The sequence below is a fragment of the Archangium violaceum genome (assembly GCF_016859125.1).
Lineage (GTDB): Bacteria > Myxococcota > Myxococcia > Myxococcales > Myxococcaceae > Archangium > Archangium violaceum_A.
Genome location: NZ_CP069338.1, coordinates 4,767,098 through 5,228,470, shown reverse-complemented (window position 1 = coordinate 5,228,470; position 461,373 = coordinate 4,767,098). Strand labels below are relative to the sequence as shown.

Genomic DNA, 461,373 nt, shown 5'->3' with positions numbered 1-461,373 from the left:
GTTGTTGCTCGTGTCCAGCTCGATGAACCACAGCTGGTAGGCGATGTACTGGCCGATCGTCGGGGCGTACTCGGGGCCGTGGGACGCCCGCTGCACGCCGTCGATGAAGTAGACGCTCCCCGAGGGGGACACATGCAGTACGAGCGTGTGCCACCCGTCATGGCTCGTGGAGACCTGGTTCGACCTGGACCCCTTGTTCCTGTCCCACGAGGTCAGGAACATGGTGCTGGTATTGCCCTGGCCCCAGCCACCGTTGGGCAGGTACTCGAAGTCCTGCTCCGAGTAGTTGGAAGAGTTGTAGGGGGTGATGGTGAAGAAGGTCTCCACGTACTTGTCGCCGAAGAGGCGCGGGCCGGACAGCGTCGTGTCGTTGAACCTGAACCGCGACGCGTAGGTGCCGTAGCGGAACTTCTGGACCTTGGAGAGGACCTCGACCTGGGTCGAGCCGCCCGCGGTCCCGTTCGTGCTCCCCCGCAGCCGCAGCAGCCGGTTGCTGCTGGTGCCGTCATTCACCAGCGAGGCGTTGGACGGCAGCCACTGCGCGCCGCTCACACCGGGACCGCCCGAGTAGCTGCGCAACTGCCACCAGCTCTGGAACCCGGCATCCGCCGTGCTCGAGTAGCTGAAGTCATCGAAGAACTCAGCCGACATCGTGCCCCCCGTCACCGCCACCGCCACCGCCGTCACCACCGCCACTCGCGCTGGGAGGCGTGCCGCCGCGCAGGCCACTCAGGGGCGCCGAGCCCGCGTCGTGCACGGTGATCTTGCTCCAGTTGGCGAACGTGGTCTGGTTGCCGTACGAGTAGTCATCCGTCTCATTGACGGAGGCGCCGAACGTGATGCCCAGCTCGATGGGCACGCTCGTCTCGCCCGGAGCCAGGCTCCCGGCGGCGCTGGTGAAGCGGACCTCCACGTACTGATCAGCTCCCGTGGCGGACACGCTCCCGCTCGTCAACGTGATGCCCTCGACCGGGTGCGTTTGCGACCATCAACATCTTGGAAAGAGAAGTTGGTCGCGCACGTTGTCATGTCATGACAGGAACGACAGCCAGCACACGCTCTTTTCCTGAGACGGCGGAGACGAGGACCCCTCTCTAGAACGAGTCGCAACCCACACCGGAATTTCCCAGGTTGCCCCCGCAGGTTCGTTTTCTCAGAAAGAGAGCCAGCACTTGTTCAGCGAGAGTGTCTCCCGACTGAAGCACGGTCTCTTCCTTCTCCTCGCGGCAGCAGCGGCCGTGTCGGCCTGCGCCCCTCCCGAGGCGTCTTCCGAGCTGGAGGGTACGGAGGGCTCCGATGGCTCGAGCCTGGCCACCAAGGCCCCCTTCGAGCTGAACAATGCGCTCCTGCCGTTCGACTTGCCGGCACGCGCGGACCTCGCCAAGAGCGAGTACAAGGTCTTCGCTCACTGGCACAACTTCCCGCTGCGGAGCTATGGCACCAACTCCGCAGGCCAGCACTACGACAACTACACCAACTGGCTCAAACCCACGGGAGACTATGCGTCCATCGGGGGATGGTTGCGCGATCGGCCCGTGCCGATCCTGGCCATCCCCGCAGTGGAGCCGGACTACGGCAAGCGGGACATGAAGACGGACATCCAGACGGCCGCCGCCGTCGGCGTCGATGGCTTCCTCTTCAATCTCTGGTTCCGTCCCAGCGATAACCGCTGGAAGTGGCTGACGAACCTCTTCGATGCAGCGGACGCGTTCAACGCCGAGAACCCGAGCGCCCCCTTCTACGTCATCCCCAACATTGACAGTCACATCCTCTCGAATGGCAGCGGAGCGAATGAGCCGCGTCAGCGGGCCGACGACCTCGCGGCCTTCAAGAACCGCGCTTCGTGGAGGAAGCTCAACGGCAAGTTCGTGGTGGGCAGCTTCAGGCCCGAGGCCCTGCCAACCTCCTGGTACCAGCAGTTCTTCGATCAACTGAAGACCGTCCATGGAATGGATGCGGTGCTGTGGGGAACCCTGCTCGACCCCTCGGAGGCCAATCGCAACGCGCTGAAGCCCTTCATGGTGGGAGCCACCTTCTCGCGTTGGGACAACCTCCCCTACACCGCCAACCCCCTGAATGGCATCAACACCCTGAAGGCATGGGGCGACCAGAACGGAGTCCCCTACTCTCCGCCGGTCAGCCATACGGACAACCGACCCACCAGCTCCATCACCACGGAAACGGCGGGCTTCAAGACCCAGTACAACACCTGGAAGGCGGCGATCGACTCGGGCGTGAAGATGGTGCAGATCCTCACCTGGAATGACCACTACGAGGGTCACGCCTTGCGGCCCAACTCGGCGGTGCAGTACGCGTTCTACGACCTGACGGCCTACTACTCGACCTGGTTCAAGACCCGCCAGCAGCCGGCCATCGTGCGCGACGTCCTCTACTACGCGCACCGCATGCACCTGAGCACCGAGCCCTACGATACCACCCGGCAGGCCAGACCCACCGCATCGAAGAATGGTGTGGCCCTCGTGGACCGGGTCTTCGTCCTGGGCATGCTCAAGTCGAGCGGGCGCGTGCAGATCTCCTCGGGCGGGACCACCTACGGCGCCGATCTTCCCTCGGGCCCGCAGTTCTTCGACGCACCGTTGAAGGCGAACAGCCAACCGTCCTTCCAACTGAGCAGGAATGGCGCGGCGATCATCAACCTCACGAGCGCCTTCCGGACGCGCTCGCCCATCGTCTGGCAGGATTTGCTGTACCGCGCGGGAAGCACTTCACGCCCGGTCGTCTCGGGGGTGCAGAACAACCTGCCGCAGGATCGTCTCCCGTAACAGCGCTGAAGAGCAGTCGATAAATCCCTCGCGGGAGCAGAGCGCGATCAGGAAGTGGAGGGGAGGGCGGAGGAAATCGCCCATCCCGAGGCGCGGAGTTGGAGGGGGGGGTTGTACAGGTGGGAAGCAGGCGAGAGCGGGATTCAACCACACAGCCCGGGGGCTCATCGCCTGGTTGGAGCCTGAGAGGCCCGGTCACACCACACGCGGCAGGGGGCTGGCCGTCAGAAGCCAGCAGGCAAGGCGGTGACCTGGTCCACCGGCACCGGACTGATGCCGCCACCGAGAGAGGCCGCGTTGCCTGGAGCCAGCTCGAGGAGGTGAGCCGGCTCGGCAAGCGCGCTCTGGCGCGCCAGCAGCGCATCCACCAGAGGCTGGCCGTGTGCGGCCAGGTTGTGCGCCAGGGCCACCAGCAAGGCGACACACTTCACCTTGTCCAGCCCCCGCACCGTCACCTGCGTCAGGCCATAGCGCCCCTTCACCTGCGCGTTGACGTTCTCCACCAGGCCGGCGCGGGCCTTGTACTGCTCCTTGGCCTCGTCGGTGCGCATGCGCTCACGCCACGCCTCTACCTCGGGGGAATGGTCCCCCTGCTGCCCGGCCTGGGCCATGCGCTCGGGCACCGAAATGAGCGCTTCAACCCCTTGGCCGCGCACTGCTTCACGTCTGCGCACGTGGCATGGCCGCCATCGGCCAGCACGCGCTCGGGCACCTGGCCCGTGCGTTGCTCAATCTGCTCCACCATGGGGCTCACGCTGCCCATGTCGCTGCCCTGGTTGGTGACTTCCACTCCCACAATCGTTCGCGGCCCTCCCAGCGCCTCCCCAGCCACCGCGAATTGCAGGTTGTAGGCGGGTCGGAAACCCCCATCGGCCATCTTCATCACCCGTGCATCCGCATCCGTGGAGGAGGCGCGCACCTTCTCCTTGTCCGCCCCCTTCTTCCTGGCCTGCTGTTGCTTTATCGCCTCCAGCGCCGCGTCCACCCGCGCCTGGTAGTCACGCGCCTTGGCCTCTCGTGTCGCCTGCTGCCCACGCGTCAGCTCCGGGTCGTCCTTCTGCGCCAGCACCGCTTGCAAGTGCAGCTCGGCCTGCTCCTGGCACTCCCGCAGCGACTGCTCCCGCCGGAACGAAGGCGCCGAGGCACTGGCCCTCACCCGCGTGCCGTCCTGCGCCACCTGCTCCAAACTCACCAGCCCCTGCTGCAACAGCACCGAGAGCACGTCGGTAAACACCTGCTGCAACACCTCCAGGTGCTCCACCCGGAACTGGCTCAGCTTGTCGTGGCTCACCTTCACTCCACCGGCCAGCCACTGGTACGCCCTGTCCTCCTCGCACCGGCGCGCCAGCTCCGTCGCCGTCCCCACTCCCTGCTGAATCCCGTACACCCACAGCGCCAACAGCAACCGGGGACTTGTCACCGGGCGTCCCGCATGTCCCTCCACCGCCTTGGCCCCGGCCAGAAAGCCTCTCAGGTCCAACGCCTCCACCGCCGCCGCCACTACCCGCACCGGGTGCTCCGGCTCCACCAACTGCTCCGGCATCTGCTTGAACAGCCAGCCTTGCGACCTGTCCGGCTCTTTCGTCCGGACTCTTCCCTCTGCTGCCCGCGCTTTCTTCTGGCTCACTCCCCCTGCCTACTTCACATGGTACCTCTTGCACCCGAACCCCAGGGGTGGGGCTTTGCCTTCCCCACCCACCTTTGGATCACCCAGCTTTCACTTCCTGGGATTTATCGAGCGCTCTTGAGGGCCGAAGCATCGCGCAGACCGCCCGTGCTCGAGTCACATGCGGGCAAGGCCACACTCCACCTGTTGGGACCCATGGAGGACCCCAACACCCAGGAGGACCCGCTGCCCTTTGACTTCCAGCGGAGGGGAGCGACACACTCGTAACGAGCGTGAGGCTGGGGCGGGGGTCGAAGGACTCGCTCTTGGCTCGAGTTCTTTGGAAGTAACGAGGCCGGAGTGAGCCTGCCCCCCGCTACTTGTTGGAACGATTCCTTCTCAGGGCGTGGTGAAGAAAGAGCTGAAGGTGTCTGCCTGGGCCCTGGGCAGAAGATAGACGGAGCCCTGGTGGCTCACGTCATAGTGGGGGGCATCCACGACCGTCAGGCGCAGGTAGTGGATGGAATCCGGTGACAGCATTCCGGGGGGGCAGCCCACGAGCATCCCTCGGGTTGGTTGCAACAGGCTTTCATCGACGCCGGGACAAAGGCATACCGCGAGAACGCCCATTGCTTCATCGGCGCTGGCGCTCCTTCCCTGGAAACAGGCTGGCGAGCTCAGGCCGGGATGAAACGAAGCGGCAGTCTTTGAGGCCCACGAACCGTGATGGCCTGGCCCCAGTTCAGCTCGGCGGGGATCCGCTCGAAGCCGCTGAAGCGGGAGAGCAGCGCCTCCAGGCCGCAGCGCGCCTCCATCCGGGCCAGCTGCGCGCCGATGCAGTAGTGGACGCCATACCCGAAGGAGAGGCCGGGCTGTCCACGGTGGAGATCGAAGCGATCGGGCTCGGTGTAGTGGCGCTCGTCACGGTTCGCCGAGGCGATGAGGGCGAGCACCACGTCCCCCTGGGGAATCTTCACCCCGGAGAGCGTCACGTCGGAGGTGACGATGCGTACCAACGCCTGGACGGGCGTATCGTAGCGCAGCATCTCCTCGATGAACCCAGGCACCAGCGCGGGCTCGGCGCGCAGCCGCGCCCGCACATCCGGGCGCTCCGCCAGGAAGAGCAGGGAGTTTGCCAGCAGGTGCACCGTCGTCTCCAAGCCCGCGATGAGCAGGAGCACCAGGAAGTCGATGATCTCCCTATCCGTCAAGGACTGTCCCTCCACCTCCGCGCGGATCAGCTCGCTGACCAGATCATCGGCGGGCGAGCGGCGGCGGGCCTCGATGACCTCGGAGATGTAGCGCGTCGCGTCCGAGATGGCGATGAGCGTGCGCCGGGCGTGCTCGGGGTCTCGGGGCTCGGGGGTGACGCTGGCGATGTCGTCCGACCAGTCCTTGAACCGATGATGGAGGGAGACGTCCAGCCCGAGCAGCTCGCCGATGACGAACGCCGGCAGCGGCATGGCGAACCGGGAGACGAAGTCCGCCTCGCCCTTTTCCGCCAGCTCATCCACGAGCCGGTTCGCGAGCTTCCGGATGCGAGCCTCCAGCCGGGTGATGGCGCTGGCGTTGAAGGCCCGGCTCACCAGCGTCCGCAGCCGGGTGTGCCCCGCCCCATCCATGGCGAGCATCGAGTTGGCGAGCGGGTTGTACCCCACCCACTCCGGCTGCCACGCCGCCTTGAACCCCTGCGAGGAGAACAGCTGCGGGTTCTTGATGACGAAGGCCACGTCCTCATAACGGGAAACGGCCCAGAACCCCGCGGGCTCTACCTGGATGACGGGGGTGTTGCGGCGCATCTCGGCATAGCGGGGATGCGGGTCGGCGCGGAACTCGGGCGCCAGGATGTTCACACGTTGAGTCGTCACGGAGGGGCTCCAGTCTGCTCACCGTCGAGGTGTCTCGAAGGATACACAAGGGGAGAACCCTCACACACCTGCTGTATGAATACGAATCCAGCGATCCGCTCCCCAAAACAAACCCCGTCCCCGCGACAATCACTGACCGGAGAGCACACTTCGTCTAGGATGTTCACCCCCCCAATCCCCCCAAGGTCTACGCATGACCGATCGTTCACCGCGTTTCACTTGCTTGCTCGCCCTCGCCGCCGTCTTGACCATCGGGTGCGACCCTTCGCCTCCCGAAGCCGATGCGGGCACCGACACCGACGCGGGAGCCAACATCGACGCTGGCACCGACATCGACGCGGGCACCGATGGCGGTTCACCCGGCGCTCCCCAGGATTTCTATTCGTCGTTCGAGGCCACGGATCCGCAGCCCACATGGACTTCCACGGTCGAGCTCGACGCGAAGGGACAGAAGAAGTCCTTCGGGGTCACCGGTGAGGCGGAGACGCGGATCCGCGGCAGCATCATGGATCAGGTGGTCGCGGTGGCCGCCAACGGTGAAAACCCTCCCGACGAGATCGCGACCCGCATCGCCGACGGGGATCTGACCTCCAAGTGGCTGACGTTCACGAGCACCGGCTGGGTGCAGCTCCAGCTCGCGCAGCCCATCGCCGTGAAGCGTTACGCCATCTCCTCCGCCAACGACGCGCCCGAGCGCGACCCCTCCAACTGGACCCTCGAGGGCTCGCAGGACGGAATGACCTGGACCGCGATCGACCAGCGCGGCAACGAGTCGTTCTCCGCCCGCTTCGAGACCCACACCTACGAGCTCACCAACACCACCGCCTATCTCCATTACCGGCTCAACGTCACCGCCAATCACAGCGGCAACATCCTGCAGATCTCCGAGCTCCAGCTCTCCAATGGTGACGACACGCCGCCGCCGGTGACCGACATGAAGAGCTTCGTCGGCAATGGCCCTGGCTCCTCGTGGAATGCGAAGCTCGGCGCCGGGTTTACCGGCACGCACGCCCTCCGCTTCGCGGGCGCGGTCCTGGAGAACGGCCGCGGCTATTCCTACAACAAGCTCTTCGACGTCGACATCCCGGTCACGCCGACGACGGAGCTGTCGTATCTGCTCTTCGTCGACGCGGCGATGAACGACCCGACCGCCCCGAGCACCTACGCGGCGCTCGATCTCGCCTTCGACGACGGCACCTACCTGAGCGAGCTGAACGCCGTCGACCAGCACCACGCGACGCTGAGCCCGACGGGCCAGGGCGCGTCGCGCACGCTCTACCCCAACGAATGGAATTACAAGGCCGCTCGCATCGGTGATGTCGCCGCGGGCAAGACGATCAAGCGCATCCTGGTCGGCTATGACCACCCGCACGGGCCGGTTTCCGCCTTCGGCGGATGGATCGACGACGTGCGGATCACTGCCACGCCCGTGCACGTGAAGCCCGAGCACCTGTCGGATTACGTGACCACCCTGCGCGGCACCCACTCGAGCGGCAGATACTCGCGCGGCAACAACTTCCCCGCGACGGCGGTCCCACACGGGTTCAACTTCTGGACCCCGGTGACCGACGCGAGCTCGATGAGCTGGCTCTACGAGTACCACCGCCGCAACGACGCGAACAACCACCCGGCGCTCCAGGCGCTCTCCCTGAGCCACGAGACGAGCCCGTGGATGGGGGACCGGCAGACCTTCCAGATCATGCCCTCGGCGGTCAACGGCACGCCGAACGCCAACCGCGCCGCGCGCGCCCTCTCCTTCCTGCACGAGAACGAGATCGCGCGGCCCTACTACTACGGCGTGAAGTTCGACAACGGCATCCAGGCGGAGCTCACGCCCACCGACCATGCCGCGATCTTCCGCTTCACGTTCCCCGGCGACGACGCGAGCCTCATCTTCGACAACGTCAACAACAACGGCGGGCTCACCCTCGACGCCTCCGCGCGCGTGGTGACTGGCTACTCCGACGCGCGCAGCGGGCTCTCGGTGGGCGCCACGCGCATCTTCATCTACGCCACGTTCGACAAGCCGGTGGCCGCGAGCGGCAAGCTCACCGGTGGCGGCGGCTCGAACGTGACCGGCTACTTCCGCTTCACCGTCCCGGCGGACGACCGCACCGTCACCATGCGCATCGCCACCTCGCTCATCAGCGTCGAGCAGGCCAGGAAGAACCTCGCGCTCGAGATCCCGGACGCCGACGGCTTCGACGACGTGAAGGCGCGCGCCCAGCAGCTCTGGGACCAGAAGCTCGGCATCATCGAGGTCCAGGGCGCCAGTGAGGACCAGCTCACCACGTTCTATTCCAACCTGTACCGGCTGTTCCTCTATCCGAACTCGGGATTCGAGAATGTCGGCACGGCGACCGCACCCGAATACGCGCACGCGAGCCCGGTGGCCGCGGCAGTCGGCGCGAGCACGCCCACGCAGACCGGCGCCAGGGTCGTGAGTGGAAAGCTCTACGTGAACAACGGCTTCTGGGACACCTACCGGGTGACCTGGCCCGCATACGCGCTGTTCTCGCCCACCCGGGCGGGCGAGCTGATCGACGGCTTCGTGCAGCAGTACAAGGAAGGCGGGTGGCTCACCCGCTGGTCCTCGCCCGGCTATGCCGATCTCATGACCGGCACGAGCTCCGATGTCGCCTTCGCCGACGCCTACGTGAAGGGCATCCGGAACTTCGACGTGGAGGCGGCCTACGACGCGGCGCTGAAGAACGCGACGGTCCGGCCGACCGACCGCGGCTTCGGACGCAAGGGGCTCGAATCGTCGATCTTCCTGGGCTACACCCCGAACTCGCTCGACGCCGGCCTGTCGTGGGCGATGGCCGGCTATCTGAACGACTTCGGCATCGCGAACATGGCGAGCGAGCTCTCCAAGGACACGAGCAACCCGCGCCACCAGGAGTACGCCGAGAGCGCGGAGTACTTCCTCGAGCGGTCGCAGAACTACGTGAACCTGTTCGACCCGTCGATCCAGTTCTTCCAGGGCAGGACGGCGAGTGGCGGTTTCGCGACGCCGGCGGCTCTGTATGACCCGCGTATCTGGGGCTACGACTACACCGAGACCAACGGCTGGAACACCGCCTTCGACGCGCCGTACGACGGCCTCGGCCTCGCCAACCTGTACGGCGGCAGGACCCAGCTCGCCGCGAAGCTCGATCAGTTCTTCGCCACGCCCGAGACAGCGAGCTTCGTGGGCTCCTACGGCGGAGTGATTCACGAGATGGTCGAGGCGCGCGACGTGCGCATGGGCCAGCTCGCACTGAGCAACCAGCCCTCGTTCCACATCCCGTACATGTACATCCACGCCGGGCAGCCGGCGAAGACGCAGGAGAAGGTTCGCGACGCGCTCTCGCGCCTCTTCGTGGGGAGCAACATCGGCCAGGGCTACCTCGGCGATGAGGACAACGGCGCGATGTCGGCGTGGCACCTCTTCAGCGCGCTCGGCTTCTACCCGCTCGCGGTGGGTAGCGCGGACTACGTCATTGGCTCGCCGCTCTTCACCAAGGCGATCATCCACCTCGAGAACGGCCGCGACATCACGATCAACGCGCCGAACAACAGCCCGAAGAACGTCTACGTGCAGGCGCTGAAGGTCAACGGGAAGGCGTATACGAAGACCTACCTGTCACACGCGCTGCTCACCGCTGGCGCCACGCTCGACTTCGACATGGGCCCCTCGCCCTCCGCGTGGGGCACCGGCGAAGAGGACGCGCCGCCCTCGATCACCACCGACGGCAGCGCCCCGCAGCCGCTGCGCGACGCCGCGACGGGCGGCGTGGCCACGTCGAGCGACGGCACGAATCCCAGCGCGCTCTTCGACGACACCTCGGCCACGAGCGTGAGCTTCACTGCGGAGAACCCCACGTTGCTGTACCACTTCGCCTCGGGCGCGCGGGAAGTCACCTTCTACACGCTGACGTCGGGCACCACCGCGGCCGATCCGATGGGCTGGACGCTGAGCGGCTCGAACGACGGCGTGACCTTCACGACCCTCGACGAGCGCAGCGCGGAGACGTTCCGCTGGCGCACGCAGACGCGCGCCTTCCGGGTCGCGAATCCTGGTGCCTACGCGTACTACCGCCTCGAGTTGACCGGCGCGGCGGGCATGTCGCTCGCTGAGCTCGAGCTCCTCGCCAGACCGTAGTGCGGTGAGGCGGGCGGGCCGCGCTCGATCGCGGCCGGCCGGAGCGGACCGGGAAGACCCTGGCCCGTCGCCCTTCCGGAGCAGGAGGAAGGGGGACCTGTCGAGAGTGTACAGTCCTGATATCCAAGGGCCTGGCTTCCCGCCTGTCCTGCCAGCAGCTTGAGAGGAACCATGAGCGCGAGCGCCGATATCGACTTGATGAGCGAGAGCTTCTTCGCCAACCCCTTCCCCACGTTCGAGCGGTTGCGCACCCAGGCTCCCGTCTATTTCTTCGAGCCCTTCCAGTGCTTCATCCTCACGCGCGGCGCCGATATCGAGGCGGTCACCAAGAACCCGAGCTTCTCCTCGCGGCGCGCGAACGAGATGCTGGGGAGTCTCGGGGTGCTGCGAGAGGACGCGGCGTCGGAGGAGATGCTCGCGACCTGGTCACGGCTCGTCTTCTTCCAGGATCCGCCCCGCCACACGCTGCTGCGTCAGCTCGTCATGAAGGGCTTCACGCCCGCGGCGCTCGAGCGCTTCCGGCCCCGGCTCGCGTCGCTCGTGGAGCGGACCCTGGAGAAGGTGCGGCGCCAGGGAGAGCTGGACGTCGTCGCGGACTTCGCGGAGCCCATCGCCATCAATGCCATCGCCGAGCTGTTCGCGCTCCCCGAGGCGGACAGGCCACGGTTCATGCGCTGGTCGAAGGACCTGCTCAAACCCACGAGCTCGGCGGTCCGCACGGACGAAGTGAGGAACTCCGTGCGGCGAACCTCCCATGACATGGTGACCTACCTGCGGGACCTCGTCGAGAAGCGCCGTGCGGCGCCCGGGGATGATCTCATCAGCCAGTTCATCGCGGGGGAGGAAGGAAACCTCCAGCTCGCGGGCGAGGCCGTCATCCAGTCCTTCCAGATGATCGGCGCGGGCTTCGTCACGTCGACGAACCAGCTCACCAACACGGTCCTCGCGCTCCTGAAGCACCCCGAGCAGCTGCGCGAGCTGAGGGGGGACCCGGGGCTCATCCGGGGCGCCATCGAGGAGAGCCTGCGCCATGAACCGGCCATCCTGTCCATCAACCGGTTGTGCGTGCAGGACACGGAGGTCGGCGGCACGCGCATCCCCCAGGGGCGGTTCGTCCACGCGATGACCGCCGCGGCCAATCGCGACCCCGAGGTGTTCCCCGACCCGGATCGCTTCGACATCACCCGGGCGCCCAACCGGCATGTGACCTTCGGGGTCGGTGCGCACTATTGCCCGGGGGCCTCACTCGTCCGTCTCGAGGTCGAGGAGGCCCTGCGAGCCCTGCTCACGTTTCCGCGCTGGGAGCTGGCCGACAGGCCCTACAACTACCAGGGCTCCAACTTCCAGGATCGCGGGCCCGGCTCGCTCCACGTGCGCTTCCCGAGCAACTAGCTGGCCCGGGGAGTCGTCCCCCGAACCAGCGGTGAACCCAGGTCACCGGGGCGTGAGCTTGAGCAGTTGGCCGTCGGTGGCGTCGGTGAGCAGGTAGAGCGCCCCCTCGGGACCCTGGACGACCTCGCGGATGCGCGCATTCAGCTCCTTGAGCAACCGCTCCTCGCCCACCACGCGGTCATTCCTCATCATGAGCCGCACCAGCGCCTTGCTGGACAGGCCTCCGATGAAGACGTTGTTGCGCCACTCGGGGAAGAGGTCCCCGGTGTAGATGGTCATCCCCGAGGGGGAGATCACCGGATCCCAGTAGTACACGGGCTGCTCCATGCCCGGGCCCTGGGGGCTCTCGTGGATGGGCTCGCCGGAGTACTCCTCGCCGTAGCCGATGGTGGGCCAGCCGTAATCCTTGCCAGCCTCCGGGAGGTTGAGCTCGTCACCCCCCTTCGGCCCCATCTCCACCGTCCACAGGCGCTTCTGGCTGTCGAGCGCCGCGGACAGGATGTTGCGGTGTCCCACGGACCAGATCTCCGGCCGGGCGCCCTCGGTGCCGACGAACGGGTTGTCCTGGGGCACCGAGCCGTCGGGGTTGATGCGGACGATCTTCCCGAAGTGGCTCCCCAGGTCCCGGGCCTGGACCCGGCCAGGGAGGTGGGAGCGCTCACCGAGCGTGACGAACAGCTTGCCGTCTGGGGTGAACACGAGCCGCCCCCCCGCGTGCAGGGTCGACTCGAACGTGGGCATCATGCGGAAGATGACCTGCACGTTCTCCACGCGCGGCTGCTCGCCGTCCACGAGGCGCGCGCGGGCCACCGCCAGGCCATTGCCACCCTCGCGCGGCTCGTAATAGGTCCAGTAGATGAGCTGGCTCTGGGCGTAGTCGGGACCGATCTCCACGTCGAGCAGCCCGCCCTGTCCCCGGCCATCCACGGGCGGCAGACCCGCCACGGCGGGGGACTTCGCGCCCTGAGGGGTGACGATGTAGAGCGAGCCGGTCGGCTTCTCCGTCACCAGTATGCGCGAATCCGGCAGGAAGGCGATGGCCCAGGGATTCTTGAAACCCGAGGCGATCTCAGTGACCTGGAAGGCCGTGCGCGTCTGGATGGCCGGGGCGCGCGTCTGACCGGGGAAGGCCGGTTGGAACTCGGGCACGTTGGGGGGGCCCTGCTCTACCGGGGGGCCGCTCGGAAGAGGCTCCTCCGGCGGAGTGTCGCCCCCCGGATCGGGGTTGGGCTCGGGCTCGGGGGTCTTGCTGCTGCAGCCAGACAGGAGGGCGGCGAGGACAACGATCAGCGGGAAGGTTCGCATGAGACTCTCTCCACGGTGGTGAGGGGGGGCAGCACAGGGGCGGTGAACGATGTGTATTCAGCGTCCATGCGAGGACAGGACCGTATGCCTCCTTGCAGGTTCAAATAACCAGTGTGTGCTCGGCTCGCCATCAACCCGATGGCCGCTGCACATGGAGGGCCTGCACCGCCGGTTCAGCCTCGGAAGAGGAGGTAGAGGAGGGCGGAGAGGGCGAGTGAGACGAGAACGGAGCCCAGGCACCCGAGCTTGTTGGAGAAGAAGAAGAACATGCCCGCCAAGGTGAGGGGTGCCCCTGCGGTTCGCAGGCTCCGACAAGCGGGCGGACGCGTGGAACGTCCGGCAGGCAACACGCAGTGTCAGGGATGCCTCGTGGCGCTCCTCTGCGCGTGGTCCTTCGCTCCCTCTTTCGGGTGAAGCGCCTCGTACGCTTCCGGGTGATTTCAACCAAGGCCTGACGCTCTACGCTGCATGAATGCCTGGGAAGCTCAGCAGGTGATCGCTCAGAGCAATGCCTTCGAGAAGGAGCGGCTGGTGTTCGCGGGACTCTGGACTGGCGTGTGCATCGTCGGCCCTGTTCTGTCCGCGCTCGACCAGGGATTCAAGCCGTACGTCATCACCGATGCCTGTGGTGATGTGTCCGACGAGGCACATGAGCGCGCGGTGCAGCGCATGATCCAGGCCGGTGCGATTCCGATGACCAGCTTGCAGTACCTGCTCGCCCTGCATCGCGACGCGCGGCCGCCGTCAGTGCGCCACTTCGTCGGTGCCTCGCCATGGAGCTCTCACGTCGTCCCCTTGGAGAAAATTCCTTGAGCAGGGCGCGGTAGTTCCAACAGGAGAAGGGGCTGGGTATGGCCATCAGGCGGACGTCGCCAATCCCATCCATGGGATGGGAGATGCCATGTCTTTCTTCTTCCGTGCTCGAATGTGCGTGTGGCTGCCCTCAAGGTGATGTTGGCCCCATCTGTTTCCCCTGGCCTCGTTGGAACCTCCCGTCTCACTGTTCTCGGAGGACTAGAGGAAGCTCTGCCTTTTTTCGGGTCAAAAAAATCGAACGCGTCTCCTGATGGCCCCCAGCCGACGCTTCCTTGAATCCGGTTTTTCATCGATTTTTCACATTTTGCTGGTTTCCCTTGATGGCTTCGGGACTGTTGTTCCATAATCCATCACAGTCCTGCCCCTCGCCGTGCGCCACTGGAACGGCGCGGCCGAGGCGGCTTCACCCGCAGGGAAATACAAACATGAAGAATACAAAGCACAACACGCTCTCCACCGTGACGGCGTTGTTCGCCACCATCGCCACCCTGAACGGTCTGCCGGCCACCGCCGAGGCCGCTCCCGCCGGCAAGAGCGTGACCGCGCCAGAGGTGTCGCCGGACATGCTCAACGCGATGCGCCGGGACCTGAAGGGCACCGAGGAGCAACTGATGCGCCGGCTGGACTTCGAGGCGAAGGCGCCCTCCCTGGAGCGGGGCCTGCGCGAGCAGCTGGGCGACAGCTTCGGCGGCGCCTGGTTGAACGAGAAAGGCACCCAGCTCATCATCGGCGTCACCGATGAGGCCAGCGCCGCGCGCGTTCGCCGAGCCGGAGCCGAGCCCCGGCTCGTCAAGCACAACAAGGCGCGGCTGGATCAGATCATGGAGGAGCTGAACCGCAACGCCCACAACGCGCCCTCCTCGGTCCACGCGTGGTACGTGGACGTCGCCACCAACAGTGTCGTGGTGCTGGCCGAGAACGCCACGAGCCTGACGGCCTCGCGTGCCCAGGCGTTCGCCGCCCTGAGCAGCGGCGCGAAGGACGGGGCGCTCCGCGTGGAGCACTCCGCCCAGGCCCCGCGCCCGGCGTACGACGTGCGCGGCGGCGAGGTCTACTTCACCGGCACCGGGGCCGGTGGCTCCTATTCCGCCTGCTCGGTGGGCTTCTCCGTGCACGGCGGCTTCGTCACCGCGGGACACTGTGGCGGAGCGGGCACCCCCACCCTCGGCCACAACTGGCAGTCCATGGGCACCGTCCGGGCCTCGGTCTGGCCCGGCAATGACTGGGCGTGGGTGGCAACCAACAGCTCGTGGACGCCGCAGCCCTGGGTGTACAACCACAACAACGGCAACGTCCTGGTTCAGGGCTCCAACCCGGCCAGCATCGGCGCGTCCATCTGCCGCTCCGGCAACACGACCGGCTGGCGGTGTGGAACGCTCCTGGCCACGAACGTCACCGTCAACTACTCCGATGGCCCCGTCTATGGCCTGTCCACGACCGACGCGTGCGCCGATCCCGGTGACTCGGGTGGCGCGGTCCTCTCCGGCAACCAGGCGCAGGGCGTGACCTCGGGCATCGCGGGCGGCTGCGCCAACGGCAACCCTCCCCGGACGTTCTTCCAGCCCGTCAACCCCATCCTCAACGCCTACGGCCTCTCGCTCGTCACGAGCGGCGGTGGCGGCAGCACCGGAGCGTTCGTCTCGCGGATGAACGGCAAGTGCATCGACGTGCCCAACGCCAACTTCTCCGATGGCGTCCAACTGCAGATGTATACCTGCAATGGGACCAATGCCCAGAGGTTCACCTGGGACGGCGCCCGGCTGAAGATTGGCGGCAAGTGCATGGACGTGTCCGGGGCCTCGACGGCCAACGGCACCCGCATCCAGCTCGCCAACTGCAACGGCAACCGCGCCCAGGACTTCACGTTGAGCCCCGCGGGCGACCTGGTCAGCTACCTCGCCGACAAGTGCGTGGATATCGAGGGGTTCAACGGCAACGACGGCGCCAAACTGAGCATCTACACCTGCAGCGGCACCTCGAACCAGAAGTGGGACTTCCGCTAGCCACTGGCGCTCGAAACCCCCACGAGACCGGCACGTGACACACCACGAGGCCCGGAACCGCGCACGGCGGCTCCGGGCCTCGGGCGTTTCAGAATTGAAGTGTCTGTAAAAATTGTATATCCAGCATTCCAGGAATAAGGTGCGCTCCTCCCCTGCCGTGGAGGAACCCCCATGCCGTCGTCCGTCACTGGAGTTCTCGCAACCGCCGCAGCGCTCGCCCTCTCACCTGTCGTTGCCCGGGCAGGAGCCCCCGAGGAGGGGCCGTCCCGTCCGTCCGTCCTCCTGGCCCGGGTGTCGTTCAAGTCCCGGGTGGACCTGGATCGGCTCGCCGAGACGCTGGACCTCAGCGCGGCGGTGGATCACGAAAAGAAGACCGTGGAGGCGGTACTCTCGCCCGAGGAGTACGACGCGCTGGTGAAGGAGGGTCGCCGCGTGGAGCTCCTCGAGGAACAGACGCGGCTCCTGAACGAGCCACGCGAGGGGCGGGTGTCCCTGGCCGGCGGGATTCCCGGCTACTCGTGCTACCGCACGGTGGACGAGACCTACGCCGCCATGGCGCAGCTGCCCACCACCTACCCGAACCTCGCCTCGTGGAATGACATCGGCGACACCTGGGACAAGGTGACGGCGGGAGGCAAGCCGGGAGATGACCTGAGGGTGCTGGTGCTGACGAACAAGGCGCGCTCGGGCTCCAAGGCGCGGTTCTTCCTGATGGGCGGCATCCACGCCCGCGAGTACACGACGGCGGAGCTGGCCACGCGCTTCGCCGAGCAGCTCGTGAGCCGCTACGGCACGGACCCGGATGTCACCTGGCTGCTCGACTACTCCGAGCTGCACGTGGTGGTGCAGTCCAACCCGGACGGTCGCCGCGTCGCGGAGACGGGAGTATCCAAGCGCAAGAACACCAACACCAGCGAGGGCTCCTGCTCCACGGCGACGTACGGGGTGGATCTCAACCGCAACAGCAGCTTCGACTGGGGTGGCGCTGGCGCGAGCAGCAGCGCGTGCAATGACACCTACCGGGGGCGCTCGGCGGCCTCCGAGCCGGAGACGAAGACGCTGGAGAATTACATCCTCTCCCTCTTCCCGGATCAGCGCGGGCCCGCCTCCACGGATCCCGCCCCCGCGGACGCCACGGGACTGATGCTCAGCCTCCACAGCTACGGCGGGTATGTGCTCTATCCCTGGTCGGCCACCACGGCGGCGGCGCCGAACGCGACCCAGCTGCGCACCCTGGGGCGCAAGTTCAACTACTTCAATGGCTATCAGGCGTGCCAGGTGAGCTCGTGCCTGTATTCGGCCTCGGGCTCCACGGATGCCTTCGCCTACGGGCGGCTCGGCGTCGCGGCGTTCACCTTCGAAATGGGGGGTGCATTCTTCGAGAGTTGCACCACCTTCGAGAACACCATCGTCCCCAAGAACATGCCGGCCCTCTACTACGCCTTCAAGGCGGCGCGGCGGCCGTATCAGGTGGCGGCGGGCCCGGACTCCATCAACCTCGCGCTGTCGGCGAGCACCGTGGCGCAGGGGACCCCGGTGACGCTCACGGCTCGGGCGGATGACACCCGCTACGGCACCAACGGGGGCACGGAAGGCTCACAGGCCATCGCCGCCGCGCGCTACTCCATCGATGCGCCGTCCTGGGTGTCGGGGACGCCCACGTTCGCACTGAGCGCGGTGGACGGAAGCTTCAACAGCACGGCCGAGTCGGTGCAGGCCACGGTCTTCACCTCGGGCCTGGCACCGGGCCGGCACACGCTCTTCGTGGAGAGCCAGGACGCCAGCGGAAACTGGGGCGTCCCCACCGCCATCTTCCTGAACGTGCGGTAGTTCGTTCCCTCCTCGGAGCCGGGGAGCTTCGCGAGAGGCTCCCCGCTGGTGGTCCCCATCCACTAGGCACCGGGCTGCACGGAGATCTGCACGCGCCCATAGTTGTCGTTGTAGGGCCTGTCGACGATGCGCACCTGCAGCACGTTGTCGTCTCCCGTCAGTTCATAGGTGTACTTGTGTTCGGTCGCGTTGAAGGATGCCGTGCTGGCCGGGTGCTTCCAGGTCTTGCCCCCGTCCAGGCTGACCTCGATGACGCTACTTCTCCGGGGAGCAGGCTCCGAGCTCTTCTCCAAACCAGAGCCATTTGGCCACGCGAAGACGAACTCGGGGTCGATGCCCACCAGCTTGTTCGCTCCCTTCGGGCTCGACCACATGGGCGTGGGCTCGGGCTTGCCTGACTTCGAGCCGGGCTTGGGGAAACTCCACGCGCTATAGGTTCCCTGCATCGTGACGCGATACGGCTTGCCTCGCGCGAGCACCATCTCACCGCGGATGGGGGTGTTGCTCCGGGAGTCGAGCCACAGCTCCTCCTCGGCGGGCCGCACGAAGATCTGCACGCGCCCGTAGTTGTCGGCGGACGGAGTGTCGACGATGCGCACCTGCAGAGCGTTGTCGTCTCCCGTCAGCTCGTAGTCGTACTTGTGATCCGCCGCGTCGAAGGGCGCCGTGCTGGACGGGTGCTTCCAGGTCTTCCCCCCATCCAGGCTGACCTCGATGAAGCCACCTCTCCGGGGAGCAGGCTCCGGCCTCGTGTCCACGTAGGTGCCAGCTGGCCAGGCGAACATGAACTCGGGGTCGACGCCCACCAGCGTGTTCGTCCCCTTCGGGCTCGGCCACATGGGCGCGGACTCCGGCTTGCCTGACTTCGTGCCGGGGGTGGTGAAGCCAGCCCACACGCTATAGGTCCCCTGCATCGTGACGTGATACGACTTGCCCCGCTTGAGCACCATCGTGCTGCTGATGGGGGCGTTGCCCTGGGAATCGAGCCAGAGCTCTTCCTTCTGCGCCCAGGCGGAGGTGGCCACCAACGCCAGCAACCCCACGCAGCGCATGTCCAGCTTCGAGAACCATCCCACGACGTTCATATCCATCTCCTCGGGTAGGTACTGCGCGGTGCTTCAGGACCTCTTCCGCACGATGCTGTCATTCAAGCGATCTGCCCCAGGTCGAGAGTCCCAGGTGAGTCGGATTCGAGGCACACCAAAGCAGGAGGCATGCCAGGGGGACGCAGGGGGCACTTAGAGGGAAACACGAGGAGACAGACCCGGCCCGGCGTGCCGACTGACATGTCAAGGGTGGGCGATGACACGTCGATGACGTGTCATGGATGTGTCAGCCAAAGCCAGACAACGCAACACGGAGGCGGCATGGCAAACCACGTGCTAACATGTTTCGAGTCCGCGCCCAAAGGCAGATGGAGGCGTGGCATGGGGTCCCTGGCGACCCTGGGTGGGTGCGCCGCGGGTTCGGCGGAGGGCTCATGGCTGCTGGCGGGCCTGCTCCTGCAGGCCGGTGTCGTCTCCCACCGCCGGCCGACGTGGTAGGCTGGGCGGGTGTTGCTCCTCGTCCTCTACGTGGGGCTGATCTACGCCGCCGGTCTGGCCGCCGCGCTGCTGGCTGCTGGACCGGTGTGGCGTCGGACGGCGGCGCTGTTCGTCATGAGCGCGGCGCTTCCGGTGGCCTTTCTCGCGCCCGCCGACCACCAGACCTTCCGAGCCTTCGTGGCACTGGGCAGCCTGTGGTTCCTGGCGCGCACCGTGGAGCTCGTCCGCGAGCCCAGGCACCTGCCCGTGGCGCGCCGCATCTGGCATGCGGTGGGACTGGTGGACACCCGGCTCGCGCGTCGCAGGGCCCCTTCGCTGGATCGGCCGGCACTGCTCCGACTGCTGCTATGCATACCGCTCGTGGCCGCTGGTTTCGCGGGCGTGTACTACGGCAGCCAGCTCTCCTCGAGCGCACTCCGGCTCGGGAGCCGCTGGGCAGCCGGCGCCTTGTTCGTCTACACGGCCGTCGAGGTGGTCGTCTCCGGGGTCATCCTCCTCTATAGCGCCGTGGGGATCGACCCACGCCCACTCCATGACGATCCGATTCGCTCGAGGACGATCGCGGAGTTCTGGGGCCGCCGCTGGAACCGGGCGGTGCACCGCTTCCTGAAGCTGAACGTCTTCGCCCCCGTGGCCCGCCGGGGCTACACGGAGCTGGGGCTGGCGCTCACCTTCGTGGTCAGCGCCTTCTTCCACTTCGCCTTCATGCTGCCGGCGGTGGGACCGGGTCTGGCCGCGATGATGGGAGCCTTCTTCCTGCTTCAGCTGCCGTTCCTCTGGGCGGAGCGCGCCTTGGGGGTCGCCCGGTGGAAGGAGCCCCTGGCCCGAGCATGGACGCTCACCCTGCTCTTCGTGAGTTCCCCCCTCTTCGTCGAGCCGGTGCTCCGGATCGTCGACAGCTGGACCGCGGCTCCGGGGTAGTCCGGCGGCGCTCGAGCGGCATGCAATCGCCGCCGCGTTCGCTCGTCAGGAAATCACCCGGTCCCCTGCAAGAACTCGTTTCGAGGCCTCGTGCGCTCCGGGAGCGCGCTGTGGTTAGCGAGCAGCCATGAGTTTCGTACGCTGGACGGCCAGCAATTCGTGCGGATAGCCGCCAGGCACCGAGCTGACCTCGTTCAGCCGGCGGAGTTGGTCCGCGCTCAATTCGAGCGTGGCCGCGGCAAGATTCTCCTCGAGCTGCGTGTGTGTACGCGGCCCGATGATTGGATGTACGCCCCTGGCCATCACCCAGGCAATGGCGACCTGCCCCGGCGTCGCGCCTGTCTCGTCCGCGACGGCGAGCACCGCGTCGATGACAGTGGCTCCCCCGCCAGCATCCTCATGCGCGACACTCCCTTTGAACGACGTCACCCGACCCGTCTCGCCCTTGCGGTACTTTCCCGTCAGTAGACCTCCCGCCAGCGGAGAATAGGCCATGACGCCCAGACCGAGCTCATCCGCCATCGGAAGCAGCTCGTGCTCGGTGGTGCGCTGGAGGAGGCTGTATTCGACCTGAATCGCCGCGATTGGCGCCCAGCCGCGCAGGTTCGCTGTCGCCGCCGCCGTCGAGATTCGCCACGCCGGCATGTTGGAGAAGCCGCCATAGAGGATCTTACCCGCTCGGACCAGGTCATCGAAGCCACGTGCGATCTCCTCGACCGGCGTCACACCGTCGTCCATATGGACGAGATAGAGATCGATGCGATCGGTCTCGAGGCGCTTCAGACTGGCCTCGACCGACTGGACCATCGCCTTGCGGTGGGCACCCAACGCCGCGACCCCAGGGTCCGGCATTGCGCTACGGCTGTATTTCGAGGCGATGACGAAGTCGTCGCGGTTGGCGGCGATGAATTCACCAATTGCGATTTCAGATTGACCCTGCTGATACGCATCCGACGTGTCGATGAAATTCCCGCCCGCTTCCGCATAGCCGCGCAGGATGGCCCGCACATCCGCAGGCTCCGCGCCGTAACCGCCCGCCTTGCCCAACACCCCGGTTCCGAGGATCAGGTTCGAAACCCTGATGCCTGTCCGCCGACCCAAGAGCATGTAGCGCATCATGATGACTCCTTCTCCGCCATTCTTCCTCTCTTCGTGGCATCCGTAGCGCAGGACGTGCTATGCACGAAGTGGCATGTGTTCCGATCAGAGATGAACGCCATGCATTTCTCGAACCTCGATCTCAACCTCCTCCGGGTGTTCCTCACGCTGATTGACGAGGGCAACGCCACGCGGGCCGGCCACAGACTGAACCTCAGCCCCTCGGCGGTGAGCCATGCACTCGGTCGTCTCCGAGCCGCGCTGGGTGATCCGCTCTTCATCCGTGGAAGCACCAGCCTTCGCCCGACGCCGCGGGCGCTGGAGATGGCGCCGGAAATCCGTCGAGCGATGGAGCAACTCCAGGCGGCCGTTTCGGCCCCGATCTTCGATCCCTCCTCGACGGAGAGGGAGTTCGTCACCGTGGTGAGCGCCTATGGCTGTTCAGTGCTGCTGCCCCGGATTGTTCGAGCATTTCATCAGGCGGCGCCACGGGCGACGTTACGCGTGCGCGCCCCTGAAGCCGGGCTTGCGGAAGCTCTAGATGAAGGCCGTGTCGATGTCGTGATCTGCAGCTTCGAGCGGAGCCCACCGCGCTTCGCCTACACGCATTTGTTCGAAGAGACCGCCGTGTGGGTCGTGCGGGGAGACCATCCCGCGACCGCCAGGGGTCTGTCCCCCGGTAAGCTCTCGAGGCTGCCGCGCGTCGCCGTGTCCGCGCTCGATCCCTGGAGCGGCAAGGATGACAACCTCGACGGCCTGGGCCTCACTCGTCCCGCTGGATGGAGCGAGGACTACATGCACGGTCTGGCGGGAATGCCGGCGCCGCCGCTCATGGTCCCTGACGTGCACTCCGCACTGGCCGTCGTTCTCGAGACGGACATGGCGGCCCTGTTGCCGAAGCGTCTGGCCCTGCCCGCGGTCCAGTCGGGTCAATTGGCGATGGTCGAAGCCGCCGTCGTACCGGCGCCCGCCCGGATCGGTGCGATCAGATTGAAGGCCGTAGGCAAGAATTCGCCCGTGGCCTGGTTTATCGAACTGATCACCTCGGCCACAGCGGGCCTTTGATCACCGCGGCTGGAAGGAGAACCGGGGCCCCGGGGTGTCATGAAGCGGACGGGCGATTCACTCTCGGGCAGGACGAACAGGGTGGCCATCACCTTATCCATCGTGTAACCCAGGAATTTCTCGGCGGAGAAGCCGATCGCGATGAAGAAAATGACGTAGGTGCATGCCAGAGCCCATGGGGTGCCCAACTTGATTCGCAGGGCGGGCTGGGGCTGAGAGCGCTGGGTCTGTTGGGCGTCTGGAGAGCTCGCTTGTGGGGACTCGCTCTCGATGCTGAAGAGGAGCTGGGACTGCGCCAGGGTGAAGAGCAGGAGCGCGGCGAAGGCCCCGAGGGCAGTCTTGTCCTGGCCCAGCATCAGCGTTATTGACTGCCTCCATGGTGGGGCTCCTTTGTCGTCCGGGGCATTGGATGGACACGTGGCCATACGGATGTGACGGAGCCACCGAGGCGGAGACGGCTCCAGCGGCCCCCCGGACACTGGCGAGCTGACACCCTCCGCGGGGCGCCTATGTGGAGAGCCCGCGGATGATGAGCGCGGCCAGGGTCGAGGCCGCCCTGGTCTCCTCGACTCGGCCTCGAATCATCTCCCGCGAAATCGCCTCCGCCGCGCCGATGATTCCGACACAGCGCAGGTGGAGCTCCTCCTTCGACAGGTTCGTGTAGGGCGCGAACGCCTCACAATAGAGGGCCACGTAGCTGTCGATCAGCTCCCGCTGGAAGGCCTCCATCTCCTCGTCGCCCTTCAGCGCGGCCGAGATGGCATGCCACTCCGGGCCCATCGACGTGTAGCAATGCATGTAGGCGCGGCTCACCACACGGGCGACGTCTTCCAGCCGGCGCCGTGTGCGCTCGAGCGCATCCTGCAGCACCTTGACCTGCCGGGCGTCCATCTCCGCGTAGAGCGCGATGAGCAGCCCGGAACGTGTCTTGAAATGCTCGTAGGCCACCGGCTTGCTGACGCCAGCACGCTCGGCGAGATAGCCGAGCGTCAGCGCGTCCGTCCCCTCCTCGCGCACGATGGTCTGCGCGATGTCGAGCAACTGGTCGCGCCTCTGGGCCTTCGGCAGCTTCTTGCTGGATGTCTCGCTCATGGCAACGCGGCTCGCACCTGAACCGGTGTCAAGTGACTGTAACGCGCCTCCAGGCGCGGAGCACGAGTCGCTTCGCCGCGCCTCGCCCTCCCCACGAAGAAATCGTGGCGAACCTACCATCCGTAACCTACTAAAGGTAGGAATCCGGGCCGGATGGGCGCGGCCAATTCCGGCCATGCCGCCGTCCCGCCAGGCAGAGGAGCCCTCCCGCCATGTCCACGAATACGCAGCAACCCGTCCTCATCATCGGAGGCTCCGGCCTCGTTGGCTCCCAGGCCGCGAAGATGCTCCGCCGGCTCCAACCGGACCTGCCCATCACCATTGGAGGACGCGACCTGGCCCGGGCCGATGCTGTCGCCAGGGAGGTGGGCGGCGCGGATACCGCGAGGATCGACCTGGAGCGACCCGACCTGGGCCTGCCCGCCGGGAAGTCCTTCAGCGCGATCGCCATGTTCCTGAAGGACGACACCCTCAACTCGCTGCGGTACGCGCAGGCCAGGGGGGCGGCCTACCTCGGCATCTCGACGGCCCTGTTCGAAATCGGACCGGAGGTGGGGTTCTACGTCGCCAGACCCGGCAGCGCGCCCATCCTCATGGACAGCCTCTGGCTGGCGGGAGCCGCCACGCTGCCGGCCCTGCACTTCGCCAGGGAGTTCCGGACCCTCGAGGCCATCGAAATCGCAGCCGTTCTCGATGAGGAGGACCTGGGCGGACCCGCGGCGTATGCCGACTTCGAGCGCATGACGAAGGTCACGGCGAGCGCCCTCCGCCTCGAGGACGGCAAGTGGCGCTGGGTCCAGGGAGCGGACGCGGCACGCACCCTCGTGGGCGTGGACGGGGCGGAGCTGCGGGTCCAGGCCTACGCGCCGCTCGATCTCATGAGCCTTGCCGGGGCGACCGACGCCCGGTCCATCCGGTTCGACCTCGCGGTGGGGCAGTCGGCGACCCGCAGGCGCGGCGAGCCCTTCTCGACGGAAATCATCATCGAGCTGGTGGGCCAGCAGCGGGATGGAACGACGGGACGCGTCCGCTACGAGCTCGTCCATCCGGCGGGTCAGGCGCCCGTGACGGCCCAGTGCGTCGCCGTGGGCCTCGAGCGGTTGCTCGGCCTCGCGGGCGGCCCGCCCGTGGCGCCAGGGCTCTACCTCCCGCACGTTCTCATCGACCCGGCCTACATGGTGCGGCGCCTGGAGGAGATCGGCACCCGCATCCGCCGGGTGTGATGTCCTCCAGTTCAAGGTGGCGGTTCGCCAGCCGCGATGCGCTGTACGAATCCCTGACACCATCACGCCACCCACCCGAGGAGAACCCCATGCGCTGACGTGCGCCAGGGGGTGGCTCCGCGCCTCATCCTCCCCGGGGAGGCGCGGGCGGGGCGGCATTCGTCCCCAGCCGTCTTTTCAGCTCCGCGAGCGCGGAGCTTCCCGGGCCATTACACGCGAGCACGTCCACGATGGCGGCGGCGGGGATGGCGCGCGGAACTTCAGGTACGCCGCCAGGGACGCATGCGCCGCCGCCAGCACCGCGAAGCCGGTGGGCACGCTCTCGCGAATGAGGATGTACATCTTCAGGTGCCCACCGTCATCCACGCTCATGCGAGAACTCCCGGGTGCCGGTGATGCTCTCGCGGACGCCCCCTCCACCCGCTCCCTGACGGTGCACCCCCTCGGCCACGCCTCTGGGCCCAATCGGTGAGACGAAGCTACGCCTGGGCCTGTGCACGAGCCGTGGAGCCTCCCGTGAGCTGACGCGCTCGGGCCCGGGCGTTGAACAGCAGTTCCTCCAGGTGCTCCTGCTTCATCGGCGTCCTCGCCAGCACCGAGTCCGTGGCACGGTAGAGGAGCGTTGCCAGATCCAGCAGCACCGGACGCAGCCGCTTGCCGAAAAGCACCGCGCTCGCAGCCGCACCGGAGCCGAGTAGGAACGAGGGAAGATCGAACTTCACGCAGACACCTCCAGGGATTGGACAGAGACACGTGAAGCCCCTGACCTCCTCTAGGTGGAGCCGCTCCCCCCTCGGTGCAAGGTGCCATGACCCACGGCCCCAGACCGAGGGGCGGAGCGGCCCTCCCCCGCCCGCTTGCACACGAGGAGACCCGTGCCTGGGGGAGCGTGAGGTGCCGGGGGAGGATGTAAGCTGTCACCCGTCTCAGCCCTTCAGGCCACTTCGGGAGACGCCCTCGATGACGTGCCGCTGGGCGAGCACGAACAGGATGATCGCCGGGATGCTGGCGAGGACACCACCCGCCATGATCACCGGATAGTTCGTCGTGTAGGCGCCCTGGAGGATGGACAACCCGGGCGGAAGCGTGAAGCTCCCCGGGCTGAACAGCACGTACACCGGCCAGATGAAGTCGTTGTAGTTGATGAGGAACGACAGCACCGTCAGCGTCGCGATGCCGGGACGGGAGAGCGGCAGGATGACCCGGTAGAAGATCTGCCACTGATTGGCGCCCTCGATCAGCGCCGCCTCTTCCAGCTCCCGGGGCAGTGACGTGAAGAACTGGCGCATGAAGAAGACGCCGAAGGCGCTCCCCGCGCCAGGCACGATCAGCGCCCATAGCGAGTCGAGCCAACCGAGGCTGTTGACGATCAAGAAGTTGGGAATCAGGAACACGAAGGTCGGGATGAACAGCGTCCCGACGATCAACCCGAACAGCACCCGCCTGCCGGGGAACTCCAGCCGGGCCAGGGCGTACGCGGCCAGGATGGACGTGCCCACCACCAGCAGCGCGTTGGCCGTGGCCGTGAGGATGCTGTTGAGGAACCAGCGCAGCACCGGCGTCTCGGAGCCCAGCGAGAGCAGGGGGACGTAGGCCTCGGTCGTGAAGGGCCTCGGAATCCACGACGGCGGCAGCCGGGTCGCGTCGGCGTTCGTCTTCAGCGACGTGCTCAGCATCCAGAGCAGCGGCGCCACGAAGACCCACGTCAGCAGCAGGAGCAGGACGTAGAACGGGAGCCGCGCGAGCGGGCGGGTGGTGGCGCGCATCACGTGTCCTCCTGCCGGAGGAGGCGGAAGTTGAAGGCGCTGATCACCAGCAGCGTGAGGGCGAGGACGTAGCTCATGGCCGCGGCGCTGCCCATGCGGAAGGTGCGCAGGCCCGTGTCGGCGATGAACATGATCGCGGTGCGCGTCTCGTTGGCCGGGGCGCCACGGGTGACGAGGTACGACTGGCCGAACATGTTGGCCGAGCCGAGGAGCGTCATCGTGAGCACGAGCAGCAGCACCGGCTTCAAGCCCGGCACCGTGACGTGGAGGAACCGCTGCCAGCGGGTGGCCCCGTCGACCTTCGCGGCGTCGTACAGCTCGCGTGGGATGTCCTGCAGCCCGGCGAGGTAGATGATCGCGTTGAACCCCAGCGTCCACCACACCGTCATGCCCACCAGGGAGATCCACGCCCACGGCACGTCGGTGGTCCACGGGATGGTCGCGGACAGGCTCTGGTTGATCAGGCCGATGTGGGGATCCAGCAGGAACCGCCAGAGCACGCCGACCACGGCCACGCCGAGCACGTAGGGCGCGAAGTAGACGGCGCGGAAGAACGTGCGGCCGGGGAACTCGCGGTTGAGCAGCAGCGCGACGAGCAGGGGCACCGTGACGAGGAACGGCACGCTGAACAGCGTGAACAGTCCGGTGGCCCTCATGCTCTGCCAGAAGTCACTGAAGTCACGCGACTCCGGCGAGAAGAGGTTCTGGTAGTTGCGCAATCCGACCCAGGGCTTGCGAGGCAGCAGGAAGTCCCAGTCGTGCAGGCTGATCCACAACCCGTAGAGGGCCGGCAGCACCACGAAGACCCCGAACAGCACCAGGTACGGGGCGAGGAAGAGGTACGGCGTCGCGCGGCCCGCACGACGGATCGGCCGGGGCTCGGGACTCAAGCTCTGCAGTTGGGGGCCTTGCGTTCGCATGAGGGTCAGTCGCCGTATTTCTCATGGTTGTCCCGCACCACCTGGGTGGCCTGCGCCGCGGCCGACTTCAGCGCGTCGGCGGGCGACGCCTTGCCGAGCACCGCCTGGTTCACGGCCTTGTCCACCATCGCCAGCGCGTCGGCGATGCCCGCGACCGCTGGCGGGAAGCGGATGTACGGCGCCTGCCGGGCGAACTGGACCTGCGCCTCCATCGCGTTGAACTCCGGGCTCTCCGCCACGCTCCTGAGCACCGGAATCTTGCCGCTCGCGAGCCACTCCACGGAGCGCTGACTCATCCACTGGATGAAGACGCGCGTGGCCTCCAGCTTCTCCTTGTTCGGCGAGCGCTGCCTCAGCAGCACGAACTGGTGGGAGTTGCCCCAGACCGCGTCCTGTATGCCGATCCTCGGAATCGGCGCCACTCCCCACTCGAGCCGCGGCACCTCGTCGAACGCGTTGATCTGCCAGATGCCGTTCCAGTTGAAGGCGTTCTCTCCGTTCTGCAGCGCGATGACGTCCGCGTCCTGGCCAACGTTCGGCGGGCTGTAGCCCTTCTTCACCAGGTCCACCATCCACGTCAGCGCCTTCACGCCAGCGTCGGAGTCGAAGGTCGCCCGGGTGACGTCCGGGTCGAACAACTCTCCGCCGAACTGCCACAGCAGGGACTCGAACTGGAGTGTCCCGGTGAAGGGAAAGGGCGACATCCAGTGGCCCTGGATACCGTTCCTCTCGAGTTGCTCGAGCGCCGCCATGTACTCGTCGCGCGTCCGTGGCGGCTTCTCCGGGTCGAGCCCGGCCCGCCGCAGGACCGCCTTGTTGTAGAACATCCCGAGCGGATGCATGTCGAACGGGATGCCGTAGCGTCTGCCCTTGTAGAGGCCGCCCCGCCACACCTCCCGCGAGATGTAATCGGATTCCTTCAGCCCGAGCGTCTGGGCCAGGTCATCGATCGGAACCAGGATGCCGCGCGCGGCGTTGGTCGGGATGTCGTCGATGTGCATGACGCAGACATCGGGAGCCTGTCCGCTGATGACCGCGCCCGGGACCTTCTGGAAGAAGTCGGCCCAGACGTAGATGTTCATCTTCACCTGGATGCCCGGTGTCGACCTGTTGAAGTCCCCGACGAGCTTCTTGATGTACTCGCCGTCACCTCCGGTGAAGCCGTTCCAGAACGTCAGCGTGACGGTCGAGCTCCTCGGCTCCCTGGGCGTGCTCGACTCCCGGCACCCGCCGAGGGCGACGGAGGCCCCCGCTCCGAGCGCCCACGTCATGAAATGCCTGCGACTCAGTTCCAGGGGGAAGGGGCGTCCAGACATCGTCCGGCGGGTATGCCACACAGGAAGTCCACGACCGGCCACGATGGACCCGGGGTGTCCATCAGCGTGCGTCTCGCGCGCTCGCCTCGCGCGAACACCCTCCCCATCAGGTCACTCCTGGACATCCACGGGCATCACACCCACACCCACACCCCGTATCGACACGGCCAAGTGAGAGCCTGTCACTCCCGGTGCAGGCCGCACGCGGAGGCCGGCGTGGCGCCACCCGTCTCCTACCCGGGCAGGCCATTTAGGAGAGGGTCACCCGTTGGGGTGGTAGGATCCTCCACGTGCCGCGTTGCGTGACATGTGGGCAGCGTTGGGAGGGGACCCACGCACACTGTCCCCGAGGAGCCACTCCGACCCAAGCCCCCTTCACGGGGCCTGGTCGGAGGGAGCCGTTGCTCGCCATTGCCGGCTACCACCAGGAGGGAGTGGTGGCGCGCGGCGGCTTCGGCACGATCTACTCCGCGCGGCGCGAGCACGACGGCCTGCACGTGGCCATCAAGGTGGCCCATCCCGAGGTGCCCCTGGCACGCGTCCAGCTCGCCCGCGAGGCCGAGGTGCTGCGCGTCATCGGCCCGCCCACCGTGCCCACCGTGCACGACTCGGGCACCCTGCCCGGCGGCGCGCCCTTCCTCATCATGCAGTTCATCACCCTGCCCACCCTGGCCCGGCGTCTGGCGCAGCTGTCCGGCCCCATGCCGCTGGCCGAGCTCACCTCACGCTCGAGGGCCCTGCTGGACGCGCTCGAGGCGGTGCACGGCCACGGCTACCTCCATGGCGACCTCAAGCCGGAGAACGTCTTCCTCGATGACGCCACGCGCTCGGCCGGCTTCTTCGACTTCGGCCTCGCGCGGCCCGTGCACACCCAGGTCCCCTCCTCCGCCGAGGAGCCCACCCCCCCCATCGGTGACTCCTTCGTGGGCACCGTCGAGTACATGTCCCCCGAGCAGTGCTCGGGCCAGGCGGACCTGGATGTGCGCTCGGACATCTACTCCCTGGGCATCCTCCTCTACGAGATGCTCACCGGCCGGCCTCCCTTCTTCGGCACCCCGGCCGACGTCATCCACGCGCACCTGGCGCGCCGGCCCCTGCGCCCCTCGGAGCTGGTGCCCGTGCCCACCGCGCTCGAGCAGGTCGTGCTGCGCTGCCTCGCCAAGGAGCGTGAGCGCCGCTACGACACCGTGGCCACCCTGAAGCTCGCGCTCGAGGAGGCGCTGGCCAGCACCGCGAAGCCGCCCTCCCCCGTGCTGTCCCTGTTCCCCCCACTGGAGAAGGCCTCGCCCACGCCGCCCACGCCGGTGCGGCGCTCGGTGGCGGTGCTCTTCTTCCGCTCGGGCGCCAACCCCATCACCGTGCAGAAGGCGCTCGCCAGCTTCGGCGGGCAGATGGCCTTCCACGAGGGTACCCGCTTCGCCGGCGCCTTTGATCCGGACGCGGGGGAGAACCCCGTGCAGCGCGCCCGGCAGGCCGCCGAGGGTCTCGCCGCACAGAGTCTGGCGCCCGCCGCGCTGGTGGACGTGGCCACGGTGACGGTGCAGCGCCGTCCCGGGGGCCCCGCGCGCTACCTCGGCCCCATCTTCTCCCGGAAGGATCGCTACCCCACCGACGAGGACGCCTCTCCCCTGCTGCTCACCACCGCTGCGGCCGAGGCCCTGCCGGATCTGCTCTGCGAGCCGGTGCCGGATCGCGACGGCATCTACCGGCGTGTGTCCACCGCCATGGGGCGCGAGGACGTCACCATCCTCCAGCATGGCAGCGGGGTGCTGGTGGGCCGCGGCAACGAGCTGGCCGAGCTGATGGAGAGCGCGGGCCTGGCGCTGGTGGAGGGCGCGCCCACGCTCGTCACCGTGTTGGGGGACCGGGGCCATGGCAAGACGCACCTGGGCGCCGCCCTCACGCAGCAGCTCCAGGTGGCCCTGCCCCACGCGCAGGTGGCCACGTGGCGCGCCCGCGAGCCGGTGCAAGGCGATCCCGAGGGCACCCTGCGCATGCTGCTGCGCGGCGCGTTGTACGGCTTCCGCAGCGACACCGAGGTGACGGGCTCCGACCACGAGGGCCGAGCCACGTGCTTCGAGCTGCTGGGAGCGCAGCTGGCCACGGAGCTGTGGCCCGGCGTGGCGTCCACCCTGGGGTGGCTGGCCCCCGGGGCCGCCGGGCTGCAGAACTGGGCGGCGGCACCCGGCGCGCTGCGCTCCCTGGCCATGCGCGCCGCCGGTGAGCTGCTGGCCGCGCGCGCCCGCCGCCAGCCCCTGTGCCTCATCCTCGACGACGCGCACTACGCCGAGGAGACGGCGCTGGACGCGCTCGAGTACGCCGCGCTCGCCGAGTCCCACCTGCCCCTCTGGGTGTGCGTGCTGGCGCGCCCGGGCTTCGAGCGCCTGCGCCCCTCCTGGGGTACGCGCGCCGCCCGCCGTCAGGAGATGCAGCTCGGCGCCCTCGCTCCGTCCAGCGCGGTGGAGCTGTGCCGCACCCTGCTGCGCCCCGCGGAGAACATCCCCGTCGCCGCCCTCGAGCGCCTCACCGAGCGCGCCCAGCGCATCCCCCTCTTCCTGGTGGAGTTGGTGCGCGGCCTCAAGCGTCAGGGCCTGGTGCGCCAGCGCGCCAGCGGCGGGAGCTGGTTCCTGGCCACGGACGAGCTGGAGCGCATGCCCGAGCTGCGGCTGGTGGATTGGCTGGCGGACCGGGAGATGGGCGCCCTGCCGGTGGAGCTGGCCGCGCACGCGCGGCTGTGCGCGTTGCTCGGCCCGGACTTCACCGCCGCCGAGGCCGAGGGCGTGGTGCACGCGCTGGAGGAGGATGGAGGCGCGGCGGACTTCCCGTTGGATCCACGCCACGCCACGCGCCGGCTGTTGGACCTGGGCCTGTTGGTGAGCCACCGCCAGGAGGGCATCCGCTTCCGCAACGAGCTGCTGCGCGCCACGGTGGAGCGCTCGCTGCCCGAGGCGGACCGGGTGCGCATCCACCGCGCCGCCTTCCGGTACTACCTGAGCGAGGCGGGCGCCGCCGAGCGCCAGCGCCTCCCCCGTCTGGCCCTGCACGCCGCCGCCGCGGGCCTGCGCGACGAGGCCGCCGCCCTCTACATCGACCTGGCCGAGTCCGCGCGCGGCCGGCACGCGTACATCGAGGCCGAGTCCACCTATACGCGCGCGCTCGAGCTGCTGGACGCGGAGGACCGCAGGCGCCGGCTCACCGTGCTCCGGGGGCGGGGCCTCATGCGCTACCGCGTGGGGCGCTACGAGGACTCACTGGCGGACTTCGCCGCGGCGCGCGAGCTGGCCCGGCAGCTGGGAGCCCTCTCCGACGAGGTGGACCTGCTGCTGGACGAGGCCATGGCCTACGATTGGATCAACGACTACGCGCGCTCCGAGGAGCGGGTGTACGCGGCCCAGGAGCTGGCCTTCCGCTCGAAGCTGCAATCACCGCTGCTCCAGGTGCGGCTGCTGCTGGGCCTGGGGCGCGCGCAGTTCCGCAACGGCCAGTGGGAGGAGTGCTGCGAGCCCCTGCAGGAGGCGGCCGAGCGCGCCCGGAAGCTGGGGGACGCGGGCTATGAGTCGCGGGTGGTGGCCCAGCTGCTGCTCGGGGTCATCCTGCCCAACATCGGCCGCATGGACGAGGCGGAGCGCATCTTCGAGGAGGTCATCACCGCGTGCACCGAGCGCGGGGATCGGCTGCACCTGGGCAGCGCCATCAACAACCGGCGCAACCTGTGGGTGGCACGCAACGACTTCCAGGGCGCGATGCAGGACCAGGAGCGCTTCATGCACCTGGGGCGCGAGCTGGGCATGGTGGGTTGGGAGTACTTCGCCGAGCACAACATGGGCGAGCTGCTGCTCCAGGCGGGGGACGCGGAGGCGGCGGCGCCCCACATCGCCCGCGCCATCGAGCTGGAGCGGCACCATCCGGAGATGGCCCCGAGGCCCTGGGCGTTGCTGCTGCAGGCGCGGGCACTGGCCTACACCGGACGCAACGAGCGGGCGCGCGAGCTGCTGACGGAGATCCGCCAGACGCTGAAGCAGAGCGGCGCGGAGTTCAGCCCCTCGGAGGAGGTCATCTTCTCCACCGTGGACCTGGCCACACGGGACGCCAGCTGCGAGGAATGGCAGGCACTCCTGGCGCGCTCCAACGAGTACTCGGTGGAGCAGGAGCCACTGGAGGTGCTGGAGTTGCAGGCCCTGGCGCTGCTGCGGCGAGGCGAGCAGGTGGAGGCGGTGCGCATCCTGGAGGAGGCACTGCGCCGCGCCGGGACGATCCCCAACGTCATGGGGCGCCGTCTTCAGCGCAGCCTGGAGCGCGCGCGCCTCAGCCCCGCCGCGTGACTCACCCCGGCGGCTGGAGGAAGCCGAGCGCGAGCAGCGCGGCGATGAGCACGCCCACGAGGGACTCGCCGACGATGAGGCCCGCGCCCGCCGACTGGACCGTCTGCATGGAGGAAGGCCGGAGGCGGCGCACGGCCAGGGCCACCAGCGCGCCCAGGCACAGCGTCACCGCGTAGTAGGCCGGCACGACGAAGCCGATGCCCATGGCCGCCGCCGAGGGCAGCAGGGGCGCCAGCTTCCCACGCGCCCCCACCGAGAGCAGGACGCCCAGGGCGAAGGCCAGGCCCGTGGCCAGCGTGGACGAGGGCGGCATTCCGTCCAACCCGCGCGAGGTGAGCTCCGCCACGGCCTTGAACTGCAAGGCCGTGGGCACGGGCAACGCCTGTGAGCCCAGCCCGTGCACGGACACCAGCAGGAGGTAGGTGGGGACGGCCACGGCGGCGCCGAGCAACAACCCGGAGAGCTGGACGAGGAGCTGGCGGGAGGCACTGGCCCCCAGCAGGCGTCCGGACTGGAGCGACCACAGGCTCGCGCTCGTGTGGGACGCGGCACCCGATACCACCGCGGCGGCGGCGACGTTGAGGCCGGGCTGCCCCGGCGCCACCATGCCGAAGGCCCCCTGGGAGAGCTGCCCCACGGGGCTGATGGGCGCGATGTCCGACTGGCCCGTCGCGCGGGCGCACACCGCGCACAGCGGGAAGGCCAGCACCAGCGCCAGGAGGAAGTAGAGCGGGCTCAGCTGGAAGGCGAACCACGCCATGCCCAGCGTGAGGAGGATGGACGGAAGCACCGCCCTCGCCACCCACCGGCCCGCCGTGGACTCCCAGCCCTCGCCGTGCATCCCGAGCCCACGCAGGTCACCCACCGCGGCCGGTAGCGCGCGCACCTGGGACACGAGCGACGTGGCCGCCGCGCCCGCCATCAACCCCACTCCCGGCCAGAGGAGCCACGAGGAGAGGAGGTTGAAGTCAGTTCCCTGGACGAGCCCCGCGCGGACCAGCCACGGCGCCAGCCCCACCCACGCCACCAGAGAGCCCAGCAGGATGCTCAGCCCCGCCTGGGGGCCCACCAGCACGCCAATGCCCAGCAGCATCGGGTACCACCCGACGCCCAGCAACAGGCTGTCCGCGCCGAGCCCACCCACCCGCACCGTCGCGGGCAGCAATGAGGACACGGGCACGAGGCCACGCGCATCCCTCAGCCAGGTGAGCACCACGGAGGCGAGACCGCTCACCCACAGGCCGCGCGCGCGCGAGGCATAGGCCGAGCCGGTGGAGTGCAGCGTGGAGATGAGCTCCGCGGTGGCCGCCCCGGTGGGGAACGGCAGCGCCTCGTCCTCGAGCAGGCGCCGGCGCAGCGAGAAGGCGAACAGCACCCCGAGCGTCCCCAACCCCACGCCCCACAGCGCCACCGCCCAGCCGGGAGGCTGCGTGCCCAGGAGCGCGAGCGCGGGCACCGCTCCCAACAGCCCCGCGCTGGCGGGCATCGCGCCCACCGACACGGCCGTCGTCTGGGAGAGGTTCGTCTCGAGCGGGGACAGCGGAGCGCCACGCCGGGCGAGCGCAGACAGGCCACCGAAGGCCAGCAGCGAGGACAGCACGCAGCCGGACTCCCAGAAGCCCATCTTCAACCCCATGTAGACGTTGGTGACGGCCAACACCGAGCCGATGAGGCCGCCCGCCAACAGCGCGCGCGGCGTCAGCTCGGCCGGAGGGGACGACAGCGGGGAGACGGCATGGAGCGAACGCGGCGTGAACCCGTTCGGAGCCTGTTGCTGCATGGGGGCCATCCGGGCGTGCCCCGACTGCCTCTCACTCATCTCGTGCCCCCGGCGAGCGCGATGGGCGAGGGCGGAGAGGCCGCGGAGGCGGGGGACTGGGCGGAGCGGCCCACCAGCGCCCGGAGCTGCCGCAAATCGAGCGGCTTGCTGAGCTTCGGGTTGGGCACCTCCTGCAGGAAGCTCAGCGCGCGTGGGGTGAAGGCGCCCCCCGTCATGAACACCACCCGCTGGGCCTGGTCCGGCGCCGCGCGGTTCAGCTCGGCGTAGAGGTCCATGCCCGTCATCCCCGGCATCATCACGTCACAGAGGATGAGGTCGAAGCGGTTGCCCTGGTCCAGCAGCTTGAGCGCGGCCCGGGCGCCAGTGACGGTGGCCACCTCGTGCTCTGGCGACAGCGAGCGCTGGAGCGCCCGCGTCACGTAGGGCTCGTCGTCCACCACCAGGATGCGCGCCCGGCCCGGGGCGGGCACGGGCGCGGGCTCCGGCCGCGTCTCCGCGGGAACACCGGCCACCCCCAGGTGCACGCGGAAGGAGCTCCCCTTCCCCGGCGCGCTCTCCACGGCGATGCGCCCGCCCATGGAATCGATGATGCCGTGGCAGATGGACAGCCCCAGCCCCGTGCCCTCGCCCACCGATTTGGTGGTGAAGAAGGGATCGAAGATGCGCGCCTGCACCTCCGGCGGCATGCCCACGCCCGTGTCTCGCACCTCCACCACCACCTCGCCCGTACCGCTCTCGCGGATGACGACGCGAATCTCGTGGTCCTTCGCGTCCCCCTCGGGGATGGCGTGCGCCGCGTTGAGCAGCAGGTTGAGGAACACCTGGCACAGGCGCGACTCGTTGCCCTGCACCGAGGGCACGGGCTCGAACTGCGTCACCAGCCGGGCGCGGTGCTTGATGACGTTGTCCGCCATCTTGCACGCCAGCTCCACCGCCTTGCTCACCTCCACCGGCCCCAACCGGTCCTCCTGCTGGCCGCGGGCGAACGTCTTCAAGTCCCGCACGATGGAGGCGATGCGCTCGGCGCCCTCCACCGTCTCGCGCACCACCTGGTGGAGCGGCTCCACGGTCTCCGCCACCGGCGAGCTCCTCAACCGCTCCAACCCCTCGGAGACGAGGTGCAGGTTGACGAGCATGTACGCCAGCGGGTTGTTGATTTCGTGGGCCACGCCCGCGCCCAGCGTCCCCACCGAGGCCAGCCGGTCCGCCATCTGCAGCCGCGTCTGGAGCAGGCGGCGCTCGGTGGTGTCCCGGTGCACCAGGATGTGGGCGATGGTCCGCCCCTCCGCGTCGCGCAGTGGCGCCACCACGGACTCGCAGTAGCAGTGCGTGCCGTCGGGCCGCGTGAAGTCCATCTCGCCCGTCCACCGGCCCTGGCGCTCCAACGCCACGAGCACCTCGCCCGTGCGCTTGTCCTCCTCGCCCGGGCGCAGCAGCCCGAAGAGCGTCTGCCCGAGCGCCTCGGCCTTGCCCCGGCCGAACATCTTCTCCGCGCTCGCGTTCCAGTCGATGATGCGCCCGCTCCTGTCGGTGATGACCACGCCCTCGCACAGGCTCTCGAAGATGAGGGCCTGGCGGCGCAGCTCCTGCTCGGCCAGCTTGCGCTCGGTGATGTCCATCACCGTGCCGGTGATGCGCACGGGAGTGCCGGTCTCGTCGCACAGCACGTCGCCCTTGCAGGACAACCACCGGCCGCGCGCGCCCGCAACCTCGATGCGGTACTCCACGTCCAGATGGGCCCGCTGGGCGAGCGCCATGGACAGCGCCTCACGCACGCGCGGCAGGTCCCCCGGATGCACCACCTCGGACAGGTCCGTGGGGCGCCCCGACAGCGAGCCCACCGGCAGGGTCAGCAACCGGTCCACCTGCTCGGACCACGTCACCGCGCCGGTGACGGCGTTCCAGTCCCAGATGCCCACGCGCGCCGCGCTCAGCGCCTGCCGCAGCTGCTCCTCGCCCTGCTCCACCAGCTCGCGCATGGAGAAGCGCAACACCGTCACGGTTCCGATCTGGACCCGATCTCCCTCGTGCAGCTCGGCGGACGCGATGCGCACGCCATTGAGGTAGGTGCCATTGGTGGAGCCCAGATCGGCCAGGTGGAAGCCGCCCTCGGGCGTGCGCGTGATGCGCGCGTGCCGGCGCGACACGCCATGGTCGTTGATCTGAAACCCCGCGTCCGCGCCTCGTCCGAGCACGTGCTCCGGGGACTCGATGCGGAAGACCTTCCCGATCGCCGCCGGCGTCGTGGTGCTGGTGAGGATGAGGCACGCGCTCTCCGCGGAAGGGAGCGGCGTCGCCGGCCCTCCACACATCGTGAGGTCGTCCACCATCTTCATGGCCATGCTCTTCCCGGGGGCAGGAGTTCGTCAGCCTCGGAAGTATCCAGCAGAGAAGGGGCGGGCGGCACCTCACCAACCCGGTGCCGCGTCTGCCCATGCATCCACCACTGGACACCCCGCCCCGCGAGGGTAACCCAAGTGCCCGCCGCTCGACAGAGGACCCCCCCCCGCCGGAGTGAGTCCGCCACCAGTGCTAATCTTGAAGTGATGGCGGACACGGACAGCACTTTTCACATCCTCCCTCGCACGGAACGGACGCCACCCAGAGAGACCCCCGCTCGGGTGCAGCCCGCGCCTGGGGCGCTCGCTGGTGAGTACATGCTCAAGGCGGTGCTCGCCTCCGGGGGACATGGCGCGGTGTACGAAGCTGAACACCGCATTCTCGGCCGGCGCGCGGCGGTGAAGGTGCTGCATCCGCACCTGACCGATCAGGGTGAAATGTTGCAGCGCTTCGTGCGCGAGGCACGGGTCGTCAATCAGATACGCCACCCGCACATCGTCGACGTCTATGACTTCGGCATGCTGCCGGACGGCAGTCCCTACTATGTGATGGAGCTGCTGCCGGGGCGCACGCTCAGCCAGCTGCTGCAGGAGCGGGGGCGGCTGTCACCCGAGCGGGCGCTGGCCTTCCTCGAGCCGGTCTGCGCCGCGCTGGAGGCGGCCCACCAGGCGGGCGTGGTGCACCGGGACCTCAAGGCGAGCAATGTCGCCGTGGTGTCCGAGGCGGATCCACCCGTGGTGAAGCTGTTGGACTTCGGCATCGCCAAGTTCATCCACCCCGAGCCGGGACAGGAAGGACTGACGATGGCGGGCCAGCGGCTGGGCACCTCGCAGGCCATGGCGCCCGAGCAGTTCCGCGGCGGCAGCATCGGGCCCACCACGGACGTGTACGCGCTGGGCGTGCTGCTGTACCAGATGCTGACGGGCCACTACCCCTTCCAGTCCGACGACCGGATGGAGGTGGAGCGGATGCACCTGGAGGCACCGGCACCGCGGCCGAGCACCGAGGCCCCCGTGCCGCCCGCGGTGGACGCGGTGGTGCTGCGCTGCCTGGAGAAGGAGGCGGACCGGCGCTACCCGGACGTGGCCGCGTTCCGCGCCGCGCTGCGGGAGGCGGTGTCACCCGCGTCCGCGGAGCGGGTGACGGCCATGGGAAGGTGCGTGCGCGCCTTCGCCCTGCACGCGGAGGTGGTGCTCGAGGAAGGCGCCGAGGACGACGCCGCGTACGCCACCGTCTCCGAGGTGCTGGATGGCCTGGAGCAGGATCTGCGCGCCGCGGGCTTCGTGCTCGCCGTGCAGACGGGCATGGCGCTGCTGGGCGTCCGCCCGCTCGACGAGCCTCCTCATGCGAATGCGCACGAGCTGATGGAGATGGCGCGCGAGCTCCACCAACGCGCCCAGGCCCGGGCGGCCGGCACGCGCGTGAGCGTGCATGCCTGCATCCACGTGGGCCAGGTGGATGCGCGGCGCGGCCCCGAGGGCATCGAAGTCACGGGCGGTCCCCTGGCGGACATCGCCGGCTGGGTGGTGCGCGACGCGAGCGGTTTCGGCGTCACCCCCTCGGCCGCGCGCGCCTGCTCCCTGCCGCTCGCCGGCTGACGGGCGTCCTCCTCCTTCCCCTCCAACACCTGACATGAGGCCCTCCGGGGCCTCACGCGGACCTCGCACGTCCTGTCGTGAACCCCACACGTCCCCACCCCGGAGACGTGATGAGCCTTCAACTGCCTGACATCTCGCGCCCATCAGATTCCCAGACTCAACGGATCAGATGTCGCAATTCTGACCGATTAAACAGCCCTGACTGGAGTGTCCTTTTTTTCCAATCTCGCCGCGCTCACACTGATGGCGTGGAGTTCAGGCAGTCGGGCTATTTCCGAGGGGCTCCACGTGGGGGAATTACAGACATAGCGAAATTCCGCATCCGTTCCCAGGGGGGTGGACCCATGCTGTTGAAGACCTTCGAGTCTCGGCGCAGTGGTTGGGAGCTTCGTCCGGCGGCGGGTTGGAGTGGGTTGGTGGCACTCATGTTGGCTTGCACCACCGGGTGCGGACCAGCGGATGAGCTGCCTGAAGAAACACAAGAGCTGGGACGCAAGACGACGCAGCAGGTGGTCGTCGGCAATGGACTGAGCCTCAATGGACTGAGTCTCAATGGACTGAGCCTCAATGGACTGAGTCTCAATGGACTGAGTCTCAATGGCTTGTCGACGAGCAGCTTCGATTCCTGGTTCAAGGCCGACCCGGCGGTGCGCGACGAGGTCATGAAATACGTGGTGGCCTGCGCGGTCCCCGCCGGGCAGACACGCACGTACACGAACTCGAATACCCAGACGACCCATACCTGGAATGGCTCGCTGGGGCTGGCGGCGAGCTGGGCCAGCGGCGCGGCGGCCACCACGGCGGAGCTGCAGGTGGTGTCGGCCTGCATGGCGGCGCATGCCAACAAGTTCGGCATCCACGTCACCATTTCACTGTTGGGATTGGACGGGGCCGGCAACACCATCCCCTCCACGAGCCAGGAGCTGACGACCTACGGCCTCAAGGAGGCGTGCTTCTTCGGCAACCTCTTCGATGGGAGCACGGGCGTCTTCGGCTCCAACGATGGCCTCACCCTGAACAGCAACCAGAGCAGCCCGCGCGTGTGCGGCATCTCCGGTGTCCCCAATTCGTCGCAGTGCGTGCCCATGGTGTACCTGGGCAACTGCTCGACGTACTGCACGCGGGACGCGACCAACACCTTCTACACGTCCTGCACGTACAACGGCACCACCTACCGGCCCATCACCACGCGCATGAGGGCGGAGGACATCTACACCTGCGGAGATGGGGTGTGCCAGGCGACGGAGAAGTGCGGCACGGGCACCACGCCCGCCAGCTGCGCCGCCGATTGTGGCACCTGCTCGTGAGCCCCAGCCGGAAGGGCGGCCCGCGCGCCAGCGACGCGGACCACCCCGGCTCCAGGGCTACAGCTTGCCCAACTCCTGGTCCAGGTCGAGGAGGATGAACTCCGTGTCCTCGGCCTTGCCCTCGCGGCGGCCCGCGCTGAACGGGTAGTTGTTGTCATTGATGACGCCGATACGCCGGGAGTCGAAGACAACCACGTCCTCGATGGTGAGGAAGGGGAAGGAGAAGGTCTCGCCCAACCCCAGGGAGTCCTCCGACGCGGTGGTGATGCCGTCCGGGTCGGCGATCTTCATCAGGTCCACCACGAGCCGCTTGCTCACGGGCTTGCCGGCCTCGCCCAGCTTCACCTCGTAGATGGCCTTGTGCACGGCCTGGTCGCGCTCGAAGTTGTCGCGCTCGATGATGAGGCCGTGCGTGTCGTCGAAGAGGATGAAGTCGCCGATGTTGGTGCCCTTCTCCTCGAGCACGTACTCGTACTTCACGCCGGTGTAGCGGCGGCTCTCGATGTCGAACTCGTGGATGAGCAGGGTGCGCTCCTTGCCGCCCTTCAGCGGCTTCTCCAGCAGCGGCAGCAGCTTCTTGCCGTCCGGCGTGAGGGCCATGCCCTCGAAGCCGCCGCTCCCCGACACGCGGAAGGTGGAGCCGGGAGCGGTGGAGCGGTACGGCCAGGGCAGGCCCCCGAGCCACGGCGTGGTGTGGTCACCCTCGGGCTGGAGGTTGGTGCCATCGTCCGAGCCGGCGATGGAGCGGTCGGCGTACACCGGGTAGTCCCCCACGAGGTAGACGGTGCGGATGGACGGGTACTTCTCCTGGACGTGGAGCAGCGAGCGCCAGTCGAAGCTCTGGATGTCCGCCCGCTCCGCCAGGCCATTGTCGAGGATGACCTTCGCCACGGCGTCCGCGAAGGGGCCCGGCGCGATGGTGCGCGCGGCGAACTCGGCGCGCGGGTTGAGCTTCGTCTCGATGTTGAAGCGCACGCGCTCGGCGTTCTTCACGCGCTTCGCCGCGTCCGGGTGCGACTGGCCCGCGCCGCTCTTGTAGTACTGGACGTAGAACTTCACGAAGTCGAAGAGCTGCTGCAGCGTGGGCTTCGTGTAGGCGTCCGGCAGGCCCTTCTCCGCGGCGAAGGCCACGGACACGGGAGACAGCGCCCGGTCGTTCTTCTGCTCCGGACGGCCGGAGAGCAGCAGGTCGCAGATGAACCGGGACTGGAGCTCCGCCGCGGTGAGGTCCTTCACCAGCACCTGGTCGGCGGCCGTGTAGGAACCGCCATCCGCGCGGCGGCACTTGGCGGCCTCGATGCTCGGGTCATGGTCGAGCACGGGGACGCCATCCGAGGTGATGCCGGTGTCCGTCTCAAGCGTGGTCATCAGGTAGTCGAGCGCCACCTCCATGGCCGGCAGGGTGTTCTCCGGGCGGAGGTCGCGGCCACCGCGATGACCCTGGGCGTCGAACTTCGCCGGATCGATGAGGCCATCCGCGTCGAGGTAATCGCCGGGCGTGCCGTCCCCATTGGCGTCGAAGCCGCGCACGGCCTGGAGCAGGAGGTCCGGCCGGTCGCTGATGATACCGTCGACCTCGAGCGCGAGCAGTCCCTGCATCTCCGCCGCCGTATTCACCGTCCAGACGACGACGGGGTAACCGGCGGAGTGCAGCGAGCCCACGTTGAAGATGTCGCTGGTGGAGGCGGCGACGCCCGAGCCCGCGGGCGGCGCGAGCCGGCTGGGGACACCGGTGGCCGCGTTGCCGTCGTCGATCAGTGCGTACAGCGGCGCGAAGACGGGAGTCCGGTGGTTGCCGTGGGCACGGGCGTGGGCACGCACCGCGTTCATCACCCGGAGGGCCGAGGCCTCCTCGCTGAACGGGTTCTGCGGCGAGCGGAGCTGAAGGCCCTCGTTCTCGAAGTCCGGCAGGGGGATGGGCGCCTCGAGCAGCTTGCCCGTCGCGTCGGTGTGCAGCAGGAAGGGGCCGAACTCGTCACCGAACCAGAAGGTGCCGTCCTGGGTGCGCTGCATGGACTCGATGTCGAAGTCCGCGCCGGTGAGGATGCGCTCCGCGGTGAAGTGGTTCGTGATGGCGAAGGGGATCTTCTTGTCCGGATCCCTCAGCTCGAAGAACTTCTCCACGGTCAGGGTGCCGGAGCCGCCCGCTTTCGACTTGAAGTCCGGGCGCACCGTGTAGACGCGCAGGTGGTAGTCCGCCGAGTTCTCGATCGTTCCGTAGCCGTTGTCGGACATCACCAGGAAGGAGCCGTCCCGGTTGTCCGCCATCGCGGAGAAGCCCTGCACGGGCTGCGTCGCGAAGGGCACCTGGACGCCGTTCTTGTTGGTGCCGGAGAACTCACCCGAGGCGGGGCCCTCGGCGAAGGTGTCGGCGGGGAGCACGGCGCGGCCCGCGAGCTGGGGCTTCTCGGGCAGCGGCTCGGGGCCGGGCGGACGGGGCTCGTTGCTGGGGCAACCGGTGACGCAGGCCAGCAGGGCCGCGAACAACCACCGCGCGGAGGCCGGACGGAAGGAAGACGGTTTGAAGGTCATGAGCGCGGCGAGTACCGGAGATGCGTGGCGGCCCCATCGCGAGCGGGTGGAGTCTGCGTTACATCTCCACGCGCTTCAGCCGGAACACGTCGACATCGACGCCCTCCGAGAAGAGGGCCAACGGCGGCGCGGGAGGACGGGGGATGCCAGCGGCAGAGAGGAGCGACTCGTCCAGGCCCTCCACGTCGGCGCCCCGCACCTGATAGGGAGAGTGGTGCACCTGGCCGCGAAAGAGCACTCCGTTGGCGGTCGAGTAGAGGAAGTAGCGCTCGACGAGGAAGTGCTGGAGCGTGCCCGGAATGGACGTGGACACGCTCCCCCTGGGCGTGCAGCGCACGGAGCAGGTGGCCGGCGTGGGCCCCGGCCAGCGGCGCTCGGAGCGATAGGCGAACGACTCGCCCTGGGCACCCACGGTGAGCTCCATGCCCGCGTAGTGGTAGGGCAGCTTGAACCACGCCCGGGCGATCCTCACCGCGATGGCGTTGGCGGCCTCCAGGCTGAAGAACCAGACGCCCGGGTCCCTTCCCTTGAAGTGCACGTACGTGCGCACGTTCGTCTCGTGGAAGTCCGACAGGAAGCCCACCGCGGGCAGCCCTCGTGGCCGCACGCCGCGCATGGTGAAGGGCACCAGGCCCACCCATGCACGGCCATCGAAGGTGTCCAGCGTCAGCCCCGGCGGCAGCAGCGGCGCCACCACCTCCGGCGGGAACGACCAGTGGAGGAAGAGGAGCTGATGCCAGCGCTGGTACATCACCGGCCGCTCATCCGGCCGGCGCGTGGGGCTGATGCGATCGATGTCGGGCTCGGCGATGCGCTCGGACACGGAAAAGCCTCCGGAAAACGGACATTTTCATAATCCCCCTCGTCCGCGAGAGCCACATCCTCCCACCTTGTCACCAGGACAAGGCACCGGGAGGGGGTGGAAATGCACCCGGCAAATAGGCCAGAATGATTCAACCCCCCTGGAGTTTTGAAGGAGCGCTGAATGCAGGCAGGACTCGAGAGCCTCGGAATCGCGGTACCGGCCACGTACGTGGAGCTTGCGGAGCTGGCCAAGGCGCGTGGCGTGGCGCCGGGAAAGTACGTGGACGGGCTGGGTGTCACGCGGATGGCGGTGCCACAGGTGGACGAGGACACGGTGACGCTGGCGGCGCGCGCGGCGCGCATGGCGCTGGAGGCGGCCGGGTGCTCTCCGGAGGACGTGGGCATGCTGGTGGTGGGCACCGAGACGGCGGTGGACCACTCCAAGCCGGTGTCCTCGTACGTGCAGGGCCTGCTGGGGCTGTCCACGCGCTGCCGCGTCTTCGAGACGAAGCACGCGTGCTACGGCGGCACCGCGGCGCTGCAGATGGCGCTGGACTGGGTGCGCGCGGGCAGCGCGAAGGGGAAGAAGGCACTCATCATCTGTTCGGACATCGCCCGCTATGGCGTGGGCACGCCGGGTGAGCCCACCCAGGGCGGTGGCGCGGTGGCCCTGCTGGTGTCCGACAAGCCGAAGCTGCTGGCCATCGAGGCCGGGAAGACGGGCGTGTACGCCAAGGACGTGATGGACTTCTGGCGCCCGCTCTACTCGAAGGACGCGGTGGTGGACGGGCACTACTCGGTGCAGTGCTACCTGGACGCGCTCGAGGGCGCGTACAAGGCCTACCAGGAGGCAGCCGGGGACGCGGGTGAGGGCGGGCTGTACAGCGACCGCTTCGCCGCGCTCGTGTACCACGTGCCGTACGGGAAGATGTCGCGCAAGGCGCACCGTCACATCCGCACGCTGGATGGGGACAAGGAGCCGGATGCGAGCTTCGACAAGCTGGTGGGCCCCAGCCTCCTGCTGCCCTCGCAGGTGGGCAACATCTACACGGGCTCCATGTACCTGGCCCTGGCGAGCCTCCTGTCGTGCTCGCGCGAGGAGCTCTCGGGCAAGCGCATCGGCCTGTTCTCGTACGGCAGCGGCTCGTGCGCGGAGTTCTTCAGCGGCGTGGTTCAGCCCGAGGCCCAGGCGCGCGTGAAGGCGCTCGGCCTGGAGACGCTGCTGGAGCGGCGGCGCGCGCTGAGCATCCCCGAGTACGAGGCCATCATGGCCGCGCGCGAGAAGCTGGACGAGAAGCCCGCCGAGGAGACGCCGGGCGAGGGCTTCCGCTACCTGGGCACGCGCGATCACAAGCGCATCTACGCGCGCTGAGTGAAATTCCCCTCTCCCTTCGGGAGAGGGACGGGGTGAGGGTATCGGGTGCACCCGGGTTGAACCCGCTGTCCACACGGTGGGCCACGGGTTGGAGAACAGGCTCGGATACCCTCACCCCCACCCTCTCCCGAAGGGAGAGGGAGCATCGATCAGGGAATGAGGTAGTACGCCTCCTGCCGGGGCACGAAGAAGCGCCAGCCCTCGTCGGTGAGATACGCGGGATCCTCCGCCATCGCGAACACCTCCTGGCCGTCCCACTCGGGCACCGGGGCGCGCGTGTTGAGCTCGATGGCGATGTACGAGCCCGCGCGCAGATGCTGGGCCCCCTCCTTCCGGAGCGTGGCGCGGAAGTCGATGGAGGCGCCCAGTCCGTGCCCCTGGTTGCCCAGCGGATGCGAGTACACCTGCGCCTGGATTCCCTTCTCCTTCATCTCGGCCATCACCACCTCGTACACCTCGGAGGACGAGCGGCCCGGACGCGACGCCTTCACCAGCGCGTCCTGCAGCGCGTTCGTGTTCGCCAGCGCCCGCTTCAATCCCTCGGGTGCGTCCTTCTCTCCCTCGCGCAGCACATAGGCCATCTTCTGCCAATCGCTGTGCAGGCCCATGTAGCTGATGCCGAAGTCCACGTGCAGCAGATCCCCCCGCTGGATGACCACGTCCTCCCGCGACACCGCCAGGAAGCCGCGCGACGTCCCGCCCGTCTGCCCCTTGCGCTGCACGCGCAGGTCCGGCTGGAACCAGGTACCCACGCTCCGCCGCCCCAGCTCGTCGTACAGCCAGCGGCGCACGTCCCCCACCCGCGTCACGCCCGGCTTCACCACCTCGGACGAGAACGCCCGCTTCACCACCTGCTCCGTGAGCGCCACCAGCGTCCGGTAGTGCTCCAGCTCCTCGGGGATGCGCGTGTCCAGGTACTCCTCGATGAGCGGCGCCGCGCCGACGAAGCGCGCCTCCGCCTCGGACCCCAGGGCCTCCACGAGGTACGCATAGGAGTCCCGCGTCAGGCTGTGCGTCACCGCGCGCCTGCCATTGATTCCCAGGGCGATGGTGCGCGGCTGGTATTGTTTGTAGAGCTCGCCCAGCACCTGCTTGTACACGCGCGTCTCCTCCGGCACCTCGAAGAAGCGCGTGAGGTTCTCCTCGGCGTAGCTCGGCAGGGCGATCCTCCTCAGCCCCTGCTCTCCCGCGTCGATGAAGACGTAGACATCCCGGAAACCCGCGTAGGGCCTCGGCGGTGCCACGTACTGGGTGAGCGGATCATCGTGGAACTCCTCGTTCACGATGATCCACATGCCCACGCCGTGCCGGCGCATCATCGGCAGCAACAGCTCGTGACGCTTCGCGAGCCAGGCCTCGCGCACGGCGAGCTGCTCGGACCAGGACAGGAGCCGCGGCGTCTCCGGCTCCGGGGGAACCGGCCGGGCCGTGGCGCACGCCACGCTCAAGGCCAGCAACAGGCAGGGGACGGGCCAGCGGTTCATCACGGAGACTCCCAGGCGAAGAGGAGCCCCCAGCCTATCCGGTGTGCCATGAGGACGGGCCCCGAGAGCCCTGCCCGGCGGGCCGCGAGGAAGGCAAGGCTCCACGCCCTCATGGCGGGTCCCTGGTCAGGCGATTACACCCCCAGGGTGATCGATGTGAGAGACCCCCGTGTGCAGGACGCGCTGCTCCAGGCGTGTGACGAGCTCGGGCTGCCCCTCACCTACCGGGGCTGCGTGTACCCGCTCCTGCGAGACCCCGAGGGCGAGTGGCCCCTGTGCTGCGGCGGTGGCTGCTACCCCTGTGCCCAGACGCTCGTCGATGTCGCGGTGCGGACCCTGCAGCTGCTCGGGACTCCCCGCACCGCGCCCGTGCCGGGGTGAGCCTCAGCGCGCCTGCGTCTGCTCGGCCTGCGGCAGATCCGGGTCGATCGCGTGTTTGATCCACCCCACCGCCTTGGCCTCCCACTCCGGATCCTTCAGCGCGTCCATGTAACGCTCGTAGGCGTACACGCCCGTGGCCTTCGCCAGACGGAGGATCTGGATGAGCGCCACGGTGCTGTCGAGCACCACCACGGAGCGCTGCATGCCGTGGCCGCGCAGCCACACCATCGCCTCCTTGATGAGCTCCTGGGTGTCCGGCGGGTTCGCCTTCTGGGAGCGGGAGTCCACCATCATCCCGAAGGACTTGCCCTCCAGGGCGAGCACCCGGACCTTCAGATCCTCGAACCAGGCGCGCGCCTCCGCCGGCGTGATGTACCCGGGAGCGTGGACCCGAAAGCCATAATCCGTGGCGACGTTCTGTGGGACAGGCATCTCACTTGCCTCGTTGTCGTTCGGAGTGGAAAGGCCCCCGCGTGCCCGATCGAGCCGCGAAGGTGCCGCGCAGCTTAGCGAACCTCGCCAAAAGAGGTGCGGCGCCCTAGCACATCTTCATATTCAGCCGACCTGAAAAAATTTAACTTTACTGTTCCATACGGACGGGAAGTTGAGGTAGTTTGCCAGTCCGTCATAGGCCCGACACATCGCGTGGCGCGCACGCGATACTCACCGTGCTCGAGTCCCGAGCCCGGTCCCGTCGACCCACCCGCGGTTCCGGGGAGGCGCGCACCCCGGACGACGTACTACCCCCCCACCACCACACCACAAGAAAGGGGAGCCTGTGTCCCAGCCCGCCCTCGCCAAGGCCGCGTCGAGTGTTCTGATCCGCGGTGAGTCCACCTCCGCGCTGTTCGCCCAGGGAACGCCCTCGTTGCTGGATGGACACTCCACGGAGACGCTCGTGGCAGCCCACCCGAGGGACAGCGTGGTGCATTCGGAGGCGCACGCACGCGCGGAGGGGCCGTCCGCCACGCTGACGAAGCTGCGCTCGTTCCGGACGCTGGAGGATGTCACGGTGGCGGAGGCGCTGCTGGCGCACCTGGAGGCGGAGCAGGTGGACGCGGTGTTCGGCATTCCGGGAGGCAACATCGCGCCGCTGGTGCAGGCGCTGCGCCGCCAGGCGCGCATCCGCTTCATCATCGGCAGCCACGAGGGAGGCTCGGCCTTCATGGCGGACGGGTACGCGCGCGCCACGGGCAAGCTGGGCGTGTGCGCGGTGACGGCGGGCCCCGGGGCCACCAACGCGATGACGGGCGTGGCCTCGGCGCACCTGGATCAGGTGCCGGTGCTGACCCTCAGCGGTCAGGTGTCCACCGAGCGCTTCGGGCTGGCCGCCATCCAGGAGAGCACCGACGAGGGAGGCATCAACACGGCGGAGATGTTCCGGCACTGCACGGCCTCCAGCACCACCATCGTGGACGCGAAGAGCTTCCCGCGCCTGTTCGAGCGGGCGATGAAGACGGTGCACGCGCTGCCCCACGGGGCGGTGCACGTGAGCCTGCCCACCAACATCGCCCGGCAGAAGCTGGCGAAGGTGAGCGTGCCCACGGCGCCGGGGGCGTGGAAGGGCAGCCTGCCCGCCGCGCCGGCCTCCGAGGTGTACACGGCCTTCGAGTTGCTGCGGCAGGCGAAGCGGCCCCTCATCTATCTGGGCTCGGGCGCGCGCGAGGCGCTGGAGAGCCGGGGCGCGGAGTTCGCCGCCTTCGTGCGCCGCTTCTGTATCCCCGTGGCCACCAGCCTGCGGGGCAAGGGGCTCTTCTCCGAGGAGGACTTCCTGTCGCTGGGTGTGCTGGGCATCGCCGGCAGCAAGCGCGCCGAGCAGTACCTGGGCGAGGGCGTGGACGTGCTGCTGGTGCTGGGCAGCCGCCTGGGGGAGTGGGCCAGCAAGAGCTTCTCCTCGCTCTTCCAGTCGGCGAGCACCGTCATCCAGGTGGACGCCACCCCGTCCGTCATCGGCCAGTTCCTCCAGGTGAACCTGCCCATCGTGGCGGACGTGGGCTCGGTGGTGGCGGGGCTGGTGGAGTTCGGCCATGACGCCGCGCCGGGCAGCGAGGCGCAGGTGCGCGAGCGCCGGCAGCACCTCAACGAGCTGAGCCTCGCCCACCGCGCGGCCGCCGCCCCCCTGCCCGAGGATGGGCCGCTCAAGCCGCAGCACGTGATGGCGGAGCTCAACGCGCACCTGCACGGCGGCACGGACCTGTACGTGGACATGGGCAACTGCACCGGCTGGGCCACGCACTGTCTGCGCATCGCCCCACCGGCCCGCGTCTTCTATCCCTGCGGCCTGTCCTCCATGGGCTGGTCCATGGGCGCGGTCATCGGCGGGAAGATTGGCAGGCCGGAGAACACGGCCATCGCGCTCACCGGGGACGGCTCGTTCCTGATGAACGGCACGGAGCTCGTCACCGCGGTGCGCTACCAGGTGGGCGCCGTCTACATCGTCCTCAACGACAACTACCTGGGGATGGTGAACCACGGCGAGCACGCCCAGGCGGCGGGCGAGTACCCGCTGGACGACCCCTACTTCAGCCTGGGAGATCCGGACCTGGTGAAGTTCTCCGAGTCCCTGGGCGCCCGGGCCCACGAGGTGACGCGGCCGGGTCAGCTCGCGGAGCTGCTGCCACGGGTGCTCCAGCGCGCGGACGAGGAGCGCCGGCCGCAGGTGCTCGTGTGCCGCATCGACTACCGCGAGGTGCCGCCGTACGGGGACCGGTTCGCCGCCGTGGCCTCGGCCCCGAAGGAGGGCTGAGCCCGAGGCCCCTCCACGGGCGGAGTCCGGGGACTGTAGAGTCCGGGGACAGGAGAGCCCCCGGAATGACCCAGACACCCGCAACCGAGTCCGCCCGTGGAGCGGCCACCCCCCTCGAAGCCCCGGAGCAGCGGGACTTCTTCGGCCACCCGCGCGGACTCTCCACCCTCTTCTTCACCGAGCTGTGGGAGCGCTTCAGCTTCTACGGCATGCGGGCGCTGCTCATCCTCTTCATGACGGCGACCGCGGAGCGGGGCGGTCTGGGCTTCACCGCGGAGAAGGCGGGCGCCATCTACGGGCTGTACGGCGCGGGCGTGTACCTCACCGCCATGCCGGGCGGGTGGCTGGCGGACCGCATCATCGGCCAGCGGCGCGCGGTGCTGCTCGGCGGCATCATCATCGCCCTGGGCCACTTCAGCATGGCGCTGCCCGGGACGCTCTTCTTCTACCTGGGCCTGCTGCTCATCGTGCTGGGCACGGGGCTGCTCAAGCCCAACATCAGCGCCATGGTGGGAGGCCTCTACCCCGAGGGCGGCGCGCGGCGGGACGCGGGCTTCTCCATCTTCTACATGGGCATCAACCTCGGTGCCTTCATCGCGCCCCTCGTGGTGGGCACGTTGGGCGAGCGGGTGAACTGGCACGCGGGGTTCGGCGCCGCGGGCATCGGCATGGTGTTCGGCGTCATCCAGTACCTGCTGGGCGGCAAGCACCTGGGCGAGGTGGGGCGGAAACCCCAGAGCGCGGACGTCCGCACCGGGACGCCGGGGCAACCGGAGAAGCGCGGCGGCTCCCGCCTGGCGGGCCTCGTGTTGGCGGGCGCGCTGGTGGGAGTGCTGGTGGTGTTGCAGTTGCTCGGGAAGGTGGACCTGACGAGCGCCGTGGGCCTGGCCCGCACGGGCGGACTCATCATCGTGACGCTGGCGCTCGCCTTCTTCGCCTACCAGTTCACGGCTGGAGGGCTGGATGCCACGGAGAAGCGGAGGCTGGCCGTCATCGGCGTCTTCTTCGCCTCCTCCACCCTCTTCTGGGCCGGCTTCGAGCAGGCGGGCTCCTCGCTCAACCTCTTCGCCCGCGACGCCACGGACCTGAGGGTGCTCGGCTTGGAGATACCGCCGAGCACCCTTCAGTCCGTCAACGCGCTGTTCATCATCGCCCTGGCCCCCGTGTTCGCCTGGATGTGGGTGAGGCTCAACAAGCGGGGACTCGAGCCGTCGAGCCCGGCCAAGTTCTCGCTGGGACTGGTGCTGATGGGCGCGGGCTTCGCGGTGATGGTGGCGGCCTCGCTGGCGGCGGCGGGTGGGGACAAGGTGAGCCCGCTGTGGCTGGTGCTCACCTACCTGCTCCACACCCTGGGCGAGCTGAGCCTCAGCCCCGTGGGATTGAGCACGGTGACGAAGCTCGCCCCGCAGCGGGTGGTGGGGCAGATGATGGGCGTGTGGTTCATGTCCATGTCGCTGGGCAACATCGTCGCCGGGCAGCTGGCCGGGAAGCTCGGGACGAACCCCACGCCCATCTTCGGCGCGGTGGCCGTCACCGGCATCGTCGCGGGACTGGTGCTGGCCCTCTTCGTCCGCCCGCTGCGGCGGATGATGGGCGGGGTGCACTGAAGGGCCCCGCGAGGAAGGGTCAGCGCGAGGCCCTGAACTCGGCGGCGAAGTCGAGGAACTTCAGGACCGCCTTCCGGTGGTCCCCCTGGCAGTCCTGAAGGTATTTGACGTGCCAGCCCTCTCCCGGGAACTCCTTCTTGACGTCCCGGAGCCACTCCTGGAAGGGCGCCACCGTCAGGTCCTTACGCTCGTTGACGACGGTGTTCAGGATCCACCCAGAGGTGAAGGAGTACAGGGAGTCAACGGTGTCCTGCCCCGTGAAGAAGGACAATTCCTGCCCTTCGTGCATCCGCCGCCGGATCCATAACAGCGCATCCAACAACTCCACCTGGCGCCCTCCCCACTCCCTGGGCAGAGGTCCGTAGGTCGCGGCGACCTTCTCATCCAGGCTCTCCGCCCTACCTCTCGGAGCGACACCGAACCGCTCCACGTATTCGGCGACGAGCTCAAGAAGCACCAGTGCGGCTTTTTCATGGTCGCCCTGGCAGTCTCGCAAAGGCTGAACATACCAGTCCTGCTTCAATGGCTGCCCTCGCGTCTCCTGGAACCAATCCAGGAACTCCTGCCATGCGGGCTCGTCCCCTCCATTGAAGTAGGTATGGGCGTTCCAGCCATGAATGAAGGGGAAGAGGGAGTCTACGGTCTCGAGGCCCGTGACGAACCACAACGCATGTCGCTCCTTCACCTGATAACGGCCCCACATCAATGCATCCAGCAACCACACCCTTCGCCCACGCCACTGCGCCAGGAATGGATCTTCCTCGCGAACGTATCCCTCGCTCATAGCCCCTCCACTACCTGCTGGATGACATGACTTCCCGGCCTCGTCGTGAGTCTGGCCATGTACTCATGCAAGGGAAGACCGGCCAATCCTGTATAGGCATCGATGACCCTGTCCCCCAGCTTCACCGCCACATGATAGCCATTCGATGAAATCTGTAGGTTCTTGACGAAGACTCCCTTCTCGAGCACATCGAACCCCAGCTGGCTGTACTTCCCTTCCACGGAGAAGCGGATGAACACCGGCTTCTGCGCGAATTCCGCAAGACCCTGGTGGATGGCCCTGGCCACCTTCTCGCATTCACCGGCGCGGCGGTTCGCGACGGCGAAGGCGTTCTGGAACGCGACCAGCCAGTCCGGCATCCTGCCGAGGTCCTTCAGCACCATGTACTGGGTGACGACGCACTGCATGTCCCCCATGAGCAGGCAGGCCTTGAGCCGGGCGCGAATCGAATCGTCTTGAGGCCCGGGAGCAGCCCGAGCCACCAGGCACAAGAGCAGCACCACCAGGAGGACACACCCGCTCCGCCTGATGGCACTCGTTCCCAGGGACATGCTCATCGCTCAGGGCTGGGCCAGGGACGCGGCGCTCTTCTTCCGCATCTTCCGCAGCTGCTCGCGCGTGAGCCACTGGCCGTGCAGCATCACCCCGAGCGCCCGCTCCGCCTGCCCCACGTCCTCCAGCGGGTTGCCCGGCAGCAGCAGCAGGTCCGCCTGCTGTCCGACCGCCACCGTGCCGAAGCGCGCCGATGGGTCCACGTGGTCCTTGATGAAGGAGGCGGCGTTGCGCGTGCCCGCGGCCAGCGCCTCGTAGGGCGACAGGCCCGCCTTCACCAGCTCCGCCAGCTCCAGGTGCGTCGACCTGCCCGGAAAGAGCCCCGCGTCCGAGGTATTCGTGCCCAACACCAGCCGCACGCCTTCCTTCTGCAGCGCCAGGGTGAGGTGCTGGACGAACGGGTAGGACGCCCGCTTGCGCTCGCCGAACGCCGCCGCGTCCAACCGCCGCGTGGGGTTGGAGTAGCGCCAGTTCCTCAGCACCTCGGGCGACAGGTAGCGGGACTCGGGGTCCGCGAAGACGCCCTCCAGGTCCTTCAACATCCGCAACGCGGTCTCGATGTGGATGAGATCGGGTATCACCGACGTGCCCGCCTCCTTCGTCGCACGCGCGAAGTCGGCGATCCTCGACTCGTCCTGAGAGCCGTCGAAGAAGTACTCCTCCCCGTGGGAGATGAGCGCCTGGCGCGAGCGCAGCACCGCCTCCACCCCCACCATGCGCGGCACGTGCCCCACCACCGCGATCTCCTGCTGCTCCGCCTTCGCCACCAGGGTGGCGTACACCTCGGGGGAGATGTTGTCGTAGACCTTCACCGCGTCGTAGCGCGCCTTCTTCTGCCGGATGATCGCCACGCGCGCCTCCTCGGGCGTGGTCACCGACACCACCCTGCTTCCCGGCGGGCCCCCATCCAACAGCGGGCTGCTCGTGTAGAGCGTCGGGCCGAAGCGCTGCCTCGTCGCGAGCTGCTGCCTCAGCTCGAGGTGCCGGGGCGAGCCGTCCAGCTCGAAGAGCGTGGTGACACCGTGGAACACGTACGACAGGAGCTGCTCATCCGAGTGCAGGTGGACGTGGAAGTCCGCCAGTCCCGGCATCAGGTAGCGACCCCGGCCATCGATGCGCTCGGCGTCCTCCGGCACGGTGATCTCCGCCGACGGGCCCAGGGACGTGATGAGCCCGTTGCGCACGATGACCGTCTGGTCCATCAGAACCCGCTCGGTGTCCATGGGGACGACGTTCACCCCCACGAACGCGACCGCCCGCTCCGAGACACCGGCAAGAGGCCGTGCCTCGTGCGCACAACCCGGCAACAGCACTCCAGCGAGACACAGAAGGCCGGCGCCCAGGAGTGCCCAGGCCCGCAGGGTTCTCATGACGGATTCCTCATGCGTTGCATGTCCGTCAGTGAGTATAGAAGGAGCGACGACCTGGGCTCATCCCCCCAGCAGCCGCGACCAGTCGTCTCCGCTCTCGAAGACGCGCACGCCCAACCGCTCGCACACCGTGCGGTGCAACAGCGCCGCCGTGCCCCCCACCCAGACCGGAGTCCCCCGGGGGAGCTCCGCCAGGAGACGGGACAGGGTGTCCTCGAAGTCCCGGACCCCGTGGTCCGTCACCGCCGAGAGCCCCACGAGGTCCGCCTTCAGCTCGCGCGCCAGCCGGCCCACCTCCATCACCGGCGTCCGCTGGCCCAACAGCGTGACCGAGATGCCCGCGTGCCGCATCCGCAACGCCGCGCCCAACAGGCCAATCTCGTGCTGCTCGTCCGGGAAGCACGCCAGCACCGCGCGCCGGGGCCCCATGTCCGGCGAGGTGTGCAGCAGGTTGATGAGCCGCGCGCGCACCTCCTGTGAAACCATGTGCTCCTGCCCCACCGAGAAGGCCCCCGCATGCCAGCGCTCCCCCACCTCGCGCTGCAGCGGCACCAGCACCTCCTCATAGGCCTTCAGCGGCGACAGCGCCGCGAGCACCTCGTCCAACACCTCCGCCACCCGCCGCTGATTCAACGCCTCCGCCGCCGCCAGGGCATCCTCCCGCCAGGCCGCCACGTTCGCGGGGCTCGGCTCCGGGATGGGGGCCGGGGCCGGTTGCGCCGCGTCGAGTTCCGCCAGCAGCTGCGGCAGCATCGTCGCCGCCTCGCTGATGGACACCCCCTCCTCGGTGAGCTGCTTGAGCCTGCGCAGCAACTCCACGTCCCGGTCCGTGTACACCCGGTAGCCCGAGGGCGTGCGCTTCGGCGCGAGCACCCCATAGCGCCGCTCCCAGGCGCGGATCAGCTCCACCCTCACCCCGGAGAGCTCGGCCGCCACGTGGATTCTGTAGGTGCGCTCGGCCATGGAGACTCCCCTGCCCTTCCCGCCCACCTCAAGTTCGGTTCGACGCGCCTCTCGCCTGCTGCCAGAGGGCCACGAGCTCCTCCGTGGATTCAGCGTACTGCGCCCCCACGCTGAAGATGGTCTTCAGGTGCTCGCGCGCTCCAGGGCCTCCTACCACTACCAGCGTCGGAGCACACGCTTCCACGGCGGCCTGCAACACCTGCCGCAGCTCCTCGGACTCCCTCTTGCGCACGCTGGAGAGCGCCACCAACTCCGGTCGCACCTGCTGACACGCCGCGTGCAACGCCTCCGCCGGCGTGTCCGCCCCCAACAGCGTCACCCGCCACCCCCTGCGCTTGAGGTGCAGCCCCAGCGCCAGCAGACCCCCCTCGTGCGTGTCCCGCTCGGGACAGGCCAGCACCACCCGGGGCCCGTCCGGGCGCGAGTCCCCCGCCAGCAACAAGGCCCGCAGTCTCTGGCGGATGAGCGCCGAGGCCAGGTGCTCCCGCGCGATGTCCAGCCGCTGCCCCATCTCCCTGAGCAGCGGCATGAGCAGCGTGTCCACGTAGGGCTCCACCTCCATGGAGGCCTGGGCCTCGCCCAGCACCCGGTCCGCCGCGTCCCCATCCAGCACCATCACCGCCGACCAGAAACGCTCCTCCAGCCGCTCGCGCACCGGCAGCGCGCCCACCGGAGTGGATTGCACCTGGGCGATGGCCTCGCTCACCGCCAGTCCCTCGGAGATGAGCCTCGCCACCCGGCGGATGCTCTCCACCTCGTCGCGGGTGTAGACGCGGTAGTTGCTCTCGTTGCGGTGCGGGCGCGGGAAGCCATAGCGCCGCTCCCAGGCGCGCAGCGTGGCCTCGCGGATGCCCGTCAGCCGGGCGATGGTTCGGATGCGCAGCATCATGCCGAAGGCGCCCTCCCCCGCACCGCGTCCCAGCGCTCCGCCACGCCCCTGCCTCCCGACACCACCCGGGTGAAGCCCTCCAGGCTCGTCACCTCCGTCAGCCGGCGCACCGCCGACTCCAGCTCCGATTGGAAGCGCGCCAGTGCCCCCGCCGGGTGCGGCGTCCCCACTTCCACCAGCACGTCCGGCCGCTCATGCTCGAAAAAGGTGTAGCGGATGGCCAGCGGCAGGCACTCCACCTTCCCCACCCGCGCCAACAGCTCCACCCCGCGCTCCAGCCGCAACGGCAGCACCCCGAAGGGGCGCAGCTCCCCCTCCGGGAAGATGCACACCGCCGCCCGTGGCTTGCTCAGCAACTGGCCCGCGTAGCGCAGCGTCTCCAGCGACGAGGCCCACTCGCCCCGGCGGATGCTGAACGCTCCCATCCGCGCCAGGAAGCGATAGCGCTCCAGGTTCTGCTCCTCCATGACGCAGTACGTGTCCCAGCCCGCCACACGGCCCACCTGGTGCAGCACGAAGCCGTCCCACCAGTTGGAGTGGTTCACGTACACGAGCCGTGCGTCCTCTCCTCCCGGCAGCACCCCACGCACCCACAGCCCGCGGAACGCCGACCGGAACTTCCACCCGACATACGCGTCGAGCACCCGCCCGAAGAGTCCGCCCTTGGCCGCGCGTATCACGGCACACGCGCCTCCCGCCGCGACAGCAGTACCGTGAAGAGCGTCAGCCCCAGCGACACCATGATGCTCGTCAGCAGGAAGAACAGAATCTCCTCGAGCGGCACCCCGGCCACGTACACGCCCAGGTGCTTGCCCTCACCGAAGTTCCAGATGCCCTCGCGAATGGCCAGATGGTCCGCCACCGCCAGATAGGAGCCCACCACCAGCGCCGGAGGCAACACCGCCCGCAACACCGCCCACGTCCGGCCCCGGAAGTGGTGCACCAGCACCGCCAGCTGCAACACGATGAAGGGCACCGCCCACGCCATCAGGTGGATGAGGTACGCCCAGCGCGTCTCCATCATGACGCCACCTCCTCGGCATCCACTCGGGGCTCGCGGGTACCGGTCGCCGGCGCCTGCTGCTTCCTCGGCTCGGGCGCCTCCAGCACCCGCCGCAGCCGCTCGCGCGCCCACAGGCCCACCAGCAGCGTCTGCAGCCCGAAGAAGAGGTACTCCTCCAACGGCAGGTAGCCCAGCTTGATGCCCCAGATGCGCTCCGGGTCGAAGCCCCACAGCCCCCACTTCACCGCCAGGTTGTCCCACGGCGACGTCGCCGCGTAGACCACCACCAGCAGCAGTCCCATGGGAGCCAGTCCCCTCCACGACAACGTGCGCCGGTAGCGCACCAACTGCAGGAGGATGGGCAGCACGACGAACAGTCCCAGGAAACGTGCGTAGGTCATCCCCGTCCTCCACTCAGCTCCGTCCAGACCGGCGACATGCGGCCCCCGGAGTGCAATGCGTAGGTGCGCCCACGCCACGTCACCCGCGACGGCCTCACCAGCGAAGAGAGGAACGCGGCCAGTAGCAGGGCCTCGCCCAAGAGCCAGTCCAGTGCCACGTGGCGTACCGCGGGGTTCACGGGGGCGCTCCATATACCCTCACCCCGTCCCTCTCCCAGGGGGCGAGGGGTGCTGAGCACCGTCAGACGCCAGGACAACAGGGTTCGTATCGTCAGGAGCGCCGCGACTCCCATCGACAGCCACCGCGAGCCCGCCAACAGGCTCAACGCCAACAGCGGCCACGTCGGCGTGAAGAACACCGGCACCGTCGGGTAGAGCCCCGGCCGGTGGCTCACCAGGACCTGCATCCACCTCGTGAAACGCGCCAGCGCCGCGCTCCACGTGCCCGGTGCCATCGGCACCACCGCCGGGGCCTCGCACAACTCCACGTCCAGGCCTTTCGCGTGCAACCGCTTGGAGAGCTCCAGGTCCTCGCCGAGGTGGTCCGCCAGCTCCCTCAGCTCGGCTACCGCCCTCCCGCTCAACCCCAGCGCCTTGCCGCACACCGACTTCGCTCCCGCGCTCATCACGTGCAACGCCCGGAAGCTGTGGTGCGTGCGGCGCAGCAGCCCCGCCACCGCCCGGTCCGCCAGTCCCCGCTCGCCCACCGGCGTCGGCACCGCCGTGCTCAGCGCCGCCCCCGCCGCCACCGGCCCCGCCAGGCCCTCCACCAGCGCTCCCGTCACCGCCACGTCCGCGTCCACCACCAGCACCACCCGTCCGTCTCGCGGCAGCGTCTCCAGCCCGTTCAGCAGGTGCCCCACCTTCCGGTTCGGTGTCACCGGGTCGCTCCGCAGCCAGCGCACGCCCTCCGGCAGCCTCGGCCTCGAAGGCGAGAGCACCACGTGCTCCAGCGGCCCCGCGTAGTCGATGGGTCTCGACAGGTTCTCCAGCTCCCGCTCCGTGGGGGCGTCCACCGGACGCAGCAGCAGCACCGGGACCCGCGTGGGCTCCACCGGACGGAGGCGTCGCGACAGGCGGCCCAGGGCCACCGCGCTGAAACCCCCGGCCAGCACCACCCAGCCCAGGCCCATGGCCTCCAGCGCGTTCATGCCGCACGCTCCACGCGCGTGCGGAAGTGCGCCATCCAGCGGATGAAGGGCGAGTGGAAACGCCGGAAGTCCGCCACCTCCCCCATTACGTCCAGCCCCTCGCGCCGAGCCTCCATCCGCGCATAGAAGGGCGAGGACTCCAGCAACCGCGGCGCCCCCACCACCGTGTTTCCCGAGTACAGCCGCGCCGGCACCCGCAGGCCCCAGCCCGTCAGGCTCGTCGGCCGCGCCTCCGACAGCAGGGGCCTCCGCTCGGACTTCGTCCCCAGCGCGCCCGCCGTCACCCGCAGGGGCGCCACGCCGCCGGGCAGGTGGTAGTCCACCACCGTCTCCTCCGGCCCGTGCACGCGTGCCCAGTGCCACCCCGGCAACCGCGCGCCCAGCAGCTCCGCGCCATGGTTGCCATCGTGGTAGCCGATGCCTTCCACCGACACGCCCTCCGAGAGCACGTCCAGGCGCGCCTTGGCACGCGGCGCCAGTACCCTCCAGAAGTGTGGCAGTCCCGGCACGAGTTGCAGCTCCTCCGCCGCCGGCACCTGGGGCTCCAGCACCAGCCGGGCCCGCACCGCACCGCCCAGGGGCGCGCACCGCTCGTCCACCTCCATGCGCACCATGCCGTCCGGCGCGTACTCCAGCCGCGAGCGGCCGATGCGCAGCTCCCGGCCCTGCCGTAGCACCGAGGCCTGTGGGTACTCGCTCAGCACCCAGCGTCGGCGCACGCCCCGGTGGTACAGCGCGAAGTTCACCGCGCAGTGCTCGAGCGGAAGCGCTCCCCGCTTCACCCGCGCCGAGTAGCGCGGCGAGAAGAGCGAGCCCACCATGAAGATGAACACCGCGCTGTACTCCCCCGCCGTCACGTCGGCGTAGAACCAGCGGTAGGCTCCCGGACTGTCCGGCAGCGCTGGCAGCTCGTTCATCCACTGGTAGCCCTTCGGGGCGACCGGCGGGGTGGAGAGGGATTCCAGACGTCTCATGCGCTCCTCCGCAGGTGCGCGGACGCCATCTCCGCGGCGAAGCGGCCCGAGAGCATCACCAGCGGCACCCCGCCTCCGGGGTGCGTGCCCCCACCCGCGAAGAAGAGCCCCGGCGTGCAACCCCGGATGCGCGGCCGACGGAAGGGGCCGAACTTCCCGTGCGGCAGGAAGCCGTAGATGGAGCCCCCCGGCGCGCCCAGGGCCGCCAGGTCCACCGGCGTGCGTTGCCCCACCACCCGCATGCGCCCCCGCAGCTCCGGGTAGTGCGCGAGCAGTTTGTCGAACATCTGCGCCTTCACCCGCTCGGCCTGCAGCTCCCACGCGGCCGCCGCCCGCTCGTACGCGCCCGGCTCACGCGGCAGCGCCGGAGCGTTCACCATGACGAAGAGGCCCGTCTTGTCCGGAGGCGCCACCGTTGGATCCGTCGCGGACGGGTTGCAGAAGTACACCGTTGGCTCATTGGCGAGCTGCCCGCCGAAGAGCTCGTCGAACTCGCGGCGGTAGTCCCGGCTGAAGAGGACGGTGTGGTGCGGCAGCGGCGGGCGGCCGTCCACCTCCAGCAGCAGCACGTAGCCCGACAGCGACAGGGGCTCGCTCCCCCGCCCCAGCGTGTCCAGCGGATCCGCGTTCACCACCACCGAGTCGAAGTGCTCCTCGTCCCCTCGCGGCCCCACCTGGTAGCCCCGCGCGTCCCGCGTGTAGTGGGAGCGGGCGTTGAGGTGCACCTTCACGCCCAGGCGCTTCACCGCCGCCCCGAGCGCGTCCACCAGCGCGCCGATGCCACCCCGCACATGGTGCACGCCGTACGCGCGCTCGATGTGGGGGATGAGGGCGTAGGCCGCGCTCGCCTCGTAGGGCGAGGCTCCCGCGTACGTGGCGAAGCGGCCCACGAACTGCTGCATGTGGTCCGTCTTGAAGTGCGCCCGCGCCAGCTCGTCCAGCGTGGCCAGCTTCATGCCCCGGGCCATGGCCACCACGCCCCGCTTCGCCACGCGGCCCATGAAGCCAGCCATGCCCTCGAAGGGCGCCTCCAGGTACGGCTCGCCCGCGGCCCGCCAGATGGCCTCGGCCTCCGCGTAGAAGCCGTGCACGCCGCGCCGCTCACCGGGACGCAGCTCGCCCGCGCTCTGCGCGGTGCGCTCGATGTCCTTGTACGCCACGAAACCGCACCCGTCCGCGAAGCGGTAGGTGCACTGGGGCTCCAGCTCGGTGATGGGGGGCAGCAGGTCCGCCGCGCCCAGCCGCTCGAAGAGTCCCTTCACCACGTCCGGCAGCGTGAGCAGCGTGGGCCCGGTGTCCAGCTGGAGCCCGTCCACCCGCACGCACTGCGCCTTTCCCCCGAGGGTAGGGCCTCCCTCGAAGAGCGTGACGTCGTGGCCCTCCTTCGCCAGGAGCCCGGCGGCCGTCAGCCCTCCGATTCCGCCGCCCACCACCGCGACACGCATGGCCCTCATCGCGCAGCCTCCTTCCGCCGGACCTCCTCGGCGAGGATCTCCCGCGCACGCTCCGGCCGGTAGATGCGCTCGCGAGCCAGACGCTCGGCGACGATCTCCACCAGCTCGCCCTCCGCACCCACCTCCGCGGCCACCCGCCGCGCGTGCAGCGCCATGTGTCCCTTCTGGATGCCCTCGGTCCCCAGCGCCTTGAGCGCCGCCAGGTTGGTGGCCAGTCCCGCCGCCGCGGCCAGCCCCGCCAGGTCCACCGCGCTCTCCACCCGGGCCAGCTTCAACGCCCGCCGCACGCCCGGGTGGTTGCGCGCCGCTCCGCCCACCGTCGAGGTGGCCAGCGGCATCACCAGCAGTCCCATCAGCTCGCCCGCGGGCCCCTTCGTCCACGAGGTCAGCGGCCGGTACACCCCCGAGCGCGAGGCGTACGCGTGCGCCCCGGCCTCCACCGCGCGCCAGTCGTTGCCGCACGCCACCAGCACCGCGTCCACCCCGTTCATCACGCCCTTGTTGTGGGTGACGGCACGGTATGGATCCATCTCCGCGAAGAGCTGGCCCTCGAGGATCGAATCACGCACCGCCCCGCCATCGGGGAAGCCCTCGAAGGCCAGCGCCGCCGCTGGCACCGTCGCGCGCACGTACACCTTGCGGCGGTCCGCCAGGTTGGTGAGGATCTTCAGCCCCGCCCGGCCGCCGCTGAGGGCCGCGAGCCGGGGTGCCATCTTCTCGGCCAGGCCGTTGACGAGGTTGGCCCCCATGGCGTCACGGGTGTCCACGTGCAGGTGGACGACGAGCGTGGAGGCGTCCAGCACGCGCACTTCCAGCTCGCGCGCCCCGCCGCCCCGGGCACACATGGTGCCCAGGTGGCCATTGGCCTCGGCCAGCAGCTCGGCCGTGTTGACACGCAGCGCGGCCTCGGCGGCCCTCAGCGACGGCACGTCCAGCAGCTGCACCTGCGCGGTGGTGATGGGCGCGTCCGCCGTGACGCTGAAGCCACCACCCTCGGCGCACAGGCGCGCGGCGTAGCTGGCCGCGGCGATGATGGAGGGCTCCTCCACCGCCATGGGCACCAGCCGGTCCTCTCCGTTCACCACGAAGTTGAGCGCCAGGCCCAGCGGCAGGCCGTGCAGGCCCACGACGTTCTCCACCATCGCATCCGCGCAGGCCTCGTCGAAACCGGCCAGGCCCGCGCACGACTCCGCTTCCTCGGGCGACAGCCAGCGCGACTCCACCAGACGCGTCCGGCGCCGCTCCGGCGACTGGCGGTAGAAGCCCGACAGGCGCGAGGAGCGCTTCACCTTCAGCGTCTGTATCTTGTCGTCGCTCATGAGCCCACCCCCGTCGTCATCCTCGTGGGAAGGAGCGGCACCTTCACCTCGGGCGTGGACGGCGCGGGCAGCACCGACGACGGCCGCACCAGGATGGCGGAGGCCAGCGCCAGCTTGCGCGACCCCGGCACCGAGAGGCGCCCCTTGAAGACGTCGTAGTCGTTCTGCTCGATGACGCGCAGGATGTCCCCGTAGATGGAGCCCATCAGCTTCACCATGCGCTGGCAGCCGAAGCCGGAGAGCGCGGGGATGCCCGCCGCCGCCCGCGAGTAGTAGGCGCGCGCCCGGGCGATCTGGCAGCGCATGAAGTCGCGCCACCGGTCATCCACCACGCCGCGGCGCAGGTCCTCCACCGTGAGCCCGAAGGCCGCCAGCTCGTCCAGCGGCAGGTAGACGCGGTCGCGGTCCAGGTCCTCCTTCACGTCGCGGAGGATGTTGGTGAGCTGCATGGCACGGCCCAGGTCCGCCGCCGGCCCGAGCGCCCACTCCTCCGAACAGCCCAGCATGGGTGCCATCATCAACCCCACCACGCCCGCCACCCGGTAGCAGTACAGGTCCAGCTCGGCCCAGTTCGCGTAGCGGCGCTTCGTCAGGTCCATCTCCATGCCGGAGATGAGGTCCTGCATGGGCTGCTCGGGGACGCGGAAGCGGCGGATGACGTCCTGCAGGGCGGCGAACTCCGATGGATCCCACGGCCCATCTCCCCCGCTCGCGCGCGTGGCGGGCGGCGGCATGCGTGGATCCGCCAGCTCCGGCGACTCCACGAAGAGCTCGGCCACCGCGCGGCGCGCACGCACCAGCCGATCGGCCAGGCCCTCGGGCACCGCGCCCTGATCCGCTCCGTCCGCCACGTCCACCATGTCGTCCAGGCGCCGGCAATATGCGTAGAGCGCGAAGGCCGCCTTGCGCCGCATACCGAAGAGCATGAACGAGGCGAAGAAGAAGCTCTTGGCGTGATTGCGAGTCACGCGCTCCGCCATCTCGTAACCACGTGCCACCAGGGTGTTGTCATGCGCCTTCATGCAGCCTCCTCGATTGCTCCACGCCCGGCTCTCCGGGGCTCCGTCACCACGTCCGCCGCTCCCGACCAGGCCAGGATGCGCTCCACCACCAGCCGCGCGGAGATGAGCACCGTGGGAAGACCGGTGCCCGGCTGGGTGGAGGCCCCCACGAAGAACAGGTTCCGCACGCGCGCATCCTGGTTGGACGGGCGGAAGGGGCCGATCTGGAAGAAGTTCTGTGCCAACCCGAAGGCACTGCCCCGGGCCAGGTTGAAGGTGGACGCCCAGTCATCCGGCGTGAAGACGCGCTCCACCTCGATGTCTCGCTCGAGCTCCGGGTAGCCGAGCTCGGCCAGGCGCCGCAGCACCTTGGTGCGCACCCTGGGGCCTTCCACCTTCCAGTCCAGGCCCGGGTGCTGGTGGGGCACCGGCACGAGGATGTAGAGCGCGTCCTTGCCCGGCGGCGCGAGGCTCGGGTCCGTATGGGCCGGAGCATTCACGTAGAAGCTGGGATCCTCCGGCACGCGGAAGCGCTCGAAGATGTCGTCGAACGAGCCCTTGTAGTCGTTCCCGAAGACGACGTTGTGGTGGTTCAGGCCGTCGTAGCGGCGCCGGAGTCCCAGGTAGAGCATGTAGCCGCTGGAGGTGTAGCGAAGCTTTTCCGCTCGCTTGAGCCGGGTGGCGCCCGGGTCCAGCAGCTTCTCGTACGCGTAGGGCAGATCCGCGTTACACAGCACCACGTCGGCCTTCACCACCTGCCCATCCTCGAGCTCCACGCCCGTGGCCCGCGCCCCCCCGGTGAGGATGCGCTTCACCGGCGTGCCGTAGTGCAGCCGCACGCCCTCCTCGCGCGCCACCTTCTCGAGCGCGAGCGGAATGGCATACAGGCCCCCCTTGGGGAACCACACGCCCACGCCCAGCTCCGTGAAGGGCAAGAGCCCGTACACCGCGGGCGACGCGAAGGGCGACACACCCAGGTACATCGTCTGGAAGGTCATCGCCGCGCGCAGCCGCTCGTCCTGGAAGAAGCGGCTGACGTCCGCGTACATGCGGCGGTGGGCGCGCACCTGGAAGATCTTCTTGAGCACCGAGGGCGCGAAGTAGTCGGAGATGCCCGCGTAGTTGCGGCCCACCAGGTGGTCCAGGCTGGTGCGGTACTGGGTGCGGCCCTGCGCGAGGAAGGCCAGGTAGCGCGCGTAGCTGCCGGGCTCCACCCGCTCCAGCTCCCGCCCCATGGCGCACAGCTCGGAGGTGAAGGTGATGGCCGAGCCGTCGCGGTAGTGGATGCGGTAGTTGGGATCGCACCGCAGCAGCGTGAGGTAGTCCTCGAGGCGCCGGCCGAGCGCGGCGAACGTCTCCTGGAACACCTCGGGCATGAGCACGATGGTGGGGCCAATGTCCCAGGTGAAGCCGTCCACCTGGAGGCGGTTGCAGCGGCCGCCGGGGCCCTCCGTCTTCTCGAAGAGGTGGACGTCGAAGCCCTGGTGGGCCAGCCGCGCCGCCGCGGCGAGCCCGCCCACGCCCGCGCCCACCACCACCGCCTGTCGCTTGCCACTGCTCACGGTACGTCTCCTCTCAAGCCATCCGGTGGACCAGCTGGCCGATCAGTGACCGCATCAGGTCGCGCAGACCATGGGGGTTGGGCAGCGTCGCCAACGCGCGCACGGCGTTGTGCGAGGCCCGCGCCACCAGACGCTCGGTGGCGATCCGGCCCCCGGCCTCTTCCACCAGGTGGCGTGCCCGCGCGAGCGCGGCCTCGTCCTTGCGCTCGGGAGGCAGCGCCCACAGCTTCTCCAACTCCGCTCGCTTCTCGGGACGGGCTCGCGACCAGGCCGCCATCACCGGGAAGGTGCGCCGGCCCTGGGTGAAGTCGCAGCGCGCGGCCCAGTCGTCGCCCCGCTGCTCCTCGAAGAGGCCGCCCAGCTCCCGCCGCAGCTCGTAGGCCAGCCCCACGTCGCAGCCCACCCGCGCCAGCCGCAGTCGCAACGTCTCGTCCGCGCCGGCCAGCATCGCCCCGCACACCAGTGCCGAGCAGAAGCCCTCGCGCAGCATCCTCAGACGCGCCACACGCAAGGCGTGGCGCACTCCGCCCGGAGCCAGCACCTGGCCCCCCTGCTGCACCGAGTACTGTCCCACCGCCGAGTAGCGGCACAGCCGCAGGTGGTACTCGCTGGCCCGCGCCGCCCCCGGCAGCTCCGAGCCCACCATCGTCTCCAGCGCGCGAGCGAAGAGATGATCTCCCACCACCACGGCCAGGTGCTGTCCCGGACGGCCCGGCCCCAACAGGTGGTGCATGGCCAGCCCGCCCCGCCGCAGCACCGTGTCCTCCGTCACGTCGTCATGGACGAGCCGGAAGGCGTGCAGCAGCTCCAACCCCGCGGCGAAGCGCCACAGCCCGGGCGGCACCACCGCGGAGCCCCGCGCCAGGCAGTAGCCGGCCAGCAACAGCGCCGGGCGCAACCTCCGGGTGGGGCGCAACACGTACTCGCGGACGTGTCCCAGCGCCTCTGTCCAATGAATGTCAAACCCCGCCTCGTCCGGCAGCTCCAACAACTCGGCGAGCGAGCCTTCCACCTGGGCCTGCACCAACTTCAACCACGCCTGCTCCACCGAGGGAGCCGACATGGGCGGTGCGGCGATGAAAGGCGTGGGGCCCATACAGCTGTCCTCCCGAACGGTGGGTACCTTCGAGCTTGGAAGTAATCTTTGTGTCCAGCCCTTGTCAAGACTATGTTCAAGGTTCGTACAAGCTTTGTCCACGGGAGTCCCTGATGACCACATGGATTGCAGGCATGCTGGCGAGCGCCGTTCTGGCCACGAGCCCAACGCTCGCCACCGAGTCGCGGGTAGGACCGATGAACGCAACCTTGCGAGGCTCGAACGGAAAGGAAGTGGAGCTGTCCCGCTGGCGGGGAAAACCGGTCATTCTCTTCTACGAGGACCGACACTCGACAACACTCAACTCGCCCTTCAAGGAGGCCCTCTTCGCCCGGGGCCGGGCGATGGGACTGCTCGACGCGGCGTGGGTGGTGGCGGTGGCCAACCTGGAGTCGTTCGACTTCTTCCCCGCTCGGGGCATCGCGCTCTCGCACGTGCGCGACGAGGAGAAGAAGTGGGGCATTCCCATTCTCGTGGACCTGAAGGGAACCCTGGGGGAGGCGCCGTGGAGCCTGCCCAAGAAGACGTCCTCGGTGTTGCTGCTGGATGACAAGGGGAGTGTCGTCTTCCGCTACTCGGGACGCATGGACGAGGAGGACATGGAGACGTTCTTCCAGGCGCTCGCTACCCTGCTCGGCCGGGACATTCCATCGGGGATTCATCCGTGAAGATCGCCGTGACGGGAGCGAGTGGTTTCCTGGGCCCCCAGCTCGTCGAGCGGTTGCTGGAGCGGGGCCATGGCGTGCACGTGCTGGCGCGCGACGTGAAGCGCACGCTCGCGCGTCTGCCCCCGGGCGTGACGGGCTCCTACTTCGACGCGGCCACGCCGCTGTCACCGGATGCGTTGGGAGGAGCGGAGGCGGTGGTGCACCTGGCGGGCGAGCCGGTGGCCCAGCGGTGGACGGAGCGCGCGCGCAAGCGCATCCATGACAGCCGGGTGGTGGGCACGCGGCTGCTGGTGGAGGCCATGCGAGCCGCGGGCACGGTGCGGCACTTCGTATCCGCGTCGGCCATCGGCTACTACGGCGGAGACCGGGGCGCGGAGCCGCTGACGGAGACCAGCTCGCCCGGAGAGGACTTCCTCGCGCGGGTGTGCCGGGCCTGGGAGGCCGAGGCACTGGAGGCGGCAGCGTCGGGCATCCGCACGGTGGTGCCACGCATCGGCGTGGTGCTGCACCCGGCGGGAGGCGCGCTGAAGAAGATGCTGCCCCTCTTCCGGTGGGGCGTGGGCGGGCGCATGGGCTCGGGGCAGCAGTACATGAGCTGGGTGCACCGAGACGACGCGCTGGGACTGTTGCTCTTCGCGCTGGAGCAGCCGGAGCTGCGCGGGCCGATGAACGTGACGGCGCCGGAGCCGGTGACGAACGCGGAGCTCACGCGGGCATTGGGGGCGGCGCTGCACCGGCCGGCGGTGCTGCCCGTGCCCTCCCTGGCGCTGAAGGTGGCGATGGGGGAGATGTCCGAGGCGGTGTTGGGCGGCCAGCGCGTGCTGCCCCGGGTCGCGACGGAGTCGGGCTACCCCTTCCAATACCCCGAGGTGTCGGGGGCGCTCCGGGCGCTCCTCGGGTGAGGGGGCGGCTTCACGCTTCTTCACATACGATGGAGTTGCGGCGCCTGGAGCGCCGGTAAGTATTCAAGGCCTCATGACTCCCGCGCTGCGATTCGCCCTCTTCTTCGCTCCCCTGGCGTTGTTGGTGGTGTCCGGTCACATCTATCTGTACCGGCGCCTCTTCCGGGACACGGCGAAGCACCCCGCCTGGCGCAGGGTGGGCGTGGGGGTGATGGCGCTGCTGGCCGCGACGCTGCTGGGCTCGCGGATGCTGACGCACCTGTGGCCCTCGGAGGCCACGGCGGCGGTGGCGCAGCTGAGCTGGTTCTGGATGGGAGCGGCCACCTACCTGCTGCTGGCGGTGCTGTCGCTGGGCGGCGTGCGCAGGCTCTCCGGGTGGATGAAGCGCCGGCGCGCGGAACAGGCGGCTCCGGCCCCCGTGTCCGAGGAGCGGCGGGAGTTCCTCGCCCGGGCGACGGCCGGAGCGGCGCTGGTGGCCACGGGAGGACTGGCCAGCTACGGCGTGTGGCGCGCCTTCCACCCGCCGGTGGTGAACGAGGTGGCGGTGCGGTTGCCCGGGCTGCCCAGGGCGTTGGATGGCTTCACCCTCATCCAGCTCAGCGACATCCACGTGGGCCCGCTCATCCAGCGCCGCTTCATGGACGAACTGGTGGCGCGGACCAACGCCCTGAAGGGCGACCTGGTGTGCATCACGGGCGATCTGGTGGACGGCAGCGTGGAGGAGCTCGGCTTCGCGGCGGGCGCGCTGCGCGACCTGCGCTCGCGTCACGGCACGTACTTCGTCACGGGCAACCACGAGTACTACTCGGGAGACGAGGAGTGGAGCGACGCGCTCACGCGCATGGGGCTCACGGTGCTACGCAACCGCCACGTGCGCATTGGCGAGCCGGGGGCCTCGTTCGACCTGGTGGGCGTGGATGATTGGGGAGCGCGACGCTCGGGCTACCCGCGCCAGCGCAGCTATGACCTGGCGGCGGCCACGGCGGGGAGGGATCCAACACGGGCCTCGGTGCTGCTGGCGCACCAGCCCGCGGGTTGGCGCGAGCACGCGCTGAAGGCGGGCATGGGGCTGCAGCTCTCGGGACACACGCACGGCGGACAATTCTTCCCATTCAACCTCGCGGTGGCGGCCATCTGGGAGCACGACGCCGGGCTGTTCCACGAGGGAGAGCGCTCCATCTACGTGAGCCGGGGCACGGGCTTCTGGGGCCCGCCGCTGCGAGTGGCCGCGCCGCCGGAGATCGTCAAGGTGACGCTGCTCGCCTGAGGCTGAAGGTGACGCGGCGCATCCACGGTGGGTAAATGCGCACTGGGATGCGCAAGGCAGCAGCGAAGCGGGAGCTCAAACAGGAGCGTGCGGCGCGGACGCGGTTGGAAATCATGGAGGCCGCCATCACGCTCTTCGCGCGACGGAGCATCCTCGCGACGACGATGGCGGAGCTGGCCAAGGCCATCCGGATGACGCCAGGGACGCTCTACTGGCACTTCCCCACGAAGGAGGACCTGCTGCTGGCGGCCATCGAGGAGCTGCACGAGCTGTCGAAGGAGCAGCGCCGGCTGACGGCGCGGCAGCAGCTCGAGGCGTTCCTCGGGCGGGGACAGCAGTTCCTGCGCTACCACCGGGAGTACGGCATCTTCTTCGGGATGGTGGCGGTGGAGTCGGCGTACACGAACGACCGGGTGGCCGGGTCCATCCGGGAGAAGCTGGAGGTCTACGTGGGGGTGCTGGAGAACATCATCCACCACGGCCAGCACAGGACGAAGGAGTTCCGCGAGGACGTGGACGCACGCGTCGCCGCGCATAGCGTCTTCGGCGGCTTCATGGGCTCGCTGCTGCACCAGAACTCGTTTCGCGAGTCGGTGGCGTACGATCCCGTCCTCACGACGTGGTTGTTGCTGACGGCGGACGGCATCAACAAGCGCTGAGCGGCACCCGCGCCCTCTCCTCCCCCGGAAACGACGACGCCCCCCGCGTCACCCGGACTGCGTGACACGGAGGGCGTGAGCACTTCACCGTCCCGCCCGCCTCACGGTGGAGGCGGGCGGGCCCGGCATCCGCTCAGGGACTCAAGGAGCGTTCGGTGCGCCCGGAGTGGGCGCGGCCGTCAGCTTGAAATCGTCCATGTTCGAGTCGGAGTCCTGCGCATTGGGAATGCGGGACAGCGAGCCAGCGCTCGACGAATCAGCCAGGCTGGTGGTGGGCGTGGTGCCCTCCATCAGATCGAACGTCGTCGTCGTCTCCTTGAGCGTGCAATCCTGCATGTCGCCCTCGTAGGCCAACGAGTCGACGATCGAGTCCGTCGCCTTGTTGTAGATGGCCACGCCATCGGGCGAGCCGTTCTGGATGATGTCCGTTTCGGCATTGGAGCTGGACTTGATCGCGAGCGTCTTCACCGAGGGGCTGACGGGCACCTTGGCGATGAGCTTGGCCGAACCGACGACGAGGTACTCACCCGCCCCCAGTTCGCCGATCGAGGCCAGATCGGCCCTGAGGTACTCGGTGTTGTTGTTCCCGTTGACGAAGACGAGAGCCAGATCGGCCAGCGAGATGGACGCACTCGAGGAGTTGTAGATCTCCACGAACTCCTCCGAATCGCCGGCTCCGGGCATGTCGTAGTCCACCTCGTTGATGACGAGCCCCCTCCTGGTGCCGGACACCGTCACCGGAGTGGAGAGCGTCGTGCCATCGTAGGTGGCGACGAAGGTGCCGCTCGCCCCATCCGTGCTGGTGGTGGCGGTGAACGTCACCGTGCCCGAGGTACTACCCTCGGCGATGAAGACCGTCGAGGAGCCGAGCGAGCCCAACCCGGTTGCGGGCTCCAGGGAGACGGAGATCGTGGCACCACCGGCCTCCGCCGCCTTGTCCAGCGACACGGTGAACTCCTGCGTTGCCCCCGGCACCACCCTCGGATTCGTCGGGCTGATGCTGGCGAGCATCGGGTACGGCGTGCGCACCGTCACGTTGGCGGTGAGCGTGTCCGCACCGAGCGCGGCCGTCACGGTCCCCGCGATGTCGCCCGCGGCATCCGCGGTGAAGTCGAAGGTGGCCGAGTCACTGCCCATGGGCACCACCACCGTGGCGGGCACGGTACCAAAGGCAGCCCCCGCCGGGCTGGACGCCGCCGCGAGCTTCACCGCCACGTCACCCTCCGCCACCTTGTTCAGCGTCACCGTGAACTTCTGGATCGTGCCCTGCACGACGGTGGCCGTAGACGGCGTCAGGCTGATGAGCTTCGGGAAGTCGTCGGTGAAGTTGACCGGGGTCGATACCTCGCTGGTGCCGCCACTCACCCGGACCGAGATGGAGCCCGAGGCCGTGACAGGCGCCGCCGGATTGGCACTGAAGACGAAGCTGGCCGTGGTGGCGTCGGTCCCGACGGCCACCGTCGAGGGCTCCACCGTGCCGATCTCGGCCGGCGTGACGACGACCTCGAGCGTGGTTCCCGCGGGCGCCGGGATGTCCAGGGTGGCGGTGAGCGTCACATCGTAGCCCGGCGCCGTGACGACGGGGTTGGGCGTGAGCGCCGTGGGTGCGGGCAGCTCGTTGGCGGCCAGCACGCGCACCGTGTTCTCCAGGCGCACCGTGCCCAGCTGGGCGGTCAGCGTCACACTGGCGGCCTGGGCCTTCGCGATGAGCTTCACCTCGGCGCTGCTCTGCCCCTTGGGGATGACCACCGTGCCGCCATTGGCGACCTCCAGCGCACCCGGATTGGAAGAGGCGACGACAACCTCGAGATCATCGGGGTAGGGGCTGGCCACGGAGACAGTGAGCAACCCGCCCAGGGTGGAGCACCCGGCGGGAGCGCACGCGGGGTCCACGCGGGTGAAGAGGCCAGCGGGGCCGAAGCCGACGAGTGCCGGCGGGGGGCCGAGCAGATCGTCCGCGTTGCGCGGCTCCAGCTTGGAGTTGTTGTTGCGCCACGTCAGCACGCCACGAACCCGGTAGAACTCCGTGCCCACCGCCGGCAGGGGCGAGACCTTGTAGAGGAAGTCATCCACGTACACCCCATCCGTGCTGCTCCCCTTGGTGTTGACGAAGAACTCGCCATAGGCGGCGTCCTGCTTCGTCACGACGACGTCGGTGAGCTGCACCAGCACGCCCTCGAGGGCCTCGGCGCGCGAGCCACCCGTAACTACCTCGTCCGGGATGACGGAGACGGGCGCCGGCACCTCGTGGATGAGGTCGCCATCCAGGACCGTGATGAAGGCGTTCACGAGCTCGAGCTGCCCGTAGTACAGCTTCAGCACGGCGTTCTCGACGCGAATGCGTTGACCGACCTTGGGCGTGCGATTCGAGGAGTAGACGAAGATACCGGACCAATCCACCCCCCCCTTGGCCCGCGTCTCATCATCGACCTGGATGAAGTAGCTGCTACCCGACACGGCCGTCACGATCGCACTGGGAATGGTGACCGTGTAGGCGCGGAACGGGTACTTGCCCTCCACCGGCTTCTTGAGGTCGTAGATGGTGACCGGGCAGAGCACGTCGTCCGGGTCCGCCGTGCGGCAGGCGTCGCACACATCACCGCGACCGTCGCCATCCATGTCCGCCTGATCCGGGTTGGCGACACCGGGGCAGTTGTCGACGGGCACCGGAATGCCATCGCCGTCCGCGTCCGTCGGATTGCGGGCCGAGCACGTCGTGGAGCCGGCGTCGAGCGGGCAGGGATCGCACGCATCACCGAGTCCGTCGTTGTCGGTATCCGCCTGCTTGCCGTTGTCCATCGGGCGGATGGGGTTGAAGATGATGGGGCAGTTGTCCTGGGCGTTCTCGATGCCGTCACCGTCGTAGTCGGTGAGCCGGCGCGTGCCGGTATAGACGTTGGAGCCGTTCACCGAGGCCGGCGGGGTGGTAGCGGTGCGCTGCGGCTCGCAGGTGGGCTCGTTCGTCGGCTGCGAATCGGCGCAGAAGAAGAGCGGGTAGGACGTCTTGTTGGCCTCCTTCAGCACGGCGAAGGTCTTCCCCGTCTCCGACTCCACGCACGCCGCCTTGGTGGTGCCGCACACCGGCACCTCTTCACAGGCCTTCTCGGCGCCCACCGTCAGCGCGTCCACCACGGCCTTGTCACCGTAGAGCGGCTTGCCCCCGCGCACGGTGAGGACCACGTCCTCCGGATTGGCGGCGATGACGGCGCGGTGCGGCGACTTCGCGAAGGAGTTGAGCCGGTAGATGGCCAGGTCCGCCACCTTCCCCTTGGCGATGCGGCCCACCTTCTCCCAGGTCTCCGTCGCGTCCGCGGCGTTCGCGGTGACCATCCGCCACAGCTCTTCGTCCGTGAAGGCCTGCGAGTAGTGCGTCTGGTTCAGGTAGTTCGCGCACTGCAGCTCGCGCAGGAGGTTCATGGAGCCCAGCTGCAGCCGGTGCGTGCCCAGCGCGATGTTCACGCCCAGCTGCTTGTAGGCGGTGACCATGGACGTGTCGCCGTACAGGGACACGTTGGCGCGGGGCGACCAGACGAGGCTCGTCCCACGCTCGGCCAGCTTGGAGATCTCCGCCGCCGTGAGGGCCATGCCGTGGAGGACGGCCGTACGCGAGGTCAGCAGGTCCTCGCTGTCCTCGCCCTGGCCGGACACGCAGCGGAACTCGTTGTGCGCCGACTCCTCGATGCCCTCGGCCACGTTCGCCAGGTAGGCCGCGAGCGCCGGGATGTCATCCGGCGTCTTGATGGACGGGTAGTCACACCCGCTCGTCAGCTCCTTGCCACTGCTGTCACCGAGCGGAGCGCGCTCGAAGGTCAGGCTCGGCTCGCGCAGGCCCTCCTGGCTGAAGCTGGTGGACCACTGGGAGGCGGCCAGCTCGCGCAGCAGGCCCGTCCTGCCGCCATTACCGGCGAGCGAGGTCGTGCCAGCCATCACCTGGCGCAGCTCGCCCCAGCGCACGACATCCTCGGTCGCGTCGCGGGGCGTGGTCAGCGCGGTGTGGCCATCGTTGCCCCGGTCCCAGTCATAACGGTGCTCGTAGCGCTCGAGCGACCCGGTCTCCGGCGTCAGCTGGACGCTGATGCGGTCGTTCGCGTTGATGAGGCCCGGGGAGATGACACCCGCCGGGCAGGAGATGCGCTCGGCTCCGGCGGCCTCCGCCTCACCCGAGCAGTCGCACGCCGCGCACGTGATGGTGCCCTCGGCGTTCACCAGCACCTGGCCTCCATTCAGCGTCTTGCCGTCCATCAGCACCACGCCCATGTAGAGGCGCGCGCCATTGGCGGTGCTGGCGGGAATCACCGTGCAGGTGGCGCCCGCCTCCGGCTGGGGCAAGCTCGCCGCCCCGGGGCACTGCTCCATCGGCGCCGGCGGGAGCGTACATGTGCTCGTGCACTCGTCACCGTCATCCTTGTTGCCGTCATCGCAGGCCTCCCCGATCTCCCGGATGCCGTTGCCGCACTCGTGGAGGATCTCCTGGCCCGGCGGGGTGGGGACGCAGTTGTTCTGGCAGCCATCGCCGTTGACGGTGTTGCCGTCGTCACACAACTCACCAACCTCGACCTGACCATTGCCGCAGATGGCATCGCCGGGGGGGGTGGTGGTGGTGCATTGGCTGGAACAGCTATCGCCGTCGGCGGTGTTGCCGTCGTCACATTGCTCCTTGCCTTCGACGCGGCCGTCGCCGCACACAGCGGGCTCAGTACCCGGGCACGCTGTGAGCAGGAGGAGTCCTGTACTCAACAGTGCCAGGAGATGGCGTGGGTTGTTGCGCATGCAGTTCCTGGGGGGGTTGTGGGTTGAACCAGGGCAGTGGGCTCCGTCACTGTCACGGCTTCTTGACGCCCACTGAAACATTCGAGCGACACCTTACGCCGGAGGTGAGCCAAGGAAAAATCCGTGCCCTCCGACCGGACGCCTGCTCCTGCCCACATCCGCTCCTCGCAAACGCGCACTCCTGGACAGCCCAGCCCCCCTGGCTCACCGATCAGTGGCGCTCAAGCCCCGAAGATGATTGGCTCTCCGCCCATGGCACGCGCTCTGCTGCTCTCGCTGCTCGTGCGGCAGCACCTCGCACTCAAGGAGAAGTTTCGTGCCCGTTACCCACACTGTTGGTTGGTGTGGGAGGCGGGGGTCTGGAACGTTCCGGAAAGCAGCGAGCAGAATCACGGCACCACCCGGCTTCCCACCTCGGAGCTCTACGACTGTCTGCCCTCGGGGGACGCCATGTGCTTCGAGCTGGCCCCCGTCCCCGGGCGGGACGAGCTGTCGCTGGGACGGGCCTCGCACAACACGTTCGTCATCAATGACGCCACGGTGTCACGCGAGCACCTGGTGCTCCACGCCCGACCGGACGGAGGCTGGGCGGTGGAAGCGCTGACCCAGGGCGGGCCGGCGCTGCTCAGTGGGAAGCTGATGCGGCCCGGTCAGCACACGCCGTTGGAGTCCGGCATGCAGCTGCAGCTGGGCGACGTGCGGCTCACGTTCCACGACGCGGACAGCTTCCACCTGCGCATGGGCCACACGGCCACGCTGATGCTGGCCAACCAGCGTGGCTCCCGCGAAAGCCCGGCCTGAGCGTCCGGGCGCCGGGCCCTAACGGATGGTGCCCAGGGTCGTGGGGCGCGGCTGGGGAGCGGTGGCCGCGTAGATGACGCCACCGGCGATCACCGCCACGGCGCCCGCGCCCGCCCACACCCACCACTTCTTCATCAGACCGTCCTCGCCCTTCACCTCGGCCCGCGTCGACGCCGTGGGCCGGGCCACCAGGGTGGACTTGCGCCCGCCCTGCTGCTTCACCCGGCGCGCCGCGGCCGCCTCCGCCTGCGCCCGCAGGGCCGCGGCCCGCGCCTGATCCCTCGCCGTCTCCTCCCGCGCCAGGCGCCGCTCCTGCTCGAGGCGCACCGCCTCGTCCATCTCCGCGATGAGCTCGCGCACCAGGGGGGCGTTGGACGGCTCGTCCTTCGAGAGCGACAGGTAGCGCCGGTAGAAGAAGGCGGCACGCTCGGGGCGGCCCAGCTGCCGGTGGCACTGGGCGATGTTGAAGAGGAACCCCGGCAGCGGCTTCATCCGGTACGCCTCGCTGTAGGCGTCCAGGGCCTTCTGGAACTCGGCCAGATCGTAGGCGAGGTTGCCCTCGGCGAACTTCGCACGCGCCTGCGCTTCCCCATCCCCCCGCGCTTCCATGCTGGCGGCGTGGGCGGACAGCGGTGACACGGCGAGCGCCACCGCCACCAGCACCGACAACACGGAGCGCTCAGTGAGCGAACGGATCAATGACATCATCGCGAACCCCTGAATTCTTCTTGCGCGGAACGTGGGTACGGGAGGGACTCCGCCCCTCCCCGCGCTGTGGCCGCGACTCCACCGGGACGAGCGGCACCTCGAGGGTCGCGGGTGAATCGAGCCGCACCTCGTGCTCGCTCGGAGCGTAGCCGGCGAGCTCGACGCGCAGACCCATGGGCGCGTCCGCCCGCGGCTGCCGCGTCACCAGCGGCGTCACCCCGAGCACCTCGCCCGTGTCGGCGCGCACCACCCGCGCGCCCTTGGGAAGGGAGTTCACGGTGAGGGTGATGGAGGCCGGCGCGCGCGCTTCCGCCACCGACTGCTCCGCCACGGCCGTCGAGGCGCCACGCTCCATCCCCCGCCAGAGGGCGAAGCCCGCTCCCAGCACCCCCAGTACGCTCAGCGCGATCGCCAACCACGGGCGCCGCGAACCGGACAGGCCCGCGGGCACCGGCATGGGTACGGTGGGCCGCTCGTTCTCGGGGAGCACCCGCTCCGGCGCCGTGTCCACCAGCAGCGCGGTGATGACCTCGGAGAGCTGCTGGGGCCGCTCCTCGGGCTCCTTGGCCATGCAGCGCAGCGCGAGCCGGGCCAGCGCCTGCGGCATCGGCTCGCCCGCCGGGGTGTGCGAGGGCAGCGCCGGCGGTGCCTCGGTGAGGATCTTCACCATGAGCTGGCCGAAGTTGGACGCCACGAAAGGAGGGTGCCCACTGAGCATCTCGTAGAGGACGGTGCCCACCGCGTAGATGTCCGCGCGGTGATCCACCGGCAGACCCGCGGCCTGCTCCGGCGACATGTACGTGGGCGTCCCGATGAGGGTGCCGTCCAACGTCCCGCTGGTGCCCTCGGGCGTGAGGACCTTGGCCACCCCGAAGTCGAGCACCTTGACGAAGTCCGCCTGCCCGCCCTTGTGGGTGACGAAGAGGTTGTCCGGCTTGACGTCCCGGTGCACCACCCCGAGCTGGTGTGCCGCCCCGAGCGCCGCGCACACCTGGACCAGGATGCGGCGCATGCGCGCCACGGACAGCGTCTCTTCCTTGAGGAGCGCCGAGAGGCTCTGCCCCCGCAGCAGCTCCATCACGCAGTAGACGCGTCCGTTCTTCGCGTCTTCCACGAAATCGAAAATCTCCACGATGTGCTCGTGGTTGATCTGATTGACGGCGCGCGCCTCCTGGAAGAAGCGATGAACGAAGCCACTGTCATGGCCGAAGGCGGAGCGCAGCACCTTGAGGGCCACCTGCCGGCCCAGGCGCACGTGACGGGCCTGGAACACCTGGCCCATGGAGCCCTCACCGAGGAGACGCTCCAGTTGATAGGTGCCCAGGACATCGCCTTCCTGGAGCTCGCGATCCACAACGGCGCTCTCGCCCACGGCCTGGAAGCTGCCGGAGAGCACCGTTCCCGAGATGACGTCATCGCCGCCCATTGGCGGTAAACCTTTCCATCCTCTCATCTCCCGGCAACCCGATCTGGAAAGGTTGTCGCCAGGATGACGACTCTTCTGTCCCACGGACGGCACGGTGCGCCGTCCGCGGGTGGTCAGAAGTGAGGAGAGGCCCGCCTTCAGGAGGCGGACCTGCGCACCGACGCTACAGCGAACGACTATTTACACACGCCGCCCGAGCACTTGGCCGTCGACCCACCCGTGCCGCAGGACCTGCCATTGCAGTCGCTGTCGGCGCAGTTCGTATTACCGTCGCCATCATTGTCCGAGCCGTCGGCGCAGGCGGTTTCCTTCTTGCTCCCGGCCTCGCAGAGGCAGCCGGTGCCGCACGTCTTGCCGGTGCAGTCGGTGGTGTCCGCGCAGTCCAGGGGACCGTCCCCGTCGTTGTCGACGCCGTCGCCGCAGGAACTCTCCGCCCTGACCCCGGACGCGCAGGTGCAGCCGGTGCCGCACGCCCTGCCGTTGCAGTCGGCGGTGTCCGCGCAGTCCAGGGGACCGTCCCCGTCGTTGTCGAGGTTGTCGTCGCAGAAGACCTCCGTCTTGAGCCCGGACGCACAGGTGCAGCCGGTGCCGCACGACCTACCGTTGCAATCAGTGTCGGCGCAATCCGCCTTGGTGTCGGAGTCATTGTCCACCGAGTCGGTGCAGATGCTCTCCACCCGCACCCCACCCGAGCACGTGGTGCCGTCACCCTGATTCAGACCCTCGCAGTCCGTATCCAGGCAGTCGGTCCTGCCGTCACCATCATTGTCCTGGCCGTCGTTGCAGCTGGACTCGGCCTTCGCGCCACTGCGGCAGACGCAGCCGTTGCCGCACGTCACGCCGGAGCAGTCGAAGGTGTCCGCGCAGTCCGTCTTGCCGTCCTTGTCGTTATCGGTGGCGTCGCCGCACTCGGTCTCCGCCATCCTGAAGCTCCGGCAGGTGCAGCCAGTGCCACAGGACTTGTCCTCGCAGTCGTCATCGAAGCAGTCCACGGAGGAGTCGGTGTCATTGTCGAGGCCATCGCCGCACACGGCCTCTCCACGCTTGCCATCGAGGCAGATGCAGGTGGCGCCGCACGACTGGTTGGTGCAGTCCACCAGGTCCGCGCAGTCCACGAAGCCGTCCCCGTCATCATCGACGCCGTTGTCGCAGAGCCGCTCCCCGCGCGACTTGCAGGAACCCGTGACACACACCTGGGTCTCGACGTCGCAGGTCTTGCCGCACCCGCCGCAGTTGGCGCTGTCGGTCAGGAAGTTGAAGCTCTCGTCCGCCTTGCCATCGCAGTTGTCGTCCCTGCCGTTGCACACCTCGGCGGTGGGCGTGCAGCAGAAGCCGCTCTGGCCCGCGCGGGCCACGCACACCACGCCCTCCTGGGCGCAATCGGCGTCCGTGGCGCAGCTGAAGAGGGTGTCGTCCGGGAGCTCCGGCACCCAACAGCCCGCGGCGGACACCGCGAGCAACAAACAACAGAAGAGGGAAGAAAAGGCCTTCATGTTCAGAAGCTCCCGCCAATCACGAAGTGGAGGGCCGTGGTGCCGCTGGTGCCCGTGCCGCTGGAGACGGGGGCCACCGTGGAGGACGCCGGCGCCGAGCGCTGCGGGACGATGAGGAGCCACAGCAGGCTGCCGCCGGCCACCGCGCCACCTCCCGCCATGAGCGCCGTGGAAATCGTCGATTGCTGACGGGCGGCCAGGTACTCCTTCCGGGAGATGTCGATCACACCATCCCCGTTCGCGTCCTGCGCCTTGCCCTGGAGGCCCATGCCGAGCGCCACGCCCGCGCCCACCGCCGCCAACCCCAGCACCGTGGTGTAGAAGGCGGGACGGCTGAAGAGGGAGGGGCCGCTGGAGGACTTGCGGGACTTCTTCGCGACCACCACGTCCTCGGGGGGACCTTCCGGAGCGGGGCCGTTGAACTCCAGCCGCACGGACACCTCCTGCGTCTCGCCCGAGGCGAGCGTCAGCGTCTTCGTATAGGAGGAGTATTCGTCGGCCTCGACGATGAGCTCCACCTCACCGGGCGGCAGCTTCGCCTCGACGTTGCCCACGCCCAGCATGCGCTCGCCCACGCGCACCACCGCCTGGGACACGTTGCAGGACACCTTCAGCAGGGCGCGCGGCCTGGCCAGCTCCTCCACCCGCTTCGACAGCACTTCGCCCGCCTCGCGGATGAAGTTGCTGTCGTTGGGCTTGCGGCCCGTCACCACGTCCATCTCCACCACGCCCCGATCCCGGTCGTACGTCCACAGCCGCAGCGTCCAGCCCTCGTCCTCGAGCGCCAGGCGCGCCGTGGTGAGCAGGTCCGCGTCGAGCATGTCCGCGGGCCCACGCAAGCACGAGGCCTCCTGGCAACGCAGGGCGGAGTCGTAGTCCGCCTCCAACTGCTGCCGGACCTCGGCCGTCTCCGCGACCCTCACCACACGGCCGGAACGGAGGGCCTGCGCCTGCAGCCAGCCCACCCACCGCTTCGCCACCGCGGCACCGGCGCGCTCGGGCGTCTCGAGACCCACCAACGCGAAGCGCGGCTGCAGGTCCGCGTCGGCGCTGCCTCCGCTCAAATCCAGGCCGAGGTTGCCGGAGTCCTGCGCGGCATCCTCGCTGGAGTCCTGGGACTGCTCCTGGGGGGTCTGGGTGTTCGAATCACCCGAGAGATCGAGCCCGAGACCGCCCTGGGCTCTGGCCGGGCCAGCGGCCAGCGCGAGCGCGAGCAGGCCGGCCACACACACGACGGGAGTACGCATGGGCCCTGTTCTACCTTGAACAGGGCCCGCTGCGGAGCACTCCTGCGGTCATTCCACGTGGGGGTCATCCCGCTCGGGAGGCGAGGTAGCGCACCAGGGCTTGAGCCTTGGGGATCAAAGTATCCACCTCGATGAACTCCTCCACCGTGTGGAAGCCCTTGCCCCGGGGACCCAGGCCGTCGATGGACGGAATCCCCATCGCGGACGAGGTGCTGGCATCCGAGCCCCCGCCCACCAGCGCCGCCTCGCCGTGACCCAGCCCGGAGGCATGGGCGCACGAACCGTACGCCGCCATCAGCGCCGCGGAGGCCTCGGTGCGCTCCAGGGGCTCGCGCGCCACACCTCCACTCACCTCGATGCGGGTGCCGGGGACGCCGGCCGCGGCCTCCTCGGCCGCCTGGCGGAAGCGCCGCACCAGTTCCTCGCCGTCCGCGCGGGTGCAGAAGCGCAGATCCACCTCCGCCACCCCGTGGTCCGGCACGGTGTTCTTCCCCTGCCCTCCCATCACCTTGCCCACGTTGACGGTGATACCGCGCGGGTAGTCGGTGAACTGCTGCACCCGGTCCACGAAGCGAGCGAGCGCCCAGAGCGCATTGGCCCCCTCCTGGTGGGCATTGCCCGCGTGGGCGGCCTTTCCATGCGCCACCGCCGTGGCCATGCCGGTGCCCTTGCGCCGGGTGATGATGGCGTCCCCGGCCCGGCCAGACTCGAAGACGAGACAGGCGCCCGCTCCGGCGATGGCCCGGCGGATGATGTCGGCGCCCTCGGGCGAGCCCACCTCCTCGTCCGACACCACCACCAGGCGCAGCGGGGGCAGCCGCTCCAACCCACCCGAGGCCGCGAGCGCCTTGAGGGCCCAGGTGATGACGACGAGCCCCCCCTTCATGTCCAGCACGCCCGGGCCGCGCCGCAGCGCCCCGTCGCGCCGGTAGCCCTCGAACCTGCCCGGGGGAAACACCGTGTCCAGGTGGCCCACCAGCGCCACCGGCTCGAGCCCGGCCTTCCCTTCCGAGCGGAAGACGAGGTGGTCCGCGTACCGCTTGCTCGGCACCACCTCGGCCTGGAGGCCGGGCATGGCGAGCTGCTCGCGCAGCAGGGCGCCGACCCTGCGGCCGCCCTCCGCGTTCTCCGTCCAGGAGTTCACCTCCACCAGCGCGGCGAGCGCCTCCTCCATCTCCCCCAGCCTGCCCACCAGCCAGCTGGCCGCCGCTTCACCCATCTCGCGCATCGTCCTTGGCCTCCCACCGAAAGCTTCACCACCGGGGTGCATCCCCGGCCGCAACCCGGGCATACGCCAGGCCCCCGGCTCCAGGGAAGGTGCCCCGGCGCCCGCCCGCCCGGCGCGCCAGCGACGGCCGCCCAGGGGAAGGAAGCTTGCCGGGACCGGTGGGGGTCCGCACCTCAAGGGCAGGAGGATGAACGATGGCGGACGCGCTGTGGATATTGGTGGCCAATGGGAGCCGGGCCAAGCTCTTCGCGACGGATGAGCGGGCCGAGAGGTGGGAGTTGCGCGAGGAGTTCCTTCACGAGGAGAGCCGCGCCATGTCCCGGCAGCTCCTCAACCAGCCGGACAACCCCAACGCGGGCTCCCTGCACAAACCCCAACCGGAGAATCAGCCCGATGCGCGCCAGCAGCTGGAGCATGATCGCTTCGCCCGCGAGCTCTCCGCGCGGCTGGAGCGGGGCCTCAACGACCATGCCTACGACAGGCTGGTGATCGCCGCCCCGCCGGGCTTCCTCGGCCTGTTGCGCAAGCTCATCAGCTCACGCGTGCACCAGCGGCTCATGCTGGACATGCGGGCCGACTACGTGAACGTGCCCGAGCGCGAGCTGCCCGAGCGCATCCCGCTCTCCTAGGTAGGGAAGCAGGCGGGCGAGGCTCGCACGCGGTAGTCCTGACTCCCACCTGTGCTCACCTGGAGACGTGACCGCTTTCGTCGGACACGCTCCGTGGTACAGGTGGGAGCTGCGTCAGGTGGGGGACACTCCAGTCCCCTCCCGCGGCGCCCTCGGGCGGACGTAACGGATTCATGAGACCTTCCCTGATCGGCGGAACCCTCAAGCTGCGTGGCCGCCTGACGCTGTACGTCACCCTGCTGGCCATCGCTCCGCTGCTCCTCTCCACCTGGGTGGGCTCGAGCACCACCCAGCAGATGATGCAGGAGCAGGTGCACGAGATGCTCCGCATCGAGGCCCAGGGCCTGAAGGACCTGGTGGAGGCCTCGCTGGTGGAGCGCGAGACGAGCGTGCGCAGCTGGGCCGAGGACATGCTGCTGCGCGAGGCGCTGCTCACGGGGAGCTACGAGCAGGGAGACGCGGTGCTCTCGCGGCTGCAGCTGCGCTACACCACCTTCACGGGGCTGGTGCTCTTCGACGAGTCGGGCCGGGCCGTCTCCGCCAGCACGCCCGCGCTGAGGGACTCCTTCCTGGGCCAGGACGAGGCGGTGCGTCACTCCCCCTGGTTCAAGGCGGCCCAGCAGGGGCGCTTCACCAGCGAGACGCTCACCGAGGAGGATCCGGTCTTCGGCATGCGGGTGCTGCACCTGGCGGCGCCGGTGATGGAGTCGCGGGGCGGGCGGCGGCTGGGCGTGCTGCTGGCGGCATATGACTGGGGCCAGGTGGGCGAGGTGGTGAAGGCCGCGCTGGAGCGCGCCCGCGGGCGCAAGAACGAGAGCTTCGCCCTGGAGGTGCGCACCGCCTCGGGCACCCTGCTCTTCGACTCGCGGGGCCAGGACGCGTGGAACATCCCCAACGCCGTGGCCGTCGAGGCGCTCAACGGAGAGGAAATCAAGGACGTGGGAGACGGCTGGCGCTTCGTGGCGCTGTCGGATCCGGAAGAGGTCTACGCCACGCTCCACAAGCTGCGTACCGGCACCGTGGCGGCGGTGATGGGCGTGGTGGCGCTGGCGGCCCTGGCCGCCTTCCTGCTCTCGCGCGGCATCACCCAGCCCATCACCCGGCTCAACCAGGCGGTGCGCCGCATCGTGCAGGAGGGAGACCTCACCCAGAAGTTCGACGTGCGCACCAGGGACGAGGTGGGCGAGCTGGCCGAGTCCTTCCTCCAGATGGTGGGCAACCTGCGCGAGACGACCGAGAGCCTGCAGCGCGGCACGCGGGTGCTCACCGACACCGTGGCCGAGCTCACGCGCGCCGCCGAGCAGCAGGAGAGCAACATCACCCGCCAGGCCGCGGCGCTGCAGCAGACGCAGGTGACGGCGCAGGAAATCAAACAGACGTCGATGGTGGCCGCCGAGCGGGCCGGCGCGGTGCTCCAGGTGGCCTCGCGGGCCGAGGAGCTGGGCCAGGGCGGCGCGCTCGCGCTCACCGAGAGCATGAACGGCTTCCAGACGCTGCGCGAGCAGGTGGACGACATGGCCGGGCAGATCGGCCGGCTCAACGAGCGCGCCCAGCGCATCGGCGGCATCACCCTGACGGTGAAGGGGCTGGCGGACCGCTCCAACATGCTGGCGCTCAACGCCGCCATCGAGGCGGTGCGCTCCGGCGAGCACGGCAAGGGCTTCGCCATCGTGGCCAAGGAGATCCGCACCCTGGCCAACCAGTCCATCCAGTCCACCGCCCAGGTGGGCACCCTGCTCGAGGACATCACCGAGGCCATCCTCCGGACGGTGGAGCTCAGCGAGCAGGGACAGGCACGGATGGAGGCGGGCATGGCCCAGGCGCGCACCAGCGCCGACAGCATCCGCGCCCTGAGCAGCATCGTTCAGGACAACATGAACGCGGTGAGGCAGATCGCCAGCGCCGTGAGTCAGCAGAACGCGGGCATCGAGGAGATCTTCAACGCCATGACGGATCTGTCCACCATGATGCACGACACCATGGTGGGACTCCAGGCGTCCCAGCGCGTCACCGAGGCGCTGCGGGAGGTGGCCTCGCAAATGGAGCAGGTGGCGCGCAGCTACCGGGTATAACCAGGGCCATGACCTCACCGCTCCGCGCCGTCATCCTCGATCTCGGCAATGTCCTGGTCTTCCACGACAACGGCCTGCTCTTCCGCAAGCTGGGAGCACGCGCGGGGCTGTCGCCCGCGGAGGCCGAGAGCCGGCTGCTCGCCACGAGCTGGACGCCAGCCAACCGGGGCCTGCTGGGGCCCGAGGGCCTGAGGCGCGAAATCTGCCGCTCGCTGGGGGTGGACCTGCCGATGGACGAGTTCAACGCCCTGTGGAACTGCCACTTCACCATTCACGAGGCGGTGCTGCCGCGGGTGGAGGGGCTGGTGGGGCGGGTGAAGCTGGTGCTGCTCTCCAACACCAACGTGCTGCACGTGGCCTACCTGCGGCCCCTGCTGCCGGTGTTGGAGCGCTTCGACAGCCTGGTGCTCAGCTGCGAGGTGGGCCACGTGAAGCCGGAGCCCGCCATCTACAAGGAGGCGCTCGCGCGCGCGGGCTGTGCCCCCGAGGAGGCCGCCTTCTTCGACGACGTGAACGAGTACGTCCAGGCCGCGAACGCGCTCGGCATCCGCGGCCACCTCTTCACCACCGCCCAGTCCTTCGACGCGCAGCTCAAGGCGCTGGGCTTGTAGGAGCGCCTACTTCTCGTAGCGCGCCACGGGCGGCTCGCTGCGGGCGGCCTCCGTCCAGGCCTTCAGGGCCGGCAGGGCCAGCACCGCGTCCCGGTAGGCGGCGCACTCCGCGTCCAGCTCCACGCCATAGGTGACGAAGCGCGTGACGACGGGCGCGTAGAAGGCGTCCGCGATGGAGAAGGCGCCGAAGAGGAACGGCCCTCCCTGTCCGAAGCGCGCGCGGCACTCCTTCCACAGCGAGGTGATGCGCGCGATGTCCTCGGCGACGCCAGGGGCTCGTCCCTCCCCGGGCCGGCGGGCGCGGATGTTCATCGACATGTGGTTGCGCAGGTTCATGAAGCTCGAGTGCATCTCCGCGGTGACGGAGCGCGCCACGGCGCGAGCGGCCTGGGCCTCGGGCCACAGCTTCGCCTGGGGGAACAGCTCGGCCAGGTACTCGCAGATGGCCAGCGAGTCCCAGATGACGAGGTCTCCGTGCAGCAGCGCGGGCACCCGGCCGCTGGGCGAGTACTTCGCGATGTTCGCGGCGGTGTCCGGCTTGTCCAACTGCACCACCACCTCGCGGAAGGGCTGCCCGGTGTGGGCGAGCGCGAGGTAGGGCCGCAGCGACCAGGAGGAGTAGTTCTTCGAGGCGACGACGAGGGTGAGCTCTTTCATGGGGGCGCACCTTAGCGCCCCCATCACGCGGAGTGCTCAGCTCCGGGCGCGGCCTCCGGGCAGCAGGCCCCGCAGGCGTGACATCCACGAGCGGCGGCGGCGGCGCACGGGTGGGTCGATGCGGTAGACGGGCACCGGCAGGCGGATGTTCTTCAAGTCGCTCCGGCCGAGCCGCACCACGGGGGCCAGCACCTGGCTGCGCACCTGAAGTACCACCGGCTCGCTGACGTAGAGGGAGCCGGGCCGTGCGAGCGACTCCAGCCGCGCGGCCAGGTTCACTCCCTCGCCGAAGACGTCTCCGTCCCGGTGCACCACCGAGCCCAGGTGGATGCCGATGCGCAACTCCACCCGTCGCGCGGACGGCACGCACTCGTTGCGCGCGCACAACGCCGACTGCAGCTCCAGCGCGCACGCCACCGCCGGCAGCGCCTCGTCGAACTCGACGAGGAAGCCGTCCTCCAGCCTCTTGATTTCGCGTCCTCCATGTCCGGACAGCAGTCCGCGCACGAGCCGTCCATGCTCCTCGCGCAGCTCATTGTTGAGCGCCTCGTCCCGCCGGGCTTCGGGGCTGAGCCCCACCATGTCCGTGAACATGATGGTCGCTACCTTCCTGGGTTCCGGTTGCGGTACCTCCGCCATCATCAACGCGTCTCCTTCCCCCCCGACCAGACAGATGCGAATGTTACCCGACCGATACTCGCTTGGTCTCCAGACCCCCCAGCCTGGCGGCGAGTGAAACCCGGGCGTCCTCGAAAGCCCGGTCGGGACGAGGCGCCCCACAACCACGCCTCAACCCTACCTTTTGACTGCGATGAAAGTAATTCATCCCTGACGCAACGCACAACGCGGGGCCAGCGCGGGGACCGGAGATGCGTCGGGGATGTGACAGTGCCGTCACACGAGTGTCCGCCTGTTACTGTTGAGGTCCGTCCATGTCCGCGCCCGAGGAAGAACAGGATGAACACGCCCCGCTCTGGCCACCGCTGCTGCTGACGCTGGGCGTGCTGGTGCTCGCCATCGAGGTGCGGCACCAGAAGCTGGCGCTCGCCGCGCTGGCCACGTTCGTGTTGCTGCCCACGGTGTGGCGGGTGCTGAAGCGCCGGTGGGTGCGCGGAGACGTGATTCGCGGGCTCGGCATGGGATTCATCGCAAGCCACGTGCCGCTGCTGCTCGGCGCGTGCACCACGCTGAACCGGCCCGAGTGCCGTGTTCACTTGTGTATGGAGGGAGTGCTCGCGGGAGCGCCCTACGTGCCCTGGGCGGGGGTGCTGGGCACGCTCCTGTATTGGGCCTGGACTCGAAGTCCGGGCACCGGCCACCACTCTCCGTGAGAGCACGGGGCGTCGCTTGCGGCGCGCGACGATGCCGACCTACCGTCGGAGTCCCTCGCCCTCCTCAGGAGAAAGCCATGGCAAACATCGGCAGCTGCTGCACGCTCGACCTCGACACCCTCCACAAGACGAAGGAGCACGTGTCCGCCAACCCGGAGGCGGGCAAGGGCCGCTTCGAGACGGTGACGGAGTGGCGCGATGGAGCCCAGGCGGTGACGCGGGCCCGCTCCTTCACGCTGGAGACCGACGAGCCCGCGGCGCTGGGCGGCAAGGACCAGCACATCGACCCGATGGAGCTGCTGCTGGCGTCGCTGGGGACGTGCCTGACGATCGGCTGGGTGACGCAGGCGCGGATGCGCAACCTGGACTACCGCAACCTGCGCATCAAGGTGAGCGCGCCGTTCGACCTGCGCGGCTACCTCAACCTGGACCCGACGGTGCGCGCGGGCTTCTCCGAGCTCCAGTACACCGTCGAGGTGGACACCGACGCGGACGCGGCCACGCTGGAGGAGATCCGCAAGGCGGCGGAGAAGACCAGCCCGATGTTCGACAACATCCTCAACCCCACGGCCATCTCCGGCCGCGTGACGAAGACGAGCGGCTCCGTCGCGGCCTGAGCTCCCGGGGAGAGGGCCGGGGTGAGGGTCGTCCATCCCCCACCCCTGTCCCGCTACCGCTGGTTGGCGCGCAGCTCCTTCACCAACCGCGAAGCGCCGTAGATGTGCTCGAGGGCCCGCAGGAGGCCCTCGCCATGAACGGCGACGGCGCGGTTGGTCTCCGGCACGTAGGCGTAATCACCGCCGAGCGACTGCAGGTTGCCGTCGAAGATGAGACCCACCACGCGCCCCTCGCGGTCCACCATGGGCGAGCCCGAGTTGCCGCCGATGATGTCGTTGGTGGTGGCCATGTCGAGCGGCGTCTCGCCGGGCACCTTGCCCCGGGCCTTCAACCACGAGTCCGGAAGCCGGAAGGGCTCCTTGCCCGTGTGGCGCGCGTAGGCACCGGCGAACGTCGTCAGCGGAGACACCTGCCGGCCGCTCTGCTCCCAGCCCTTCACCACGCCGTAGTTGAGGCGCAGGGTGAAGGTGGCGTCCGGGTAGCCCGAGGTGCCCTGGACCGCCAGCCGGGCCTGCGCGAGCAGCTCGCCGTTCTTGTTCAGCACCGACTCCACCGTGTCCTCGTAGCGCTTGCGCACCTCACGCGCCCGCGCGTCCACCCGGCGCGCGAGGAGGATCATCGGATCCTTCGACGCCTCCACCGCGGCCTTGCCACCCTCGAGCAGCCGCTGGCGCTCCTTCACGTCGAAGAGCTTCGTGCCCTTCACCAGCGCGCGCGCCAGGTCCTCCGGGGCCTCGCGGCCGAGCACCACCTGGACGAAGGGATCATCCGCGCCCAGCGTCTCGCGCAGCTTGTTGAAGCCGAAGGTCATCGAGACGATTTCGAACTCCGGGGTGATGGGAGCCTCGCGCAGCAACTGCTGGCGCAGCGCCGGGAGCTGGCCCTCGGTGTACTCGCGCAACCGCTCCGTGTTGGGCTTGGGCCGCTCGTCCGCCGCGCGCACGAGGTGCCTCGCGATGTCGAAGAGCTCGGAGGCGAAACCAAAACCGACCTCCTCCAGCCGGTACTCGGCCATCAGCGGGCGGTAGGCGTCCAGGGCCCGGGCGATGGCATCCCAGGCGCCCACGTGGTCCTTCAGCTTCGGGTCCGCCGCCACGCTGGCGCGCAGTTCCGCCTCGGCCTTGCGCTTGCCGGCGAGCAGCGAGGGCTCCGCGAGAGCCTGATGCCGGCCCCACATCCCCTTCAGCGCGTTCTCCACCGAGCGCAGCCTGGCGCGCGAGGTACGGAAGCGCTCCGGCGAGGAGGAGGCATACTCGCGCAGCATCCCCCGCCGCTCCGCCATGTAGACCAGCAAGAACGGGAGCGACACGTCCCGCTCGAACTCCAGCTCCGCCACGGTGCTCTGGCGATTGGTGGAGCCCGGGTGGCCGGAGACGAAGACCAGGTCCCCCTCCTTCGCGCCGTCCTTCGCCCAGGGCAGGTAGCTCCCGGTCTTCAGCGGCTGGCCATTGGCGTCCCACACGCGCAGGAAGGCCGCGTCCAGGCCGAAGCGCGGGAAGTTGAAGTTGTCCGGGTCCCCACCGAAGGCGGCCATGGAGAACTCGGGCGCGAAGGCCAGGCGCACGTCCTGGAAGCGGCGGTACTTGTAGAGCTGGTACCTGCCACCGTTGAAGAGCGTCACCACGTCGCAGCGCAGCTCCGGCCCGGTGGCGCACTCGCCCTCGATCTTCGACATCTCCGCCTTGAGGGCGGTGTTGAAGGCCGCGCCGCTCAGCCCCCGGGTGACGCCCTGGAGGCGCGCGGTGACGTCCGTCATCTCGACGAGCTGATTCGCCTCCACCTTGGGGCAGCGCAGCTCATCCTTCAGCTCCTTCGCGAGGAAGCCGGTGGCGAGGTAGTCGCGCTTGGAGGAGGACAGATCCTGCACGCAGGAGCGGATGCAGTGGTGGTTGGTCATCACCAGGCCCTCCGGCGACACGAAGCTCGCCGAGCACCCGCCCGCCAGCCGGACCGAGGACAGCCGCAAGCGATCCAACCAGGCCTGCGAGGGCTCGAAGCCATGGGCGGCCTTCACGGCCTCGCGGGGGAAGCCGTCATAGGTCCACATGCCCTCCTCCGCGACAGCGGGGAGGGCCCACAGGAGGCCGAGAGCAAGCAATCGTCGCATGGGCGGGCATTCCTTCCGGTTTTGAGGGGAAAGGGGAGTGCCCCTTGTTGCCCGGGAGAGGAGCGGCGTCAACCCGAGCGGATGGACGGGAGGATGCACGTCGCGCTTGAGTTGGAGGCCCAGACCCCGGAAGGTTGGGAGGAATGGCGACGAAGCACCACATCTATCTGGTCCCCGGCTTCTTCGGCTTCGCCAACCTGGGAGAGCTGCTCTACTTCGGGCACGTGCGCGACTACTTCGTGGCGGAGATGGCGCGCCGCGGCGTGGAGGTCGAGGTGGTCCAGGTGCTCTCGCACCCCACCGGCTCCATCCGCACGCGTGCCGCGGATCTCTTCAGGGCCATCGAGGCCAGCGGGGCCAGGGACGACGACGGCCCCATCCACCTCATCGGTCACTCCACGGGAGGACTGGACGCGCGGCTCTTCGTCAGCCCGAGCGCCTCATTGGGCGAGGGCATCGACACGGAGCCCTTCGCCCGCCGGGTGCGCACGGTGGTGACGGTGTCCACGCCTCACGCGGGCACGCCGCTGGCGTCCTTCTTCCTGGGGCTCTTCGGACAGAAGCTGCTGCAACTGCTGTCCCTCTTCACGGTGTACGTGCTGCGCTTCGGGCGGCTGCCGCTGACCGTGGCCTTCCGGCTCGGGAGCCTGCTGACGCGCTGGGACGAGCAGCTCGGGTTCCGCCCGACCATCCTGGACCAGCTCTTCGAGCAGCTCCTGGGAGACTTCTCCGTCGAGCGCCGGGAGGAGCTGGTCCGCTTCCTGGGCGACGTGGGCAACGACGCCTCGCTCGTCCCCCAGCTCACCCCCGAGGGCATCGATCTCTTCAACGCGGGCACGCAGGACCGGCCCGGGGTGCGCTACGGCTCGGTCATCACCCAGGCCCGGCCGCCCTCGTTTCGAGCGCGCCTGAGCGCGGGGTTGGATCCCTACGCCCAGCTCACACACACGGTGTACTCGTTCCTCTACGGGCGAGCCCAGAACATGCCTCTCACGGCGATTCCCCTGCACACGCCGGCGCAGATGGCGGCGCTGGTGGAAGCCTACGGGGCGATGCCGGGCCCCCAGGCCTGTGACGGCATCGTCCCGACGCGCTCGCAGGTGTACGGGCGGGTGCTGGCGGCGGTCCGCGCGGACCACCTGGACGCCATCGGCCACTTCGACCAACCGGCGCACCGGCCCCCGCACGTGGACTGGCTCATCTCGGGCTCCGGCTTCCGCCGGCTCCAGTTCGAGCGCCTGTGGAGCACCGTGGTGGACTTCGTCCTGCTGGAGACCTGAGATACACAGCGGGCCCCGCCGTCGACCTGGAGTCCCGCATGTCCACCGCTCTCCGTCACCTCTCTCCGCGCGCTCGCCGGGCGTCGCGGGCCCTCGTGCTGGCGCTGCTCGCCGTCGTGACGGGCTGCGCCAGCGTGCCCGAGGCCCGTCCCACGCCTCCGCCCGAGTACGTACCCGTGCTGTTCGTGCACGGCACCGACGAGACACCGGGCTCCTTCTTCGCGATGAGGGACGCGTTCGAGGAGGCGGGATGGCCAAGGGAGCGGCTCCACGCGGTGCGCCTGCACCCCAACAACGGCCAGCTGCCCATCGAGGTGATGGCCTATCAGATCCGCCGCGCGGCGGAGGGCCTGCGCAAGCGCACCGGAGCCGAGCGCATCGACGTGGTGGCGTTCAGCCAGGGGACGCTGTCCTCGCGCTATTGGATGCAGGAGTTGGGAGGCCAGCCCCGCGTGAGGCGCTTCGTCTCCATCTCGGGGCCGCACCACGGCACGAGGGCGGCGTATCTGAAGGCGGACCCCGCGCTGGTGCAGATGCGCCCGGACAGCGAGTTCCTGCGCGAGCTGAACCGCCGCGAGAACCCGTTCGGCGACACCGAGGTCTTCTCCTTCTGGACGCCGCTCGACAGCACCGTGATCCCCGCTGACAGCGCGCGCCTGCCCGGCGCCACCGAGCGCACCTTCTTCGTGCTCGCGCACCAGATGATGCTGACCAACCCGGCCGTCATCTCCGCGACCGTGGAGGCGCTGGCGAAGACCTCGAACCCGTAGCCCCACTACGGAAGTCAGGTGTTGGCCGCCGCCAGCACCTGGCCCACCCACTGTGGAATAGAGCAGGGTCGGCTCCCCCGCGAAAACGAGCAGGGAGGTTCGAAAGACTTCCGGCCATCCCCAGCGACCCCCTCATTCTCCCTGACAAGGTCGCTCACATTGTCGACCCGATAAAGATGGAAACCATCCAGCTCACCGCCAAACGCCATGCGCCGCGAGCGCGCATAGACGGCGGCAAGCACAGGGTCGAAAGGCAGGTCTCCTACCTTTTCCCCAGGCCGGGGAGGGTGGAGGCTCGGCGGTTCGAGCTCGGCGGGGATGCCACTCCTCCTGCACACCTCCGTCAAGCGCTCGAGGCCAGGCAATCCGTTTTCTCGCGTCATGGCTCTCCTCACCTCGCTTCACTCAGGCGCAGCACCAACTGCCGGACATCCGCGATAGCAGCGGCCCTGGTGAGCCTGCCCCGATTTTGTGGCGCTCCCGCACTTCATGTGATTCCGCAGCGGCGAACAGGCGATCCTCTGTCGTACAGCCATCCTCATGCGCCCCTGGTTCACACAAACCGAAGGAGAGCTACGTAACCGGGGCACTCCCAAGGTGATCACGCTGACCGGAATACGCACTTTCTCTCAACCACGGGGCTCCGCGAGTATTTACAGCGCTTCGGAGTCCTCCTTATACTGCGGGGATCACCCTTGTGGCGTCCGGTGCGTGATGCCAAATCTGAAGAATCTCACTCCCTTCGCAGCAGTGGACCTGTTGTCCATGACGAAGCAGGGAGCGAAAGCACTGGTTGTGTGTGTGGCGGGGCGCTTCCAACTGCCACCGGCAGACCAGCCCTCATCGGAGCCGCCCTCACCATGCGCGGAGCAACTCCCGCCACCACTCAGTGATTTGTACTGGGGAGAGCCCGGTAAATCCAGCCTACGACATGAGGCGCAGACGACCTATTGGCGACCGGGGACGGATATATACGTCTCTGGACAGGCCTGGGCACCCAGAGGTCGCCCCGTCAAGGACGTGCTGGTGGCAGTACGTGTTGGCCCCTGCCGCAAGGGCGTGCAGGTATTCGGGGACAGAGTGTGGAGCCGTGGGCTCCTTGGCCTGAAGCCTTCAGAGCCCAGACCCTTCGAGTCCATGCCTTTGGTCTATGAGCGCAGCCTGGGCGGCAATGCGTTGACGGGAGGCGGGCATTCCGCCCTGCACGAGTCCAGAAATCCCGTGGGCCGAGGCTTGTACGCATCGTCACGAGACGCGGTGGACATGCCTCTTCCCAATCTGGAGAACCCCCTGCATCTGCTGAAGAGCCCGACGGAGAGAATCGAGCCGGCAGGTCTTGGCCCTATTGCTCGCAGCTGGCAGCCTCGAATGTGCCTGGCTGGCACGTATGATGACACGTGGGTGGCTCGGCGCGCTCCCCTATGGCCCACGGACTTCGACGAGCGCTTCTTCATGGCAGCCGCACCAGGGCTCAGTGCCACCCCCCACTTGCAGGGGGGTGAAGAGGTCGTGCTGACTGGACTCTCGCCAGATGGGCGCTTCGCGTTTCCACTGCCCCGCCACCGTCTGATGATGAAGGCATGCTTCAATCACCGCGTCGAAAGACGCTGCCTGATACTGGATGCCATCCACTTGGAGCCGGATGAGGGGGCCATGACCCTCTTCTGGCGAACAGCCATCGAACTGAACCGAGACCTGGAGCGGTATGAGTACGGCATCGTGCGACAGATGGAGCCCTGGGAGGAGCTTCCCACATGACCCCCCATCAAGAGGGACTCGCCATCCTTGCGCTCGGACTGTGTACACCCCTGGGGCTCACGGCCAGAACAACCCAGGTAGAGATGGCCGCAGGTACGACCCGTTTCTTCCTGACGGACGTGTACAAAGGGACAGCAGAGCCAGCGAGAGCCTCCGTGCTGACTCTGCTGGATTGCTCCCTTTCACGCACGGAGCGTATGGCGTCCATGGCCGCCACCGCTCTACACGACTGCCTTCAAGGAATACGCTCGAACCTGGGCCGGCTCCCACTGCTCCTCGCACTGCCGGAACCCGGTCGTGGGGCAACTGTATCCAGTGAGCTGTTTTTGAAGCTCTTACAAGACTCCACGCCCATCCGCCTGGAAGTGGCCGCGGACAATATGTTGTATAAGGGGCGCGCTGGCTTCTTTCTCGCGCTGGCCCGGGCAGCAAAGATGCTCGAGTCACAGCGTGTGTCTTGTGTGTTGGTAGGGGCCGTGGACTCCTGGTGCGATACCACCTCGCTGCGCTACCTGGCCAACGTGGGTCGTCTGCCTGGGCGCTCACGGCGTGATGGAATCATTCCGGGAGAGGGGGCCGGGTTCATCCTGGTCGCCCAGACGACCGCCATGATTGGCAAAGGGGCTCGACCACACGGATGGGTGGCGGCTCATGCCCAGGCAGAAGAGCCCAATCACTTCCTACAGGAAAAACCCAATCTCGCGGATGGGTTGACAGAGGCCTTCCGCCAGCTACGCATCCATCCTCGAATGGGGACGAGACGCGTTGACGAGATTCTCTCCTGCCAGACCGGTGAGAACTTCTGGGCTCATGAGTTCGACATGGCATATCTCCGCAATGCCGCTCTCATGCCGGAGCCACTGGCAGCAAGCCTTGTAGCAGAAACGCTCGGAGACGCAGGCGCGTCCGCGGGAGTTCTCGGGCTGGGGTATGCGCTGTTTCGCTTGAGCAGGACGAATCCGGCACAGGGCCAGACTCCACGCATCCTGGTCTATGGCTGCTCCGATGGAGGTCTCGTCGGGGCATGCGTTGTGGAGGGAACCAGATGAGCAACACTTCAGTCAATGGCCGTTCCATCGTGCATCAAGGAGATGGACAGACCGAGGTCAGCGCGACCCCAGATGTATGCAAGACGCCTTCACCTTCGGGTCCCATTCCCGTCCCCTACGTCAATGTAGCCCAGGACAGCGATCTGTCCGAGGGCAGTACCTCGGTCTTTATCGAAGGAAATGCCATTGCCCTGAAGAGTTCCTCGCTCTCGACCAGCACGGGGGATGAGCCAGGCACAGCAGGTGGTGGCCTCATCTCCGCCAAGACGAAAGGCAAGGTGACATGGAGCAATTATAGCATTGACGTGAAGATCGAGGGCAAAGGCGTCGTTCGGTTCATGGACGCCACCCAGCACAATGCCAATACCGGGAATTGTATTGGTATCCAGATGGGCAAACCCGACATCGTCTGGGCCTATGGTGACGACCCTCTCGGCAGCGACAAGTGTCCTGCCTCCAACTGCGGAAAAGACAAAGCCACGCACAGGGTCCCCGAAAGCCCTGATAGCCAGGCCATGGCCCGGGCTCTCATTGGAATGCTCGAAATCTCCCGCATCAAACACTCCAACGCCCCGACACTCAAAAAGGGGAAGGGCTTCATGGTCGGCGTCCTACTCTGTAAAGGCTATGAGCCCACGAAGGGCGGTCTCATCTACGCGGCCATGTCCGGAGAGAAGAACACCCCCGGATTCGAAAAGGCCGTCGCGGCGCTCAAGGATGGTGAGCCACGTTGGACCCCCTGCGCCGGGGAGAGGGTAGACCTCAACCAGGCGCTCTGTGCCCCCGACATGAAGCCAGACGCAAAATTCTTCGAAAACCTGGTCGCTGGAATACCCGAGATATTGGTCGACGATGGAAGCGGGGGAAGAAAGCCTCTGAACCGTCCAACTCCGGGAAACTGCGCCGCTCCCAAGCTCATCCAGACAGCACGTCAAGCCGGTCACCACCCGCTCTCCATGACGGAAGTCTTCTACAGCCCGACCAAGCCCGAGTCCGTCACGACACTCGTGACCTACACGAGTCAGGAAGACGCCGAGAAGAAAATCATCAAGGAGTTGATGAGCTTTGGCCACAACGAGAGTGTCCCCTCTTGTGCCTCGTGCCAGGTCATCCTCACTCCCATGCTCTGCAACAACACCGAAACCTCCTGCGCTTAACACGCCCAGCGTCCACCGCCATGATGAAAGAACTCATCGGACTCGCCAGCAGGTGCGACCCCGCGTTCACCGGAAGGATTCAAGGGGCTTCCCCTGAAGAGATTGCTCGGCTGGAGCAACTCTCCGAGCGCAAGCTTCCGGATGTCTACCGGGAGCTTCTGTCGCACATGGGCAGGGATATGGGAGGCATTGGCATCGCCGCCGTCGAATTCGAAATCAACAACCTGCTCAGGTTCCTCGAAGAAGAGGGGAGTGCGTACGATTGGCCCTCGCGATTCCTCATGATCGCCGAGCACAAACAGGACCCCTATTATCACTACTTCCTGGATCTCGACACGCTGAACGACGATGGGGATTGCCGCGTCGTCTCGTTCGACAGCACGCTCGAAGCGCACGAACTGGACGAACGCCATGTGCATGAACAAGCACCCAGCCTGAAGGCCCTCTTCCTCAAACTGGCGTTCCTCTGCAAGTGTCTGGGCCGATTTCACCACCAGGAGATCGCAATCCTCACCTATCCCCGACTCGAGAAGAAAAGCGACAACCCTCTGGGTGCCCTGGCTGATTTCGAGCAGGCAGCCCTCCACCTAGGCTTCCAGAAACTCCCCTACTCAACACCGACGGCCCTGATGCTCGACCGACACGACGCAGCCATCTACGCGAAGGGAGGTGCAATTGGAAGGGTCGCCGCCACGCTCACGGGCAAGGATGAGCATGAGATCCTGCGCATTCGAGAGATCCTCTCCGACAGAGCAGCACGGAATTGAATCATGAGTCTCCTGCTTCTGAACCATCCCGAGGCGCAGACATTCTTGCGAGATTTCCAGGAACTGCACCTGTCAGAGGTGGAATTCCTCCTCCAACAGCGACAGAGGCGGTTACAGGGCCCGGAGCCGCGCTGGATGGAGGCAGCAGGGGTGGAGGAGCGACTCGCCACGCACCTGGAGGCCTTGCGAACCAGCAGTGACATCGCGGTGGCGTGCGCGCACCCCTTGCTCTCCGATGGGGATGACGGTGAGAGGATGGCGGCGGCCCTCACATTGGCCAGCCTGTCGCCGGAGGAGGAGGGCTGGCCAGGGCTCGTCCATGCAATGGAGGCAGCGCCCGCGGAGTCGGCCCCGCTCTGGGAGAAAGCCCTGCTTCTGGTGGAGCGTCCTGGGTGGGTGGAGCAACTGACCGCACTGCTCGGCTCGCCGCGTCCGTGGCTAAGGGCCTGTGCCGCGAACCTGCTGGGGTGGCGGCGAGAAGGAGAGGGTGCCCGCCTCCGCGAATTACTGGAGGATGAGCCGCAGGTCGCGGGCGCCGCTGCTCTGGCCCTTGGCAAGCTCGGCCAGCGGCAAGCACTCCCCCTCATCGAAAGAAAGCTCCAGCAGGACCCGATGCGGCAGGAGGAGACACTCTGGCGCGGCGCGCTCCTGCTTGGCTCCCAGGTTGCCCTGCACGTCTGCCGTGATGCCTGCCGGTCCGGTAGCATGGCCTTTTCATTCCACCCGCGTCTCCTCGCATTCGCGGGAGCACCTGAGGACTTCCAGCTTCTACGCAGGCTGTGTGACTCCGGAGAGAACCCCACGGCGCTCGAGTCACTCGGAATCCAGGGCGTACCCACAGCGGTACCACTCCTCCTCGAGTACCTGTCGGCCAAGGCGCCTGCGACACGCGGGGCTGCGGCCTCCGCGCTCACTCTGCTCACAGGCGCAGACCTCACCCAGAGGCGTGTGCTGACGGAGCCTATGAACGATGACGAGCCTCCAGAGCAGGAGTTGGAGGAGCCAAGCACGAACGCATCGGAATGGCGGCGATGGTGGCAGACCCATCGTGAGAGATTCGTCGGCAGCAAGCGATTCCGACGAGGCCAACCGCACGCGCCCATCGTCTGCATCGAGGAACTCTCGAATCCACGAAGTCCCTATACTTGCAGGGCTCAAGCCGCCTTGGAGTTGGAGGTGCGCATCCAACATCCTATCGGCTTCGAGCCTGATTGGCCTGTGCGCCGCCAGCATCAAGCCCTTGCCCGCTGGCGGCAGGAATGGGGAATGCGAAGCTGGCCATGATGTCAGGGCCGGGTTACGGCTGCATGAATGGTCCTGCACGCCAAGTGGGCGGTGAGCCCCGGCCTCTCCACATGGTGGCCCCCCGCTGAGCCTGCCCCGATTTTGTGGCTCTCCCGCACGCACTTCATGTGATTCCGCAGCGGCGAACAGGCCAAGCCTCTGTCGTGCAGCCATCCTCATGCGCCCCGGGTTCACACAAGCTGAAGGAGAGGCAAAATCGGGGCAGGCGCGCAGTTCCACCCTCGCCCCCACCTCGTCCACCGCTCGGACAAGTCCCCACACATGCGCCAGGGAGCACACGGCCTCCGCGCTCCGGGCCTCGGACAACTCCGACTCCCCCCTGCGCTGCTCGCGGAGGAACAGCACCCCCTGGGTGCCCTCCGGCACCCAGGCCGTGGAGGGCAACAGCCCTCCGGAGGCCATCGCCCCCCGCCGCACAGGCCTGCAGCAGCATGAACAGCCCCAACAGCAGGGCTCGCACCATGGACATCCTCCCCATGAGTTCCTCCTGCCCTGACGACACCCATGGAAGGCAGGAGGATACAGAGAGAGAAGGGCTTGACTGGCCGGCCCCTGACCTGACTGGGCCCGCCTGTCCTTCGGGCGCGCCGGCCCCGGGTTGGCGAGAGCCTCCTCCGTCCCCACCGTCTACGACGAGACTGCCCACGGCCCTGCCGTGCGGAACCATGACGAGGGACGTATGACCACGAAGTTCCCCAGCCACATCAACCTGCCACGCGAGATCCGCGAGGAGCTCGTCGAGCTGCTCAACACCTGTCTGGCCACCGCGATCGACCTGCACTGGCAGGTGAAGCAGGCCCACTGGAACATCCGTGGCCGCGACTTCATCAGCCGGCACGAGCTCTTCGATGACATCGCCGACCACGTGCGCAAGCACGCCGATGACTTCGCCGAGCGCGCCGGCAACCTGGGCGGCTACGCCGAGGGCACCATCCGCCTGGCCGCCAAGAACAGCGAGATCGAGGAGTACGACCTGAACGCGGTGAACGGCGACGACCACGTCCGTGCGCTCGTGGACCGCGTCTCCACCTACGCCTCCGGCATCCGCGCGGGCATCACTCGCTGCGACGAGGTGGACGACCCGGTCACCTCGGATCTCCTCACCCGGATCCTCGCCGAGGTGGAGCAGGACCTGTGGTTCCTGGAGAGCCACCTGTACGGCTCGGCCGCCACCGGACGCGAGGAGGTCGCGCCCCCCATCATCCGCGAGGATCGCCCCTCCCCCACCGCCTGACCCGCTTCACGGCCCGCTCGCCAGCATGCGCGCGGGCCACCCGGCGGATTATAGAGGGCCCTCCTTTCTGGAGGGCCACATCGGATGACGCCGGGAAACATGCAAGGGAAGGTCTGTCTCATCACCGGAGCGACCTCGGGCATCGGGCTGGAGTCGGCTCGAGCGCTCGCGAGCCAGGGAGCCACGGTGGTGCTATCCGGACGTGACAAGGGCCGCGGCGAGGCCGCGCTCGCGGAGGTGCGCCGCACCGTCCCCGACGCGAAGCTGGACCTGATGCTCGCGGATCTCACCTCGCTGGACTCCGTGCGCAAGCTCGCGGAGGAATTCCAGCGCAAGTACTCGCGCCTGGACGTACTGCTCAACAACGCGGGCCTCATCATCGACCGCCGCAAGGTGACGGCGGATGGCTTCGAGGCCACCTTCGCCACCAACCACCTCGCGCACTTCCTACTGACGAACCTGCTCCTGGGCCTGCTCCAGTCCAGCGGCGCCGCCCGCGTGGTGAACGTCTCCTCCGAGGCCCACCGCATGGGCTCGCTCGACTTCCTCGAGGACCTGCAGGCCGAGCGTGGCGGCTACAGCGGCACGCGGGTCTACGGCAATTCGAAGCTCGCCAACATCCTCTTCACGCGGGGTCTGAAGCGGCGGCTGGAGGGCACGAAGGTGACCACCAACAGCCTGCACCCGGGCGTCGTACGCTCCGGCTTCGGCCTCAACTCCGAAGGCATCCTCAAGCACCTGGTGAAGCTGGCCGCGCCCTTCATGCTGTCGGCCGAGGGCGGCGCCCGCACCTCCGTGTACCTGGCCTCCTCGCCCGAGGTGGAGGGCATCAACGGCAGGTACTTCATCAAGAGCAAGGTGGCGAAGGAATCCAGGGCCGCGCAGAACGACGAGGCCGCGGAGACGCTCTGGCAGAAGAGCTCCGAGTTGACGGGGGTAGGAAGCTGATCAAGCACACCGGCTCAGTTCGAGTTTCGCAGTTTCGGGCGACCTGAAGGAGCGAGCGGATGCGCTGGTGGGCGCAGTAGCCCTCGTGCCCCGAGAAGGACACCGCGCCCGCAGTGCTCGGGCGCGCTGACCATCACGTCAAGGCTTGCTCTGCGCCTGGATGCAGTCACTGTACAGGCGAGTGGCGGCCTCCGCCGTCAGCGTCGAGAAGAAGGCCGCGTTCGCGACCACGACGTCCACGACGCGCGTGGAGGCCGGCGTGCACTGCGCCAGCGCCGGGAGCACGACGGTCGTCCCCTCACACAACGCGCTGCTCGCTTCGACAGGTGGGAGCTCGTCCGGGCCGCACTCTGTGGGGGTCGGCCCTGCATCGATGGGGGTCGGTCCTGGATCGGTACATGCGCAGACAACAACGAAGATCAGCCACATCGCGGGAAAGCGCTTCATGTCCACACTCCTGTGCCTTCCGCTGCCGTTGACTACGCTCGATGAACGAGATGGCTGCCATGTTTCGCATCTGCTCGCTCTTGAGCTGCTCCCACTCGGGTCTGTACTCCTCGATTGGCGTCTGCGAGACCGTCACCGAGGTGGCGACGCCCTTCCAGAGTTCCTCGTTCTCGTAGTACAAACATGACAGCTTCTGGAACTGCTCGAGCGTGAAGCTCTTGGGCTCCGTGAGATCGGCAAGGCCGCAGCCGACCGTATCCGCGACGATGGTCTCGATCCACTCGTTTCCGGCTGGCGTCTGCCACTCGATCTTCACGGCCGCGGGGCGCTGCTCGCGCAGGCGCTCCTCGGCACGGAGCTCGAACTCCGGGTCTTGCGCAAGCTCCTCCTTGGCCAGCACCTCCTTGAGGTGCATCACCTTCAGCGCCTTTACCTGCCTCTCGTCCGTGACGGGGCGCATCTTCCCGTCGCGGCTCGGGATGCGCGGGGTGACGGACGCGAAGCGATTCTCAGCCGCCGCCTCGAGGATGGCCTGCGGCGACGACGGCGTGCTCTCGACGTCCGGGGCTCGACGCCATCGCGTCGCCCCGTAGAGGAGCACCGCGACGCCCACCAGGAGCCCTCCCGCGATCCATCGTCTGCGACCCCGGCCGGGGCCGAACCGGTGGGCTGCAGGCGCTCCCGTCCGCTTGTTCATACGGTTGTCTTTCATGGGGTCTCCCCGGCAGAGGCTTTAGAGCTCGATGGTGCGCGTGACGATCCAGCCGGGGAACTCACCGTCCTGCGCCACCTCGGCCAGCACATACGTGTCGAAGGTCGGCTTCGAGAACAGCTTCGCCAACGCGGTCTCAACGAACTGGTCCCTCGCGGTCTCCGACAGTTGCAGGTAGCTAGCCGCACCGCTGGGCGTACGGCTCAGCGCCCAGCCGATGAGCACGAGCGCGTCATCCCGCGACATCGGATTCTCAGCGAGCTCCTGCGCGCCTCTCTCGATCTCAGCGTGCAGGTCGGACCACCGGAGGGTGCCCGACACGATGACGGTGAGCGGCAACGGCGCGTTGAGTAGATTGCCCGCGGCGGCGTCCTCCTGGAGCTGCTCGACGTAGGCGTCGCCGATGTCGTTGCGGAGGTTGAACGAGAACTGGCACAGCGCGACCAGCGTGTTGCCCGCGATCGCGCGGTCCTTCATGTCGGCCTGCCGGGCCACGAGGAGCATCTCGGGCTTGGTATTCAGCGTACACGACTGGCTCGGGGTGAGGGTGAACGGGAGCGCGGTGCGACCCGCCCAGCTCGGGTGGAGCGTGCCGAGGTCCAAGGGGAGCTTCAGCGTCCTCAGCTTTTCCTGCACGCGGAAGCGGCGGTACGCGCCGCCCGGCACCGAGAATTCCTCAAGCACCGTCTGCGTCTTGGCGAAGTAATACACCGCACTCGGCTGCTCCTGCTTGCTGAAGAACACCGCGTCGGTCGTCTCGACCAGCGTGGTCGCACTCACCTCGGTCTGCGCCCATGCGGCGGGGGCCAGGGCGATAGCTGCCAACACCGATAGCAGTACGAATCTCGACCTCATCCTGCACCTTCTTCCTTCGTAAGGGTTCAAAGCGTTTAGCACAATCAACGGAGAGGCCCAGGTCGCTGCTGTCGCCTCCTGGTACATAAGAACAAGACATGTCCTTCAGGACAGACAATGCACTGAAGAACAGACAACCTGGACCCCAGAAGCATAAGGCACAGACAGACGTCACACCCCGGGCATCAGCCCTCCCAGTACGTATTGCACGGGTAACGCATGTCTCGTTCGATCAGTCCGTCCACGTTCCGGCGGACGCAGGAGACCACAGCCGGCAGCTCAGTCGTTCCGACGTTGATCGACTGCGGGCTTTGGAACACGTACTCCCTCACGATCTGCTGGTAGCTGGTGAACGACTGCGCGCGCACGCGGCTCCCGAAGAGCGGCCGCGGGGGCGCGCCCAACCAGGGCGCCGGCTGCGAGACCCCGCTGAACAGCTCGTCGTTGAGTTGCTGGTACAGGCGCTCGGCCGCCTGCAGGACCATCTTCTGCTCCTCGAGGTTGTTCGGGTCGAGCGTCGGGGTGGCGACGCGCCTGCCCGTCACGAGATCCGTGTACTCAATGAAGACGCCGCACTCGTTCTTGCGATCCGCCGGCTTGTGCGTGCACAGCACCTCGCGCTCGAAGAAGTACCGACGGTCGCTGCCCCAGAGAATGCCGCCGCGCGAGACCTCCTGGTAGTTCAGATACAGACGGCTGAAGTCCACGCGAACCTTCGCCTCGAACATGCGGCCCGACTTGTGATGATGATGCGTGATGAAATGATATGGATGGACAGTGCGCGTATTAAAAGTGCGTGCGGTTGGTGTTGATCACATTCCCCCCTCCAGAGAGCAGCAATGGCTGCGCAATCGGCCAGCCACGTTTCGTGGCAATGACCTGGTACTTCTGTGTCATAGAGTTCGGTCCCCCCCGAAAAGTCGCGCTGGCAGCGCCGATGAAGTAAGGCGATCCCAAGCGGAAGCCAGGCGCTTATGACACAGAAGCACCAGGACTGTAGTAAATTTTTAAAAACGGAGCCGGAAGCGGCGGGCGAGGGCCCCCGCCTTGAGTTCCGATCCCTGCTTGGGCAAGCCCAGCAGATAAATCTCAAGGCGTGCGACGAGTTGCAGGGAACGGACGTCGCGGTGTGCAGCCGGCCTTGTCCAGCAAGAGATGCAAGGGGCAATCCGGCGCTCATGGGTCTGGCTGGCCAGGGTCGCCGCGGCCCACCGCCAGCTCCTACGCCGCCAACGGCAACTCCAGGGCTCCCATCCATTGAATCTTCTTCATGGTGTTGTACCCCCTGTCTTCGTGAATACGCGTTGTCGTTGTTGCACCGGCCTGGGCGCACGCCTTCTTCCGCAAGGGGCGTGACGGCGCTGTGACGGCTCATTCGCCCGGCTCCTCGGTTTCTACTTACATGCTCATGAGGGCCACATGCCCTCTCATGTCCTGCTGACGCGCTCTCCATCCCCCGAGACTGCGAAACTCGAGCATAGACAACCTGGCCATCTCTCTTTGAGAGGCGGCATCCCACCAGGTGAACAGTCAGGGAGACGCTCTTCACCAGCACCAAATCCCTCATCTACCGGGCGACCCGAACCGCCGACGCGCGGCCCGTGATCCTCAAGGTCCTGAACGCGGAGTTCCCCAGCACCGAGCAGGTTGCCAGGCTTCACCGCGAGTACCGGCTGACACGAGAGCTCGCGATGGAGGGCATCATCGAGGTGCTCGCCCTGGAGCGGTTCGGCACGAGCGTGGCGATCATTCTCGAGGACTTCGGCGCGGAGTCCCTGGCCCGCCTCCTGAAGGGCCGCCCAGTGGAGCTCCCGCGGTTCCTGGAGCCGGCACTTCGGCTCGCGGAGATCCTGAGCGTGTCCACCGGCGCCACGTCATCCACAAGGACATCAACCCCTCCAACATCATCTGGAACCCGAGCACCGATGAGCTCAAGCTCATCGACTTCGGTATCGCGACAGAGCTGTCGCACGAGACTCCAGCTGTCTTCGGCCCGAGGGGACTCGAAGGGTCTCTCCCCTACGTGTCAGGGCGGAGGACCGCTACCAGAGCGCCTGGGCTCTCGTTGGAGACCTCCGGCGATGTCGCGAGGAGTTACGTGCGACGGGCTCCATCTCGTCCTTCGGACTCGGACGCGGAGATGTCTCCGAGCGCTTGCAGCTCCCGCGGAAACTCTACGGGCGCCAGCGTGAGAGTGAGCAACTCCTCGCGATCTTCGATCGTGTGTCCGAAGGCTGGGCGGAGCTCGTCCTCGTGGCCGGCTACTCGGGCATTGGGAAGAGTGCGCTCGCCCACGAGGTGCACAGGCCGCTCGTCGAACGCCGCGGATACTTCATCTCCGGTAAGTTCGATCAGCTCAGGCGGAACATCCCCTACGAATCCCTCTTCCAGGCCATCCAGGATGGTGACACTGCCGAAGCGCGCGAGCTGATGCTCCAGCTCATGGCTTGCTCGAGCCACCCGGCGCGAGCGGCAGCTCGAGGGTGGCCGTGGCGCCCTTGCCCGGCCCTTCGCTCGCCAGGAGGATCCGCCCCCCCAACATCTTCGCCGCCAGTGCGCTGGAGTGCAGCCCCAGACCGTGCCCGTTCTCCCGGGTGGTGAAGCCCTGGGAGAAGAGCCGCTCGCGGATCTCCGGCACGATGCCCATGCCGTTGTCCACCACCTGGATGAGGGCCGTGTTGCCCTCGGCCACGAGCCGGACGTGCAGGTGCGGCCGCCTGTTGGGAAGGGCCTGCATGGCGTTCTTGGCGTTGCTGATGAGGTTGACGAGGATCTGCACCACCTTGTGCTTGTCGAGCCGCAGCCTGGGCACCGAGGACAGCTCCCGGGTGACGGTGATGCCGTGGCGGTGGAGGGAGGGCAGCTGGATGCTCAGGGCATCCTCGACGAGGAGGGAGAGATCGCACTCCTCGATGACGAGCGTGTTGCGCGCATAGGTCTGCTGGACCTGGACGATGGCGCGGATGTGCTCGATGTGCTTGCCCATGGCGCCCATGCTCTCCTGGAGCGTCTTCTGCTCGCGGAGCAGCTCGTCTCCGAGCGCGGAGAGATAGGCCGGAAGCTGGGCGCCACGCGGATCCCGGGTGAAGAAGTCCGCCAGATCTCCCCGGTGCTCCTCGAACAGGGAGGTGACCTGCTTGAGCCGGCCCACGCGCGAGGTGTTCACCAGCTCGAGCATGGACTGGAGGTTGATGACGGCACTGGTGAGGACGTTGCCGACGTTGTGGAGCACGTTGACGGCCACCTCGGCCATCCCCGCTCCGCGCGCGGAGTCCACCAGGCGGGCCTGGGTCTTCTTGAGCTCCTGCGTGCGCTCCTCCACGCGCCGCTCGAGCTCGTCATTGGCACTGCGCAGGGCACTCTCCGCGCGCTGGACCTCGGCGTAGAGCTGGGCGTTCTCGATGGAGATGGCGGCCTGGCTGGCGAGGTGCCCGAGCAGGGCGATGCGGGCGGGAGTGAAGGCGTTGGTGGCCAGTCCGTTCTCCAGGTACAGCACGCCGCGGAACCCCTCCTGGCGCAGCAGGGGCAGACAGAGCACGGAGCGGGCGCGGCCGTCCTCGAGGTACTCATCGGACGAGAAGGGATGGGGTTGGGAGACGTCACCGATGAGCAGGTGCTCGCACGTGCGCCTGACGTAGGCAATGAGGGTCCAGGGCAGCTGGACTCCGTCCGCGCTGGAGGCGGAGTCCTCCGGCGAAGTGCCCGCGGTGGCGACCACCGAGAGCTTGTCGCCGCGAGGCAACAACAGGGCGCCACGCTGGGCCCCGGCGTTCTCCAGGGCGGCGCGCAGCAGCGTGGCCGCCAGCCGCTCGAGGACGATTTCACCCGAGATGGCCTGCTGGGCCTTCACCACCGTGAGCGCGTCGATCTGGGTGGAGTCCGTCTCGGTGGTGGTCCCCTCGGAGCCGGCGGAGCAGGCCAGGTGGGGCCACTGGGAGTCCAGGTGCGCGACCTTGCCCCTGGCGCCCCAGCGCAGGTACGCCTCCCGGGCCTTGCGCGCGTAGGTGTCCGCGAGCGTCGGCACCTTCCGCTCGTACCAGAAGCGGGCGGCGAGCTCACAGGCCAGGGCCACGTGCTGGATGAGGCCGTGCTCCCGGGCCGACTGATGTGCCTCCTCGTAGGCACGGAGGGCCTCGCCCTCACGGTCCAGGATGCGGGCCAGCTCCGCGGACACCATCCGCTCGGGGGCACGGAAGGTCGCGGGCTGGAGGTTGGCCCACTCGGCGAGCAGTTGCTGGTGCTCGCGCAGGACCTCCAGGGTCCGGGGTTGCTCCTCGGGTGACATGTCGCCGTAGCAGGCGGCCAGGGTCAGGGCGTGGAAGAGGTGGAAGTCCAGGCGCCGGACCTGCCCGAGCGAGGACCACCTCAGCTCCGCGGCCCGGGCTCCCGCCTCGCGCGCCTCGGCATGGGCACCACGCAGGAAGCGCGCCTGCATCTTGAGGGTCCAGTACCAGTACCGCATGTTGCTCAGGCGGGCGGGGCTCAGCCCGGCCTCGAACGACGCCTCGTCGAAGTCCTCTCCCGTGAGTGAGCCGAACGAGGGGGAGAGGCCGCGCAGCTGCTGCACGTAGAGCTGTTGGTGGTGCAGGATGTACTGCATGTCCGGGAAGCTCGCCTTGCGCATGAAGGCGAGGCGGACGACCGACTCCTGGTAGACCTCCTCCAGGTCGTGCCCCAGCATGAGCCGGAGCGTGACGAGGTGATTGGCGCAGTAGCTCGCGATCTGGAGATCACTGCCCTGGAGCGCGAGATGGAAGGCCCTGCGGTTGGCCTCCAGCGAGTTGGACAGGGGTTCGGTCCAGTTGTTGATGGTCTCCTGGATGTAGAGAATCTTTCCCCGGAAGGCGGAGAGGTCGTAGCGCTCGACGATGGCCCACGCGAGCTGGCCGAAGGCATGGGCCTCCTGGTAGCGATTGAAGGTGGAGCCCTGCACCACGCCGTACCAGCCATACCCCTGTGCGGCCGAGCCGCTATTTCCGTGGCGGATGCTCAAGGAGACCATCCGGCACAGGTTGAGGATGAGCAGGTTCGGGTCGGTCAGGAGCGCCGGCACGAACAGGGCGCCCAGCACGCTCATCACCGCCTCCGTGTCCGGGTCCTCCATACGAGGCAGGTCGACGAGGCTCGCGATGGGGCGCTCTCCCAGGAGCTTCCCCACCTCCTCGTTGGCGGCCACGACCTCCTCCCATGAGGGGCTCGGGGAGATGGGCATGCCCATCTGGGCAAGACATTCCAGGAGGCAGGCGATGGCCGCGGAAATCTCACTGGCGGCGATGTGGAGGTTGCCCTTCAAGCGGTAGACGGCCGCCGTGTCCGAGCAGGTGCGGGCCCGGGGCCGGAGCTCCTCCACCAGGCGGCGCGCCTCGGCGGCGTTGCCGCTCATGAATTCGCAGGTGGCCCGGTCGAGCTGAATCCTGAAGGCCAGCCCGGCGTCGGTCTCCCACGGGTCTCCCGGGAGGAGCTGGAAGGCCGTGGTGAGATAGGCGATGGCCGAGCCGAACGCGGTGGAGGCCTTGGCCTTCCGTCCGGCCTTGGCGTTCAGGCGAGCCACCCGGAGCCGCTCCTCGGGGTCGTCGAGCAACTCCGCCCCGGCGTTGAACTGGCTCACGACGTCGAAGAGCTTCTCCTGCACCGCTTCCGAAGACAGGCTCGCCAGCAGCAGCCGGCCGATGCGCAGGTGGACGGCCTTGCGCTCCGCTTCGGGGATGAGGGCATGGGCCGCCTGCTGGATGCGGTCGTGGAGGAAGCGGTACTGCTCCGGACCGGCCCGCACCAGCATGCCCTCCAGGAGCGCGGGCTCCAGGCCCCGCTCCACCTCGGAGGACTCCCTGGTGTCGGAGATGAGGCCGAGCAACTGGAGCGGAAAGGCATTGCCCACGCAGGCCGCGAGCCGCAGCAGGTGCTGGGTCCCCAGGGGAAGCTGGCGCAGCTTGCCGGCCATGAAGTCGACGACGTTGTCAGAGTAGCCCCTGGCACGGGTGGCCTCGGCGTCCCAGCGCCAGGGGCCCTCGGGCGTGCGGACCAGGAGCCCGTCCTGGTTGAGCGTCAGCAGGAACTGCAGCAGGAAGAAGGGGTTGCCTCCGGTCTTCTCGAGCGCCAGGGCCGAGAGCGGCTCGAGGACCGCGGCGTCCGCGCCCGGGAGCGCATCGGCGACGAGCTGACGCACCTCCTCGAGGCCCAGCGCCTTCAGCTGGAGGTCGGTCATCCGGGCACCGGCCTTGCGCAGGCCCTCCAACGCCAGCGCCACCGGGTGGGCGGGATCGACCTCGTTGTCGCGGTAGGCCGCGATGAGCAGGACCGGAGGCGTCTCCGGGTGGGTGAGCAGGTGGTGGAGGAGCTGGAGACTGGCGAGGTCGGCCCACTGGAGGTCATCCAGGAAGACGACGAGGGGGTGCTCGGGGCTGGCGAAGACGCCGAGGAACTTGCGGAAGACGCGATTGAAGCGGTGCTGGGATTCCGAGGGCGGCAGCTCCTGGACCTGGGGCTGTTTGCCGGCGACGAGCGCGAGCTGCGGCACCACGTCCACGAGGACCTGGCCCTGTCCCTCCCAGGCCTCGTTCACGTGCGCACACCAACGGGCCAGCTCCTCGTCGGTGCTCGCGAGCAGTTGTTGCGTCAGGCCGCGGATGGCCTGGGCCAGGGTGTAGTAGGGGATGTCCCGCTGGAACTGGTCGAACTTGCCGCTGAGGAAGAAGCCACGCTGGCGCACCACCGGCTTGTGCAGCTCGTGCACCACGGCGGACTTGCCGATGCCGGAGTAACCCCGGACCAGGAACAGCTCGGGCCGTCCAACCTGAGCCACGCGCTCGAAACCCTGGCGCAGCGCCGCGGCCTCGGAGTCCCGCCCATAGAGGCGCTGGGGAAGTTGGAAGCGCGCGGAGTAGTCATGCACTCCGAGGGGAAAGTCCTCGTGCACGCCCCGGAGCAGGTCGTCCCGGCACCGCTCGAGGTCGGCCTTGAGCCCGTCGGCGCTCTGGTAGCGCTCCTCGGCGACCTTGGCCAGCAGCTTCATCACGATGGCGGACAGCACGGGAGGCAGGCCCGGAACACGCTCCAGCGGTGGCTGGGGCGCCTGCGCCATATGGGCATGGAACCACTCGAGCGCGTCGCGTCCCTGGAAGGGCCGATCTCCGGTCAGGAGCTCGTAGAGGGTGACACCCAGCGAATAGAGGTCGGTGCGGTAGTCCACCGCGCGGTTCATGCGCCCGGTCTGCTCGGGGGACATGTAGGCCAGGGTGCCTTCGATGAGCGCCGCGGGGGCGGCATCCACGTGCTCGACGAGTTGCACGGTGGCGGTGCCGAAGTCGATGAGCCGTGTCTCGCCCGACGGGGTGACGATGACGTTGGAGGGCTTGAGGTCCTTGTGGATGACGCCGCGGCGGTGGAGCTCGGCCAGGGTGGACGCCAGGGAGAGCGTCAGCTCCAGCGCGCGGAGCACCTCGAAGGGGCGGCCGGTGAGCTCGGACAGGGGCTCGCCCTCCACCTCCTCCAACAGGAGCATCGGGCGCTCATGGAGCCGTTCGAGGGCATGCACGCGGGTGACGCCGCGCACGTCCTGGAGCCGCTGAAGAATGTCGTGCTCCCGGTGGTAGCGCTCGAGCTCTCGTGGGCCCAGGGAGGACGCCACGGGCGTCTTGAGGATGAGGGGGCGGCCATCGGCATCGCGGACCGCGTGGAAGATCAGATTGGTGCCGGTGGCCTTGATGGCCCCGCGAAGTGTGTAGCCGGGAAGGTGCAACATGCTGTGATGGAACAACGCGGGTCCCTGGGGGGAAGTTCGGGGGAGAGGGGGGCGGGTATATTCGCCACAAACCCAGGGGTGAATACAGCCTCCTCGCGCCCCCACCAGACGAGCATCCATCCCAAACCCGGAATACGGCGCTCCCGGTGCCTAGCTTGAGGGCACCATGAGTGAACTCGTTTCCCAGCCCCGCGGATTCTTCCAGTCCCTCGGCCCCGGCTTCGTGGGCGCCGTCTCCCTCACGCTCGTCCACCAGGGCGCGCGCGCCGTGCTGAAACACCCGCCGCGCATGGACGTGCTCGGCATGCGCTCGCTGAAGAAGCTCTCCCGTTGGCTCGGCCGGAGCCCGGCCCATGGCCGCGCGCTGTACCGGCAGAGTCTCATCGGCGACCTGGTGAGCAACACCCTCTACTACGCGCTGGTCGCCATGGGTCGCCCGCGCCGCATCTACCTGCGAGGTGCCCTCCTCGGGGTGCTCGCGGGCGTCGGAGCCGTGGTGCTTCCTCCCTACCTCGGGCTCGGCGCGCGCCCCAGCCGCGCCAGACGCAGCACCGCCCTCCTCACCGTGGCCTGGTACACGCTGGGAGGCCTCGGCGCCGCGCGCGCCGCCCGGCGTTCCCTCCTGACGGCCTCGACACCATGAACACGGACCTCACCCGGCTGCCCCTGCGTGGCAAGGGGGGCGCCTTCCACGTCGTCGTCGAGTCGCCCCAGGGCGCCACGGTGAAGCTCAAGTACGAGCCTGCGCTCGGAGCCTTCACCGTCTCCAAGCCCCTGGTGCACGGGTTGCGCTACCCCTTCGACTGGGGCTTCGTCCCCAGCACCCTGGCCCCGGATGGAGACCCGCTCGACGCGCTGGTGTACTGGGATCAGTCCACCTATCCCGGCGTGGTGCTCCCCTGCCGCGCGCTCGGCGTGCTGAAGGTGGATCAAAAGAAGAAGCGCGGCGGCGGCCGGGAGCGCAATGATCGGTTGCTCGTCGTACCCGTCATCGCGGCGCGCGCGGACAACCTGAGCTCCCTCAAGGATCTGTCCCGCCGGGAGCGCGAGGAGCTGGAGCACTTCTTCACCGCCGCCGTCGCCTTCGCGGACAAGGACGTGCGCATCCTCGGTTGGGAAGGGCCGGAAGCCGCCGAGCGGATGGTCCAGGAGGCATCCGCCGCGTATGAGGAGAAGACCCGTCGTTAGCGCGCCCCTCGGCGTAGCAAGCGAGCACCTCCCTCGGGCGCTGGAGGGGTCTTCACCGGAAGTACAGCGCGACCATCACCCCGCGTCGGTACATCCCTCATCATGTCTCCCGAGCAGACCAGACCGACCCGCACACGAAGACGGTGATGAGCGTTCTGACGGCCCTGTTCACGCCCGCGTACTTCACCAGCCAGAACCTGCTCATCCTCCACCTGTGCCGGATGGTCACCCTGTCCCTGCTTCATGGAAACACCGAGGCCTCCGCGCATGGCCATGGCTGGTACGGCATGGTGCTGGGGGAGCGGTTCAAGAAGTACCGTGAGGGCCAGGCCTTCGGGGAGCTCGCCCTCGAGGTCGTCGAGCGCCACAACTTCTCCACCTCCCGCGGGAAGGTGCGCTACAGCCTGGAGACCATCGGCTTCGAGCCCGAGCTCCGCGCGAGGCTCTTCGCGCACGGCTTCACCACGCGCAAGGAGGGCCATGGCTTCGGGCTGCACTCGAGCGCACTGGCGGCGAAGATGCTGGGAGGCCACCTGTCGCTGGAGAGCGCGGGGCCGTACCTGGGTGCCACGGCAACGTTGGAGATTCCGCTCACCACCAAGGGACCGGGCAGGCCATGAAACGTATCCCCTACTCGGCACTACCCATGGACGCCGTTTGCGCGTAGAGGTGCGCCCCCCATGAGCGCTTGCGGACTCGACTTTGGAACCAGCAATACGGCCATCGCTCTCCCGGACGGGACGGTGCTCCCCATCTCCCCCGGCTACAGCGACCCGCGCCTCTACCGCTCCGTCATCTTCTTCCCCGAGGATGAGCGCGAGGTGTACACTGGCGCCCCCGCCATCACCCGCTACCTCGAGGACCACTCCGGCCGCTTCATCCAGTCGGTGAAGTCCTTCCTCCACAGCGCCTCCTTCCGCGCCACCCAGATTCGCGGCCGCACCTGGCTCATCGAGGATCTCGTCGCCCTGCTGCTGCGCCGCGTGCGCGACGCCGCCGCCTCCCAGATGGGCGCGGCCCCCGAGTCCGTGGTGCTCGGCCGCCCCGCCCTCTTCGCCCCGGACCCCGAGGCGGATGCGCTCGCCGAGCAGCGCCTGCGCCGCGCCGCGGAGATCGCCGGCTTCACCCACATCCAGTTCCTCATCGAGCCCATCGCCGCCGCGCTCTCCTACGAGTCCCAGCTCACCCGCGACGAGCTCGTCCTGGTGGCCGACTTCGGCGCCGGCACCACGGACCTCACGTTGATGCGGCTGGGGCCCTCGCGCCGCGGCAACCCGGACCGGCGCGCGGACGTGGTGGGCTCCACCGGCGTGCGCATCGGCGGTGACCGCTTCGACGCGGAAATCATGCGCCACAAACTGCTGCCCCGCTTCGGCGCCGGCTCCACCTACAAGGTGCGGGGCTTCAGCGACAAGCGGCTGGCCGTGCCCCAGCACGTCATGTCCAAGCTGCTCTCCTGGCACGAAATGTCCTTCATCCGCGAGAAGTCCACCCAGGAGCTGCTGGAGCTGATGCTCGAGTCCAGCGACAAGCCCGCGGAGGCCGAGGCCCTGTACGACCTCGTCATGGACAACCTCGGCTACCGGCTCTTCCGCGCCATCGAGGCCGTCAAGGTACAGCTCTCCTCGAGTGAGGAGGCCACGCTCGACTTCGAGGAGGCCCGCATCCACCTGCACGAGCCCATCACCCGCGCCGAGTTCGAGACCGCCTCCGAGTCGCTCCTCACCGAGCTGCGCGAGGTGACGGAGGGGCTGCTGAAGCGCTGCGAGGGCGCCGGTGAGGTGGATGCCGTCTTCCTCACCGGCGGCTCGTCGCAGATTCCCGCCGTGCGCCGGCTCTACACCGAGCGCTTCGGCGAAGCGCGCGTGCGCACCCGGGACGCCTTCACCTCCGTGGCCGAGGGTCTCGGGCGGGCCGCGGCGTCCCTCTGAGCCCGCCGCGCCTCAGTGGCGCAGCACCCAGTCCAGGATGGGCGTCCACACCAACGCCTCCGCGTCATCCGCCAGGAACAGGTCCGCGTGGCCGTACTCCACCGCGCGCGCGGCCTCGTCCTCGAAGCGCTGCACCACGTACGGGGTGACATCCTTGCTTCCCAGCAGGGACAGGCTGTGGAGGCCGTAGGTGCCCATGCCGCCCGCGGCGCCCACGTACAGCACCGGCACCTTCACCTTGCGCAGGTGATCGTCATACGGGACATCCGGCTTGCCGCACCACATGGCCAGGGTATCCACCTGCTCACCCAGGCTCTGATAGGGCAACGCCTGCACCATGCTGTCGACGAAGAGGCGCTCGCTCGTCCACACCAGGCCGGTGGGAGCCACCTCGCTGAACATGGCGCCGGTCCAGTGGTAGTCCGGAATGATGACCGGCTCCTGCAACCTGAACGTGGCCCCGCCGAACGTCAGCGCGGCCTGCCGGTTCGTGAACCCCGACATGTAGGGCGAGGGCGCGTCCGGTTGGGTCATGGCGAGCCGCCCCAGGCTCTGGACGAGCAGACCGACTCCGCCCGCCTCGTACTCCCCCGCGGCCTGGAGCTGCGCGAGCACGGCATGAAATGCACACGCCATCTGGCGCTCCGTCCTGTCTTCCGGCGCGAACGTATAGGCCATGTCCACGGGGATGAAACCACTCACCTGACGCCTGACCGCTGGCAGCTGGGTCTCTCCATTCAGATACGCGTAGGAAACCGTGGCGCCGCGGCTCCAGCCCAGCAGCACCATCTGCCCCCCACCGCTGCCGGTGAACAGACGCGTGCTGCGCGCCAGCTTCAGGCCGGTGCCCACGTCCCGCGCATGCATGCCCAGGTTCCAATTCTTCATGAAGGAGAAGTTCGTCGTCGAGGCCGGCACGTGCACCCAGCGCAGGTCTATCCCCCACACGTCCACGCCCTGCCGCGCCAGGAAGACGGCGATGGACTGCCGCCGCGGTACCGCCACGCTCCCGGCGCTGCCCAGGAAGGCGCCCCGGAAGCCCAACAAGTCCCCATGCACGAAGAACACCGACTTCGGCGAGGGCATCGGCGTCCCCAGAACCGTCTCACGCACCACGCGGTGGAGGGTGATGAAGTCGTAGGCGCCGCGCCCCACCCGGACGCGATAGGTGTGTTCGAAGACGTTGTCGACGATGTGCCGGCGCTCGGGGGCTCCCAGGTTGCAGGGCTCACCCTCGTCGTCGTCGTCATCATCGTCGTCGTCGCCGTCTCTCTTGAGGTCGTCGTCGTCCTCATCACACGTCAGCCCGAGCTCCACCGAGAGCACCAGCGACGACGGCTCATCCTCTGCGCGAACCTGCGCCCCAAGCCCCAGCGTACCGATACACACCCACGCGGCCATCCAGCTTGGAATTCTCATAACACTATCCTTCCGCATAAGACTGACTTTATTGAAAAACTGGTCATTTCCGTCAATCCTGACAACCCCAATGCACCTTTTATTTATGGCAACGAAGGGGGAGCCGAGAGGAAGAACGTGCGAGGAGCGCCTCAGGGTTTGCCGGAGAGGGCCGCGGCCTCGATGACGAGGTCCGCATAACGATTGCGCGGATCGGCCGGCACGGTGCCGTCGCGGAAGTAGAAGGTGAAGTCGTCCCACTCATCCGGCCGGGCATCGTTGGCGAACATCCACGGCGCGCTGGCGCCCACCCCGGTGCGCCACGCACAGCGGAACCAACCGCGGTACATGGCGCGCCGCTCGTCGAGCGTGAAGCCCTCGCGGTTGCGCAAGGCGAACTCGCCGATGAACAACGGCTTGCCCAGGTCGCGGGCGATGGCGGCGTGCTCGGAGAACCAGTGCGCGCCCGCGCGGGCCGTCTCCTCCCGTCGCACGCCATAGGCCTCCGGGTAGAAATGCACGCTGGCGAAGTCGATGACGGGCGAGGCCGTGTTGCGGCGGAAACTGATGCCCTCCCCGAAGAGGGAGGCGGAGGCCGCGTCGCGCCAGAAGAGCGCGTCATAGCCGGCGGAGGAGGTGTCGAAGCCCTCCTCTCCTGTCCCCACCAGGTGCCCGGGCGCATACGTCTTCACCACCGTGGCGACCTCGTCCACCCACGCGCGCATCGCCGCGCCCTCCGGGTCCAAGCCCCTGCCGCGCGGCTCGTTGAGCAGCTCCCAGGCCAGCACCGCCGGGTGCTCGCCGTAGCGCAGCCCATCGAAGGTGTTGACGCGCGAGAGCAGCCGGGCGAGGTGCGCCTTGTAATGGTCGATGACGGCGCGCTCGGTGAAGAAGCGCGGGTCTCCCTGCACCGGCTCGGGCAGCCCCGCCCACTCCACGTACCGCCGCGCGCCTCCGTAGGCATCCCAGTAATTGCCCAGCGGAAGGACGAGCTTCACCCCATGCGCGGCGGCCCGGGTGAGCACCAGGTCCAACCCCCGCAGGGACAGCTCGTCGTACACCAGCGGAGCCACCTGGATGGTGGTGTCGCCCCGCTTGTCGGCCGCGTCGTTGTAGCCATTGGTGCGCACGGCCCACGCCCCGAGCGCCGCCGCCTTGGCGAACGTCTCCTCCACGGAGGGGGATTCGGTGCGGCCCCGCCGCAAGTCCCGCGTGGCATCCTCCTGGAGGTAGTACGCGTTGAGCACCACGGCCGCGGAGGGAGCCGCGCCGAGCCGCATCTCGGGCAGGGCGGGACAGTCCGAGGCCTCCTCCTGGAGCACCTCCAGGGCGTCCTCGCCACAGGCCATCACCGTGAGCAGCAAAACCAAGAGGACAGGGGCACGCATGCGCGACTCGCGTCGGGAGGGCCCCATGCCCGCCCCACCGGAGCTTCGCCCTCTACCTTACCCGGAACCCCGACACACGCGTGCGCGCCAGGAGCGCTCCCTGTTAACGGGCGTGCATGCCCTCCGGGGAGGGACTCCGTCATCACATCATCACGTGCGCTCCCGCTCCCGGTCCTCCATCCCCGCCCGGCTCTGCTCGGCGATGGTCTCGTCATCCTCATGGACCGCCTGCTTCAGCTCGGGCGGGAGGTTCTCGTCACCGTAGGTGCTGGGAGGAGAGGGCGCCGCGTCCCGAGGGGGAACGCCGTCCCGGGTCAGTTCGTCGAGCCGCCGCTCGGCCTGAGCGCTCTTCTCCCATCGCTCCTCGGAAATGGCGCGTGGGCCCTCGTGTGCATCCGGAGTCTTGCGTGTGTCCGCCATGGCTCTCTCGTGAGGAAGGGGTTCCTCGCAACACGGTAGGCATGGCGGGGCGGCCAGAGGCGGAGGGCACCCGGGACGGCGGCTCGGCGTGCGAGCGGCCAGGGTCGAGGGGCTCAGCCCCGACGCTCGGGCAGGCCGAGCGCCTGACGCACCTCGGCCACCTGGCGCATGGCCCAATGGCGGCGATGGTTCTCCAGGGTGGTGAAGCTGCGGGGCTCCATCCGGTCGATGTACAGCATGCCATCCAGATGGTCGATTTCATGCTGGAGGATGCGGGCATACCAGCCCCGCGCGGAGACGGTGAGGGCCTGGCCGTTCTCGTCGAAGGCCTCCACGCGCACCCCACGCGCCCGCCGCACCAGCGCGGAGAAGCCGCTGACGCTCAGGCACCCCTCGTAGAACTCCACCTCGGTGGGGTCCTCCACCACGAGGCGCGGATTGATGAGGACATGGAAGTCCACGGGCTTGCGCTCTCGCGCGGCCAGCTCCTCCGCCGGAACACCCGCCTGGTATTCCGCCCGGTCCTCGATGACCGCGAGTCGCACGTCCACGCCCACCTGCGGCGCGGCCAGCCCCACGCCGGGCGCGTCCCGCATGGTGTCGCGCATGAGGGCGATGAGCTGTCGCACCCCGGGGCTCGTCATCTCCTCGGGGGTGAGATCTCTCGCACGCCGGCGCAGCACCGGCTCTCCCGCCTGGACGATCTTCAGCATCATGACCCGCGAGGATAGCGTGCCGGGACTGGCGGACACCCGCCATTCATGGCTTCGTCACCCCATGGACAACCCTCGCCCCCACCGAAGACGCAACCTCGTGCTCGGCGCGCTCGCGGGGCTCGCCGTGGTCGGCGCGTCGGCCGTATGGCTGGGACGCTCCGCCCCCGAGCCCGTGGCCACGCGCTGCACTCCCGGCCGCGTGGACCCCGAGCGGCTGAAGGCCCACGTGCGGACCCTGAGCGAGACGTTCCAACCGCGCGACCACGCGCACCCGGAGAACCTCGAGCGCGCCGCGAGCTACATCGCCGACGCGCTCGCGCGAGCGGGCGGACGCGTGCGCCCGGAGCCCTATACGGCGGGCGGGAAGAGCTACCGCAACGTCATCGCCACCTTCGGCCCGGACGGTGGGGAGCGGCTCGTCATCGGCGCGCACTACGACGCGGCGGAGGGGGCCCCTGGCGCGGATGACAACGCCAGCGGGGTGGCCGGCCTGCTGGAGCTCGCGGCCCTCCTCGGCGGCAACCCTCCGCCCATGAGGGTGGACCTCGTGGGCTTCACCCTGGAGGAACCGCCCCACTTCCGCCGGGGCACCATGGGCAGCAAGGTCCACGCGCGGGCGCTGCGCACGCGGGGCGAGGCGGTGCGCGCGATGATTTCGGTGGAGAGCATCGGCTACTTCTCCGACGCGCCCGACAGCCAGCGCTACCCGGTGGCCGCGCTGAGGCTGCGCTACCCCTCCGAGGGCAACTTCATCGCCGTGGTGGGCCAGGGGGACGACAAGGCCTTGATAGACACCGTGCACCGGGCCCTGCGCGCCGCGAAGAACGACCTACCCTCCGAGTCCCTCGCCGCCCCGCGTGGACTCGAGGGCGTGGACTTCTCCGACCACGCGAGCTTCTGGGACGAGGGCTACCCGGCCGTCATGGTCACCGACACCGCCCTCTTCCGCAACCCGCACTACCACACGCCCCAGGACACCTGGGACACGCTCGACTACGCGCGCATGGCCAGGGTGGTGCAGGGGCTCCAGTGCGCCGTCGAGGCGCTCGTCACACCAACGCCCACCTCCCAGTTGCCCCACTGAACGGACCGCCGGAGAGCACTTGGCATCCTCCCCGAAATAGGCTCTTAAGCGGAAAACCATGAGCCAGCCTCTCGAGGTCCGCAACGTGCAGCAGACGGTGGAGCTGGCGGCTCCGCCGGACGCCGTCTACACCGCGTTGATGGATGCCCAGCAGCACGCGGCCTTCACCGGCTTCGATGCGGAGATCGACGCGCGCGAGGGCGGCGCCTTCACCACGGGGAGTGGGCGCAACATCGGCTACACGCTGGTGCTCGTGCCCGGGCGCCGCATCGTGCAGGCGTGGAGACACCGGGACTGGTCCGAGCACCACTACTCCATCGCCACCTTCGACCTGATGCCCATGGGCAGGGGCACGCGCCTCACCTTCACGCAACTGGGAGTGCCGTCGGACGCCTATGAGTGGATGGACGAGGGCTGGCGCACGACCTACTGGAGCCCGCTGGCGCGCTACCTCGCCATCAGGCGCCGGGCGTAGGCGTCCGCGGGCTCACCCGCGCTGGGCGATGGCGGAGGCGAGCGCCCCCAGCGTCCGGAGCGAGTCGGGTGGAAGCTCGCGCAGGAGCTTCGTGAGGCGAAGCAGCTCCGGAGGCGAGACCGACGCCGAGGAAGGGGACTCAACCAGGAGCTGCTCGGCGCCGAACCCCAGGAGCACATCCGCGGAGATGTGCAACGACAGGCAGAGTTTGTACAGCGTGGGCACGCTGGGCAGCATCTGCCCGCGCTCGATGCGGCCGTAGACCGCGGGTACCAGCCCCACCATGGAGGACACATCCGCCTGGGTGAGTCCTGAACGCTCCCGGGCCGCCAGGAGCGCGGCTCCCAGCTTGCGCTTCACGTCTTCGAGGTCATCCATGTTCCGGCCGACACTACCTCAAAAAACGGCCCGTGGGAAATGACTTGGGAGGTTGAGGCCGAACCCGGCTCACCCTGTGCCTTTACCCGGCCCGCCATCTCGTCGATCATGCGCCACACCGTCGCACCCGAAACATCCATCCTGGAGGTTCCCGTGGCGCTCCCCCCCTCTGAAGCGCAGCAGCTCGTCCGCCAATACAAGGACAGCGCCGCCGCCAACATCCTCCAGGGAAAGCCCGCGGAGGCGCTCGCCGACTACCGCAAGGTGGTGGAGCTCTCCCCCAACGACTCCGCCGCGCGCCTCAAGGTGGCCGAGCTCCTCGCCCAGCTCGGGCAGCGCCAGGAGGCCGTCCGCGAGTTCCACCACCTCGCCATCCGCTACGCCGCCGAGGGGCAGACCCTGCACGCCATCGCCGCCTGCAAGCTCATCCTCGCCCTCGACCCGGGCCACCAGGAGACGCAGGAGAACCTGGCCAGCCTCATCGCGATGCAGGATACCGAGCAGGGCACCGAGGCCGCCCCTCTGGACAAGCCCGCGCCCACGCCCCTGTTCTCCCAGCTCCCCCGGGAGGTCTTCCTGGCCCTGCTCGGGATGCTGGAGGTGCGCCGGGTTCCCGGTGGCGAGCCCATCATCACCGAGGGAGAACGGGGCAGCTCCATGTTCATCCTCGTCCACGGCACGGTGCGCGTGGTGCACACGCCCGAGAACTCCCTGCCGCACACGCTCGCCGAGCTGAGCGAGGGCTCCTTCTTCGGCGAGATGGCGCTCATCTCGGACACCCCGCGCACGGCCACGGTGATCGCCACCCGGGACTGCACCCTGCTGGAAGTGACGCGCGAGATGCTCACCCGGCTCGGCACCCACTTCCCCTCGCTCGAGCAGGTGGTGCACCAGTTCTACAAGGAGCGGCTGCTCGACGACCTGCTCAGGTCCAACCCCCTCTTCCAACCGCTCTCCGACGAGCAGAAGCGGGCCATCTCCCAGCGTTTCCAGAGCCGCTCCGTCGAGCCGGGCACCGTGCTGCTCCAGCAGGGCCAGCGCAGCAACGCGCTCTACCTGCTGCTGCGCGGGCGCTGCTTCGTGGTGCACCAGGACCCCGAGGGCACCGAGCGGTCCTACCCGGACATGACCGAGGGCGCCCTCTTCGGAGAAATCTCCCTGCTGCTCGACCTGCGCGTCACCGCCACCGTGCGGTCCGCCACCCCGTGCCTCCTGCTGGTGTTGGATCAGGAGACCGTCAAGGAACTGGTGCTGCCCCACCCCGAGGTGCGCCGCGCGCTCACCCAGCTCAGCCGCGAGCGACTGGACCGGACGGCCGCCATGCTCGCCGAGGGCGCCGAGGTCCAGGGCTCCTTCCTCATCTGAGCCCCGCGAGAGCCCCGTGCCGCGCGTCAGCGGCGCTCGTAGATGGGGTTCTCCCGCAGCCAGGCGGTGAAGAGCGCGTCCGCGAAGGCCTTGCCGGGAATCATCACGCCCCGGCTCGCGTCACCGGAGATGAGCAGCCCCTGGCCCGGTAGATAGGTGATGAGGAGCGTGTCGCCCTTGCGCACGCCGCGCAGCGACTGGACGAGCTGCTCCGAGTGGCGCCGCATCTCCGGCGAGCGCATCGCCGCGCTATGCGAGAGGAAGCCGCGGAAGGCATCCACCAACTGCTCCCGTTTGATGCTGCGCCGGAAGTGGAGCTGGAGCTGCTTGGGCCCCGTGAAGGCGATGGCCTCCTGGGTCGAGTCCGGTGCCTGCTCCAGATAGAGCCCCCAGACGTAGATATCGAAGAAGAGCCTCTTCTTGAGCGCCATGTGGTCCAGCAGGAGCTCCCTGCCCTGGAGGCGGATGGCTTCCGGCATCCGGACTCCCGCGATGGCCCTGGCCTGTGCCGCCGTTCCCGCGATCAACATCAGCACCAGCACCAGCCACCGGACGCCGCGCACAGCCTTCCCCGTTCCACCCTTCTCTTCCCGTCGCCCGTGCTCCATGTCGTCCAAGGTGGACATGGCCCTTCGGGGCGAACAGCCCCGCTTATTCCGGGGTTCGGCAGCGAGGGCTCGCCCGCCCGCCCGGGAGGGGCCAGTCAGCCCTCCAGCCCGGCCGCTCTCCCTGGGCACTTCCCCATCTCCTGTCCACTTTCAGAGACATGAATCCGTTCGATGAAGACAAGGGAGATACCCGGGACTTCCGTCCGGAGCTCATCGAGGGCGTGCGCACCGCGGCCATCGCGTTGAAGGACGACGACTCGGATTTCGACGCGCTCCTCGAGGGCATCGGCGATGCGCGCTTCGTCCTGCTGGGCGAGGCCACCCACGGCACGCACGAGTTCTACAAGGCCCGCGCCGCGCTCACGCGCCGGCTCATCGTCGAGCGGGGCTTCAGCGCGGTGGCGGTGGAGGCGGACTGGCCGGACGCGCTGCGGATCAACCAGTACGTGCACGCGGAGGAGATGGGCGAGGAGGCGAAGCGGGCGCTCGACACCTTCGAGCGCTTCCCCCGGTGGATGTGGCGCAACCAGGAGGTGCTGGAGCTGGTGGAGTGGATGCGCGCGCACAACGCCGCGCGGGGCAAGGACGCGCCCAAGGTGGGCTTCTACGGGTTGGATCTCTACAGCCTTCATGCCTCCATGCGCGAGGTGGTGCGCTACCTGGAGCCGAGAGATCCGGTGGCGGCCGCGCGAGCGAGGGATCGCTACGCCTGCTTCGACCGCTACGGCACGGACCCGCAGGCCTACGGCCACGCCTCGGCCTATGGCTTCGCGGACACCTGTGAGTCCGCGGTCATCGCCCAGCTGATGGAGCTGCGCGAGCGCGTGGTAATGGACGGGGTGCGCGAGGAGGACGCGCTCTTCTACGCGGAGCAGAACGCGCGGCTGGCGCGCGACGCGGAGGCCTACTACCGGACGATGTACGCGGGGCGCGACGAGTCCTGGAACCTGCGCGACACGCACATGGCGGACACCGCGGATGCCCTGGCCGAGTACCTCGGCCGCCGCCATGGAAACCCGGCGCGCCTGGTCATCTGGGCGCACAACTCGCATCTGGGTGACGCGCGCGCCACGCAGATGGGGGACCAGGGCGAGCTCAACCTGGGACAACTGCTGCGCGAGCGTCACGGCAAGGAGACGTACAACGTGGGCTTCACCACGTACTCGGGCACCGTCATCGCCGCGCGCGAGTGGGACATGCCCGGCCAGAGGCGGCGGGTGCGGCCGGCGCTCAGGGGCAGCTACGAGACGCTCTTCCACGAGGTGGGCCTCCCCGGATTCCTCTTGAGGATGGAGGACCTGGGCGAGGCGGGCTCGGGCCTGCGCGAGCGGCGGCTGGAGCGGGCCATCGGCGTCATCTACGCGCCCCACAGCGAGCGCCACAGCCACTACTTCTACGCGGACCTGCCCGCGCAGTTCGACGCGGTGCTGCACTATGACGTCACCCGTGCCGTGCACCCCCTGGACCGGGACGCCGGCCACGAGGAGGAGGATGCGGCGGACACCTGGCCCTTCGGGATGTGAGCGAAGGCGCTGCGCTGGAGAGGCTCTCGGGCTATAGGAGGCGACCGTGATTCTCGAGAGCTTCCAGGTAGGAGAGGGGCAGCGGCCGACGGTGCTGCTGCATGGTTTCCTCGGCACGGGGCGCAACCTGCGCTCGCTGGCGACGGCATGGAGCGAGGCGGACAAGAGCCGCCGCTTCCTGCTGGTCGACATGACGGGCCACGGCACCTCGCCGCGGCTGCCGCCCGGGGCCACGCTGTCCACGGTGGCCGGGGACGTGCTGGAGACGGCGCGCGCGGCGGGACTCCAGGGGCCATTGGAGCTGGTGGGGCACTCGCTGGGGGGCCGCGTGTCGCTCGCCGCGAGCCTGCGCTCCCCCGCCGACGTGGCCAGCGTGACGCTGCTGGACATCTCCCCCAGCCCCATCGCCACGAGTCAGTCCGAGAGCGGCAGGGTGATGGAGATCCTCCTGACCGCGCCCGCCAGCGCGCCCGACCGCAGGGCGATGCGCGCGGAGCTGACGGGACGCGGACTGTCCGGACCGCTGTCGGACTGGCTCGTCATGAACCTGGAGCCCAACCCCGAGGGCGGGGTGCGCTGGCGCTTCCACCGCGAGTCGCTCGCCGAATTCCACGGGCGGGTGAATGGAGAGGACCTGTGGGCGGCGGTGGAGCGCCCGGGCGCGAAGGTGCGCTGCATCCGTGGCGGCCGGGCCCACTACGTCTCCGACGCGGACCTGGCGCGGCTGGAGGCCCTGGGCCATCCGGTGGCAACGCTCCCCGACGCGGGCCACTTCGTCCACGTGGACGCGCCGGACGCGCTGCTGCGCTGGCTCCTCTCATGATCTCCACCCCCCTCCTCATCTGGCTGGCGGTCCTGGCCGACGGCCTCGCGGGGCTCGCGGGGGGGCTCCTCTCGGAGCGATGGCTGTCCCGGCACCTGTCGGCCCTGGTGGCCTTCGCGGCCGGAGCGCTGCTGGGAGCGGTGTTCCTGGACATCTTCCCCGAGGCCGTCGAGAGCGCGGGGCCGGCGGCCTTCCGCTGGGCGCTCGTCAGCTTCCTGGCCCTCACCCTCGTCGGGTGGTTCCTCGGGCCCCACCACCACGACCACTCCCACCACAAGCCAGACCATCCCCATCACCAGGAGCACCTGGGCCCCTCCTCACCCGTGGTGCCCTCCCTGCTGGCCGCGGACGCGCTGCACAACATCGGGGACGGCGCGGCGGTGGCGGCGGCCTTCCTCGTGTCACCGCAAGCCGGAGTGGCCACCGCCGTGGCGGTGATCGCCCACGAGCTGCCCCAGGAAGTGGGGGACTACGCGCTGCTACGGGCCACGGGGATGTCGCGCGCGCGTGCCCTGCTGCTGCTCGGGGGTGTACAGCTCACCGCGGTGGCCGGAGCCGGCGCGGTGCTGCTGGGCTCGCAAGCGGTGCGGGGCCTGGAGGGCATCATCCTGGCGCTCGCCAGCGGCACCTTCCTCTACATCGGCGCCACGGATCTGCTCCCGGAGTTGCGCCATGGCTCCACACCGAAAGAGGCCCGTGGCCGCCTGCTGGGCTTCCTGCTGGGGCTCGCGCTCGTGGCCACGGCCGGCGTGGTGGAGCGGCACGTGCTGGGCTCGCACCATTAGCGGCGTCACATCGCGCCCTGACAGGAGGGCAGGCGGCGGGCCAGGGGCTGACCTGGATACCCATGGCCGGGTACGGGCCCCATGGCCACGATTGCGAGCATGCAGCTCGGGTCCAGGCGCATGCTGGGAGAGATCTTGATGGAGCTGGGGCTGATCGACCGCGCCCAGCTCCGTCTCGGTCTGGTGCACCACCACGAGACCCACGTTCCGCTCGGGCGGGCGCTGGTCCGTGAAGGGGTGTGCACCGAGGCCGACATCCTGCGCGCGCTCTCGCTGCAACTTGGCATCGAGGCCATCGACCTCGACCGGGAACCCCTGGACGCGAAGCTCACCCGGCTGGTGCCCAAGCGCATCGCCCGGCAGTACCGGGTGGTCCCGCTGCGGCTCGAGAAGGGCGAGCGCGAGGTGCTGCACATCGCCATCCCCGCTCCGGCCTCGCTCGAGGCCCTGGACGCGGTGCGAGCGGTCTCCGGCAAGCCCCGTATCGAGCCGCACCTCGCCTCGGACACGGCCCTGACCCACGCGCTCGGTGCGCTCTACGGCCTCCAGGACGACCTCCAGCAGCCGACCCTTGGCTCCACTCCGGAACGTGGCCCGGATCCGCCCCTGCTGCTCTATGCCTGGCCGCCCGTCACCGCCACGCTCATCTCGCGAACACTCGCGCGGCACGGCATCCGGACCCGGGTCGCCACGCCGCTGGAGGTCATGCACACGACCGCCGCGGACCTCGTGTTCGCCCCGGTGCAGGCCATGGAGGGGCTGCTCGCGGGAGAGGCGCGGATCGCCGGCTCGCTGCTGCTCTCCGGCTCCTCGGAGGACGAGGACCTCGCTCGGGCCCACCAACTGGGAGCGAGGGGCTACGTCTCCAATCCGCTCGATGGCGAGCTGCTGCTGCGCGCCATCCGCCGGCTGCGCCCCGGTCCCGGCGACACCTCGCAGCCGCTCTCGGGCCCCAACGGCTGACGTACCACCCGGGGGGTAGGACCCCGCGCGCGCCTCCAGTAGAGTCCCCGCACTCCCGATTCCATCCCGTGCGAGGGAAGAGATGAACCCGAAGTGGGTTGTAGCCAGTGGATTGCTCACGATGTCCCTGCTGGGCGGTTGCCCCAACCCGAACCGCGCACAGCGCCGTGAGGCGACCCCACAGCCCGCCCCCCAGGCGATGAAGAGCACCCCGGCTCCGCTGTCCGCGCCGGCCGCCAGCGCGTCCAGCCACCCCGTGACCGAGGGCCGCCTCGTCGATTCCGGGCTCATCATCGAGACCTTCGCGGGGAAGTTCGGGAGGAAGGGCCTCCAGCAGGTCCCCTCGGAGGTGATCGACAACGGCATCCTCCGGTATGTCCCCTACCTCTCGTACGAGGCGGAGCAGTACCAGCTCAACATCTACGGAGACCCCCAGCACCCGGCCGCGGTGGAGATCGGCGTCTACGCCGGCAAGGACGGCACCAAACAAGAGGTCCGGAGCGTGATGGCCGGACTCCTCCAGAAGGCGGCCGACCGGGAGGTGGTCCACGGCCTGGCGCTCGAGAAGGATCAGCTCGAGCGCGCCGGCCTCACGTTCGAGGTCACCCCACCGACCGCGGACGATGCCTTCGGGGGATGGTGGATCTCCATCTATGACAAGAGTGCCCTCGACAAGGCCCGCGCCTCCACGGCCGAGATGAAGACGATCACGGTCAGCGTGCCCCAGCCCAAACCCGAGAGCGCGCCCCACCAGGAAAGAAAGAAGGTGAAGAGGGCGAAGAAGCCCGCTGGCGGGAAGAAGACGTCCGATCGCGTCTACATCGAGGACTACACCAAGAAGGACGGCGCGTACGTCAATCCGGCGCTCTGAGCGGGCTACCGGTAACGGCGCTCGGACTCCTGGATGGGGTAGTCATTGGCACTCATGTCCCGGCGGCGCATGAGCCCGGAGTCGTCGAACTCCCAGTGCTCATTGCCATGGGTGCGCATCCACTGCCCCGTCCGAGCGTCGCGCCACTCGTATTCGAAGCGCACGGAGATGCGGTTGCCCGTGTACGCCCACAGCTCCTTCATCAGCTTGTAGTCCAGCTCCGTCTCCCACTTGCGCCGCAGGAAGGCCTTGATGGCCTCGCGCCCGCGGAAGAACTCGGTGCGGTTGCGCCACTCGGAGTCCTCCGTGTACGCGAGCGCCACCCGCTCGGGGTCTCGAGAGTTCCAGGCGTCCTCGGCCGCCTTCACCTTCGCCCGCGCCGTCTCCTCGGTGAAGGGAGGGCGGAGGATGGTTGGAGCCGAGGAGGGAGCAGCGGCGGTGTGTGGAGTGGTCATGAAGGGCTCCGATAGCAGTTCCCATGCCTGGCATTGCCGGGAACCACGACCCCTGTCGAATCCACGGGTTGGCTCTCGGGGTGGACATGAGAAGGAACCACGAGAATTCGTGGTCCACGAGATGTCGTTGCGGCGCCCCGAACTCTCGTGCACGGTGACTGGATGCTCTCGGAAGCACTCCAATCCATCGCACTGGCGGTGGCGCAGGTGCGCTCGGTGGACGAGGTGCTGGACGCCGTGGTGCGCGGACTGGCGGCCCAGCCGGAATGGGCGCTCGCCCGCCTGTGGCTGACGCGGCCCGGCGACCTGTGCGCCGCCTGCCCCATGCGCGCCGAGTGTCCCGACACCTCGCGGTGCCTGCATCTGGTGGCCAGCGCGGGCACACCCCGGCAGGCGCGCAGGCAGTGGACACGCCTCGATGGCCGCTTCCGCCGATTCCCACTGGGCGTGCGGAAGGTGGGGCGCATCGCCACCACGGGGCAGGGCGTGCTGCTACAGCGGCTGGAGGGGGACGCGGGGTGGCTCGTCGACCGGGCCTGGGCCGAGCGCGAGGGCATCCGGGCCTTCGCCGGACAACCGCTCGTCTTCCGGGGCGAGGTGCTGGGCGTGCTGGCCGTGTTCAGCCGCCGCGAGCTGGGCGCGCGCGAGTTCTCCTGGCTGCGCACCTTCGCGGACCACGCGGCGGTGGCCATCACGAACGCGCGAGCCTTCGAGGAGCTGGCGCGGCTGCGCGAGCGACTGGAGCAGGAGCGGGACTACCTGCGCGAGGAGGTCCGGGACGCGCTGTCCTTCGGGGACATCGTGGGACGGAGCGCACCCCTGCAACGCGTCTTCCAGCAGCTCGAGCCGGTGGCGGCCACGAACGCCAGCGTGCTCATCCTCGGGGAGTCGGGCGTGGGCAAGGAGCTGGTGGCGCGAGCCCTCCACGAGCGAGGCCCCCGACGGGGCCGGCCACTCATCCGAGTCAACTGCGCCTCCATTCCCCGGGAGCTCTTCGAGAGCGAGTTCTTCGGCCATGTGAAGGGAGCCTTCACCGGGGCGCTGAAGGACCGGGCCGGACGCTTCCAGCTCGCGGATGGAGGCACGCTCTTCCTGGACGAGGTGGGGGAGATTCCGCTGGAGCTCCAGGGCAAGCTGCTGCGCGTGCTGCAGGAGGGCACCTTCGAGCGCGTGGGCGAGGACGTGACACGCCGGGTGGATGTGCGCGTCATCGCCGCCACGAACCGCGACCTCACACGAGAAGTCCAGGAGGGCCGCTTCCGGAGGGACCTCTACTACCGGCTCAGCGTCTTCCCCATCGAGGTGCCACCGCTGCGCGAGCGAAAGGAAGACATCCCCCTGCTCGCCGCCCACTTCGTGCGCCAGGCCCGCGCGAGACTCGGCCGCCCCACCCTGGCGCTCGGTGCGGCGCAAATCGAGACGCTCCAACGCTACGACTGGCCGGGCAACGTGCGCGAACTGGAGAACGTCATCGAGCGAGCCGTCATCCTCTCGCAGGGCGCGGAGACACTGCGCCTGGACCTGGCCCTACCGGAAACCGCGAGACGCGTGCGAGCACCCACACCCAGGCCAGCGACATCCCCGGTGCCGACCTTCGTCACGGACGCCGAATTCCGCCGGAGGGAGAGGGAGAACCTCCAGGCCGCGCTGGATGCGGCGGGAGGAAGGATCTACGGCCGAGAGGGAGCCGCCGCGCTGCTGGGCATACGACCCACGACACTGGCCTCGAGAATGAAGGCACTCGGAATCCCAAAACCGAGCAACCCCTCGAGCAACCACCCCTCTCCCACTGGGAGAGGGACGGGGTGAGGGTATATACCCACCGTATTCACCTCCGTGAGCCACCGCTCCCCCGGGCGCTGAGGAACCGAGCCTTGCGCGCGCCGCCAAAGGTGAAGACCGTGAAGGGAGAGCGGCCGGGCCGCACGCAGGCCGCGGGAGTCCCCCATGCTGAATCTCCGCGCGTTGCAGGCATTCCTGTGGTCGATCTTCTTCACTCCGGCGCTGGCGCTCGCGCAGACGGCCGAGCCCATCGAGCCCTATGAGAGGTACGAGTCCACCCGCTGGGGCCTGGGCTGGCTGTGGCTGGCGGTGCTCGCCATCATCATCGTCGCCCTGGTGGCCTGGGGCCTGTCGCGAGACCGGACGCATCAAGGCCCCCCCCTGAGACACTGAACCAGACGACTTCACGAGGCGCACGCCAGGCCGTCAGACAAACCTGAAGGAGGACCCGCCCGCTCAAGGAGCCTGCGCGGGAGCAGGGGCCGGGTCGTGCACCTCCCCCACGACGGCAACAGTCTCTCCCGGACGTACCGGTGGCGTCCCGAAGAGGACGAGCACGACACCACCGTGCGGTGCCCGGTGCTCGGCGATGCGGTTGCCGAAGAAGTCGGTCACGTAGCCCAGCAGCGAGCCCGTCCGGACCCACTGTCCGACCTCGACGGTGGGGTAGAAGAGGCCCTCCACCTCGCTCTTCAGGTTCGCGCGTCGCGCGATGAAGATCGGGTGCTCCACCGGGGAGGGCTTGCCCTCGAGCATCCGCAGGTGGCGCAGCAGACTGAGGACGCCGCGTTCGATGAGGGCGAGCTGCTCCGGGGTCGCCCGTCCGAGCCCACCCACCTCCACATCGAACGAGGGCTTGCCGAGCGCCACCGCCGCCGCGCCCGTGTAGAGGGCCTTGTCGAAGCTCAGGTTCTCCATCGGGAACAGCACGATGTGATCCACCCCGAAGGCGAGCGCCAGCTCACGTGAGCGGGCGATCACCTCGGGAGACCCGTGCTTCGCGTAGTAACCGGTCCAGGGGCGAAGGGCCTCGTTGGCGTCCCCGGCGTGCAGGTCCACCACGACGTCGGCGCGGCGGAGGATCTGCTCCCGGAGCACATACGCGATGCGCTCGGTGACGGTGCCCTCGGGATTGCCCGGGAAGCTCCGGTTCAGGTTCTTCCCATCCACCGGGCCGGTGTAGACGGTGCGGCCGAGGAACGCCGGGACATTGGCGGCATGCACCAGGATGAGGGTCCCCGCGAGCCGGCCAGGCTCGAGCAGGGGCCGCACGCGCTGGAGCGCCAGGACGGGCGCGTACTCGGAGCCGTGCACACCGGCGATCAACGCCAACACGGGGCCCGGCCGCGAGCCATGAATGAGGGTGATGGGGATGAAGGTCCCCGGGTCCACCCCCTCCGGGACGGGGAGCCGGCCGGACGCGGCGGTGCCTGGCCTCGCCACGATGGGCCCGATGGAGAAATCCCCGCGAGGCGCCCTGGCGAAGGCGGCTCCCGACAGGAGCATCATGACCAGGCACCACCAGCGGGCCGCGTACGGCCCCCAGGAGAATCGTGACAAGACCCCACCTCTCGCGCGGCTGAGCATCCCTGGAGGATAGTGGCGCGCTTCGTCCGTCGCACCTGACTTGTATTTGCAACCCGGCTGCCTGACCGGATGAGGAGGCCGACACAGCGCCCGCCCCCAGCTCGTCCGGCGCCCACGTGGCTCAAGAGAAGCGCCACACGTGACTCGCATGGCGACCTCCAGATTCCGAAGTGGAGAAGAAGTTCTCGTTCGAGGGGACCGCGGCCTGATGCTGGGGCCGTGCTTCGATTGACTGGTGACGGCGCCGTGGCCCGGCAAGGCTACCCATCGACAACGGCGGGACGACACCACCATACTCTCCGCGTCCAACATTTCACTGGAGCCTCGAATGAGCAATGACACCGAAATCGAGCAACTCGACGCCCCCCCGCCGATCTCCGCCGAGCTGCGCGCGAAGATCCTCGCGGATCCGAACGTGGCGAAGATCGCCGCGGAACTCGAGATGGACATCGACGAGTTCGTCAACTCCGTCGGCTACTACCTGAACAACCCGGGTGTGGAGCCCGCATTCCTCGTGGTCAGCGACGAGAACCTGAGGAAGATGGGTGTCGAGCCGCCCACCGCCGAGGCCATCGAGGCCAACGTGCGAGCCAGCGTCGAGGCCATCAAGGCCGGCCAGTCCCCGAGCGGTTTCGAGGCTCCTCGCAAGAAGGCCGTGGACCTGGCTGGCCAGGGCGGCGAGGCCGTGAAACCCAAGGCAGATCCCGACCTCGATGATTCGGTGAAGAAGAGCCGAACCACGCTAAAGCCTTGATTTCACTGGGTTTTCGAGAAATATTCCTTCCGCAGACAACATCCTACCGCTGCCCACGATAATCCCTTCAAAGCAGCACCTTCCTTTCCACAGCAGCACTCAACTTTCCACACAAGAGGGGTCCGCCATGGGTTTCATCAAGGGCATCGGTAAGGCGTTCAAGAAGATCGGCAGCGTCTTCAAGAAGGCGGTCGGCTTCGCGAGCAAGATTCTCAATGGACCCCTCGGGAAGATTGCCTCGTTCATCCCGGGCGTCGGGCCCTTCATCGCGGCCGCCTCGAAGGTCGTCGGCATCGCGAACAGCGTCATCAACGGTGGTGGCCTCAAGGGCATCATCGGCGGCCTCGTGGACAACTTCGCTGGCGGTCTGCTCGGCAAGGCGGGTTCGCTCCTGAGCAAGACGGGTCTCGGCTCCGTGATCGGCCTGGGCTCGCAGACCAACAGCACGGGCGGGGTCCTGGACCTGGTCAAGGGCCTGATGAGCACCCGCAAGGGCGACGAGTCGCCTGCCGCGCAGGGCGACAAGTACAACCTGAGCCAGTTCGCGGCGTTCCAGGTCGCCAACCTGCTCCGCGCCGCCTGATCGGCCCGACTCCGCTTCACTCCAAGGGGTGCACGCTCACGAGCGTGCACCCCTTTTTCTTTTGGGCACCTCCATGGCCGGACGAACGGGTCCGGTGGAGTCGATGACCAGGCGGTCACCGGCAGCGGCCGGTTCGTGCGCGAGCTCGGCGGGACCGGAATCTCCGCCGATCCGGCCTGAATCCCCGCTCTCCCCTTCATCGGGGTCCCGACGCATCCTCCGGTCCGATCGCCCGCCTCCCGCGGGCCTCCCGAGGACACGTCATGACTCACGAACACCCCGCCCCCTCCGTCCACCACATCGTGCAGGGCTTTGGCGCCGACCGCGCCGCCCACTACGACACCCAGGCATCCGTCAGCCTCGCCGGCACCCAGGCGGCGTACGAGCTCGGCGTCAGCGCGCTGACAGCCCAGCTCGACGGCCAGGACACGGCGTCGCTGCTCTTCGTGGGACTGGGCACGGGCGCGGAGCTGATGCCCTACACCCGCTTCGACGTGCCGGGCTGGCGCTTCACGGGCGTGGATCCCTCCGACGCCATGCTCGCCGTCGCCCGCAAGCGTCTGGAGGCAGAGGGAATGCTCTCGCGCACGCACCTGCACGTGGGCGAGCTGCACACCCTGCCTCCCGGCCCCCCGTTCGACGGCGCGCAGATGATGGGGGTACTGCACCACGTGGAGGGCGAGGAGGCCCGCCTCGAGCTGCTGCGAGAGGTGACCCGGCGGCTCAAGCCTGGAGCGCCCCTCGTCCTGGGCTGCCGTGTTGGCAAGGATCCCGAGCTGACGAACGTGGAGCTGCGGCGGTGGCGTGCGTATGGAATCCCCCCGGACAAGCTGGAGCATCGGCGCCAGCTCTTCGCGATGATGCGGCCCATCGAGTCCGATGCCGCCCTGTTCGCGATGTTCGCCCGGACCGGACTGGTGGCGCCGCGTCCGATCTTCCTCTCGCTGCAATACAAGGTCTTCCTCGCGCGCTTCGAGCCCGGAGCCGCGGGACGTTGAGCAGGTCGTGAGGTGAGCGACAAGGCCTCTCCAATCCCCGCGATTCATGTAACACATGTGTAACGTTGATTCAGCGTCAGACCCGTGTACCACGATGCATGCGTGACGCGAGGTCCCTGTGCACGGGAGGCGAGGACCCGCCGCCACCCAAGCAGGCCCCCCGCATTCCTCCCGAGGAGACCGCATGAAGTCATCGCACCTGGCGTATTGCCGCACTGTCGCGTTGGTGGGAGTGGCCCTATGGGCCAGCGCCTCCGGAGCCCAGACCCGGCAGCGCGCGAGCCGGCCCCTCATGCCTCGCGCCGCCGTCGTCAAGCACTCCGGCCGCGAGCTGCCCCCCGACACGCTCGTCGAGCGCCTCGTCGTCAAGTTCCACGAGGGTAGCCGCGTGCGTCTGCGTGGCAACGCCCTGGCGTCGCTCGCCTCCGAGCGCTCCTCCTCCGAGCGCAGCCGGTTCTTCGGGCGTGGACTGACCGAGGCGCGGCTCACGGACGACCTCCGGTCCGTCCAGTCCCTGCTCGAGCGCGCCCCGCGCACGCATGGCCTCCGGCGCCTGTTGCAGGAGGACGAGGCCGTGCTGGAAGCGCGCCAGCTCTCCGGTGAGTCCGCCAGCGGCCGGCAGCTCGCCGATCTCAACCTCTACTTCGAAGTGCCTCTGCTGCCGGGCACCACCGCTGAACGCGTGGCCGCTCTGGTGGAGGCGCTCAATGCCGTGGAAAGCGTGGAGGTGGCCTATGCCGAGCCCCCCGCGGAGCCCGCGGTGGTGGGCGCGGGCCTCGACACCGTGGTGAGCAGCCTGCTGGCCGCCTCGGACCTTCCCCCCACCACACCGCTGTACGAGAGCCGTCAGGGCTACCTCGACGCGGCGCCCCGCGGCATCGATGCGCGCTACGCCTGGACGGTGCTCGGCGGCAGCGGCTCGGGCGTGCGCATCGTCGACGTCGAGAGTGGCTGGAACACCACGCACGAGGACATGCCCGGTTTCTTCTACATCGGCGATGCGGGTGACAAGCGAGACCATGGCACCGCCGTGCTCGGCGAGCTGGTGGGCGCGGCCAATGGCTATGGCGTGACGGGCATCGTTCACTCGGCCCAGGTGGGTATCGAATCGCACCTGAGCCAGGGGCTGTCGAACGCCCTCTCGCGAGCGGCGACGGCGGCGGGCCCCGGCGGCCTTCTGCTCGTCGAGGTCCACCGGCAAGGGCCGAGCGATGGGACGGCGTGCACCTGCAATACCAGTCAGTGCAACTACGTCGCCGTGGAGTACTGGCAGGCCGATTACGACATCATCGCCCAGGCCACCGCCAACGGAGTCATCGTCCTCGAGGCGGCGGGCAACGGCAGCGCCAACCTGGATGCCGCCGCATACAACAACGCCTTCAACCGCGCGGTGCGGGACTCGGGCGCCATCCTCGTGGGCGCCAGCACCGCCACCACGCGTGTTCCCATGTGCTGGACCAACTTCGGCAGCCGCGTGGACGTTCACGGTTGGGGTGAGCAGGTGGTGTCCATGGGGTACGGCGACCTGTTCTCCAGCGGCGTGGACCAGTACTACACGGCCACCTTCAGTGGCACCTCCAGCGCCTCGCCCATCGCGACGGGCGCGGCCGCCAGCCTCCAGGGCATCTCCCTCGCCTACGGCCGTGGTGCGCTCGACTCGCGCACCGTGCGCTCGCTGCTGGTCAGCACCGGTACGCCCCAGGCCTCCGACTCGCGGAAGATCGGCCCGCTGCCCGACCTGCGCCAGGCCATCGCTCAGCTCTTCAACGGCACCCTGGCCGTGCGGATCGATGGTCCGAGCGCCGCGGGGTATTGGTGCTGGGAGGGCGCCTGGACAGCGCATCCCATTGGCGGTGACGGCAACTACACCTACCTCTGGCAGAGGAACGACAACGGGACATGGAGGGACGTGGGCTCCGGCCCGAGCTACGGCCAGCAGGTCTGTGACGCGACGGACCTGCGCGTGACCGTCACCTCGGCGGGCCTCTCCGCCTCGGACTCCATCTACCTCTGGGTGGATTGAAGCATCCGCACCAGGAGCACGCGCCCGGTCTGGAGCGGCACGGCCCCAGCCGGGCGAGCTCTTCGAGACGACATGACTGGAGTTGGGGCGGCCGTGCTCGGCTCCCTGCCGGAAGAATTGTTTTCGCACGCCGAAACTCTGGCGTCGCAGGCGCGATAACCCCCACAGAACATGAAGAACCGGCTTCCAGGATTTCCCCCTCCTCTCAAAAACTGGAAGCCGGGGACGGGGGCATGGTGTCTCCCGTCGATTTCTCACTGGAAGGGAATGCGTTTGATGAATCAGGTAGCGAGAAGGGCTTTCTTGTTTTCTGCTTCGCTATTGCTTGCGTGTCTTCCCCTGTCCGCGAGCGCCCTCACGCTCGTGAACGCGGGCGCGTACACCAGCCCGAGGACGGCGGCCACGGGGCAGACGGTCCATTACATCATGGAGCTGCTCTCCGCGGAGGCCGTCTCCAATGTCACGGTCTCCTTCCAGGTGAGGCCGTACACGCCTGGCGGCGCCATCTCGTCGACCGTCGTCTATACGAATACGCTGACGGGGCAGAGCTTCGCGGCCAATGAGAGGAAGCGGTACACCTCGAGCTTCACGGTTCCCTCCTCGCTCGCGACCGGCGAGTACGTCTGGGTCACCAGGGCGACCAACGCCACGGGCTCGGTCGTCTACCTGAACCTGGCGAGGACCGAGACCAACTACACCTTCCACGTGGATGGGGTGGCCGCCAGGCGCTACGCGCGTGGCATCAACATCATGGACCTGGGCAATGCGGGCAAGGCGCTGCCGGGCATCCTCGGCACCAACTACCCCAAGCCCACCCTGGCGGGGATGCAGCGGCTGAAGGCGCGCGGGCTCGACGTGGTCCGCATCCCGTTCCTCTGGGAGCGCATCCAGCCGGTGCTCAACGGCAACCTGAACACCACCTACCTGGGTTACCTGCTGGAGACGCTCGAGCACGCCAACAGCGCGGGGCTGCGCGTCATCGTCGATATGCACAACTACGCGCGCTTCACGTCCGGTGGCGTGACGCGGGCCTTCGGCAGCTCCGGCGCTCCGACGAAGGAGCAGTACGCGGATGCCTGGCGGCGGATCGTCACGGCCATCCGGAGCAACCCGGCGGCGTACAACTCCATCTACGCGTACGACATCATGAACGAGCCGCATGATCTGCCGTACCTGGAGGGCACCTTCTCGTACCCCGTCACGTTCTCGAGCTTCGAGTCCGGCACCGAGGGCTGGGTGCCGAGGGACTCCTCGAGCACGACGGTGAGCCGGGTGGTGCGCAACAACCAGGGCTCCCTGCAGATCACGACCCGGGCCACCTCCGGGAGCGGCCTGGTGCTCGGTGCGGCGCTCCCCGCGTCGACGAAGCGCGCGTCCCTCACCAACGGCCCGACCTTCCAGGCGAAGGTCTTCGTGCCCACCACCACTCCGGGCACCATCCGGGCCCGGCTTCTGATGGTGGATGGCTCCTACAAGTACCAGTTTGGAGAGGAGTTCGCCGTGACGAAGGGCGTGGAGAACCGGGTGTACTTCAAGCCCCCGGAGGCCACGTGGAACCTCAACCGGAGCTTCTCCATCGAGTTCATCGTCGATGGGAGCGACGGCAGCGCCCCGCTGGTCTTCTACCTCGACAACGTGGCCCAGGGCACGCAGAGCGGCGAGCTGCCGCCCCAGCGGGTCTGGGAGACCTACTCCCAGGCGGCCGTGGATGCCATCCGCCAGCTGGGCGAGCAGAAGCTCATCATGGTGGAGGGCTACGCCTACAGCTCGGCGGAGTCGTGGCCGAAGTACCACCCGGTCAAGTGGGTCAACGACTCCTTGAACAACATCATGTACCACGCCCACTTCTACTTCGACCGGAGCGGAAAGTACGAGATCAGCCACGCGGCGCTGCTCAACCAGGCCAAGAGCGGGGGCTACGCGTCGGTGGGCGACCTGGGCATCGCCCGGCTCAAGAACTTCACCGACTGGGTGGCCGCGCAGAACACCCAGGGCTTCATCGGTGAGCTCGGCTGGCCCAACTCGGTCAGGCGCCCGAGCGAGAGCGCCGCCTGGAACGCGGATGGCGAGAGGCTCTTCCAGTTCCTCGACCAGGTGGGCATGGGCGCGACGATGTGGACGACGGGCACCTGGGAGCAGGCGTCCAGGTCCAACGTCAACATCAACACCGTCTACCAGATCGAGCCCTCGTTCGTTCCGCTGTCGCAGGCGGAGGTGCTGGAGCGGCACCTCGGCAAGCCCTGAGGTCTCCCGGCGGCACTTCGCGCGGAGTGTGCGCGAAGTGCCGCGGACGGCGTGTTCCGCTACCCGAGGGCCGCCCTCCGGCCGCGCCTGGACATCGCCAGCGCCACGGCCGCGAGGACGACGAGCCCCACCCAGGCATGCCCCGAGGCGGCCTCGGCCCACGGCCCGAGCGGCGTGCTCACATCCAGCGCCCGCTTGAGCACCCAGCCGCACGCGGCGGCGCCTCCCACGGCCGCGCCGCCGATGCGCAGCACGGTGAAGCCGGGCGCACGGCTCCACAGCAGGAGCCAGGGCAGGACGAGCAGCACCACCGCGGCCTGCATGGTCTCGATGCCCAGGTTGAAGCCCAGGATGCTCATCGCCAGCGCGCCCGAGTCGAACCCCATGCCCGCGAGCACCGTGGCGAACGCGAGCCCGTGCACGAGCCCGAACCCGGCCGCCACGAGGTGCTCCCGGCCCGGGAAGAGCGGACGTACCGCGTGCACGGCGGACACGAGGATGCTCACCGCGATGAGCACCTCCACGGGCTGGCTCGGCAGACGCAGCACCCCCACGGCGGCGGCGGCCAGCGTGAGCGAGTGGCCCACGGTGAAGGCCGTCACCACGCCGAGGACGCGCGCGAGGCTCGCGCCCAGCCGGTCCGGCTCCCGCCACCGGCCCCCATGCGCGAGCAGCGGCGCGGGTAGCAGCAGCACGAGCAGGAACAGCAGGTGATCCGTCCCCTCGGCGATGTGGCGCAGGCCGAGGCGGAAGACGGCCCGGAAGCCCGTCCACCACGAGCCGTGCGTCCGGTCGATGAGGAGCGACGGCATCTGCGCGCTCGCCACGCCCACCACCTCCTGGCTCTCACCGAAGAGGCCGGTGTGGAAGTCGCGCCGCACCGACACGAGGGCCCGGTGGTTCATCACCTGGTGCAGCACCAGCGTGTCGGTGAGCGTGAAGGCGCGCGCCGAGGCTCCCGGAGGCGCCCGCAGCGTGACATGCGCCACGAGGCAGTCCCCATCCTCCACGCGCTGCACGCCCACGGTGCCGACCTCGACCTCGAAGGGCCGGCCGTCGGGCGTGCTCGCCTTCAGGTGCTCCCGGACGTAGGCCGGAAGCTCCGCGGCCCGCTCGCGGATGACGTCGGCGGGCACCGCGTCGAACGACTGCGTCAGCGCGAGCGCGAGCTGGTCCAGGGGCATCTGGAGCTCGGCCTCCACGGAGCGCTCCCCGATGTCGAGGAGCACGGCCGTGTTGCGCGCGAGGTGCGCGCGGGCGGCCCCCCCCGACAGGAGCACGGCGAGGCCCAGCGTCCATGCCCAACCCTTCATCGTTCTCCTGGCAGGGGCGGTGCTCATGGGGTCAGCTGGTTCCCGTAGTCCGTCTGCTTGTCACGGTAGATGGTGTGGTAGTGCGTCTGATTCCTGATGACGGCGCCCCCCTGGCACGCCACCTCGATCCAGACGCGGGGCCCGTCGATGCGCATGTACGTGCCGCTGACGTCCACGTTGACGCCCGCGGACTTCGTGCCGCCCCAGGCCACGTAGGTGTGGGCGTAGGCGTCCGGTGAGGTGTACGCCGCCACGAGCGGCTCGGAGACCGCGGGCGCGAAGTCGCTCACCCACTTCTTGATGGCCGCCGTCACCAGTGCCTGCTGGCTCTCGGAAAGCGTGGAAACGAGCACGCCGGCCTGGGCCGGGAAGACGACCTTCGAATAGCTGCCGGTCCCGAACTCCACGGGCCCGAGCACGACATCGGAGAAGGTCCCCGACAGGTAGGCGGCGTCGAGCTGCTCGGTGCTCAGGGAGTTGTAGAGGGCAACCATCGCGTCGCCCTCGTCGGCGACCGGCGCGTAGGTTTCGCCGTTGAGGGTGAAGGCCGTCTTGGGCTCGGCGCCGATGTGGTTGGGCGTCGGGTAGCCCGTGCCGTTGAGGTACGTCACGTTGTAGGCCATGTGGTGGCCGCCAATCTGGAGCATCCAGCTCCCCGTCGAGGACGGCGTCCCGATGAACGCGATGATGTAGTTGTCCGACGAGTAGTCGAGCGCGATACCGCCGCCCCCTCCACCGGGAGGACCGCCCATGCCCCCGTCAGCGCCAGGCGGAGGGCCGCCGAAGCCACCATCGCTCCCGGGAGGCGGGCCGCCGAAGCCACCATCGCCGCCGGTGCCACCGCCCAGCGAGTCGAGGTAGTCATCCGCCGCGAACACGCCCGTCATGTCCGCGTACCCCTCGGGGGTGAGGACCAGGGCGGCGAGCGTCAGCGCGGCCTCCTTGCTCTCGGCGCTCAGCGTGCCCCACTTCAGGCCATTGCGCGTGACGCCGGGCAGGTTGGACCAGTACGTCTTCGCCACCTGGTCCGTCCAGGCGTAGAGGACCGAGGCCTTCTGGGCCTCCGTCAGCGTGGAGAGGAAGGCATTGGACGCGCAGACCACCTGCTCGATGTGCGTCGTGGCGGTCGAGCAGTCCTCCGTGGTGGTCCCTCCATCACCCGTGCCGGGGTCCCCGGTTCCCGGGTCCGAGTCTCCGTTGCAAGCGCCGAGCGCCAGGATGGAACAACTCACACCGAGACACAGCCATTTGACGGAAAGTCGTTGCATTCACTACCCCTTGAGCAAGATCTCGCGGGATGGCTTGTAGCGGTGAGTTCTTAAGAGACTCTGAACCCGAGTGACCGGGCCGAAACAGCTCGCCCCCAAGCGAAGGGGGCGAGAGTGATGCCCGAGGCAGAGGCTTGGGTAGGGCCCCGGCGAGCCGCTTCGCTCAGCGTGCCCTTGGGAGGTAGAGCGGCATGGAATCCTCCCAGAGGCTGTCGGTGATGATGCGCTTGTCGCTGCCGTCCGCGTTCATGATGAAGATCTGGCCATAGGGCTGGAAGGTATTGTCGTAGAGCGCGGCCTCGTCGCGGAAGCCGTACAGGCCGCTGCTCCACATGATTCTTCCGTCCGCGGTCCAGACGGCGTGGCCGTCATTGGCGCCATGCGTCGTGAGCCGCCGAAGGTCGGTTCCGTCGGGCCGGATCGTGAAGATGTCGAAGTTCACGGCATCCACCTTGCGCGTGAACACGATGCGGCTGCCATCGGGCGACCATCCCGGCAGGTTGTCGTACTCGGTGGTCAGCACCCGAATGCCGCGGTCCTCCAGATTGAGGATACGCAGGCCCTTCTGGTCCTCGCCCCAAACGCGGAACACGATCTGCCTGCCGTCGGCCGAGTAGCTTGGAAAACCCGAATGCGCCGTGCCGTCGGTGAGCGGCTCCCAGAACGTGCCGTCCCGGCTCACGCGCATCAGCGTCGCCTTGCCGTGACGGCGCTCCTGGAACCAGGTGCCGATGCCGAACGCGATCCACTGGCTGTCCGGCGACCAGGCCGGCTGGAAGGCTCCGGCGAGCCCCTTCTTCACCAGCTCCGGGTCGAGGCCCTTGCCTTCGACGTCGAACACGACCCGGCGGTTGGAGCCGTCCGGATTCATGATCACGATCGAGGAATTGCCGAGCTGCTTTTCGGTGATCGCCAACGTGCCGTCGCGCGAAAGGATCGGGAACACGTCGGTGTGGCGGTATTCCCAGTCCTTGTCCCAGCTGTAGAGCGATTTGTTCTGCGGGCGCGCGGTGAAACCGACCTTCTCGTAGATGACCATCCTGCCATCCGGCGACCAGTTGGGCGACCGCAACGCGCGTCTGACGGCGGCTCTGCCGGACGTGTAGGCCAGCCCCTCCTCCGGGCCTCCCTTGATGAGATAGCCGATCTCTTGCGTGCTCAGGAACTGAGGGAGCAGCTTGAGGCCGGGGCCAGTCGTGTGTTCGATCCGTTCGCCCGTGGCAACGTCAATCGAGACGATCTGCGATTCGACCCGGCCGATCCACTCGGGGCGATGCGCGCCCCACGTGCCTTCCGTGGTGATTTCGTAGAAGACGATCCGGCGACCGTCGGGTGACCATTTCGGTGAGCCCAGGCAGTATTCCGGCTTCGAAGCGACGCGGCGGAAGCCCGTGCCGTCGGCGCGAATCACGTAGATGCTGAGTTCCTGGGTGTGTTCCCAGCCACGGCCCTGGTCATGGCCACGCCAGGGCGTGTTGCGGTCGCTGGAGAAGGCGAGCCACTTCCCGTCGGGGGACCAGGAGGGCCGGAAGAAGCCGTGCGGACCATTCAGGTCGCCTTGGGTGCTCTTGCCCCCCGTCAGATTGAGCATGCGCCCGGTCCTGAGGTTCAGCACCCAGATATTCGCGAGGTAGCCCTCGCGGGTCGAAACGAACGCCAGGCGGGTCCCGTCAGGCGAAAGCACCGCGGCATCGTCCATCGGAGCGCCGGTGACCAACGGATGGATGCCCGTCCCGTCCGGGCGGCTGCAGAAGATGTCCGATTGGCCGTCACCGTTGCGCTCGGAAGTGAAGAGCACCGTTCTGCCATCCGGGGCCCAGGAGGCGTGATAGTCGAAGCCCGAGGTTTGCAGGAACTTGCGCTCGCCGGATCCGTCGGCATTGGCGATGAAGAGTTCCGAGGTCGACGGGCCGATCCGGTTCATGAGCATGACGCCCTTCTTCCGGGTCGGCTCTGGCGCGGAGGCGAATGCTTGACGGGCCAACAGGGCCGCAGCCGGGAGGGCGAAAAGAAACTCACGACGATGCATCACACTCTCTCCTGGTTCGCCCCTTTCGGATCCAGTGTGTATGAGCTTACTGCCGGGCCTCGAATGGGGCCGGCATTGCTACGGATGCGGGGGCCACCCGTGTTCCGAGAGGGTGACTCACTCTAAGGAGCTTGTGCATTGCCGGGCAACTCGCAATTCGCCGCGAAATAAATGGAAATAGAATGAAATGAATTCGTAATGCACCCGGGATGGTGTCACCCGGGATGGTGTCAAAGGGTTCGAAACGCGGGACGCGATCACTTCAACTCGTGTTGGTGTGGGCACGAGGGACCGCGCTCGTCGGCCTCATGCAGTACCTGCGCGCCAACATTTCCGAGAAGTTGGGAAAGTTGGCGCGCTGGATGAAGGCTTCTGGGAGCCCGCTACTTCATGCGCACGGACACCGTGTTGGTGGCGGTGTTGAGCGTGAGGAAGCCCTTCTGGAACTCGCTCTCGCGGCCACCGGTGACGGCGTACTCGTCGGACACCGGGTAGCCCAGCGGGCCCGTCTCCCAGCCCAATGCCTCCCACTTCGCACGGATGGCGCCACGCACCTCGTGCGCTCCCGTCGTCGGCGTCCAGTAGATGCTTCCCTTCTGGAAGTGGTTGTAGCGCCCCACCCCATCCGGCGTCTTCATCTCGTCCGTGAGCGGATAGCCCAACACCGTCTCCCACCCCAACTGGCTCCACTTCACGTGGATGGAGCCACTCACCGCGTGCGCTCCCGTCTCCTGCGTCCAGTAGATGCTCCCCCCCTGGAAGTGGTTGTAGCGCCCTCGCCCGTCCGGCGTCACCATTTCACCTGTCGTCGGATAGCCCAGGGCCGACCTCTCCCACCCCAACTGCTCCCACTTCGCACGGATGTTTCCGTGCACCTCCCAGGCCCCCGTCTCCTGCGTCCAGTAGATGCTTCCCCCCTGGAAGTGGTTGTAGCGCCCTCGCCCATCCGGCGTCGCCATCTCGTCCGTGATGGGGTAGCCCAGGATGCTGCGCTCCCACCCCAGCTGCTCCCACTTCGCACGGATGCTTCCCATCACCACGTGCGCGCCCAACGCCTGCGTCCAGTAGATGCTGCCCCGCTCGAAGTGGTTGTAGCGCCCCACTCCGTCTGGTGTCGCCAGCTCTCCGGCCTTGCACGCTCCCAGCAGCACCGGTCCGTTCACCGCGTCGTACTTCGCCTTGATGCTCCCCGTGATCACGCAACCGGTGCCGCAGTATGCGTTGGCCCGGCTGAGGTAGTCCGCCCACGGCCAGTTGGAACCGGGATCCGTGCGGTTGTAGGGCTGCAGCTGTCCGTGCCCCACCACGTGGTAGCGGTCACGGGGAATCCCGTGGTCACGCGTCATGTCGCACAGCAGCCGGGCCGAGGCGTCGATCTGCGCCGCCGGGAACGTCTTCTGCGACGCATACCCTCCGTGCTCGATGCCGATGGTGAAGTCGTTGGAGCTCTTCCCGTTCAGCGCGCACTCCATGTTGCTGTTGTTGCCGCACTGGTAGGTGGCACCGATGTGCCAGGCCCGGCTCCCATCCCGCACCAGCTGGCTGATCTCCCCGCCGTCCTCCCGCACCACGTAGTGCGCGCTCACCTGCGAGGTGCTGTTGGTCAGCCAGCTCCAGCACCCCGAGTAGCCGCTCTCACAGGTGTGGATGACCACCATGCGCGGAGCCATTGGGCGGCTGTTGTAATTGGGCGAGGGCCGCCACACGGCCGGTGCGTAGTCCGGACCAGCGAGCGCCTGGGTCTGCTGCCCCAGCTCCTCCACGGCCAGACCCTCTCCACTCGCGGCCCACTCCTTCGAGAGCGTCCCCAATCCCAGACGGGCCACCCGGAAGACCTCGTTGTGAACGAAGCTGCGACGGCCTTCCTCATCCTGGATGCCGGACACCTCACCCACCGCTGGCGCCCACTTCGCCGCCTGCGTGCGGTCGATCTGGAGCGCATCCGCGCGGTGCGACAGCAGCGCCGCCGCCGCACGGACGTTGGAGCGCGCGTCGGTCCTGGCCTGCTCCACCGTGACGCCGGCCAGCTTCGCGCCCTCCTCGAGCTGCGCCCCCGAGAGCGCCATCAACCCGTAGGCGGCCGGGCGCCCCTCGAACTCCTCGGCTCCCTCCACCATCTGGTAGCGCGTCTGGACGAACGAGATGGCCTTGAGGAGCGCGGGCGGCACGTCGAAATCCTGGCCCGCCTCCTTGAAGAGCGCATCGAAGGAGTCATCCTCGCGTGCGGCGGTCTCCGTCTCCTTCACGTCCACCGCGGCGGTGGGGAGCACGGATGCGTCCTGCTGCTCGTTCGTGTCGCAGGCCTGCGCCAATGCCAGCGAGGCGGCGAGCACGACCATTCCTGGCCTGTTCTTCATCGATTCCTCCGGACTTCGTCACGCTCACGCGCGTGTGATGGGTAGCTCCGTGCCTCGCGGAAGACCGGTGCGAGGGGAGCTCATCCAGAGGAGGGGACGCGCCGCTCCACGTCTCAAGAATCGTCAAAGAATCCTTCGTGGGAGCGTCCAGGTCCCCGTTCCAGCAGGCGGTACATGATGGACGGACTATTCCACGGAGGGACGTCAACCACCGACCCGAAGCCGTTACGCGGGCAGCGCCTCCCGGCGCCGCCCGGTCTCGTTTCACGACCTCAGGCCTTGATGTACCGCTCGAACACGGAGCCGAAATCCTTCACGACGTATTTCTGCTGAGCGCCGACGAGCCACGCGAAGGCGGCCTGGTTGAGCTCCTTGAAGGACTCCACGAGCGGCGTGGAGCCCGCCTGACCGCGACCGAGGGTGGTGGAGGCGACCTCGATGCTGGCCCTGGCGTGGCCGAGCGCCACTTCGTTCTCCAGCATCAGCTCGGAAATGCGGAACAGGGCCTTGTAGAGGTCCTTCACCTGCTCGAGGTGCTTCTTGTGCACGTCGATGGAGAAGTCCTTCGAGCCGAGGCTGAACTTGATCTCCACGTCCATGTCGATGTTGCCGGCGGTCTCGAGCAGCACGTGCGAGACCGGGTGGGCGCTGTAGTTGTAGCGGCGCAGCGTGCGCTTCTTGCTGGCCGCACTGGTGCCATCGAGGTGGATGAGCGCCTTGTTGGTGAAGCAGTACTCGTCGGACTTGGACTTGATCAGGAAGAAGATCTTCTCCTGGTCCTCGTGCATCACGTAGTCGTCGGCGTCCACCTTGTTGTAATCAGTCGGGGCGATGACCGAGCCGATGTCGCTGAGGCCGAGGGCATCGGCGGCGATTTTTCCGAACATGTCCATTCTCCCGGGGGTAGGTGCTGCGTCGGATGGCCGCGAGGTGATCTCGCGGTCCCGCGCCAGCATAGGAGAAGTGGATCAGATCGGAATGCGGACCCACACCCCAGGTGAACACGCCCGCGGCGCGCGCGCACACGTGGTACAGGTCGCCGGGCACGAAGGGCTCGTCTCATGGCGCGGGGTGGTACTCATTCGATTGCAAGCAGGGCCCCGCCCACCGTCAGGGCTTCAGCGGCAGGTGTAGCGCTGAAGCGTCATGCCCTCAGGAGCGCGGACGGAGTAGAGGACGCCGCCGTCGGCCACTGCGAAGTCCCGGAAGGTCTCCTCCGGCATGGGATTGGAGGGCAGGTCCGCCGAGCCCAGCGGTGCACCATCCAGCGGATCCAGACACAGCAGGCGCACCCAGTGCTCGGGCCGCACCTCTTCCGGCGGGTGGGGGACCTCGCCCGATACGGCCAGGTAGATGACGCCGGAGGCATCCGAGTCCAACAACAGGATGGAGAGTACTGGCAGGGGGAGCGAGTACTCGCGGGAGAAGCGGTGCTGGCGTGAAGAGCGCTCGACGGCGTGCACGTACACCTTGTTCCCGCCCCGGGGGCCGAGGTTGGCGGACAGGAAGGCCTTGCCATCGCGGGAGGGACGGCCCGGCAGTTGGGGACGCTCGGTGTCTGACCTGCCGTCGAGACCACCCACACGGATGAGCGGGCCGTGCTCGGCCTCCACGTAGACGGAGTCGCCGTCCACGAAGAGGCCGGTGCTCAGGCCTCCCTGCTCCAGCCCCTTGCCCTCGAGGGGGAGATTGCCAATGGGCCTGCCCGAGGGATCGAGCAGGGCGATGGTCTTGTCGGCGAGCCGATCGAGCACGGCGATGGTGCCATCCCGAGCAACGGCCACGTCCTGGGCTGACTGGACGGTGAGGGGAAGGGTGTCACGCGGGTTGCCATCGGGCCCCAGCCGGACGAGGCGCCCGTTGACCTGGTCCAGCACCAGGGCATTACCCGCCTGGTCGAAGGTGAGGGACATGGGCGCGGTGGGATTGCCCTCGGTGGGACGGTCACGGCCGAGCTGCGCCTCGCCACTGCCCCACGCATAGGAGCCCAGCACCCCCGCCGGCCTGGGCTGCTCCGTGCGGGGCTGGCCCGGGTCTCCCCCCACACCCGCGCCGCGGGCTCCGGACGTGAGCTGTTGACCGGCTCCGGAGGCACCTCGCGTGGAGGTGTCCCCGGTCTCCGTCCGGGTGCTCGAGGAGGCACTCCCACGACGGGAGATGAGTGCCACTCCGAGCACCAGGACCAGGAGGACTCCCGCGGAGACGAGGCCAAGACGTTGTCGTGTCTTCATGTTCGGCTGTCGCGCTACTTCATCCGGACCGACACGGCACCGGTGGAGGAGGAGTAGGTGATGAAGCCCTTCTGGAATTCACTCTCACGGCCAGTGGCGACGGGGTACTCATCTGACACCGGGTAGCCCAGCGAGCCGGTCTCCCAGCCCAGTGCCTTCCACTTCTCACGGATGACGCCGTGCACCGCGTGGACCCCCGTCGCTGGCGTCCAGTAGATGCTGCCCTCGGTGTTTCCCTTGCGGAAGTGGTTGTAGCGGCCCACGCCATCCGGCGTCACCATCTCGTCCGTGATCGGGTAGCCCAGCACTCCGTTCTCCCAGCCCAGCGCCGCCCACTTCTCACGGATGACGCCGTGCACCTCGTGGACCCCCGTCGCTGGCGTCCAGTAGATGCTGCCCAGCACCCCGCCCTTGCGGAAGTGGTTGTAGCGGCCCACGCCATCCGGCGTCTTCATCTCGTCCGTGATCGGATAGCCCAGCACACTCTTCTCCCAGCCCAGCGCCGCCCACTTGTCGCGGATGACGCCGTGCACCTCCCAGGCCCCCGTCTCCTGCGTCCAGTAGATGCTGCCCAGCACCCCACCCTTGCGGAAGTGGTTGTAGCGGCCCACGCCGTCCGGCGTCACCATCTCACCCGTCGTCGGGTAGCCCAGCACTCCGTTCTCCCAGCCCAATGCCTCCCACTTCGCGCGGATGAGGCCACGCACGTCCCAGGCCCCCGTCTCCTGCGTCCAGTAGATGCTTCCATTCTGGAAGTGGTTGTAGCGGCCCACTCCGTCCGGCGTCGTCATCTCACTCGTCGTGCACGAGCCCAGGACGCCCCCGGCTCCACCCAGCTCGTTGTAGCGCGTCAGGATCGCCCCACCCACCGAGCACGACTGGATACCGTCACGGCTGATCGCCTTGTAGGCGCTGCCAGCCCTGCGCAGGCCATAGACGCAGCCATCCGCGCAACCGCGGCACTCGTAGGCATACATGCTGCCCCAGGGGTCTCCCTTCTCGTAGATGAAGATGTGGCCGGCGCCACCACTGTTGTAGACCAGGGCATCGGCCTTCTGGATGCTGCCGAGCTGCACGTTGTGCCAACCGTGGTACGCGGTGTTGAAGACGGCGGTGCTGTAGGGGTGGGAGTCCTTGGTGAGATCGGTGTTGGTTGAAGGCACCACCCATACCTTGGCGGCGTAGCCGGAGCAGTCGCCACCGTAGGAGCCCGAGTGCGAGCAATCCGGGCAGCTCCCGGCGCACGAGCCCCGGGTGCTGCTGGAAGGCCCCTGGGGAAGGAACCGGCCGTGGCCCCACCAATAGGAAAAGCCAACACCCGCCCTGGCGCGGGCGATGGCATCGTCACGGGAATTGGCCGAGGAGAGCGCGCTGCTCAGGGTGCCCGAGCCGAGCCAGGCCCCATAGGCCCAACCCTCGAAGCCACCAAAGCGCACCTTGTAGAAGCCGTTGTCGGGGCAGGGCTCGGCGGCCAGGGACAGCTCGGCGCCCGCGGGCAGCGTGAGGAGGATGGGCGCATCGGTGGAGGGGCCCTGACGCAGGTTCAGCGGGGCGGTCGTCTCCAGCCTCGCCTGCGCGGAGACACAGCCGCTCAAGGCATGCTCGGGGGCGGGTACCGTCTCGTCGGCCCCCTTCAGCTCGGCGTTCTCCACCGCATCGCCGCTCGCGCCACTACACCCCACGGCCAGTGACAGAATCCCCCCCAGTACGGCCATACGTACATCCATGGACTGCCTCCTCTCGCTTGGAAAAGGACCTTCCTGTGGGAGGGAGGGAGGAAATCCCGCGCCGTCTCGGGAAATGATTTCCGGGCAATAAAAACCGGCGGAGGGCCGGGCGCGGGAGCTCGGGCGAGGATTGGTGAACAATCCGGCGGCTCTTTCATTGTGGTCCCTGGCCTGGAGCCCTTCACTCCCCGGACCCTCAAGAGGAGCCAGACATGAACTACCGCATCCTTGGACGGACCGGCGTCCGTGTGAGTCCGTTGTGCCTCGGGGCCATGATGTTCGGTCAGTGGGGCAACCAGGACCACGACGACAGCATCAAGATCATCCACCGGGCGCTCGACGCGGGGATCAACTTCATCGACACCGCGGATATCTACTCGCGGGGGGAGTCCGAGGAGATCGTCGGCAAGGCCCTGGCCGATGGCCGCCGCGACAAGGTGATTCTCGCCACCAAGTTCCATGCGTCCATGGGGGACGACCCCAACCAGCAGGGCAACTCCCGCCGGTGGATCTTCCAGGAGGTCGAGGCGTCCCTGCGCCGCCTGAGGACGGATTGGATCGACCTCTACCAGGTGCATCGGCCCTCGGCGGACACCGACATCGAGGAGACGCTCGGGGCGCTGAGCGACCTCGTCACCCAGGGCAAGGTGCGCTACGTGGGCTCCTCGACCTTCCCGGCGTCGCAGATCGTCGAGGCGCAATGGACCGCACGGGAGCGGGGCCTGACGCGCTTCGTCTGCGAACAACCGCCCTACTCCCTGCTCGTGCGAGGCGTGGAGGCGGACGTCCTGCCCACCTGCCAGCGTCACGGCATGGGAGTCATCCCCTGGAGTCCGCTCGCGGGCGGGTGGCTGTCCGGCAAGTGGCGCAAGGGCGAGGCGCCTCCCTCCACCCCGCGCGCCGCGCGCATGCCCGCCCGCTATGACCTGTCGCAGCCCGTCAATCAGCGCAAGCTCGAGGCGGCCGATGCGCTGGGCCGGCTGGCCGATACGGCGGGGATGTCGCTCGTCCACCTCGCCATCGCCTTCGTCATCAACCACCCGGCCGTGACCTCGGCCATCATCGGTCCCCGCACGATGGAGCAGCTGGAATCACAGCTCGGCGCCGCCGACCTCGAGCTGGACAGCGCGTTGCTGGACCGCATCGATGAGATCGTCGCGCCCGGGACGAACATCAACCCGGCCGACGCGGGGTGGGAGAACCCGGCGCTCGCCCCCGCCGCGCGCCGCCGCTGAGAAGCGGGGGAGGGCCCCTGCCCGCCTCCCCGCTCGAGCGCGGTGCCTCGCATCGCCCTGACATGCCTTGACAGGCATATGCCTCGATTAGCATATAAAGGTCATGATGAGCGCGTTCGAAGTCGTGGCGGAGCCGAATCGCCGCCGCATCCTGGACCTCCTCCGCGAGGGGCGCCGCCCCGTTGGGGAGCTGGTGGACCGGCTCGGGCTGACGCAGCCCACCGTGTCCAAGCACCTGCGCGTGCTCAAGGATGCACGGCTGGTGGACGTGGAGCAGGACGCCCAGCGGCGGCTGTACCGCTTGTGTCCGGAGCCCCTGGTGGAGCTGGACGACTGGCTCACGCCCTACCGCGAGCTGTGGTCCCGGCGGCTCGACGCGCTGGAGCGCCACCTGGACACCATGGCGGACGAAGAGCCCGCCCCCACCCGCCGGAGCCCGGCCCCAAGGAGGAAGCGATGAAGCATGGAACCCTGACGACCCGGGGCAATCGTGTCGAGCTCCGGTTCGAGCGACGCCTCGCCCACCCGCCCGAGAAGGTCTGGCGCGCGCTCACGGACAGCAAGGAACTGGCCCACTGGTTCCCCGCGCGCATCGAGGGTGCTCGCGAGGCCGGCGCCGAGCTGCGCTTCTTCTTCGAGGAAGGCGATCCTGGCACCGGGAAGATTTCGGTGTTCGACCCGCCGCGCGTCCTCGAATACACGTGGGAAGGAGACCTGCTGAGGTGGGAGCTGCGGCCCGAGGGCACGGGCTGCGTGCTGGTCTTCACCACCATCCCGGCTGACCGCGCGAACGTCGCCCGCGACGCCACGGGCTGGCACTTCTGCCTGGACAACCTGGAGGCGGCTGTCGACGGGAATCCCGCCGCCGGGTTCGACAAGGAGCGCTTCTCCGCACTCAACGCGGAGTACGCCGCGCGCTTCGGCCTCGGCAGCTTCCCCGCCTTCCTGGCGGGTCCAGCGAACCGCGTCGCGGAGGGCTCGCTGCGCCTCCCTGGCGTCGAGGCCTACGTGTTCGACGGCGCCGATGGCACCCAGCTCACCCTCTGCCACGCGAAGAGCGACGCGGATACCGGTGAGCAGTGGCGCGACTTCGACGAGTACCTCGTGGTGCTGGAAGGCAGCTACGTGCTGACCATCAATGGCATGGACATCCAGCTCGGCGCCGGGCGGGAGTTCGTCGTCCCCAGGGGCGCGCGAATCTCGGGACGGTTCACCGCCGGCACGAGAACCCTCCATGCCTTCGGCGGCCGACGTCTCGAACGGGCCCCATGAATGGCATCCATCCTCAGAGGCCGTGCGCGGGAGCGATGACGTCCTCCCAGAGGGGGCGGTTGAACTCGAAGCCGTTCCCGATGCCCGTGGCCGGCAGTTGGTAGACGCCGTAGTCCTTGCCCTTGGCGTAGTTGCGGTAGCCGTGGGACACCTTGAAGAACAGATCCGTCGCGCCCACGGAGATGCGGTTCACCACCGTGGTGGTGCTGGTGCCCGAGGGGATGGCCCCATACGCCATCAGCACCGCGTGGTTGATGAGGTCCGGCTTGAGGCCGTCATAGGCATAGGTGCTGGAGCTGCGCGAGCCGTTGGCGTCGCTGGAATGGAACTCCTTGAGCTGGCCCACCTTGCCCTTGTTGGGCAACTGGGCGCAGCCCTCCACCAGGTAGCCCGAGTGCTCGCCCGAGCTCAACACCACCCCAGTGCCCCCATTGAGGCCACAATCCACGGTGGCGCTGAACGTGTCGTTCGCCAGCAGCACGTAGATGTCGAAGAGCTTGTCGAGCGCCAGGCCCTTGTAGCGGTAGTCCCGGATGGCGTTCTCGATGGTGGCGGCGCTGGGAGCCCCCGCGCTCGGATTGTTGACGTTCGTGTTGAAGACCGAGGCCAGGCGGGTGAGGCCCGCCGACGAGAGCTGCGCCACGAAGGAAGCGTGCTTGTAGCCGTTGAGGAACGTGTCCGTCGCGGTCCGGCCTCCCAGGTACAACGTGGAGACGAGCATCGCGCCCACCATGCCCTCGCGGTAGTTGGGGTTCCAGTCGCGGTCGAGATTGGTGTCTCCGTCGATGCCCGTGGGGGTGGCGCCGCCCGCGTTGCTCTTGTCGGCGGTCGTATAGGCCGAGCCCACCAGCGTCGCCTTCATGATGAGATCGATCTTCGTCCTCTCGGAGGCGCTGAGCTGATTCCAGACGCGCGGGGTGCGTTTGGCGATCGCGAACATGCCCGTCATCATCCGCTCGTGCTGCGCCATGTAGCCGCCGTTGGCGAAGGGCTCCCGGTTGTTGCCAATGACGTAGCGGAGCTGCTGCAGGAGCCTCGCGTCGGCGCTCGTGTTCCCCTTGAAGGCCGCGATGGCGAGGATGATGGACTGGCCATTGCAATTGGAGCAGTAGCGTTCCCCGGTGGAGGTGACGCCGAACCACCCCAGCGGCGCGGCGATGGCCCGGTCCACCGTGGCCTGCCTGGGGCTGGCGAGCACGGGCGCCGCGAGCCCCGCCTCCCCTGCCTCGAGGGAGACCTCCTCTTCTGAAATGAGGTCCGCGCCACAACCCAGCAGGGAGATCATCACGAGGGACGAGAGCAGACGACGCATGGAAACGCTCCGAAGCAAGGGGGGAGAAGATCAAATCAAAATCGATCGAAACAAGCCAGACAGGTAATCCGAGCAATTCCACTTTCCCACCCGATCACCTCGGGGCATCCCCCCACCGTGCGCACGAAGTCATAGACATCCGCCGTCCGGCTCGAACGAAGGTCCCGGACGAGCCCCCGCGAGAGGCGCTCGGCGGTCTGCCTGCTCCCGCTTGCATGAGACCCGGAACACATATATATTATTCGAGTTCAAACCTTCGGACTTATAAAAATAAGGCCACCCCGCCTCCTACCTCGCGCCCATGGACGAACTCGACCATCGCATCGTCGACCTGCTGCAGCGTGACGGCCGCGCCACGCAGTTGGAGATCTCCCGGATGGTGGGGCTGTCACAGCCCGCGGTGGCCGAGCGCATCCGCAAGCTCGAGGAGCGAGGAGTCATCACCGGCTACGCGGCGCGCGTGGACGCGGCGAAGCTGGGCAAGGACATCACCGCCTTCATCGGTGTGAGCATCGAGCATCCGAAGTACTTCGACGGGTTCGCCAGGAAGGTGCTGGCCATGCCCGAGGTGCTCGAGGCGCACCGCGTCGCCGGTCAGGATTCGTACATCCTCAAGGTGCGGACCTCGAACACGAAGACGCTCGACACGTTTCTGGTGGAGACGCTGCGGACCATCTCTGGCGTCACAAGGACTCACACCACCATCGTCCTGTCCTCCATCAAGGAAGAGACGTACGTCCACGTCTCGCCCGAAGTGTTGAAAGGAGCCTGACCATGACCGCGGCTGTCAGCATTCCCGCCCCTGCGGCGTTCCCGCTCGCCAAGCGCATGTCGCGGATGAAGGCGTCCGCCGTGCGGGAGATCCTCAAGGTGGCCGAGCGTCCCGACGTGCTCTCCTTCGCCGGAGGGCTTCCCGCGCCCGAGCTGTTCCCGGTGGAGGCGATCGCCCAGGCGCATGCCGAGGTCTTCGCCGAGGAGGGCCGCGCCGCATTGCAGTACAGCACCACCGAGGGCTACGGGCCCCTACGCGAGTGGATCTGCTCCCACCTGGGCGAGCGCGGTCTGCACGCCGCGACGGATCAGGTGCTCATCACCAACGGCTCGCAGCAGGGCATCGACCTGGTGGCCAAGGTGATGCTGGATCCGGGCGACCTGGTGGTCGTGGAGGACCCCAGCTACCTCGCCGCGCTGCAGACCTTCAGCGGCTACGAGGCCTCCTTCGCCGTCGTGGGCAGCGACGATGATGGCATGCGCGTGGAGGAGCTGGAGCGGCTCGTCGCCGGCCGCAAGCCCAAGCTCATCTACCTGGTCCCCAACTTCCAGAACCCGAAGGGCACCACCCTGTCGCTGGCGCGCCGGCACGCGCTCGTGCGCTTCGCCCAGAAGCACCGCATCCTCGTCCTCGAGGACAACCCGTACGGTGAGCTGCGCTTCCGGGGCGAGCACCTGCCCTCGTTGGCCTCGCTCGACAACGAGGGCGTGGTCATCACCCTGGGGACGTTCTCGAAGACGCTGGCGCCCGGGCTGCGTATCGGCTGGGCCGTGGGGCCGCGCGAGCTCATCCGCACCCTGACCGTCGCCAAGCAGTCGGCGGACCTGCACACCGCCACGGTCGCGCAGCGAGCCACCGCGCGGCTGCTGTCGCGCTTCGACTACAACGCCAACCTGGACAGGCTGCGCGCCATCTACGGAGAGCGGTGTCTGGCGATGCTCGCCTCGCTCGAGAAGCACATGCCCGAGGGGACCCGGTGGACGCAGCCGGATGGTGGCATGTTCCTGTGGGTGGAGCTGCCGCGGGGCATGAGCGCGGACGTCCTCTTCCCGCTGGCGCTCGACAAGCGCGTCGCCTTCGTGCCCGGCTCTCCCTTCTTCGCCGGCACGCCGCGCGGTGAGTTCATGCGCCTGAACTACTCCAACCGCCCGCCGGAGCTGATCGAAGAGGGCATGCGCCGGCTCGGCGCGGTCATCGCCGCCCAGCGCTGAGGCAGGGCATTCCGCTCGGACGTCAACCCGGAGTCCGAGCGATTTCCACGTGCGCGCCGCGACCGGAGCGCTATCTAGAGCGCCCATGTCCGCGAACTGGAGCTCCTTCGACGTCGCCCTCGTCACCGCGTCCACCTATCCCGAGTGTCTGCCCGACGAGGCGCTCCTCGCCGAAGCGCTCGCCGCTCGGGGGCTGAGGGCGGGACCTGTCGTCTGGGATGATCCCTCGGTGGACTGGAGCCACTTCCGGCTCGCGTTGATCCGTACCGCCTGGGACTCGGACAAGCGCCGTGATGAATTCGTGACCTGGGCCGAGCGTGCTGGCGCTCGCTGCCCGCTGTGGAACCCGCCCGAGGTGCTCCGCTGGAACACGCACAAGGGCTACCTGCGTGACCTCGAGGCGCGCGGCGTGGCCATCGTGCCCACCACATGGCTGGAGCGAGGTTCGACGGTGGACGTGAAGGCGCTGCTCGCCGAGCGCGGCTGGAGCGATGCGGTGGTGAAGCCGACGGTGTCCGCGGGCGCTCGAGACACGGTGCGGGTCCGGGGGCCCCAGGATGTCCCCGCCGCGCAGGCGCTGGTGGAGCGCGTCCTCCCGCTCAAGGACATGATGGTGCAGCCCTACCTGTCCTCGGTGGAGAGCTACGGCGAGCGCTCCATCCTCTTCCTGGGTGGCGAGCACACCCACGCCATCAAGCGGCCGGCGGCCCTATCGGGAGAGCCGGGGTACGATCCCACCGCCGCGGAGCCAGCACCCTCGGCCGAGGACGAGCGCGCCTTCGCCCATCAGGTCCTCGCCGCCACCGGCTTCGAGCTGCTCTACGCCCGGGTGGACGTGGCGCGGGACGAGCGGGGCGGGCTCCTGCTGATGGAGTTGGAGATCACCGAGCCCAACCTCTTCCTCCGGCAGGGAGGACCGCGCGCGGTGGAGCGACTGGCGGACGCCATCGCCCACAAGGCCCGCGCGCGGTAGACACGTCTACCGCGCTCACTGCGCCTGCTGACCGGGACCCAGCAGGGCCCTGGCCTGCTTGCGCCGCCGCAGCTCGCCGCGGATGAGCCGGGCCTCGCGCCCACCCTGACCCGCGATGGCGCTGTTCTCCTGCGCGCGACGGATGAGGTACGGCAGCACGGCGCGCACCGGTCCATAGGGCAGGTACTTGGCGACGTTGTAGCCAGCCTTCGCCAGGTTGAACGAGATGTTGTCGCTCATCCCATAGAGCTGGCTGAAGAAGACGCGCGGATCATTCGCGGCGATGCCGCGCCGGCCGAGCTCCTGCATCAGCAGCTGGCAGCTGGCCTCGTTGTGCGTGCCGGCGCAGAGCGCCATCCGGTCGAGGTGCTCCAGGCAGAACAGCACGGCACGGTCATAGTCGGCGTCGGTGGCGGCCTTGTCCGGTTGGATCGGATCCGCGTAGCCGCGCTCCTTCGCGCGCTGCCGCTCCTTCTCCATGTACGCGCCACGCACCAGCTTGGCGCCGAGGAAGTACCCCTTGCTCCTGGCCCGCTCCAGCGCCGCGCGCAGGTTGCCCAGGCTCGCGGTCCGGTACATCTGGTAGGTGTTGTAGACGAGGGGCCGCTCCCGGTTGAAGCGGGCCATCATCTCCTCTCCCAGGCCGTCGATGACGTCCTGGATCCACGTCTCCTCGCCGTCGATGAAGATGCGCACGCCCAGCTCATGGGCGCGCTGGCAGATGCGCAGCACGCGCTCGCGCACCCGCTCCCATTCGGCCTGCTCGTCGGCGCTGAGCGACTCGCGCGCACCGAGCTTCTCCAGCAGGCCGAAGCGCGCCAGGCCCGTCACCTTGAAGACGCTGAAGGGAATGTGCGGATGGGTCGCCGCCCACTCGATGGTGGCGAGCGTCTCGCGCGTGGTGGCATCGAAGCCGGCCTCGGACTTCTCCCCCTCCACGCTGTAATCGAGAATCGATTGGACCCCAAAACGTCCCAGCATCTCGATGGCCGCATCGCACTCCTGAATGCTCTCGCCTCCGCAGAAGTGCTCGAAGACGGTGTGCTTCACGACCAACCGGACACCGGGAAAGCCGATGCGCAGCAGCCAGGCCGACAGGGGAATGCCGGCGCGCACCAGCAACGGCTGCTCCAACGAGGAGAAGAGCAGGTGTGCCTTGCGCATCTGCGCATCGCTCTTGGTGGCGAAGGCGATGGCCGTGTTGTCGAACGAGACCTGGGGAGGAGACCCCACGGGGTGCTCAGGGGAGGAAGGGGCGAGTGCGGACATCGGCCGCCGGGCTACATGGTTTTCACGGCCGCATCAAGCCGAGGGGGGTGGGCGGCGCGTCGCGGTGCAAGCCTGGCTGCACGGACTGAACACACGCCCACACTTCCCATCCAACTCCCCGCTGTCACTCCTCCGTGACGCCGCACTGCGACAAACGCCACGGGGAGGGCTGACTACTTGGACTCGGGCTTGGCGCTCTCGGGCAGCGCGGGAGCGGCAGCGGTCACGGGGAGGCGCGGAATCACCAGGTTCCGGTACTCGGTGGCGAGCGTCTCCGGCGTCATCTCCTCCTGCCACTGCTTGGGGTTGGTGTTCCAACCATAGTCGGCGGGCACCATGCCGCCGCCCTGGCTCTTGTAGCCAATCATGTCCGGGAACTTCGAGGACCAGCGGCCGGCCGGATCCGACTCACGGGTGATGGGCTCGCGATTGGGCCGGGGCGTGTAGTTGCTCTTGCTCATGAGACGTGACTCCTAGCAGGTGCGAAGCCTCTCCGGAACCCCCACGCGGGGCCGGAGGATGCCCGGGCCCCGGGTGAGCTACGCGGGCCCGCTCGCTGCCCGCTCGACGGAGGGGCCCCCGGCCCGGGAGCGCCGCTGGCTCCGCCGCGACACCGGAGGCAGCCAACGCGGTCCGAGCTCGAAGACGGCCGCGAAGTAGCGTGCCTGCGCCTCACTGCCGTAGCGATAGCGCCGTACCTCTCCTTCCCCGAGGGTCACCTCCACGCCCCAGCTCTTCCGATGTCGGCGAAGCGTGATTCGAGAGATCTCCATACCCACCCTTCCCCTCCTGGAACGCCGTCTCCCTTGAAAGCGGCGTGCCAACGGGAACGCCTGAACACGACGGGTTGCGGTGTGTGGCCGTGAACAAGGGGGCGAGGGACGGGAGGAGCTACAGGCCCGCCTGCCTGCCTGCCCTCCGAGGGTGCACGAAAAGCAGGCCCGGCGACTTGTGGGCGCGGATTGCTGCGTTACGTGAAGGGGCATGAACGCATCGACCGAGAAGAACACGGGTGACACCGTTTCCGAATTCACTCTGCCCGAGGGCTGCGTGCTGTGTGGTGGCGCGGTCACCATCCGCAGTACGCCGGGAAGTGGCTCGCACAGCTACTGCCCTCACTGCCACTGGCTGTCGCGCACGCGGCTGCGCATGCACAGGGGAGGACTGGAGATCTCCTACGCCACGAAGGCGTTCGCGTAGGCAGCAGGAAGCTCCGAGCCGGGCCCCTCCTCACGGAGCCGCGCGTCCCTCGGAGCGGATACTCGTTGAACCCCCGCCAGCACTCAATGCAGGAGCCACAGGGCGCAAGGCACCGTGGCGAACGACAGGGGAATGCCCAGCCCCACCATGAGGGCGGAGAGCTCGGGGTCCAGGCCGTTGTCCGCGGCGAGGATGGCTCCAGTGACCATGGGAGCCATGGCGGCCTGGAGCACGGAGACGTCGAAGGTGAGACGGCTCATGCCGGGCACCGCCAGCAGCAACAGCGCGATGGTGAGTGGAGCGAGCGCCAGCTTGTAGCCAAGTCCCAGCACGAGCGCGCGCACCCGGCCCTTCACCTGTGAGAACCGGAGCTGGAAGCCCACCGAGAAGAGCGCGAGCGGGGTGAGCAGGTCTCCCAGCCGGCCGAGCACCACGTCCACCCAGGCGGGCCAGTTCCACGGGTGCAGGAGGAAGGCGATCACCAGCGCGATGAAGGGGGGAAAGCCCAGCACCTTCTTCAGCAGCGTCTTCGGCCGGGCATCCTTCGCGGCGGCGCGCGCGGCGAACAGCGTGGCCACCGTCCCCAACGCGAGGAACGAGCCGAGCTGATCAATGACCACCGCCACCTGCAGCCCCTCGCGGCCCATGAGACCCTCGATGAGCGGCAGGCCCACGAACGCGGTGTTGCTCAACCCACCGGTGAGGACGAGCGCCGCCACCGTCTGGGGCGTGAAGCCCAACCGCGGGCCCACCGCGCGGAAGAAGAGCCACGCGCCGCCGAAGACGAGCCAGGGCGTGACGGCGGCGACGAGCAGTTCGGGGACGAGCGTCAGCCGGTGCACCGAGCGCAGCACCAGCGCGGGCAGCGCCACGTTGAGGACGTAGGCGTTGAGCGCCAGCGCCGTCTGCTCCGGGAAGCGGCCGCTGCGCCGGGCGATGGCTCCGAGGATGAGGCTGGCGGCGAGCAGTCCAACGAGCTGACTCACGAGGATCTCCTCCGCGCCTTGTGCTGTAAATCCGGAGGGAGCACCAGAACATCGCGTGTGGCCGCGGAACGCCCCGAGAGGGCGGCCCCCTCTCATTTGACAAGAATCTGACCGCCTCTATAGGGTACGAGATTCCTTCCTCAAAGGAATATTCGTGCGACTTTGGAATACCGGGGCGTATGTCCTCGCACTCCTGGTGGTGGCTTGTGGTGGGCAGAGCGGAGTGATGGACGTGGAGCAGCAGGCGGCGGGCACGCTGCGGCTTCCGCTGGTCTCGCCGTCTCCGGATGGCAAGCTCTACCGGCTGGTGGGGGCGACGTTCGACATCACCGGGCCGCAGACGGTCACCCTCACGGACACGTCGGCGGAGATGGTGCACACGACGCTGCTGGCCGGTTCCTACACCATCGAGCTCAAGGGCCCCTGGCACCTGGAGAGCACGGACGCGCCCGGGACTCCCGTGCCCGCGCAGATGATCTCTCCCAACCCCCTGCCGTTCTCCGTGACCAAGGAGGAGCTGACCGAGGTTCGCTTCCTGTTCAAGGTGCCCGGGAATGGCGACGCGAGCGTGGGCATCAAGGTGGACAACGGGGGTTGGCTCTCCGGGACCCTCCACTTCACCCAGCGCGAGGACCCGACCAGTGGGCCGAGCGTCTTCGATGAGCTGGTGGGCCAGAGCATCCCCTTCGTCATCAGCTTCGAGTCGGCCACGCTCAACAAGAACAACTGGTCGTCGTGGAAGGAGTTGTCGGTGGATGCCCACCCCCCCCTCACCCTCCAGTTCGGGGGGGCTCCCTCCGCGCTGCTGGAGCGCGTCGCCGCGTCCATGAGGGACGTGCCGTTCTCCTTCTCCCTGAGGGCCACTCCGGAGGGCTTCGTCCAGTTCAGCAACATGCACATGTGGGGCCCCACCTTCATGATCCAGATGAACGAGAGCGTTCCCTTCTCCGGGAAGTTGGACGCGGAGGGCTACCCCACCGCGCAGTCCTTCGAGGTCGAGGCCAACACGTTCATCCGGAGCGTCTCCGGCAATTACGACGGGGTGTATGGCCCCGCGAACGTGAACGGCACGCCGTGAGCCCCCTCCGGCGACGCTGCTCCTCGCGCCGCCGTGCAACACCCCGGGCCCGCGTGCTCACAGCGCGCGCGGGTTCCGGGACAACGCGAATCCCCCTCTTTTCGCGTTCCGGAAGTTTCTGGCTAGACTGTCCGCATCCATCCGACCGCCCTGTTCAAGGGGGAGCGTAAAGACATGTCGCAGGAGACTTCCGGAAAGAAGCGTGCCCTCAAGCGCCCCATCGAGGAGATCCGCGCGGAGCTGATGAAGGATCCTGACACCGCGCGCATCGCCAAGGCCGTCAACATGGAGCTGCCGGCCTACGTGGAGAAGGTCCTCGACTACCTCCAGCACCCGGAGAAGAAGCCGGTGTTCGAAGTGGCCGACGAGGCCGACCTGCGCGCCACCGGCTATGAGCCCATGGACGAGAAGGGCGTCCATGATCTGTTCGCCGCCGTCGTCAGCGGAGACCTGGAGCCGGGCTCCCAGTACCGCAAGTCGGGCTTCGACGCCGCCGGGGCCGCCGGCCGGAAGGGTCCCGTCACCGAGGTGCCCGCCAACGGCGTCGTCCCCTCCGCGCCCGAGGATGCCTCCACGCGCCAGGATTTGATGGACCAGATCAAGAAGAGCAGCGTCCCCCGCGGCTAGCCCTTCGGAAGGGGGGCACGAAAAAATCGGGATCACGCAACCTTTATTCGCCTCCCCCGAGAATCCTTCTGAAGCCTCGAGCAACACGGGCGTCCACTTCTCTCTCTCCAGCACAAAGAGGTCTGTCATGGGTTTCATCAAGGGCATCACCAACGCGATCAGCAACGCGGCGAAGAAGGTCGGTGAGTTCGCGGGCAAGGTGGCGGATATCGCGGGCAAGGCCGTGAAGATCCTCCAGTCCCCCCAGGAGGCCCTGAGCGGATTCGTGAAGCAGGCCGCGGGCGGTCTGCTGGACAAGCTCCCGTTCAACCTGGGCAACATGATCAAGCCCTTCGCGGAGAAGGCCATCGACGGTGCCCTGTCGCTGATCTCCAAGGGCAACCTCGGCTCCATCTTCGAGTTCGCCAAGAAGCTGGCCCCCAAGGTCAGCCAGCTGGCCGACTTCGCCGAGGCGGTGAAGCAGACCGCGGAGAAGGTCGGCGCGTTCGCCAACAAGGATGTCGGCGCGAGCGTCACGCACAACCTGCAGGAGGTGTTCTCCTCCGCTCAGGCCGAAGCCCTGGCCGCGCGCTACGCCGCCTAATCCTCGCGAGCTCGCGAGAGTGCCTGGAGTCCTCGGGGCCGGTCCTCCGCTTCAAGCGGGGCCGGCCCTTCGGCTTTGCGGGCTCGGGCCGGTGGTGACCCCCGTCACCAGGTGGTGAGTCCCGTCACCGCCCCGCTCGTGCTCCTGGCCGAGCCAACCCACTGAAAACAGGGAGATTTCTGGCGCTCTGGGGCCCTCCAGGCCTGGCACGCCGCGCGCAATGGGACGGAGCACACCTCCAGAGGGCGCGACGATGCGGAAGAAACGACTGGGTGACCTGCTTCGGGAGAACGGACTCCTGGACGAGCTGCAGCTGCGTGCGGCGCTGGGAATCCACAACAAGTGGGGCGTGCCCCTGGGGCAGGTGGTGGTGGACATGGGCTTCTGCACCGCGCACCAGGTGCTCGACGTCCTGGCCAGTCAGGTGCAACTCCCGACGGTGGATCTGGACGCGGAGCTGTTGGATCCCCGGCTGGTGGACGTGCTGCCCGTGCAGGTGGCGGAAGCCTACCGGGTCATCCCCCTCCGGCTGGAGGGACCTCGCGACTCGGTGTTGGTGGTGGCCACCGCGGCCCCGGCCCATCTCCCGTCCATGGATGAGGTGGCGCACGTGACCGGCAAGGCGCGGGTGGTGACGCTGCTGGCGACCGATGCCGCCATCTCCCAGGCCCTCGAGCGGCTCTACTACCCCCATCTGATCGGCGCGCGGCGCCCGGTGGAGCCGATTCCCCTCCCCGAGGCGGATGAACACCTGCCGCTGGTGACGGATCGCGCCGAGTACCTGATGATGGTGCAGGGCGGTGTCCTGGCCTCCACCGTCGAGCAGGGTGGCCTGCCCGTGATGACGCCGCTGACGGAGGAGCTCCCGACCCATGCCCGTCCCACCGAGCCGGAGATGCCGCGGGTGGAGGTGGCGTCCAGGCCCTCGCTGGCCTCGAGGCCCGAGGTGGAGCCCGCACCGGACGTCTGGGTGTACGGCTGGGGCGTCAAGGCGACCCGTGGATTGTTGAAGCTGCTGGAGGACGAGGGGCTGCGGACGCGGGTGGCTCGCACCGAGGACGTGCGGAACGCGAGCGAGTGCGCGGTGGTCCTGGCACCGCTGCAGTCGGTGGAGAGCGTGAAGCGGCGGGGGCTCCGGGCGCGGCTGCTGCTGGCGGGCCGGGTGCGTGACGAGGAGCGGGCGCGGGCCCTGGGTGCGCGGGCCTTCCTCTCCGGGCCCCTGCGCTCGGACCTGTTGATCGACGCGGTCCGTGAACAGGTGCAGGCCGGCCGCACGGCACTGCGTCAGGTGGGCTGAGCCCCCAGCACGAGCTTGCGCGCGGGGCTCGCCGCGAACGTGGCGAGGCTCGCCAGGGCCACCACCGCCAGGCTCGCGATACCGGTCGCGTCCCACTGGAGGAGGGGCAGGCCGCGCAGGGCCTGGAGCGCGAGCACCCCCGTCAGGCCCACGTAGGCCACCCCCGCGGCCCGGACCAGGGCCAGGCGACGGGACTCGGACAGGGACCGCCGCCGCGCGAGCAGCACCGCGAGCACGGGCAGCACCTGCATGCCGTGCAGCCCGAGGAAGTGCGCCGGCCGCATGTCTCCCGCCGTGGTGCTCCAGCCGACGAGCGGCAGGCCCGGGCCCCCATCCTTCCCACCGAAGGTGTGCGAGCCCGACTCCACCGGCGCGCCGTCCTTCATGCTCGCGACCTGCTCGGCGCGCGGCGACGTCATGAAGTACCCCAGCCCCGCCCCCAACACCCCCACCACCAGCCCCACGCGCAGCGCCGAGGCCAGGGGGCGATCCTCGAGCTTCGTCCGCAGCAGCACGAAGGCGAGCACCATCATCGTCCCCCACAGCACCGTGATGACGATCCCCATGCTCGAGAAGACGGCGGCGTCGAACGGCGTCGCGATATTGAAGTGGCTGCGCACCCCGCGCGCCGCCTGGAGCGTGATGGCCACCATCTCGAGCGCGCCGCACACGGACAGGATGTTGCCCACGACGCGCACGAACCGCTGGCGCTCGTGAAGGAAGCCGAGGAAGTACAGGACGGTGGCGTTGTAGAGGGCCAGCGAGACGTAGAACTTCAGCGGCTTCAGCCAGAGGGACTCGCCCAACAACTGGCGCGAGTCGAGGACGAGCCCGGCCGCGGAGAGCAGGGCACCGAGGAGCATCACCCCGGTGCCGAGGGCGAGGGCCGGCGAGAGGGCCCAGGCTCGACTCCAGAGGGCGCGCGGCGAGGACGAGGCGGAGGTCTTGGACATGGGGTTCTCCAGGAATGGCGAGGAGGGAAACGGAGCTCAGGTGCCGGGAACGGGGAGCGGGGCCACGGCCGAGCGGAAGCGGCGCGACACCAACCGGACGACCGCGTAGGCCAGGTAGCCCACCGGTCCCAGCATGAAGGTCATCAACAGGCACGGCACGATGAGCAGATGCGGGATGCCCCGGCGCTGGGCATCCGCGAGCACCACCCTGCCCACCAGGAAGTCGAACGCGAGGTAGTGGATCCACCCCGCCAGCAGCATTCCGGGGCGATGGAGCGCCACGTCGATGTGCGCCAGCGTGTCGAACTCACGCAGCAGGCCCGGCAGGTGGGGCGCGACCAGCGCCAGGTACAGCACCCCGATGCCCAGGGGCAGCACGTCGCTCTCCAAGAACCACCGCGTCACGCGCGCCCGGGGCGCCAGCACCATCGACAGCCAGCCCAGCAGCACCGGAACGTTCAGCACCTTCAGGATCAGCTCTTCATTCACGAACCACCTCGGTGGAGCGCGCGCACGTGTCACCGCCGCGCCTGATGTTGACAACGTAAACACCAAAGTTGTCGCTGTCAACATCCCCCCCGGGCCCGAGCCCGGCAGGTCCCCTCCAAGGACGCTCAACGGCTGTCGCCGCGACGCGCGAGCACCTCGCCAGCGGGAGACACGGCGTAGGACTCGAACCAGCCTGGAAACCGGGTCCTCGCTCCCCCACACCTGTCGAACCGCTCGTCCACGGTGACGTAGTACAGCTCGCGCCACTTGAAGACCCGGACGTCCAGCGCCTCCGCGGGGCTCGAGCATTGGGCGAAGACGTCACTCTGGGGGCCGAACGACTGGATGACTTCCCGGAGGGCCGCACTGGCGGCGAGCGCCGCCGGACCATCCATGGCGCCCAGGCTGGAGGCCTCCGCCACGTCCTTCCTGTCCGGCCAGAGACTCCAGCGGGAGACGGTGCGGGGAGTGCGAGTCATTGCGAGGCCACCTCCATCAACGAGACCTGGCCATCATCCAGCAGCACCCGCGCGCCGAGCATCATGCGGGGACACGCTCTTCATCATGATTTCATCACGGGTGCAGCACCGCGGGAATCGACGAGGGCCCGCGCACCACCATCGAGCGGTGCCACACCACCGGCTCCGACCCCGGCGATACCCCACCGCACCGCTCCAGCAGCGCCTCCACGGCCAGCCGCGCCTCCATCCGCGCGAGCAGCGCACCGATGCAGAAGTGCGGGCCATGGCCGAAGGGCAGCTGCGAGGCGGGCCGGTCGATGTCGAAGCGATCTCCGTTCGGGAACAACGCCTCGTCCCGGCAGAGCGAGCCCAGCAGCACCACCACCGGCGCCCCCTTGGGCAGGCGGACGCCCCCCAACTCCACCTCCTCCGTGGTCACCCGCAGCAGCCCGTGGCCCGGTGCACCGGTGCGCAGCACCTCCTCGACGAAGCGGGGGATGAGCGAGCGATCCGCGCGCACCCGCGCCATCACGTCCGGGTGCTCCATCAGCGCCAGGACGCACAACCCCAGCAGTTGCACCGTCGTCTCCAGCCCGCCCAGCAGCATCAGGAACAGGAAGGCCATGATTTCATCGTCCGTGAGGGCCTCGCCCTCCACCCGGGCCCGGAGCAGGTCGCTCACCAGGTCCTCGCCGGGCTCGCGCCGGCGGTGCTCCACCACCTCGCCGAAGTAGCGCTTCACGTCCGCGACGGCCCGACGCACCGGCTCCTGGCGCTCGGTCTCATCCGGACGGATGGCGGTGACGCTGGTGAGCTGGTCCGCCCAGTGCTTGAGCTGAGAGTGCAGTGAGGCGTCCAGCCCCAGCAGGTTGCCGAGCACGAACGCGGGCACGGGCAGCGCGAAGGCCGGGACCATGTCCACCGGGCTCCCCAGGGGCAGCCGGGCGACGACCTCCCGGGCGAAGGCGCGCACGCGCGGCTCCATCCGGTTGACCGCCGCGGAAGTGAAGGCGGGGTTGATGAGCGTCCGCAGCCGCCCGTGCTGGGGAGGATCCATCGCGCTGATCGACCGCGACGCGGGGTTGCCGCCCAGCCACGGTGGGTTGGTCGCCAGCCCGAAACCCGCCGAGGAGAAGAGCCGCGGGTTCTTGAGCACGAACATCCCCTCCTCGTAGCGAGCGACGGCCCACATGCCACCCGGGTCCACCTGGCTCACGGGAGCATTGCGGCGCAGCTCCGCGTACAGATGAAAGGGGTTCGCCTTCAGCTCGGGTGTCATCAAGTTGGGGCGGCCACTCATGGGCGGGTCTCCAGGGAAGAGGCAGAACGCTGTAAACCGTACACCCAAGTAACGTCACGGGGCAGGCGAACGGACGAGCCACTCAGCCCCACCCGGTCCCTCCCGTTCGAAGCCAGCGGACCGCTCGGCGCCTGCCTGGCGGCCTGCTCGCATTTCGGGAATGAATGTGAGAGCACCCTGTCCTGCCCCCTCGACAGGAACTGCCCATGCCGTTCCCGCGGCTCCGCTGGAGCCTCCTGCTCGCTCTCGTGTGCCTGCTCATGCCTGGCCTCTCGCCCGGTGCACAGCCGAAACGCAAACGGACCAAGCCCCCGTCGAAGCAGCTCGTCACCCTCCCGGGCGGCGAGTCGCTGCGCCGTGACGCCGCGGCCGCCTTCCTGCGGATGTCCACGGCGGCCCGCGCCGAGGGCATCCGGCTCTGGGTGAACAGCGGCTACCGCACCCGCCGGCAGCAACGCCTGCTGTACGAGCGCTATCGCATGGGCCTCGGCCCCCAGGCGGCGCGCCCCGGCCGCTCCAACCACCAGCGAGGCCTCGCGGTGGACATCGTCGTGGGGGACGAGGACACCCCCACCTATCGGTGGCTCGAGGCCAACGCGTGCCTTCATGGCTTCCGGCGCACGGTGCCCTCGGAGCCGTGGCATTGGGAGTACCGGCCCCGCTCCACCCGCGCGCCCGCTCCGGGCACCGACTGCCTCGGCCAACCCCTGCCGTCGAAGGAGCCGGAGCGGACGGCCTCCTCCTCCTGAAGTCCGAAGTGTGAAGTCCGGAGTGCTCGCTTTCGGGCAACTCCCCCGTCCAACCGTGCCCGTCCCACTCTCGGCTGTTGAGAGTGCTCGTTGGAGAGCACTTCCAATGTCTTGCTGTGTCATGGGCGTACTCATTTAGAAGGCAAACGAACGGGGCGAGCACCACTGTGGGCTGCCTGCCCATGATCGCCCTCCTGCTCACAGCCCAGCTCTGGAATGCCAGCACTCCCGCTGGAGCGACGCTGGCCCAAGCGGAACCTCCCACCGCCATCCAGCCCTTCCAACCCGAGGTCTCCGACCTGTTGCTGGCGTCCCTCCCACCCGCGCCGGTGCAGGTGGGCTCCTGGGATGAGGCGTTCGAGTTGCTTCGCCAACGCTCCACGGACCTGCGCGTCGCGCTGGCCCAGGTGGAGGCCGCCGCGGGCCAGCGGCGCGCGGCACTCGCCGGACTGCTGCCCGCCCTCAATGGCTCGGTCTCCGTCCAATACAACGTGCTCGACCCGGACTCGACGCCCGTCCTTGGAGGAGGAGGAGTCGGCGGGGGAATCGGCGGAGGCACCGGAGCAACGGGCGGGACCACCTCGCCGCTGGGCACGGCCGTCCTGACGGCCGCCGTGCCCTTGTTCAACCTGCGGGCCATCCAGTCCCTGCGCTCGGCGAATGCCTCGCGCCGCGCCGCCGAGCTGTCCCTGGACGAAACGCGGCGCCAGCTCACCGGAGCCCTGGCCCGGGCGCTGGCGCGGGTGGCTTCCTCCGAGCGGCTCTCCGAGGTGAATCGCGTCAACCTGCGCTCGGCCCTGGAGCGGCTGGCGCTCGCCCAGCGGAGGCTGGAGCTGGGCGCGGGAACCCAGCTGGACGTCATCCGCCTGCGACAGGACGCGGAGTCGGCGCGCCTGGCGGTGGTGTCCGGGGACGAGTCGCTGCGGCAGGCGCGGGATACGCTGGGGTTGGTGCTGGGACAGGAGCAGCCGGTGGGACTCTCGCGCGGCGTCTCCCTGGAGGAGCTGCTGCAACGCGGCCAGCAGGAGTGCCGCAGGGTGGAAGGTGTGGAGGCCCGGGCGGACGTGGCGGCGGCGCGCGCACGCCTGGAAGCGGCCGAGCGCAACGTGTCGGCGGCCCAGGCGCAGTATTGGCCCACGCTGGATGCGCAGAGCACCGCGCTGGCCCTCACGGTGGATCCCGGCTTCGCGCGGGTGCCCGTGTGGAACATCGGCGCGGTGCTCTCCGTGCCCCTCTACGCGGGCGGCGGGCGCGGGGCGCTCGTGCAGCAGGCCCGGGCCCAGGAGGAAGCGATCCGCCAGGAGGTGGTGTCGCGGCAGCGCGCGGCATCGGTGGAGGTGACGCAGACACAGCGAGAGGTGGACGTGGCGCGGGCGGAGCGGGAGATCGCCGCCCGGGCGCGCGAGCTCGCCGCGGAGAATGACCGGCTCACCCGCCGCGCCTTCGAGGTGGGCGCCGGGACGAGCCAGGACCTGGTGGTGTCCGCGGCGGCGCTGCGGCAGGCGGAGCTGAATCTGGTGGTGAGTGAGTTCCAGTTGTTCCAGGCGCGGATGGAGGCATTCCTCGCGGAGGCAGCATGCGACTGGTGAGGCAGGGAGTGAGGGGGATGTGGTGGGTGGCCCTCGTGCTGGCCGGGTGCCAGGGCTCCAATGGCAAACAAGGCCCGCAGCAGGGAGGACCCGGAGGGCCGGGGGCCGGACAGCCGATGGCGGTGGAGGTGATGGAGCTGAGACCGGGACCGGTGCGAGACACCGGGGAGTACCTGGGAACGCTCATCTCCCGCCGCAGCATCACCGTCTATCCCCAGGTGGCCGGGTACGTGCAGCGCATCACGGTGAAGCCCGGCGAGCAGGTGAAGCGGGGGCAGGCGCTGCTGGAGGTGGACCCGAGGCGCGAGCAGGCCAGCGTGCAGAGCGCCCAGGCCCAACGCAGATCTGCCCTGGCCCAGCGGGAGTTCGCCCGGAACACCCGCGAGCGCGCCGAGCAACTCCTGCGCGAGGGCCTCATGAGCCGTCAGGACTATGAGCAGGCGGTGGCCCAGGCGACGGCGGCCGAGGCCAGTGCTCGCTCGGCGGAGGCCCAGCTCCGGTCGGAGCAGGTGGAGCTCGGCTTCTACCGGGTGCAGGCGCCCTTCGAGGGCGTGGTGGGCGACATCCCCGTGAAGGTGGGCGATTACGTCACCCCGCAGACAGCGCTGACGAGCGTGAACCAGGGCGAGGCGCTGGAGGTCTCCATCGCGGTGCCGCCGGAGCGCGCCGCGCAGGTGGAGGTGGGAAGCACGCTGGTGGAGGTGCTGAACGACGAGGGCAGGCCGGTGGTGAGCGCCCCCGTCTTCTTCGTGTCCCCCACGCCCAACACGCGCACGCAGTTGGTGGAGCTCAAGGCCGCCTTCGACAACACGGTGGGGCTGCGCCCGGGCCAGTTGGTGCACGTCCAGGTGGTGTACGACACGCGCGAGTCGCTGCGGCTGCCCACCTACGCGGTGACGCAGCAGAGCAGCCAGTTCTTCGCCATGGTGGCGGCACAGGCCGATGGGGGTGCCACCATCGCGCAGCGCCGGCCGATCAACGTGGGCGAGCTCCAGGACAATCATTACGAGCTCCTCGAGGGCCTGGAGGAAGGGACGCAGGTCATCGTCGGCTCGCTGCAGGCCATCCGGGATGGCCAGCCCATCCAGCCCAAGCCAGTGCGGCAGCCCCAGGGCGAGGGCCAGGGCGTGGGCGGCGCCGCGGACGCGGGCACGGGCGGCGCGGGCCCTGGGGGTACCGGGGACGCGGGCACGGGTCCGGACGGAGGCAGGTGAGAGCACATGTTCACCGATACCTTCATCCGCCGGCCCATCCTCGCCAGCGTCATCTCCATCCTCATCACGCTGGTGGGAGCCATCTCCATTCCCAGCCTGCCGGTCGAGCAGTACCCCAACCTCGCCGCGCCCCAGGTGACGGTGACGGCCAACTACATCGGGGCCTCCGCCGAGGTGGTGGAGAGCGCGGTGACGACGGTGCTGGAGCGACAGCTCAACGGCCTGGAGGGCATGCGCTACATCTCCTCCACCAGCAGCAACAACGGCACCAGCAGCATCACCGTCACCTTCGAGCCGGAGCGGGACCTGGACGTCGCCGCGGTGGACGTGCAGAACCGGGTGGCCACCGCCTCGGCGCGGCTGCCCGCCGAGGTGAACGCGCTGGGCATCACCATCAACAAGACGCAGTCGCAGCTGCTCATGTCCTTCGGTCTGTATGACAAGGAAGGGCGCTACGACACGGGCTTCCTCAGCAACTACGCGGACGTCTACATCCGCGACGCGCTGCTGCGAGTGCAGGGCGTGGGCGACGTGCGCATCTTCGGCGAGCGCCGCTTCGCCATGCGGCTGTGGTTGGACCCCACGGAGCTGTCGAGCCGGGGCCTCACGGCGCAGGACGTGGTGAACGCCCTGCGCGAGCAGAACGTGCAGGTGGCCGCGGGCCAGGTGGGCCAGCCCCCCGCGCCCCAGGGACAGTCATATCAAATCAACGTGCAGGTGCTCGGCCAGCTCTCCACGCCGGAGCAGTTCGGGGACATCGTGGTGCAGCGCGGCGAGGACGGCTCGCTGGTGCAGGTGAAGCACATCGGCCGGGTGGAGCTGGGGGCGGAGAACTACAACCAACTCCTGCGCTTCAACGGCCGCGACGCGGTGGGCCTGGGCATCTTCCAGCTCCCCGGCTCCAACGCGCTGGACGTGCGCGAGGGGGTGGTGGCCGAGCTGGAGCGGCTCTCGGCCAACTTCCCGCCGGGCATGGTCTACGAGCGGGCCTTCGACACCACGCAGGCGGTGGAGGAGTCCATCAACGAGGTGCTGCACACGCTGCTCGAGGCCATCGCGCTGGTCGTCCTCGTCATCTTCATCTTCCTGCACGGCTGGCGCAGCATGCTCGTGGTGGCCACGACGCTGCCGGTGTCGCTGGTGGGCACCTTCGCCTTCGTGAGCGCGTTCGGCTTCTCCATCAACACGCTGACGCTGTTCGGCCTGACGCTGGCCACGGGTCTGGTCGTGGACGACGCCATCGTGGTCATCGAGAACGTCGAGCGCCTCATGGCGGAGGAGAACCTGAACGCGCGCGAGGCGACCCACCGGAGCATGAAGCAGGTGGCGAGCGCGCTGGTGGCGATCGCGCTGGTGCTCTCCGCGGTGTTCGTCCCGGTGGCCTTCTTCCCGGGCACCACGGGCTCCATCTACCGGCAGTTCGCGCTCACCCTCGCCTTCTCCATCAGCCTGTCGGCCCTGGTGGCCCTCACGCTGTCACCCGCCCTGTGCGCCCGGCTGCTGCGGCCCCACGAGGGCCAGAAGTGGCGCGTCTTCCGCTGGGTGGACCAGGGCATGGAGCGCTTCCGGAGCGGCTACGCGCGCTTCCTGGGCAAGCTGCTGGGGCCCACCGCCCGGTGGGTGGTGCTGGGCGTCTTCGTGGTGTTCCTGGGCATCACCGCGGTGCTCTACCGCGTCACCCCCACGGGCTTCATCCCCGAGGAGGACCAGGGCTACCTCATCGTCGCCATCCAGGGTCCGGAGGGCACGTCCCTGGACTACACGCGGCGGGTGCTCATCCAGGCCGAGGAGGTGCTGCGCCAGCAGAAGGAGGTGAAGGACATCTTCACCGTGGGCGGCTTCTCGGTGCTGGGCTCCGGCCCCAACTACGGCGTCCTCTTCGTCAACCTCGCCCCCTGGGAAGAGCGCGAGGAAGCGGAGCAGAGCGTGGCGGGTCTGGTGAACCGGCTGCGAGGACCGTTCGCCGCCATCCCCGGAGCACGGGTGCTGGCCTTCCAGCCCCCCACCATCCGCGGCGTGGGCAGCGTGGGTGGCTTCGAGTTCGTCCTGGAGGACCAGGCGGGCAACCACACACTGGAGGAGCTGGCGGCGGCCACGCAGCAGCTCGCGGCACGGGCCAACCAGTCACCGGACCTGCGCAGCGTCTTCTCTTCCTTCACGGCCAACACCCCACTGTTCAACGTGTCGGTGGACCGGGAGAAGGCCAAGGCGCTCGGCGTGTCGCTGGACACGCTCTACTCCACGCTGCAGGTCTACATGGGCAGCCAGTACGTGAACGACTTCACCTTCGCCAACCGCGTCTACCGCGTCTACGTACAGGCGGCCACGCCCTTCCGAGACGAGCCCAGGGACATCTCCGCCTTCTACGTGCGCTCGGCCCAGGGCGACATGGTGCCGCTGGAGAGCCTGGTGAAGGTGGAGCCCGTCACCACCGCGCAGAACATCCAGCACTACAACCTGTTCCGCTCGGCCACCATCAACGGCCAGGGCGCGCCCGGCGTCAGCACGGGACAGGCGCTGGAGGCCATGGAGGCCGTCGCCCGCCAGGCGCTGCCCGCGGGCTACACCTTCGAGTGGACGGGCCTGTCGCTCGAGCAGAAGCAGGCGTCGGGCAAGGTGCTGCTCATCTTCGGCCTGGGCATCATCTTCGTCTTCCTGGTGCTGTCGGCGCAGTACGAGAGCTTCGCCCTGCCCTTCGTCATCATGCTGGCCGTGCCGGTGGCCATCCTGGGAGCGCTGGGGTTGCAGAACCTGCGCGGGCTGGCCAATGACGTCTTCTGCCAGGTGGGTCTGGTGATGCTCGTGGGCCTGTCCAGCAAGAACGCGGTGCTCATCGTGGAGTTCGCCGAGCAACTGCGGCACCAGGGCAAGAGCGTGGTGGACGCGGCCATCCAGGCGGCGGACACGCGACTGCGGCCCATCCTGATGACGTCCTTCGCCTTCCTGCTGGGCGTGGTGCCACTGGTGCTGGCCTCGGGCGCGGGCGCCGCCTCGCGCAAGTCGCTGGGCACGGCGGTGTTCGGCGGCATGCTGCTGTCCACCTTCGTGAACCTCATCTTCATCCCCGTGCTGTACACGTTGGTGGAACTGGCGCGCACGAAGCTGCTCAAGCGGCACAAGCACGGGACACCGCCGCCCACGGCGCCGGGCGGAGATGGACAGACACCGCACCCGGCCTGAGCCCCTTCCCCTCTCCCGAGGGGAGAGGGAATATTCATCAGAGATGAGGAGCCGTGATCGGTGGGACATCCGCGAGGGTGAACCCCACCGTGTTGCGGCCTCCCGTGCTCGTCACGAAGACGGTGCCGCCGTGCATCTTGGCCACGGCCTTCACGATCGACAGACCGAGGCCGTGGTTGTTCCGGCTGTTCCGGCGCGAGCCGTCGACCCGGTAGAAGCGATCGAACAGCCGCCCCAGGTGCTGCTCCGGAATGGGCTCACCCGGGTTCGTCACGGCGATGCGCACCTCGGACGCCTGTTGCGCGATGGCCACGACGATCTCCGCGCCGCGCTCGGAGTGCTCGACGGCATTGAGGAGCAGGTTGCTGGCGGCACGCCGGAACAGGGAGCGCTCGAAAGACGCGTGGGCATCCCCATCCACTCGCACCGAGACCCCCGCGTCCTCGATGAGGGCCTCGAGGAACTCGACCGTCTTCGAGACCTCCCCCGCCGCGGAGGCGGGGACCCGGTTGGGCGCCGTCTCTCCCTGGTCCGCACGAGCGAGGAAGAGCATGTCGTTGACGATCGCCCGCAGGCGCTCGAGCTCCTCGAGGTTCGATAGCAGGACCTCCTCGAGCTGTGGCGCGGTCCGCTCCTTCGCCAGCGCGACCTGCGTCTGGCCGATGAGGTTCGCGAGCGGTGTGCGGAGCTCATGGGCCACGTCGGCGTTGAACCCCTCGAGCTGGGCATACGCACGCTCCACCCGGTCGAGCGCACCGTTGAACGAGGAGACCAGGTCCGCGAGCTCACGCGGCAGGGGCGAGAGCCGCAGCCGCTGCGACAGGTCGCGCGGGCTGAGGGACTGGGCCTCCTGGGACAGGCTGCTCAGCGGCGCGAGCCCGACCTTGGCGATGCGATGGCCGAGCAGCACGACGAGCGCGGCCCCCGCGAGGCAGAGCGCGACGAGCGCCCCGGCGAAGGCGTCCAGCGTGTCGCGGAACCTCGCCGAATCCAACGCCGTGACGAGCATGACCACGGGACGCTGCTCCTTCGGCGCGATGGACCGTACGGTCGCCCGCATCACACGGCCCTCCAACTCGATCTCGAACGGCCCATCCGCCTGGGTACGCAACCGTTCGCGGAGCACCATCGGCGCGTCGCCGTACTCGAATCGCGGGTCGGGACCCAGGACCCAATACCGCACGCTGCCATCGCTGGGCGTGAGCGTGTCGAGCTTCGAGCGCACGACCTTCCACCCCTCCGTGGTGCCGTGACGGTTGACCGTCATGCTCACGTACTCGAGCCGGGTGTTCACCTCGCTGAGTTGGTGGCGGTCCAGCTCGCGCTGCAGCACATGCCGCAGGGCGAACCCCACCAACGAGAAGACCCCGAGCGAGGCCACCGCGAACATCACGGCCAGCCGTGTGGCGATGGATGCCTTCATGATGCCTCCTCGTCGCCGCGCGCCTCGAGCACGTACCCCATGCCGCGAATGGTATGGAGGAGCTTGCGCTCATGGGGCCCGTCGACCTTGGCCCGCAGGCGCTTGATGGCGACCTCGACGACGTTCGTATGGCTGTCGAAGTTCATGTCCCAGACCTGCTCGGCGATCATGGTCTTCGAGAGGATCTGCCCTTCACGCCGGGCAAGCAGTGCGAGCAGGGCGAACTCCTTCGCGGTCAATTCGAGCCGGCTCCCGGCCCGGTAGGCCTTCCGGCTGAGGAGATCGATCTCGAGGTCACCAATCCGCAGCTGTGTCGGCTCCTGCGCGCGACCGCGACGGGTCACCGCCTGCAAGCGCGCGACGAGCTCGAGAAAGGAGAACGGCTTGACGAGGTAGTCATCCGCCCCTTCTCGGAGCCCATGGACCCGGTCATCGATCCGATCCCGCGCGGTGAGCATGATCACCGGCGTCTGCTTGCGCATGCGAATGGCCCGGAGCACGGCGAAGCCGTCCATCTCCGGGAGCATCACGTCGAGGACGATCACGTCATAGTCGTGCAACAGGGCCAGGGCATGCCCGTCCGGCCCGGTCCGCGCCACGTCGACCGTATACCCCTGCTCGTTGAGGCCTCGATGCAGGTACTCGGCCGTCTTCGCCTCGTCCTCGACGATGAGCAGCTTCATGCCGTCTCCTGGTTCGGGGGCATGAGTCCCATGGTCTGGTAGAGGCGTACGAGGCGCAGCGACACATCCGCGGTCGCCTGCACCGCCTGCAGCTCGAGCGCGTAGAGGGTGCGCTCGGCGTCGAGGACCTCCAGCAACGAAAGCGTCCCCTCCGCGTACTGCCGGCGCGCGAGCCCGGCGGCCCTGCGTGCCGACTCGGTGGCGGCGGCGAGCTCGCTCCGCCGGCTCTCTCCCTGGGTGTAGAGGATGAGCGCCGTCTGGACCTCCTGAAGTCCGGCGCGCGCGGTCAGCTCATAGCTCAGATAGGCCTGCTCCTGTCTCGCGTCCGCGGCGTCGATCGTGGCGCGAATGCGTCCGAAGTCGAGGAGGGGCGCGAGCAGGTTCGCACCGAGCGACCAGAGCAGGGAGCCACCCGACAGGAAGGCGGTCACCTCGGTGCCACTCTGGAGTCCGAGCATGCTCGCGAGGGTGATGCGGGGATAACGGAGGGCCTCCGCCGCCTCGCGCCGGGCGACCGCCGCGAGCAGCTGGGCCTCCGCCGCGCGGACATCGGGCCGCTGGTTGATGACTTCCGTGGGCGCGAGGAGCACGCCGACCGCGCTCGCGCTCGGGAGGGTGCCGGTTTCGGGGAGCACTCCCCCGAGTTCAGCCGGAGTCGTGGCGAGAAGCAAGACGAGGCGGTGGCGCGAGGACTCGGCGAGCTCCACGATCTGCGCGACGCGGGCGCGAGTCTCACCCAGGGCCGTGAGGGTGCGCTCGACGTCGAGGCGGCTGGAGACCCCCTGCTCGAACCGCGCCCGAGCGATCCGAAGCGTCTCCTCCGCGGCCTTCGCGTTCGCCTCGGCGATGGTGTGCTGGGTGCGATAGAGGCGGTACTCCAGGTAGGCCCGTGCCACCTCGGCGACCAGCGCGAGCCGCACCCCATCGCGCACGGCCACGGTCGCGGTCCAGACCGCATCCGCGGCGCGAGCCTCGTTGCGCAGACGCCCGAAAACGTCGACCTCCCAGCTGGCCTCGACGCCGACCGTGGCGGCAGTCCGTTCCGCGTTGAGCATCGCGGTCCGGCCGCTGCTGATCCCCGCGGTGCCGTTGAGCTGGGGGAAGAGCACTGCCCGCGACCCCTCACGCAGCGCGCGTGCCTCGCGGATTCGCGCATCGGCGATGCGCAGATCCAGGTTCCGCTGCTCGGCCATGGCGATCAGCTCATCGAGCACCGGATCGCCGAACGACCGCCACCACGCCGCGTCGACTGGCGAGCTGGGAGCCGATGAGGGAGCCCCCTCCCACTCCGCCTGGAGCTCGGAGGGACGAAGCGTCGGCGCGGTCGAGCTCGCGCAGCTGGTGACAACGAGCAGGGCAATGAAGCTCAGGGGCCGGCGCATCACGTCGCCTCCAGTTCCGAGGGCTTGGGCAGTTCCGTGAAGAGACGATCGAGCGCCAGGTACACGACGGGCGTCGAATAGAGCGTCAGGACCTGGCTGACGAGCAGGCCGCCCACGATCGCGATACCCAATGGCTGCCGGAGCTCGGCCCCGGTGCCGAAGCCCAGCATGAGGGGAATGCCGCCGAGGAGCGCGGCGAGCGTCGTCATCATGATGGGCCGGAAGCGGACCAGACAGGCCTCATAGACCGCCTCACGAGGCGACAACCCACGCGTCCGTTGTGCGTCGAGCGCGAAGTCGACCATGAGGATGCCGTTCTTCTTCACGATGCCAATGAGGAGCACGATGCCAATCATCGCCATCACCGAGAAGTCGTGCCCCATCACCCAGAGGAGGAGGATCGCGCCGAGCCCCGCCGAGGGAAGGGTCGAGAGGATCGTCAGCGGGTGCACGAAGCTCTCATAGAGGACGCCGAGGATGATGTAGACCGCGAGGAGCGCGGCGAGGATCAGGAACGGCTGGCTCGCCAGGGAGTCCTGGAAGCCGCGCGCGGTGCCCTGGAAGTTGCGGGTGATCGCGGCGGGCATTCCGATCTCCGCCTCGGCCTGCTCGATGGCCGCGACCGCATCTCCGAGCGCCGAACCCGGCGCCAGGTTGAAGGAGATGTTCACGGACGGGAACATGCCGTTGTGGCTGATGGACAGGGGTCCCGTCGTCAGGGGCTCGAGCTTCGCGACCGCGGAGAGGGGCACCACCTCGCCCGTCCGGGGTGACCGGATGTAGAGGTAGGCGAGGCTCTGCGAGGTGCCTCGCTGCTGCTTGTCGATCTCGAGGATCACCCGGTACTGGTTGACCTCCGTCTGGTATTCGTTGATCTGCCGTTGCCCGAAGGCGTCGTAGAGCGCCTGGTCGATATCGCGGGCCGAGATGCCGAAACGAGCCGCCGCGGCCCGATCGATCGTGAGACGGGTCACGCTGGCGCCGAGCTGCTGGTCGTTCGACACGTCGCGGAGCTGCGGGAGCTGGGCGAGCTTCGCCGTGAGCGTCTCCGCCCATTCGGACAGCATGGCGCCGTCGCTGCTCTTCAGCGCATACGTGTACTGCGCGCGAGCGGGGCCACCACCGAGGTTGATGTCCTGCGCCGCGCGGAGGTAGAGCATGATGCCGGGCACCTGGGCGAGCTTCGGCCGCAGCCGGTCGATGAACTCGGAGACCGAGACATCCCGGTCCGAGCGATCCTTGAGGACGATCCAGAAGCGGCCACTGGAAGTGCTCTGACTGCCGCCCGTGGCCCCCACGGCGTTCGCGTACTCCTGCACCGCCGGATCCTGCGCGACGATCTCCGCGAGCGCGGCGTGTTTGGCGATCATGTCCTCGTACGAGATGTCCTGCGCCGCCTGGGTCGTGCCCAGGACGAAGGCCGTATCCTGCACCGGGAAGAACCCCTTGGGGACATACACATAGCTGGCGACGGCGGCGGCCAGTGCCAGCCCGAAGCCGAGCAGGGTGAGCCGCTGATGCTCCAACGCCCACTTCAGGGTCCGGTCATACGCGTCGATGAGGCGCTTCGCGAACCCACCCCCCGAGCCGTCATGGCCATGGGACAGAGGCTTCATGAACCGCGCCGCGAGCATCGGCGCGAGCGTCAGCGACGCCACCACCGACAAGAGGATCGCCGCCGTCACCGTCATCGCGAACTCGCTGAACAGGCGCCCGACGACGCCCCCCATGAACAGCAGCGGGATGAACGCAGCGATGAGCGAGAGGCTGATCGACATGACCGTGAAGCCGATCTCCGCGGAGCCGGCGAGGGCCGCCTCCCGCTGGTCCATCCCGGCCTCGAGATGCCGGTGGATGTTCTCCACCACGACGATCGCGTCGTCCACGACGAAGCCCACGGCGATGACGAGCGCCACCAGCGTGAGGTTGTTCAAGCTGAAGCCGAGCACGTACATCGCGGCGAAGGTCGAGACCAGGGCCACCAGGAGCACCGCGCCGACGATGAGCGTGGCCGACACCTGCCGCAGGAAGAGCCCCATGATCAGGACCACGAGGGCGACCGTGATGACGAGGGTGAGCTGGACCTCGTGCTGCGAGGAGCGGATCGTCCGCGTGCGATCATTGAGGATGTCGATCTCGACGCTCGCGGGGAGCTGCTCCGCGAGACGAGGGAGGGCCTCTCGAATCCGGTCGGCGGTCTCGACGATGTTCGCACCCGGCTGGCGGCGGATGATGAAGTTGAGCCCTGGCTTGCCGTTCTGCCAGGCCTGGACGTAGTCGTTCTCCGCGCCCGCGCTCACCCGCGCGACGTCACGGAGACGGACCGGCGCGCCGTCGCGGTAGGCGACGATGAGGTCGTCATAGTCCTCGGGGCGGAAGATCTGATCATTGGTCGAGAGCGTCGAGACGCGGGTATCACCGAAGAGGGCGCCCTTCGCCTGGTTGACGCTCGCCGCCTGCACCGCCGTGCGAATGTCCGCGAGCGTCAGTCCCTGGGACGCCAGCCGCGCGGGCGACGCCTGGATGCGCAGGGCGGGACGTTGCTGGCCGGTCAGGTTGATCTCCGCCACACCGGAGATCTGGCTGAGCTGCCGTGCGAGCTGCGTCTCCGCGATGTCACTGAGCTGGGTGAGAGGCATCAGGTCCGACTGGACGCGCAGGACGAAGATGGGGCTGTCGTTCGGGTTGACCTTCCGCCAGGTGGGCATGTTCGGCATCTCCGACGGGAGACGGCCGGAGGCGGCGTTGATCGCGGCCTGTACCTCCTGGGCCGCGGTGTCGATGCTCTTCTCGAGGTCGAACTGCAGGGTGATGGAGGTCGTACCGAGGGCGCTCGTCGACGTCATCTCCGTGATGCCGGGGATGGCGCTGAACTGGACCTCCAGGGGCGTCGCCACGGCGGAGGCCATGGTCTCGGCGCTCGCGCCGGGCAGGTTCGCGCTGATCTGGATCGTCGGGAACTCCGCCTCAGGGAGCGGAGCGACCGGCAGGCGCGGGTAGGCGAAGAAGCCGAGGAGGAGGATGCCCACCGTGAGCAGGGCCGTGGCGACCGGACGGACCACGAACCAACTGGAGATGCCGCGATTGGAATGAATCACCGGGACGCTCCTTTGGCGGCCCCGCCAGCGGGTGGGGAGATCTTCACCGCGCTCCCCGCCTTGAGGCGTGAGTGCCCATCGCTGACCACCGTGTCGCCCGGTGCCACCCCCGACGTCACGACGGCGAGCTCATCGTCCGCATAGGCCACGGTGACGGGAACGACGGTGGCCTTGGACTCATCGACACGAAACACGAACGAGCCCTGCAGTCCCCGCTGGACGGCGCGCGCCGAGACGACGGTGGCGCCCTGGCTCTCGCCAGCCTTGAGCTCGACAGTGACGAACTGGCCCGGCCAGAGCGTGCCCTCGGCATTGGGAAACTCCGCCTTGAGGGGAATGGTGCCCGTCGTGGGATCGATCTGGTTGTCGATCATCGTCAGGCGTCCCTCGGCCAGCACGGCCCCTCCGGCGCGATCGAACGCGGTCACGGGCGCGGCGGCCGGCTCTCGCAGCAGGGCCTGGAGCCGCGGAAGCTCCTCCTGGGGCAGGGAGAAGACCACCGCGATGGGATCGATCTGGGTGACGGTGACGAGCCCCTGGGCATCGGACGTGCGGACGACGTTGCCGGGGTCGACGCGACGCAGGCCGACCCGCCCGGTGACCGGCGAGGTGATGCGCGTATACGACAGCCGGACCTGGGCCGCGGCGAGGGTCGCCTCATTGGCGCGCAGGGTCGCCTCGAGCTGCGCGACCTGGGCCTTCTGTTGATCCACCGCCTGGCGAGAGATCGCCTCGTCACGAACGAGGTTGCCGTATCTCTCGAGGTCGATCCGCGCGGCGTGGAGTTGCGCCTCGTTGCGAGCCTTCTCGGCACGGGCCTGCTCGACCTCGGCGACGATCGCGCGGTCGTCGATGCGGGCGAGCAGATCGCCCCGGTTGACCCGCTGTCCTTCCTTGAAGGCGAGCTCGGTGAGGAGGCCATCCACCTGTGTACGGACCACGACACTGTGGAGCGACTGGACGGTGCCGATGCCACGAATGAGGTGGGGAATGTCGCGGCGGGAGACCTGCTCCACGACCACCGGGACGGTCGGCGGCCCCGCCGCCGTGCGTGGCTTCGAGGTACCGCCGAGCCACCACCAGACAGCGGCGACGGCGAGCACGATGACGGCGAGAAGACCGAGCTTCCTGGCCCAGGAGCCACGGGAGCGTTGTTCGTTCGGAACCATGTGCCCACGACTTCTAGGGACACGAGCGGGCACGAAGCTGACGCGAAGATGACAAGGGCGTCAGCTACGGCGCGCCGGGGGTGCGCCCGAACAAAAAAACAGCGGCGGGCGTTCCCTCTGGCAAAGGATCGCCCGCCGCGCACCACATCGAACCGTCAGAGGAGGAGGAGTTGACGGGTCATGTCACGGTGTAGGGCTCCCTAGAGCACGCTCCATGCCAGAGCCCAACCCCTCGATATGATTAGGGCCGCTTTTCAGACATGGTGCGTCAATGCTCCACATTCAAGAATCGAGAATGTAAAGAACCCTGACAGTTCCACATGAATCCGTTGGAGTTCCGAGCCTTTGGGAGGCACGCGCAACGGTGTCCCGAACCAGGACACCCCTGTCCTGGTCCAGGACAGTCCACCCACCCACCCGAGTCGGTCTCCACGAGAGGCTCCGGAGGGAGCGCGAGCCGCGGTGATAAGGAAGACTCCGCCCAACACCGAGGCTTTCGTGGTCCGCCCTGCCAAGCACATCGAGAATGTCCGATACGCCATCCGCAACGTCGTGGCCGAAGCGAGCCGCCTGGAGGCGCAGGGACGGGAGATCCTCTACCTGAACATCGGCGATCCGCTGAAGTTCGACTTCCGGACCCCGCCGCACCTGATCGAAGCGGTCCACCGGGCGATGCGGGACGGGCACAACGGCTATGCACCCTCGGCGGGAATCCCGGAGGCGCGCGAGGCCATCGCCCGAGAGGCCCAACGCAACGGCATCCCCGGTGTCACGCCCGCGGACGTGGTGGTCTCCACGGGGGCCAGCGAGGCGCTCGATCTGGCCCTCACGGCGCTGCTGGAGCCCGGGGAGCGCGTGCTCCTGCCCTGCCCCGGCTACCCGCTCTACAACGCGCTCATGGCCAGGCTGAGCGCCCAGGGCGTGCCCTACTCGCTCGACGAGGAGAACGGCTGGTCGCTGGACCTGGAGGAGATCGACGCGCTGTGCACGCCCGGCACCCGCGCCATCCTGCTGTGCAACCCCAACAACCCCACGGGCGCGGTGCTCGAGCGGAAGGTGCTGGAGGACCTGCTGGAGATCGCCCGGCGGCGAGGGCTGGTGGTGCTGTCGGATGAGATCTACGACAAGCTCCTCTACGACAAGGACAAGCCGCACGTGCCCGCCGCGTCGCTCGCGACGGACGTGCCCATCATCACCTTCAGCGGCATGTCCAAGGCGTACCTGGCGTGTGGCTGGCGGGTGGGATGGCTCGTCTTCAACAACGCGCACCTGATGCCGGAGCTCAAGAGCGCGGTGATGCGGCTGGCGGATGCGCGGCTGTGCGGTCCGGCCCCGCAGCAGTACGCCATCGCGCCCGCGCTGGACGGGCCGCAGGACCACATCCCGGAGATGATGAAGCGGCTGCGCTCCCGGCGCGACCTGATGGTGCGCCGCATCAACGCCATCCCCGGCCTGTCCGTGGTGGAGCCCGCCGCCGCGTTCTACGCCATGCCCCGCATCCAGCTGCCCGGCGTGCTGAACGACGAGGACTTCGTCCTGTCGCTGCTGCGCACCACGGGCGTGCTGTTCGTCCACGGCAGCGGCTTCGGGCAGAAGGCCGGCACCACCCACTTCCGGGTGGTCTTCCTCCCCCCGGAGGACATCCTCACCACCGCCTTCGATCGGCTGGAGGCCTTCGTCCGCGAGCGCTACCCGCGCTGAGGCATCCACCGGTCGCGCGCGGCCCACAAGGCCTCGCAGGCGGCCACCGCGCCCATCTGGAGCTTCACGTCGACCACCTCCGACAGGTCGGTGCTCCCCGGGTTGATCTCCACGGTCGGACGCTTGCGCGCGATCGCCTCGAGCACGGGCCCGTCGATATAGGGGAACAGGCTCGAGGTCCCGATGGAGAACACCACGTCGAAGCCCGTCGCGAGCTCCTGCTGGAGGCGCATCACCTTCATCTGCGGCAGCATCTCCTCGAAGAGCACGACCTCGGGGCGCAGCAGCGCGCCACATTGCGGGCAGTTCGGACACGGCTCCAGGCTCGAGTAATCCACCACGCGCTCGGTGAAGGAGCACTGCGTGCAGCGCAGCTCGTGGATGTCACCGTGGATGTCGATGACGTTCCTCGAGCCCGCCGCCCGGTGGAAGCCGTCGACGTTCTGCGTGAGCACCCAGCAGCGCTCGAAGCACTCCTCGAAGCGCGCCAGGATTTCATGGGCGCGGTTGAAGGTCGCCCCCCGGCAGGCGCGCTCAATCTGGTGGATGTGATTCCACGTCAGCTCGGGCCGGCGCCGGAACATGCTCCCCGAGAGCGCCACCTCGATGGGCAGGCCCTCGTCGGTGGTCTTGCCGTTGTAGAGCCCTCCGATGCCGCGGTAGGTGGGGACACCCGACTCCGCTGAGATTCCAGCGCCCGTGATGAACAGCACACTGCGGGCACGGGAGAGATGCGCGATGACGCGCTCGATCGCCTGGTCCATGGGAGGAGCGTCGCAGCAGGACGGCTCCCTCGCAAGACTCCGCGGAATTCCGGCCCCGAGCCCCCGCCGGGCATGGAAGCGGGCTCCCCCGGACAGCCCCGCCAGAGAGGGACGCCGGGCCGGTGGGGGCGTGTTATGTGAGGCAGCATGCCTCCCCGCCGTCCTGAAATCCTCGCCCCCGCGGGCGACCTCGAATCCCTGCGCGCCGCGCTCGCCAGCGGAGCGGACGCCGTCTATTTCGGGCTGGACGAGGGCTTCAATGCCCGCGCCCGCGCCGACAACTTCTCGCTCGCTCGCCTCCCCGAGACGATGGCCGTCGTCCACCGGGCCGGAGCGCGCGCCTACGTGACGCTCAACACGCTCGTCTTCGAGCCCGAGCTGCCCGTGGTGGAGCGCATCCTCCGCCGGGTGGCCGAGTCGGGCGTGGATGCCCTCATCATCCAGGACCCGGCCATCGCCCTGCTGGCGCGCGCCATCTGCCCCCAGCTGGAGCTGCACGCCTCCACGCAGATGACCGTCTCCAGCGCCGAGGGCATCCGCTTCGCCCGGGCCCTGGGCATCACCCGCGTCGTCGTCCCCCGCGAGCTCTCCACCACGGAGATTCGCCGGCTCGCCGGGCAGACGGACATGGAGCTGGAGGTCTTCATCCACGGCGCGCTCTGCATGTCCTGGAGCGGCCAGTGCCTCACCAGCGAGGCCTGGGGCGGACGCTCGGCGAACCGGGGCCAGTGCGCCCAGTCCTGCCGCCTGCCGTATGACCTGGTGGTGGACCACCAGACGCGCGATCTGGGCGACGTGAGGTACCTGCTCAGCCCCAAGGACCTGGCCGGCGTGCGCGCCGTGCCCGAGCTGATCGACATCGGCGTCCACAGCCTGAAGATTGAAGGCCGCCTGAAGGGTCCGCAGTACGTGACGACCACGGTGCAGGGCTACCGGCGGTGGGTGGAAGGAATTCTCGAGGGCAAGCCGGATGAGCGCCAGCTCGAGAAGGACCTGGCCGCCATGTCCCTCACGTACAGCCGCGGCTTCTCGAATGGCTTCCTCGCGGGCTCGGACCACCAGACGCTCGTCGAGGGCCGCTTCCCCAAGCACCGGGGCCTGTACCTCGGCCGCGTGCGCTCGGTGTCCGGCAAGGAGGTCGTCGTCACGCCGGATGAGCGTCCGTGGACTGGAGGCCTCGGCCTGGGCGAAGCGCGCCCCGAGGCCCCCAACGGACAGGTGTCCTCTCCGCTCGCGGGCAACGAGCCCACACCGGCGGCCGTGGATCCGCGTCCGGGCATGGGAGTCGTCTTCGACGCGGGAGCCCCCGAGGACAAGCACGAGCCCGGAGGCCCCATCTTCCGCGTGGACCGCAAGGGCAACGGCTGGGTGCTGGGCTTCGGCCACCCGGGACCGGACCTGGGACGGGTGGCACCGGGCCAGCGCGTGTGGCTCAACAGCGACCCGTCGCTGGCGCGCCACACGGAGAGCCTGCTCTCCCACGGCGAGCCCGAGGGCCGCATCCCGCTCACGCTGAAGGTCTCCGGAGCCGAGGGCACCCCGCTGCGCCTCCACGCGAGCGCCTGGGGACACGAGAGCACGGCCACGGGCCAGACGCCGCTCGCTCCCTCGAAGGGCAAGGGCCTGGACGAGGCCCTGCTGCGCGACAAGCTGGGCGCCATGGGAGGCACGCCCTTCACGCTGGCGCGGCTGGACTGCACGGAGCTGGCGCCGGGCCTGCACCTGCCCGTCTCCGAGCTCAAGGCCCTGCGCCGAGACCTCGTGGCCGAGCTGACCGCGGCGGTGGAACGAGGCCCCAAGCGCACGGTGGAGGAGAAGCCGGTGCTGGAGCAGGTGCGCGCCTCGCTGCTGGAGCGCGTGCCCGAGATGCCGGCCGAGGACACCCCGCGCCTGCTGCCGCTGTGCCGCAACGACGCGCAGCTGGAGGCCGTCATCGCGGCGGGCCTGCGCGAGGTGGAGCTGGACTGGATGGAGATGGTGGGCCTGCAGCGCGCGGTGGAGCGGGCGCGGGCTGCGGGGCTGCGCGTGACGATCGCCACGGTGCGAGTGCAGAAGCCGGGCGAGGAGGGCTACGACGCGCGCCTGGACAAGCTGCGTCCGGACGCGGTGCTGGTGCGCCACTGGGGCGCGATGATGCACTTCCTGGAGCGCCCCGCCGGCCAGCCGCGCCCGGTGCTGCACGGGGACTTCTCGCTCAACGTGACCAACTCGGTGACGGCGGCGTACCTGCTGGGGATAGGGCTGGACACGCTCACCTTCTCGCACGACCTGGACGAGACGCAGCTCTTCTCGCTGCTGGAGCACGTACCGGCGCACCGCTTCGCCGTGGCGCTGCACCACCACATCGCCACGTTCCACACGGAGCACTGCGTGTACTCGCACACGCTCTCGAGCGGGCGCGACTACCGGAGCTGCGGCCGGCCGTGCGAGAAGCACCAGATCTCACTGAGGGACCGCATCGGGCTGGAGCACCCGGTCATCGTGGACGTGGGTTGCCGCAACACGGTGTTCAACGCGCAGGCACAGAGCGCGGCCTCGCTGGTGCCGAAGCTGCTGGCGCGCGGGGTGAAGCGCTTCCGGGTCGAGTTCGTCCGCGAGTCCCGGGAGGAGGCCACCCGCGTGCTGACGGCCTACCAGGAGCTGCTGGCCGGAAGGATTCCGCCGTCCGAGGCGGTGCGGCGAGCGGCGGTGCACGAGCAGTTCGGCGTCACGCGAGGCACGATGCAGGTGCTGAGCCAGGTCCCGGAGACGAAACGCGGCTAGACCCTCTCAGGTAGAGTGGGAGTCATGACGGTCGCCATCATTGGATACGGACGCTTTGGCCGCGCGCTCGGCTCGCTGTTGGAGGAGGCGGGCATCGACTACCGGGCGCTGGATCCGGTGGCGGACGTCCCAGGGGCCCGTCGAGCCGGCTCGATGCGAGAGCTGCTCACCGGGGCCACGCGAGTCGTGGTGGCCGTGCCGGTTCCGAGGATGAGGGAGGTGCTCGAGGCGATGCTCCCCCACCTGCGCCCGGAGCAGCTCGTGCTGGACGTGGGCAGCGTGAAGGTGAAGCCCGTGCAGGCCATGAACGAGGTGCTCGGAACCCGGGTGCCGTGGGTGGGGACCCATCCGCTCTTCGGTCCGCTCAGCCTGGCCATGGCCGAGCGCCCCTTGCGCGTCGTGGTCTGCCCCAACCCGCTCTACCCGGAGGCGGCCCGCGAGGCCCGCGCCTTCTACGAGCGGCTGGGCTGCGAGATCATCGAGCAGACGCCCGAGGGCCATGACCGGGTGATGGCGCACACGCACGCGCTGACCTTCTTCGTGGCCAAGGGGATGGTGGACGCGGGCTCGGGAGTGGACGTGCCCTTCGCGCCCGCGAGCTTCAAGGCGCTGTCGCGCACCATCGAGACCGTGCGCTCGGACGCGGGGCACCTCTTCACCGCCATCCAGCACGAGAACCCCTTCGCGAGAGAGGCGCGCGGGCACCTGCTTCATGCGCTCGAGGCCATTCACCAGGAGCTCGAGGCGATACCACCCGAGGCCGCCACGCCGGACACGCCAAGCATGGAATTGCCGGCGCTCGAAACGGGGCTGCCGGAGCTCAAGGAGACCCGCGAGCTCATCGACCAGCTCGACCACGACCTGGTGGAACTGCTGGCCCGGCGAGCCGAGCTGGCCAGGCGAGCCCTTCACGCCAAGGCCCAGGCGGGCACGCCGGTACCGGACCCGGCCCGAGAAGATGCGGTGATCGCCACGCGCCGGGCCTGGGCCACCGAGCTGGGAGTGGACCCGGAGGGCATGGAGGCCATCTTCCGCGCCATCCTCCGCTTCTCCCGGCGCGCCCAGCAGACGAAGAAGTAACACCCGACGGGATTCGAACCCGTGGGCAGGGCGATAGAAAGCCCTCAACAGGACGCGCAGCTACCTGCTATCGCCTTGATCTTCCTTGGGTTCCCTCCTCCCGTCCCGTCCCACGCCGTTCCCCCGTGTGCAGCCTCTAACTTGAGCCTGCCCCCTCGCTTGATGAAAGCGCGTGACGATGCGCTTGCGCACTTGGAGCGCGCTCCTGTTGCTGCTCACCGCCTGCGCTAGCGCGCCCACCCCGCGGTCGATGCCACGTCCCCACGCCTTCGCGTCGACTCCCACTTCGGGCCCGCGCATCCGGCTCGTTTCCGCGCCGATGGAGCCGACACCGGAACGGTCGTGGATTGGAAAGGCGGACCTGGACAAGGCCAGGGCACTACTGTCTCGGGCACGCAAAGACATCGAGCCGCATCAGTGGGAACAGTTGGACCGCAAGCTCACCGCAGCGGAACGCGCCTTCGAGCACTTCTCCCGCGTCGCGAGGACGAGCGGGCAAGCCGCCGAGGTGGCGAGGGGCGCCGAGGGCCTCGCCCAGGCTGGACGCGCCGGGACGTTGGCTGAAGCGCTCCCCCGAGTGGGCCCGTTGCTCGCGGTCCTCGTCCTGCTCTATCCCTCCAGCACCGCCGGGCCGGAGATCGACCGCCGCCCGCCCTGGGTCGACGCTCAACGGGAGTTCGAGGCACGGCTGCGGGACGTCTCGGAGTCCTCGCGGCAGCGCATGGTGGAACTCGAGGCCCAGCCTCGTCCGGCGAAAGCAGCGGCCCGGGAGCCCTCGCCGCAGAAGCAGCACGCGTCCGTCCTCGTGGAGGAAGACGACCCGAGATGCAAGCCCGTTCCGGTGAAGCACTTGGGCGGAAATGACCCGCACAACAAATGCGCCGACCTGATGCCGAGCAACAGCTTCCCCGGTTGGGATGTGTTCGTGAATGGGAAGAACTTCGACGCGCTGCAACTGGCCACGCGCACGCTGTGGGACGTCAAAACGGATGACTTCGACAAGCACTCGTCTCGGTCCCAGGACTTTCTTGCTAGAGTGAAGTTGCCGGAATTACAACGCGAGGACAGGCTCGCCAGACAGTGTGGGTATAACTTCATCGTCGGCGTCAAAAGCGCCGCGCACAAAGCCGTGTTGTTCAAACTAGACCGCACCCTCAAAGTTGTCGTCATGGATTGGTGCTGAGATGGCATCCATACAAAAATCTTTACACCTTACCGTCTACGCACCTGCGCTTGTGGACGACGATGGGCGCCCTCTTGCCATCGTCCATGGAATGGAGCGCGCGGTTCCCGGCTTGCGGCTGGGGTGGACGACTTCTGAAAGGGACGACCTCATTGCATTGCCTCACCGTGATGAGTGGGTCGCGACAGACAGGACAGACAACGGGTTTCCGTTCCTCTGCAATGACGACGAGAATCGCGTCGTGACGCTTACCGGATGGGAGAATGCGAGAGGCCTTGCCGCAGACATGACGCCACACTTTGAAGTCCACGCGAGGCTGCCACACGACGAAGCAGGTATTGCGGCGGCAGTGGATGCGCTGGAAGCCGTAGCGGAGGGCGCTCGCGCGATCTGGGGACACATGGATCCGGATGGGGTGGCCGAGACAGTGGCGCAGCAGTTTCGCCACCCGGGGGATGATCCGCATGTTCCGCCTAAAGGGCTGCCCTCGCTCAAACTCCCATGGGACATCCCCGCGCCTGAGATTCCGCACTTCCTCGGGTGGCTGAACTACTGGTCGGATGCTGCCGCACGGGCCATCGGCTTTCCGGACCCCGCCCGCGACGCGGACCTGCTCTCGCGCTCACGGCGTACCGCGACGGGCGGGTGGGTTGTCAGGCTCACCGATGCGCCGCTCGACCTGGACAACCCCGCCCACCTGGACGCGCTCAAACGGGCCTACGCACGCTTCCCGGAGATCGGCGGGCGCTCCACCCCTTGAGACCGGCACCGCTCTGCATTGGCCCATTCTCGAATAGACCGAATCCTGGTTCGTGAAACCGTGTCACCGGGCCAGAGAAGCGGCCGGGCCCGCGCTGCCCATGCGGGTCTCCAGCCACGGACGGATGATGGGCACGACCTGCGTCGCCTGCATGGCCTGCATGTGATTGAGCCCCTCGAGCACTCGCACATCCCAGCCGAGCTCTTCCAGTTGTGCTCGTCCGTTCACGATCGGGCCCGCCAGGCTCACGTGGACATCGCCCCAGTTCTTGCCGTACCGCATCTCGTCCGCCGAGCCCACGAAGCAGAGGCGGGCACACGTGAACCGCGATTGGGCGGCCCTGTCGTCGAATCCCTGCAGCGCCTGATAGAGGGTGACAAACTGCCGAGTCTGCTCCCGCGACAAAGCCACGGACGACCATTCGGAGTCATCCGCTTCCCGCGAGCTCTGAGCAGCGCTCGCCATCTCGTGGGCCGCGGTGGTGACCCGAAGCATTTCCGCGTAGGGCCCGTTGAGCGGCGGGAATCCGCCCATGACGAGTGCCGACAGGCGGCCGGTCCGGATGGCGAGTTGCATCCCGATCATGGCAAGCCATGAGTACCCATAGTAGGCGAATCGCTCCGCTCCCGCGGCATCGGCCACGGAGAGGAGGTCCGTGACGACGTTGACCGGCGTCAACGTGTCCGGCTTCGGAGTGCGCAGGATATGCCCCTCATAGTCGACGGCGACCACTCGAAAGGCGGTGCTCAGGCCCTTGATGAGGGAGTGGCCCAGGGCCGGATCGGCACCGTACTTCCGCATCTGCTCGGCCCGCGGGCCTTCGACCGGCCGCGGATTGACCGGCAGCAGCAGGGTTGGCCCCTCACCGTGGACCTCAAACTCGATGATGCTTCCGTCATGCAACCTCGCCTCAGTCATTTGCGTGACCTCCTGGCTCGAGAGCGCCACCGGTTGATGCGCACTCGTTTCCACATCACCTCGCCCGAAGGCGGATTGCTTCCCCGAAACCCCGGCGAGGGAGCAGCCCTGCTCCCTCCGGTATTCAAACTTGAGTACAGCCACCTATAACGCCCGGGCCCCAGTAGTCAAGTTAGACTAGTGACATGCTCGGAGACCGCGCTGCTGGCGAGCGGGCCGCGCAGGCGACAGGAGACGGGTGATGGCCATATCGGTGGTGAGACTTCTCGTGCTGGGCGTCATTCAGATGCGTGGACGGGCGGCGCATGGCTATGCCGTGCATCGCGAGCTCGTCACCTGGAGGGTCGACACCTGGACCCGTGTCAAGCCTGGATCCATCTACCATGCGCTCAAGCAGCTCACGAAGGAGGGGAAGCTCCGAGCCGCCGGCGTGGAGGAGAGCACCGAGGGGCCGGGCAGAACGCTCTATGCGCTGACCCAGGAGGGCGAAGCCGAGTTTCGTGAGCTCCTCGACGCTGCATTGTCGAGCATCGAGTGGGAGGAGCTCGGGGCGGGGGTCGCATTCATGCAGACACTGCCGCGTCAACACGTCATCCGCCTGTTGAAAGAACAGCATCGCCGAGCCACGGAGATCAGTGTCGGATTGGAGAAGATGGTTCCGATGTTTCCCCACCGCGACCAACCGCCACACACCCAGGACCTGCTCGAGCTGTGGAGCGGAGGAATTGCCGCGACGGCACGCTGGACCAAAGCGCTGCTCCAACGACTGGAGTCAGGTGAGTATGTGATGGCAGACGACACGAAGCGTCCTCAATAGCGCTCCGTGCCCTTCTCCCGCTGTTCGTGACGTCCTCCTCGGACGGAGTCAATTTCGAGACCCCGGCGCTCACCTACTTCAACCCGTGACGTGAACCCTCCCTCCCGTTCGTCATCAACGGCGGGTAGTCGCACCCCGCCATGAGGTGACGCGTCCGTGACGCGAACGAGGACCTCCGGCGCGTGGAGCTGTCTCCACTCGGCGGAGGTCCTCGGCGCTCACAGGGAAGGCCACTCACCGACGTTGAGGCTGCGTCTTGCATCGGAGCGCGACCTCGCTGAGCATCGCTCCGTGTCTCCGCCCCCCTCCACGTCGTCCCGCTGCTCGCACTCCTCCCAGGTGGGACGGCCTTGAGCGTGGGCACCGGTTCGCCACCGCCTCGCGTCCTGGCCGACGTCTTCGCACGCACGCGCATTCATGATGGGGCGCTCGTGCTCGGCGCCGCGCTGTTCACCGCGTTGCTCGCGCAGGTCGCCATCGCGGTGCCGGGCTCCCCGGTGCCCATCACGGGCCAGACGCTCGCTGTCGTCCTCACGGCCGCCGCGCTCGGGCCCGTGCGGGGCATGGCAGGGCAGCTCGCCTACGTCCTGCTCGGAGCGGTGGGGCTGCCGTTCTACTCCAAGGGGGCCAGCGGCTGGGCTCAGGTGTTCGGGCCGACTGGCGGCTACCTGGTGGGCTTCATCCCCGCGGCCTTCCTCGTGGGTCTCGCGGCCCGGTACGGCTTCGACAGGCTGCCGTGGAAGGCCGTCCCGCTCTTCCTCACTGGCCAGCTCGTCATCCTGGCCATCGGCGTGCCCTGGCTCTGCGTGGCGGCCCCACTCGACCTCTCCACGGCCCTCCACAAGGGCTTCCTGCCCTTTCTCCCCGGTGGGCTGCTCAAGGCCGCCATCGCCGGCCTGGGGATGCCCCTCGCCTGGAGGCTCGTACGGCTTCGCGAGCCATGAAGGTGCGCCTGCCCCGGTGATGCAGCCAACACCGCGAGAAAAGGGTTCGCTCTAGCTCTGTCTCAACGAATCCCCAATGGATGGCGATGCAGGTGCGAGCCTGGACTTCTACCGACTCGCAGCGAAACCATGAGCAGAGGAGCGAACGACCCACCCGCCCGTCGCGGTGCGCCACGCCCGGGAGAGCAGCTCCGCATCGAGGACCGGATCCGGGAAACCGGTGGCCCGTGCGGCAGCGGCTGAGCAGTCGTTCAGCATCGAGAAGCACGTCGACTTCTGACATCCCTTCCCTCCCGCCGGAGCCCCCTCCGGGCAGGCGGGCGTGACGTCTCCCGAAGGGTGATGGCTCCGTCCGTCAGGAGGCGCTCGCGCATCACCTGGGGGGGGCATTGTTCCCGCGTCTCGCGAGACGGAGCTTGCCCTCACACAGAGGAGTTGCCTGATGAATTCCAGGACGCAGGCCTCGCGGTGGGGCTGGACGTGTTTGTTATTGGGAGCGCTCGCGCTCGCCGCGTGCGGTGTGGCACCGGAGCCTCCGGAGGAAGAGGCGCGGGAGGAGTCCGTCTCCGCCATGCAGGACGACGGCGGCGGACCGAGCCCCGCGCCCACCTGGTCCGAGCCGTCCTTCGCCTCCGGGTCCGTGGTGGCCTCGGATGGGAATCAGTTCCTCGTGGTCTGGCGCGACGTGGGCCGTCCCGGCCAGCTCTACGCCGCGCGAGTGTCGAAGCACGGCAGGCTGCTCGACCCGGAGGCCCTCCGGCTCAATCCCGCCCCCGAGGTCGAGGCTGGGGACCCCGCCGTCGCCTTCGATGGCGGACAATTCCTCGTCGTCTGGCAGGGACAGTTCTCACTGTTCCTGGTCCGGGTGGAGCGCGATGGCACGGTGGTGGACAGCCCGCCCCTCCCCATCGCGGACATCTTCGGCAGCCCGGCTCCAGCGCCCGCTCTCGCCTGTGCGTGGCGCCAGTGCCTGGTGGCCTGGCTCGACTTCGCGGACCCCGGGAGTGTCCGCGGCGCCCTCCTGAGGACCGATGACACGGGCCTTGGCACCCAGGAGCTCACCATCTCGTCTCCCGCGGAGGCTGTCTCCTCGTTCGGCATCTCGGCGGCCTGGACCAACAACCACTTCCTCGTCGTCTGGAGCGACGCTCGCTTCGGCGGATTCAAGCTGCTCGCCTCCCGTGTGAGGTCCGATGGGCGGGTGCTCGATCCGGACGGCATCCGCGTGTCGGATTCGCCCGGCGACCAGACCTTCATGGACGTGGTCGGGACGAAGCGGGGCTTCCTCGTCGCGTGGAGCGACTCGCGCAACGGCCCCCGGGACATCTTCGGAACGCGGGTGAGGCTCGATGGTTCCGTGCCCGACCCCGATGGCTTCCCCCTTTCCATCGGACCTGGCGATGACATCATTCCCGCCCTCGCCTACGACGGGCAGTGGGTGCTCGCCACCTGGAGCCGGCTGGCCCCGGACCGCGGCTCCACCACCATTCGGGGCAATCTCGTGAGGCCCCATGGCACGGTGGCCACGCCGGATGGCTTCCTGCTCTCGGGTGGCGAGTTCGTCCGCGAGGTCGACCAGGACGTGGTCTTCGGGAGTGGGAAGTACTTCATGGCCTACGGCGGTGCGCCCACCGTCGACGAGCCCCCCTTCCAGGTCATCCTCGGCACCCGCCTGAGGAGGGACGGCACGCGCGTGGATGACCCGGCCATCCGCATCTCGCACTCGCCGTCGGTCGAGGGAACGACAGTGGCTCCCGTTGAGCCCGTGATGCGGAAGTAGAGGTCTCCGCGGAAGCGATGTGCCCGCACCGCTTCGGCCAGGTCCTGGTGCGTGGCGGCGATGAGGCGCACGTCCACCGTGCGGTCCTCCACCCCTCCCAACCTGCGGAAGCGCTTTTCCTCCCCCTATGTGGCGCTGGAGGTGGAGCAGGCACCAGCCTCGGGAGGGCTGGGGCTACTGACAGGGTTGTTCGAGGCGCTCGCTCGCGTGATGAAGAGGATGGAAACGTGCGGGCCTACCTCGAGAGCCAGCGGGGCGAGCAGCACGAAGCCGGCGGGTTGGCCGTACAGGCAGTGGAGGAGAGCCGTGCGCCCACGCTGGTGGATACCGGCGACGAGAGCCCAGCGGGCATCGCCCATCCCCTGCCGGCGAAGCCTTTCAGCGACCAGGCGAAGGCGCCTGCAAGCCCAACCGAGCCGAGGTGGAGCACAACGGGGGCTGCTGGTTGGAGCTCGCCAAGCGTCCGCCTCCCCAACGAATCGTCTGACCACCCTGACCAGCTGCCTTGACAAGCGCATCCTCTCGATTACTGGCGACCTTTCGTGTATCCTCATGTGCGCATCAATCTCCTGTAGCATCAACCCCTGTTCTCTCTAGAGGGCGGTTAGGAGGCGTCATGAGGGCATCAAGGATACAGAGCCTGTGGGCGCGGTTGTGCACAACGCCAAGCTATAAACACGGCCCGTACTACCACCAGCTGAACAAAGGTGGTCTCCTCTCAATCCTAGACAAAGGCGAGCTTCGCTCGACTACAGCGGCGACCATCGCGGGCGGTGGTGATGCGGTTCGCGCGCACACCTCGAACCCAAGCATGCCTCCTCATGTAGGCAAACCAACGATTGAGTTCTACGCCGAGAAAGCACCGGACCGGTGGACTCCTGAGTGGTTGGCGCGCTGGAGCATGCCAGAAGGAGAATCCTTGAAAGTTCAAGTCACCCGAATTTATGGAAACCCGCAGGACGACGATCTCTAGTCGCTCCTCGAGCTTCCTTCAGAGGGTGTTGAACAAGGGCGATCAGACGAGTCGGCGGAGTCGGCGGACTCCGCTTTCCTCTCGTAGCCCTTGCCTTGAATGAGCGCCTCTCCCGATTGGCAAAGAGGAGCGGGTCGCATCAAGGGGCTGAGCGCCCACCAATATCAGGGAAGCGCTCATAGGACCGCAGGAGCGCTTCCAGGTGCGAGGGGTTGTCCAGGTCGAGCGGCGCGTCCGTGAGAGCAGCTCCGCATCGCGAGCCGGGTCCGGGAAGCCGATGGCCCGTGCGGCGGCATCCGACCAGTCGTTCAGCCACCCGAGGAAACGCGGAAGCTCAGGCGTGGAGCTGACCCATGGGAACTTCGAGGTCGTCGCAACTTCCGGGTCGCTCTCGTGGGACGGATGCGGCATCTCCCACGGTGGGAACTCGAAAGGGAGCACCTCATGGTTTCCGGAGCAAGCACCGCCGCCGTTCGCCGCAGCAGGGCCCCTGGCCTCCCGGAGCGTGTGGCGGCGCTCGACTGGGAGCGCATCGCCACGGACCTGGACACGCACGGCCATGCCACCGTGGGCGGGCTGCTCTCACCGGCGGAGTGTCTGGGATTGGCGGAGTGCTATCCGTCGGACGCGCTGTTCCGCAGCCGGGTGGTCATGGCGCGGCACGGCTTCGGTCGTGGGGAGTACAAGTACTTCGCCTGGCCGCTGCCAGATGTCGTCTCGCGGCTCCGGACGGCGCTGTACCCACCGCTGGTGGGCATCGCGAACCGCTGGAACGAGGCGATGGGCCTCGACGTGCGCTACCCGGACGCGCACGCGGCGTTCCTCGAGCGCTGCCACGCGGCCGGGCAGACACGGCCGACGCCGCTGCTCCTGCGCTACGGCGAGGGTGACTACAACTGCCTCCACCAGGACCTGTATGGGGAGCACGTCTTCCCGCTACAGGCCGCCTTCCTCCTGTCGGTGCCGGAGGAGGACTTCACGGGTGGCGAGTTCGTGCTCACGGAGCAGCGGCCCCGCATGCAGTCCCGCGCGGAGGTGGTGCCGCTGCGGCAGGGTGACGGCGTCATCTTCCCGGTGCACCACCGGCCGGTGAAGGGAACACGTGGGTACTACCGCGTCAACATGCGGCATGGGGTGAGCCGGCTACGCTCCGGTCAGCGCCACACGGTGGGCATCATCTTCCACGACGCTCGATGAGGTGCTGGGCCGGCTCACGCCTGACGAGAGAGGCCCGCTTGGACGAAGCCTACCCCTTGAGCATCAGGCTCACGGTGTCTCCGCGAGTGGAGACGCAGCCCTCCGTCTCGAGGTGGCGGACGAGCTCCTGGACCTCCTCGAGGCCTCCCAACACCTGGAGGCCCTGGGGCAGGGTGGCGAGGTCAGCTCCCCGGTCCCCCTGCCGCTGGAGGAAGAACCGGTTTCCCACGGGCTCACCGCCCTTGTGCACGAGTGACTCTTTCGATGTGCTCATCAAGCATGTGCCAGTGGCAAGCCTCACGTGAACAGCTTGAGCAACGCGGGCACGGTGAGCACCGCGGTGTAGTAGCCCATGAACTGCACGCCCGTGTTGAATCCGAGGGTGCGCGACAACAGCCCGCCGAGCAGTCCCATCGTCAGGATCACCAGCAGCCCCAGGACCTGGCCTTCCCAGACGCTGATGACGATGATCAGACCGACGAAGGTGGCGATGATGGCCTCGTGGCTCACCTTGCGCGAGACGAACAGCGCCGCCCGCCGCGCATGGTTCATGGCGAACGGGTAGGACACCAGTGCCGCCAGCACCACGGCCAGCATGCCGTAACCCAGAAACTCCCAGTGACCGAGCAGGTCGTGCAGGTTGTGCGTCTGCCCGGTGGCGGTATCCACCGTGAACCGGGGAGGTGCGTTGAACAGCGGCGCCGCCGGGCCGGCCGCCACCGGACTCAAGGGCAGACCGAAGGCGATCAGCGGAATCAGCACTTCGGCGATGTAGGTGGCCTCGGTCACTCCGTTGCGCGCGGCCAGCACGGTGGTCAGACGGTGATACGCATGCTTGATGCGCGAGCCCACGGCCTCGCCCATCACCACCGTCATCGCCACCGGGCTGAACACGAACGTGGCGCTCGACACCGCCGCGGCGGCGAGCGTCCAGCGGGTCTGGGTGGCATCGAGCACCTTGAACGGGTTGGGGAAATAACCCGACCAACTCTTGACATCCGGAGCCAGCGAGAACGTCCGGACGCGGTCGCGTCGCATGCGCGGACCCTCGATCGGGGAGAGCACCGAGAACAGGTCGGCCACCAGCGGGCCGATGGCGATTCCGAGGAAGTAGCTCACGCTGAGCTTGACGCCACGGCTGGCCGTGAACGCCTGCAGCGCCACGATGACGAGGACGAAGGGCACCAGCGTGACCACGGACGCCCAACGGCCGCCAGACAGGTAGGCGATCAGCACCGCGGCCGTCATGAAGATCCACGGCGCCGACTTCGAGATGATGTCCCCGAAGGGCGCGAGCAGGACGGCGAACGACACCGCCAGCGGCACCGCCAGGAAGGCGGCGATGAGCCCTCCGGACACCATCTTGCGCAGCGCGATGTGCGGCACGCCGAGATTGCGCAGGATGTTGGCGTCCTGCAGCAGTGGAATGGCGGTGGTGTCGCCGGGAATGCCGAGCAGAGCGGTGGGGACCGCATGCGTCATGTGTTTGGCGACCGCTCCGGCCAGGAAGAAGGTGAAGACGCCCGCGGGCGGCACGCCCAGCAGAGCGACCAGCAGGGTCGGCGGAGCAAGCGTCGTCGTCTCGTCGGTCCCGGAGATCAATCCAATGGCGGTGAACACCACCGCACCGAGCAGCCCCATGCCCGCGGCGACCAGGATCTGGTTCAGGAGGTCCGCTTGCACCATCACTCCTCCGTCGTCGGAAGTGCGACCTGGGGCATCCCCGGCTCCCTGGCTCGTGCCGACGGGGCGATCCCGGAAGAGGCCACGGCGGCGTCAGGCACGGTCGGCTGGGAGGTCGCGAACAGTTCGTAGAGGTGCAGCGCCTTCATCTCGCTCACCACCGAGGGCGGCAGCTCGGCAACTGCTCCGAGTCCGCCGGACTGCGCGGCAAGCTCGTTCAGCACCTCCTGGCGCCACGACGGATCGGCCGCCCCGTCCTCCACCACCTCGCGCTTGGGAGGGAACAGTGCGCCGCAGATGACGCCGGACAGAACGCAGCCGGCCAGCCCCGCCAGCATCGCGTAGGCACGTGCGAGCGCGGCACTGCCGACCCGGTCCGCCAGGAGATGGCTGGCCAGAAGGAAGCAGGCCAGGCTGACGACGAGACCGATGGCGATGGACCACGCCAGGTGCCGCAGATCGACCGTATCGCCCCAGACCTCGGCCAGGTGGCCGTGTCGCGGGTCGTGTTTTTTCATTTGTCTCTCTCCGCTCAGTCCCGCCGCGCCCAGGGGGTGGTGGTAAGTCTACCTGCTCCGCCCACGAGTTGTCTGACACCTACAGTCAACACCCACAGTCGGCCGCGGGCAGGAGTGATGTCCGAGCGCTCAGCCGAACTACCAGACGTACACCCAGCCTGCTTCCCCCTCGATTGCCTCGGCCTGCGCAATAGCACGTAGGAGGTTCTGCAGGCGGAACTCGATGTAGTCCTCGTCGTAGCCGGTGGCTCGGGCGAGCTCAGCACGCCTCCGCAGCAGGAGCTCTGCTTCTCGCCGAAGCAGGCGGAGGTCCTCTCCCGTCGCGTAGATGTCCCTTTCGGCGAGGCTGGGCAGGAGCGCGAGGCCAAGGGCCCGGGTGAAAGGCGCTCCCCACAATGTCGTGCGGCATTGCTCGCCCCCGAAGAGCGAAGGCTCGCCTCCAGGCCCTGGTTGCAGCTCGACGTCCTCCATGTCTCCGGACGCTTTCTTTCGGTACACGGACACAAGCAGACTCATGGGCTGCTCATGGTACTGCCTCGCGGCCAGTTCGTGCGGCAGCAGGACGGACTGGCCGCGCAAGAGAGTGAGCCGCCGCCTACCGCAGGCGAGCGGCCAGCTTCTGGAAGCGCGGGTCCTTGCGCGCGTGCTCCAGGTGGGGATCGCTCAGCGCCCACGAGCCCTCGAGCCCGGCGTCGATGGCCTTCCCCAGGTACTCCAGCGCGCGGCCCGCGTCCGCCTTGAGCGAGTAGCCACAGGCGGCGTTGTAGAGCGCGTTCACCTGGTACGACTTCGCGGAGGCGGCACGCAGCGAGGCCTCGATGGCCCCGTCGTAGTCCTTCGACGCCAGCAGCACCTGCCCGAGCCGGTACCAGGCCGTCGCGTCCGAGGCATTGGAGGCCGCCAGCTCCCGGTAGGCCTTCGCCGCCGCCGCCCAGTTCTTCTCGGCCCCCAGAATCTCCGCCTGCTGGTGGGCGCGGCCCCGGTCATCGAGGCTCGGGTTGAGCAGCGTGTAGCCGCCGACGAGGTGCGGCTCCGGCGTCCAGCGGTACTCCATGTAGCGTGCCGTCTGCTCGGCCACGCGCAGGCCCAGCAGGCGCGCCACGACGTGCAGCGAGCCGTCGATGCCGGCGGACACGCCCGCGGTGGTGACGATGCGCCCGTTGTCGATGAAGCGGCGCCCGCGGTGGACCCGCGCCTTCGGCGCCATCCGCTGGAGCGAGTCGATGGCGTTGTTGAACGTCGTCACGTCCAGCCCGTCGAGCATCCCCGCCTTGCCCAGCACCAGGGCCCCGGTGCAGACGGTCAGGGCCACCTCGGCGCCCGCCGCTGTCTTCGCGAGCCACTTCGAGTACGCCGCGTCCTCCAGCACCACACCGGTGTCGCCGCCGGGGATGACGAGGACATCCGGCACGGGCGCGTCCTCGGGCGTGAAGTCCGGCGTCACCTTGACGAAGCCCTGACTGGTCAGCGGCGCCCTGGACTTCGCGACGGTGTAGACGCGGAAGGCGTGCGCGTCGCCCTGCATGGACTGGTGGGCCGCCGCCGCGAACACCTCTCCGGGGCCGGCGAAGTCGAGCAACTCCACTCCCTCATAGAGGACGATGGCCACGTTGCGCGTATAGCCCGCGCGACGAGGCTGTGACTCCGCGGCGGCCGAGGCCGGCGTGACGACGAGGAACAGCGGCACCGCGAGCATCCAGCCCACCGCGAGGTGCTTCATGATCTTCCCACTCCTGCCCCGCTATCGGGGCGCTGACTGCGTCCGCTGACGCCCGGCCTTCCACCGCGCGGGGCTCACGCCATGAGCCTCCTTCCAGAGGCGGCGAAGCTGGCGCGCATCCTTGAAGCCACAGTGAGTGGCGACGCTCTCCACCCGGGCCTCCGGGTCCTCCAGCAGGTGGGCGGCCACCTCCAGGCGGACGCGCCGCGAGAAGTCCTTCACGCTGATGCCGGTCGCCTGCCGGAAGGCGCGCGTGAGGTTGCGCGGGCTCATCGCGGCCAGCCTCGCCAGGCGCGGCAGCGTGGCGTGCTCGCGCGGGTTGGACACGATCCAGTCCTGCACCTTGTGGACGCCGTGGCTCAGGTGCGTGCGGTACTCGAGGAACACGGACGTCTGCCGCTGCTCCCCGTCGCGCCGGTGGTAGACGACCATCTCCCTCGCGACGCGCGCCACCACCAGCGGGCCGTAGTCCTCCTGGACCAGGGACAGCGCCATGTCGATGCCGGACGTCACGCCCGCGCTGGTGATGACGGAGCCGTCCTTCACGAAGAGCCGGTCCGCCAGCACCTTCACCTCCGCGTGGCGGCGCTGGAGCAACTCACAGAGCTTCCAGTGGGTGGCGCATGACCTGCCGTCGAGCAGCCCCGCCTGCGCGAGGGCGAAGGCGCCGGTGCAGATGGACGCCACCCGCGCGCCCGCGGCATGGGCCTCGCGCAGCCATGCCACCGGCACCGCCGCGCCTGGCGAGTCCAGCGCGCGCGAGTCGATGCCGGGAACCAGCACCAGGTCCAGCCCGCGCGGGTCGGGCAGCGGCTCCAGCCGTGCGAAGACCAGTCCCTGCGCGGAAGGAAGCTCGGGAGTCCGCGCGCAGTAGCGCAGCCGGTAGTCCGCGCCGAAGCCGTTGGCCTCGAAGAGCACCTGGACAGGTCCGGCCAGGTCCTGCAGGTGGACGTGCGGCAGGAGGAGCACCACGACATGCCGGGCACGGGCGGACGCGGCGGCTCCGATGCTCCGGAGAGAACGGGAGGACGGCATGCCCGGCAGCATAGAGAGGGTGCGGCACCGGTTCCCACACACATTCCGGACAGAGACCGGACATTTCAGGCCATGACGCCCGGCCCGCCGCGCCCTCGTCCATCACATCCGCCCCCCTCGGGCTCCATTGGGACCGGTGACTTTTCTCCTTCCCCGAAGCGAGGCACACGCGGATGCCGCCCGAGCGACTCAATCCCCTTCCCCACTCCGTCTTCCTCCACCCCGCGATGGCGCTGCCCGACCTGAGGCCGGCACGTGAGTGGCGGCCAGGCCACGGGGGCCTGTGTGGCGTCCGCGCCAATGCCCACATCATCGCCACCTACCAGGAGCTCGACGCCTCCCTGCTGCGCTACCTGGGAGGCACGCCCTACTCGACCTGGCTGACCTTCGCCCGGTACGCCACCCGCGAGGTGGGCTCCTGGATTCGCGGCACCGAGAGCTTCCTGTACGCCTTCGGCACCCGGAGCGCCTCTCCCGCCGGTCAGCTCCGCGCCCTCCAGGGCTTCCTCGCCAGTGCCCGCGCCGATCGGATCCTGAACATCATCGGGCAGACGGCGCTGCGGAGGCTCAACTCCACCGGCTCCTCCTCCCTGCTGGTGGATGCGCGGCGGCTGATGAGCGTCGGCCCCTGGTTGACCGAGGTGACCTGGCGCGTCCGCTCGGCGCTCGTGGAGGCCAACACCGAGCTGTACCACCGGCTGGGTTTCGCCTTCGACCTCTTCCTCCGCGCGGAGTCCGAGGGTCGCAACGGGCTGGAGGCCCTCGGCGAGGCCATCGCGGACGAGCGGCTCGACGACTCGCTGGGCTTCATCCGCGCCGGATTCGCCCGTTATCGCCAGACCCGCGAGTTGGGGCCGCACGTACAGGGGACGCCGCTCGAGGCCAGTCGCCGCCAGCTCATCCATGAGGCCAACGTGCTGCTGGCCCTCCAGGAGCAGGCGCTCATCCTCCAGCGGCCCACCATCTTCGGACACCCCGTCCTCCACGAGGTGCTCGGCGCGGTGAAGCCGGGTCTGCTGCTGCTGACCCTCTACCCGGAGTCCCGTGATGGCTCCTTCCACTGCTTCCCGTTGCTTCCCGACGGAGGGAACTGGGCGGACTTCGCCTCGCGCATGGGTTTCCGGGAGGTTTCCCCGGAGGACGGCTCGCCGCCGGACGCCGTTGCCATCCGTTTCCCCGATCGGCCAGCGGAGCAGCGCCTCTACGTGCCGGACCGGAGCGCCCGCGGCACCATCCTGGACCTCTTCACCCGCTACCTCGAAGGACCGGCGAGCGAGGCCCTGCGGCTGGGCAGGCCGCGCGACATCCGCCCGATGAACGCCGCCGCGTGAACGCCCAGCGACAGCCCCGCTAGGGTTCCTTCCCGCCTCCGGGCCTCCACACCAGTCCGACCGCGAGCAACCCGGTGTCCCCGTCGAAGAGCTCGCCGAGCATGTGGGTGAGCGGGAAGGCGAGCTGCGCGGAAAGTCCGAACGAATCGGACAGGTCATGGCGATAACCGAGGACCGCCTGGGACGAGAACCGGGCGCCCCAGTTCGAGAACGAGGCCTCGTAGCGCCCCTCCTGGAAGGACAACTGGAGAAGGTGCTCCAGGCCAGCACTCCGGCCGACACGTCCCGCCGCTGCAGCCGGCCGAGGAAGACATGCAGCGCCGGCTTCATGGACAGCAGCGTGGTGGCCACCACCGTGAGGCCCGCCACCACCAGCACCTTCACCCGCGTGGGCTCGAGCACCCCCTGCGTCAGCGCGAGCGCCCCAGCAGGTAGCTGAGCAGCAGCGACACCTCCGAGGAGAGCCCGTGCGAGCGGCCCTGCCGCACGTCTCCCGCATAGGACACCACCAGCAACGCCCCCAGCGCCGCGAGCGACAGCAGCATCAACCACGGGCCGAACTGGCGCGCCACCAGCACCGAGGCCGCTCCCGCCAGCGACACCAGCGGGTAGGTGCGCGAGCCGCCGAGGAAGGATTCCCGGCCCTCGCGCGGATCCGGCGCCGAATACTCGCGCTCCTGGCCGATGAGGAAGCCCGCGGCCAGGGCGAGTCCGAGGAGAGGAAGGGCTCGTAGGTGTCCATGGCCTCCTCTACCAGACAGGACTTCAACGGTCTGCTCGCCGTGGGTGGGGGTGGGGGCGTGTCTGTCGCGCTCAGTGGGGGCCCGTGGTGGCGCGCGCGGCGTCCTGCTCCAGCAGCCAGCGCTCCACGGCGGCCGTGTCACCCATGTCGCCGAGCAGTTGGCTGGCCCGGAGTTTCATCCCGTGGAAAAACCATCCCACACCAAGAAACATGTGTAATTCGTGATATCCCAGATATAAAACAAATGCGCCATCACTCCTCGCGCTGCTGCTTGGAGTGCCCTGGGATTGGCGCGCCCCCACTCGGGAACAACGACTGCTTTCTCAAAGAGAGACAGGACCTCATGAAAGTGGAATCCAAGAAGAAGGGAATGACGTCTTCGACGGTGTTTCTGGCGGTAGCGCTGATGGCGGCCTGTGGAGGTGATGACGGTTCCGTCACGAGCCCTCTCATGACCACCGGCTCACTGGCGGCCGTGGCCGCGCCCGCCGCGGTGATCGACGCGAAGACCCTGACGGATACCACGGCACCTCTGTTGCTGCCGAAGGCCGGGACCCGGACCTACAGTGCTCCGGTCGAGACGGAGAGCGGCCATGATCCGTCCAATTACAAGCCCGCGCCGGTGGTCCCGAACATCGTGCCGGCCACGAGTGATCCAACGGGCGGCGTGCTGACCTTCGAGCGCGAGACGGCCCCCCTGGAAGGCTGGCACGCCTGGGCGCGCAACGGAGCGGCTGGCACGCATCGCCAGGTGCTGGTCACCGGCGGCTCCTCGGCGGCGGCCAACCGGATCTACACCGTCTTCACCAAGGAGCAGCTGGTCAATGCCATCCGCGAGGCCCGGAACGAGCCCAAGATCATCCGGGTCGTCGGGCACATCGACTTCCGGGTGGATGGGGGCGTGTTCCGGGAGTACACCAGCTTCGACGATCTGAAGAGCGGTGGCTCCCTCTTCATTCCGTCCAACACCACGCTCGTGGGAATCAACGACGCGAATGGCAGACCCGCCAGGATTTCCGGTACGCAGCTCCTGATCGGCAACGAGAACGGCAACTTCGAGGTGGATTTCAAGGCCTGGGTGGCCGCGGGCAAGAACCCGGACACCTTCCCGGGTTGGACGCGCAACGTCATCGTCCGCAACCTGGCCATCGACGTCATGTGGGACGTGAACCCGGAGGATTCGGCCAATGCCTATGCCGACGGCATCTGCGTCTCCTGGGCGCAGAATGTCTGGATCGACCACATCACCCTGACGGATCTGCCGACGCCTTCGTCCCTGTCCTCGGATACCCGCCATGACGGAGGCCTGGACGTGGTGCGTGGCTCCGATTACGTCACCATCTCCAACAGCCATTTCACCGTGCACGGCAAGATGAGCCTGGTGGGCAACAGCGATGCCGGGCGGCAGTGGAGCGATGAAGGCCGTCTCCATGTCACCTTCACCGGAAACCACTGGGAAGGCGTGAACAGCCGGACGCCGCGCGTGCGCTATGGCCAGGTGCACATCTACAACAACCTGGTGACGGGCGACACCAGGCCGAGCGTCGCCAATGGCACCCTCCCCCCCGGCGCGGCCGCGTCTGACGTCAAGTTCGAGAGCGCGATCGGCGTGGGCTACAAGGCCGACATCCTGGCCGAGAACAACTACTACAACATGAAGACCCTGAAGCCGAAGGAGGTCTGCGGCAAGCTGGTGGTCGATCATGGCAAGGGGGTGAGCTTCCGCAGCAGGGGGGCCCGCTTCATCAGCAACAAGGACGACGCGGGCAAGCCCATGACGGCGACGATCGACGTGGAGTTGCAGGGCTGTGACGGAATCCCGGTGGCCAACCTCTGGACGCCGCCCTATGGCTACACACTGAAGACGGCGGACGACGCCAAGGCCGCGATCCTGGCGAACGTCGGCGCGGGCAAGCTGTAGTCCGCCACATCCATCGCGACACCCAGGCCTGCAACATTCCGCTGGATGTGGGCCTTGGTGAACTGCTCGCGGTGGCACTCGGACCTGGAGTATAGGAAGCGCTCCGCTTCCTCCCAGGCCGGGGTGAGGGAGCGCGAACACACCCAATGGGGGGGACCCACCATCATGACGCTCAAGACGCTCGCTTCCGCCGCCACGCTCCTGCTCACGCTGTCGCCGCTGACCCTTGCCGCGGCGCAGTCCACATCCGATGAGGTCACCATCTTCGAGACGGTGGATGACTACGGGACGATCTACTCGGACTATAACAATCGTGTTTCGCTCACCGGCATCGTCCGGGGAGAGTCAACCCCCCGGACTCTCGAGTTCGGTGCCGACTACTCGTACCAGAATTACGGCGAGCGCCTACGCACGTGCGAGCGCCTGTCGCTCATCTCCATGAGCAAGCCCGGCCAGTACCTGCTCGAGGTGCGCTACCTCAACGACTGGGAGCCCAAGGAACTGAGAGGCTGCCGCCTCATCCGCCGCTGATCACACCTCGGACACGGACAAGTGGAGGGGAGCATGACGCGATGGATGTGGTTGGCGCTCGCGCTGACGCTGGGCGGCGTCCAGCTCGGCTGTGGTGGGGATGGTACGGGAGCGAACGAGGACGCGGACGGGGACGGAGTCGTGAACGGCGAGGACTGCGACTCCAACTCCGCCCTGCGGTGGAAGCGGGTGCAGGCCTATGACGATGCGGACAAGGACGGGTATGGAAGCGGCGAGCTGATCTGGGTCTGTGCCGGGAAGGACCTGCCCTCGACCGCCGCGGCCCAGGCAGGCGACTGCGCGCCCCAGGACTCCAAGCGGTGGCGGACGCTGGAGGGGCCCTACTACGCCGATACCGACCAGGACGGAGTGGGCACGGGCCCCCTCGTCACCGCGTGTGTCGGCACGGAGCTGACGGGCTACACGCAGACCCCGGGCGGGAACGATTGCGACGACTCGAACCCGGCGGTGTGGGCCGAGCGCATGCTGTTCACGGACGAGGACAAGGATGGCTTCGGAGGCGGCGAGCCCGTGCGGCGCTGCGTCGGCGCCACGTTGCCTCCGGGCACCTTCGAGGCGGCAACGGACTGCGAGCCCCGAGACGCCTCGCGCTTCAAGCAGGTCAGCTACCGCTTCCGGGACGCGGACGGGGATGGAGCCACCGTGCCCGAGGAGGGCACGGTGTGTGGTGGCAATGGAGTGCTGCCAACGGGCTACCGTCTCGAGCCCGCCGCTCAGACCGACTGCGATGACACTCGCGCGGATCGGTGGCAGTGGCTCGACCTGTACCCCGACGTCGACCGTGACACCGTGGGCAGCGAGCCAGTGGAACAGCGCTGCTCCGGTTCGTATCCGGAGCCCGGCTACGTCCGGACCGCGGGCGACTGTGCTCCGGAGGACAGGTATCGCTCGGAGATGCAGTCCTATTCCTACCGTGACGCGGATGGGGACGGAGCCTGGGTGCCCTCATGGGGGCAGGTGTGTAGCGGCTCCTCCCTCCCGAGCGGATACGCCACCTGGTCCAGCGGCCCCACCGACTGCGATGACACCAACGCGGCGGCGCGCGTCGCCTGGAACCTCTTCCCGGACACGGACCATGACGGCGTGGGCGCGGGCTCCAGCGTGGCGCTCTGCGCGGGCCCCACGCGGCCGTCCGGCTATTCGGACAAGGGCACGGACTGCGCGCCCGAGGACGCCTCGCTCTGGCAGGGCCTCACCTACCAGTACCGCGATGCCGACGGAGACTCCTTCACCGTGGCCGCCGGCGGCTCCCTCTGCGTCGGTGCCAGTCTGCCCGCGGGCTACACGAACACCTCCCGGGGCAACGACTGCGACGACTCCCGCGCGGACGTGTACCAGGGCTTCCAGGCCTACGCGGATGCGGACGGGGATGGCGTGGGTGCCGGAAGCGTGGAGTCCTTCTGCACGGACGGCGCCTTGCCCACGGGCTACTCGCTCCAGGGCTCCGACTGCGCCCCGGATGACGCTCTACGCTGGCGGAATCTCGCCTACGCGTACGTGGATGCCGATGGTGACGGCCGCACCGCGTCCACCACCGGCGAGGTGTGCACGGGCTCGACGCTGCCTCCTCCCTACGCCTCCACCGCATCCGGCAACGACTGCGACGACACCAACCCCGCCCTCTACCTCTGGCGCGTCCTCTACCCGGACAACGACGGCGATGGTGTGGGTGCTCCTCCTCGCGTCGTGATGTGCCACAACGATGGCCCCGTTCCCCCGGGCTACTCCATCTACGGGTTCGATCCGGACGACTCCAACCCCCTCGTCTCGGATGAAGCCGAGGACCCGGAGTTGGAAGCCATCCTTCTCGGCGAGTGAGTGCGAGGCGTTCAGGGCAGGCGCTTCTTCATGCGCAGCAGGCCGTAGGCCGAGACGCTGGACGCATCCTTGATGCGTCCCGCGAGGACGAGCGCCTCGAACTCCTCGACCGTGACGCGGGTGACCACCAGGTCGCTCTCCTCGGGGGACAGGCGCTGGGGGCCCGAGGACAGCTCCTCCGCGAGGAAGACGTGCATGCCCTGCGTCGAGTATCCAGGCGCGTTGAAGAGGTGACCGAGGTACGTCATGCGCCCGGCCACCAGCCCGGTCTCTTCCTGGAGCTCGCCCGCGGCGAGAGTCTCGGGCGGCGCGTCCGCCCGCTCCTCCCAGGAGCCCTGGGGGAACTCCAGGGAGCGTTCCTTCACGGGGTAGCGGTACTGCTCCACCAGATGGAACGCGCCGTCCTCGTAGGGGATGACGAGCGCGAAGTCCGGCTTGTGGACGACACCGTAGATGCCGCTCGTGCCGTCCTGCCTGCGGAGGGTGTCCTCGCGCACGGTCATCCAGCGGTTCCGGTAGACTTCCCTCGAAGAGATCGTCTCGATGCTCATGGGCCACCTCCAGGGTGGCACCGAACACGAGCAACGGCCAGCGGCGAAGTTCCACCCACCCACCACCGCGAACATGACGCCCCTGGTGAGGGAGGCGTCCACGTCGGTGAGCCCCGCGAGCAGCAGCGCAATGCAGCAGCCCGGCCGCTTCAATCCAGCAGCCCGCTCCACCACCGGATCCGGCTCCCCGGCTCCGAGAAGAACGGCGCGAACTGGAGCAGCGTCCCCACGCGCGTCACCCGAATCGACGACTCCTGACACGGGGGTGGGGGCGTCGGGAGCACCACTTCTCCGCAAACCTCCCCCGTTGGCGTGCGCACCACCAGGAAGTTCATGCATGCGAAGTCGCCGCCGGGCGAGAACAGGCCGTACCCACGCCCGGTGCCGATCGGCGCGACCTCGTACCCAGGCTGTACGGCGAGCCACGGCGCGGCGAGCAGCAACTGCTTCTGGAATGGCCGGAACCGACCCAGCCAGACCTCTCCGGCCCGCAGCCCGAGCTCGCCATCCAGCAGCGGAATCAGCCGGGGAGACGGACTGCTCGTCAGGTTGGCCGCCACCTCGAAGGGCATGCCGACCGCGAGGCCCTCCGAGGGCTTGAGCCAGCGCGCCGACCATCGGGTTCCATCCTGGAGCTCGCTCGAGTCGAACAGGATCAGCGCCGACTCGGGATCGCTCGAACCGATCCTCGCCGGAGGCGGCGACGCACCGGTGCCATTCTCGATGAAGATCGGTCCGGCGGAGAGCTCGCCGTCCGCATCGAGCACGAACGCCTCCACGCGCCACCGGGTCGAGGAGAACTTCAGGCTGCGCGAGATGAGCGTCCCATTGCCGTCCCGAGGCACCGCATCCAGCAGTCCGGTGAAGGTCAGCGGCTTCGGAATCAGGGTGCCCGCGGCCGTCAATACGTGCAGGACCACCGTCGGGTCGGTCCTCGAGCGCGGGCCCAACAGGTGGAAGCCCTCGCTCTGATCGATCAGGAAGTGCTGCGGCGGCAGGCTGAAGATGCTTGTCACCAGCGAGCCGTCCATGCGCCGCAGCTCGAGCCGGAAGGACTCGGTCACGACGTTGTGGAAGGCGAACAACAGATTGCCCGCGCCGTCGACCCGGACGGTCACGCTTTCGTCGGGATCGAACACATCCAGGGTGCCGGTCGGAGCGCCGAGCGGACCGGGCAGGAGCGACGTGCAATTCCCGGTCCCCCTCGTGGTCAACGGCAGCATCGCATCGCGCTGCTCACGCTGGGAATCGTCCTCCCACGCCCCCGCCTCCGCCGCCGTCACATGACAACCGAGGCCCAGCACGCCGAACATCCCCACCGCCAGCAAGCAACGCATTCGCATGTCTTCGTCCCCCCCGCGAGAAGCTGCGTATGCTCAGCCTGGTGGCAAGCCGTGCAGCCTTCAGGGAAGCTCGGACACCTGGCGAGCCAGCGTGGCGTCCGGTGACCACGACACGCCATCCCACAGCTCCGCCCGGGCGCGCAGGGCGGACAGGGCCGCCTCCCGTGCCTCCCGCCACCGCTCCGGGTCCTCTCCGCACAGCCGGCACAGGAGCTGCTCCGCCCGGACGCCGTGCTCCTCGCCGTCGAGTTGGATGTGTCGCTCCAGATACAACCGCAGCGCGGAGCACCCGGTGCCCAGCGGTTTCACGGCCGTGAGGATGCGCTCGAAGACGGCGGGGAGCAGGGACTCGCGGCCGAGGAGGAAGGCCGCCGCCACCTGATGGGGGCGCAGCCGGGTCGACGCCAGGGTCTGGCTCACGAAGGCCCGAGCCGCCACGGGCGCGTGCTCCAACGCCCTCTCCAGCGGGTGACCGGAGCGCAGGGCCTCGACGAAGCGCAGCACCGCGCCATCATCCGCGCCCACCTCGCGCATGGCCTCCCGGTACAGGTCGAAGTGGCTCTGGTACACCCCGGGCCGCACCTCGTCCGTCTCCTCTCCCAGGACGATCTCGTTGATCACCCGGGCACACTCGATGTCCGCCGGGGGCGCCCAGGGCACCTCCACACACGTGAGCTGCCGCTGGAGCGTCTTGAGCAGGCTCATGAAGTCCCACACGGCGAACACGTGGGTGCCCATGAAGATGCGCAAGGCGTTCAAGTCCGAGAGCCGCTCGTACACGGGATGACGCACCAGCGCCTGACGCGGCCCGTCCGTGGCGGACAGGAGCGTGGAGAGAGAATCAGGGTTCATGGGTTGGGCAGGAATGAGCCCGATCGTAGATGCCCAGGAGGGGAGGCGTCTCCCCATCCATGATGGATGCCCCGGCGGGCATGCTGGCGCGGAGAAGGTCTCCTTCTCGCTCGCTGGCTTGTGTAGTGTGACGGCGATGAACGACGACCCCCACGACCTCGCTCGTTTCGTGCGTGCCCAGGAGGATGGCGGCACCTACGACAAGGCGCTCGCCGAGCTGCGCCGCGGACGCAAGACCTCGCACTGGATGTGGTTCGTGTTCCCGCAGATCGCCGGCCTCGGCCGCAGCCCCATGGCCCAGCGGTATGCGATCGCGTCGCTCGACGAGGCTCGGGCGTACCTCGCGCATCCGACGCTGGGGCCGCGGCTCATCGAGTGCGCGAAGGTCGTCGCCGACACGTCCGCCCCCTCCGCGGAGGCGATCTTCGGCGACCTCGACGCGCAGAAGCTCCGCTCGTCGATGACCCTGTTCCTCCGCGCCGACCCGTCGCGGCCGGTGTTCCAGCGAGTACTCGACGCGTTCTTCGGCGGGAAGGCCGATGAAGCGACCGACCGCCTGCTCTGACCCGGACCCCGGGCCGGCGCTCAGAGCCGGGTCCCGCAGAACTTACAGTGCACCGCGTCCACGTCATGGCCCTCGGAGCCGCAGCCGGGGCAGGCCTGGGGGTTGATGCCGTGCCGGGAGGCCGCCGCGAGCTCCACGGACACGATGCCCGTGGGAACGGCGAGCACCCCATAGCCCAGGATCATCAGCACCGACGCGATGAACTGCCCGGGGACCGTCTTGGGGGTGATGTCGCCGAAGCCCACCGTCGTCATGGTGACGATGGCCCAGTACATCCCCCGCGGGATGCTGTCGAAGCCGTTCGCCTCGCCCTCCACCAGGTACATCACCGAGCCCATGATGACGACCGTGCTCAGCACCGCGCCGAGGAAGACGGTGATCTTCGGGCGGCTCGCGCGCAGGGCGGTGAGGAGCACCTCGGCCTGACCGAGGAAGCTCACCAGCTTGAGCACGCGGAAGACGCGCAACAGGCGCACCACCCGGACCACCAGCAGCGACTGCGCCCCGGGCAGTATCAGGCTCACGAAGGAGGGCAGGATGGCCAGCAGGTCCACCAGCCCGAAGAAGCTCCATGCGTACCGCAGGGGGCGGCTCACGGAGAAGAGCCGCAGCACGTACTCCAGGGCGAAGAGGACGGTGAAGACCCACTCCGCGATCCGGATGGTCGCCCCATACCGCGCGCGGATGGACGCCACGCTCTCCAACATCACCGAGAGGACGCTCAGGAGGATGGCCCACAACAGCGCCACGTCGAACGCCTTCCCGGCCGGGGTGTCCGACTCGAAGATGATCTCGTGGAGCCTGGCGCGGACTCCCGGAGGAGGGATCTGCTCGGAGGGGCGCGTCACACGTCCAGTCTAGCCCGGATTATTCACCGGCGCAGATGAGCGGAACACCCTGATTCAAGTTGGACGTCTTCGACCTCCGCGCCGCGCCTACTTCGTCTGACGCCGGGGGGAGGAGGAACGGCCCGGGCCGCCCGGCTCGGGGCTGGCGTGGGTGAAGAGGTAGCGCTCGATGATGCGCACCACCTCGCCCAGCCGGCGCTCGCGCCACTCCGCGCCGCTCACCTCGGCCCAACCCTCCAGGGGCAACAGGGCGAAGGTGGAGACCAGCAACGTGCCCACGTGAGCCACCGCGGCCTCGGGATCCAACTCCAGGCGGATGCGTCCCTCCTGCTGGCCCTGGCGCAGCGTGTCCGCCATGAGGCGCAGCCACGGCTCCACCCCCTGGCGCAGGCGCGCGAGCTGCTCGCGGTCCCCATCCAACAGCTCGCGCAGCATGACGCGGGCGGCGTGGGGATCCGTGTCGAAGAACTGGCGGATCTGCGCCATGGCCCGCTCCAGCCGCTCCTCGCCCTTGCCGGTGAAGGCACCGAGCAGCAGCAGCAGGTGGCGGTTGGAGTGCTCGATGAGGGAGTCGACGACGGCGGCGTGGAGCGCCTCGCGCGAGGGGTAGTGGTAGAGGAGGGCCTGCTTGCTGATGCCCACGGCCTGGGCCACGTCGTTGACGGAGATGGCGCCGAAGCCGCGTTGGGCGATGAGGCGGGTGGCCTCCTGGAGGATGCGCTCGCGCGGTTCCGCGGCGGAGGCCTTGCCCGTGCGAGGCCCGCGAGTCTTCACGGCTCCGGTACCGGTGGTGTGTTTGCGCCGCATGGATGGGGCGGGCAGGAATATCCCATGGCGTGGGAGGAGCGGAAGTCCGCTAATGGAGGGACGTATCGCCCGGCTGGGACTCGAGTGCACGCGCGACGGGGAGCGTGAAGAAGAACGTCGTCCCCGCGCCGACCCGGCTCTCGACCCAGATACGTCCCCCGTGTGAATCGATGATGCCCTTGACGATCGCGAGCCCGAGTCCCGTGCCACGCTTGTCCGTCCTGCTCGCCTGCCAGAACCGATCGAACACGTGCGGGAGGTGTTCGGCTGGAATTCCCGGGCCGGTGTCGACGACCCAGAACAGGGTCTCGTCTCCTCTGCGAGCCGCACCGACCCTGATGCGCCCTCCCGGCGGGGTGAACTTGACCGAATTGCCAATCAGATTCTCCAGCACCTGAATGACCCGGTCCCGATCGGCCCACACCTCCGGTGGCTCGCCATGCAATTCGGGCTGCAGGTCCACGGACACCGCCGACGCGATGGATTCCTGGTTCTCCCGAACCTCGTCCAGGAGCTCCCTCACCGAGACACGGTCGCGTTGGAGCGAGAACGTTCCCTGTTCGAGACGCGTCACATCGAGCAGATCCCGAATGAGGTGATTCATGCGCATCGCCTGGCGTTGAATCGTGTCCAGGGCCTTGTGGACGATGCCCTCCAGCGGGGTTCCCGCTCGCTGCAGCCGTTGCAACTGAAGGAGGATTCCATTCAGTGGATTCCGGAGGTCGTGGGCGACGATGCCCAGGACATCATCGCGAGATCTCACCGCGCGACGAATCGCCTCCTCCGTGTCCTTCAACTGCGTCACATCCGTGTCGACGGCGATTGCTCCCGCGGACCCGCCGTGCTCGTCACGGAGCGGCAGCACCGACTTCATGAGGACCTTCTGGGTCCCATCGGGGCCCTGGATCCGGATCAGCTCACCCATGCACGTATCCCCCTTCGACAGCGCGCGGGTGAGGGGCCAATCCTCCGCGGCGAGCGGCTTGCCGGTATCGGCGTACCAGCCCTTGTATTCGTGCATGTCCCACGAGAGCGCGCCGGACCGGCCCCAGATACGCATGGCCGCGGGGTTGAAGCGGACGATGCGTCCGGTGGCGTCCGCGATCCGGAGCCCGATCGGCAGAATCTCGAAGATGCCGCTCAACAGACGTTCACGCATCCGGAGGGCTTCCTGCGCCTTCATCCGTTCGCTCACGTCCTGAAACACGCCAATCGCGCCGATGATCCGTCCCTCGGCATCGCGGATGGGAGCGGCGCTCCCGAGGATGGGGAGCCGCGAGCCGTCCGGGCGCTCGGCGAGGAACTCTGCGCCAAGGATGGTTTCACCGGTTCGAAGCACGCGAGAAGAGAGGAACTGCTCGCGCGGCACGGGTGTCCCGTCGGGAAGGAGGATGCGGTTGGCGGATGGAGCGCTGCCGAAGAGCTCCTTGGTCCGGGGGTTGGAGTAGACGCGCCCGCCGGGCTCGATGAGGATGACGCCGAGAGGCACGGTCTCGAGCACGACCTGAAGCCAGCGCCGCTCCTCATCGAGCGCCGATAGGAGCCGCTCCCGCTCCCGCTCCTGCTCCTTGCGCTCGGTGATGTCGCGGATGAACATGCTCGTCCACTCCGCGCCCCGGCCATCGCGGAAGATGGAGGAGGAGAGCTCGACAGGGAAGTGCCCCCCGTCCTTGCACTTCATCGTGAGCTCACCGCGGAACCGCCCACTGCGGCGCCACTCCTCGAGGGCGACCTGCAGTCGTGGGTCGGAGGGCTCGAACACGGCCTGCCAGCCCACCTCCCGCAGTTCCTCCTCGGTGTAACCGAGCATCTGGGAGCATGCCCGGTTCGCCATGAGGATGCGCCCATCCGGTGCCGACAGGAGGACCGCATCCATGCTGTTGTCGAAGATCGCTCTGTAGCGGAGCTCACTCTCACGTAGCACCTCGCGCATCCTCCTGCGCTCGGTCACGTCATGGAAGTACACCGAGAGCGCATGGGCCGCGGGATACGCGTGGACCAGAAACCACCTGCGAGTCGTCGGAGAGAAGGCCTCGAACTCGAGCATCTTCTGCTCCCGCATGGCTCGGCGGCACTCCCGGCCAATCGTTGATTCCCACGCCTCCGGGAACTCTTCCGGAAAGAACCTTCCGAGCAGCTCCTCGCGGCCACGCCCCAGGAGCTCCTCCGTCCGCCGGTTGATGTAGGTGAACCGCCACTGCTCATTCAGGGCGAAGAACGCGTCCGTGATGCTCTCCAGAACCGCGGTGAGCTTCCTCTCCGCGTCTTCCGCCTGGGTGCGCGCGGCCTCTTCACGGGCGAGACGAAGCGCGGCCTCCTCGGCCTTCCTGCGCTCCGTCGTATCGCGATGCACGGAGCTGAAGTGCACGAGGCGCCCCTGCTCGTCCAGCACGGGGGCGATGCTGATTTCGACCCAGAAGGGAGTGCCGTCCTTCTTGTAGTTGAGGAGCTCGACCTGGATGGGCTCCCCGCGCTCGAGCGCCGAGCGGATCCGGGCAGTCGCCTCGCGCTCCGTGCCCGGCCCCTGCATCATGCGTGGCGACTGGCCGAGGACCTCCTCCGCCCGATACCCCGTCATGCGGGTGAACCCCTCGTTGACGTAGACGATCCTGGGCCCGGGATGCTCCAACGGCCCCGCCTCGGTGATGAGGACGGCATCGTTCGCGTTGGTCACGACCGACTCGAGGCTCCGCAGCCGCACTTCGGCGCGCCGCCTCGCGGTCACGTCTCGAAAGACGATGGTGAGTCCGTCCGGCGAGGGATAGGCGTGAATCTCGAACCAGGCATCGGCGGGCGGAAAGAAGTCCTCGAAGTGGGCGGCGCTCTGCTCCCGCATGGCTCGAAGGTATTCGCGCTCGAAGCGCGAGCCCTTCAGAGAGGGCAGGACCTCCCAGAGGGACCTGCCGAGCAGCTGCCCCTCTCCTCCCAGGGCGTAGACAACCCGCTGCGCGGCCTCGTTCACGTAGGTGAAGCGCCAGTCCGTGTCCAGGGAGCAGAACGCGTCGGTGATGCGCTCGAGGATTTGGGAGACGCGCACCTCGGCGGCTTCGGCCCGGGCCCGCTGCCGCTCGAGCTCCGCCTTCGCCTCGCGGAGCTGACGGCGAACGAACCCGGTCACGTCCTCGACCTTGTGGATGATGAAGGCGACCTCTCCGTGCGCGTCCAGCACGGGGGTGTTCAGAGGGCTCCAGAACCTCTCCTCGAAACCGCCCTCCTTCCGGGGAATGTCATATTTCTGCATTGCCATGGCATCCGGTTCACGGCGGGCGAGCACGCGCTCGAGCGAGCCGCGGAGGTTCCGCACACCGGTGGCCGAGGGCTCTGCGGGGTTGTCGGGAAAGACCTCGAACAGACCGCGGCCCAGGATTTCCCGACGCTGTCTCAGGGTCGCGCGGAGGTATGCATCGCTCACCGCGATGATCGTGAAGCGCGGTGCATCGGGCGAGAGGACGAGGAAGGGCTCCGGGGCCGCCTCGAACAAGGCCCGGAAGTCAGGAGCTCGACCGCCATCCTCGGACATCGCATGGACCTCCCAACGCCTGGACTCCACCGGGCGGGGACACGAGGATCGGCCCCCAAGCAGGGCACCTCGGCCCCTCCCCTGTTCAATTCCAATTTGGTGCGGTCCGCGTGCGGAGGGGAGAGTACGTGCGGGCCCCCCACGGGGGACGGAGGAGAAGGGAGAGGTCGAGCCTCCCTACGGTCCTCGGCCCATTCACTCGTCCAAAGAATTCGGGAAACCTCCGCTCGCTCCGTCGCCCGCGTCCTATGAGAGAGAGCAGCCCCTCCGGCAGCGGAGGTGGAGCCGGTAGACCCCCGTGGTGACTGCTGTCTCCAGGGAAACTGGTGACGGCAGTCATCACCCTGGCCCCGAGAAAGGGTGGCCCCAGAGGGAACTGTCCTCGCCCTGAGCCTGGCACAACGGGTGCACTGGAGGCTCTCCGTCACCGGAATAGGAGAAACCCCATGAAGGTCGCCCCTCCCACTCACCCCCCCTTCAACCCCAACTTCAACGCGAACTCCGTGAAGGATGCCCAGGGCGAGAACCTGAGCAAGCTCTCCGATGGCGTGCGCAACGGCTCCATCACCGCCAACGAGGCCAAGACGCTCCTCAAGAACGAGGCGACCTTCTCCAATCTCGCCCAGCAGGCCAACGCCGATGGCAAGATCTCCGTGCAGGAATCGAGGGAACTGAAGCAGCTGTCGAAGGCTCTCGGCAGCGACATCGATCGGGCCGCCAGCAACAACCAGCGTGACCTCTTCCTCCCCATCAGAGGAGGCCCGCAGACGACGAGGACGACGCAGGCCAGGCAGATCGAATCCATCGCCGAGGGTGCCAAGAAGGGCTCGCTGAGCTTCAACGAGCTCAACGAGCTCAGCGCCCAGCAGATGGGCATCGCCGACCTCCGTTCCAGCGGCCCCCTCTCCTTCGGCCCCCTGGGCTCGAATTCCGAGGTCAAGCTCGCCCAGCAGCAGGCGGAGTTCGACATCGACAAGGCCAAGGACAAGGGCCTGGACAAGGAGAAGCTGCGAGGCCCCCTTAGCCAACTACTGAAGAAGCCTGATGTCATCGCCCCCAAGCTCGAGCTGCCCAAGGAGGATATGAGGCCCTTGATCGATCCCACTGTGACGATGGCATAGGGGCCGTCCCTATACGCGCTGCGGGTGTGCCTCGGGCTCATCCCTGTCGATGGGCCCCAGACCGGGGCCGAGCGTCATGGCGCAGTCGTCGCACAGCCAGAACCGGATGATCATCCCGTTGTCACCGTTGGAGATGTACGACGAGCCGATCCAGGCCGATGAGCCCGTGGCCCGTGCCATCGCGGTGCACGCCGTGGTTCTTGAACGATGACTCCCGCGCGATGATGCCGGCGACCACCTTCGGATCCGCGCCGTACTTCTTCGCGTACTGGTTGACCGAGCCGCTCGCCAACCCCACGGAAGCAGGACACTTCCGGTGTCCGGCGCGGCCCTCCGTCAGGAGGACGTCGGGTCGCGCAAGGCGGAGCGGATGCTCAGGTCGAGCTGGCTCTGGAGCTCGAGCAGGAGGCTGCCGAGCGCGGGCGTGTCCACGCCGATGCGGGCCGCGAGGCGCACGCGGACCTCCTCGCGCAACGTCTCCCGGGACTGGGCCAGCCAGCGCTTCACCGTGGAGCGGTCCACGCGGTAGGCGCGGGCGATCTGGGCCGTCCCCACGCCCTCCACCAGGTGCAACCGCAGCAGGGTCCGGCCCCGGGGCTCCAGGGCCGTCAGCGCCTCCTGGAACGCCTCGGTGAAGTCCTTGCGGTAGCGCTCCTTGATGTAGCGCCGGTCGGCCTCGTCGAGGGGAGCGGCGGCCTCCTCGAGCCGGGCCTCGTCCAGGTCGAACGACAGCTTCCGCTCACGCATCATGTTCAGGGCGGTGCGCAGGGCGGCCACGCGAAGCCAGGCCAACAACGAGCCCTGTCCCGAGTAGTCGGCGATGCGGGGAGGACGGTCTCCACTGGGGAGGAAGAGCTTCACGCGCAGGAGTTGGAGGGCCTCTTCCACCGTGGCCACATCCATCCCCCGCTGCTGTAAAGCCTTGCGGAGCTGGGGGACGAAGCGCGTCTCGAACTCCGAGAGAGCCTCCGCCTCACCCCGCGCGCACGCACTCGCGAAGGCCCGCTCTTCCTGATGATCCGTGTCGCTCATCGTCATGGCCGCCCACGTCGGCTATCCTCTTCCTGGCATGGACTGCTTCGACACGCGACAACTCTTCGCCTTCGCGCAGGGGGCGTTGGGCGCCGAAGCTGCCGTGTCGGTGGAAAAGCATCTGGATGACTGCACCGTCTGTCGAGCGCTCCTGGCGGAAGCCGCACGTGCGAGTGGCGGCCAGGCGTCCCAGCCCTCGGAGCCCGGGCAGCCGCCCGGAGGAGCGGTGCAACCCTGGCTCGCGAGGGGTGCCCTGCTCGGGCGCTACGTGGTGCTCGAACGCATCGGCGCTGGGGGCATGGGCGTCGTCCATGCCGCGTACGATCCCGAGCTGGACAGGCGGGTCGCGCTCAAGCTCATCCGCATCGACTCCACGAGCCCGGCGAGGCGGGAGCAGGCACAGGCCCGGCTGCTGCGGGAGGCCCAGGCCGCCGCCCGCGTCGTCCACCCCAACGTCATCACGATTCACGACGTGGGGCGGTTCGGCGAGCACGTGTTCCTGGCCATGGAGCTCGTGGACGGCGCCACCCTGCGCGCGCACATGACACCCGGGAAGGAGCGGCGGGACTGGCACGAGGTGCTGGGGCTGTTCCTCCAGGCGGGACGGGGGCTCGCGGCGGCCCATGCGCAGGGGCTCGTCCACCGCGACTTCAAGCCCGACAACGTCCTGGTCGGCCGGGACGGGCGCGTCCGCATCACCGACTTCGGCCTCGCGCGCATCGCCGAGGACCTGGGCGGCCCCCGCGAGTCCGTGCCCTCACTGGTCCCGGCGAACCTCCACGACATATCCCTCACGCGCTCGGACGTGGTGCTGGGCACGCCGGCGTACATGGCCCCCGAGCAGAAACGCGGGGAGAGGTCCGATGCCCGCGGCGACCAGTACAGCTACTGCGTCGCGCTCCACGAGGCGTTGTATGGGAAGCGCCCCTTCACTCCGGACTCGGAGACCGGCTCCGGGAGCGAGGACGCGAAACGGGCCGGAGTGCCGGCCTGGGTACACCGGGCCATCCTCCAGGGGCTCTCGGAATCACCGGAGGCGCGCCACGCCTCCATGGACGAGCTCCTCCGGCGGCTCAGCGAGGCGCCGGGGGCGAAGTGGCGCCGGGTGGGCATGGCCGCCGCCGCGGGCCTGGTGCTCGTCGCGGGAGGAGCGGCGCTGCATCGGTCCACGTCGGGGGACCCCTGCGGAGGCAGTGAGCAGGCGCTCGTTGGTGTCTGGGACACGGCCCGGAAGAGCGCGGTCCAGGCCACCTTCGCGTCGAGCCCCCTGCCCTTCGCGGCGAGCACGTGGCGCGAGGTGGAGCGCACGCTGGACGCCTATGCGCGCGACTGGGTGGCGGCGAGTCACGAGGCGTGTGTCGCCACGCGTGTGACGGGACACCCGACGGAGCGGCTTTTCGATCGGCGCCTCATCTGCCTGGACCAGCGGCTCGAGGATCTATCGGCCGTGGTCGACACGCTGGCGGCGGCGGATGCCCAGGTCATCCAGAACGCGGTGCGCGCGGCCCATGGACTGGAGAGCCTGGCCCCCTGCGCGGACATCCCGACGCTCGCCTCGCCGGAGCCACCGCCCTTGGATGAGGGGACGCGGCGCCGGATGGAGGAGCTTCGCGCGCGGCGCGCCATGGTGAGGGCGAAGCTGAACGCCGGCCAGGTGAAGCCCGCGCTGGAGCTCGCCACGGCGGTGGCCCGGGAGGCTCACGACGTGGGCCATGGCCCGCTGGAGGCCGAGGTCCTCGCCCTCCTCGCGGAGACGCAGGCACAGGCGCGGCAGATCCGGGAGGCCATCCGGACGTGGCACCGGACCATCCAGGTCGCGGAGTCGAGCCGGCACGACCGGCAGGCCGCGGAAGCGTGGGCCGCGCTGGTCCGCCTGCACAGCTTCGTGGACGCGGGCCTGGACCCGGACGAGGAGATTCCCCGTCACGCGGCGGCGGCCCTGAAGCGCCTGGGTGGAGATGCCCGCATCGAGGCCATGCTGTCCCGGAACCTCGTCAGCCTCCACCGTGCCCGGGGCAGGCTGACCGAGGCGCTGGCGGAGAGCCAGCGTGCGCTCGCGCTGGCGCGGAAGACCTACAGCGCGCAGGAGCCGGAGCTCGCCACCGCCCTGCTCGGCCAGGGACAGATTCTCGGGCTCCTGGAACGTCACGAGGAAGGACTGCCCTTCCTCCTGGAAGCGGAGTCCATCTACCGGAAGACGTACGGCCCGGAGCACCCCAACCTTGCGGTCGTCCTGGATACGATCGCCGTTCACGAGGTGCGGGCGGGCAACGCCGCGCGCGCGCTGGAGTACGTGGGCCGGGCCCTGACCATCTTCCAGCGTGTCCATGGCGACGAGCACCTGTTGACGGCCGGCACGCTCCACAACCAGGGCGGCATGCTGCTCGAGCTGGACCGTGCGGAGGAGGCACTCCGGGCGTTCGAGCGCGCGGCTCGGATTCGAGAGAGGCAGTTGGGGTCCGCGGACCCGAAGTTCGCGTCCTCCCTGTCCGGCATGGGGCGCGCGCTCGCGAAGCTGGGGCGCTACCGGGAGGCGGCCGAGCACCACCAACGCGCGGTGGACATCCGGGAGAAGGCCCTGGGGCCGGAGAGTCCCCAGGTCGCCATCGATCTGCTGGGGCTGGGCGGGGTCCTCGTGGAGATGAACGCGCCGCGCAAGGCGCGCGCCCCACTCGAGCGCGCGATCGCCATCTTCGCGCGCGAACCGGCTGGGACGGAGGATGAGAACCTGGCGAATGCGCGGTTCGCGCTGGCCCGGGCGCTCGCGAGCGAGCCACGGAACCAGGAGAAGGCGCGCCAGCTCGCGAGCGCCGCCCTCGAGGACTACCGGCGGCTCCCCCGGTCGCGCGCCCCGAACCTCGAGAAGCTCGAGAGGTGGCTGGCCGAGCATGGGGGGGCCCCGCTCAGAGCCGCAGCTTCTTCCCCGTGGTCTTTCCGGCGTGAATCTCCACTTCGATGACGGTGGAGATATTCCTGTCCTCATTGACGAGCTTGAGCTGGTGCCGCCCCGCGGGGAGGGGGAACTCGATGAGGGGCGTGTCCCCCAGCTTCCGCCCACGGAGGTAGACGTAGGTCCAGGGCGTGGTGTCCAGGGACAGCCGTCCCCTGGCGCGCTTCGTCACGCGAGCCACCGCGGCGGCCTGGGGCTCCGCGGGCGCCTCGGGGGGGAGCGGCTGCTGCCGCGGGGCGGCCAACTCGAGGATCACCAGGGTCCGCTCGCCCGGATGGGACAGCCTCACCGGACGTTCCACGGGCTCCCTGCCCTCGAGCGAGGCCTTCACGAGGTGCTCGCCCGGCGCGAGCGTCTCGAGCGTCAGGGGCGAGACTCCCACCTCCTGGCCGTCCACCCAGAGCCGGGCGCCAGGGGGATCCGTCTCGATGGAGAGCACGGGCGGCCCCACGGGCGTGGGCGGGCGCTCGGCGACCGGAGGCGTCTGGACGGTGGAGGGCTCGACGGGCGACGCGCGCAGGGCGAAGAACACTCCGGTGAGGGCGAGCAGCGACACCCCGGAGGCACCGGCGAGCCAGGGCCAGCGACTCCGGCGGGGGGTGGACAGCTTCGCGGTGAGCTCCAGGGACCCGAGGACATGGCCCGGCATGGACGGCGAGGACTGGCTGCGCCCCGCGACCCGACGGGCGCTCGACGGGGTGAGATCCCCGGAGCGCGCGGACTCCAGCAGCCGGGCACGCTCCTGGATGCGCTCACCGAAGAGCTGCGTCATGAAGCGGGCCAGCTCGCAACAGTCCGGCACCTTCGGCAGGCCACGCAGCCACGCCTGCAACGCCGCATGGAAGTGACGAGCGCTGGGATAACGCTGGGCGGGCTGACGCGCGAGGGCCCGGGAGATGATGCGGCTCAGGGACTCGGGAACGCGCGGGTTGCGCTCGTGGGCGAGGGGCAGCGGCGTCTCACCGGCCAGCATGTTCATCACGCCAAGCGAATCGGTGGAGGGGAAGAGCCGCGTGCCCGTCACCAGCTCGAAGAGGACGATGCCCAGCGAGAAGATGTCGCTGCGACCATCGAGCGGCTCGCCTCGCGCCTGCTCGGGCGACATGTACGCCGCCTTGCCTCGCACCTGGCCCACCATCGTCTGGGTCTCGCGGTTGGCGGCCTTGGCGATCCCGAAGTCCAGGAGCTTCACCGTGCCTTCGTAGGTCACCAGGATGTTATGCGGCGACACGTCCCGGTGGACGATGCCGAGCAGGGCTCCATCGGGTCCCTGCTTCGCGTGGGCATAGGCCAGGCCCTCGGCGGCGTCCGCGATGATGCGCACCGCGAGGGCGAGGGGCAGCGGCTTCTTCTGACGCGCGCAGGCCTTGGCGATGGAGGCCGAGTTCTCGCCGGCCAGGTACTCCATCGCGATGTAGTAGGCCCCTTCTTCCTCTCCCAGCTCGAGGATCTGGACGATGTGCGGGTGATTGAGCTGCGCGGCGAGCCGGGCCTCGTCGAGGAACAATCCCACGAACTCCGAATCCGAGCTCAACCTCTCGACGATGCGCTTGATGGCGACGAACTTCTCGAACCCCTGGGGCCCGGACTGTCGCGCCAGCCAGATCTCCGCCATGCCGCCCACCGCGAGCTTCGTCAACAGCTGGTAACGGCCCACGGTCAGCCCTTGCTCCCAGATGACGAAGGACTGGGTGTCACTCTCCGAAGTCCAGGTGTGGAGGTCACGCACGGGCTTCACATTCTTCATCCCACCGGGTCCCTGTCAATTCAGTGTTTTCCAGTCATTTCATTACTATCAATGGGCCGTGGTTGCTCTCCATCGAATCGTGCGGGGGTGAGACATCCAATCCTCCTCTGTCACGTGCTCGATTGCTTTTCGAGAAAAGCGGAGCGGAGACAGCGCGCTCAGAGCCGCAGCTTCTTCCCCGTGGTCTTTCCGGCGCGGATCTCCACTTCGGCGAGGACGGCGCCGGGTGGAACCGGCGGGAGCAGCCGCGCACGGAGGGCAGGGCCTCCGTGAAGAGGAAGGGGACGCGCGTGGAGTGGTGGGCGGAGCTGCTCGACGAGCGACAGGCCGTGCTCACCTCGGTGGGAAGTGACACGTCGCCGCTGGTGGCCCAGGAGCCTGTCGCGCTCGCACCCGCACCGCCGCTCCCCGAGAAGGCTCCAGAGGTAGCGGTGGCACCGGGCTCACCTCTTGTCGTGGAGTTCGAGCCCTGAACGGACCCGGGCGGCCACCCCCCGGAGTGGCCGCCCGGAACCAGACTACAAAACCGGACTACAGCGTGATGAGACGCACCTGCAACCCGCCCGACGCGCCCGCGGTGACGAGCACGAGCTGGTTCTTGTACACGAACACCCTCTCGGCGGTGCCCGGGTAGTACTGAGCCGAGAGGATGTCGAAGGTGCTGCTCAGCACCCGGAGCTGGGTCATGTCACCCACGGTGTCGATGAGGTAGAGCCGATCACCGTGGAAGGCGATGTCCTGGAACGACAGGCCCAGGCTGGTGCGGTAGGTAAGATCCTTGGCGTTGAAGATGAGACCACTTCCCACGATGACCCCCGACTCGTCGGGCAGGAGCCGGAGCGGGTTGGGCAGGCTGTAGCTGCCATGGTAGGGCGAGTCCGTCTCGTTGCCCAACGTGCCCGTGGTGGGCTCCACGTCCACCATGTTCACGTCAGTGGGCGAGACACCACTGTCGAGGAAGTAGACGCGCTTGTTGACCGGCGAGTACGCCATGCTGCGGGAGGTGCCCCGCCACTCCGCCGAGGCGACCCGCGCCCCCGTCGACCGCTGATAGAGCGCGTGCGTGGCCCAGGCCCCCGAGCCATCAATGGCGAACAGGTAGTCCCCGGTCACCGTCATGCTCGACACCGTCGCCGGCGCCGCGCCGAAGAACCTGGAGCTCCCATCCACCGGGTTGAAGGAATCGATCCGTCCACCGGAGTAGGCCAGGTACGCGGCCGAACCGTCCTGCGCCACGGCCATGCTGACAGCGTCCGCCGAGCCCGTGAAGGCGGGCAGGAAGCGGTGCGTGGTCAGGTCCAGACGGCGGATCTTCTCGTTGGTGCTATCGAAGAAGTGAAGGACCCCGTTGTTGCTCAAGGTCGCATCCTCGAAGGTGAACGCGAACTCCGCGCCCTCCAGGACGACGACCCCGCCGTCCGCGGGCGGAGGAGGCGTACCGCCGGTGTCCAACGTCCCCGTGATGTCGATGTCACCGGTGCTGCCGGTGAGCGGGCAGTTCTTGGTGTTGCGATACAGGGTGATGCTGGCCGACACGGCAGAGCCAGCCTCCACGGTGACGTCCGTGCTGCCGGCATACACCTCCAGCCCGGCGGTGTTGTACGCACTCACCTGGACCTTGCGGCCCGTACCCGCGGGAACCGACGGGATGCGACCCGTGATGGCGGCGTCCGCCACCTCGAGCGCCACGGGACCGATTGGCGTCATGTCGATGGCCGACACGGAAGCATCCGCCGAAACGACTCCGCAGACATCCCCCGTCAGGGGAATCCGCATGCGGATGACCTCGGTGTTCGCCTGCTCCCCAACACCCGCCTGGCATGCGCCCAGGACCCCACACGCGGCCCACAGCAATGCCGCACGAGCGACGACTCTCATTCTACTCTCCATTTTATCTGACTCCCCCTCTTCGCCGTCCGGCCCGGCGTAGATGGCGACAATAGACACGACCCCTGACATGCCGGCAAAGAGGAGTTGAGTGAAGAAAACAGGGGCCCCCCTCGAGTACGGACCGTTACGGCCCTGTCACACCCCCGTTGGCAACCCCCGTTGGGGGCGCCTCACACAGCGCAGTGACGCATGAAGTCCGTTGAACTGACAAAGGTGCTGAACGATACCGGAGGTCACACGTGCCCCCCGGGTCGGGACCCGGTCTCGCCGTATGGCGGCAACGGCGAACGCAATGACTCTCTCGGACTCTTTCGACAAGCGCCTCGTCCTTTTCACGGAGGAATGGACTACCGCGCCGACATAGACCGCAGGGCGTGATGGGAGCGTGACGGCAGGAAACCATCCCCTTCGAGGCATCGGATTTCCAGTAATAACGAATTTTCCACCCACACCTGGAAAACGAGTTCCCATCTCCCTCGCCCGGTACGAGGAGCACGAATGGGATTCACACGATGGGCAGCCTCCCAGGTCATGTGGGCAGAGCGTTGCTCAACGCTCTCGAGCTGGCATTCCCGATGCTCTGGGCTCGCCGCGGGAAGAGGCGCCCTTCCCAGAGTTCTCACCGTGGCGCCAGAAGCGAGAATCCAGATGCGAGCGTGGACCAAGGTTCTGATGGCGGCCGTTCTGGTGGTGGGCGTGGGAGCCGGGTGTGGAGGCACCGAGCAGGAGGCGCAGAGCGGGTCGAGTGGCTCCTCAGCGCTGGCGAGCTACCTGGAGCGGGGCACGGAGGCCCTCGGCGACGATGACAATCAGTGCCCGAGCAAGAAGTTCTGCAAGGACATCGACGGCGACAAGAACATCACCCACGTCTTCTTCGACTTCCCTTCCAAGAAGAACCTCGAACCCGGGAAGGACTTCAAGGTCTACTCATACACGGACCAGAGGGGCTGGGAGGAGGTGACCGACCGAGTGAAGGACAAGGGCGGGCCCTGCCAGGAACTGAGCCTGAACTACCGGTTCGAGCTGCCGGGCCCGGACCGTCATGCGAAGGTCTGTGTTGCCTTCAAGGACAAGAGCTACAAGGTCGAGTTCGGCCACAAGGAAGATGGGCTGTGCAAGAAGGACGGGAAGGGGAAGTGCAAGGACGGCGACCACGTCCAGTAGTTCGAGGCCGTATCGGCCGGGTTGCTCCAGTGACGCCAGCGCCCGGCCCGCCGCCATACCTCGAGAAGAAGGCTACGCCGCGGCCAATGACGCCTTCCGACGTTGCTGGTCGGCGGACCGTGCGGGGGTGCTGTCGTTCCTCCGCGCCCATCCGCCCTCCATCGGAGCCGAGGGGCTGAACGTGCCGGGTATCGGGCTGTCCCACCCCAGCGGCGTGTTCACAGCGTCCCCGTCATGAGTGAAGCTCGCGCGCCCATGAAACGCCACGCACCGTCCGCCGAGCGCAACCGCGACCCCCTCCTCGCCGTCCTCCGCGAGCTGATGCCCTCACGAGGCACCGTGCTCGAGGTGGCCAGCGGCACCGGTCAACACGCCGTCTTCTTCTCCCGCGCCTTCCCGGAGCTCGTGTGGCAGCCCACGGACGCGGACCCCACCGCCCTGGAGAGCATCGAGGCGTGGCGCCAGGAGGAGGGCCCACCCAACCTGCGAGCGCCGCTCGCGCTGGATGTCAGCACCCCCCCCTGGCCCGTGGAGTCCGCGGACGCGATGGTCTGCATCAACATGATCCACATCTCGCCGTGGGAGGCCTGCCAGGGATTGATGCGCGGTGCCGCCCGGGTGCTGTCGCCCGGCGGCCCGCTCATCCTGTATGGCGCGTACTTCATCGAGGGCCGACCCACCGCGCCGAGCAACCTCGCCTTCGATGCCTCGCTGCGCGAGCGCAACCCGGCCTGGGGCGTGCGCGAGCTGGGCGCCGTCACGGCGGAGGCGCGGGCGAACGGATTGGAGCTCGACCGCGTCGTGGACATGCCGAGCAACAACTTCACCGTCGTCTTCCGCCAGCACCGATGAACCCCTGGCACCTCCCCTTCCCCGCCAGCCTGCTCGGAGCTCAGTCCTCCGAGGACTCGTGAAGCGTTCGCGTGAGCTCCTGCAGCGCCGCCCGCAGACGCGCGAGCTCGCCGAGCGACAGCTTCGTCTTGCAGAAGAGGGCCTGGGGGATGTCCCGGGCCTTCTGTTCGAGGCGCTTGCCCTCGGGGGTGAGGAAGACCTCGACGACACGCTCATCCTCGTTGCTCCGCCGACGCTCGACGAGCCCTCGCGCCTCCAGGCGCTTGAGCAGCGGCGTCAGCGTCGCGGAGTCGAGGTAGAGCCGCTCCCCGATGCGCGAGACCCGCGCGCCATCCTCCTCCCAGAGCGTGAGGAGGACGAGGTACTGGGGATAGGTGATGCCGAGTTCCTCGAGCAGGGGTTGGTAGGCCCCCGTCATCGCGCGCGACGCCGCGTGGAGCGCGAAGCAGAGCTGGTTCTCGAGTCGAAGAACATCGGTCATCGGTCGAACCTACTCTAGCCCTCGCTCACGCGAGGCGCACGTCCACGGCGATGTTGCCCCGCGTCGCGTTGGAGTACGGGCACACCTCGTGGGCGGCGCGCAGGAGGGACTCCGCCTGCTCGCGCGGAAGCTCGGGAATCGAGGCGACGAGCTCCACCGCCAGTCCGAACCCCTGACCCACGGGACCAATCGTCACCTCGGCGGTGATGCTGACCGGCCCCGTGGTGATCTTCTTCGCGCGAGCGACGTGGCCGAGGGCGCTCCCGAAGCACGCGGCGTAACCGGCGGCGAAGAGCTGCTCGGGGTTGGTACCCGCACCGTTGCCGCCGAGCGCGCGCGGAGGAGCCAGCGCGACATCGAGAAGTCCATCATCGCTCCTGGCACGACCCTCACGCCCCGCCGTGGCGGTGGCAACAGCGGTGTAGAGGCGCTTCTCGAGAACCACAGGTGACTGGCTCATGCGTTTTCTCCTGGTGGGATCCTGTCCCGTTCGAGGCGTGAAGCCCTTGGCCCCTCGCCATGGACTGAATCTAACCCCAACAACACCGCGCGCAACTAAATCGTTCACGATTCTTCTTCGAGGGGCGGAGTGAGGGTCGGCCACACGCCCCGTGAACCGAACCATGCACGGACCTCTCCCTCCGATGAGAAACACCTTTGAGCACGTGCTCCTCCCGCTGCTCGGGCTCCGGGGGACGCTCCGCCGTGGTCCGGCAGGGGCGCACGTCCTGGCGCGCAGCTGAGGGCCACGAGATGCCCGAACAGAATTCGCGGACCCGGCCGGGACACGCGGCCCTGGATGAGGAGCTCGCACGGCTGCTCATCGAGAGCATCGACGACTACGCCATCTTCATGCTCGACCCCTCGGGGCACGTGGCGAGCTGGAACAGCGGAGCGGAGCGCATCAAGGGCTACAGCCCGGGGGAGATCCTGGGGCGGCACTTCTCCCTCTTCTACCCGCCCGGGGAGATCGTCGCCGGCAAGTGCGAGCACGCGCTGCGGTGCGCCACGGAGCAGGGGCGTTTCGCGGAGGAGGGCTGGCGCATCCGAAAGAACGGCGAGCGGTTCTGGGCCAGCGTGACCCTCACCGCCATGCGCGATGCCACGGGCCGGCTCCGCGGGTTCGCCAAGGTCACGAAGGAGCTCACCGAGCGCCGCCAGGCCGAGGAGCAGCTGCGCCGGAGCGAGGAACAGTTCCGGCTGCTGGTCTCGGGCGTGAAGGACTACGCCATCTTCATGATGGATACCGAGGGGCGCGTGCTGACCTGGAACGAGGGGGCGGCGAACATCACGGGCTACACGGCCAAGGAGATCGTCGGCGAGCCCGTCGCCCTCCTCTACCCACCCGGGGACGTGGCCCGGGAGAAGCCATCCCAGGACATCGAGACCGCGAAGCGGGAGGGCCGTCTCGAGGAAGAAGGATGGCGCCTGCGCAAGGATGGCACGACCTACCAGGCCCGAGTGACCCTCAGCCCCGTGTATGACGCGACGGGTGCGCTGCTGGGGTTCGCCAAGGTGACGCGCGACCTCACCGAGAGCAAGCGCGCGGAGGACGAGCGGGTCCGGCTCGCCCAGGCCCAGGAAGCGATCCGGATGCGCGACGAGTTCCTCTCCATCGCCTCGCACGAGCTGAAGACGCCGCTCACCGCGCTCCAGCTCCAGAGTCTGAGGGAGCGTCTGGACTCCGTCGAGCCGAGGGCCCATGCCAAGCTCGAGCGCGCGGTTCACAGCACCGAGCGGTTGTCGGACCTCATCGAGAAACTGCTCGATGTCTCGCGGCTCTCGAGCGGCCAGCTCACGCTCAACCTGGAGCGGTTCGACCTGCTCGCCGCGGTGAACGACGTCACCGAGAGCCTGCGCGAAGCGGCGTCCAACGCCTCCTGCGTGGTTCATATCCAGGGTGCGCAGTCCATCGAGGGGAACTGGGATCGCCTCCGTCGGTTTCGAGGGAGGGGTCCGATGCGCGCCTCGTCGTCACCGACAAGGGGCCCGGCATCCCGGAGAAGGCCCTTTCCCGGCTGTTCGGCAGGTTCGAGCGCGCCGCGTCGATACGCCACTACGGCGGACTGGGCCTGGGGCTGTACGTGAGCCGGGAGATCGTCGAAGCCCATGGCGGAAGCATCTCCGCCAGCAATCAGCCCGGAGGGGGCGCCTGTTTCATGATCCGCCTGCCGGCGGGCGAGACCGGTTCCGGGCCTCCGTGACGCGCGCCCCGCGGCTCAGCGCTCGGGGCTCAGGATGATGCGCAGCTCCTCGAGCATCTCCGTCTCGGCGGCCTGGAGCCGGCCATCGCACGCGATGAGCGCGCGGGCCGCCTCGAGGACCTCGTCCGGGCGGTCACGCAGGAGCGCCAGGTCCGGAGCCGGTGGGGTGGCGTTGCCCTCCAGCGACTTCTTGAGCGCGGCGATCTCCGGCTCCGGAACGCCCCAGCTCCGCGCCGAGCCCAGGATGGTCCCCACCTCCCGCAGGTCCAGCTGACCATCGCTCCAGGCCAGCTGGAGCATCAGTTTGAGCACCTCGATGTTGAAGTCGTCCTCGGCGGTGAGCTTGGCCATGTGGGTTCTCCGTGGCGTCACAGCCTCGCCGTTGGACAGCTGTCAGTAAAGCCCCGCCCTCTGCCCACGAGGCGACACCTCCCCCACGCGCCGGCTCCGCGAAAAGCCTCCAATCCCAGCAATCCCAAGCATGCGGCGGCCGTGGCTTCACACCAGGAGCCCACGGCTACGACGTCGCTGCAGCTCCGCCAGCCCGGTAAAAGCCTGACAATGCCCCGCGCGCGCCCTGCAAGTCTTTAATTGCCCGGCTCTACGCGGGAGCCGTTTTCCCTGAGATGAAGAGGGGTTCCAGGGTCTCGACCCGAGGGAGCGGACTTTTCCAGCCACGCGGAGCGGCGCGAAATCCAGAGCAAACACTTGCGGGGTTCGCCTTGACGAGGTGGGGGGTGGGGCGTTCTCTTTTCATGCAAGGGATTATTCTCGTCGTGGAAGAGCACGACCACGGCGAGACGGCACGGCGGTCACTGCCGTCCCGAAAAGGGAGGAGGAGCCATTGAGTGGAGATCTCGAGACGTCGGCCGGCGCTGTCCTCGCCGCGGGTACCTATTCGGGCTATTCGCTGCACACCCGGCCCGAGCAGGGCATCAACCTCATCCTGTCCCAGCCCGGTATCAGCTGCAGCCGCGTGACGCGGCTGAGCCCCACCGTGGTGTGGGCCCTGCCCGAGCCCGGCGCCGAGCTGCCGCCCCGGGAGCGCACGCTGCAACTGCTCCTGGACGACAACGGCCGCACCATCGGGCCGCTGCGGGGGGAAATCCTCTGGAGCGATCCGCGCCGGTACGACGCGCCCATCGGCATCCAGCTCGTGGACGTGACGGTGGAGCAGGGCCGGCAGATCCTCTCCACCCTGGACGCGGCGGTCCGCCAGGGGCGTGCCATGCCCGCGGTCTCGCCGCAGCCCATCGAGGAGGCCCTCGTCGAGCCCGAGCGCATCCGCTCCATCCTCAAGTCCGTGTGCGTGATGAAGCACCAGGGCGTGCTGCGGCAGCTCGGGCGGACGTTGCGCGTGTCGCTGGAGTACTTCGACGTGGTGACCTCCCAGCTGCACTGGCGGCTGGAGGAGCCGGGGACGGAGTGGGGCGCGGCGCCCTATGACATCGAGGTGGTGGGCCACAACTCCGCCTACCGCCTGCGCGTGTCGGCGCTCGAGACGCGGGGCGGCCGGATGGTGACGCCGATTCCGCGGCGGATGTGGAAGGTGCGCCACCGCTGGCACCGGCGCGTGCCCGCCCCGGCCGGCCTCCGCGCCCGTTTCCACCATCCGCTGTGGGGTGAGCTGGGCACCCTCGAGCGCGAGGCCGTGGACGTGTCCTTCAACGGCCTGTGCCTGCGCAGCCCGGCCGAGGACCTCATCTTCCCGGGCCTCCTGCTCCAACCCCTCGAGGTCCGGGGCGAGGGCGAGGAGCCCATCCTCCTGCGCGGCGAGGTGCGCTTCGTGGGGGACAAGGACGGGCAGAGGGTGTTCGGCCTCCAGGTCACCCCGTGCACGCCGCTGGACGAGTCGCGCTGGGTGCAGCTCGTCTCCCAGGCGCTCAGCCCCGCCACGCGCGGCGGAGAGCAATGGCTCGAGCCGCTGTGGGAGCTCCTCGTCGACTCGGGCTACTTCAACCTGTCCGGCAAGAGGACGGAGCACTTCGAGGAGCTGCGCGCCAGCTTCTTCGAGACGAGCCAGCGCGCCGCGCACCTGCCCCGGCTCTTCTGCCAGACGGTGTGGCCCTCGGAGCGGGGCGTGGAGGCCACGCTGTCCTCCGTGCGGCCCTACCGCCACAGCTGGCTGGTGCACCAGCTGGCCAAGCGCCCCGGCAGACCCGGCGGGGATGTCCCGCCCGGGCAGATCCTCCGCGACATCCACGTGCGCACGCTGGAGCACGCCCAGAGCGATCCCGACTTCCGTTGGCTGGTCGCCTACGTCGAGTCGACCGTGCCCCTCATCGAGCGCGTCCACATGGCCTATGCGCGGGCCCAGGCCGACGGCGGTGAGGCCCTGGTCATGCCCGTGCGCATCATGGACGTACACTGCGACGAGCGCAGCGGGCTGCCCTCGGACGGGTTCGAGATCGGCCCGGCCCGCTCCGAGGAGAAGACGCGCCTGGCGGAGGAGATCACCCGCACGCGCCCCGCCTGCTACGTGGAAGCGCTGGACCTCTCGCGCGAGCGGATGGATCTGCGGGACACGGCGGCGACGTGGCACGCGGCCGGGCTGGAGCGCGAGCGGCAGGTGCTGGTGGCTCGCCGCGGCGGTGTCGCGGTGGCCGCCATCCTCCTCGAGCTGGGACAGCCCGGGACGAACCTCTTCCGCCTGCTGGACGCGGCCCGCCTGTTCCCGCTCACCCCCGAGGGCCCGGACGCCTACGTCGCGCTGCTCGACGAGGCCCGCGCCTGGTACGCGCGGCGGGGCCGCTCCTCCTTCGTCTTCCTGCGCGAGGACGAGGATGACAGCTACGCCGCCGCCGCCCGGCTGCATGACGAGCCCGGCGCGAAGCCCTGCCTGTGGCTGCTCTCCACCCGGATGCTGCCCGAGTTCCTGGAGTACGTGAGCGAGGCGACCGTGGGTCGCCTGACGCCCGCGAACCACCGTACGGCCTGAAGAGAAGTACCGGAAGTAAGGAGTCAGTCGACATGAGTCTGGTCAAAGAGCTGTACGAGCCCTACGTCCTGCCCGCGCGTGCCCGCATCTCCACGAACCCCGTGATGCGCACGCTGGTGGACCCCGCCATCTCACCCGCGCTCCTGGAGCGCTTCTTCATCCAGTACCACTCGTTCGGCGTGTACATGACCGAGCCCGTGGAGGGGTGGATCCGCCGGGCTGGCCAGCGCTGCCTCATGCAGGGCCTGGATTCGCTCGGCAAGGGACTGCTCGCGCACGCGAAGCAGGAGGCCGGCCACCACCTGATGATGATCGACGACGTGCGGCGGCTGGTGCACCGCTGGAACATCCGCTACCCACCCATGCTCGTCGTGGAGCGGCTGCTGGCCCAGCACCCCACGGACGCGATGCGCGCCTACCGGCAGCTCCACGAGGAGACGATCGCCGGCGAGCTCGCCGCGGGGCAGATCGCCATCGAGTTCGAGATCAAGAACCTGTCCATGGTGCTGGGGCCGCACCTGCTGTCCAACGTGGCGCGGGTGCTCGGCCGGGAGACGCTGGAGGGGCTCGGCTTCCTCAAGGAGCACGTGCAAATCGACGTGGGGCAGACGGCCACCAACGCACGGATGATGGAGGAGCTGCTCCGCCTGATGCCGGAGAACGCCCGGACGCTCGCGGAGCTCGGCGCCGAGGCGCTCGACATCTACCTGCGCTTCCTCGGGGACTGCCTGCACTCGGCCGAGGCCGCGATGTGGACCTCGGGCTCGAACGAGGAGGCGGTGGCCTGACGCGGCCCCCCGCCTCCGTGGGCGCGTGACTCAACGCCCGAAGATGGCCTCGGGATTCTCCAGGCCGCGCGCCTTGGCCAGCGGCTGGAGGATGTCCTGGGGAGGCTCGTCCGCGGTGAGCAGCAGCGCGCGCACCGCCGTCTCCACCACGTCCTCGGCGCTGGGGCGCACCATGCCCCGCCGTGCGTCCTCCACCTTGCCCTGGCGGTAGATGTCGAAGCGCTCCTTCACGCGCTCGGCGATGGAGGCCATGGCCTTGTCGCCCGCCTCCACCCGCAGCTCCGCCTCGGTGCGCAGCTGCACCGGATCCGCCAGCACGCCCACCTTGTCATAGGCCTTGTTGGCCGAGTCCTCGGCCACGGCCGCGTAGTCCTCGGTGCGCGGAGAGGCACCCGCCGCGTCCTTCGCCAGGTCGATCAACCGCTCGGTGACGCTCGCGGTGATGGACAGCCGGTGCAGCTCCACGTCGTAGGGGTAGTCGGCGTAGACGGGCTCCTCCACCGTGAGGGGCTCGCGGTAGTAGGCGTCCCGGCCCCGCTGCACCTCGCGCCGCTGCAGCTCCGCGTTCTCCTGCGCCGCCTCCAGCCGGCGCTCCAGCTCCTTCGCCGCGTTGGCCCGCTGCGCCAGCGCGCCCTCCTCCTGCTCGCACTGCGGGTTGCAGCGGGCGGGGTTGCACTCGCTCGGCACATTCCCCGGCTTGGCCCTTTCGAAGGCCCGGATGCACTCGGACAGCCCCTTGGCGCACACCGTGCGCTCGCGCTCGCGGCAGCGGGCGGCCACCTCGCGCGCCTGGGCCAGCTCGTCCTGCTTGCGCAGGTAGTCACGCAGCACGCCCGACAGCCTGCGCTCCACGTCCTCCAGCTTGCGCTCCTGCTCCAACAGCGCGGCCTCCAGCTCGAGCCGGCGCGGGCTGGGCACGGCCTTGTTCGTCACCAGGTAGCGCTGCGACTTCTGGCCCTGCTCCACCGACTTCACCGGCATCACCCGCTCCACCGCCACCCCCAGGCGCACGCCCGGGTGGTCCTTCGGCGCATCCGCGGTGATGACACGGATGGGGACCTCCTGCGGCAGCAGCGCCGACAGCCGCCCCGGGGACAGCCGCTGCGCCACGTCCGGCGCCTCCGCCTTGTCCTCCGCGGGCCCCGTCACCACCAGGAAGGCGATCTCGTCCCGGAGCTTGCGACGCACCTCCTCGGCGCGCTCCCGGGCGGGGGTGACCCCCACGCGCTCCTGGTCCGCGCGCACGTACGCGAGCAACGCGTTGCCCAGCTTGCCCTCCTCCTCCAGCCGCTGCGCGGTGGAGAACCACCGGCGCGCCCAGGCCGTCTGCACCGCGACCACCCCCTTGCGCGCCGCCTCGTGCTCGGCGTCCACCGCCAGCACCGCGTCGAGCTCGGTCCGGGCATCCTGCAGCCGCTCCTCCTTCAGCGCCTCGAGCGCCACCGCCACCCGCGCATCCAGCGTCTGGCCGAGCAGCGCGCGCGCCGGGTCGTTCTCGTCGTCCAGCTCGATGGCGCGCACCAGCAGCGGCGTGGCGCTGGCCAGGTCCCCCTCGGCGTGCTTCGCCTGCGCGGCCTGGAACACCTCGGCGCTCCACTGCTTGCGCATGTTGCGCAGCTTCACCTTCACTTCCGAGTCACCGGGCTCCACGGCGAGCGCGCGCTGGTAGGCGGCCTCCGCCTGCTCCCAATTCCGAGCGGTGGTGAACTGGTCGCCTTCCTTCACCGCGCGCGAGAAGGCCGAACAACCCATGGCCGCGAGCAGGGCGAAGAGTGAGAGAACAATGAACCCCAGCCGGCGGGCCAGGGATGACGGGGGGCGGGCAGGCAAGGAACGCACGGGGAGTATCTTCCGGGAAAGGCGTGCCGGGATGAAGTTCTGATTCATCGCTTGCCCGCCCCCCGGGCAGGCTTCTGGAAACGGCCGCGTCACGGCGCTAGAAGAGCGGTGACTTCATCTGGACAGAGAGGTGTCCCCATGCCCGTGCGCATCCGGCTGTATTCGGACTTCGTCTGACCGTACTGCTTCATCGCGGAGCGGAGCAGCCTGGTCAGGCTGCAAGAGGAGTTCGACGTCGAGGTGGAGTGGAAGGGCTTCCAGCTGAACCCGGGAACGCCCCGGGGTGGAGTGCCCCTGAAGCGGCTCTTCGGGGGCCGCACGGAGATGATGCGGAGCCAGGTGGCGCGGTTCGCCCGGGGCTTCGGCGTCTCCATCCAGGTGCCCGGACACCTGTACAACACACGCCGGGTGCTCGCGCTGACGGAGTGGGCCCGGGAACAGGGTCGCTTCCAGGCCTTCTACGAAGCGGCCATGGAGGCCCATTGGCAGCGCGGCGAGGACCTCGAGAACCCGGACGTGCTCGCCCGCCTGGCCGAGCAGGCCAGCCTGTCTGGAGAGGAAGCGAGGAGCGCCATGGACGCGCCCCGCTACCAGGCCCGCGTGGACGCCCAGCATGAGGAGGGCGAGCGGGAGGGCGTGAGTGGCATCCCCACCTTCTTCATCGGGGACGTCCGCGTGGTGGGCTGCCAGCCGTACGAGGTGTTCGCGGAGGCCGCCCGCCGCGCGGGAGCACGGCCCCGGCGCTGAGCGCGCGTCTCCTCGCCTGTTGTGCTCGCGGGAAGGCGCTGCGTCCCGTCATCTCCCGCTCGGGAATGACGCGACGCACCAGTGGGTATGAAGACTCCCGAGGGGGGCCCACATTTCACCAGGGAGTATCTGCGACATGGCCTGCTCGCAACCGAAGCCCAATCCCACCGAGCTCCGCCTACCCATGTGGGCGGACCACCACCGCGTCGAGGACTACCGCAACGTCCATTGCCGCTTCTACTCCATGTGCATCGACGCGGCCGTGCGTGAGGACTGGGAGGGCTTCTCCTGTCAGAAGTGCCCCCTGTTCCACGACGACGCCGCGCCTCGCGCGGAGCAGTTCGCCTTTGATCAGCCGGCCGACAACGGCCGACCGTAGTCCAGGGGGTTGCCGGGTGAACGACACCCGGCTGTGTGCCAGCGCACGGGCCTGAGCCGGCGTCCGTGCACTGGCACACGTGGGCCCTGTCCTCCAGGACATTGGCCCACGCGCCCATACATGGGGCCCTGGCCTTTCGAGCCACGAGACAGCAACTTGGCCGCGTCCTCGACGTGCGGGACACCCGCGGGAGACGCGATGATCCGACAGCTGCTGCTGTCCGAACCCGACCTTCGTGCAGCTGACGCGCCGCCAGCGCCGTCTGGAGCCTTCGTCCTGCTGGCCGAGGAGTTTCCCTCCATCGCCGTGGGGCCGCCCGCTCCGGCCAGCAACGCGAACGTGCTGCGGCTCGACGTCCAGGAGTGGCGTGCCCCCGGTTTCGACCCGTTCGACTGGGACGAGCACGTCTTCGGCGCCGCCAACGCCTGCCCGGAAGGCAACTGTCTCGCCCTGCAACTCACCGGCGCCCCGCGCGAGGTGCTCGCCTCCTCGGCCCTGGAGATCCTCACCCGCTACCAGGGTCTGGTCGGCCGCCGCAATGCCGCGTCCGAGGGGCCACTCTTCGACGCCATCCTCGCGCGCCACCGGGCCCTGCATGACATGAGCAAGCCGCTCGTCGTCGCGGACTACCGGCATGCGCTGGACGCGTGGCAGTGGGTGCTGCGGCTCGCCCCGCGGGCGGACATCGCCCTCCAGACGGCGGCCCTCTTCCATGACGTGGAGCGCCTGCTCTCCGAATCCGACGCGCGCGTGGAGCACCACGCCCGGGACTACCAGGCCTTCAAGGACGCCCATGCGGCGCGCGGCGCGGACGTGGCGTGCGCGCTGCTCGCGGAGGTGGGCATGGACAAGGGCACCCGCGAGCGCGTGCGCTGGCTCATCGGCCGCCACGAGCGCCCCGAGTCGGACGTGTGCCTCACGCTCCTCAACGACGCGGACGCCCTCTCCTTCTTCTCGCTCAACGCCTCCGGCTTCGTGCGCTACTTCCCGCTCGAGCACACCCGCCGCAAGGTGGCCTACACGCTCGGCCGGCTGCGCCCCAACCAGCGCTGGCGGCTCGCGCGCATCCGGCTCGCGCCCCAGGTGCGCCGCCTCCTCGAGGAGGCCCTCGGCGCGGTCACCCTTCCCACCACGATGCAGGAGTCGGCATGAAGCTGGTGATCTTCGGCCTCACGGTCAGCTCTTCCTGGGGAAACGGACACGCCACCCTCTGGCGCGGGCTCATCTCCGCCCTCACCGGCCGCGGCCACCGCGTGGTCTTCTTCGAGCGGGACCAGCCCTTCTATGCCTCCCACCGGGATCTCCTCGAGCTGCCGCCAGGCGCGGAGCTCGTGCTCTACTCCTCGTGGGAGGAGATCCTTCCGCGCGCGCGCCTGCACCTGCGGGACGCGGACGCGGGCATGGTGACGTCCTACTGCGCGGACGGTGTCGAGGCGGGCCGGCTGGTGCTGGGCTCGCGCGTGCCGGTGAAGTCCTTCTATGACATGGACACGCCCGTCACCCTGGAGCGGGCCGAGCGCGGGGAGAACGTCGAGTACATCGGCCCGGAGGGACTGGGCGACTACGACATCGTCCTCAGCTACACGGGCGGCGAGGCCCTCACCGGGCTGAGGCGGCTCTTCGGCGCCCGTCATGCCGTGCCCCTCTACGGCAGCGTGGACCCGCGGGTGCACTTCCCGGTGGACGGCAGGGAGCACTACCGGGCGGACCTCTCGTACCTGGGCACCTACGCCGCCAACCGGCAGCAGGCGCTGGAGCGCCTCTTCCTGGAGCCCGCGCGGCGGCTGCCCGAGCGGCGCTTCGTCATCGGTGGGGCGCAATACCCCCAGGACTTCGCCTGGACGCCGAACCTCTTCTTCGTCCGGCACCTGCCCCCCGTGGAGCACCCGGCCTTCTATTGTTCATCCAGACTCACGCTCAACATCACCCGCGCCCCCATGGCCGCCATGGGCTGGTGCCCCTCGGGGCGCCTCTTCGAGGCCGCGGCGTGTGGCACCCCGGTGCTGTCCGATGCGTGGGAGGGACTGGACTCGTTCTTCCGCCCTGGCGAGGAGCTCCTCATCGCGCATTCCACCGAGGATGCCGTGGAGGCGCTCTCGCTCTCGCCAGAGGAGCTGGCCCGGATGGGCAGGCGCGCACGGGAGCGCGCCCTCACCGAGCACACGGCGGAAAGACGCGCGGAGGAGTTGGTGGCGTCGTTGGACGGAGCGCGCATCTCGAACCATGCGAGGAACTGATTTATGTGGGGACTCATACCGGCGGCTGGCATCGGCAGCCGCATCCAACCACTCGCATTCTCCAAGGAGCTCCTGCCCGTAGGAGGCCGCTACGACGGCAAGACGGAGCGGCCACGCGCGGTGAGCGAATACCTGGTGGACCGCATGGTCCTCGCGGGGGCGAAGAAGATCTGCTTCATCATCTCCCCGGGTAAGTCCGACATCGTCGAGTACTACGGCGGCTCGGTGAGCGGCGCGCAGATCTGCTACGCCGTGCAGCCGGAGCCCCTGGGGCTGTGTGATTCACTCTTCCGCGCCGTGCCCCTCATCCACCCGGACGAGGAGGTGCTCATCGGCCTGCCGGACACCGTCTGGTTCCCCGAGGACGGCCTGTGCCGGCTGCCGAGCGGGGGGCTCTCGTTCCTCTGCTTCCCGGTGGCCCGCCCGGATCTGTTCGACGCGGTGGTGGCGGACAAGGACGGCACGGTGCGGGAGATCCAGGTGAAGCAGGAGGGCGCCACCAGCCACTGGGTATGGGGAGCCTTCAAGCTCACCGGCGCCATCATGCGCGAGCTGTACGAGCTGTGGCTCACCCGCGAGCCGCGAGATCCGTACATGGGCACGCTGGTGAACGAGTGGCTGGCCCGGGGTGGCAAGGCCCTGGCGGTGCGCGCGGGCGAATCCTACGTGGACGTGGGAACGCTCAACGGCTACCGCGAGGCCATCCAACTGCTCGGCACGCGGCCGTCACGAGGCCCCGTCACGGTGCAGGACGAAGGTGTGACTCCGCCCGCTCCGCACTAGCGCGGCGGGTGGAGGACCTCTCCCAGGGGGGAGAGGGAGTCAGGGTGGCGGAAGGGGAGGCGGCGATGGCGAGGGCAACGAGAAGGAGGTGCGCGCATGCTGCCTCCTGATGAACCCATCCAGCTCGGGGAGCGAGAGAACGAGCACGGACGCACCGTCGCCGACGTCCTCGGACCCCTGCTGCAACCCGAGGCCCTGCGCGGCCCCATTCTCGTCGTGGCCGCGCACCCGGATGACGAGGTGCTGGGTGCCTCGTGGCTGCTGCGCCACGGCCCTGGCTGCCATGTCGTCCATGTCACCGACGGAGCACCGCGGGATGCGTCGCTGCGCGCCCCGGACGCGCCGCACACGCGCGAGGCCTACGCCCGCCTCCGGGAGAGGGAGGCCCTCGCGGCACTGGCTCTCGCCGGAGTCCCTCCGAACCACCTGTTCTCGCTGGGCGCGGCGGATCAGGAGGCCACGCAGCATCTCGTCACGCTCACCCAGTGCCTGGTGGCCCTGCTCAAGGCGCTCCGCCCGACACTGCTCGTCGTCCACCCCTATGAGGGGGGACACCCGGACCATGACGCCGCCGCCTTCGTCTCGCATGCGGCCGTGGCGTTGATGGCCCGCTCGGGGCGCACCCCTCCGGCACTGCTGGAAATGACGTCCTACCACCGCCGCCAGGAAGCGCGCGTCACCGGCGACTTCCTCCCCGCGCCGGACGGCCGGCTCGTCGCCACGGTGTCCTTCACCGAGGCGGAGCATGCCGCCAAGCGGCGCATGCTCACGTGCCACGCATCGCAGGCGCGGCTGCTGGAGACCTTCTCCGTGGAACAGGAGCGTTACCGCGCCGCGCCCCGCTACGACTTCACCCGTCCGCCGCACAAGGGAACGCTCCAATACGAAACCCATGAGTGGCGGATGACGGGCACCCGCTGGCGGGAGCTGGCCCGACAGGCACTCGAGGAACTGAAGCTCCCGGAGGCACCATGGCATTGACGACGGACCTCGTGCTCCCCCTGCGCCCATCGGCCCGGCCCCCCGCTCCGCTCGAGGTGGAGGAGATCGTCTCCTTGCGCGGATTGGAGCAGCTGCGGGGCGAGTGGCGTTGGTTGTGGGCCCGTTGTCCCGGAGCCACCACCTTCCAACGGCCGGAGTGGCTGCTGTCCTGGGTCCGGCACCTCGGCGCCTCCTTCTCGGCGCAACCGCCCTGGGTGGTGACGCTGCGGAGCGAGGGCCGGCTGGTGGGGCTCGCGCCGTTGACCATTCGCGAGGAGAACGGCGCCCGCGTGGTGCGGCTGCTCGGCGAGGGCGTCTCCGACTACCTCGACGTGTTGATGGACCCGGAGCTGGCTCCGCACGGTGTGCGGGCCCTGTTCGACTGGCTCGGCCGCAATGGCGAGCGCTGGGACACGTGCGTCTTCGAGCAGCTCCGGGAGGACTCGCCGCTCCTGCGGACGCCCGTGCCCGAGGGATGGGGCGAGCGCTCCGAGGTGCAGGAGGTCTGCCCCCAGGTCCTCCTCCCCTGGACGGCGCCGGGAGGGCTCGCGGCCGAACTGCGTCAGGCCCACCGCCGCCTGGAGCAACTGGGCCTGGTGCGTCTCCAGGAGGCGGACGCGAGCAACCTCGAGGCGATGATGGACACGTTGGTGCGACTGCGGGGCACGCACTGGGACGCCTCGCTCCAGAGATTCCACCGCGAGGCCGCGCGCGGGCTGCTCGCCGTCAGGGCCCTGCGCCTGTTCGTGCTGCACGTGAAGGAGCAGCCCGTGGCCTTCTTCTACGGCTTCCGGGACGGAACGCACCTCCGCTACTACCTCGGGGGCTCCGCTCCGGAGCTCCAACACCTCGACGTGGGCTCCCTCCTGGTGGCCCAGGCCCTCGAGGAAGCGAGCCACTGGGGGATGGAGATATTCGACTTCCTCCGAGGTGCCAGACCCTACAAATACGCCTGGGGCGCGAGCGATACACGCAACCACTGGCGCTGCATATGGCACGGCCCCGAGCGGAAGATGTGAAGCCATCCGGGGGAGAGGGCACGGTTGAAGGAGGGACATGCCAATGGACTCCGAGCTGCCCATCTTCCCCCGCGTGCAGGAACATCGGATCGACAGCTGGGGGGAGCTCCAGGAAGAACTCTTCACGGGCTCGTGGAACGAGGCGCTCCACCGCTTCCGCCCGACCCTCGCCTTCCGCGGCATGCCGGACTCGCGCCATGACCTGGCCACCAGCCTCAACCGGCGCGGCGGCAACTACGCCCGCCAGGAACACGTCATGCTGCGCGCCTTCCGCAAGTACGCGCGCGGCACGACCAATCCCTGCGAGTCCCTCTGGGATTGGCTGTCGCTCGCGCAGCACCACGGCCTGCCCACGCGCCTGCTCGACTGGACATTCAGCCCCTACGTGGCGCTGCACTTCCTCACGGAGGACCCCGGCCAGTACGGCGTGGACGGCGTCGTCTGGTGTGTGGACTACCGGGAGACGAACCGGCTGCTGCCCCGCCCCCTCAAGGCCCAGCTCCGCGAGGAGGGCGCGGATGTCTTCAGCGCGGAGATGCTCGCCGAGGTGGCCAGGGATCTCTCCTCCTTCGACAAGCTCGCCCGCCACCCCTTCGTGCTCTTCTTCGAGCCGCCCTCGCTCGATGAGCGCATCATCAACCAGTTCGCCCTCTTCTCGGTGATGAACGACGCCTCGGCGCGGCTGGACGCGTTCCTCGAGAAGCAGAAGCGGGGCGTGCGCCGGCTCATCGTCCCCGCCCGCCTCAAGCAGGAGGTGCGGGACAAGCTCGACCAGGCCAACATCACCGAGCGCGTGCTCTTCCCCGGCCTGGACGGGCTCACCCGCTGGTTGCGGCGCTACTACAACCCGCGTCCTCCCGGTGCTCCGTCCGGTCAGTAGGCGTGGATATCCCTATCCGAGGGCGGACGCTGGCCCGGAGAGATGCGCCCCTCCGTCTCCACGCGCTTGTCGCCAATCCTGCTGACGCCACCGAGGATGATGGTGAGCGTGATGGCGAGGAAGAACACGAGCAGGGCGAACACGAAGAACGCCAGTGCGAAAGATTCCGACATGGAGACACCTCCTTTCAACTCAACCTAGGGCCGTAGCCGGAGCCGCGCAGCCGACGCCCGCTCCCTCGCTCTCCATCCCTGGACGCGGAGGGCTTGCCGTCTCCCGGCGAACTCCCGACCTTGAGTCACAAGTCAACAAACCCATCGCGCCGGAGGACGCACGACATGCCTCGCAAGCCTCAAGAGGAAAACCCCACGATGCACGGGGACGCCAAGATGAGCGAAGAGACCCGCAAGGAGGTATTCGGCAAGTCGGAGAAGGAGAGCGCTCCCGAGGACGCCGACCGTCAGCGTGAGTTCGGCGGGCCCTCCCAGAACAGCAGGAAGGACAGCGCGGGGAGTGACAAGCACAGTTGAGGTGCTGCTTCGGGAGGCGGATGCGCACGGCGTCCCCTCCCGGTGTTTCAAGCCCGGAGCTCTCGCAGCAGCCAGTCCCGGACCCGCGTGAAGACGCGCTCGGCGGCCTCGTCCAGGACGTGCCCCGCTCCCGGGATGAGCTCCAGCTCCTTGCGTCCCCGAGCCCGCTCGTGGATGGAGAGCGAACAACTCGGCGGCAACACCGCGTCCGACATGCCGTGCACGAGCAACAGCGAGCGGGGATGCAGCTCCGACACCGCTTCCGTCCCGTAGCTCTGCGGCGACAACCCCACCACGGTCGTCACCCAGGGAGACTGCGCCCCGGCGTCGATCATCACCGCCCCGCCGAACGAGTGCCCCACCAGCGCCACCCGCTCCAGCCCGTGCTCCACCAGGAACTCCACTCCCGCGAGCACGTCCTGCACCGCCTCCGCCAGGTCCGTCGAGTGGCGATACTTCAGCCGGAGCGTGGACAGGTGATGCCTCAGCAGCTCCTCGCCCAACCGTGGGTACAGGCCCAGGGCCGGCGTATCGAAGCCACCTCCCACGCCTCCCGCCAGCAACGCCCCCGCCTTCGCTCCGAGCGACTCGTAGAGCAGGGTGTCGACGGGTCCCCTCCTCGTCTTCAGGGTGTACGGCCGCGGCTCCAACCCCGCCCCGTCCTGCGGCGTCTCGATCTCCGACATCGGTCGGCGCCTCCTCTTCTTCAGCCCTCGCACCTAGGGTGGGCATGGCTGGCGGGCTGGGAAGGTATGGGAGCTCGAGCAGGAAGACGGAGGGTAGACCCTCACCCTGGCCCGCTCCCAGGGGAGAGGGGATTGGCTCAGGCCTTCGCGGCCAAGGAGGGATGGCGCGGAAGGATCAGCCAGAAGCAGGTGCCCTCCGCCTCCGTCGAGCGAACCTGCACCACGCCCCCGTGCGCCTTCACGATTTCATGCGTGATGTAGAGTCCCAGCCCCAACCCCGAGCGGGAACCCGAGCGGGCGCCATCCCTTCCCCGTACGAACGGATCGAAGATGTGCGGCATCCGCTCCGCCGGGATGGGCGTGCCCCCATTGTGCACCTCCACCCGCACGCCGTCGCCCTCGTCGCGCGCCACCACCCGCACCTCGCTGTCCTCCGGCGAGTACTGCACCGCGTTGCCCACCAGGTTCGACGCCGCCTGGGCGATGCGATCCGCGTCCCACTCGCCCCAGCCGGTGCCGGACACGCTCAGCTCGAAGCGCCGCTGCGGGTGCGCCACCTCCAGCTCCTCCACCACCTGCCGCAGCACGTCATGCACGTTCATCCACGTGCGCTGCAGCGTGTAGCCCCCGCCCAGCCGCGTGCGCGTGAAGTCCAGGATGTCGCCAATCATCCGCGCCATCCGGTCCGACGAGATGGAGATGCGGTTGACCGCCTTGCGCTGGGGCTCGGACAGCCCTCCGTAGCGCAGGAGCAGCGCCGCGTTGCCGGAGATGGCCTGCAGCGGGTTGCGCAGGTCATGCCCCAGAATCCCCAGGAACTGCTCGCGGAATACCGCCGTCTGCCGCGCGGCCTCCTCGCGCTTGAGGCCCTCCTCGGCCCGCTTGCGCTCGATGGCGTAGCGCAGCGCGCGCACCAGCAGCGGGCCCGTCACCTGCCCCTTCACCAGGTAGTCCTGCGCTCCCGCGTGCACGGCCTTCATCGACAACTGCTCGTCGTCCGTACCGGTGAGCACCACCAGGGGCAGCGCCGGCGCCGCCTGCAACATCCGCTCGATGTTGGACAGCCCGTGCCCGTCCGGCAGCGACAGATCCAACAGCACCACGTCCCACCCCGGCTCGCCCACCACCGCCAGCGCCTCCGACATGCGTGTCACGTGACGCACCTCGAAGCGCACGGAGGGCACATCCTTCAGCTCCTCCTGCAGGAGCCGGGCGTCCCCGGGGTGGTCTTCCACCAACAGCAGCCGCAAGGGCCGCGCCTCGTTGATGCTCATGGAGGCCTCACTCCACCGTGGGCAGCCGCACCACCGACAGCCAGAAGTCGTCGATGGAGCGCACCACGGAAATGAACTGCTCCAGGTCCACCGGCTTCGTGATGTAGCAGTTGGCGTGCAGATCGTACGTGCGCAGGATGTCCTCCTCCGCCTTCGACGTGGTCAGCACCACCACGGGGATGCGGCGCAGGCTCGAGTCCGCCTTGATGTCCGCCAGCACCTCGCGCCCGTCCTTCTTGGGCAGGTTGAGGTCCAGCAGGATGAGGTCCGGCCTCGAGGCGTTCGCATGGGGGCCCTCGCGGCGCAGGAAGGCCAGCGCCTCCACCCCATCGCGCGCGACGGAGAGGTGATTGCTCACCTTGCCCTCCTTGAGGGCCTCGATGGTCAGGCGGACGTCGCCCGGGTTGTCCTCCACCAGGAGGATTTCGATGGGCCGTCCGCGGGTGTCGTCACTCATGAGGAAGCGCCCTGTGTCCTAGGAGGGGGTGGGAACCGCGGGCAGGGTGAACCAGAACGTCGTCCCCTGTCCGGGTTGCGAATCCAGTCCGATGCGGCCTCCGTGCCGCTCGACGATCTTCTTGCAGATGGCGAGCCCGATGCCCGTGCCAGGGTACTCCTCCTTGCCATGGAGCCGCTGGAAGATGACGAAGATCCGCTCGAAGTATTGTGGCTCGATTCCGATGCCGTTGTCCTCCACGGTGAAGCGCCACTCGGTGCCCTGGCGCTCGGCATCCACGACCACCCGGGGCGGCGTCTCGCCACGGAACTTCAGCGCGTTGCCCACCAGGTTCTGGAAGAGCTGGATGAGCTGCGTCTCGTCCGCCATCACCGCCGGCAGCCGGCTCTGCACGAGGGTGGCGCCCGACTCGTCCACCAGCGCCTTGAGGTTGGCCAGCGCCTTCTCCAGCGCGCGCCCCGAGTCGACGGGCTTGAACTCGTGGCCGCGGGTGCCCACGCGCGAGTAGGTCAGCAGATCCTCGATGAGCCGCTGCATGCGGTTCACCCCGTCCACGGCGTACTGGATGAACTCGTCCGCGTCCGTGTCCAGCCGGCCCTTGTAGCGCCGCGACAACAGCTGCGTGTAGCTGGCCACCATGCGCAGGGGCTCCTGCAGATCATGCGAGGCCACGTAGGCGAACTGCTGCAGCTCCTCGTTGGAGCGCGCCAGTTCCTGGGCATGCTCCTGGAGGGCCAGCTCGGCGCGGCGCCGCTCAAGGCCCTGGGCCATCGCCTCCGCCACCGTGGACAGCGTGGCCAGGGTCTCCTCCTCCAGGGGCCGCAAGCCGAAGACGGCGAGCACGCCCACGAGCTGCCCACGCACCAGCAACGGGGTGCCCAGGAAGGACACCAGCCCCTGCGTCTGGATCCAATCGCGAGAGCGCAGGCCGGAGTGCCGCAGCACGTCGTTGATGAGCAGGGGCTTGCGCTCCTGGCCCACCTTCCCCACCAGGCCCTCTCCCAGCTCGAAGCGGGTGGGCTGGAAGGCGGTGGGCACGGAGATGCCGGCATGGCCCTCCAGCAGCAGCGCGCGGGCCTCCCGGTTCCACGTCCACAGCTGCGCCATGGGCAGCACGGTGAGGTTGCGCACCACCACCTCGGCGCAGGCTTGTATCAACCGCGCGGGCGTGTCCTCGCGGGAGAGCACCTCGCTCACCTGGGCGCGCAGGACCTCCAGCTCGCGGGCGCGCTGCTCGCTCTCCAGCCGGCGCGAGGCCTCCTCGGCCTGCCGCTGGGCGGTGACGTCCGTGCTCGTGCCGATCCACTCGCGCACCTGCTTCTTCGCATCGAGCAGGGGCACCGCGCGGGCCAGGGTGACGGCGTAGCTGCCATCCGCCCGGCGCACGCGCAGCTCCACTTCGTAGGGCTGCTTGAGCGCCCGCGCCGCCTGCCATCCGCGCCGCACGCGCTCCTGGTCCTCCGGGTGGACGACGGCGAGCCAGCCAAAGCCCTTGTACTCCTCGAACGTCTGCCCGGTGAAGGCGCGCCAGGAGGGCGAGTCCTCCTCCACATGCCCCTCCGGCCGCGTCACCCACACCGCCTGGGAGGTGGCGTTGATGAGCGAGCGGAAGCGCTCCTCCGCACGCACCGCGTTGCCGTAGAGGCGCGCGTTGTCCACCGCCATGGCGGCGCGGGAGGCGAGCTGCTCGGCGAGCGCCACGTCCGAGGGGGTGAAGCGCCGGCCGGACTCGGCGGTGACGAGCGCGAAGGCGCCGAAGGTGCGGCCCCGTGCGGTGAGGGGCACGGTGATGGCCGAGCGCAGGCCCAGCGTGCGCGCGATGCGCAGGTGCTCCTTGTCTCCCCGCGTGGCGGCCACCAGCGCCGCGTCGGAGATGTCCGGCATGACCGAGGAGCGGCCGGTGCGGATGACCTCGTGGAGGCCGTTGGGGTCCTTCGGGTCGGGCGGGTAGCGCTGGCGCAACTCGTGGGCGAGCTTCACCTTCGCCGGGTCCACGTGCGCCACCGAGAGCAGCCGGACGACGCCGTCCTCCCCCAGGATGTCCAGCGAGCACCAATCCGCCAGCCGGGGCACCACCAGCCGGGTGAGCGCCGCCAGCGTGGTCTCGTAGTCCAGTGAGGAGGAGAGGAGCTCGCTCGCCTCCGTCAGGAACTGCAGCGAGTCCTTGGCCCGCCTCTGCTCCTCGATGTCCGTGCAGGTGCCGAACCACTTGATGATCTGCCCGGAGGCGTCACGCACGGGATTGGCCCGGCCGATGAACCAGCGGTACACGCCGTCGTAGCGTCGGCAGCGGTACTCCACCTCGTAGGGCTCACCGGTGCGCAGCGAGTGCTGCCAACGCTTCTGGGCCTCGGGGATGTCGTCCGGATGGAAGGGCAGGCGCCAGCCCTCTCCGTAGGTCGGTCCGGGGCTCGTGCCGGTGTAGTCGAACCAGCGTTGGTTGAAGTAGTCGTGGTGACCATCCGGGCGGGTCGTCCACACCAGCTGGGGGATGGCCTCGGCGAGTTGCCGGAAGGCAGCTTCCCCTTCGGGACTGCTCAAGGTCTGGCTCAGAAGCGTGTGGACGTCCGGGACGCGTCGCTCGGTGGGGTTCATGAAGGGAGACGTGGGACGTTAACAGCGCCAGAACAGCCCGAAACGCCCCTCCCCATCCACCTATCATCTCCCTTTCCAACAGCCGACAATCATGCGCCTGGCGCCGCCCCTCCCTGGGAACGATGCATGGAGCGCCCGGCCGGCCGCCTCCCCGTTCCTGGGACGCCCCGTCCGCGTGCCTCCTGGAGGACGGAAGGAGTCCAGGACCGTGGCGCCGTGCCCATGGGCCGGGCAGAGATGCGGGGACACGTGATGAGACAGGAGGTCCCCATGGCCCGGGCGGTGTGGAACGGAAGGGTGCTCGCCGAGAGCGCCACGTACGAAGTGGTGGAGGGGAACATCTACTTCCCCCTGGAGGCGGTGAATCGCGATGCACTGAGGCACAGCGACACGCACACCACGTGCCCATGGAAGGGCGTGGCGAGCTACTATGACGTGATGGTGGACGGAAAGGTGAACAAGGACGCGGCCTGGTACTACCCGGAGCCGAAGGACGCGGCTCGCAACATCCGGGGGCACGTGGCCTTCTGGAAGGGCGTCCAGGTGGAGCGCTAGCGGATGTCCTGGCTCCTGCCCTGCGCGCTCCTGTCCGCGACCCTGGCGCAAACCTCCCCCGCCCCCCGGTGACGGAGGAGCTGCGGCTGCGGGTGGCCTACAACGCGTTGCAGGCGACGTTCCGCGACTACGTGTCCCAGGGAAGGCAGCTGAGGGGCAACCAGGTGCCAGGCATTCCAGCGCACCAGGTGAGCGCGGAGGCGGTGTACCAGCACACGAGCGGAGCGCGAGCGGCGGTGGAGGTGTTCAGCGCGGGCGGGCTGTACGCGGACGACGCGAACACGGTGCGCGAGCACACGGCCTGGGTCGTGAACGCGCGGCTGGGGCACCGCTTCCAGATGGGCGTGTTCGAGGTGAGCCCCTTCCTCGGACTGCAGAACCTGCTGTCGGCGCGCTACAGCGACAACGTGCGGGTGAACGCGAGCCGGGGACGCTACTTCGAGCCGGCGCCGCCCCTCACGGTGTACGCGGGGGCGGGCCTGTCTCATCGCTGGTGAGGCCAGACGCCTCGCTCAGGCATCCATCCGCGGCTCTGGAGTGGAGACGGGAATCCGCCGGGAGCGTGCCTCCACCGCCCTGTCGATATGGTCCTTCATCCCGCGCCAGGTGTGGTCCCAGGACAGGCGCGAGAGGAACGCGTCCACCCGGGGCAGCCACGCCTCGTGGGATTGGGACAGGCTCTCCTCCACCGCCTGGACGAACTCCTCGGGCGTGTCGGCGATGCGCACCAGCCCCAGCTCGCCATACGGACGCACCACGTCCCGGATGGAGGTGGACACCACGGGCCTGCCCGCGGCGAGGTACTCGGGCGTCTTGGTGGGGCTGAGGAAGCGGGTGGCCGGCGTGCGGGCGAAGGGCGTCATGGCCACGTCCCAGCTCGCGAGGTAGGCCGGCAGCTCCTGGTAGCTCTTGCCCCCGAGGTAGTGGATGTTGGGCAGGCGCGGCAGGCTGTCGGGGGAGATCTTCACCACGGGCCCCACCATCACCAACTGCCAGTCCGGACGCGCCCGGGCCACCCCCTCCACCAGCGCCAGGTCCATCCGCTCGTCGATGACGCCGCAGAAGCCGATGCGCGGCCGGGGCAGGTGGGCCTGGTCGTGCGGGGCGTCTGGCCCCAGGCGGGCCTGGGCGAAGTGCGGCACGTCCACGCTGCTCGGGAAGGGATGGACGTTGGAGTGGCGCTCCCGCTTGGCCTCGTAGAGGTGGTGGCCCCCGGTGAACATGACGTCCACGTGCCGCATCAGCTCCGCCTCACGCTGCACCAGCACGGGCGGCGCGCCGGTGAAGGCGGACAGCTCGTCCATGCAGTCGTAGACCACCGCCCTGGGCCGCAGACGCCGAGAGAAGGCCAGGGCCATGGGGGTGTAGTACCAGAGCACGAAGTCATTCACGCCCTGGTCCTCGAACAGCTCCTCGAGCAGCTCCCGCTGGATGGCAGCCAGGACGTCCGGGTCCATCCGGGTGCCCGGCGGTGGATCCGGCGTCACCTGCGTGGCCCCCTCCACCTCGATGTGGGGAACGGCGAGCCAGACGCCCTCCGGGGAGCGGGAGACCTCCATGCGCGTGGGGCCTGGACCCCAGGCAGGCTCCTCCACGAAGAAGACGCGGCGCTCGCGTGCGAAACGGGACATCAGGTGCTGCGGACGCTGGAAGACGAACTTCCAACGAAGGTGCGACAGACAGACGAGGTCGGGGAGGTGCGACATGTCGAGTCCTCCAGCAAGGTGACGCGCAACGCGTTACAGGGAGGGTGGGTGTTGCTCCCGATCTTTTCATTGGACTTCTAGCCAGTACGTCCGGGGCGGCGCTCGAACCCTCCCCCGCCCACCGGCAAGCGTGTGGCATAACCCCGGCCCATGACCGCTCCCTCCTCGAACCCGCTGCTCTCCGACCGCGACGTGGACTTCCAGCTCTACGAGGTGCTGGACACGGAATCGCTCTGCCAGCTCCCGGCCTTCGCGGACCACTCGCGCGAGACGTTCACCCTCTTCCTGGACAGCACGCGCCGCTTCGCGCGGGACGTGCTCTTCCCCACCTACCGGATGATGGACCTCGAGCCGCCGGTGTTCCGCGACGGCCGTGTCCACGTGCACCCGCTGATGCGCAAGCTGTACCCGCAGCTCGTCGAGCTGGGCCTGCTGACGGCCATCGTGCCCGCGGAGGCGGGAGGCCAGCAGCTCCCCATCACGGTGTACTCGCTGGCCTCGGCGTACCTGATGGCGGCCAACCTGAGCGCGTACGGCTTCGTCGGGCTCACCAGCGGCGCGGCGCACCTCATCGAGGCCTTCGGCAGCCCCTGGCTGAAGGAAGAGTTCATGTCCCGCATGCACCGGGGCGAGTGGACGGGCACCATGGCGCTCACCGAGCCGCAGGCGGGCAGCAGCCTCGCGGACGTGCGGACCCGGGCCACGCCGGTGGAAGACGGCACGTACCGCATCACCGGCTCGAAGATCTTCATCAGCGGAGGGGACCAGGACTTCACGGACAACGTGGTGCACCTGACGCTGGCGCGCATCGACGGCGCTCCGGCGGGAACGCGGGGCCTGTCGCTCTTCGCCGTGCCCGCGCGCCGGCCCGAGAACGGGCGGCTGGTGGACAACGACGTGCGCGTGGCGGGCGTCATCCACAAGATTGGATGGAGGGGCATCCCCAGCGTGGCGCTCAACTACGGCGAGGGTGGTGACTGCCGCGGGTGGCTGGTGGGCGAGGCGGGCAAGGGCCTGAGCCACATGTTCCAGATGATGAACGAGGCGCGCATCATGGTGGGCCTCAACGGCGTGTCGACGGCCTCGGTGGCGTACCACGAGGCGCTGGCGTACGCGCAGAACCGTCCGCAGGGGCGCCCGGCCTGGGAGAAGGACGCCGCGCGGCCCCAGCGTCCCATCATCGAGCACGCGGACGTGCGGCGGATGCTGCTGCGGCAGAAGGCCATCGTGGAGGGAGGCCTGTCGCTGCTGGCCATGGCCTCGTTCCAGGCGGATGTCGCGGCCCACGGCAAGACGCAGGAGGAGCGCCAGCGCGCGGGGCTGCTGTTGGACCTGCTCACCCCGCTGGCGAAGACGTTCCCCGCGGAGAAGGGCTTCGAGGCCAACGCGCTGGCGGTGCAGGTGCACGGCGGCTACGGCTACTCGAGCGAGTACCTGCCCGAGGCGTACCTGAGGGATCAGAAGCTCAACAGCATCCACGAGGGCACCACGGGCATCCAGGGGTTGGATCTGCTGGGGCGCAAGGTGATGGCGGCGGGAGGAGCCGCGCTGCAGGCCTTCGCGGAGGAGGTGTCGGCCACGGTGGAGCGGGCGCGCCGGGCGGACGTGCCCTCGGAGTGGGGCGAGGCGCTGGGCAAGGCGATGCAGGAGGTGCTGGAGCTGACGATGGAGCTGGGCGCGGCGGGCATGGCGGGCGAGGTGGAGCGGATGCTGCGCCACAGCGCGCACTACATGGAGCTGTTCTCGATACTGGCGGTGGCGTGGCGGTGGCTGGCGCAGGCGGCGGCGGCGCGCGAGGGCATGGCGCGTGGCTCCGAGAGCCGGGACTTCTACGAGGGCAAGCTGGCGGCGGCGCAGTACTGGATTCACACGGAGCTGCCGCGCGTGTCGACCCTGGTGGCGCTGTGCCGCACGGGGGAGGACTCGTACACGCGGATGCGCTCCGAGTGGTTCTGACATGACCGTCTCGCTCCACCTGTGCCAGCCCGGCCGGGGCGCCTCGTGCGGCGCCTGCTGCGGCCTGTACAACTTCCGCGACCACTCGCGCGCCACGCTCACCGAGCGCCTCGCCGAGCAGACGGCCACCTTCCGTCCGCTCCCCCGGGAGCCCGGGGCGTACCAGGCCGCGGCCCGTGCGCTGCGAGAGGCACGTCAGGCCACGCCTCCGCTCTTCCCGGCGGTGCGCGTCTGCCCGCTGCTCGGCTTCCTCGACGCGGAGCACACCCGGGTGGGCTGCCTCGGCCACCCGAAGGTGACGGGCGGCGAGGACCTGCGCGACTGCGGCGTCTACCGCGCCGACATCTGCGAGACCTTCACCTGTCCCTCCTTCACCTGGCTGTCGGATGCGCAGGCCCGGCTCATCCAGGCGGCGTGCGCGGACTGGTACCTGTACGGGCTCGTCATCACCGACGTGGAGTTCGTCCGTGGCTGTCTGCGCCTGCTCGAGTGGGAGCTGGCGCGTCCCGTGGACCCCGAGGCCCTCCTCGTCCGCCCCGAGGCGCTCGAGGCCGTGCGCCAGCTCTTCGCGTTGAAGGAGACCGCCCCCGACCGGGGTACCCACGCCGCGGTGTTCGGCCGCTTCACCCCGGACACCGAGGGCGAGCCCGTCTCGCGCACGCTCGACTACGCCGCGCTGGGCGCGCGTGCCGCCCCCGAGGACGAGGTGGTGCTGTGCCTCGGGTATGCCCCCACCCGGTTGGAGGAGCTCACGCGGGCGCGGGAGCTCGTCCACGCGCACGTGCGAGCCGTGGCGCTCGCCCTGGACTCGTGACGCGATGGACAACCTCACCCATGGGTTGCTGGGCCTGGCCCTCGGCGCGCTGCGCCGCCCCGAGGCCCCCGCCGGTTCGCCCCTCTCGCCCACCGACAAGGCCGTGCTCCTCGGCTCCGTCCTCGCCGCCGAGCTGCCCGACCTCGACACCCTCCTGCCCGCCGCCAACTCCGTCGACCACGCCCTGCGCGCCCACCGGGGCCTGTCGCACGCGCTCGCCTTCGCCCCCGTCATGGCACTCGCCGCCACCGGGCTCGCCCTGCTCTTCTTCCGCCGCGCCCGCTTCCTCCCCGTCTACGTCTCCAGCCTGCTCGCGCTCGCCGTCGCGCACCTGCTGCCCGACCTGTGGACCGGCTGGGGTACCCGGCTCCTCCTCCCCTTCTCCGACCAGCGCCTCACGCTCGACTGGACGATGGTGGTGGATCCGCTCGTCACCCTCCCCCTGCTCGTGGGGGCGGGGGTGGCCTGGCGGCGCCGGACGCACTGGCGGCGCGCCCTGCTCGTGGGGCTCGCGTGCTCGGCCGCGTACGTGGGCCTGCGCGGCGTGCTCCAGGCCACGTTGACCTCCCGGGTCCGCGAGGCCTGGCCCTCCGCCGAGCGCGTGCAGGTCTTCCCCGCGTGGCTCTCGCTCACCACCTGGCGCTACGTGGCCGTCCTCCCTTCCGAGTACGTGGCCGGCACGGTGTCCCCCGGAGAGCCTCCTCTCGAGGAGCGCCGTCTGGCCCGGCCTGCTCCGGACGTGCTCACCGCGACCCTGCGCGCGGTGCCCACCGTGCACGAGGCGCTCGCCTGGGCTCGCTTTCCCGTTGTCTCCTCGGCTCCCGGTGAGGGGGGACGGACGTCGGTGCGCATTGGAGATCTGCGCTACCACCTGCACGGCGAGCCCACGCTCACGTTCGTCCTGGAGGTGGAGCCAGACCTCTCGGTGAGGGAGGCCCGGCTCGAGCGCGGTGGCAGTGCGCGGGAACTGCTCGAGCGCTGGCGCTCGGTGAAGGGCATACCCTCACCCTAGCCCTCTCCCAGGGGGAGAGGGGACCTGCACGGGCGCTCGGCCGCTCGCATGACCCTCTCCCGGAGGACAGGCGAAACGTTGTTCCTCCTGTGTCCGGTGCGCATCTGGACTCGCATGAGATTGTATCTGATTCCCGCCACCGCCCTGCTAGGGCTCCTGCTCGGCTCGGGTTGCAGCACCGTGGCCTCGGCTACCCGCCCCGCCACCCGCGCCGTCGGCGAGCTCGTCCTCGGCCCCGAAGAAGAGAAGAAGATTGGAGACCAGCTCGCCGCCGAGGTGAAGCAGCAGGAGAAGGTCCTCAACGATCCACAGGTGCAGAGCTATGTGGAAACCCTCGGCCAGCGCCTCGTCGCCCAGTCCCCCAAGGAAGAGCGGCCGTTCAACTTCCAGTTCACCGTGATCGACGCACCCGACACCGTCAACGCCTTCGCTCTGCCCGGTGGTCACATCTTCGTCTACTCGGGCCTCATCCGCGCGGCGAGCAACGAAGCGGAGCTCGCCTCGGTGCTCGGTCACGAGATCGCCCACGTCACCTCGGGCCATGCGCGGCAACAGCTCGCCAGCCAGGTGGGCCTGGGCACCCTGCAACAAATCCTGCTCGGTAAGGATCCGAACCTCCTCGCCCAGGTCGGCAGCGCCATCGCCGCCCAGGGCTACCTCTCTGCGTACACCCGAGGCATGGAGCGCGAGGCGGACAAGCGCGGCCTGCAGTACCTGGATACCGCGGGCTATGACCCGGCCGCGATGGCGCGCTTCTTCAGCAAGCTCGAGAAGATGCAGGGCTCCAGCCCCAACTTCGTGGCGTCCTTCTTCGCCACCCACCCGGACCCCGGAGCCCGCGCGAAAGAGGTGAACTCCCTCATCCAGTCGCGCGGCTATGGCGGCGGCCAGCAGGCCATCGTCAGCCGGGACTTCCAGGACATCCAGGCCCAGGTCGGCGGCGCCGTGCGCTGAGCCACCACTGGACAGACCTCCGGGCGCGTGGCTTGCCGTGCCGGCCCCGGAGCACCACCTTCCCCAAGCAGGCGAGCGAGGGGAGCGTGGGATGTCGAAATGGGCGGCGGGGTTGGGGTGGGTGAGCTGGTGTGTCCTCTGTGCAACGGGATGCCAGAAGCCGGAGGTCGCGGTGACGGCCGCCTCCGCGCGCTCGGCCGTCTCCGAGGCCCCACGCGAGTCACCTCCCGCCCGTCCCACCGCCTTCGTCGAGTTGCCGGAGCCTCCTCCCACGGAGACCCGGGACGCCGAGCCTCCACCCGAACCCGAGCCCACGCTGGCCGCGACGGTCACTCACGCGGAGGAAGAGACCTCGCGACTGTTGGAGACGGACTCCGGCACCTGGGAGCGGGAGGAGCGCCGGGCCACCCGCCCCCTGCTGGAGGATGAGGACCGCATCTGGTTGAGCGAAACCGCGGAGTCGGCGCGAGCGGGAAACACGCGCATCTCCGCCAGCGCGCCCGTGGAGGAGATCACCATCGCCACCGGCACCGTGGATGGCCGGGTGAAGCGCGTGCGCTCCGGCACCATCGAGGTGAGCGACGACGAGGGCAACGTCTACGAGCTGCGCATCGACGGCCGCAGCCGGGGTCTGAGCCGGGGCCGCCGCATCCCGCTGAAGAACATCACCGAGGGCACTCCCGTGCGGGCCTCGTTCGACCTGGTGGGCCGTGGGGAGAGCCTCGCGCGCGACATCGTGCTGCGGCGCTGAGGCCTCCCTGGAAGACGACGGGCGGCCCCCACGAGGACAGCCGCCCGCCGTTCGCCGCACCGATTCACCAGGACTACGGCCGCGTGTAGTCGATGGCCAGCCTGTAGGTGGCCGAGGTGTAGCCGCGCACCATGATGTACGCGCTGCTCTGGCCCGCCGGCACCGTCAGCTTGCACGTCTCGGAGGCGCCCGAGAGGTACGGACGGCAGTTGTAGCTGGTGGTGGTGGGCTCCGAGCCGAAGCGGACGTACAGGTCGGGGTCACCCGAGCCCGTCATCACCACCTTGAAGGTGGAGCCCGCCAACACGTTATACGGGCCGTGATGGACGTTATCGTTCCTGGACACGCTGCCGCTGACCGAGGTGGACACCGGCGTGCCCGTACCGCCGCCACTGCCGCCGCTGTAGGTGCCCACGAGGGAGGCACCCGAGTACGTGGTGTACGCGTTGACCAACACGTACCAGGTCCCTGCGGCCGGGTTGGCGAAGGTGCAGCTCTCCGTGTTGCCAGTCGCCCACGAACGGCAGTCGAAGGTGCCGGTGGTCGGCGCCGCGCCGAACCTCACGTACAGGTCCACATCACCCGTGCCGCCGCTCGTGTTGAACACCAGGTTGGTATGACCCGGGGGGACCTCCAGCGTGTAGTACTGCTTGTTGCCGGTACTGCCGGCGATGCTCACCGCGACGTCATTGCTCAGCGGAGTGGTCACCGGCGGCGGCGCGGGCACCCCCACGGCCTTCCAGGCCTCGGTGACCGCCGCGGCCTCGGCCGAGCCCACGCCGAAGAGCGCCTCGGCGGCCTGCACCGTGTACGTCTTGGCCTGCTCGAACGTGGTACTGGACGTGAAGAGATCCGTGTTGGCCTTGTAGAAGATGCGGCCGGCCTTCTCCGGGCCAATGGCCGGTACGGCGTTGCTCGTCTTGCCGCGCGGGTGCGTGCCACCCTTGGACAGCAGCGAGAACACCAGGTTGGGGATACCGGAGCTGTAGTGCACGTCCACGCCCGAGGAGTAGTCCGGGAAGTAGTCGAGCGAGTCGCCGTCCTTCGCCGGATCGTCCATGTAGCGCAGCGCATCGTCGGCGGTGCCCGGCGTCCAGATGTCCTCGCCGACCATGAAGATGTCGGGAGTCGTGGCCCAGTCGCGCATCCAGCTCTCGCACACGCCGGCGAAGATGTCGGACATGGACTCGTTGAGACCACCGGACTCATCCGAGTAGATGAGGTCCGACTCCGCGTCCGTCACGGCGTGGGTGAGCTCGTGCACGGTCACGTCCAGGTCCAGGCCCAGCTCGATGGAGTTCACGCCGTCACCATCGCCGTACACCATCTGGGTACCGTCCCAGTAGGCGTTGACGTAGTTGCTGCCGTAGTGGACGGTGCTGATGAGCGCGCCGCCCGCGTTGTCGATGGAGTCGCGGCCGAACAGCGTCTTGTAGCAGTTGTAGGTGTCGCCGAGCTTGTCGTAGTTGGTGTCGACGTGGTTGTCGCCCGTGGCGGCGCTGCCTTCGCTGCGCTTGAGGGTACCCGGCGTGCTCGAGCCGTTCTCGGCCGAGTACACCTTGCGATTGAGGGCCGAGTGGATGAGTGGGTTCACCAGCAGGATGTCGCCGCGCTGCGCATCCACGTAGACGAGGTCGTCGGCGGGCATGCCGTCGCGCTCGCCCTTCACGCGTACCTCGTACGCCAGCCGCGGCTCCGCGCTGTGCTCGGTGCGCAGGTAGACCCGCTGTGCATCGCCCTGAGCGGCGGCGCCGCGCGCGGAGGACCCCTCCACGGCGACCTTCAGCGCGGCCTCGGGAGCCACCTTCGCCTCGGCGGACACCTGCTCACCCGTCCGAGCCGAGCCGTTGGCGGCGTAGATGAGCCCCTCGCCATCCGCGTGCAGGATGAGCTCGCCGCCCACCACGCGCAGCCCGTTGAGGGTCTGCTGGAAGCGCAGGTGCCGGTGACCCTGTGCATCCACCGAGGCCCGCTTGAACACCAGGTCCTCGCCGCTCACGCGGAACGCCGGGGCGATGTCCGTCACCACCTGGCGCAGCTCGTCCCTGGCGCGCAGCTCCCCCACCTCCCCCGCCGCCGACAGCCGGCCCAATCTGCCCGTCACGGCGTACGGAACACCGGCCTCGCTGCCCACGACGCGCACGTCCTTGAAGCGCGCCAGCGCGGCCTGGATGTCCACATCCTTGTCACCCGCCCGAACCGCCTCCTCGTTGACTTCCACCGTCGAACCACAGGCAGCGAGACTCGCACCCAGCCACGCCACACAGAACGTCCTCAGAACCCGATTAGCCAATGCACTACCTCTCTGAAAGAAGGCGCGCATTCCTTGACATACAAAGAAGGCCATGCCCAAGAGGCCGTCATGGATTTCAGTTCTGTATCTGATTCAAAAGCAATGAACGTCGATTGCTCTCCACTCGTCTCACTCCGGGGGACGGGGAACCGGGCACGGTTGTCAATTGTAGGGCGCGGCCTCGGGTGGCTGCCGCTGTGCGCGCTCCTGGTGCTGAGCGCCTGCAGCCGCAACGTGCGCCCCACGCCCCCCCTGCCCCCGCGCGTCACCGTGGAGCAGGCGACACAGCTGGTGCCTCCGGACGTGAAGGACCGGGAGGGTTGGGCGGAGGACGTGCTGGCCGCGTTGGACGCGCATCGGCTGCACCCCTCGGCGGAGGCGGTGTGCTCGGTGTTCGCCGTCATCGAGCAGGAGTCGGGCTTCCAGGCCAACCCTCCGGTGAAGGGACTGGCACGCATCGTCCAGCAGCGGCTGGACGCCTACGCGGACAAGCTGGGCCCACTCGGGCCTCCGGCGGTGAAGGCCCTGCTCGAGGGCAAGGCGCCGGGGCAGACGCGGACCTTCGAGCAGCGGCTGGCACAGGTGAGAACGGAGAGGGATCTGGACCGCATCTTCCGCGAGCTGTTGGAGTACTACGAGACGGAGTACCCGAAGACGTACACCGCGGCGGAGCTCGCGAGCCGCCTCTTCAAGTCCACGCGGCTGGAGGACCTCAACCCCATCACCACCGCCGGCTCCATGCAGGTGAGCGTGCGCTTCTCGGAGGAGCTGGCCGGTGGGGACGAGCGCGCGCTGCAGCGGGTGCGAGAGGAGCTCTACACACGGGGCGGTGGGGTGTACTACGGCACGGCGCGGCTGCTCGGCTACGAGGCGCACTACAACGACCCCATCTACCGCTTCGCGGACTACAACGCGGGCTTCTATGCCTCGCGCAACGCGGCGATACAACGGCAGGTGAGCCGCCTCACGGGAATCCAGCTGGTGCCGGATGGGGACCTGCTCGCCTACGACAAGCAGGGCGAGCCGCTGGACGAGGACAGCAATTCATTGAAGGCGATCCTCGCCTTCCGGCGGCGATACGCGCCGGACCTGAGCGAGCGGCGGGTGCGCAAGGACGTGCGGAAGGAGAAGGAGCTCGACTTCGAGGAGACGGACACCTGGAGCGCCATCAAGAACACGTACCAGGAGGTGACGGGCCAGGCCCCTGAGTACGCCCAGCTCCCCACGGTGACCATCCGGAGCCCGAAGCTCAGCGGGGATCGCTCCACCGCCTGGTTCGCCCAATCGGTGAACAAGCGCTTCCAGCGGTGCATGGGCCGCTACGCGGCGCTACAGAAGTAGAAGCCAGAACCAGAAGCAGACAATGGAACGGAGCCAGTCATGAAGATCAAGCTGACGAGCGTCCTGGTCGATGATCAGGACAAGGCCCTCGAGTTCTACACGAAGGTCATGGGCTTCAAGAAGAAGAACGACTTTCCGGTAGGGAAGTTCAAATGGCTGACCGTCGTCTCGCCCGAGGGCCCGGATGACATCGAGCTACTCCTCGAGCCAAACGAGAACCCGGCCGCGAAGACATATCAGAAGGCACTTCATGAGCAGGGAATTCCCCTGACGGCCTTCGCGGTCGAGGATGTCCACAAGGAGTACGAACGGATGAAGAAGCTGGGCGTGGCGTTCCGTTCGGAGCCCACGCAGATGGGGCCGACGATCGTCGTCGTCCTCGACGACACGTGTGGCAATCTCATCCAGCTCTATCAGGGCTGATCGACCTCCGCCCTCCGAGGGAGAGGGCGGAGGCGGACGTCCGGCACGACCGCGGCGCTACTTCTTCGCCGCGGAGGCCTGGGGCGCGAAGTGCGGGTCGGTGATGCTCATCTCGGTGACGGTGCCGTACTTGCGCGCCACCTCGCGGATGTCCGAGGCCTTGCCGATGAGCACCAGGGTGAGGTCCTCCCGGGAGGGCACCACGCGCTGGATGGCGGCCTGGATGCGCGCCTTGTCCGCGCCGCCCACCTTCGCGGCGAACTCGTCCACGTCGCTCGCGTCCAGCCCGTAGAAGGCGAGCTCGGACAGCTTGGAGGCGATCTGCAGGCCCGTCTCCAGGGTGGGAGGGAACTGGCCCAGCACGTACGCCTTGGCGGAGGCGAGCGTGGCGTCGTCCATGCCCTGCTGGCGGTAGCTCGCGAGCACGTCCAGCGCCATGTCCAGCGCCTGCCCGGTGGACTCCGTCTTCGTGTACGAGGAGATGGCGAACGGCCCGGGTTGGGTGTTGGCCAGCACCAGCGAGCCGGCGCCGTAGGTGAGGCCGGACTTCACGCGCAGCGCCGTGTTGAGCAGCGAGGTGAAACGGCCGCCGAGCACCGTGTTGGCCAGGCTCACGTCCACGCGCGAGGGGTCCGTGCGCGAGATGCCGGTGTTGCCAGCCCAGAAGTACGTCTGCGTGGCATCCGGCTTGTCCACCAGCAGCACACGCCGGCCCTTCGCCGGCTGGGTGGGCGGGGCCACCGGGGCCGGAGCGGACGCGCGCGCCCATCCTCCGAGCGCCGCCTCGAGCTGCTTCGCGAGCTTCTTCGCGTCGAAGTCACCCACCACCGAGAGGATGAGCCGATCTCCTCCCATCTGAGCCTTGGCGTACGCCAGCACGTCCTCACGCGTGAGCGTGGCCAGGGACGACTCGCTGCCGCTCATCGGCCGCCCGTACGGGTGCGCGCCGAAGTGGAACGCCTGGAAGTAGGTGCCAATGAGGCCGCGCAGGTCGCCGTCCTTCTGCGCGGCGAGCTCCGACACCATCCGCTCGCGCATCTTGTCCAGCTCGGCGGCGTCGAAGCGAGGCCGCATCAGCATGTCCGAGAGCAGTTCCACCATGAGCGCGGTGTCGCGCGCCATGAACTGTCCGTGGACATCGAGCGCCTCGCGGCCGGGGCTCACCGAGAGCGAGCCGCCCACGCTGTCCACCGCCTCGGCGAACTGCCAGGCATCCCGCTTGCCGGCGCCCTTCTGGAGCAGCTCGGCGGTGAGCGCGGCCAGCCCCTCCTTACCCTCGGGGTCACCCAGGGCTCCGCCGCGCACCATCGCGCTGAAGGCCACCAGCGGTACCTCGTGCTTCTCCACCAGGAGCAGCTTCGCGCCGTTCTTCAGCTGCAACACGGTCGCCTTGGGCAGCTTCACCGCGTCCTGCACGGAGGCCTTGCGCGCCTGCTGCGCCGTGGGAGCCTGCCCCGCCTTCGAGTCCTGGGCCCCCGCCGTGGAGGCCATCAGCAGCGCCGCGAGCGCCACCTTCCCGTTGAGCACCGTCATCGCGCCGCCTCCTTCTTCGCCTCGTCCGAGCCCGCCTCGGGTACCAGCACGCCCACCGTGCGGTTGTTCTTCGCGAATACCTTCGCGGCCACCTTCCGCACCTGCTCGCGCGTCACCGCCTCATAGCGGTCCGTCGCGCCGAAGAGCTTCTGCCAGTCCCCGTGGAACACCTCGTAGGTGCCGAGCGCCTGCGCCCGGCCGCTGTTGGTCTCCAGGCTGCGCCAGAAGTCCGCCACGACGATGTTCTTCGCCTTGCGCAGCTCCGCGTCGGTGATGCCCTCGGACACCACCTTCGCCAGCTCCTCGTCGAGCAGCCTCTCCGCCTTCCCCAGGTCCCCTCCGGGCGGCAGGTCCACCAACACCCACGTGAGCGACGGATCGAACCCCGCCCCCTGGTAGCCACCCACGGCGATGGCCACCTGTTCCTCCTCCACCAGCCGCCGGTGCAGCCGCGAGGAGTCCCCCTCCGTGAGGATGCGCACCAGCAGATCGAGCGCGGGAGCGTCCTCGTCCCGGCCGCGCAGGCCGTGGAAGGCCATCTGCAGCAGAGGCGCCTGCGCCAGCTTGCGCACCACCACCCGGCGCTCGCCCTGCTGCGGCGGCTCCACGGTGCGCACCGGCTCGGGCGCGGGCTGGGCGGGGATGGGCTCCAGGTACTTCTCCGCGAGCGAGAAGATCTCCTCGGGCGTCACCGCGCCCGCCACGATGAGGGTGGCGTTGTTGGGCGCGTAGTAGGTGCGGAAGTAGCGCTCCAGGTCCTCCTGCTTCCAGCTCTCGATGTCCGAGGGCCAGCCGATGACGGGAATCTGGTAGGGGTGGGCCACGAAGGCGGTGGCCTGCACCTGCTCCATGAGCAGGCCGGCGTTGTTGTTGTCCACGCTGGAGCGCCGCTCCGAGTAGACGACCCCACGCTCGCTCTCCACCACCTTGGGATCGATGGCGAGGCTCGACAGCCGGTCCGCCTCCAGGTCGAAGATGGTCTCCAGCGCCGAGCGAGGGAACCAGTCCTGGTACACGGTGACGTCCTCGGAGGTGTAGGCGTTGTTGCGGCCGCCGTGCGCCTCCATGACGCGGTCGAACTCACCGGGGCCATACTTCTTCGCGCCGTTGAACATCATGTGCTCGAAGAAGTGGGACAGGCCGGTGATGCCGGGGCGCTCGTTGCGGCTGCCCACGCGGAAGAAGTTGAAGAGGGAGACGCTGGGGTTGTCCGGGTCCGACCAGACGATGACCTTCAACCCGTTCTTCAGCGTCTTCGTCTTCACCTGGGCGCCAGGCTTCGACGCGGCGGTGGCCGACGTCTCGGTCCTCGAGGACCGCCCCTGGGCGCACGCGGCCGTTCCGGCCAGCACAAGCATTCCCGTGACGAGCAACTTCTGTCTGAGCATCCACTCTCCCTATGTGGCTCGAATCTCGTACGAAAGCCCCACCCAACCGGTGGGGCCGGCGTGAATTCCCCGAGGGCCCGTCCGGCCGTCAGCCCACCGAGGAGATGAAGGCGGGCGCGGACTCGAGGGCGCCCGGCTCCACCGTGCGCAGGGGCCCGTGGATCCACCCGCGCAGCGCGGCGGAGAGCCACGCCAGGTGCGAGCCACGCACCGCGCCGAAGAGGTAGCGGTCGGGGCGGAGCACGGCGATGTCCACGCGGTGCTCACGGAACCACGTGTCGAGCTTGCCCTCGACATCCACCACCTCGCCGGGCTGGGCGTGGCCGGAACGCGGAGGGATGATGCGCAGGCAGCGGGCGCCAATGGCCTCGGCGAGCACCTGCGCGGCCCGGAGCGAGGCCTCGCGGGTTTCCGGGTGCACCAGGATGGAGAAACCGGGGCCCAGCAGCTCGTCGAGCCGCACCTCCTTGCCACCCGGAGCGCCCACGCGGGGCTGGGGGAAGTACGTGCCCTCGGGAGCCTGGGAGTGGCCGCGGGAGCCACCCAGCATGAAGCCCCGAGGGATGAGGGGCCGGGGCTTGAACTCGAGGTTGCGGATGAAGCGCTGCACGCGGGGAATCCGGTCGAGCGCCCGGAAGACGTTGTCGCGCACGAAGGCGAGCGGACGACTGCCGGTGAGGACGATGCGGCCCATGTTCACGCTGGCCTCGAGCATGGCCTCCGCGTGGGGGCGGCGCTCCAGCTCGTAGGTGTCGAGGAGCGGCTCGTCGGCGTGGCCGTGGACGACGGACGCGAGCTTCCAGGAGATGTTGGCGGCGTCGCGCAGGCCGGAGCAGAGCCCCTGGCCGAGGACGGGCGGCATGAGGTGGGCGGCATCGCCGAGCAGGAACAGGCGCCCGTCGCGCCAACGAGAGGCCACGCGGCGGTTGAAGATGTAGGCGGCGGCGCGCTGCACGGTGGCGCGATCGGGGTCCACGTAGGGGGAGATGAACTCGCGGATGCGCTCGGGCTTGAGCAGGTCCTCGGGCTTCTCGTCCGCGCGGATCATGCATTCGACGCGCAGCTCGTTACCGGCACAGCGTGCGACGAAGACATGACGATGGGGGTCGCACACCATGCGGCAGAGGGGCGGAGGCGGCTCGGGAAGGAGGAGGGAGATGGCGAGCATGCCCTCGTCGTAGGTGGCGCCCACCATGTCGATGCCGGCGAGCTGACGCAGGGTGCTGCGGCCCCCGTCACAGGCCAGGAGGTAGCGGGCACGGACGGTGCGCTCGGAACCATCACGGGCATCGCTGACGGTGACCGAGATGCCCTGGGAATCCTGCGAATAGGCCTCGACGCGCTGGCCGAGCCGCAGCGAGACATGGGGGAAGCGCGAGAGACCGAGGCGCAGGATGCGCTCGAGGTAGGGCTGACTGAAGAAGCGGAGGGCCGAGTAGCCGTAGCCGAAGTCGGTGCCCTGGATGACGAGCCGGGCGAAGAGCTCGCCGGAGGCGCCGACGAGCTCCACCTCGGGACAGGTGTACATATGGGCATCGAGGACGTCGGCGAGGCCGGCGGCCTGGTAGATGCGCATGGCCTCGTCGTCACAGGTGATGGCGCGGGGCTGGCTGTGGGGGGTGAGATCGCGCTCGAGGACGACGGTGCGGACTCCGTACAAACCGAGGAGGTTGGCCGTCAGCGCGCCCACCGGGCCGCAGCCGGAGATGAGCACGTCCGTATCTTCCACCAGTGGCGTCATGGAACTCCCAACCTCGATGCGCAGGGGAGGGAACCCTGGCGGGGGAGAATCTACCGGATGGAAAGCGTCCCACCACGTTCGTTGTCACAGGGCTACCCAGCGGTCATCCGGACGAGGGGCGGACCGCCTACACTGGGCGTACCTCCCTCTCCCTCTGGGAGAGGGGCGGGGGTGAGGGTCTACCTGCCTCGCCGTCCCCTGAAAGCAGCCCGCCCCGAACCAAGAATCCTCCCACCGTGAAGTATGCTTGTGGGCAGAGCCCTCCCGCTGTCGGGCATCCTTTCCGCCACGGCCAGGAGTCGGTACTGCATGCGCTACCTCCATGTTCTCGTGCTCACCCTCGCGGCAGCGTGCTCGGGCCCCCGACGGTACTACCTGCATACTGAACTCCCCAAGCTAGAGGGCAACCTGTTCCTGGCGGTGGTCCCAGGACCCTGGCCGGAGGTGCCCACCGTCATCTCGGACACGGCCAGCGTCCCGGATGACCTGGTGCTCCCCACCCTCACGGGACTGATGAATTTGCCAGGAGCGTCGGATGCCTGCGATCCGAATACGAAACGTCCGCGCCAGGACGCATCCGAATACTGTGCCGCCATCTACCGAACCCCGCAGGACTGGCGCGTATCCTGGCCCATCCGGCAGGTGTTCGAAGGAGCCAGCTCGTGTCAGCCTCCGTTCGGAGGGGTCGACGATTCGGACTTCGGACGGGAAGTGCCTGTCCTCGGCTACGCCCACAATCACCCCTGTGGGTCCGGCCTCAGCAGCCAGGACTTGAGCGTCTGGCCCATGCTGAAGACGAGCGAAGGTAGCTGGGTGATGGTTGCCTACGGAGTCAGCCCCAGTGGCAAGGTGCTCCGTGACTCCCAAGGAGAGTTGATTCCAGCGTGGGGGTGGCTCGCCACCGGACACAAGAGCCAGCCTCGCTTCTATAAGTGGAATCAAGAGGGAAAGGTGTGGAAGTGGAACGAGAACGAAAAACGATGGGAGTTCCAGACCACCTGCAGGCCGCGCTCGTCCAGCATTCTCAGTCCCAAGGGTGTCCTGCCGGATTGCTCACCCGAAATGCGATAGCTGACAAGCCAGGAACTGTCCGGACACGTGAGCAACCCCTTCCGCTCGAGACCCTACATGCGCAAACCGCATCGCGTCATGCTGTCCGTGTTGCTGTTGGCCTGGACAATGAGCCCCCGAGCCAACGCCACGGAACTCATCTCCAGCATCAGGATTCCACTTCCCTTCACGACGGAATCCATCCCCGTCACCACGACGCCACCGCCTCCCACCCAGGACACAATCCACTGGCCGGAGGAGGTACGACCACTGGCGACATTGGACGCGTCCGCCATCCTCGCCGCCAATGCCGCGCTCCAGCATCTCCTGGCCCGCGTCCCACAGGAGTACGTCGGGACGTGTGACTACTCGGCCAAGGCCATGGAAGTGGTGATCGGACAGGAAGCAGGTCTCTATTTCGTCCGCATCAACCGGCGAGCGGACAGATGCGGAGTGAAGTTCCCGGAAGGCGCCATCGGGTTCGATTGGTTCGAGCTGTATGCGGTGTCGCCAGAAGGAAGAGTCCTGGCTCGCTACTACCCCTCCTCGCCATAGACGAGAACCACGAGGAGGCATCAGCTCAACCCAAGCCCGGCCTCATTCATCCGCCGCATCAGCCCCTGCCTGCGTGCGTTCCGATCCCGGATGTCCGCGAACCTCCTCTGGAAATCGGCCAGGGTTCCCCGGTGCTGGGCCAGGTCCCTCAGGTCCACGAGGAGTTGGACGCCCCGTGTATGATCGTTGGGGCTTCGGGTGGAGAAGAGCGAGTCCACCTCGCGCCAGACCTCCGATTCGCGCGCGGCGAGCGCCGCGAGCTCCCGAGCTCTCGCCCGGGCCGCCCTGCGGGCCTCGCTCTTCTCGCGCTCGACCTCATGAGCAGCGGCCTCGGCCCGGAGCTGCCCCACCGTACGCCGCGCCCCACTGCCCTGGGCGACCTGCTCACGGGGATGAGCCGCCCGGAACCGATGGAGCAACTCCGCGCCGAGCAGAGGCTCCGAGCCCTCGATGACGCGCAGGAGGAGCGAGTCCTTCTCGGAGGTGGGAAGGGTGGAGAGCCACTGTGCCAGCGCCTGCTTCGGCACGGACTCGGAGAAGGGGGCCGGATTGGCCTTCGCGGAGGCGGCGATCACGTCCTGGGGCACGAAGAGGAAGTTGGCGAGGGCATTGAGCGCCTCGGAACGCGCGCCCAGACCGGGCGGCACGGGTGGCTCCAACTCCTCGTCCCCTTCGTCCTCCTCATCCATATCCTCATTCTCGTCCCCACTCCCGGACGCACCAGCGAGCCACCCGATATAGAGGGCGCGCAGGTCGCCAGCGAGGAGCGCCTCGCGCAAGGGGAGGAGCTCGTCGAGCCATCCCTCCCCTTCTTCCCAGTCTGCATCATCCTGGTCGACACGGAACTTGAGGATGACGTGCTCGCCCTTGGTGCGCAGGGAGACGAAGTCCTCGCGCAGATAGGGCTGAGCGAGAGCGGGGTCGAACAGCCTGCGCGGTAGGCGGAACTGAAGCTCGCGGGAGCCCCAGCTGGCCACGTAGACGAAGGCATCGAAGTACCGCTCCATCAAGCGATCCGGGTCCCCGCGGAAGTCTCCATAGTTGTAGAAGTTGACGAAGCGGGTCGCGGAGATCTTCGCGCGAGAGGAGAGCTTGCGCAGCTCGGCCTGCTGGGCGGAGGTGAGCGGCCGGTCCACGGCCTTGAACTCGTAGTACTGGTAGGTGCTCATGGCGGCCGGAGGATGCACCTCGAGAAGCGACTTGAGAAGTCACCTCCGTGAGTTGACGTCCGCCGTCATACAGACCGTCCAGGTCTCGTAGGCAATGAAGTCGAACTTCTCGATGACGCCCCGAGTGCTTCCTCGGTGGTGTCTCGGGCGAGCGCACCTCGCAATGCCCTGCTACACCCCGAAACGAGACCTGCCGCGGTGGTTCTGAAGAAGGGTCCGCCTGCGATACGGTGCGCGCGTGAGTTCCCCCTTCCTGAAGATCCCTGAAGCCGAGTGGGTGGCCTCCAACGCGTTGGGCTTCGCCATCCGGGACCGCTACCCGGTGAGCCCGGGGCACACACTCGTGATTCCGCGCCGGCCCGTGGCCACATGGTTCGAGGCCACACAGGAGGAGCAGCGGGCCCTTTTCGATCTGGTGGACGAGGTGAAGCGCGGCCTGGACGCGAGCCACAAGCCGGACGGGTACAACGTGGGCATCAACGTGGGGGAAGCGGCCGGACAGACGGTGTTCCACCTCCACGTGCACGTGATTCCTCGCTACCGGGGGGACATGGCGGATCCTCGTGGAGGAGTCCGTCACGTCATTCCAGGCAAGGGCAACTATCTCGCGACCTCGGCGAAGCCCCTGGCCACGGGAGGCCTGGAGGATCCATTCCTCCGGCACCTGGAACCCCTGTTCGCGCGAGCCATGGAGGTGGCGGTACTGGCGGCCTTCGTCCAGGACAGCGGGTTGGAGGTGCTGCGCGAATCCGTGGAAGCAGCGCTGGCCCGAGGCGCTCGGGTGCGAATCCTCACAGGGGACTACCTCGCCATTACCCAGGCAACGGCATTGCGCCGGTTGCTGGACTGGATGAACGAGAGCGAGGCGCGCCTCGACGAGGGCGAAGCTCGCTCCGCGACGAGCCGGGGCTCCTTCGAGGCGCGGGTCGTGGAAACGGGAGCGTTGGGGTGTTCGTTCCATCCAAAATCCTGGCGTTTCGAGGGACCGGGGTTCGCGGCGGCATTCGTGGGCTCGAGCAACGTGTCGCATGCGGCCTTGCGAACGGGTGTGGAGTGGAACCTGCGCGTCGAGCGCGATCGGGATCCACAAGCCTGGCAACAGGTGGTGGAGGCGTTCGAAAGCTGGTGGGCGCGGGCGCTGCGCTTCGACTCGGCCTGGGTGGAGCGATACGCGACCCGAGCGCGGCGGGAAACCTACCGCCCCCCATCGGATGACGCGGAGGTGGAGCTCCCGGAGCGACCTCGCCAGCCTCATGCGATCCAGCAAGAGGCGCTCGTGGCACTGGCACGAAGCCGGCTCGAAGGGCGGCAGCGAGCACTGGTGGTGCTGGCAACGGGGCTGGGAAAGACGCTGTTGGCGGCGTTGGACGTGGAAGCGTTCCAGAAGGCTCGGAAGCAACGGGCACGGGTACTGTTTCTCGCACACCGGGCGGAGCTGCTGGCGCAAGCGGCGGAGACGTTCCGCCGGCAGTTCCCTGAATCGCGCTTCGGATGGTTCGTCGCGGACCAGTCGAGTCTCGAAGGGGACGTGGTCTTCGCTTCGGTGCAGAAACTGTCTCGGCCCGAGGGGCTCACGAGGCTCCGGGAAGCGCCCCTCTTCGACTATGTGGTCGTGGACGAGGTGCACCACGCGGCGGCGGCGAGCTACCGGCTCATCCTGGCGAGCCTGAAATCGGAGTTCCTGGTCGGGCTGACGGCGACGCCGGAGCGCGCGGACGAGGGTGATGTGCTGGGCCTGTTCGACGACCATCTCGCCTATCGCGCGGATGTGGGCGAGGGCATCGCTCGCGGACTCCTGGTGCCGTTCACGTACTACGGCCTGAAGGACGATGTGGCGTACGAGAACATTCCCTGGCGCAACCGGCGTTTCGACCCGGAGATGCTCGCGGCCGCAGTGCAGACGGAGGCGCGCATGCAGCGGATGTGGTCGGCATGGGAGGAGCACCGTGCAACGCGCACCCTGGTCTTCTGTTGCTCGGTGTCGCACGCCAACTACGTCAAGGATTGGCTGAAGGGCAGGGGCATTCGGGTCATGGCCGTGCACTCGGCGCAAGGCTCGGATGACCGGGCGGAGGCGCTTCGGAAGCTGGCGGGTGGCGAGCTGGACGCGGTCTGCTCGGTAGACCTCTTCAACGAGGGCGTGGACGTGCCGAGCGTGGATCGGGTGGTGATGATGCGGCCCACGGAATCGCCCGTGGTGTTCCTGCAGCAACTCGGACGCGGGCTCCGCAAGGTCGAGGGCAAACCAGCGGTCACGGTCATCGATTTCGTCGGCAACCACCGGGTGTTCCTGGAACGGGTGCGCGCACTGCTGGTACTGGCGAATGCAACGGAACGGCTATCGCTGCGCGACTTCCTCGTGGATGGAAAGGCTCCCGAACTACCTCCGGGCTGCTCGGTTCAGGTGGAATTGGAGGCCAAGGAACTGCTGGCGAAGCTATTGCCGAGCGGGCGCGGTGAAGTGGAGCGGGTGTACCGCGAACTGAGGGAGACCTGGGGGAGGAGGCCCACCGCGGGAGAGCTGTACCGGATGGGGTATCGACCTGCCACGTTGCGTGACGAACATGGGGGATGGCTGCCCTTCGTGCGGAGCGAGGGAGACCTGACTCCGGAGGAGACCCGCGCCCTGGAAGCCGGAGCGAAGTGGTTCGATGAGCTCGAAACCACGCAGATGACCAAGAGCTTCAAGATGGTGTCGCTGGAGGCGCTGCTCGAAGCCGGAGCGCTGGCAGTGGGCATGCCGCTTCCGCAACTGGCCGAACGCAGCCTGGCCATCCTGCGGCGTTCGCCGGAGCTGCTGAGGGACATCGAAGGAGTCAAGGCGCTGGGAGAGGACTGGCGCAACCCGAAGCCGGAAACCTTCCTCAAATACTGGAAGGACAATCCGGTCCAGGCGTGGGTTGGAGGCCCGTGGTTCCGGGTGGAGGCAAATCGGTTCGTTCCACGTCTCCCCATCTCCGAGAGTGAGGGGGAAGCATTCCTGAACCTGACACGCGAGCTGGTGGACTACCGTCTCGCGCAGTACCGCGCCCGGCAGCGCATGGAGACGCTCGGGTCTGCCTTCGAAGCCAAGATCATTCGAAACGCGCGAGACCCCATCATCAAGCTGCCATCACGCACGAAACGAACGGACCTGCCAGAGGGCGAGACGGACGTGAGGCTGCCGGATGGCAGTCCCTGGCGATTCCGGATGGCCAAGGAGTTCTGCAATGTGGCACGGCCGGTGGGAACGGATCGCAACACATTGCCGGACCTGCTGCGGCGTTGGTTCGGTCCCACGGTGGGTCTGCCGGGCACGGCGTTCCACGTCCGCTTCACTCCCGGACTTGATGGTTGGAGCGTGGCCCCCGTCGAAGCGGAGGTGATACCCCTCTCTCAGAGGGGAACGCTCGTGGCATTCCCAAGCATCCGTGCCGCGGCGGGAGCAGCCACCCTCTCCGTGGCGCTAGAGAGCGCTCCAGAGGCAGAGCGCGTGAGCCCACCATATTCGCGACGACTGGCTCAAGACATGCATGAAGGCTGAGGTCGAGCGCGTTGGGTTGAGTTATCGGGCACAAGGCAGAGGAAGCCCGCCCCGGGGCAGCGGGTAGCAAGCAGGAGGAGATGGAGAGGGGAGTGGGGAGAGTGCGACACGTGAGCTGCAATTGACTCCAGGCAGCTACGTGATTTGCGCTGTGCTCAGCGAGCCCAGCTTCGTCCACAGCTTCTGCCAGAGGCTGGCCGACTCCCGGCCAATGACCAGCACCACTCTTCTGGCGTGTAACAGCACCCGCGCGGCTACTTTGAGCACCCGCTCGCGCACACGGAGCAGCCCCCAGCCCTCGCCCGTGGCCTGCTCCATCAGCACGCGCGCGGCGTGCACCAGGTTGTAGGCCAGGGCATTGAGCAACAGGCGTACCTCGTTGTTGGCGAAGGCGTCGATGGACACCGCGCGCTGGACGGGCGGCTGCCCCCGGTACTTGGACTTGGGCCGTCTGGCCGAGGAGAGCGCCGGGGCCAGCACGTCCATGAGCTCTCCGAAGTGGCCCTCCGCCGTGCCGCGTTGGCGGTAGTGCTCCAGCAGCGCCTGTGCCGGCATCTGCTCCTTGCTCCAGCTCGTCACCAGCCAGAAGGCGTGCGGGAAGAGCTCGTCCTTCCTCTCCAGCACTACCAACACCACGCGCCGCGCACGGCTCCAGCCCTGCGCCTGGTACTCCCATTCGTACAGGTGGGTGCCCGGCTCCCCCAGCGGCACTCCCGAATTCATGAAGCGCGGCAGCGCCGCCTCCCGCTGCAACACGCTGGTGTTGCGCACGCGCGCCACGTAGGGCGTGCCTCGCTCCTCCAGCTTCGCCAGCAGCTTCTCCTCGGGAAAGCCCGCGTCGAAGCGCACCGCCGCCACCTCACACACCTCCTTCTCCACTCGCCCCAGCAACTCGTCGATGAATTCCAGCGCTCCATTGGCGCTGTGCACGTTTCCCTCGCGCAACCTCACGTCCAGCAGGTCTCCCGTCTCGGCGAGACTGGCGACAATCGGGTGGTACATGCGTACTCCGTAGTGCCCGTTGTACGCGCTGCCCTCCTGGTGCCCATGCACCTCCACCGGCAACCCGTCCACGTCCACCGTCACCTGCTTGAGCTTCTGGCCCTTGGGCTGCTGCGCCCTCAGCCTCCGCCCCGTCTGCCACACCAGCGCCTCGTGCAGCACCTTCCGGTTTTCCTCTCGCGCCAACATGGCCGTCAGCCGCGACAAGGTGGGCTGTGAGGCCAACCCCTCCGCTCCCCCCTCTTTCCCCCTCAGCGGCACGCTGCTCTTGCTGTCCGACACCGCCAACCTCAACGCCGCGTCCCTCCTGAGCGCGTCCGCGTCGTCGTGGTCTCTCCACCCTTGCCCCAACAGCAGAAGGTCCGTGCGCACCAACTCCCTCAGCGAGTGGGTTATCCGCTTCTCGTCTCGCGTGTCCGTCAACATCTCCCCCAGCCAGCGCGTCAGCCCCAACCGCTCGTCCACCTCCCTCAGCAGCACCGCACCTGCCTCCGACGTCAACCGCTCCGCCCTCGCCTCCAGCTTCACGGAGCCGTTGAACTCCAGCCCGAAGTCGTTGAGGATTTCACCCATGACGCGCCTCCTGCCTTGTGGTGGTGGATGTCTGAACAACACCCCTCTACCACTCGGGAGGTCAGGCGCGTCACCCTCCTTTTCCGGTCATCCTCCTGCACCTCTCGTGAATAAGGCGGGGTGAGCCTGCCAGTCCAAACGACTGGCGAAGGGCTGTTCGCGGTACGCGCGTTCGGCGATTCCATGGACGGAGGCGAGCGACCGATTCGAGACGGTGATTGGCTCGTGATGCGCTACGCCCGAGCCGCGGGTATCGGCGCGGTCGAGGGCAAGGTGGCACTCGTGCAAGTGCCGGATGCGGCGGGCTATGGGTACCAGGTCAAGCGAATCATCCGAGAAGGCGACCGGTGGATGCTGCGCTCCGACAATCCGGCGCGGCCGTCCTTCGAGGCGACGGAGGATGTGGTCCCCGTTGCCCTTCTCGTCGAAGTGATTCCACCCGCGAAACTCGGACCCGCCACGGGCGAACGGATGACGGATGAGGAGACCGCTCGTGCCTTCGAGCTGCCCTCTCCGCCGAAAACCGGGCGCATCAATGGCCATCTCTTTCTCTGTGTGACCGAAAAGGGAACCCTTACCGAACCCGATCGCCTGAACCTACGCATCGAAGATCGCCGCCCGGCGGAAACCGCATTCGTGCTGACCCGGACCGCACCGGAGAAGCCTTGGAGGTACGCTGGCGTCGCACGATGGCTGGAGCACGAGGACCGTTGGGCACTCGCAGAGCCGGTGGATCACTCCACCTGGAGAGCACTCGGACACTGACACCAAAGCTCTCGTCGACGACTGAATGAAATCTGAGAAGATATTGAACAGCTCCCATCAGGATGAGCAGATGCCATCAGGACCAGGCGTGGAACCCCGGGGAATCCCCATGAGTCCTTTCGGGACGGCGGTGCTTTTGGGCCCCCGGAAGTCCATGGGTCCCGACCTGCCCTACACGGTCCATGCTCGACGAGGAGATGTCGGCGTTGGAGAAGCAACTCGAGGCCACCGATGGACTCGCCAGTGGACAGGTGGATGCTGTACGTGGACATCTGGCTCTCCATCGAAGGGCCAGAAGTGGGGCACCGCTTCATCGAAGGTTTCTTCCAGCGGCATGGCCTGCGGCGGTCCGTTTCCCTGGTGGTGCCCAGCGCTGCTCGCCGGCTTGCCGCGCCTCGTGGCGGAGGCACTCGCCCAACACCTCCCCCTGCGGATTGTCGAGCTGCCCGTGGCCCCACCGCCTTTTCAGATGCACCTCCTCTGGCACGAGCGCACCCATGCCGATGAGGGAGCGCGCTTCTTCCGGGAGCTCGTCCTCGGAGCCATGCGCACTCCCGGAAAGGCAACGTAGACGCCCCGAGCCCGTCGGTCCGCTACCCCGTGCGCTGGCGCCGCACCTCGGCCAGCACCTGGCGCAGGCGATCCGCCACCCACTCGAGTTCCTCGCGTGGCAGGCCCACCCCGAGCGCCACCAGTCCGCCCTGCGTCCGGTCGATGATGAGCATGGGCGACGTGGGCTCGCTGCTCACCCCCACCCTGGGGCCTCCCTCCGAGTGGAGACGCACGTCCACGTCCCGGATGTGCTCCAGCGGAATCCGCGTTGGCCGCGCCTCTCCGCTCCCGAACCGCACCAACTCCAGCCCCGGCCGGGACGCGGTGATGCGCCACGCGGCGGTAGCCCCCGTCCAGGCAGTCCACAGGAAGAAGCCGCCCATTCCGCCCGTCATCAGGGGCAGCATGAGCATGGCGCCCATCACGGAGCTCAGCGCGGCGCGATGCCAGAAGGCGTACGTGAAGAAGCCAAGCGTCACCGCCACCAGCACTCCACCCGCGATGGCCTGGGGCAGGAACCCTCCGGTCCAACCGGGGGCGGGCAGCTCCACCACCAGTTGGTTCCCCTCCTGCCGCACCACGATGCGGCTATCCCCAGGGAGGGAGCGCGGTACCTCGGGCTCGGCGGAGGACGCCGCCAGCGCCTGGGCCGGAGCCGCGGCCTGGGACTCATCCAGGGGGCGCGCCCGACCCTCATCCACCCGCAGCGGCAGGATAGCGAGGCGAGCCACGGCCTCCGCCAGCGCGAGCGCCTCGCCCTCATCGTTGCCGTCGGCCAGACGCAAAGGGGACGCGCCCGCTCCGGCGAGCCGCACCTCGCAGCGAGAGAAGCTCTCGCGCCCCTCGGGTCGACTGGCCGGGGTGATGACCTCCACGCGCTCGAACTCCCCGAGCCCCTTCGTCCGCCTCACGAGCGGAACGCCAAGTCCCCACGTCGAGACGACCCGCCTCGCCTCTCCGTAGAGGGTGACCCGCCACACGCTCAGCAGTTGCTTCACGCCGTAGCTGGCCGAGAGGACCAGGAGCAGCAACCCCTGGACGTCCAACGTCGCCCACCTCATCACCAGACCGATGCCGGTGGCCAGCAGCAGCCCGAGCACACCCAACCCAATCTCCCGCGCTCCGCGCTCACGCCGGATGGTCAACCGCGTCCCTTCGAGTCGCCAACCGTAGCTACCGAATCTCACGAGAGCACCTTCAAAACTTCACGACGATCGACTCGGCACTTCGATTCGCGGGCCCATGGAACACCGCTTCCACGTTGTTTCCATCGGGGTCGAGCAGGAAGGCCGCGTAGTAGCCGGGATGGTAGGGACGGATGCCCGGAGCTCCGTGGTCCCGGCCGCCATTCTCCAGGCCAGTGACGTGGAAGCGCTCGACGGCCTCGCGAGATGCCGCCTGAAAGGCGAAGTGCGCTCGACCGGTCAGCGCTCCGGCCGCCGCGCGAGAGCTCTCGGAGGATACGAACAGCTCGTCCGCCCAGAAGTAGTCCGCGCCTTCTCCGCCGAGGGGAATGCCCAGCGCGCCGAGAATGGCCGAGTAGAAGCGCTTGCTCACTGCGAGATCTCGCACGACCAGGTGGAGATGGTCGATGAGACGGCCCCGATGAAGCAGGTTGGTTTCCATATTCGATTCGCATACCGCGCCAGGTTTCGAGCACTCAAGTGCTCGACGCGCGAGCCGACGTTCGATTTCTCGCCCTGAGCGGCACTGTTCCTCTGCAGACACTTACCTCCCAGGGAGCGGACGCCTCGGCTTCCCCGGGCTTATCGGCGGCATGGGGCGCTCGCGAGGCAATCGGGCTCGCGCCCGTGCGTTATCGCGGCCACCCCCTTCTCTCCGACCGGAGTCTTCCGTCCATGCGCATTCGCGCGCTTCCCCTCCTGCTGCTCACCTCGTGTACCGCAGCCAGTACCACCGTCACTCCGCCGTCCTCCACCCCGACGCCCCAGGCCACCGCCTCCGCGCCCCCGGCCTCCGCCGCGCGGGCCTGGAAGCTCGAGGCGGCCACACCCATGCGGACGGCTTCCAGCATCCCCTTCACCGTGTCCGCCGGCTGGTACGTCACCGAGGACCACGGGCGGCTGTTGCTCGAGGACCCCGAACGGGAGCTCCGCCTCACGCTGCTCGAGGTGCCCGGCACCTCCGCCGAGCGTGCCCTCGCCGAGGCCTGGAAGCAGACCCGTCCCGACTTCGCCCTCCCCGTGAAGCTCTCCGCCCACCCTCCCGCGCAGGACGGCTGGGATGAGATCATCCAGAACACCTACGACACTCCGCCTCGGGAGGCGCGCGTCGTCGGAGGCCTCGCACGGCGCAAGGGTGACACCAACCATGTCATCCTCCTGGACGGCTCCGCCGCCGCCATGGATCGCCGGGGCGATCAGGCCGCCCAGGTGCTGCTCGGCTTCAAGTCGGCCCGGCTCGCCGAGGAGTCCTTCGCCAGCAAGACCCCGCTCCCCCTCACCGCCGAGCGCCTCCAGTCCCTGGAGCGGGTGCTGCCACACGTGCCCTAACGGCAGTGGACGCTGTCATTTCCGCACCGGGTGCGGTGGATGCTGCTGAAGGATGCGAGACTGCTCTCCGACGCCTCACCCTCTTCCTGCGCGCGGTGCACCTGACGCTGGAGCGTTTGTCACGAGCGGAGAATGGCCGCGTCGCCTACTGAATGAAGAGCCCGCTGCCGGACGATACGACGTACCTGCTCTTCACCGGGATGGAGCTGCTCCCGCCGGCTGGCCAGCCTGGTTCCTCCACCGAGGACGAACCTCACGTCTTTCCTGCCCGAGTTGCCCCCTCCCCAGGCACCTGCCAGGGGCCACCGCAGCAGGCGCTGTGGGAGTGACGCACGACTGAGGGATGTGCTCCCTCTCTGAGCCCAAGGCGACCGGTCGCCCGCGCAGGGGAGGGGTGTGCCTGGGCGCGACGTGCGGGCTTCCTCGGAGCCCTCCTGCACCGTCCAATGCATGTCGCGCGGCCCTCCTGGACAAGGCCCTCGCCCGCAACAGGGCTCCCATGCAGCCTATGCTCGGTCCTGGATGAGGTAATGCACCGGCGAGGATTCGATCCGCTTCATCAACTCCGGCGGCGTGAGGAAGGAGCGAAACCGGGTGTCCGGCTCCGTGCGCACGTTCTGCGAGACGGCCTCGCCCGAGCCTTCCCCGGAGGCGGGTCCGGGCGCGGCCTGGGCACGGTGACGCAGGCGGACGTGAGCAGCAGCACGGCACCCCAGCGCGAGCGACTACGAGACATGGCCCCGCCCTCTTCCGAGTTGACGGCAGGGGGCAGAGGCTAGCCAGATATCCCATTCCCCGATTTATTTCTTGGAGGTAAAATGTCGGAACGAGCCCTCCCGCCTGGCTGTAATTTTCCATAAACAAAAAAAATCAACCAGGAAGATATTGACCAGCAACCTCAGGCCCATGAGGCAATTCACTCACACATACATTTTCAAGGGAGCCGCCGAGCCATGTTCATCATTCGCCGAGAACAACTCAATGCATTCGACGCTGTTGCCGAACGGGATTTCCACCTGCGCCTCATGCATTTCCTGCGCGAAGAACTACCAGAGCAGACAGCAGAACTGGATGAAGAACAGCTATTGAAATATATCAAAGAGGCGACGCAGTGCGCCGGCAGACATGGGATCGAGAGTGATCTTGGAATTGCTCAATACGCCTGTTTAGCACTGGCAACAGTCCCCACGCTTGCCGACACTCCGCGTATTGCCGCATTTCTGAGAACACCTGGAACCGATCCCGAGGAACAGCTTGATGCATTGATCGAGTTCATGGACTCTCAATTGTACATTGAGGACGACTGAATCCGGGCTTGCACGAAACAAAACATCAACACACAAACAAATGACATATCTCAAGCAATTTCTCAACCATTACCGGGAATGATCAAGTCGACGGGAGCTTTCAGTGGGGGCACTGCTCAGGATAATATTACAACAAATGGCCAAGAAGGCCGCCCAGGAGGCTGCGAAGAAGGCCGCCCAGGAGGCTGCGAAGAAGGCCGCCCAGGAGGCTGCGAAGAAGGCCGCCATGGAAACGGCCAAGAAAGCCGCCCAGGAAGAAGCGAAAAAGGCCGCCCAGGAAGCTTCCAAGAAGGCCGCCCAGGAAGCTGCGAAGAAGGCCGCCCAGAAAACGGCTAAAAAGACTGCGGATGCCGCCAAGAAGTCGCGAGATAAGTTCAGCAAAGACAAGAAGAAGAGCCAACAAAAATGCAACAAGAAGGGCAAATGCCCACTGTGTGGCCGTGACAACCACGACTGCAAATACTATCGCCTGAAATCAGAAGTAAAGAAGACCCTCCTGAGAGATGCGGCAGATCCAAAGAGCAAGCTGGACGCCACTGCGCGGGCCTTTATCTTGAAGACCAAGGGCGAGCAAGTCCCAAAAGGCTATGAGGTCTCTCACAAGATTCCACTCTACACGTTGCCCCATTCCAGACGCTGTACGCTCGATAAAGCATGGAATATGGAGACCCTGCCTACCGCTGCCCACAGGCGTGAGCACAAGAAGTGCGGTCCTACGTATCACAAGTACCCACCCAAAAAGAAATAACGAGCAAGCATCCCACCTTGAAAACCACAGGAGCATCCATGAGCAGCATCAAGGAACTGGAGCGTGAATTCCAAGCACTCAATGACCCATCTACTGATCCAGAGACGCAGCATGCGTTTGCGCAGCGCCTCCTCGGGTCGGACGAGTCCGAGGTCGTTGGATTCCATTACGAACTGCTGCGCCATCGCGACAACGAACTTTTCCGAGGTATTATTCGCGATGCGTTCTCCCAGAGAGGTGCCGTGGGAGAGAAGTTTCTTCTCCAAAAGCTAGAACAAGAGAAGAACCCGGAAATGCTTGCCGACGTCGTGCTCATTCTCGGGCTCATGCAAAGCAGTGCGGCACGAGAATACTCGCTTCGAATGCTCCGAAGCCCCCATGAAGAGATACGTCATGTCGCCACTTTTGTGCTCGGATGGGTTGGTACCCTAGACGACCTGGGGAAACTGGAGCAGCGTTTGCTCGAGGACCCGGCTCCCACAGTCCGCTCGGATGCGGCCACGGCCCATTACCAGGTGTTCTACCGTATTCCCGAATGCAAGGATCAAGCGGTCCAGAGCCTCTTGCGCGGGCTCGAACAGGAGCGGGATGAAGATGTTCTCGCCAGCATCTTGATCACTTTGCAGGACATCTTGAACAAGCGCTTCGGGATGCGCGAAGACATCGACGAGGGAGAGATTACTGGCGATGTCGGGAAAGCGAAAGAGAAAGCGCTAAAATTTCTCAAAAGAAAGTCTTAGAGGTTGATGTGGGAAAAGCCAAAGCCCAGGAGCCTCTCGCTGGAAGTCCGCGAGCCTCCTGGGCTTTTCAACTCCTCCGCACCGGGGCAAGCCCACTTCTGCCTTGTTGCGTCCCATGTCCATACCTCCTGGACCACGACGCTGAACGGCTCCTCTCTCTCAGAAGGTGTGGTCCGCCGAGCGCTTACCCGTCCGTGTCCCTTGCGCTCCTTCTTCCGCGACTCCTTGTTCGGCGGCTCGGACGCAGGTGGAGCGCCCTGCGCGACGCCAGCGTCCCCGGCGCCAGGCGCCGCCACCTGCGCCTGATGAGCACCAGCGTCCTACTGCCCCAGCTGTGTCAGAAACAGCGAGAGTTGCTCGGCCGACAGCTTCTCGCTGGTGCGGCCAAACCGCTGGCGCATCGCCTTGAGCAGGCTCAGCTCCAACTCGGTATTCTTCTCCACCAGCTGCGTCAGCAGCTCCACCACCAGCTCAATGGCCTGCTCGTCCTGGCCCTCGGCCAGCAGCGTGCGCAGCAGCGCCGCCACGCCTTGCACGTCCGTCCTCTTCTTGCCGGAGGCCTGGCCGCTCATGCCGCGAGACATGAGCCATGGCCCGGCCCCTCAACGCAAGAGGTTTTCTCACACAGGTGACACCAGAGGTGGGGGGCTGCCAGCGCGGCCGACGGACGCTGGCCTTCAAATCAATCCCCCCTAGCAGCAGCGTCAGTTCCACCGCCTCGAGCGTCACGGCGCCCGCCTCCTCCGGCAGCTGACGCGGCAGGCGGAAGCTGCCCTTCTCCAGCCTCTTGGAGAAGAGACAGAAGCCCCCGGAGTGCCACCACAGCACCTTCACCATGTCGCGCGTGCGGTTGAAGAAGACGAAGAAGTGTCCACTCAAGGGGTCCTCTCGCAGTACCTGTCGCGCCAACAAGGAGAGCCCATCGAAGGACTTGCGCATGTCGACGGGCTGGCATGCCAGGTGGATACGTACCGAGGAGGGCAGCGTCAGCATGCCTCATCCAGCGCCCTCACCAGCCGCGCCAGTGCGTCCACGTCGAAGCCGGGCTCCACTCGGATGCGCCGACCCCTGGCCAGTAGCACCTCCATGCTGGCTGCGCACGGTGGTGCCCGCTGGGCTTCTGGCGTCGGCGGCGCCGCAACGTGCACCGGGACGAACGAGAGCGTCGGGGCCGCCTCCTCGGCGCGCCGCTTCTTTCACCACCTCAGCCGCTGCGGCGTAAGCCCATGGCGGCGGGCGAACTCCCCCACCGACAAACCGCTCGCCTCGTAGGCCTCGAGCACCGCCTGCGCTTCGGCCTCCGTCCAGTAGTTGCTTGCCGCGGCCCTCGCGAGCGTTGCGTCCACTTTCTCCGTGTTGCGTCCCATGTCTACACCTCCCGGAACGCGACGCTGAATGCCTCCTCCCTCACGCGGAAGGTGTGGTCCGCCGAGTGCTTAACCCCGCCCTCCCATGTCTCCGCGTAGTCTTGGCTCTTGCTCGTGCCCTCGCCCATCGTCCTCTACCTCCATAGGGGAGAACGTGTGGGGGTTGCTCGATTTTGCCCACGAGCGCCATGGGCAAAAAGAAAGGGCGTCGGACCGGAGCCCAACGCCCTTTGAATCCTTTGTGATGATGTGCCCAGGGGCGGAATCGAACCACCGACACGGGGATTTTCAGTCGCGATTTTCGGGGGCATTAGCCGCCATTTCCGAGGGAAGAGTGGCCAGGAATGGCCGTCCGTGGCCGGGGAAGTGGCTCAGGAGTGGCTCACCGGTGACCGGTTTCGCTAGACGTTCCGAGCAGACGCCAGCTGGCCGACGAGCCATTGGAGCTGCGTGCGTGCGGCGCTTACGAGTGCAGAGTAGGACAGAACACGCAGCCCCTCAGTGTTTCGCCGCGGGTCTACGGACGCATCGCGCCGCCCTCCCACAACAAGGATTTCGAGATTGTCGAAGGTATGTCGCAGATCATCGCAGTACTTCACCGCTTGGTTCTCGTCGTCCCGGTTGATGGCGTGCGAGGGACGCTTGAACTCGATGACCACATGCCGCATCCGGACGTCCTCGCACAGGAGTAGGTCCGGGCGGCGCGAGGCGCGGTCACCAGCAAACTCGCGCCCGGCCCATTGCTCCACGATGGACGCAAGCGTTCGATTAGAGGCCAATATCGCGTACTCGGACCCGAGCAGCCACAAGTTATGCTCGATGACTTGGTGCATCTGCCTCTCAAGGGTCCCCGGGTTGGCGATAAGCTCATCGAGCCGGTCGAGCACTTCCAGACGGCGCTGGGCCTGCTGGGCCATCAACGCCATGTCCACCAAGCCGAAGTCGGCCAATGCGTCAGCGAAGGTGGCCACCCCGGCGTGCCTCGCACCCTCGATGGCTTGCACGACGATCCAATATTCGTCACGCTCGAAGGCATCGAGCATGACGTTGATAACTGTATCCTTGCGCTCTTCGCTCTCGCCGTAGAACTTGCTCAGGGCGCGCTCCACCGCCGCCTGGGCCAGACGTCGGCGGTGCTCCGGCATTCCGGCAAGACGCCGATTGAGTTCGGCCTGCCGACGGGCCTTCGCCAAGCTCACCTCATGGCTGAAGACCCTCTGGAGTTTCTGCTTCAACTGGTCCTTCAACCAAGACTGCATCATACGGAAGCGGGTACTGTTCTCGACGAACGCCCCCCAATCCACGGTGACGTCGTCGGCGAGCCCATCGGCCTGCACCTCACCGTAAATGCGCTTAAGCAACTTGGACGGGATGTCTTCGTCCTCATCGAGGCCAAAGTACGCAGGCTTGCCCACCACCTTGCCATCCACGCGCACCGCGACTCCAGAGTGCTTGAGCTTCAGTGGCTTCTTACCATCCGCGATGGTGAAACGTAGCCGGACGGAGCCTACGCCCGGCAGTTGGACAGATTCCACGAAGCTCTCGCCGGGAACGTCCTCAACAGCGAGCGGCTCCCCATTAACGCGTACAGTGAATCCCGCCTCGCGCCCGTACTCAAGGACCAGCAACTCCCGCAGCCGCTCCGGGCTCGGAAACGCGAGTCCCTGGTTGAGGTCGCGCAGGATGATCGTCGTGCCGTGTGCTCCCTGCTGGCAAGGCTCCGTCTGGAGCGGGAGGTCAATGTTCTCAAGGTCCTGACCGGGCTCGAATAGGTCCTCCTTGCGCACCCGTAGTTCAGTGCGTGTCCCGTGTGCCTGCGTGCGGACCAACATGGTGTTCGCGGCCATGAGCCCGGCAAACTTCCCGATGCCCTTACGGCCCTTGATCGGGCGCTTGCAGCGCGGCGACACCTCCCCCTTCCGACTGCGTCGGTCGCTGGCAACCTTGAGGTACTCGCTCCTGAGCTCCTCCTCGGTCATCCCGCATCCGTCATCCTCAACGATGATGGGGTCTCCCGTCATCTCCGCCGGGAGAGTGACATTCACATGTGATGCGTCCGCGTCCCACGCGTTGTCGATCAACTCTCTGAGAGCCTGCTCGGTCGAGCGGTATCCCTCTCCCAGCAGCACCGCCAGCCTGGGGTCAACCTGGAATCGAGCGGTTTTTGCCATCGGAAGGACGTTACCCTGAAAGAGCACACTGCTCCGGTTTTCGGCTCTGCCCACGGCGACGTAGGTGTGGGCACCTCCGCACTGAGTCGCGTAAGGGGCATGTCACGCGTGGGCCTAGCCACGGAAGAGCTGTCCCCTCAGGAATTCGTCGCCTCGGTGAGTTGGCCCGTAGAAGTGAAAAGCCCCAAATCTCAAGGGCTTGGAGGCTCATTCGGAGTGCCCAGGGCGGGATTCGAACCCGGTACGGGGGGATGGAAAACCTCAGGCAGGACGCGCCTTTACCCGCCATCCCCTTGATCTCGGATTCGTCGTCCCGCCCTGTCCTACCCCGTGCCACCTCGTCCCCCTGAATCCGCGCTGGTACGGCACACTGACGGCACATGGGAGGGCCCGTCCATCGGGCGCCCACGGGCTCAACTTCCGCAGTGGTCCGAGTCCCAATGCTTACTGAAGCTACTGTAAGTACTGGGCTTTTCCCGATGTCCACCGGACTTGGGTCGTCCGGGGGCGCTCTCTCTGGCTCCATGGCGGCGTTCGCGCATGGGGCGCGGACGTCACCAGTCAAAGCTGCACGGAGAGAACAATGGGTAGGAAGAGCAACCACACCCCGAACGACCACCGGTCCATCATCAAGAACCCGAACAACCCCGCCTACCACTACAACAACGGGAATCGGGGCGGTCAGATGAACCCGCAGCATCCCAACTACCAGGGCGGTCAACCGGCCACGGGCGGCAGCAAGGCCACGAACGGCAACAAGAAGTAGGAGCGAACCCGGATGGGGCCAGCGGCATCGCCGCTGGCTCCTCCGTGAGGCGAAACGACATGAGCTACTTCAATCTTCCGAGCGGCTCGGGCATCGAGTACCCGCGAAGTGGCCGACTCCTGGGTGAGGCGGCCGAGTTCCTCCGGCTGAAGGGCTTCCTCCGGAACGCCGAGGACTTCAGCTACAAGACCGCGCAGCGCGTCTTCGATGATGACGTGGCGGTCGCCAGGGAGAAGTTCGACGCGGTGCTGAAAACGCTGGTGGAGGCCATGTTCCCCGCGGCGCTCGTGCCCACGGACGTGCTCCCCGCCACCGAATTCGATCCGGTTGCCTGGGCTCTCGCGGTGACCCGTGAAGCAGCCGAACGGTGGGACGAGCTCGCGGCGTTGATGAACAGCCTGAGCTTTCCCATCACCGAGAAGCGCGACGCCCCCATCCCGTTCCTGCGCCTCTACACCCTGGATGCGGGCATTCGCTGGGGGGCGTACCAGGTCCTGCGAATCGAGCACGGCCAGCAGCCCACATTCCGCCCCGTCTGGATCGAACGCGATGTCTTCCGCCGCGTGATGAACAAGCTTGGAGGGAAGAGCGTCACGGTGGCCGAGCTGGCGAAGCTGGCACGCGTCTCCAAGAACACGATGGACTCGTGGCGTACAGGGAAGAGCGAGCCGAGCAACGAGAATCTCGCCTTCCTTTCCGATGCCCTGGCAGCGAAGGCGGGAGTGCCTGCGGAAGAACTGAACACCCGGCTTCGTCTCGCTGCTGGAGCCGCCGCGTGCCGCTCCCGGCTCGCCGGCCTCATTGGCGAGGAGCGGCTGAATGACTTCATCAAGGCGTTCGAAACCACGGCGCGCCTGACGAGCGACGTGCTGCTGACCGTGGACCTTGGCCGGACTGAGCGCCGGGGCAAGCTGCTCGATATCATCCACCGCGGCGCCCACTCGCAGCTTGGCCAGATGCTGTGTGACCGTCTGGCCGAAAAGGCACGGTTCCATCAGGAGGTCATGAACGATCTGCTCGCCCTGCCGGGACCCTGGCACAACCGCCTGAACGCGTGGGCCAAGCAACTGGGGGCGATTCCCTTCGCAGGTGAGCCCATCGCGAAGGAGCTCAGGATTCCCGCCAAGAAGGCCCAGCAGATGATGCCCTTCATCCGCGAGATGCTGTTGCGGATGGGCGGCTACGACGCACAACCACCCGAGGGAGCCCACGTCGTCACGCTTTCCGGACCACCGGAGTTCAAAGCACGGAACCGCGCCAGCCAGGCGGGAGATGCGTTCTCACGAGGAGATCTCCGCTCGGCCATCGAGCACATGCGGATCGCAGTGCAGTGGGACCCCTCGGATGCCGGACATCACTACACGTTGGGGGCCTACCTCGGGCATACGGTCTCACCTGGACAGAACCAGTTCCTGACCGAGGCCCTCCACCACTGCATGGAAGCTGCGCGTCTGGCCCCCGATTGGGACCGACCCCCGACCGAGATCGGCATCATTCTCTCGAACGCCGGGAGATACGAGGATGCCGAGGAGGCGTTCGCCCAGGCGGAGCCGGTCGCGAGCAAGTGGGACCACTTCCACTTCACTCGAGGAGTGAACCACTTGTTCGCCAAGCGCTTCCACGCGGCCATCCCATGTTTCCGCCGGGTACTCGAGTTGGACCCGAGGCGCGTTGATGCGGCTGCGAACCTGGTGGCAGCGCTTGAAAGCACGGGACTCAGTGAGAGCGATGAAGCGGTCAAGCTCCGCCGCGAACTCGATCGCAAAACCTCCCGCTGGCGCGAGTTGATCCGCGAAACCTCACCCGGTCTGAAATAAGGTCCACGTAACCGGAGCAAGCCCATGATGCTCATCGTGGGCCCGGGAATGGAGGCGGGCGCTCCCTTGGCAAACAAGGCCGCGCGGTCCACGCAGCTCAGTCGTCCCTATACCTGCGTCCCCATCTCTGCGGTAGCCCTCCTCCATTCCTCTGCCGGAGCCACTTCTCGAAGCGCTCCACGCCCTCCGCATCGAGCGCAGTGGTGACCTTCTTGGAGTTGGCAAAGACCTTCACTTCGATTTGCCGGATGCGGCCCGACTGGATCTGCCGCTCGATGGCCTCGGGGGAGACGCGCAGCCGGTGATGCAAGCCCCTCTGGAACTCGATCTTGACCCACCGGGCTTGCTTGACGCTCCACCAGAAGCGCTGGAACGGCTCCTCTTCCACCTCACCGAGTTCGAACCCACCGTGCGTGTCCACCTGCACCCAGGGGTTGGTTGGCGACTTGCGGCAGTACTTCCGGGCAGCCACCTTCGCCTCCTCGAGAAGAGGCCAGAAATCCTGCGCCAGCGCTCCCTCCCAGCGCTGGAGGACCCGCCTGTTCTTGTACTCATGCAGCTCCGCGTGGGTGATTTCCCCTTTGTCCCAGTGCTGGACGAGGATGAAGAGCAGGTCCCTCCGGACACCATTCTCCAGGTACATATGCACCCAGCAGTGGGCCCGCACGTCGAGGCGCGGCGCGAGCCGCTCCTGCTCTTCCAGCTCCTCCTCTCGCCTGCGCTCGGCCTCGGCATCCTCGCGCTGCCGTCGGCGCGATTCTTCCTCGGCGCGGCACTCGTCACATTGCTCCCGCATCCGGAGGCCGAGGGCCTTCCTGAACGGAAGGGGTGCGGGCCTGACCCACGGCGCGTGCCCTCCCTCGCCCACGATGGTCCGGGCCTCGACCTCCACCATGAGGACGCCATGCCTTTCGAGCGCCGCAAGCTTCTCCGGCCCACAAGCGTGCGTCGCCAGGACTTCGAGCAGCGCGAGGCGCTCCTCGCCGCGCCAGAGCGTCAGGTCTGGCTTGAGCGTCCGGGCCGGGTCGAGCCACACCTCCACCTCGGCGCGGTCACCAGGCAGGAGCTGAAGCGCGGCAGCGGTGATGGGAGCCTCACAGCCGCGGCAGGGACGGGTGATGCTCAGCTCCTGCCCCTCGTCGGCCATCTTCTGGAGCGAGCGCAGCAGCAGCAGCTTCGCGGAGATGTGGAGTTCCCCCTCGCCTGTCGAGCCGAAGCACGGGTCCACGTTGGGCTGGTGGGCGAAGTGGTGGGAGACCTTCTCTCCCAGCTTCGCGATGAGGTACTTGCGGCACACTGGGCAGAGCACGGGTGGGGGCCGCCCACCGGTACGCCGGAGCTCGAGCGCATCCCCGATGCCGAAGACCTCCCCCGTGTCCGTCATCGCGAAGGTCAGCATGTCCCCCGGGCCTCCCGCTCATGCTGGCCACGGCTTTGCACCATGCAATAGCTCACGAGCCCGAGCGTAGTGCGCCCTACGGAGAATGCGAAGCAGGGCTCCTCAGGGAGCGCACCGGCATTCAAATGCTCATCCGCGACCCCGTTTGAACGCGCCCGCGGTCCCGGGAAGCGGCAGGCTCCGGGTGCGCCCGGGGCCCGGCGCCTACATGACGATACGTATAGCGGTGATCCATCTTCCGAAATCCGAGGGCGCCGGTGGGTATGAGCAAGTACCGGGAACTTCTCCCGGGCACCAACCTCAAGGAGCTCCTCTTGGTCTTCCTCCCCATCATCGCCAACAACCTCGGCAAGATCGCCGTCGCAGCTGCAACCACCTTGGGCGTCGTGGGCTACGTCAACCGCGAGAGCATCAGCCGCTGGCTCTCGGACGAAGAGCCCGACCCCAAGGAGCGGAAGCAGGAGCACCTCCAGGACGCAGCGGGCGTGCTCAAGACGGCCGAGTCGCTCAAAAACCTTCACGGCCAGCTGGCTCCTAGCGAGCTCGATAAGAAGCACGCCGAGCTGCTGGACAAGCTGACCGCGATGAACACCAAGACGATGGGCGATTTCAGGGTGCTCATCAACGAGGCGCAGTCGGAGGTCATCACCTCCATGGCCGAGCTCGAGGGCCAGCTCGACGCCCAGCGCAGCGAGACGCGGGCGCTCGGCGAGGAGTTGCGCGAGGCCGTGGCGGACCTGGCGCGTCGCCAAGATGCGGTGGAGCAGTTTCTCCACGGGAAGGACCGGGGAGAGGTCTTCGCCGTGCCTGGGCGCCAGCGCATCGCCGCTACGACTCCGAGCAAGCAGGAGGAGACCGGCAAGAAGCCCTCCCCGAACGGCAGGCGCAAGGGCAACGGAAGCACCGCACCCGAGACGCGTGCGCCCTGACGCGCTCCCCCGCCCTCTCGCAGCTGCATGCCGGTGATGGCCCACGAGCCCCCGGCATTTTTAGTCCCGAGGTGCTCTCGCGCGAGGTCAGTGGATGTACGGAGTGTCAGCGCACCTCTGAGCCGGGGCTGAGGAGGGGCCAGCAGGCGCGAGGGGCATGCGCTCCCCTTCTGCACCGGGGGTTCATCGATCGGCCTCAGGTGACCAGTGCTGTTGGGTTACGGACCCTACGACACGAGGCGCTTTTTGCCCGCGCTGTCCAGTCTGTCCGGATTTGTCAGGGCCACCCGATAGAATGGGCGTCATCCATCGGAGGCGCTGATGACATCCACGCTGCTGGTGCTACTGCTCCTCTCTCAGGCGGAAGGGCCCGATAACCCGCCCGATGGGGCAATGGAGCCACCGCTCCCAGCATCCTCGGCCAGACGCCTGCACTACCTGGCGCGCCTGGAGGCCACCGGGTTTGCGCTGCTGCCGGGTGGCGGGACAGGCGGCGTGGAGCGCTATGTCCAATTGACCCCCATGCTGGTGCTGGACGGCGGCGAGGAGCTCGGCGTCAACCTGGGCGCTCCGGTGCGGCTGCGGCTGGGTGGCGGAGCTCCGGGCGTCGGGTGGGTGCGCCGCGAGGACTGGGACAGCCTCTCGGACTGGGGGCAGCTGGTGCGTGCGCTCAAGCTGGGCTCGGATGCCTCTCCGGTGGGGCTGTGGGCGGGCGCCCTCGACAGCTACAGCCTCCTTTCCGGGCACCTGGTACGGCGGTACTCGAATCGCTCCAATCCGGACTACCACCCGGCTGGAGCCTTTCTCACCGGCACGCTGGGCCCCCTCTACGCGGAGGCGTTCTCCTCGGATGTGCTGGGCGCGCACCTCATGGGCGCGGAGGTGGCGCTCGACTTGGCACACCTCTTCACGGGCCCGCAGGAGCAGCCGGGGCGCTACACGCTGGCTCTGTCCGCGGTGCACGACTGGGGGCGAGCCGGAGGCCACTCGCCCCAGGTGACGCTGGCGCACCTGGATGGAACGGCGGTGGTGGTGGTGCGCCCGGGCTACGAGCTGCACGTGCTGGCCGGCTGGGGTGGGCGTCCGGGCGTGGGCGGGGCATGGGGCGCGGTGGCCGGCGTGGGTGCGGATGCGGTGACGCCCACGTTGGACGCACGGCTACGGCTCGAGGTGCGAGGGCAGCACGGAGGCTTCCGCCAGGGCCTCTTCGGCCCGGACTACGAGCTGGCGCGCTTCCGCGTGGCGGGCCCTTCCGGATTGCCAGTCGTAGAGGCGCCCTTTCCCAACGGCTTCTCGGTGTACGGCGAGGCGGTGGTGGGGTGGGATGCGGTGCGACTGGGCGGGTTGCGGCAACGACACCTGCACCTCTCCGTGGGGGTGGAGGCGTTTACCTGGGGACGCGTGGACGTGGACGGGCGGCTCGCGGCGCAGCTGGCCGAGCGGCGCGTGGAGGTGGCCGTCAGCGCGCTCGCCACCGGAGTGGGCAAACCGGAGGCGCGCTACTTGTATTCGGGCGAGGTGCGTTGGCGCTTTGGCGGGTGGATGTACGCCGTGGGCCAAGGCGGCACGTTGCTGTTCCCGACACCGGACGGGACGCTGCGCCCCGGCGCCTTCGCGTCCCTGGGACTGGGGGTGGAGCATGCTCGCTGAGCTGGCGCGGAAGTGGGTGGCCCTGGTGCTTGGGGCCGTCGTGCTGTCCACCGGCTGCATCACGGTGACGCCACCTGCGGGACGCGGCATGCTTCTGGACCGCAACCCGCGTGCCTCTCCCGGGTTGGCGGGCGAGGTGCGTGGTCACGCCCAGTACGCGGTCACGGGCTCGAATGCACCCACTCGGCTGCTCCGCCGACGGGGTGAGCGCGTGCAGGGCACGGAGGTGGCCATGGTGAGCCCGGCCGAGGTGGCCGTGCGCGCGGTGGCCAGCGGGGCCAGGCAGGCGGACGCCTTCGAGTACCTGCTGCTGCTCGCGGGCCTGGACAACGTCAACGACGAGCCCCCGCGAGGCGCTCCCCTCACGCCCCAGGGGGCGGCCCGGGTGCTGACGGTGCTGCTGAACAAGCCCGTGACGCTGGGTTCGTTCCCGCCGCGCATGGCCGTCTGCCACCTGCTGCGTGAGGTGCTGGAGGGAGGGGAAGTCTCCCGCGAGGAGCTGCTGCGCCGGGTGGAGCGATTCAAGAGCGTGGCCGTGCTCCGGCCGGACGGCTACCTGGCCTGGACGCTCAACGGACGCACGCAGCAGAAGGTGGGGCCGGTGGAGTGGAAGGAGGAAGCCTTCCGCGCTGGCTCCTTCGAGCTCGGGCGCTTCTACACTGTCAGCGGTTGGGTCTTCCGGCAGGCGGACGCGCAACTGCGCCCCGTCATGGAAGGGCCCCCACTGGCCGAGGTGTATGACGACGCCGACTACATCAGCCGCACACTGGATGGGGCACAGGAGGCATATGTCGACCTGTACCACGCCGTGGGCCAGCTGCTCTCCCATCCGTCGGACAGCATCGCTTCGCTGCGACACCTACCGGCGGGGGTTGCGGCCCTCATCGCCTCCTCGCCGGAGTACCTCGAGCGCTTCCGGTACATGACTCGGGGCGAGCAGGTGAAGGCGGTCTCGAAACTGGCGACGAACCTTATCCTCACATTGGGCACGGCGGGGGGCACGGCCAGCACGCTGACGCGGACGTTGGGCGGGCTGGAGGTCACCATGCCGGTGCTGTCCCTCTCGGCAGATGGCCTGCTGGCGGTAAGGACGGTGGCGGTGTCAGCGGGCACGGTGACGACCACGCTGGAGGTGGGCGTGGGCACCATCTCCATCCTCCACATGGCCAGCAAGGATGACCAGCCCCCGGGGAGTAAAAGCAAGAATCCCTACTTGAGCTTGACGAGAGCGCAACTCGAAAAATCAAGAAGAAGCTTCATCAAGCTGATAGAGGAGCATGAGAAGAAGCTGCTGGAGTACCGTACTGATCCCTTCGCCAACGATAATCTTGGAAAGCTCAAGAACCAGCCTCCTGAAATTCAACGGAAGATCATTTCGGGACGAATCGAAGAAGTGGAGGAGCAATTGACGAAGCAGCGTGGGGAGCTGAGAAAAGTCGAAGAAGCGCTGCTGGCGTTGAACGGGGGCGGTTGAGCGTATGCAATTTCGTTTACAACAGTTGGTTCTGGCCCTGACGAAACTCGTCGAGGGGTATCAGCAGCTTGGCATCGACGTCCTGACAATCGACGACATGGACCGTTATTGGGTTGTCAGATCCCCGGAGTGGACCGAGTTCCACCAGGAGCCCAAGCTGTCCGTGGGCTCTCTCCTAGAGGACTGGGCAGGAATTCAGCGGGTGCGCCAGGGCGGCACGCCCACCTCAGTTGATTTCGAGCGCCTGGGGGCTGTGCTCCGTGTCGTCTCCGACCGCATCCTCGAGCCTTCCACCTCGACTCCTGGGGCGAGCAATGCCGTGCGCATCGACATCCATTTGCGGCAACTCCCCCTCCTCCTGACAAGACTTGTCGAGCACTTCCAGCAGGCAGGCGTCAGTGCCCTGGAGATCGACGACATGGATTACTATTGGGTTGTCGAGCCCCCGGAGTGGACCGAGTTCCAGAAGGAGCCGTCGCTCTGCGTGGGCTCTCTCATCGATGATTGGGCAGAGCTCCAGCGGGTGCTGGAGGGAGGCATCGTCACCACGGTGGATTTCAACCGTCTGGGGGCGATGCTCCGTGCGGTCTCCGAGCGTCTCGGCCGGCAGTGAACTTGGTCGAGCCGGGCCACTGCGGTGGCAGTACCTACTCGGGGAACGTCACGTTGCCGAGGGTGACGGTGCGCTGGCGCTCCGCGTCCCACAGGATGAGGGTGTACGTCCCCCGGGCCTCTTTCTCCGTGGCCAGCATCTCCACTACGACGCGACCTCGCTCGCTCTCCTGTGCGTATCCCGGCGCGGCCGGAAGGATGGCGCCCGGCTGCCAGAGCAGCAGCGGCTTGAGCACCTCGCCCTTGGGCCCGCGGAGTACCGCGCCCGCCGCCGTCCAGGGCTCCTTTCCCGGGTTCCTGAGATACACCTCCACCGCCACCCGCTCCTTCGCGCGGTAGCTGAAGACTTCGTGCTTGGCGAGAGCGTTGCCCTCCTTCTCAGTAGCGGTGTCGCTCAGGTCCTTGCTTTCAACACCCGTGCCGCGATTCACCAGTCCGGACGCGATGGCGCCGCTCAATCCATCCGGCACACCGCGCTCGGCGCGCAGTTGCCGCACCTCCGCACGACACTGCTGGACCTCAGCCTCGGCCTCCTTGGCGGCTTGCTGAAAGTGCGCCACGGGGCGCGTCTGGCGCAGCACCTTCACTTCCTGCATGCCGAGCCCGGGATGGACCACGAGCACGAAGGTGGCGCACGCGGGCGCGGCACCATCCGCGAAGCACACCTCCACTTCAGTCCGCTTCCTGGCGACCAGGTTCTCGCGGGGAACCAGCGTGAGCGTCTGTTGTCCCAAGGCCCAATCCTCGAACCATCCCCGCTCCTGAATGTTCAGGGAGTCCTGCCGGAGCAACGAGTCGAAGCGAAAGGTGATGGGCAGGCCCGGGCCGATACACACCACCGGCGCCTGTCCCTTGGTGGGCATGGCAGCCAGCTCGATACGAGGGCTTGCCGCCTCGCACTCATCCGCAGAGGGAGCCGAGGACACGGCCGAGGGAGTGGAAAGAAGGGCCAGCGCCAGGAGGCCGACAGGAGATGCCAGGAGCACGGGAGGTCAACTTTGATGGGGGCGAGCAAGCGCCAAGACGAGTCCGGCCTCTACCACACCCCTGCCCTCCAGGCGCCCGGCCTCCAGCCGGCCGAACCCACGCACGGCGCTACTCGAAGCGGTCCACCGCCCTGACGTATTGGGCAGAGGAAACCACGGCGGAGTCGGGCCCGCCGTCCGGCTTCGTTTCCACGCCAAGCTCCCCGGCCCGGCTCCGCAGCTCCAGGCAGACGGGGTACGTCTGTCCGCCCTTCGATTGGGCCTGCTTGGCCTGGGTGAAGCGACCGTAGACGCGGCCCTCCCCGAAGATAAGGCGCCCGGAGAGCACGGTGCCGGGCCTCAGTTCCCCAAAGGGCTCCACCAGCGTGAACGTGCTGAACTGGTTGACGGGGACGGGCTTGGTGCCGCCGACAACAGGGAACGAGCCTGCGGCTTCCTGCCCGATACGGATGTGCAGCTTCTCCATGGCGTCCAGGGCGCTCGAGGGGCACGCCTCGGGCTTCGGAGCCGGGCGCACCGAGGGCGCGCCAACGCAACCGCCGAGGACGGCGCAGCAGGCCGCAGTGACGCACTTCTCCGCGAAACGGGCACGCCGGGCCTGGGGCTTCTCGGGGGTGTTCACGCTGAAGTCTTCTTTGCGAAGCATGGCGGTGGTGAATGCCGGCGCGGGGGTAGGAGGCAAAAACAGCGCCGCGCTCCCGCCAGCTTGCGGCGACTCCCGCCAAACCGCCAATTCCCGGGCGAGGTAGGCGTGGAGAGTCGGGCTGTTGCCGGAGGACGTAAAAGGTTCTGGTGCAACGTGGCGCTGCGCCATGCCTCCTGCCCGAGAGGAGGGAGAGGCGGCAAGCACCGCGCCCGCGCTGGCCGCAGCCGCCACTGCCATCAACACCAGCACCAACGCCGCCCGGCGTAGGCCGTCCAGGGCCACGGCGCGCACGGGCAGAGTGCCCATGAAGGTGGGGAAGGCCCGCGAGACTACGAGCCTCAACGGCCCTCGCCTGGGAGCGGCCTCGCGTGTGGGTCCTGCATCCTCCACCTGGGAGGCGGCGACAGCCGGCGCGGGAGCCACGGAGCCCTGCGCCGCCGGCAACGGCGGAGCCGGCACCTCCTCCTCGGGGAACGGCACGCCTTCCCAGGCATGGGCGGGGAATATGGCCGCCATACGCGCCGCCAGGGCCTCGGCCACCGGCGCGGGGCTTGGAGGCGCTGCGGGCAGCACAGGCGGGGCAACGACAGGAGGACGGCGCTCCTCGTCACCCTGCTTCTTCTGTCCGCGTCGCGGCAGTGCGAAGCACCTGCGCACCGCGAGCTCCTCCTCGTCCCAGGGCACCTGCGCTGGAATCTCGTCCGCCATCGCCTCTTCCGGCGCGTCCGGGTCGCCCAGTGGCACGTCCCAGCTCGCGTCGCCCTGGGCCGCGGCCAACGCCGACTCGAGCGCTGCGCACAGCGCCGACATGTCCGGGAAGCGCACGGCGGGCTCCTTCACCAACATGCGCATGCACACGTCGGACAGCGCCTTGGGCACCCGAGGGTTGCACTCGTGCGGGGCCGGAGGAGTCGTGCCGAGAATCGCCTTCACCATGAGAGGGTTGCGCCGGGTGCCAAAGGGCAGCCGGTTGGTGAGGAGCCAGTAGAAGGTAACGCCCAGCGCCCACAGCTCGTCGGACACCTGGGACTTGTAGCTCACCGGCTCGCCCGCGTTCTCCCCGAGGAAGCGCCACGCCTCGGGGCTCACGTACTCCTGCGTTCCGGGTGGAAGCACGCTGGAGCCGGGCACCGGGGTGGCGTCGGCCACGGCACCTATGCCGAAGTCCACCAGCACCGGCTCCGCGTTGCGCGATCGAATGATGATGTTGTCACGCTTGATGTCACGGTGAAGGACATTCTTGCGATGCACCGCCCCGAGGGTGCGGGCCAGTGTCAGCATGAGGCCCGCGCACCGGCGGGCACACGGGTTTTCCGTGAGGGCGTACTGCTCCAGCGTCAGGCCGTCCACCCACTCCATGACGATGTAGAAGTAACCGTGGTCCGGATCCGGCCAGCGGTCGTAGCCACGGACGCGGACGATGTTGGGGTGCTTGAACTTCTGGAGGATGGACACCTCCATGAGGCCCCATGCGTCCAGCTCGCGGGCGCGGAAGAACTTGATGACGAAGAAGCGGCCCGCACGTTCGGCCTTGAAGACGAGCCCCTGTCCGCCATCGCCCAGCCTCGACGTGAGGCGGTAGTCACCAACAATGTCCCCGGACTCGGGCTGTTTGAACGGCGGGAGTTGCATGGAATGAGTCGACCTCCGGAGTTGGAGGCTAGCACGACTCGGCTCTCAGGTTGCGCTCCTCGGATCGCACCTGGCGCGTGCCCGTGTCCACGCGGAGCACCGGCGTTTGCCTCGCGTACAGCGGCCAGAGCCAGGGCGGCGCACACCAGCACCCCTCCAAAGTCCGGGTGCAGCTCGGCCCCTGGCTCCAGCCCAATCTCGTTGCGTCCGCTCACTCGTCGTCGGTCGCGTTCTCCAGCACCTTCAACACCCGAATCAGCCGCTTCACCTTCGCGGGGCTCCACCCGCGCAGCATGCTCACGAGTTGCAGCAGCTCCGGCGACAGGTTGCCCTCGGGTGCGGGCGCATCGACGGAGGCGGCCACGTCGGCGGAACTCAACGCGAGCAGCGCGTCCGCGGAGATGCCGAGGGTGCGCGCGAGCTTTCGCAGCGTCGGGACGGCGGGCATCATTCCGCCGCGTTCAATGCGGCCGTACACGTTGGCGGCGATTCCGGCCTGGCGCGCCACCTGGGCCTGAGTGAGTCCCAGCCGCTCGCGTGCCGCTCGGGCCACTTCTCCCAGGGATTGCTGGAGCTGTTCGGGCTGTAGCTGTTCGAGTTCCATGGGTCGCATCTACCAAAGTCCTCCGCGCGTCATGCCGCACGCCGGATGGTGAGGGTCCTTCATCGGTCCAGCTTCAGGCGGGTCATGGTCAGCAGCGCGCATCCTGCGTCGGGAGCGTGAGCTGTCGGGAAGTGCTCGAGTTCGTCGTGAGCATGGCCTGGGCCACGCTCCGCAGCGCTCTGAGCTGGCGAGGTTTCATCCGGCGTGCCGTGCGGAGGAATTCGTGGACAGCCGGCCTCTCCTTCGGAGGCGGTGAAGTGAACCACGCGGGCGGCGTCGGAGATGAAAACCCCAGCAGGGTGTTGGCATCCACCTCCAGCACGCGGCAAAGCCGCTGCACCGTCGGAAGGCTGGGCATCATCTCACCGCGCTCGATGCGTCCGTAGACGGCCACGGCTAGCTCCGCGCGTTGAGCCACCTCGGCCTGAGTGAAGCCCTTGTGGACGCGGGCGGCCCGCGCGGACTTCCCGAGGTACTTCTTCAATGCCACGTCCATATCCGCGAGTTCCTCATGAGGCAGCGCGCTTCGAGGTGCGTGAGACCCCCGAGCCCGAAGGGGGCAGCAGTGCGCTGGCGACGTTGCTGAGCGCAGCGAGGTGGCGCGGCTTCAGCTTGCGCACCGTGCGAAGAAGACGGCGCATCGCGGGCGGTTCATCTTCACCGGGAATCTCAAGGGTGAGCCAGGCGGGAGGCGTCGAGGACGAAAAACCCAGCAGCCGGTTCGCATCCACGGCCAGCGCGCGACATAGGCGCATGAGCGTGGGAAGGCTGGGGAGCATGTTGCCACGCTCCAGGCGTCCGTACACCTCCGTCGCCACGCCAATGCGCTCAGCCGCTTCCTCCTGCGTCAGCCCCGCGCGTGCACGCGCCTCGCGTGCCATCGCTCCGAGGTGAAGGGCCAGCTTCGCTTGTGTCTTATGTACCTGGGCCATGGTGCGTTCTCAGTGGAAGTCGTCGGTATCGATGTCGGGCGGCACGGGGAGCACGCCCCGCTCCACGCCAGCGTGGGCGGCCAGCTTGTCGAGGTCGAAGGCTTCCTTGAGAATCTCGGCCAACTCCTCCTCGGCCTCCTTCGCGCCGTAGGGTTGAGGTAATCCACGAAGGTAGGCGCGCAGCTCGTCGCGCAGCTCGCCCGCGATCTGGTAGCGCTCATCTGGGTTGGGGCGCAGCGCCTTGGAGACAATCTGCCGTAGCGGCGTCGGCACATCCTCGGCCACTCGTTGAACCTCCTCCGGGCCAAAGTGCAGCACGCGGTCAGCGAGCGTCTCCAGCTTGATGAAGGTGGGCACCTCGCTGCGGACTTCGGCCGGAAAGCGGCGCTTCACGTCACGCCACAGAGAGTCGGGCGGGTCGAGGGGGTAGCTCGCCAGGAGCATCTCCAGCAGAACCAAGCCGACCGAGAATATGTCTGCGCGTCCGTCGAGATTCCTGGGAGTGAGCACGTCACGCAGGCCCGGCTCGGGCCGGAGGAAGCCCAGGAGAATCTCCGGGGCGATGTAGGACGGGTCCCCCCGAAGGAGTCCGTCCGGCGAGCGGATGCGGCCCAGCAGCTCCGAATAAGCGGCGCCGAAGTTGGTGACCTGGACGCGACCATTGCGCCCGAGGCGGATACGCATGGGGCCCACGGCCCGATGCACCAGGTGGAGAGGACGGCCCGCTTCGTCCACGGCACGGTGCGCGAAGTCGAGGGCGTCCGCCACCTCACCGGCGACGTAGGCGGCGAAGGCCGGAGACAGGCGGCGGCCCACGGCCACGGCGGCGTCCATGGCGGTGAGGAGATAGCAGCCGCGCATGTGCTCCATGACGATGTAGGGCAGCTCGTTCTGCACCGCATACCCGTACACGGCGGCGATGTTGTTGGGGTGCCGTAGGAAACGGGCGAGCCGCACCTCCTCGAGCACGCGCTCCAGTCCCTCATGGCCCTCCTCCAACACCACGGGCTTGAGCTCCACCAGCTTGACGGGCCCACCCTCCGCGTGTTGGCGCGAGGCGAGCAGGAGGGTGTCGTACTGGGGGTGGGTGACGAGGTGGCGCAAGATGCTGTAGCGGTAGCCACCGGACTCGAAGGTGATGCGAGCAGCAGGGCCGTGAGGTGAGCGAGACATGGACGAGTCTTGGCGAGGAAGCGGCTAATGGGATGCGGCGGACTGCCCGCCAACGGAAACGGGTTGCGGCTCGTTGTTCTCATCGGGCCTGTAGAAGGCGCCCAGCTCGTAGTCGCCAGCGCGGTAGGTGTTGTCCTTCACCTCCACCGGACCTACGCATCGCTCGGCCCTGCCGGTGAGCGCCTCAGCGAGGTAGCCGTCGGGGCGGAGCACCAGGAGGGGTTTGAACTCCTGGATGCGACGACCCAGCTCGGCCCGGGAAACGGCGGTGCTCTTGAGCGTGATGTCGAGCAGTAGCACGTCCGCGACGAGCCAGGGGGCGTACTCCACGGGCTTGGGCGGATAGAGCGGGTAGAGGTGAAACTGCAACCGGAGCTGCTTGGCCTGCTCCGGGGACACCTCGCGTCCCGAGGGCAGCAACTCCGGAGGAAGCCCCGCCCGCATGAGCAGCGCTCCGAACTCGTCCAGATCCGCGAGTGCATCCCGGGTGGTGGCATACGCCTGAGGCTGACTGTTGCTCGCACAGGCGACAGGGCACAGCAGGACCAGGGAGAGCAGCGTGAGAAGGCCCAAGGGGGGGCGGGCGGGAGTCGAGGCAAGACGAGTCCCCGTCCGACGCGAGGGAGAAACGCGCGGCATGACAACACCTCCGGTGTGTTGGGTTGCGGCTGGATTGTGCAGCTACGGGTAACACAGCCAATCGCAGAAGGAAAGCCCAGCACTACCGCCAAGGTTCCAATCCCTAGTCAACCCGTCAGAGCGGCACAGCCCTGGTTTCGGGGGAGGAATGGTAGCCAAGGCGTTTCGTGACGTGAGGAGCCAGAACACATGGGTTACTCCTCTGGTAGCGTACAGCCCCGAATATCAAGGCTCACGTGGTTCGCCGTACGCCGGGCTCAAACCATCACCGTGGCCCTCATCGCGTAGTGCGCGGCAGCGAGACACGGAGGGTCGGCTCGCCATTCACGGCCACGCCGGAGCATTTCTTTACGCGGTAAAGAGAGCTCCGCCTCCGCCATGAACGAGACGAAGAGCCGCGGTTCCGCCCCCGCCGAATCGGAAGTGCACGCCTCGGTATAAGCCCCTGGCAGGGACTCCCCCTGCTGGCGTCGGCCAACCGACCGCCGCAGTCCTCCAACCCATCCAGAGGTGCGCACCGCGAACGAGCGGGGCACGGGCCCATCCAGCCCGCGTTCCGAGAGCTCGAGGCGCGCCCTCACTCATCGACAAGGAGGAGCACCATGCCTCACGACATCAAAGAAATGGCCTTCGTGGGTCAGGTGCCCTGGCATGGCCTGGGCACGCAGCTGCCGCAGAATACCGACTACGAGTCCATCGTGGAGGCCGCCGGCTTCTACATGGCAGAGGAGCGGCCCGTCTTCGCCCCGGGCATGGATGAGCCCATTCCGGACAAGAAGGCCCTCTTCCGACAGGACACCGGCGGGTACCTGTCTACCGTCTCCAAGGGCTACGAGGTGATTCAGTTCGAGGACGTGGCCCGCACGCTCGTGGAGGCCGCGGGCGGTGTGCGCTGCATCTTCCACACCGCTGGGACTCTGGGCCGCCACGGCGAGCGTGGGTGGCTATTGGGCGAGCTCCCCGAGCCTATGTGCGTCCGGGGAGACAAGAGCATCATCAAGCGCTACGTGCTCGGCTACACGGGGCACGACGGGACCACGGCCATCACGCTCAAGAACGTGGCCACGCGCGTGGTGTGCCAGAACACCATCGGTGTCGCGCTCGGGGAGCGGGACGGGGCGGAGTGGCAAATCCTGCACACTTCAAGCGCTAAGGCGCGACTCGACGAGGCCGGCAGGGCCTTCCGGCGCTTGGTGCAGGGCTACGAGCGTTTCGCGGCGCTCTCCGACCACCTCGCCATGACGCGCTTCAGCGAGCACCAGCTGCGCAACGTCATCGACGTGGTGATGCCGCTGCCCCAGGACGAGACCGAGCACCCGCGCCTGATGAAGGGGCGCAACAAGGTCGTGGAGCTGTTCCACGCCGGACGGGGCCTCGAGGGTTCCATCCGCAGCACCGCGTGGGGTGCCCTCCAGGCGTTCAGCGAGTACGCCGATCACCACCGGCACACGCGAGTCCCTAAGGGCAAGAACGTGGACACGTTGCGCCTTGAGTCCATCTGGATGGGCAAGGCGGCCAGCTTGAAGCGACAAGCGCTGGCGGCCATTGCGGACACGGCTCGCATCCGGCTCGCGACATAAGGCGACGGCCACCGCCCTGCGAGCACAGTGCCCCGGGGTGGCGTGAGCGCCCCTTGTGCCAAGGAGGCAGGCGTCGTCCACGGCGCCCGCTTTCTTTTGGGGGCCGTGTTTGATCACGCAGCGAAGTCCCCTCCTCCAAGAGCACAAACACCATCAGGGCCAATGCTCCGAGTCTCCATTCCCGAGCCATTTCTAGTCGTTCGCGAACTTCGTGAACGGGTGCAGTTAACGGAGCCCCCAAGGTACCTGCCTCGGGGGCTTCGCCTTTTCTCCCCTGATTTCCCGAGGGTTTGCGCGTCGGCGAGCGTCGCGTGCGTCGGGACGGCGCTCGCACAGAGAACGCCGCGGGCGTGAAGACGGGCGCGTCGAGGTCGCGCGGGACGGCGTTCGCGCTCTCTTCTCATGCCCACGGGGAGAGAGAAGCCGAGACTTGGTTAACAGCCGACCCTCTTTCTCCGGAACGGTGACCGGGTGATCAACTGTCCCACGCGGGGCCGGACTGTTGCTCATCGGGGCGCTGTCCCGCGCGAGCTGCGAACGGGCGCCCACGTTGGCGCGTGGCGCGTCGATCACGGTGGTCCGGGGCGTGGACGCCACTGCGGGCTGCAACGCGCACATGGGCGCGTTGTGCGCGCCGGGCGTGCGCGACCAGAGACTGGTGCGGGACTGGCGCGGGACTGGCCAGCAGTTGGTCCCCTCACGGGAGCTTGCGACGAAGGAGGCCGGACGAGGGCGCGTGCGCAAGTGGTGGATGTCATGGGCTCCGGGAGATCGGGGCTTCCCAGAGCGCCTCGTGTGAACCAGCGGCGGGAGCGAGAGCCGGGACGCTACGACGAGGCGGTGGCTGCGTCGACGTCGGGGGCTGGGGCGGACGCGCGGGACGTGCACCTACGGCAACGGTGCCAGTCCAAGCTGTTCGAGGAAGCCGTTGTGGCGGTCCTTCGCCTCGCGGATTTCATCTTCGATCTGCACCAGCTCCTGGTGCGTCGCCGCCAGGTCGATCTCGACCTCCAGCTCGGCCGTGCTCACGTAGCGCGAGATGTTCAGGTTGTAACCATTCTCCTTGATCTCCGCCATCTCCACCCGCCTGGAGTAGCGATCCTCCTCCCTGCGATGCTTGTAGGTGTCGATGATCATTTCGATGTGCTCGTCGCTCAGGACGTTCTGACGCTTGCCCTTCTCGAAATGCTCGGCCGCGTTGATGAACAGCACGTCATCGGGCTTCTTGCACTTCTTCAGCACCAGAATGCACACGGGAATGCCGGTCGAGTAGAAGAGGTTCGCTGGCAACCCGATGACCGTGTCGATGTGCCCGTCCTCCAGCAGCTTCGTGCGAATCTTGGACTCGGCGCCACCCCGGAACAGCACGCCGTGCGGCAGGATGATCGCCATCACGCCTTCGTCTTTCAGGTAGTGGAAGCCGTGCAGGAGGAACGCAAAGTCCGCAGCCGACTTCGGCGCGAGCCCGTAGTTTTTGAAGCGCACGTCCTCGCCTAACGCCTCGGTGGGTTCCCACCGGTAGCTGAAGGGCGGGTTGGCGACCACTGCATCAAAGTAAGGCTTCTTCGCGGGGTTCGTCTCGCGGAGCATGTCCCAGTCGTTGGTGAGCGTGTCACCGTGGTAGATCTCGAACTCCGAATCCTTGACCCCGTGCAGGAGCATGTTCATCCGCGCGAGGTTATAGGTGGTAATGTTCTTTTCCTGCCCATAGATCTTGCCGATACCGTGCGGCCCCATGCGCTTGCGCACGTTGAGCAGCAGGGAGCCCGAGCCGCAGGCGAAGTCCATCACGCTAGCGAGATGCTTCCGCTTGCCGGTCTTCGGCTCCTGGCTGTCAAGCGTGACGATCGCGGAGAGGATGTCCGAGATCCGCTGCGGCGTGTAGAACTCGCCCGCCTTCTTGCCCGAGCCCGCGGCGAACTGGCCGATCAGGTACTCGTAGGCGTCCCCCAGTTTGTCGCTATCGGTAGAGAACTCCGCAAGCCCCTCGGCGATCTTGATGATGATCGTGCAGAGCTTCGCGTTGCGGTCGGCGTAGGTCTTGCCGAGCTTGTCAGACCCGAGATTGATCTCGGAGAACAGGCCCGAGAACGCGCTCTGGAACGACTCGTTCTCGATGTACTTGAACCCGGCCTGGAGAGTGTTGAGGAGTTCTCCGTCCTGGGTGCGAGCCATGTGGGCGATGCTGGTCCACAGGTGCTCGGGCCGGATGACGTAGTGGGCCTTGAGTCGCATCTGCTTCTCGAACGCCGTCACATCGCCCGGGTTATGGGCGTACCACACAGACAACGAAGACCGCCCTCCGTTGCCGATCGCATTCGGGTCTGGGTAGTCCCGCCCGAGCTCCTTCTTCGCGGCCTGCTCGTAGTTGTCCGACAGGTAGCGGAGGAACAAGAACGCGAGCATGTAGTCGCGGAAGTCGTCCGCGTTCATCGCCCCGCGGAGTTGGTCAGCGATGGTCCAGAGCGTCTTTCCGAGCTGTGCTTGGTTGTTCTCGGTCATGCTTACTTAGTGTCTCCGTTGGGTCCGGGTACCAGTTCTGGATTGAATGGGTAGCGCTCCACGAACCCCTTCAAGATCGTGAGGAAGTAGCCCTTCGTGTCGTCACTCATCTCGGTTGGCTCGTACATCGAGTACTTACCGTGGCTCAGCAGATCAACGAAGCGCTGGTGAAGGATGCCATCTGCGTCATCATCGGCATCCTTGATGCACTTCGAGAAGTGGTTGTAGCCGAGAAAGAGGGCGGTCTTCTCGAGCACCGTGCGCAAGATATTGAAATGGAACGTGCTCGCCTTCCCGCTCTGGGCCACCTGCCACAGATCTGCCAGGGCCGCAACGTGGTAGAACTGTGGGGTGTCGACACGTTGTTGTTCTGAAAGAACGTATCCATCCTTGCGACGATCGCGCTTGAGCGTGAACTGAATTGGAGTGAATACGTGATTCTGCAATTCGTAATGCAAGACATTGAAGAACAGCGCGTGGTGCGTCGACACAACCGTCTTGATCGGCCGCTGTGCCTCGCGATAGAGCTGGACTAGGTGGTTTCCGACGACGATGGCGTTGTGCTCATCGAGGGATGAGATCGGGTCGTCGATGTACACATGTTCGACCCACTTGTATGCCTCCGCTCCATCGAGAGTGAGCTGAAGGATGGCGAGGAAGAAGCACCAGACAAAGATGTTCTCTTCACCCCGCGAGATCTTGATGCCGTCGACTTGGTCGCGCCTCGTAGCGTCGCCGTCGCCGCTCAGCACGTCCCGAGAGAAGGTGACCTCCGCGCTGGCGATCTTGCCGGTCACCGGGTCAAACTCAAAGTTGAGCTTGAAGTCGAAGTCCGCATAGCGGTTCAATAGCGGGCGGATCCGGGTCTCAAGCTCTAGCTCGTCCAGCCCGACGAAGAATCTGGAAGCCGCGTTGAGCTTCAGCGTGCGGTGCTGGTCGTTCTCCAGATCGTTGTCCCACGAAAAGAGGTCCTCCGTGAACGCGTTGAAATAGAGCGTGTCGCGGCTCTGTACCTTACCGTGTTGGTCGATGACCTTGCCGAGGTCCTTGAAGGCGGCGGACAGTCGCGTCTTGCCGGTGCCGTTGAAGGCATAGATCAGAATGAACGGGCTCTTGCCGGGCTTTTTCTGGGCCTTTTCGGCCAGCAGCGTCCGAAGGTGCTTGGCGACGCTCGGCAGATCCGCGTAGCTGGCGTCGGTCATTGCCCCTCGCCCTCCAGCCTCGGGAAGAGCTGCTGCAGCAAACCCTGCTTGTGCCGCTTGAGGGCGTCGACTTTCCGAGATTGCCCCGCGATAGATGCGCCGAGGACCGAAAGGCAGCCGGCGATTCGCTCTCGCTCCTTCTTCTCGGGAACCCACAACGTCAGCGCTTTAAGTTGCCCGCCTGTTATGAGGGGTTGTCCTGAACCATAGATCATTTTGTTCAGTCCGAAATTCTCAAGGTAGTAGAGAAAGAAGTCCACGTTGTCACGGTCCTTGAGGTTGATGACAAGCGTGTTGTCGGTCACACCGAACTCCCCTTCCGCCTTGGTGAGAAACCCTGCATTTGCACCGACCCTCGCCACCAAAAGAGCCGTGTCTGTAAAGGTCGCATGATGGGTCTTGCCGATCACGCCGGTCGAACCGTAGAGGTCAAATTGACCATCGGGATCGCTCTTGTCTTTGCCCGACGATATGCTGTCGCATTGCTTGCCCAATGTCGTCCCTTCCCATGGGTCCGAGAACTTCGGGAAGCGGAGACGGGGCCGGGGCTCACCAGCCTGAGGAAAAAGCTCTTGCATCAGCCCTCGTTTGTGTCGCCGCAGGGCTTCGAGCTTTCGGCCCTCCGCAGCGATCAACTCGTCCAGCGAGCCGAGGCATTCGGCTACCTTTTGCTGCTCATCCTCGTCTTCCGGCAGGTAGAGTGAGCCGGAGAGGAATCGTTCATTGGAGAGCTGGATGGTGTTCTTCGCGCCCTTCTGTGCGAGAGGATCAAGGTAGCGGAAGGCTCGCGCCGGGCTTTCGAAGAAAGCTTCAACGAGCAGGCCAACATGTCGGTTCTTGGGCGCAAACACGCCGTAAAGCGGCGAGACGATTGCGTTGTAGTCTCTTCTGTGTTGCTTGACGATCCCGAGCTTGAACATAGCGAGCGGACTTCTGGTGTACACGACATCAAAAGGCCGGACGAGGCTGTAGTGCCCTGTGTCACTCGCAGCGAAGCTCCGGCCCATGTGCTCGACCTGCGGCACGATGCCCTTGGCAAGCGACACCGAGTGCACGTCTGACGTGCCGTCGCTCTTGAGTCCATGTTCGTCCAATACCGCTCCGAGGGTCGTAAGCGGCCACCCGCGCTGGCACTCGAACTCGGGAAACCGCAGCCTGGGTACCAGGCGTGATGGCTCGCGAGCCGTCATCGTGCCCCCCCATGCTCGTATGCATTGAGGCCCGAGATTTCCCGGCCATGGGCCCGCTTTTTCAGGAGGGGGACGAGGTCGGCCATGAGCGCGAGTTCGCGCTCGCGGCGTTCGCGCCAGCCGAGACCGAGCGGCTCCATCAGGTCGGTGAGCTGCTCGCCATCGAAGATCATGCGCTGGAGGATGGTGTCAACGAAGGCCGAGAGCGACTCGGTCGTCAGTCGATGGGCATGGGCGAGATGAGCGATCTGCTGGGCCTGCTTCTCGGCCTTGAACTGCTCGTAACCGGCACGGATGGCGGCTTCGTCGAGGCCCTCGCCCTCCTTGAGCGAGCGGACGTACTCGGTGATATCGTCCCGCTCGTCCATGAACTTGGCGTCGGACTGGATGAGCCCAATGAGCTGCTCGCGGCTGATCGTGAGCTTCTTCGGGTCCTGCCCCGAGTACTTGGCGATCAGCTTCATGATGTAGTCGTAGTCGATGACGGCGGAGGCGAAGAGGACGAACTCGAAGTCGAGCTGGTCGACCTCGGCGCTCGCAGGCTGGCCCTCCTTTCCAGAGGCCCCCTGCTGCTCCTTCAGGCGTTGCGCGGTTTCGAGGTACACGCCGCGGAAGGCGCGGAGCTCGTCCTTGGGCAGGGCCTGTTCAATCTGCGCTCGCTGCTCGTCAGTAAGGTTGGTGTACTGGTCAAGCTGCGTCTGGAGGCGCTGGACCTCCTTGAACCGCTTGATGAACTGGGCGCGGGCGTCGTCGCCCATGAGGTTGTTCACCTGATCGGGCTTGGCTTCGAGGCCCTGCGACGTCATGAACTCGCCAAGGTCGGCGACGGCCTGCTTGAAGTTGTCGATGACGACGGGAGCCTTGTCGACCAACCAGATCTCGCGGGCCCGATCAGCCTGCGCACCGGAGAAGAGCGCGATCGCGGTGTCGACGCTGTCCTGCTGCTGGCGGAAGTCGAGGATGTGGCCGTAGGGCTTCGTGGCGTTGAGGACGCGGTTCGTGCGGGAGAAGGCCTGGATCAGGCCGTGGTGCTTGAGGTTCTTGTCGACGTAAAGCGTGTTGAGGTACTTCGCGTCGAACCCCGTGAGCAGCATGTCGACGACGATCGTGAGGTCGATCTTCTCCTCGCCCCGGCGCGGCAGGTCGCGGTTGGGGAACTGCTGGTCCTTGATGCGCTGCTGAACGTCCTGATAGTAAAGGTCGAAGTTGTTGATGTCGTGATTGGTGCCGTACTGCTGGTTGTAGTCGGAGATGATCACCTTGAGCGCGCCCTTCTTGCCCTCAGGGTCGTGGCGGTTGTCCTCCTTCTCCTGAGGGAGGTCCTCTTGGATCTGCTGGACGTCCTTGTTGCCCTCTGCCGGCGGGGAGAACACCGCGGCGATCTTGAGAGGCACGAAGTCGGGGTCTGCTGACCTTCTGTCGGCCTGGAGCCTCTTGAAGACCTCGTAGTACTCAATGGCGTCGTTGATCGAGGCCGTCGCCAGCAGAGCGTTGAAACGGCGGCGTCCAGTCGCAGCATCGTGCTTGTCGAGGATGGCCTGAGCGACGGCTTGTTTGGCGAGGGATTGGCCGGGCTTCAGAGCCGGCGCGTTCTTCGGTCTGTAGTAGTCGACGTGAAAGCGGAGGACGTTCCGGTCCTCGATGGCGTGGGTGATGGTGTAGGCGTGGAGTTGCTTCTGGAAGAGGTCCGTCGTCGTGCGCAGGGTAGCGACGTCGCCCTCGATCTGCTTGACGGTCGCGTTGTCCTCGAAGATCGGGGTGCCGGTGAACCCGAAAAGCTGGGAGTTGGGGAAGAACTCCTTGATGGCCTTGTGGTTCTCGCCGAACTGCGAACGATGGCACTCATCGAAGATGAAGACCATCCGCTTGTCGCGGAGAGATTCGAGGCGCTGCTTGTAGGTGACGCGTCCTTGGGCGACGTTCTGCTTGTTGTGCTTGCTATTCTCGTCGAGGGCGAGCCCAAGCTTCTGAATCGTGGTGACGATGACCTTGTCGGCGTAGTCGTCAGACAGCAGGCGATCGACGAGCGTCGCGGTGTTGGTGTTTTCTTCGACGCAGCCCTGCTGGAAGCGATTGAACTCCTCGCGGGTTTGGCGATCGAGGTCCTTGCGGTCAACGACGAAAAGGCATTTGTGAATGCTCTCGTTCGTCTTGAGGAGCGTCGATGCCTTGAAGGAGGTCAGCGTCTTGCCGGAGCCGGTCGTGTGCCAGATGTAGCCGTTGCCGCAGTTCTGCTCGATGCAGTCGACGATGGCCTTGACGGCGTAGATCTGGTACGGGCGCATCATCATCAGCTTCTGCTCGCTGGCGATGAGGACCATGTACCTGCTGATCATCTGACCGAGCGTGCACTTGGCCAGGAACCGATCCGCGAAGTCGTCGAGGTGCGTGATCTTCGTGTTGTCCTCGGCGGCGAACTGGTAGACGGGGAGGAAGCGCTCGTCAGCGTCGAAGGCGAAATGCCGTGTGTTGTTGTTGGCGAAGTACCAAGTGTCCGTCCGGTTGCTCACGATGAAGAGCTGGACGAAGCACAGCAACGTCGTCGTGTACCCGTTGCCCGGGTCGTTCTTGTAGTCGACGATCTGCTCCATCGCCCGCCGCGGGCTGATGCCGAGCGTTTTCAGCTCAATCTGGACGACGGGGACTCCGTTGATAAGGAGGATGACGTCGTAGCGGTGGTGGCTGTTGTCGGTGTTGATGCGGAGCTGGTTGACGACTTCGAAGGTGTTCTTGCACCAGTCCTTGATGTTGACGAGGGTGTAGTTGAGCGGGGTGCCGTCGTCGCGGACGAACGCCTCACCCCGCCTTATTCACGAGAGGTGCAGGAGGATGACCGGAAAAGGAGGGTGACGCGCCTGACCTCCCGAGTGGTAGAGGGGTGTTGTTCAGACATCCACCACCACAAGGCAGGAGGCGCGTCATGGGTGAAATCCTCAACGACTTCGGGCTGGAGTTCAACGGCTCCGTGAAGCTGGAGGCGAGGGCGGAGCGGTTGACGTCGGAGGCAGGTGCGGTGCTGCTGAGGGAGGTGGACGAGCGGTTGGGGCTGACGCGCTGGCTGGGGGAGATGTTGACGGACACGCGAGACGAGAAGCGGATAACCCACTCGCTGAGGGAGTTGGTGCGCACGGACCTTCTGCTGTTGGGGCAAGGGTGGAGAGACCACGACGACGCGGACGCGCTCAGGAGGGACGCGGCGTTGAGGTTGGCGGTGTCGGACAGCAAGAGCAGCGTGCCGCTGAGGGGGAAAGAGGGGGGAGCGGAGGGGTTGGCCTCACAGCCCACCTTGTCGCGGCTGACGGCCATGTTGGCGCGAGAGGAAAACCGGAAGGTGCTGCACGAGGCGCTGGTGTGGCAGACGGGGCGGAGGCTGAGGGCGCAGCAGCCCAAGGGCCAGAAGCTCAAGCAGGTGACGGTGGACGTGGACGGGTTGCCGGTGGAGGTGCATGGGCACCAGGAGGGCAGCGCGTACAACGGGCACTACGGAGTACGCATGTACCACCCGATTGTCGCCAGTCTCGCCGAGACGGGAGACCTGCTGGACGTGAGGTTGCGCGAGGGAAACGTGCACAGCGCCAATGGAGCGCTGGAATTCATCGACGAGTTGCTGGGGCGAGTGGAGAAGGAGGTGTGTGAGGTGGCGGCGGTGCGCTTCGACGCGGGCTTTCCCGAGGAGAAGCTGCTGGCGAAGCTGGAGGAGCGAGGCACGCCCTACGTGGCGCGCGTGCGCAACACCAGCGTGTTGCAGCGGGAGGCGGCGCTGCCGCGCTTCATGAATTCGGGAGTGCCGCAGGGGAGCCGGGCACCCACCTGTACGAATGGGAGTACCAGGCGCAGGGCTGGAGCCGTGCGCGGCGCGTGGTGTTGGTAGTGCTGGAGAGGAAGGACGAGCTCTTCCCGCACGCCTTCTGGCTGGTGACGAGCTGGAGCAAGGAGCAGATGCCGGCACAGGCGCTGCTGGAGCACTACCGCCAACGCGGCACGGCGGAGGGCCACTTCGGAGAGCTCATGGACGTGCTGGCCCCGGCGCTCTCCTCGGCCAGACGGCCCAAGTCCAAGTACCGGGGGCAGCCGCCCGTCCAGCGCTCGGTGTCCATCGACGCCTTCGCCAACAACGAGGTACGCCTGTTGCTCAATGCCCTGGCCTACAACCTGGTGCACGCCGCGCGCGTGCTGATGGAGCAGGCCACGGGCGAGGGCTGGGGGCTGCTCCGTGTGCGCGAGCGGGTGCTCAAAGTAGCCGCGCGGGTGCTGTTACACGCCAGAAGAGTGGTGCTGGTCATTGGCCGGGAGTCGGCCAGCCTCTGGCAGAAGCTGTGGACGAAGCTGGGCTCGCTGAGCACAGCGCACATCACGTAGCTGCCTGGAGTCAATTGCAGCTCACGTGTCGCACTCTCCCCACTCCCCTCTCCATCTCCTCCTGCTTGCTACCCGCTGCCCCGGGGCGGGCTTCCTCTGCCTTGTGCCCGATAACTCAACCCAACGCGCTCGACCTCAGCCTTCATGCATGTCTTGAGCCAGTCGTCGCGAATATGGTGGGCTCACGGTTTCGCAGGGCGCGTGCAGCTTCGTACACGTCCGGGGTGACGAGCTCATCGAGGAGTCGCTTGAACTCGCCGTCGGTGAGGTTGACATGGTTGAGCTTCTCGAACTTCTGGCGGAAGTTGCGTTCGAGGGCATCGCGGTCGCGAATATCTTCGCGGTACTCGTACTTGAGGCCCACGAGCCTGGAGATGAGCGACTCTTCGAGTTGGCGTTCGGCTGAGTTCATCGGTGGCCTCGTTCAGTCTTTGCAATGCGCATTCGCGAATGCGCATTCGCGTGCGTGTCAACGAGCCCGACGACCCACGGTTCGGGAGGCAGGCGTCGCACGCAGGTTCAATCCAGCCGGGGCGAGGTTGGCCGCTCTCGACAGGCGTCGTCGCCTGAGCGCGGGGCGGTTATTCTTGCCGTCTGTCCGCCGGCCGTGCTGCTGACGACGCTGTGTTGTCGAGTTTCTGTTCACCCCTGCTCCTCGTTGCCTTCGGGCTCCGCAGCACCGCCTGCCTCAATCCACTCGTCGACCTGCGATAGCTTGAACTTCCACAGGCGCCCGACCCGGTGCGCCGGCAGGGACTTCGACTCGATCCACCGGTAGACCGTGTCCTTGGCGATGCCGAGGTGCTTGGCGACCTCATCCACCGACACCCAGGGCTCTTGCTCGTGCATTGACCGGCTCCAGCAGGGCGAAAGACGCAGGACTCCCGCTCGTGCCCACCTCGGACGCGGCGCCACCGTATCACGCTCTACGGAGAGCGCTCAAGCGCGATGAAGATCGGCGAGGCTCGGTGAGGGTGGGGCGAAACCCGAAGGCGGCGCTCGAATCTACCCCGCCGGCGCCCGCAGCTCCGCCCACAGCGCCCGCTGCTCCACCCAGTTCCCGGCGTGGCCCACCGCCCGGAGCATCCGCTCGGCCATCGGCTCCGCGCCGTCGACGGCGTCGAGCTCGAGGACGCTGGCCAGTCCGTCCTCCCCAGCAGGGGCTATGCGCTCGCTTGGTCACCTTCGCGGGCGGTCGGAGTACCACTGCCGCAGCTCGTCGGCCACGTCCTTCTCGTACTTGCCGTCCAGCGTGCCGCTCACGTCCATCCGCGTGACGAAGTCCCGGAAGTCGAGCCGCTGGGGGACGTGCCCGAGTAGCACCGCAGCAAGGTGATCGTGGAAGAGCGACGCCAGCTGCCGCTCCGCGCCCCTCACCCGCTCGGCGAGCGTTTCACCATGAGCCAGCAGCCAAGTCCCTTCCTCCATCATCCGCGCACGCTCGGAACGATTGACCGGCGCCCCGACCCCGTCACAGGCCGCGAGGTAACGACGATGACGCGCTCTTCGGGCCGCTCCCGCGAGAGCACCACGTCGCATACTCGGTAGCGCGCCCGTTCCATCTCGTCACGTCGATGCAGGAGCCCTGCAGGGGCGCATTCTTTACGGCGTAAATTTCGCGCCCTTTGAGGCTCCGTCCCTCTCCGTAGTCGAGGCTAGCGAAGGGGGTACCTCGATGCGCCGCCGGTTGCGCCCGCACCAGCGCAGGTGCAGGAGTCGTCCACCTCAACGGGAGACAGGATCGCCCGCCTGCGCACCGTCCTCCGGGCCGGGTAGCGTCCGCCTTGTCCTCCCTTTCCACCCACCTACGCACCTCGACGCAGGACACGCCCAGCCGAGCTCAGGATGGCACCCGACCGTTTGCGCCCGGCCGCCACACCGCGGGCAGAGGAGCCATCGCCGAGCGCCACCGTGCGCGGTAGGACAGGGCTGCTGGACGATGCGAACCTCGACGAGGTGTCCGGCATGCTCGAGCTGCACCGTCGAGAGGCTCCGGAAGCGCTGGGGCGTGAAGCGGCCGCGAAGGCCGGCAATGGATACCCGAACCAGGTCGTCGCGGTACCACACCTGTCGACGGGGCCGGCGTGGACGAGGGGCGGAGCTGGTCAGGTCCATGGCCATCACTCCCCTACCCCCACGTGGACGTGCTGCGCGGCCCCCACGACCAGCACGCTGCGCCGGCCGCCCTGGCGTTCCGCACGTAGCTCGTCCATCAGCATCGTGAAGCGCTTGGTGGCGCTCGTGAGGAGCTTGTCCAGCAGCTTGGCGCCAGGCTCATCCCGCTGCGACAGGGCCGCGGAAAGCAGAGCGGCCAGCTGCCCCATGTTGACCTCCGCGAGCGCTGCGGATCGAGCCAAAGAGCGCAAGCGCACCCCGTCGCCATCTGCCGAGGCGAAGGCCCCTGCCCGGGCACGGACGTGGTCGAGCATCGCCTCCTCGCCACCGGCCAGCAGCTGCGTCACGGACGCGGTCTCGACAGGCGAGAGCGCCAGCCGAGGCGTCGTTTCCTCAACGCGCGCAGGTGGACGGACGACCGGCAGCTCGTGGACGTTGGAGATGGCTGGGATGGACTCCACGGTCTTCGGTTTCATCCCAGAATATTAGGACGAAGTGAGTGGAAGCCCGGTGCAATGCTAATTCCTTCGGAAACCGCCGCCCCGCCGCCCGCTTACGCCAGCAGGGTCCACGCGCGCACGAAGGGCGGACGTGTCTCGCGGGGAGGACGCGTGTATTCGTTAGAGGTAACCTAGCTATTTCCTACGAAGCGCGGGACCCGTCATTCCTACTCCTCCCGCTGCACCAAGAAGTCCTCAATGGAGATATCGCCACGCCGGAGACCAGCGAGCACGACCTCCATCTGGGACTGAAGGAGATCGAACTGGACGCGCTGCTGGTGGAGGGTGTCGGTGGCCAGGGGGCCGCGGAGGAGGACGAGGAGGTGATGGAGCATCCCCAAGATATAGGTCACGACGTCCACACCCGGTTGCCGTGGTGATGACGACTCGGAGAGCCCCTGGGAGGGCCCTGGCCGGGCCGCAGACGCGTCCGGAGCCGGGGGAGCCAGCGGGAACCCCCGAGGCTCAGGAGCGGCCAGGTACGGCGTGCTGGCGCATGCATACGTGCTGAGGTGCTGCTGCGGAGGGGAGGGCTGCCGCAGACGTCGGTAAGACGTCAACGCAGGTAAGGTGGCTCGCTTCAGACCAGCGCCTTACCTCTTACCGCCACCTAAACCATTGTATTTATTGGCCTTTACCCCTCCGGTAAGACGGGTAAGACGTCTACTCCTATTTCCTCCATAGATTGAAGACTCCGTCCCAGGAGAGGGGCGCTGCGCCAGCAGCAAGATTCTTGCGCAAACGCCTTACCCGCCTTACCCGCCTGCGATGCCGGCCTAACCACCTGAAATTACAGGTGGGCTCGCGGTAAGACGGTCAGTAGGGCCTGCGAGTGAGACGCCTTACCACCCGCTCCGTCCTTCTTACCGGGACCGCCTGAGGGACCTCCGGGACCATCGCTCAGCCCCTACCTCGGCAGCCCGCCACGTCCAGCCGTGGCTACGCGAGCGCGCCGCCGCCCCCTCCAAAAGAAAACGCCTCGGCGACATCCCGAGGCGCCCTCCTGCACGCGGCGAGTTCGTGAGCTTCACGACAGCTACTACTCTTTACAGAGGACAGGCCAGCCGTGCACAGCTCTCCACGCGCTTTCAATTGAACAGCGCCCGGCTTTCGATTGCATCAGAGTTCTGATTTTTTGCGACACAGCGTCGCCCTGCTGCGTCAGGCACGGGTTCGAAAAAACACGCAGCGCCCAGCGCCGTGCGCTGATGCCGTAGTGCCGCAGCCCGAGCGCACCCGTCCTGTCGTTGCCCAGCGTGAAATGTGCTCGCACGCGCGAAGAAACCTGTTGCTCGTGCCCGTTGTACAGCACGAGCATGCCGCTGGAATCAGGCTTGCATAACAACTCCTGCCCAAAAATAGACAGGTGCTCACGCACGAGCGCCCCCATATTGCAGCCTTTCTGGGGAAGCGACGTCGGCCTGTCGAGTTCAGCTAGTTCCTCATACCGCATATCCGACAGGAACCAGTACCATCCAGGGCCGTACGCTGCCCAGTCTATTTCTCTTGCCCCGCTTTCTTGCCACCACGGCTCGGTGAAGAGCGCGGCATCCCACTCACTTGCTTCCCCGAATGCGATCACGTGACTGTTTGCCCACACGTACTCAGCGATGTCTGGAAGATTCATCTGGGCCAGTTCAGGGAATGCGAGGTTCCGAAGCTCGGGCTCGGGGGTGTCCCTGTACTGCGCGAAGACCCGCACGGATTTCTGTGCAATATTTACCAGTCCGCCTGTTCCCGCGTACGCCTCGAAGTTTCTGATCCGCATGTCCATGCTCTCCGGCTTGATACCCCGCCGCTCCGCGATGGTGGGCATGTCAAACGGGAGCCGCTCCGTACCGAATTTGTACAGGTAAAAGGCGACGAGGTCGTCATCCTGGCTCCAGGCGTGTTGGTCCATTACTGTGCTCCAGTGGGTGTTCGGTAATTACGCATGGTGAGTAAATGTTCGCTCTGCCTCTTGGTGATGGGGGCCCACCGCTCATGAGCCCCAGGCAAGCATACCTGATCCACTTGGGGTGGGAGCAGGCGCAGCGAATAGCGCCAGGGCTGCGGCAAGGGCCAAGGAGAGGTCGTCGCCTGCCCTTCGCCGCCTTGAAGAATTTGCGGCGCACCGCGAAGGCGCGTAGCGCCTCGGGGAATGGCAGCGAGCCACTGCGCCGGCCCGCCATCAACCGCTGCGCCTCCTGCTGAAACTGCTCCAGCTCCTTCTCCAACTACACGGAACACCTCCTGGGTTTGGCCGCAGGAGGTCTCAGGAACTGGAGGGGCCCGTCACGACGGGCGGGGCAAACTCTTATGTGAATTCGAGACCTACGCGGCGTCCGTCCCGAAGTCCGCGTCGTCCACCGCCGATTCCGCGGGCCGCTCCGTGCGTTCCACCGGGGCCTGCTGCACCATCGGCAGCGGGATGACGTCAGCCTTCGTTTCCGGCGGCATCATCGGCAGGCCGAACCACATCTGGCGCGGCACGCCCCCGAGTTTCTTCTGCTTGGACCGCGCGCCGGGAACCTCCGCCTTGACCGTCTTAGCGAGCTGCACCGAGTCACGTGCCTTGAGAGCGTTGCGGCGGCAGAAGTGCTGGTACACCTCGCTGAGGCGGCTGGTGAGCACGGCATCCCCTTCGTTGGTGTTCTCCACCACCTTGTTGAAGCCGGTGTCACCCGAGTGCTTCGGATGCTGCTCGTCGGCCCACGGCGCGCTCAGGGCCCACCACCCCTCCTGCTTGAGAGCGGCGACGAACTTCTCGTCGGAGGAAGCGGTGGCCGCCTGCACCTCGCGACGCGCCTCGGTGTCCAGCACCTGCCCCACCTTCACCCGCACCTTCCGGTGCAACAGGTGCCAATAGAACGCCGCCACCTCGAGCTGCGGCCCGTCGAGGTCGGCGTACAGGGCCTCGCTCAACTTCTGCGGAAGCCGGAGGCCCGTCTTGAAGACGGTGTAGCGCCGGTCCTTCTTCGGCACGATGACAGGCTTCTCGTCGTTGGAGGTGAAGATGATGTTGAAGCGGTTCGGCACCTTGGTGGCCGCCTTGTGCTTGGCCTCCAACGGAATCTCCTCGTCCGTCACCCAGGGCTTCAGCAGGTTCTGTGTCTCGGCCGAGCGGTTGGTGGAGGAGATGACCTCGTTGGCCACCACGAACAGCTTGTCGACGAGCTGCTCGTGGAAGCGGCTCTCGAGCGCGTTCTGGCCGAGGAGGGCCACGTTCCAACGGCCGTAGATGAGGCAGATGATGCGCTCCAGGGTCCCCTTCCCCGAGCCCTCGTCCCCGTGGAAGATGATGGCCGTACCCATCTTCAGGGGCTGTCCCTTGAAGTGGAGCGACTGGAGCGGCGCGGCGAGCCAGTCCAGCAGGTACTCCAGGTGCTCGTAGTTGCCGCCCACGAGATTGAGCAGCACCCGCCAGATGCGGAACCACGTCCCCCGCTCGGGCACCAGAGGCGAGCGCACGTAGGTGTTCCGAATGCCTTCCCCGTTGCGCTTGACGAACTTCGCGCGGGTGTCGAACAGGGGCTCGGCCCGATCGTACTGCTCCACGTACATCTTGAAGACGTCATGCTTGGGGCGCGGCAGGCCCAGCTTCAGCAGACGGTTGCTGAAGGCCGTGTCCGAGTAGGGCCCCATCCACTCGCCCCGGCGGTTCAGCTGGTACCACTTGCACTCCCGCGCATCGAAGAGGAAGTCCTCGGGCGGGTGCTTCATAATGTCGTCCTCGCCGACCATGCCCAGCCGAGCCTCCACCCGCTCCTGGGGCGAGGACTTCACATGCCTCGCCGGCAGCGTCAGCCCCAGCGCCTCGAACTCCTCGTCGATGTGCTGGAACTGCGCGAGCGGCTTCAGGCTGCCGCTCTGCTGCGCCTGGGCCACCGCCTCTCGCGCGTTCTTCACGTAGGAGTCGATGATGGTCGCGGCGAAGTTCCCCGGCATGGAGGCCCGCCGCTTCCGCGTCCATTTCGTGCACAGCAGCAGGTGGCACAGCGTGCGCCCGAGCTCGGGCTCCTCCGGCATCGCGGCAATGATGGACTCCACCGCCACGCGCAGCAGCTTGCAGTTGGTCAAGGGCGCCACCTGCTCCCGCATGGCCTTGTAGACGGGATCCACCACGATCGCCCGCAGGAGCTGACGCGTCGCCCCGTGCTGATTGCGGTTGGTGCCCTGAGCGTTTCTCTGCGCACTCATCGGCACTGCGGTTGCGGTATTGAGCTGCGTTTGAAGCGACGCGTTCTTTTGACTATGATTGTTCATGGTGACTTTTCTGTTGTGAGTGACCCCGGCGTCCCACCGCCGGGGTTTTTTCGTTGTTAGAGTTTCAATCGGGTTCGATGATGGGGTGATGCGGCGCCACCACGGCCAGGCCGCATTTCGCCGGGGCGATGGCGTAGTCCACCATGGGAGCCTTCAAGCCCGAGGGGATGATGAGCCCCATGGCGCTCACTCCTCCGCGGTGGCGCGCTCACGCACCACGTACTGCTGGAGTGCCTCCAGGATGAGAGTGTTGATGGGCGGCCGCTTGCCGGTGCGGCGGGCGTGCTGGGCCTTCACCTTGTCCAGCTCCGCCCGGAGCTCCAGCGGCATGGTGATGGTCGTCGTGAACGAATTTGGGTGCATGCGTCCTCCGGGGAAATTCAGAGAAAAATGCCGAATAAATCCCCATAGAAACATAGGACGAAACGGCCAAACCCCTCGGGAGGCCCCCGTGAACGAGGCGATCTCGCTTCACGTCCTATGCTTCTGGCATGCCTCCAGCACTCACTCCGAAAGAGATTCAGGACGCCTTCAGTCATGCCGACTGGTGCGCGCGCACCCTCATGCCGCTCGTGCTTGAACTCGTGGGCCAGCAGCGATGGGACGAACAGCTGCGCGTGCTTCGCGAGGTCCGGGACGATGCGTCTGCGGCCGCGGCGCTCGCGGTCTTCTCCAAGCTCATGCGCAGCTACCCCGACACCAAATGGACCACCGACGGCTGGTGGGCTCTCCAATACGCCGGCAAGACGCTCGAGCGCCGAGAGGATGCCGCCTACCACCGCCGGCTCGCTCTCGGGCAAACGCTGTCGTTCGCGCGAGACACCTGGCTGCACGCCGAATCCCAGCGCTGGAGGGAGAAGGCCGCGAAGGCCAAGGCTGTGTATGAGATGCTGAAGGCGGCACAGATTTGACTCCGACCAAGCCGTACCGCCGGCACCGTCGACGCGGAAAGACTACGACGAGGACCGAAAGCCAGTCCTCGCCGTAGACCCCACCCCGTGGCGCTACGAAGTAGCGAGCCGCCAGTAGCGATACGGCGCGCCCTTGCGGCCGGTGCCGGTCTGCAAGAGTTTCCCCTCCTTCACCATCCGGGCGAGAGCCTCGCGCGCCTTGGTCTTCTTCAGGCCCGTCTTATCCATCAGCTCGTCGGCCGTCTTCGCGTCCTCCTCGGTGTCGGGCACGGCGAGAAGAAGGGCGCGCTCGAGGTCCTGGGCCTCGATATCGAGTCCCTCGCGCACGCTGTAGCCCTCGTCCCCGAGCTCGATGGTCAGGGTGGACGGCGTCTCCTCGTAGCGGGAGAGGGCGTGGAGAATGCGCACCTGCCCCGTGTGATTGGGTGGCCGCTGGAGGGCCACGATGATGTCCACCGCCCCGGTGAGGGCCGAGCTGCCGCGGCCGGAGTCCCCGACGCCCCCGCCGCTCTTGCGCTCGTGGCGGACGGCGACGATGCCCAACCCCTGCTCCGCGGCGGCCTGAAGAGGCCGGACGGCGTCCAGGGCCTTGCCGCTAGAGCTCTCCGGGATGCCGCTGAACTGGGCCAGCGTGTCGATGATGAGCAGCTTCGCCCCGACTTCTCGGCACTTGTCGACCGCCTGCTTTACCAGCGCATCCCAGGGAAGGTGTCGCACGTCCTGGTAGAAGATGACGTGCAGGTCGATGGAATCAGCGATCCCCACGCGCTCCAGCAGGCGCCGGAGAGTGACGGGGCGCTCCTCAGTGAGGAGCACCACGGGTGAGCGCGTGGTGAGCTCGTCGAGGAACTCCGAGCCCGTGAGCACGTGCTTCACCAGGTGCGCCACCCAGGTGGACTTGCCGGCCAGCTTCGGCTTGCCGTCCACGATCGTGATCGCTCCCTCGGCCACCCACGGACGCGCGATCCATCGCACCTCAGCGGGCGTCGTACGGGCCACCTCCGCAGCCGTCCAGGACTTGAGCCCTCTCCGTGGGCCCCCAGCCCTCCGGGACACCTGGAGGTCCCGGTGCCCGACCACGTCCTCTTGCTGACCGCCACCGGGAGCGGACACCTCGTGCGGATTTGGTTCCGCCGCCGCCTCAAGCACGAGCTCCGGCGCCTGAGTGGCGTGCTGCCCCTCCTCGCAAGCCCCTGAATCTCCAATGGAAATCGAGGGCATTTCCTCCGGCACGGACTGGTCCATGGCGGCGGACGCAACGGCGGCGGAACCATCGTCGGACGGCCCCGGAGGCAACTGCGCATGCGAGCAGGCCGTCCCCTCGGCAGGCGAGTGGTTCACCTCCCCCCTCTCCTGGCCGGAGCTGTCGGGCACGGCGGAAGCATCGGCGAGCGGCCACTCACCGGGGTTGGTCACGCCCGGCGGCAACAGGTGCAGCTCAGGCCCGGGGAGCGGCAAGGTCGACGGCACCGGCAGGACGTCGGTTTCCACCGCCACCTGCTCGGCCGCCCCGTCCACCAGCGCGTCCTGCCCGCCTAGCAGGCAGTGGCAGCCCCGGAAGGGCAGGCCCAGCCGGCGCCAGAGGCCCGCGTCCTCCTTGCAGAGGGCCGGCACCACCCGAGGCGCAAGACGGTCGAGGGCGAAGCGGAACATCTCCAGCTGCACCTCCTCGGGCACGCGGTACTTGAAGCCCGAGGCGTCGCGCTCCTCGCCGAGGTAGTCGAAGATGCTGGCGTCCCGGCCGTTCTTCTCGGCGGCGCTGCGCAGAGACTTGGGTGACGTGGCCCGAAGCGAGCCCAGTGTCACCATCTCCGGCTCCAGCGCGTTGATGCGCTCGATGGCCTCCGCGTACCCCTCCTGCCAGCCCGGGTACGGCACCATCGGGTCCAGCCGGAAGCGGATGGGCCAGCCCGCCTCCTTCATCCGGCGTGCGGCCTCGAAGCGCTCCGACGGCGGCGGGGCCCCATGCTCGAAGGTGGTCCCGATGTACTCGGCGTTCACCGACCAGGAGAACACCACCTGCGGCGTGGGCGGCAGCTCGAGGGCATTTTCAATCGTGGTGGCCTTGGTGAGGAAGATGAGCCGGTGACGAGTCTGCGCCGCGAAGAGGGGCACGAGCAGGTGCGTCAGCGACGTGCCATTCACCTTCTTGTAGGCCGGGTCGAAGACGAGCCCGTCCTGGAGCTCGCCCACGATGAGCATCTTGGGAATGGGGTCCTCGAGCCACTTCTCCACCTCGCCCACCATGTCCGCGATGTTCGTGTAGACGAGGCCGGCCAGCGTCTCCGGATTGAAGCGGAAGTACAGCTGGTCCTGGAGGAAGCAGTAGCTGCACCGGAAGGGGCAGCCCATCGCAGGGACGAGCTGCCAGAACTTGAAGCAGACGATGCCGGAGCCGTCACCCGGCCCCGCAAACCGGCGGATGAATGCCGTCTTCCGCTCTTGGGTTTTCATCCAGATATCCTCTAAAGCTCTTGAAAATCCGATTAGTTGTCATTGGCTTTGCCCCGGACATCAGGGCCTCCTTGGGCGTGCCACACACACCTCGACCGTCCGCGTGCTGCGGCGGGCGCATCTTCTTGGCTGTGGGGCAATGGGCGGCCAGGGCGCGACGCATGAGGGCAACGGCTCGTCGGCGCAACAAGTAGGGCGGCGGTGACGCCTGCCGTCCCTATGTCCAAGCCCCCTCAAGGCGAGCCCGTGCGGCGCACGGGACGCGGGCTTGCACTGGCAACTACTGGGCGTACTACAAAAAACCACACTGGGCGTACTGCACCGGACATCTTGCTCAGCTCTCGTGCCGGAGGCAAGCCGTGATGATTGGCCGCCTGTCCTGGAACCTGGAGTCCGGCACCGCGGCACGCTCGAAGGGGCTTGCACCCCGAAGAGAAGCGAGCAGCGGCGGTATAAGGGTCAGAGGCACATAGCTCCGCGACGCGACGGTGCGCCGCCCGGAGCGAGCCGCCTCCTGCCGTCCCCTTTCACCACCATCGTCCGCTGGCGCGCTGGCACACGCGCGCACACGGGCTCTTGCCGGCCTCCAAGAACCTGCCGGAGGCGGAGGACCAACCCATGACCGAACTCACCGTCATCGACTGCGCGCAGCCCCCGCCGCCCAACGGCGAGGGCACGCAGCTGCTTTCACTTTCCGGAGAACTCTCGTTGATCGAGGAGGCTCTGACTGGAGCGGCTAATCTCGCCGAGCTCCTGGCCATGAAGTCCCTGGGCAGCGAGGAAACGGCTGCACAAACGCCGCTGGCCCTCAATAGCCTGTTGGTGCTCGTGACCGCGCGCATGACCCACCTGCGGCGGGTGCTGAGCTGTGAGACAGACCCGCGCGAACTCCTGGCCACGCACAACAGTGTCCCCGAGAACGAACTCGGTGACGCCGATGTTCGCCTGCGCCCGTGGACGGCGGCCCAGCGCGTAATTCACCTTCGCCGCCTTCTGGCGAAGGCCGAGGCCGAGGCGAAGCGCGAAGAGCCGACGCAACCAAGCCCATAAGAGAACCACGATCTTCCTCGGGCTGCTTCTCGCCTTTCACCAGATGCACAACCCCGAAGTCTTGCCGCGGCAGGGTGGAAGGAGAGAGCCCGTGTGGTGGATAGCCCTGAAGCGCATCCTGCGCTCGCGGATGACGCGGCGCATTGTGGCCGCCGTCCTCCTGATCGTCGCCGAGGAGCTCAGCGGCGCCGAGTCGTTCAATCGCCGTTCGTACGGAAGCAGCAGTCCGTATGACATTGGGGCCCATCGCGATTGGCAGTAGCCCCGCAGCTCGAGGAGGGGAGGTACCGGTCAGCATTGACGGCGCCTCTTTTTGGATGGCATCCCCCTGGGGTCTTGGTTAATCCCAGGTACGACGTGCCTCCCGTGAAACGCGGGCAGGCCGTTAACCGAGGGCCTGCAATGCAGGCTGCGGTGCTCCGGCGGCACGGCCGGACCCGCGAACTCATAGCGCGAGGAAGGCCACCGGGCCGACCTCGGCATATGGCAGTGCAGTTGGCCTGACCCGGAGGAGCCGCACCTGAGCCGGCTCTTACAGGATGCCTCCGGTAGAACACGCCGCCGGTCCCGCGACGCAACGTCGCGATAGACGAACCGGCACCTCGTCGATGGACGCGCCCGCGTACCCAGGCGCGAACGTGGCGTCGTGTCGTCAAGTCGCAGTGCCCTGCTCTCGGCCATCGAGGGCATCCATGAGGAGCTCCGAGCAATCAACGCAACCCTCACCACCATCGCCAGCGCGCTCGAGAAGAGACACCCGAAGACTCCCACGCGCAGGCGCCCTAATCCCCATGCCCAATTGCTCAGCCAGCGGGAGGCAGCCCGGCGCCTGGGGGTCGACCGGAACACCACCCTCGTCTCCCTCATCCAAACGGGCCAGCTCCGGACGGTGAAGGCCAACGGCAAGCGCAAGGTGCCCGCCACCGAGGTGGAGCGGCTCGCCCAAGAGGGTTTCGACAGCACCATGCCGGAACCGAGGAGGCGCGCACCACGGCCTCGCCCCGCAGGCTCGCGCAGCCCTGGCGACGGCATCCGAGCACTGAAGCTGTAAAGCCAAGGGGTTGGAACGCAGTGTCAGCCCCCAGCGCGGTGGCTCCGAGGTCCGAGGGAAACCACGGTGACTTCTCCGTCCTGGCGCTCGCTCAGAGAGTGCCCAGGGGAGCGGAAGAAGACGTAGCGAAACAGCGCGGGCGTACCGCGAATCTTCTCGACGTCATTCCGCAGCTTGTTCTTATTGTTCGGCTTTACTGCGGCAAAAACCTCGGCCACGACACTCCCATCGTCGCTCTGAATGTCGTGGCCGATGCTTTGGGCGCCGGGAGCGAAGCTCCAGGTTCGGTCGGGGTGCCGATGCATGAGCATCTCGAGCGCATCCACTCCCGCTTCGTATGTGGCCTGCTGGTCGATCTGCTCGGCCAGGTTCTGGCTATCGTTGAGGTCCAGAGGATCGCACCCCAGGCGTTCGAATTTCAGGCGCGAGAGGATGTCGTCGGCCTCGACGAGGGCGCGCAGCTGGTTGCGCGCATGGGCTGCCGTCGCTCGCAGCGTCGCGCGGAGCGCCTGCACATCGGCTGCGCTCCTCACCGTTTTCGCCTTCGCCATGTTCTCTTCCCTCCGCGAATCACGCCGGGAGCTTACGCGCACGCCACGGGTGAGGGGCGGGCACGGGCGTGTCATCCGTGAGAGCCGATATCGCCACGAGTTGCGCATGGCGGCGGAAGATGCCCTCGACACGAGCAACCACCTCCGGCCGCATGGGCGCAATCCGAGGGGTGCCTTCCGCGCGACGGAGCGCCTCAAGCTCCCGGAATGCAGTGCCAGGCTCCCCGGCCGTGACATCCGGGGCGAGGTGTTCGAGCACCACGAAGTATCGCGGCTCCGGTTGGGTCATAAAGGCACGGCACTTGAGGATTCTGGATAGCGAGTAGAGCCCCGTATCCTGTGTGAGCGCGAGCACGAGTGCGCCTGTACGTAGCGAACTGCGCTCACCGGAAAGCAGTTCTCCCACGGAGAAGGAGTGTGATTTGGAGTGCGCGCTCCTGGCCTCTTCGAGCACCTGCTGAAGCAACGGGTCCGCCTCTTCTCGCTTCCAGATCATGAACCAAGCGTCCTGGGCCGCGTCGGTCGGCTTCTGGGGCATGTTCCCGATTACCGCCGCCCGCTCGCATAGGACGCGCTCTGCGGAGCTGAGCCGCTCGCGGTCTTCCACGAGGGACTGCACCGCCTTGAGCAGCGCTTCGCCTTGAAGAGTTCTCTCCGCCACGAAGTGCCGCTGGAAGTCCTCAAGCACCTCCTTCCAAAGGGGGCGGGGGAGCGCCGTGCCCGCCAGCCGCAGCATCATCTCGCCCTCGCCGCCAGTGCCCTTTCCAGTGAAGTTCGCAGACCCCACCCAGAGGATGCGGCCATCTGGTGTCTCGACAAGAGCGCATTTCCAGTGGAACGCGGTCGAGCGTGTTGCTCGCAAGGTGAGGCCGCGAATGCCATGGAGGGTCTGAGCAGCATCGCGGCTGCACCCGCTCAACGACGTGAGCACCTCCACCGTGACTCCTGGGTGTAGTGCTTCGCGCAACCGCAACGCCCCAGGACCATCCAAATAGCCAGACGCGACGCGCACGCGCGTGGCAGCACCCAGGTCGGACTGGAAGGCGCTGAACCAGCGGGAGGACGGAAAGCTGGTGAACGCAGCATGCGCCGGTAGAACCATGGGGCGGATTGAGCCGCGTTGCACATGGCGCCGTCAAATCCGGGAGGGTCCGGTCTCCGCCTGGAGCCGAGGTGCCTGTTGCTTGGTGCTATATCAGGGTCGGGACCTTCGTCGGCACGGCGTGCGTCGCGTAGAACCTCCGGGTGGTGGACGCACTCTTGTGATTGAGGAACGCGGCCACATTGGCAGGGGCCGCGCCCTTCTCGATGGCCCAGGTGGCGACGGAGTGCCGGAACCGTCCCGGGGTGAAGGGCGGGATACCCGCCACCTTACAGGCCGCGTTGATCGCCATGCCGTATTTCTCGCGACCGAAGGTCCCCCGCTCCAGCAACCGCTTCCCGGCCTCCAGCGCCTCGGCGGACACCGCCGTTCGGAGGGGCTCCCCGCTCTTGGTCTGCGGGCACACCAGCACGCCCGCGATGCCCTCGGCTTCCCCCCGGTAGGGCTCGATGCTGCCCGCCTTTGCAAACCGGATGACCTCGGTGACATGCCACCCGGTGCCCGCCTGCACGTCCATGCCGTCGCGCCAGTGCGGTGCAAGGTGCTCGCGCACGAGCAGATAGTGCTCCCGGGGAATCACCTTGGTCCGCTTCCACTGCTCGGGCCGCGCCTGGGGCACCACCAGCGTCTGGAACGTCGGGTCCTCGTTGGCGTTGAGCAGGTGCTTCTCCTTCCGCATCCAGGAGTAGAACGCCTTCAGGACGGCGATGCGGTGGGTGCGGTTGGGCGCACGCTCCAGCGCCGGGAGGATGTGCTCCGTGAGGGAGACACGACGCGGGCCGGAGCCACCGCGTAGATCCAGTCCCTTGAGCTGATCCGCCCACCAGGCGAGGTAGCGCTTCTGCTTCTCCAGCCACTCGCGAGAGTTCTTCTTCACGTCACGCAGCCACACGAGGAACTCCAAAGCGAGTGCCTCGTCGAGGTAGACGGCCTGACGAACGCGCGACCCCTCGGGGCAGTAGCTCTCGGGGTCAGCTTCAAAGCGCCGCAGATGCTCGAAGGCGGCCTTTGGGGTGTGGGCGCGCGTGCTGATGGTGACGCGCTGCCCGTTTACTTGCCGCCGGATGATGTAGACGTCCCTACCTTTGGCGTCCTTGCGGATGTACCCGCCTTCCCAAGTACGGATGTCGGTCTTGCCCATGGTGCACTCCCCGGTGGCTCATGGCGCAATCTACGTGCGCCAGTGGCTCAGGGATGGCTCACGGCGAAGCCCGCAAAAAGCAAGGGCTCTTGAGGTGTCCCCCAAGAGCCCGGAATCATTCAACTTTTTGTGCCCAGGGGCGGAATCGAACCACCGACACGGGGATTTTCAGTCCCCTGCTCTACCAACTGAGCTACCTGGGCGTGCTGCTCAACCGCTCGAAGTACGGGCGATTTACGGGGACTCGGCCCTCGCGTCAAGCTGGTTCTTCAACTCCACCCCACTTCCCTCCCTTCCCCCTCCTCGCTCGCACGCCCGGCTCCCTTCCCTCCTTCCCGGCACGCACCCTCTGTGCATTCCCGTTAAATCCCCGGTCATCCCCATCGAGGCCCCCTCGCGTGAGCTGGCTCAACTACCACCACCTCCTCTACTTCTGGACCGTCGCCCGCTCTGGCTCCATCGCCAAGGCCAGCGAGGAGCTCCACCTTGCCCAGCCCACCATCAGCGCCCAGCTCAAGCTCCTCGAGGAGTCGCTCGGTCACAAGCTCCTCGAGCGCCAGGGCCGCCGCCTCGTCCTCACCGACGTCGGCCGCACCGTTCTGCGCTACGCCGATGACATCTTCCGCCTCGGCAACGAGCTCAAGAACGTCGTCAACGGCCTCCCCTCCGGCCAGCCCCTCCGCTTCGCCGTAGGCATCACCGACGTCATCCCCAAGCTCGTCGCCGAGCGCCTCCTCGAGCCCGCCTTCGACGTCTCCCCCGACATCCGCATCACCTGCCGCGAGGGCCCCCTCCCCCAGCTCCTCGCCTCCCTCGCCCTCCACGAGCTCGATGTCGTCCTCGCCGACGCCCCCTCCTCCGAGCCCGTCAGCGTCCGCTCCTTCAATCACCTGCTCGGCAAGTGCGGCGTCTCCTTCTTCGCCGCCCCCAAGCTCGCCCACCTCGCCAGGGAGTTCCCCCGCGCCCTCGATGGCGCCCCCACGCTCCTCCCCTCCGAGGCCTCCTCCGTCCGCCGCTCGCTCGAGATGTGGTTCGACGCCCAGCGCGTCCACCCCATCATCGTCGGGGACTTCGACGACTACGCCCTCCTCAAGGCCTTCGGTCAGCGCGGGCGCGGCTTCTTCGCCGCGCCCTCCGTCATCGAGGCCGAGGTCTGCCGCCAGTTCAACGTCTCCGTCATCGGCCGCACCGAGGACATCGAGACATGCTTCTACGCCATCTCCGTCGAGCGGCGGCTCCGGCATCCGGCGGGCGTCGCCATCGCGGAGACCGCTCGCTCACGGTTGTTCGGCTAGTGCCTCACGAGCGGCGCGGCCTCAGGGGGAACGGTAGACCTCTCGGCCGTCCACCACCGTCGCCACGACCTTCGCGTCCACCAGCTTCCTGGGCTCGTCCGACACCGGGTCCACCGACAGCACCGTGAAGTCCGCGTCCATCCCTTCCATCAGCCGGCCCCGGCGCTCCTCCGCGAATGACGCCCACGCCGGCCCCACCGTGAAGCCTTCCAGCGCCTCCTCACCCGACAGGCGCTCCTGGGGCTGCCACCCTCCCTCGGGCCTGCCCGCCGCGTCCTGACGCGTCCTCGCCGCGTACAGCCCCGCCAGGACGTCCGGGTTCTCGATGGGGAAGTCACTCCCCAGCGCCAGCACCGCCCCCGCCTCCTTCAGGCTCTTCCACGCGTACGCCCCCTTCAGCCGCTCCGCCCCCAGCCGCGCCTCCGCCCACCCCATGTCGCTCGTCGCGTGCGTCGGCTGCACGCTCGCCACCAGCCCCGCCGCTCCCAGCTTCTGGATGTCCTCGGGCCTCAGAATCTGCGCGTGCTCCACGCGGTGCCGCAGCGGCTGCGTCCCCGTCCCCGCCGCCGCTCGAATCAGCGTGTCCACCACCAGCGTGTTCGCCCGGTCTCCAATCGCGTGGATGCCCACCTGGTAGCCCCGCTCCATGAAGGCCCACGTCCTCGCCTCCAGCTCCCGCGGCTCCATCAGCAACAGCCCCGTCTCCTCCGGCGCGTCGCTGTAGGGCGCGTGCAGTGCCGCCCCTCGGGAGCCCAGCGCCCCATCCAGCAGGAACTTCACCGCCTTCATCTCCAGCATCCGCCCGCCGTACGTCCCCAGCTCCAGGTACGTCGTCCGGTCCTCGCCCTGCCCGTCCGCCATCGCGTACACCCGCACCGGCAGCCGCCCCGCCATGTCCCACGCCTGCAGCTTCCGGAACGTCCGCAGGTCCATCCCCGCGTCGTGCACCCCCGTCAGCCCCACCCGCGCGCACCGCTCCAGCGCCGCCGCCAGTCGCGCCTCCAGCTGCTCGTCCGTCGGCGCCGGCACCACCCGCGTCACCAGGTCCATCGCGTTGTCCACCAGCACGCCCGTCGGCTCGCCCTTCGCATCCCGGAGGATCCGCCCTCCCGCTGGGTCTGGCGTCTCGCGCGTAATCCCCGCTCGCCTCAGCGCCTCGCCGTTCACCCACGCCGCGTGGTGGTCCACCCGTGTCAGGTACACCGGTGTGTTCGGGAAGCGCGCGTCCAGCTCGGCCCTGCCGGGGAACTCCTTGCCCGGCCACCCGTTCTGGTCCCACCCCTTTCCAATCAGCCAGTCCCCCTGGAAGCTCGTGGATGGCGCCTCTCCCAGCCGCCGCACCACGTCCTCCACCGAGCGCGCCTCCTCCAGCCTCGCCACCGTCAGGCTCCGCCCGAGTCCCGCGAGGTGCGCGTGCGCGTCCACCAGCCCCGGCACCACCACCGCGTTTCCGAAGTCGACGACCCGCGCCCCCTCGCCCGCCGCCTTCAGCACCTCCGCCTTCGTCCCCACCGCCACCAGGCGCCCCCGCCTCACCGCCAGCGCCTCCGCCTCCGGCCGCTGCTCGTCCAGCGTCCGGATCCGGCGTGCCATGTAGACAGTCGTCTCCACTCGCGCTCCCTCGGGCACCCTCCGGGCGCACCCCACCCCCAGCGCCAGCACCACCGCCCCGACCAGGGCGAGCAGCGCCGCACCGCGGGCCCTCGTTTCGTCACTGTGTTGGGATGAATGTACCCGCATCGACGCGCGCCACTGTGCGCCAGCCGATCGCGGCTGTCACCGTCGCCGTGCGTCCGTCCGCGGGTCCGTACGTGTCGACCGGGTGGCGCTGGGAGAGAGCAGACCCTCACCCCTGCCCTCTCCCAGAGGGCGAGGGAGGAGGGCTAGCTCGGAGGGACGGTTCCAGCGTCCGGCGCCGTGATCGGTGTCGCGGGCCCTGGCGGCTCCGCCGGGACCGTCTGGATCTCCTCCCGCTGCGCGGGGGCCTCGATGGGCTGCGCGTTCTCCGTCCCGGGTGGCTGTGTCGTCCGGCAGGCCAGCAGGGAAACAGTCACTCCGACCGCGATGAGCAGGGCACGGCGCATACGTCCTCCTGGAAGCAATCCGTCCCACCGTAGGGAGCCCCTCCCTCCACCGCAACGCGCTTTCCCGCGGCTCCGTCTTCCATCGGATGCACGCGCCCCAAGGGGCGCTCCCCCCATCGCCTCCCTCCCCACCCGCCGGGATACGCCCTCCCGCCACCCGCTCCCGCCGTCGTCACCTTCTCCTCGACGCCGCATCCCATCCAGGCAGGAGGCCCCATGCTCGACGTCGTCGATATCGGTGACCGGTCCATCGACACCTACCGGGGCGTTGCTCCCGATGAGCAGCTCGACGAGCTCGTCCGCGTCGCCCGGCGGCTTCGCGGCGCCCGCATCCTCCACCTCAACGCCACCTCCTATGGCGGCGGCGTCTCGGAGATCCTCCGCGCCTGCGTTCCCCTGCTCAAGGACCTCGGCCTGAGGGCCGAGTGGAAGATCATCCGCGGCGACGACGCCTTCTTTCAAATCACCAAGCGCCTCCACAACGGTCTGCAGGGCGCCCCCGGCGAGCTCTCCGAATCCGAGAAGGCCCTCTACCTCGGCAACGCCCAGCTCAACGCGCCCCACCTCGCCGAGGACTACGACTTCGTCATCGTCCACGACCCCCAGCCCGCCGCCATCCCCGGGCTCATCCACCGCAGCGGCTCGCGCTGGGTCTGGCGCTGCCACATCGACACGTCCCACCCCAATCCCGCCATCTGGGATTTCCTCATGCCCTACCTGCGCGTCTACGACGCCGCCGTCTTCACCCTGGAGGGCTTCATCCCCCCGCGCTTCCCCGTCCGCCGCATCGCCATCCTCCCTCCGGCCATCGATCCGCTCAGCCCCAAGAACCTCGCCCTCCCCGAGGAGCTCGCCCGGCACATCCTCGAGTGGATCGGCGTCCGGCTCGACCGCCCCCTCGTCACCCAGGTCAGCCGCTTCGACAAGTGGAAGGATCCCCTCGGGGTCGTCGCCGCCTACCGGATCGTGCGCCAGCGCATCCCCAACCTCCAGCTCGCCCTCGTCAGCTCCATGGCGCTCGATGACCCCGAGGCCTGGGACATCTACGAGACGGTGCGCGCCGAGACGGCAGGCGACCGCCTCGTCCACGTCTTCACCAACCTCGTCGGCGTGGGCAACGTGGAGGTCAATGCCTTCCAATCCCTCTCCAACGTCGTCATCCAGAAGTCCCTGCGCGAGGGCTTCGGGCTCGTCGTCTCCGAGGCCCTCTGGAAGGGCACGCCCGTCGTCGCCGGGCGGGTTGGAGGCATTCCCATGCAGATGCCCCCGGGCACGGGCGGCCTCCTCGTGGACAGCATCGAGGAGTGCGCGGATGCACTGCTCCACCTCCTGCGTCATCCCCAGGTGGCCCATGCGCTCGGCCAGAGCGGCCGGGAGCGCGTCCGCCAGCAATTCCTCATGCCCCGGCTCCTCCTCGACGAGCTGCGGCTGCTGGACGCCCTCTCCACGAACCAGCCCCAGGCGCCCGCGGGGAATGGCTCGGAGCAGCCGCTCATGCAGGGAGCGTCCGCTGTCCAAGAATGAGCGGTTCAGCACGCGGGCCGTATGGAGCCGGACGAATGCACTCCCAGTCCGGGCGACACGTTGACCCGCGGTGCATAGGTGATCCGAGTGGATTCTCGAGGAGTGGAGGAGTGATGGACCGGTTCGGGCATTCGAGGTGGGGGCTGCTTCTGCTCGGCCTGCTCCTGCTCGGCCAGGCAACCGGGCATGCGCAGACTTCCGCGCCTCCCGTCATCTCCCAATGCGTCCTCGACGGCATGGTCGACGCCGGCTCCAGCGCCTACCTGGTCGATTGTGTCCGCCGTGCGGAGGAGGCCGGTCACCAGGCACTGCTCGTCCGGCTCGACACACCCGGTGGTGAGCTCGAGTCCACCCGGGACATCGTCCGGGCCTTCCTCGGGGCCCGTATTCCGGTGCTCGTGTGGGTGGGGCCCTCGGGCGCGAGGGCCGGCAGCGCGGGCGTCTTCATCACCCTCGCGTCCCACCTGGCCGCCATGGCGCCCGGCACCAACATCGGCGCCGCCCACCCCGTCGTCGGACTCACCGGGCAGGACCCCGAGGCCGCGGGCGGCAAGGAGATGGCCCGTAAAATCGAGAACGACGCCGTCGCCTTCGTCGAGGCCATCGCCAAACAGCGGGGTCGCAACGTCGAGTGGGCCATCAGCGCCGTGCGCCAGAGCGAGAGCGTCCCCGCCGAGAGGGCCCTCGCGCTGCGCGTCATCGAGCACGTCACCCCCACCCAGGAAGCCTTCCTCGAGTGGGCGGACGGCCGCACCGTCACCGTCTCCGACACGCCCGTCACGCTGCGCACCGCCAACGCCCAGGTGGTGGAGCTCGCGCCCTCCTTCTCGCAGCGCGTCCTCCACGCCCTCGCCCAGCCGGCCGTCGTCTACATCCTCTTCCTCATCGCCGGCCTCTGCATCGCCGTGGAGCTCTCCCACCCTGGCCTCTTCGCCCCCGGCATCATCGGCGTGGTGTGCCTGGTGCTCGCCCTGCTCGCCTCGTCGGCGCTGCCCGTGCGCACCGGCGCCATCGTCCTGCTGCTGCTCGGTGTGGCCCTGCTCGTGGCCGAGCTCTTCATCACCAGCGGCGTGCTCGGCGCCGCGGGCCTGGTGCTGCTCGTGCTCGGCGGCGTATTCCTCATCGACCGCTTCGACGCGGACTGGTTCATCGACCAGCCCCTGCACGTGCCCCTGCGCACGTTGTTCCCCACCGCCGTCTTCGTCGCCGGGGCCGCCGTCTACCTCGCATTCCGCGCCGCCGAGACCCGCCGCAGGCCCCAGCTCGCCGGGGACGTGGGTCTCGTGGGCGAGGTGGGCCAGGTGCTCGAGGCCGTCTCCTCCTCCGGCGGCGAGGTGTTCGTCCATGGCGAGCGCTGGGCCGCCCTCTCTTCCTCGCCCATTCTCCCCGGCGCCCACGTGGTGGTGCGCCGGGTGGAGGGGCTCATCCTTTTCGTCGACGAGGTAAAGCCATGACCGACTTCTTATTCAGTGCCCTCGGACTGCTCATCCCCCTGGGCATCCTCGTGCTCCTCTTCATCTCCGGCGTGCGTATCGTCAACGAGTACGAGAGCGGCGTCGTCTTCCGGCTCGGCCGCTTCGTGGGCATCAAGCGCGCCGGCTTCCGGTGGATCATCCCCTTCATCGAGCGCATCGTCATCATCGACATGCGCACCGTCGCGCGCGACGTGCCGCCGCAGGACGTCATCACCAAGGACAACGTCAGCGTGAAGGTGAACGCCGTCGTCTACTTCCGAGTCATCCAGGCCGACAAGGCCGTGCTCCAGGTGGAGGACTACCTCTACGCCACCAGCCAGCTCGCGCAGACGACGCTGCGCGCCATCCTCGGCCAGGTGGAGCTGGACCAACTCCTCTCCGAGCGCGATCGCATCAACCGTGAAATCCAGAAGGTGCTCGATGCCCACACGGATCCGTGGGGCATCAAGGTCTCCAACGTGGAGGTGAAGCACATCGACCTGCCGGTGGAGATGCAGCGCGCCATCGCCCGTCAGGCCGAGGCCGAGCGCGAGCGCCGCGCGAAGATCATCGCCGCCCAGGGCGAGCACCAGGCCGCCGAGCAGCTCTCCCTGGCCGCCGAGGTGCTCAACCGCAATCCCATCACCCTCCAGCTGCGCTACCTGCAGACGCTGGTTGAAATCACCGGGGGCGGAAACCAGACCATCATCCCCATCCCCCTGGAGCTGATGCGCGCCCTCGGCATGCAACCGAAGTGAGCGCGCCCGCGACCGCGCTTCATCGGGGCTGGGCCGCCACCATCATCGCGTCCCAGAACATCTTCTCGTAGGCCTGGAAGAACCGCGCCGCGCGGAGGAGCAGGCGTGGCGGGACGCCCTGGTCCAGTCCTTCCTGGATGATGGGGAGCGCGGCGCCTTCGAGTGGGGGCATGTTGGCGAAGGCATCCAGGAACACCGTCTCCTGCTCCGTGAAGCCATAGCGCTCCCGCAGCGCCCGGCTCATGCGGCCGCACGTCAGCCCCCACGCCGGGAAGTTGACCAGGATGCCCACCGCGAACTCCGCCGCCGAGACGTTGGCCGCCATCCAGGCCATGTTGGTGGCGTAGGCGAAGCCCTCGGGCGTCACCTCGTAGCGCTCCAGGTCCTCCTGCGTCATCCCCAGCTTGCGGGCCAGCACCCTCAGGCCCTCCAGCGCCGCGAACTCGCCCTGCAGGATGCCGTTGAGAAAGCCGCCCGCGGGCGTGTGGCCGAACCGCTGCACCATCATCGCCATCGAGCGGAGATCACTCGTGGCGACGTGGAACTGGGTACCCGGGAAGGCCCGTAGCGCCTCCACCGACACCACGCCTCGCTCCAGCGCATCCGGGTAGGGGTGGTGGCGGAGTTGCTCGTCCACTTCCCTGAGCGCCTCGCTGATCTCCTTCACCACCTCGGCTGCTTTCTTCATGAGGGCTCTCCGTCAAGTCTTGATTCACCGACTTTATCCGGTTTATCCAGCAATCCCCGTCATAACCGACCAACAGGAGAGAAGAAGAATGGCCCCGACTCCATTCCACGTCAAACGGCGAAGGCTCGCCACCGTCTCCGTGCTGCTTCCGCTGATGACCCTGGGGCCGGCGTGTGGCGGTGCATCTCCGAGCGATACATCCGACGAGCTCGTCCAGATGAGCGGCACCAGCACCCCGCTCGCCGACTCCAACCTGTACGACTCGTTCACCCGGGCGAACAGCACCACCACCCTGGGGAGCCTCGAAACGGGCGGCCAGGCCTGGAGCTATACCCCCTCCACGGCGAAGTGGGGCATCACGTCGAACAGGGCCTATCTGGCCACCGATGACGGGACCTGGAACGACCACTACGCCACCGTCAACGGCACCGCCAACGTGCGCGTGATGGTCACCCTGGCGGCCCTCGGCGAGTACTCCGGCCTCACCTTCCGCTTCATCGACCGGAGCAACTGCTGGAAGCTGGCGACGGACGTCGGCGCCGGGAAGTACATGCTGACGAAGTTCGTCGGCGGGACCCAGACGTTCCCGCTCCAGATCTCCCAGAGGCCCGTCGCCGGTGACGTCCTCGAGGTCCGCACCTCCGGAAACCGCATCGACGTCTACATCAACGGCGTGCTGAAGGGCGGGGTCAACGACTCGAGCCACCAGACCGCCACCCGCGTCGGACTGCTCGGCAGCCAGGACAACCTCGCGCGCTACGACGAGTTCAAAGTCTACACCAGCACGGCCGGCACCCGCGACGCCACGCTGCAGCCGTTCCGCTCGGACTCCATCTGGAACCTGCCCATCGGAACCGGGGCGACGTTCGCGGATACGACCGATCCCGCGACGAAGGACTTCATCGCCACCAGCATCAACGGCATGACCATCAACACCTGGGCCAACTGGGACGTCTATTCCCACCCCATCACCTTCGCCTCCAGCAGCGACCCCTGGGCGACGGTGCGCGACTACAACGACTCCTCGCGCAGCGGGGCCTATTACATCCCCGCGTCGGCCCCCATCGCCAGCGGGAGCGACAAGCACATGCACATCATCAACCCCGCGCGGACACGCATCGATGAGGGTTGGGATGTCACGCGGCTCTCATCCACGTCCTACCAGGCCGGGCGCCATCACACGATCGACCTCTATGGGAACGGCATCGGGCCGCAGAATGGCGTCCGCGCCTACGGTGGCTCGGCGATTGGCGGGCTCATCCGCGGCTGGGAGACCGACCCCACCCATCCGAAGTACACGGGGAAGATTCAACACGCCCTGGCCGTCGCCGTGGACCGCGTCCAGCTCTATTACAGCGGCGGCTCGAGCGGCTACGACGCGAACGGTTACGGCACGGCGAAGGGCTACGTCTGGCCCGCCACGGAGCAGGACTGGGGCAGCGAGACGACCTACAAGGGCCACGTTCCCATGGGGGCCTACTTCGCCATCCCGCCCTCGGTGGACATCAACTCGCTGGGCCTCTCGCCGCAGGGCAGGATGGTTGCCCAGGCCCTGCAGGATTTCGGTGCCTACGTCACGGACGCAACCGGCGCCACGGTCGCCTTCTACGTGGAGCCGACCGCTCCCTCCTCGTTCGTGTCGGCCCTCCGCAAGGATCTCCCCCTCATCCGCTCCAAGATGCGGCGGGTGACGAACAACAGCCCCTCCACGCCGAACGGCCCCGGGACGCGACGGGTCCCGATGCTGCCGGACCTGGCGCCCGCGCCCTGAAGCGAGGGCATCGGCAACGAGGCGGCCTGTGGTTTCAACTGCCTCGTGGCGAGGGGAAAGGTCGTCTGTGCACGGACGCCCTATGGCGTGTGCCGGGAGCACTTCGGCGAGCTGAAGTGCTGGGATCCACCGGAGTCCTCCATCCACGAGCTTGGCGCGGAGATTCCGCGGCCCACGTGCCTCACGGCATCGACGGCCATCGCGTGTGGCTATGACTGCGAGAACAACCGCACGGAGGTGAAGTGCGCGGCGACTCCGCGCGGCCGGTGCGAGAAGGACGACTTCCGGCTCGAGTGCTTCGATCCTCCGTCACTCCTGCAGTGCGCGCATGCCCAGCCGCCCGACCCCGAGGAGGTGCGCAAGCCGAAGAGCCAGCGGCGGGAGGAGAAGCCGGAGGAAACCGAGAAGGCGGCGCGCTGACGGGCTCGCGCGGCCCGGGCTCCGAAAAGACAACCGGCGCGACCGCCAGGACAGGCAGCCGCGCCGGAGTGTGGGGTAAAGAGGTGCTCGGGGCTACTGCGCGGAGCTCACCTTGAGGGTGACGCCGGAGTAGGACGAGTAGCCGCGGATCATCACGTAGTACGTGCCCTGCTGCGACGGATTGAAGGTGCAGCTCTCCGTGTTGCCCGAGGCGTAGGGACGGCAGTCGTAGCTGGTGGTGGTGGGCGCGCTGCCGAACTTCACGTACAGGTCGGCATCACCCGAGCCACCGGACATCTCGAACTTCATGGCCTTCGCGCCGCTCGGCGTGGCGTAGCTGAAGCTCGTCGAGCTGCTCCGGGCGCCAGAGAGGTTGCTCTCGGTGGAGAGCGTCGACCACGTCGGAGCGGGGGCCACGCCCACCGCGGTCCAGGCCTCGTTGACGGAGGTGACCTCGCTCGCGCCGTACAGGTCGGCGGCGGCCTGCGCGGTGGCGGTGCGCGCGTCCGCGAAGGTGCTGCTCGGGCTCAGGTAGACGGTGTTGGCCCGGTAGAAGATGGCCGCGCCCTTCATGATGCTGCTGTAGCTGTTGGTCGCGTCGAGCGCGGGCACCACGTTGCTCGTCTTGCCACGCGGGTGGGTGCCACCGGAGACCATCAGGTGGAAGGCCAGGTTGGCGATACCCGAGTTCCAGTGCACGCCGCCGTTGTCCGACGTCCCCGTGTAGCGCGTGGGGTAGTAGTCGTAATCGCCGGCGAGGGCCGGGTCGTTCATGTAGCGCAGCGCATCGCCCGGGGTGGCCGGGGTCCAGCACTCCTCGCCAATCTTCCAGGTGTTGCCGCTGACCGCGCCATCCCGGTAGGCCTCGATGGCCGCGCCGAAGACGTCGGACATGGCCTCGTTGAGGGCGCCCGACTCGTTCGAGTAGATGAGGTCCGAGGAGTAGTCGGTGACGGCGTGGGTGAGCTCGTGGCCGACCACGTCGAGCACCGTCAGCGCGGAGGACTGGGAGCCGTCGCCATCGCCGTAGACCATCTGCGTCCCGTCCCAGTACGCGTTCACGTAGTTCTTGCTGTAGTGGACGGACGAGGTGAGGGTGGCGCCAGCATTGTTGTAGCTGTCACGCCCGAACATGCTGAAGTAGAAGTCGTACGTGAGACCCGCGTTGTCGTGGGCCGCGTCCAGCACGGCGTCGCCCGAGGCCCCCTGCCCCTCGGAGCGCACCAGCGTGCCGGGAAGCGACGTGCGGTTGTTGGCCGTGTACGTCTTGCGGTTGCGCTGCGTCTTGATGTTGTCGAACTGCAGGGCGACCTCGCCCGAGTGCGCGTTGATGAAGAGGTTCGGCTGCGAGGGCGCGCCCTCGGCCGTGACGGTCTCGAGCTGCACGCGCCAGGTCAGCTGGGCCCCCTTGCTCCCGGGGAGGATCTGCAGGTCCGCCTTCGGCGCGGCCGCCAGGACGCTCGCGCCACCCACCTGGCTGATGGCGATCTGCGTGGCCTCCTCGGCCCGCAGCCTGGGCGTGGTGTCCACCTTGATGTCGCGGGCGAGACGGTCGGTGACGGAGGCGACGGCGCCCTTCTCGTCGAGGTGGAGGATGGCCTCGGCGCCAAAGACGGGGATGCCCTTGATGCTCTGCCCCACGCGCTCGTGCGACAGGCCGCGCGTGTCACGCAGCGCGCGCTTGAACGACACCTCACCCGCGCCCTGGAGGAAGTCCGGCCGCTGCGCCTTGAGCTGCTGCAGGCCCCGGCCACCGGCGTTGGCGGACAGGCTGCTGTCTTCAGTCCCCAGCGAGGCCTGAGCGTCGACATCCGTGGTGTCGACGCCGCAGGCGCTCCCGAGGAGCATGAGGGGGAGGATGGAAACGAGACGACGAATGCGCATGGCGGCTTCCTCCGGTTCGACAGGGTGTCGAACCCTTTCCTCGTTTTCCGATAAAAGGACAGGAACAGTCAAGCCGTAATTTTCCATTTTTAAAGCGCTTCGGAAAAAGGAGAAGGGGCGCGCGGCGCGACCGGGCATGTAGCTTGCGGCCATGTCTCGAGAGCGCGTCCGCATCCTGCTGTCCCAGACGTTCAACCCCTGGTTCAACCTCGCCACCGAGGACTGGATCTTCCGCGAGATGGACACGAGCACGCGGACGCTCTTCCTCTGGCGCAACGCGGAGACGGTCGTCATCGGCCGCAACCAGAACCCCTGGTCCGAGTGCAACCTGAAGCGCATGGAGGACGACAACATCTTCCTCGCGCGGAGGACCAGCGGCGGGGGCGCGGTCTTCCACGACCTGGGCAACACGTGCTTCACCTTCCTGTCCTCCAAGGAGGGCTACAGCAAGGCGACCAACGTGACGATCCTCCTGGAGGCGCTGAAGCGGCTGGGCGTGACGGCCGAGGCCTCGGGGCGCAACGACCTGGTGATTCCGATGGAGGACGGGCCGAGGAAGATCAGCGGCAGCGCGTACCGGGAGACGCGTGACCGGGCCTTCCATCACGGCACGTTCCTGCTCTCCACGGACCTGACGCGCCTGGCGAACTACCTGACGCCCCACCCGAAGAAGCTCGAGTCCAAGGGCAGCGCGTCCGTGCGCGCACGGGTGATGAACATCAACGGCGTCCAGCCAGCGGTGAACCACGAGTCCCTGGTGCGGGCCCTGATCGCCGCCTTCTGCGACCACCACGGGGCGACGGCCGAGCCCGAGCTGCTGGATCACACCTTCCTGGAGAACCAACCCTCACTCAGGGGGATGTTCGAGCAGTTCTCCTCCTGGGACTGGCGCTTCGGCAACGCGCCCAGGTTCCATCACCAGATGGTCGAGTACCTCTCGTGGGGCTTCTTCGAGGTGCACGTCGACTCCGAGAACGGCCACATCAGCCGTGCGCAGGTCTTCTCGGACGCGCTCTTCCCCGAGCTGGTGCAGGACCTTCAGGCGGCGCTGGTGGGCAGGCCCTACAGCCGCGCCGGGGTGAAGGACGCCGTGACCGGACTGCGGGCCCGATACCCGGGCCAGGAGCGGGAGCTCGATGAGCTCGAGGCGTGGCTGATGAAGCAGGTGGAGGTGTGAGCCCGTGACAGCGCAGGAGGGCGAGCGACCCCGCCCTCCTGGCTTCCGTGACTCAGGCGCCCTTGAGGTTCTGGAGGGCGAAGTCCCAGTTCACGAGGGACGCGAAGAACGTCTCGATGTACTTGGGCCGCGCGTTGCGGAAGTCGATGTAGTAGGCGTGCTCCCAGACGTCGAGCGTCAGCAGGGCCTTCTGGCCGTGCTTCATCGGGAGGTCCGCGTTGGGCGTCTTGGTGACCGCGAGCTTGCCGCTCTTGTCGAGCACGAGCCAGGCCCAGCCCGAGCCGAACTGCGTGGCGGCCGCGTTCGAGAACTCCTCCTTGAAGCGCTCGAACGAGCCGAAGTCACGGTTGATCGCATCCGCGAGGTCACCCGTCGGCTGACCACCGCCGTTCGGCTTCAGGCAGTTCCAGTAGAAGGTGTGGTTCCAGACCTGGGCGGCGTTGTTGAACACGCCCCCGTCGCTGTTGAGGATGATCTGCTCGAGCGACTGGTTCGCCTCGGGCTTGCCCTCGAGCAGCTTGTTCAGGTTCGTCACGTACGCGTTGTGGTGCTTGCCATGGTGGTACTCGAGCGTCTCCGCGCTGATGTGCGGAGCGAGGGCATCCTTGGCGTAGGGCAGGTTGGGCAGTGTGAACGGCATGGGTCGTTCCCTTTCTCGGGTCGGGTGGAACTACGAAACAAGTGGGTAGACGAGTATCGTCGTTCCGCCCACGGATCGGCACCAACTCCAATTTATTGGAGTAATTCCAATCCGCTGGCGGGCCGCCCCTCAACGTCGGCAATCGAACGACACGACCTCGAAGCGGTTCTTCCACTTCAGGACATTACCGATCCGGTACACCTCCTCCCAGCGTGCCCTGCCACCGAGCACGCCCGGGCACTCCAGGGAGTCGAGCGGGATGTCGTTGTCGTCCCAGGTCCTCACCGGCAGGCAGGAGTAGACCCACCCGTCGATGACCGCTTCCTGCCGGCGCCCGAGCACACGCCGCGTGTCGACGAAGCCCTCCGCATCGGCAACCCGGAGCGCTGACACCGGAGGAGCTCTGTCCCCGGGAAGGAACACCGAGTGGACGCGATCATAGCGGACCCGCAGCGGCCCCTCCGCCGGTGGCGCATCCACCCGCTTCCAGACCTCCTCCACCAGAAGGCTCCTCGGGCCGACGGCCCCGAGGCCAACACCACAGAGCCCGCCACCGGGCCAACTCGTGGTGCGCTCGAACACCTCCACCGGGACCGACTCGCCATCGACCTCGAGACGGTCCCGGCGCAGGAACTTGTCGGTGCTCACCGGGCCACCCCAGGGGTAGCCGATGAACAACCCGTGGAAGGAGTGCGGCCCTATCTGGATGCGCACCATGGTGGAATCTCCCGAGTCCATGCGCCTGTGTCGGACGAGATGAGGCGCACCGCCGTCCCCAGGGGTGCGCCTCATCACGAGGGTGCTGCCCTTGTCACAGTCCGCCCAGCTCAGCGGTTCATCCCTGGTCCAGGCCGGCGCGGGGCGCACCACCTTCGGACCACGGGCACACGCGCAGGCCACTACCAGCAACAACCCGAACAGGAGCCCCCGCTTCACGTCTTCCGCTCCCCGGTGGGCGCCGGGTGCTCCGCGCCCATGAACATCTCGCGCTTCTCCAGCTCGAGCGCGGCCCGGCCGAGCCGCAAGGATGCCAGCGCGAACAACGCGATGACCCCCAGCAGCACCACACCGACCGAGAAGGACGCCACGGGCAGCACATCCGGCACGCTGAAGCGTCGCTGCGTCAGGTACAGCAGTGACGTCAGCACGAACGAAATGAGCGCCCCGTAGGCCATCCCCATTGCCCTCGCCAGCAGCAGGTGCCTCCGGTCCAGGATGGATACCTCCAGCCGCAGCACCTCGCGTCTCGGGTGCCCCTCCGGCAGCGAGCGCCACTCACGCAGCATCTCCCGCGTGCGCGACGTCATCCGGCCAATCTGGTTGTCCAACCCCGTGGCCAGGATGCCGCACGCGGACACCATCACCGCAGGCGTCACCGCCGCTCCAATGAGCCGGATGGAGGAGATGTCCATGCCTCCCGTCGCGTCCATGCACCCCTCTGTCCCACCCGCGCCCCGCCCGGCGCAAGCCTGGCCGCGCGCCCTCCTCCCTCGAACCCGACAGTGATTTCATGACAGTGGCAAATAACCAGTGACAACTTGACACATCCACTGTCGAGTCCTACTGTCAGGGGCGTGAGCACGACGAAAACACGCAAGGAGTGGAAGCTGACGGAGCTGGCCGAGGCGGTGGGCGTGTCCCCCCGCACCGTGCGCTACTACGTCCAGCGCGGGCTCCTGCCCGCCCCGCCCTTCAAGGGGCCGGACACCGTCTATGGGGAAGAGCACCTGCTGCGTCTCAAGGCCATCCGGACCTTGCAGGCGAGGTTCCTCCCGCTCGATGCCATCCAGGTGGAGCTGGCCCGGCTGAGCCCCGAAGAGCTCGGGGCACTCGCCGAGGCTGGGCCCCACGACCTCCCCGCCCCCACGGCCGGGTCCTCCGCACCGGCCCCCCAGGCGGAGCCGGTGAAGCAGGCGGTCCCTGTCTCCCCTTCTGCCGGAGTGACAAGCTGGCGCCGCTGGGAGCTCGCGCCGGGGCTGGAGCTGCACCTCGCCGATACGGCGGACGAGAAAACCCGGGCGCTCGCGGAACGCATGCGCGCCCTCATCCAGGACTCCTGGGGAAAGGTAGAGCCATGACGAACGAGAAAGCAGGGCTGTACACGCGGAGTGGTGCCCAGGTTCCCCTTCAGGGGGTGGACGTCACCGGCGAGCTCCTCGGAGGTCATGCCCGGGTGCGCGTGCGCCAGCGCTACCGCAACACCGGGTCCAAGCCCGTCGAGGCCGTCTACGTCTTCCCGCTGCCCTCCGACGCCACCCTCACCGCCTTCTCCATGGAGTGCGCCGGGCGCCGCGTGCAGGGCATCCTCAAGGAGCGCGAGGAAGCCTTCCGCACCTATGACGACGCGGTGACGGCCGGCCATGGCGCCGCGCTGCTGGACCAGGAGCGCCCCAACGTCTTCACCGCCCAGGTGGGCAACCTCCTGCCCGGCGAGGAGACGCTCGTGGAGGTGGAGTTCCTCCAGGCCATCCAGGTGGAGGAAGGCTGCGTGCGCTGGGCCCTGCCCACCCTCGTCGCGCCCCGCTACATCCCCGGCACCCCCACGGGGGACCGCACCGCCCACGGCTCGGAGGAACCGACGGATCGCGTGCCCGACGCGGATCGCATCACTCCACCCGTGGGAGACGCGCGCTACGGCCTCTCGTTGGACCTGCGCATCTCACTCGGCCGCGAGGTGGTGGTGGAGAGCCCCTCGCACAAGCTGGACATCTCCCGTGCCGAGAGTGGCACGCGCGTGAAGCTCTCCCAGCCGAACGTGGCCTTGGACCGAGACCTCGTCCTCAGCATCCGCGGCCAGGACATGAGCACCCCGCTCACCACGCTCGTCACCCACCGCAAGGGCGAGGGCCCCGGCACCTTCGCCCTCACCGTGGTGCCGGACCTGCTGGGCATGGCCGCGGGCCCCAAGCGCCAGGAGGTGGTGTTCGTCGTGGACACCTCCGGCTCCATGGGCGGAGAGAGCCTCCCCCAGGCCCAGGGCGCGCTCCGCCTGTGCCTGCGCCACCTGCGCGAGGGAGATCGCTTCAACATCATCGCCTTCGAGAACTCCTTCCACCTCTTCTCGCCGGAGCCGGTGACCTTCACCCAGAAGACGCTGGAGCAGGCGGACCGGTGGGTGGCCTCGCTGCACGCGCACGGCGGCACCGAACTGCTCCAGCCCATGATGGCCGCGGTGCGGGCCGTGCCGGAGGGCGTGGTGGTGCTGCTCACCGACGGCCAGGTGGGCAACGAGTCCGAGATCCTCAGCGCGGTGATGGGGGCACGCAAGACGGCGCGCATCTACTCCTTCGGCATCGGCACCAACGTGAGTGACGTGCTGCTCGAGGACATGGCCCGTCAGACGGGTGGCGCGGTGGAGTTCATCCACCCCGGCGAGCGCATCGACGACAAGGTGGTGGCCCAGTTCTCCCGCGCGCTCGCGCCCCGCGTCACCGGCGTGGAGGTGCGCTTCGAAGGCGTGGAGGCCTCGGAGCTGGCCCCCGCCGAGCCGCCGCAGCTCGTGGACGGCACGCCGTGGAGCCTCTTCGGCCGCTATACGTCGCCCGGCTCGGGCAAGGTGGTGCTCAAGGGCATGTCGGGCGCGGAGACCTTCTCGCTCTCCATCCCCGTGAGCTTCCCCGCCGAGAGCGACCGGCCCGCAGTGGAGAAGCTATGGGCCGCCGAGCGCATTCGGTCGTGGCAGGACGCCGCGCTCGTGGGCCGGCGCGCCCAGTCGCTCAAGGAGCGCATCGTGCAGCTCGCGCTCGCGCACGGCCTCGTCACGCCGTACACCTCCTTCGTGGTGGTGGAGGAGCGCACCGGCGAGCGCCGCGCCTCGGGCCAGCCGGAGACGCGCGTCGTCCCCGTCCACGCCCCCGCGGGCTGGTCCATGTTCGGCACGGACACGAAGGAAGAGCAGACCCGCGGAGGAGCGCTGCGGCCTCGCCCGCTCGGTCCAGCCGCGGGCGTCCCGGTCCCGGCTCCAGCTGCGGCTCCAGCCAGAGCAGCGGCCGTCATCTCGCGCCCGCTCATGCCGATCCGGCGTGTCACCCCGCCCGCCCCCGCCGCACCGCCGCCTCCGGCAAGCAGCGACGGCTCGCGCCGCGAATACCGCGTGGTGCCCGAATTCCTGGGGAGGGCCCGCGACGCTACCAAGGGAGGACACGAGGAGAGGCAGAAAGAGGAGAGGCAGAAGGAGAAGGCCAGGTACAGGGACCAGCGCCTGGCGAAGCGCGCCTCCTTCGCAGATGACGACGACCTGAGCCTCTCGGAAGCCTCGAGCCTCTCGGACATGTCCGTCAGCGAGGGGGCGGCGCCGAGCGAGGCGGGCGGAGTGGGGCTGCTCGAGAAGCAGCTCGCCAGCGGCCTGTGGGCGGGCACCGGTACGAGTTCCGAGCCCGTGCACCAGGCCCGCGCCACCGCGCTCGCCTTGCTGGAGCTCTTGCGCCAGGGCATCACCAGCAGCCACCCACTCCACGGTGCGCAGGTGAAGAAGGCGGTGGAAGCGCTGCTCGCGCTCGTCCCGCAGTTGAGCGGTGCTCCCGAGGTGGCCGAGCTCGCCCTGGGCGTGGCGTGGCTCGTGGCCGCGGGTCCGCGCACGCGAGGGAAGATCGCCGAGGCGGCGCAGCCCATCGCCGGGCTCAGCTCGCGGATGGAGAATGAAGTGGCCCTGCGCCAGCACGTGGACGCGCTCGCGGCTCGCTGAGCCGGGCCACCCGGTTCCCACCGCCGAGGCCCATGCCGTGGGGTGCCTCGGCGGGAGTCGCCGTTACTCCTTCGCGACCTGGAGCACGAGCTTGCCCGTGTTCTCACCCTTGAAGAGCTTCAGCAGGGTGTCGGGGAACGTCTCCAGGCCCTCGACGATGTCCTCGCGCGACTTGAGCTTGCCGGCGGCCATCCAGCCGGCCATCTCGCGTGCCGCCTCGCCGTAGCGCGCGGCGTAGTCGAACACCACCATGCCCGTCATGCTGGCGCGGTTGACCAGCAGGGACATGTAGTTGGCCGGGCCCTTCACCGGGCCCGTGTTGTTGTACTGCGAGATGGCACCGCAGATGACGATGCGCGCGCCGCGCGCGAGCCGGGTGAGCACCGCATCGAGGATGTCACCGCCGACGTTGTCGAAGTAGACGTCCACGCCCTTGGGGCAGTGCGTCCGCAGCGCACCCTTGACGTCCTCGGACTTGTAGTCGATGGCCGCGTCGAAGCCGAGCTCCTCCACGATGTACCGGCACTTGTCGGCCCCACCGGCGATGCCCACGACGCGGCATCCCTTGAGCTTGGCGATCTGCCCGACCACCGTGCCCACGGCACCGGCCGCCCCCGAAACGACGACGGTGTCCCCCGGGTTCGGCTTGCCGATGTCGAGCAGGCCGAAATAGGCCGTCATGCCGGGCATGCCGAGGGTGCCAAGGTAGACCGGCAGCGGAGCCACCTTCGGGTCGACCTTGGCGACGTCCTTGCCATCGGAGAGGGCGTACTCCTGCACGCCGAAGTGGCCGATGACATAGTCGCCCGCCACGAACCCGGGGTGCTTGCTGGAGACGACCCGGCCCGCGCCTCCGGCGCGCATGACCTCGCCGATGCCCACGGGCGGGATATAGGACTTGCCCTCGTTCATCCAACCGCGCATGGCCGGGTCGAGCGAGATGTAGAGAACCTTGACCAGCAGCTCGCCGTCCGCCGGCTCGCGAACGGGCTCCTCGGTGTAGTTCCAGTTGTCGCGCTTCGGCATGCCCACCGGACGAGCGGCGAGGCGGAATTGGTGATTGGTGGCGTTCATGGTGGCGGGCTTATAACGCCCGGGCATTTATGCGTCTATAAGCCCGTCCCGACCGCTACAGCGACTCGAGGAAGGTGATGAGCACCTCACGCTCGTCCTTCGAGAGCCGCCGCACCGCATCACGTGAGGCCTCGGCCTCGCCGCCATGCCAGAGGATGGCCTCCATCAGTGAGCGCGCCCGGCCATCGTGAAGAAAGCGCGTGTGCCCGTTGACGGTGGCCGTCAGCCCGATGCCCCACAGCGGCGCGGTGCGCCACTCGCGCCCGGTGGCCTCGAAGTCCGGCCTCCCGTCCGAGAGAGCCTCGCCCAGGTCGTGCAGCAGGAGGTCCGTATAGGGACGGATGCTCTGCCCGGATAGCTCCGGGTAGCCCTCCAGCGAGCCCGTGGTGAGCGTGGGCCGATGACAGCCCGCGCACCCCACGCGGTGGAAGACGGCCTTGCCCTGCAACACCCGGGGCGAGTCCACGTCCCGGCGCGCCGGCACGGCGATGACGTGCGAGTAGAAGGTGAGCGCCGCCAGCCGGTTGTCCTCCACCTCCGGAGCTCCACCCGGGGGTGCGTCACCGCAGGCCTGTTCGGCGAAGGTGCAGGGCTGCGCGGGGAAGAGGGACGTGGTGAGTCCCATGTCTCCGAGGAAGGCCCCCGCGCCCTGCTGCTCCAGGTCCGGCTGGTTGGCCTTCCACCCGAAGCGCCCCAGCACCCGCCTGCCCTGGCGCACGCTCCACACATGATTCGGCCGGCCGGAGATGCCGTCCCCGTTCGCATCGTCCGGGTCCGCCCACTCCAGCACCGTCTCCTCGGGCACCGCCGCCAGCAGGCCGAGCCCATGCAGCGGCTGGGCGAGCCGTGGCGACAGCATCGTGTCCGGGTGCGACGGACCATGGGCCAGCTCCTCCAGCACGTACTCCGGAGACTGGAGGGTGAAGGCCTCTCCATCCGCGAAAGCGCCCGGGAGCGGCGTGTGACGCACCACCACGCGCGCCTCGGCCGGTACGCCCGGAATCCCCTTCGGTTGGAGCTGGTCTCCGTAGGTGGGCTCGGGGAGCGGAGCGCCCGTTGGCGTCGTGCCTGGAATGCTCAGACGCACCAGCAGGGACTCACCCGTGGAGCCGGGCTCGTCCGGCGGAGCGGCCCGCCCGTTGGCCGGGTGGCACGAGAGGCACGCCACCGCGTGGAAGACGGGGCCCAATCCATCCCGGTCCGCCCGGCTGCTCGAGGCCGGCGCCGGAACCCAATCGATCTCGAAGACACCCCGCCCCGAGACGAAGCTCGAGCGCCGCTCCAGCGTCAGCGCGGGCAGCGCCTGCGAGAAGGCCTGTGCGCTCGCGTTGGAGACGGTGCCCCCTTCGCCGCCGGACAAGGCCTCTCCGGGCTCCACCACGTCCCAGCGGACCGGAGGCTCCTCACGGCATGCCGCCGACTGGACGAGGAGCGCCACGCCCAACACCTGGCCGAACCACCTCTTCATGGCAGCTTCACCTTCACGGGCTCGGCGAAGCTCCAGTTGTTCTGCAGCTCGTCGTTGCCGAGCGAGCCATTGCTGTTCCAACCCCACCCGAAGAGCAGTCCGTCCCGGCGCAACCCCAGCCCGAACGTGGAGCCCGCGGCGACGTCCCGCAGCTCCGAGAGCCCCACCACCGCCGTGTCCGCGAGGGGATCCGCCTGATACTCCTTACCGCTCTGCCCGTTGCCGAGCTGCCCGTTGAAGTTCTGGCCGAAGCCCCACAGGGTGCCGTCCGCCTTCAACGCGAGGCTGAAGTTGGAGTTGGCGTAGACGGCCACCACGTCCGTCAGACCCACCACCTTCACCGGCGCATACACCTCGAGGCCCGTGCCCCCCTCCCCGTTCCCCACCTGGCCGCTGGCGTTGAGGCCCCAGGCGGACACGGTGCCATCCGAGTGCAGCGCCAGCATGTGTTCACGCCCGCTGGCGATGTCCACCACACCGTCGAGGCCCGGCACCCGCAGGGGCTCGGGGTGGGCCACCATGTCCTCGGCGCCCTGGCCCAGATTGCCGGAGTCGTTGTTGCCCCAGGCCCAGACCGAGCCATCCCGCTTCAGGGCCATCGACTGCTGCGAGCCCCCCGCCAGCTTCACCACGTCCGTCAGCCCGAGCACACGCACCGGGTAGTCGCGATCCGTGGTGGTGCCGTCCCCGAGCTGCCCGTTGTTGTTCTTCCCGAAGGCCACCACGGAGCCATCGGCCTTCAGCACGAGGGCATGGCTGAAACCGAGCGCGCCGGACACCGCGTCCGTCAGCCCAGGCACCTGCGTGGGCCGGTTGCGGGCCTGGGTGTCCGGAGTACGCGTCTGCCCGTCCACCGGCGGAGCTCCCAGTCCGAGCTGCCCGCTGGCATTGGTACCCCACGTCCACACCGAGCCGTCCTCGCGTATCGCGAGCGAGGTGTTGCTGTTGAAGGCGATGGAGGCCACCTGGGAGAGGTCCGCCACCACGGTGGGGAGGGTGCGCGCGGTGGTATCGCCCAGCCCGAGCTGTCCCTGCGTGTTCTGCCCCCACGTGTAGAGCTGCCCGCCGCGCACCGTGCCACCGTGCAGGCCACCCGCGGATACGAGAGGGGCGAACGAAGTCTGGAAGGAGGTGGACGCTTCCGCCACGTTGCCCGCGGCGTCCTCCGCGCGAACCACCAACGTGTTGGCCCCGGGCCGGGACAAGAGCTCCAGCGAGAAGGCGCGTCCGCCCTCCGCTTCGGTGGACTCGAGCACCTGGGACTCCCCGCCGTTGAGCTGCCAGGTGAGCCGTTCCACGCCCGTGTCATCACTCGCCAGGCCCGTCAGCCGCACCCGCTGCCGCACCTCGAGCGGAGTATCGAGACGCACGCTCGGCGGTGTCAGATCGGACGGTGGCTTGCCTCCGCACCCACACAGCAGCACGGCGCCGAGCAGGGCTCGAGGTGTATGTCGGAACATGGCTCTCCCTTCACCGGAGCATGTCTCCGGCGGAAAGCCCTGCCGGTAACGCATCCCAGGAAGGAGCACAAGCCACCGGCTCAGCGCTTCACGTCTGCCCGGGGGAGGACCAGGAGGAACTCGGTGTATTGCCCTTCCACGGAGTCGAGCCGGATCTCCCCCCGGTGCTGCCGGACCACGATGTCATGGCAGATGGCCAACCCCAGTCCTGTCCCCACTCCCGCGGGCTTGGTGGTGAAGAAGGGGCTGAACACCTTGTCGTGGAGCTTGCGCGGAATGCCGGTGCCGTTGTCGCGGATGAGAATCCTCACCCGAGGGCCCTCGCTCCGGCTGCTCACGCTCACCTCGGGAGTGAAGCCCGGCCCCACCTGCTTCCTCCTCTCCGCCACGGCGTACAGACTGTTGTTGAGGATGTTCAGGAGGGCCCGCCCGAAGTCCTGTGGAGCCAGCTTCACCAACCCCAGGGAGGGGTCCAGGTCCTTGGTGAAGAGCACCTCCAGGCCCGGGTGGGTGCTCCGAAGGCTCTGGGAGCTCAGGTTCACCTGCTCCTCCACCAGCGCGTTCAGGTCCGTGGGCACTCGCTCGTTGGCCTGCGTGTGGGAGTGCAACTGCATGGTGCGCAAGATGCTGTCGGCCCGCTTGCCATGCTCTTCGATCTTCCCGACGTTCTGCTCGAGCCAGCTCAGCAGCTCGTCCATCCGCTGAAGAGAGGAGTCCCCCTGGCCTGACGGCTGCTCCTTCAGCTCCTCGCGCAACTCCTGGACGAGGCCCGTCGAGAGCTGGGCGAAGTTGTTCACGAAGTTGAGCGGGTTCTTGATTTCATGGGCAATGCCAGCCATCAGGGCGCCCAGGGAGGCCAGCCGCTCCTTCTCCACCAACAATTCCTGCGTCTCCTCGAGTTGCGTCAGCGCGCCCTCCAGCTGGAGGTTCTTCTCCCGCAGCTCCCGGGTTCTCTCCTCGATGCGGCTCTCCAGCCCCTCGTTGGCCTCCCGCAGGGCCGCCTCGCGCCGTTGGAGCTCATGGGCCATCAGCTCGAAGCCCCGGGCCAGCTGCCCCAGCTCGTCGTCGCGCGAGTCGTGGAAGGCGACCTGGAAGTCACCGGCCGTCACCTGATCCGTCGCCTGGGTGAAGGCCCGCAGCGGACGGGAGATCTGCCGCCTCAGCACCCAGGACATGATGAGCAGCTCCATGAGCAGTGACGCCAGACCAAAGACCAGGACATAGCGCGCGGCCCCAAAGGCCGCCGAGGACACGGTGCTCCTGGGCAACACCGTCACGAGGTTCCAGTCCGGGCCATTCAGCCACGCCACGGAGAGGTACTCGTCGTACTCCGGCAGCTCCAGCACGGTCTGGCCGGGCTCGCGGCCCTTCACCCGCTCGAAGATGGCGCGCAGATGGGCTCGCTGCTCCGTGGAGAGCGCCTGCTCGAAGACAGCATCCAATGGCCGATCCTCGTTCAGGATATCGTAGGCGAAGGCCCCGGTCTTCATCTGCATCTCGGGGTGGAAGATGAGCTCGGCCTCGTTGCTGAAGATGAGGTTGTAGGCCCCAGGTGGGCTGTCGTTGAGCGTGCGAGCCTTCAACTCCTCGACGAGGATGTCATGAGCGATGGACGCGACGTGGCGGCCGTCCAGATCCACCGGTGTGGCGAGCGAGATGGAGATGGGCTCCACCGTGATGGCCGTCCAGACCATCCGCCGCTGGGGATTGCGCCTGGGCGTGCAGATGCTGAAGAGCTCGAAGTCAGGGTTCATGAGGGATGGATCGACATCCCAGCACCACGTCGGCTGCTCCGGCCAGTAGATGACGATCGCCGCCTCCGGCAGGAAGATGTATGTATTCGTGAAGCGAACGTGGAAGGCAGGCCCATACAGGTCCACCACGTCATACGCGGCCAGGATCCGGCGGCGGAAGTCGTCATCAACCGTTACGCCGCTGGGAATGAGGACCCCTGGCATGCGCGTGCCATCGAAGCCCTCGGGGCGGCTGCGGATCGTCCCATCCGGCAAGGACATGAACAGACTGTCGAAGCGGGGTCGGGGGTCCAGCGATTGCCAGGCCCGCAGCCGCTCCTGCATGGCCTTCCTGAGAACGACGTGGTTGCCCTCCGCTTGAGAGCGGATGGCCTGCTCCTGCTGGCCGCGCCTGATGACACTTCGCGCCAGCTGTCCGAGGGCTTCCTCCCGGAAGGCCCTGAAGATGTGGAGGTAGCTGAGGAGGGTGGCCAGGGCGATGATCACCGCGACGCGCACGCCCATCTGCGTGAGGGTCGAGCGGGCGAGCGAGGAGCGTGGACGGTGAGCCGACAGCATGAAGAGGCCTCCTGCGCTGCCTGACGAAACCCACCGCCGTGACGCGGCGCCCCTCCGTCCCAAGAGGCGCCCGGGAACTCCAGATACACAATCGCGGATTCCGCGGCAAGGCGAGCAGGAGCAGGAGGAGCGTGGCTCAGACGGTGATGGACGTCCCGTCGAACCGGGTGAGGTGGAAACCCTCGAAGCGCTCGGGGTAGAGGGCCTTCTCCTCGCGCAGGACGCGGATGGCCACCTCTTCGCCCACGAGGTTGCCGGCGATGTCATCGGAGCGCCAGTGCACGCCGGACATGTTCCGCCCCAGGGAGAGGTTGTGGACGAGCTTGTTGATCTCCCCGCCCACGGTGAGCGCGGGCCCGTCCACCCCCACCCGGTAGGGCTCGAGCGCGAGCCCATCCTCGGTGGGCTTCACCGGGTTGGGGAAGGGCAGGTCCTCGTTGAACCAGGCCTTGAGCAACGTGCCGCAGCAGCCGGCGGTCACCCCGTGGCCGGCCGGGTAGGAGGGACTGTTGGGGCAGCCGTTGCGGAAGAGCTGGGGCAACAGGTACGTCCCCACGTCCTGGCCGATCTCCGGCCGCTCGCGGTTGCGCCGGCGGTTGAGCTCGAAGATGCGCTCCAGCACCGACGAGCGCGTCAGCAGCTCCTCGTGGATGGGATAGGAGGCCACGCCCGTCTTCGCGTTGTGCACGCGCCCCCCACCCTCCTCGGGCCGCAGGTAGCGCTGCACGTGCCACTTCTGGAACCAGGAGTGGTGCTCGGACTTGTGCACCTTGCCGATCAGCTCCATCAGGTGGGAGAGGCCGAAGGTGGAGAAGCCATCCTGCCGGCGGCTCCGGCTCGGATGGTAGGGATTCGCCTCGTCGAAGCCCTCGGCGCCGAAGGCGAACAGGAGGATGAAGGCGGCCTTGATGTACGACGAGGTGATGATGTCCTGTCCTGCTGACCGGCCCATGTCACGGGCATTGCGCATGTAGCGCAGCGTGGGATCCCGCGGATCGGGGGTGGCGACGCGAATACCCCGCTGCACCTGGAGCCACTCCGGGAAGGTGGTGAGGAAATCCTGCTCCGGAACGGCCGTGCTGAAGCGCTGCGGGATGGGGATGCCGTCGTAGATGAAGGTCTGGAGCTGGAACTGGGAGACCATCAGACCGTCCCGCACGCCGGGATGGTCGGTGCGGAACAGATCCTGGGCGCGGATCTCCCCTGTCACCGGATCCCTCGGCCCCGTGTAGCCGGAGAAGCGTGCCAGGTCCCTACGGGCCTCGAGCGCCAGCGGATGGCTGTCATAGGCGGAGAAGGGCACGTCCCGGAGGAGCGCCATCCAGTAGAGCTCGGCCATGTCCGCCGCCCACTCGGCGCTCGCGAGGGCGGGCGCTGGCTTGACGGCGATGACCGCGCTGTCCGGCCCCTCCATGCTGAAGGCCAGTCCGCCCAGCGGATTCTGGAGGCGGCCCTCGCCAGGAACGGCTTCGAGCTTCTCGAAGCTCTGGGCCGCCAGCCCCTTCAGGTACGCATCGTAGGCCGCGGGCTCCACCTCACCCCGCTCGTCGTGGGGGAGCGTCTTGGCGAAGTTGCCGATCCGGTTGGGGTAGCGAGCCTCGTCTCCATTGCTCGCCAGCGGAGGCGCTTTGAGGAAGAGCTCCGTCTTGGCCGCCTTCATCCGGAGACGAAAGGCCTCCGCCTTCCGTATCAAGCCCAGGCCCGAGCCCAAGCCCGCCTGATCGCCCTGCTTGGAAACGACCTTGCCCATCCTCGGGGAAGACGTCGTCGGGGCGAGCCGCCTTCCCTCACTGCGCGGCGTGCCTCGTTTGCGCTGAGTGCTCATGTGTCCCTCTTTCCCTTCGCCCGGGCGCTCGTGGGCGCGGGCCGGAGGCGTCTGGCCTGAAGTGGCCGGCGCGGAAGAAAGAGTGATGGGGCACTCGATGTGACGTTCCCCGGCGCCGGGGCGGCAGGGCGAGGGACGTTCCCAGCCCTGGTCCATCGACGGGGTGCCGGCGGGACGCCTAGGGCTCCACGTAGTTGGAGACCACTCCCGCGTTGTTGATGACAGCCCTGTCCTGCGTTCCGTTGTTGATCTTCGTGTATGCAAAATTCTCCTCACCCGGGAAGCCGACTCCTGTTGTCTGGGAGAGGAGTGGGAGGACGTCCCATGCGGAGAGCGCGGTATAAGGCCGCGCAGCAACCTGGGGAGGCCCTGATGTTCCGCATCGAGACAGAGAAAGAGTTCCTGAGCGCGTTCCGCTCGAGGGATCGCAAGTCCGTCGAGCCGCCCAAGGGCACCCGCTTCCCCCTCTTCGTCCGCGACTATCTCGCGTGGGTGGACCCCTACGGGGTTCGCGTCTTCCTCGTGTTCACCGCGCCGGGCAGCAAACGGCTCACGGGCATCGCCTTCCGCCGCGATCAACAGGGGGACAAGGCCCTGGCGCTTCGGGTGTGTGAGTGGTGCCGGGCCTCTGGCTCGGCGGACCAGATCGGGCTGCTCACCACGGATGTCGATTCGAAGCGCCGGGTGGGGGTGAACCTCTGCCTGGATCTCCGCTGCAGCGAGAAGCTGGAGCAGGCGGCGAACATGTCCGGCCGGAGTGTCCTGGACGACAACAAGGAGCTGCTCGAACGCATGTCTCGCTTCGCGCGCGAGGCGCTGGGCATGGAGGTCAGCTAGGACATGGACCGAGCCAGAGACTTCGAGCGGCAGGGCTTCCTCGTGCTTCCCGGATTCGTCCCGGCGGCGGCCTGCGACGCCTTGAGAGCCCGGGCCGAGGAGCTGGTCGCCGGCTTCCATCCGGAGACGGTCTCCATCTTCACCACGCACGATCAGGCCCTGACCTCGGACGAGTACTTCCTGTCGTCGGGGGATGCCATCCACTTCTTCTTCGAGGAGGACGCCTTCCGGCCGGATGGCTCCCTGCGCCAGGAGAAGGCGCTGTCCATCAACAAGATCGGCCACGCACTGCACGACCTCGATCCCCTCTTCGACAGGTTCTCCCGCACGCGAGAGCTGGCGGGGCTGGCCTCGGAGCTGGGCTTGAAGCAGCCCCTGTTGCTCCAGTCGATGTATATCTTCAAGCAGCCCCACATCGGGGGTGAGGTCAACAGTCATCAGGACGCGACGTTCCTGTACACGGAGCCGTCCACCTGCCTGGGCTTCTGGTTCGCGCTGGAGGACGCCACGCTGGAGAACGGCTGCCTGTGGGCGCTGCCCGGAGGGCACCTGCTGGGCTTGAAGAAGCGCTTCGTGCGCACCGAGGGAGGCGGCACGACGTTCCGGGTATTGGACCCCACGCCCCTGCCCGAGGAGGGGATGGTGCCCCTGGAGGTGGAGAAGGGCACCCTGGTCGTGCTGCACGGGCTTCTGCCCCACAAGAGCGGGGCCAACACGTCACCCAGGAGCCGCCACGCCTACTCGGTCCATCTCATCGACGGCACGGCCCATTACCCCGAGGACAACTGGCTGCGCCGTGCACCCTCTCTGCCGCTCCGAGGCTTCGAGGGTGTGTAGGGACTAGCGCGGCGCCCGTGACGAAGGAGGCCGAGCCCGAACCCGTCACGATCATGGCAACAGCCCCTCGCCGAGCAGCACCTACGTGTGTCCTTCGCGCGGCTGTTCGTCCCCACCTGCATGTGAGCCCGTTCCTGCTCACGGGGTGTCAGCGTGCTTGACACCCGGGTGATCTGGACGTGTCGGCCCACGGGGCTCTAGCGTCGCGCGAGGACCTCTTTCGCATCCGAGGAATCTTCGATGATCCGCCGTTTCGCGCTCCTGGGGTTGTTGGGCCTCACCGCCTGTCCTTCGATAGAGGATCCCGATCCTCTTCCCTCCAACAAGGGGACGGTGAGGGGCACCCTGAAGCCCTTCCGACTCCCGTCCGCGGCCACCGAGACCTCCCGGCCCGCGCTGCTGCGGGACGCGGGGCTCCGGCAGCGGCTCTCGCGGTCCATCACCCAGGCGATCGCCGCGAAACAGCAGGGCGTGAAACGGGCGGAGCTCGCCACCGGCGACACGGCCGAGGCCGAGGCCGTCCCCGGTGATGTCGTCGTCCGCTTCGAGGAGTCCCGCCTCCCCGAGGCCGCCGCGCTGGCCCGCGTGAGCCTTCCCGGCTACCGCGCGGTGCACAAGGGCTACATCACCGAGCACCTGCACCTCATCGGCTACGAGCCCCGCGAGCTGCGCGCCATGACGACGGGCGAGACGGTCGACCTCGCCAGACTGGTGGGGAAGATGAGCGGCGTGAGCTACGCGGAGAAGAACCTGCGCTTCCACGCCTTCAAGACGCCCAACGATCCCGGGTACTCGCGCCAGTGGCACTACCCGATGATGAACCTGCCCGCCGCCTGGGACATCACCACGGGCTCGAGCAGCGTCGTCACCGCCGTGCTGGACACGGGCATCGTCAGACATCCGGACCTGAACGGCCGCGTCCTCGCGGGCGTCGACATGATCTCCGATGCCCGCTCCGCGGGGGATGGCAACGGACGTGACACCGACCCCGCGGACATGGGCGGCGACGAGCCCAATGGCGGCTCCTCGTACCACGGCTCGCACGTGGCCGGGACCATCGGCGCCGTGTCCAACGAGGGCCAGGGCGTGTCCGGTGTCACCTGGAGTGGAGGCATCGTCCCGGTGCGCGTGCTGGGCCGCGACGGCGGCTCGTTCGCCGACATCGCCGCGGGCATCCAGTGGGCCGCCGGCATCGACGTGGCGGGCCTGCCCCACAACAACAACCCCGCCCAGGTCATCAACATGAGCCTCGGCGGGAAGTCCAGCCCCAGCCAGGCGCTGCAGGAGGTCATCGACACCGTGACGGCCAGGGGCGTCGTCATCGTGGTCGCCGCGGGCAACTCGAACATGGAGGCCAGCCAGTTCTCGCCCTGCAACCAGCAGAACGTCATCTGCGTGGGCGCCACGCGCTTCAATGGCAAACGCGCCAGCTATTCCAACTACGACACCGCCGTGGACGTGATGGCCACCGGCGGCGAGACGGCCGAGGACCTCAACGGCGATGGCAAGCCGGACGGCGTGCTCTCCACCATCGTGGACAAGACGAATCAGCCCATCTGGGCCTACTACCAGGGCACCAGCATGGCCGCTCCGCACGTGGCCGGTATCGCGGCGCTGATGAAGGCGGTGAACCCCACCCTCACCTCCTCCCAGGTCCAGCAGATCCTCGAGGACACCGCGGACACCTCCAGCCAGTGCTCCGAGGGCTGCGGCGCGGGGCTCGTCAACGCCCAGGCCGCCGTGCTCAGGGCCAAGGGGGGGCTCGATCCCTCCGCACCGCCGAAGCTCGGCGTGGGCTCCACCCAGATGTCCTTCTCCGGGAGCGGCACCCAGCAGCTCACGGTGCGCAACCTGGGCGGTGGAAACCTCCGGGTGACGGCGAGGGCCTCGGGCACGAACGCCTCGGCGCTGTCCTTCCCCAAGGGCGGGACGCTGAGCCTGACACCCTATGGGTCGCAGTCGCTGGACGTCGCCATCAACACCTCGGGGCTGGCCACCGGCAACTACGCGGCCCAGCTCTCCCTCACCGCCGACAATGGCAACAGCGCCGATGTGCTGGTGAAGTTCCAGGTGGGCTCCACCGCGGACAAGGACGCCATCATCGCCTTCCTCTACCTGGACGCCCTGGGCGAGTGGCAGGTGGAGGAGGACGCCATCGCGCTGGTGCCGTCCTCGGGCGGCTATGCCTACAAACTGTCGCTCGAGCCGAACACCTACTACGCACTGGCCACCATCGACGAGGACGGGGATGACGAGCTCTTCGAGGACGGGGAGCGCGTGGGCTTCTGGCGCGACGCCACCTCCATCGAGCCCATTCCCCTCGACGCGAGCCAGACGGTGAGCAACGTCAGCTTCACCCTCATTCCCTACCAGTCGGATGAGACGCCCTCGACGTCCATCGTCGGTCAGCCCTGCACCAGCGACAGCCAGTGCGGTGAGGGGTTCTGCGCCACCAACTTCCCCGGGGGCTATTGCACCCAGGACTGCCTCGCGACGAGCTGCCCGGACGGCTCGCAGTGCTACTCCTCCACGGACGGCACCGCGGCCTTCTGCTTCGCCACCTGCACCGGCGTGGGAACACAAGGCTCCTGCCGCACGAACTACGTCTGCGCCGAGGACGACGTGGGCGGTGGCGCGTGCGTCCCTGAGTGACGTAGGGCCATCCCCTGAAGGACCCGGGCGGGGAGGGACGCGCTCCAGGCCTCCCTTCCCGCCCGTGCCGAGCGACTCTGGGGCAGACTCGGCTCATGCACCCATTCCCTCCTCCGAAGGCCCGAGAGCTCCGTCTCCTCGCGGGCACCTTGCTGGCCCTGCTCACGGCGTGCGCGGCACAGCCACGGGCACTCCCGCCCCCGCGCGAGACCCGAGTCCTCCGCGTGGGAACGAGCGGCGACTACCCGCCTTTCAGCACGCTGCGCGAGGGTCAGGCGTCTGGCTTCGACGCCGAGCTCATGGAGTCCTATGCGTCCGACCGCGGATACCGCCTCGAGTGGGTGCGCTTTCGCTGGCCGGAACTGGTGACGGACCTCATCGCCCATCGCTTCGATGTGGCAACCAGTGGCATCACCCTCCGGCCCGAGCGGTCTCTGACCGGGCGCTACACCGTCCCCGTGGCACGCAACGGAGCCCTGCTGCTCCTGCGGCGCCCGGCCTGGGCACCTCCGCCCGGAAGCGCGCTCTCCGAGGAGCCGCTCGCGCTCCTGCGCGCACTCGACCGGCCCGAATTCACCGTGGCGGTGAATCGGGGCGGACACCTGGAGCGCGTGGCGCGCGCCCACTTCCACCACGCTCGCATCCTCGCCATCCCCGACAACGCGGCGGTGCGCGAGGCGCTGGCCACCGGGCAGGCCGACGCGGCGCTCACCAACACTTTCGAGGGTCCGCGCTGGGCCGAGGGCCTCTCCGGCATCGAGCGGGTGGGCCCGTTCACCCGAGACGTGGTGGCGCTCTACGTGGATGCCTCGCGAGCCGAGCTGGCCGCCGACCTGGACACGTGGCTCTTGCAGCAGGAGGCAAGCGGAGCGCTCGAGCGGCTCCGCGCGCGGTACCTGGGCCCCAGCGCCACCGGGCCCACCGCGACGCCGGTGGACGCGCTGCTCTCCGCGACCGCCGAGCGGCTGGCGCTGATGCCCAGGGTGGCCACGGCCAAACGACGCGAGGGCCAACCCATCGAGGTGCCCGCTCAGGAGGCGCGTGTGCTGGAGGCAGCCCGGAAGGAGGTCCACGAGGCCGCGGCGGCCCTGGGCGTTCCAGCGCCTCCGGATGAGGCCATCACCACGCTCTTCCAGGCGCAGATGGATGCGGCCAAACGACTTCAGCTCCGCGCGCCCGCCAACGCGGATGCGCCCGTGCACTCGCTCGATGGAGAGTTACGACCGGCGCTCGCGCGGATCAGCTCACGCATCAGCACGCTCGTGCCGCGCGTCCCCGGCGGCCTGGACCGCGAAGCCACGCGGCGGAAGGCGCGCGAGGAGCTCGCGTCCACCGGTCTCGAAGTCGAGGAGATCGACCGCATCGCCGATGCACTGGTGGAGCTCGGCGCGGCCCGTCGAGCCCCGGCGGCGGTGGGCAGGTGACGTCCGGGAGGGACGTCACTTCACTCCGATCTGGATCTCGAACGAGTTGGCCGTGGAGTCCGCCGATGTCCAGCCATGCCAGACCTCGCGGCTCTCGCCGCTGAATTCCCGCCCGGCCCGGGTGATCGCCTCGATGACTCCTCCGTAGCCCGCGCGGAGGCCCTCCTCGGAGAGGGCCCCCGTGTGCAGGGTGAAGAAGCAGGGGAACGGGTCGAGCGTGCGGACCTGGAACGCTCCCTTGTACCGGTCTGGATTGCCGACGGGCACACAATAGTCATGACGGAATCTCCTGCTCGGCTCGCCATCACGTCCGTAGGAGATGAAGAGCCATGGCCCAGTCGTCGTGAGACCATAACGTTCGAGCTCCGCCATCATGATCGGCGTGAGCTTTTCGCCCCAGATTCCTATCTCCTGCACACTCAGGAATTCGGTCGCTGCGATGACTGTCATTGACGGTACGGTCTTGAAGCTCAAGGGGTCCTCCTGGCGAAAAGTCGACACGGCCATCCTCATTCCCACTCGTACTGCACATCGAGGATCTTACCCGCGGTGTCCAGGTCAAAGCTCCATTTCCCTGAGAAGGATGCGCCCGCCTACCGCTCAGCCAGGTGGGGACGTTCGAGAACTACTTCGAGTTCAGCGCCATGTACGGAGCCTCGGCGGATGGCCGGCGCCTCGGGGAGACGCTCGCCTCGGACCTGAGCCCGTCACCCGGCTTCGCGGACCAACCCGTGAAACACCAGGTGGCGGCCTTCTTCCAGGCGCTCTCCGGCTACACCGGGCAGGCCACGGAGGCCTTCACGAGCGGCGCTCCCACGGACGTCGTTGGAGCATGTTGCCTCGTCTGGCGTTGATAAAAACCTGTTTCGGTAGGAGCCTACCCGCCCAGGGAGCGGCGAAGGGAGCATCGGGGCATGCTGGCCCTGGGCGACTGGAGAAGTAGGAGGGAAAACCTGACTTCGGAAGTTCTCTCTAATGGGAGGTGAATCCGAAGCCATGGGGCTTGTGAAGCAAGATGATGGCTGGCGTCTACCGGACGAGTTGTGGGCGAAGATGGAGCCACTTCTGCCGCCCAGGCCACCTCATCCGATGGGGTGCCACAACCCGCGCACGCCCGACCGGCGAGCCATGGAAGGTATTCTGCTGGTGCTGCGCACGGGGATGCCATGGCGCGCGCTGAAGGCCACGGGCATTTGCGGCCCCTCGTCGGCCTACCGGCGCTTCCGGGAGTGGCTGGAGGCGGGGGTGTTCCGAGAGTTCTGGCGCCAGGGGTTGCTGGCCTATGAGGCTCTGGCTGGAATCGACTGGGAGTGGCTGGCGATGGATGGGGCCATGGGCAAGGCCCCACTGGGAGGGGAGAAGACGGGCCCCAACCCGACGGACAGAGCCAAGAAGGGCACCAAGAAGAGCCTGCTGACCGATGGGCGCGGTGTTCCCCTGGGCCTGGCCGTTGCTGGCGCCAACGTCCCTGACTTCAAGCAGATGCGCTCCTCGCTCCAGTCCCTGCCCGTGGAGCGCCCCACCCCCAGTGCGCACGCACCGCAGGGGATGTGTTTGGACAAGGGCTATGACTACGACGAGGTACGGGCCCTGGCCGAGGAGTACGGCTTCACCCTGCACTTGCCTCAGCGTGGCGAGCCGGACAAGCCGCGGAGCGCGGCAAGAAGGCACGGCGCTGGGTGTTGGAGCGCACCCACGGGTGGATTCAACAAGTTCCGTCGTCTGCTGGTGCGCTGGGAGAAGCGTGAGGACACGTACCTGGCGATGCTTCACCTGGCGCTGGGCATCATCACCTGGTTCCACAACCTGCTGCCCTCGTAGGTGCTGGGCGATGACAACTTCGCACGTGCATCACAGCCCAGCCGCAGCCCCAACGGGATGGAGGCTCATGGACCTTTGCGTCCTTTTTCCTGCTCGGGCTGTCCTGGTCGCTCCTGGAACCTTTTTCTCCTCGAACTCCTGGTCCCACTCACGCGCCATTACCTACTCTCTTCTTCTCCTACCGAAACAGGTTCTAATACTACAGTGGGACTTTGAGGTCCGGGTCTCTGCGTCGGTAATGGCAGAGCTTGGCGATGGCCTGATGGCGGCGTCGCCAGCGGCTCCAGTGTAGGACAAACTCCAGGGCCGGCCGTATCACCCAGACAATGTTCAGCAGCAGCCGCCGGACTTCCTGGATGGAGAAGCGGATGAGGCCAGGCCCTGGCGCCGACGAAACCGGAGCATCCGGCGAGGGCGACGCATCGGGCCCAGTGCTTTTGGGAGCAGTACGGCTTCCTCCTCGTTGTTGGCCAGTACCCGAGAAGCCGCCAGGAACGCATGCGCCACCATGCACAATGTCATATGGCGATACCACCCCGCGTAACTGCGCACTTCGTATTCGTCCAGGCCCACCTCGCCCTTGGCCGACTCGAAGCATTCCTCCACTGTCCAGCGACTCCCAGCAGCCTTCACCATCGCCTCCAGCGAGGTGTTGGCTGACGCATGGACCAGATAGTGCGCTACCTCGGTGGCATTCGTCAGGCTCCGGCGAAACAACAGCCACCGCGCCAGGGTTCCCGTGTGCGAATTGACTTGCACACGAGCCCATTCATACAGACGGGGACCCTTGGCTCCCTTCCCAGCGGACAGGACTGTCCAGTCCCTCGGCTTCACCTCTCGCAGCACCTCACCGGCCGTTACCTGAGCCATTCCCCGCCACACGTAGGTATTGGAAGCCACCGCCAATACGTAGCGCTGGTGCCGCTGCTCCAGAAAGTGCCGTAGCGTCCCGTCCCGGCCATACACCTCGTCACCGAGTACCCAGGAAGGCTTCAGTCCCGCATTGAAAGTGCGCTCGAGCATGACACGGGCCAGCTCCGGCTTGGTAAGAAAGGCCACCGTGTCCTCAATCCCAGCCTGGCGACATCTGTCCCTGTCTTGCGTCCACTCCTGGGGGAGATACAATTCCCTATCAATCAGGGTATGCCCGCGAGGCGTCACATAGGCCAGGAAGACGCCCACCTGACAATTCTCAATCCGACCCGCTGTCCCCGAATACTGGCGCGCCACTCCCGCCGACTTGTTCCCCTTCTTGAGAAAACCCGTTTCGTCCAACACCAGCTCGCCTCCCTCGCCCAACTGCTGGCGTGCATAGGCCAGCACGTCATCGCGCACTGCGTCCGCATCCCACCGGGCCCCGAGCAGCAGGTGCTGGAAGGCGTAGGGGTTGTACCTGCCCGCTTCTTCCGCCAAACCCCAGGCATTCTTGCGCTCGGCACGCGAGAGCAGCGCCCGCACGAAAGCCTCGGCGGAGCGCTGTGTCTCCGGACGACAGAAGTGGCGCTTGAGCCAGGTCAACACCTCCTCCCACGCGGCGGTGAGCTTCTGGATGATGTGGACCTCCCTCTCGTCGTACGCGGCAGTGGCGAGCATGGCTTCCCCCTTTGGGAATGCTACTTCTCCCATTGGGTTCAACCGTTCCACCTCCGCAGTCACTCCCAACGTCCTGACCCCTGGCTGCCCTCCGGTCAGGTAGTGTCGTCGGGTTGACCTGGGAAGTTGCGCGCCGAGCTGGCGCCGTTACCCTAACAGAGGAGAGGTCCATGCAGTGCAGTGCGCGGGTCCTCCCTCATGCCGTTTTAGAAGTCCCACTGTAGTACTAAGCCGAGCATCACGAGCGAGGACCGGTGATGTGGAAGGTCCGTGTGCGGCATTTCACGTCCGCAGGGTGAGGCGCATCACAGCACCGAAACGGATCGAGTGGCAACCTGGCTTCCACCAAGACCCCAGAGGGGACCTTGGGCGCTGACGCATCAGCCGCCGCCCATTGACGCGTAAAGGCGCGCAAAGGGCGGCCCCTGCCGGTGAAAGCGGCGCCCCACCTGGGGAGCCGTCCTGGTGTGTCTCGCAATCCAGTTGGTCGGATGCGCACATGAGCCACGAGGAGATCCGCATATGAGGAACTCGCCGTTGAGGAGTGTTCCCTTTCTCCATGGAGGAGTGACGAAACTGCTGCTGCTGATGATGTGGGGGGGGCTGGGCTGCGGCCTTCGTCCAGAACAAAAGGAAGAAGTGGAGAGCCTCGTGGCTGGAAGCGCGGGGCAGGTAGAGAAAAGAAGAGAATGGCAGGTGACGGCACTGCGGGGAGAAATGGGGAGGGCAATGGTAGGCCCGCTCATGGTGAGCCCGGGGTGGATTTCCACGGGCTCTCTGAACACGAGCCGCGAGACCTACACGGCGACGCTGTTGCCCTCCGGCAAGGTCCTGGTCATCGGAGGCCTTGGCACAGGCGACACTCCCATGGACAGCGCGGAGGTGTACGACCCTGACACGGGGACGTGGAGCCCTACGGGCGCTCTGGCCACGGCTCGCCGTTCGCACACGGCGACGCTGTTGCCCTCAGGCAAGGTCCTGGTCACCGGAGGCGAAGGCACAAGCGGCGCGCCCGTGGCCAACGTGGAGTTGTACAACCCTGACACGGGGACGTGGAGCACGACGCCCCCTCTAGCCGAGGCCCGCTTTGGCCACACGGCGACGCTGTTGCCCTCCGGCAAGGTCCTGGTCACCGGAGGCCTTGGCTCAAGCAGCGAACTCAGCAGCGCGGAGGAGTACGACCCTGACACGGGGACGTGGAGCCCTACGGGCGCTCTGGCCACGGCTCGCCGTTGGCACACGGCGACGCTGTTGCCCTCCGGCAAGGTCCTGGTCATCGGAGGCCGTGACACAGGCGACACTCCCATGAAGAGCGCGGAGGTGTACAACCCTGACACGAGGACGTGGAGCCTCACGGGCGATCTGGCTACGCCCCGCACCACGCACACGGCGACGCTGTTGCCCTCCGGCAAGGTCCTGGTCACTGGAGGCGCAGGCGCAGGCGACGATCCCTTGGCCAGCGCGGAGGTGTACGACCCTGTCGCGGGGACGTGGAGTTCAACGAACCCCATGTCCACGGCCCGCCGCTGGTGCAGGACCGTACTGATGACCTCCGGCAAGGTCCTGGTCACCGGAGGCAGCAATGGCCCAAGCGCCACCCCTACCCCTTTGGATAGTGCGGAAGTGTATGACCCAGAGTTGGGGACGTGGAGCCAGACGGATTCTCTGGCCATGGCCCGCCAGAGCCACACGGCGATCCTGTTGCCCTCTGGTAAGGTTCTGGTTGCTGGAGGCGAAAACTCAGACGGTCGATTGGATAGCGCGGAGGTGTACGATCCGGGGACGTGGAACCGGACGGGCTCTCTGGCCATGGTCCGCACCAGTCATACGGTGACGCTGCTACCCTCTGGCAAAATCCTCGTTACAGGAGGAACAGGCCCCGGCAACGTCCCCTTGCTCAGCGCCGAGGTGTACGACCCAACCACGGGGACGTGGAGCACCACGGGCTCTCTACACACGGGCCGCAGTCGACACACGGCGACACGGTTGCCCTCGGGCAAGGTGCTGGTCACCGGAGGCCTTGGCTCAAGCGGTTACCTCACCAGTGCGGAGGTATACGACCCCAACACAGGGACGTGGAGTATCACGAACTCTCTGCTCACTGCCCGCCATAGCCATACGGCAACGCTATTGCCCTCGGGCAAGGTGCTGGTCACCGGAGGCCTTGGCTCAAGCGGCTACCTCACCAGCGCGGAGGTGTACGACCCGGAGGTGGGGACGTGGAACACCACCACCAATGCCCTGGCCACGGGTCGTGACAGGCACACTGCGACACTATTGCCCTCAGGCAAGGTGCTGGTCACCGGAGGCTTCAACATGAGCAGTGAACTCTCCAGCGCGGAGGTGTACGACCCGAGCATGGGGATTTGGAGTACCACGACCTCCATGACCCAGCCCCGCTCCAGCCATACAGCGACGCTGTTGCCCTCCGGGAAGGTTCTGATTACCGGAGGCTATGGCTCAGGCGGCCCCCTCAAAAGCGCGGAAGTGTACGACCCGGAGGCGGGGACGTGGAACACCACCTCGGGCGCTTTGGCCACTGCCCGCTATTTCCACACGGCGACGCTGTTGCCCTCCGGCAATGTGCTGGTCACTGGAGGCTCGGGCCTGGGAGGCGCCCTCAACAGCGCGGAGGTGTACGACCCGGCTGCGAGGACGTGGAGCACCACCCCAAGTGATCTGGCCACGGCCCGCTATGAGCACACGGCGATGTTGTTGCCCTCAGGCGAGGTGCTGCTCACCGGGGGCACGGGCCCAGGCGGCATCGTCCTCGCTATCGCGGAGGTGTATGGGACCCCAGGGGGGGCCTCAAGCTCTATAGATGCCAAGCTCGCGGAGGCCCGCACGAAGGCCATGGCGGTGCTGCTGCCCAATGGCCAAGTGCTGGTAACTGGAGGCTCGGGTTCCAGCGGCCCCTTGGCCCACGCGGAACTCTACGACCCCGAAGCCAAGACGTGGACAAAGACAGCAGAGATGGGCACGTCCCGCGCATCCGCCACGGCCACGCTGTTGCGCTCGGGCGAGGTTCTGGTGGTTGGAGGCAAAGGTTCGAGTGGCAAGGGCCTGCGGGCCGAGAGCGCAGACGAAGCCCTGGTGAGCGCCGAACTGTTCAACCCGGTGACGAACACCTGGCGCACCACTGGCCCTCTCCATGAGGCCCGTCATTCCCACTCAGCGCTCCTGTTGCCCACGGGACAGGTGATGGTGACCGGAGGCGTGGGTGAAAACGGAGAGTCCCTGTCCACCGCCGAGGTGTACAACCCGAACACCGGGAAATGGGACACGACGGGCTCCATGCGCACTCCTCGCAGAGAGCCTCTGGTCGTGCAGCTGCCCACCGGACAGGTGCTGGCATCTGGAGGCCTGGACAATGAAAACAAACCTCTCTCCAGCGCCGAGGTATACGACCTGAAGGAGAGAACCTGGACTATAACGGCCCCGATGAGCACTGCTCGCGCCTCCTCCACGGCGGTGCTGTTGCCCACGGGTCAGGTGTTGGTGGCCGGAGGCACCGATGGAAGCAAAGCCCTCTCCAGCGCTGAGTTGTACGACCCCGACCCGCGGAAGCCGACATGGATTGAAGTGGATCCTCTCCATGCAGCGCGCAAGCTCCACGCGGCGCACCTGCTGCCTACAGGCAAGGTGCTGGTGCTCGGCGGAACCAGCGATACCAGCGTCTTGGACGAGGTCGAGGTGTATGACCCCGCGCAAAAGAAGTGGGCGCTCACGGACAGGCTGATCGAGCCTCGCGAGGACTCGATGACCGTGCTGTTGCCCACGGGACAGGTGCTGGTGATCGCAGGCAAGAACCCGAGTGGAGGCCTCTCGTCCAGCACGGAGGTGTATGACGAGCCGAAGGCCGCCAACGAGTTACGCCCTGTCGTCCATCCGCTGCCCCTCCAGAGACCCAAGGCAAACTTCGTCGTGAAGGGACGAGGCTTCAAGAGCATCAGTGGTGACCTGGCCATTGTCCGCCTGCAGGCGTCACCTCGGGGAGAGCTGAAGAACCTGTCTACGATAAATGCCACGGACACGTCCGTGCAGGTCATCCTGCCTGACATCCCCGATGGCTATCACCTGCTCTTCGTTCTGGCGAATGGCGTTGCCGGAGGACAAGTCTTGCATGTGGATGGGATTCCGCCTGGAGCGCCCATCGTGAAACCCGTTGCCAACACCCCCCTGCCAACCCTTGAAGGCACTGCGGAGCCGGGCAGTACGGTTCACGTGTATCTGAGTGGTCCTGTCGAGGCCAGTACAAAGGTTGTAGCGAACGCCACGGGAGCTTGGGGATGGATCCTGGAGACTGCTCTGGGAGACGGGACGTACACCGCCTGGGCCACTGCAACGGATGCCGTGGGCAACCTCAGCCCTGAATCCGAGCGGCGCGCCTTTACCGTGGACACTCAGAAGCCCTCAGCTCCCGTGGTGACACAGCCGAAAGCGCTCATCAAGATCCCCAAGCTCACCCTGAGCGGTACAGCGGAGTCAGGGAGTAATGTAACAGTGCATGTGAATGAGGAGGTGCAAGGCACAACCACAGCAGACATGAACGGGCTTTGGAGTTTCACCCTCATGAATCTGAATGAAGGGAAGCACACTGCCCATGCGACCGCCACCGACAAGGCGGGAAACACGAGCCTGGACTCAGAGCGGTGCACCTTCACCGTGGACACCCAGGCACCTGCCGTGCCCGAGGTACTGGAGCCTCGAGGCAAGGTGGCCTCCCGCAGTCCCACCATTCGTGGCACGGCGGAGCCCTCCAGTACGGTGGAGGTGTATGTGGATGGGAAGAAGGTAGGCGAGAGCACGACGGACACAAAGGGGCAGTGGAGCGTCTCCCTTGCAGAAGAGCTGAAGGACGGGAACCACACCGCATGGGCGACCGCAACGGATGCGGCAGGCAATATTAGCATCCCCTCCTCTGAACATGTCTTTACCATTGAAGGGGATGACACAACCCCCTCAAGCTGCGCGGCGAGCCCTGGAGAGCCATCGCTGGCACTGCTGGGTCTGGTGTTCCTGGGACGAATCCTCTCCCGCCTCAGTCGGCGGATGACCCTGAGCAGCAGAAGCCTACTTTTCCTAGCGTGCGTGTGGTTGGGCTGCATCTCACCGGAAAGCCGGGAAGCGGAGGAACTCAACGGGGAGAACCGCGGTACCATCACCGCAGGGTTTCGCCAACATCCGCAGGCGTTGTTGAAAATGGGATCGGCGCAGTTGGCGAGCCCTATCATCGAGGAAGAAGCATGGAAAAGCAGCCCTTCCATGGGCTCCATCCGCTACAATCACACATCCACGCCGTTGCCTTCGGGCAAGGTACTCGTTGTGGGGGGGAGCAATGCCACAGCAAGAGCTCTCAACAGCTCGGAACTGTATGACTTGAGCACTGGAACGTGGCAAGGAACCGGAGCGATGCGTACCGCGCGCTACAACCACACGGCCACGCTGCTGCCCTCCGGCAAGGTCCTGGTCACAGGAGGAGTCGATTCCCAAGGCAATGCTCTTGGCACCTTCGAGGTGTACGACCCCATGAAGGGAACATGGAAGTACTCCATGCATGCTATGCACTTTCCCCGCTTCGACCACACGGCCACGCTGTTGCACACAGGCCAGGTGCTGGTTGTTGGAGGCACCACGGATGGCGTGAACGGCTTCGCCAGGGCGGAGGTATACGACCCAAAGGAAGACATCTGGATAGAGGTGGATTCGATGAACTTTACCCGTTTCAGGCATACGGCGACGCTATTGCCCACGGGTAAGGTGCTGGTCGCCGGAGGGGCCAGAGAAAAGAACACAGAGGTGTACGACCCGGAGCGTGGCACGTGGGATTCAGATGGCTCGCTGAACACAAACCGCTCCGGGCACACTGCGACGCTGTTGCCCACGGGCCAGGTGCTGGTTGTTGGGGGCACCACGGATGGCAGCAGTGGCATTGATAAGGCAGAGGTATACAACGAGGGCTCCTGGAACGCCGTGGATTCGCCGAGTCAGGCCCGCCTCGGGCATACAGCGACGCTGTTGTTCTCGGGCAAGGTACTGGTCGTTGGAGGCCGAGCTGGGGGGAGCAGCGGCCTCGCCAGCACGGAGGAGTATGACCCGGACAATAAATCCTGGAGCCCCAGCGGAACCCTTGCGTCCGGCCGTTTCCAGCACACGGCGACGCTGCTGCCCTCGGGAAAGGTCCTGATCGCCGGAGGCTTTGAGAATAAAGGTTCTGAGAGCACGGAAGTGTACGCCCCGATGCCGGGGAACTGGCGGGACGTGGCTACACTGCCTGTCGCCCGCTCGGGCCATACGGTGACGCCGCTTCCCACCGGTCAACTGCTGGTCACCGGGGGTTCTCCAGACGGCAGCATCCCCCTGGACTGCGCCGCGCTGTATGATCCAGCGAGCGGTTCGTGGACGCCCACGCTGCCCCTGGGCACCGCCCGCTTCAAGCACACCGCGACCCTGCTACCTTCCGGTCAGGTGCTGGTCGCCGGGGGCACCGCAGGCCCAGGCCGTCCCCTCGACAGCGCCGAGTTGTATGATCCGATGAGCGGCTCATGGAAGCCCATTCAGCCCCTGAGCACCGCCCGCTTCGGACACACCGCGACGCTGCTGGCCTCTGGCCAGGTGATGATCGTTGGAGGCACCGTGGATGACAATCGCCCCCTGGATGGCGCCGAGTTGTATGACCCGGTGATCGGCTCGTGGACGCCCACGAAGGCGCTGGGCACCGCCCGCTTCGGGCACACCGCGACGCTGCTACTCTCAGGTCTGGTGCTGGTTGTCGGTGGTACCACGGGCCAGGACAGCCCCCTGGACAGTGCCGAGTTGTATAACCCCGAGAACGGCGAGTGGAGCCTCTCACGGACGTTGAACACCGCCCGCTCCGAGCATACCGCGACGCTGCTCCCCTCCGGCCTAGTGATGGTCGTTGGAGGCAGAAATGAGAGCGTTCCCCTCTCCAGCGTGGAACTCTACGACCCCAAGCAGCAATCGTGGTCGGCGCCTCACCAACTGGCCACGGCCCGCTACGCCCACACGGCGACCCTGTTGCTCTCTGGCGAGCTGCTGGTCACCGGGGGCACGAATGGAAGCAAGATCCTCTCCAGCGCGGAGGTGTATGACCCGGCGCTGGGTGAATGGAGCTCCGCCCAGCCCCTGGGCACGGCTCGCATCAACCAGACAGCGACGCTGCTGCCCTCCGGCCAGGTGTTGGTCACCGGAGGTATTTCGGATGGAGACCGCCGCCTGAACAGCGCCCAGGTATACGAAATCGCGATGAATCCCGGGGACGCGGATTCGGGCCCCATCATCAAACCGCTCACTCGTACCAGGAAACCAGGAGATACGCTCAGTCTCACCGGAGAGCACTTGCACAGCAGTTCCGAGCCCGGTGGCGGCAATGCCCACAGCTCCGCCTCCACCCTTCCCATGATCAGCTTGGTAGCAGTGGAGGGCGGGGCGCTGACACGCGTTTCCCAATGGGTCTCCTCCTCGGATACCGAGCACACCTTCATCCTGCCGTCCTTGCCGACGGGCTACTATTTCCTGTCCGTCATGACCCATGGCAAGACCGGTGGGCAGGTCATCCTCGTGGACGCGACGAAACCAGCGGCCCCCCAGGTGAAGACGCCATTCCAGAATCAAAACATTTACGCCACACGGACCCCGGACATCATCGGCACCGCGGAGCCGGGCAGCGAGGTGCATGTCACGCTGGATGGAGCAGAGGTTCAGGTCGAGTTCGATGCCATGGGGGCCTGGAGCCACACGCCCACCAAGCCGCTCACGTTCGGAACCCACACCGTCTCCGTCACGGCCACCGATGAGGCTGGCAATGTCAGTGAGCCCGCCTCCGTCGCCTTCCACCTCGCCGCCCCCGAGAGCCATTATGGCTGGAGCTGTTCCACTGCTCCCACGATCCCCGCGAGCGGCGTCTGGCTGGTGATGATGTTGTGGCTCAGACGCCGGGGTAAGCACAGGTAAGCGTTCACCCCATCAGGCCGCGAGTGCCGAAACCCATACCGGAAGACCGACACTGCTCCACACCAGGATGAGGGGCAGGCAGAGGAGCACCTTGAAAAATCCAGGGACGCACGGGGCAACGGCCGAGGATACTCGCGGCGTGAGCGACACGCGCCTGTACACAGTGGGCGGAACGGTGCAGGCGGGCGGAGGCGTCTACCTGGCCCGGCGGGCGGACTCGGAGATGGTGGAGTTGTGCCGGGCCGGTACCTTCGCCTTCGTCCTGACAGCTCGGCAGATGGGCAAGTCGAGCTTGATGGTGCGCACCGCCGAGCAGCTCTACGAAGAGGGCATCCGCTCGGTCATCATCGACCTGACGCGCATTGGCAAGCAGGTGACGGCGGACCAGTGGTACGTGGGTCTGCTGGTCGTCATCCAGGAGCAGCTCGAGCTGGGCACGGACGCAACCGAGTGGTGGAGCCGCAACCGAGACCAGGGCCCCGTGCAGCGCCTGACGCGCTTCCTGGAAGAGGTGGTGATCGCGGAGGTCCAGCAGCGCGTGGTGGTGTTCGTGGACGAGATCGACACCACCCTGGGCATGGGCTTCACCGATGACTTCTACGCGGCCATCCGCTACCTCTACAACGCGCGCGCGAGCAACCCGGAGCTGGCGCGGCTCTCCTTCGTGCTCGTGGGCGTGGCCACTCCTGGAGACCTCATCCAGGACGAGAAGCGCACTCCCTTCAACCTGGGGCAGCGGGTGGAGCTCACGGACTTCACCCTGGAAGAGGCCGCGCCGCTGGCACAGGGGCTCGCGGATTCGGCCGAGGAGGGGCGGCGGACCCTGGAGTGGGTGCTGGAGTGGACGGGAGGACACCCCTACCTGACGCAGCGGCTCTGCCAGGCCCTGGTCGACGAGCAGCCGCGGACCCGCGATGGCGCCTGGACACGCCAGGACGTGTCGCAGGTGGTGGAGCGGACCTTCTTCGCGGAGAAGAGCTTCCAGGACAACAACCTGGTGTTCGTCCGCGACATGCTGACCCGGCGGGCGCCGGACCCGGAGCGGGTGCTCAGGACCTACCAGGACATCCGCCGCGGCCGGCGGGTGCTCGATGAGGAGCGAGCGCTGGTGAAGGCGCACCTCAAGCTCTCGGGGGTGGTGCGCCGGGAGGGCGAGGTGTTGCGGGTGCGCAACGCCATCTATGAGCGTGTCTTCACCGTGGCCTGGGCCCGGAGCCAGCTCCCGGTGGATTGGCGGGTGGTACGGCTGGCGGCCCTGGGGCTGGTGATCACCGGCTTCGCCGTGCTCCTGCCCGCCTCCGTGGTTCTGTTCACGAGGCTCCAGGAGACGGAGCGCGCTCGCCTGGAGACCCTCGAGCAGCTGGACCAGGCGCAGACACTCAGGGCCGAGGCCGAGGCCGACAAGCGCCTGGTGGAGCAAGAGGCCAACAGGATCCGCGCCGAGGCCCGACAGGAGGCGCAAAGGCTCCAGAAGGACGCCAGCCAGGCCAAGAGCGAGGCCGACAAGTTCCGCAGGAACGCGCAGCAGCTGCAGGCCGAGGCGATAAAGGCCCAGGAGAACAAGACCCGGGCGGAGCAGGAAATCGCCCTCGCCAGAACCGAGGTCGGACAGAAGCTGCGCGAGGCCGCCTCCTATGTCTTCCTGAACCAGGCGGATACCACGCTCCGCGGTGCCTCCTCGGCTCTGACCGTCAGCGCCGCGCTCTCCACGGAAGCCGCGCGGATCCACCCCTCCCCCGAGGCCATGGACTCGCTCGTTCGCTCGCTCATTCAACTCCGCAAGCCCCGGGCGCACCTGGCTCATGAGAACAACGTGCTCGCGGTGGCCTTCAGCCCCGACGGCAGCCTGGTCATCAGCGCCGGTGAGGACAAGACCGCACGGCTCTGGGAGACCGCCACGAGGCGCCAGCGGGCACTGCTGCGCCATGCCGATGCCGTCACCGCCGTGGCCTTCAGCCCGGATGGCAAGAACGTGGCCACCGCCAGTGATGATGGCACCGTGCGCCTATGGAGCACAGACACCGGCCAACCCCTGGGCAGGACCTTCATCCACAAGGGCTCTGTCAACGCCGTGGCCTTCAGCCCGGATGGCAAGAGCGTGGCCACCGCCAGTGATGATACCACCGCGCAACTGTGGAGCACGGCCACTGGCGAGCCCCTGACCAGGCCCCTGCAACATCTGCGTCGCGTCACCGCCGTGGCCTTCAGCCCAGATGGAAAGTCGCTGGCCACCGCCTGCGCGGACACGACCGCGCGCCTGTGGAACGCGGCCACCGGTGAGTTCCAGGCCCGGCTGCTCCATCAACGCCCCGTCAACGCCGTGGCCTTCAGCCCGGACGGGAAGTACCTGGCCACCGCCGGCGATGACAAGACCGCGCGTCTGTGGGAGGTGACCACCCGCCAGCCCAGTGGGAACCTGCCCCATGACAAGGCCGTCACGGCCGTGGCCTTCAGCCCCGATGGCAGGTTCGTGGCCACCGCCAGTGGCGACAAGACGGCTCGCCTGTGGGAAACCAAGACAGGGCAGCAGCTCGTGCTCCTGCCCCATGAGAACTCCGTCAACGCCGTCGCCTTCAGCCCCGATGGCAAGGCGCTGGCCACCGCCAGCGACGGCAAAAACGCCTTTCTGTGGGGGGTGGCTCCCCTCTCTCCGCTCGTGCTCCTGTCACATGACAATGCAGTGACCGCCATGGCCTTCGGTCCCGATGGCGAAACCCTGGTCACGGCCAGTGAAGACAACGTCGCGCACCTGTGGCGTGTGGACACGGGCGAGCTCCTGGCCAGGCCCCTGCGGCACGGCGCCCGAATCCGAGCCGTGGCCTTCAGCCCGGATGGCAGGAGCGTGGCCACCACCAGTGATGACAACACCGCGCGCCTGTGGAACGCGGCCACCGGCACTCCTCTGGCGCGCCTGACCCACGAGGACAACGTGCTCGCGGTGGCCTTCAGCCCCGACGGCGGCCTGGTCATCACCGCCAGTGAGGACAAGACCGCACGGCTCTGGGAGATCGCCACGGGGCGCCAGCGGGCGCTGCTGCACCATGCCGACGCCGTCACCGCCGTGGCCTTCAGCCCGGACGGAAAGCTCGTGGCCACCGCCAGCGATGACAGCACCGCGCGGCTGTGGAGCTCGGCCACCGGCGAGCCCCTGGCCAGCCCCCTGACCCATGATGGCTCCCTCAACGCCGTGGCCTTCAGCCCCGATGGAAGGCTCGTGGCCACCGCCAGTGACGACAACACCGCGCGCCTGTGGAGCACGGCCACCGGCGAGCCCCAGGGCACTCCCCTCCGGCACGACCTCTTCGTCACCGCGCTGGCCTTCAGCCCGGATGGCAGGAGCCTGGCCACCGTCAGCGACGACAGCACCGCGCGATTGTGGGACGTGGCCACGGGCCAGCAGCGGTGGCAGTTGCATCACGCCAACACCGTCACCGCCGTGGCCTTCAGCCCGGACGGAAAGCTCGTGGCCACCGCCAGTGAGGACGACTCGGCACGCCTGTGGGACGCCACCACCGGCCGCCGGATCGCTCGCCTGCCGCACAAGGGCCGCGTCCTGGCCGTGACCTTCAGCCCGGATGGCTCGCGCGTGGCCACCGCCAGCGAAGATGACACCGCGCGCTTGTGGCCCGTACAGCCAGAGGACTGGATCCAGCTCGCATGCGCCTTGTTGCCTCGAAACCTGACCCCCCATGAGTGGCCCCCCGATGTGGGCAACGCCGTCGCCTATCGAAAGACGTGCCCCGACCTGCCCTGATTCCGATACGACTCGGGTACGAGGCCCCGTGAAGAATGGCGCGGGCGAGGACCCGCACGAACCGCGGTGAGATAACACGAGAGAGACCCATGGCCCGTGTCTTCATCAGCTACAAGCGCGATGTCACGCCGGATCAGGACCTCGCCCAGGCCCTCTACAAGGCGCTCAAGGTCTCCCACGAGGTCTTCATCGATACCTCCATGCTGGTGGGCGAGAAGTGGGTGGAGCGCATCGATGCGGAGATCCGCCAGGCGGACTTCTTCATCGCGCTGCTGTCCCCGTTCTCCGTCAACAGCGAGGTGGCCCTGACGGAGATCGAACTGGCGCACCGGCTGCAGTCGCAGCGGGGCCGCCCGGTCCTGCTCCCCGTCCGGGTCGCGTACCACGAGCGCCTCCCCCCTCCCCTGAACGGATACCTCAGTCCCATCAACTGGGCCCTATGGGAAGGGCCGGAGGACACCCCGCGTCTGCTCGAGCAGTTCGCCAGGGCCATGAGCGGAGGCTCGCTGGCTGGAGCTGGAACCGCACCGGCGGCCCCGAACCTCCCCCGGGCCACGGCGCCGTCCGAGTCCGCCGCGTCCGCCCTGTCGCCCCCCCTGCCGTCAGCACCGCTCGAGCTGGATGCAACCCTCGAGGGGGCCATGGACACGCAGTCGGCCTTCTATGTGGTGCGGGACGCCGATACCGCGGTGACGAGGGCCGTCTCACAGAAGCAGGGCACCACCGTCACCATCAAGGGCGCGCGGCAGATGGGCAAGAGCTCGCTGCTCATGCGGGGCATGGCCGCCGCGCTCGAGGCCGGCAAGCGCGTGGCCTACCTCTCGTTCCAGGAGTTCGACACCCCGACCTTCTCCGACCCGGATCTCTTCTTCCAACGCTTCTGCAGCTCCCTGAGTGATCAGCTCGAGCTGGAGAACCAGGTGGAGGCCTATTGGAAGAAGCCCATTGGCAGCAGCCAGCGCTGCGGGCTGTACATGAGCGGCCATGTCCTGCGCGGGCTGGACACCCCCCTGGTGCTGGGGCTGGACGAGGTGGAGACCCTCTTCGAGCTGCCCTTCGGCACGGACTTCTTCGGCATGCTGCGCAGCTGGCACAACAACCGCGCGCTGCCGACCACGCCCGTCTGGAAGAAGCTCAGCATCGTCCTGGTGACCTCGACCGAACCCTTCCTGTTCATCAAGAACCTGACGCAGTCCCCCTTCAACGTGGGGCAGACGGTGGAGTTGGGCGACTTCACCGCGGAACAGGTGGCGGAGCTCAACCGGCGGCATGGCGCGCCGCTGGAACCGAAGCAGGAGCGGGAGCTCTTCGCCCTGCTGGGAGGGCACCCCTACCTGATCCGCAAGGCGCTGTACCTGGTGGCCAGCGGCAGCCTGCGCGTGGCGGACCTTTTCACCCAGGCGGCGGAGGACCGGGGGCCATTCGGAGACCACCTGCGCCACCTGCTCTTCCGGCTGGGCAGCCAGCCGCAACTCAAGGAGGGGCTGCGCGAGGTGCTGCAACGCAACGCCTGCCCGGATGAGGGCGTGTTCATCCGGCTGAGGAGCGCGGGGCTGGTGCGGCAGGAGGCGGCCTCCGTGCTGCCGCGCTGCGAGCTGTACCGGCGCTACTTCCGTGAACGGCTGCACGTGAGCTGAACCGTGAGCGAGCACTCCGTGGCCCCCAGCCCGCTGGAGCTCACCCTCCACCTCGTCTCCGGCGAGCGCACGCGAGACACCGACCGCTTCCTCTTCCAGCCGCGGGACTACCTGCGCCTGCGCGAGGAGGGGACCTCCGTGCGCGCCTCCTTTCCCTGGGAGCGTGCCCTGGAGGACCTGGCCAGCCTGGGCTCCAGCCACCCCAGCCCCAACGCCGCCCAGCGGCTCGGCGAGCTGCTGCGCGCCTTCCTCGCGCCACTGGGTTGGGCCGAGGACGAGCAACGGCTGTGGCAGGCCTTGGAGGCCCACCGGCCGGTGCGGCTCACCCTGCGTCTGGAGCCCGCCGAGTTGTGCGTGCTCCCCTGGGAGCTGCTCACGCTGGAGCCCACCGGCCAGGCGCTGAGCGACCTCGAGGGCTGCACCCTTTGCTACGAACGGCCAGGGACGCGGAGCTTCCACCCACCCGCCTCCCCTTCACCCGCCGGAGGCCGCATCCTCTTCGCCTGGGCCGGGGACGTGCCCGCCGCGGCGCACCAGCGCGCCCTCGCCCAGGCCTGCGCCCGCGCCGGGTATGACTTCGACCCGGGCCGCGACGTGCTCCCCCAGGTGAGCATCGCCTCGCTCGAGCGGGCCCTGCGCGCCTGTGAGGAGCCCATCGCCGCGCTCCACCTGCTGTGCCATGGCGCCCCCTCGGAGCCCGGGGCGTATGGCCTCGCCTGGAGCTCCCCGTGGATGGATGGGGAGCCGCACGTGGTGGACGCCGCCGCGCTCCGTGCCGCGCTCGAGCCGCACGCCGAGCGCATCCGCATGGTGGTGCTGTGCGCCTGCCGGGGTGGCGACGCGGGGCTCCCGGGCAACCACCTGGGCAGCCCGGCCCGCGAGCTCCACCGCGCGGGCCTCGCCTCGGTGGTCGCCTCCCGGCTGCCACTCTCCACGGGGGGCTCCGTCACCCTCACCCGCACACTCTATGGCGAGCTGCTCGGGCGCCACACCTCGCTGGAGCAGGCGCTGGCCGAGGCGCGCAAGGCACTGCGGCTCGAGGGGGCTCGAATGGATGGGGCCTCGCTCCAGCTCTACGCTCGCGCCGGGGACGGGCCGGACCTGCGCCCCTTCATCTTCCCGCCCTACCGCGGCCTGCGGCCCTTCGAGCCGGAGGACCACCGGCGCTACTTCGGCCGCGAGCCGCTCCGCCAGACGCTGCTCCAGCGGGTGGAGGCCGCCGCCGAGGGGCGGTTCCCCGCCTTCCAGGTCATCGCCGGCGCCTCCGGGAGCGGCAAGTCCTCACTGCTCCGGGCGGGACTGCTGCCGACGCTGTCCCCCGAGCGCTGGGAACTCACGTGGGTGCGCGCGGGCGAGGCCGGTGCGGCGGAGGTGGCACGTTCGGCGCGGACCACCCCGGGCAAGCGGAGGCTCCTGGTGGTGGACCCGCTGGACGAGGCCTTCTCCCGCCTGGGTGAGGGCGAGCGCATGGAGCTGCTGAGCGCGCTGTGGGAGGCCTCGCGGGAGCCCGAGCGGGGCTCGGTGGTGCTCGCGACGCTGCGGGTGGACTACCTGGGGCGCTGCGCGGAGGTGCGGCTGACGGAGAGTGGGCTCCGGCTGGACGCGGTGCTCTTTGAGGGCGAGCGCCTGCTGCTGGTGCCGGAGATGACGGCGGGTGAGCTGCGCGAGGCCATTGAGAATCCCGCGCGTCAGCAGGGCCTCATGCTGGAGGAAGGGCTGACGGAGCGGCTCCTGCAGGAGGTGGAGCGTCAGCCGGGCGGACTGCCCCTGCTGGCACATGCGCTGGAGCGGCTGTGGCGGCTGCGCGAGGGACGATGGCTCAAACACAGCGCCTACCAGGCCATGGGCGGCGTGGCCGGGGCGCTCGCCCAGGAGCTGGACAGGCTGTACCTGGAGCTGAGCGAGGAGGAGCGACACCAGATGCGTCGGCTCCTGGTGGAGCTGGTGGATGTGCGGGAAGGGGCGGCCCCTTTCACCGGCCAGCGCGTGTGGCGGGAGCAGGTGCGTCCCATGGAGGAGCGGGCGCGCCGCGCCTTCGACACCGTGCTGGGGCGGCTCGTGGAGGCCCGGGTGCTGGTGCTCGGCGGCGAGGCGGAAGGGGGCGAGGTCTCCATCGAGGTGGCCCACGAGGCGCTGCTGCGCAACTGGCTGCCCCTGGCCGAGTGGCTCCGGGACGGACAGGCACGACGGCGCAAGAGACTCGAGCTGCGCGCGGGGGCGGAGGCCTGGCAGGCCCAGCGGGAATCGGCGCATGCGGAGGACTACCTCCTGCGAGGCCGGCGTCTGGAGGACGCCCTGGAGCTCCAGCAGGCCCACCCGGACGAGCTGGACGAGCGGGTGCACCCGTTCATCGACGCGAGCCGGGAGCGGGCGGAGCGCCTGGCACGCGAGGAGCGCAGGCACCAGGAGCGGCTGCGGGATTTCGCCCGGCTGCTCGTGGCGGACAAGCTGCGCAGGGAGGACCCCACTGCGGCCCTGCTGGTGCTGCTGGAGGTGCGTGAGCCCGAACAACACCTGGCGTGGACGCAGGCGGCGTTGGAGGTGCTCCAGCAGCCGCTCGCCTCGGCGGTGCTGCGGGGCCACCGGGGACCGGTGCGCGCGGCGGCGCTCAGCGCGGATGGCAGGTGGGTGGTGACGGCGTCGCGAGACGGGACGGCGCGGGTGTGGCGCGCGGATGGTACGGGCGTGCCGCGAGTGCTCGAGGGGCACGGCGGGGAGGTGCTGACCGCGGCCTTCAGCCCGGATGGGCGGCGGGTGGTGACGGCCTCGGCGGACAGGACGGCGCGGGTGTGGTGGGTGGAGGGGGGCGCGGGCCCGGAGCTGCTCGCGGGGCACATGGGGGAAGTGGTGGCGGCGGCTTTCAGTCCCGAGGGGGAACGGGTGGTGACGGCCTCACGGGATGGGACGGCGCGGGTGTGGCGCGCGGATGGCACCGGGGTGCCCGTGGTGCTCCGGGGCCACGAGCAGGCCGTGGTGGCCGCGGCCTTCGACAGGGCTGGCGAACGGGTGGTGACGGCCTCGCGGGACGGGACGGCGCGGGTGTGGCACGCGGATGGGCGGGGCGAGCTGGCCGTGCTCCCCCATCCTGGCGACGTGCGGGCCGCGGTCTTCAGCCCGGATGGGAGCCGGGTGGCCACGGCCTCGGTGGACGGAGCGGTACGGGTGTGGCGCGCGGATGGGCAGGGGGAGCCCAGCGTGCGGCGGAGCGACTCCGGTCTGGTCAATGCGGTGGCCTTCAGCCCGGATGGAGGGCTGGTGGCGAGCGCGCATGCGGATGGGACGGTGCGCCTGTGGCGGGCGGACGGAAAGGGCGAGGGGATGCGGCTGGCGGGAGACACCGGGGAGTCGCTCTCGGTGGCCTTCAGCCCGGATGGCAAGTGGGTGGTGACGGCCTCGCGGGACGGGACGGCACGGGTGCGGCGTACGGACGGGACCGGTGCGCCCGCGGAGTTGCTGGGGCACACGGATGAGGTGCTGTCCGCGAGCTTCAGCTCGGAAGGGGAGCGCGTGGTGACGGCCTCCCGGGACGGCAGTGCGCGCGTATGGCGATGGCGCGCCCAGCCACAGGCGCTCACCCTGCCTCGCCGAGGGGGCGCGGTGCAGGCCCTGGCCTTCAGCCCTCGGGGGGAGCACCTGGCGACCGCGCATGCGGATGGCACGGCGGTGGTGTGGTGGCTGAGCGGTGGCTTGGACATGGTGCTGCTCAAGGGACATGGGGCCGAGGTGCGAACGGTGGCCTTCAGCCCGGACGGGGAGCGCGTGGTGACGGCCTCGGTGGATGGGACGGCGCGAGTGTGGCGGGTGGATGGCCGAGGCGAGCCGGTGGTGCTCCGAGAGCACACGGGCCGGGTGGTGACAGCGGCGTTCGGCCCGGAGGGGGAGCGCGTGGTGACGGCCTCATGGGATGGGACGGCGCGGGTCTGGCGCGCGGATGGCCGTGGCGTGCCTGTGGTGCTCCAAGGACATACGGAGTTCCTCCGGAGCGCGGCCTTCAGCCCCGAGGGGAGACGCGTGGTGACGGCCTCGGATGATGGGACGGCGCGGGTCTGGCGCGCGGACGGTTACAGCGAGCCGGTGGTGCTCCGAGGACACACGGGCCGGGTGGTGGCGGCGGCTTTCAGTCCGGAGGGAGAACGGGTGGTGACGGCCTCGGATGATGGGACGGCGCGGGTCTGGCGCGCGGACGGCCGGGGTGAACCGGTGGTGCTCAGGGGACATGAGCAGGCGGTGGTGAGCGCGGAGTTCAGCCCGGACGGAGCGCGGGTGTTGACCGCCTCCCAGGACAAAACGGTGTGGGTGTGGTCCACCGAGGCGTCAGGGGAGGCAATCGTGCTCCGAGGACACACCGCGCGGTTCGATCCCCGAGGCACGCGGGTGGTGACGGCCTCGGGGGACGGAACAGTGCGGGTGTGGCCCGCGGATGGCAGCGGCGAGCCCCTGGTGCTCGCCGGTAACGGGGAACGCGTGACGGTGGCGGCCTTCAGTCCTCGGGGGGACGTGCTGGCGGTCGCCCTGAACGATGGCTCCGCGCGGGTGTGGGGTCTGGGGGTGGAAGCGCTGCGCGAGCGCCTGCGCCAGATGACCAGCGCGAGCCTGGAGGTACGGCAGCGCCAGCGTTACCTGGGCGAGCGCCCCGAGGAAGCTCGCGAGGCCCACGCCCGCGACGAGCAGGAGCGGGGGCGGGGGCGCCCGGCCAAGGGGGAGACCTGAGCCGGCGCCTGCCGAAAGCCAAGACCAGTGTCAGCAAGGCCCAGACGGCAGGGGAGGCGGGCGCAGTGGCGCAACTCCAACCGTAATGGCTCCTCTGGATGAAGAAAGAATACTCATCTGAGAACGAACTGATGTTGCCCGCCGCATCTGTCGCGGTGGCGGAGATGGAGTGGGGTCCGAAACTCAGTGAAGAAGCCAGGGTGAAACTCCAGTACCCCGCTGCGTTCGCCAGGGTTGGTGCTATCTCATTCCCATCCAGCCACATTGTCACCTTGCTGTATGGCTCCGCTATGCCGCTAATGACTGGCTTTCGGGTGTTGGTAGTGGCATCAAGCGCGGTCACCTCGGGCGCATTTGGCGCCACAGAGTCGACCATGAATATGCGAAAGTTGGAGGGAGGACTGACATTTTCCGCCGCATCTGTGGCGGTGGTATTGACCTGGTTGAACCCCTCAAGCAGCGCGGTGGCTGGGGTGAAGTTCCAAGCTCCCGTGGCATCCGCCATGACCGACCCCGCCTCATTTGTACCCAGAAACACCTTGACTGTACAGCCTGGCTCCGCCATGCCGCGAATGACTGAATGTGGGTTGTTGACTACGGCGCCCCCCTTAGGATCGGTCACCGTGGGCGCCGACGGCGCCTCCGTGTCCACAGTAAAGCGGCGGGGCTCCGATTGAGCGCTAACGTTGCCCACCGCATTCATGGCGGTGGCCTTGACTTGGTAGTCGCCCTGAGACAGCGCGGCGACTGGGGTAAAACTCCAGTTGCCCGAGGCATCCACAACGATGCCAGTCCCTAGCACTTCCTTCTCATCCAGCCACACCGTCACCGTGCTACCAGCCTCCGCCATGCCGCGGATGATTGGCTGCGGGTTGTTAACAAAGGCCTCATCCTCAGGCGCTATCACCGTGGGTGCAGCCATAGGGGGCCCGGTCACAAGCAGCAACTGCCCACCATGTATGGCATTGGATATCACGGAAAGGATGTAATAGCCGTCCGGCACGCTCGGCACCCGTACAGTTACCATCGTATCGGAGAACGAGGCTAAAGGCGTCACATGTGTCAGCGCTCCACTTTCCAGTGACAACAGGCTGACCAGAGGAAGATTCGTAGCGGAACTCTGAGCGTTACCGCTGCTTGCCTCCGATAGACCTCGCAAGCGGCTCCCAGTTATGCAAAATATTCCACCTCGTTGTTGCTCGGCGGGTGGGGTGATGACGGGGCGCCACTCCTGGCGAGTTTCCGTGTCTTCGTACACCTCCGTGCTGGCGAGGGAATCATTGCCTTGGTTGGCGCCTCCAGTAACCAACACCTTGCCCGAGGGCAACAGTGTCGCCGTGTGACTGTAGCGGGCCATGACCAGCGGGTACGTAGTACTCCACGCCCCCGTGCTCGAATCGTACACCTCCGCGCTCGCGAGTTCGTCACCTAGCAAGCCCCAGCCTCCGGAGATCAGCACCTTGCCCGAGGGCAACAGCGTCGCCGTGTGACTGTAGCGGGCTATGGCCAGCGCGCCCGTGGGACTCCACATTCCTGAGCCCGGGTCGTACACCTCCGCACTGGGGAGGGAAGCTCCACTAGGGCCCCAGCCTCCTGTGACCAGCACCTTGCCCGAGGGCAACAGCGTCGCCGTGTGGTTATAGCGGGCCGTGGCCAGAGTGCCCGTGGGACTCCACATCCCAATGCCCGGGTCGTACACCTCCGCACTGGAGAGAGAAGCGCCACTTGGGTCCCAGCCTCCTGTGACCAGCACCTTGCCCGAGGGCAACAACGTCGCCGTGTGGCTGTAGCGGGCCGTGGCCAGCGCGCCCGTGGGGCTCCACTCCCCCGTGGTCGGGTCGTACACCTCCGCACTGGCGACAATGTCGCCGTATTTGCCCGCTCCTCCGATGACCAGCACCTTGCCCGAAGGCAACAGCGTCGCCGTGTGGTTGTAGCGGGCCGTGGCCAGCGCGCCCGTGGGGCTCCATTCCCCCGTACCCGGGTTGTACACCTCTGCAAGTTTGAGGGAGCCGTTTGAGTCTACCCCTCCTGTGACCAACACCTTGCCCGAGGGCAACAGCGTTGCCGTGTGCCGGTAACGGGTCGTGGCCAGCGCGCCCGTGGCGCTCCACTTCCCCGTACCCGGGTTGTACACCACTGCGCTGGCGAGGGAGGTGCCGCTTGGGCCCCAGCCCCCGGTGACCAGCACATTGCCCGAGGGCAACAGCGTCGCCGTATGCCAGCTGCGAGCCGTAGCCAAAGGACCCGTGGGGCTCCACTCCCCTGTGCCCGGGTCATACACCTCCGCGTTGGCGAGGTTGTAGCTTAAGTTCCATTTACCTCCGGAGATCAGCACCTTGCCCGAGGGCAACAGCGTCGCCGTGTGACTGTAGCGGGCTATGGCCAGCGCGCCCGTGGGACTCCACATTCCTGAGCCCGGGTCGTACACCTCCGCACTGGGGAGGGAAGCTCCACTAGGGCCCCAGCCTCCTGTGACCAGCACCTTGCCCGAGGGCAACAGCGTCGCCGTGTGGTTATAGCGGGCCGTGGCCAGAGTGCCCGTGGGACTCCACATCCCAATGCCCGGGTCGTACACCTCCGCACTGGAGAGAGAAGCGCCACTTGGGTCCCAGCCTCCTGTGACCAGCACCTTGCCCGAGGGCAACAACGTCGCCGTGTGGCTGTAGCGGGCCGTGGCCAGCGCGCCCGTGGGGCTCCACTCCCCCGTGGTCGGGTCGTACACCTCCGCACTGGCGACAATGTCGCCGTATTTGCCCGCTCCTCCGATGACCAGCACCTTGCCCGAAGGCAACAGCGTCGCCGTGTGGTTGTAGCGGGCCGTGGCCAGCGCGCCCGTGGGGCTCCATTCCCCCGTACCCGGGTTGTACACCTCTGCAAGTTTGAGGGAGCCGTTTGAGTCTACCCCTCCTGTGACCAACACCTTGCCCGAGGGCAACAGCGTTGCCGTGTGCCGGTAACGGGTCGTGGCCAGCGCGCCCGTGGCGCTCCACTTCCCCGTACCCGGATTGTACACCACTGCGCTGGCGAGGGAGGTGCCGCTTGGGCCCCAGCCCCCGGTGACCAGCACATTGCCCGAGGGCAACAGCGTCGCCGTATGCCAGCTGCGAGCCGTAGCCAAAGGACCCGTGGGGCTCCACTCCCCTGTGCCCGGGTCATACACCTCCGCGTTGGCGAGTTGGTCGCTAGGACCCCAGCCTCCGGTGACCAGCACTTTTCCCGAGGGCAACAGCGTCGCCGTGTGACTGTAGCGGGCTATGGCCAGCGCGCCCGTGGGGCTCCACACCTCCCTACCCGGATCGTACACCTCCGCGCTAGCGAGGGAAGCGTCGCTTGCATACCCACCTCCCGTGACCAGTACCTTGCCTGTAAGCAATAGCGTCGCCGTGTGGAGTCCGCGGGCCATGGACAGAGCGCCCGTGTGGCTCCACGCCCCTGTTTTTGGGTCGTACACCTCTGCACTGGGGAGGGAGGCGCCACTTGGGTCCCAGCCTCCGGTGACCAGCACCTTGCCTGAAGGCAGCAACGTCGCCGTATGGAGTCCGCGGGCTGTGGACAAAATGCCCGTGGGGCTCCACTCCTCCGTGGTCGGGTCGTACACCTCCGCAATGACGATGCCAGCATTGTCATGAGTTAAGCCTCCGGTGACCAGCACCTTGCCCGAGGGCAACAGTGTCGCCGTGTGGCCGTAGCGGGGCATAGCCAAAGAGCCTGTGGGGCGCCCCATCCCCGTTCTCGGATCGTACACCTCCGCGCTGGAAAGGGGACCGTATGGGCCCCAGCCTCCAGTGACCAGCACCTTGCCCGAGGGCAACAGTGTCGCCGTGTGGCTGTGGCGGGCCGTGGCCAGACCGCCAGCGATACTCCACCCCCCCGTGTCCGGATCGTACACCTCCGTAATGGATTGGGGACTAAATCCGTTCGTCCCTCCGGTGACTAGCACCTTGCCTGACGGCAACAGGGTCGCCGTGTGGTTATAACCGCCGCCTATGTTCAGCCCAGACATGGTGCGCCACGTCCCCGTGACTGGGTCGTACAATTCCGCGCTGGAAAGGGGAACGAAGCCTAGGGTTCTCCCTCCGGTGACCAGCACCTTGCCTGACGGCAACAGGGTCGCCGTGTGGTTCCCGCGGGCCGTAGCCAAAGAGCCCGTGGGACTCCACATGCCCGTGCCCGGGTCGTACACCTCCGCGCTGTCGTGTACGTCATATGGCGCCTGCGCCTGCCCCCCAACAACGAGAACCTTGCCGTCCGGCAACAGCGTCGCCGTATGTTCCCTACGAGGCGCATTCATTGAGCCTGTTATGAGCCACGCCCCATCAGCCATGCTCAGGAGGGCTCGGGACTCTAGCCCTTCGCGGCGCAGGTCTTCGTCCCCGCCCTGCGGCACTTCGCCGCAAGCTAGCCATAGAAGAGCTGAGGCCATGGCTAGCCAAGCAATCACTCCCGCATCAAGCTTGGATGCAAATGTCATGAATGCCTCCGCACAATCGTCATTGGTCTTCTCACTCCAAGACCCGCCTTGGGCTCAGGGGAACAGGCCCACGCCCACCGAGAACAGAACTGACTGCGACCTGTACCGATCTCCACCGATGAAGAAGCGCTCGTAGGCCACGTCGGCAAAGACAAACATGCGGGAATTCAACTGCACGTCCGCCCCGAGGGCCCCTCGTCCGCTCACACCTCCGAGAAAGGTGTATACCCCTTGCGCGTCCTTCTCTCGGAAGAAAGCCGTGGCGCCCAACCTCGCATAGGGCCGCACCCACCCCAGCGTGAGCGGATGGAATTGCCCCTCCGCCCTGAGTCCCGGTGAGGGCTGTACCAGCAGCGTCAGCGCGCCCCCCAGCTTCTCGCGGGTGTACCCGAGGCTCACCGCGGGAGTGATGGGCAAGATGGTGGAGCCGGACTCGGGCGCATCCTCCTCATCCTCGCCGCGCGCCCCCAAGAGCATACTGACCTCGAGCACATCCACCTCGACGCGTAGTCCCACGCTCATTCCATACCGCCGCGGTGGGGGGCCAGACACCCCTGGCGCCACAGGAGCAACAGGTCTCACATCCAACTCCTGCGCCAGGAGCTCCTTGTCCGCGGGCAGCCCGAGCGTGCTGCGGGCCTGCTCGAAGAGCTTGCGCAAGCGCCTGGAGCCCTGCACGGGCAACTGCGCTTCCTTGTTCAGCGCCAGGGCCTCCTTGAAGGACTCCAGCGCATTTCCCTGGGCCAGCTCCGCCTGCAGCACGCCCTGCATGAGCTTGAGCCAGAGTACCTCCTGGGTCCCATTGGACTTCCACTCCAAGGCCTTCTCCAGCTTGGACTGGGCCTCCTCGTACCTGGCCTTCTTGTAGAGCGTGGCGACCGCGGAGATGTAGGGGTTCTTCGTTGTCGGCACCACGACCTTCGACGACTCCTCCGCGTGTGCGACGGGTACCGCCAGGTACGTGAGCGCTCCCACCACCGCTGACAAGGCGCGTGCTCGCGGCAGCGAGGGATACCCATGCAAGGACTGCCAAACCGCTGCCCACAGCCACAATGCACTTCGCGAGAGGAAATTCATGGATCGGCTCTCAAAAAGAGTTCAAGCCAAAAACCGTCAGCGCCCTTCGGCTCCCGCGGGTGGGAGTGGAGGGTCATCGCACCCGTTCTCCAGGGAGAGCCTGCTGGCATCCCGTGAAGGGCCACGCTGCCACGTGAACCGCACAGTCACCGTGACGCGCCTCACACACGGGCGGTGAGCTGCATCACTGCTCACCACCCAGGCCACTCGAAGCTGTAGGCCCTCCCACTCCGTTCTCACCGGGAGCTGGTGGGAGTTGATCGAGGTGGAGGCGGCCTGCCGCTCAGGCGGACGAGCGTCTGGCCTCCGGAGAGCATCTCCCACTCGGGTTCGGGTGGGGACCGCGTTCACACGAAAGCAGGCGATGTCAGACCCCTGGTGCAAATCAGAACGGCCTCACCCACGAAGTCCCTTCATCACCGCGCAGGCTCGAAAAGCGAGGGGTCGGAATGTCGTCACTTCCAATACAGCAGGGCGCCGATGCGGCGACGAACGTCCTGGAACAGGTCCGCCGTTGCGCCGCATCCGTCACCCGGTACCCCCTGGACATCCTCACGGCGGACGCACAGCTCGAGGACGAGCTCGGTATCGATTCAGTGAAGCTCGCCGAGATCGCCGCTGTGGTCGGACGCGAGTTCAAGCTCCCTCCCGAGCGTCTTCCCCGAGGCGGGAAGGCCCGAACGCTCGGCGCGATCGCGGACGTGGTGACCCAGTTGCTCGCGGGCTCGACCCAGACACAGGCACTTGCCCCCAGCGCCATGCCGGCACCTGACGCCTCTCCGGTTCCCACCGCATGGGTGGCACCAGGCTCACCACCCTCGCTCGCGACGCCGCCGAGCCCGCGGGCCGTAACGGACCTCGAGGAACGTGTGCGCGCCGTGTTCGCGCGGGTGACCCGCTACCCCGAGGAGCTCCTGACCCTGGAGGCGGATCTGGAGGACGAGCTGGGAATCGACTCCGTGAAGCAGGCCGAGGTACTGGCCGTGCTCACCAAGGAGCTCGGCCTGGCCAAAGGCCCGACTCCGTCCCGGCGACTGCGAACCATCGCCGCCATCTGCGAAGCCGCCCGTGCACCGCAGGGCACACCCACCGTGTCAGCGGCCCCCTCGCGCGAGACGAGCGCGCCCGTGCTTCCCTCCCCGTCCCCGGTCTCACCGCAACCCGCCCTGCCCTTCGCGGGGAAGATCGCGCTCGTGACGGGCTCCGGGAAGGGCATCGGCAAGGTCATCGCCACCCGCCTCGCCAGGGCTGGCGCGACCGTGCTGGTGAACTCGTTCCACTCCCGGGATGAAGGGGAGAAGACCACGCAGGAGATCCTCGCCGCCGGTGGGAAGGCGATCCACCTATGGGGCTCCGTCGCCCAGGAGGAGCACCTGGAGCGGATGTTTTCCACCATCGCGGAGCGGTTCGGGGGCCTCGACTTCCTGGTGTGCAATGCGTCCAACGGCCTCATCGGACCTTTCTCCCGAATTACCCCGCGCGATTGGGACAAGGCGTTCCGCACCTGCATCACCGGCACCTACGAGTGCGCGATGCGTGCGCGGCCGCTCATGGCCAGGCGCGGCGGCGGCAGCATCGTGACGATGTCCACCTCCATGTCCCAGCGGTACATGCACGACCTGGGATGCCAGGGCGTGGTGAAGGCGGGTGTCGAATCACTCACGCGTTACCTCGCCGCGGAGCTGGCTCCCGAGGGGATCCGCACCAACTGCGTGTCCGCGGGGCCGGTGCATGGAGAGCTGCTCGGGATGTTCCCCGACGCGGCCGGACGCATCGCGCGCTGGGAGGCAGCCACGCCTGGCGGGCGGCTGTGCACCGCCGAGGACGTGGCCGACGTGACCGAGCTCCTGCTGGGGCAGAAGACCCAGCGCGTGAACGGGGCCATCTGGGTGGTGGACGCCGGGCTTTCCGGGACCGTGGATGGGTTGTTGCCAATCCCAAGCAACCGGGCGCACCTCGCCCGCGAGTCGTGAACATCCCACCGGAGCGACCTGCCATGGGCTTCTTCGCCGTCCCGTATGACATTCATTTCGATGACACGATGGCGTACGGGAGCCATCACTTCCTCACCAACTTCAAGTTCCAGTGCGCGGGTCGCGAGCACCTGCTCTTCAGCCCGCACTTCTTCGAGGTGCCGGAGTTCCGGCGCGACTTCGAGCAGGTGCTCCTGCTCACCTACGAGGGCTACACGCGCAACCTGGCTCCCGCCGTCCTGGGCGACCGGCTCGTGGTGCTGACGTCAATCGAGGAGCGGGGCGAGGTTTCGTTGCGCTTCTGCTTCCGGACCCTGAAGAGCGATGGCACACCGGTGGCCTGCGGGTATCAGACCATCCTGTGCGCCGACAAGGCACAGGGCACCCTCCGCGCGTTTCCCGAGTCCTTCCAGCGCTGCCTCGAGGCGATGACGCGCATCCACGAGCCCGAGGCCCCTCAGAGCTTCCGGGACCGCGTGTTGCGAGGGGGCGCCGCCGTCAACGAGCTGTTCCCGGAGACGCTCCGGCAGCTGGCGAGGGCCCTCCTGGCGGACCCGGCCTCGCTCGGCGCCTCCCGGTTGGTGGACACCACGCCGGTGCCCACGAGCGAGCCCCGGCTGCCGCCCGGCTCCACGGCCTTCCTCTTCGCCGGGCAGGGCTCGTTCGACCCCGAGCTCTTCGTCCAGCTGAAGGCGCTGCTTCCGGAGTTGCGTGATGAGCTCGCGACCGTCGCCGACGCGTGCCGCTCGCTCGGGCTCGACGTGACGCCACTGCTCGAGGCCCACGACGCCGCCGCCGTGGGACGCGCGCTCGCGCAGGCTCCGCAGCTCGACCAGCTCGGCATCTTCCTGTCCGGCGTGCTCGGAGCCCGATGGCTGCGGCAGCAGGGCGTGCGTCCGGACGTGTTCGTGGGGCACAGCTTCGGGGAGATCGCCGCCATGACCGCCGCCGGAGCGCTCGACCTGCGCACCGGAGCCGAGGTGGTCTGCCGGCGCATCCAGGCGCTCCGGACGGTACCGGATGATGCCGGGACCCTCGCGGCTGTTGCCCTCGGTGAGGCGGAGACCGCGCGGGCCATCGCGGACTGCGGCGCCCGAGGCCTGGAGATCGCTGGCCGCAACCATTCCCGCCAGACCGTGGTCGCTGGCGCACGCGCGGAGCTCGAGCAACTCCGCGCGCTCCTGGAGAGCCGTGGGCAGGGGTTTACCTTCGTCCCCAGCCGCTACCCCTTCCACCACGGGTGCATGGCACCGGCCGCGAAGGCCTTTCGCTCCATGCTCGACGGAATGCCCGTGCGCCCGCCGCAGGCCCCCATCTACTCGCCCATCGAACGGCGCGTCTATACGGGCGGGCACGACGAATTGGCGGATGCGCTCGCCTCCCACCTGGTGCATCCCTTCGATTTCCTCGGCGCGGTGGAGACGTTGGCACGTGCGGGCTGTACCCGCTTCGTGGACTGCGGGACGGACGGGCGGCTGGCGCGCATCGTCCAGCGAATCCATCCTTCCGACTCCTCCATCGAGGTGACCGTCATCGGAAGCACGCTCCCGGCGGAACCTCCGACCGGCGTTTCCCCTCCCACGGCCGACGCGCCGACGGAGATCGCCGTGGTATCCCTCGGGTGCATTCTACCTGGCGGCGCCAGGGATCCGGAGACGTACTGGCAGAACATCCGGCAGGGCATCAGCGGCATCGTCGACCAGGGCTTGCTCCACCCCGAGCTGGTCACGGATTTCGCGGGCCCCTCGGGCACACCGGATCGCACCTATACCCTGCTCACGGGGCTCGTACCTGACACGGACCTGGTCCCACCACCCGGGCTCGACCCGGCCCGCTTCCAACACTACGTCCGGGAGCAGAAGTTGCTGGCGATCGCGCTCGCGCAAGCCATGTCCGGCCTGCGGGCTGCGGCCGCGCGCCCGCCGGAGCGTATCCAGTGTCTGCTCGGCTCCACGGCGGATGGGTCCGCCGAGTACGACGCCGCACTGTGCCTGGAAGCCGGGGAAGCCCTCCTGCGCGCGCGGGGAGAGAACGGACCTGAAACCGACTCTCTCGCTCGCGCGGCGAGGACGGCCCTCGGGCTCGAGGCCCGGTCCGCCGAGCTGGCTCCGCACCCCACCCTCCAGGCGGTGGTGACGGACGTGGTCGGACGCGGCGTCCCCACGATGCTGCTCGACGCGGCCTGTGCATCCTCCCTCTACGCCATCGCGCTGGGAATGAAGGCACTCGAGCTCGGTGAGACCGATCTCGTCCTGGCGGGAGGAGTCTTCTCTCCTGGCCCCGGCAACAGCTGCCTCTTCTCCCAGTTCAAGGGGCTCTCCGCCACCGGCAGCCGCCCCTTCGACGAGCGAGCGGATGGCGTCATCTTCGGGGAGGGCGCGGGCGTGGTCGGCCTGATGCGCCTGTCGGACGCGGTCGCGTCCGGCCTCCGGGTCCACGCACTCATCCGCGGCGCGGGTCTCTCCAGCGACGGACGGAGCAGCTCGGCGAATGTCCCGCGCTCGGATGGGCAGGTGGCCGCGATGGAGGCGTGCTACGCGAGGGCCCACGTCGAGCCCTCCTCCGTCCAGTACATCGAGGCGCACGGGACGGCCACGCCGGCCGGGGATGCCACCGAGCTCAAGTCGATCGCGCGGGTCTTCGGCGGCAAGCGGAGCGGCATTCAGCTCTCCAGCGTCAAGGCATTGATCGGCCATGTCGGCTGGGCCGCGGGCGCCGCCTCGGTCATCAAGCTGTGCAAGGCGCTCGAACACCGGCTCTTCCCGCGACAGTCCAACTTCGACCGGCCCGGCGCCGAGCTGCGCGCGCTCGGCTCGGACTTCGAGGTGTGCACGCGCGAGCAGCCCTGGCCGGAGAACGGAGAGCATCCCCGCCGTGCCGCCACGAGCGGCTTCGGCTTTGGAGGCACCAATGCACACCTGGTGCTCGAGGAGTACCGCGGCGGCCCGCCCACGGCTCCCCCCAAGCGCCCTCCCACCACGGAGACCGGGCTCGTGGTGGTGGCCGCGGAGGGGCTGTTCCCGGATGTACGGGGTGTTCCCGTAGCGGGCGTGCCGGTCGAGGTGGGAGCACGCTTCGACACCGGCGCCATCCGACTGCCATCGTCGGTGCGACTCCTGCCGGACATCGCCGAGGACATGGATCCGACCCAGAGCCTCGGACTCATCGTCGCGAGCTCACTCGTCCAGAAGCTCGGTGCCTTCGACACGCTGCGCCCGGCCACCGCCATCGTCCTCGGACTCGAGGGGAAGACCCGTCGCGGCGTGGAGGCCACCCAACGCGTGCTGGCCTCCTCCACGAGGCGCCGGATCCGCGAGCTCGTCCAGCGCGCTCCGGAGCTCGCCCCGGTCCTGCCACTCGCGGACCGTCTCCACGAGGCGGTGACTGGCGCCCTGCGTCCATCCGGCCCCTACACACTCCAGGGAATGATGCCCAACGTCACGCCGGGACGCATCGCGGGTGCGCTCGACGTCAAGGGCCCCAATTTCGTGATCGACGCTGGAGCCACCTCGCTGGCCGGGGCGCTCCAGGCCTCGCGCGGGCTGCTGGAGAGCGGGTTCGAGCTGGTGCTCGTGGGCAGCACGCACGTCCTCCGGCCCGGGGAAGGCCTGGGCTCGTCCCAGCCGGCCGAGGGTGTGGCGATGCTGGCGGTCACCACGGCCGCGAAGGCCGAAGCGCTGGGCTTGAAGCCGCTGTGCCATGTCAGGATGTCCGTCGACGCTCGGACGAGCACCGGGCCCTGCCTCGAGCTTCCGCCACACTCGGCCGGTGAGAGCCTGGAGTTCCTCCGGTCGGTGATGGCCGCCGCGGAGGGACGTGCGACCACGCTGCGATTCCACCCGGACGCCGCGACCGGCACCCGGCTCGAGCTCCAACTCCTGCCCACGGAGACCGTCCGGCCCACCGCCACCCCGACCGAGGCGCCGCTCGCGGCGTCCACCACCCCAGCGCCGTCCGGAGGCTTCGATCATGCGGCGCCCATCCGGTACCACGCACCGGTGCTCGTCGAGCGCCTCGCCCGGCCGACCCGGCCGTCGCACCTGCGAGGCCGGCGCGTGCTGTTCATCGCGCAGGATGAGGCATTGGCTCGCGAGCTCGCGGCCCAGGCGGACGCGCTGTGCGGACCCGAGCACCTCATCCTCTGCGCGGGGACTTCCGGGGCCATGGGGCGGCTCCGCTCCATCGACCTCACACGTGAGGAGACCGCCGAGGCTGGCCTCGACGCGCTCGGATTCGAACCGCAGGTCATCCTCGCGGTCTGCCGGCTCGACTCCGGGGCAGGCGAGTCCGAGGTGATCTCCAACACGGCCCTGCACCATGAGGCGCTGGAGTTGCTCTTCCTCGCGGCGCGGCGTGCCTATGAGCGTCTGACCGCTGGAGAGGTCGAGCTGGCGAGTCTGTGCATTGGCGGGGTAGGCACGCGCGGGACCCTGCACCCCGTGAGCGGGTTGTTCGCGGGCATGCTCAAGTCCATCGGACGCGAGGTCCCGGCCCGAAACGTTCGAGCGATCTCCACCTCTCCGCTCCCGCTCCTGGCGGCGCTCGAGCTCGTCGCCACCGAGCTCGGATCCGAGGAGGACGGAGAGCCCTCGGTCGAGATCTGCTTCGATGGAGCACGGCGCTGCGTTCGTCGCCTCCGCCCGACAGAGGTCACGGCGAACCCCGGGCCCACGCTCGACACGCGTTCGGTGGTCCTGCTCACGGGCGGTGGCCGCGGCGTCACCGCGGTCCTCGCCGGAGCGCTCCTGAAGCGGTACGGGTGCAGGGTCGTGCTCATCGGCCGGAGCGATCCGGGAGAGGCCCCCGAACGCGTGCTCCAGGCGCGCGACGAGGAGCTTCCTCAGGTGGAGCGGGAGTTCTACGCCTCCGAGCTGGCCAGCAACCGCACCGCGCGGATGCCCGAGCTGCGCAAGCGCTTCGAGCGCTACCTGGCTACGCGAGAGCTGCGGGCCACGCTCGAGGGACTCGCGCGGCTCCCCGGGCAGATGGTCTATCGGGTCGCGGACGTGACCCGACCCGAGGAGGTGGAGCGGGTGATTCAGGAGATCGCCCGCGAGCACGGGCGCCTGGACCTGGTGGTGCACGGTGCCGGCACCCAGACCTCCAAGAAGCTGAACCGCCGGCGTCTCGCCGAGCTACGCACCAACCTGGACACCAAACTGCTCGGATTGCGCAACCTCCGCGAGGCCTGCGCGAGCAGCTTCGCGCGACCGGTGCCGTTCCACGTCCTCACCTCCGCCTTCAGCTTCATCGGCAATGACGGACAGGCGGACTACGGGGCGGCCAACGAGGCGCTGGATCGACTCTGCGCCTGGGTCAGCGAGGCCAGCCAGGAGGTCCGCTGGTGCAGCGTGGGGTGGTTGGCCTGGGACGGTATCGGAATGACGCGCGGCTCGGAGTACCGCGTGCTCGGGGCCAGCCGTCAGCTGCGTGGAATCCGCGCCGAGGAGGGCGAAGCGCTCTTCCTCCAGCTCGTCGAGGGCCGGCCGCGCGAGCCGATCAACGTGCAGCTCACCGAGAACGAGCGTGCCTACTACGGGCTGGAGTTGCTGCCCGCCGGGCCCGTGCGGCGTGAGCTCGTGGTCGACGCGACGAGCGTCCCCTGCCTCGAGGACCACCTCGTCCGCGGCACGCCCACGCTGCCCGGGGCATGGGCCTTGGATCTGATGCTGCAAGCCGCGCTCGGCGAGGGACGGCCAGAGCTGCGCACCGTCACCATCGAGGACGTCCAGTTCTCGCGTTTCATCCGCGTCAAGCCAGGGGGACGGCAGCAGCTGCGAGCCGAATGCACCCAACTGGCCGACGAGCCCGGCCGCCATTGCGTGCGGGTCAAGCTGACCGGCGACATCATCCACGCATCGGGCGTGGTGCTCGAGCGAGACCTCGTCTACGCCGAGGCCCGCTTCACGTTGACCGCGGAGCCCCCCCGGGCCACGCCGCAGCTCGAGGCGGCCACGCCTTCGGGGAGCGGCCTGGCCGTCCACGATCCCCATTGTGCCGCCGGGGGCCCCATCGAACTGCGGAAGATGTTCGACTGTCTGGAGGAGATCCGGCTCGAGCGGACGGCCCGCTTCGCGCGGCTCGACCTCCCGACGGCGCCTCGGCAGGCGGGGAGCACCGTCCCCGCGCTCGTGCTGGACGCGGCCTTGCGGCTGAGCGCGATGCACGTGGATGGGGTGTCGAGCGCCGTGTTCGCGCCCATCAGATTCCGGCGAGCAACGTTCGACCGGGGCCTGGTGGATGGGAAGGACGGCGCGCCGCACCGCCTCGCCCTGAAGGCCCTCGCCCCGCGCTTGGAAGGAGACATCCTCCAGTGCGGCAGCGTCGCGGCGCTCGACGGAGCGGGGCGCCTTCGGATGTTGCTCGAGGGTGGCATCGCCCGGCCCATGAACTGAGACACCACCAGATCGGATGAACACATGAGCTCCTCCACTTCCTCCGCGACCCGCATCCCGGTCGATGACTACCGGCGGCTCCGCGCCGAGCTGCGCAGCGCGATGCCTCCGGAAGCCTTCAAGCCTCAGCCCCTGCGCGGGGTCCTCGCATTCGCGCACGTGCCCGTGATGATCGCCCTGGTGTGGGCGGTGGGGAGCGGGCGGCTGCCCTGGTGGGCGTGCCTCCTCATCTCGTTCGTGCTCGGGCAGATGCTCGTCACCGTTGGCTTCGTCGCCCATGAAGCGCTGCACCACGCCGTGTTCCGCAGCAAGGTGCTCGAGGAGCTCATCGGCTGGATCGGCTTCAGCCCGTGGCTGGTGACCCCTGGCAACTGGCGCGCCTGGCACGTCCAGGCGCATCACAGCGCGGCGAACATCCATGTTCGGGATCCGGACATCCTCCCGCGCCAGCAGGAGTGGCGCACCCAGTGGTTCGCCAAGGTGTTCCACGCGATATCACCGGGTTCGCGCTCCTGGCTCAGCTACATCAGCTTCAGCCTGTTCTTCACCGCCCAGGGCCAGGCCTTCTTGTGGCATCACAGCAACCAGCCCCAGCTCCAGCATGTGCGCATGCATCGCGCCCGGGAGCGGATCCTCACGGTACTCCTCGCGCTCGGCTGGGGCACGCTGGGCTGGGTCCTGGGGCCACGGGGCGCGTTCTACGCGCTCATCCTCCCCCATGTCTTCAGCAACATCACGCTGATGATCTACATCGCCACCAACCACTGGCTCCTGCCGGCGTCCCAGGACACCGACAACCCCTTCGTGAACACGGCCAGTGTGGAGACCCACCCGGTGATGGATTGGATCCACCTCAACTTCAGCTACCACCAGGAGCACCACATCTTCCCGGCGATGAGCCCGAAGTTCGCGCCGCTCCTGCGCAAGCACCTGCGCGCGATCAACCCCGAGGCATCCATCGTCTATCCGCACCTCCACGCCCTGCGGACGCTGTTCTGGCGCCCGGCGCTCTATTCGGATGATGGACACTCCCGCGTGGGCCCCGACGGCACTCCCTCGGTGACCCACGCGGACCTTCGTCGGAGGCTCGAGGCCCCGGCCCGGCCCACGCCTTAGGAAGTCGGCGGCCGCGCCTCCGGGGGAGGAGGCAGGGTGTCCGTGTTCGCCCGCTCCCGGAGCGGAACGAAGAGCGCCTTGGCCCCGTGCGTCAGCACCGCCAGGGCCACGGAGGGTTGGAGGACGGCACCCAGCCCGGACTGGAGATGAAGGACGCAGTGGAACTGCCGGTGGACGACGGCGTCTCGCGAGCTCCGCTCCAGCATCCGCCGGATGTACCAGTGCAGGAGGCCCATGCCGGGCCCGCGCTTGCCGGTGGCCCGGGGGTATTGCAGATCCATGAGGGTGCTCATGAACCACGGCAGGCGGATGACCTCGGGCAGCCGCTTCCGGAAGCGCTGGGCCAGTCCCTCGAGATTCCCGGGCGAGCGCCGGGCCTGCTCGCGGAGGCACTCGTGGAGCAGTTCCGCGCCCAGGCCCGCCACGGACATGCCCTGGCCGAAGAGGGGGTTGAAGGCACACACGGCGTCGCCGAGGAGCACCAGGCCCTCCGGGAAGCGCGCCATGTGTTCGTAGTGCCTCCAGCGGGAGTCCTTCACCTTGTGCGTGGTGATCGGTCCCAGCGGCTTCGCGTCCCGCAGGTAGGCATGGAGCTCCGGCCGGGGCAGTGAGCGGGCGAACTCGAGGAAGCCCTCGGGCTCCGTGGGGGCGTGGTCTCCGAAGTAGCCGTTGAGGGTGACGAGCCACCGCCCCCCTCCACGTTCGAGATGAAGCCCGCGCGCCAGGTGGACGGCGGACAAGGGTATTGCATGAGCGCGCTCCACTCCCCCTGGAAGCTCGCGGGGCGCGCGTAGAGGCGAGAGGTGTAGGCGAGATCGACTCCCACCTGCTCCTCCTCGGGACGGCCATAGCCGAGCGCCTCGAGCCACTGAGGCGCTCGCGAACCTCGGCCGCTGGCGTCCACGACCAGAGCGGCCTCCAACGGCTCTTCTCCCGAAGGCCCCTTCAGCTGGACTCCCGTGATGCGCTGCCGGGCCGGGTCCGTGAGCAGCCTCTCGGCGGAGCACCCTTCTCGCAGCTCGACGTTGGGCAGCGCCAGCACGCGGCGCAGCACGTTCCACTCCAGGAAGGTGCGGGTGCATAGCAGCAAGGGAATGCCGCTGGTGTAACGCGCCTTCCAGACGTCGAAGTGGTGCCAGGCGAGGTCCCCACTCGAGTCGATGAGCTCGGCGCCCTGCTCTCGCAGGTCCTGGAAGAGGCCGGGGAAGAACCCGTCCAGGAGCCGCCGGCCCGTGTCCAGCAAGACGTGGATGTGCGGACCCTGAGGGACTCCTTTTCGAGGCTGGGGCCCTTCCGGCCGATGGTCCCGCTCCAGGAGGATGACCTTCTCGAAATGGTCCGCGAGCACCCGCGCGCTCAAAAGCCCCGCCATGCTGCTGCCGATGACCACGGCCCTTCCGAATCCGCGTCCAGGGGTTTCCAAGTTCCAAGCCTCCGAGGTTTCATGTCGTGATGCCGCTGGTTGAAGGGGCCCACCTTCTCCAGAGCGTCTGACATGTCCTCGCTCAGCTTTGGGGCAGCCCGCCCGGCACGCGTCACGTCGTGCCGCCCCCGGGCCCGCGCAGGCGGCCGAGCAACTCCACGACGGCCGGACGCACGGGCGCGTGGGCCCGTTGCACCACGTAGACCGTGTTCGTCAGGGCGGCCTTGCCCCAACCCACCACCCGCAGGGCTCGTCCCTGGGTAATGCAGAAGTCGGGGACAACGGCGACGCCCTGCCCGCGCGCCACCAGTTCCAGCACCTCCTCCAGCTCCTCGAAATGCGCGGTGCTATACCAACGCGGATGGCGCCTGCCGAAGTGATGGCCGAGCCAACGGCCCACCACGTAGTCGCCCTCGTCGTAGGTCACGAGCGGCACGTCCTGGAAGTCCGCCTGGACACGCAGCCGGCGGGCCCAGGCCGGCCCCGCGACGAGCACCAACTTCTCCTCGTAGACCGGCTCCAGTACGAGGCCCGGGTGCACCGTGGCCCTGAAGGAGAAGCCCACATCCACCTGCCCCTCGAGCACCTGGCGGAAGACGCCCTCGGCTGACGGGTAGCGCAGCGTCAGCGCCCGCCGCAGCCGCTCCGACTCGAGCACCCGAGGAAAGAGCACGTAGCGGCCAAAGCCAGACACCGCCGCGATCTCCAGCGGCCGGCCCTCCTCATCTCCCTGCAGCACGGCCTGCAAATCACGGGCGAAGCCTCCGAGGAACCGGAAGAGCCGAGCCGCCACGGGCGTGGGGACGAGACGCGCCGAGCGGCGCTCGAATAGCGGCGCGCCGAGCGCCTCCTCCAGGCGGCGCAGCTGATAGCTCACCGTGGGCTGGGTGCGATGCAGGCGCGCCGAGGCCGCTGTGATGCTGCGCGCCTCGTAGACGGTCACGAAGGTACGCAGGAAGGGGAGCTCCGGGAAGTCCATCGAACCTTTCTATGGCTTCCGCCTGGAACTATCAAATGGTGTCCGGTCGGGTCCGGGCGCATGTTCCCGCCATGCCCAGGTCACTCCTCGTGCTGGCGACCCTCGCATTGCTCTCGGCCTGCACGCACACCCGCCCCATGTCCTCCTTCGCCCCGCCCCCTCGTCAGAACCTCACGCCCGAGGAAGCCGTGCGGACGTACTTCCGCGCGTCCGACACGAGCTCCAGCCGTCTGCTGCGCTCGGCCTTCCATCCCGGTACCGTCATGCATTGGGTGGAGGGCAGCGGAGAGCTGCGGACGCGCACACAGCTGGAGTGGTGGCAAGTGCTGGACGCGAAGGCGAACCACCCGGAGCCCGCGACCGAGCGCCGGATGACGGTGCTCGACCGTGAGGGCCCGTTCGCCCTGGTGGAGGCTGTCTCTCATTGGCCCGGCCACACGTTCGATGATCTGCTGCTCGTGGTGGACTCGCCCGCGGGCTGGCGCATCGTGGGCAAGGTGTTCCAGCGGCTCGAGCCCGGTGAGCGCGCGACCGGGTCCCCCTCCGCGCAGGAGGAGATTCGCGCGGTGCTCGCCGGAAAGATCGAGGCGCACGCCGCCTACAGCCCCGCACTGTTGCACCAGACGCACACCCCCAACTGCCTCTACTACCGCGTGCACGTCGAGGGGGTGCCCTTCTCGTGGGTGACCCTCTCCGAGGCGGCGGCCCGCTACGCGGAGAAACAGGACGCGGGAGTCCAGGACCGCGCGAGCCCGTGGCGCATTCTGCAGGTGGAGGTCCGTGGAAGCGTGGCGGCCGCCAGGCTGGACGTCGTGTTCGAGGGAGTGCGCTACATCGACCACCTGCTGCTCGTGCACACCGGGGGACAGTGGAGGATTGCCGCGGCGGCCTGGGGCAACCCACGGCCTGTTCCCTGAAGCACGCCAGCTGGAGTTGTCCGCGTGCCTTCGCGGTAGACTGCCGCCAAGGGAAGGCCGCGCTTGAAACCACTCATCTCCTGGCTCCATCTGTCGGACCTCCACTGAAGAACCCCGATGCCGTCCAGAACCGGCCGCCCGAGGTGCCCAACCGGTGGGGGACGCGTGATATCGGCTAGAGTCCAGCGGGAGGGACACATGCGACGGTGGATGCTGGTGGTGCTGGGACTCGCGCAGACCGGGTGCTTCGCGTGGGTCACGCCCCCGATCGAGGCGCGGATGGGATTCGGCCCGGCGTGGGATGGGCGCACGCGCTCGGTACGACCCGTCCCGAACTACCAGGCCACCATTCCCGTCTCGGGCTGGAGATTGAGGGCTCCACAGTCGGGCCCCGCGTGGGACGCGCAGGCGGGTTACCTCTTGCAACCCCTACACGATGAGCGGGTGGTGCATGGCCCCACGCTCGAGCTGGGCGTCCTGTTTCCCGTGGAGCAGACGGACCCGAAGCCCGGCAGCATCAAGCCCGACCGTGGATGCCTCGGCCCGAGCAACTGGAACGTCGTCTTCCGCCGTTACGGCCTGCATGGGCAGGTACGCGGCCTGTTCGGGGATGGAGCGGGAGTGGAGGCCGCCGCCCGTTTCTCGCTGGAGTGGGCCCGCTACGTGAACGGAGAGACGGGCACGGAGCCCAAGAGCCTCATGCGGAGCGGCGCCTTCTGGGCCGGCTATCAGGCGACGGGCGTTTTCATCGAGGCCAGCACGGGCTTCCAGGGGACTCAGCCCCGGTGGGGAGTCACCGCGGGGCTCTCGTTCCGCGTCCCGGCCAGCCTCGGGTTCGGGCTGCCGAATACCGACCGGCTTCGCGAGCTCGATTGGGTGAAGAAGGTGAACGCCCGGCACAAAAAGGAGCGCTGAACCAGCGCTCAGGGTGTCAGACGACTCGTAGGAGCAGGTGCGAAGACCCCGGCGCACACCCCGGCGGCGCCAGTGAGTCAACGTAGTTGTCGCGAGAAGATGACGCCAAGATTGTGGATTTGTCGATACCGCATCGTACTGGCGCGCGGTTTACGGGAGGACTCGCACACTTCATCCTGCCGAGTCCCCGTTCCGAAAAATCCGCCGGAGAAGCCCATGAAGAACGCGCCGATGCGCCTTGGTGGTGTCCTCGCGTTGTTCACCTTTTTGTGGAGCAGCACCGTTCTCGCCACGACCGGCGGCGGGAACACGAGTCCACCGCACACTCCAGTCGTCCTGTTCCCAGCCTTCCATTTCACTCGCCTCCTGGTGAAGGTGGTGAACCAGACCGCCTTCCCGGAGTGCCCCCGTTACGGAACTTTCGAGGACTGGTTCCTCAACGATTCTCCCAGCAGCACCTTCAGCCAGGTCTGTCAGGACAAGCTTCTTACCCTGGTCTACAAGCCCCATGCCGACAGGCCCATGGCGAAGCGCTTCACCAACCAGCGGGGCGTCAAGGTCAAGCTCCTGCACTTCGGCAAGACAGCGAGCGCGCCGTTCTACGAACCCCTGTACCAATTCCTGGAAGCGGCCGGTTACACGCGGGACGTGAACATCCGCGTCGCCGGCTATGACTCCCGCCTGACTCCGGATATGGATGGCTTCCTCGAGCGCACCATCGAGCTGATCGAGGAGGTCTACCGCGAGAACGGGAACACCCCCGTGCACCTGGTGGGTCACTCCAACGGGCCGCTCTATGCCCAGTACCTGCTGACCCACACCAGCCAGGCCTGGAAGAACCGGTACATCCACGGATTCACCCCGATCGCTGGCAACTGGCCGGGACAGGGCCTGCTGTATCCCGTGTACTTCACGGGGCTCAACACCCGCGACTTCACCTTCCCGGTGGATGCGGCGAACGCGGCCAGCAGTGCCGCCATGTACCAGAGCCACCCCTCCAGTTACATGAGCTCCGCCGATCCAGCGGTCTTTGGCGATGCGGAGATCGTGCTGGCTACTATTGATGGGGGCAGGAGCTACACGCCGGCGGACAACCTGCGGATCTTCGAGGACGCGGGCCTCCCCCTCGCGAGGCACCTGGCGGCCTACTACACCGGCTTCGTCGAGTTCGCCGATCCGGCCTTCTTCCCCAACGTCGATGTCTATGCGGAGAAGGGCTCGGGGTTCGAGACGGTGGTGGGCATGGAACTGCAGGACCTGAGCGTCGGGCAGCTCGTCACGGACACCACGGTCTTCTTCACCCGTCCGGACGGGGATCTCAATCAGGAGGACATCACCAACGACTCGATTGCCGTCTGGCAGAACATGCCCTGCTTCCGGTTCGAGCTGACGGACAACCCCGGAGTGGATCACTTCGCGCTGCCCGGCAACGAAGCGGTGCTCCAGCGCCTGCTGGTCAACCTCCAACGGCCGAAATCGGTCTGCCCTTGCCCTTGGCCGCGCAGGGTGTCAGACGACTTTTCAGGGCCAGCGCCAGACGGCAGCCACCGGGAGTTCCCTCGGTAGCCGAACAGCACCAGGCTTGGAGCCGGGCAGCTTGCGCCAGCGGCCCTCGGGTCCGCCGAGAACGATGCACACTGGCAGCTTGCGGCCGTCCGGTAGCAGGGCCTCGGTGTAGCGCCCCAGGACAGCCTCCTCACCATCCTGATTCTGGATGCCGGGGCTCGTCCAGAGCCTCCCGTACAAAATGGTGCCACCGGGCAGTTCTGGAGGGGACCAGTCGCGCTGCACCACGAGACCAACGATGGGCCCGTCGCGGTAGGTCCCATCCTCGGTCGGCTCCCCAGGCTGGTTGATATCCACGACGGCCTGAAGCTCCATGCCCTCGTTGAGCTTCAGCACCTCGAACATGTTGCGACTGGCCTCATCGGAACAGGCCTCGGACTCCGGCCGTACCTGGGCGGCGGGACAGCCCAGGCCGGTGGCGGTGCACAGCCACACGGCGAGGAATTTGAGGCTCGAGCTGCCGCGGGTGGGAGCCGAGTCCTGGGGCGAGGTGGAGGTGGGCACGGGCGCGCTTCCTTTCTCGATGGCGACGGAGGCGGTGGGCTCCGCCATGAGGGGCGACCGGAGTGTGGATCGCACCAGCCATGAGGCAAGGAAGAGGACCGAAAGGAGAAGCACCCCCACCGCGACCAGGTGCCACGTCCGCCACGTGCGTCGTTCCCTGGGCGGCGGCACCTCTTGGGGGGCCTTCTCCTGTGGCTCGGCATCCCCGAGAGGTGGAGCCTCCTCCTTCTTGGATGCCTCCTCCTGCTGCGGTTGGGAATCCTCCGGAAGTGGAGCCTCTTCCGCCTTGGGCGCCTCCTGCTGCCGACGGGCCAGCCACGCCTCCTTCTCCTCGACCGCGGCCTCCACCGGGGCTTCCGCGGTGGACGCAATGAGCGGCACCTTCCAGGCAGGAGCGGTGCGCTCCTTGCCCGCCATCCACAGGGCCTGCAGCAGCGCCTGGGTGTCGGGGTAGCGTGCCTCGGGCTGCTTCTCCAGCAGCTTCATGGCGATGTCACCAAGGGAGCGCGGTGCCCGTGGATTGACGAGGTGGGGTGCCATCGGCGGCACGGTGGCGATGGCTGTCGTCAGCGCCTCGTCCGACAGGTGGGGGTCGAAGGGATGCCTGTCCGTGAGGCCCTGGTAGAGCAGGATGCCCAGGGCGTAGAGGTCCGCCGGCACGCCGCCCCGGAAGGGAATCCCCTTCGTCCACACGTTGCTGCGGGTGTACTCGAGGAGCTCGGGTGGCAGCAGGTGGAACACGCCTGGCGGGACGCCCAGGGTCTGCGCGAAGGTGCCCGGCATGCGCACGTTGCCAAAATCGATGAGAAAGACGCGCGCATCCTCCCGGCGGATGAGGAGGTTCTCTGCCTTCAAGTCGCGGTGATACGCACCGTGCTCATGCAGCGAGCCGACGGTGCGCACCACCTCGGAGAAGCAGTCCACCAGCCGCGCGACGTTGGGGTTCGTCCTCCAACGCCACACGTGCCAGTCGTCTCCTTCCACCAGGTCGGTAACGATGAAAGGGTAACCGTTGCCAGGGTGGGGCCAGCAGTCCACCGCATGCACACGCACCAGGTTGGGGTGGGGCGCGCACGTGAGAAGAGCGCCTGCCTCGCGTGCCATCCGCGTGGCGGATTCCTCTGTCCCCGGCACCTCTTCCTCGGGCGACACGGGCCGCAGCGACACCTTCATCGAGTAGAAAAGGCCCGCGCGCTCCACCTTGAGGACACGAGCCGAGCCGCCGACGCCCAGCCTTCCCACAACCCGCCAGGCGCCCACCCTATCGCCGGACTGGAGATGGTCCGGGTGAAGAACTTCCGTCATGGGCTGGCCTCCTAGAATTCGACTTCGGTCATGGGAAGGAGCCGCCCGCCCTCGGCGTCCACAAGCTCCAGTTGGAAGAGTCTTTCGGTGGAAACAGGTGGCTCCACCAGCACCGCTACCAGAGCGGACTCCCCTGCTTCGAGTTGCGGCTTCTCCATGTGCACCGACAGCACCTTCACCGAGGTGCCCTTCGTGCTGGTGAGCCGGGCCGTACCGGGCGCCCAGGCCGACTGTCCAGGGAGGTTGCGGACGCGGAAAACCACCATGCCCCAGTGCGTGGCCCGGTAGCCAATGCCCTTCCCCGGCACGAGGCCGCTCTTGTGGCCGGGGGCCGCCTTCCCCCAGAAGGGCCTGGCCCGGACGTTCTTCGAGTCCAGCAGCCCCGAGAACGCGAGGTTGGGAAGCCCGCTCCGCGCGCACTGGGCCTTCAGGGCGACGAGCTCGGCCTCCACGTGGGCCAGCCTTGCTTCCAACGCCTCGACGGTGCGTGGGCGGCGAACGACCTCCAGCTCCTTGTCCACCCACGTGGGGTGGGAGACGAGCGCGAGGGTGGCGTAGGCCGGACTGCCGGCCTCCTTGTAGCGCACCCGCACGCCCAGCTTCTCCCCGGGGCCCGGTTCAACAGCGACCTCGAGGGCGAGGGTGTACTCACCCGGGTCCACCAGCTTGAAGCGCGTCGCCCGTCCCTCCACCTCCAAAGAGGCCTTGTCGATGGGGGCGTTGAAGCGCAGCCAGGTGGTGACCTTGGCCGCCACCCGCACCTCGGGCACCGGGTCGTTGGGCCCGCTGGGGACGACGACTTGCCGCTGCTGCTGCTCGCGAGCCGGGAGCTGGGGCTGCTGTGCTGCCGCTGTCGACCCCGTCAGGAGGAGAGCGAGCAATAACCACTGTAGACGTCGCGCCAGAGCGGAATACCTCCGAAGTCCACCCTAGCAGATGTCGTCCCCAGGACGACCAGCACCGAACGCGAATGGCTTCGAGCTACAGCGTCCCGGATCCGTATTGGCTCGACGCCGCATCGCTGCCGGAGCACGTGGACATCTTCCGGCTGGCCGACGTCTCGGCTCACTTCCGGGCCGCCTCCCCTGCTCCGGCCCTGGAGAGTGACTCCGCGACCCAACCCCTCCACGCCTGAGGGTCCTCGCCCAGATCACGTCCCGCCAGGGCTCGCAACGCAAGCAGGGCCCCTTCCCGGTCCGTCCGCTGCCGCATGGCCACCATCTCCAGCAGCACCGGCCCAGCGTCCTTCAGGGCCGCGAGCCGCAGGCTGGAGTCCTTCTCCACCACGGCTCCGAGCAGGACCGAGCCCTTGTTCCGGTCCGTCAGGGACGGGCCATGCAACGCGCGCAGCACCGGCGCGAGCGGTACCAGCGCCTTCGAGGCCCCGCGCTGCGTCTGCCAGAGGACCCGCATCGCGTTGTTGCGCACCGCGCTACTCGGATCCCGCAGCGCAGGCAGCAGCGCCTCCACGACCTCTTCGCGCGTGCGTCCGTAGGCCAGCAGGAAGGGCACCAGCGAGCGGCGGTGCTCATCCTTCTCCGTGCGCAGCACCTTCACCAGCGCCTCGAAGTGCGCGGGCACGCCGGTGATGAACCGCACCTCCAGGGACGCGAGCGTCGGGTGGCCGAACCCGGCTCCACAGTGGAAGGCACGGCAGGGGCCATCCCCCACCGGCATCACTCCCGCGAGGTACAGCTTTCCGGCCTGTTCCTCATAGGCGGCCCAGGCGGCAACCAGTCCATCCGGGTCCTCCGGTGTCCCGTCTGGTTTGGGCGCGAAGTCGAGGCGCCACTCGTCCCCGACGTCCACGAGGCTCACCATCACCTCCACGGTGTGCGTGTCCTCGTAGTTGGTGATGCCAACGCGGACCTGCGCGAAGGCAAAGCGCGACAACAGGCGATCCTTGCCCTGCTTCGCCTCACGGAGCAGCTCGCCTCCGGACAGGTCCACGTCCCGGCCCTCCGGGACACCGAAGACGGCAAGCACCTCCTCGCGCGAGTAGCGACGTGAGCCGAAGACCTCGACGCTCACCAGCCGGTAGCGCGAGGGCGCGGGCGCCTCCGTGGGTTTCGCGGCGGGAGCAGCCGCCGGAGCCTCGGGCGAGGGCGCCATGAGGTGAGGGGACGGGGCACAACCCGCGAGCAACGCCCATGCAACCCACCGGAAATTGGAGCGCATGGCCCGATTCCACCACAACCACCGTGACACCAAAACCCCACCCAGGTGACTGGCACTCCTCGCCCCGGCCCCAGGTGTCCGGCCCCAGGTGTCAGACGACTCGTAGGAGACGAGGTACCGAAACGAGTCCTTTGACACATTCCCAGGGCACGTCGAGGGGGTGCCCTTCTCGTGGGTGACCCTCTCCGAGGCGGCGGCCCGCTACGCGGAGAAACAGGACGCGGGGGTGCAGGACCGCGCGAGCCCTTGGCGCATTCTGCAGGTGGAGGTCCGTGGAAGCGTGGCGGCCGCCAGGCCCGACGTCGTGTTCGAGGGCGTGCGCTACATCGACCACCTTAGGATGCTAATGCCGCCCCAACGCCCTGTCCCAGTCAGCCAACTGCATGGTCACCGTGTATTTGTAGGCGCTGGAGAAATCCTCGAAGTCTTTCGGGGGAAGCGCGGCGAGGCGCTCGCGCAGGAAGCCCGGGTCGCTGAGCTTCTCGCGGTGCTTGAACTCGGTGTCCACCTCGACCAGGACAGGAATCACCCGGAGCACGGCCTCCATGCAATCCTCTCGGGTAGCGCGAGACATGCGCTCCACCGTCAGGGCCATGTGCTCGCGCACCGAGGCGGGCCCCCTGGGGCACCACGCCTCCAGCGTCTTGCGGTAGATGTAGTCCATGAGGCCGTCGATTGTGTGGTGGGTGTCGGGCACCCTGTACGCATAGCGCGGGCCTTGGAGCACATCCCAGAAGCGCAGCAGCGCGGCGAACCGCCTGGCCATGCGCTCCGCGCTCCGCGGCGGGGGAGGAGACACGGCATGGTAGAGAGCGCCCCATGGGGTGCTCAGGCAGAAGGACTCGAAGGCGTCCCTCATGCGCTGGTGCTCCTCCTCCGAGACGCCTTCATCCAAGCTCATGAAGACGTCGCCGAACATGTGAATCCGCCAGCTCGAGCGGCGGATGAATTCAAACTCGGCCGCCGAGTGCATCACCAGAGGCTCGCCGGGCGGCACCTGGAGCATCCGCCGGGGCTGGGTAAAGGCACCGGTCTTGAGGTACTCCCGGGCCCACCCCTGGCCCTTGGCCCTCACCTCGCGGCGGATGGCGCCGATAGGACCGTGGAGCATCGCGGGGAACTCAAGCACCGGGGACTGTGGCACGGTCATAACGCGGGCCCTACCACAGCGGTCACTTGCGCCTCAAGCGTCAGGACCCGCGCTCGCTCCGAGGGCGTCAGACGCCTGCCGCCCGCTCAGCGGCAGTCCACGGGCAGGTAGACCTGGCTCTGGAAGTCGCTGGGCAATTCGCCCCCTTCATAGGCAGCCCGGAGCGCCTGCTCGGCCACCTCACCGCGCTGCTCTCCTTCTTCCCTGGGCAACGCCTCTTCCTTCTGGGCCGCGCGCTCCTTCCAGGAAACGTTGGACTTCTTGCGCCGGTAGCTCCAGCGGTAGAGCGTCACTCCGGGCTCTGGCGTGCGCCAGGACAACTGCCAGAGTGCTCCCCCGTTCTCGAATTCGAGGAAGAGCGACCCCTCGAAGCCGGTGCCTCCCGCGAGCTTCTTGTCAGGCTCGACAGCCTCATTGAGCGCCGCCAGGTAGCGCCCCGCCTGCTCTCTCCCTTCCTTGCGCCCCTCCTCATTGTCCGGCTTGATCTCGAAGAGCACGAGGGCTCGGGTATCGGTGATGTCCGGGCGCAAGAGCCTCACGAGCTCCGAAAGACGCTTGGGATTGCCCAACTTCCCCTCCTCCACAATTCTGTAGAGGTTGACGGTGTCGAGGAAGACGGCGTTGGTGGGGTGCTGCACGCTGTATTGCCTGCCAATGGCGAAGTGTGCGGCCCGGCCAAGAAAAGCGCCCCAGGGCTCCGTGGAGTCCGGCTTGCGGCCCGGGAGCTTGGAGGAGGGAGGCTCCGCCTGGGCGCCAAGGGCCGCCACGAGCACCAGGAGAAAACCCGCCAGCCCCAAGGTGCTCCTCGTCCTGCTTCCACTGTTTTTCATGTCCGACTTGCTCCTCCCGGTGCGGTGTAAGGTCGGGGAGGGAATCATGAGGGGCTGATAGGCTCATGACGACCGTGGGCCTTGTCCGTCTTATACGCTGCCGTTCTGCCTCCGGATTTGGTCCAGATTTGGTCCGACAAGAACCGAGCTGGTCCCCCAAAACGATCCGAGCCTCATCTTCAGGAGTGGACTCGGCTCAGAGCGGCGGGTGACTCCGCATGGAGGCGGCGGGAGTCGAACCCGTGAACAAGGCGATAGAAAACCCTAAGCAGGACGCGCTGTTACCCGCTATCGCCTTGATTCTCCTTGGGTTCGTCATCCCACCCCATCCCGTTTCGTCCCGGTCAATTCCCCGCTGGAGGGGCACACTGGGGGCACATGCAGCCCAGCTGGGTGAAGCCACTCGCGAACGTGAGCGGCCAGAGTTCCCCGGTATCCCAGGGCTCGCGAGAAGCCCGTGGGAGGCTGACGGTAGCGTGTGCCCTGGCAAGGTGCGGCTGGGGAGGGGCTCGTGGAGGAGCGCGGGGGGGAGTACCGGCGAAGGCAGCCCGAGGGGACGGTGCTGTACGCGGCAGCGCGGGGCTTGAGGCAGCGGCCAGGAAGGAGTGGATGAAGGAGAGGACACCGCGAGTGGACCAGGCAGAGTTGCTCAGGAGGACGGACGTTCGACTTCGACGTGTTCGCCTGCGTGAGGTGTGGAGGCCGGCGGCGGGTCTTGGCGTACGTGATGGGGGCTTCCGGGGGGCGGGCCATTCTGGAGCACCTGGGCTTGCCCACGGCATGTGCGCGGTTGGCCCCGGCACGAGGGTCACCCCAGGCCGCGTGGTGTTGAGGCTCAAGACAGCCAACAGGCCCCTGCCACGCACCTGATAGGAGCGCGGCCTGGGCAGGCGTATACCCCAAGGGCGCTGCGCGGCCTGTCCACCGGCCGGGCGCATCGCTCGGGCGGCCCCGTCAGCGGCCCTCCTCGGCCCCTCTGCACCCTCTCTCCCCCTCAACAGGGCCCCCATCCCTCTTATGCGCCCCCGTTCGTGGAAGGGGACGACCTCGTAGCGCGCATTGAGGAGCGCTGAGGGAGGCGGATTGTCCGGCAATGTTTCGGTTCCTGGCACCAGAAGGTCGTTGACATCGGGCTCCACCTCCACGTCGAGCTGCTCGCGAAGGAACGCAATCAAGCACTCAGCCGAGGCCCGGGCGGCGAACTCCTTGAAATGGTCGTCGCGGCCATGGTTGGCGAAGTCCATCACTCCCTTCATCACCAGCGCATTGAGCTTCCAGTCTCTCTGGGCATGGGCCAGCGCACCGAGGGCTGCGGCCTCCATTTCCACGCCCAGCGTCTTGCGCATATGCTCGGAGATGAAGCTCCAGACAGCCTCGTCTTCGACGACCTGGTTACCGCTTCCCATCGGTGCGACGTGGACCTTGAAGGGAATCAGCTCCCCCGATGGAGAGGTGTCAGGCAGGCGGTTGCGGTGCTTGATGAGGATGCGACCGATTCGCTTCTGCCCCTTGTCGGTCAGGCTGAGCGTGCCATCCAGCATGTCCTTCTCCCACTGAGGGCAGTGCTCATCGCACTCGGGGAGTTCCGCCGGGTTCGCGATGCCCTCGTTCAGCTTCGCCAGGACCCAATTCTCTTGCCATTCGTAGGACACGGGGCGTGACTTCCACCACGCCTCGTTTCGGAAGCGCCCGGCGAAGTCGAAGTGCTCGAGCGCTACCTTCCAGTCTTCGCGGAGGTTGTACGTCTTGAGATCCTGCTGCACCTTGTCTGGGATCTTCTTGCCGGTGTCGTGGAAGAACAGCCTCTCTGCCACGATCACATCGCCCAGATTCGTTTTCTGGGGGCGGCCCGCGCACACGCCGCACATCGCCACGCACCGCGGGCCATGGCGCTGCACCAGGGGCAGCAATGCATTCGTCGCCGATACCGCCCCCATGTCCCCCGCCTGTGCCACCGCCACGCGCAGAGGCCGCCCTCCCTTGCCACGAAGCGTGCGGAACGCCACCGGAAGACCGTTAGGGCCTGTTTCCTCCTCCCAGTGACTGCCCTCCCAGGCGCCAGCCTCCACCTGAAGTGCCGCTTGGTACTCCAGCGTGATCGCGGTCAGGATCACCACGCGGACCTTGCGTGCACCGTTCTCGGTAGTGGACATGTGCAGAGCGAACCGTGACCGCACGTCCCGGCAAGCCACTATGCTCAGCTTCGCCGATACGCCACCCTGCCAGCCGCCAGCCCGTCAGTGGGTTCTCACGGAAGCAGGGGCCAGGACCAGGAGGAGTCCCCATGAAGCTGTGCTGCACGGCCGTGGTGCTGGTTCTCCTCGCTGGGTGTGGCTCTTCCTCTCGGGTCGTACGCCTGGACACGGGCCGAACCAACATCATCGTCTTCACCCCGCGTTCCAGTGCCAAGGCCGTGGCAATGGGCGACAGCGAGTTCGAGGTGGCCGTGTCGGAGTTGGCTCGGGAGGTGCGGCCTCCCGCTCAGCCCCAGGAAGCCGCCCGGCGACTGTTCGAGGTCGATGCTCGGAGTGGTTCGTACACGTATGAGATACGCGGCCGCCGCGTCACTCCGCTCGAGTCGAGCGAGCACCTGGAGGGAGAGCCAACGGCGGCGGAGGTCGAGTTGACGCGCGCGTATCTGCGCTGGTGTGAGCGCACTGGTAGGCCCGGAGATTGCCTGCGCCTGCTGGAGGAAAGCCCCATCGTCAACGGAGATGGTCGTTTCGCCCTGGCCATGGCCCTCGCCAAGGGCGCCGTGCTGGAGGAGATGCTCGAGGCCTTCAGGGACATGGCTGACCCACACGCCATGGTGGCTGCGGTGCTCTGGACGTGGACCACGTACATGCTCCTCCTCACCATTCCCGACGTGACAGTCTCCAAGGGCCTCGCCGCCGTGATGACCGCCACGCTCATTGCCTATGTGGGCGTGGACACCTTCTGGGGTCTCATCCTGGGTTTCAAGCGGTTGATGGTCGAGGCGGACCGGGCCACCACGTTCAGCGAACTGCGCGAGGCGGGCGAGCGGTACGGCAAGATCATGGGTCGCAACGCGGCGCGAGCCTTCGCCGTGCTGGCCCTGACTGCCATCGGCAACACGGCACCGGGGCTGGCCGCAAAGGTGCCGACGTTTCCCCGTGCGGTGCAGGCGGAAGCACAGGCGGAGACGCAGGTGGGTATCCGTCTCGCGGCGGTTGGGGAAGTGGAGACGGTCTCCGTATCCGCCGAGAGTTTGACCCTGACCCTGGCTCCGGGTGCAGTAGCCATGACCGCGGATACAGGGAGGCCGCGTCGGTTCAGTAAGGCAGACCGCGACGCGGCCTACGAAAAGAGCCAGGATGCAACAGGCCGAACTCGTTGTGAGTACTGCGACGAGGAGCTGACGCGAGAATCGGGGCAGTCGAAATCCTATGAGGCGGATCATCGAAAGCCGTACAGCAAAGGTGGACCCTCTTCATCCGAGAATCTGGCACCCTCCTGCCGAACTTGCAACCGCGAGAAAGGGGCCAAGGAACTGGATACCGACTGGATTCCTCCAAAGGAACGTTAATTCAAGAGCAACGATCTGGAGCTGAGCTTGGAGCGCGAACGTGCTGCATTCGTGTGTCGCCATGTGTTTGAAGGAAGCCGATCCATTCGATTGGTCGCGCATGAGGATGGCGATTGGCAGTTCCTTTGTGGAGAAGAGCATGAGCCCGGTGATGGGCCGCGAGTCGTCGGCTTGAACCATCTGATCGAGCGGGATCCAAGCATCGTCGAGATTCTGGAACTGCGACAAGGCTGGGAGGCAGAACGTCACGACGTGGGTGCCCCATGGGTACGTCGCCAGATTGGCGAATGACGCACGCTCGAAGGCCACCTGGGCTTGCCCCGATTGTCGAAGGCCGCCGGAAGGTAGCGTAGCGACACGCGGGGGGATTGTGATGTACCCCGGCGTCAGGCTCAGCGGGTCTCCATCTCTTTGAATACGACTCCGTCATTCCTGTGCGTTCGGTGCTGCTCGTCCTGGGGACGACATCTGCTCCCTCAAGCAGGTGCGGAGGAGGCGAGCGCGGGGCTTGAGGCAGCGGCCAGGAAGGAGTGGATGAAGGAGAGGACACCGCGAGTGGACCAGGCAGAGTTGCTCAGGAGGACGGACGTTCGACTTCGACGTGTTCGCCTGCGTGAGGTGTGGAGGCCGGCGGCGGGTCTTGGCGTACGAGATGGGGGCTTCCGGGGGGCGGGCCATTCTGGAGCACCTGGGCTTGCCCACGGCATGTGCGAGGTTGGCCCCGGCACGAGGGCCACCCCAGGCCGCGTGGTGTTGAGGCTCAAGACAGCCAACAGGCCCCTGCCACGCACCTGATAGGAGCGCGGCCTGGGCAGGCGTGTACCCCAAGCGCGCTGCGCGGCCTGTCCACCGGCCGGGCGCATCGCTCGGCCGGCCCCGTCAGCGGCCCTCCTCGGCCCCTCTGCACCCTCTCTCCCCCTCAACAGGGCCCCCATCCCTCTTATGCGCCTCGGCAGTGGAAGCGCTCGGGGCTCACAGGCACCTGCGCGGCCCCTACGTGTTGATGCGTGGCGTACCGCTCAAGGCGATCCAGGAGTTGATGGGGCACGCGACCATCGAGATGACAGAGCGCTATGCCCACCTGCCCGAGACTCGGGCGAGCGCCGTGCATCAGCTCGACCTTCCTGTGCCCTACATCCAAGCCGCTCCGGCCAGAAGCGCCAAAGGGGTAGAGTCGACGGGAGGCGCGGTGCCGCTCGGGCTCGTCGGAGCCTGCTGCGAAGGTCCGCTCTCGCTCGCCTCCTCGCCGAGTCTCACCCACGGTCCGTTTCCTCCACGCCGCTCATCGAACCGGACGTGCAGATTTCCTGCATCCGGCTCTCGGACAGGTTTCACGCGACGCGTGTCAGCGCAGGAGTGCACGTACCTCCAGCACTCCGAGGCTCCGGTGCACCTCGTTGTACTTGAAGCGTGACGTTGCTCGCGCCACCTTGTGCCTCCTGCTCAGGAAGTTCCTCACCCGTTCGGTCACGTGCCAGTCCAGCACGTTGAACGCGTGCACCGGCGAGTCGTAGACGAAGTACGTCGCCCACCCTCGCAGGAACCGGTTGAGCTCGCCCGCTATCTCCTCCCAGCGCTCCGTCCTGCCTCGTCGGAGGATTCGGCTCACTTCCTCTCGGGCGTGCTCCATCGCCTTCTTCGAAGGTCGGGCTCCCAGGTACTTCTGGCCGGTCTTCTTGTAGACCAGTGGCCCCAGCTCGTACCCGAGAAAGCGGAAGTGCTCCTTCCGCGCATCGCGAATGCTCGTCTTCGTCTCGTTGAGCGTCAGCTTCATCCCATCGAGCCAGCGCTTCACCTGCACCAACACCTCCGCGGCGCCCCTGCGGGCTACCACCACGAAGTCATCGGCGTAGTTGACGATTTTCGCTCCGCTCCTCTTCATCAGCTCGCTCTTGGCGAACACCTTCAGCAGCCGGTTGATGTAGATGTTCGCCAGCAGCGGTGAGATGACACCCCCCTGCGGTGTCCCCTGCTTCGAGCGCTTGCCTCCGCTGTACCTCGGGCGTCCTTGCTCGTCCCTCTCTTCCACTGGCACCTTCAGCCACATCTTCACCAGATGCAGCACCGCCTTGTCCGCACCCCTCCTCGCGACGCTCTTCATCAGCTCCGCGTGGGGAATCGTGTCGAAGTACTTCGAGAGAGCCGCATCCACCACTTGGGTCCGCCCCCGCTTCAGCTTCTGATGGACCTCTTGGACCGCATCGACCGCACTGCGTCCGGGTCGGTACCCGTATGCAGCCTCGCTCAAGTCGGCCTCGAAGATGGGCTCCAGGATGAGCTTCGCCGCCGTCTGGACCACCCGCTCCTTGCTCGTGGGTATGCCCAGTGGCCGCTCGCCTCCTCCTGGCTTGGGTATCAGCACCCTCCGTACTGGCTGGGGCCGATACGTCTTCCCTTGCAGCTCTCGCTGCACCTCCTCGAGCCAGCGCTCCTCGCCGTACGCCTCGAGCTGCTCGAAGGTCTGTCCGTCCACTCCTGCGGCGCCCTTCTTCTGCTTCGACTGCCTGAGCGCCTCCGTCAGGACATCCCACCGATGGAGCTTGTCGTACAGCGCGTAGAACCGGAACGTCGGCTCCGCCTTGGCCTTCGCGTACAGCTTCGCTCGGAGCTCTTCGAGCTTTGTAGGGGTTGTCAGGCTCACGCCAATCTCCCGCTGCGTCCACTCCTCACGAAGCACCCTGAACCAGGGCCCCTTCCCTCCACGGTCGTTACCCGCTTCATCGGTAGTACGGGCCCTTCCGACTCCTGGCCGTCGCCACGCCCTCACGGCGTGTTCGGGTCGCTACCCCGCTCGGACCAGGTCTCCCGTGTTGCGCACTTCACCGTGCTCACATGCCGCGCCCCACTACCCCGGTGGTCCACCCGGCGATGTTGGTGTCGACCTTCTCGCCGGGTGCCTGGCCTTCCCTGTATGTGCGTCAGGTCGGCTCCCACGATTGCCCTTTCGGGGCCTGCTCGGGCTTCACTCATGTTGCGGCCTGCAAGCTCGCTCGACCTCCTTTCGAGGCCTTCTGTCTCTGGGCTTCGAGTCCGAGGGTCACCCCTCGTCCCCGCCAGATAGCTACCGAGGGGGTCGACTTCCTCCTCGGGCGGGACTTCCACCCGCTGGTCAAGTGCACCTTCACGGCGCACGCACACTGAGGGCACATGCGAAAACGAGGGCAAAGAAAAAGCCCAGTAACCCCTCGGGATTACTGGGCTTCTGAGTGTGGAAGCGGCGGGAATCGAAGCCGCCGCCTCGACTTCGTCTCTGGAAGGGGGCGAGCGCGTCGGTGCCCCGGAGTGGATGGGCGATCAGCCGAGGAAGCGCCGATCCCAGTGCCGCACGTCCTCAAGGGTGAAATCGAGATTACGGCCACGTTCCTCGTGATACAGCCAGGGCTCCAACAAACACGCCAGCTCCCGATAGGACGGGAGAACCTGCCCCTGCTCGGTGTCCCCTGCCTCGGGCCAGGGCCCTAGAGTCACGACCGCGCGTCCGCCCTCCATCTCCTGAACGGTCGTCTCCGCGGAAAAGAGGCGAGAGCGAAGCCCCTCCGTGCCACCCACCTCTCCCAACACGGGTAAGCCCAGGAACGTCAGCCAATGCGGTGCCCGTATCCTCGTACCGACCTTCCACGAGTGCTCCCCCAGGTCTGGGAGGTCCAAGCCCGGGTGGCGGAAGCATCGCTCGCGGATTTCACGGAGAACGCCTGGCAGATCAAATTCACCGATGAAGGAGAGACCCGCGTGGCCAGAGCAGAAGGGCAATGGGGCCGCCAGTTCCAAGGCCAGCTCTCGTACGTGATTCGGCCCGTGCTCCTCCAAGAACTCCGTCGGTAGCCAGAAGCTCACCGCGCTCACGGCGCCCGGCTCGTCCGCCGCCGGGGGCTCATCGAGCGCCTTGCCACGATAGTCAAACCCGTATCGGAGTTCTCCGTCGAGGGCATCGCGGAGGGTCACCAGGGGCCAGCGCTTCTCGAGCAACTCACGCCGGGTATGCGCCCACCCCACCGCATCCAACTCCCGCCAGGTGCCCTCTCCATCGTCGTACCAGCCGAGCGCCTTCGTGCCCACCACACGAAGGTAGGACTCCAGGGACTGCATCACCCGGTGCACCACGTCTTGATGAGAGCGGCGCATGTAGAAGCTGATGCTCACTCCCTCTCGCAGCAAAACGGCCCCGTTCCGCGCGCGAATCCGAATTTTTGGGTAGCGCTCACTCATTTGAGAATCCCCAGCCACGGTACGATGCGAAAGGGTTCCACCCCCAGAGCGTCCCAGTACACCTGCTTCTGATCGAAGCCTTGATGTGGCCCCTCTGTGTAGCGGGTCCACGGAGTAGGCCTGCTTCCGTCCGCGCAAGGAAATTTGAGATCATAGACAGCCCTGACCTGGAGCGGATTGCCCGAGTGGATGAGGACATCGGGCCTGAGCGTGCCTTTCAGCTCATCGCCCCGCCACTGTCGCAGAAGAGATTGCGCCTCCTCTTCGCTGATGAACGTCGTCTGCTTCGTAATCCTGTCGTAGCGGTAACGCGGCCCCAGGCTGAATCGACCTGGAATCAACTGGCTCAGTCTCTCCCCAGTACATTGGAACGCCTCCTTGTGCATTTCGTCACCGAGATAGATGGCCAGTTTCACGGCCATGCCAGGAGCCGGCTGGTCACACTCAGCCTGCGTGGGAATCTTCCCTTGACGCTTATCACTGAGCACCTTGGTACGAGCATGCTCGGCACACTGCTGCAGGGCCTGCTCGATTTGAGTCTTCAAGTCCCCATTCAGTGCCATCCCGACCGCGGCGACCGAGGCTCCAGTCTCGGCGAGCCGTCGCGCGGCCTGCGGTACCACGGTTTCCTCCCCAGCCACTTGTGCACAGAGCGCCGGGTTCTGCCGACAGGCGCTCGTCGCCGAGTCGAAGGACTGGGCGTAGCGATCCGGAGCACCACGCCCAGGGACTCCCGCGCAGGCAGCCAGCAACATGCTGGACATGAGCGCCCACCGCGCTGGTTGGAACATGGGACCTCCCAATATGGCCGCTTGCATTGGAACCAACGGCAACCTTACGTCGGGCCGAAGAGGACCCTGTGGCTCGTACGGACGGGAAAGTCCAGAACCCGGCACCCGTGAACATCGCGCGGAGCTCCCCCAGTTGGGCGGAGGCTCGGCTCAGAGTGGCGGGCAACCTCTACTCATGCTGCTGGCGGAGGCGAGTGAGGTGGGGCGCGGGCTGCCCCGGTACGTGGAGCGGGACTTCGCCAGATACTTGGAGCGTAGAGTGTTGGCGCACGGCTTCGCGCGGGTGCGCTGTGAGAGTTAGCTGCGCGGCCTCTCCACCAACCTGGCGCACTGCTCGGCCGGCCCCCGTCAGCGGCCCTCCTTCGTTAGGAGCAGACTTGGCTCAAAGCGGCGGGTTGCTTCCAGTGGAGGCGGCGGGAATCGAAGCCGCGCCGCCGGAGGCTTCCGGCGAAAGCGCTCCAGCAGAAGCACGTTGGAGCCTGGCCGTAGAGCATGCCCTGGCGAGGTGTGGCTGCGGAGGCAGCCTGAGCCTCCACTCCTCGAATCACCTCTGCGTCGGCGGCACAGCCCATCCGAGGTCGAGCGAGAACAGAAGGAAGAAGGAGCGCTCCCCCGCGCGTCGCTACGTCACTTCCGGCGGCCTTCGACAATCTTCAGGAACGAGCGGCTGCGCAGTTCCTCCAACGTCAGCCCCGAGGCGCGCGTCTCCTCCTCGGTGATCGCACCACAGGCAATGCCACGCAGGAAGTAGTTCAGCAGTCCCTGGCCCGTCGCCGCGTCATCGAACACGTCCCCGAGCAGCGTCGCCTGGGCCGCCTTCTCGATGAAGGACTTCAGCCGGGCCGACGTCGCCCCCAGCCCTTCCAGGAAGAAGGCGTACACCGCCGCGTAGCGCACCGGGATCTGGGCCGGGTGCAGGTCCCACCCTTGATAGAAGCCCCGCTCCAGCGAGTTGCGCGTGTGCTCGTACGCCAGCCTCCACGCGCGATGCACCACCTCGCGGTTCTCCTTCTGCTGCGCCTCCGTCAGCGGGCTCGCGCCCTTCTTGTGCGGGCCCACCGGCATGACGTTGGTCGCGCCATCCGAGAGCGCCACGTCCATGCCCGCCAGGGAGATCTGCATCATTCCTCGCACCAGGTTGCTCGCCGGGTGCGTCATGCTCTGGTACGCGGCGGTGATGCCGAGCGCCGCCGTATAGTCATACACGCCCAGGTGCGCCCCGACGCAGCGCCCCCGTGCCGCCGCCACCAGCCCCGGCAGCGCGAGGCGCCCCTCCCGGTCGAAGATGGACTGGGGCGTCTCCACCATCAATTCCAGACGCAGCGCACCCGCTGGCAGACCCCGCTCCTGCTCCAGCACTTCCAGCATGCGAGTCAGGGCCGTCACCTGCTCGGGCGAGGTGATCTTCGGCAGGGTGACGACGAAGTTGTCCGGCAGCTTGTTGCCCGTGCGCTCCAGCAGCGCGGTCACGAAGAGGTCCAGCGTGCGCGCGCTCCGGTCGAACAACTCCTCGGTGAAGGACTTGATGCGGATGCCGATGAAGGGCGGCAGCGTGCCCTCCGTCATGCCCTTCGCCACCTGCTCGGCGGTGGACACCGCGTGGCCGTCCTCCTCCGCGTCCGGCCGGTGGCCGTAGCCGTCCTCGAAGTCGATGCGGAAGTCCTCCACCGCCTCACGCTGGAGCTTCGCCTCCACGCGCTCGTGGACGCGCTTCGCGAGCTCGCCGCCCGGCACGCCCAGGCACCCGGCGAGGGTCTCCGCGTCCGGCGCGTACTCCCGCAGCGAGGCCAGGGCCAGCTGTCCCATCTTCCGGGCCGTGTCCGATTTGAACAGGTGAGCGCCCCCGTACACGACGTGCACGGGCTGGCGCCGGGAGGACTCGCCCGGGTACGTGCGGGCGTAGGCCTGATTGGCCTTCTTCAGCGCCTCGCGCGCGGTGGAGATGCGCTCCGGCTTCAGGGTCGTCTTCATATAGGAGTCGGTCAGCTCCCCCGGTAGGTGGAATAGCCGAAGGGGCTCAGCAACAGGGGCACGTGGTAGTGCTCGTCCACGGCGGAGAGCTCGAAGACCACCGAGACGTACGGGTAGAAGCCTCGGACGGAGTGGGCCCGGAAGTACTCCGCCGTGTGGAACGTCATCCGGTAGATGCCCGCCTCCAGGCGTGTGCCCGTGGGCAGGAAGTCGCGCACGCGGCCATCCGCGTTGGTCGTGCCGCGCGCCAGCTCCCGCCAGCCGTCGCCGGCCTGCTGCTCCAGGGTGATGGGGACGCCCGCCGCCGGGCGGCCCCACTGCGTGTCGAGGACGTGGGTGGACAGGGTGCTCATGGCGAGGTGAGGAGCTTCTCCAATCGGATGCGGGTGATCTTCGCCTGCTCGCCGGCCGCGATGCGCAGCTCCGCTTCCGGCTCGTTGTTCATGCGCTCGCGCAGCAAGGCCAGCATCTCCCCGGCGCTCTTGCCCGTGGCGCACACCAGGAAGATGAAGCCGAAGCGCGCCTCGTACTCGCGGTTGCCATCGGCGAGCCCTTGCAGCACTTCCTCGCTCGCCTCCTGCACGCCGCGCTGCTCCTGGGAGGACCAGGTAGCGGTGGCCTTGTACTTCTCCCGCAGCTGGGAGACGTCCCCAATGCGCGGGTGGTGCGTCATCGCCTCACGCCAGTCATCCGGCCCCGTCTGGGACCAGAGCCAATCGGCCTCCGTATACACAGCGGCCTCGCTGACGAAGGGTCGCGCGCGGGCCATGGCCTCCGCCCAGCGGGTGGAGCCGCAGCAGCGCAGGAATTCCGCCTGGGCCTCCTCGATGGGGAGGCCGTTGAGCCACGCGAGCCTGCTCACACCGCCCGCCCGTGCACGCGCAGCCGGCTGATACCGCCATCCGGGAAGATGTTGAGCCGCACGTGGGTGAAGGGCCCCCTGGCCTGCAGCTCGGCCTCGTAGAAGTGCCGGTGGTGCGCCTGGAGCTTCGTGCGCGGGAGGATCTCCTGCCAGACGATGTCCTTCGCGTTCGCGAAGTCGAGGATGTCCTCCTTCAGGAAGCACCCCTCCAGCGAGCACATGTCCGGGTAGTTGCCCTTGAAGTGGTGGGTGTCCACCTCCACGCGGTGCACGGTGCCGGGGGCGGCCAGCTTCACGACAATCCAATCGAAGCCGGGCACGCGCTTGCGCCGCGTCTCCCAGCCCTCGCCCATGGTGGCCGCGCGGCCGGGGAGGATGAGGTTGTCCTTGGGCCCGAAGAAGGCGTCGTTGCAGGTGACGACGATGCCACCGTTCTCCGCCGCGGCCAGGTCCACCAGGTCCGCGGAGCGCAGCTTCTCCATATCCGGCTTCACCACGCCGTGGACGCGGAAGCGCGCCACGCCGCCGTCCGGGTAGATGTTGAGGCGCAGGTGCGTCCAGCGCCGCTCGCTCGCGACGGGGAGGTAGTTCTGCGTGCCGCCCGCCAGCTTCGTCCGGGGGACGATCTCCGTCCACGTGGCCTTCGTCAGCTCCTCGGGCGAGGGCTGGCCCTGGACCTCGAGCGCGTCCACCGAGGCGTACTCGGGGAAGTTGCCGATGAAGTGGTTGGTGTCCACGTTCACGCCGCGGATGACGCCGGGCAGGCCGAGCTGGATGAGGCACCAGTCGTAGCCCGGGACGCGCTTGCGCCGCGTCTCCCAGCCGTCCATCCACTTGCCGAACTCCGTGTACTTGTCCGGGATGAAGACGCCGCGGCCCGGCTTGAGCAGGTTCTCCTTGGGCGCGAAGAACTCGTCGTTGGCATAGAGGGCGCGGCCCCCCACCTTCTCGGCCGCGAGATCAATGAGCTCGGCGAAGGCGACTCGCACCTTGCCTTCCTCGGGTGTGTGCATGCTGGGAGTTTCTCCTCGAAGAGACTTATGCCACCGGACGCGTGGTGACGGGACGGCGGACCCACCGGCCCACCGGGCGCGGAGCGGGCTCGCCGCGCGTGTAGACCCGCTGACCCCGGACGTACGTGCGCTCCACCACGCCCGTGAGCGAGCGGCCCGCGTAGGGCGTGAGCGAATGGCGGTGGAGCACCTGTGACGGCTCCGGCGTGAAGGAGGCCTCCGGATCGAAGACGAGCAGGTCCGCGTCCGCGCCGGGCACGAGCGAGCCCTTCACACCCTCCAGGCCGATGAGCCGGGCCGGGTTCTGGCACATCCACCGCACCAGGGACTCGAGCCCGTGACCGCGCTCGCGCATCCCCGTCCACACGGCGGGCAGGCTGAACTGGAGCGAGGCGATGCCGCCCCACGCCGCGGCGAAGTCCCCTCGGTCCAGGTGCTTGAGGCCCGGGGTGCAGGGCGAGTGGTCCGACACCACCATGTCGATCTCCCCGCGCGCCAGCCCGGCCCACAGCTTCTCGCGGTTCTCCGCCTCGCGGATGGGCGGCGCGCACTTGAGCCAGGTGGCGCCGTCCGGGATGTGCTCCGCGTCGAAGGTGAGGTAGTGGGGGCACGTCTCCGCGCCGAAGGGCAGGCCCTCGCGGCGGGCGGCGGCGATGTCCGGCAGCGCGTCCGAGGACGACAGGTGGACGATGTGCACGCGGCCCCGGTGCTCGCGGCACAGCTCGATCATCATCCGGATGGCGTCGTCCTCCCAGCGGCGGGGGCGCGACTCCAGGTAGCTGCGGTAGGTGCGCGTGTCGCCCTGGGGCGGGCGCTCGTCCGGCGTCATCTCCGCGTGGACGATGAGGGGCACGCCGCGCCGGGCGAGAATGGGCATGGCGCGCGCCAGATCCTCGCGGGTGACGTGGGGGAACTCGTCCACGCCCGAGTGGATGAGGAAGCACTTGAAGCCCGTCACGCCCGCGTCGATCATGGCGTCCAGCTCGCCCGCGTTGCCGGGGATGACGCCGCCCCAGAAGCCATGGTCGATGGCGCAGCGGCCCTCGGCGGCGGCGGCCTTCTCGCGCAGCGCAGCCAGGGTCGTCGTGGCGGGGATGGAGTTGAGCGGCATGTCCACCACGGTGGTGATACCGCCCGCGGCCGCCGCGCGCGTGGCCGTCTCGAAGCCCTCCCACTCGGTGCGGCCGGGCTCGTTGATGTGCGCGTGGCAATCCACCACGCCGGGCATGAGCACCTTGTCGCCCAGGTCCTCCACGGGCAGGCCCGCGGGCACGTCCGCCGGGGCCAGCACCGCGGCGACCCTGCCCTCCCGAATCACCACCGCCGCCTCGCGCACGCCACTCGCGGTGACGACCCGCTTGCTGCGCAGCACCTGCTCTCCGCTCACGGCTCGAACTCCTTGACGTCGTAGCTCATCAGGGACTCGAAGTACGCGTCCTTGTCCTCACAGTAGAGCTGCCGCGTGAGGCCCGACACCAGCTTCGGCAGGCTGTACTTCATACCGGAGATGCTCGCTCCGCCGAAGCCCAGCGAGAGCAGGCATCCAAAGGTGTAGTTGAAGAGAGAACCCAGGTACGGCGCGCGGCCGGGCACCTTCTCCTGGAACTCGAAGTTGGGGCCCAGGTACGGGTGGCGCGCCAGGTCCTCGTGCGCCTCGGCGGGCGGAGGCGTGTAGCGATCCTTCCACAGCGCGATGTCCCCGATGAAGTTCGCCAGCTCCGGGCGCAGAGACAGGTCCGTCACGGTGCCACTGCCGACGATGAGCTTGTCGAAGGAGTACGTGCCGTGCGGCGTGGTGACGACGGCGGTGCTTCCCTCGGCTCGCACGTCCCGCCACGGGCTCTCCCCGTGGAGGTGGAAGCCCGGGAAGGCGCGCGCGCGGTGGTACGTGTCGTGTGGCGGCAGCTGCCCCATCTCCAGGATGCGGCGGATGAATCGCCAGCGGTCCGCGTCCGGCAGGTCCGCGTGGTGTTTGAGAAAGCCCACGAACTCGGCCCAGCGGTACGCGTTCACCGTGGGCAGGGACTTGCGGCGGTAGAAGAGGTGCACCTCGGCGGCGCCGCGCTCCAGCGCCACGGAGGCGTTGTCGAAGGCGGAGGCCCCCGCGCCCAGGACGCCGATGCGCTTGCCTCGCAGGGCGTCGAAGTCGATGTCATCCCGCGTGTGGGCCCACAGCTCGCGCGGCAGGCGGGCCACCATCGCGGGCGTCTCCCAGCGGCCCGAGCCGTCGATGCCCGTGGCGAGCACCACCTTGCGCGCGAAGAGCGTGCCCGGCTGACCGTCGCCGTCCGTGGGCTGCACGGGGACGGCGAAGCAGCGGTCCTCGTCGAGCCAGGAGATGGCGCCCGCGCGCGTGTGGCAGCGCACGGGGATGCCGAGGAAGTGGCGGTACCAGTTGAGGTAGTCCGCCCACAGCTCCTTGGGGATGAGGCCCAACTGCTGCCAGGCGGCCTCTCCGTACTGGGCCTCGTACCAGCTCTGGAAGCCGAGGTTGGGGATGTTGTGGTCGGGGCCGGTGAGGTGCTTGGGCGTGCGCAGCGTGTGCATGCGCGCGAACGTCTTCCATGGCCCCGCGAGCCCGGGCGCGCTGTCGTCCACGACGAGGACGTTCGTCACCTTCTCGCGCATCAGCCCGAAGGCCGCGGCCAGCCCGCTCTGTCCGCCGCCGATGATGAGCACGTCCAGGAGGGGCGTCCCATCACGCAGGTGCCGGGGCAGCACCCAGGAGCGCTTGGGGTATTCGAGCCGCTCCAGGTCCTTCCGGAGCAGGGTTTCGAGCACAGCGAGTCCAGGTCCGGACTTCGCGACGGGACCCGGATTCGCGGCGGGACTCGGAGACGACGAGGAGCGCATGGGGTAGTCAAATCACGCTCCGCCCCCTCTTCGCCAATGGGGAGGAGCGGGAGCTGACTCCCATCAACGCAAAGGGCCAGGGTCCGGTCGTACCCTGGCCGGCCAGGCGCAGCGAGCTCCTCGTGAACAGGGGGGATGCAAGCAGCCCCCCCGCCCCGCTACTTCACCGTCACCGTGTACGAGGTGACGACGTCCCGCGGAGTCTGGAAGGACACCTTCACGTAGTAGGTGCCCGCGTCGCCGCTGTTGAAGGCCTTCGTGCCCTGGCCACTGGCGAGGACGCTGAGCCTGTCCGGCCCGTAGACCGTGAACACGACACTGCTGTCCGCGGTCACGGTGGCGGAGTACTCCGTGCTCGCGGCCAGCGTCACGACGAAGTAGTCCACGTCGGTGGAGACCTGCAGCTTGCCGGCGGTGGCGGCGCCGAGGGTGAGCGAGGTGGCGCCCGTGAAGGTGTCGGAGTGGTCATCCACGCCCAGGTCCTGGAGCTGCAAGGAATAGTCGCCGATGCCGCCGTCGCCCGAGCTGATCCGCATGTAGTACGTGCCCGTGGTGGCGACCCGGTAGAAGAGCTCGCCCACCTGGTTGCTCCGGGTGTCCGACGCCAGCAGCCTCCCCGAGTCATCCATCAGGTAGATGTTGCAGTCGAAGCGGCCGGAGGGATCGCAGGACAGGCGGAACGTCTGGGTGGCCTGGGCCTGGAAGGAGAACCAGTCCTCGTCCCCAACGAACTCCAGCGTCGCGCCGGTCGGGGTGGTGGCGGGGTTGATGGCCGTCGCCGAGGCCAGGGAGTCACCGTGGTCATCCACGCCCTGGTCCATCAGGGTCCAATGGTACTGGGAGGTAAGGGACTTGGGGTTCGCCCCCAACAGCCTCACGAAGTAGGTGCCCGCCTTGCCAAACTTGTATTGCAGCACTGCGGTCCGCATCGCCGGAGTCCCATCGGACGGCGGGGGTGGGGCCGAGATGGAGCGCAGCATCGAACCGTCGGCATCCAGGAAGGACACGTTGCAGGTGGCGTTGTCGCTGGCGCACGTGAATTGGTAGATGTGGCCCGCCTGCGCCTGGAACGAGAGCACGTCCTGGTCCTCGGGGAGCTCGAAGCGCCCCTCCGTCGAGGCGGTGGGCGAGGCCGTCACCGGAGTGGCCGCATCCTCCGTGTCGCCGTGGTCATCCCCTCCCAGGTCCCTGAGGCGCCACTTGTAGACGCCGTCGGTGAAGGGCGCCGTGGAGGAGAGCTTCACGTAGACCGTGCTCGCGGTGTCGAACTCGTACCCCACCGCGGACTTCCCAGCGGGCGTGGTGCCGGGCCGCCACACCGCGCCCCGGGTGTCCACGAAGGACACCCGGCAGGGGAAGCGCGTGGTGACAGGCGTGGTGGGAGCGGTGCTATCGCATTCGAACTGGTAGACGTGGTGCGCCTGGGCCTCGAACGTGAACACATCCTCGTCTTCCGCGTAGTCGAGCTCGCCGTCGGTGAACGTCTCGCTGGGGGAAATCCCGGTGCCCTGCGTGGGCGTGTTCGCATGGTCGTCGACCCCGAGGTCCACGACCGAGAAGTCGTAGCTCGCGCGCCGCGAACCGGTGGTCTCACTCAGGCGCAGGAAGTACTCGCCCGGGGTGGTCACGCGGAAGATGAACTGTGGCGCGGTCGACTCGCCGGAGGCCAGCACGCTCGCCCCATCCGTGCCAAGCAACTCCAGCCGCAGGATTCCCGAGGTGGGCCAGGACCACGCCGAGTTGAAGCGATAGGTGTGCCCCCCACCCTCCAGCCGCACCCGCACCACGTCCACGTCTCCGTGGAACTGCAGCGCGCCGGAGCCCATCTTCCCCGGGAGCGTGACACCAACGGCCTGCGCTGGCTCGTCCGCGAAGTCATCCGTCCCCAGGTCGGAGAACGAGACCTGATAGGCCCCCGACGAGGAGCGATCCGCGGAGCGGATGCGGGCGAAGAGCTCACCGGCCGTACGCGCCTTGTACGCCAGCTCCGTCCCTTCCCGGGAACCAGCTTCCGAGGCGAGCAGGGTGGTGCCATCCGCGCCATACAGGTCCACCCGGAGCCTCAGCTCCGAGTCGCCGAGCACGGACACCCCGTAGATGCGGCCCTCGGCGGCGGTGAAACGGGACCAGTCCTCGTCCGTGCCGGAGCTCATCGTGTGCGACTCCGGCATGTCCGAGGTGCTCACCGGGTGCGCGAGAGACGGGCACTCATCGGGCTCGAAGGCATCCCCCAGCGTATGCCGGCGCGCGCAGTCGGGCGCGGACTCCTCCCGGCAGCCCTCACCGTCGGGGATGTACCCGGCGTTGCACGAGCAGACGGCGGTTCCCCCGGACACCGAGCAGACCGTCTTGTTCGGCGCGGTGCAGGGATTGGGCACGCATGCGTTGGCGGGCGGCTGCGTGACATCGGGCACGCATTTCGTCCCTTCCAGGTGGGTGCCCGACTGGCACTGGGGCGGCTCGACTTCTTCACCACAACCCGCGCACAGCACCACCAGCGCCAGCGCGGGGAGTGCGGTGACCACGTACTTCGGGAAGATGCTCATGCGTGCGGTGTACACAATGCACGCGCAACAGGCAAAACCCGGCAGAGCCGCGAAGGCGGCGCCGAAGAAAGCGGTCAGCGATCGCGGAGCGGCGGAGTGCTCGCGCGATGCTCCTCGCCCGGGGCGACGGGCGTCGGCCACGCGGAAGCCTCCGGCTGGTAGCGCTGCACCTCGCGAACCATGAAGAAGGCCGCCGCGGACAGCACACCCACGTCATCCAACCACCCCAGGATGGGGAGGAAGTCCGGAAGCACGTCCACGGGGACGACGAAGTAGATGATGGCGAACAACCCGGCGAGCCGCCGCCACAGCGGCACGCGCGGATCTCGCACGTAGCGGAAGAACCGGGTCCCCATTGCACGAAGGCCAGCGACGTTCATGTCCACTCCTACGGTGGGAGGCCGATTTCCATTGCGACCCCTCCACCGTAGGCGCTCGGCCGCTCGTGGGGCAAGCCGTCCCTCCGCGCCTCCATCAACCCGGGTGGGATGCGACGGAGACCGGAGCACGCCTCCACCGCTGATAGCCGGCCCAGATGCAGCCGAGCAATCCCACTCCGGCCATCACACTGCCTCCAAGCCGTTGTCGAGCACCGGGAACGTGAACCGCGCCGCCGCCACGTCCAGCGCCGCCAGAATCTCCGAAGCGTTCATGGGTCCTCTCGAGATCCTCGGGCAATGGGGGGCACGCCTTCCGAGAAGACTGGCAGCACCAGCCGGAAGGTGCTTCCCCGTCCCGGCGTGCTGCGCACCTCGATCTGCCCGCCCATGGATTGGATGATGGCGTGGCTGATGGCCAGACCCAGGCCCGTGCCCTCTCCCACCGGCTTGGTGGTGAAGAAGGGACTGAAGAGGCGCTTCAGCACCTCGGGCCCCATGCCCCGTCCATTGTCCTCCACCTCCAGCACCACATGCGCCGCCCCACTCGTCCGGGACGAGACGCGGATGAGGTTGCGCTCGGGGTCGCGCACGGAGAAGGACTGCAGCGCGTTCACCAACAGGTTCACCAGCACCTGGCCCAGGCGCGCCGCGTTGCCGAAGACGGGCGGCACCGGCTCCAGCGCGTGCACCAGGCGGGCGTGGTTCTGCAGCTGGTGGCGCACCAGCCGCTGCGCGCCATCGATGACCTGCGGAAGCTCCACTGGACCAAAACGCTTCTCGTCCGAGCGCGTGAAGCCCTTCAGATCCTCGACGATGGCACGGACCCGCCCGGCGCCCTCGAGCGCCTCGGCCACCACCTCGCGCAGCTCGACGAGGTCCAGCGCCGTCACATCCTCCTGCGATAGCTGCTCGCGCAGGAACGAGAGGTTGGCGCTGACGTAGGCCATCGGGTTGTTGATTTCGTGCGCGATTCCGGAGGCCATCGTCCCCACCGTCACCAGCCGGTCCGCCAGCCGCAGCTGCGTCTCCAGGCGCGTGTACTCGGTGATGTCGCGGATGACGGCGACGAGGTAGGGCTGCCCGTCCGCGCCGGTGAAGACGGCCTTCTTGGTGACGAGTGTATGGGTGAGCCCGGCACTATCCGTGATGGACTCCTCGTTCTCGTTGGGCTGCCCGGTGCCGAAGACCAGCTCGTCCTGACGCCAGAAGACATCCGCTTCATGGGCGGGAACGAAGTCGTAATCGGACTTGCCGAGCAGCTCCTCCTCGCGGTGGTTCATGAAGCGGCAGAACGCGTCGTTCGCGATGATCCACCGATGCGCGCGGTCCTTCACGAAGAGGGGATCCTGAACGGAGTCGAGGACCTTGCGCAGGAAGTCCCGCGCCTGCTCCATCCCGGCTCGTGCCTGGAGGCGCTCCAGCTCCGCGGCCAGGCGCGAGGCGAAGGCACCCAGGAGCGCGACGTCCAGCGAGCCCACCTCGAGCGGCGCGTCATGAAGGAGGGCCAGCACGCCGAGCACCTCCCCCCGCGAGCTCCTCAGGGCCATGCCCAGCAACCCGCTCGGGCCGAGCTGGCGAAGCCACCCGTCCTCGGGGAAGCGCGAGGGCTCGACCTCCGGGCAGTGAAAGACCCCCTGGGTGAGAACCTGCTCGAAAGCGGTGCCGGACAACGCCAGGGGCTGCTCCTCGCGAAAGTCTCCCTGGCTCCAGATGGCGAGTGGGTGGAGGCTGTCCTGACCGGGCTTGCGCTCACCCACCACGGCGCTGGTGACGCGGAAGACCTCGGCCAGACTCCGGACGAGGGTCCGGAAGAACCCAGGGCCAACCTCCGCTCCGGTGCTCGTGAGCAGGGCCTGGAGTGCGACGTCCGGAGGGACCCGCCGCACCTGCTCCACGCCCGGGCTCCTGGCCAGGTCGCGCCCACGCCCCTTGGTGAACATCTCTCCTCACCTCGTTCCCACCGGAACTCCCCCCGCGCCCCTTCGATGGCATGCCAATCCTGAACGAGGATCGCACCTTTTCCCGAGGCGGACCACAGTGGCCGAGCGTGCGCAAGGAGCACCACTCCCGGTCCGGGGCCTGGCTGCTTTCGCCAATTTGGCTTACATCCGACAATCCCCGTGTAACTCTCGCGTACTGGGAGCCGAGATTTTTCACCCGTGGAAAGACGGGTCAGGGGGGTTCTCGGGCCCAGGCACGCAGCTGGCCAGCACTCCAGCGCACCTTCCAAACGTCTTCTGGACCACATTCCCTATGAGTCCACGTCGTCCATCCTCTTTTCTACGGCCGTTGGGTGCCCTCGTCATGACCTCCGCACTCGCGGGCTGCGGCAACTGCGGCGACACTCCGATCGACCCCGGCAACCCCGTGCGCAATGCCGGTGTCCAGCTCGGTGCCCCGAGCGCTCAGACGACGGAAGCGGGGGGGACAGGCCACCTTCACGGTGGCCCTGACCGAAAAGCCCACCGCCCATGTCACGCTTCATTTCACCAGCAACGACACCACGGAAGGCACGGTGGGCAATCCGGAGCTCACCTTCACCCCTGACAACTGGAATGCGCCCCAGGAGGTGTTGGTGACGGGCGTCGACGACGACATCGCCGACGGCAGCCAGACCTACGCGGTGACGTACTCCGTCACCAGCGAGGACTCGGCCTACGCGGAGCTCGACCCGGCCTCGGTCGAGTTGCAGAACAAGGACAACGACTCGGCGGGTATCACCGTGAGCGCGGTCAGCGGCCCCACCACCGAGGCCGGCGGGCAGGCCACCTTCACCACCTTGCCGGACCGGGAGATGCGCGCCCGGATGGTCCGGTACATGGAGTCCATCCCGGGCTTCGACAAGCTCCATGAGCTGCCGTGGTACCCCGGGAAGCGATACCCGGGGGTGATCAGCCGCGCGCAAGCCGAGCTGAAGGCGCGGACCTGAGCGGACAGCGCCTCGGTGCGCCCTAATACCCGAGCCGCTCCGCCACGTAGTGATCGAGCTGCCGGTACCAGGTGGGCCAGTCATGGGGCATGTCGTGGCCCCAGATGTCGAGGTTGTGGGGAACACCCCGCTGGTGCAGCAGGTGGCTGAGGTGCTCGGAATACCCCGGGTTCTCCCACTCGCCGCGGCTCGTCACCAGGTGGATCCGGCTGTGGTTCCGGATGAGGTCCATGCCCGGGCCCTCGGGCAGGTTCGGGACGTAGGAGACAGGGTTGTTGAAGTAGATGTCGTCGCTCCAGTAGCCGTGGAGGAACTCCGGCTGGAGGTCGTAGAAGCCGCCCAGCCCGAGCAGCAGCTCGAACAGGTCCGGGCGCCGGAAGAAGGCGTTGGCGGCGTGGAAGGCCCCGAAGCTGGCACCCGCCGCGCCGATGCGCGCGTGGTCGTTCCCCAGGCAGCGGCGGATGTGCGGGACGACCTCCTGCTCGACGTAGTCCGAGAAGAGCGCCTGGTTGCGGGCCTTCTCGTGCAGGGGCATGCCCGGGTTCATCCACGCCCAGGGGTTGATGCTGTTGATGCTGAAGATCTGGAACCGGCCGGCGAACAGGTGGTGCGCGACGGACTGGATGAGCCCCATGCGCTCGGCCTCGAGGAAGTCGCCTCCGCCGGTGGGGAAGAGCAGCATCGCCGGGCCCCAGTGGCCGTAGCGGACGATGGGCATGTCCATGCCCAGCCGGTGGCTGTACCAGCCGAAGAGCTCCCGGCGCAGATTCGGATCGACGTATGACATGAAGGTGGGTTCCTCTCGTGGATGGCTCGAGCGCTAGAAGCGGCCCGCGTCCACGTCCTGGATGAAGCGGATGAGGCCGGTGACGTACGTCTGCTGGTCGTCGTACATGGACATGTGGCTGCCCTGCGGGCAGTGCAGGTAACGGCCGCGCTGGACCTGGCTCGCCATCCACTCCATGTGCTTGGGGTCCATGGTGTCGAACTGCCCACCGATGGTCAGCGTGGGCACCGTGATGGCCTTCAGGTCCTTCGTTCGGTCCCACTTCTCGAGGATGCCGCTGGCGCCCATCTCGCTGGGGCCCTGCATGGGCACGTAGACCTTCTGGTTGGTGTGCGCGAAGGAGCGCGACACCGGCTCGGGCCATTGGTCCGCCGGCATGCGCAGGATGTGGTGCTCATAGTAGTGGGGCACCAGCAGCTCCATGTAGCGCGGGTTCGTGTAGTCCTTCGCCGCCTCGAGCGCCTGCACCTCGGCGAGCACCTTTGGATCCATCCGCGGCATCAGCACGTTCTTCGCGTACTCGTTGTACGCGGGGATGCTCGCCATCATGTTGGAGATGATGAGGCCCTTGAGGTGCTGCTGGTACTCGAGCGCGTACTCGATCGCCAGGATGCCGCCCCAGGAGTGGCCGAGCAGGTAGAAGTTGTTCCGATCCAGACCGAGCGCCTGGCGAACCTGCTCGACCTCCTCCACGGAGCGCTCCGTGCCGAGGAGCGCCGCGAGCTTCGCGTCGTCTGGCTGGTCGCTGCGGAAGGAGCCGAGCTGGTCGTAGTAGTAATACTCGATGCTCGCGCCGGGGAAGTAGCTGTCGAAGGCCTCGAAGTACTCGCTCGTGCCGCCAGGGCCACCGTGTAGCAACAGTACCCGGATGGTGGGGTTGTTCCCCACGCGCTTCGTCCAGACGTTGAACCGACCCTGCGGCGTGGAGATCTCGATGCGCCGCGCGCCACCGCTCAGGACGTCGGGACGCCCGCTCGAATCGAAGTAGCGGGAGCTGGAGGGGGCGTGCGCCGCGCACGCCTGGAGGAGGAGGAGAGCACCGACCGCGAACAGCCCAGCAGCGTTCGTCTTCATGTCAGGGAGGACTCCGGGGGTAGGGGCCGCGGGCTCGAGGCCCGCTGCTCGCACGGCAGCGTACTCCGGGCCCACGGGGAAGTGGCGCCGTCCTTATGAGCTCAGAGGAACGCGGTGTTGTACCGGGGGACAGGCCGCCCCCCCAGGCGGAAGAGCGTGGGAGATGGCATGATCTCCCCCGCATCAAACGCCTCGACCCAGCCGTTCCATCACCATGCAAGATTTTCCCGGAGCTCCCCTCCGCGGTGGCGCACAGGACACGCGCGGCCATTTCCTGCTCCCCCAGCGCCTCTACGGACGGGACACGCACGTCGCCACGTTGCAGCGGGGCCTCGAGCGGGTGGCCCAGGGAGGCCGCGCGGAGCTCATCCTGGTCCGCGGCTACTCCGGCATCGGAAAGTCCTCGGTGGTGCATGCGCTGCGGGAGTCCGTGGCGCGGCGACAGGGATTCTTCCTGAGTGGAAAGGCCGAGCAGTTCCAGCGGGACGTCCCCTACGCCACCCTGGCGCAGGCCGTGACCGGGCTGACGCAGCAGCTCCTGGAGGGTCCCGAGGAGCAGCTCGCCCGGTGGCGCGAGCGGCTGCGCGACGCCTGGGGAGAACAGGGACAGGTCATCATCGAGATGGCGCCCCAGCTGGAGCGCCTCGTGGGCCGGCAGCCGGCGGTCCCCGAGCTGCCTCCCAACGAGGCCCTGCGCCGCCTCCACCGGCTGAGCCAGAAGTTCCTCGGTGTGTTCGCCACGCCCGAGCACCCGCTCGTCCTCTTCCTGGATGACCTGCAGTGGGTCGACCTGGCCAGCCTCAAGCAGCTCCAATTCCTGCTCCCCCACCCGGAGACGCCGCCGCTGCTGCTGATCGGCGCCTACCGGGACAACGAGGTGAGCCCCTCCCACCCGCTGGCGCTGGCGCTGGCGGAGCTTCGCAAGGAGGGGGTGCGGATGACGGAGCTCCAGCTCGAGCCGCTGAGCCGCGAGCACATCCAGCAGCTCGTCGCGGACTCGCTCCCGGGTGCCGGGGAGAGCATGGTCGGCCCCCTGTCGGCCCTGGCCCACGAGAAGACGGGCGGCAACCCGTTCTTCCTCACCCAGTTCATGTTGACGTTGCACCACGACGGCCTGCTGACCCGCACGTCCGATGGAGGGTGGCGGTGGGATGCCGCGGGTGTCCGGGCGAAGGACTACTCCGACAACGTCGTCGACTTCATGGTGAGCCGGCTGCGCCAGCTGCCCGTCCGGACGCAGCACCTGCTGCAGCTCGCGGCCTGCGTGGGCAACGTCTTCTCGCGGCAGCTGTTGGTCATCATCTCCGGCGCGGAGCCGAACGAGGTGGAGTCGGGCCTCGAGGAGGCGATCCGCGAGGGCATGCTGGTGCGCGGCGGTCCGGGGCAATGCCGGTTCCTCCACGACCGCATCCAGCAGGCGGCCCATGAGCTCATCCCCGAGCAGGAGCGCAAGGCCGTTCACCTGCGCATCGGCCGCATGCTGCTGGCGAGCCTGCCTCCCGAGGAGGTCCGAGAGAAGATCTTCGATGTGGTGGGGCAGCTCAACGCGGCGGCGGAGCTGCTCGGTGACACGCGGGAGCGCCACCGTGTCGCACGGCTGAACGCCGAGGCGGGCTGGAAGGCCCGCGCCTCGACCGCGTTCCGCTCGGCCGCGGACTTCTTCGCGATGGCCTTCACGCTCATTCCAGGCGACCCCTGGGAGACGGACCCGGAGCTGGCGTTCAAGCTCCAGCTGGACCAGGCGCACAGCGAGTTCATGAGCGGCAACGCCGCCGAGGCCCGCCGCCTGGTGGAGACACTCCGGCCCCGGGCCCAGACCCGCGAGGACAAGGCCGCGGTCTACCGCCTGGAGGGCGACATCCTCCTCGCCGCCAATGAAATCCTCGACGCCAGGACCTGCCTGCTCGAGGGCCTGGCCCAGTTGGGCATGCCGATGCCTCCCCATCCGTCCCGGGAGGAGATGGTGGCCGCCAACGAGGAGGTGTGGACCTTGATGGGGGGGCGCTCCATCGAGAGCCTCATCGAGCTGCCGCTCATGACCGACCCGGGCATGAAGGCGGTGATGGATCTGCTCTCCTCGCTGTTCACGCCGGCCATCTACACCGACCAGAACCTGCTCGTCCTCCACCTGTGCCGCATGGTCTCCCTGAGCCTCCGGTACGGCAACTGCGAGGCATCCGTCCACGGGTACGGCTGGTATGGCCTGATGCTGGGGTCCGTCTTCAAACGGTACCGGGAGGGCCATGCCTTCACTGAGCTCGCATGCGCGGTGGTCGAGCGCCACGCCTTCTCCGCCGCACGGGGAAGGGCGCTCTACAGCCTGGAGCTGACCAGCTACTGGGTCCGGCCCATGGCCCACTCGCTGGAGCACGTTCGCGACGGCTTCCTCCACGCGCTGCGGAGCGGGGACTACCAGGTCGCCGGCTACTGCAGCAACCACATCGTCACGGACCGCCTCGTGCTGGGGCACCCCCTGGAGGAGGTCTACCAGGAGTCCATCGCGCGCCTCGACTTCGCGCGCCGGGCCGACTTCCCGTCCGTGCAGGACGTCATCCACCACGTCCAGCGCTACGTGCAGCAGCTGCGCGGGCTGTCGCGCTCGTTCGACACGCTGAGCGGCGACGACTTCGAGGAGGAGTCCTTCGAGGCCAGCCTGACCCCCCAGAACATGAGCCGGTGCTGGTACTGGCTCATCAAGATGCAGTCGCGCTTCATGTGCGGCGCCTACGCGCAGGCGCTGGAGGCGGGGAACCGGGCCGCGGAGCTCATCTCGACCTCGCTCGGCCACATCCAGCTGCTGAGCTTCCACCTGTACCGGGCCCTGTCCCTGGCGGCCTGCTACCCGACGGCGACGCCGGAGGAGCAACCGCGATACCTGGAGTCCATCCGCCAGCACCATCAACAACTGGTGGAGTGGGCGGAGCATTGCCCCGAGAACTTCCATGCCCCCGAGCGGCTCGTCTTCGCGGAGCTCGCCCGCCTCACCGGCCGCATGGAGGACGCGCTCCGGGCCTACGAGGAGTCCGTCCACTCCGCTCACGCGCACGGCTTCATCCAGAACGTCGGCCTCGGGTGCGAGCTGGCGGCGAGGTTCTGGCGCGAGCGGCAGGTTCCCACCTTCTCCGACGCCTATGCCAGATGCGCCCGGGCGTCCTATTTGAAGTGGGGCGCCATGGGGAAGGTCCGGCACCTGGATGAGCAATGGCCTCATCTGATTCCCCTCACCCAGCAGGACTCCCTCTCCGACACAGGGTCGCCGCAGCAGGCCTTCACGGGAGAACTGGAGCTCGAACGGCTGACGGCGACACTGGTGCGCCTGGCCGCCGAGAACACGGGCGCCCAACGCGGCGCCTTGCTGCTCGTCCATGACGACACGCTCACGGTCGCGGCGCTCCTGGGAGCCCGGGAGGAGGAGCTGCCCTGGCGTCTGCTCTCCTACGTCAAGCGCACCCGGGAACACGTGCTCATCGCCGACGCCAGCCTGCCGCACGCCTTCTCGTCCGACACATGCTTCGAGAGCGGCAGGATCCGCTCGGTGCTCGGCCTGCCGCTGATGCGCCAGAAGGAGCTCCAGGGGGTGCTGTACCTGGAGAACACCCTGTCACCCCACACGTTCACCCCGGCGCGCCTCTCGCTGGTCGGACAGCTGGCCACCCAGGCGGCGACCTCCCTCGAGAACGCGCGGCGGCACTCCGAGCTCCAACGCGCCGAGACCACCCTGCGCCGCGCCAACGCCGAGCTCACCCAGCGCCTGGAGGAGCACGAGTGGGAGCTCAAGCAGGCCCAGGCCCGACTGGCGGACTCGACGCGCACGTCGAGCGTGAGCGATCTGACCGCCAACGTGCTCCACAACCTGGGCAACGTCCTCACCAGCGCCATCCTCAACGCCCAACTCCTTCGCGACAAGGTGGACACCTCCCGCATGGTCCGGCTCAAGCAGCTCACGACCCTCCTGGAGGAGCAACGGGACGATCTGGCCGGCTTCCTGACGCGGGAGCCGCGAGGCCCCCAGCTGGTGCACTACCTCTTCAGCCTGGCCGATGAGCTGCTCAACGAGCACGCGTCGATGAAGGAGAGCGCGGGGAAGCTGAAGGAGCAGATCGATCACATGCGCGCCATCCTCCAGACCCAGCAGGCCTATGCCAGACATTCACTCCTGCCCGAGGAGTGCGAGGTGTGCCAGCTGGTCGAGGATGCGCTGAGCATCCAGTTGCCCGCGCTCCAGCGCCATGACATCACCGTCACACGGGAGCTTCGCGCACGGCCCAGGGCGCGGTTGGACAAGCACCGGGTGCTGCAGATCCTCATCAACCTCATCACCAACGCCCGCAACGCCATGCTCGACGTGGCCCAGGCGCAGCGGCACCTGCTGGTGAGGCTCGACGTGGAGGGGAGCACGGCGCGCATCCAGGTGGTGGACAGCGGCAAGGGGATCGCCGCGGAGCACCGCGAGCGGCTATTCTCCCAAGGCTTCACCACGCGCGCGGATGGGCAGGGCCTGGGGCTCTACTCGAGCGCGCAGACGGCGAAGTCATTGGGAGGACGGCTCACCCTGGACAGCGAGGGGCCGGGCAAGGGCGCCACGGCCACCCTGGAGCTGCCGCTCGCGTAGGCTACCGTCCGCGGACGCCGGCGACTCCCGCGCCACATGCGGCCCCCTGGCCTCGAAACGCGAAGAGGGCCGGGGGAGGATGACCCTCGCCCCAGCCCTCTCTCAATCCCTCTCACGACAGGAGAAGGGGTTGGCGACTCAGCTCTGCTCGGGCTCCGGCTCGGACGAACCGGACTCCGACGGCGCCTCCACGGCCGGCGCCTCCGTCGTGGACTCGGACGTGGGTGACTCGGATGACGCGGACGCCTCGGCCTGCTGCTCCACCTCGCCTCCGTTCTCCTCCGTCTCGTCCGACTCCGGCAGCTTCGAGATGCCCGTCACCTTCTCCTCGGCGCTCTCCAGGGCGATCAACCGCACGCCCTGCGTGTTGCGGCCGATGACGGAGATCTCCTTGGCCTTCATGCGGATGAGCATGCCGCCGTTGGTCACCAACATCACCTCGTCCTTGTCCGTCACCTGGACCAGGCCCACCACCTTGCCGTTGCGCTCGGTGGTCTTGATGTCGATGATGCCCTTGCCGCCGCGGCCCTGCTGACGGTACTCGCCCTCCTCCGTCCGCTTGCCGTAGCCATTCTCCGTCACCGTGAGGATGGTGGTGTCCTTCTCCACCACGTCCGCGCCCACCACCTCGTCACCGTCCTCCAGCGTGATTCCCTTCACGCCGTAGGCCTGACGGCCCATCGAGCGGACCTCGCTCTCCGGGAAGCGGATGCTCATGCCCGTGGCCGTGGACAGCAGGATGTCCTTCGTGCCGTCGGTGATCTTCACCGCGACGAGCTCGTCCCCGTCGTCGATGCCCAGCGCGATGATGCCGCTCGCGCGCACGTTGGCGAACGCCGACAGGTCCGTGCGCTTCACCACGCCCCGCTTGGTGACGAAGAAGACGTACTGGTTCTCGCCGAACTCGCGCGTCACCAGCACCTGCGCCAGCCGCTCGCCCTCGCCGAACTGCACCAGGTTCACGATGGCCTTGCCGCGAGACGTGCGGCCCGCCAGCGGAATCTCGTGCACCTTGAGCGAGTACAACCGGCCCTTGTTGGTGATGGGCATCAGGTAGGCGTGCGTGCTCGCCACGAAGAGGTCGGTGACGAAATCGTCCTCCTTCGTCGTCGCCCCCGTCTTGCCGCGCCCACCGCGCTTCTGCGCCCGGTACTCGGAGAGCGGCGAGCGCTTCACGTAGCCCGTGTGCGACAGCGTGACCACCATCGTCTCCTCGGCGATGAGGTCCTCGCTGGTGATCTCCTCCGCCGCGCCGGTGATCTCCGTGCGCCGCTTGTCGCCGTAGCGCTCGCGGATCTCCTTGAGCTCCGTCTTGATGACGTTGAGCAGGCTGGACTCGTTGGCGAGGATGTCCTCCAGGCGGAAGATCTCCTTCACCAGGTCCACGAGCTCGCGGAACAGCTCCTCGCGCTGCAGACCGGTGAGGCGCTGCAGGCGCATCTCGAGGATGTTCTTCGCCTGCTCCTCGCTGAAGCCCGAGCCCTCGTAGCGGTGCTCCAGGCCCGAGTAGGCCGGCACCTCGTTGCGCGCGCGCGAGACGAGCAGCTCCATCTGCGCCTTCGCCTTCTCGTAGTCGATGCGCTGCAGGTTCCTGAAGCGCTCGTGCTCGTAGAGGGCGGGCGAGAGGATGTTCATCAGGCCCCAGCGCGCCTCGTCCGGATCCTTGGAGGCGCGGATGAGGCTCACCACCAGGTCGATGAGGTCCTGCGCGACGAGCAGGCCCTCGACGATGTGGCGGCGGGCGCGCGCCTTGCGCAGCTCGTAGCGGCTGCGGCGCGTCACCACGTCGCGGCGGTGCGAGATGAAGCGCTCGAGCAGCTCCTTGAGGGTGAGCGTGCGCGGCTGGCCCGCGTCGATGGCCAGCATCACCGCCCCGAAGGTGGTCTCCATCGGGGTGTTGGCGAACAGGTTGTTGAGCACCACGCCGGAGAGCGCATCGCGCTTGAGCTCGATGACGATGCGCATGCCCTGGCGGTCGCTCTCGTCGCGGATGTCGCTGATGCCCTCCAGCTTCTTCTCGCGCACCAGGTCGGCGATCTTCTCGATGAGCCGCGCCTTGTTCACCTGGTAGGGAATCTCCGTGACGATGATGCTCTCACGGTCCCCCTTCTTGGAGGTTTCGATCTCCGTGCGGGCGCGGATGGTGATCTGCCCGCGGCCCGTCTCGTAGGCCCGGTGGATGCCCTCGCGGCCGGTGATGATGCCGGCGGTGGGGAAGTCCGGACCGGGGATGAACTGCATCAAGTCCCGGACGCTGGCCTCGGGGTGATCGATGAGGTGCAGCGTCCCATCGAGCACCTCGGTCATGTTGTGCGGCGGGATGTTGGTGGTCATACCCACCGCGATGCCCGTGCTGCCGTTGACCAGGAGGTTGGGGAACTTGGTGGGGAGGACGAGCGGCTCGAGGGTGGAGTCGTCGTAGTTGGGACCGAAGTCGACGGTCTCCTTGTCGATGTCCGCCAGCATCTCCTCGGCCAGGCGGTCCATGCGCACTTCCGTGTAACGCATGGCGGCCGGGGAGTCGCCGTCGACGGAGCCGAAGTTGCCCTGGCCGTCCACCAGCAGGTAGCGAAGGCTCCACTCCTGGGCCAGACGCACCATGGCGTCGTAGACGGCGGTGTCACCGTGGGGGTGGTACTTACCGATGACGTCACCCACCACGCGCGCGCTCTTCTTGTAGGCGCGGTTGTGGTAGTTGCCCAGGTCGTTCATCGCGTAGAGGACGCGGCGATGCACGGGCTTGAGGCCGTCACGCACGTCGGGCAGGGCGCGCCCGATGATGACGGACATCGAGTAGTCGAGATACGAACGGCGCATCTCGTCTTCGATGTTGACGGGGATGAGTTCTCCCACGCTGCCTTGAGGAGGAGCGGGGGGCGTTGCCGGCTTGTCGGTGGTGTCGTCGGCCATGAAATCTGGGGTCAGGAGAGGGCCCTCCCGAAGGGGACCCATCAGGGTAACGTGCCTACGTAACCCCCGGAATTTCCTGCGTCAACAATGGAAACGCGAGGGTGACGGGGGGGAGCCAGGAAGAGGGGCCCGAGCCTGCCCGGTTGGGGGGCATCGGACACTCGTCCAGGCCGTTTTCTTCTACCTCTTCAACGGATGAGCTCGCGGGCTTGTTGCACCAACTTCACCAGGTGTGACGAATCCCTCCAGCCGCGCAGGGACACCGTGCCGATTCCGTGCTTCTGGATGAGCTCCCGGAGGACGCCGCGGACGCGCTCGCTGTCCGCCCCGCTCCGAGCCTCATCCGCTCGCCAGGCCTGCTCCTCCAGCCGGGCCCAGCGCGCGGCCGTCCAACGCTCGTCCTCGGGAATATCCGGGCGTTGGGCGTCCCACAGCTCGTAGGCCACTTCGATCAGCCCCGCCCGGGCGTCCTCCAGGGAGTGGGAGGCCTTCAGCCGGACACGAGGCGCGTACTCGCGCTCGAGCAGCCACCAGAACACCTCCAGGTACTCGTGCGGCTCGGGCTCGAGAGGGGCCAGCCTGACCCCGACGAGCTGCCGCACCCGGGCCCAGGCCTCCTGGTGCCAGTACTCGGCGTGAACGAGGCACTCGGGGCCGTTGCGCGGCGGGTGGCCAGGCGCCCGGGTGGCCACCCTCTGGAGCTCCGTCACGATGCCCCGGTTCACGTCCACCCCGGACAGCCGGTTCCACAGGAAGGCCAGCGCCGCCTCCCCCTTGGCCCAGCGCTGGCGCAACTGCTCGCGCTGCGGGCTCGTGAGCGGGATGCGGCCCGTGAGGAGCATGGGATGGGCGAAGAGTGACTCCAGGAGCGTGCCGAAGACGGAGGCCTCGCGCAGCGCGGGCAGCGAGTCCGGGAGCACCTCCAGCGCGGTGCTCCAGCGCAGGTGGGGAGGCACCACGCGCGGGATGGTGAGCAGCCAGTCCTCCAGGGCGCTCATCAGGTTCCCGAGGGGCTCCCGGGCGCTGCGCCCGAGCTTGCGGGCCACGTCCCGGGCGAGCTGCTCACGCAGCGAGTGCACCTCGTACAGGCAGCGGACGGTCGGGTTGCTGGTGGGCCAGGCCTCGGCCTCGGCGCGGCGCAGGGCGGGACCGAGCAGCGCGTCCAGCGCCTCCTGGTGGGCCGCCACCTCGCGCAGCAGGGACAGTGCCCCCCGCAGCCGCTCCTGCCACCGGGACTCGGCCAGCATCAGCACCAGGCGGTAGTAGCGCTCCCGGGAGGGCTCGAGCAGAGCGGCCCGACCCTCCAGGCGCAGGCGGTATTCGTCCTCGACCGGCGGAGCTCCCATGCTCTGGGAGTATAGCGCTCAGCCCGCCTGGGCCATCGTGTCCTTGGGTCGCAGGGGAGCGGCGAGCCGCTCGGCCTCGATACCCAGGGGGCCTTCCGGATCCAATGCCTTGGCGCGCTCGAAGGAGGCGAGGGCGGCCTCGCGGTCTCCCTTCAGCTTGAGGGCGACGCCCACGTTGAGGTGCGCGCCGACGTTGTCGCGGTCCATGGCGAGCGCCTCGCGGAAGAGGGCGAGGGCCTCGTCCAGGTCACCGGCGAGCAGGGCCTCCTTGCCAGCCTGCACGCGCTTGTCCGCGTCGTTGACGAGCTCCACCTGGAGCAGGCTCCCGCCGGCCACGGTGACGACGAGCGCGCGCAGGATGCCGCCCCAGTAGAAGGTGAGGCCCTCGGCGGCGGCGACGGCGGCGAGGGGCAGGTCCGGCAGCAGTTGTTTGCCGCGGAACTTGAAGCGCACCTTGGTGTAGCGGCCCTTGTTGGCCCAGTGGACGGCTTCCTCGCGCAGCTTGCGCAGTCCTTCCTCGATGCGCTTGGGGTCGATCTCGAAGGGGAACGCCTGGCCGCCCACGGGCTCCCCGGCCGGGAGGGCCTTCACGTCGGGAGGGGACTCGGCGGAGGGGACCGCCTCGCTGGAGGTGGTCTCCTCGGGAGCGGGGGGCGCCACCGGAGCGGCGCGCTTCTTCGCGGCGGCGGGCTTCTTCGCCGGAGCCGCACGCTTCTTCACGGGCGCGGAGCTCTTCTTCGCGGGAACGGCGCTCTTCTTCTTCGGAGCCGCGCGGACGGCCTTCTTCTGGCTCGCCGGGGCCTTGCGGGGTGCGGTCTTCGCCATGGTGACAGGACTCTAACCAGTCGCGAGGCGGCTTGCTCGCGGGTGTACCCGGGATGCCGGGGGAGCCCGCGGCATCCGGAGCCAGGGGGCCTGGCCCAGGTGCTCAGGAGGCTCGCTGCCGCGTCAGGGCGTCGTACTCCGCGCAGCGATCCAGGAACCTCAGGATCGCCGCCTGATGATCTCCCCCGGCCTCCTCCAGATACAGCCCGGCCCACCCCTTGCCAGCCGGGAACTCGTTTCGCACATCTCGAAGCCGGGCGCCGAACTCCTGGAACCGTTGATCCTCGATTCCACCAGGTTCACCTGGGGATGACCGGCAGGGACACTGCCGCGCATCATCACCCGCGCATCGGCAGGACGAAGCCCAGCTCCAGCGGCATGCCCGCGTACTCCGGCCTCACCAGCGCCGTCACTTGCACGCCCCGGGTGCCCTCTCCGGTGGACACCACCTCGCCACGCACCCGGCCCGCCGGCGTCGCGCCGCCGAAGAGGAAGATGTCCGCCGCCTGGGTGAACAGCGTCGACACCTCCGCGTCTCCCGCGCTCGGAGGGAGCTGATCCCTCACCCACTGCGCGAAGCGGACGATGCGGCCCGTGAGGATCTGCGCCGGCAACGGCACCTTGTGCTCGCCCCCGTACACCATGGGCGCCGCCGTGAGCTGCAACACGTCCGAGTTCTTCCCGCTCCCGAGTCCCAGCACGCCCAACTCGGCCAGCTTCGACTGCGTCCGCATGGGGAAGAACGCCTCCGTCGGCACCGACGTCCCCCCGTCCCGCCCCGGCGGCAACTGCCACACCGAGGGCGCCTGCACTCCGCCCGTCCCTCCGAGGATTCGCGCGAAGCTCCCCGTCTCCCGGAAGCTCGACGCCAGCATCGACGCCACGCCCAACGACGCGCTGGTGAAGCACGCCCGCCTCCGCGCGCCCTGCCCGTCCACCATCACCACCACGCGGTGCAGCGCCGCGCACAGCCATCGCGAGGACTCCTCGGCGCGCAGGGCCGCCCAGGCCTCGGGGAGCCCGCTGACCTCCTCCTCCACCCGCGTCGCCACCTCCGCCGCCGATTTCACCCCGAAGAGCGACGGCGGCACGTCCACCACCACCGGGAGCTGCGCGCGCTCGCCCAGCTCCGCCAGTCGTCGCAGCACGGCCACGTCATCCACCGCATCCAGGACGAAGAGGGCATCGGGGCGCTCGAAGCGGTCGATGGGAAGCTGCTGCTCCACGCCCTCCACTCCCGCGGGCCCCTCCACGTCGAGCACCTCCACGGCCATTCCGGACGACGTGGGGCACAGGTCCACCAGCATCTTCACGCCGCGCCAGGCCGACTCGAGCCGCGCGACGAGCGGATGGGCCAGGACGTCCCGGGCCGTGGCCTGCACCGCCTCCTCCACCAGGGCCTTCGCCGGGGCCGTCACCGAGGCGGGATTCGCCGGGGACGTCGAGCGGGGCCCGACGGCCTTCAGGAAGGCATCCACTCCCGCCTTCGCCGCCTGCGTGGGACGGGCCGTCTCCGCCTGGGCGAAGATGGAATCCACGAGGTCCGGCTGCTTGGGTGCGGAGGGCGTCTGAGGCGCCACCCCGTTGCTCCCCTTCGGCGCGGGAGGCGACTGCTTCTCGCGCAGCAGCGTGCCTACCGCCTCGGAGAGTCGCCCGGCGCCCACCACCGCCTCGAGGCTCTTCTCCGCCGCGTCCGCGGGCAGCTTGTCCAGCCCATCCATCAGCGCCCTGAGCGCGCGCAGCTCGGGGACGGCCGACACCACCTCCGCCACCGTGAAGGAGCGCTGCTTGGGAAAGGACAGCTCGAAGGTGCGCGTCTCCCCCGCCCCCAGCCGGTCCGCCACGCTCACGCGCAGCCCGGTCGCGGCTCGCGCCAACTCCTCGGCGTAGGTGTCCGGAGTGATGCGGAAGCGCCTGCCCGACGGGTTCGGCGTGAAAGCCCCCGCGACCCACCACCTCACCTGCGAACCCGATGCAGCTTCACCGCTCATGTCGACATCCCCCTCTTGGAGAGGGCGTCACGTTAGCCCGAGTCGTGGTCCTCCGGACAGTTCCCGGGTGCCCTCCGGCCTACGACGGCAGCCGCCAGTCGATGGCGCCGCGCCCCCGCTCCTCCAACACCTCATTGGTCTTGCTGAAGGGCTTGCTGCCGAAGAAGCCCTTCTTCGCCGACAGCGGCGAGGGGTGCGGTGCCTTCAGGATGACGTGCCGGGTGGTGTCGATGAGCGCCTCCTTCTTCTGCGCGTAGCTGCCCCAGAGGATGAACACCACCGTGTCCTCCTTGTCGCTCACCTTCTGGATGACCGCGTCGGTGAAGTGCTCCCAACCGTGTCCCTCGTGGGCGTTGGCCTGCCCCTCGCGCACCGTCAGCACCGCGTTGAGCAGCAGCCCCCCCTGCTCCGCCCACGGCACCAGCGAGCCCTCCTTCGGCCTCGGCACGCCCAGGTCGCTCTGCAGCTCCTTGAAGATGTTCACCAGCGAGGGCGGTGGCTTCACTCCCGGCTGAACCGAGAAGGCCAACCCGTGCGCCTGCCCCGGCCCGTGGTACGGGTCCTGTCCGAGCAGCAGCACCTTCACCTTCTCGTACGGCGTCAGCCGGAAGGCCGAGAACAGATCCTCCTCGGAGGGGTACACCGTGTGCTCGCGCCGCTCCCGCGCCACGAACGCCTCCAGCTCCGCGAACTCCGGGCCCTCCAGCACGTCCTTCAGCACCTTCTTCCAGTCCGCCGGCAGCCGGTCCTTCATCGAGCCCATCGCGCCTCCGAGTCTCGTGCCTCATCGAGGCAACCGCGCCACACTACTTTCGCGGTCGGATGGCGTCAGTAACTTTCTCGGGTAGGGCGAGGGTGTCCGGGGAAGCGCACTCCCGCCGCGGCAACTCACGCGGGATGGCGGGTGGTGAACACCCGAGCCGCACGGGCCCGGGCACGAAAGGCGGGGGAGCGGGCGGACGGACAGGCCTTCCCCTTGGGCCCTGGCCGGTGTCGGGCTACCCTCGGGGCGCCATGTCGATGTACTCCGAGTCGCTCCGCGCGTTCCTCAAGCCCGTCCTCCCCTATCTCGACGACCCCTCCGTCACCGAGATCATGATCAACGGGCCCACCGATGTCTGGATCGAACGCAAGGGCAAGGTCTCCAAGACCGATGCCTCGTTCACCGAGGAGGGCCTGCTCGGCGCCGCGCGCAACATGGCGCAGTTCGTCGGCCGCCTGCTCAATGACGAGCGCCCCCGGCTGGACGCGCGCCTGCCCGACGGCAGCCGCATCCACGTCGTCATCCCGCCCATCGCCCGCAAGGGCACCACCATCTCCATCCGCAAGTTCTTCAAGGACAAGCTCACCATCGAGTCCTTGATCAAGTTCAAGTCCATGACGCCGCAGATGGCGCGGCTCATCGACGCGGGCATCCACACCAAGCTCAACATGCTGGTGTCCGGCGGCACGGGCTCGGGCAAGACGACGCTGCTCAACATCGTCTCCTCCCTCATCCCCGACGAGGAGCGCATCCTCACCATCGAGGACTCGGCGGAGCTCCAGCTCAACCAGTCCCACATCGTCCCCTTCGAGAGCCGGCCCCCGGACAAGTTCGGCAAGGGCGGCGTGGACATGGGAGACCTGCTGCACTCGGCCCTGCGTCTGCGCCCGGACCGCATCGTGGTGGGCGAGGTGCGCGGCGGCGAGGCCTTCCACCTGGTGCAGGCGATGAACACCGGCCACGGCGGCTCGCTGGCCACCACCCACGCCAACACGCCCACGGACACGCTGCGCCGCATCGAGTCGCTGTGCCTCATGTCCGGCATCGACCTGCCCATGGTGGCCATCCGCGCCCAGGTGGCCAGCGCCATCAACTTCATCATCTGCTGCGAGCGCCTCCACGACGGCAGCCGCAAGACGATCGCCCTCTCCGAGGTGCTCCCCCTCAACGAGAAGGGCGACTACCGCACCCAGGACATCTTCGTCTTCACGCCGGTGACGAAGGACGAGGAGGGCCACATCCTCGGCTACCACGCGCCCACCGGCATCATCCCCAACTTCGTCGCCCGGGCGCGCGCATACGGCTTCACGGACCTGGACGAGTCCTTCTTCGATCCGGCCACCTACGGCGTGCCGCCCCCGCCCGCCTTCCACGCCGGAGAGAGCTACGCCCTGCGCTGGGCCCCCTCGCTCAAACACCGCGAGCGCGGCGAGCCCGATCCGGCGAGCTTCAAGAAGGAGTGGCAGGCCTTCGAGCAGCGCCTGAAGGACGAGGCCCGCGACGCCAGGGACGGCAAGCCCACCGCGCCCGCCTCCTCTCCGGTGCAGGTACAGGTGCCCGCGAGCCTCCCCACGCCCGCCCGGCCGAAGCCCGCCGAGACCCCTCCCGCGCGGCCCGCCCTCCGGCCCAACCTGCCCGCGAATCGTCCTCCCCCTCCCCCGGACCTGGACGACGACCGGACTCCACCCCCCACCCGCAACCCCTTCGCCGACGAGACGGAGGACGGGCTCGGCGCCCCCGCGGACGAGCCCAAGGTGCAGGTGTCCGCGGACCTCCTGGCGGACGAACTCGACACCCAGGGCCGGGGCATCACGCCGCCGCCGCGTCCGGCCGCCCGTCCCACCCCGTCGCGCCCCAACATGCCCGTCACCGGCACCCGCCCCGCCGTGGCGGCACCTCCCGCCCGCCGGCCCATGCCCCAGGCGCCTACCCGGCCCCTCCCGCCCCCCGTCCCCTCCGAGGACCTGGTGGACGACGAGCCGCCGGAGCTCGACAACTCGGAGAAGACACACATCCGCCCCATGCCCGAGAAGCCCCGCCGCTGAGCCCGCCTGGCCGGGCACACCGATGTCACTCAGCGGGCGCTACTGCGAGTGCGTGACCTTGCGGTAGGCCCGACATGAGGGGAAAGTGACACCATCGTGTTCCTCACACTCCTCGCCACGCTCGTCGTGCTCGGCCAGGCACCCGCGTCCTCCGAGGCACCGCTCACCGTGCTCATCGCCCCACCCGATGCCGCGGGCGTGCCTTCTCACATCGTCTCCTTCGCCCAGGAGCACGTCTACGAGCAGCTCAAGACGCAGGGGCTGCAGGTGATCCGCGCCTCGGAGCTGTCCCAGCTGCTGTCACCCGCGGAGCGCAAGACGGTGCTCGGGTGCAACCGCCTGGAGGCCGCCTGCCGCATCACGATGGGCGAGGCCGCCCCCGCCGACGTGGTGTTGATCGCCGAGCTGGTGCAGTTCCTCAGCGGCTACCGGGTGGCCCTGAAGGCCTACGCCACGCGCGACGGCGAGCTGCTCTCCGAGCACTACGTGCCTGGAGTCCGCGAGGACCAGCTGCTCGACGCGCTCACCCAGGCCAGCGAGAAGGTGGTGCCCACGGTGCAGCGGGCCCTGCGCCCGGCACGGACTTCCGTCGTCCAGGCGCCGCCGACGACGACGGCTCCGGCCCAGCCCCTGCTGCCCAGGCCCGAGGTGACGGCCTCCGGCTCGAACGCGCGGAGCTGGGCCTGGATGCCCGCCGCCGGTGGCGTGGTGTTGCTGGGCGCGGGGACGCTCTTGTACCTGCAGGCGGGGAAGAACTATCGCGCCCTGACGCAGCAGACGATTGGAGATCCCCAGGAAGCCGCGCGGCTGAGGGACTCCGGCAAGCTGTCCCAGAACCTGAGCGCGGCGTCCTTCGCGCTGGGCGCGGCGGGAGTGGTGACCACCGGAGTCATCTACCTGATGTCCGGCAAGCCCGAGGCCGAGCCGAAGGTGCGGCCCACCGCCTCCGTGGGCAACGGGGGCGGCATGGTGGGTCTGGTGGGGACGCTGCCGTGAGAAAGCACATGCACGAGACGACGAAGCTGTTCGCCGTGGGAGCCGCGGTGGCGCTGCTCACCGCCGTGGGTTGCTACAACTTCCAGGAGGCGTACGACGACTGCGTGGCCACCGGACGCTGCGCGCCCGATGGATGCAAGCCCGAGTGGGCGGATCCCCCGGATGACAGGTTCCTGGACAGCAACTGCGACGGCATCGACGGCGTCGCCGAGCACGGCGTCTTCGTGGACCCCGCCAACGGCAGGGACGACGTCAACTCCGGCACCATGGATGCCCCCTACCAGACGATCTCCTACGCCCTGGAGCGCATCTCCGCGAACACCCAGGCCGTCTACCTCGCCCGGGGCGTCTACCAGGAACCCATGCTGAGGCTGGACAGGCCCATCTCGTTCCACGGCGGCTATGCCGGCCTGGACGGAGGCTGGAAGCGCGACGCCACCTACATCACTCAGATCGTTGGAGGCAGCATCGGTCTGACGGTGAGCGGGCTGGGTGAGGACGCCGGTGTGAGCCTGGAGTGGCTGCACATCACCTCCGGGAACAGCACCGGGGCAGGCGATCCCTCCATCGGGTTGAGGGTGCTGCAGTCCAAGGGCGTGCGCCTGCGCCATGTGCAGATCGTGGCCGGGGCTGGAGCACCCGGTTCGGAGGGCAGCACGCCCGCCACGGCCCCGGGCGGTGCGGATGGCGGCACCGGAGGGACCCCACCGAGTCTCGATGGAGGTTCGCCTGGCATCAGCAGTTGCGGCTCCGTCCAGAACAAGGGCGGAACGGGTGGCACCGGCGGTGACGTGAAAGTGAATTTCGGAGTGGGCGGCCAAGGCGTGGCGGGAACTCCGTCCGCGCCGGGGGGTGATGGTGGAACGTTCCGGGAGACGCCCGTGGGTTGCTCGGGCGAGGCCTGTGTATGCATTGGGGATCCGGGTCACGACGGACAGGACGGCCTCGAGGGGGAGAGCGGACCGAGCGGTCATGCGGGCGACGGAATTGGCACGCTGGTGACCGACACCTGGAGCCCGACCTCGGGAGAGGCCGGTCAGCCCGGCTTCATGGGTGGCGGAGGGGGCGGTGGAGGTGGAGGGGGTGCCTGCTCGTCCCAATACGGTGCCGCGATCGCACAGGGGAGCGGAGGCGGAGGCGGGGGTGCTGGCGGTTGCCCGGGCCAGGGAGGGAACGGAGGCAAGGGGGGTGGCGCATCCATCGCCCTGCTGCTCATCGACGCGCACGTGGAGATGGAGTCCTGCTCGTTGAAGACGACCCGGGGAGGCGACGGAGGTGCCGGCGGAAAAGGGGGGACCGGTGGCCCTGGCGGCCAGGGAGGCCCCGGAGGCCCGTCCACCACCACGATAGCGGATCCGTCGGACCCCACCACGAAGGCCACCGGAGGTCCGGGAGGTAGGGGAGGTACGGGAGGCAAGGGTGGGGATGGCGGTCCGGGCGGTAATGGCGGCGGGGGCCCCTCCGTGGGCGTCTGGTGCGGCCCCGACGGCTCCGTCTCCCAGACGGGGACGACCTTCTCCCTCGGCCCCGCGGGCAAGCCCGGAAGAGGACCCGCTCCTGGAGGCCATGACGGCATCCAGGAGCAGTACCACGGGTGCGATCCGACATCCTGATGGGTTGGATGCGGGCGGGAGGACCCCGCCTGCTCGCCCGCTTGTGGGAATCCGCTCCCGGTCTGCTACCCTGGGGGCACTTCCCCGATGGCTGACTCCCGTTCCTGCGAAACCTGCGGCCTTGCCGTGCCGGCGGACACCGACATCTGCCCGCGCGATGGGACCGTGCTGCTCGACTCCTCCACCTCGCCGTCCCCTGGCGATCCCGGAGGTGCGCGGCGGACATCGCCCGGGAGGGCCGTGCACGTCATGGATGACTCCTCCACACAAGATCCGCTCACCGGCCTGAAGATTGGCGAGTACGAGTTGCGCCAGCGCATCGGCGTGGGCGGCATGGGCCTGGTGTACGAAGGCATCCAGCCCCTCATCGGCAAGCGCGTGGCGGTGAAGGTGCTGCGCCCGGAGCTGGCCGCGGCCGAGGAGCAGGTGGCGCGACTGCTCGCCGAGGCCCGCGCCGTCAACGCCATCCGCCACCGCGGCATCGTCGACATCTTCGGCTTCGGCCAGGTCCCCGACGGCCGCCAGTACATCATCATGGAGTACCTCGAGGGCGTGGCCCTCGACGCGTACCTGGCGGAGAAGGGCAAGCTGCCGGTGGCCGAGGTGCTGGACATCCTCGACGAGGTGCTCAGCGCGCTGGGCGCCGCGCACGGGGCGGGCGTCGTCCACCGCGACCTCAAGCCGAGCAACATCTTCCTCGTGAAGCAGCCGGACGGCTCGCGCTACGTGAAGCTGCTGGACTTCGGCCTCGCGAAGATGGGCCTGCCCACCGGGCGCACCGCGCAGACACGCACGGACATGGTGGTGGGCACTCCGGAGTACATGGCTCCCGAGCAGGCCCGTGGCCAGCCGGTGGGGCCCATGACGGACCTCTACGCCCTGGGCGTGGTGGCCTTCGAGATGGTCACCGGCCGGCTGCCCTTCACCGGCACCTCGCCGGTGGACCTGCTGATGAAGCACGTGGACGCGCGGCCTCCGCGGCCCTCGGACTTCGTCCCCAGCCTGCCCGCCGCGCTCGATGCCTTCATCCTGCAGATGCTCACCAAGGATCCGGAGTCCCGCCCCGGCTCCGCCGAGCAGCTGCGCCGCCAGCTCCAGCGGCTGCGCGACACCCTCGCGACGCAGCCGCCGGCCCCGATCGCTCCCCCGACGAAACCCACCGTCCCGGAGCCCGCCGTGTCGGTGCGTCCGGAGGTCCAGCCGGCTCCGGAGAACGCGACGTCCGCGCCCACCCCGCGCTCGACCGAGGCGGTGAAGCCGGAGCCCAGGTCCGAGCCGCCGCGCGCCAGGGGAGCGGACTCGTCCCCGCGGCGTCTGGTGCCCATGGGCCTGGGAGCGCTCGCGCTGGTGGCGCTCGGAGGGGGCATCGTGTTCGCCCTGCGCGGCCCGGCGTCCACCCCGCCGCCCCAGGTGAGCATCACGCCTCCGCAGCCCGTGCAGCCCAAGCCGCAGCCGGCGGTCCCCACGCCGGACGCGGCCCAGGCCCAGCAGACGACGCCCCCGGCAGTGGCTCCCGATGCGGGCACCGGCACCCCGGACAGCGCGACGGCGCAGCAGGGCACCACGGTGCCGGCGGTCGCCCGTGGCGAGAATCCGGACGCGCAGCAGGTGGCGCAGAAGCGTCCCGAGTCCTCCGCCCCCACCCGGACCGCGCTGCTCGGCAGGATCCGGCAGTACGCTCGCGAGATCGATGAGCTGGAGAGCCACCAGACGCTGAGCGGCGCCACGCGCACCACGCTCGACGGGCTGCGCGCGAGGGCCCAGGCGGCGAGCACCCCGGAAGAGCGCCGACAGATCGCCACCGAGTTGGACGACTGGAAGCGCTTGTTCCTCAGGCGCAAGTGACGAGGGCCCGGCCAGCGCCAGGCCCCCACTCACGCCCAGCCCCCGCGCCTCAGCGGCAGACGGTCGGCTGGGCCATGGCGGTACGCGCCCGCTCCTCGGTGACGAGCTTGTAGCCGGCCAGGTCCGACAGCAGCACGTCCCGGTTCTGCCGGATGAGGCTCGCGTTCCGGCAGGCGGCGGTATCCTCGTACATGTAGTGCGGCGGCAGGGTGAGCGCCAGCTCGGCCAGCTGCGGCAGTTGGAGCGTGTTCAGCTCGCGCCCGAAAATCTTGAACGCCGCGTCCTCCACGCCCACGACCCCCCGGGCGAAGTAGAGGGCGGACAGGTCATAGGCGATCAGCTGGTCCTTCTGGAGGAAGGAGTGCAGGCGGTTGGCGGCCACCACCTGCTCCAGCGTCCCCTGGATGCCCAGCGCCGAGGCGAGCCGGATGGAGATCAGCCGCTCGCAGCGCCCGTCGCCCCGGGGCTCGGTGCCGAAGGCCACCACGGAGAAGAGCCGCCAGGCCCACTTCGGGCCGTCCTCGCGCGGCGTCTGGAAGTAGGTGGGGCACCCGAGCTGCGCGATGTAGAGCGCCACCAGATCCTTGGGCAGGTTCGCGAAGTCCGGCCGCTTGTAGGCGGTGGAGCGCGAGCGATCGAAGGTGCCCGCCACCAGGCTCATCCGCTCGCCCTCGATGGAGTGACGCAGCTGCTTCTCCAGGTCGAACTCCGTCTCCAGCTGGGGCAGCTTGCTGGCGGCATGGATGTACACGGCCGGCAGCGCCACGCCCGCCAGCCCGATGAGGAACAACACCAACCAGAGCAGGGTCTTCACCCCCCCAGGTTATCAAAGGGGGACGGCGGCCCGGGTCCAGGTTAAACAAGGTCCGTGATGAACGACTGGCACCCCACCACCGTGGCGGACGTCCTCCCCGCCGCGGATGGCCTCACCGAGCTCGTCCTGGATATTGGAGGAACCCCCCTGGTGGGGACGCACCGCACCCCGGGGCAATACGTACGCCTGGCCCTACCCGAGCTGGGTGAGGGGATATTCGCCCTCGCCTCGCCACCCGAGCCCTTCAGAACCCGCTGGGAGTTCCTCCTCAAGGGGGGAAGCCCGCTGGCGGACACCCTGATCCGGCTCCAGCCCGGGGCGAAGGTGAACAGCTCGCGCCCCGAGGGCCGCGGCTTCCCCCTGCTCCAGGCGCGCGGGAAGAACCTGCTGCTCTTCGCCACCGGCTCGGGCATCTCCCCCATCCGCTGCGTCATCGAGAGCATCCGCCAGGAGCGGAGCGCCTACGGTGAGGTGACGCTCTACTTCGGAGCGCGCACCCCGAAGGCCTTCGCCTACGAGGACGAGTTGCACCATTGGGAGGCGGCGAACATCCGCGTGGTGCGCACGGTGAGCCAGCCGGGCGAAAGTGGATGGCAGGGCCTCACCGGCTACGTGCAGACGCACCTGGGCGAGGTATCGGTGGAGGACGCCGTGGCGTTCGTCTGTGGCCAGTCGGGCATGGTGCAGGAAGTCATGGATGCGCTGCGGCTCCGCGGGCTGCCCCGCGAGGCCATCCACCTCAACTACTGAGGGTGAGGGCCCACGCCATGGAGGACGAGTGGCTCTGGGGCTGGGATCCCACGCCGGGCATCGTCTCGGTGTGGGCGGAGCCCGACGGCCGTGCGTTCGTCTGGCGGAGGCTCCCGGGGAGCGGCTCGCTCGTGCGGGAGGATGTGCGCTTCCGCCCCTGGCTGGTCCTCTCCTCGCTGGAGGACCTGGCGCACCTCGGCGGGAGACTCCGGCCCGAGCACGAGGGACCCGCGCCCCACCGTGTGAGCTACCAGGAGCTCGAGGGACCCGGCGCGCTTCGCTATGTGGTCCGCGCGAATGATGGACGCGCACTCAACGCGGCCGTGCTCCACGGCGCCTCGCGGCGCCTCGGCCGTTCCATCGGGCACCTGCGTGAGCTGGGTCCGAACGCGGTGCTCGCGCCGCCTCCGGAGGAGCAGTACCTCATCGCGTCGGGACGCACGTACTTCCGCGAGCTCGGCTTCGACGACCTGCACCGCATGCAGTTCGACCTGGAGACCACGGGGCTCGAGCCCGACCGCGACCGGATCTTCCTCGTGGCGCTTCGCGACCCCGAGGGCAGGACCGACATCCTCGAGGCCCACGGCGACGACAACGCGGCCGAGGCCGGGCTCCTCCAGCGTCTGGTCGCGCGCATCCGCGCCATCGATCCGGATGTCATCGAGAACCACAACCTGCACGGCTTCGACCTGCCGTTCCTCGCCCGCCGGGCGCAACGGCTCGGCGTGCCCCTGGCGCTGGGACGAGCCGGCGCACCGGGCCTGCGGCAACGTCCCGCCTCGCGAGGGGCCACTCCCGGGCGTGACACGGCGGGGCGCTCGGCCGACCCGATGCGCCGCTCGCGGTACACGGTCCCCGGCCGCGAGTTGATCGACACGCTGGACGCCGTGCTGCGGCACGACTTCGCGGCCCGGGAGCTGCCGGGGCATGGGCTCAAGGCCGTCGCGCGGCACCTCGGCCTCGCGGGCCCGGAGCGGGAGCACATTCCAGGGGCCCGGGTGTACGAGGTCTACCGGAGCGACCCCGAGCGCGTGCGGCGCTACGCCCGTGACGACGTGACGGAGGCCGCGGGCGTCGCGCGCATGCTCGGGGGTGCCGCCTTCGCGCTCGCCCGCATGGCACCGCGCCGCTATGAGCGCCTCGCGGACGCGGGCCCCGCCACCGGCGTGTTGGATCCCCTCCTCGTGCGCGCCTATCTCCGAGCGGGAGCCGCGCTGCCCGCGCACGAGCAGGGCGACGGGACTCCCCACAGCGGAGCGGCGCTCCACCTGTTCGCCACAGGCGTGGCCCGGCACGTGGTGAAGGCCGACGTCGCGAGCCTGTATCCCTCGCTGATGCGCGAGTACCGGATAGGGCCGCGGAGGGATCGGCTCGGCGTGCTGCTCGCGCTGGTGGACCGGCTCGTGGAGCAGCGGCTGGCGGCCAAGGCGCGGGCACGTGCCGCGGCACCCGGCTCGCCGGAACGTCACACCCACGAGGCGCTCTCGGCGGCGATGAAGATCGTGGTCAACTCGGCCTACGGCTATCTCGGCGCGGTGGGCCTCACGCGCTTCGCGGACGTGCACGCCGCCAACGAGGTGACGCGGCGCGGGCGCGAGGTGCTGGGGCTCCTCTGCCGCGAGCTGGCTCGGCGCGGCGTCACGCTGCTGGAGGCGGACACGGACGGCGTGTACTTCGCAGTCCCAGACGACTGGCGCGAGGCCGACGAGCGCCGGGTGGTCTCCGAGGTCGCGGCCCTGCTGCCACCCCGCGTCCAGCTCGAGTTCGATGGGCGCTACGCCGCGATGCTCTCACACGAGCCGAAGAACTACGCGCTCCAGCCCTACGACGGGCCGCTCGTCCTGCGGGGCGTGGCGTTCCGCTCCAGTCGCGCGGAGCCCTTCGGCGAGGACTTCCTGCGCCGGGCGCTGACCCTGCTACTCGCGGGGGACATTCCGGGCGTGAGGGAGGCCTATGTCTCGACCGTGCTCGCGCTGCGCCGGCGGGCGGTGCCGACCCTCGAGGTGACGGCACGTGTCCGGCTGACGAAGACCCCGGCGCAGTACCTCGCCACGCGCGGGCGCAGGCGCGAGCTGTCCTACGAGGCCGTGCTGGCGAGCGGGAGGAAGCACTGGGCTACCGGCGAGCACGTCCGGGTCTATCGAGCGGTGGGGGGACGCGCGGGGTTGTTGCCCGACCCGGATGACGACGACGACACCGGAGCCGTGAGCGATCCCCGGGACTATGACGCCGACTTCTATGTGCGACTGTTGCGCGAGACATTCGCGGCCCGGCTGGTGCGCGCGCTGACACCCGAGGACTTCGCGGCGGTGTTCGCGGACCCTGGACAGCCCTCGCTCTTCGCGCCATCGCTGGCACAGGCACGGCCGATCCTCACCGTGCTGCACGAGCGCATGCTCCCTCTCCCTCTGGGAGAGGGCGGGGGGTGAGGGTAGCGACCCCCACGTGTTCCCCCCTCGGCCTCGTGCGTGAACCCCAGGTCCCCGTTCCCAGTCAGGAACACGGGAAGGGAAATACCCTCACCCTGGCCCTCTCCCAGAGGGAGAGGGGATGTTCACGGTAGGAGCGGAGTAGCGCACGAAGAAGAGCGCCGCGGCGGGCTCGCTCTCCTGGTTGCCCACGGCCTTCTGCGGCGTCCACGCGGCCACGCCCACCTGCCGCCCGTCCGGGCTGAAACGCACCCGGCGCACGGACCAGCCGAATCCCCGCTCGGCCACCGGCGTCTCCTGGCCCTCGCGCCACACGTAGAGCCGCTTGTCCCAGCCACCGCTCGCCAGCGCGCGCCCGTCCGGAGAAATGCCCACCGAGGCCACCACGCCCCGGTGCTGCGTCCACTTGCGCAGCACCTGGCCAGAGGCCGCGTCCACCACCGCAGCGGCGTTCCACTCGGCGGGCGGCTCGACGAGGCCCTTCTTCTCGCGCTCGTAGATGGTGCGGTTGCGCTCGGCCCTGGACTCGGAGAAGGCCACGCCCAGGCGGCGCCCGGCCCCATCCACGGAGACGTCGTTGACGTGCGCCGGGAAGGTGAAGTCCGCACGCGGAGCGAGCACCAGTCCCCGCTCCTCCCGCGGCTTCACCTGCGCGGGCGCATTCATGGTGAGGACGGCCTCGCCCGTGGCGTCGTCGAAGGCCACGCCCACGCGCTCGGAGAAGGGCGCGCCCAACACGCCGGACACACCCGGGGGCAGGCACGCGTCACACACCGCCACGTCCACCCCGTCCAATTCCAATCCCTTGAGGCGCAGGTGCTGGCCACGGGCCACCCTCGCCAGGGAGGTGCCGAGCGCCGTGGGCAGGGACACCGTCTCCCGCAGGAAGGCCGTGTCGATGCCCGCCGTCGCCGCCGCCTGCGTCCCGAGCACGATGGCCGGGGTGCGTGCATCCAGCGCGAAGGCCACCAACGCCTTGCCATTCACGGTCCCCGTCACCACGGCATGGCCGCCGCGCCGCTCGAAGCGCAGCCGCGTCTGCTCCCCGCGCAGCGCCTCCTCGCGCGAGTCGAAGACCCGCAGGTGCTTGTCCCAGCTCCCCGAGTACAGCGTCCCCTCCGGCGAGAAGACGAGCGCGCTCACCCGGTCCGCATGGGGCCGCGCCTCGAAGGAGAAGCCCAGGTCCGCCACGCGCAGCACGGTGACGAGCCCCTGGGCACTGCCCACCACGAGGTAGTTCCCGGAGGGATGGAAGGCCACCGCGGTGAGCGGCTCGTCGGTGCGCAGGCTGGCCTTCCGCGCGCCGGTGGACGCGTCGAACAGGCGCACCACCCCGTCCCAGCCCGCGCTCGCCAGCAGCGAGCCATCCGGGGAGAAGGCCAACGCCTCCACGTCGAACTCGGAGGAGTTGAGGGCCGTGTTCGCCACGAGCGCCGGCGCGGGCCGCAGCGTCCACAGGGCGAGCAGGTACTCGCGCGCGCCCAGGTGCGAGTAGGCCACGCGCGAGGCATCCGGCGAGAAGGCCAGCGTCCAGACGAAGTCCTTGCGGTCGAGGACGGCGCCGTCCTCGAGTCCCACCACCTCACCCGACAGGAACGCCCCCGGCGTGGACTCCAGCCGGGAGGCGACGTCCGGAGCGAGGACTGGCGCCGCGTGCCGACAACCCGCGAGCGCCAACCAACCCACCACCAGCAGCGCGCGGGGCGCGGCAATGCTCACGAGCCCCCCAGCGCCGCCGTCTTGTCCTGCTGCACCTCGTTGACGCCCTTGTTGTCCACGGACAGGAGGAACAGGGGCTTGCGCGCCTCGCGCTTCTCGTCGAAGGCCGTCTTGCCGGTGGCGCCGTCGAAGTCCTTCAGGTTGGCCAGGGCCTCGCGGAACTCGCCGCGGCTCGTCGGGGGCTGCTTCGATTCGAGCAGCTGGCGCACCATGCGCGCCGAGTCGTAGCCGTAGGCCTCCAGCAGGCTCGGGTCCGCGTTGTACTCCTTGCGGTAGGCCTTCACGAAGCGCTGCGTGGCCGGCCGCTGCGAGTCCACGAAGAAGCCGTCCACATACACCGAGCAGGTGACGAACTTGCCGCCGCGCTCGACGAGCTCGGGCAGGCCGCTGGCGCCCTTGCCGCTGCTCCACGCGTTGGTGCCCAACAGCATCACCGTCTTGAGGTCCTTCTTGCCCGTCGTCTTGCGGATGCGCTCCAGGTCGCGCGCGTCGCACGCGTTGGTGACGATGTCCTCCACCGCCAGTGCCGGAGCCACCAGGCTCACCCGCTTCCACTCGTCGGGGATGAAGATGGCGTCGAAGTCGACGATGGGCTCCACGTTGCCCTTCATCTTCTCCATGGCCTTGCGCCTGCGGAACGCGTCCTGGCCGGAGGTCTGCTGCTGCACCTCGCGCACGCCCTCGACGTAGTCGAGCCGGTCCTCCAGGTAGTAGCGGCCCACCAGCTTCTTGGCCTCGCTGGTGAAGGTCGTCTGGTCGTGGTCGTACGTCTCCGCGCCGCGCACCTGGCCACCGTTCCGCACCACGTGGTCCCAGAAGTCGTTGGCCAGCTCCACCCCGTACGGAAGGTTGGGGTAGAGCATCGCGAAGCTCTTGAAGCCCTTCTGCTTCATCGCGAAGTCGGCGATGGCCTGCGCCTGCGCCGAGTTCGTCAGCATGTTGCGGAAGATGAAGGGGCCGATGTTGGTGATGTCCTCCTGGCGCGTGAGCGTGAGCAGGGGCACCTGGAGCTCCTCGGCCAGCAGCGCGGCGCGCCGGGACTCGTCGGAGGTGATGGGGCCCAGCACGGCGATGGCGCCCTCGTCGAAGGCGAGCTGCTCCAGGGCCTGCCCGGTGACGTTCATGTCGCCCTGCGTGTCCTTGACGACGAGCTCCACGTCACTGCCGGCCAGCGCCAGCTTCACGCCGCGCAGCACCGCCTCGCCCACGGCCTTGTACTTGCCGGACATGGGCAGCAGCACGCCCACCGTCTTGGAGCGCACCTCCACGCGCCGGGTGGCGCGCGCCAGCAGCTCGCGGGCCTGGCCGGCGAACGGATGGTTGGGCGCCTCCGCGAGGAAACGGTTGAGCGTCTCCTCCAGCCGCGTCCAGTCACGCAGGTGGTAGTAGATGCGCGCCAGCTTGAAGCTCAGCACCGGCCAGGCGGGGTTGGACGGAGACAGCTCCTCCATCACCCGGGCCACGTCCATGAAGCCCGCGCGGCCCTCCACCAATTGCTGCACCCGGGCCACCGCGGCCTGCTGCGCCTCGGGTGTCCGCGCGTTGCCGGCCAGGTCCACGGAGATTTGCAGCGCCTGGCCGAAGAGGCCCGCCTTCTCCGCGGCCTGGGCGGCCTGCTCGAGCAGCTGGGCGCGCTCGTCGCCCTGGGCGTTCTCCGCGAGGCTGTAGAGCATCTGGTACGCATCGCGGTAGGCGCCCACCTCCAGCGCGGCACGGCCCAGCCGGCGCTTGGCGTCCGCGGCCTGCGGGTGGAGCGGATTCTCGAAGAGCAGCTCGTTGAAGCTCTTGCGCGCGTTGGCGAAGTCCTGCGAGTCGTAGAAGAGCACGCCCGCCCGGTAGAGGGCCTCCTGGCCGGCGGTCGTCTCCGGGTACGCCTTGCGCACGGCGAGGAAGGACTCGGCGGCCTGCTTGCGGGGCGCCGTCTCGGCCTGGGCGATGGCCTGGGCGAGTGCCCTGTCGGCCTGCTCGTCCTTGCGGGCCTCGACGGAGGGCTTCGTCGGGAACGGATCTCCCTGGGGCACGTCGTCGCGGCCCTTCTGGGACGAGGAAGAACCAGAAGAATGGCCCGGGGAAGAGCCACCGCCCACGGCGGAAGGCGTCTTGCAGGCGGTCATCAGCAACGTCAGCGCAACCAGCAGTGCGCGGCGCGGAGAGGGGCGGACATCCATGGTGTGGGTGTGCATAGCAGTGGGGCGCGTCTCCGTCGACAGCCGAGCGGGGGGAACATTCCCCTCGCCGGCCGATGGGTCCTGCAGCAGACGTGCCGCCCGGAAGCCCGGGATGGGCCGGGACGCGCCTCGGACGGCGTGGGTGCCAGACCACGGTGGCGTGGCCCCAGGTACTCGCTCGCCTGGAGGGCAATGAGGAGGGCCTCGTCCGGCCCCGGTTGCGACACCCCCTCCCCGTCCCAAACGTCAGGGCTTGGACTTTCTCACCCAGGAGCGGGCCATGGCAGGCGATCAGAAGCCGCGGGAGGGCTACGGGAGCACGAGCGAGCAGCGGCAACGCAACCTGGAAGGCGACGGCTTCGAGGAGCGGGCCCCGCATACGCCCGCGGAGAGCGAGGCGGTGCGCGGCTCGGCGGACAAGGGAGGGCACGTGGTGCACGTGGAGGCCCTGCCAGAGCCGCTCGACGCGAGCCAGGTTCGTCCGGACACCCTCCCGGCGCCAGAGCCGTCCCAGCCGGGGATTCACGTGGGAATGCTCGTCCGCAACCGCGATGGCGAGCCCATTGGACGCGTCCTCTCCGTGGATGGCGAGGGGTTCGTGCTCGAGCGAAGGATCGTCGTCACGCGCGAGCACCGGATGCGCCTCGAGGAGATCCACGCGGTGGATGAGCACGGCATCGTGCTCGAGCAGGCCCCCGCACAGCCACGCCACGGATTGGAGGCAACGGACCTCGTGGAGGTCTTCTGGTCCGCCAGACGCGCGCGCGACGAACAGCGGCCCCTGGACGAGCGGATGGGGCCGGAGTCGCTCACCGCACCGCGGGTGGCCACGACGAAGCATGCCGAGGCGTACCCCCTCCAGGTGGAGCGAGGCACCGTCCGCTCACCCCGCTACGTGCCGATGTCCGAGGAGCCCACCCACCAGGCCGGCAACGCCGAGGTGCAGCCCCCTGCCCCACCGCTCGAGGCATCGGCGGAGGACACCGCGCCGAAGCGCCGGACGCGTGGCCCCTGGGGCCGGACGGTGCGATTGCCTCGCGCCGAGGTCGTCAGGCATTACGCGACCCATCCCCTCGAAGCGGCCACCACGCTCCTCGACAGGTTGCGCGGTGGGAAGCACGGCACCCGGCACTGACTCGCGCGGCCCTGGGTGGGAATCCGGGTGACGACTACCCTCACCCCCCGCCCTCTCCCGGAGGGAGAGGGTGCCACTAGGCGTTCATGAAGGCGGCGGTCATCGTCGCCGCCACGGGCGCTGGAGCCGGCGTCACGGACACCCTGCGCGGTTGCAGGGCACGCCGCAGCTTCGCCACCAGCACGTCCGGGTTGACCGGGTACGTGAGGACGTCGTCCGCGCCGGCGTCCAGCCCGGCTTCCACCAGCCCCGGATCCTCCGCGGGCGCCAGCACGAAGATGGGCAGCGAGGTCGTCTCCTCCGCGGAGCGCAACGCGCGGGTGAGCGAGGCACCGTCCCCATCCGGCAGCCGCGCCGCCACGACGAGCGCCTGGCTACCCTGCGACAGCAGCGTGCGAACCCGGGCCGCGGAGTCGGCGAGCACCACCCGCACCCCATCCGCGAGGAAACGCGCCTGGAGCGCCGAGGCCCGCGCCGGGTTGGGCTCCGCGAGCACCACCGTGTGCGAGGCCCTGTCGCCCAGCACCAGCTCCATCACCTCCGCGGAGAGCGCCTCCAGGGCCACCCCCGGCAGCCGGCTCTCGGTGCGCAGCTTCACCAGCGCCTGCGAGGCGCTCGACGCCACCAGCGTGGCCGTCCCCGCCACCTCGAGCAGCGACACCGCCGCGGCCAGCGCCAGCGTGGCCTTGTTGGCGTTCTCGGTGAGCAGCGGCGCCTCCCGGGTACACGCCCCAATGAGGCTGGCCAGCTCGCCCGCGTCCCGGCCGAGAATGGCCCGCACCGCCTCGCACGAGGGCCGCGAGAAGCGCTCACTCGACTCCTGGAAGGCCGCGAGCGCCAACGCATAGGCCACCGCGGAGGCCCGCTCGGCTTCCGCGCACCCCGCTCCCAGTCGCCGGGCCACACGCCGGGCCAGCTTGGCGAGCGAGGCCCCCTGCACCCCGACTCCACCGAGCGCCGCGAGCGCCGCGTCCACCACGCGCGCATGCAACCGCGACGCGCGGCCCAGCGGACCCGCCTCACCCCCGAGGGCCTCGGCCAGCGAGGGCAACACGCGCACCTCCACCGAGGGCGCCACCTTCATCAGCCGCGACACCACCGAGGGCGCGTCCCGGACGGTGTCCGCGGCCACCAGCGCCACCTCGGTGCCACCGAGCGCCACCGCCCGCTCCACGTCCACCGCGCTGCTGCCGGAGGCCGCCACGCCCTGCCGCGTGAACAGCCGCACCGCCGCCTCGCGCAGCTCCGCGTCATCCGACACCACCAGCATGGTGCGCGCCAACGAGGCGGGCGCGGGCGTCGCGGGTGCCGGCTCGGGCACGGGCGGAGGCGACGCGGGCGGAGGCGGAGGAGCCGCCGCGACCTCCTCGAAGGCGGACTCGTCCAGCATGCGCTCGCGCGTGCGGGTGTGCTTGTCGGCGTAGGGCGTGACACCCGACGGCGTCTCCGCGCTCGCCAACGGCATCATGTGGGACCAGTCGTCCATCTGGTCCGGGTCATCTCCCCGGTAGAAGCGGCCGATGGCACGGCGGATGGCCCCCTCGGTGGCGTAGATGCCGCGCACGGGGCAGCCGGTGATGAACTTCAGCTCGTCCAGCCGCGCCAGGTCTCGCGGCTCGCGCATGGCGCAGACGAGCTCCTTGGACTGCTGCGTCACCGGCACCGCCTCGAGCCGCTCGGCCTTCTCCAGCGGCAGCAGCCCCAGCAGCGCCTTGGGCACCGGCATGGTGCGCAGCACCTGGTCGGCGATGAACGGGATGCCGGCCTGCTCGCCCAGGACGCGAACCACGTCCTCCTCGGTGATGTGGCCCTCGGCGACGAGCAGCTCGCCAATGCGTCCACCGGTGCGCTTCTGACGCTCCAGCGCGCCCTTGAGCTGCGTCTCCGACAGCTTGCCGGCGGACACCAGCATCTCCCCCAGCTTGCGGCGCGGCGCGCGCATCACGCGCGTGGGGGACGACAGGGGGAGCGAAGTGCCCCTCCCCGTCTGCGTCATCGTGCGAGCCCCCGTGGACGCGGGCACCGTCAGGGAGGTGGAAGTCGCCCCCGGCCGAGCGCCCCCGGGCAGCGGCGGAGGCACCTGCATCGAGAGGGAGGTGCCCCCACGCGCCTCGGGTGGCGGAGGCGGAGGCTGCACCCGGCCCGGGTCCGTCACGGGCCGGAGGGGCGTGGCGGGCGTGCCCGGACGAGGTCCCCCCGGGAACGGCGGGCGCGAGCGCACCGAGGTGAGCGTCTGCGGGCGCCGCAGCCCCGCGTCCGAGCCGAGGCGGATCTCCTCGCCGCGCACCTCACCGGAGCCATCCAACGGCGAGTGGCGTCCGGGGAAGCAGCGGGCGAAGAGCGCCGCCACGTCCTGCGGGCCCACGCGCAGCCGGTGGTCGAAGAGGAAGTTCTGCAGCGCGTCCGAGATGTCACGCGCCCGGTGGAAGCGCGCCGAGGGCTCCGGCGCCAGCGCCCGGGTGACGATGCTCCACAACGCGGGAGGCACGCCCGGCACCGGCGCGAGGCTCTTCACGTCGAACTGGGCGATCTGACGCAGCGTCTGGAAATAGTCCGTGCCGCCGAAGAGCTGCCTGCCGGCGAGCAGCTCGTACAGCATCAGACCGATGAGGAAGAGGTCCGCGCGCTGATCCACCTCGGCGCCCTTCACCTGCTCCGGCGCGAGGTAGCCCGCCTTGCCCTTCACCACGCCCACCTGGGTGCCGTTCTGCACGTTGGCCGCTTTGGCGATGCCGAAGTCCGCCAACTTCACCTCGCCGCTGGCGGCCACCATCACGTTGGACGGGTTGACGTCGCGGTGGATGATGTTGAGCGGCCGGCCCGCCGCGTCGGCGCGCCCGTGCGCGTACGCCAGGCCCTCGGTCACCTGCTGGACGATGAAGCACACCTCGCGCAACCCCAGGGGCACCTGGTTGGACGCCGAGCCCCGCTGCAGGGCCCGGAGGTTCTCCCCGTCCACGAACTCCATCACCATGTAGTACTGGCCGTTGATGGAGCCCAGGTCGAAGACCTGCACCACGTTGGCGTGCTGGAGGCAGACCGTCAGCTTGGCCTCGCGCAGGAACAGCTCCACGAACTCCCGGTCCTGCGCCAGCGACGGAAGGACGCGCTTGACGGCCACCGGCTTCTCGAAGCCCTCGGCTCCGACCACCTTGGCCAGGAACACCTCCGCCATCCCGCCGGCCGCGAGCTTGCGGATGAGTCGGTATGTGGCCATGCCGGCACCTCCCCCATCTCCCTGGTTGCGTGCTCGGTATGCGCACGGGGGGATTGGTTTGGTGAGTGCCCTTCGCTTCAGGACGCGATGAACGTCCACCCGCTGGCACTCGGACGACACCTCGCACCCGGAGTCGTTCACCGGTGGTCAACGGCCTCCGACCCGGGGGACGGTGGGGCCCTCTGCGGCACGGGAAGAGCCGACGGTACATGCTCCTTCATTCCGGCGTGACTCGCGGAGGCACGTGTCCGGCTGGCTCGGAAAATTCCTTCCAAGAAGGGCTCGAGGGAGGAGAGGCCTCGGGCGGAGCCTTCCCCACCACTTCACCCTGGGAGGTGACCGCGTACTCGTACCACCAATCCAGCACGCGCCCGCGCGGTCCGCCGCACCGGCTGAAGTGTTGATGCAGCACCACGTAGTACAGGCCCGACTTCGGCTCCTTGAAGACGGCGACATCCAGCCCCTGCTCTGGGCTGGAGCATCCCCGGAAGAGGTCTGGGAAGGGGTTCTCCTTGATCATCTCACGGATGGCGGCTGCCGCCGCGAGCGCGGAGCCGGCCTCCACTGCCGGGATGACCTGCGGGGTCGAAGCCGCGTCCGGCCACTCGACGTTTCCCTTCCAGGCCGAGGCGGGCGTGGCACATCCCACGAACACCACCGAGAGTCCTGCGAGCGCACACGCCTTGATCATCTCTCCCTCGTGACTCGCCTACTCGCGCAACAGCCGCGGAGGTTCACTGCATTGGGGCGTGCGACCACGACTGCTGGTTGCGCTTGGAAAACAAATGCCCAGAACGTGCCGTCCCTCCTCCGGAAAAGGAAAGAGGGCCGCGAGTGGAGTCCGCAGACCCTCACCCCGGCCCTCTCCCAGAGGGAGAGGGTGCTCGGAACCCTCTCCCTTCGCATATCAGCCGAAGAGCTCTCGCACCTTGTCGAAGAAGTTCTTCGACTGTGGATGCGCATCCTCTCCGCTCAGCTCGGCGAACTTCTCGAGCAGCTCCCGCTGCTTCGAGCTCAGCCCCGTCGGCGTCTCCACGATGACGCGCACGTGCTGGTCTCCTCGCTGCCCGCTGTGCAGGTGCGGAATGCCCTTGCCCTTCAGCCGGAACACCTTCCCCGACTGCGTGCCCTCGGGCACCGTCATCTTCACCTTCCCGTCCAGCGTGGGTACGTCGATCTTCGCCCCCAACGCCGCCTGGGTGAACGAGATGGGCACCTCGCAGAAGACGTCGTAGTCCTCGCGCTGGAAGAGCGGGTGCTCTCGCACGATGACCGTCACGTACAGGTCGCCCGGAGGCCCTCCCCGGTCTCCCGGCTCGCCCAGGCCCGTCAGCCTCACCCGCGTGCCGTTGTCCACGCCCGGCGGGATGTTCACCTCGATGACTTCCTCGCTCGGCACCTTCCCCGAGCCCCGGCACTTGTTGCACGGATCCGGCACCACCGCGCCCGTACCGCCGCAGTCCGTGCACGGCCTCGACACCGCGAAGAAGCCCTGCGTGAAGCGCAGCTCGCCCGAGCCGCCGCACGTGCCGCACGGCTTCGGCGCCGACGCGCTCTTGCTTCCCGTGCCACTGCACGTGTCGCACTTCTTCGGGCGCGGAATCGGCACCTTCGGACGGCAGCCGAACGCCGCCTCCTCGAAGGAAATCTCCAGGTTGAAGCGCAGGTCCGAGCCCCGGTTGCTCACCCGGCCCCGGCCGCCTCCCCGCCCACCGAAGATGTCTCCGAAGATCTCCCCGAAGATGTCGTTGATGTTGACGCCCTGGAACCCGCCGCCGAACGGATCTCCACCCGCGGCGCCGCCCACTCCCGCATGGCCGAAGCGGTCGTACCGCGCCCGGCGCTCGGGGTCGCTCAGCACCTCATAGGCCTCGGAGGCTTCCTTGAACTTCTCCTCGGCGTCCTTGTTCCCGGGGTTCCGGTCCGGGTGGTACTGCAGGGCCACCTTGCGGAAGGCGCTCTTCAGCTCCTGCGCCGAGACGCTCTTCTGGACGCCCAGTACCTCGTAGTAGTCGCGCTTCTGGCCCGCAGCCGCTGGCATTGCGTTCAAACCCCTGGATTTATTGGACTTTCTACGTCCGCGTAATCTTCGGAACCACTATAACGCAGGCGAGAGGCCCGGCAATCCAGGCCCGCCCCAGTTCAGGGGCGGGCCTCCGGGTTCGAACATTCCATGACGAGCGGCTCAGACCGTCCAGACCCGGTTGGCCGTCAGCTCCATGCGAGCCAGCCGCCGCTTGAGCACCGGATCGATCGCTCCCCGGCTCGAGGCCCACTTGGGCACCACGAAGTGCAGCTCCGCGTTGTAGAGCTTCGCCGCGCTGGACAACAGGCTCCAGCGGTTCTCCGTGGTGGGGTCCTCCACCATGCTGGGCGTGACGATCTCCAGGATGATGGGTGTTCGCCCCGAGTCGGACTGACGGCAGGTGAAGTCCGGCCGATGGTCCTCGATGGTGCCCGAGAGAACGGGCGGTGGCATGAAGCCGGGCAGCCGGGCTTTGATGTCCGTGCAGCCGATGGTTCGGAAGTACTCCGCCATCAGCCACAGGAGCCGGCGACGCTCTTCATCCTCGACCACCGGCTCACAGCCCGGACTGAACAGCGCCTCTTTCCCCGTGTTGGTGTTGTCCATGGCTAGCGAAAACCTGTCCGCCCCTTCCCGTTGGAGCAATGAAAGGGCCTACATGGACCACCTGTCGGGCAGCACAGCAGGCGGGCGGGCATCAGGCTTTGCCGTACAGCTCACACGGTGAGAGAGTGCACGCTTCGCCGTGGCCCCTCGACCATCCCCGAACGTCTATCCCCGCCTGCTGGGCTATGTCCGCCCCTACCGGAGCCTGTTGCTGGCCGGCCTGGCGGCCTCGCTCGTCGCCGCTGGCGCCACGTCCGCCTACGCCTTCCTGGTGGGTCCGCTGCTGCGCGCCGTCCTCACGGGGAAGCCGGTGGAGCTCGCCGGCCTCACGCTGCCCGGAGCGCGCATGCTCGGCGTGCTGCCGCTGCTCGTGGTGGCGGTGGCGGCGGTGAAGGCGACGGCGGGCTTCCTCCAGGGCGGGTGGATGCAGCGGCTGGGGCAGCGGGTGATGGCGGACCTGCGGGCCTTCCTGTACTCGCGGCTGCTCGCCCAGCCCCCCGCGTTCTTCGAGCGGCAGCACTCGGGCGAGCTGCTCACCCGCTTCACCGCGGACGTGCCCCTGGTGGAGTTCGCGGTGACGCAGGCGCTGTCCTCGTACGTGAGGGACGGGCTTCAAATCCTCGCGCTGCTCACCACCTGCCTGCTCATCGACGCGAAGCTCTTCCTGCTCACCTTCGTGGTGATGCCGCTCACGGTGCTGCCGGTGCGCAGCTTCGCGCGCTCGCTGAAGAAGGTGGCCAACCGCTCGCAGACGAGCCTGGGTGCCCTCACCGCGCTCACCGGGGAGCAGCTGCAGGCGCTGCCCGTGGTGCAGGCCTACGGGGGCGCGCCCCGGGCGCTGGAGGCCTTCGAGGCCGAGTCGGCGCGCTACCTCGGGGAGATGCGCCGCTCGCTCTTCCTGCGCGGCGCCTACAGCCCCACGGTGGAGGTGATGGGGATTCTGGGCGCGGCGGTGGCGGTGTCCTGGGGCGCTCGCGCCATCTCGGGAGACCCATCGCTCTCCGGACGGCTGCTGTCCTTCATCGCCGCGACGCTGCTGCTCTACCAGCCGGTGAAGTCGCTCAGCGGCACGCTCTCGCAGGTGCTCACCGGGCTGGTCGCCGCCGAGCGCCTCTTCGCCATGGCGGACGCGCCGGTGCCACCGGACGAGGGCGGGCAGGCCGGGCCCCTCACCCAGGCGCTGACGCTCGAGGGCGTGCGCGCCACGTACCCCGACGGCCGCGAGGCGCTGCGCGGCGTGGACCTCACGGTGCCCGCGGGCGCGAGGGTGGCGCTCGTGGGCTCCTCGGGCGCGGGCAAGACGACGCTCTTCTCCGTGCTGCTGGGCTTCATGCCCCCGAGCGGCGGCACGGTGCGCTGGGACGGCACGCCGCTGTCCGCGCTCCAGCAGTCCAGCGTGCGCGCACAGATGGCGTGGGTGCCGCAGGAGCCGGTGCTCTTCTCGGGCAGCGTGCGGCACAACCTGCTGCTGGCCCGGCCCGAGGCCACCGACGCGGACATCTGGGAGGCCCTGCGGCTGGCCCACGCCGAGGACTTCGTGCGCGCCCTGCCCGGCGGACTCGACGAGCCGGTGGGCGAGCGCGGCGCGCGTCTGTCCGGCGGACAGCGGCAGCGCCTCGTGCTCGCCAGGGCCTTCCTGCGCCGCCCCTCGGTGTTGTTGCTGGACGAGCCCACCAGCGCATTGGATGCCCAGAGCGAGGCCGCGGTGGGCGCGGGCCTGGCGGCGCTGATGAAGGGACGCACGGTGCTCGTCATCGCCCACCGGCTCTCCACCGTGCGCGACGCGGACCTCATCGTCGTCCTGGAAGCCGGCCGGGTGGTGGAGGCGGGCACCCACGCGGAGCTCTCCGCCCGCGGGGGCCGTTACGCCCAGCTCCTCGGCGCGGGCGCCGTCGCCGCCTGACAGCCAACCAGCGACTGGCCGCCTGCCCTCCCGCCTGTCCTCCAACCTGACGGCCGTTCATTTCGTTCACGGCCAATCAAGCAATCCGCACCAAAGGGCAAATTCCAGAAATCCTGGTGGGGACTGTATACTCTTTCCACCATGCTGTTCCCCACCCGGCTGAACACCCTTCCTGGACTGCTGCTCGCCCCCTTGCCTCTGGTGGCGGTGGGAGGAGCCGGTCTCGCCTTCATCTCGTTCGTCGGGGGCCGGGCCACGGTGTGGCGCATGGTGGGCGCGGCGGGGCCCTACAGCCTGCTGATGGTGGTGGCGGTGCTGGGGGTGATGTTCATGCTCTCGGCGTTGCTGGGCCGGAGCCCCTCGGGGCGGCAGGCGCCCCTGGTGGTGCTGGTGGGGCTCGCCACGCTGCCGTGGCTGCTGGGCATCGCCGGCACGCAGGAGGCAATGGAGAAGGTGCTGGCGGCACTGCCGGACGCGAGCGGCGAGAGGGCGCTCACGGCGCTCGTCGCGGGCACGGGCGAGGCGATGGTGACGCGCCTGTTGGGCGCCTGGATGAGCGCGGCGCTGCTGGTCTGCGTGGCGGTGGGGCTCGTGCTGCTGCGCGCGCGGGCCGTGCGCAGGGGAGAGGGCGCCGGAATCCCGCTGGGCGTCGCGCTGAGCCTGATGCTGGGGAGCCTTGCGCTGCTGGTGGCGCTCGAGGCCCATCACCTCTTCGAGCTGCTCACCCCCCTGGCCACGCGACCCCCGGAGGCACAGGCCGGGCTCGTCACCCAGGGCATCGAGAAGCTCGAGTGGATGCAGGAGCTGCGCTCGGCCTCCCTGGTCGCCCTGGCCGTCCTGGCCTCCGCGCTCATCGGCTGGCGTTTCTTCCTCCGCCCGGAGACCGTGCGCCGGTGGATGGGGAGCCTCCTCCTCATGGCGCTCACCGCGATCATCCTGATACTGGATTCACGCCCGATGCAGCTCGCCGCCGCGAGTGTCCGGGAGGCGGGCGTCTCGCGCGCCCTGCTGCCGGGGATGGTGCGCCCCAACCTGGCGAACGCGCGCTCGGTCGCGACCCGGGCCCGGCCCTATTCCCCGGTCCCCGTCATCCGGGCCGAGCAGTGAGGACGTGGACCGCCCGGGCCCCCGGAGTCCTTAGATCAACCAGAGCAGCAGCGCCACGCCCACCAGGAGCCCCAGCCCGAGGACGATGAGCATGGTCAGCCCCTCCGTCCTCTGCCTGCTGAGCATGATGGGGTCGACGGGGGCGGGGGTGGGCAGCGAGGGCGACGTCCCGGCCACGGGAGCCGACGCCTGGGGCGTGGACACGGGAGCCGGAGCGGCGGGAGCGGGGGGCGCTGACGTGACGCTGGCGGCGCCTCCGGCGAGCACGAGGCCCTGACGCGCGAGCGCGAGCACGCGCTGGATGTGGAGGATGTAGCGGTCCTCTCCCTGGTAGTCCTCGAGGGCGAGCGCGGCGCGCAGCATCCGGGCGGGGACGGGCTGGGCGTCCGGGTGGACGACGCTCTCCTCCGTGCGCGCGGCGCCCACCTGCTCCACACGTCCGGTGCGCAGGCCCACGCCGCTCATCCAGACGCAGTGCTCGCCCAGCAGCGTCAGCTCCTGGCGTTGCACGCGCCCTTCCCGGTCGACGAAGGAGAGCAGCTCCGCGCCCTGGGGGGACAGGTGCCAGACGGAGCGCTGGCCGTCATCCCCGGGAGGCCCCTCCACCGGGCGAGCCTCGTACAGCGCCAGGACCGCGGCCTTCACTCTCTCCGACGACGGTTCGCTCATGTGCGGGGCACCAGCCTAGGGTCTCGGGGGCGGAAACGGAAGGGCTCGGGCATGCCACTGTCTCCCTGGCCGGTCCCCCCGGAGCGGCCCGGGCCACGGGGCGGCGGCGTTCCTATGGTTCCTCAGGAGGAACCCCCTTCATGGCCATCATCTACCCCAAGAAACCCATCGAAGCCCCCTTCGTGGTGCCCGCCAACCGCACGGAGGTGACGGACGAGCCGGAGCCCCGGGGCGAGGGCTACGACCCGCGCTTCCCGGACGTGAGCTGGATAGGCACGGCCCAGCAGGGCGGAGGCCACGTGCCGGAGGACTACCAATGGCCCACCAACCCCAAGGAGCACCAGGACGAACTGATGGGCGAGCGGGCACCCCCTCGAAGAGCCACGTGATGAGCCACGTGCCTCTCCGGCGTCCGGGCGCTACGGTGCGTACCCCATGAGTCGCTCCCGTTCCAAACAGATGGAGTTCGTCCGCCACTTCGAGGGCGCGCAGGTGCTCGATGGGCTGTTGCAGCTCGCGGGCACCTCGCATGACAGCCTCACGGTGCTGGCGCACATGCGGCAGGCCCACGCCGAGGGCCGCTCCTCGCAGGAGGTGATTCCCGGCCTCTTCGAGCAGGAGCCGCGCTTCGAGTCCCCGGAGCTGGCGCGCCGCCTCTTCCAGAACCTGCTGGGCCTGTGGGACCTGGTGGAGGAAGGCAAATCCGTGCGGCTGGAGGACGGTCCCCGGCCCCCGCGGCCCAAGAAGCAGAAGGTGGAGCCCCCCAGGCCCTTCGCCCCGGGAGAGCCGGACACGGCATTCGTGGAGGCGGCCTGGCGTTATCTGGAAGACGACGAGAAGGCGCGCACGCGGCTGCACGATGCGTTCGAAAACAAGCAGGACGCCCTGCTGGGCGCGCTTGACGACGCGGGGCTCA

The 461,373-nt window shown here is 68.1% G+C and carries 364 protein-coding genes, 1 tRNA gene and 10 pseudogenes (1 of these 375 running past the window's edge); 174 read left to right on the top strand and 201 right to left on the bottom strand.

The annotated features are described in order from the left end of the window. Window positions 1-640 precede the first annotated feature (640 nt). Complete coding sequence (locus JQX13_RS22410; protein ID WP_203410956.1) at window positions 641-940, bottom strand: hypothetical protein; 300 nt, start codon at window positions 938-940, stop codon at window positions 641-643. Between the two features lie 232 nt (window positions 941-1,172). Between JQX13_RS22410 and JQX13_RS22405 the strand changes: the two genes are divergently transcribed. After that, window positions 1,173-2,783, top strand: a complete 1,611-nt coding sequence (locus tag JQX13_RS22405; protein WP_203410955.1) for an endo-1,3-alpha-glucanase family glycosylhydrolase — start codon at window positions 1,173-1,175, stop codon at window positions 2,781-2,783. 224 nt (window positions 2,784-3,007) lie between these two features. Here the strand turns inward: JQX13_RS22405 and JQX13_RS22400 are convergent, their stop codons facing one another. The 4 genes from JQX13_RS22400 to JQX13_RS22385 form a co-directional block, all read right to left on the bottom strand. Next, window positions 3,008-3,334: a transposase gene (locus tag JQX13_RS22400; RefSeq protein ID WP_203408413.1), complete on the bottom strand. Its 327-nt coding sequence runs from the start codon at window positions 3,332-3,334 to the stop codon at window positions 3,008-3,010. A gap of 17 nt (window positions 3,335-3,351) precedes the next feature. Continuing rightward, window positions 3,352-4,410: a transposase gene (locus JQX13_RS22395; protein WP_203408414.1), complete on the bottom strand. Its 1,059-nt coding sequence runs from the start codon at window positions 4,408-4,410 to the stop codon at window positions 3,352-3,354. A gap of 378 nt (window positions 4,411-4,788) precedes the next feature. Beyond that, a complete protein-coding gene (locus tag JQX13_RS22390) occupies window positions 4,789-4,929 on the bottom strand; it encodes a hypothetical protein (protein WP_203410954.1) in 141 nt (46 codons plus the stop codon). Window positions 4,930-5,066: 137 nt separating this feature from the next. Continuing rightward, a complete protein-coding gene (locus JQX13_RS22385; protein ID WP_203410953.1) occupies window positions 5,067-6,257 on the bottom strand; it encodes a cytochrome P450 in 1,191 nt (396 codons plus the stop codon). 193 nt (window positions 6,258-6,450) lie between these two features. On the opposite strand from JQX13_RS22385, the gene JQX13_RS22380 reads away from it, so the two are divergent. Continuing rightward, window positions 6,451-10,401, top strand: coding sequence for a GH92 family glycosyl hydrolase (locus tag JQX13_RS22380; RefSeq protein ID WP_203410952.1), 3,951 nt, complete (start codon window positions 6,451-6,453; stop codon window positions 10,399-10,401). A 171-nt stretch (window positions 10,402-10,572) separates the two neighbouring features. Further along, window positions 10,573-11,793 (top strand): cytochrome P450, encoded by a 1,221-nt coding sequence (locus tag JQX13_RS22375; protein WP_203410951.1) that lies wholly within the window; start codon window positions 10,573-10,575, stop codon window positions 11,791-11,793. Window positions 11,794-11,835: 42 nt separating this feature from the next. Here the strand turns inward: JQX13_RS22375 and JQX13_RS22370 are convergent, their stop codons facing one another. Then, window positions 11,836-13,098, bottom strand: coding sequence for a PQQ-dependent sugar dehydrogenase (locus JQX13_RS22370; protein WP_203410950.1), 1,263 nt, complete (start codon window positions 13,096-13,098; stop codon window positions 11,836-11,838). A 468-nt stretch (window positions 13,099-13,566) separates the two neighbouring features. Between JQX13_RS22370 and JQX13_RS22365 the strand changes: the two genes are divergently transcribed. From JQX13_RS22365 to JQX13_RS22355, 3 genes are all read left to right on the top strand, one after another. Continuing rightward, window positions 13,567-13,911 carry an isochorismatase family protein gene (locus JQX13_RS22365; RefSeq protein ID WP_239015027.1) on the top strand — a complete coding sequence of 115 codons (345 nt, stop codon included), beginning with the start codon at window positions 13,567-13,569 and terminating at the stop codon, window positions 13,909-13,911. 428 nt (window positions 13,912-14,339) lie between these two features. Next, window positions 14,340-15,917 (top strand): ricin-type beta-trefoil lectin domain protein, encoded by a 1,578-nt coding sequence (locus JQX13_RS22360; RefSeq protein WP_203410949.1) that lies wholly within the window; start codon window positions 14,340-14,342, stop codon window positions 15,915-15,917. A gap of 171 nt (window positions 15,918-16,088) precedes the next feature. Next, window positions 16,089-17,747: a M14 family metallopeptidase gene (locus JQX13_RS22355; protein ID WP_203410948.1), complete on the top strand. Its 1,659-nt coding sequence runs from the start codon at window positions 16,089-16,091 to the stop codon at window positions 17,745-17,747. A gap of 62 nt (window positions 17,748-17,809) precedes the next feature. Here JQX13_RS22355 and JQX13_RS22350 read toward each other — a convergent pair whose 3' ends face one another. After that, window positions 17,810-18,832: a hypothetical protein gene (locus tag JQX13_RS22350; protein WP_239015025.1), complete on the bottom strand. Its 1,023-nt coding sequence runs from the start codon at window positions 18,830-18,832 to the stop codon at window positions 17,810-17,812. A 468-nt stretch (window positions 18,833-19,300) separates the two neighbouring features. Between JQX13_RS22350 and JQX13_RS22345 the strand changes: the two genes are divergently transcribed. Further along, on the top strand, window positions 19,301-20,212 hold the full coding sequence (locus JQX13_RS22345; protein ID WP_203410947.1) for an MBOAT family protein: 912 nt from the start codon (window positions 19,301-19,303) through the stop codon (window positions 20,210-20,212). A gap of 114 nt (window positions 20,213-20,326) precedes the next feature. On the opposite strand, the gene JQX13_RS22340 is transcribed toward JQX13_RS22345, so the two are convergent. Continuing rightward, a complete protein-coding gene (locus JQX13_RS22340) occupies window positions 20,327-21,331 on the bottom strand; it encodes an aldo/keto reductase (protein ID WP_239015023.1) in 1,005 nt (334 codons plus the stop codon). A gap of 99 nt (window positions 21,332-21,430) precedes the next feature. On the opposite strand from JQX13_RS22340, the gene JQX13_RS22335 reads away from it, so the two are divergent. Beyond that, the gene (locus tag JQX13_RS22335) at window positions 21,431-22,375 is read left to right on the top strand and encodes a LysR family transcriptional regulator (RefSeq protein ID WP_203410946.1); all 945 of its coding nucleotides are present in this window, start codon (window positions 21,431-21,433) and stop codon (window positions 22,373-22,375) included. Between the two features lie 507 nt (window positions 22,376-22,882). Here JQX13_RS22335 and JQX13_RS22330 read toward each other — a convergent pair. After that, window positions 22,883-23,467, bottom strand: a complete 585-nt coding sequence (locus JQX13_RS22330) for a TetR/AcrR family transcriptional regulator (protein ID WP_203410945.1) — start codon at window positions 23,465-23,467, stop codon at window positions 22,883-22,885. A 212-nt stretch (window positions 23,468-23,679) separates the two neighbouring features. Between JQX13_RS22330 and JQX13_RS22325 the strand changes: the two genes are divergently transcribed. Then, a complete protein-coding gene (locus tag JQX13_RS22325) occupies window positions 23,680-24,690 on the top strand; it encodes an NAD(P)-dependent oxidoreductase (protein ID WP_203410944.1) in 1,011 nt (336 codons plus the stop codon). A gap of 177 nt (window positions 24,691-24,867) precedes the next feature. Here the strand turns inward: JQX13_RS22325 and JQX13_RS22320 are convergent, their stop codons facing one another. From JQX13_RS22320 to JQX13_RS22300, 5 genes are all read right to left on the bottom strand, one after another. Further along, window positions 24,868-25,062 (bottom strand): hypothetical protein, encoded by a 195-nt coding sequence (locus tag JQX13_RS22320; protein ID WP_203410943.1) that lies wholly within the window; start codon window positions 25,060-25,062, stop codon window positions 24,868-24,870. Window positions 25,063-25,169: 107 nt separating this feature from the next. Then, entirely contained in the window at window positions 25,170-25,412 is a 243-nt protein-coding gene (locus JQX13_RS22315) for a hypothetical protein (protein WP_203410942.1), read from the bottom strand. A 204-nt stretch (window positions 25,413-25,616) separates the two neighbouring features. Next, window positions 25,617-26,456 (bottom strand): carbohydrate ABC transporter permease, encoded by an 840-nt coding sequence (locus JQX13_RS22310; RefSeq protein WP_203410941.1) that lies wholly within the window; start codon window positions 26,454-26,456, stop codon window positions 25,617-25,619. Beyond that, window positions 26,456-27,376 carry a carbohydrate ABC transporter permease gene (locus JQX13_RS22305; RefSeq protein WP_203410940.1) on the bottom strand — a complete coding sequence of 307 codons (921 nt, stop codon included), beginning with the start codon at window positions 27,374-27,376 and terminating at the stop codon, window positions 26,456-26,458. The genes JQX13_RS22310 and JQX13_RS22305 overlap by 1 nt, the downstream gene beginning before the upstream one ends. Window positions 27,377-27,381: 5 nt before the next feature. After that, window positions 27,382-28,647, bottom strand: a complete 1,266-nt coding sequence (locus tag JQX13_RS22300; protein ID WP_239015022.1) for an ABC transporter substrate-binding protein — start codon at window positions 28,645-28,647, stop codon at window positions 27,382-27,384. A 446-nt stretch (window positions 28,648-29,093) separates the two neighbouring features. Between JQX13_RS22300 and JQX13_RS22295 the strand changes: the two genes are divergently transcribed. Next, window positions 29,094-33,014 carry a serine/threonine-protein kinase PknK gene (locus JQX13_RS22295; RefSeq protein WP_239015020.1) on the top strand — a complete coding sequence of 1,307 codons (3,921 nt, stop codon included), beginning with the start codon at window positions 29,094-29,096 and terminating at the stop codon, window positions 33,012-33,014. A 1-nt stretch (window position 33,015) separates the two neighbouring features. On the opposite strand, the gene JQX13_RS22290 is transcribed toward JQX13_RS22295, so the two are convergent. Next, the gene (locus tag JQX13_RS22290) at window positions 33,016-34,833 is read right to left on the bottom strand and encodes an OPT/YSL family transporter (RefSeq protein WP_239015018.1); all 1,818 of its coding nucleotides are present in this window, start codon (window positions 34,831-34,833) and stop codon (window positions 33,016-33,018) included. Beyond that, the gene (locus JQX13_RS22285) at window positions 34,830-37,136 is read right to left on the bottom strand and encodes an ATP-binding protein (protein ID WP_203410937.1); all 2,307 of its coding nucleotides are present in this window, start codon (window positions 37,134-37,136) and stop codon (window positions 34,830-34,832) included. The genes JQX13_RS22290 and JQX13_RS22285 overlap by 4 nt, the downstream gene beginning before the upstream one ends. Before the next feature lie 204 nt (window positions 37,137-37,340). Between JQX13_RS22285 and JQX13_RS22280 the strand changes: the two genes are divergently transcribed. Then, window positions 37,341-38,732 (top strand): serine/threonine-protein kinase, encoded by a 1,392-nt coding sequence (locus JQX13_RS22280; RefSeq protein ID WP_203410936.1) that lies wholly within the window; start codon window positions 37,341-37,343, stop codon window positions 38,730-38,732. A 344-nt stretch (window positions 38,733-39,076) separates the two neighbouring features. Then, window positions 39,077-40,039 carry a hypothetical protein gene (locus JQX13_RS22275; RefSeq protein ID WP_203410935.1) on the top strand — a complete coding sequence of 321 codons (963 nt, stop codon included), beginning with the start codon at window positions 39,077-39,079 and terminating at the stop codon, window positions 40,037-40,039. A 57-nt stretch (window positions 40,040-40,096) separates the two neighbouring features. Here the strand turns inward: JQX13_RS22275 and JQX13_RS22270 are convergent, their stop codons facing one another. Together JQX13_RS22270 and JQX13_RS22265 are read right to left on the bottom strand one after the other, a co-directional pair. Beyond that, complete coding sequence (locus JQX13_RS22270) at window positions 40,097-42,571, bottom strand: esterase-like activity of phytase family protein (protein WP_203410934.1); 2,475 nt, start codon at window positions 42,569-42,571, stop codon at window positions 40,097-40,099. 58 nt (window positions 42,572-42,629) lie between these two features. Next, on the bottom strand, window positions 42,630-43,394 hold the full coding sequence (locus JQX13_RS22265) for a YqjF family protein (RefSeq protein ID WP_239015015.1): 765 nt from the start codon (window positions 43,392-43,394) through the stop codon (window positions 42,630-42,632). 162 nt (window positions 43,395-43,556) lie between these two features. On the opposite strand from JQX13_RS22265, the gene JQX13_RS22260 reads away from it, so the two are divergent. After that, window positions 43,557-44,747: a hydroxymethylglutaryl-CoA synthase gene (locus tag JQX13_RS22260; RefSeq protein WP_203410933.1), complete on the top strand. Its 1,191-nt coding sequence runs from the start codon at window positions 43,557-43,559 to the stop codon at window positions 44,745-44,747. 152 nt (window positions 44,748-44,899) lie between these two features. On the opposite strand, the gene JQX13_RS22255 is transcribed toward JQX13_RS22260, so the two are convergent. Then, window positions 44,900-46,234, bottom strand: a complete 1,335-nt coding sequence (locus tag JQX13_RS22255) for a M24 family metallopeptidase (RefSeq protein WP_203410932.1) — start codon at window positions 46,232-46,234, stop codon at window positions 44,900-44,902. Window positions 46,235-46,381: 147 nt separating this feature from the next. Here JQX13_RS22255 and JQX13_RS22250 point away from each other — a divergent pair, with 147 nt between their 5' ends. Beyond that, a complete protein-coding gene (locus JQX13_RS22250; protein ID WP_203410931.1) occupies window positions 46,382-46,615 on the top strand; it encodes a hypothetical protein in 234 nt (77 codons plus the stop codon). A gap of 3 nt (window positions 46,616-46,618) precedes the next feature. On the opposite strand, the gene JQX13_RS22245 is transcribed toward JQX13_RS22250, so the two are convergent. Then, window positions 46,619-47,047 (bottom strand): hypothetical protein, encoded by a 429-nt coding sequence (locus JQX13_RS22245; protein WP_203410930.1) that lies wholly within the window; start codon window positions 47,045-47,047, stop codon window positions 46,619-46,621. A 346-nt stretch (window positions 47,048-47,393) separates the two neighbouring features. On the opposite strand from JQX13_RS22245, the gene JQX13_RS22240 reads away from it, so the two are divergent. Together JQX13_RS22240 and JQX13_RS22235 are read left to right on the top strand one after the other, a co-directional pair. After that, window positions 47,394-49,361 (top strand): thiamine pyrophosphate-binding protein, encoded by a 1,968-nt coding sequence (locus JQX13_RS22240; RefSeq protein WP_239015012.1) that lies wholly within the window; start codon window positions 47,394-47,396, stop codon window positions 49,359-49,361. A gap of 65 nt (window positions 49,362-49,426) precedes the next feature. After that, entirely contained in the window at window positions 49,427-50,968 is a 1,542-nt protein-coding gene (locus JQX13_RS22235) for a peptide MFS transporter (RefSeq protein WP_203410929.1), read from the top strand. 19 nt (window positions 50,969-50,987) lie between these two features. Here JQX13_RS22235 and JQX13_RS22230 read toward each other — a convergent pair whose 3' ends face one another. Genes JQX13_RS22230 through JQX13_RS22160 form a run of 15 tightly spaced genes read right to left on the bottom strand, consistent with a single transcriptional unit; the run spans window position 50,988 to window position 65,487 of the window. After that, window positions 50,988-51,752, bottom strand: coding sequence for a hypothetical protein (locus JQX13_RS22230; protein ID WP_203410928.1), 765 nt, complete (start codon window positions 51,750-51,752; stop codon window positions 50,988-50,990). Then, the gene (locus tag JQX13_RS22225; RefSeq protein WP_203410927.1) at window positions 51,749-52,303 is read right to left on the bottom strand and encodes a hypothetical protein; all 555 of its coding nucleotides are present in this window, start codon (window positions 52,301-52,303) and stop codon (window positions 51,749-51,751) included. Before JQX13_RS22225 ends, JQX13_RS22230 begins: the two co-directional genes overlap by 4 nt. Before the next feature lie 9 nt (window positions 52,304-52,312). Beyond that, window positions 52,313-53,674 (bottom strand): amidohydrolase family protein, encoded by a 1,362-nt coding sequence (locus JQX13_RS22220; RefSeq protein ID WP_203410926.1) that lies wholly within the window; start codon window positions 53,672-53,674, stop codon window positions 52,313-52,315. Between the two features lie 60 nt (window positions 53,675-53,734). After that, window positions 53,735-54,637 (bottom strand): MerR family transcriptional regulator, encoded by a 903-nt coding sequence (locus JQX13_RS22215; protein WP_203410925.1) that lies wholly within the window; start codon window positions 54,635-54,637, stop codon window positions 53,735-53,737. Window positions 54,638-54,665: 28 nt separating this feature from the next. Further along, window positions 54,666-55,526: a MerR family transcriptional regulator gene (locus JQX13_RS22210; protein ID WP_203410924.1), complete on the bottom strand. Its 861-nt coding sequence runs from the start codon at window positions 55,524-55,526 to the stop codon at window positions 54,666-54,668. After that, entirely contained in the window at window positions 55,523-56,206 is a 684-nt protein-coding gene (locus JQX13_RS22205; protein ID WP_203410923.1) for a lysophospholipid acyltransferase family protein, read from the bottom strand. The genes JQX13_RS22210 and JQX13_RS22205 overlap by 4 nt, the downstream gene beginning before the upstream one ends. Then, complete coding sequence (locus tag JQX13_RS22200) at window positions 56,203-56,550, bottom strand: lycopene cyclase domain-containing protein (protein ID WP_203410922.1); 348 nt, start codon at window positions 56,548-56,550, stop codon at window positions 56,203-56,205. The genes JQX13_RS22205 and JQX13_RS22200 overlap by 4 nt, the downstream gene beginning before the upstream one ends. After that, window positions 56,547-56,930 (bottom strand): lycopene cyclase domain-containing protein, encoded by a 384-nt coding sequence (locus tag JQX13_RS22195; protein ID WP_203410921.1) that lies wholly within the window; start codon window positions 56,928-56,930, stop codon window positions 56,547-56,549. Before JQX13_RS22195 ends, JQX13_RS22200 begins: the two co-directional genes overlap by 4 nt. After that, on the bottom strand, window positions 56,927-58,081 hold the full coding sequence (locus JQX13_RS22190) for a glycosyltransferase family 2 protein (RefSeq protein ID WP_203410920.1): 1,155 nt from the start codon (window positions 58,079-58,081) through the stop codon (window positions 56,927-56,929). Before JQX13_RS22190 ends, JQX13_RS22195 begins: the two co-directional genes overlap by 4 nt. Continuing rightward, window positions 58,078-58,998: a carotenoid 1,2-hydratase gene (locus JQX13_RS22185; protein WP_203412162.1), complete on the bottom strand. Its 921-nt coding sequence runs from the start codon at window positions 58,996-58,998 to the stop codon at window positions 58,078-58,080. The genes JQX13_RS22190 and JQX13_RS22185 overlap by 4 nt, the downstream gene beginning before the upstream one ends. A gap of 53 nt (window positions 58,999-59,051) precedes the next feature. Next, entirely contained in the window at window positions 59,052-60,509 is a 1,458-nt protein-coding gene (locus JQX13_RS22180; protein ID WP_203410919.1) for a phytoene desaturase family protein, read from the bottom strand. Beyond that, window positions 60,506-61,828 (bottom strand): hydroxymethylglutaryl-CoA reductase, degradative, encoded by a 1,323-nt coding sequence (locus JQX13_RS22175; RefSeq protein WP_203410918.1) that lies wholly within the window; start codon window positions 61,826-61,828, stop codon window positions 60,506-60,508. The genes JQX13_RS22180 and JQX13_RS22175 overlap by 4 nt, the downstream gene beginning before the upstream one ends. Beyond that, window positions 61,825-62,850 carry a phytoene/squalene synthase family protein gene (locus JQX13_RS22170; RefSeq protein ID WP_203410917.1) on the bottom strand — a complete coding sequence of 342 codons (1,026 nt, stop codon included), beginning with the start codon at window positions 62,848-62,850 and terminating at the stop codon, window positions 61,825-61,827. Before JQX13_RS22170 ends, JQX13_RS22175 begins: the two co-directional genes overlap by 4 nt. Further along, complete coding sequence (locus JQX13_RS22165) at window positions 62,847-64,391, bottom strand: phytoene desaturase family protein (protein ID WP_203410916.1); 1,545 nt, start codon at window positions 64,389-64,391, stop codon at window positions 62,847-62,849. Before JQX13_RS22165 ends, JQX13_RS22170 begins: the two co-directional genes overlap by 4 nt. Before the next feature lie 13 nt (window positions 64,392-64,404). Continuing rightward, window positions 64,405-65,487 carry a polyprenyl synthetase family protein gene (locus JQX13_RS22160; RefSeq protein WP_239015010.1) on the bottom strand — a complete coding sequence of 361 codons (1,083 nt, stop codon included), beginning with the start codon at window positions 65,485-65,487 and terminating at the stop codon, window positions 64,405-64,407. A 113-nt stretch (window positions 65,488-65,600) separates the two neighbouring features. Here JQX13_RS22160 and JQX13_RS22155 point away from each other — a divergent pair, with 113 nt between their 5' ends. The 4 genes from JQX13_RS22155 (at window position 65,601) to JQX13_RS22140 (ending at window position 68,983) form a co-directional block, all read left to right on the top strand. Next, on the top strand, window positions 65,601-66,155 hold the full coding sequence (locus JQX13_RS22155) for a peroxiredoxin family protein (RefSeq protein ID WP_203410914.1): 555 nt from the start codon (window positions 65,601-65,603) through the stop codon (window positions 66,153-66,155). Continuing rightward, window positions 66,152-67,057, top strand: a complete 906-nt coding sequence (locus JQX13_RS22150) for a TIGR01777 family oxidoreductase (protein WP_203410913.1) — start codon at window positions 66,152-66,154, stop codon at window positions 67,055-67,057. Before JQX13_RS22155 ends, JQX13_RS22150 begins: the two co-directional genes overlap by 4 nt. A 73-nt stretch (window positions 67,058-67,130) precedes the next feature. Next, complete coding sequence (locus JQX13_RS22145; protein ID WP_203410912.1) at window positions 67,131-68,324, top strand: metallophosphoesterase; 1,194 nt, start codon at window positions 67,131-67,133, stop codon at window positions 68,322-68,324. 35 nt (window positions 68,325-68,359) lie between these two features. After that, window positions 68,360-68,983 (top strand): TetR/AcrR family transcriptional regulator, encoded by a 624-nt coding sequence (locus tag JQX13_RS22140; RefSeq protein WP_239015009.1) that lies wholly within the window; start codon window positions 68,360-68,362, stop codon window positions 68,981-68,983. A gap of 141 nt (window positions 68,984-69,124) precedes the next feature. On the opposite strand, the gene JQX13_RS22135 is transcribed toward JQX13_RS22140, so the two are convergent. Then, window positions 69,125-73,753, bottom strand: a complete 4,629-nt coding sequence (locus JQX13_RS22135; RefSeq protein ID WP_203410911.1) for a lamin tail domain-containing protein — start codon at window positions 73,751-73,753, stop codon at window positions 69,125-69,127. Between the two features lie 252 nt (window positions 73,754-74,005). Between JQX13_RS22135 and JQX13_RS22130 the strand changes: the two genes are divergently transcribed. Beyond that, window positions 74,006-74,554: an FHA domain-containing protein gene (locus JQX13_RS22130; protein WP_203410910.1), complete on the top strand. Its 549-nt coding sequence runs from the start codon at window positions 74,006-74,008 to the stop codon at window positions 74,552-74,554. A gap of 18 nt (window positions 74,555-74,572) precedes the next feature. Here JQX13_RS22130 and JQX13_RS22125 read toward each other — a convergent pair whose 3' ends face one another. From JQX13_RS22125 to JQX13_RS22105, 5 genes are all read right to left on the bottom strand, one after another. Further along, window positions 74,573-75,262: a tetratricopeptide repeat protein gene (locus JQX13_RS22125; protein WP_203410909.1), complete on the bottom strand. Its 690-nt coding sequence runs from the start codon at window positions 75,260-75,262 to the stop codon at window positions 74,573-74,575. Beyond that, the gene (locus tag JQX13_RS22120; RefSeq protein ID WP_203410908.1) at window positions 75,234-76,688 is read right to left on the bottom strand and encodes a serine/threonine-protein kinase; all 1,455 of its coding nucleotides are present in this window, start codon (window positions 76,686-76,688) and stop codon (window positions 75,234-75,236) included. Before JQX13_RS22120 ends, JQX13_RS22125 begins: the two co-directional genes overlap by 29 nt. A 176-nt stretch (window positions 76,689-76,864) precedes the next feature. Next, complete coding sequence (locus JQX13_RS22115; protein ID WP_203410907.1) at window positions 76,865-78,181, bottom strand: hypothetical protein; 1,317 nt, start codon at window positions 78,179-78,181, stop codon at window positions 76,865-76,867. Between the two features lie 2 nt (window positions 78,182-78,183). Next, entirely contained in the window at window positions 78,184-79,428 is a 1,245-nt protein-coding gene (locus JQX13_RS22110; RefSeq protein ID WP_203410906.1) for a PEGA domain-containing protein, read from the bottom strand. Window positions 79,429-79,492: 64 nt separating this feature from the next. Then, on the bottom strand, window positions 79,493-80,656 hold the full coding sequence (locus JQX13_RS22105; protein WP_203410905.1) for a M20 family metallopeptidase: 1,164 nt from the start codon (window positions 80,654-80,656) through the stop codon (window positions 79,493-79,495). A gap of 194 nt (window positions 80,657-80,850) precedes the next feature. Between JQX13_RS22105 and JQX13_RS22100 the strand changes: the two genes are divergently transcribed. The 3 genes from JQX13_RS22100 (at window position 80,851) to JQX13_RS22090 (ending at window position 83,968) form a co-directional block, all read left to right on the top strand. Beyond that, complete coding sequence (locus JQX13_RS22100) at window positions 80,851-81,285, top strand: host attachment protein (protein ID WP_203410904.1); 435 nt, start codon at window positions 80,851-80,853, stop codon at window positions 81,283-81,285. A gap of 173 nt (window positions 81,286-81,458) precedes the next feature. Next, window positions 81,459-83,357 (top strand): methyl-accepting chemotaxis protein, encoded by a 1,899-nt coding sequence (locus JQX13_RS22095; protein WP_203410903.1) that lies wholly within the window; start codon window positions 81,459-81,461, stop codon window positions 83,355-83,357. Between the two features lie 8 nt (window positions 83,358-83,365). Further along, complete coding sequence (locus JQX13_RS22090; RefSeq protein WP_203410902.1) at window positions 83,366-83,968, top strand: HAD family hydrolase; 603 nt, start codon at window positions 83,366-83,368, stop codon at window positions 83,966-83,968. A 6-nt stretch (window positions 83,969-83,974) separates the two neighbouring features. Here the strand turns inward: JQX13_RS22090 and JQX13_RS22085 are convergent, their stop codons facing one another. Further along, window positions 83,975-84,625, bottom strand: coding sequence for a glutathione S-transferase family protein (locus JQX13_RS22085; RefSeq protein ID WP_203410901.1), 651 nt, complete (start codon window positions 84,623-84,625; stop codon window positions 83,975-83,977). A 36-nt stretch (window positions 84,626-84,661) separates the two neighbouring features. Continuing rightward, window positions 84,662-85,219, bottom strand: a complete 558-nt coding sequence (locus JQX13_RS22080) for an adenylate/guanylate cyclase domain-containing protein (protein ID WP_343211124.1) — start codon at window positions 85,217-85,219, stop codon at window positions 84,662-84,664. 338 nt (window positions 85,220-85,557) lie between these two features. Between JQX13_RS22080 and JQX13_RS22075 the strand changes: the two genes are divergently transcribed. Next, window positions 85,558-85,956, top strand: a complete 399-nt coding sequence (locus tag JQX13_RS22075; protein WP_203410899.1) for a hypothetical protein — start codon at window positions 85,558-85,560, stop codon at window positions 85,954-85,956. Window positions 85,957-86,033: 77 nt separating this feature from the next. Next, on the top strand, window positions 86,034-86,573 hold the full coding sequence (locus JQX13_RS22070) for an OsmC family protein (RefSeq protein ID WP_203410898.1): 540 nt from the start codon (window positions 86,034-86,036) through the stop codon (window positions 86,571-86,573). Window positions 86,574-86,626: 53 nt separating this feature from the next. On the opposite strand, the gene JQX13_RS22065 is transcribed toward JQX13_RS22070, so the two are convergent. Continuing rightward, window positions 86,627-88,681: a S46 family peptidase gene (locus tag JQX13_RS22065; RefSeq protein ID WP_203410897.1), complete on the bottom strand. Its 2,055-nt coding sequence runs from the start codon at window positions 88,679-88,681 to the stop codon at window positions 86,627-86,629. Between the two features lie 143 nt (window positions 88,682-88,824). Here JQX13_RS22065 and JQX13_RS22060 point away from each other — a divergent pair, with 143 nt between their 5' ends. From JQX13_RS22060 to JQX13_RS22020, 9 genes are all read left to right on the top strand, one after another. After that, the gene (locus JQX13_RS22060) at window positions 88,825-89,961 is read left to right on the top strand and encodes an esterase/lipase family protein (protein ID WP_203410896.1); all 1,137 of its coding nucleotides are present in this window, start codon (window positions 88,825-88,827) and stop codon (window positions 89,959-89,961) included. A gap of 38 nt (window positions 89,962-89,999) precedes the next feature. Continuing rightward, window positions 90,000-90,731, top strand: coding sequence for an esterase/lipase family protein (locus tag JQX13_RS22055; RefSeq protein ID WP_203410895.1), 732 nt, complete (start codon window positions 90,000-90,002; stop codon window positions 90,729-90,731). Window positions 90,732-91,271: 540 nt separating this feature from the next. Then, window positions 91,272-92,489 (top strand): DUF2169 family type VI secretion system accessory protein, encoded by a 1,218-nt coding sequence (locus JQX13_RS22050; RefSeq protein ID WP_343211123.1) that lies wholly within the window; start codon window positions 91,272-91,274, stop codon window positions 92,487-92,489. After that, the gene (locus JQX13_RS22045; RefSeq protein WP_203410893.1) at window positions 92,486-93,538 is read left to right on the top strand and encodes a 3-oxoacyl-ACP synthase; all 1,053 of its coding nucleotides are present in this window, start codon (window positions 92,486-92,488) and stop codon (window positions 93,536-93,538) included. The genes JQX13_RS22050 and JQX13_RS22045 overlap by 4 nt, the downstream gene beginning before the upstream one ends. After that, a complete protein-coding gene (locus JQX13_RS22040) occupies window positions 93,535-94,695 on the top strand; it encodes a DUF4150 domain-containing protein (RefSeq protein WP_203410892.1) in 1,161 nt (386 codons plus the stop codon). The genes JQX13_RS22045 and JQX13_RS22040 overlap by 4 nt, the downstream gene beginning before the upstream one ends. A 20-nt stretch (window positions 94,696-94,715) precedes the next feature. Beyond that, window positions 94,716-95,462 (top strand): SMI1/KNR4 family protein, encoded by a 747-nt coding sequence (locus JQX13_RS22035; RefSeq protein WP_203410891.1) that lies wholly within the window; start codon window positions 94,716-94,718, stop codon window positions 95,460-95,462. 3 nt (window positions 95,463-95,465) lie between these two features. After that, entirely contained in the window at window positions 95,466-96,746 is a 1,281-nt protein-coding gene (locus JQX13_RS22030) for a hypothetical protein (RefSeq protein ID WP_203410890.1), read from the top strand. A gap of 700 nt (window positions 96,747-97,446) precedes the next feature. Beyond that, the gene (dps, locus tag JQX13_RS22025; RefSeq protein ID WP_203410889.1) at window positions 97,447-98,001 is read left to right on the top strand and encodes a DNA starvation/stationary phase protection protein Dps; all 555 of its coding nucleotides are present in this window, start codon (window positions 97,447-97,449) and stop codon (window positions 97,999-98,001) included. Between the two features lie 84 nt (window positions 98,002-98,085). After that, complete coding sequence (locus tag JQX13_RS22020; protein ID WP_239015004.1) at window positions 98,086-98,949, top strand: SDR family oxidoreductase; 864 nt, start codon at window positions 98,086-98,088, stop codon at window positions 98,947-98,949. Window positions 98,950-99,087: 138 nt separating this feature from the next. On the opposite strand, the gene JQX13_RS22015 is transcribed toward JQX13_RS22020, so the two are convergent. The 4 genes from JQX13_RS22015 to JQX13_RS22000 form a co-directional block, all read right to left on the bottom strand. After that, on the bottom strand, window positions 99,088-99,234 hold the full coding sequence (locus tag JQX13_RS22015; protein WP_203410888.1) for a hypothetical protein: 147 nt from the start codon (window positions 99,232-99,234) through the stop codon (window positions 99,088-99,090). A 13-nt stretch (window positions 99,235-99,247) separates the two neighbouring features. Further along, window positions 99,248-100,108, bottom strand: a complete 861-nt coding sequence (locus JQX13_RS22010; RefSeq protein WP_203410887.1) for a hypothetical protein — start codon at window positions 100,106-100,108, stop codon at window positions 99,248-99,250. Window positions 100,109-100,129: 21 nt separating this feature from the next. After that, a complete protein-coding gene (locus JQX13_RS22005; protein WP_203410886.1) occupies window positions 100,130-100,963 on the bottom strand; it encodes a hypothetical protein in 834 nt (277 codons plus the stop codon). 185 nt (window positions 100,964-101,148) lie between these two features. Beyond that, on the bottom strand, window positions 101,149-101,691 hold the full coding sequence (locus JQX13_RS22000; RefSeq protein ID WP_203410885.1) for a hypothetical protein: 543 nt from the start codon (window positions 101,689-101,691) through the stop codon (window positions 101,149-101,151). 794 nt (window positions 101,692-102,485) lie between these two features. On the opposite strand from JQX13_RS22000, the pseudogene JQX13_RS54355 reads away from it, so the two are divergent. Both JQX13_RS54355 and JQX13_RS54350 read left to right on the top strand, forming a co-directional pair. Next, a pseudogene (locus JQX13_RS54355) lies at window positions 102,486-102,926 on the top strand (hypothetical protein); the annotation flags it as partial. Window positions 102,927-103,186: 260 nt separating this feature from the next. Beyond that, a pseudogene (locus tag JQX13_RS54350) lies at window positions 103,187-103,330 on the top strand (AAA family ATPase); the annotation flags it as partial. Window positions 103,331-103,403: 73 nt separating this feature from the next. Here JQX13_RS54350 and JQX13_RS21990 read toward each other — a convergent pair. Then, window positions 103,404-108,704, bottom strand: coding sequence for a trifunctional serine/threonine-protein kinase/ATP-binding protein/sensor histidine kinase (locus JQX13_RS21990; RefSeq protein WP_203410884.1), 5,301 nt, complete (start codon window positions 108,702-108,704; stop codon window positions 103,404-103,406). Between the two features lie 166 nt (window positions 108,705-108,870). On the opposite strand from JQX13_RS21990, the gene JQX13_RS21985 reads away from it, so the two are divergent. The 4 genes and pseudogenes from JQX13_RS21985 (at window position 108,871) to JQX13_RS21970 (ending at window position 111,823) form a co-directional block, all read left to right on the top strand. Then, window positions 108,871-109,347: a hypothetical protein gene (locus JQX13_RS21985; protein ID WP_203410883.1), complete on the top strand. Its 477-nt coding sequence runs from the start codon at window positions 108,871-108,873 to the stop codon at window positions 109,345-109,347. After that, the gene (locus JQX13_RS21980) at window positions 109,344-109,892 is read left to right on the top strand and encodes an inorganic diphosphatase (protein WP_203410882.1); all 549 of its coding nucleotides are present in this window, start codon (window positions 109,344-109,346) and stop codon (window positions 109,890-109,892) included. Before JQX13_RS21985 ends, JQX13_RS21980 begins: the two co-directional genes overlap by 4 nt. 413 nt (window positions 109,893-110,305) lie before the next feature. Further along, a pseudogene (locus tag JQX13_RS56420) lies at window positions 110,306-110,512 on the top strand (ATP-binding protein); the annotation flags it as partial. A gap of 60 nt (window positions 110,513-110,572) precedes the next feature. After that, window positions 110,573-111,823, top strand: coding sequence for an Hsp70 family protein (locus tag JQX13_RS21970; RefSeq protein WP_203410880.1), 1,251 nt, complete (start codon window positions 110,573-110,575; stop codon window positions 111,821-111,823). 12 nt (window positions 111,824-111,835) lie between these two features. Here the strand turns inward: JQX13_RS21970 and JQX13_RS21965 are convergent, their stop codons facing one another. The 4 genes from JQX13_RS21965 to def form a co-directional block, all read right to left on the bottom strand. Next, window positions 111,836-113,242, bottom strand: a complete 1,407-nt coding sequence (locus JQX13_RS21965; RefSeq protein WP_203410879.1) for a hypothetical protein — start codon at window positions 113,240-113,242, stop codon at window positions 111,836-111,838. Window positions 113,243-113,373: 131 nt separating this feature from the next. Continuing rightward, a complete protein-coding gene (locus JQX13_RS21960; RefSeq protein WP_203410878.1) occupies window positions 113,374-114,609 on the bottom strand; it encodes a cellulase family glycosylhydrolase in 1,236 nt (411 codons plus the stop codon). Window positions 114,610-114,759: 150 nt separating this feature from the next. Further along, window positions 114,760-115,029: a hypothetical protein gene (locus JQX13_RS21955; protein ID WP_203410877.1), complete on the bottom strand. Its 270-nt coding sequence runs from the start codon at window positions 115,027-115,029 to the stop codon at window positions 114,760-114,762. 113 nt (window positions 115,030-115,142) lie between these two features. Continuing rightward, a complete protein-coding gene (gene def, locus JQX13_RS21950; RefSeq protein WP_203410876.1) occupies window positions 115,143-115,745 on the bottom strand; it encodes a peptide deformylase in 603 nt (200 codons plus the stop codon). Between def and JQX13_RS21945 the strand changes: the two genes are divergently transcribed. Next, complete coding sequence (locus JQX13_RS21945) at window positions 115,744-116,829, top strand: M28 family peptidase (protein WP_239015002.1); 1,086 nt, start codon at window positions 115,744-115,746, stop codon at window positions 116,827-116,829. The two genes, def and JQX13_RS21945, sit on opposite strands and share 2 nt — an antisense overlap. 58 nt (window positions 116,830-116,887) lie before the next feature. After that, window positions 116,888-117,304 carry an SRPBCC domain-containing protein gene (locus JQX13_RS21940; RefSeq protein ID WP_203410875.1) on the top strand — a complete coding sequence of 139 codons (417 nt, stop codon included), beginning with the start codon at window positions 116,888-116,890 and terminating at the stop codon, window positions 117,302-117,304. A gap of 12 nt (window positions 117,305-117,316) precedes the next feature. On the opposite strand, the gene JQX13_RS21935 is transcribed toward JQX13_RS21940, so the two are convergent. After that, the gene (locus JQX13_RS21935; protein ID WP_239015000.1) at window positions 117,317-117,682 is read right to left on the bottom strand and encodes a helix-turn-helix transcriptional regulator; all 366 of its coding nucleotides are present in this window, start codon (window positions 117,680-117,682) and stop codon (window positions 117,317-117,319) included. Between the two features lie 153 nt (window positions 117,683-117,835). Between JQX13_RS21935 and JQX13_RS21930 the strand changes: the two genes are divergently transcribed. Continuing rightward, window positions 117,836-119,047: a cyclic nucleotide-binding domain-containing protein gene (locus JQX13_RS21930; RefSeq protein WP_203410874.1), complete on the top strand. Its 1,212-nt coding sequence runs from the start codon at window positions 117,836-117,838 to the stop codon at window positions 119,045-119,047. A gap of 26 nt (window positions 119,048-119,073) precedes the next feature. On the opposite strand, the gene JQX13_RS21925 is transcribed toward JQX13_RS21930, so the two are convergent. Then, window positions 119,074-119,673, bottom strand: a complete 600-nt coding sequence (locus JQX13_RS21925; protein WP_239014998.1) for a chalcone isomerase family protein — start codon at window positions 119,671-119,673, stop codon at window positions 119,074-119,076. 140 nt (window positions 119,674-119,813) lie between these two features. Between JQX13_RS21925 and JQX13_RS21920 the strand changes: the two genes are divergently transcribed. From JQX13_RS21920 to JQX13_RS21900, 5 genes are all read left to right on the top strand, one after another. After that, window positions 119,814-121,178: an erythromycin esterase family protein gene (locus tag JQX13_RS21920; RefSeq protein ID WP_203410873.1), complete on the top strand. Its 1,365-nt coding sequence runs from the start codon at window positions 119,814-119,816 to the stop codon at window positions 121,176-121,178. 46 nt (window positions 121,179-121,224) lie between these two features. Further along, on the top strand, window positions 121,225-122,001 hold the full coding sequence (locus tag JQX13_RS21915) for an alpha/beta fold hydrolase (RefSeq protein ID WP_203410872.1): 777 nt from the start codon (window positions 121,225-121,227) through the stop codon (window positions 121,999-122,001). Next, window positions 121,998-122,786 (top strand): ZIP family metal transporter, encoded by a 789-nt coding sequence (locus JQX13_RS21910; protein WP_203410871.1) that lies wholly within the window; start codon window positions 121,998-122,000, stop codon window positions 122,784-122,786. Before JQX13_RS21915 ends, JQX13_RS21910 begins: the two co-directional genes overlap by 4 nt. Window positions 122,787-122,885: 99 nt before the next feature. Next, a complete protein-coding gene (locus JQX13_RS21905) occupies window positions 122,886-123,749 on the top strand; it encodes a general secretion pathway protein GspE (protein ID WP_203412156.1) in 864 nt (287 codons plus the stop codon). An 82-nt stretch (window positions 123,750-123,831) separates the two neighbouring features. After that, a complete protein-coding gene (locus JQX13_RS21900; protein WP_203410870.1) occupies window positions 123,832-124,620 on the top strand; it encodes a hypothetical protein in 789 nt (262 codons plus the stop codon). A 5-nt stretch (window positions 124,621-124,625) separates the two neighbouring features. Here the strand turns inward: JQX13_RS21900 and JQX13_RS21895 are convergent, their stop codons facing one another. After that, entirely contained in the window at window positions 124,626-125,075 is a 450-nt protein-coding gene (locus JQX13_RS21895) for a nuclear transport factor 2 family protein (RefSeq protein WP_203410869.1), read from the bottom strand. A gap of 162 nt (window positions 125,076-125,237) precedes the next feature. Here JQX13_RS21895 and JQX13_RS21890 point away from each other — a divergent pair, with 162 nt between their 5' ends. Then, complete coding sequence (locus JQX13_RS21890) at window positions 125,238-126,884, top strand: sigma-54-dependent Fis family transcriptional regulator (protein WP_203410868.1); 1,647 nt, start codon at window positions 125,238-125,240, stop codon at window positions 126,882-126,884. Window positions 126,885-127,022: 138 nt separating this feature from the next. After that, the gene (locus tag JQX13_RS21885; RefSeq protein WP_203410867.1) at window positions 127,023-127,250 is read left to right on the top strand and encodes a hypothetical protein; all 228 of its coding nucleotides are present in this window, start codon (window positions 127,023-127,025) and stop codon (window positions 127,248-127,250) included. Window positions 127,251-127,313: 63 nt separating this feature from the next. Here JQX13_RS21885 and JQX13_RS21880 read toward each other — a convergent pair whose 3' ends face one another. After that, on the bottom strand, window positions 127,314-128,366 hold the full coding sequence (locus tag JQX13_RS21880) for a succinylglutamate desuccinylase/aspartoacylase family protein (protein WP_203410866.1): 1,053 nt from the start codon (window positions 128,364-128,366) through the stop codon (window positions 127,314-127,316). Window positions 128,367-128,772: 406 nt separating this feature from the next. Between JQX13_RS21880 and JQX13_RS21875 the strand changes: the two genes are divergently transcribed. The 5 genes from JQX13_RS21875 to JQX13_RS21855 all read left to right on the top strand — a co-directional run bounded on the left by JQX13_RS21875 (window position 128,773) and on the right by JQX13_RS21855 (window position 135,046). Beyond that, a complete protein-coding gene (locus tag JQX13_RS21875) occupies window positions 128,773-129,198 on the top strand; it encodes a hypothetical protein (protein WP_203410865.1) in 426 nt (141 codons plus the stop codon). A 127-nt stretch (window positions 129,199-129,325) separates the two neighbouring features. Continuing rightward, window positions 129,326-129,781, top strand: coding sequence for a hypothetical protein (locus JQX13_RS21870; protein ID WP_203410864.1), 456 nt, complete (start codon window positions 129,326-129,328; stop codon window positions 129,779-129,781). A gap of 263 nt (window positions 129,782-130,044) precedes the next feature. Further along, window positions 130,045-130,779: a class I SAM-dependent methyltransferase gene (locus JQX13_RS21865; RefSeq protein ID WP_203410863.1), complete on the top strand. Its 735-nt coding sequence runs from the start codon at window positions 130,045-130,047 to the stop codon at window positions 130,777-130,779. A 184-nt stretch (window positions 130,780-130,963) separates the two neighbouring features. Continuing rightward, entirely contained in the window at window positions 130,964-132,802 is a 1,839-nt protein-coding gene (locus JQX13_RS21860) for a S8 family peptidase (protein WP_203410862.1), read from the top strand. A 303-nt stretch (window positions 132,803-133,105) separates the two neighbouring features. Continuing rightward, complete coding sequence (locus tag JQX13_RS21855; protein ID WP_203410861.1) at window positions 133,106-135,046, top strand: glycoside hydrolase family 5 protein; 1,941 nt, start codon at window positions 133,106-133,108, stop codon at window positions 135,044-135,046. A 59-nt stretch (window positions 135,047-135,105) separates the two neighbouring features. Here JQX13_RS21855 and JQX13_RS21850 read toward each other — a convergent pair whose 3' ends face one another. The 7 genes from JQX13_RS21850 to JQX13_RS21820 form a co-directional block, all read right to left on the bottom strand. Next, on the bottom strand, window positions 135,106-136,359 hold the full coding sequence (locus JQX13_RS21850; protein WP_203410860.1) for a HupE/UreJ family protein: 1,254 nt from the start codon (window positions 136,357-136,359) through the stop codon (window positions 135,106-135,108). A gap of 23 nt (window positions 136,360-136,382) precedes the next feature. After that, on the bottom strand, window positions 136,383-137,627 hold the full coding sequence (locus JQX13_RS21845) for a DUF3500 domain-containing protein (protein WP_203410859.1): 1,245 nt from the start codon (window positions 137,625-137,627) through the stop codon (window positions 136,383-136,385). Window positions 137,628-137,790: 163 nt separating this feature from the next. Further along, window positions 137,791-139,656, bottom strand: a complete 1,866-nt coding sequence (locus JQX13_RS21840; RefSeq protein ID WP_203410858.1) for a PD40 domain-containing protein — start codon at window positions 139,654-139,656, stop codon at window positions 137,791-137,793. 383 nt (window positions 139,657-140,039) lie between these two features. Next, window positions 140,040-142,013, bottom strand: coding sequence for an N-acetylmuramoyl-L-alanine amidase (locus JQX13_RS21835; protein ID WP_203410857.1), 1,974 nt, complete (start codon window positions 142,011-142,013; stop codon window positions 140,040-140,042). Between the two features lie 272 nt (window positions 142,014-142,285). Continuing rightward, window positions 142,286-142,900, bottom strand: a complete 615-nt coding sequence (locus JQX13_RS21830; protein WP_203410856.1) for a PH domain-containing protein — start codon at window positions 142,898-142,900, stop codon at window positions 142,286-142,288. 231 nt (window positions 142,901-143,131) lie between these two features. Then, window positions 143,132-144,244, bottom strand: coding sequence for a hypothetical protein (locus tag JQX13_RS21825; RefSeq protein WP_203410855.1), 1,113 nt, complete (start codon window positions 144,242-144,244; stop codon window positions 143,132-143,134). A 14-nt stretch (window positions 144,245-144,258) separates the two neighbouring features. Continuing rightward, entirely contained in the window at window positions 144,259-145,971 is a 1,713-nt protein-coding gene (locus JQX13_RS21820; protein ID WP_203410854.1) for an SH3 domain-containing protein, read from the bottom strand. A 212-nt stretch (window positions 145,972-146,183) separates the two neighbouring features. On the opposite strand from JQX13_RS21820, the gene JQX13_RS21815 reads away from it, so the two are divergent. The 3 genes from JQX13_RS21815 to JQX13_RS21805 all read left to right on the top strand — a co-directional run bounded on the left by JQX13_RS21815 (window position 146,184) and on the right by JQX13_RS21805 (window position 148,478). Next, window positions 146,184-147,206 (top strand): aldo/keto reductase, encoded by a 1,023-nt coding sequence (locus tag JQX13_RS21815; protein ID WP_203410853.1) that lies wholly within the window; start codon window positions 146,184-146,186, stop codon window positions 147,204-147,206. Between the two features lie 103 nt (window positions 147,207-147,309). Beyond that, window positions 147,310-147,666: an ArsR/SmtB family transcription factor gene (locus tag JQX13_RS21810; RefSeq protein ID WP_203410852.1), complete on the top strand. Its 357-nt coding sequence runs from the start codon at window positions 147,310-147,312 to the stop codon at window positions 147,664-147,666. Continuing rightward, complete coding sequence (locus tag JQX13_RS21805; protein WP_203410851.1) at window positions 147,663-148,478, top strand: SRPBCC domain-containing protein; 816 nt, start codon at window positions 147,663-147,665, stop codon at window positions 148,476-148,478. The genes JQX13_RS21810 and JQX13_RS21805 overlap by 4 nt, the downstream gene beginning before the upstream one ends. 13 nt (window positions 148,479-148,491) lie before the next feature. Here the strand turns inward: JQX13_RS21805 and JQX13_RS21800 are convergent, their stop codons facing one another. After that, on the bottom strand, window positions 148,492-149,790 hold the full coding sequence (locus JQX13_RS21800) for a lyase (protein ID WP_203410850.1): 1,299 nt from the start codon (window positions 149,788-149,790) through the stop codon (window positions 148,492-148,494). Window positions 149,791-150,091: 301 nt separating this feature from the next. Between JQX13_RS21800 and JQX13_RS21795 the strand changes: the two genes are divergently transcribed. The 3 genes from JQX13_RS21795 to JQX13_RS21785 all read left to right on the top strand — a co-directional run bounded on the left by JQX13_RS21795 (window position 150,092) and on the right by JQX13_RS21785 (window position 152,746). Beyond that, window positions 150,092-150,562, top strand: a complete 471-nt coding sequence (locus tag JQX13_RS21795) for an Lrp/AsnC family transcriptional regulator (protein ID WP_203410849.1) — start codon at window positions 150,092-150,094, stop codon at window positions 150,560-150,562. 2 nt (window positions 150,563-150,564) lie between these two features. After that, window positions 150,565-151,773 carry a PLP-dependent aminotransferase family protein gene (locus JQX13_RS21790; protein ID WP_203410848.1) on the top strand — a complete coding sequence of 403 codons (1,209 nt, stop codon included), beginning with the start codon at window positions 150,565-150,567 and terminating at the stop codon, window positions 151,771-151,773. 85 nt (window positions 151,774-151,858) lie between these two features. Beyond that, window positions 151,859-152,746, top strand: a complete 888-nt coding sequence (locus JQX13_RS21785; RefSeq protein ID WP_203410847.1) for an ATP-grasp domain-containing protein — start codon at window positions 151,859-151,861, stop codon at window positions 152,744-152,746. 15 nt (window positions 152,747-152,761) lie between these two features. Here JQX13_RS21785 and JQX13_RS21780 read toward each other — a convergent pair whose 3' ends face one another. The 3 genes from JQX13_RS21780 to JQX13_RS21770 all read right to left on the bottom strand — a co-directional run bounded on the left by JQX13_RS21780 (window position 152,762) and on the right by JQX13_RS21770 (window position 154,788). Continuing rightward, the gene (locus JQX13_RS21780) at window positions 152,762-153,979 is read right to left on the bottom strand and encodes a proline dehydrogenase family protein (RefSeq protein WP_203410846.1); all 1,218 of its coding nucleotides are present in this window, start codon (window positions 153,977-153,979) and stop codon (window positions 152,762-152,764) included. Window positions 153,980-154,188: 209 nt separating this feature from the next. Continuing rightward, window positions 154,189-154,476, bottom strand: coding sequence for a hypothetical protein (locus JQX13_RS21775; RefSeq protein ID WP_203410845.1), 288 nt, complete (start codon window positions 154,474-154,476; stop codon window positions 154,189-154,191). A 78-nt stretch (window positions 154,477-154,554) separates the two neighbouring features. Continuing rightward, window positions 154,555-154,788, bottom strand: coding sequence for a hypothetical protein (locus tag JQX13_RS21770; protein ID WP_203410844.1), 234 nt, complete (start codon window positions 154,786-154,788; stop codon window positions 154,555-154,557). A 211-nt stretch (window positions 154,789-154,999) separates the two neighbouring features. Between JQX13_RS21770 and JQX13_RS21765 the strand changes: the two genes are divergently transcribed. After that, entirely contained in the window at window positions 155,000-155,215 is a 216-nt protein-coding gene (locus JQX13_RS21765) for a hypothetical protein (RefSeq protein ID WP_203410843.1), read from the top strand. An 83-nt stretch (window positions 155,216-155,298) separates the two neighbouring features. Here JQX13_RS21765 and JQX13_RS21760 read toward each other — a convergent pair whose 3' ends face one another. Further along, window positions 155,299-156,201 carry an AEC family transporter gene (locus JQX13_RS21760; protein WP_203410842.1) on the bottom strand — a complete coding sequence of 301 codons (903 nt, stop codon included), beginning with the start codon at window positions 156,199-156,201 and terminating at the stop codon, window positions 155,299-155,301. Window positions 156,202-156,355: 154 nt separating this feature from the next. Here JQX13_RS21760 and JQX13_RS21755 point away from each other — a divergent pair, with 154 nt between their 5' ends. The 4 genes from JQX13_RS21755 (at window position 156,356) to JQX13_RS21740 (ending at window position 159,786) form a co-directional block, all read left to right on the top strand. Continuing rightward, window positions 156,356-157,279, top strand: a complete 924-nt coding sequence (locus JQX13_RS21755; RefSeq protein WP_203410841.1) for a hypothetical protein — start codon at window positions 156,356-156,358, stop codon at window positions 157,277-157,279. 174 nt (window positions 157,280-157,453) lie between these two features. Then, the gene (locus JQX13_RS21750; RefSeq protein ID WP_203410840.1) at window positions 157,454-157,906 is read left to right on the top strand and encodes a hypothetical protein; all 453 of its coding nucleotides are present in this window, start codon (window positions 157,454-157,456) and stop codon (window positions 157,904-157,906) included. A 127-nt stretch (window positions 157,907-158,033) separates the two neighbouring features. Next, a complete protein-coding gene (locus tag JQX13_RS21745; protein ID WP_203410839.1) occupies window positions 158,034-158,489 on the top strand; it encodes a hypothetical protein in 456 nt (151 codons plus the stop codon). Window positions 158,490-158,742: 253 nt separating this feature from the next. Continuing rightward, window positions 158,743-159,786, top strand: coding sequence for an ATPase (locus JQX13_RS21740; protein WP_203410838.1), 1,044 nt, complete (start codon window positions 158,743-158,745; stop codon window positions 159,784-159,786). Here JQX13_RS21740 and JQX13_RS21735 read toward each other — a convergent pair. The 4 genes from JQX13_RS21735 to JQX13_RS21720 form a co-directional block, all read right to left on the bottom strand. Then, a complete protein-coding gene (locus JQX13_RS21735) occupies window positions 159,774-160,739 on the bottom strand; it encodes a hypothetical protein (protein ID WP_203410837.1) in 966 nt (321 codons plus the stop codon). The genes JQX13_RS21740 and JQX13_RS21735 overlap by 13 nt on opposite strands. 36 nt (window positions 160,740-160,775) lie before the next feature. Next, entirely contained in the window at window positions 160,776-161,228 is a 453-nt protein-coding gene (locus JQX13_RS21730) for an ABA4-like family protein (protein WP_203410836.1), read from the bottom strand. 125 nt (window positions 161,229-161,353) lie between these two features. Further along, window positions 161,354-161,707, bottom strand: coding sequence for a hypothetical protein (locus tag JQX13_RS21725; RefSeq protein ID WP_203410835.1), 354 nt, complete (start codon window positions 161,705-161,707; stop codon window positions 161,354-161,356). Window positions 161,708-161,801: 94 nt separating this feature from the next. Next, the gene (locus JQX13_RS21720) at window positions 161,802-162,989 is read right to left on the bottom strand and encodes a cytochrome P450 (protein ID WP_203410834.1); all 1,188 of its coding nucleotides are present in this window, start codon (window positions 162,987-162,989) and stop codon (window positions 161,802-161,804) included. 206 nt (window positions 162,990-163,195) lie between these two features. Between JQX13_RS21720 and JQX13_RS21715 the strand changes: the two genes are divergently transcribed. From JQX13_RS21715 to JQX13_RS21700, 4 genes are all read left to right on the top strand, one after another. After that, entirely contained in the window at window positions 163,196-163,738 is a 543-nt protein-coding gene (locus JQX13_RS21715; protein ID WP_203410833.1) for a M15 family metallopeptidase, read from the top strand. A 182-nt stretch (window positions 163,739-163,920) separates the two neighbouring features. After that, entirely contained in the window at window positions 163,921-165,327 is a 1,407-nt protein-coding gene (locus JQX13_RS21710; protein WP_203410832.1) for a TolC family protein, read from the top strand. After that, window positions 165,315-166,541, top strand: coding sequence for an efflux RND transporter periplasmic adaptor subunit (locus tag JQX13_RS21705; protein ID WP_203410831.1), 1,227 nt, complete (start codon window positions 165,315-165,317; stop codon window positions 166,539-166,541). Before JQX13_RS21710 ends, JQX13_RS21705 begins: the two co-directional genes overlap by 13 nt. 6 nt (window positions 166,542-166,547) lie before the next feature. Next, on the top strand, window positions 166,548-169,721 hold the full coding sequence (locus JQX13_RS21700; protein ID WP_203410830.1) for an efflux RND transporter permease subunit: 3,174 nt from the start codon (window positions 166,548-166,550) through the stop codon (window positions 169,719-169,721). 37 nt (window positions 169,722-169,758) lie between these two features. Here JQX13_RS21700 and JQX13_RS21695 read toward each other — a convergent pair whose 3' ends face one another. Genes JQX13_RS21695 through JQX13_RS21675 form a run of 5 tightly spaced genes read right to left on the bottom strand, consistent with a single transcriptional unit; the run spans window position 169,759 to window position 177,476 of the window. Beyond that, window positions 169,759-171,144 (bottom strand): heavy metal sensor histidine kinase, encoded by a 1,386-nt coding sequence (locus tag JQX13_RS21695; RefSeq protein ID WP_203410829.1) that lies wholly within the window; start codon window positions 171,142-171,144, stop codon window positions 169,759-169,761. Continuing rightward, entirely contained in the window at window positions 171,141-171,827 is a 687-nt protein-coding gene (locus JQX13_RS21690) for a heavy metal response regulator transcription factor (RefSeq protein ID WP_203410828.1), read from the bottom strand. Before JQX13_RS21690 ends, JQX13_RS21695 begins: the two co-directional genes overlap by 4 nt. After that, window positions 171,824-173,209, bottom strand: a complete 1,386-nt coding sequence (locus JQX13_RS21685) for an efflux transporter outer membrane subunit (RefSeq protein WP_203410827.1) — start codon at window positions 173,207-173,209, stop codon at window positions 171,824-171,826. Before JQX13_RS21685 ends, JQX13_RS21690 begins: the two co-directional genes overlap by 4 nt. Next, complete coding sequence (locus JQX13_RS21680) at window positions 173,209-176,307, bottom strand: multidrug efflux RND transporter permease subunit (protein ID WP_275425009.1); 3,099 nt, start codon at window positions 176,305-176,307, stop codon at window positions 173,209-173,211. The genes JQX13_RS21685 and JQX13_RS21680 overlap by 1 nt, the downstream gene beginning before the upstream one ends. After that, entirely contained in the window at window positions 176,304-177,476 is a 1,173-nt protein-coding gene (locus tag JQX13_RS21675; protein WP_203410826.1) for an efflux RND transporter periplasmic adaptor subunit, read from the bottom strand. The genes JQX13_RS21680 and JQX13_RS21675 overlap by 4 nt, the downstream gene beginning before the upstream one ends. Window positions 177,477-177,974: 498 nt before the next feature. Here JQX13_RS21675 and JQX13_RS21670 point away from each other — a divergent pair, with 498 nt between their 5' ends. After that, a complete protein-coding gene (locus tag JQX13_RS21670) occupies window positions 177,975-179,177 on the top strand; it encodes an aminotransferase class I/II-fold pyridoxal phosphate-dependent enzyme (RefSeq protein WP_203410825.1) in 1,203 nt (400 codons plus the stop codon). Here JQX13_RS21670 and JQX13_RS21665 read toward each other — a convergent pair. After that, the gene (locus tag JQX13_RS21665; RefSeq protein WP_203410824.1) at window positions 179,165-179,941 is read right to left on the bottom strand and encodes an SIR2 family NAD-dependent protein deacylase; all 777 of its coding nucleotides are present in this window, start codon (window positions 179,939-179,941) and stop codon (window positions 179,165-179,167) included. The two genes, JQX13_RS21670 and JQX13_RS21665, sit on opposite strands and share 13 nt — an antisense overlap. 147 nt (window positions 179,942-180,088) lie before the next feature. Here JQX13_RS21665 and JQX13_RS21660 point away from each other — a divergent pair, with 147 nt between their 5' ends. From JQX13_RS21660 to JQX13_RS21645, 4 genes are all read left to right on the top strand, one after another. Further along, complete coding sequence (locus JQX13_RS21660) at window positions 180,089-182,704, top strand: U32 family peptidase (protein WP_203410823.1); 2,616 nt, start codon at window positions 180,089-180,091, stop codon at window positions 182,702-182,704. A 24-nt stretch (window positions 182,705-182,728) separates the two neighbouring features. Beyond that, entirely contained in the window at window positions 182,729-183,784 is a 1,056-nt protein-coding gene (locus JQX13_RS21655) for a prephenate dehydrogenase/arogenate dehydrogenase family protein (RefSeq protein WP_203410822.1), read from the top strand. A gap of 178 nt (window positions 183,785-183,962) precedes the next feature. Continuing rightward, window positions 183,963-184,967 (top strand): DUF6310 domain-containing protein, encoded by a 1,005-nt coding sequence (locus JQX13_RS21650; protein ID WP_239015329.1) that lies wholly within the window; start codon window positions 183,963-183,965, stop codon window positions 184,965-184,967. Window position 184,968: 1 nt separating this feature from the next. Then, window positions 184,969-185,727, top strand: a complete 759-nt coding sequence (locus tag JQX13_RS21645; RefSeq protein ID WP_203410820.1) for a DUF5953 family protein — start codon at window positions 184,969-184,971, stop codon at window positions 185,725-185,727. 63 nt (window positions 185,728-185,790) lie between these two features. Here JQX13_RS21645 and JQX13_RS21640 read toward each other — a convergent pair whose 3' ends face one another. Continuing rightward, complete coding sequence (locus JQX13_RS21640) at window positions 185,791-186,645, bottom strand: alpha/beta fold hydrolase (RefSeq protein WP_203410819.1); 855 nt, start codon at window positions 186,643-186,645, stop codon at window positions 185,791-185,793. A gap of 241 nt (window positions 186,646-186,886) precedes the next feature. Here JQX13_RS21640 and JQX13_RS21635 point away from each other — a divergent pair, with 241 nt between their 5' ends. Continuing rightward, a complete protein-coding gene (locus tag JQX13_RS21635) occupies window positions 186,887-187,462 on the top strand; it encodes a PadR family transcriptional regulator (RefSeq protein ID WP_203410818.1) in 576 nt (191 codons plus the stop codon). A 356-nt stretch (window positions 187,463-187,818) separates the two neighbouring features. Then, window positions 187,819-188,406, top strand: a complete 588-nt coding sequence (locus tag JQX13_RS21630; RefSeq protein WP_239015327.1) for a biotin transporter BioY — start codon at window positions 187,819-187,821, stop codon at window positions 188,404-188,406. A gap of 108 nt (window positions 188,407-188,514) precedes the next feature. Here the strand turns inward: JQX13_RS21630 and JQX13_RS54345 are convergent, their stop codons facing one another. Then, entirely contained in the window at window positions 188,515-188,664 is a 150-nt protein-coding gene (locus JQX13_RS54345) for a DUF5953 family protein (protein WP_343211122.1), read from the bottom strand. Window positions 188,665-188,848: 184 nt separating this feature from the next. Here JQX13_RS54345 and JQX13_RS21625 point away from each other — a divergent pair, with 184 nt between their 5' ends. After that, window positions 188,849-190,186 carry a hypothetical protein gene (locus JQX13_RS21625; protein WP_203410817.1) on the top strand — a complete coding sequence of 446 codons (1,338 nt, stop codon included), beginning with the start codon at window positions 188,849-188,851 and terminating at the stop codon, window positions 190,184-190,186. Here JQX13_RS21625 and JQX13_RS56415 read toward each other — a convergent pair. Then, window positions 190,171-190,308 (bottom strand): annotated as a pseudogene (locus JQX13_RS56415) (sigma 54-interacting transcriptional regulator); the annotation flags it as partial. The gene JQX13_RS21625 and the pseudogene JQX13_RS56415 overlap by 16 nt on opposite strands. Before the next feature lie 990 nt (window positions 190,309-191,298). Continuing rightward, a pseudogene (locus JQX13_RS54335) lies at window positions 191,299-191,522 on the bottom strand (DUF5953 family protein); the annotation flags it as partial. Window positions 191,523-191,603: 81 nt separating this feature from the next. On the opposite strand from JQX13_RS54335, the gene JQX13_RS21615 reads away from it, so the two are divergent. Then, complete coding sequence (locus JQX13_RS21615; protein ID WP_203410816.1) at window positions 191,604-192,356, top strand: 2OG-Fe(II) oxygenase; 753 nt, start codon at window positions 191,604-191,606, stop codon at window positions 192,354-192,356. 49 nt (window positions 192,357-192,405) lie between these two features. Here the strand turns inward: JQX13_RS21615 and JQX13_RS21610 are convergent, their stop codons facing one another. From JQX13_RS21610 to JQX13_RS21585, 6 genes are all read right to left on the bottom strand, one after another. Next, window positions 192,406-192,630, bottom strand: a complete 225-nt coding sequence (locus tag JQX13_RS21610; RefSeq protein ID WP_203410815.1) for a hypothetical protein — start codon at window positions 192,628-192,630, stop codon at window positions 192,406-192,408. 23 nt (window positions 192,631-192,653) lie between these two features. Next, complete coding sequence (locus tag JQX13_RS21605; protein WP_239014996.1) at window positions 192,654-194,042, bottom strand: tripartite tricarboxylate transporter permease; 1,389 nt, start codon at window positions 194,040-194,042, stop codon at window positions 192,654-192,656. After that, on the bottom strand, window positions 194,042-194,557 hold the full coding sequence (locus tag JQX13_RS21600) for a hypothetical protein (RefSeq protein ID WP_203410814.1): 516 nt from the start codon (window positions 194,555-194,557) through the stop codon (window positions 194,042-194,044). The genes JQX13_RS21605 and JQX13_RS21600 overlap by 1 nt, the downstream gene beginning before the upstream one ends. Window positions 194,558-194,695: 138 nt before the next feature. Further along, window positions 194,696-195,073: a hypothetical protein gene (locus JQX13_RS21595; RefSeq protein ID WP_203410813.1), complete on the bottom strand. Its 378-nt coding sequence runs from the start codon at window positions 195,071-195,073 to the stop codon at window positions 194,696-194,698. 79 nt (window positions 195,074-195,152) lie between these two features. Next, entirely contained in the window at window positions 195,153-196,277 is a 1,125-nt protein-coding gene (locus tag JQX13_RS21590) for a DJ-1/PfpI family protein (RefSeq protein WP_203410812.1), read from the bottom strand. A 21-nt stretch (window positions 196,278-196,298) separates the two neighbouring features. After that, window positions 196,299-197,312, bottom strand: coding sequence for a GlxA family transcriptional regulator (locus JQX13_RS21585; protein WP_203410811.1), 1,014 nt, complete (start codon window positions 197,310-197,312; stop codon window positions 196,299-196,301). A 173-nt stretch (window positions 197,313-197,485) separates the two neighbouring features. On the opposite strand from JQX13_RS21585, the gene JQX13_RS21580 reads away from it, so the two are divergent. Then, window positions 197,486-198,643, top strand: coding sequence for a hypothetical protein (locus tag JQX13_RS21580; RefSeq protein ID WP_203410810.1), 1,158 nt, complete (start codon window positions 197,486-197,488; stop codon window positions 198,641-198,643). A gap of 19 nt (window positions 198,644-198,662) precedes the next feature. Here the strand turns inward: JQX13_RS21580 and JQX13_RS21575 are convergent, their stop codons facing one another. Then, complete coding sequence (locus tag JQX13_RS21575; protein ID WP_203410809.1) at window positions 198,663-198,887, bottom strand: hypothetical protein; 225 nt, start codon at window positions 198,885-198,887, stop codon at window positions 198,663-198,665. Between the two features lie 166 nt (window positions 198,888-199,053). Further along, a complete protein-coding gene (locus tag JQX13_RS21570; RefSeq protein ID WP_203410808.1) occupies window positions 199,054-199,527 on the bottom strand; it encodes an MgtC/SapB family protein in 474 nt (157 codons plus the stop codon). A gap of 201 nt (window positions 199,528-199,728) precedes the next feature. On the opposite strand from JQX13_RS21570, the gene JQX13_RS21565 reads away from it, so the two are divergent. The 3 genes from JQX13_RS21565 (at window position 199,729) to JQX13_RS21555 (ending at window position 203,676) form a co-directional block, all read left to right on the top strand. After that, window positions 199,729-201,306 carry a pectate lyase family protein gene (locus JQX13_RS21565; protein ID WP_239014994.1) on the top strand — a complete coding sequence of 526 codons (1,578 nt, stop codon included), beginning with the start codon at window positions 199,729-199,731 and terminating at the stop codon, window positions 201,304-201,306. Between the two features lie 165 nt (window positions 201,307-201,471). Next, complete coding sequence (locus JQX13_RS21560; RefSeq protein ID WP_203410807.1) at window positions 201,472-201,837, top strand: hypothetical protein; 366 nt, start codon at window positions 201,472-201,474, stop codon at window positions 201,835-201,837. A gap of 33 nt (window positions 201,838-201,870) precedes the next feature. Beyond that, the gene (locus JQX13_RS21555) at window positions 201,871-203,676 is read left to right on the top strand and encodes a hypothetical protein (protein WP_203410806.1); all 1,806 of its coding nucleotides are present in this window, start codon (window positions 201,871-201,873) and stop codon (window positions 203,674-203,676) included. An 11-nt stretch (window positions 203,677-203,687) separates the two neighbouring features. On the opposite strand, the gene JQX13_RS21550 is transcribed toward JQX13_RS21555, so the two are convergent. The 3 genes from JQX13_RS21550 to JQX13_RS21540 form a co-directional block, all read right to left on the bottom strand. Further along, window positions 203,688-204,227 (bottom strand): NUDIX domain-containing protein, encoded by a 540-nt coding sequence (locus JQX13_RS21550; protein ID WP_203410805.1) that lies wholly within the window; start codon window positions 204,225-204,227, stop codon window positions 203,688-203,690. Between the two features lie 149 nt (window positions 204,228-204,376). Continuing rightward, complete coding sequence (locus JQX13_RS21545; RefSeq protein WP_203410804.1) at window positions 204,377-205,570, bottom strand: hypothetical protein; 1,194 nt, start codon at window positions 205,568-205,570, stop codon at window positions 204,377-204,379. Between the two features lie 60 nt (window positions 205,571-205,630). Continuing rightward, the gene (locus JQX13_RS21540; RefSeq protein ID WP_203410803.1) at window positions 205,631-206,422 is read right to left on the bottom strand and encodes a DUF3050 domain-containing protein; all 792 of its coding nucleotides are present in this window, start codon (window positions 206,420-206,422) and stop codon (window positions 205,631-205,633) included. Between the two features lie 136 nt (window positions 206,423-206,558). Between JQX13_RS21540 and JQX13_RS21535 the strand changes: the two genes are divergently transcribed. Further along, the gene (locus JQX13_RS21535; protein ID WP_203410802.1) at window positions 206,559-206,987 is read left to right on the top strand and encodes a DUF1810 domain-containing protein; all 429 of its coding nucleotides are present in this window, start codon (window positions 206,559-206,561) and stop codon (window positions 206,985-206,987) included. Window positions 206,988-207,007: 20 nt separating this feature from the next. Here JQX13_RS21535 and JQX13_RS21530 read toward each other — a convergent pair whose 3' ends face one another. The 3 genes from JQX13_RS21530 to JQX13_RS21520 all read right to left on the bottom strand — a co-directional run bounded on the left by JQX13_RS21530 (window position 207,008) and on the right by JQX13_RS21520 (window position 212,162). Next, window positions 207,008-207,835 carry an ion transporter gene (locus JQX13_RS21530; RefSeq protein WP_203410801.1) on the bottom strand — a complete coding sequence of 276 codons (828 nt, stop codon included), beginning with the start codon at window positions 207,833-207,835 and terminating at the stop codon, window positions 207,008-207,010. 87 nt (window positions 207,836-207,922) lie between these two features. Beyond that, entirely contained in the window at window positions 207,923-208,609 is a 687-nt protein-coding gene (locus JQX13_RS21525) for a TetR/AcrR family transcriptional regulator (RefSeq protein WP_203410800.1), read from the bottom strand. Window positions 208,610-208,691: 82 nt separating this feature from the next. Continuing rightward, window positions 208,692-212,162, bottom strand: a complete 3,471-nt coding sequence (locus JQX13_RS21520; RefSeq protein ID WP_203410799.1) for a PAS domain S-box protein — start codon at window positions 212,160-212,162, stop codon at window positions 208,692-208,694. Window positions 212,163-212,608: 446 nt separating this feature from the next. On the opposite strand from JQX13_RS21520, the gene JQX13_RS21515 reads away from it, so the two are divergent. After that, the gene (locus JQX13_RS21515; protein WP_203410798.1) at window positions 212,609-213,283 is read left to right on the top strand and encodes a hypothetical protein; all 675 of its coding nucleotides are present in this window, start codon (window positions 212,609-212,611) and stop codon (window positions 213,281-213,283) included. Between the two features lie 121 nt (window positions 213,284-213,404). On the opposite strand, the gene JQX13_RS21510 is transcribed toward JQX13_RS21515, so the two are convergent. Next, entirely contained in the window at window positions 213,405-213,581 is a 177-nt protein-coding gene (locus tag JQX13_RS21510; RefSeq protein ID WP_203410797.1) for a hypothetical protein, read from the bottom strand. A 38-nt stretch (window positions 213,582-213,619) separates the two neighbouring features. After that, entirely contained in the window at window positions 213,620-214,321 is a 702-nt protein-coding gene (locus JQX13_RS21505; protein WP_203410796.1) for a sigma-70 family RNA polymerase sigma factor, read from the bottom strand. Between JQX13_RS21505 and JQX13_RS21500 the strand changes: the two genes are divergently transcribed. Further along, window positions 214,305-217,274, top strand: a complete 2,970-nt coding sequence (locus JQX13_RS21500) for a serine/threonine-protein kinase (RefSeq protein WP_203410795.1) — start codon at window positions 214,305-214,307, stop codon at window positions 217,272-217,274. The two genes, JQX13_RS21505 and JQX13_RS21500, sit on opposite strands and share 17 nt — an antisense overlap. Here the strand turns inward: JQX13_RS21500 and JQX13_RS21495 are convergent. Beyond that, window positions 217,219-219,012: a serine/threonine-protein kinase gene (locus JQX13_RS21495; protein WP_239014992.1), complete on the bottom strand. Its 1,794-nt coding sequence runs from the start codon at window positions 219,010-219,012 to the stop codon at window positions 217,219-217,221. The two genes, JQX13_RS21500 and JQX13_RS21495, sit on opposite strands and share 56 nt — an antisense overlap. 269 nt (window positions 219,013-219,281) lie before the next feature. Between JQX13_RS21495 and JQX13_RS21490 the strand changes: the two genes are divergently transcribed. Continuing rightward, complete coding sequence (locus tag JQX13_RS21490; protein ID WP_203410794.1) at window positions 219,282-219,485, top strand: hypothetical protein; 204 nt, start codon at window positions 219,282-219,284, stop codon at window positions 219,483-219,485. A 58-nt stretch (window positions 219,486-219,543) separates the two neighbouring features. Here the strand turns inward: JQX13_RS21490 and JQX13_RS21485 are convergent, their stop codons facing one another. Then, the gene (locus tag JQX13_RS21485; RefSeq protein WP_239014990.1) at window positions 219,544-220,890 is read right to left on the bottom strand and encodes a hypothetical protein; all 1,347 of its coding nucleotides are present in this window, start codon (window positions 220,888-220,890) and stop codon (window positions 219,544-219,546) included. 660 nt (window positions 220,891-221,550) lie between these two features. Here JQX13_RS21485 and JQX13_RS21480 point away from each other — a divergent pair. Further along, window positions 221,551-222,066, top strand: coding sequence for a hypothetical protein (locus tag JQX13_RS21480; RefSeq protein ID WP_203410793.1), 516 nt, complete (start codon window positions 221,551-221,553; stop codon window positions 222,064-222,066). Window positions 222,067-222,321: 255 nt separating this feature from the next. Further along, window positions 222,322-222,918 carry a DUF938 domain-containing protein gene (locus tag JQX13_RS21475; protein ID WP_203410792.1) on the top strand — a complete coding sequence of 199 codons (597 nt, stop codon included), beginning with the start codon at window positions 222,322-222,324 and terminating at the stop codon, window positions 222,916-222,918. A 40-nt stretch (window positions 222,919-222,958) separates the two neighbouring features. Here JQX13_RS21475 and JQX13_RS21470 read toward each other — a convergent pair whose 3' ends face one another. Both JQX13_RS21470 and JQX13_RS21465 read right to left on the bottom strand, forming a co-directional pair. Then, complete coding sequence (locus JQX13_RS21470; RefSeq protein ID WP_203410791.1) at window positions 222,959-223,399, bottom strand: MarR family winged helix-turn-helix transcriptional regulator; 441 nt, start codon at window positions 223,397-223,399, stop codon at window positions 222,959-222,961. A gap of 25 nt (window positions 223,400-223,424) precedes the next feature. Beyond that, window positions 223,425-223,859, bottom strand: a complete 435-nt coding sequence (locus tag JQX13_RS21465; RefSeq protein WP_275425008.1) for an organic hydroperoxide resistance protein — start codon at window positions 223,857-223,859, stop codon at window positions 223,425-223,427. A gap of 293 nt (window positions 223,860-224,152) precedes the next feature. Here JQX13_RS21465 and JQX13_RS21460 point away from each other — a divergent pair, with 293 nt between their 5' ends. After that, window positions 224,153-225,487 (top strand): PAS domain-containing sensor histidine kinase, encoded by a 1,335-nt coding sequence (locus tag JQX13_RS21460; RefSeq protein ID WP_203410790.1) that lies wholly within the window; start codon window positions 224,153-224,155, stop codon window positions 225,485-225,487. Next, window positions 225,394-225,603 (top strand): sensor histidine kinase, encoded by a 210-nt coding sequence (locus JQX13_RS56410; protein ID WP_430384214.1) that lies wholly within the window; start codon window positions 225,394-225,396, stop codon window positions 225,601-225,603. Before JQX13_RS21460 ends, JQX13_RS56410 begins: the two co-directional genes overlap by 94 nt. A 15-nt stretch (window positions 225,604-225,618) precedes the next feature. Here JQX13_RS56410 and JQX13_RS21455 read toward each other — a convergent pair whose 3' ends face one another. Beyond that, the gene (locus tag JQX13_RS21455) at window positions 225,619-225,954 is read right to left on the bottom strand and encodes a TerB family tellurite resistance protein (RefSeq protein WP_203410789.1); all 336 of its coding nucleotides are present in this window, start codon (window positions 225,952-225,954) and stop codon (window positions 225,619-225,621) included. A gap of 493 nt (window positions 225,955-226,447) precedes the next feature. On the opposite strand from JQX13_RS21455, the gene JQX13_RS21450 reads away from it, so the two are divergent. Then, entirely contained in the window at window positions 226,448-228,541 is a 2,094-nt protein-coding gene (locus JQX13_RS21450; RefSeq protein ID WP_203410788.1) for a PilZ domain-containing protein, read from the top strand. A gap of 32 nt (window positions 228,542-228,573) precedes the next feature. Beyond that, window positions 228,574-229,329 carry a hypothetical protein gene (locus JQX13_RS21445; protein WP_203410787.1) on the top strand — a complete coding sequence of 252 codons (756 nt, stop codon included), beginning with the start codon at window positions 228,574-228,576 and terminating at the stop codon, window positions 229,327-229,329. Between the two features lie 30 nt (window positions 229,330-229,359). On the opposite strand, the gene traC is transcribed toward JQX13_RS21445, so the two are convergent. Continuing rightward, window positions 229,360-231,168, bottom strand: coding sequence for an outer membrane exchange accessory lipoprotein TraC (gene traC / locus JQX13_RS21440; RefSeq protein ID WP_203410786.1), 1,809 nt, complete (start codon window positions 231,166-231,168; stop codon window positions 229,360-229,362). Window positions 231,169-231,357: 189 nt separating this feature from the next. Between traC and JQX13_RS21435 the strand changes: the two genes are divergently transcribed. The 8 genes from JQX13_RS21435 (at window position 231,358) to JQX13_RS21400 (ending at window position 238,194) form a co-directional block, all read left to right on the top strand. Continuing rightward, on the top strand, window positions 231,358-231,915 hold the full coding sequence (locus JQX13_RS21435; protein ID WP_203412148.1) for a DsbA family oxidoreductase: 558 nt from the start codon (window positions 231,358-231,360) through the stop codon (window positions 231,913-231,915). A 136-nt stretch (window positions 231,916-232,051) separates the two neighbouring features. Beyond that, window positions 232,052-232,294 carry a hypothetical protein gene (locus JQX13_RS21430; protein ID WP_203410785.1) on the top strand — a complete coding sequence of 81 codons (243 nt, stop codon included), beginning with the start codon at window positions 232,052-232,054 and terminating at the stop codon, window positions 232,292-232,294. Between the two features lie 198 nt (window positions 232,295-232,492). Continuing rightward, entirely contained in the window at window positions 232,493-233,446 is a 954-nt protein-coding gene (locus JQX13_RS21425) for a DUF4202 family protein (RefSeq protein ID WP_203410784.1), read from the top strand. Beyond that, window positions 233,443-234,531, top strand: coding sequence for a CgeB family protein (locus tag JQX13_RS21420; protein WP_203410783.1), 1,089 nt, complete (start codon window positions 233,443-233,445; stop codon window positions 234,529-234,531). Before JQX13_RS21425 ends, JQX13_RS21420 begins: the two co-directional genes overlap by 4 nt. 3 nt (window positions 234,532-234,534) lie before the next feature. Further along, window positions 234,535-235,314 carry a sugar phosphate nucleotidyltransferase gene (locus JQX13_RS21415; RefSeq protein ID WP_203410782.1) on the top strand — a complete coding sequence of 260 codons (780 nt, stop codon included), beginning with the start codon at window positions 234,535-234,537 and terminating at the stop codon, window positions 235,312-235,314. A gap of 96 nt (window positions 235,315-235,410) precedes the next feature. Beyond that, window positions 235,411-236,295: a PIG-L deacetylase family protein gene (locus JQX13_RS21410; protein WP_203410781.1), complete on the top strand. Its 885-nt coding sequence runs from the start codon at window positions 235,411-235,413 to the stop codon at window positions 236,293-236,295. Next, entirely contained in the window at window positions 236,286-237,314 is a 1,029-nt protein-coding gene (locus JQX13_RS21405; protein ID WP_203410780.1) for a GNAT family N-acetyltransferase, read from the top strand. The genes JQX13_RS21410 and JQX13_RS21405 overlap by 10 nt, the downstream gene beginning before the upstream one ends. A 73-nt stretch (window positions 237,315-237,387) precedes the next feature. After that, window positions 237,388-238,194, top strand: coding sequence for an FRG domain-containing protein (locus JQX13_RS21400; RefSeq protein WP_203412147.1), 807 nt, complete (start codon window positions 237,388-237,390; stop codon window positions 238,192-238,194). Here JQX13_RS21400 and JQX13_RS21395 read toward each other — a convergent pair. Continuing rightward, the gene (locus tag JQX13_RS21395) at window positions 238,188-238,367 is read right to left on the bottom strand and encodes a hypothetical protein (protein ID WP_203410779.1); all 180 of its coding nucleotides are present in this window, start codon (window positions 238,365-238,367) and stop codon (window positions 238,188-238,190) included. The two genes, JQX13_RS21400 and JQX13_RS21395, sit on opposite strands and share 7 nt — an antisense overlap. Before the next feature lie 216 nt (window positions 238,368-238,583). On the opposite strand from JQX13_RS21395, the gene JQX13_RS21390 reads away from it, so the two are divergent. Continuing rightward, the gene (locus JQX13_RS21390) at window positions 238,584-238,724 is read left to right on the top strand and encodes a hypothetical protein (RefSeq protein WP_203410778.1); all 141 of its coding nucleotides are present in this window, start codon (window positions 238,584-238,586) and stop codon (window positions 238,722-238,724) included. 47 nt (window positions 238,725-238,771) lie between these two features. Here JQX13_RS21390 and JQX13_RS21385 read toward each other — a convergent pair whose 3' ends face one another. From JQX13_RS21385 to JQX13_RS21370, 4 genes are all read right to left on the bottom strand, one after another. Beyond that, window positions 238,772-239,410 carry an alpha/beta hydrolase gene (locus JQX13_RS21385; protein ID WP_203410777.1) on the bottom strand — a complete coding sequence of 213 codons (639 nt, stop codon included), beginning with the start codon at window positions 239,408-239,410 and terminating at the stop codon, window positions 238,772-238,774. A 137-nt stretch (window positions 239,411-239,547) separates the two neighbouring features. Next, on the bottom strand, window positions 239,548-240,684 hold the full coding sequence (locus tag JQX13_RS21380; protein WP_203410776.1) for a hybrid sensor histidine kinase/response regulator: 1,137 nt from the start codon (window positions 240,682-240,684) through the stop codon (window positions 239,548-239,550). 7 nt (window positions 240,685-240,691) lie between these two features. After that, window positions 240,692-241,141, bottom strand: a complete 450-nt coding sequence (locus JQX13_RS21375) for a response regulator (RefSeq protein WP_203410775.1) — start codon at window positions 241,139-241,141, stop codon at window positions 240,692-240,694. A gap of 18 nt (window positions 241,142-241,159) precedes the next feature. Then, window positions 241,160-243,682, bottom strand: coding sequence for a PAS domain-containing protein (locus JQX13_RS21370; protein WP_343211121.1), 2,523 nt, complete (start codon window positions 243,680-243,682; stop codon window positions 241,160-241,162). Between the two features lie 306 nt (window positions 243,683-243,988). Here JQX13_RS21370 and JQX13_RS21365 point away from each other — a divergent pair, with 306 nt between their 5' ends. Next, window positions 243,989-244,291 (top strand): DUF427 domain-containing protein, encoded by a 303-nt coding sequence (locus JQX13_RS21365; protein ID WP_239014985.1) that lies wholly within the window; start codon window positions 243,989-243,991, stop codon window positions 244,289-244,291. A gap of 92 nt (window positions 244,292-244,383) precedes the next feature. Further along, window positions 244,384-244,788, top strand: coding sequence for a TonB-dependent receptor (locus JQX13_RS21360; protein ID WP_203410773.1), 405 nt, complete (start codon window positions 244,384-244,386; stop codon window positions 244,786-244,788). A 15-nt stretch (window positions 244,789-244,803) separates the two neighbouring features. Here the strand turns inward: JQX13_RS21360 and JQX13_RS21355 are convergent, their stop codons facing one another. Then, on the bottom strand, window positions 244,804-245,997 hold the full coding sequence (locus JQX13_RS21355; RefSeq protein ID WP_203410772.1) for a glycosyltransferase family 1 protein: 1,194 nt from the start codon (window positions 245,995-245,997) through the stop codon (window positions 244,804-244,806). 150 nt (window positions 245,998-246,147) lie between these two features. Here JQX13_RS21355 and JQX13_RS21350 point away from each other — a divergent pair, with 150 nt between their 5' ends. The 5 genes from JQX13_RS21350 (at window position 246,148) to JQX13_RS21330 (ending at window position 251,484) form a co-directional block, all read left to right on the top strand. Then, window positions 246,148-247,953, top strand: coding sequence for an acyl-CoA dehydrogenase (locus JQX13_RS21350; RefSeq protein ID WP_203410771.1), 1,806 nt, complete (start codon window positions 246,148-246,150; stop codon window positions 247,951-247,953). Window position 247,954: 1 nt separating this feature from the next. Further along, window positions 247,955-248,767 carry a hypothetical protein gene (locus JQX13_RS21345; protein WP_203410770.1) on the top strand — a complete coding sequence of 271 codons (813 nt, stop codon included), beginning with the start codon at window positions 247,955-247,957 and terminating at the stop codon, window positions 248,765-248,767. Between the two features lie 4 nt (window positions 248,768-248,771). Beyond that, a complete protein-coding gene (locus JQX13_RS21340) occupies window positions 248,772-249,779 on the top strand; it encodes a metal-dependent hydrolase (protein WP_203410769.1) in 1,008 nt (335 codons plus the stop codon). A gap of 114 nt (window positions 249,780-249,893) precedes the next feature. Beyond that, a complete protein-coding gene (locus tag JQX13_RS21335) occupies window positions 249,894-250,733 on the top strand; it encodes a M48 family metallopeptidase (protein WP_203410768.1) in 840 nt (279 codons plus the stop codon). Between the two features lie 91 nt (window positions 250,734-250,824). After that, complete coding sequence (locus JQX13_RS21330; protein WP_203410767.1) at window positions 250,825-251,484, top strand: hypothetical protein; 660 nt, start codon at window positions 250,825-250,827, stop codon at window positions 251,482-251,484. A gap of 73 nt (window positions 251,485-251,557) precedes the next feature. Here JQX13_RS21330 and JQX13_RS21325 read toward each other — a convergent pair whose 3' ends face one another. Beyond that, entirely contained in the window at window positions 251,558-253,747 is a 2,190-nt protein-coding gene (locus JQX13_RS21325) for a M4 family metallopeptidase (RefSeq protein WP_343211120.1), read from the bottom strand. A 189-nt stretch (window positions 253,748-253,936) separates the two neighbouring features. On the opposite strand from JQX13_RS21325, the gene JQX13_RS21320 reads away from it, so the two are divergent. Further along, a complete protein-coding gene (locus JQX13_RS21320) occupies window positions 253,937-255,118 on the top strand; it encodes a DUF1615 family protein (RefSeq protein ID WP_239014983.1) in 1,182 nt (393 codons plus the stop codon). Window positions 255,119-255,157: 39 nt separating this feature from the next. Then, the gene (locus JQX13_RS21315) at window positions 255,158-255,541 is read left to right on the top strand and encodes a VOC family protein (RefSeq protein ID WP_203410764.1); all 384 of its coding nucleotides are present in this window, start codon (window positions 255,158-255,160) and stop codon (window positions 255,539-255,541) included. A 57-nt stretch (window positions 255,542-255,598) separates the two neighbouring features. Here JQX13_RS21315 and JQX13_RS21310 read toward each other — a convergent pair whose 3' ends face one another. From JQX13_RS21310 to JQX13_RS21300, 3 genes are all read right to left on the bottom strand, one after another. Further along, a complete protein-coding gene (locus JQX13_RS21310) occupies window positions 255,599-257,074 on the bottom strand; it encodes a M16 family metallopeptidase (protein WP_203410763.1) in 1,476 nt (491 codons plus the stop codon). Beyond that, on the bottom strand, window positions 257,071-258,462 hold the full coding sequence (locus JQX13_RS21305) for a M16 family metallopeptidase (RefSeq protein WP_203410762.1): 1,392 nt from the start codon (window positions 258,460-258,462) through the stop codon (window positions 257,071-257,073). Before JQX13_RS21305 ends, JQX13_RS21310 begins: the two co-directional genes overlap by 4 nt. 88 nt (window positions 258,463-258,550) lie before the next feature. Then, the gene (locus JQX13_RS21300; protein WP_203410761.1) at window positions 258,551-260,203 is read right to left on the bottom strand and encodes a bifunctional 3-(3-hydroxy-phenyl)propionate/3-hydroxycinnamic acid hydroxylase; all 1,653 of its coding nucleotides are present in this window, start codon (window positions 260,201-260,203) and stop codon (window positions 258,551-258,553) included. A 1,128-nt stretch (window positions 260,204-261,331) separates the two neighbouring features. On the opposite strand from JQX13_RS21300, the gene JQX13_RS54330 reads away from it, so the two are divergent. After that, window positions 261,332-261,808: a hypothetical protein gene (locus tag JQX13_RS54330; RefSeq protein ID WP_239014981.1), complete on the top strand. Its 477-nt coding sequence runs from the start codon at window positions 261,332-261,334 to the stop codon at window positions 261,806-261,808. A gap of 20 nt (window positions 261,809-261,828) precedes the next feature. On the opposite strand, the gene JQX13_RS21290 is transcribed toward JQX13_RS54330, so the two are convergent. After that, complete coding sequence (locus tag JQX13_RS21290; RefSeq protein ID WP_203410760.1) at window positions 261,829-262,977, bottom strand: hypothetical protein; 1,149 nt, start codon at window positions 262,975-262,977, stop codon at window positions 261,829-261,831. A gap of 238 nt (window positions 262,978-263,215) precedes the next feature. On the opposite strand from JQX13_RS21290, the gene JQX13_RS21285 reads away from it, so the two are divergent. Then, window positions 263,216-266,500, top strand: coding sequence for a DEAD/DEAH box helicase family protein (locus JQX13_RS21285; protein ID WP_203410759.1), 3,285 nt, complete (start codon window positions 263,216-263,218; stop codon window positions 266,498-266,500). A 135-nt stretch (window positions 266,501-266,635) separates the two neighbouring features. Here the strand turns inward: JQX13_RS21285 and JQX13_RS21280 are convergent, their stop codons facing one another. Beyond that, a complete protein-coding gene (locus tag JQX13_RS21280) occupies window positions 266,636-268,075 on the bottom strand; it encodes an IS1380 family transposase (RefSeq protein WP_203410758.1) in 1,440 nt (479 codons plus the stop codon). Window positions 268,076-268,195: 120 nt separating this feature from the next. On the opposite strand from JQX13_RS21280, the gene JQX13_RS21275 reads away from it, so the two are divergent. Further along, entirely contained in the window at window positions 268,196-268,840 is a 645-nt protein-coding gene (locus tag JQX13_RS21275) for a S24 family peptidase (RefSeq protein ID WP_203410757.1), read from the top strand. 593 nt (window positions 268,841-269,433) lie between these two features. Here JQX13_RS21275 and JQX13_RS21270 read toward each other — a convergent pair. Both JQX13_RS21270 and JQX13_RS21265 read right to left on the bottom strand, forming a co-directional pair. Next, entirely contained in the window at window positions 269,434-270,579 is a 1,146-nt protein-coding gene (locus JQX13_RS21270; protein WP_203410756.1) for a hypothetical protein, read from the bottom strand. Between the two features lie 10 nt (window positions 270,580-270,589). Further along, window positions 270,590-271,018: a VOC family protein gene (locus JQX13_RS21265; protein WP_203410755.1), complete on the bottom strand. Its 429-nt coding sequence runs from the start codon at window positions 271,016-271,018 to the stop codon at window positions 270,590-270,592. 233 nt (window positions 271,019-271,251) lie between these two features. On the opposite strand from JQX13_RS21265, the gene JQX13_RS54325 reads away from it, so the two are divergent. The 4 genes from JQX13_RS54325 (at window position 271,252) to JQX13_RS21245 (ending at window position 274,700) form a co-directional block, all read left to right on the top strand. Then, entirely contained in the window at window positions 271,252-271,905 is a 654-nt protein-coding gene (locus tag JQX13_RS54325; protein WP_239014979.1) for a hypothetical protein, read from the top strand. A 953-nt stretch (window positions 271,906-272,858) separates the two neighbouring features. Then, on the top strand, window positions 272,859-273,212 hold the full coding sequence (locus JQX13_RS21255) for a hypothetical protein (RefSeq protein WP_203410754.1): 354 nt from the start codon (window positions 272,859-272,861) through the stop codon (window positions 273,210-273,212). 136 nt (window positions 273,213-273,348) lie between these two features. Next, window positions 273,349-273,960: a hypothetical protein gene (locus JQX13_RS21250; protein WP_203410753.1), complete on the top strand. Its 612-nt coding sequence runs from the start codon at window positions 273,349-273,351 to the stop codon at window positions 273,958-273,960. 38 nt (window positions 273,961-273,998) lie between these two features. Beyond that, window positions 273,999-274,700: a HEAT repeat domain-containing protein gene (locus JQX13_RS21245; RefSeq protein ID WP_203410752.1), complete on the top strand. Its 702-nt coding sequence runs from the start codon at window positions 273,999-274,001 to the stop codon at window positions 274,698-274,700. 320 nt (window positions 274,701-275,020) lie between these two features. Here the strand turns inward: JQX13_RS21245 and JQX13_RS21240 are convergent, their stop codons facing one another. From JQX13_RS21240 to JQX13_RS21225, 4 genes are all read right to left on the bottom strand, one after another. Continuing rightward, window positions 275,021-275,284: a transposase gene (locus JQX13_RS21240; RefSeq protein WP_203412666.1), complete on the bottom strand. Its 264-nt coding sequence runs from the start codon at window positions 275,282-275,284 to the stop codon at window positions 275,021-275,023. Further along, a complete protein-coding gene (gene tnpB / locus JQX13_RS56405; RefSeq protein WP_430384213.1) occupies window positions 275,172-275,639 on the bottom strand; it encodes an IS66 family insertion sequence element accessory protein TnpB in 468 nt (155 codons plus the stop codon). Before tnpB ends, JQX13_RS21240 begins: the two co-directional genes overlap by 113 nt. A gap of 257 nt (window positions 275,640-275,896) precedes the next feature. Beyond that, entirely contained in the window at window positions 275,897-276,067 is a 171-nt protein-coding gene (locus JQX13_RS21230) for a hypothetical protein (RefSeq protein WP_203410750.1), read from the bottom strand. 401 nt (window positions 276,068-276,468) lie between these two features. Next, the gene (locus JQX13_RS21225) at window positions 276,469-278,238 is read right to left on the bottom strand and encodes an ATP-binding protein (protein ID WP_203410749.1); all 1,770 of its coding nucleotides are present in this window, start codon (window positions 278,236-278,238) and stop codon (window positions 276,469-276,471) included. A gap of 583 nt (window positions 278,239-278,821) precedes the next feature. Here JQX13_RS21225 and JQX13_RS21220 point away from each other — a divergent pair. After that, complete coding sequence (locus JQX13_RS21220; RefSeq protein ID WP_203410748.1) at window positions 278,822-279,004, top strand: hypothetical protein; 183 nt, start codon at window positions 278,822-278,824, stop codon at window positions 279,002-279,004. A 215-nt stretch (window positions 279,005-279,219) separates the two neighbouring features. Then, window positions 279,220-280,821, top strand: a complete 1,602-nt coding sequence (locus JQX13_RS21215; RefSeq protein WP_203410747.1) for a hypothetical protein — start codon at window positions 279,220-279,222, stop codon at window positions 280,819-280,821. Window positions 280,822-280,918: 97 nt separating this feature from the next. On the opposite strand, the gene JQX13_RS21210 is transcribed toward JQX13_RS21215, so the two are convergent. Next, entirely contained in the window at window positions 280,919-282,220 is a 1,302-nt protein-coding gene (locus JQX13_RS21210; protein WP_203410746.1) for a competence protein CoiA family protein, read from the bottom strand. Window positions 282,221-282,483: 263 nt separating this feature from the next. On the opposite strand from JQX13_RS21210, the gene JQX13_RS21205 reads away from it, so the two are divergent. The 4 genes from JQX13_RS21205 to JQX13_RS21190 all read left to right on the top strand — a co-directional run bounded on the left by JQX13_RS21205 (window position 282,484) and on the right by JQX13_RS21190 (window position 286,886). Then, entirely contained in the window at window positions 282,484-283,149 is a 666-nt protein-coding gene (locus JQX13_RS21205) for a hypothetical protein (protein ID WP_203410745.1), read from the top strand. Between the two features lie 393 nt (window positions 283,150-283,542). Then, window positions 283,543-284,799: a hypothetical protein gene (locus JQX13_RS21200; RefSeq protein ID WP_203412144.1), complete on the top strand. Its 1,257-nt coding sequence runs from the start codon at window positions 283,543-283,545 to the stop codon at window positions 284,797-284,799. Then, window positions 284,789-286,273: a hypothetical protein gene (locus JQX13_RS54320; protein ID WP_239014977.1), complete on the top strand. Its 1,485-nt coding sequence runs from the start codon at window positions 284,789-284,791 to the stop codon at window positions 286,271-286,273. The genes JQX13_RS21200 and JQX13_RS54320 overlap by 11 nt, the downstream gene beginning before the upstream one ends. 25 nt (window positions 286,274-286,298) lie before the next feature. Then, window positions 286,299-286,886 (top strand): hypothetical protein, encoded by a 588-nt coding sequence (locus tag JQX13_RS21190; protein ID WP_203410744.1) that lies wholly within the window; start codon window positions 286,299-286,301, stop codon window positions 286,884-286,886. A gap of 34 nt (window positions 286,887-286,920) precedes the next feature. Here JQX13_RS21190 and JQX13_RS21185 read toward each other — a convergent pair whose 3' ends face one another. The 7 genes from JQX13_RS21185 to JQX13_RS21155 all read right to left on the bottom strand — a co-directional run bounded on the left by JQX13_RS21185 (window position 286,921) and on the right by JQX13_RS21155 (window position 293,497). Continuing rightward, a complete protein-coding gene (locus tag JQX13_RS21185; protein ID WP_239015326.1) occupies window positions 286,921-287,811 on the bottom strand; it encodes a DUF2381 family protein in 891 nt (296 codons plus the stop codon). Window positions 287,812-287,980: 169 nt separating this feature from the next. Then, window positions 287,981-290,149 (bottom strand): serine/threonine protein kinase, encoded by a 2,169-nt coding sequence (locus tag JQX13_RS21180; protein ID WP_203410742.1) that lies wholly within the window; start codon window positions 290,147-290,149, stop codon window positions 287,981-287,983. A 211-nt stretch (window positions 290,150-290,360) separates the two neighbouring features. After that, a complete protein-coding gene (locus JQX13_RS21175) occupies window positions 290,361-290,753 on the bottom strand; it encodes a helix-turn-helix domain-containing protein (RefSeq protein ID WP_203406222.1) in 393 nt (130 codons plus the stop codon). A gap of 88 nt (window positions 290,754-290,841) precedes the next feature. Beyond that, window positions 290,842-291,249 carry a helix-turn-helix domain-containing protein gene (locus JQX13_RS21170; protein ID WP_203410741.1) on the bottom strand — a complete coding sequence of 136 codons (408 nt, stop codon included), beginning with the start codon at window positions 291,247-291,249 and terminating at the stop codon, window positions 290,842-290,844. Between the two features lie 13 nt (window positions 291,250-291,262). Beyond that, on the bottom strand, window positions 291,263-291,685 hold the full coding sequence (locus JQX13_RS21165) for a helix-turn-helix transcriptional regulator (protein WP_203410740.1): 423 nt from the start codon (window positions 291,683-291,685) through the stop codon (window positions 291,263-291,265). 9 nt (window positions 291,686-291,694) lie between these two features. Next, window positions 291,695-292,858: a serine/threonine-protein kinase gene (locus JQX13_RS21160; RefSeq protein ID WP_203410739.1), complete on the bottom strand. Its 1,164-nt coding sequence runs from the start codon at window positions 292,856-292,858 to the stop codon at window positions 291,695-291,697. Between the two features lie 24 nt (window positions 292,859-292,882). After that, a complete protein-coding gene (locus tag JQX13_RS21155; protein WP_203410738.1) occupies window positions 292,883-293,497 on the bottom strand; it encodes a hypothetical protein in 615 nt (204 codons plus the stop codon). A gap of 602 nt (window positions 293,498-294,099) precedes the next feature. Here JQX13_RS21155 and JQX13_RS21150 point away from each other — a divergent pair. Next, window positions 294,100-295,077, top strand: a complete 978-nt coding sequence (locus JQX13_RS21150) for a DUF932 domain-containing protein (protein WP_203410737.1) — start codon at window positions 294,100-294,102, stop codon at window positions 295,075-295,077. Between the two features lie 888 nt (window positions 295,078-295,965). Here JQX13_RS21150 and JQX13_RS21145 read toward each other — a convergent pair. The 4 genes from JQX13_RS21145 to JQX13_RS21130 are packed head-to-tail and all read right to left on the bottom strand — an operon-like array spanning window position 295,966 to window position 302,718. After that, entirely contained in the window at window positions 295,966-297,579 is a 1,614-nt protein-coding gene (locus JQX13_RS21145) for a type I restriction-modification system subunit M (RefSeq protein ID WP_203410736.1), read from the bottom strand. Window positions 297,580-297,581: 2 nt separating this feature from the next. Next, complete coding sequence (locus JQX13_RS21140) at window positions 297,582-298,781, bottom strand: AAA family ATPase (protein WP_203410735.1); 1,200 nt, start codon at window positions 298,779-298,781, stop codon at window positions 297,582-297,584. Beyond that, window positions 298,778-299,971, bottom strand: a complete 1,194-nt coding sequence (locus JQX13_RS21135; protein WP_203410734.1) for a restriction endonuclease subunit S — start codon at window positions 299,969-299,971, stop codon at window positions 298,778-298,780. Before JQX13_RS21135 ends, JQX13_RS21140 begins: the two co-directional genes overlap by 4 nt. Continuing rightward, window positions 299,968-302,718 carry a type I restriction endonuclease subunit R gene (locus tag JQX13_RS21130; protein ID WP_239015325.1) on the bottom strand — a complete coding sequence of 917 codons (2,751 nt, stop codon included), beginning with the start codon at window positions 302,716-302,718 and terminating at the stop codon, window positions 299,968-299,970. Before JQX13_RS21130 ends, JQX13_RS21135 begins: the two co-directional genes overlap by 4 nt. 173 nt (window positions 302,719-302,891) lie before the next feature. Between JQX13_RS21130 and JQX13_RS21120 the strand changes: the two genes are divergently transcribed. Together JQX13_RS21120 and JQX13_RS21115 are read left to right on the top strand one after the other, a co-directional pair. Further along, window positions 302,892-303,842: an IS1380 family transposase gene (locus tag JQX13_RS21120; protein ID WP_203408984.1), complete on the top strand. Its 951-nt coding sequence runs from the start codon at window positions 302,892-302,894 to the stop codon at window positions 303,840-303,842. Then, a complete protein-coding gene (locus JQX13_RS21115; protein WP_203410731.1) occupies window positions 303,830-304,330 on the top strand; it encodes a transposase in 501 nt (166 codons plus the stop codon). Before JQX13_RS21120 ends, JQX13_RS21115 begins: the two co-directional genes overlap by 13 nt. Before the next feature lie 142 nt (window positions 304,331-304,472). Here JQX13_RS21115 and JQX13_RS21110 read toward each other — a convergent pair whose 3' ends face one another. The 8 genes from JQX13_RS21110 to JQX13_RS21075 all read right to left on the bottom strand — a co-directional run bounded on the left by JQX13_RS21110 (window position 304,473) and on the right by JQX13_RS21075 (window position 311,553). Next, on the bottom strand, window positions 304,473-304,742 hold the full coding sequence (locus JQX13_RS21110) for a hypothetical protein (RefSeq protein ID WP_203410730.1): 270 nt from the start codon (window positions 304,740-304,742) through the stop codon (window positions 304,473-304,475). A 230-nt stretch (window positions 304,743-304,972) separates the two neighbouring features. Beyond that, window positions 304,973-305,179, bottom strand: coding sequence for a helix-turn-helix domain-containing protein (locus tag JQX13_RS21105; protein ID WP_203410729.1), 207 nt, complete (start codon window positions 305,177-305,179; stop codon window positions 304,973-304,975). A 330-nt stretch (window positions 305,180-305,509) separates the two neighbouring features. Beyond that, window positions 305,510-305,761, bottom strand: a complete 252-nt coding sequence (locus JQX13_RS21100) for a hypothetical protein (RefSeq protein WP_203410728.1) — start codon at window positions 305,759-305,761, stop codon at window positions 305,510-305,512. A 689-nt stretch (window positions 305,762-306,450) separates the two neighbouring features. Beyond that, window positions 306,451-306,921 (bottom strand): hypothetical protein, encoded by a 471-nt coding sequence (locus tag JQX13_RS21095; protein WP_203410727.1) that lies wholly within the window; start codon window positions 306,919-306,921, stop codon window positions 306,451-306,453. Window positions 306,922-307,112: 191 nt separating this feature from the next. Then, window positions 307,113-307,298: a hypothetical protein gene (locus JQX13_RS21090; protein ID WP_203410726.1), complete on the bottom strand. Its 186-nt coding sequence runs from the start codon at window positions 307,296-307,298 to the stop codon at window positions 307,113-307,115. 686 nt (window positions 307,299-307,984) lie between these two features. Further along, window positions 307,985-308,845, bottom strand: a complete 861-nt coding sequence (locus JQX13_RS21085; protein ID WP_203410725.1) for a hypothetical protein — start codon at window positions 308,843-308,845, stop codon at window positions 307,985-307,987. Window positions 308,846-309,258: 413 nt separating this feature from the next. Then, entirely contained in the window at window positions 309,259-311,124 is a 1,866-nt protein-coding gene (locus JQX13_RS21080; protein WP_203410724.1) for a primase-helicase family protein, read from the bottom strand. 252 nt (window positions 311,125-311,376) lie between these two features. Continuing rightward, the gene (locus tag JQX13_RS21075) at window positions 311,377-311,553 is read right to left on the bottom strand and encodes a hypothetical protein (RefSeq protein WP_203410723.1); all 177 of its coding nucleotides are present in this window, start codon (window positions 311,551-311,553) and stop codon (window positions 311,377-311,379) included. A 128-nt stretch (window positions 311,554-311,681) separates the two neighbouring features. On the opposite strand from JQX13_RS21075, the gene JQX13_RS21070 reads away from it, so the two are divergent. Continuing rightward, entirely contained in the window at window positions 311,682-312,101 is a 420-nt protein-coding gene (locus JQX13_RS21070) for a hypothetical protein (RefSeq protein ID WP_203410722.1), read from the top strand. A gap of 93 nt (window positions 312,102-312,194) precedes the next feature. On the opposite strand, the gene JQX13_RS21065 is transcribed toward JQX13_RS21070, so the two are convergent. Then, window positions 312,195-314,555 (bottom strand): spore photoproduct lyase family protein, encoded by a 2,361-nt coding sequence (locus JQX13_RS21065; RefSeq protein WP_203410721.1) that lies wholly within the window; start codon window positions 314,553-314,555, stop codon window positions 312,195-312,197. Window positions 314,556-315,173: 618 nt separating this feature from the next. On the opposite strand from JQX13_RS21065, the gene JQX13_RS21060 reads away from it, so the two are divergent. The 3 genes from JQX13_RS21060 (at window position 315,174) to JQX13_RS56400 (ending at window position 316,656) form a co-directional block, all read left to right on the top strand. After that, window positions 315,174-315,605, top strand: coding sequence for a hypothetical protein (locus JQX13_RS21060; protein ID WP_203410720.1), 432 nt, complete (start codon window positions 315,174-315,176; stop codon window positions 315,603-315,605). Window positions 315,606-315,696: 91 nt separating this feature from the next. After that, window positions 315,697-315,867 (top strand): hypothetical protein, encoded by a 171-nt coding sequence (locus JQX13_RS21055; RefSeq protein WP_203410719.1) that lies wholly within the window; start codon window positions 315,697-315,699, stop codon window positions 315,865-315,867. A 384-nt stretch (window positions 315,868-316,251) separates the two neighbouring features. Continuing rightward, window positions 316,252-316,656: a helix-turn-helix domain-containing protein gene (locus tag JQX13_RS56400; RefSeq protein WP_203410718.1), complete on the top strand. Its 405-nt coding sequence runs from the start codon at window positions 316,252-316,254 to the stop codon at window positions 316,654-316,656. 23 nt (window positions 316,657-316,679) lie between these two features. Here the strand turns inward: JQX13_RS56400 and JQX13_RS21045 are convergent, their stop codons facing one another. The 4 genes from JQX13_RS21045 to JQX13_RS21030 all read right to left on the bottom strand — a co-directional run bounded on the left by JQX13_RS21045 (window position 316,680) and on the right by JQX13_RS21030 (window position 319,653). Beyond that, complete coding sequence (locus tag JQX13_RS21045; RefSeq protein WP_203410717.1) at window positions 316,680-317,207, bottom strand: hypothetical protein; 528 nt, start codon at window positions 317,205-317,207, stop codon at window positions 316,680-316,682. Window positions 317,208-317,226: 19 nt separating this feature from the next. Continuing rightward, window positions 317,227-318,309 carry a phospholipase D-like domain-containing protein gene (locus JQX13_RS21040; protein WP_239014975.1) on the bottom strand — a complete coding sequence of 361 codons (1,083 nt, stop codon included), beginning with the start codon at window positions 318,307-318,309 and terminating at the stop codon, window positions 317,227-317,229. Window positions 318,310-318,397: 88 nt separating this feature from the next. Continuing rightward, entirely contained in the window at window positions 318,398-319,450 is a 1,053-nt protein-coding gene (locus tag JQX13_RS21035; RefSeq protein WP_203410715.1) for a tyrosine-type recombinase/integrase, read from the bottom strand. A 130-nt stretch (window positions 319,451-319,580) separates the two neighbouring features. Further along, window positions 319,581-319,653 (bottom strand) — tRNA-Phe (locus JQX13_RS21030). Between the two features lie 195 nt (window positions 319,654-319,848). Here JQX13_RS21030 and nhaR point away from each other — a divergent pair. Then, window positions 319,849-320,745: a transcriptional activator NhaR gene (gene nhaR / locus JQX13_RS21025; RefSeq protein WP_203410714.1), complete on the top strand. Its 897-nt coding sequence runs from the start codon at window positions 319,849-319,851 to the stop codon at window positions 320,743-320,745. Between the two features lie 21 nt (window positions 320,746-320,766). Here nhaR and JQX13_RS21020 read toward each other — a convergent pair whose 3' ends face one another. Both JQX13_RS21020 and JQX13_RS21015 read right to left on the bottom strand, forming a co-directional pair. Further along, a complete protein-coding gene (locus JQX13_RS21020) occupies window positions 320,767-322,485 on the bottom strand; it encodes an amidohydrolase (protein WP_203410713.1) in 1,719 nt (572 codons plus the stop codon). Window positions 322,486-322,628: 143 nt separating this feature from the next. Further along, a complete protein-coding gene (locus tag JQX13_RS21015) occupies window positions 322,629-322,829 on the bottom strand; it encodes a hypothetical protein (protein WP_203410712.1) in 201 nt (66 codons plus the stop codon). A 216-nt stretch (window positions 322,830-323,045) separates the two neighbouring features. Here JQX13_RS21015 and JQX13_RS21010 point away from each other — a divergent pair, with 216 nt between their 5' ends. The 3 genes from JQX13_RS21010 (at window position 323,046) to JQX13_RS21000 (ending at window position 326,565) form a co-directional block, all read left to right on the top strand. Beyond that, window positions 323,046-324,353 carry a glycosyltransferase gene (locus tag JQX13_RS21010; protein ID WP_203410711.1) on the top strand — a complete coding sequence of 436 codons (1,308 nt, stop codon included), beginning with the start codon at window positions 323,046-323,048 and terminating at the stop codon, window positions 324,351-324,353. A 113-nt stretch (window positions 324,354-324,466) separates the two neighbouring features. Beyond that, entirely contained in the window at window positions 324,467-325,807 is a 1,341-nt protein-coding gene (locus tag JQX13_RS21005; protein ID WP_203412143.1) for an NfeD family protein, read from the top strand. Continuing rightward, window positions 325,804-326,565 carry a slipin family protein gene (locus JQX13_RS21000; protein WP_203410710.1) on the top strand — a complete coding sequence of 254 codons (762 nt, stop codon included), beginning with the start codon at window positions 325,804-325,806 and terminating at the stop codon, window positions 326,563-326,565. Before JQX13_RS21005 ends, JQX13_RS21000 begins: the two co-directional genes overlap by 4 nt. A 19-nt stretch (window positions 326,566-326,584) precedes the next feature. Here the strand turns inward: JQX13_RS21000 and JQX13_RS20995 are convergent, their stop codons facing one another. Continuing rightward, complete coding sequence (locus tag JQX13_RS20995; protein WP_203410709.1) at window positions 326,585-327,253, bottom strand: hypothetical protein; 669 nt, start codon at window positions 327,251-327,253, stop codon at window positions 326,585-326,587. Window positions 327,254-327,341: 88 nt separating this feature from the next. Here JQX13_RS20995 and JQX13_RS20990 point away from each other — a divergent pair, with 88 nt between their 5' ends. After that, window positions 327,342-329,024 carry a hypothetical protein gene (locus JQX13_RS20990; protein WP_203412665.1) on the top strand — a complete coding sequence of 561 codons (1,683 nt, stop codon included), beginning with the start codon at window positions 327,342-327,344 and terminating at the stop codon, window positions 329,022-329,024. 45 nt (window positions 329,025-329,069) lie between these two features. Continuing rightward, the gene (locus tag JQX13_RS20985) at window positions 329,070-329,444 is read left to right on the top strand and encodes a hypothetical protein (RefSeq protein ID WP_239014973.1); all 375 of its coding nucleotides are present in this window, start codon (window positions 329,070-329,072) and stop codon (window positions 329,442-329,444) included. Between the two features lie 93 nt (window positions 329,445-329,537). Here JQX13_RS20985 and JQX13_RS20980 read toward each other — a convergent pair whose 3' ends face one another. Next, complete coding sequence (locus JQX13_RS20980; protein WP_203410708.1) at window positions 329,538-331,328, bottom strand: M4 family metallopeptidase; 1,791 nt, start codon at window positions 331,326-331,328, stop codon at window positions 329,538-329,540. Window positions 331,329-331,479: 151 nt separating this feature from the next. Between JQX13_RS20980 and JQX13_RS20975 the strand changes: the two genes are divergently transcribed. Further along, a complete protein-coding gene (locus JQX13_RS20975; protein WP_203410707.1) occupies window positions 331,480-332,505 on the top strand; it encodes a lipoate--protein ligase in 1,026 nt (341 codons plus the stop codon). Between the two features lie 52 nt (window positions 332,506-332,557). Here JQX13_RS20975 and JQX13_RS20970 read toward each other — a convergent pair whose 3' ends face one another. The 3 genes from JQX13_RS20970 to JQX13_RS20960 all read right to left on the bottom strand — a co-directional run bounded on the left by JQX13_RS20970 (window position 332,558) and on the right by JQX13_RS20960 (window position 334,575). Beyond that, the gene (locus JQX13_RS20970) at window positions 332,558-333,145 is read right to left on the bottom strand and encodes a superoxide dismutase (RefSeq protein WP_203410706.1); all 588 of its coding nucleotides are present in this window, start codon (window positions 333,143-333,145) and stop codon (window positions 332,558-332,560) included. A gap of 129 nt (window positions 333,146-333,274) precedes the next feature. Then, window positions 333,275-334,081 (bottom strand): hypothetical protein, encoded by an 807-nt coding sequence (locus JQX13_RS20965; RefSeq protein ID WP_203410705.1) that lies wholly within the window; start codon window positions 334,079-334,081, stop codon window positions 333,275-333,277. Continuing rightward, on the bottom strand, window positions 334,078-334,575 hold the full coding sequence (locus JQX13_RS20960; RefSeq protein ID WP_203410704.1) for a DUF2721 domain-containing protein: 498 nt from the start codon (window positions 334,573-334,575) through the stop codon (window positions 334,078-334,080). The genes JQX13_RS20965 and JQX13_RS20960 overlap by 4 nt, the downstream gene beginning before the upstream one ends. A 144-nt stretch (window positions 334,576-334,719) precedes the next feature. Between JQX13_RS20960 and JQX13_RS20955 the strand changes: the two genes are divergently transcribed. After that, window positions 334,720-335,223 carry a MerR family transcriptional regulator gene (locus JQX13_RS20955; protein ID WP_203410703.1) on the top strand — a complete coding sequence of 168 codons (504 nt, stop codon included), beginning with the start codon at window positions 334,720-334,722 and terminating at the stop codon, window positions 335,221-335,223. Then, window positions 335,220-337,829: a VIT domain-containing protein gene (locus tag JQX13_RS20950; protein WP_203410702.1), complete on the top strand. Its 2,610-nt coding sequence runs from the start codon at window positions 335,220-335,222 to the stop codon at window positions 337,827-337,829. The genes JQX13_RS20955 and JQX13_RS20950 overlap by 4 nt, the downstream gene beginning before the upstream one ends. Before the next feature lie 63 nt (window positions 337,830-337,892). On the opposite strand, the gene JQX13_RS20945 is transcribed toward JQX13_RS20950, so the two are convergent. The 5 genes from JQX13_RS20945 to JQX13_RS54315 all read right to left on the bottom strand — a co-directional run bounded on the left by JQX13_RS20945 (window position 337,893) and on the right by JQX13_RS54315 (window position 345,968). After that, the gene (locus JQX13_RS20945) at window positions 337,893-338,903 is read right to left on the bottom strand and encodes an NADP-dependent oxidoreductase (protein ID WP_203410701.1); all 1,011 of its coding nucleotides are present in this window, start codon (window positions 338,901-338,903) and stop codon (window positions 337,893-337,895) included. Between the two features lie 55 nt (window positions 338,904-338,958). Continuing rightward, window positions 338,959-340,371 (bottom strand): di-heme oxidoredictase family protein, encoded by a 1,413-nt coding sequence (locus tag JQX13_RS20940; RefSeq protein WP_203410700.1) that lies wholly within the window; start codon window positions 340,369-340,371, stop codon window positions 338,959-338,961. Then, on the bottom strand, window positions 340,368-341,831 hold the full coding sequence (locus JQX13_RS20935) for an RCC1-like domain-containing protein (protein WP_203410699.1): 1,464 nt from the start codon (window positions 341,829-341,831) through the stop codon (window positions 340,368-340,370). The genes JQX13_RS20940 and JQX13_RS20935 overlap by 4 nt, the downstream gene beginning before the upstream one ends. An 80-nt stretch (window positions 341,832-341,911) precedes the next feature. After that, window positions 341,912-343,585 (bottom strand): sensor histidine kinase, encoded by a 1,674-nt coding sequence (locus JQX13_RS20930; RefSeq protein WP_203410698.1) that lies wholly within the window; start codon window positions 343,583-343,585, stop codon window positions 341,912-341,914. A gap of 694 nt (window positions 343,586-344,279) precedes the next feature. Beyond that, complete coding sequence (locus JQX13_RS54315; protein ID WP_239014971.1) at window positions 344,280-345,968, bottom strand: phosphoesterase; 1,689 nt, start codon at window positions 345,966-345,968, stop codon at window positions 344,280-344,282. A gap of 324 nt (window positions 345,969-346,292) precedes the next feature. Here JQX13_RS54315 and JQX13_RS20920 point away from each other — a divergent pair, with 324 nt between their 5' ends. The 4 genes from JQX13_RS20920 (at window position 346,293) to JQX13_RS20905 (ending at window position 351,718) form a co-directional block, all read left to right on the top strand. Further along, a complete protein-coding gene (locus JQX13_RS20920; protein ID WP_343211119.1) occupies window positions 346,293-346,805 on the top strand; it encodes an FBP domain-containing protein in 513 nt (170 codons plus the stop codon). Between the two features lie 3 nt (window positions 346,806-346,808). Beyond that, window positions 346,809-347,642, top strand: a complete 834-nt coding sequence (locus JQX13_RS20915; RefSeq protein ID WP_203410697.1) for a phytanoyl-CoA dioxygenase family protein — start codon at window positions 346,809-346,811, stop codon at window positions 347,640-347,642. Window positions 347,643-347,882: 240 nt separating this feature from the next. Then, on the top strand, window positions 347,883-350,294 hold the full coding sequence (locus JQX13_RS20910) for a S8 family peptidase (protein ID WP_239014970.1): 2,412 nt from the start codon (window positions 347,883-347,885) through the stop codon (window positions 350,292-350,294). 95 nt (window positions 350,295-350,389) lie between these two features. Then, complete coding sequence (locus JQX13_RS20905) at window positions 350,390-351,718, top strand: transporter substrate-binding domain-containing protein (protein WP_203410696.1); 1,329 nt, start codon at window positions 350,390-350,392, stop codon at window positions 351,716-351,718. A 15-nt stretch (window positions 351,719-351,733) separates the two neighbouring features. Here the strand turns inward: JQX13_RS20905 and JQX13_RS20900 are convergent, their stop codons facing one another. Next, window positions 351,734-352,192 (bottom strand): GyrI-like domain-containing protein, encoded by a 459-nt coding sequence (locus tag JQX13_RS20900; protein ID WP_203410695.1) that lies wholly within the window; start codon window positions 352,190-352,192, stop codon window positions 351,734-351,736. A gap of 134 nt (window positions 352,193-352,326) precedes the next feature. On the opposite strand from JQX13_RS20900, the gene JQX13_RS20895 reads away from it, so the two are divergent. Continuing rightward, entirely contained in the window at window positions 352,327-352,572 is a 246-nt protein-coding gene (locus JQX13_RS20895; protein WP_203410694.1) for a hypothetical protein, read from the top strand. A 121-nt stretch (window positions 352,573-352,693) separates the two neighbouring features. Next, window positions 352,694-353,539, top strand: a complete 846-nt coding sequence (locus JQX13_RS20890) for an IS5 family transposase (protein ID WP_343211118.1) — start codon at window positions 352,694-352,696, stop codon at window positions 353,537-353,539. A gap of 433 nt (window positions 353,540-353,972) precedes the next feature. Here the strand turns inward: JQX13_RS20890 and JQX13_RS20885 are convergent. Continuing rightward, window positions 353,973-355,132: pseudogene (locus JQX13_RS20885) on the bottom strand (IS701 family transposase); the annotation flags it as partial. A gap of 522 nt (window positions 355,133-355,654) precedes the next feature. On the opposite strand from JQX13_RS20885, the gene JQX13_RS20880 reads away from it, so the two are divergent. The 4 genes from JQX13_RS20880 to JQX13_RS55485 all read left to right on the top strand — a co-directional run bounded on the left by JQX13_RS20880 (window position 355,655) and on the right by JQX13_RS55485 (window position 373,207). Then, complete coding sequence (locus tag JQX13_RS20880) at window positions 355,655-363,106, top strand: kelch repeat-containing protein (RefSeq protein WP_343211117.1); 7,452 nt, start codon at window positions 355,655-355,657, stop codon at window positions 363,104-363,106. Window positions 363,107-363,245: 139 nt separating this feature from the next. Beyond that, the gene (locus JQX13_RS20875) at window positions 363,246-366,860 is read left to right on the top strand and encodes an AAA-like domain-containing protein (protein WP_203410692.1); all 3,615 of its coding nucleotides are present in this window, start codon (window positions 363,246-363,248) and stop codon (window positions 366,858-366,860) included. An 89-nt stretch (window positions 366,861-366,949) separates the two neighbouring features. Then, window positions 366,950-368,497, top strand: coding sequence for an AAA-like domain-containing protein (locus JQX13_RS20870; RefSeq protein WP_203410691.1), 1,548 nt, complete (start codon window positions 366,950-366,952; stop codon window positions 368,495-368,497). 3 nt (window positions 368,498-368,500) lie between these two features. Further along, window positions 368,501-373,207 (top strand): CHAT domain-containing protein, encoded by a 4,707-nt coding sequence (locus JQX13_RS55485; RefSeq protein ID WP_203410690.1) that lies wholly within the window; start codon window positions 368,501-368,503, stop codon window positions 373,205-373,207. A gap of 178 nt (window positions 373,208-373,385) precedes the next feature. Here JQX13_RS55485 and JQX13_RS54300 read toward each other — a convergent pair. Beyond that, window positions 373,386-377,501: pseudogene (locus JQX13_RS54300) on the bottom strand (kelch repeat-containing protein); the annotation flags it as partial. A 234-nt stretch (window positions 377,502-377,735) separates the two neighbouring features. Beyond that, window positions 377,736-378,668, bottom strand: coding sequence for an autotransporter outer membrane beta-barrel domain-containing protein (locus tag JQX13_RS20805; RefSeq protein WP_203410689.1), 933 nt, complete (start codon window positions 378,666-378,668; stop codon window positions 377,736-377,738). A 539-nt stretch (window positions 378,669-379,207) separates the two neighbouring features. Between JQX13_RS20805 and JQX13_RS20800 the strand changes: the two genes are divergently transcribed. Genes JQX13_RS20800 through JQX13_RS20790 form a run of 3 tightly spaced genes read left to right on the top strand, consistent with a single transcriptional unit; the run spans window position 379,208 to window position 388,242 of the window. Continuing rightward, window positions 379,208-380,731 (top strand): SDR family oxidoreductase, encoded by a 1,524-nt coding sequence (locus JQX13_RS20800; protein WP_203410688.1) that lies wholly within the window; start codon window positions 379,208-379,210, stop codon window positions 380,729-380,731. Between the two features lie 23 nt (window positions 380,732-380,754). Then, window positions 380,755-387,126, top strand: coding sequence for a type I polyketide synthase (locus JQX13_RS20795; RefSeq protein WP_203410687.1), 6,372 nt, complete (start codon window positions 380,755-380,757; stop codon window positions 387,124-387,126). 24 nt (window positions 387,127-387,150) lie between these two features. Continuing rightward, complete coding sequence (locus JQX13_RS20790) at window positions 387,151-388,242, top strand: fatty acid desaturase family protein (RefSeq protein ID WP_203410686.1); 1,092 nt, start codon at window positions 387,151-387,153, stop codon at window positions 388,240-388,242. Here the strand turns inward: JQX13_RS20790 and JQX13_RS55960 are convergent. From JQX13_RS55960 to JQX13_RS20780, 3 genes are all read right to left on the bottom strand, one after another. Then, window positions 388,239-388,748 carry an NAD(P)/FAD-dependent oxidoreductase gene (locus JQX13_RS55960; protein WP_343211116.1) on the bottom strand — a complete coding sequence of 170 codons (510 nt, stop codon included), beginning with the start codon at window positions 388,746-388,748 and terminating at the stop codon, window positions 388,239-388,241. The genes JQX13_RS20790 and JQX13_RS55960 overlap by 4 nt on opposite strands. Before the next feature lie 29 nt (window positions 388,749-388,777). Next, window positions 388,778-389,665 (bottom strand): FAD-dependent oxidoreductase, encoded by an 888-nt coding sequence (locus tag JQX13_RS55955; protein ID WP_343211115.1) that lies wholly within the window; start codon window positions 389,663-389,665, stop codon window positions 388,778-388,780. Window positions 389,666-389,777: 112 nt separating this feature from the next. Further along, complete coding sequence (locus JQX13_RS20780; RefSeq protein WP_203410685.1) at window positions 389,778-390,644, bottom strand: LysR family transcriptional regulator; 867 nt, start codon at window positions 390,642-390,644, stop codon at window positions 389,778-389,780. A gap of 71 nt (window positions 390,645-390,715) precedes the next feature. On the opposite strand from JQX13_RS20780, the gene JQX13_RS20775 reads away from it, so the two are divergent. The 3 genes from JQX13_RS20775 (at window position 390,716) to JQX13_RS20765 (ending at window position 394,042) form a co-directional block, all read left to right on the top strand. Then, window positions 390,716-391,561 (top strand): nuclear transport factor 2 family protein, encoded by an 846-nt coding sequence (locus JQX13_RS20775; protein WP_239014966.1) that lies wholly within the window; start codon window positions 390,716-390,718, stop codon window positions 391,559-391,561. Between the two features lie 198 nt (window positions 391,562-391,759). Further along, entirely contained in the window at window positions 391,760-392,476 is a 717-nt protein-coding gene (locus JQX13_RS20770; protein ID WP_203410683.1) for a hypothetical protein, read from the top strand. A 216-nt stretch (window positions 392,477-392,692) separates the two neighbouring features. Continuing rightward, window positions 392,693-394,042, top strand: a complete 1,350-nt coding sequence (locus tag JQX13_RS20765; RefSeq protein WP_203410682.1) for a lipase/acyltransferase domain-containing protein — start codon at window positions 392,693-392,695, stop codon at window positions 394,040-394,042. On the opposite strand, the gene JQX13_RS20760 is transcribed toward JQX13_RS20765, so the two are convergent. The 6 genes from JQX13_RS20760 to JQX13_RS54295 all read right to left on the bottom strand — a co-directional run bounded on the left by JQX13_RS20760 (window position 393,998) and on the right by JQX13_RS54295 (window position 402,162). Further along, the gene (locus JQX13_RS20760; protein ID WP_203410681.1) at window positions 393,998-395,851 is read right to left on the bottom strand and encodes a serine/threonine protein kinase; all 1,854 of its coding nucleotides are present in this window, start codon (window positions 395,849-395,851) and stop codon (window positions 393,998-394,000) included. The two genes, JQX13_RS20765 and JQX13_RS20760, sit on opposite strands and share 45 nt — an antisense overlap. Before the next feature lie 11 nt (window positions 395,852-395,862). Next, window positions 395,863-396,732, bottom strand: coding sequence for a DUF2381 family protein (locus tag JQX13_RS20755; protein WP_239014964.1), 870 nt, complete (start codon window positions 396,730-396,732; stop codon window positions 395,863-395,865). Window positions 396,733-396,916: 184 nt separating this feature from the next. Further along, window positions 396,917-398,029: a HEAT repeat domain-containing protein gene (locus JQX13_RS20750; RefSeq protein ID WP_203410680.1), complete on the bottom strand. Its 1,113-nt coding sequence runs from the start codon at window positions 398,027-398,029 to the stop codon at window positions 396,917-396,919. Between the two features lie 343 nt (window positions 398,030-398,372). Further along, complete coding sequence (locus JQX13_RS20745; RefSeq protein WP_203410679.1) at window positions 398,373-399,179, bottom strand: hypothetical protein; 807 nt, start codon at window positions 399,177-399,179, stop codon at window positions 398,373-398,375. Between the two features lie 86 nt (window positions 399,180-399,265). Continuing rightward, a complete protein-coding gene (locus tag JQX13_RS20740) occupies window positions 399,266-400,009 on the bottom strand; it encodes a hypothetical protein (RefSeq protein WP_203410678.1) in 744 nt (247 codons plus the stop codon). Between the two features lie 344 nt (window positions 400,010-400,353). Then, window positions 400,354-402,162, bottom strand: coding sequence for a hypothetical protein (locus tag JQX13_RS54295; RefSeq protein WP_239014962.1), 1,809 nt, complete (start codon window positions 402,160-402,162; stop codon window positions 400,354-400,356). Window positions 402,163-402,293: 131 nt separating this feature from the next. Between JQX13_RS54295 and sitA5 the strand changes: the two are divergent. The 3 genes and pseudogenes from sitA5 to JQX13_RS20725 form a co-directional block, all read left to right on the top strand. Then, a pseudogene (gene sitA5 / locus JQX13_RS20730) lies at window positions 402,294-403,280 on the top strand (SitA5 family polymorphic toxin); the annotation flags it as partial. Further along, a complete protein-coding gene (locus JQX13_RS56395) occupies window positions 403,272-403,556 on the top strand; it encodes an HNH endonuclease signature motif containing protein (RefSeq protein ID WP_430384212.1) in 285 nt (94 codons plus the stop codon). The pseudogene sitA5 and the gene JQX13_RS56395, both read left to right, overlap by 9 nt. A gap of 27 nt (window positions 403,557-403,583) precedes the next feature. Further along, on the top strand, window positions 403,584-403,847 hold the full coding sequence (locus tag JQX13_RS20725; RefSeq protein WP_203410676.1) for a hypothetical protein: 264 nt from the start codon (window positions 403,584-403,586) through the stop codon (window positions 403,845-403,847). 1,054 nt (window positions 403,848-404,901) lie between these two features. Here the strand turns inward: JQX13_RS20725 and ltrA are convergent. The 3 genes from ltrA to JQX13_RS20705 all read right to left on the bottom strand — a co-directional run bounded on the left by ltrA (window position 404,902) and on the right by JQX13_RS20705 (window position 408,526). Beyond that, on the bottom strand, window positions 404,902-406,197 hold the full coding sequence (gene ltrA / locus JQX13_RS20715) for a group II intron reverse transcriptase/maturase (protein ID WP_203410675.1): 1,296 nt from the start codon (window positions 406,195-406,197) through the stop codon (window positions 404,902-404,904). Between the two features lie 653 nt (window positions 406,198-406,850). Next, window positions 406,851-407,696: a DUF3396 domain-containing protein gene (locus JQX13_RS20710; protein WP_239014959.1), complete on the bottom strand. Its 846-nt coding sequence runs from the start codon at window positions 407,694-407,696 to the stop codon at window positions 406,851-406,853. A gap of 62 nt (window positions 407,697-407,758) precedes the next feature. Continuing rightward, window positions 407,759-408,526, bottom strand: a complete 768-nt coding sequence (locus tag JQX13_RS20705; RefSeq protein ID WP_203410673.1) for a hypothetical protein — start codon at window positions 408,524-408,526, stop codon at window positions 407,759-407,761. 570 nt (window positions 408,527-409,096) lie between these two features. Between JQX13_RS20705 and JQX13_RS56390 the strand changes: the two are divergent. After that, a pseudogene (locus JQX13_RS56390) lies at window positions 409,097-409,339 on the top strand (hypothetical protein); the annotation flags it as partial. Here JQX13_RS56390 and JQX13_RS20700 read toward each other — a convergent pair. The 9 genes and pseudogenes from JQX13_RS20700 to JQX13_RS20660 form a co-directional block, all read right to left on the bottom strand. Beyond that, window positions 409,262-410,524 (bottom strand): annotated as a pseudogene (locus JQX13_RS20700) (DUF6986 family protein); the annotation flags it as partial. The pseudogenes JQX13_RS56390 and JQX13_RS20700 sit on opposite strands and share 78 nt — an antisense overlap. 11 nt (window positions 410,525-410,535) lie before the next feature. Further along, window positions 410,536-410,877 carry a hydroxyisourate hydrolase gene (gene uraH / locus JQX13_RS20695; RefSeq protein ID WP_203410671.1) on the bottom strand — a complete coding sequence of 114 codons (342 nt, stop codon included), beginning with the start codon at window positions 410,875-410,877 and terminating at the stop codon, window positions 410,536-410,538. Beyond that, window positions 410,874-411,386 carry a 2-oxo-4-hydroxy-4-carboxy-5-ureidoimidazoline decarboxylase gene (gene uraD / locus JQX13_RS20690; protein ID WP_203410670.1) on the bottom strand — a complete coding sequence of 171 codons (513 nt, stop codon included), beginning with the start codon at window positions 411,384-411,386 and terminating at the stop codon, window positions 410,874-410,876. Before uraD ends, uraH begins: the two co-directional genes overlap by 4 nt. Then, window positions 411,383-412,399 (bottom strand): allantoicase, encoded by a 1,017-nt coding sequence (gene alc, locus JQX13_RS20685; RefSeq protein WP_203410669.1) that lies wholly within the window; start codon window positions 412,397-412,399, stop codon window positions 411,383-411,385. Before alc ends, uraD begins: the two co-directional genes overlap by 4 nt. Window positions 412,400-412,424: 25 nt before the next feature. Then, window positions 412,425-413,786 (bottom strand): allantoinase AllB, encoded by a 1,362-nt coding sequence (gene allB / locus JQX13_RS20680; RefSeq protein WP_203410668.1) that lies wholly within the window; start codon window positions 413,784-413,786, stop codon window positions 412,425-412,427. Continuing rightward, entirely contained in the window at window positions 413,783-415,180 is a 1,398-nt protein-coding gene (locus JQX13_RS20675; RefSeq protein WP_343211114.1) for an NAD(P)/FAD-dependent oxidoreductase, read from the bottom strand. Before JQX13_RS20675 ends, allB begins: the two co-directional genes overlap by 4 nt. A gap of 230 nt (window positions 415,181-415,410) precedes the next feature. After that, window positions 415,411-417,798, bottom strand: a complete 2,388-nt coding sequence (locus tag JQX13_RS20670; protein WP_203410666.1) for an EB domain-containing protein — start codon at window positions 417,796-417,798, stop codon at window positions 415,411-415,413. A 74-nt stretch (window positions 417,799-417,872) separates the two neighbouring features. Next, entirely contained in the window at window positions 417,873-418,178 is a 306-nt protein-coding gene (locus tag JQX13_RS20665; protein WP_239014957.1) for a YkvA family protein, read from the bottom strand. A gap of 269 nt (window positions 418,179-418,447) precedes the next feature. Next, window positions 418,448-420,118 carry a GAF domain-containing sensor histidine kinase gene (locus JQX13_RS20660; protein WP_203410665.1) on the bottom strand — a complete coding sequence of 557 codons (1,671 nt, stop codon included), beginning with the start codon at window positions 420,116-420,118 and terminating at the stop codon, window positions 418,448-418,450. Window positions 420,119-420,621: 503 nt separating this feature from the next. Between JQX13_RS20660 and JQX13_RS20655 the strand changes: the two genes are divergently transcribed. Then, a complete protein-coding gene (locus tag JQX13_RS20655) occupies window positions 420,622-421,107 on the top strand; it encodes a hypothetical protein (protein ID WP_203410664.1) in 486 nt (161 codons plus the stop codon). A gap of 22 nt (window positions 421,108-421,129) precedes the next feature. Here JQX13_RS20655 and JQX13_RS20650 read toward each other — a convergent pair whose 3' ends face one another. Together JQX13_RS20650 and JQX13_RS20645 are read right to left on the bottom strand one after the other, a co-directional pair. Continuing rightward, window positions 421,130-421,894 (bottom strand): esterase family protein, encoded by a 765-nt coding sequence (locus JQX13_RS20650; RefSeq protein WP_203410663.1) that lies wholly within the window; start codon window positions 421,892-421,894, stop codon window positions 421,130-421,132. A 33-nt stretch (window positions 421,895-421,927) separates the two neighbouring features. After that, a complete protein-coding gene (locus JQX13_RS20645) occupies window positions 421,928-422,968 on the bottom strand; it encodes a proline iminopeptidase-family hydrolase (protein WP_203410662.1) in 1,041 nt (346 codons plus the stop codon). Between the two features lie 214 nt (window positions 422,969-423,182). Between JQX13_RS20645 and JQX13_RS20640 the strand changes: the two genes are divergently transcribed. Continuing rightward, window positions 423,183-427,580: a trifunctional serine/threonine-protein kinase/ATP-binding protein/sensor histidine kinase gene (locus JQX13_RS20640; protein ID WP_203410661.1), complete on the top strand. Its 4,398-nt coding sequence runs from the start codon at window positions 423,183-423,185 to the stop codon at window positions 427,578-427,580. 138 nt (window positions 427,581-427,718) lie between these two features. Here the strand turns inward: JQX13_RS20640 and gyrA are convergent, their stop codons facing one another. From gyrA to ung, 6 genes are all read right to left on the bottom strand, one after another. Next, on the bottom strand, window positions 427,719-430,490 hold the full coding sequence (gene gyrA, locus JQX13_RS20635) for a DNA gyrase subunit A (RefSeq protein WP_203410660.1): 2,772 nt from the start codon (window positions 430,488-430,490) through the stop codon (window positions 427,719-427,721). Between the two features lie 188 nt (window positions 430,491-430,678). Continuing rightward, window positions 430,679-431,836, bottom strand: coding sequence for a hypothetical protein (locus JQX13_RS20630; RefSeq protein WP_203410659.1), 1,158 nt, complete (start codon window positions 431,834-431,836; stop codon window positions 430,679-430,681). A gap of 18 nt (window positions 431,837-431,854) precedes the next feature. Then, window positions 431,855-432,661 (bottom strand): tetratricopeptide repeat protein, encoded by an 807-nt coding sequence (locus JQX13_RS20625; protein WP_203410658.1) that lies wholly within the window; start codon window positions 432,659-432,661, stop codon window positions 431,855-431,857. Window positions 432,662-432,764: 103 nt separating this feature from the next. After that, window positions 432,765-432,905, bottom strand: a complete 141-nt coding sequence (locus tag JQX13_RS20620; RefSeq protein ID WP_203410657.1) for a hypothetical protein — start codon at window positions 432,903-432,905, stop codon at window positions 432,765-432,767. Window positions 432,906-432,999: 94 nt separating this feature from the next. Continuing rightward, a complete protein-coding gene (locus JQX13_RS55480; protein ID WP_203410656.1) occupies window positions 433,000-434,652 on the bottom strand; it encodes a type VI secretion system contractile sheath domain-containing protein in 1,653 nt (550 codons plus the stop codon). A gap of 79 nt (window positions 434,653-434,731) precedes the next feature. After that, window positions 434,732-435,406, bottom strand: a complete 675-nt coding sequence (gene ung, locus JQX13_RS20610; RefSeq protein ID WP_203412136.1) for a uracil-DNA glycosylase — start codon at window positions 435,404-435,406, stop codon at window positions 434,732-434,734. A gap of 260 nt (window positions 435,407-435,666) precedes the next feature. Here ung and JQX13_RS20605 point away from each other — a divergent pair, with 260 nt between their 5' ends. From JQX13_RS20605 to JQX13_RS20590, 4 genes are all read left to right on the top strand, one after another. Further along, the gene (locus JQX13_RS20605) at window positions 435,667-437,460 is read left to right on the top strand and encodes a CpaF family protein (protein ID WP_203410655.1); all 1,794 of its coding nucleotides are present in this window, start codon (window positions 435,667-435,669) and stop codon (window positions 437,458-437,460) included. A 96-nt stretch (window positions 437,461-437,556) separates the two neighbouring features. Continuing rightward, window positions 437,557-438,456, top strand: coding sequence for a hypothetical protein (locus JQX13_RS20600; RefSeq protein ID WP_203410654.1), 900 nt, complete (start codon window positions 437,557-437,559; stop codon window positions 438,454-438,456). Further along, window positions 438,453-440,069, top strand: a complete 1,617-nt coding sequence (locus JQX13_RS55475) for a PE-PGRS family protein (protein WP_275425007.1) — start codon at window positions 438,453-438,455, stop codon at window positions 440,067-440,069. Before JQX13_RS20600 ends, JQX13_RS55475 begins: the two co-directional genes overlap by 4 nt. Window positions 440,070-440,156: 87 nt before the next feature. Next, complete coding sequence (locus tag JQX13_RS20590) at window positions 440,157-441,914, top strand: serine/threonine-protein kinase (RefSeq protein WP_203410653.1); 1,758 nt, start codon at window positions 440,157-440,159, stop codon at window positions 441,912-441,914. Window positions 441,915-441,963: 49 nt separating this feature from the next. On the opposite strand, the gene JQX13_RS20585 is transcribed toward JQX13_RS20590, so the two are convergent. Beyond that, window positions 441,964-442,728 carry a transglycosylase domain-containing protein gene (locus tag JQX13_RS20585; protein WP_203410652.1) on the bottom strand — a complete coding sequence of 255 codons (765 nt, stop codon included), beginning with the start codon at window positions 442,726-442,728 and terminating at the stop codon, window positions 441,964-441,966. Between the two features lie 57 nt (window positions 442,729-442,785). On the opposite strand from JQX13_RS20585, the gene JQX13_RS20580 reads away from it, so the two are divergent. Then, window positions 442,786-443,478: an NAD-binding oxidoreductase gene (locus JQX13_RS20580; RefSeq protein WP_203410651.1), complete on the top strand. Its 693-nt coding sequence runs from the start codon at window positions 442,786-442,788 to the stop codon at window positions 443,476-443,478. A 17-nt stretch (window positions 443,479-443,495) separates the two neighbouring features. Next, window positions 443,496-445,907 carry a ribonuclease H-like domain-containing protein gene (locus JQX13_RS20575; RefSeq protein ID WP_203410650.1) on the top strand — a complete coding sequence of 804 codons (2,412 nt, stop codon included), beginning with the start codon at window positions 443,496-443,498 and terminating at the stop codon, window positions 445,905-445,907. Window positions 445,908-445,997: 90 nt separating this feature from the next. Here the strand turns inward: JQX13_RS20575 and JQX13_RS20570 are convergent, their stop codons facing one another. Further along, window positions 445,998-447,626, bottom strand: coding sequence for a WD40 repeat domain-containing protein (locus JQX13_RS20570; protein WP_203410649.1), 1,629 nt, complete (start codon window positions 447,624-447,626; stop codon window positions 445,998-446,000). Further along, window positions 447,623-449,809 carry a penicillin-binding protein activator gene (locus tag JQX13_RS20565; protein WP_239014955.1) on the bottom strand — a complete coding sequence of 729 codons (2,187 nt, stop codon included), beginning with the start codon at window positions 449,807-449,809 and terminating at the stop codon, window positions 447,623-447,625. The genes JQX13_RS20570 and JQX13_RS20565 overlap by 4 nt, the downstream gene beginning before the upstream one ends. Before the next feature lie 265 nt (window positions 449,810-450,074). Here JQX13_RS20565 and JQX13_RS20560 point away from each other — a divergent pair, with 265 nt between their 5' ends. Then, a complete protein-coding gene (locus JQX13_RS20560; protein ID WP_203412664.1) occupies window positions 450,075-450,929 on the top strand; it encodes a hypothetical protein in 855 nt (284 codons plus the stop codon). A gap of 76 nt (window positions 450,930-451,005) precedes the next feature. On the opposite strand, the gene JQX13_RS20555 is transcribed toward JQX13_RS20560, so the two are convergent. The 4 genes from JQX13_RS20555 to JQX13_RS20540 form a co-directional block, all read right to left on the bottom strand. Continuing rightward, on the bottom strand, window positions 451,006-454,146 hold the full coding sequence (locus tag JQX13_RS20555) for a protein kinase domain-containing protein (RefSeq protein ID WP_203410648.1): 3,141 nt from the start codon (window positions 454,144-454,146) through the stop codon (window positions 451,006-451,008). Window positions 454,147-454,363: 217 nt separating this feature from the next. After that, window positions 454,364-454,837, bottom strand: coding sequence for a hypothetical protein (locus tag JQX13_RS20550; RefSeq protein ID WP_203410647.1), 474 nt, complete (start codon window positions 454,835-454,837; stop codon window positions 454,364-454,366). A gap of 216 nt (window positions 454,838-455,053) precedes the next feature. Beyond that, window positions 455,054-456,187 (bottom strand): molecular chaperone DnaJ, encoded by a 1,134-nt coding sequence (gene dnaJ / locus JQX13_RS20545; protein WP_203410646.1) that lies wholly within the window; start codon window positions 456,185-456,187, stop codon window positions 455,054-455,056. A gap of 144 nt (window positions 456,188-456,331) precedes the next feature. Beyond that, entirely contained in the window at window positions 456,332-456,778 is a 447-nt protein-coding gene (locus JQX13_RS20540) for a hypothetical protein (RefSeq protein ID WP_203410645.1), read from the bottom strand. A gap of 139 nt (window positions 456,779-456,917) precedes the next feature. On the opposite strand from JQX13_RS20540, the gene JQX13_RS20535 reads away from it, so the two are divergent. Both JQX13_RS20535 and JQX13_RS20530 read left to right on the top strand, forming a co-directional pair. Next, window positions 456,918-458,681 carry an ABC transporter ATP-binding protein gene (locus tag JQX13_RS20535; protein WP_203410644.1) on the top strand — a complete coding sequence of 588 codons (1,764 nt, stop codon included), beginning with the start codon at window positions 456,918-456,920 and terminating at the stop codon, window positions 458,679-458,681. 141 nt (window positions 458,682-458,822) lie between these two features. Then, a complete protein-coding gene (locus tag JQX13_RS20530) occupies window positions 458,823-459,788 on the top strand; it encodes a hypothetical protein (RefSeq protein ID WP_203410643.1) in 966 nt (321 codons plus the stop codon). A 30-nt stretch (window positions 459,789-459,818) separates the two neighbouring features. Here JQX13_RS20530 and JQX13_RS20525 read toward each other — a convergent pair whose 3' ends face one another. Next, entirely contained in the window at window positions 459,819-460,457 is a 639-nt protein-coding gene (locus JQX13_RS20525; protein ID WP_203410642.1) for a hypothetical protein, read from the bottom strand. A gap of 140 nt (window positions 460,458-460,597) precedes the next feature. On the opposite strand from JQX13_RS20525, the gene JQX13_RS20520 reads away from it, so the two are divergent. Continuing rightward, entirely contained in the window at window positions 460,598-460,846 is a 249-nt protein-coding gene (locus JQX13_RS20520) for a hypothetical protein (RefSeq protein WP_203410641.1), read from the top strand. A 46-nt stretch (window positions 460,847-460,892) separates the two neighbouring features. Further along, window positions 460,893-461,373 carry the 5' portion of a hypothetical protein gene (locus JQX13_RS20515; protein ID WP_203410640.1) on the top strand. 284 nt of this gene lie beyond the right edge of the window, so 481 of the gene's 765 nt are visible here — the first part of the coding sequence; it begins with the start codon at window positions 460,893-460,895; the stop codon falls past the right edge of the window.

What these genes read in the sequence shown, in the direction of transcription:
- JQX13_RS22400 (WP_203408413.1), bottom strand. Translation starts at nt 3,334, where the DNA reads ATGCGCACCGACGAGGCCAAGGAGCAGTACAAGGCCCGCGCCGGCCTG.
- JQX13_RS22390 (WP_203410954.1), bottom strand. Translation starts at nt 4,929, where the DNA reads ATGCTGTCACCGGATTCCATCCACTACCTGCGCCTGACGGTCGTGGAT.
- JQX13_RS22380 (WP_203410952.1), top strand. Translation starts at nt 6,451, where the DNA reads ATGACCGATCGTTCACCGCGTTTCACTTGCTTGCTCGCCCTCGCCGCC.
- JQX13_RS22375 (WP_203410951.1), top strand. Translation starts at nt 10,573, where the DNA reads ATGAGCGCGAGCGCCGATATCGACTTGATGAGCGAGAGCTTCTTCGCC.
- JQX13_RS22370 (WP_203410950.1), bottom strand. Translation starts at nt 13,098, where the DNA reads ATGCGAACCTTCCCGCTGATCGTTGTCCTCGCCGCCCTCCTGTCTGGC.
- JQX13_RS22365 (WP_239015027.1), top strand. Translation starts at nt 13,567, where the DNA reads ATGAATGCCTGGGAAGCTCAGCAGGTGATCGCTCAGAGCAATGCCTTC.
- JQX13_RS22360 (WP_203410949.1), top strand. Translation starts at nt 14,340, where the DNA reads ATGAAGAATACAAAGCACAACACGCTCTCCACCGTGACGGCGTTGTTC.
- JQX13_RS22355 (WP_203410948.1), top strand. Translation starts at nt 16,089, where the DNA reads ATGCCGTCGTCCGTCACTGGAGTTCTCGCAACCGCCGCAGCGCTCGCC.
- JQX13_RS22350 (WP_239015025.1), bottom strand. Translation starts at nt 18,832, where the DNA reads ATGAACGTCGTGGGATGGTTCTCGAAGCTGGACATGCGCTGCGTGGGG.
- JQX13_RS22340 (WP_239015023.1), bottom strand. Translation starts at nt 21,331, where the DNA reads ATGATGCGCTACATGCTCTTGGGTCGGCGGACAGGCATCAGGGTTTCG.
- JQX13_RS22335 (WP_203410946.1), top strand. Translation starts at nt 21,431, where the DNA reads ATGCATTTCTCGAACCTCGATCTCAACCTCCTCCGGGTGTTCCTCACG.
- JQX13_RS22330 (WP_203410945.1), bottom strand. Translation starts at nt 23,467, where the DNA reads ATGAGCGAGACATCCAGCAAGAAGCTGCCGAAGGCCCAGAGGCGCGAC.
- JQX13_RS22325 (WP_203410944.1), top strand. Translation starts at nt 23,680, where the DNA reads ATGTCCACGAATACGCAGCAACCCGTCCTCATCATCGGAGGCTCCGGC.
- JQX13_RS22320 (WP_203410943.1), bottom strand. Translation starts at nt 25,062, where the DNA reads ATGAGCGTGGATGACGGTGGGCACCTGAAGATGTACATCCTCATTCGC.
- JQX13_RS22310 (WP_203410941.1), bottom strand. Translation starts at nt 26,456, where the DNA reads ATGCGCGCCACCACCCGCCCGCTCGCGCGGCTCCCGTTCTACGTCCTG.
- JQX13_RS22305 (WP_203410940.1), bottom strand. Translation starts at nt 27,376, where the DNA reads ATGCGAACGCAAGGCCCCCAACTGCAGAGCTTGAGTCCCGAGCCCCGG.
- JQX13_RS22300 (WP_239015022.1), bottom strand. Translation starts at nt 28,647, where the DNA reads ATGACGTGGGCGCTCGGAGCGGGGGCCTCCGTCGCCCTCGGCGGGTGC.
- JQX13_RS22290 (WP_239015018.1), bottom strand. Translation starts at nt 34,833, where the DNA reads ATGAGTGAGAGGCAGTCGGGGCACGCCCGGATGGCCCCCATGCAGCAA.
- JQX13_RS22285 (WP_203410937.1), bottom strand. Translation starts at nt 37,136, where the DNA reads ATGGCCATGAAGATGGTGGACGACCTCACGATGTGTGGAGGGCCGGCG.
- JQX13_RS22280 (WP_203410936.1), top strand. Translation starts at nt 37,341, where the DNA reads ATGGCGGACACGGACAGCACTTTTCACATCCTCCCTCGCACGGAACGG.
- JQX13_RS22275 (WP_203410935.1), top strand. Translation starts at nt 39,077, where the DNA reads ATGCTGTTGAAGACCTTCGAGTCTCGGCGCAGTGGTTGGGAGCTTCGT.
- JQX13_RS22270 (WP_203410934.1), bottom strand. Translation starts at nt 42,571, where the DNA reads ATGACCTTCAAACCGTCTTCCTTCCGTCCGGCCTCCGCGCGGTGGTTG.
- JQX13_RS22260 (WP_203410933.1), top strand. Translation starts at nt 43,557, where the DNA reads ATGCAGGCAGGACTCGAGAGCCTCGGAATCGCGGTACCGGCCACGTAC.
- JQX13_RS22255 (WP_203410932.1), bottom strand. Translation starts at nt 46,234, where the DNA reads ATGAACCGCTGGCCCGTCCCCTGCCTGTTGCTGGCCTTGAGCGTGGCG.
- JQX13_RS22245 (WP_203410930.1), bottom strand. Translation starts at nt 47,047, where the DNA reads ATGCCTGTCCCACAGAACGTCGCCACGGATTATGGCTTTCGGGTCCAC.
- JQX13_RS22235 (WP_203410929.1), top strand. Translation starts at nt 49,427, where the DNA reads ATGACCCAGACACCCGCAACCGAGTCCGCCCGTGGAGCGGCCACCCCC.
- JQX13_RS22230 (WP_203410928.1), bottom strand. Translation starts at nt 51,752, where the DNA reads ATGAGCGAGGGATACGTTCGCGAGGAAGATCCATTCCTGGCGCAGTGG.
- JQX13_RS22225 (WP_203410927.1), bottom strand. Translation starts at nt 52,303, where the DNA reads ATGTCCCTGGGAACGAGTGCCATCAGGCGGAGCGGGTGTGTCCTCCTG.
- JQX13_RS22220 (WP_203410926.1), bottom strand. Translation starts at nt 53,674, where the DNA reads ATGAGAACCCTGCGGGCCTGGGCACTCCTGGGCGCCGGCCTTCTGTGT.
- JQX13_RS22215 (WP_203410925.1), bottom strand. Translation starts at nt 54,637, where the DNA reads ATGGCCGAGCGCACCTACAGAATCCACGTGGCGGCCGAGCTCTCCGGG.
- JQX13_RS22210 (WP_203410924.1), bottom strand. Translation starts at nt 55,526, where the DNA reads ATGATGCTGCGCATCCGAACCATCGCCCGGCTGACGGGCATCCGCGAG.
- JQX13_RS22200 (WP_203410922.1), bottom strand. Translation starts at nt 56,550, where the DNA reads ATGATGGAGACGCGCTGGGCGTACCTCATCCACCTGATGGCGTGGGCG.
- JQX13_RS22195 (WP_203410921.1), bottom strand. Translation starts at nt 56,930, where the DNA reads ATGACCTACGCACGTTTCCTGGGACTGTTCGTCGTGCTGCCCATCCTC.
- JQX13_RS22190 (WP_203410920.1), bottom strand. Translation starts at nt 58,081, where the DNA reads ATGAACGCGCTGGAGGCCATGGGCCTGGGCTGGGTGGTGCTGGCCGGG.
- JQX13_RS22185 (WP_203412162.1), bottom strand. Translation starts at nt 58,998, where the DNA reads ATGAACGAGCTGCCAGCGCTGCCGGACAGTCCGGGAGCCTACCGCTGG.
- JQX13_RS22180 (WP_203410919.1), bottom strand. Translation starts at nt 60,509, where the DNA reads ATGAGGGCCATGCGTGTCGCGGTGGTGGGCGGCGGAATCGGAGGGCTG.
- JQX13_RS22175 (WP_203410918.1), bottom strand. Translation starts at nt 61,828, where the DNA reads ATGAGCGACGACAAGATACAGACGCTGAAGGTGAAGCGCTCCTCGCGC.
- JQX13_RS22170 (WP_203410917.1), bottom strand. Translation starts at nt 62,850, where the DNA reads ATGAAGGCGCATGACAACACCCTGGTGGCACGTGGTTACGAGATGGCG.
- JQX13_RS22160 (WP_239015010.1), bottom strand. Translation starts at nt 65,487, where the DNA reads ATGGGCCCCACGCCTTTCATCGCCGCACCGCCCATGTCGGCTCCCTCG.
- JQX13_RS22155 (WP_203410914.1), top strand. Translation starts at nt 65,601, where the DNA reads ATGACCACATGGATTGCAGGCATGCTGGCGAGCGCCGTTCTGGCCACG.
- JQX13_RS22145 (WP_203410912.1), top strand. Translation starts at nt 67,131, where the DNA reads ATGACTCCCGCGCTGCGATTCGCCCTCTTCTTCGCTCCCCTGGCGTTG.
- JQX13_RS22140 (WP_239015009.1), top strand. Translation starts at nt 68,360, where the DNA reads ATGCGCACTGGGATGCGCAAGGCAGCAGCGAAGCGGGAGCTCAAACAG.
- JQX13_RS22135 (WP_203410911.1), bottom strand. Translation starts at nt 73,753, where the DNA reads ATGCGCAACAACCCACGCCATCTCCTGGCACTGTTGAGTACAGGACTC.
- JQX13_RS22130 (WP_203410910.1), top strand. Translation starts at nt 74,006, where the DNA reads ATGGCACGCGCTCTGCTGCTCTCGCTGCTCGTGCGGCAGCACCTCGCA.
- JQX13_RS22125 (WP_203410909.1), bottom strand. Translation starts at nt 75,262, where the DNA reads ATGATGTCATTGATCCGTTCGCTCACTGAGCGCTCCGTGTTGTCGGTG.
- JQX13_RS22120 (WP_203410908.1), bottom strand. Translation starts at nt 76,688, where the DNA reads ATGGGCGGCGATGACGTCATCTCGGGAACGGTGCTCTCCGGCAGCTTC.
- JQX13_RS22115 (WP_203410907.1), bottom strand. Translation starts at nt 78,181, where the DNA reads ATGAAGGCCTTTTCTTCCCTCTTCTGTTGTTTGTTGCTCGCGGTGTCC.
- JQX13_RS22110 (WP_203410906.1), bottom strand. Translation starts at nt 79,428, where the DNA reads ATGCGTACTCCCGTCGTGTGTGTGGCCGGCCTGCTCGCGCTCGCGCTG.
- JQX13_RS22105 (WP_203410905.1), bottom strand. Translation starts at nt 80,656, where the DNA reads ATGCGCGAGATGGGTGAAGCGGCGGCCAGCTGGCTGGTGGGCAGGCTG.
- JQX13_RS22100 (WP_203410904.1), top strand. Translation starts at nt 80,851, where the DNA reads ATGGCGGACGCGCTGTGGATATTGGTGGCCAATGGGAGCCGGGCCAAG.
- JQX13_RS22095 (WP_203410903.1), top strand. Translation starts at nt 81,459, where the DNA reads ATGAGACCTTCCCTGATCGGCGGAACCCTCAAGCTGCGTGGCCGCCTG.
- JQX13_RS22090 (WP_203410902.1), top strand. Translation starts at nt 83,366, where the DNA reads ATGACCTCACCGCTCCGCGCCGTCATCCTCGATCTCGGCAATGTCCTG.
- JQX13_RS22085 (WP_203410901.1), bottom strand. Translation starts at nt 84,625, where the DNA reads ATGAAAGAGCTCACCCTCGTCGTCGCCTCGAAGAACTACTCCTCCTGG.
- JQX13_RS22080 (WP_343211124.1), bottom strand. Translation starts at nt 85,219, where the DNA reads ATGTTCACGGACATGGTGGGGCTCAGCCCCGAAGCCCGGCGGGACGAG.
- JQX13_RS22075 (WP_203410899.1), top strand. Translation starts at nt 85,558, where the DNA reads ATGTCCGCGCCCGAGGAAGAACAGGATGAACACGCCCCGCTCTGGCCA.
- JQX13_RS22070 (WP_203410898.1), top strand. Translation starts at nt 86,034, where the DNA reads ATGGCAAACATCGGCAGCTGCTGCACGCTCGACCTCGACACCCTCCAC.
- JQX13_RS22065 (WP_203410897.1), bottom strand. Translation starts at nt 88,681, where the DNA reads ATGCGACGATTGCTTGCTCTCGGCCTCCTGTGGGCCCTCCCCGCTGTC.
- JQX13_RS22060 (WP_203410896.1), top strand. Translation starts at nt 88,825, where the DNA reads ATGGCGACGAAGCACCACATCTATCTGGTCCCCGGCTTCTTCGGCTTC.
- JQX13_RS22055 (WP_203410895.1), top strand. Translation starts at nt 90,000, where the DNA reads ATGTCCACCGCTCTCCGTCACCTCTCTCCGCGCGCTCGCCGGGCGTCG.
- JQX13_RS22050 (WP_343211123.1), top strand. Translation starts at nt 91,272, where the DNA reads ATGCGCCCCTGGTTCACACAAACCGAAGGAGAGCTACGTAACCGGGGC.
- JQX13_RS22045 (WP_203410893.1), top strand. Translation starts at nt 92,486, where the DNA reads ATGACCCCCCATCAAGAGGGACTCGCCATCCTTGCGCTCGGACTGTGT.
- JQX13_RS22040 (WP_203410892.1), top strand. Translation starts at nt 93,535, where the DNA reads ATGAGCAACACTTCAGTCAATGGCCGTTCCATCGTGCATCAAGGAGAT.
- JQX13_RS22035 (WP_203410891.1), top strand. Translation starts at nt 94,716, where the DNA reads ATGATGAAAGAACTCATCGGACTCGCCAGCAGGTGCGACCCCGCGTTC.
- JQX13_RS22030 (WP_203410890.1), top strand. Translation starts at nt 95,466, where the DNA reads ATGAGTCTCCTGCTTCTGAACCATCCCGAGGCGCAGACATTCTTGCGA.
- dps (WP_203410889.1), top strand. Translation starts at nt 97,447, where the DNA reads ATGACCACGAAGTTCCCCAGCCACATCAACCTGCCACGCGAGATCCGC.
- JQX13_RS22020 (WP_239015004.1), top strand. Translation starts at nt 98,086, where the DNA reads ATGACGCCGGGAAACATGCAAGGGAAGGTCTGTCTCATCACCGGAGCG.
- JQX13_RS22010 (WP_203410887.1), bottom strand. Translation starts at nt 100,108, where the DNA reads ATGAAAGACAACCGTATGAACAAGCGGACGGGAGCGCCTGCAGCCCAC.
- JQX13_RS22005 (WP_203410886.1), bottom strand. Translation starts at nt 100,963, where the DNA reads ATGAGGTCGAGATTCGTACTGCTATCGGTGTTGGCAGCTATCGCCCTG.
- JQX13_RS22000 (WP_203410885.1), bottom strand. Translation starts at nt 101,691, where the DNA reads ATGTTCGAGGCGAAGGTTCGCGTGGACTTCAGCCGTCTGTATCTGAAC.
- JQX13_RS21990 (WP_203410884.1), bottom strand. Translation starts at nt 108,704, where the DNA reads ATGTTGCACCTTCCCGGCTACACACTTCGCGGGGCCATCAAGGCCACC.
- JQX13_RS21985 (WP_203410883.1), top strand. Translation starts at nt 108,871, where the DNA reads ATGAGTGAACTCGTTTCCCAGCCCCGCGGATTCTTCCAGTCCCTCGGC.
- JQX13_RS21980 (WP_203410882.1), top strand. Translation starts at nt 109,344, where the DNA reads ATGAACACGGACCTCACCCGGCTGCCCCTGCGTGGCAAGGGGGGCGCC.
- JQX13_RS21970 (WP_203410880.1), top strand. Translation starts at nt 110,573, where the DNA reads ATGAGCGCTTGCGGACTCGACTTTGGAACCAGCAATACGGCCATCGCT.
- JQX13_RS21965 (WP_203410879.1), bottom strand. Translation starts at nt 113,242, where the DNA reads ATGAGAATTCCAAGCTGGATGGCCGCGTGGGTGTGTATCGGTACGCTG.
- JQX13_RS21960 (WP_203410878.1), bottom strand. Translation starts at nt 114,609, where the DNA reads ATGCGTGCCCCTGTCCTCTTGGTTTTGCTGCTCACGGTGATGGCCTGT.
- JQX13_RS21955 (WP_203410877.1), bottom strand. Translation starts at nt 115,029, where the DNA reads ATGGCGGACACACGCAAGACTCCGGATGCACACGAGGGCCCACGCGCC.
- JQX13_RS21945 (WP_239015002.1), top strand. Translation starts at nt 115,744, where the DNA reads ATGACCCGCGAGGATAGCGTGCCGGGACTGGCGGACACCCGCCATTCA.
- def (WP_203410876.1), bottom strand. Translation starts at nt 115,745, where the DNA reads ATGATGCTGAAGATCGTCCAGGCGGGAGAGCCGGTGCTGCGCCGGCGT.
- JQX13_RS21940 (WP_203410875.1), top strand. Translation starts at nt 116,888, where the DNA reads ATGAGCCAGCCTCTCGAGGTCCGCAACGTGCAGCAGACGGTGGAGCTG.
- JQX13_RS21935 (WP_239015000.1), bottom strand. Translation starts at nt 117,682, where the DNA reads ATGGATGACCTCGAAGACGTGAAGCGCAAGCTGGGAGCCGCGCTCCTG.
- JQX13_RS21925 (WP_239014998.1), bottom strand. Translation starts at nt 119,673, where the DNA reads ATGTCCACCTTGGACGACATGGAGCACGGGCGACGGGAAGAGAAGGGT.
- JQX13_RS21920 (WP_203410873.1), top strand. Translation starts at nt 119,814, where the DNA reads ATGAATCCGTTCGATGAAGACAAGGGAGATACCCGGGACTTCCGTCCG.
- JQX13_RS21910 (WP_203410871.1), top strand. Translation starts at nt 121,998, where the DNA reads ATGATCTCCACCCCCCTCCTCATCTGGCTGGCGGTCCTGGCCGACGGC.
- JQX13_RS21905 (WP_203412156.1), top strand. Translation starts at nt 122,886, where the DNA reads ATGCAGCTCGGGTCCAGGCGCATGCTGGGAGAGATCTTGATGGAGCTG.
- JQX13_RS21900 (WP_203410870.1), top strand. Translation starts at nt 123,832, where the DNA reads ATGAACCCGAAGTGGGTTGTAGCCAGTGGATTGCTCACGATGTCCCTG.
- JQX13_RS21895 (WP_203410869.1), bottom strand. Translation starts at nt 125,075, where the DNA reads ATGACCACTCCACACACCGCCGCTGCTCCCTCCTCGGCTCCAACCATC.
- JQX13_RS21890 (WP_203410868.1), top strand. Translation starts at nt 125,238, where the DNA reads ATGCTCTCGGAAGCACTCCAATCCATCGCACTGGCGGTGGCGCAGGTG.
- JQX13_RS21885 (WP_203410867.1), top strand. Translation starts at nt 127,023, where the DNA reads ATGCTGAATCTCCGCGCGTTGCAGGCATTCCTGTGGTCGATCTTCTTC.
- JQX13_RS21880 (WP_203410866.1), bottom strand. Translation starts at nt 128,366, where the DNA reads ATGATGCTCCTGTCGGGAGCCGCCTTCGCCAGGGCGCCTCGCGGGGAT.
- JQX13_RS21875 (WP_203410865.1), top strand. Translation starts at nt 128,773, where the DNA reads ATGAGCAATGACACCGAAATCGAGCAACTCGACGCCCCCCCGCCGATC.
- JQX13_RS21870 (WP_203410864.1), top strand. Translation starts at nt 129,326, where the DNA reads ATGGGTTTCATCAAGGGCATCGGTAAGGCGTTCAAGAAGATCGGCAGC.
- JQX13_RS21865 (WP_203410863.1), top strand. Translation starts at nt 130,045, where the DNA reads ATGACTCACGAACACCCCGCCCCCTCCGTCCACCACATCGTGCAGGGC.
- JQX13_RS21860 (WP_203410862.1), top strand. Translation starts at nt 130,964, where the DNA reads ATGAAGTCATCGCACCTGGCGTATTGCCGCACTGTCGCGTTGGTGGGA.
- JQX13_RS21850 (WP_203410860.1), bottom strand. Translation starts at nt 136,359, where the DNA reads ATGAAGGGTTGGGCATGGACGCTGGGCCTCGCCGTGCTCCTGTCGGGG.
- JQX13_RS21845 (WP_203410859.1), bottom strand. Translation starts at nt 137,627, where the DNA reads ATGCAACGACTTTCCGTCAAATGGCTGTGTCTCGGTGTGAGTTGTTCC.
- JQX13_RS21840 (WP_203410858.1), bottom strand. Translation starts at nt 139,656, where the DNA reads ATGCATCGTCGTGAGTTTCTTTTCGCCCTCCCGGCTGCGGCCCTGTTG.
- JQX13_RS21835 (WP_203410857.1), bottom strand. Translation starts at nt 142,013, where the DNA reads ATGAAGAACAGGCCAGGAATGGTCGTGCTCGCCGCCTCGCTGGCATTG.
- JQX13_RS21830 (WP_203410856.1), bottom strand. Translation starts at nt 142,900, where the DNA reads ATGTTCGGAAAAATCGCCGCCGATGCCCTCGGCCTCAGCGACATCGGC.
- JQX13_RS21825 (WP_203410855.1), bottom strand. Translation starts at nt 144,244, where the DNA reads ATGAAGACACGACAACGTCTTGGCCTCGTCTCCGCGGGAGTCCTCCTG.
- JQX13_RS21820 (WP_203410854.1), bottom strand. Translation starts at nt 145,971, where the DNA reads ATGGATGTACGTATGGCCGTACTGGGGGGGATTCTGTCACTGGCCGTG.
- JQX13_RS21815 (WP_203410853.1), top strand. Translation starts at nt 146,184, where the DNA reads ATGAACTACCGCATCCTTGGACGGACCGGCGTCCGTGTGAGTCCGTTG.
- JQX13_RS21810 (WP_203410852.1), top strand. Translation starts at nt 147,310, where the DNA reads ATGATGAGCGCGTTCGAAGTCGTGGCGGAGCCGAATCGCCGCCGCATC.
- JQX13_RS21805 (WP_203410851.1), top strand. Translation starts at nt 147,663, where the DNA reads ATGAAGCATGGAACCCTGACGACCCGGGGCAATCGTGTCGAGCTCCGG.
- JQX13_RS21800 (WP_203410850.1), bottom strand. Translation starts at nt 149,790, where the DNA reads ATGCGTCGTCTGCTCTCGTCCCTCGTGATGATCTCCCTGCTGGGTTGT.
- JQX13_RS21795 (WP_203410849.1), top strand. Translation starts at nt 150,092, where the DNA reads ATGGACGAACTCGACCATCGCATCGTCGACCTGCTGCAGCGTGACGGC.
- JQX13_RS21790 (WP_203410848.1), top strand. Translation starts at nt 150,565, where the DNA reads ATGACCGCGGCTGTCAGCATTCCCGCCCCTGCGGCGTTCCCGCTCGCC.
- JQX13_RS21785 (WP_203410847.1), top strand. Translation starts at nt 151,859, where the DNA reads ATGTCCGCGAACTGGAGCTCCTTCGACGTCGCCCTCGTCACCGCGTCC.
- JQX13_RS21775 (WP_203410845.1), bottom strand. Translation starts at nt 154,476, where the DNA reads ATGAGCAAGAGCAACTACACGCCCCGGCCCAATCGCGAGCCCATCACC.
- JQX13_RS21770 (WP_203410844.1), bottom strand. Translation starts at nt 154,788, where the DNA reads ATGGAGATCTCTCGAATCACGCTTCGCCGACATCGGAAGAGCTGGGGC.
- JQX13_RS21765 (WP_203410843.1), top strand. Translation starts at nt 155,000, where the DNA reads ATGAACGCATCGACCGAGAAGAACACGGGTGACACCGTTTCCGAATTC.
- JQX13_RS21750 (WP_203410840.1), top strand. Translation starts at nt 157,454, where the DNA reads ATGTCGCAGGAGACTTCCGGAAAGAAGCGTGCCCTCAAGCGCCCCATC.
- JQX13_RS21745 (WP_203410839.1), top strand. Translation starts at nt 158,034, where the DNA reads ATGGGTTTCATCAAGGGCATCACCAACGCGATCAGCAACGCGGCGAAG.
- JQX13_RS21740 (WP_203410838.1), top strand. Translation starts at nt 158,743, where the DNA reads ATGCGGAAGAAACGACTGGGTGACCTGCTTCGGGAGAACGGACTCCTG.
- JQX13_RS21735 (WP_203410837.1), bottom strand. Translation starts at nt 160,739, where the DNA reads ATGTCCAAGACCTCCGCCTCGTCCTCGCCGCGCGCCCTCTGGAGTCGA.
- JQX13_RS21725 (WP_203410835.1), bottom strand. Translation starts at nt 161,707, where the DNA reads ATGACTCGCACTCCCCGCACCGTCTCCCGCTGGAGTCTCTGGCCGGAC.
- JQX13_RS21720 (WP_203410834.1), bottom strand. Translation starts at nt 162,989, where the DNA reads ATGAGTGGCCGCCCCAACTTGATGACACCCGAGCTGAAGGCGAACCCC.
- JQX13_RS21715 (WP_203410833.1), top strand. Translation starts at nt 163,196, where the DNA reads ATGCCGTTCCCGCGGCTCCGCTGGAGCCTCCTGCTCGCTCTCGTGTGC.
- JQX13_RS21710 (WP_203410832.1), top strand. Translation starts at nt 163,921, where the DNA reads ATGATCGCCCTCCTGCTCACAGCCCAGCTCTGGAATGCCAGCACTCCC.
- JQX13_RS21705 (WP_203410831.1), top strand. Translation starts at nt 165,315, where the DNA reads ATGCGACTGGTGAGGCAGGGAGTGAGGGGGATGTGGTGGGTGGCCCTC.
- JQX13_RS21700 (WP_203410830.1), top strand. Translation starts at nt 166,548, where the DNA reads ATGTTCACCGATACCTTCATCCGCCGGCCCATCCTCGCCAGCGTCATC.
- JQX13_RS21695 (WP_203410829.1), bottom strand. Translation starts at nt 171,144, where the DNA reads ATGAAGGCATCCATCGCCACACGGCTGGCCGTGATGTTCGCGGTGGCC.
- JQX13_RS21690 (WP_203410828.1), bottom strand. Translation starts at nt 171,827, where the DNA reads ATGAAGCTGCTCATCGTCGAGGACGAGGCGAAGACGGCCGAGTACCTG.
- JQX13_RS21685 (WP_203410827.1), bottom strand. Translation starts at nt 173,209, where the DNA reads ATGCGCCGGCCCCTGAGCTTCATTGCCCTGCTCGTTGTCACCAGCTGC.
- JQX13_RS21675 (WP_203410826.1), bottom strand. Translation starts at nt 177,476, where the DNA reads ATGGTTCCGAACGAACAACGCTCCCGTGGCTCCTGGGCCAGGAAGCTC.
- JQX13_RS21665 (WP_203410824.1), bottom strand. Translation starts at nt 179,941, where the DNA reads ATGGACCAGGCGATCGAGCGCGTCATCGCGCATCTCTCCCGTGCCCGC.
- JQX13_RS21660 (WP_203410823.1), top strand. Translation starts at nt 180,089, where the DNA reads ATGCCTCCCCGCCGTCCTGAAATCCTCGCCCCCGCGGGCGACCTCGAA.
- JQX13_RS21655 (WP_203410822.1), top strand. Translation starts at nt 182,729, where the DNA reads ATGACGGTCGCCATCATTGGATACGGACGCTTTGGCCGCGCGCTCGGC.
- JQX13_RS21650 (WP_239015329.1), top strand. Translation starts at nt 183,963, where the DNA reads ATGCGCTTGCGCACTTGGAGCGCGCTCCTGTTGCTGCTCACCGCCTGC.
- JQX13_RS21645 (WP_203410820.1), top strand. Translation starts at nt 184,969, where the DNA reads ATGGCATCCATACAAAAATCTTTACACCTTACCGTCTACGCACCTGCG.
- JQX13_RS21640 (WP_203410819.1), bottom strand. Translation starts at nt 186,645, where the DNA reads ATGACTGAGGCGAGGTTGCATGACGGAAGCATCATCGAGTTTGAGGTC.
- JQX13_RS21635 (WP_203410818.1), top strand. Translation starts at nt 186,887, where the DNA reads ATGGCCATATCGGTGGTGAGACTTCTCGTGCTGGGCGTCATTCAGATG.
- JQX13_RS54345 (WP_343211122.1), bottom strand. Translation starts at nt 188,664, where the DNA reads ATGCTGAACGACTGCTCAGCCGCTGCCGCACGGGCCACCGGTTTCCCG.
- JQX13_RS21625 (WP_203410817.1), top strand. Translation starts at nt 188,849, where the DNA reads ATGAATTCCAGGACGCAGGCCTCGCGGTGGGGCTGGACGTGTTTGTTA.
- JQX13_RS21615 (WP_203410816.1), top strand. Translation starts at nt 191,604, where the DNA reads ATGGTTTCCGGAGCAAGCACCGCCGCCGTTCGCCGCAGCAGGGCCCCT.
- JQX13_RS21610 (WP_203410815.1), bottom strand. Translation starts at nt 192,630, where the DNA reads ATGAGCACATCGAAAGAGTCACTCGTGCACAAGGGCGGTGAGCCCGTG.
- JQX13_RS21605 (WP_239014996.1), bottom strand. Translation starts at nt 194,042, where the DNA reads ATGGTGCAAGCGGACCTCCTGAACCAGATCCTGGTCGCCGCGGGCATG.
- JQX13_RS21600 (WP_203410814.1), bottom strand. Translation starts at nt 194,557, where the DNA reads ATGAAAAAACACGACCCGCGACACGGCCACCTGGCCGAGGTCTGGGGC.
- JQX13_RS21595 (WP_203410813.1), bottom strand. Translation starts at nt 195,073, where the DNA reads ATGAGTCTGCTTGTGTCCGTGTACCGAAAGAAAGCGTCCGGAGACATG.
- JQX13_RS21590 (WP_203410812.1), bottom strand. Translation starts at nt 196,277, where the DNA reads ATGAAGCACCTCGCGGTGGGCTGGATGCTCGCGGTGCCGCTGTTCCTC.
- JQX13_RS21585 (WP_203410811.1), bottom strand. Translation starts at nt 197,312, where the DNA reads ATGCCGTCCTCCCGTTCTCTCCGGAGCATCGGAGCCGCCGCGTCCGCC.
- JQX13_RS21580 (WP_203410810.1), top strand. Translation starts at nt 197,486, where the DNA reads ATGCCGCCCGAGCGACTCAATCCCCTTCCCCACTCCGTCTTCCTCCAC.
- JQX13_RS21565 (WP_239014994.1), top strand. Translation starts at nt 199,729, where the DNA reads ATGAAAGTGGAATCCAAGAAGAAGGGAATGACGTCTTCGACGGTGTTT.
- JQX13_RS21560 (WP_203410807.1), top strand. Translation starts at nt 201,472, where the DNA reads ATGACGCTCAAGACGCTCGCTTCCGCCGCCACGCTCCTGCTCACGCTG.
- JQX13_RS21555 (WP_203410806.1), top strand. Translation starts at nt 201,871, where the DNA reads ATGACGCGATGGATGTGGTTGGCGCTCGCGCTGACGCTGGGCGGCGTC.
- JQX13_RS21550 (WP_203410805.1), bottom strand. Translation starts at nt 204,227, where the DNA reads ATGAGCATCGAGACGATCTCTTCGAGGGAAGTCTACCGGAACCGCTGG.
- JQX13_RS21545 (WP_203410804.1), bottom strand. Translation starts at nt 205,570, where the DNA reads ATGCGAATGCGTTGCTTGCTGGCGGTGGGGATGTTCGGCGTGCTGGGC.
- JQX13_RS21540 (WP_203410803.1), bottom strand. Translation starts at nt 206,422, where the DNA reads ATGAACCCTGATTCTCTCTCCACGCTCCTGTCCGCCACGGACGGGCCG.
- JQX13_RS21535 (WP_203410802.1), top strand. Translation starts at nt 206,559, where the DNA reads ATGAACGACGACCCCCACGACCTCGCTCGTTTCGTGCGTGCCCAGGAG.
- JQX13_RS21520 (WP_203410799.1), bottom strand. Translation starts at nt 212,162, where the DNA reads ATGTCCGAGGATGGCGGTCGAGCTCCTGACTTCCGGGCCTTGTTCGAG.
- JQX13_RS21515 (WP_203410798.1), top strand. Translation starts at nt 212,609, where the DNA reads ATGAAGGTCGCCCCTCCCACTCACCCCCCCTTCAACCCCAACTTCAAC.
- JQX13_RS21505 (WP_203410796.1), bottom strand. Translation starts at nt 214,321, where the DNA reads ATGACGATGAGCGACACGGATCATCAGGAAGAGCGGGCCTTCGCGAGT.
- JQX13_RS21495 (WP_239014992.1), bottom strand. Translation starts at nt 219,012, where the DNA reads ATGAAGAATGTGAAGCCCGTGCGTGACCTCCACACCTGGACTTCGGAG.
- JQX13_RS21485 (WP_239014990.1), bottom strand. Translation starts at nt 220,890, where the DNA reads ATGAGAGTCGTCGCTCGTGCGGCATTGCTGTGGGCCGCGTGTGGGGTC.
- JQX13_RS21480 (WP_203410793.1), top strand. Translation starts at nt 221,551, where the DNA reads ATGCGAGCGTGGACCAAGGTTCTGATGGCGGCCGTTCTGGTGGTGGGC.
- JQX13_RS21475 (WP_203410792.1), top strand. Translation starts at nt 222,322, where the DNA reads ATGAAACGCCACGCACCGTCCGCCGAGCGCAACCGCGACCCCCTCCTC.
- JQX13_RS21470 (WP_203410791.1), bottom strand. Translation starts at nt 223,399, where the DNA reads ATGACCGATGTTCTTCGACTCGAGAACCAGCTCTGCTTCGCGCTCCAC.
- JQX13_RS21465 (WP_275425008.1), bottom strand. Translation starts at nt 223,859, where the DNA reads ATGAGCCAGTCACCTGTGGTTCTCGAGAAGCGCCTCTACACCGCTGTT.
- JQX13_RS21460 (WP_203410790.1), top strand. Translation starts at nt 224,153, where the DNA reads ATGCCCGAACAGAATTCGCGGACCCGGCCGGGACACGCGGCCCTGGAT.
- JQX13_RS21455 (WP_203410789.1), bottom strand. Translation starts at nt 225,954, where the DNA reads ATGGCCAAGCTCACCGCCGAGGACGACTTCAACATCGAGGTGCTCAAA.
- JQX13_RS21445 (WP_203410787.1), top strand. Translation starts at nt 228,574, where the DNA reads ATGAGTCTGGTCAAAGAGCTGTACGAGCCCTACGTCCTGCCCGCGCGT.
- JQX13_RS21430 (WP_203410785.1), top strand. Translation starts at nt 232,052, where the DNA reads ATGGCCTGCTCGCAACCGAAGCCCAATCCCACCGAGCTCCGCCTACCC.
- JQX13_RS21425 (WP_203410784.1), top strand. Translation starts at nt 232,493, where the DNA reads ATGATCCGACAGCTGCTGCTGTCCGAACCCGACCTTCGTGCAGCTGAC.
- JQX13_RS21420 (WP_203410783.1), top strand. Translation starts at nt 233,443, where the DNA reads ATGAAGCTGGTGATCTTCGGCCTCACGGTCAGCTCTTCCTGGGGAAAC.
- JQX13_RS21415 (WP_203410782.1), top strand. Translation starts at nt 234,535, where the DNA reads ATGTGGGGACTCATACCGGCGGCTGGCATCGGCAGCCGCATCCAACCA.
- JQX13_RS21410 (WP_203410781.1), top strand. Translation starts at nt 235,411, where the DNA reads ATGCTGCCTCCTGATGAACCCATCCAGCTCGGGGAGCGAGAGAACGAG.
- JQX13_RS21405 (WP_203410780.1), top strand. Translation starts at nt 236,286, where the DNA reads ATGGCATTGACGACGGACCTCGTGCTCCCCCTGCGCCCATCGGCCCGG.
- JQX13_RS21395 (WP_203410779.1), bottom strand. Translation starts at nt 238,367, where the DNA reads ATGTCGGAATCTTTCGCACTGGCGTTCTTCGTGTTCGCCCTGCTCGTG.
- JQX13_RS21390 (WP_203410778.1), top strand. Translation starts at nt 238,584, where the DNA reads ATGAGCGAAGAGACCCGCAAGGAGGTATTCGGCAAGTCGGAGAAGGAG.
- JQX13_RS21385 (WP_203410777.1), bottom strand. Translation starts at nt 239,410, where the DNA reads ATGTCGGAGATCGAGACGCCGCAGGACGGGGCGGGGTTGGAGCCGCGG.
- JQX13_RS21380 (WP_203410776.1), bottom strand. Translation starts at nt 240,684, where the DNA reads ATGAGCATCAACGAGGCGCGGCCCTTGCGGCTGCTGTTGGTGGAAGAC.
- JQX13_RS21375 (WP_203410775.1), bottom strand. Translation starts at nt 241,141, where the DNA reads ATGAGTGACGACACCCGCGGACGGCCCATCGAAATCCTCCTGGTGGAG.
- JQX13_RS21365 (WP_239014985.1), top strand. Translation starts at nt 243,989, where the DNA reads ATGAGACAGGAGGTCCCCATGGCCCGGGCGGTGTGGAACGGAAGGGTG.
- JQX13_RS21355 (WP_203410772.1), bottom strand. Translation starts at nt 245,997, where the DNA reads ATGTCGCACCTCCCCGACCTCGTCTGTCTGTCGCACCTTCGTTGGAAG.
- JQX13_RS21350 (WP_203410771.1), top strand. Translation starts at nt 246,148, where the DNA reads ATGACCGCTCCCTCCTCGAACCCGCTGCTCTCCGACCGCGACGTGGAC.
- JQX13_RS21345 (WP_203410770.1), top strand. Translation starts at nt 247,955, where the DNA reads ATGACCGTCTCGCTCCACCTGTGCCAGCCCGGCCGGGGCGCCTCGTGC.
- JQX13_RS21340 (WP_203410769.1), top strand. Translation starts at nt 248,772, where the DNA reads ATGGACAACCTCACCCATGGGTTGCTGGGCCTGGCCCTCGGCGCGCTG.
- JQX13_RS21335 (WP_203410768.1), top strand. Translation starts at nt 249,894, where the DNA reads ATGAGATTGTATCTGATTCCCGCCACCGCCCTGCTAGGGCTCCTGCTC.
- JQX13_RS21330 (WP_203410767.1), top strand. Translation starts at nt 250,825, where the DNA reads ATGTCGAAATGGGCGGCGGGGTTGGGGTGGGTGAGCTGGTGTGTCCTC.
- JQX13_RS21315 (WP_203410764.1), top strand. Translation starts at nt 255,158, where the DNA reads ATGAAGATCAAGCTGACGAGCGTCCTGGTCGATGATCAGGACAAGGCC.
- JQX13_RS21310 (WP_203410763.1), bottom strand. Translation starts at nt 257,074, where the DNA reads ATGACGGTGCTCAACGGGAAGGTGGCGCTCGCGGCGCTGCTGATGGCC.
- JQX13_RS21305 (WP_203410762.1), bottom strand. Translation starts at nt 258,462, where the DNA reads ATGCTCAGACAGAAGTTGCTCGTCACGGGAATGCTTGTGCTGGCCGGA.
- JQX13_RS21300 (WP_203410761.1), bottom strand. Translation starts at nt 260,203, where the DNA reads ATGACGCCACTGGTGGAAGATACGGACGTGCTCATCTCCGGCTGCGGC.
- JQX13_RS54330 (WP_239014981.1), top strand. Translation starts at nt 261,332, where the DNA reads ATGCGCAAACCGCATCGCGTCATGCTGTCCGTGTTGCTGTTGGCCTGG.
- JQX13_RS21290 (WP_203410760.1), bottom strand. Translation starts at nt 262,977, where the DNA reads ATGAGCACCTACCAGTACTACGAGTTCAAGGCCGTGGACCGGCCGCTC.
- JQX13_RS21280 (WP_203410758.1), bottom strand. Translation starts at nt 268,075, where the DNA reads ATGGGTGAAATCCTCAACGACTTCGGGCTGGAGTTCAACGGCTCCGTG.
- JQX13_RS21265 (WP_203410755.1), bottom strand. Translation starts at nt 271,018, where the DNA reads ATGGAAACCAACCTGCTTCATCGGGGCCGTCTCATCGACCATCTCCAC.
- JQX13_RS54325 (WP_239014979.1), top strand. Translation starts at nt 271,252, where the DNA reads ATGCGCATTCGCGCGCTTCCCCTCCTGCTGCTCACCTCGTGTACCGCA.
- JQX13_RS21255 (WP_203410754.1), top strand. Translation starts at nt 272,859, where the DNA reads ATGTTCATCATTCGCCGAGAACAACTCAATGCATTCGACGCTGTTGCC.
- JQX13_RS21250 (WP_203410753.1), top strand. Translation starts at nt 273,349, where the DNA reads ATGGCCAAGAAGGCCGCCCAGGAGGCTGCGAAGAAGGCCGCCCAGGAG.
- JQX13_RS21245 (WP_203410752.1), top strand. Translation starts at nt 273,999, where the DNA reads ATGAGCAGCATCAAGGAACTGGAGCGTGAATTCCAAGCACTCAATGAC.
- JQX13_RS21240 (WP_203412666.1), bottom strand. Translation starts at nt 275,284, where the DNA reads ATGTCTCGCGGCATGAGCGGCCAGGCCTCCGGCAAGAAGAGGACGGAC.
- tnpB (WP_430384213.1), bottom strand. Translation starts at nt 275,639, where the DNA reads ATGCGCAAGTCCTTCGATGGGCTCTCCTTGTTGGCGCGACAGGTACTG.
- JQX13_RS21230 (WP_203410750.1), bottom strand. Translation starts at nt 276,067, where the DNA reads ATGGGACGCAACACGGAGAAAGTGGACGCAACGCTCGCGAGGGCCGCG.
- JQX13_RS21225 (WP_203410749.1), bottom strand. Translation starts at nt 278,238, where the DNA reads ATGGCAAAAACCGCTCGATTCCAGGTTGACCCCAGGCTGGCGGTGCTG.
- JQX13_RS21220 (WP_203410748.1), top strand. Translation starts at nt 278,822, where the DNA reads ATGGGTAGGAAGAGCAACCACACCCCGAACGACCACCGGTCCATCATC.
- JQX13_RS21210 (WP_203410746.1), bottom strand. Translation starts at nt 282,220, where the DNA reads ATGCTGACCTTCGCGATGACGGACACGGGGGAGGTCTTCGGCATCGGG.
- JQX13_RS21205 (WP_203410745.1), top strand. Translation starts at nt 282,484, where the DNA reads ATGAGCAAGTACCGGGAACTTCTCCCGGGCACCAACCTCAAGGAGCTC.
- JQX13_RS21200 (WP_203412144.1), top strand. Translation starts at nt 283,543, where the DNA reads ATGGAGCCACCGCTCCCAGCATCCTCGGCCAGACGCCTGCACTACCTG.
- JQX13_RS54320 (WP_239014977.1), top strand. Translation starts at nt 284,789, where the DNA reads ATGCTCGCTGAGCTGGCGCGGAAGTGGGTGGCCCTGGTGCTTGGGGCC.
- JQX13_RS21180 (WP_203410742.1), bottom strand. Translation starts at nt 290,149, where the DNA reads ATGCAACTCCCGCCGTTCAAACAGCCCGAGTCCGGGGACATTGTTGGT.
- JQX13_RS21175 (WP_203406222.1), bottom strand. Translation starts at nt 290,753, where the DNA reads ATGGAACTCGAACAGCTACAGCCCGAACAGCTCCAGCAATCCCTGGGA.
- JQX13_RS21170 (WP_203410741.1), bottom strand. Translation starts at nt 291,249, where the DNA reads ATGGACGTGGCATTGAAGAAGTACCTCGGGAAGTCCGCGCGGGCCGCC.
- JQX13_RS21165 (WP_203410740.1), bottom strand. Translation starts at nt 291,685, where the DNA reads ATGGCCCAGGTACATAAGACACAAGCGAAGCTGGCCCTTCACCTCGGA.
- JQX13_RS21160 (WP_203410739.1), bottom strand. Translation starts at nt 292,858, where the DNA reads ATGTCTCGCTCACCTCACGGCCCTGCTGCTCGCATCACCTTCGAGTCC.
- JQX13_RS21155 (WP_203410738.1), bottom strand. Translation starts at nt 293,497, where the DNA reads ATGCCGCGCGTTTCTCCCTCGCGTCGGACGGGGACTCGTCTTGCCTCG.
- JQX13_RS21150 (WP_203410737.1), top strand. Translation starts at nt 294,100, where the DNA reads ATGCCTCACGACATCAAAGAAATGGCCTTCGTGGGTCAGGTGCCCTGG.
- JQX13_RS21145 (WP_203410736.1), bottom strand. Translation starts at nt 297,579, where the DNA reads ATGACCGAGAACAACCAAGCACAGCTCGGAAAGACGCTCTGGACCATC.
- JQX13_RS21140 (WP_203410735.1), bottom strand. Translation starts at nt 298,781, where the DNA reads ATGACCGACGCCAGCTACGCGGATCTGCCGAGCGTCGCCAAGCACCTT.
- JQX13_RS21135 (WP_203410734.1), bottom strand. Translation starts at nt 299,971, where the DNA reads ATGACGGCTCGCGAGCCATCACGCCTGGTACCCAGGCTGCGGTTTCCC.
- JQX13_RS21120 (WP_203408984.1), top strand. Translation starts at nt 302,892, where the DNA reads ATGGGTGAAATCCTCAACGACTTCGGGCTGGAGTTCAACGGCTCCGTG.
- JQX13_RS21110 (WP_203410730.1), bottom strand. Translation starts at nt 304,742, where the DNA reads ATGAACTCAGCCGAACGCCAACTCGAAGAGTCGCTCATCTCCAGGCTC.
- JQX13_RS21105 (WP_203410729.1), bottom strand. Translation starts at nt 305,179, where the DNA reads ATGCACGAGCAAGAGCCCTGGGTGTCGGTGGATGAGGTCGCCAAGCAC.
- JQX13_RS21100 (WP_203410728.1), bottom strand. Translation starts at nt 305,761, where the DNA reads ATGATGGAGGAAGGGACTTGGCTGCTGGCTCATGGTGAAACGCTCGCC.
- JQX13_RS21095 (WP_203410727.1), bottom strand. Translation starts at nt 306,921, where the DNA reads ATGAAACCGAAGACCGTGGAGTCCATCCCAGCCATCTCCAACGTCCAC.
- JQX13_RS21085 (WP_203410725.1), bottom strand. Translation starts at nt 308,845, where the DNA reads ATGGACCAACACGCCTGGAGCCAGGATGACGACCTCGTCGCCTTTTAC.
- JQX13_RS21080 (WP_203410724.1), bottom strand. Translation starts at nt 311,124, where the DNA reads ATGAGTGCGCAGAGAAACGCTCAGGGCACCAACCGCAATCAGCACGGG.
- JQX13_RS21075 (WP_203410723.1), bottom strand. Translation starts at nt 311,553, where the DNA reads ATGCACCCAAATTCGTTCACGACGACCATCACCATGCCGCTGGAGCTC.
- JQX13_RS21070 (WP_203410722.1), top strand. Translation starts at nt 311,682, where the DNA reads ATGCCTCCAGCACTCACTCCGAAAGAGATTCAGGACGCCTTCAGTCAT.
- JQX13_RS21065 (WP_203410721.1), bottom strand. Translation starts at nt 314,555, where the DNA reads ATGAAAACCCAAGAGCGGAAGACGGCATTCATCCGCCGGTTTGCGGGG.
- JQX13_RS21060 (WP_203410720.1), top strand. Translation starts at nt 315,174, where the DNA reads ATGACCGAACTCACCGTCATCGACTGCGCGCAGCCCCCGCCGCCCAAC.
- JQX13_RS21045 (WP_203410717.1), bottom strand. Translation starts at nt 317,207, where the DNA reads ATGGCGAAGGCGAAAACGGTGAGGAGCGCAGCCGATGTGCAGGCGCTC.
- JQX13_RS21040 (WP_239014975.1), bottom strand. Translation starts at nt 318,309, where the DNA reads ATGGTTCTACCGGCGCATGCTGCGTTCACCAGCTTTCCGTCCTCCCGC.
- JQX13_RS21035 (WP_203410715.1), bottom strand. Translation starts at nt 319,450, where the DNA reads ATGGGCAAGACCGACATCCGTACTTGGGAAGGCGGGTACATCCGCAAG.
- JQX13_RS21020 (WP_203410713.1), bottom strand. Translation starts at nt 322,485, where the DNA reads ATGCGGGTACATTCATCCCAACACAGTGACGAAACGAGGGCCCGCGGT.
- JQX13_RS21015 (WP_203410712.1), bottom strand. Translation starts at nt 322,829, where the DNA reads ATGCGCCGTGCCCTGCTCATCGCGGTCGGAGTGACTGTTTCCCTGCTG.
- JQX13_RS21010 (WP_203410711.1), top strand. Translation starts at nt 323,046, where the DNA reads ATGCTCGACGTCGTCGATATCGGTGACCGGTCCATCGACACCTACCGG.
- JQX13_RS21005 (WP_203412143.1), top strand. Translation starts at nt 324,467, where the DNA reads ATGGACCGGTTCGGGCATTCGAGGTGGGGGCTGCTTCTGCTCGGCCTG.
- JQX13_RS21000 (WP_203410710.1), top strand. Translation starts at nt 325,804, where the DNA reads ATGACCGACTTCTTATTCAGTGCCCTCGGACTGCTCATCCCCCTGGGC.
- JQX13_RS20995 (WP_203410709.1), bottom strand. Translation starts at nt 327,253, where the DNA reads ATGAAGAAAGCAGCCGAGGTGGTGAAGGAGATCAGCGAGGCGCTCAGG.
- JQX13_RS20990 (WP_203412665.1), top strand. Translation starts at nt 327,342, where the DNA reads ATGGCCCCGACTCCATTCCACGTCAAACGGCGAAGGCTCGCCACCGTC.
- JQX13_RS20980 (WP_203410708.1), bottom strand. Translation starts at nt 331,328, where the DNA reads ATGCGCATTCGTCGTCTCGTTTCCATCCTCCCCCTCATGCTCCTCGGG.
- JQX13_RS20975 (WP_203410707.1), top strand. Translation starts at nt 331,480, where the DNA reads ATGTCTCGAGAGCGCGTCCGCATCCTGCTGTCCCAGACGTTCAACCCC.
- JQX13_RS20970 (WP_203410706.1), bottom strand. Translation starts at nt 333,145, where the DNA reads ATGCCGTTCACACTGCCCAACCTGCCCTACGCCAAGGATGCCCTCGCT.
- JQX13_RS20960 (WP_203410704.1), bottom strand. Translation starts at nt 334,575, where the DNA reads ATGGACGCGACGGGAGGCATGGACATCTCCTCCATCCGGCTCATTGGA.
- JQX13_RS20950 (WP_203410702.1), top strand. Translation starts at nt 335,220, where the DNA reads ATGACGAACGAGAAAGCAGGGCTGTACACGCGGAGTGGTGCCCAGGTT.
- JQX13_RS20945 (WP_203410701.1), bottom strand. Translation starts at nt 338,903, where the DNA reads ATGAACGCCACCAATCACCAATTCCGCCTCGCCGCTCGTCCGGTGGGC.
- JQX13_RS20940 (WP_203410700.1), bottom strand. Translation starts at nt 340,371, where the DNA reads ATGAAGAGGTGGTTCGGCCAGGTGTTGGGCGTGGCGCTCCTCGTCCAG.
- JQX13_RS20935 (WP_203410699.1), bottom strand. Translation starts at nt 341,831, where the DNA reads ATGTTCCGACATACACCTCGAGCCCTGCTCGGCGCCGTGCTGCTGTGT.
- JQX13_RS20930 (WP_203410698.1), bottom strand. Translation starts at nt 343,585, where the DNA reads ATGAACCCTGACTTCGAGCTCTTCAGCATCTGCACGCCCAGGCGCAAT.
- JQX13_RS54315 (WP_239014971.1), bottom strand. Translation starts at nt 345,968, where the DNA reads ATGAGCACTCAGCGCAAACGAGGCACGCCGCGCAGTGAGGGAAGGCGG.
- JQX13_RS20920 (WP_343211119.1), top strand. Translation starts at nt 346,293, where the DNA reads ATGCGGAGAGCGCGGTATAAGGCCGCGCAGCAACCTGGGGAGGCCCTG.
- JQX13_RS20915 (WP_203410697.1), top strand. Translation starts at nt 346,809, where the DNA reads ATGGACCGAGCCAGAGACTTCGAGCGGCAGGGCTTCCTCGTGCTTCCC.
- JQX13_RS20910 (WP_239014970.1), top strand. Translation starts at nt 347,883, where the DNA reads ATGATCCGCCGTTTCGCGCTCCTGGGGTTGTTGGGCCTCACCGCCTGT.
- JQX13_RS20905 (WP_203410696.1), top strand. Translation starts at nt 350,390, where the DNA reads ATGCACCCATTCCCTCCTCCGAAGGCCCGAGAGCTCCGTCTCCTCGCG.
- JQX13_RS20890 (WP_343211118.1), top strand. Translation starts at nt 352,694, where the DNA reads ATGGGAGGTGAATCCGAAGCCATGGGGCTTGTGAAGCAAGATGATGGC.
- JQX13_RS20880 (WP_343211117.1), top strand. Translation starts at nt 355,655, where the DNA reads ATGAGGAACTCGCCGTTGAGGAGTGTTCCCTTTCTCCATGGAGGAGTG.
- JQX13_RS20870 (WP_203410691.1), top strand. Translation starts at nt 366,950, where the DNA reads ATGGCCCGTGTCTTCATCAGCTACAAGCGCGATGTCACGCCGGATCAG.
- JQX13_RS20800 (WP_203410688.1), top strand. Translation starts at nt 379,208, where the DNA reads ATGTCGTCACTTCCAATACAGCAGGGCGCCGATGCGGCGACGAACGTC.
- JQX13_RS20795 (WP_203410687.1), top strand. Translation starts at nt 380,755, where the DNA reads ATGGGCTTCTTCGCCGTCCCGTATGACATTCATTTCGATGACACGATG.
- JQX13_RS20790 (WP_203410686.1), top strand. Translation starts at nt 387,151, where the DNA reads ATGAGCTCCTCCACTTCCTCCGCGACCCGCATCCCGGTCGATGACTAC.
- JQX13_RS55960 (WP_343211116.1), bottom strand. Translation starts at nt 388,748, where the DNA reads ATGGCGCGCTTCCCGGAGGGCCTGGTGCTCCTCGGCGACGCCGTGTGT.
- JQX13_RS20780 (WP_203410685.1), bottom strand. Translation starts at nt 390,644, where the DNA reads ATGGACTTCCCGGAGCTCCCCTTCCTGCGTACCTTCGTGACCGTCTAC.
- JQX13_RS20775 (WP_239014966.1), top strand. Translation starts at nt 390,716, where the DNA reads ATGCCCAGGTCACTCCTCGTGCTGGCGACCCTCGCATTGCTCTCGGCC.
- JQX13_RS20770 (WP_203410683.1), top strand. Translation starts at nt 391,760, where the DNA reads ATGCGACGGTGGATGCTGGTGGTGCTGGGACTCGCGCAGACCGGGTGC.
- JQX13_RS20765 (WP_203410682.1), top strand. Translation starts at nt 392,693, where the DNA reads ATGAAGAACGCGCCGATGCGCCTTGGTGGTGTCCTCGCGTTGTTCACC.
- JQX13_RS20760 (WP_203410681.1), bottom strand. Translation starts at nt 395,851, where the DNA reads ATGACGGAAGTTCTTCACCCGGACCATCTCCAGTCCGGCGATAGGGTG.
- JQX13_RS20750 (WP_203410680.1), bottom strand. Translation starts at nt 398,029, where the DNA reads ATGCGCTCCAATTTCCGGTGGGTTGCATGGGCGTTGCTCGCGGGTTGT.
- JQX13_RS20745 (WP_203410679.1), bottom strand. Translation starts at nt 399,179, where the DNA reads ATGACCGTGCCACAGTCCCCGGTGCTTGAGTTCCCCGCGATGCTCCAC.
- JQX13_RS20740 (WP_203410678.1), bottom strand. Translation starts at nt 400,009, where the DNA reads ATGAAAAACAGTGGAAGCAGGACGAGGAGCACCTTGGGGCTGGCGGGT.
- JQX13_RS54295 (WP_239014962.1), bottom strand. Translation starts at nt 402,162, where the DNA reads ATGTCCACTACCGAGAACGGTGCACGCAAGGTCCGCGTGGTGATCCTG.
- JQX13_RS56395 (WP_430384212.1), top strand. Translation starts at nt 403,272, where the DNA reads ATGACCGCGGATACAGGGAGGCCGCGTCGGTTCAGTAAGGCAGACCGC.
- JQX13_RS20705 (WP_203410673.1), bottom strand. Translation starts at nt 408,526, where the DNA reads ATGTCCAGCATGTTGCTGGCTGCCTGCGCGGGAGTCCCTGGGCGTGGT.
- uraH (WP_203410671.1), bottom strand. Translation starts at nt 410,877, where the DNA reads ATGAGCACCCTGTCCACCCACGTCCTCGACACGCAGTGGGGCCGCCCG.
- alc (WP_203410669.1), bottom strand. Translation starts at nt 412,399, where the DNA reads ATGCACACACCCGAGGAAGGCAAGGTGCGAGTCGCCTTCGCCGAGCTC.
- JQX13_RS20670 (WP_203410666.1), bottom strand. Translation starts at nt 417,798, where the DNA reads ATGAGCATCTTCCCGAAGTACGTGGTCACCGCACTCCCCGCGCTGGCG.
- JQX13_RS20665 (WP_239014957.1), bottom strand. Translation starts at nt 418,178, where the DNA reads ATGAACGTCGCTGGCCTTCGTGCAATGGGGACCCGGTTCTTCCGCTAC.
- JQX13_RS20660 (WP_203410665.1), bottom strand. Translation starts at nt 420,118, where the DNA reads ATGTTCACCAAGGGGCGTGGGCGCGACCTGGCCAGGAGCCCGGGCGTG.
- JQX13_RS20650 (WP_203410663.1), bottom strand. Translation starts at nt 421,894, where the DNA reads ATGTCATACGTCGATCCGAATCTGCGCCGGGAGCTCTTCGGCTGGTAC.
- JQX13_RS20645 (WP_203410662.1), bottom strand. Translation starts at nt 422,968, where the DNA reads ATGAAGACGAACGCTGCTGGGCTGTTCGCGGTCGGTGCTCTCCTCCTC.
- JQX13_RS20640 (WP_203410661.1), top strand. Translation starts at nt 423,183, where the DNA reads ATGCAAGATTTTCCCGGAGCTCCCCTCCGCGGTGGCGCACAGGACACG.
- gyrA (WP_203410660.1), bottom strand. Translation starts at nt 430,490, where the DNA reads ATGGCCGACGACACCACCGACAAGCCGGCAACGCCCCCCGCTCCTCCT.
- JQX13_RS20630 (WP_203410659.1), bottom strand. Translation starts at nt 431,836, where the DNA reads ATGGGAGCTCCGCCGGTCGAGGACGAATACCGCCTGCGCCTGGAGGGT.
- JQX13_RS20625 (WP_203410658.1), bottom strand. Translation starts at nt 432,661, where the DNA reads ATGGCGAAGACCGCACCCCGCAAGGCCCCGGCGAGCCAGAAGAAGGCC.
- JQX13_RS55480 (WP_203410656.1), bottom strand. Translation starts at nt 434,652, where the DNA reads ATGAGCGGTGAAGCTGCATCGGGTTCGCAGGTGAGGTGGTGGGTCGCG.
- ung (WP_203412136.1), bottom strand. Translation starts at nt 435,406, where the DNA reads ATGAAGGACCGGCTGCCGGCGGACTGGAAGAAGGTGCTGAAGGACGTG.
- JQX13_RS20605 (WP_203410655.1), top strand. Translation starts at nt 435,667, where the DNA reads ATGTCGATGTACTCCGAGTCGCTCCGCGCGTTCCTCAAGCCCGTCCTC.
- JQX13_RS20590 (WP_203410653.1), top strand. Translation starts at nt 440,157, where the DNA reads ATGGCTGACTCCCGTTCCTGCGAAACCTGCGGCCTTGCCGTGCCGGCG.
- JQX13_RS20580 (WP_203410651.1), top strand. Translation starts at nt 442,786, where the DNA reads ATGAACGACTGGCACCCCACCACCGTGGCGGACGTCCTCCCCGCCGCG.
- JQX13_RS20575 (WP_203410650.1), top strand. Translation starts at nt 443,496, where the DNA reads ATGGAGGACGAGTGGCTCTGGGGCTGGGATCCCACGCCGGGCATCGTC.
- JQX13_RS20565 (WP_239014955.1), bottom strand. Translation starts at nt 449,809, where the DNA reads ATGCACACCCACACCATGGATGTCCGCCCCTCTCCGCGCCGCGCACTG.
- JQX13_RS20560 (WP_203412664.1), top strand. Translation starts at nt 450,075, where the DNA reads ATGGCAGGCGATCAGAAGCCGCGGGAGGGCTACGGGAGCACGAGCGAG.
- JQX13_RS20555 (WP_203410648.1), bottom strand. Translation starts at nt 454,146, where the DNA reads ATGGCCACATACCGACTCATCCGCAAGCTCGCGGCCGGCGGGATGGCG.
- JQX13_RS20550 (WP_203410647.1), bottom strand. Translation starts at nt 454,837, where the DNA reads ATGATCAAGGCGTGTGCGCTCGCAGGACTCTCGGTGGTGTTCGTGGGA.
- dnaJ (WP_203410646.1), bottom strand. Translation starts at nt 456,187, where the DNA reads ATGCCAGCGGCTGCGGGCCAGAAGCGCGACTACTACGAGGTACTGGGC.
- JQX13_RS20540 (WP_203410645.1), bottom strand. Translation starts at nt 456,778, where the DNA reads ATGGACAACACCAACACGGGGAAAGAGGCGCTGTTCAGTCCGGGCTGT.
- JQX13_RS20530 (WP_203410643.1), top strand. Translation starts at nt 458,823, where the DNA reads ATGCTGTTCCCCACCCGGCTGAACACCCTTCCTGGACTGCTGCTCGCC.
- JQX13_RS20525 (WP_203410642.1), bottom strand. Translation starts at nt 460,457, where the DNA reads ATGAGCGAACCGTCGTCGGAGAGAGTGAAGGCCGCGGTCCTGGCGCTG.
- JQX13_RS20520 (WP_203410641.1), top strand. Translation starts at nt 460,598, where the DNA reads ATGGCCATCATCTACCCCAAGAAACCCATCGAAGCCCCCTTCGTGGTG.